Source organism: Streptomyces broussonetiae (assembly GCF_009796285.1).
Lineage (GTDB): Bacteria > Actinomycetota > Actinomycetes > Streptomycetales > Streptomycetaceae > Streptomyces > Streptomyces broussonetiae.
The window spans coordinates 738,962-1,191,116 of sequence record NZ_CP047020.1 but is presented as its reverse complement, the minus strand read 5'-3'; the positions used below and the strand labels follow the sequence as shown (position 1 = coordinate 1,191,116).

The 452,155-nt window shown below is 71.8% G+C and carries 422 protein-coding genes and 19 pseudogenes (2 of these 441 cut by a window edge); 235 read left to right on the top strand and 206 right to left on the bottom strand.

Annotated elements, in window-relative coordinates:
* The 4 genes from GQF42_RS05725 to GQF42_RS05710 form a co-directional block, all read left to right on the top strand.
* Positions 1 to 1,206, top strand: the 3' portion of a protein-coding gene (locus GQF42_RS05725) for a M1 family metallopeptidase (protein WP_233273261.1). Its footprint begins 222 nt before the window's first position; 1,206 of the gene's 1,428 nt are visible here — the last part of the coding sequence; its start codon lies off the left edge, out of view; it ends in the stop codon at positions 1,204 to 1,206.
* Between the two features lie 63 nt (positions 1,207 to 1,269).
* Positions 1,270 to 2,010, top strand: a complete 741-nt coding sequence (locus GQF42_RS05720) for a L,D-transpeptidase family protein (RefSeq protein WP_158918245.1) — start codon at positions 1,270 to 1,272, stop codon at positions 2,008 to 2,010.
* A gap of 20 nt (positions 2,011 to 2,030) precedes the next feature.
* Positions 2,031 to 2,735, top strand: coding sequence for a response regulator transcription factor (locus GQF42_RS05715; RefSeq protein WP_158918243.1), 705 nt, complete (start codon positions 2,031 to 2,033; stop codon positions 2,733 to 2,735).
* Positions 2,732 to 4,759, top strand: a complete 2,028-nt coding sequence (locus GQF42_RS05710; RefSeq protein ID WP_233273260.1) for a sensor histidine kinase — start codon at positions 2,732 to 2,734, stop codon at positions 4,757 to 4,759. The genes GQF42_RS05715 and GQF42_RS05710 overlap by 4 nt, the downstream gene beginning before the upstream one ends.
* Before the next feature lie 15 nt (positions 4,760 to 4,774).
* Here the strand turns inward: GQF42_RS05710 and GQF42_RS05705 are convergent, their stop codons facing one another.
* Positions 4,775 to 5,026, bottom strand: a complete 252-nt coding sequence (locus tag GQF42_RS05705) for a WhiB family transcriptional regulator (protein ID WP_158918241.1) — start codon at positions 5,024 to 5,026, stop codon at positions 4,775 to 4,777.
* Positions 5,027 to 5,328: 302 nt separating this feature from the next.
* Positions 5,329 to 6,210: a LysR family transcriptional regulator ArgP gene (locus tag GQF42_RS05700; protein ID WP_158918239.1), complete on the bottom strand. Its 882-nt coding sequence runs from the start codon at positions 6,208 to 6,210 to the stop codon at positions 5,329 to 5,331.
* 69 nt (positions 6,211 to 6,279) lie between these two features.
* Between GQF42_RS05700 and GQF42_RS05695 the strand changes: the two genes are divergently transcribed.
* Positions 6,280 to 6,894, top strand: a complete 615-nt coding sequence (locus GQF42_RS05695; RefSeq protein ID WP_158918237.1) for a LysE/ArgO family amino acid transporter — start codon at positions 6,280 to 6,282, stop codon at positions 6,892 to 6,894.
* A gap of 81 nt (positions 6,895 to 6,975) precedes the next feature.
* Positions 6,976 to 8,277, top strand: coding sequence for an MFS transporter (locus GQF42_RS05690; RefSeq protein ID WP_158918235.1), 1,302 nt, complete (start codon positions 6,976 to 6,978; stop codon positions 8,275 to 8,277).
* Positions 8,278 to 8,320: 43 nt separating this feature from the next.
* Here the strand turns inward: GQF42_RS05690 and GQF42_RS05685 are convergent, their stop codons facing one another.
* The 10 genes and pseudogenes from GQF42_RS05685 to GQF42_RS05640 form a co-directional block, all read right to left on the bottom strand.
* Complete coding sequence (locus GQF42_RS05685) at positions 8,321 to 8,779, bottom strand: cyclic nucleotide-binding domain-containing protein (RefSeq protein ID WP_158918233.1); 459 nt, start codon at positions 8,777 to 8,779, stop codon at positions 8,321 to 8,323.
* A 281-nt stretch (positions 8,780 to 9,060) separates the two neighbouring features.
* Positions 9,061 to 11,295, bottom strand: a complete 2,235-nt coding sequence (locus GQF42_RS05680) for an FUSC family protein (protein WP_158918231.1) — start codon at positions 11,293 to 11,295, stop codon at positions 9,061 to 9,063.
* A gap of 194 nt (positions 11,296 to 11,489) precedes the next feature.
* On the bottom strand, positions 11,490 to 12,872 hold the full coding sequence (locus GQF42_RS05675; RefSeq protein WP_158918229.1) for an NAD(P)/FAD-dependent oxidoreductase: 1,383 nt from the start codon (positions 12,870 to 12,872) through the stop codon (positions 11,490 to 11,492).
* Between the two features lie 221 nt (positions 12,873 to 13,093).
* Positions 13,094 to 14,991 (bottom strand): annotated as a pseudogene (locus GQF42_RS05670) (AMP-dependent synthetase/ligase).
* 174 nt (positions 14,992 to 15,165) lie between these two features.
* Positions 15,166 to 16,254 carry a glutamate--cysteine ligase gene (locus GQF42_RS05665; protein WP_158918227.1) on the bottom strand — a complete coding sequence of 363 codons (1,089 nt, stop codon included), beginning with the start codon at positions 16,252 to 16,254 and terminating at the stop codon, positions 15,166 to 15,168.
* Between the two features lie 91 nt (positions 16,255 to 16,345).
* Positions 16,346 to 18,559, bottom strand: coding sequence for a 1,4-alpha-glucan branching enzyme (gene glgB / locus GQF42_RS05660; protein ID WP_158918225.1), 2,214 nt, complete (start codon positions 18,557 to 18,559; stop codon positions 16,346 to 16,348).
* 4 nt (positions 18,560 to 18,563) lie between these two features.
* Positions 18,564 to 19,928 (bottom strand): maltokinase N-terminal cap-like domain-containing protein, encoded by a 1,365-nt coding sequence (locus GQF42_RS05655; protein WP_158918223.1) that lies wholly within the window; start codon positions 19,926 to 19,928, stop codon positions 18,564 to 18,566.
* 28 nt (positions 19,929 to 19,956) lie between these two features.
* The gene (treS, locus tag GQF42_RS05650; RefSeq protein WP_158918221.1) at positions 19,957 to 21,672 is read right to left on the bottom strand and encodes a maltose alpha-D-glucosyltransferase; all 1,716 of its coding nucleotides are present in this window, start codon (positions 21,670 to 21,672) and stop codon (positions 19,957 to 19,959) included.
* On the bottom strand, positions 21,669 to 23,660 hold the full coding sequence (locus tag GQF42_RS05645) for an alpha-1,4-glucan--maltose-1-phosphate maltosyltransferase (RefSeq protein ID WP_158918219.1): 1,992 nt from the start codon (positions 23,658 to 23,660) through the stop codon (positions 21,669 to 21,671). The genes treS and GQF42_RS05645 overlap by 4 nt, the downstream gene beginning before the upstream one ends.
* Positions 23,661 to 23,767: 107 nt before the next feature.
* Complete coding sequence (locus GQF42_RS05640) at positions 23,768 to 24,067, bottom strand: DUF5133 domain-containing protein (protein WP_158918217.1); 300 nt, start codon at positions 24,065 to 24,067, stop codon at positions 23,768 to 23,770.
* 305 nt (positions 24,068 to 24,372) lie between these two features.
* Between GQF42_RS05640 and GQF42_RS05635 the strand changes: the two genes are divergently transcribed.
* Together GQF42_RS05635 and glgX are read left to right on the top strand one after the other, a co-directional pair.
* Complete coding sequence (locus tag GQF42_RS05635; RefSeq protein ID WP_158918215.1) at positions 24,373 to 24,885, top strand: pep a2; 513 nt, start codon at positions 24,373 to 24,375, stop codon at positions 24,883 to 24,885.
* A 29-nt stretch (positions 24,886 to 24,914) separates the two neighbouring features.
* Entirely contained in the window at positions 24,915 to 27,026 is a 2,112-nt protein-coding gene (gene glgX / locus GQF42_RS05630; RefSeq protein WP_158929816.1) for a glycogen debranching protein GlgX, read from the top strand.
* Here glgX and GQF42_RS05625 read toward each other — a convergent pair.
* Complete coding sequence (locus tag GQF42_RS05625; protein ID WP_158918213.1) at positions 27,023 to 27,832, bottom strand: VOC family protein; 810 nt, start codon at positions 27,830 to 27,832, stop codon at positions 27,023 to 27,025. The two genes, glgX and GQF42_RS05625, sit on opposite strands and share 4 nt — an antisense overlap.
* A 119-nt stretch (positions 27,833 to 27,951) precedes the next feature.
* Here GQF42_RS05625 and GQF42_RS05620 point away from each other — a divergent pair, with 119 nt between their 5' ends.
* The 4 genes from GQF42_RS05620 (at position 27,952) to GQF42_RS05605 (ending at position 30,850) form a co-directional block, all read left to right on the top strand.
* Positions 27,952 to 28,407: a MarR family winged helix-turn-helix transcriptional regulator gene (locus GQF42_RS05620; protein ID WP_158918211.1), complete on the top strand. Its 456-nt coding sequence runs from the start codon at positions 27,952 to 27,954 to the stop codon at positions 28,405 to 28,407.
* 35 nt (positions 28,408 to 28,442) lie between these two features.
* Positions 28,443 to 29,330, top strand: coding sequence for an ABC transporter ATP-binding protein (locus GQF42_RS05615; RefSeq protein ID WP_233273258.1), 888 nt, complete (start codon positions 28,443 to 28,445; stop codon positions 29,328 to 29,330).
* On the top strand, positions 29,290 to 30,135 hold the full coding sequence (locus GQF42_RS05610; protein WP_158918209.1) for an ABC transporter permease: 846 nt from the start codon (positions 29,290 to 29,292) through the stop codon (positions 30,133 to 30,135). Before GQF42_RS05615 ends, GQF42_RS05610 begins: the two co-directional genes overlap by 41 nt.
* A 190-nt stretch (positions 30,136 to 30,325) precedes the next feature.
* Positions 30,326 to 30,850, top strand: coding sequence for a hypothetical protein (locus GQF42_RS05605; RefSeq protein WP_158918207.1), 525 nt, complete (start codon positions 30,326 to 30,328; stop codon positions 30,848 to 30,850).
* 72 nt (positions 30,851 to 30,922) lie between these two features.
* On the opposite strand, the gene hemC is transcribed toward GQF42_RS05605, so the two are convergent.
* From hemC to GQF42_RS05590, 3 genes are all read right to left on the bottom strand, one after another.
* Positions 30,923 to 31,864 carry a hydroxymethylbilane synthase gene (gene hemC / locus GQF42_RS05600; RefSeq protein ID WP_199272579.1) on the bottom strand — a complete coding sequence of 314 codons (942 nt, stop codon included), beginning with the start codon at positions 31,862 to 31,864 and terminating at the stop codon, positions 30,923 to 30,925.
* A gap of 19 nt (positions 31,865 to 31,883) precedes the next feature.
* Positions 31,884 to 32,840, bottom strand: a complete 957-nt coding sequence (locus GQF42_RS05595) for an ATP-dependent DNA ligase (RefSeq protein WP_199273030.1) — start codon at positions 32,838 to 32,840, stop codon at positions 31,884 to 31,886.
* A gap of 313 nt (positions 32,841 to 33,153) precedes the next feature.
* On the bottom strand, positions 33,154 to 34,626 hold the full coding sequence (locus GQF42_RS05590; protein WP_158918201.1) for an MFS transporter: 1,473 nt from the start codon (positions 34,624 to 34,626) through the stop codon (positions 33,154 to 33,156).
* A gap of 241 nt (positions 34,627 to 34,867) precedes the next feature.
* Here GQF42_RS05590 and GQF42_RS05585 point away from each other — a divergent pair, with 241 nt between their 5' ends.
* Both GQF42_RS05585 and GQF42_RS05580 read left to right on the top strand, forming a co-directional pair.
* Complete coding sequence (locus tag GQF42_RS05585) at positions 34,868 to 35,521, top strand: TetR/AcrR family transcriptional regulator (RefSeq protein WP_158918199.1); 654 nt, start codon at positions 34,868 to 34,870, stop codon at positions 35,519 to 35,521.
* Positions 35,522 to 35,680: 159 nt separating this feature from the next.
* Positions 35,681 to 36,231: pseudogene (locus GQF42_RS05580) on the top strand (MFS transporter); the annotation flags it as partial.
* Between the two features lie 69 nt (positions 36,232 to 36,300).
* Here the strand turns inward: GQF42_RS05580 and GQF42_RS05575 are convergent.
* From GQF42_RS05575 to GQF42_RS05565, 3 genes are all read right to left on the bottom strand, one after another.
* Positions 36,301 to 37,236 carry a helix-turn-helix domain-containing protein gene (locus tag GQF42_RS05575; protein ID WP_158918197.1) on the bottom strand — a complete coding sequence of 312 codons (936 nt, stop codon included), beginning with the start codon at positions 37,234 to 37,236 and terminating at the stop codon, positions 36,301 to 36,303.
* 211 nt (positions 37,237 to 37,447) lie between these two features.
* Positions 37,448 to 38,032: an SH3 domain-containing protein gene (locus tag GQF42_RS45675; protein WP_233273257.1), complete on the bottom strand. Its 585-nt coding sequence runs from the start codon at positions 38,030 to 38,032 to the stop codon at positions 37,448 to 37,450.
* A 288-nt stretch (positions 38,033 to 38,320) separates the two neighbouring features.
* The gene (locus tag GQF42_RS05565) at positions 38,321 to 38,608 is read right to left on the bottom strand and encodes a putative quinol monooxygenase (protein ID WP_158918195.1); all 288 of its coding nucleotides are present in this window, start codon (positions 38,606 to 38,608) and stop codon (positions 38,321 to 38,323) included.
* 180 nt (positions 38,609 to 38,788) lie between these two features.
* Between GQF42_RS05565 and GQF42_RS05560 the strand changes: the two genes are divergently transcribed.
* The 3 genes from GQF42_RS05560 to GQF42_RS05550 all read left to right on the top strand — a co-directional run bounded on the left by GQF42_RS05560 (position 38,789) and on the right by GQF42_RS05550 (position 42,389).
* Positions 38,789 to 39,316, top strand: a complete 528-nt coding sequence (locus tag GQF42_RS05560; protein WP_158918193.1) for a MarR family winged helix-turn-helix transcriptional regulator — start codon at positions 38,789 to 38,791, stop codon at positions 39,314 to 39,316.
* 220 nt (positions 39,317 to 39,536) lie between these two features.
* The gene (locus GQF42_RS05555; RefSeq protein ID WP_158918191.1) at positions 39,537 to 40,004 is read left to right on the top strand and encodes a peroxiredoxin; all 468 of its coding nucleotides are present in this window, start codon (positions 39,537 to 39,539) and stop codon (positions 40,002 to 40,004) included.
* 54 nt (positions 40,005 to 40,058) lie between these two features.
* Entirely contained in the window at positions 40,059 to 42,389 is a 2,331-nt protein-coding gene (locus GQF42_RS05550) for a SpoIIE family protein phosphatase (RefSeq protein WP_158918189.1), read from the top strand.
* A 94-nt stretch (positions 42,390 to 42,483) separates the two neighbouring features.
* Here the strand turns inward: GQF42_RS05550 and GQF42_RS05545 are convergent, their stop codons facing one another.
* Positions 42,484 to 43,347 (bottom strand): oxidoreductase, encoded by an 864-nt coding sequence (locus GQF42_RS05545; RefSeq protein ID WP_158918187.1) that lies wholly within the window; start codon positions 43,345 to 43,347, stop codon positions 42,484 to 42,486.
* Positions 43,348 to 43,497: 150 nt separating this feature from the next.
* On the opposite strand from GQF42_RS05545, the gene GQF42_RS05540 reads away from it, so the two are divergent.
* Positions 43,498 to 44,358, top strand: a complete 861-nt coding sequence (locus tag GQF42_RS05540) for a helix-turn-helix domain-containing protein (RefSeq protein WP_158918185.1) — start codon at positions 43,498 to 43,500, stop codon at positions 44,356 to 44,358.
* A 106-nt stretch (positions 44,359 to 44,464) separates the two neighbouring features.
* Here the strand turns inward: GQF42_RS05540 and GQF42_RS45670 are convergent, their stop codons facing one another.
* Together GQF42_RS45670 and GQF42_RS05530 are read right to left on the bottom strand one after the other, a co-directional pair.
* Positions 44,465 to 45,187, bottom strand: a complete 723-nt coding sequence (locus tag GQF42_RS45670) for a peptidoglycan-binding protein (RefSeq protein ID WP_233273256.1) — start codon at positions 45,185 to 45,187, stop codon at positions 44,465 to 44,467.
* 233 nt (positions 45,188 to 45,420) lie between these two features.
* A complete protein-coding gene (locus tag GQF42_RS05530; RefSeq protein WP_233273255.1) occupies positions 45,421 to 46,161 on the bottom strand; it encodes an AfsR/SARP family transcriptional regulator in 741 nt (246 codons plus the stop codon).
* A 438-nt stretch (positions 46,162 to 46,599) separates the two neighbouring features.
* On the opposite strand from GQF42_RS05530, the gene GQF42_RS05525 reads away from it, so the two are divergent.
* On the top strand, positions 46,600 to 47,175 hold the full coding sequence (locus GQF42_RS05525) for a PASTA domain-containing protein (protein ID WP_158918183.1): 576 nt from the start codon (positions 46,600 to 46,602) through the stop codon (positions 47,173 to 47,175).
* 197 nt (positions 47,176 to 47,372) lie between these two features.
* Here GQF42_RS05525 and GQF42_RS05520 read toward each other — a convergent pair whose 3' ends face one another.
* Positions 47,373 to 47,537, bottom strand: a complete 165-nt coding sequence (locus GQF42_RS05520; RefSeq protein WP_158918181.1) for a hypothetical protein — start codon at positions 47,535 to 47,537, stop codon at positions 47,373 to 47,375.
* A 231-nt stretch (positions 47,538 to 47,768) separates the two neighbouring features.
* On the opposite strand from GQF42_RS05520, the gene GQF42_RS05515 reads away from it, so the two are divergent.
* From GQF42_RS05515 to GQF42_RS05505, 3 genes are read left to right on the top strand one after another with little or no spacing between them, the layout of a single operon-like run.
* The gene (locus GQF42_RS05515) at positions 47,769 to 50,648 is read left to right on the top strand and encodes a hypothetical protein (RefSeq protein WP_158918179.1); all 2,880 of its coding nucleotides are present in this window, start codon (positions 47,769 to 47,771) and stop codon (positions 50,646 to 50,648) included.
* Positions 50,649 to 50,666: 18 nt separating this feature from the next.
* Complete coding sequence (locus GQF42_RS05510) at positions 50,667 to 55,388, top strand: hypothetical protein (RefSeq protein ID WP_158918177.1); 4,722 nt, start codon at positions 50,667 to 50,669, stop codon at positions 55,386 to 55,388.
* A 36-nt stretch (positions 55,389 to 55,424) separates the two neighbouring features.
* Positions 55,425 to 56,309 (top strand): peptidoglycan-binding domain-containing protein, encoded by an 885-nt coding sequence (locus tag GQF42_RS05505; RefSeq protein WP_158918175.1) that lies wholly within the window; start codon positions 55,425 to 55,427, stop codon positions 56,307 to 56,309.
* A gap of 29 nt (positions 56,310 to 56,338) precedes the next feature.
* Here the strand turns inward: GQF42_RS05505 and GQF42_RS05500 are convergent, their stop codons facing one another.
* Together GQF42_RS05500 and GQF42_RS05495 are read right to left on the bottom strand one after the other, a co-directional pair.
* Entirely contained in the window at positions 56,339 to 57,394 is a 1,056-nt protein-coding gene (locus GQF42_RS05500) for an LLM class flavin-dependent oxidoreductase (RefSeq protein WP_158918173.1), read from the bottom strand.
* Positions 57,395 to 57,471: 77 nt separating this feature from the next.
* The gene (locus tag GQF42_RS05495) at positions 57,472 to 58,974 is read right to left on the bottom strand and encodes a metallophosphoesterase family protein (protein ID WP_158918171.1); all 1,503 of its coding nucleotides are present in this window, start codon (positions 58,972 to 58,974) and stop codon (positions 57,472 to 57,474) included.
* 95 nt (positions 58,975 to 59,069) lie between these two features.
* On the opposite strand from GQF42_RS05495, the gene GQF42_RS05490 reads away from it, so the two are divergent.
* Complete coding sequence (locus GQF42_RS05490; protein WP_158918168.1) at positions 59,070 to 59,315, top strand: DUF1905 domain-containing protein; 246 nt, start codon at positions 59,070 to 59,072, stop codon at positions 59,313 to 59,315.
* Between the two features lie 151 nt (positions 59,316 to 59,466).
* Here GQF42_RS05490 and GQF42_RS05485 read toward each other — a convergent pair whose 3' ends face one another.
* The 3 genes from GQF42_RS05485 to GQF42_RS05475 all read right to left on the bottom strand — a co-directional run bounded on the left by GQF42_RS05485 (position 59,467) and on the right by GQF42_RS05475 (position 62,902).
* On the bottom strand, positions 59,467 to 60,207 hold the full coding sequence (locus GQF42_RS05485) for an SDR family NAD(P)-dependent oxidoreductase (protein WP_158918166.1): 741 nt from the start codon (positions 60,205 to 60,207) through the stop codon (positions 59,467 to 59,469).
* A 111-nt stretch (positions 60,208 to 60,318) separates the two neighbouring features.
* Positions 60,319 to 61,398, bottom strand: coding sequence for an IS110 family RNA-guided transposase (locus tag GQF42_RS05480; protein WP_158918164.1), 1,080 nt, complete (start codon positions 61,396 to 61,398; stop codon positions 60,319 to 60,321).
* A 301-nt stretch (positions 61,399 to 61,699) separates the two neighbouring features.
* The gene (locus GQF42_RS05475) at positions 61,700 to 62,902 is read right to left on the bottom strand and encodes an IS110 family RNA-guided transposase (protein WP_158918162.1); all 1,203 of its coding nucleotides are present in this window, start codon (positions 62,900 to 62,902) and stop codon (positions 61,700 to 61,702) included.
* Positions 62,903 to 63,468: 566 nt separating this feature from the next.
* Between GQF42_RS05475 and GQF42_RS05470 the strand changes: the two genes are divergently transcribed.
* Positions 63,469 to 65,886, top strand: a complete 2,418-nt coding sequence (locus tag GQF42_RS05470; RefSeq protein WP_158918160.1) for a M4 family metallopeptidase — start codon at positions 63,469 to 63,471, stop codon at positions 65,884 to 65,886.
* Between the two features lie 53 nt (positions 65,887 to 65,939).
* Here the strand turns inward: GQF42_RS05470 and GQF42_RS05465 are convergent, their stop codons facing one another.
* The 3 genes from GQF42_RS05465 to GQF42_RS05455 form a co-directional block, all read right to left on the bottom strand.
* Positions 65,940 to 67,139 carry a glycoside hydrolase family 64 protein gene (locus tag GQF42_RS05465; protein ID WP_158918158.1) on the bottom strand — a complete coding sequence of 400 codons (1,200 nt, stop codon included), beginning with the start codon at positions 67,137 to 67,139 and terminating at the stop codon, positions 65,940 to 65,942.
* A gap of 178 nt (positions 67,140 to 67,317) precedes the next feature.
* Positions 67,318 to 68,073: a dienelactone hydrolase family protein gene (locus GQF42_RS05460; protein ID WP_158918156.1), complete on the bottom strand. Its 756-nt coding sequence runs from the start codon at positions 68,071 to 68,073 to the stop codon at positions 67,318 to 67,320.
* A 122-nt stretch (positions 68,074 to 68,195) separates the two neighbouring features.
* Entirely contained in the window at positions 68,196 to 68,816 is a 621-nt protein-coding gene (locus tag GQF42_RS05455) for an L-threonylcarbamoyladenylate synthase (RefSeq protein WP_199272578.1), read from the bottom strand.
* Between the two features lie 386 nt (positions 68,817 to 69,202).
* Here GQF42_RS05455 and GQF42_RS05450 point away from each other — a divergent pair, with 386 nt between their 5' ends.
* A complete protein-coding gene (locus GQF42_RS05450) occupies positions 69,203 to 70,750 on the top strand; it encodes a helix-turn-helix domain-containing protein (protein WP_407699480.1) in 1,548 nt (515 codons plus the stop codon).
* Between the two features lie 619 nt (positions 70,751 to 71,369).
* On the top strand, positions 71,370 to 71,642 hold the full coding sequence (locus GQF42_RS05445) for a hypothetical protein (RefSeq protein WP_158918154.1): 273 nt from the start codon (positions 71,370 to 71,372) through the stop codon (positions 71,640 to 71,642).
* Between the two features lie 4 nt (positions 71,643 to 71,646).
* Here GQF42_RS05445 and GQF42_RS05440 read toward each other — a convergent pair whose 3' ends face one another.
* The 5 genes from GQF42_RS05440 to tgmA all read right to left on the bottom strand — a co-directional run bounded on the left by GQF42_RS05440 (position 71,647) and on the right by tgmA (position 75,854).
* Positions 71,647 to 72,114 (bottom strand): hypothetical protein, encoded by a 468-nt coding sequence (locus GQF42_RS05440; protein WP_158918152.1) that lies wholly within the window; start codon positions 72,112 to 72,114, stop codon positions 71,647 to 71,649.
* Between the two features lie 199 nt (positions 72,115 to 72,313).
* A complete protein-coding gene (locus GQF42_RS05435; protein WP_158918150.1) occupies positions 72,314 to 73,456 on the bottom strand; it encodes a PP2C family protein-serine/threonine phosphatase in 1,143 nt (380 codons plus the stop codon).
* Positions 73,457 to 73,738: 282 nt separating this feature from the next.
* Positions 73,739 to 74,626: a Gfo/Idh/MocA family protein gene (locus GQF42_RS05430; RefSeq protein ID WP_158918148.1), complete on the bottom strand. Its 888-nt coding sequence runs from the start codon at positions 74,624 to 74,626 to the stop codon at positions 73,739 to 73,741.
* Between the two features lie 35 nt (positions 74,627 to 74,661).
* Entirely contained in the window at positions 74,662 to 75,645 is a 984-nt protein-coding gene (tgmB, locus tag GQF42_RS05425; protein ID WP_158918146.1) for an ATP-grasp ribosomal peptide maturase, read from the bottom strand.
* A gap of 17 nt (positions 75,646 to 75,662) precedes the next feature.
* Positions 75,663 to 75,854: a putative ATP-grasp-modified RiPP gene (tgmA, locus tag GQF42_RS05420; protein ID WP_158918144.1), complete on the bottom strand. Its 192-nt coding sequence runs from the start codon at positions 75,852 to 75,854 to the stop codon at positions 75,663 to 75,665.
* Positions 75,855 to 76,015: 161 nt separating this feature from the next.
* Here tgmA and GQF42_RS05415 point away from each other — a divergent pair, with 161 nt between their 5' ends.
* Together GQF42_RS05415 and tap are read left to right on the top strand one after the other, a co-directional pair.
* A complete protein-coding gene (locus tag GQF42_RS05415; RefSeq protein WP_233273254.1) occupies positions 76,016 to 76,420 on the top strand; it encodes a hypothetical protein in 405 nt (134 codons plus the stop codon).
* Between the two features lie 16 nt (positions 76,421 to 76,436).
* Complete coding sequence (tap, locus tag GQF42_RS05410) at positions 76,437 to 78,884, top strand: telomere-associated protein Tap (RefSeq protein ID WP_158918142.1); 2,448 nt, start codon at positions 76,437 to 76,439, stop codon at positions 78,882 to 78,884.
* A gap of 7 nt (positions 78,885 to 78,891) precedes the next feature.
* Here tap and GQF42_RS05405 read toward each other — a convergent pair whose 3' ends face one another.
* Entirely contained in the window at positions 78,892 to 79,728 is an 837-nt protein-coding gene (locus tag GQF42_RS05405; protein ID WP_158929804.1) for a fructosamine kinase family protein, read from the bottom strand.
* A 227-nt stretch (positions 79,729 to 79,955) separates the two neighbouring features.
* Between GQF42_RS05405 and GQF42_RS05400 the strand changes: the two genes are divergently transcribed.
* The gene (locus GQF42_RS05400) at positions 79,956 to 80,663 is read left to right on the top strand and encodes a cyclodityrosine synthase (protein WP_233273253.1); all 708 of its coding nucleotides are present in this window, start codon (positions 79,956 to 79,958) and stop codon (positions 80,661 to 80,663) included.
* Positions 80,660 to 81,871, top strand: a complete 1,212-nt coding sequence (locus GQF42_RS05395; protein ID WP_158918140.1) for a cytochrome P450 — start codon at positions 80,660 to 80,662, stop codon at positions 81,869 to 81,871. Before GQF42_RS05400 ends, GQF42_RS05395 begins: the two co-directional genes overlap by 4 nt.
* A gap of 495 nt (positions 81,872 to 82,366) precedes the next feature.
* Here GQF42_RS05395 and GQF42_RS05390 read toward each other — a convergent pair whose 3' ends face one another.
* From GQF42_RS05390 to GQF42_RS05375, 4 genes are all read right to left on the bottom strand, one after another.
* A complete protein-coding gene (locus GQF42_RS05390; protein ID WP_233273252.1) occupies positions 82,367 to 83,233 on the bottom strand; it encodes an SCO6745 family protein in 867 nt (288 codons plus the stop codon).
* 117 nt (positions 83,234 to 83,350) lie between these two features.
* On the bottom strand, positions 83,351 to 84,007 hold the full coding sequence (locus tag GQF42_RS47955; protein WP_456115199.1) for a Vgb family protein: 657 nt from the start codon (positions 84,005 to 84,007) through the stop codon (positions 83,351 to 83,353).
* Positions 84,008 to 84,626: 619 nt separating this feature from the next.
* A complete protein-coding gene (locus tag GQF42_RS05380) occupies positions 84,627 to 85,157 on the bottom strand; it encodes a hypothetical protein (RefSeq protein WP_158918134.1) in 531 nt (176 codons plus the stop codon).
* A gap of 21 nt (positions 85,158 to 85,178) precedes the next feature.
* Positions 85,179 to 85,709: a hypothetical protein gene (locus GQF42_RS05375; protein ID WP_158918132.1), complete on the bottom strand. Its 531-nt coding sequence runs from the start codon at positions 85,707 to 85,709 to the stop codon at positions 85,179 to 85,181.
* 305 nt (positions 85,710 to 86,014) lie between these two features.
* Between GQF42_RS05375 and GQF42_RS05370 the strand changes: the two genes are divergently transcribed.
* The gene (locus GQF42_RS05370; protein ID WP_158918130.1) at positions 86,015 to 86,743 is read left to right on the top strand and encodes a class F sortase; all 729 of its coding nucleotides are present in this window, start codon (positions 86,015 to 86,017) and stop codon (positions 86,741 to 86,743) included.
* A gap of 38 nt (positions 86,744 to 86,781) precedes the next feature.
* Here the strand turns inward: GQF42_RS05370 and GQF42_RS05365 are convergent, their stop codons facing one another.
* Together GQF42_RS05365 and GQF42_RS05360 are read right to left on the bottom strand one after the other, a co-directional pair.
* Complete coding sequence (locus GQF42_RS05365) at positions 86,782 to 87,948, bottom strand: GDSL-type esterase/lipase family protein (protein ID WP_158918128.1); 1,167 nt, start codon at positions 87,946 to 87,948, stop codon at positions 86,782 to 86,784.
* Positions 87,949 to 88,031: 83 nt separating this feature from the next.
* A complete protein-coding gene (locus tag GQF42_RS05360) occupies positions 88,032 to 88,601 on the bottom strand; it encodes a TetR/AcrR family transcriptional regulator (protein WP_158918126.1) in 570 nt (189 codons plus the stop codon).
* A gap of 138 nt (positions 88,602 to 88,739) precedes the next feature.
* On the opposite strand from GQF42_RS05360, the gene proS reads away from it, so the two are divergent.
* The 5 genes and pseudogenes from proS to GQF42_RS45660 all read left to right on the top strand — a co-directional run bounded on the left by proS (position 88,740) and on the right by GQF42_RS45660 (position 92,999).
* Positions 88,740 to 90,152 carry a proline--tRNA ligase gene (gene proS / locus GQF42_RS05355; RefSeq protein ID WP_158918124.1) on the top strand — a complete coding sequence of 471 codons (1,413 nt, stop codon included), beginning with the start codon at positions 88,740 to 88,742 and terminating at the stop codon, positions 90,150 to 90,152.
* 136 nt (positions 90,153 to 90,288) lie between these two features.
* Positions 90,289 to 91,141 (top strand): annotated as a pseudogene (locus tag GQF42_RS05350) (imine reductase family protein).
* A 117-nt stretch (positions 91,142 to 91,258) separates the two neighbouring features.
* On the top strand, positions 91,259 to 92,212 hold the full coding sequence (locus GQF42_RS05345) for a LysR family transcriptional regulator (protein ID WP_158918122.1): 954 nt from the start codon (positions 91,259 to 91,261) through the stop codon (positions 92,210 to 92,212).
* Positions 92,213 to 92,376: 164 nt separating this feature from the next.
* The gene (locus GQF42_RS45665; protein WP_233273251.1) at positions 92,377 to 92,598 is read left to right on the top strand and encodes a M9 family metallopeptidase N-terminal domain-containing protein; all 222 of its coding nucleotides are present in this window, start codon (positions 92,377 to 92,379) and stop codon (positions 92,596 to 92,598) included.
* On the top strand, positions 92,595 to 92,999 hold the full coding sequence (locus GQF42_RS45660; RefSeq protein WP_158918120.1) for a collagenase: 405 nt from the start codon (positions 92,595 to 92,597) through the stop codon (positions 92,997 to 92,999). The genes GQF42_RS45665 and GQF42_RS45660 overlap by 4 nt, the downstream gene beginning before the upstream one ends.
* A gap of 100 nt (positions 93,000 to 93,099) precedes the next feature.
* On the opposite strand, the gene GQF42_RS05330 is transcribed toward GQF42_RS45660, so the two are convergent.
* Entirely contained in the window at positions 93,100 to 94,545 is a 1,446-nt protein-coding gene (locus GQF42_RS05330; RefSeq protein ID WP_158918118.1) for a glyceraldehyde-3-phosphate dehydrogenase, read from the bottom strand.
* A 184-nt stretch (positions 94,546 to 94,729) separates the two neighbouring features.
* Here GQF42_RS05330 and GQF42_RS05325 point away from each other — a divergent pair, with 184 nt between their 5' ends.
* Positions 94,730 to 95,956, top strand: a complete 1,227-nt coding sequence (locus GQF42_RS05325; protein ID WP_158918116.1) for a glycosyltransferase family 39 protein — start codon at positions 94,730 to 94,732, stop codon at positions 95,954 to 95,956.
* Positions 95,957 to 96,157: 201 nt separating this feature from the next.
* Here the strand turns inward: GQF42_RS05325 and GQF42_RS05320 are convergent, their stop codons facing one another.
* From GQF42_RS05320 to GQF42_RS05310, 3 genes are all read right to left on the bottom strand, one after another.
* Entirely contained in the window at positions 96,158 to 96,406 is a 249-nt protein-coding gene (locus GQF42_RS05320) for a hypothetical protein (RefSeq protein ID WP_158918114.1), read from the bottom strand.
* Entirely contained in the window at positions 96,394 to 96,672 is a 279-nt protein-coding gene (locus tag GQF42_RS05315; RefSeq protein WP_158918112.1) for a hypothetical protein, read from the bottom strand. The genes GQF42_RS05320 and GQF42_RS05315 overlap by 13 nt, the downstream gene beginning before the upstream one ends.
* Positions 96,673 to 97,099: 427 nt before the next feature.
* On the bottom strand, positions 97,100 to 97,414 hold the full coding sequence (locus GQF42_RS05310) for a hypothetical protein (protein WP_233273250.1): 315 nt from the start codon (positions 97,412 to 97,414) through the stop codon (positions 97,100 to 97,102).
* Positions 97,415 to 97,678: 264 nt separating this feature from the next.
* Here GQF42_RS05310 and GQF42_RS05305 point away from each other — a divergent pair, with 264 nt between their 5' ends.
* Together GQF42_RS05305 and GQF42_RS05300 are read left to right on the top strand one after the other, a co-directional pair.
* Positions 97,679 to 98,509, top strand: a complete 831-nt coding sequence (locus GQF42_RS05305; protein WP_158918110.1) for a PP2C family protein-serine/threonine phosphatase — start codon at positions 97,679 to 97,681, stop codon at positions 98,507 to 98,509.
* A 199-nt stretch (positions 98,510 to 98,708) separates the two neighbouring features.
* Positions 98,709 to 99,704 (top strand): MASE1 domain-containing protein, encoded by a 996-nt coding sequence (locus tag GQF42_RS05300; protein WP_158929795.1) that lies wholly within the window; start codon positions 98,709 to 98,711, stop codon positions 99,702 to 99,704.
* Positions 99,705 to 99,780: 76 nt separating this feature from the next.
* Here the strand turns inward: GQF42_RS05300 and GQF42_RS05295 are convergent.
* Positions 99,781 to 100,242 (bottom strand): annotated as a pseudogene (locus GQF42_RS05295) (DUF6596 domain-containing protein); the annotation flags it as partial.
* On the opposite strand from GQF42_RS05295, the gene GQF42_RS44790 reads away from it, so the two are divergent.
* The 4 genes from GQF42_RS44790 to GQF42_RS05275 all read left to right on the top strand — a co-directional run bounded on the left by GQF42_RS44790 (position 100,138) and on the right by GQF42_RS05275 (position 104,076).
* Entirely contained in the window at positions 100,138 to 100,890 is a 753-nt protein-coding gene (locus GQF42_RS44790; RefSeq protein ID WP_199272576.1) for an MFS transporter, read from the top strand. The pseudogene GQF42_RS05295 and the gene GQF42_RS44790 overlap by 105 nt on opposite strands.
* Positions 100,891 to 101,291: 401 nt before the next feature.
* Positions 101,292 to 101,714: a MarR family winged helix-turn-helix transcriptional regulator gene (locus tag GQF42_RS05285; protein WP_158918106.1), complete on the top strand. Its 423-nt coding sequence runs from the start codon at positions 101,292 to 101,294 to the stop codon at positions 101,712 to 101,714.
* A 149-nt stretch (positions 101,715 to 101,863) separates the two neighbouring features.
* Positions 101,864 to 103,519 carry an MFS transporter gene (locus GQF42_RS05280; RefSeq protein WP_233273748.1) on the top strand — a complete coding sequence of 552 codons (1,656 nt, stop codon included), beginning with the start codon at positions 101,864 to 101,866 and terminating at the stop codon, positions 103,517 to 103,519.
* Positions 103,519 to 104,076: a cysteine hydrolase family protein gene (locus GQF42_RS05275; protein ID WP_158918104.1), complete on the top strand. Its 558-nt coding sequence runs from the start codon at positions 103,519 to 103,521 to the stop codon at positions 104,074 to 104,076. The genes GQF42_RS05280 and GQF42_RS05275 overlap by 1 nt, the downstream gene beginning before the upstream one ends.
* An 18-nt stretch (positions 104,077 to 104,094) precedes the next feature.
* Here the strand turns inward: GQF42_RS05275 and GQF42_RS05270 are convergent, their stop codons facing one another.
* The 5 genes from GQF42_RS05270 to mgrA all read right to left on the bottom strand — a co-directional run bounded on the left by GQF42_RS05270 (position 104,095) and on the right by mgrA (position 108,016).
* Positions 104,095 to 104,718, bottom strand: a complete 624-nt coding sequence (locus tag GQF42_RS05270; RefSeq protein ID WP_158918102.1) for a DedA family protein — start codon at positions 104,716 to 104,718, stop codon at positions 104,095 to 104,097.
* A 45-nt stretch (positions 104,719 to 104,763) separates the two neighbouring features.
* Positions 104,764 to 106,014 carry a cation:proton antiporter gene (locus GQF42_RS05265; RefSeq protein ID WP_233273248.1) on the bottom strand — a complete coding sequence of 417 codons (1,251 nt, stop codon included), beginning with the start codon at positions 106,012 to 106,014 and terminating at the stop codon, positions 104,764 to 104,766.
* A 4-nt stretch (positions 106,015 to 106,018) separates the two neighbouring features.
* On the bottom strand, positions 106,019 to 106,504 hold the full coding sequence (locus GQF42_RS05260) for a cation:proton antiporter regulatory subunit (protein WP_158918100.1): 486 nt from the start codon (positions 106,502 to 106,504) through the stop codon (positions 106,019 to 106,021).
* Between the two features lie 116 nt (positions 106,505 to 106,620).
* Positions 106,621 to 106,803 (bottom strand): hypothetical protein, encoded by a 183-nt coding sequence (locus GQF42_RS05255; protein ID WP_158918098.1) that lies wholly within the window; start codon positions 106,801 to 106,803, stop codon positions 106,621 to 106,623.
* Positions 106,804 to 106,972: 169 nt separating this feature from the next.
* On the bottom strand, positions 106,973 to 108,016 hold the full coding sequence (mgrA, locus tag GQF42_RS05250) for an L-glyceraldehyde 3-phosphate reductase (RefSeq protein ID WP_158918096.1): 1,044 nt from the start codon (positions 108,014 to 108,016) through the stop codon (positions 106,973 to 106,975).
* Positions 108,017 to 108,296: 280 nt separating this feature from the next.
* On the opposite strand from mgrA, the gene GQF42_RS05245 reads away from it, so the two are divergent.
* Together GQF42_RS05245 and pgm are read left to right on the top strand one after the other, a co-directional pair.
* Positions 108,297 to 109,145 (top strand): chitosanase, encoded by an 849-nt coding sequence (locus tag GQF42_RS05245; protein WP_158918094.1) that lies wholly within the window; start codon positions 108,297 to 108,299, stop codon positions 109,143 to 109,145.
* A 496-nt stretch (positions 109,146 to 109,641) separates the two neighbouring features.
* Positions 109,642 to 111,282, top strand: a complete 1,641-nt coding sequence (gene pgm, locus GQF42_RS05240) for a phosphoglucomutase (alpha-D-glucose-1,6-bisphosphate-dependent) (RefSeq protein WP_158918092.1) — start codon at positions 109,642 to 109,644, stop codon at positions 111,280 to 111,282.
* A 61-nt stretch (positions 111,283 to 111,343) separates the two neighbouring features.
* Here the strand turns inward: pgm and GQF42_RS05235 are convergent, their stop codons facing one another.
* A complete protein-coding gene (locus GQF42_RS05235) occupies positions 111,344 to 112,261 on the bottom strand; it encodes an SGNH/GDSL hydrolase family protein (protein ID WP_199272575.1) in 918 nt (305 codons plus the stop codon).
* Between the two features lie 450 nt (positions 112,262 to 112,711).
* Here GQF42_RS05235 and GQF42_RS05230 point away from each other — a divergent pair, with 450 nt between their 5' ends.
* The 11 genes from GQF42_RS05230 (at position 112,712) to GQF42_RS05180 (ending at position 125,903) form a co-directional block, all read left to right on the top strand.
* A complete protein-coding gene (locus GQF42_RS05230; RefSeq protein WP_158918090.1) occupies positions 112,712 to 113,236 on the top strand; it encodes a hypothetical protein in 525 nt (174 codons plus the stop codon).
* A gap of 398 nt (positions 113,237 to 113,634) precedes the next feature.
* Positions 113,635 to 115,764: a hypothetical protein gene (locus tag GQF42_RS05225; protein WP_158918088.1), complete on the top strand. Its 2,130-nt coding sequence runs from the start codon at positions 113,635 to 113,637 to the stop codon at positions 115,762 to 115,764.
* Positions 115,765 to 115,884: 120 nt separating this feature from the next.
* Positions 115,885 to 117,381 carry a GT4 family glycosyltransferase PelF gene (pelF, locus tag GQF42_RS05220; RefSeq protein ID WP_158918086.1) on the top strand — a complete coding sequence of 499 codons (1,497 nt, stop codon included), beginning with the start codon at positions 115,885 to 115,887 and terminating at the stop codon, positions 117,379 to 117,381.
* Positions 117,378 to 118,745: a hypothetical protein gene (locus GQF42_RS05215; RefSeq protein ID WP_158918084.1), complete on the top strand. Its 1,368-nt coding sequence runs from the start codon at positions 117,378 to 117,380 to the stop codon at positions 118,743 to 118,745. The genes pelF and GQF42_RS05215 overlap by 4 nt, the downstream gene beginning before the upstream one ends.
* A gap of 30 nt (positions 118,746 to 118,775) precedes the next feature.
* Positions 118,776 to 119,777 carry a GDP-mannose 4,6-dehydratase gene (locus tag GQF42_RS05210; RefSeq protein WP_158918082.1) on the top strand — a complete coding sequence of 334 codons (1,002 nt, stop codon included), beginning with the start codon at positions 118,776 to 118,778 and terminating at the stop codon, positions 119,775 to 119,777.
* Between the two features lie 39 nt (positions 119,778 to 119,816).
* Positions 119,817 to 120,530, top strand: coding sequence for a nucleotidyltransferase family protein (locus GQF42_RS05205; RefSeq protein ID WP_158918080.1), 714 nt, complete (start codon positions 119,817 to 119,819; stop codon positions 120,528 to 120,530).
* Between the two features lie 7 nt (positions 120,531 to 120,537).
* On the top strand, positions 120,538 to 121,443 hold the full coding sequence (locus GQF42_RS05200) for an NAD-dependent epimerase/dehydratase family protein (RefSeq protein WP_158918078.1): 906 nt from the start codon (positions 120,538 to 120,540) through the stop codon (positions 121,441 to 121,443).
* Positions 121,440 to 122,102 carry a spherulation-specific family 4 protein gene (locus GQF42_RS05195; protein WP_158918076.1) on the top strand — a complete coding sequence of 221 codons (663 nt, stop codon included), beginning with the start codon at positions 121,440 to 121,442 and terminating at the stop codon, positions 122,100 to 122,102. Before GQF42_RS05200 ends, GQF42_RS05195 begins: the two co-directional genes overlap by 4 nt.
* A 64-nt stretch (positions 122,103 to 122,166) precedes the next feature.
* A complete protein-coding gene (locus GQF42_RS05190) occupies positions 122,167 to 122,823 on the top strand; it encodes a maltokinase N-terminal cap-like domain-containing protein (protein ID WP_158918074.1) in 657 nt (218 codons plus the stop codon).
* Between the two features lie 217 nt (positions 122,824 to 123,040).
* On the top strand, positions 123,041 to 124,894 hold the full coding sequence (locus GQF42_RS05185) for a M1 family aminopeptidase (protein ID WP_158918072.1): 1,854 nt from the start codon (positions 123,041 to 123,043) through the stop codon (positions 124,892 to 124,894).
* Positions 124,895 to 125,003: 109 nt separating this feature from the next.
* A complete protein-coding gene (locus tag GQF42_RS05180; RefSeq protein ID WP_158918070.1) occupies positions 125,004 to 125,903 on the top strand; it encodes a lysozyme in 900 nt (299 codons plus the stop codon).
* Between the two features lie 145 nt (positions 125,904 to 126,048).
* On the opposite strand, the gene GQF42_RS05175 is transcribed toward GQF42_RS05180, so the two are convergent.
* From GQF42_RS05175 to GQF42_RS05165, 3 genes are all read right to left on the bottom strand, one after another.
* Positions 126,049 to 126,384, bottom strand: coding sequence for a hypothetical protein (locus tag GQF42_RS05175; RefSeq protein ID WP_199272574.1), 336 nt, complete (start codon positions 126,382 to 126,384; stop codon positions 126,049 to 126,051).
* A gap of 257 nt (positions 126,385 to 126,641) precedes the next feature.
* Entirely contained in the window at positions 126,642 to 126,800 is a 159-nt protein-coding gene (locus GQF42_RS05170; protein WP_233273246.1) for a hypothetical protein, read from the bottom strand.
* Positions 126,801 to 126,863: 63 nt separating this feature from the next.
* A complete protein-coding gene (locus tag GQF42_RS05165; protein ID WP_158918068.1) occupies positions 126,864 to 128,117 on the bottom strand; it encodes an MFS transporter in 1,254 nt (417 codons plus the stop codon).
* A gap of 271 nt (positions 128,118 to 128,388) precedes the next feature.
* Here GQF42_RS05165 and GQF42_RS05160 point away from each other — a divergent pair, with 271 nt between their 5' ends.
* Complete coding sequence (locus tag GQF42_RS05160; protein ID WP_158918066.1) at positions 128,389 to 129,390, top strand: LacI family DNA-binding transcriptional regulator; 1,002 nt, start codon at positions 128,389 to 128,391, stop codon at positions 129,388 to 129,390.
* 43 nt (positions 129,391 to 129,433) lie between these two features.
* On the opposite strand, the gene GQF42_RS05155 is transcribed toward GQF42_RS05160, so the two are convergent.
* A complete protein-coding gene (locus GQF42_RS05155) occupies positions 129,434 to 130,369 on the bottom strand; it encodes an alpha/beta hydrolase (protein WP_158918064.1) in 936 nt (311 codons plus the stop codon).
* Between the two features lie 75 nt (positions 130,370 to 130,444).
* Between GQF42_RS05155 and GQF42_RS05150 the strand changes: the two genes are divergently transcribed.
* The 3 genes from GQF42_RS05150 (at position 130,445) to GQF42_RS05140 (ending at position 132,235) form a co-directional block, all read left to right on the top strand.
* Complete coding sequence (locus GQF42_RS05150) at positions 130,445 to 130,987, top strand: hypothetical protein (protein WP_158918062.1); 543 nt, start codon at positions 130,445 to 130,447, stop codon at positions 130,985 to 130,987.
* A gap of 31 nt (positions 130,988 to 131,018) precedes the next feature.
* The gene (locus tag GQF42_RS05145; RefSeq protein WP_158918060.1) at positions 131,019 to 131,522 is read left to right on the top strand and encodes a molybdenum cofactor biosysynthesis protein; all 504 of its coding nucleotides are present in this window, start codon (positions 131,019 to 131,021) and stop codon (positions 131,520 to 131,522) included.
* A 356-nt stretch (positions 131,523 to 131,878) separates the two neighbouring features.
* Positions 131,879 to 132,235 carry a hypothetical protein gene (locus tag GQF42_RS05140; RefSeq protein WP_158918058.1) on the top strand — a complete coding sequence of 119 codons (357 nt, stop codon included), beginning with the start codon at positions 131,879 to 131,881 and terminating at the stop codon, positions 132,233 to 132,235.
* A gap of 440 nt (positions 132,236 to 132,675) precedes the next feature.
* On the opposite strand, the gene GQF42_RS05135 is transcribed toward GQF42_RS05140, so the two are convergent.
* Both GQF42_RS05135 and GQF42_RS05130 read right to left on the bottom strand, forming a co-directional pair.
* Positions 132,676 to 133,785, bottom strand: a complete 1,110-nt coding sequence (locus GQF42_RS05135; protein WP_199272573.1) for an AI-2E family transporter — start codon at positions 133,783 to 133,785, stop codon at positions 132,676 to 132,678.
* A gap of 79 nt (positions 133,786 to 133,864) precedes the next feature.
* On the bottom strand, positions 133,865 to 134,653 hold the full coding sequence (locus GQF42_RS05130) for a nitroreductase (RefSeq protein ID WP_158918054.1): 789 nt from the start codon (positions 134,651 to 134,653) through the stop codon (positions 133,865 to 133,867).
* Between the two features lie 320 nt (positions 134,654 to 134,973).
* Between GQF42_RS05130 and GQF42_RS05125 the strand changes: the two genes are divergently transcribed.
* Both GQF42_RS05125 and GQF42_RS05120 read left to right on the top strand, forming a co-directional pair.
* A complete protein-coding gene (locus GQF42_RS05125; protein ID WP_158918052.1) occupies positions 134,974 to 135,645 on the top strand; it encodes a glycoside hydrolase family 11 protein in 672 nt (223 codons plus the stop codon).
* Positions 135,646 to 135,852: 207 nt separating this feature from the next.
* Positions 135,853 to 136,056 carry an antitoxin gene (locus GQF42_RS05120; RefSeq protein ID WP_158918050.1) on the top strand — a complete coding sequence of 68 codons (204 nt, stop codon included), beginning with the start codon at positions 135,853 to 135,855 and terminating at the stop codon, positions 136,054 to 136,056.
* Between the two features lie 18 nt (positions 136,057 to 136,074).
* Here GQF42_RS05120 and GQF42_RS05115 read toward each other — a convergent pair whose 3' ends face one another.
* On the bottom strand, positions 136,075 to 136,971 hold the full coding sequence (locus GQF42_RS05115) for a LysR family transcriptional regulator (protein ID WP_158918048.1): 897 nt from the start codon (positions 136,969 to 136,971) through the stop codon (positions 136,075 to 136,077).
* A 61-nt stretch (positions 136,972 to 137,032) separates the two neighbouring features.
* Between GQF42_RS05115 and GQF42_RS05110 the strand changes: the two genes are divergently transcribed.
* Positions 137,033 to 137,383: a DoxX family protein gene (locus GQF42_RS05110; RefSeq protein WP_158918046.1), complete on the top strand. Its 351-nt coding sequence runs from the start codon at positions 137,033 to 137,035 to the stop codon at positions 137,381 to 137,383.
* Positions 137,384 to 137,405: 22 nt separating this feature from the next.
* On the opposite strand, the gene GQF42_RS05105 is transcribed toward GQF42_RS05110, so the two are convergent.
* The 3 genes from GQF42_RS05105 to GQF42_RS05095 form a co-directional block, all read right to left on the bottom strand.
* Positions 137,406 to 138,599 carry a PP2C family protein-serine/threonine phosphatase gene (locus GQF42_RS05105; RefSeq protein ID WP_158918044.1) on the bottom strand — a complete coding sequence of 398 codons (1,194 nt, stop codon included), beginning with the start codon at positions 138,597 to 138,599 and terminating at the stop codon, positions 137,406 to 137,408.
* Positions 138,596 to 139,690, bottom strand: coding sequence for an aromatic acid exporter family protein (locus GQF42_RS05100; RefSeq protein ID WP_158918042.1), 1,095 nt, complete (start codon positions 139,688 to 139,690; stop codon positions 138,596 to 138,598). The genes GQF42_RS05105 and GQF42_RS05100 overlap by 4 nt, the downstream gene beginning before the upstream one ends.
* Before the next feature lie 173 nt (positions 139,691 to 139,863).
* Positions 139,864 to 140,142 (bottom strand): hypothetical protein, encoded by a 279-nt coding sequence (locus GQF42_RS05095; RefSeq protein WP_158918040.1) that lies wholly within the window; start codon positions 140,140 to 140,142, stop codon positions 139,864 to 139,866.
* A gap of 124 nt (positions 140,143 to 140,266) precedes the next feature.
* On the opposite strand from GQF42_RS05095, the gene GQF42_RS05090 reads away from it, so the two are divergent.
* Positions 140,267 to 140,638, top strand: a complete 372-nt coding sequence (locus GQF42_RS05090) for a hypothetical protein (protein ID WP_158918038.1) — start codon at positions 140,267 to 140,269, stop codon at positions 140,636 to 140,638.
* A gap of 48 nt (positions 140,639 to 140,686) precedes the next feature.
* Positions 140,687 to 142,492 carry an alkaline phosphatase family protein gene (locus GQF42_RS05085; RefSeq protein ID WP_158918036.1) on the top strand — a complete coding sequence of 602 codons (1,806 nt, stop codon included), beginning with the start codon at positions 140,687 to 140,689 and terminating at the stop codon, positions 142,490 to 142,492.
* A 299-nt stretch (positions 142,493 to 142,791) separates the two neighbouring features.
* On the opposite strand, the gene GQF42_RS05080 is transcribed toward GQF42_RS05085, so the two are convergent.
* Positions 142,792 to 143,604, bottom strand: a complete 813-nt coding sequence (locus tag GQF42_RS05080) for a serine hydrolase (protein ID WP_158918033.1) — start codon at positions 143,602 to 143,604, stop codon at positions 142,792 to 142,794.
* A gap of 229 nt (positions 143,605 to 143,833) precedes the next feature.
* Between GQF42_RS05080 and GQF42_RS05075 the strand changes: the two genes are divergently transcribed.
* The 5 genes from GQF42_RS05075 (at position 143,834) to GQF42_RS05055 (ending at position 149,147) form a co-directional block, all read left to right on the top strand.
* Positions 143,834 to 144,844: a permease gene (locus tag GQF42_RS05075; protein WP_375997881.1), complete on the top strand. Its 1,011-nt coding sequence runs from the start codon at positions 143,834 to 143,836 to the stop codon at positions 144,842 to 144,844.
* Positions 144,841 to 145,698, top strand: a complete 858-nt coding sequence (locus GQF42_RS05070) for a TIGR03943 family putative permease subunit (RefSeq protein WP_158918032.1) — start codon at positions 144,841 to 144,843, stop codon at positions 145,696 to 145,698. Before GQF42_RS05075 ends, GQF42_RS05070 begins: the two co-directional genes overlap by 4 nt.
* Before the next feature lie 284 nt (positions 145,699 to 145,982).
* Positions 145,983 to 146,630 (top strand): Rv1733c family protein, encoded by a 648-nt coding sequence (locus GQF42_RS05065; protein ID WP_233273244.1) that lies wholly within the window; start codon positions 145,983 to 145,985, stop codon positions 146,628 to 146,630.
* Between the two features lie 414 nt (positions 146,631 to 147,044).
* Positions 147,045 to 147,776 (top strand): family 16 glycosylhydrolase, encoded by a 732-nt coding sequence (locus tag GQF42_RS05060; protein ID WP_158918030.1) that lies wholly within the window; start codon positions 147,045 to 147,047, stop codon positions 147,774 to 147,776.
* A 96-nt stretch (positions 147,777 to 147,872) separates the two neighbouring features.
* On the top strand, positions 147,873 to 149,147 hold the full coding sequence (locus tag GQF42_RS05055; RefSeq protein ID WP_158918028.1) for a COG1361 family protein: 1,275 nt from the start codon (positions 147,873 to 147,875) through the stop codon (positions 149,145 to 149,147).
* A gap of 390 nt (positions 149,148 to 149,537) precedes the next feature.
* On the opposite strand, the gene GQF42_RS05050 is transcribed toward GQF42_RS05055, so the two are convergent.
* The 3 genes from GQF42_RS05050 to GQF42_RS05040 form a co-directional block, all read right to left on the bottom strand.
* Positions 149,538 to 150,470 carry a M56 family metallopeptidase gene (locus GQF42_RS05050; protein WP_158918026.1) on the bottom strand — a complete coding sequence of 311 codons (933 nt, stop codon included), beginning with the start codon at positions 150,468 to 150,470 and terminating at the stop codon, positions 149,538 to 149,540.
* An 18-nt stretch (positions 150,471 to 150,488) separates the two neighbouring features.
* Entirely contained in the window at positions 150,489 to 150,872 is a 384-nt protein-coding gene (locus GQF42_RS05045) for a BlaI/MecI/CopY family transcriptional regulator (protein ID WP_158918024.1), read from the bottom strand.
* A 223-nt stretch (positions 150,873 to 151,095) separates the two neighbouring features.
* Entirely contained in the window at positions 151,096 to 151,362 is a 267-nt protein-coding gene (locus tag GQF42_RS05040; protein WP_067050267.1) for a GlsB/YeaQ/YmgE family stress response membrane protein, read from the bottom strand.
* A gap of 203 nt (positions 151,363 to 151,565) precedes the next feature.
* On the opposite strand from GQF42_RS05040, the gene GQF42_RS47210 reads away from it, so the two are divergent.
* The 4 genes from GQF42_RS47210 (at position 151,566) to GQF42_RS05020 (ending at position 157,897) form a co-directional block, all read left to right on the top strand.
* Positions 151,566 to 152,729 carry a TerD family protein gene (locus GQF42_RS47210; RefSeq protein WP_158918022.1) on the top strand — a complete coding sequence of 388 codons (1,164 nt, stop codon included), beginning with the start codon at positions 151,566 to 151,568 and terminating at the stop codon, positions 152,727 to 152,729.
* Positions 152,730 to 152,866: 137 nt separating this feature from the next.
* Positions 152,867 to 153,229, top strand: coding sequence for an ArsR/SmtB family transcription factor (locus GQF42_RS05030; protein ID WP_158918020.1), 363 nt, complete (start codon positions 152,867 to 152,869; stop codon positions 153,227 to 153,229).
* A complete protein-coding gene (mgtA, locus tag GQF42_RS05025) occupies positions 153,222 to 155,921 on the top strand; it encodes a magnesium-translocating P-type ATPase (RefSeq protein ID WP_158918018.1) in 2,700 nt (899 codons plus the stop codon). Before GQF42_RS05030 ends, mgtA begins: the two co-directional genes overlap by 8 nt.
* Before the next feature lie 275 nt (positions 155,922 to 156,196).
* Complete coding sequence (locus GQF42_RS05020) at positions 156,197 to 157,897, top strand: LCP family protein (protein WP_233273243.1); 1,701 nt, start codon at positions 156,197 to 156,199, stop codon at positions 157,895 to 157,897.
* Between the two features lie 68 nt (positions 157,898 to 157,965).
* Here the strand turns inward: GQF42_RS05020 and GQF42_RS05015 are convergent, their stop codons facing one another.
* Entirely contained in the window at positions 157,966 to 158,199 is a 234-nt protein-coding gene (locus tag GQF42_RS05015; protein ID WP_233273242.1) for a hypothetical protein, read from the bottom strand.
* A gap of 167 nt (positions 158,200 to 158,366) precedes the next feature.
* On the opposite strand from GQF42_RS05015, the gene GQF42_RS05010 reads away from it, so the two are divergent.
* Entirely contained in the window at positions 158,367 to 158,732 is a 366-nt protein-coding gene (locus GQF42_RS05010) for a hypothetical protein (RefSeq protein ID WP_158918016.1), read from the top strand.
* Positions 158,733 to 158,786: 54 nt separating this feature from the next.
* On the opposite strand, the gene GQF42_RS05005 is transcribed toward GQF42_RS05010, so the two are convergent.
* From GQF42_RS05005 to GQF42_RS04995, 3 genes are read right to left on the bottom strand one after another with little or no spacing between them, the layout of a single operon-like run.
* Positions 158,787 to 159,656: a class II glutamine amidotransferase gene (locus tag GQF42_RS05005; protein WP_158918014.1), complete on the bottom strand. Its 870-nt coding sequence runs from the start codon at positions 159,654 to 159,656 to the stop codon at positions 158,787 to 158,789.
* 13 nt (positions 159,657 to 159,669) lie between these two features.
* Positions 159,670 to 159,945 (bottom strand): hypothetical protein, encoded by a 276-nt coding sequence (locus GQF42_RS05000; RefSeq protein ID WP_158918012.1) that lies wholly within the window; start codon positions 159,943 to 159,945, stop codon positions 159,670 to 159,672.
* 10 nt (positions 159,946 to 159,955) lie between these two features.
* Positions 159,956 to 160,939 carry a TIGR01777 family oxidoreductase gene (locus GQF42_RS04995; RefSeq protein WP_158918010.1) on the bottom strand — a complete coding sequence of 328 codons (984 nt, stop codon included), beginning with the start codon at positions 160,937 to 160,939 and terminating at the stop codon, positions 159,956 to 159,958.
* Between the two features lie 159 nt (positions 160,940 to 161,098).
* Here GQF42_RS04995 and tpg point away from each other — a divergent pair, with 159 nt between their 5' ends.
* Positions 161,099 to 161,653, top strand: coding sequence for a telomere-protecting terminal protein Tpg (gene tpg / locus GQF42_RS04990; RefSeq protein WP_158918008.1), 555 nt, complete (start codon positions 161,099 to 161,101; stop codon positions 161,651 to 161,653).
* Between the two features lie 73 nt (positions 161,654 to 161,726).
* On the opposite strand, the gene GQF42_RS04985 is transcribed toward tpg, so the two are convergent.
* Positions 161,727 to 162,893 carry a PucR family transcriptional regulator gene (locus GQF42_RS04985; protein WP_158918006.1) on the bottom strand — a complete coding sequence of 389 codons (1,167 nt, stop codon included), beginning with the start codon at positions 162,891 to 162,893 and terminating at the stop codon, positions 161,727 to 161,729.
* 158 nt (positions 162,894 to 163,051) lie between these two features.
* Here GQF42_RS04985 and GQF42_RS04980 point away from each other — a divergent pair, with 158 nt between their 5' ends.
* A complete protein-coding gene (locus tag GQF42_RS04980; RefSeq protein ID WP_158918004.1) occupies positions 163,052 to 164,539 on the top strand; it encodes a long-chain-fatty-acid--CoA ligase in 1,488 nt (495 codons plus the stop codon).
* Between the two features lie 60 nt (positions 164,540 to 164,599).
* On the opposite strand, the gene GQF42_RS04975 is transcribed toward GQF42_RS04980, so the two are convergent.
* Positions 164,600 to 165,985, bottom strand: a complete 1,386-nt coding sequence (locus GQF42_RS04975) for a hypothetical protein (RefSeq protein WP_158918002.1) — start codon at positions 165,983 to 165,985, stop codon at positions 164,600 to 164,602.
* A 113-nt stretch (positions 165,986 to 166,098) separates the two neighbouring features.
* Between GQF42_RS04975 and GQF42_RS04970 the strand changes: the two genes are divergently transcribed.
* Complete coding sequence (locus GQF42_RS04970) at positions 166,099 to 167,331, top strand: molybdopterin-dependent oxidoreductase (RefSeq protein ID WP_233273241.1); 1,233 nt, start codon at positions 166,099 to 166,101, stop codon at positions 167,329 to 167,331.
* Positions 167,332 to 167,674: 343 nt separating this feature from the next.
* Here the strand turns inward: GQF42_RS04970 and GQF42_RS04965 are convergent, their stop codons facing one another.
* The 3 genes from GQF42_RS04965 to GQF42_RS04955 are packed head-to-tail and all read right to left on the bottom strand — an operon-like array spanning position 167,675 to position 169,736.
* Positions 167,675 to 168,424 (bottom strand): class I SAM-dependent methyltransferase, encoded by a 750-nt coding sequence (locus GQF42_RS04965; RefSeq protein WP_233273240.1) that lies wholly within the window; start codon positions 168,422 to 168,424, stop codon positions 167,675 to 167,677.
* Positions 168,421 to 169,038, bottom strand: coding sequence for a TIGR04282 family arsenosugar biosynthesis glycosyltransferase (locus tag GQF42_RS45650; RefSeq protein ID WP_158917996.1), 618 nt, complete (start codon positions 169,036 to 169,038; stop codon positions 168,421 to 168,423). Before GQF42_RS45650 ends, GQF42_RS04965 begins: the two co-directional genes overlap by 4 nt.
* Positions 169,035 to 169,736 carry a glycosyltransferase family 2 protein gene (locus GQF42_RS04955; protein WP_158917994.1) on the bottom strand — a complete coding sequence of 234 codons (702 nt, stop codon included), beginning with the start codon at positions 169,734 to 169,736 and terminating at the stop codon, positions 169,035 to 169,037. Before GQF42_RS04955 ends, GQF42_RS45650 begins: the two co-directional genes overlap by 4 nt.
* Before the next feature lie 104 nt (positions 169,737 to 169,840).
* On the opposite strand from GQF42_RS04955, the gene GQF42_RS04950 reads away from it, so the two are divergent.
* Positions 169,841 to 170,572, top strand: a complete 732-nt coding sequence (locus GQF42_RS04950; protein WP_158917992.1) for a response regulator transcription factor — start codon at positions 169,841 to 169,843, stop codon at positions 170,570 to 170,572.
* A gap of 2 nt (positions 170,573 to 170,574) precedes the next feature.
* The gene (locus GQF42_RS04945) at positions 170,575 to 171,687 is read left to right on the top strand and encodes a sensor histidine kinase (protein WP_158917990.1); all 1,113 of its coding nucleotides are present in this window, start codon (positions 170,575 to 170,577) and stop codon (positions 171,685 to 171,687) included.
* Positions 171,688 to 171,930: 243 nt separating this feature from the next.
* On the opposite strand, the gene GQF42_RS04940 is transcribed toward GQF42_RS04945, so the two are convergent.
* Complete coding sequence (locus GQF42_RS04940) at positions 171,931 to 172,932, bottom strand: NAD-dependent epimerase/dehydratase family protein (protein ID WP_158917988.1); 1,002 nt, start codon at positions 172,930 to 172,932, stop codon at positions 171,931 to 171,933.
* A 354-nt stretch (positions 172,933 to 173,286) separates the two neighbouring features.
* On the opposite strand from GQF42_RS04940, the gene GQF42_RS04935 reads away from it, so the two are divergent.
* Entirely contained in the window at positions 173,287 to 174,159 is an 873-nt protein-coding gene (locus GQF42_RS04935; RefSeq protein ID WP_158917986.1) for an SGNH/GDSL hydrolase family protein, read from the top strand.
* A 17-nt stretch (positions 174,160 to 174,176) separates the two neighbouring features.
* On the opposite strand, the gene GQF42_RS04930 is transcribed toward GQF42_RS04935, so the two are convergent.
* Positions 174,177 to 174,974, bottom strand: a complete 798-nt coding sequence (locus GQF42_RS04930) for an SDR family NAD(P)-dependent oxidoreductase (protein ID WP_158917984.1) — start codon at positions 174,972 to 174,974, stop codon at positions 174,177 to 174,179.
* 87 nt (positions 174,975 to 175,061) lie between these two features.
* Here GQF42_RS04930 and GQF42_RS04925 point away from each other — a divergent pair, with 87 nt between their 5' ends.
* Complete coding sequence (locus GQF42_RS04925) at positions 175,062 to 175,913, top strand: helix-turn-helix transcriptional regulator (RefSeq protein WP_158917982.1); 852 nt, start codon at positions 175,062 to 175,064, stop codon at positions 175,911 to 175,913.
* A 27-nt stretch (positions 175,914 to 175,940) separates the two neighbouring features.
* Here GQF42_RS04925 and GQF42_RS04920 read toward each other — a convergent pair whose 3' ends face one another.
* The 17 genes from GQF42_RS04920 to GQF42_RS04845 form a co-directional block, all read right to left on the bottom strand.
* A complete protein-coding gene (locus GQF42_RS04920) occupies positions 175,941 to 177,014 on the bottom strand; it encodes a zinc ribbon domain-containing protein (protein WP_233273239.1) in 1,074 nt (357 codons plus the stop codon).
* A 388-nt stretch (positions 177,015 to 177,402) separates the two neighbouring features.
* Positions 177,403 to 177,966, bottom strand: coding sequence for a phage tail protein (locus GQF42_RS04915; protein WP_158917980.1), 564 nt, complete (start codon positions 177,964 to 177,966; stop codon positions 177,403 to 177,405).
* Positions 177,963 to 179,921, bottom strand: a complete 1,959-nt coding sequence (locus tag GQF42_RS04910; protein ID WP_158917978.1) for a putative baseplate assembly protein — start codon at positions 179,919 to 179,921, stop codon at positions 177,963 to 177,965. The genes GQF42_RS04915 and GQF42_RS04910 overlap by 4 nt, the downstream gene beginning before the upstream one ends.
* Positions 179,921 to 180,343 (bottom strand): GPW/gp25 family protein, encoded by a 423-nt coding sequence (locus GQF42_RS04905; RefSeq protein WP_158917976.1) that lies wholly within the window; start codon positions 180,341 to 180,343, stop codon positions 179,921 to 179,923. The genes GQF42_RS04910 and GQF42_RS04905 overlap by 1 nt, the downstream gene beginning before the upstream one ends.
* Positions 180,343 to 180,660, bottom strand: coding sequence for a PAAR domain-containing protein (locus tag GQF42_RS04900; protein WP_158917974.1), 318 nt, complete (start codon positions 180,658 to 180,660; stop codon positions 180,343 to 180,345). The genes GQF42_RS04905 and GQF42_RS04900 overlap by 1 nt, the downstream gene beginning before the upstream one ends.
* Positions 180,661 to 180,750: 90 nt before the next feature.
* Entirely contained in the window at positions 180,751 to 182,574 is a 1,824-nt protein-coding gene (locus tag GQF42_RS04895) for a VgrG-related protein (RefSeq protein ID WP_158917972.1), read from the bottom strand.
* On the bottom strand, positions 182,571 to 183,290 hold the full coding sequence (locus GQF42_RS04890) for a CIS tube protein (RefSeq protein ID WP_375999251.1): 720 nt from the start codon (positions 183,288 to 183,290) through the stop codon (positions 182,571 to 182,573). Before GQF42_RS04890 ends, GQF42_RS04895 begins: the two co-directional genes overlap by 4 nt.
* Positions 183,290 to 183,715: a phage tail protein gene (locus GQF42_RS04885; RefSeq protein WP_158917970.1), complete on the bottom strand. Its 426-nt coding sequence runs from the start codon at positions 183,713 to 183,715 to the stop codon at positions 183,290 to 183,292. The genes GQF42_RS04890 and GQF42_RS04885 overlap by 1 nt, the downstream gene beginning before the upstream one ends.
* A gap of 24 nt (positions 183,716 to 183,739) precedes the next feature.
* Complete coding sequence (locus tag GQF42_RS04880) at positions 183,740 to 186,808, bottom strand: hypothetical protein (RefSeq protein ID WP_158917968.1); 3,069 nt, start codon at positions 186,806 to 186,808, stop codon at positions 183,740 to 183,742.
* A gap of 139 nt (positions 186,809 to 186,947) precedes the next feature.
* Positions 186,948 to 187,106 carry a DUF6760 family protein gene (locus tag GQF42_RS44785; RefSeq protein ID WP_177235491.1) on the bottom strand — a complete coding sequence of 53 codons (159 nt, stop codon included), beginning with the start codon at positions 187,104 to 187,106 and terminating at the stop codon, positions 186,948 to 186,950.
* Positions 187,103 to 187,603, bottom strand: coding sequence for a hypothetical protein (locus GQF42_RS04875; protein ID WP_158917966.1), 501 nt, complete (start codon positions 187,601 to 187,603; stop codon positions 187,103 to 187,105). The genes GQF42_RS44785 and GQF42_RS04875 overlap by 4 nt, the downstream gene beginning before the upstream one ends.
* A complete protein-coding gene (locus GQF42_RS04870) occupies positions 187,600 to 188,040 on the bottom strand; it encodes a phage tail protein (RefSeq protein ID WP_067132325.1) in 441 nt (146 codons plus the stop codon). Before GQF42_RS04870 ends, GQF42_RS04875 begins: the two co-directional genes overlap by 4 nt.
* 35 nt (positions 188,041 to 188,075) lie before the next feature.
* Positions 188,076 to 189,626 carry a phage tail sheath family protein gene (locus tag GQF42_RS04865; protein WP_158917964.1) on the bottom strand — a complete coding sequence of 517 codons (1,551 nt, stop codon included), beginning with the start codon at positions 189,624 to 189,626 and terminating at the stop codon, positions 188,076 to 188,078.
* Between the two features lie 193 nt (positions 189,627 to 189,819).
* Positions 189,820 to 191,892 carry an AAA family ATPase gene (locus GQF42_RS04860; RefSeq protein ID WP_158917962.1) on the bottom strand — a complete coding sequence of 691 codons (2,073 nt, stop codon included), beginning with the start codon at positions 191,890 to 191,892 and terminating at the stop codon, positions 189,820 to 189,822.
* Entirely contained in the window at positions 191,889 to 192,593 is a 705-nt protein-coding gene (locus GQF42_RS04855; protein WP_158917960.1) for a DUF4255 domain-containing protein, read from the bottom strand. Before GQF42_RS04855 ends, GQF42_RS04860 begins: the two co-directional genes overlap by 4 nt.
* A complete protein-coding gene (locus GQF42_RS04850; RefSeq protein WP_233273238.1) occupies positions 192,590 to 195,766 on the bottom strand; it encodes a TolB family protein in 3,177 nt (1,058 codons plus the stop codon). The genes GQF42_RS04855 and GQF42_RS04850 overlap by 4 nt, the downstream gene beginning before the upstream one ends.
* A gap of 186 nt (positions 195,767 to 195,952) precedes the next feature.
* Positions 195,953 to 196,645: a helix-turn-helix transcriptional regulator gene (locus GQF42_RS04845; protein ID WP_158917958.1), complete on the bottom strand. Its 693-nt coding sequence runs from the start codon at positions 196,643 to 196,645 to the stop codon at positions 195,953 to 195,955.
* 257 nt (positions 196,646 to 196,902) lie between these two features.
* Here GQF42_RS04845 and GQF42_RS04840 point away from each other — a divergent pair, with 257 nt between their 5' ends.
* The gene (locus GQF42_RS04840) at positions 196,903 to 198,231 is read left to right on the top strand and encodes a COG1470 family protein (RefSeq protein WP_233273237.1); all 1,329 of its coding nucleotides are present in this window, start codon (positions 196,903 to 196,905) and stop codon (positions 198,229 to 198,231) included.
* Positions 198,232 to 198,426: 195 nt separating this feature from the next.
* Here GQF42_RS04840 and GQF42_RS04835 read toward each other — a convergent pair whose 3' ends face one another.
* Entirely contained in the window at positions 198,427 to 199,086 is a 660-nt protein-coding gene (locus GQF42_RS04835; RefSeq protein ID WP_199272572.1) for a TetR/AcrR family transcriptional regulator, read from the bottom strand.
* Positions 199,087 to 199,247: 161 nt separating this feature from the next.
* Between GQF42_RS04835 and GQF42_RS04830 the strand changes: the two genes are divergently transcribed.
* Positions 199,248 to 201,455 carry an MMPL family transporter gene (locus GQF42_RS04830; RefSeq protein WP_158917955.1) on the top strand — a complete coding sequence of 736 codons (2,208 nt, stop codon included), beginning with the start codon at positions 199,248 to 199,250 and terminating at the stop codon, positions 201,453 to 201,455.
* An 88-nt stretch (positions 201,456 to 201,543) separates the two neighbouring features.
* On the opposite strand, the gene GQF42_RS04825 is transcribed toward GQF42_RS04830, so the two are convergent.
* A complete protein-coding gene (locus GQF42_RS04825; protein WP_158917954.1) occupies positions 201,544 to 201,687 on the bottom strand; it encodes a hypothetical protein in 144 nt (47 codons plus the stop codon).
* A gap of 287 nt (positions 201,688 to 201,974) precedes the next feature.
* Here GQF42_RS04825 and GQF42_RS04820 point away from each other — a divergent pair, with 287 nt between their 5' ends.
* The 3 genes and pseudogenes from GQF42_RS04820 (at position 201,975) to GQF42_RS04810 (ending at position 205,485) form a co-directional block, all read left to right on the top strand.
* Complete coding sequence (locus GQF42_RS04820) at positions 201,975 to 202,337, top strand: 5-carboxymethyl-2-hydroxymuconate Delta-isomerase (protein WP_158917953.1); 363 nt, start codon at positions 201,975 to 201,977, stop codon at positions 202,335 to 202,337.
* Positions 202,338 to 202,428: 91 nt separating this feature from the next.
* Positions 202,429 to 203,081: pseudogene (locus GQF42_RS04815) on the top strand (maleylpyruvate isomerase N-terminal domain-containing protein).
* Between the two features lie 220 nt (positions 203,082 to 203,301).
* Positions 203,302 to 205,485, top strand: coding sequence for an MMPL family transporter (locus GQF42_RS04810; RefSeq protein WP_158917949.1), 2,184 nt, complete (start codon positions 203,302 to 203,304; stop codon positions 205,483 to 205,485).
* Between the two features lie 148 nt (positions 205,486 to 205,633).
* On the opposite strand, the gene GQF42_RS04805 is transcribed toward GQF42_RS04810, so the two are convergent.
* Positions 205,634 to 206,551 carry a LysR family transcriptional regulator gene (locus tag GQF42_RS04805; RefSeq protein WP_158917947.1) on the bottom strand — a complete coding sequence of 306 codons (918 nt, stop codon included), beginning with the start codon at positions 206,549 to 206,551 and terminating at the stop codon, positions 205,634 to 205,636.
* 257 nt (positions 206,552 to 206,808) lie between these two features.
* On the opposite strand from GQF42_RS04805, the gene GQF42_RS04800 reads away from it, so the two are divergent.
* The gene (locus GQF42_RS04800) at positions 206,809 to 207,204 is read left to right on the top strand and encodes a GNAT family N-acetyltransferase (protein ID WP_158917945.1); all 396 of its coding nucleotides are present in this window, start codon (positions 206,809 to 206,811) and stop codon (positions 207,202 to 207,204) included.
* Between the two features lie 19 nt (positions 207,205 to 207,223).
* On the opposite strand, the gene GQF42_RS04795 is transcribed toward GQF42_RS04800, so the two are convergent.
* A complete protein-coding gene (locus tag GQF42_RS04795) occupies positions 207,224 to 208,111 on the bottom strand; it encodes a 4Fe-4S domain-containing protein (RefSeq protein ID WP_158917943.1) in 888 nt (295 codons plus the stop codon).
* Between the two features lie 285 nt (positions 208,112 to 208,396).
* Between GQF42_RS04795 and GQF42_RS04790 the strand changes: the two genes are divergently transcribed.
* From GQF42_RS04790 to GQF42_RS04770, 5 genes are all read left to right on the top strand, one after another.
* Complete coding sequence (locus tag GQF42_RS04790; RefSeq protein WP_158917941.1) at positions 208,397 to 208,579, top strand: type 1 periplasmic-binding domain-containing protein; 183 nt, start codon at positions 208,397 to 208,399, stop codon at positions 208,577 to 208,579.
* Between the two features lie 199 nt (positions 208,580 to 208,778).
* A complete protein-coding gene (locus GQF42_RS04785) occupies positions 208,779 to 209,726 on the top strand; it encodes an ATP-binding cassette domain-containing protein (protein ID WP_158917939.1) in 948 nt (315 codons plus the stop codon).
* Complete coding sequence (locus tag GQF42_RS04780; protein WP_158917937.1) at positions 209,723 to 210,574, top strand: ABC transporter permease; 852 nt, start codon at positions 209,723 to 209,725, stop codon at positions 210,572 to 210,574. Before GQF42_RS04785 ends, GQF42_RS04780 begins: the two co-directional genes overlap by 4 nt.
* A gap of 59 nt (positions 210,575 to 210,633) precedes the next feature.
* Positions 210,634 to 211,893, top strand: a complete 1,260-nt coding sequence (locus tag GQF42_RS04775) for a sensor histidine kinase (protein WP_158929771.1) — start codon at positions 210,634 to 210,636, stop codon at positions 211,891 to 211,893.
* Positions 211,890 to 212,561: a response regulator gene (locus GQF42_RS04770; protein WP_158917935.1), complete on the top strand. Its 672-nt coding sequence runs from the start codon at positions 211,890 to 211,892 to the stop codon at positions 212,559 to 212,561. The genes GQF42_RS04775 and GQF42_RS04770 overlap by 4 nt, the downstream gene beginning before the upstream one ends.
* A gap of 16 nt (positions 212,562 to 212,577) precedes the next feature.
* Here GQF42_RS04770 and GQF42_RS04765 read toward each other — a convergent pair whose 3' ends face one another.
* The gene (locus GQF42_RS04765) at positions 212,578 to 213,327 is read right to left on the bottom strand and encodes a GlxA family transcriptional regulator (protein ID WP_233273236.1); all 750 of its coding nucleotides are present in this window, start codon (positions 213,325 to 213,327) and stop codon (positions 212,578 to 212,580) included.
* 39 nt (positions 213,328 to 213,366) lie between these two features.
* On the opposite strand from GQF42_RS04765, the gene GQF42_RS04760 reads away from it, so the two are divergent.
* The 6 genes from GQF42_RS04760 (at position 213,367) to GQF42_RS04740 (ending at position 217,080) form a co-directional block, all read left to right on the top strand.
* Positions 213,367 to 213,657, top strand: coding sequence for a hypothetical protein (locus GQF42_RS04760; RefSeq protein WP_158917931.1), 291 nt, complete (start codon positions 213,367 to 213,369; stop codon positions 213,655 to 213,657).
* Positions 213,654 to 213,779, top strand: coding sequence for a hypothetical protein (locus tag GQF42_RS46875; RefSeq protein WP_267906127.1), 126 nt, complete (start codon positions 213,654 to 213,656; stop codon positions 213,777 to 213,779). Before GQF42_RS04760 ends, GQF42_RS46875 begins: the two co-directional genes overlap by 4 nt.
* Before the next feature lie 135 nt (positions 213,780 to 213,914).
* Positions 213,915 to 214,613 carry a lytic transglycosylase domain-containing protein gene (locus GQF42_RS04755; RefSeq protein ID WP_158917929.1) on the top strand — a complete coding sequence of 233 codons (699 nt, stop codon included), beginning with the start codon at positions 213,915 to 213,917 and terminating at the stop codon, positions 214,611 to 214,613.
* Positions 214,614 to 214,625: 12 nt separating this feature from the next.
* Positions 214,626 to 214,862, top strand: coding sequence for a Sec-independent protein translocase subunit TatA (gene tatA / locus GQF42_RS04750; protein WP_158917927.1), 237 nt, complete (start codon positions 214,626 to 214,628; stop codon positions 214,860 to 214,862).
* A gap of 20 nt (positions 214,863 to 214,882) precedes the next feature.
* Positions 214,883 to 215,458 (top strand): TerD family protein, encoded by a 576-nt coding sequence (locus GQF42_RS04745; RefSeq protein ID WP_158917925.1) that lies wholly within the window; start codon positions 214,883 to 214,885, stop codon positions 215,456 to 215,458.
* A gap of 353 nt (positions 215,459 to 215,811) precedes the next feature.
* On the top strand, positions 215,812 to 217,080 hold the full coding sequence (locus GQF42_RS04740; protein ID WP_158917923.1) for a KAP family P-loop NTPase fold protein: 1,269 nt from the start codon (positions 215,812 to 215,814) through the stop codon (positions 217,078 to 217,080).
* Between the two features lie 203 nt (positions 217,081 to 217,283).
* Here the strand turns inward: GQF42_RS04740 and GQF42_RS04735 are convergent, their stop codons facing one another.
* From GQF42_RS04735 to GQF42_RS04720, 4 genes are all read right to left on the bottom strand, one after another.
* Entirely contained in the window at positions 217,284 to 218,468 is a 1,185-nt protein-coding gene (locus GQF42_RS04735; RefSeq protein WP_233273235.1) for a glycosyltransferase family protein, read from the bottom strand.
* Positions 218,469 to 218,600: 132 nt separating this feature from the next.
* On the bottom strand, positions 218,601 to 219,269 hold the full coding sequence (locus tag GQF42_RS04730) for a DedA family protein (RefSeq protein WP_158917921.1): 669 nt from the start codon (positions 219,267 to 219,269) through the stop codon (positions 218,601 to 218,603).
* A gap of 88 nt (positions 219,270 to 219,357) precedes the next feature.
* Positions 219,358 to 220,155 carry a polysaccharide deacetylase family protein gene (locus GQF42_RS04725; protein ID WP_158917919.1) on the bottom strand — a complete coding sequence of 266 codons (798 nt, stop codon included), beginning with the start codon at positions 220,153 to 220,155 and terminating at the stop codon, positions 219,358 to 219,360.
* Positions 220,152 to 221,531, bottom strand: a complete 1,380-nt coding sequence (locus GQF42_RS04720) for a glycosyltransferase (protein WP_158917917.1) — start codon at positions 221,529 to 221,531, stop codon at positions 220,152 to 220,154. Before GQF42_RS04720 ends, GQF42_RS04725 begins: the two co-directional genes overlap by 4 nt.
* Positions 221,532 to 221,671: 140 nt before the next feature.
* Here GQF42_RS04720 and GQF42_RS04715 point away from each other — a divergent pair, with 140 nt between their 5' ends.
* Entirely contained in the window at positions 221,672 to 222,073 is a 402-nt protein-coding gene (locus tag GQF42_RS04715; protein ID WP_158917915.1) for a BlaI/MecI/CopY family transcriptional regulator, read from the top strand.
* 18 nt (positions 222,074 to 222,091) lie between these two features.
* Positions 222,092 to 223,078 (top strand): M56 family metallopeptidase, encoded by a 987-nt coding sequence (locus GQF42_RS04710; protein ID WP_158917913.1) that lies wholly within the window; start codon positions 222,092 to 222,094, stop codon positions 223,076 to 223,078.
* Between the two features lie 9 nt (positions 223,079 to 223,087).
* Here GQF42_RS04710 and GQF42_RS04705 read toward each other — a convergent pair whose 3' ends face one another.
* Positions 223,088 to 224,374 carry an FAD-dependent oxidoreductase gene (locus GQF42_RS04705; RefSeq protein ID WP_158917911.1) on the bottom strand — a complete coding sequence of 429 codons (1,287 nt, stop codon included), beginning with the start codon at positions 224,372 to 224,374 and terminating at the stop codon, positions 223,088 to 223,090.
* Between the two features lie 509 nt (positions 224,375 to 224,883).
* Positions 224,884 to 225,474, bottom strand: a complete 591-nt coding sequence (locus tag GQF42_RS04700; RefSeq protein WP_158917909.1) for a rhodanese-like domain-containing protein — start codon at positions 225,472 to 225,474, stop codon at positions 224,884 to 224,886.
* Positions 225,475 to 225,556: 82 nt separating this feature from the next.
* Between GQF42_RS04700 and GQF42_RS04695 the strand changes: the two genes are divergently transcribed.
* Positions 225,557 to 225,844 (top strand): metal-sensitive transcriptional regulator, encoded by a 288-nt coding sequence (locus tag GQF42_RS04695; protein WP_158929767.1) that lies wholly within the window; start codon positions 225,557 to 225,559, stop codon positions 225,842 to 225,844.
* A 41-nt stretch (positions 225,845 to 225,885) separates the two neighbouring features.
* Here the strand turns inward: GQF42_RS04695 and GQF42_RS04690 are convergent, their stop codons facing one another.
* From GQF42_RS04690 to GQF42_RS04680, 3 genes are read right to left on the bottom strand one after another with little or no spacing between them, the layout of a single operon-like run.
* On the bottom strand, positions 225,886 to 226,632 hold the full coding sequence (locus tag GQF42_RS04690) for a sulfite exporter TauE/SafE family protein (protein ID WP_158917907.1): 747 nt from the start codon (positions 226,630 to 226,632) through the stop codon (positions 225,886 to 225,888).
* Positions 226,629 to 226,886, bottom strand: a complete 258-nt coding sequence (locus tag GQF42_RS04685) for a rhodanese-like domain-containing protein (protein WP_158917905.1) — start codon at positions 226,884 to 226,886, stop codon at positions 226,629 to 226,631. The genes GQF42_RS04690 and GQF42_RS04685 overlap by 4 nt, the downstream gene beginning before the upstream one ends.
* Positions 226,887 to 226,942: 56 nt before the next feature.
* Positions 226,943 to 228,307: an MBL fold metallo-hydrolase gene (locus GQF42_RS04680; protein ID WP_158917903.1), complete on the bottom strand. Its 1,365-nt coding sequence runs from the start codon at positions 228,305 to 228,307 to the stop codon at positions 226,943 to 226,945.
* A 235-nt stretch (positions 228,308 to 228,542) separates the two neighbouring features.
* On the opposite strand from GQF42_RS04680, the gene GQF42_RS04675 reads away from it, so the two are divergent.
* From GQF42_RS04675 to GQF42_RS04655, 5 genes are all read left to right on the top strand, one after another.
* Positions 228,543 to 229,736 (top strand): acyl-CoA dehydrogenase family protein, encoded by a 1,194-nt coding sequence (locus tag GQF42_RS04675; protein ID WP_158917901.1) that lies wholly within the window; start codon positions 228,543 to 228,545, stop codon positions 229,734 to 229,736.
* Positions 229,737 to 230,034: 298 nt separating this feature from the next.
* Positions 230,035 to 230,661, top strand: coding sequence for a zinc-binding dehydrogenase (locus GQF42_RS04670; protein WP_233273234.1), 627 nt, complete (start codon positions 230,035 to 230,037; stop codon positions 230,659 to 230,661).
* 122 nt (positions 230,662 to 230,783) lie between these two features.
* Positions 230,784 to 231,404, top strand: coding sequence for a phosphatase PAP2 family protein (locus GQF42_RS04665; RefSeq protein ID WP_158917899.1), 621 nt, complete (start codon positions 230,784 to 230,786; stop codon positions 231,402 to 231,404).
* 95 nt (positions 231,405 to 231,499) lie between these two features.
* Positions 231,500 to 231,826, top strand: a complete 327-nt coding sequence (locus GQF42_RS04660) for a hypothetical protein (protein WP_158917897.1) — start codon at positions 231,500 to 231,502, stop codon at positions 231,824 to 231,826.
* A 207-nt stretch (positions 231,827 to 232,033) separates the two neighbouring features.
* On the top strand, positions 232,034 to 232,546 hold the full coding sequence (locus tag GQF42_RS04655; RefSeq protein WP_158917895.1) for an HD domain-containing protein: 513 nt from the start codon (positions 232,034 to 232,036) through the stop codon (positions 232,544 to 232,546).
* A 586-nt stretch (positions 232,547 to 233,132) separates the two neighbouring features.
* On the opposite strand, the gene pcp is transcribed toward GQF42_RS04655, so the two are convergent.
* The 3 genes from pcp to GQF42_RS04640 are packed head-to-tail and all read right to left on the bottom strand — an operon-like array spanning position 233,133 to position 235,555.
* Entirely contained in the window at positions 233,133 to 233,783 is a 651-nt protein-coding gene (pcp, locus tag GQF42_RS04650) for a pyroglutamyl-peptidase I (RefSeq protein WP_158917893.1), read from the bottom strand.
* Positions 233,784 to 233,819: 36 nt separating this feature from the next.
* Positions 233,820 to 234,794: a DUF979 domain-containing protein gene (locus GQF42_RS04645; RefSeq protein WP_158917891.1), complete on the bottom strand. Its 975-nt coding sequence runs from the start codon at positions 234,792 to 234,794 to the stop codon at positions 233,820 to 233,822.
* On the bottom strand, positions 234,791 to 235,555 hold the full coding sequence (locus tag GQF42_RS04640; RefSeq protein ID WP_158917889.1) for a DUF969 domain-containing protein: 765 nt from the start codon (positions 235,553 to 235,555) through the stop codon (positions 234,791 to 234,793). The genes GQF42_RS04645 and GQF42_RS04640 overlap by 4 nt, the downstream gene beginning before the upstream one ends.
* A 172-nt stretch (positions 235,556 to 235,727) precedes the next feature.
* Between GQF42_RS04640 and GQF42_RS04635 the strand changes: the two genes are divergently transcribed.
* The 5 genes from GQF42_RS04635 (at position 235,728) to GQF42_RS04615 (ending at position 240,841) form a co-directional block, all read left to right on the top strand.
* Complete coding sequence (locus GQF42_RS04635) at positions 235,728 to 236,480, top strand: LamB/YcsF family protein (protein ID WP_158917887.1); 753 nt, start codon at positions 235,728 to 235,730, stop codon at positions 236,478 to 236,480.
* Entirely contained in the window at positions 236,477 to 237,124 is a 648-nt protein-coding gene (locus tag GQF42_RS04630) for a 5-oxoprolinase subunit B family protein (protein WP_158917885.1), read from the top strand. Before GQF42_RS04635 ends, GQF42_RS04630 begins: the two co-directional genes overlap by 4 nt.
* Positions 237,121 to 237,978 carry a 5-oxoprolinase subunit C family protein gene (locus GQF42_RS04625; protein ID WP_158917883.1) on the top strand — a complete coding sequence of 286 codons (858 nt, stop codon included), beginning with the start codon at positions 237,121 to 237,123 and terminating at the stop codon, positions 237,976 to 237,978. The genes GQF42_RS04630 and GQF42_RS04625 overlap by 4 nt, the downstream gene beginning before the upstream one ends.
* Before the next feature lie 59 nt (positions 237,979 to 238,037).
* Positions 238,038 to 240,200: an FUSC family protein gene (locus GQF42_RS04620; protein WP_233273233.1), complete on the top strand. Its 2,163-nt coding sequence runs from the start codon at positions 238,038 to 238,040 to the stop codon at positions 240,198 to 240,200.
* 77 nt (positions 240,201 to 240,277) lie between these two features.
* A complete protein-coding gene (locus GQF42_RS04615) occupies positions 240,278 to 240,841 on the top strand; it encodes a hypothetical protein (RefSeq protein WP_158917882.1) in 564 nt (187 codons plus the stop codon).
* Between the two features lie 49 nt (positions 240,842 to 240,890).
* On the opposite strand, the gene GQF42_RS04610 is transcribed toward GQF42_RS04615, so the two are convergent.
* The gene (locus GQF42_RS04610; protein ID WP_158917880.1) at positions 240,891 to 241,799 is read right to left on the bottom strand and encodes a PD40 domain-containing protein; all 909 of its coding nucleotides are present in this window, start codon (positions 241,797 to 241,799) and stop codon (positions 240,891 to 240,893) included.
* Positions 241,800 to 241,921: 122 nt separating this feature from the next.
* Between GQF42_RS04610 and GQF42_RS04605 the strand changes: the two genes are divergently transcribed.
* From GQF42_RS04605 to GQF42_RS04590, 3 genes are all read left to right on the top strand, one after another.
* A complete protein-coding gene (locus tag GQF42_RS04605; RefSeq protein WP_158917878.1) occupies positions 241,922 to 242,932 on the top strand; it encodes an alpha/beta hydrolase in 1,011 nt (336 codons plus the stop codon).
* A 409-nt stretch (positions 242,933 to 243,341) separates the two neighbouring features.
* Entirely contained in the window at positions 243,342 to 244,172 is an 831-nt protein-coding gene (locus GQF42_RS04595; RefSeq protein ID WP_158917876.1) for a M55 family metallopeptidase, read from the top strand.
* 123 nt (positions 244,173 to 244,295) lie between these two features.
* Positions 244,296 to 245,993 carry a DUF885 domain-containing protein gene (locus GQF42_RS04590; RefSeq protein WP_158917874.1) on the top strand — a complete coding sequence of 566 codons (1,698 nt, stop codon included), beginning with the start codon at positions 244,296 to 244,298 and terminating at the stop codon, positions 245,991 to 245,993.
* Positions 245,994 to 246,245: 252 nt separating this feature from the next.
* On the opposite strand, the gene GQF42_RS04585 is transcribed toward GQF42_RS04590, so the two are convergent.
* On the bottom strand, positions 246,246 to 246,725 hold the full coding sequence (locus GQF42_RS04585; protein WP_158917872.1) for an HIT family protein: 480 nt from the start codon (positions 246,723 to 246,725) through the stop codon (positions 246,246 to 246,248).
* 2 nt (positions 246,726 to 246,727) lie between these two features.
* Positions 246,728 to 246,985: a hypothetical protein gene (locus GQF42_RS04580; RefSeq protein ID WP_158917870.1), complete on the bottom strand. Its 258-nt coding sequence runs from the start codon at positions 246,983 to 246,985 to the stop codon at positions 246,728 to 246,730.
* 118 nt (positions 246,986 to 247,103) lie between these two features.
* Here GQF42_RS04580 and GQF42_RS04575 point away from each other — a divergent pair.
* Positions 247,104 to 247,238, top strand: a pseudogene (locus tag GQF42_RS04575) (acyl-CoA dehydrogenase family protein); the annotation flags it as partial.
* Positions 247,235 to 248,335: an enoyl-CoA hydratase/isomerase family protein gene (locus GQF42_RS04570; protein WP_158917868.1), complete on the top strand. Its 1,101-nt coding sequence runs from the start codon at positions 247,235 to 247,237 to the stop codon at positions 248,333 to 248,335. The pseudogene GQF42_RS04575 and the gene GQF42_RS04570, both read left to right, overlap by 4 nt.
* Before the next feature lie 145 nt (positions 248,336 to 248,480).
* Here the strand turns inward: GQF42_RS04570 and GQF42_RS04565 are convergent.
* Together GQF42_RS04565 and GQF42_RS04560 are read right to left on the bottom strand one after the other, a co-directional pair.
* Positions 248,481 to 248,962 (bottom strand): annotated as a pseudogene (locus GQF42_RS04565) (5-methyltetrahydropteroyltriglutamate--homocysteine S-methyltransferase); the annotation flags it as partial.
* Between the two features lie 156 nt (positions 248,963 to 249,118).
* Positions 249,119 to 249,640 carry a GNAT family N-acetyltransferase gene (locus tag GQF42_RS04560; protein WP_158917866.1) on the bottom strand — a complete coding sequence of 174 codons (522 nt, stop codon included), beginning with the start codon at positions 249,638 to 249,640 and terminating at the stop codon, positions 249,119 to 249,121.
* Positions 249,641 to 249,950: 310 nt separating this feature from the next.
* Here GQF42_RS04560 and GQF42_RS45645 point away from each other — a divergent pair, with 310 nt between their 5' ends.
* Both GQF42_RS45645 and GQF42_RS04550 read left to right on the top strand, forming a co-directional pair.
* Positions 249,951 to 250,331 carry a short-chain fatty acyl-CoA regulator family protein gene (locus tag GQF42_RS45645; protein ID WP_325100298.1) on the top strand — a complete coding sequence of 127 codons (381 nt, stop codon included), beginning with the start codon at positions 249,951 to 249,953 and terminating at the stop codon, positions 250,329 to 250,331.
* Positions 250,332 to 250,443: 112 nt separating this feature from the next.
* Complete coding sequence (locus GQF42_RS04550; protein ID WP_233273232.1) at positions 250,444 to 250,728, top strand: hypothetical protein; 285 nt, start codon at positions 250,444 to 250,446, stop codon at positions 250,726 to 250,728.
* On the opposite strand, the gene GQF42_RS04545 is transcribed toward GQF42_RS04550, so the two are convergent.
* Positions 250,718 to 251,962 carry a glycoside hydrolase family 88 protein gene (locus GQF42_RS04545; RefSeq protein WP_199272571.1) on the bottom strand — a complete coding sequence of 415 codons (1,245 nt, stop codon included), beginning with the start codon at positions 251,960 to 251,962 and terminating at the stop codon, positions 250,718 to 250,720. The genes GQF42_RS04550 and GQF42_RS04545 overlap by 11 nt on opposite strands.
* Before the next feature lie 272 nt (positions 251,963 to 252,234).
* Here GQF42_RS04545 and GQF42_RS04540 point away from each other — a divergent pair, with 272 nt between their 5' ends.
* From GQF42_RS04540 to GQF42_RS04525, 4 genes are all read left to right on the top strand, one after another.
* Complete coding sequence (locus GQF42_RS04540; RefSeq protein ID WP_199272570.1) at positions 252,235 to 252,624, top strand: hypothetical protein; 390 nt, start codon at positions 252,235 to 252,237, stop codon at positions 252,622 to 252,624.
* Between the two features lie 145 nt (positions 252,625 to 252,769).
* Positions 252,770 to 253,762 carry an ABC transporter ATP-binding protein gene (locus tag GQF42_RS04535; RefSeq protein ID WP_158917864.1) on the top strand — a complete coding sequence of 331 codons (993 nt, stop codon included), beginning with the start codon at positions 252,770 to 252,772 and terminating at the stop codon, positions 253,760 to 253,762.
* Positions 253,759 to 255,123, top strand: a complete 1,365-nt coding sequence (locus tag GQF42_RS04530; RefSeq protein ID WP_158917862.1) for an ABC transporter permease — start codon at positions 253,759 to 253,761, stop codon at positions 255,121 to 255,123. Before GQF42_RS04535 ends, GQF42_RS04530 begins: the two co-directional genes overlap by 4 nt.
* Before the next feature lie 4 nt (positions 255,124 to 255,127).
* A complete protein-coding gene (locus GQF42_RS04525) occupies positions 255,128 to 257,878 on the top strand; it encodes a bifunctional YncE family protein/alkaline phosphatase family protein (RefSeq protein ID WP_158917860.1) in 2,751 nt (916 codons plus the stop codon).
* A gap of 204 nt (positions 257,879 to 258,082) precedes the next feature.
* Here the strand turns inward: GQF42_RS04525 and GQF42_RS04520 are convergent, their stop codons facing one another.
* From GQF42_RS04520 to GQF42_RS44775, 3 genes are all read right to left on the bottom strand, one after another.
* Entirely contained in the window at positions 258,083 to 259,789 is a 1,707-nt protein-coding gene (locus GQF42_RS04520) for a carbohydrate binding domain-containing protein (RefSeq protein ID WP_158917859.1), read from the bottom strand.
* A 354-nt stretch (positions 259,790 to 260,143) separates the two neighbouring features.
* On the bottom strand, positions 260,144 to 260,677 hold the full coding sequence (locus GQF42_RS44780) for a LysR substrate-binding domain-containing protein (protein WP_199272569.1): 534 nt from the start codon (positions 260,675 to 260,677) through the stop codon (positions 260,144 to 260,146).
* Between the two features lie 16 nt (positions 260,678 to 260,693).
* Complete coding sequence (locus GQF42_RS44775) at positions 260,694 to 260,918, bottom strand: LysR family transcriptional regulator (RefSeq protein ID WP_199272568.1); 225 nt, start codon at positions 260,916 to 260,918, stop codon at positions 260,694 to 260,696.
* A 483-nt stretch (positions 260,919 to 261,401) separates the two neighbouring features.
* Here GQF42_RS44775 and GQF42_RS04510 point away from each other — a divergent pair, with 483 nt between their 5' ends.
* On the top strand, positions 261,402 to 261,629 hold the full coding sequence (locus GQF42_RS04510; protein WP_158917857.1) for a hypothetical protein: 228 nt from the start codon (positions 261,402 to 261,404) through the stop codon (positions 261,627 to 261,629).
* A gap of 18 nt (positions 261,630 to 261,647) precedes the next feature.
* Here GQF42_RS04510 and GQF42_RS46870 read toward each other — a convergent pair whose 3' ends face one another.
* Positions 261,648 to 261,770: a hypothetical protein gene (locus tag GQF42_RS46870; RefSeq protein ID WP_267906126.1), complete on the bottom strand. Its 123-nt coding sequence runs from the start codon at positions 261,768 to 261,770 to the stop codon at positions 261,648 to 261,650.
* Positions 261,771 to 261,944: 174 nt separating this feature from the next.
* Here GQF42_RS46870 and GQF42_RS04505 point away from each other — a divergent pair, with 174 nt between their 5' ends.
* Entirely contained in the window at positions 261,945 to 262,694 is a 750-nt protein-coding gene (locus GQF42_RS04505) for an SDR family oxidoreductase (protein WP_158917855.1), read from the top strand.
* Between the two features lie 61 nt (positions 262,695 to 262,755).
* Here the strand turns inward: GQF42_RS04505 and GQF42_RS45640 are convergent, their stop codons facing one another.
* Positions 262,756 to 262,983, bottom strand: coding sequence for a hypothetical protein (locus tag GQF42_RS45640; RefSeq protein WP_233273231.1), 228 nt, complete (start codon positions 262,981 to 262,983; stop codon positions 262,756 to 262,758).
* On the opposite strand from GQF42_RS45640, the gene GQF42_RS45635 reads away from it, so the two are divergent.
* The 3 genes from GQF42_RS45635 to GQF42_RS04485 all read left to right on the top strand — a co-directional run bounded on the left by GQF42_RS45635 (position 262,891) and on the right by GQF42_RS04485 (position 267,378).
* Entirely contained in the window at positions 262,891 to 263,718 is an 828-nt protein-coding gene (locus GQF42_RS45635) for a hypothetical protein (protein ID WP_233273746.1), read from the top strand. The genes GQF42_RS45640 and GQF42_RS45635 overlap by 93 nt on opposite strands.
* A gap of 171 nt (positions 263,719 to 263,889) precedes the next feature.
* Positions 263,890 to 266,742 carry an AfsR/SARP family transcriptional regulator gene (locus tag GQF42_RS04490; protein ID WP_158917851.1) on the top strand — a complete coding sequence of 951 codons (2,853 nt, stop codon included), beginning with the start codon at positions 263,890 to 263,892 and terminating at the stop codon, positions 266,740 to 266,742.
* 87 nt (positions 266,743 to 266,829) lie between these two features.
* Positions 266,830 to 267,378, top strand: coding sequence for an ester cyclase (locus tag GQF42_RS04485; RefSeq protein ID WP_158917849.1), 549 nt, complete (start codon positions 266,830 to 266,832; stop codon positions 267,376 to 267,378).
* Positions 267,379 to 267,592: 214 nt separating this feature from the next.
* On the opposite strand, the gene GQF42_RS04480 is transcribed toward GQF42_RS04485, so the two are convergent.
* On the bottom strand, positions 267,593 to 268,507 hold the full coding sequence (locus GQF42_RS04480) for a LysR family transcriptional regulator (RefSeq protein WP_158917847.1): 915 nt from the start codon (positions 268,505 to 268,507) through the stop codon (positions 267,593 to 267,595).
* A 251-nt stretch (positions 268,508 to 268,758) separates the two neighbouring features.
* Between GQF42_RS04480 and GQF42_RS04475 the strand changes: the two genes are divergently transcribed.
* Together GQF42_RS04475 and GQF42_RS04470 are read left to right on the top strand one after the other, a co-directional pair.
* Positions 268,759 to 269,061, top strand: coding sequence for a muconolactone Delta-isomerase family protein (locus GQF42_RS04475; protein WP_158917845.1), 303 nt, complete (start codon positions 268,759 to 268,761; stop codon positions 269,059 to 269,061).
* Between the two features lie 193 nt (positions 269,062 to 269,254).
* Positions 269,255 to 270,433: a YbfB/YjiJ family MFS transporter gene (locus GQF42_RS04470; protein WP_158929757.1), complete on the top strand. Its 1,179-nt coding sequence runs from the start codon at positions 269,255 to 269,257 to the stop codon at positions 270,431 to 270,433.
* 40 nt (positions 270,434 to 270,473) lie between these two features.
* Here GQF42_RS04470 and GQF42_RS04465 read toward each other — a convergent pair whose 3' ends face one another.
* Positions 270,474 to 270,677: a hypothetical protein gene (locus tag GQF42_RS04465; protein WP_158917843.1), complete on the bottom strand. Its 204-nt coding sequence runs from the start codon at positions 270,675 to 270,677 to the stop codon at positions 270,474 to 270,476.
* A 59-nt stretch (positions 270,678 to 270,736) separates the two neighbouring features.
* Positions 270,737 to 270,799 (bottom strand): annotated as a pseudogene (locus tag GQF42_RS47620) (potassium-transporting ATPase subunit C); the annotation flags it as partial.
* 175 nt (positions 270,800 to 270,974) lie between these two features.
* Between GQF42_RS47620 and GQF42_RS04455 the strand changes: the two are divergent.
* The 6 genes from GQF42_RS04455 (at position 270,975) to GQF42_RS04430 (ending at position 275,385) form a co-directional block, all read left to right on the top strand.
* Positions 270,975 to 271,352 (top strand): DoxX-like family protein, encoded by a 378-nt coding sequence (locus tag GQF42_RS04455; RefSeq protein ID WP_158917841.1) that lies wholly within the window; start codon positions 270,975 to 270,977, stop codon positions 271,350 to 271,352.
* Positions 271,349 to 272,272: a DUF3419 family protein gene (locus tag GQF42_RS04450; protein WP_158917839.1), complete on the top strand. Its 924-nt coding sequence runs from the start codon at positions 271,349 to 271,351 to the stop codon at positions 272,270 to 272,272. The genes GQF42_RS04455 and GQF42_RS04450 overlap by 4 nt, the downstream gene beginning before the upstream one ends.
* A complete protein-coding gene (locus GQF42_RS04445) occupies positions 272,269 to 273,033 on the top strand; it encodes a DUF2071 domain-containing protein (RefSeq protein ID WP_199272567.1) in 765 nt (254 codons plus the stop codon). Before GQF42_RS04450 ends, GQF42_RS04445 begins: the two co-directional genes overlap by 4 nt.
* Positions 273,030 to 273,776, top strand: a complete 747-nt coding sequence (locus tag GQF42_RS04440; protein WP_199272566.1) for a class I SAM-dependent methyltransferase — start codon at positions 273,030 to 273,032, stop codon at positions 273,774 to 273,776. The genes GQF42_RS04445 and GQF42_RS04440 overlap by 4 nt, the downstream gene beginning before the upstream one ends.
* Positions 273,773 to 274,198, top strand: coding sequence for a hypothetical protein (locus GQF42_RS04435; protein WP_158917837.1), 426 nt, complete (start codon positions 273,773 to 273,775; stop codon positions 274,196 to 274,198). The genes GQF42_RS04440 and GQF42_RS04435 overlap by 4 nt, the downstream gene beginning before the upstream one ends.
* Positions 274,199 to 274,263: 65 nt before the next feature.
* Positions 274,264 to 275,385 (top strand): CapA family protein, encoded by a 1,122-nt coding sequence (locus GQF42_RS04430; RefSeq protein ID WP_158917835.1) that lies wholly within the window; start codon positions 274,264 to 274,266, stop codon positions 275,383 to 275,385.
* A gap of 3 nt (positions 275,386 to 275,388) precedes the next feature.
* On the opposite strand, the gene GQF42_RS04425 is transcribed toward GQF42_RS04430, so the two are convergent.
* A complete protein-coding gene (locus GQF42_RS04425) occupies positions 275,389 to 276,057 on the bottom strand; it encodes a dienelactone hydrolase family protein (protein ID WP_158917833.1) in 669 nt (222 codons plus the stop codon).
* 193 nt (positions 276,058 to 276,250) lie between these two features.
* Between GQF42_RS04425 and GQF42_RS04420 the strand changes: the two genes are divergently transcribed.
* Entirely contained in the window at positions 276,251 to 276,670 is a 420-nt protein-coding gene (locus GQF42_RS04420) for a CBS domain-containing protein (RefSeq protein WP_158917831.1), read from the top strand.
* A gap of 351 nt (positions 276,671 to 277,021) precedes the next feature.
* Positions 277,022 to 277,822 carry a GNAT family N-acetyltransferase gene (locus GQF42_RS04415; protein ID WP_158917829.1) on the top strand — a complete coding sequence of 267 codons (801 nt, stop codon included), beginning with the start codon at positions 277,022 to 277,024 and terminating at the stop codon, positions 277,820 to 277,822.
* Between the two features lie 10 nt (positions 277,823 to 277,832).
* Here GQF42_RS04415 and GQF42_RS47615 read toward each other — a convergent pair whose 3' ends face one another.
* Together GQF42_RS47615 and GQF42_RS47610 are read right to left on the bottom strand one after the other, a co-directional pair.
* Positions 277,833 to 278,315: an aromatic-ring hydroxylase C-terminal domain-containing protein gene (locus tag GQF42_RS47615; protein WP_407699530.1), complete on the bottom strand. Its 483-nt coding sequence runs from the start codon at positions 278,313 to 278,315 to the stop codon at positions 277,833 to 277,835.
* Between the two features lie 150 nt (positions 278,316 to 278,465).
* A pseudogene (locus GQF42_RS47610) lies at positions 278,466 to 278,773 on the bottom strand (FAD-dependent monooxygenase); the annotation flags it as partial.
* Positions 278,774 to 278,911: 138 nt separating this feature from the next.
* Between GQF42_RS47610 and GQF42_RS04405 the strand changes: the two are divergent.
* From GQF42_RS04405 to GQF42_RS04395, 3 genes and pseudogenes are all read left to right on the top strand, one after another.
* Positions 278,912 to 279,856, top strand: coding sequence for an urea transporter (locus tag GQF42_RS04405; RefSeq protein ID WP_158917827.1), 945 nt, complete (start codon positions 278,912 to 278,914; stop codon positions 279,854 to 279,856).
* Positions 279,857 to 279,896: 40 nt separating this feature from the next.
* A pseudogene (locus GQF42_RS04400) lies at positions 279,897 to 280,370 on the top strand (eCIS core domain-containing protein); the annotation flags it as partial.
* A 129-nt stretch (positions 280,371 to 280,499) separates the two neighbouring features.
* Positions 280,500 to 280,898 carry a putative adhesin gene (locus GQF42_RS04395; RefSeq protein ID WP_325100296.1) on the top strand — a complete coding sequence of 133 codons (399 nt, stop codon included), beginning with the start codon at positions 280,500 to 280,502 and terminating at the stop codon, positions 280,896 to 280,898.
* 141 nt (positions 280,899 to 281,039) lie between these two features.
* On the opposite strand, the gene GQF42_RS04390 is transcribed toward GQF42_RS04395, so the two are convergent.
* Positions 281,040 to 282,497, bottom strand: coding sequence for a benzaldehyde dehydrogenase (locus tag GQF42_RS04390; protein WP_158917823.1), 1,458 nt, complete (start codon positions 282,495 to 282,497; stop codon positions 281,040 to 281,042).
* A 100-nt stretch (positions 282,498 to 282,597) separates the two neighbouring features.
* Positions 282,598 to 283,332 carry a thiamine pyrophosphate-dependent enzyme gene (locus tag GQF42_RS47605; RefSeq protein WP_407699479.1) on the bottom strand — a complete coding sequence of 245 codons (735 nt, stop codon included), beginning with the start codon at positions 283,330 to 283,332 and terminating at the stop codon, positions 282,598 to 282,600.
* A gap of 115 nt (positions 283,333 to 283,447) precedes the next feature.
* On the opposite strand from GQF42_RS47605, the gene GQF42_RS04380 reads away from it, so the two are divergent.
* Both GQF42_RS04380 and GQF42_RS47600 read left to right on the top strand, forming a co-directional pair.
* Entirely contained in the window at positions 283,448 to 284,665 is a 1,218-nt protein-coding gene (locus tag GQF42_RS04380; RefSeq protein WP_158917819.1) for an alginate lyase family protein, read from the top strand.
* A 91-nt stretch (positions 284,666 to 284,756) separates the two neighbouring features.
* The gene (locus GQF42_RS47600; protein ID WP_199272565.1) at positions 284,757 to 285,083 is read left to right on the top strand and encodes a hypothetical protein; all 327 of its coding nucleotides are present in this window, start codon (positions 284,757 to 284,759) and stop codon (positions 285,081 to 285,083) included.
* Positions 285,084 to 285,520: 437 nt separating this feature from the next.
* On the opposite strand, the gene GQF42_RS04370 is transcribed toward GQF42_RS47600, so the two are convergent.
* A complete protein-coding gene (locus tag GQF42_RS04370) occupies positions 285,521 to 286,099 on the bottom strand; it encodes a TetR/AcrR family transcriptional regulator (protein ID WP_158917818.1) in 579 nt (192 codons plus the stop codon).
* A 280-nt stretch (positions 286,100 to 286,379) separates the two neighbouring features.
* Here GQF42_RS04370 and GQF42_RS04365 point away from each other — a divergent pair, with 280 nt between their 5' ends.
* The 7 genes from GQF42_RS04365 to GQF42_RS04335 all read left to right on the top strand — a co-directional run bounded on the left by GQF42_RS04365 (position 286,380) and on the right by GQF42_RS04335 (position 293,519).
* The gene (locus GQF42_RS04365; protein ID WP_158917816.1) at positions 286,380 to 286,961 is read left to right on the top strand and encodes a (2Fe-2S)-binding protein; all 582 of its coding nucleotides are present in this window, start codon (positions 286,380 to 286,382) and stop codon (positions 286,959 to 286,961) included.
* Positions 286,958 to 287,950 (top strand): FAD binding domain-containing protein, encoded by a 993-nt coding sequence (locus GQF42_RS04360; protein ID WP_158917814.1) that lies wholly within the window; start codon positions 286,958 to 286,960, stop codon positions 287,948 to 287,950. The genes GQF42_RS04365 and GQF42_RS04360 overlap by 4 nt, the downstream gene beginning before the upstream one ends.
* Complete coding sequence (locus tag GQF42_RS04355) at positions 287,947 to 290,082, top strand: xanthine dehydrogenase family protein molybdopterin-binding subunit (protein ID WP_158917812.1); 2,136 nt, start codon at positions 287,947 to 287,949, stop codon at positions 290,080 to 290,082. Before GQF42_RS04360 ends, GQF42_RS04355 begins: the two co-directional genes overlap by 4 nt.
* The gene (locus tag GQF42_RS04350; RefSeq protein WP_158917810.1) at positions 290,075 to 291,211 is read left to right on the top strand and encodes an XdhC family protein; all 1,137 of its coding nucleotides are present in this window, start codon (positions 290,075 to 290,077) and stop codon (positions 291,209 to 291,211) included. The genes GQF42_RS04355 and GQF42_RS04350 overlap by 8 nt, the downstream gene beginning before the upstream one ends.
* Before the next feature lie 57 nt (positions 291,212 to 291,268).
* Entirely contained in the window at positions 291,269 to 292,510 is a 1,242-nt protein-coding gene (locus tag GQF42_RS04345) for an FAD-dependent oxidoreductase (protein ID WP_158917808.1), read from the top strand.
* A gap of 121 nt (positions 292,511 to 292,631) precedes the next feature.
* The gene (locus GQF42_RS04340) at positions 292,632 to 293,084 is read left to right on the top strand and encodes a MarR family winged helix-turn-helix transcriptional regulator (RefSeq protein ID WP_158917805.1); all 453 of its coding nucleotides are present in this window, start codon (positions 292,632 to 292,634) and stop codon (positions 293,082 to 293,084) included.
* Between the two features lie 12 nt (positions 293,085 to 293,096).
* On the top strand, positions 293,097 to 293,519 hold the full coding sequence (locus GQF42_RS04335; RefSeq protein WP_158917803.1) for an SRPBCC family protein: 423 nt from the start codon (positions 293,097 to 293,099) through the stop codon (positions 293,517 to 293,519).
* On the opposite strand, the gene GQF42_RS04330 is transcribed toward GQF42_RS04335, so the two are convergent.
* The 7 genes from GQF42_RS04330 to GQF42_RS04300 form a co-directional block, all read right to left on the bottom strand.
* A complete protein-coding gene (locus GQF42_RS04330; protein WP_158917801.1) occupies positions 293,509 to 294,942 on the bottom strand; it encodes an aminobutyraldehyde dehydrogenase in 1,434 nt (477 codons plus the stop codon). The genes GQF42_RS04335 and GQF42_RS04330 overlap by 11 nt on opposite strands.
* Positions 294,935 to 296,248 carry a flavin monoamine oxidase family protein gene (locus GQF42_RS04325; RefSeq protein ID WP_158917799.1) on the bottom strand — a complete coding sequence of 438 codons (1,314 nt, stop codon included), beginning with the start codon at positions 296,246 to 296,248 and terminating at the stop codon, positions 294,935 to 294,937. The genes GQF42_RS04330 and GQF42_RS04325 overlap by 8 nt, the downstream gene beginning before the upstream one ends.
* Before the next feature lie 24 nt (positions 296,249 to 296,272).
* Positions 296,273 to 297,343, bottom strand: coding sequence for an ABC transporter ATP-binding protein (locus tag GQF42_RS04320; protein ID WP_158917797.1), 1,071 nt, complete (start codon positions 297,341 to 297,343; stop codon positions 296,273 to 296,275).
* Positions 297,344 to 297,346: 3 nt separating this feature from the next.
* Positions 297,347 to 298,234, bottom strand: coding sequence for an ABC transporter permease (locus GQF42_RS04315; protein WP_158917795.1), 888 nt, complete (start codon positions 298,232 to 298,234; stop codon positions 297,347 to 297,349).
* Positions 298,231 to 299,124, bottom strand: coding sequence for an ABC transporter permease (locus GQF42_RS04310; protein ID WP_158917793.1), 894 nt, complete (start codon positions 299,122 to 299,124; stop codon positions 298,231 to 298,233). The genes GQF42_RS04315 and GQF42_RS04310 overlap by 4 nt, the downstream gene beginning before the upstream one ends.
* Before the next feature lies 1 nt (position 299,125).
* Positions 299,126 to 300,250: a polyamine ABC transporter substrate-binding protein gene (locus GQF42_RS04305; protein ID WP_233273230.1), complete on the bottom strand. Its 1,125-nt coding sequence runs from the start codon at positions 300,248 to 300,250 to the stop codon at positions 299,126 to 299,128.
* A gap of 173 nt (positions 300,251 to 300,423) precedes the next feature.
* Positions 300,424 to 301,605 (bottom strand): aromatic ring-hydroxylating oxygenase subunit alpha, encoded by a 1,182-nt coding sequence (locus tag GQF42_RS04300; RefSeq protein ID WP_158917791.1) that lies wholly within the window; start codon positions 301,603 to 301,605, stop codon positions 300,424 to 300,426.
* A 489-nt stretch (positions 301,606 to 302,094) separates the two neighbouring features.
* On the opposite strand from GQF42_RS04300, the gene GQF42_RS04295 reads away from it, so the two are divergent.
* From GQF42_RS04295 to GQF42_RS04265, 7 genes are all read left to right on the top strand, one after another.
* A complete protein-coding gene (locus GQF42_RS04295) occupies positions 302,095 to 302,538 on the top strand; it encodes a hypothetical protein (protein WP_158917789.1) in 444 nt (147 codons plus the stop codon).
* Positions 302,535 to 303,791, top strand: coding sequence for an NADH-ubiquinone oxidoreductase-F iron-sulfur binding region domain-containing protein (locus GQF42_RS04290; RefSeq protein ID WP_158917787.1), 1,257 nt, complete (start codon positions 302,535 to 302,537; stop codon positions 303,789 to 303,791). Before GQF42_RS04295 ends, GQF42_RS04290 begins: the two co-directional genes overlap by 4 nt.
* 80 nt (positions 303,792 to 303,871) lie before the next feature.
* The gene (locus tag GQF42_RS04285; protein ID WP_158917785.1) at positions 303,872 to 304,063 is read left to right on the top strand and encodes a ferredoxin; all 192 of its coding nucleotides are present in this window, start codon (positions 303,872 to 303,874) and stop codon (positions 304,061 to 304,063) included.
* Between the two features lies 1 nt (position 304,064).
* Complete coding sequence (locus tag GQF42_RS04280; protein WP_158917783.1) at positions 304,065 to 306,119, top strand: acetate--CoA ligase family protein; 2,055 nt, start codon at positions 304,065 to 304,067, stop codon at positions 306,117 to 306,119.
* Positions 306,120 to 306,166: 47 nt separating this feature from the next.
* Complete coding sequence (locus GQF42_RS04275) at positions 306,167 to 307,339, top strand: acyl-CoA dehydrogenase family protein (RefSeq protein WP_158917781.1); 1,173 nt, start codon at positions 306,167 to 306,169, stop codon at positions 307,337 to 307,339.
* Positions 307,340 to 307,408: 69 nt separating this feature from the next.
* Positions 307,409 to 308,581 (top strand): acyl-CoA dehydrogenase family protein, encoded by a 1,173-nt coding sequence (locus GQF42_RS04270; protein ID WP_158917779.1) that lies wholly within the window; start codon positions 307,409 to 307,411, stop codon positions 308,579 to 308,581.
* A gap of 256 nt (positions 308,582 to 308,837) precedes the next feature.
* A complete protein-coding gene (locus tag GQF42_RS04265; RefSeq protein ID WP_158917777.1) occupies positions 308,838 to 309,449 on the top strand; it encodes a TetR/AcrR family transcriptional regulator in 612 nt (203 codons plus the stop codon).
* A 65-nt stretch (positions 309,450 to 309,514) separates the two neighbouring features.
* On the opposite strand, the gene GQF42_RS04260 is transcribed toward GQF42_RS04265, so the two are convergent.
* Positions 309,515 to 310,084 (bottom strand): cysteine hydrolase family protein, encoded by a 570-nt coding sequence (locus GQF42_RS04260; protein ID WP_158917775.1) that lies wholly within the window; start codon positions 310,082 to 310,084, stop codon positions 309,515 to 309,517.
* 172 nt (positions 310,085 to 310,256) lie between these two features.
* Between GQF42_RS04260 and GQF42_RS04255 the strand changes: the two genes are divergently transcribed.
* The gene (locus GQF42_RS04255; protein ID WP_158917773.1) at positions 310,257 to 310,679 is read left to right on the top strand and encodes a hypothetical protein; all 423 of its coding nucleotides are present in this window, start codon (positions 310,257 to 310,259) and stop codon (positions 310,677 to 310,679) included.
* A gap of 84 nt (positions 310,680 to 310,763) precedes the next feature.
* A complete protein-coding gene (locus GQF42_RS04250) occupies positions 310,764 to 311,981 on the top strand; it encodes a PucR family transcriptional regulator (RefSeq protein WP_233273229.1) in 1,218 nt (405 codons plus the stop codon).
* On the opposite strand, the gene GQF42_RS04245 is transcribed toward GQF42_RS04250, so the two are convergent.
* On the bottom strand, positions 311,971 to 313,842 hold the full coding sequence (locus tag GQF42_RS04245) for an alkyl/aryl-sulfatase (protein WP_158917771.1): 1,872 nt from the start codon (positions 313,840 to 313,842) through the stop codon (positions 311,971 to 311,973). The two genes, GQF42_RS04250 and GQF42_RS04245, sit on opposite strands and share 11 nt — an antisense overlap.
* A gap of 132 nt (positions 313,843 to 313,974) precedes the next feature.
* Positions 313,975 to 315,720: a TIGR03767 family metallophosphoesterase gene (locus tag GQF42_RS04240; protein ID WP_158917769.1), complete on the bottom strand. Its 1,746-nt coding sequence runs from the start codon at positions 315,718 to 315,720 to the stop codon at positions 313,975 to 313,977.
* A gap of 649 nt (positions 315,721 to 316,369) precedes the next feature.
* Between GQF42_RS04240 and rodA the strand changes: the two genes are divergently transcribed.
* A complete protein-coding gene (gene rodA, locus GQF42_RS04235; protein ID WP_158917767.1) occupies positions 316,370 to 317,578 on the top strand; it encodes a rod shape-determining protein RodA in 1,209 nt (402 codons plus the stop codon).
* Between the two features lie 341 nt (positions 317,579 to 317,919).
* Here rodA and GQF42_RS04230 read toward each other — a convergent pair whose 3' ends face one another.
* Positions 317,920 to 318,285, bottom strand: coding sequence for a winged helix-turn-helix transcriptional regulator (locus GQF42_RS04230; RefSeq protein WP_158917765.1), 366 nt, complete (start codon positions 318,283 to 318,285; stop codon positions 317,920 to 317,922).
* A gap of 73 nt (positions 318,286 to 318,358) precedes the next feature.
* Here GQF42_RS04230 and GQF42_RS04225 point away from each other — a divergent pair, with 73 nt between their 5' ends.
* Positions 318,359 to 319,027 (top strand): NADPH-dependent F420 reductase, encoded by a 669-nt coding sequence (locus GQF42_RS04225; protein ID WP_158917763.1) that lies wholly within the window; start codon positions 318,359 to 318,361, stop codon positions 319,025 to 319,027.
* A 158-nt stretch (positions 319,028 to 319,185) separates the two neighbouring features.
* Entirely contained in the window at positions 319,186 to 319,599 is a 414-nt protein-coding gene (locus GQF42_RS04220; RefSeq protein WP_158917761.1) for a hypothetical protein, read from the top strand.
* Positions 319,600 to 319,671: 72 nt separating this feature from the next.
* Here GQF42_RS04220 and GQF42_RS04215 read toward each other — a convergent pair whose 3' ends face one another.
* Positions 319,672 to 319,989, bottom strand: a complete 318-nt coding sequence (locus GQF42_RS04215; RefSeq protein WP_233273228.1) for a hypothetical protein — start codon at positions 319,987 to 319,989, stop codon at positions 319,672 to 319,674.
* Positions 319,990 to 320,088: 99 nt separating this feature from the next.
* The gene (locus tag GQF42_RS04210; protein ID WP_158917759.1) at positions 320,089 to 321,180 is read right to left on the bottom strand and encodes an enolase C-terminal domain-like protein; all 1,092 of its coding nucleotides are present in this window, start codon (positions 321,178 to 321,180) and stop codon (positions 320,089 to 320,091) included.
* Between the two features lie 852 nt (positions 321,181 to 322,032).
* On the opposite strand from GQF42_RS04210, the gene GQF42_RS04205 reads away from it, so the two are divergent.
* Complete coding sequence (locus tag GQF42_RS04205) at positions 322,033 to 322,827, top strand: RNA polymerase sigma factor SigF (protein WP_158917757.1); 795 nt, start codon at positions 322,033 to 322,035, stop codon at positions 322,825 to 322,827.
* A 36-nt stretch (positions 322,828 to 322,863) separates the two neighbouring features.
* On the opposite strand, the gene GQF42_RS04200 is transcribed toward GQF42_RS04205, so the two are convergent.
* Positions 322,864 to 323,124 (bottom strand): DUF5133 domain-containing protein, encoded by a 261-nt coding sequence (locus GQF42_RS04200; RefSeq protein ID WP_158917755.1) that lies wholly within the window; start codon positions 323,122 to 323,124, stop codon positions 322,864 to 322,866.
* Between the two features lie 571 nt (positions 323,125 to 323,695).
* Between GQF42_RS04200 and GQF42_RS04195 the strand changes: the two genes are divergently transcribed.
* Complete coding sequence (locus tag GQF42_RS04195) at positions 323,696 to 324,031, top strand: ANTAR domain-containing protein (RefSeq protein WP_158917753.1); 336 nt, start codon at positions 323,696 to 323,698, stop codon at positions 324,029 to 324,031.
* 452 nt (positions 324,032 to 324,483) lie between these two features.
* Here the strand turns inward: GQF42_RS04195 and GQF42_RS04190 are convergent, their stop codons facing one another.
* Positions 324,484 to 324,810, bottom strand: coding sequence for a plasmid stabilization protein (locus GQF42_RS04190; protein ID WP_158917750.1), 327 nt, complete (start codon positions 324,808 to 324,810; stop codon positions 324,484 to 324,486).
* A gap of 186 nt (positions 324,811 to 324,996) precedes the next feature.
* On the opposite strand from GQF42_RS04190, the pseudogene GQF42_RS04185 reads away from it, so the two are divergent.
* Positions 324,997 to 325,802, top strand: a pseudogene (locus tag GQF42_RS04185) (phosphoketolase family protein); the annotation flags it as partial.
* A 151-nt stretch (positions 325,803 to 325,953) separates the two neighbouring features.
* Here the strand turns inward: GQF42_RS04185 and ppk2 are convergent.
* On the bottom strand, positions 325,954 to 326,757 hold the full coding sequence (ppk2, locus tag GQF42_RS04180; protein WP_158917748.1) for a polyphosphate kinase 2: 804 nt from the start codon (positions 326,755 to 326,757) through the stop codon (positions 325,954 to 325,956).
* 197 nt (positions 326,758 to 326,954) lie between these two features.
* Here ppk2 and GQF42_RS04175 point away from each other — a divergent pair, with 197 nt between their 5' ends.
* On the top strand, positions 326,955 to 327,263 hold the full coding sequence (locus GQF42_RS04175; RefSeq protein ID WP_158917746.1) for a hypothetical protein: 309 nt from the start codon (positions 326,955 to 326,957) through the stop codon (positions 327,261 to 327,263).
* 190 nt (positions 327,264 to 327,453) lie between these two features.
* Here GQF42_RS04175 and GQF42_RS04170 read toward each other — a convergent pair whose 3' ends face one another.
* The gene (locus GQF42_RS04170) at positions 327,454 to 328,161 is read right to left on the bottom strand and encodes a TetR/AcrR family transcriptional regulator (RefSeq protein ID WP_158917744.1); all 708 of its coding nucleotides are present in this window, start codon (positions 328,159 to 328,161) and stop codon (positions 327,454 to 327,456) included.
* 161 nt (positions 328,162 to 328,322) lie between these two features.
* On the opposite strand from GQF42_RS04170, the gene GQF42_RS04165 reads away from it, so the two are divergent.
* Together GQF42_RS04165 and GQF42_RS46865 are read left to right on the top strand one after the other, a co-directional pair.
* Positions 328,323 to 329,546, top strand: coding sequence for a saccharopine dehydrogenase family protein (locus GQF42_RS04165; RefSeq protein ID WP_158917742.1), 1,224 nt, complete (start codon positions 328,323 to 328,325; stop codon positions 329,544 to 329,546).
* A gap of 253 nt (positions 329,547 to 329,799) precedes the next feature.
* A complete protein-coding gene (locus GQF42_RS46865; protein ID WP_267906125.1) occupies positions 329,800 to 329,934 on the top strand; it encodes a hypothetical protein in 135 nt (44 codons plus the stop codon).
* Here the strand turns inward: GQF42_RS46865 and GQF42_RS04160 are convergent.
* The 3 genes from GQF42_RS04160 to GQF42_RS04150 form a co-directional block, all read right to left on the bottom strand.
* Positions 329,921 to 331,510, bottom strand: a complete 1,590-nt coding sequence (locus tag GQF42_RS04160; protein ID WP_158917740.1) for an MFS transporter — start codon at positions 331,508 to 331,510, stop codon at positions 329,921 to 329,923. The two genes, GQF42_RS46865 and GQF42_RS04160, sit on opposite strands and share 14 nt — an antisense overlap.
* A 16-nt stretch (positions 331,511 to 331,526) precedes the next feature.
* Entirely contained in the window at positions 331,527 to 332,735 is a 1,209-nt protein-coding gene (locus GQF42_RS04155; protein WP_158917738.1) for an alpha/beta hydrolase, read from the bottom strand.
* A gap of 222 nt (positions 332,736 to 332,957) precedes the next feature.
* Positions 332,958 to 333,779 (bottom strand): PaaX family transcriptional regulator, encoded by an 822-nt coding sequence (locus tag GQF42_RS04150; RefSeq protein ID WP_233273745.1) that lies wholly within the window; start codon positions 333,777 to 333,779, stop codon positions 332,958 to 332,960.
* Positions 333,780 to 333,921: 142 nt separating this feature from the next.
* On the opposite strand from GQF42_RS04150, the gene GQF42_RS04145 reads away from it, so the two are divergent.
* Entirely contained in the window at positions 333,922 to 335,259 is a 1,338-nt protein-coding gene (locus tag GQF42_RS04145; protein WP_158917734.1) for an eCIS core domain-containing protein, read from the top strand.
* Between the two features lie 47 nt (positions 335,260 to 335,306).
* Here GQF42_RS04145 and GQF42_RS04140 read toward each other — a convergent pair whose 3' ends face one another.
* Entirely contained in the window at positions 335,307 to 335,957 is a 651-nt protein-coding gene (locus tag GQF42_RS04140; protein ID WP_158917732.1) for a CatB-related O-acetyltransferase, read from the bottom strand.
* Positions 335,958 to 336,270: 313 nt separating this feature from the next.
* On the opposite strand from GQF42_RS04140, the gene GQF42_RS04135 reads away from it, so the two are divergent.
* Entirely contained in the window at positions 336,271 to 336,411 is a 141-nt protein-coding gene (locus GQF42_RS04135; RefSeq protein WP_158917730.1) for a hypothetical protein, read from the top strand.
* 125 nt (positions 336,412 to 336,536) lie between these two features.
* Here the strand turns inward: GQF42_RS04135 and GQF42_RS04130 are convergent, their stop codons facing one another.
* Positions 336,537 to 338,249: an MFS transporter gene (locus GQF42_RS04130; protein WP_158917728.1), complete on the bottom strand. Its 1,713-nt coding sequence runs from the start codon at positions 338,247 to 338,249 to the stop codon at positions 336,537 to 336,539.
* A gap of 281 nt (positions 338,250 to 338,530) precedes the next feature.
* Here GQF42_RS04130 and GQF42_RS04125 point away from each other — a divergent pair, with 281 nt between their 5' ends.
* From GQF42_RS04125 to GQF42_RS04115, 3 genes are all read left to right on the top strand, one after another.
* The gene (locus tag GQF42_RS04125; RefSeq protein ID WP_158917726.1) at positions 338,531 to 339,343 is read left to right on the top strand and encodes a TetR/AcrR family transcriptional regulator; all 813 of its coding nucleotides are present in this window, start codon (positions 338,531 to 338,533) and stop codon (positions 339,341 to 339,343) included.
* Positions 339,344 to 339,406: 63 nt separating this feature from the next.
* Positions 339,407 to 339,937 carry a GNAT family N-acetyltransferase gene (locus GQF42_RS04120; protein WP_158917724.1) on the top strand — a complete coding sequence of 177 codons (531 nt, stop codon included), beginning with the start codon at positions 339,407 to 339,409 and terminating at the stop codon, positions 339,935 to 339,937.
* 76 nt (positions 339,938 to 340,013) lie between these two features.
* Complete coding sequence (locus GQF42_RS04115; protein ID WP_158917722.1) at positions 340,014 to 340,532, top strand: hypothetical protein; 519 nt, start codon at positions 340,014 to 340,016, stop codon at positions 340,530 to 340,532.
* A gap of 598 nt (positions 340,533 to 341,130) precedes the next feature.
* Here the strand turns inward: GQF42_RS04115 and GQF42_RS04110 are convergent.
* A complete protein-coding gene (locus GQF42_RS04110; protein WP_233273227.1) occupies positions 341,131 to 341,544 on the bottom strand; it encodes a winged helix-turn-helix transcriptional regulator in 414 nt (137 codons plus the stop codon).
* A 96-nt stretch (positions 341,545 to 341,640) separates the two neighbouring features.
* On the opposite strand from GQF42_RS04110, the gene GQF42_RS04105 reads away from it, so the two are divergent.
* Both GQF42_RS04105 and GQF42_RS04100 read left to right on the top strand, forming a co-directional pair.
* Positions 341,641 to 342,495: an alpha/beta fold hydrolase gene (locus tag GQF42_RS04105; protein ID WP_158917720.1), complete on the top strand. Its 855-nt coding sequence runs from the start codon at positions 341,641 to 341,643 to the stop codon at positions 342,493 to 342,495.
* Positions 342,496 to 342,528: 33 nt separating this feature from the next.
* On the top strand, positions 342,529 to 343,557 hold the full coding sequence (locus tag GQF42_RS04100) for a 2-dehydropantoate 2-reductase (protein WP_233273226.1): 1,029 nt from the start codon (positions 342,529 to 342,531) through the stop codon (positions 343,555 to 343,557).
* Between the two features lie 311 nt (positions 343,558 to 343,868).
* Here GQF42_RS04100 and GQF42_RS04095 read toward each other — a convergent pair whose 3' ends face one another.
* Positions 343,869 to 344,639: a VOC family protein gene (locus GQF42_RS04095; RefSeq protein WP_158917718.1), complete on the bottom strand. Its 771-nt coding sequence runs from the start codon at positions 344,637 to 344,639 to the stop codon at positions 343,869 to 343,871.
* Positions 344,640 to 344,965: 326 nt separating this feature from the next.
* Here GQF42_RS04095 and GQF42_RS04090 point away from each other — a divergent pair, with 326 nt between their 5' ends.
* The 3 genes from GQF42_RS04090 to GQF42_RS04080 all read left to right on the top strand — a co-directional run bounded on the left by GQF42_RS04090 (position 344,966) and on the right by GQF42_RS04080 (position 346,826).
* Positions 344,966 to 345,934 (top strand): asparaginase, encoded by a 969-nt coding sequence (locus GQF42_RS04090; RefSeq protein ID WP_325100409.1) that lies wholly within the window; start codon positions 344,966 to 344,968, stop codon positions 345,932 to 345,934.
* A gap of 104 nt (positions 345,935 to 346,038) precedes the next feature.
* The gene (locus tag GQF42_RS04085) at positions 346,039 to 346,455 is read left to right on the top strand and encodes a DUF3224 domain-containing protein (RefSeq protein WP_158917716.1); all 417 of its coding nucleotides are present in this window, start codon (positions 346,039 to 346,041) and stop codon (positions 346,453 to 346,455) included.
* Positions 346,452 to 346,826 carry an ester cyclase gene (locus tag GQF42_RS04080; RefSeq protein ID WP_158917714.1) on the top strand — a complete coding sequence of 125 codons (375 nt, stop codon included), beginning with the start codon at positions 346,452 to 346,454 and terminating at the stop codon, positions 346,824 to 346,826. Before GQF42_RS04085 ends, GQF42_RS04080 begins: the two co-directional genes overlap by 4 nt.
* 174 nt (positions 346,827 to 347,000) lie before the next feature.
* Here the strand turns inward: GQF42_RS04080 and GQF42_RS04075 are convergent, their stop codons facing one another.
* The gene (locus GQF42_RS04075) at positions 347,001 to 347,924 is read right to left on the bottom strand and encodes a LysR family transcriptional regulator (protein ID WP_158917712.1); all 924 of its coding nucleotides are present in this window, start codon (positions 347,922 to 347,924) and stop codon (positions 347,001 to 347,003) included.
* Positions 347,925 to 347,995: 71 nt separating this feature from the next.
* On the opposite strand from GQF42_RS04075, the gene GQF42_RS04070 reads away from it, so the two are divergent.
* Positions 347,996 to 348,409: a YciI family protein gene (locus GQF42_RS04070; protein ID WP_158917710.1), complete on the top strand. Its 414-nt coding sequence runs from the start codon at positions 347,996 to 347,998 to the stop codon at positions 348,407 to 348,409.
* Between the two features lie 90 nt (positions 348,410 to 348,499).
* Here the strand turns inward: GQF42_RS04070 and GQF42_RS04065 are convergent, their stop codons facing one another.
* Complete coding sequence (locus GQF42_RS04065; protein ID WP_158917708.1) at positions 348,500 to 349,654, bottom strand: Gfo/Idh/MocA family protein; 1,155 nt, start codon at positions 349,652 to 349,654, stop codon at positions 348,500 to 348,502.
* Between the two features lie 109 nt (positions 349,655 to 349,763).
* Between GQF42_RS04065 and GQF42_RS04060 the strand changes: the two genes are divergently transcribed.
* Positions 349,764 to 350,771: a LacI family DNA-binding transcriptional regulator gene (locus GQF42_RS04060; protein ID WP_158917706.1), complete on the top strand. Its 1,008-nt coding sequence runs from the start codon at positions 349,764 to 349,766 to the stop codon at positions 350,769 to 350,771.
* A gap of 30 nt (positions 350,772 to 350,801) precedes the next feature.
* Here GQF42_RS04060 and GQF42_RS04055 read toward each other — a convergent pair whose 3' ends face one another.
* Both GQF42_RS04055 and GQF42_RS04050 read right to left on the bottom strand, forming a co-directional pair.
* The gene (locus GQF42_RS04055; protein ID WP_233273225.1) at positions 350,802 to 350,966 is read right to left on the bottom strand and encodes a hypothetical protein; all 165 of its coding nucleotides are present in this window, start codon (positions 350,964 to 350,966) and stop codon (positions 350,802 to 350,804) included.
* 153 nt (positions 350,967 to 351,119) lie between these two features.
* Positions 351,120 to 351,575 (bottom strand): VOC family protein, encoded by a 456-nt coding sequence (locus GQF42_RS04050; protein ID WP_158917702.1) that lies wholly within the window; start codon positions 351,573 to 351,575, stop codon positions 351,120 to 351,122.
* Between the two features lie 103 nt (positions 351,576 to 351,678).
* Here GQF42_RS04050 and GQF42_RS04045 point away from each other — a divergent pair, with 103 nt between their 5' ends.
* Positions 351,679 to 352,572 carry a Vgb family protein gene (locus GQF42_RS04045; RefSeq protein ID WP_158917700.1) on the top strand — a complete coding sequence of 298 codons (894 nt, stop codon included), beginning with the start codon at positions 351,679 to 351,681 and terminating at the stop codon, positions 352,570 to 352,572.
* Between the two features lie 11 nt (positions 352,573 to 352,583).
* Here the strand turns inward: GQF42_RS04045 and GQF42_RS04040 are convergent.
* From GQF42_RS04040 to GQF42_RS04030, 3 genes and pseudogenes are all read right to left on the bottom strand, one after another.
* Positions 352,584 to 352,838, bottom strand: a pseudogene (locus GQF42_RS04040) (alpha/beta hydrolase); the annotation flags it as partial.
* A gap of 4 nt (positions 352,839 to 352,842) precedes the next feature.
* Positions 352,843 to 353,067: pseudogene (locus GQF42_RS04035) on the bottom strand (peptidase); the annotation flags it as partial.
* A gap of 26 nt (positions 353,068 to 353,093) precedes the next feature.
* Positions 353,094 to 353,417 (bottom strand): hypothetical protein, encoded by a 324-nt coding sequence (locus GQF42_RS04030; protein WP_158917698.1) that lies wholly within the window; start codon positions 353,415 to 353,417, stop codon positions 353,094 to 353,096.
* Here GQF42_RS04030 and GQF42_RS04025 point away from each other — a divergent pair.
* Positions 353,416 to 353,661 carry a hypothetical protein gene (locus GQF42_RS04025; protein WP_158917696.1) on the top strand — a complete coding sequence of 82 codons (246 nt, stop codon included), beginning with the start codon at positions 353,416 to 353,418 and terminating at the stop codon, positions 353,659 to 353,661. The two genes, GQF42_RS04030 and GQF42_RS04025, sit on opposite strands and share 2 nt — an antisense overlap.
* Positions 353,662 to 353,763: 102 nt before the next feature.
* Here the strand turns inward: GQF42_RS04025 and GQF42_RS47205 are convergent, their stop codons facing one another.
* On the bottom strand, positions 353,764 to 354,447 hold the full coding sequence (locus tag GQF42_RS47205) for a transglycosylase family protein (protein WP_158917694.1): 684 nt from the start codon (positions 354,445 to 354,447) through the stop codon (positions 353,764 to 353,766).
* Between the two features lie 426 nt (positions 354,448 to 354,873).
* Entirely contained in the window at positions 354,874 to 355,071 is a 198-nt protein-coding gene (locus GQF42_RS04015) for a hypothetical protein (RefSeq protein ID WP_158917692.1), read from the bottom strand.
* Positions 355,072 to 355,376: 305 nt separating this feature from the next.
* Here GQF42_RS04015 and GQF42_RS04010 point away from each other — a divergent pair, with 305 nt between their 5' ends.
* The gene (locus GQF42_RS04010; RefSeq protein WP_233273224.1) at positions 355,377 to 357,329 is read left to right on the top strand and encodes a S53 family peptidase; all 1,953 of its coding nucleotides are present in this window, start codon (positions 355,377 to 355,379) and stop codon (positions 357,327 to 357,329) included.
* A 41-nt stretch (positions 357,330 to 357,370) separates the two neighbouring features.
* Here GQF42_RS04010 and GQF42_RS04005 read toward each other — a convergent pair whose 3' ends face one another.
* On the bottom strand, positions 357,371 to 358,108 hold the full coding sequence (locus tag GQF42_RS04005) for an MgtC/SapB family protein (RefSeq protein WP_158917690.1): 738 nt from the start codon (positions 358,106 to 358,108) through the stop codon (positions 357,371 to 357,373).
* Between the two features lie 996 nt (positions 358,109 to 359,104).
* Here GQF42_RS04005 and GQF42_RS04000 point away from each other — a divergent pair.
* The 7 genes from GQF42_RS04000 (at position 359,105) to GQF42_RS03970 (ending at position 365,652) form a co-directional block, all read left to right on the top strand.
* Positions 359,105 to 360,220, top strand: a complete 1,116-nt coding sequence (locus tag GQF42_RS04000; RefSeq protein WP_158917688.1) for a Gfo/Idh/MocA family protein — start codon at positions 359,105 to 359,107, stop codon at positions 360,218 to 360,220.
* Positions 360,217 to 361,149 (top strand): DUF6807 domain-containing protein, encoded by a 933-nt coding sequence (locus GQF42_RS03995; protein WP_158917686.1) that lies wholly within the window; start codon positions 360,217 to 360,219, stop codon positions 361,147 to 361,149. Before GQF42_RS04000 ends, GQF42_RS03995 begins: the two co-directional genes overlap by 4 nt.
* On the top strand, positions 361,143 to 361,913 hold the full coding sequence (locus GQF42_RS03990; protein ID WP_158917684.1) for a cupin domain-containing protein: 771 nt from the start codon (positions 361,143 to 361,145) through the stop codon (positions 361,911 to 361,913). The genes GQF42_RS03995 and GQF42_RS03990 overlap by 7 nt, the downstream gene beginning before the upstream one ends.
* A 61-nt stretch (positions 361,914 to 361,974) precedes the next feature.
* The gene (locus tag GQF42_RS03985) at positions 361,975 to 363,258 is read left to right on the top strand and encodes an ABC transporter substrate-binding protein (RefSeq protein ID WP_158917682.1); all 1,284 of its coding nucleotides are present in this window, start codon (positions 361,975 to 361,977) and stop codon (positions 363,256 to 363,258) included.
* A complete protein-coding gene (locus tag GQF42_RS03980; RefSeq protein WP_158917680.1) occupies positions 363,255 to 364,193 on the top strand; it encodes a carbohydrate ABC transporter permease in 939 nt (312 codons plus the stop codon). The genes GQF42_RS03985 and GQF42_RS03980 overlap by 4 nt, the downstream gene beginning before the upstream one ends.
* Entirely contained in the window at positions 364,190 to 365,050 is an 861-nt protein-coding gene (locus GQF42_RS03975) for a carbohydrate ABC transporter permease (RefSeq protein WP_158917678.1), read from the top strand. Before GQF42_RS03980 ends, GQF42_RS03975 begins: the two co-directional genes overlap by 4 nt.
* Positions 365,051 to 365,055: 5 nt before the next feature.
* Entirely contained in the window at positions 365,056 to 365,652 is a 597-nt protein-coding gene (locus GQF42_RS03970) for a hypothetical protein (RefSeq protein ID WP_158917676.1), read from the top strand.
* 477 nt (positions 365,653 to 366,129) lie between these two features.
* Here the strand turns inward: GQF42_RS03970 and GQF42_RS03965 are convergent, their stop codons facing one another.
* Complete coding sequence (locus GQF42_RS03965; protein WP_233273223.1) at positions 366,130 to 366,339, bottom strand: Lrp/AsnC ligand binding domain-containing protein; 210 nt, start codon at positions 366,337 to 366,339, stop codon at positions 366,130 to 366,132.
* A gap of 32 nt (positions 366,340 to 366,371) precedes the next feature.
* On the opposite strand from GQF42_RS03965, the gene GQF42_RS03960 reads away from it, so the two are divergent.
* The 3 genes from GQF42_RS03960 to GQF42_RS03950 all read left to right on the top strand — a co-directional run bounded on the left by GQF42_RS03960 (position 366,372) and on the right by GQF42_RS03950 (position 369,798).
* Positions 366,372 to 366,809 (top strand): sigma-70 family RNA polymerase sigma factor family protein, encoded by a 438-nt coding sequence (locus GQF42_RS03960; protein WP_158917674.1) that lies wholly within the window; start codon positions 366,372 to 366,374, stop codon positions 366,807 to 366,809.
* Between the two features lie 141 nt (positions 366,810 to 366,950).
* The gene (locus GQF42_RS03955; protein WP_158917672.1) at positions 366,951 to 367,139 is read left to right on the top strand and encodes a hypothetical protein; all 189 of its coding nucleotides are present in this window, start codon (positions 366,951 to 366,953) and stop codon (positions 367,137 to 367,139) included.
* Positions 367,132 to 369,798, top strand: a complete 2,667-nt coding sequence (locus tag GQF42_RS03950; protein ID WP_158917670.1) for a lectin — start codon at positions 367,132 to 367,134, stop codon at positions 369,796 to 369,798. The genes GQF42_RS03955 and GQF42_RS03950 overlap by 8 nt, the downstream gene beginning before the upstream one ends.
* Before the next feature lie 20 nt (positions 369,799 to 369,818).
* On the opposite strand, the gene GQF42_RS03945 is transcribed toward GQF42_RS03950, so the two are convergent.
* The 4 genes from GQF42_RS03945 to GQF42_RS45605 form a co-directional block, all read right to left on the bottom strand.
* Positions 369,819 to 370,514, bottom strand: a complete 696-nt coding sequence (locus GQF42_RS03945) for a lipase family protein (RefSeq protein ID WP_158917668.1) — start codon at positions 370,512 to 370,514, stop codon at positions 369,819 to 369,821.
* Positions 370,515 to 370,676: 162 nt separating this feature from the next.
* Positions 370,677 to 372,101, bottom strand: coding sequence for a M14 family zinc carboxypeptidase (locus GQF42_RS03940; protein ID WP_158917666.1), 1,425 nt, complete (start codon positions 372,099 to 372,101; stop codon positions 370,677 to 370,679).
* Positions 372,102 to 372,535: 434 nt separating this feature from the next.
* Positions 372,536 to 372,832: a carboxylesterase family protein gene (locus tag GQF42_RS45610; protein WP_233273222.1), complete on the bottom strand. Its 297-nt coding sequence runs from the start codon at positions 372,830 to 372,832 to the stop codon at positions 372,536 to 372,538.
* A 10-nt stretch (positions 372,833 to 372,842) separates the two neighbouring features.
* The gene (locus GQF42_RS45605; protein WP_233273743.1) at positions 372,843 to 372,998 is read right to left on the bottom strand and encodes a carboxylesterase family protein; all 156 of its coding nucleotides are present in this window, start codon (positions 372,996 to 372,998) and stop codon (positions 372,843 to 372,845) included.
* Positions 372,999 to 373,195: 197 nt separating this feature from the next.
* Here GQF42_RS45605 and GQF42_RS03925 point away from each other — a divergent pair, with 197 nt between their 5' ends.
* Positions 373,196 to 374,173 (top strand): Lrp/AsnC family transcriptional regulator, encoded by a 978-nt coding sequence (locus GQF42_RS03925; protein WP_158917664.1) that lies wholly within the window; start codon positions 373,196 to 373,198, stop codon positions 374,171 to 374,173.
* A 42-nt stretch (positions 374,174 to 374,215) separates the two neighbouring features.
* Here the strand turns inward: GQF42_RS03925 and amaB are convergent, their stop codons facing one another.
* The 3 genes from amaB to GQF42_RS03910 are packed head-to-tail and all read right to left on the bottom strand — an operon-like array spanning position 374,216 to position 378,363.
* Positions 374,216 to 375,745, bottom strand: a complete 1,530-nt coding sequence (gene amaB / locus GQF42_RS03920; protein ID WP_158917662.1) for an L-piperidine-6-carboxylate dehydrogenase — start codon at positions 375,743 to 375,745, stop codon at positions 374,216 to 374,218.
* 23 nt (positions 375,746 to 375,768) lie between these two features.
* Positions 375,769 to 377,166: a 2-oxoadipate dioxygenase/decarboxylase gene (hglS, locus tag GQF42_RS03915; RefSeq protein ID WP_158917660.1), complete on the bottom strand. Its 1,398-nt coding sequence runs from the start codon at positions 377,164 to 377,166 to the stop codon at positions 375,769 to 375,771.
* A 24-nt stretch (positions 377,167 to 377,190) separates the two neighbouring features.
* Positions 377,191 to 378,363: an NAD(P)/FAD-dependent oxidoreductase gene (locus GQF42_RS03910; RefSeq protein WP_158917658.1), complete on the bottom strand. Its 1,173-nt coding sequence runs from the start codon at positions 378,361 to 378,363 to the stop codon at positions 377,191 to 377,193.
* A 173-nt stretch (positions 378,364 to 378,536) separates the two neighbouring features.
* Between GQF42_RS03910 and GQF42_RS03905 the strand changes: the two genes are divergently transcribed.
* Positions 378,537 to 379,457 (top strand): LysR family transcriptional regulator, encoded by a 921-nt coding sequence (locus GQF42_RS03905; protein ID WP_158917656.1) that lies wholly within the window; start codon positions 378,537 to 378,539, stop codon positions 379,455 to 379,457.
* Positions 379,458 to 379,984: 527 nt separating this feature from the next.
* Positions 379,985 to 380,419: pseudogene (locus GQF42_RS47595) on the top strand (terpene synthase family protein); the annotation flags it as partial.
* Positions 380,420 to 380,582: 163 nt separating this feature from the next.
* On the opposite strand, the gene GQF42_RS03900 reads toward GQF42_RS47595, so the two are convergent.
* The 3 genes from GQF42_RS03900 to GQF42_RS03890 all read right to left on the bottom strand — a co-directional run bounded on the left by GQF42_RS03900 (position 380,583) and on the right by GQF42_RS03890 (position 385,243).
* The gene (locus GQF42_RS03900; protein WP_158917654.1) at positions 380,583 to 382,277 is read right to left on the bottom strand and encodes a hypothetical protein; all 1,695 of its coding nucleotides are present in this window, start codon (positions 382,275 to 382,277) and stop codon (positions 380,583 to 380,585) included.
* A gap of 171 nt (positions 382,278 to 382,448) precedes the next feature.
* Complete coding sequence (locus GQF42_RS03895) at positions 382,449 to 382,832, bottom strand: undecaprenyl-diphosphate phosphatase (protein ID WP_267906175.1); 384 nt, start codon at positions 382,830 to 382,832, stop codon at positions 382,449 to 382,451.
* A 149-nt stretch (positions 382,833 to 382,981) separates the two neighbouring features.
* Positions 382,982 to 385,243, bottom strand: a complete 2,262-nt coding sequence (locus GQF42_RS03890; protein ID WP_233273221.1) for a transglycosylase domain-containing protein — start codon at positions 385,241 to 385,243, stop codon at positions 382,982 to 382,984.
* A gap of 465 nt (positions 385,244 to 385,708) precedes the next feature.
* Here GQF42_RS03890 and GQF42_RS03885 point away from each other — a divergent pair, with 465 nt between their 5' ends.
* The 5 genes from GQF42_RS03885 (at position 385,709) to GQF42_RS46850 (ending at position 391,155) form a co-directional block, all read left to right on the top strand.
* Positions 385,709 to 386,089: a BlaI/MecI/CopY family transcriptional regulator gene (locus tag GQF42_RS03885; protein ID WP_158917650.1), complete on the top strand. Its 381-nt coding sequence runs from the start codon at positions 385,709 to 385,711 to the stop codon at positions 386,087 to 386,089.
* Positions 386,090 to 386,851: 762 nt separating this feature from the next.
* The gene (locus tag GQF42_RS46855) at positions 386,852 to 387,013 is read left to right on the top strand and encodes an FAD-dependent oxidoreductase (RefSeq protein ID WP_267906124.1); all 162 of its coding nucleotides are present in this window, start codon (positions 386,852 to 386,854) and stop codon (positions 387,011 to 387,013) included.
* Positions 387,004 to 388,407, top strand: a complete 1,404-nt coding sequence (locus tag GQF42_RS03880; RefSeq protein WP_267906123.1) for an FAD-dependent monooxygenase — start codon at positions 387,004 to 387,006, stop codon at positions 388,405 to 388,407. Before GQF42_RS46855 ends, GQF42_RS03880 begins: the two co-directional genes overlap by 10 nt.
* A gap of 62 nt (positions 388,408 to 388,469) precedes the next feature.
* Positions 388,470 to 389,606, top strand: coding sequence for a glycosyltransferase (locus GQF42_RS03875; RefSeq protein WP_158917648.1), 1,137 nt, complete (start codon positions 388,470 to 388,472; stop codon positions 389,604 to 389,606).
* A complete protein-coding gene (locus GQF42_RS46850) occupies positions 389,593 to 391,155 on the top strand; it encodes an FAD-dependent monooxygenase (protein ID WP_158917646.1) in 1,563 nt (520 codons plus the stop codon). Before GQF42_RS03875 ends, GQF42_RS46850 begins: the two co-directional genes overlap by 14 nt.
* 135 nt (positions 391,156 to 391,290) lie before the next feature.
* Here GQF42_RS46850 and hypE read toward each other — a convergent pair whose 3' ends face one another.
* Genes hypE through GQF42_RS03840 form a run of 6 tightly spaced genes read right to left on the bottom strand, consistent with a single transcriptional unit; the run spans position 391,291 to position 397,368 of the window.
* Positions 391,291 to 392,379: a hydrogenase expression/formation protein HypE gene (hypE, locus tag GQF42_RS03865; RefSeq protein ID WP_407699478.1), complete on the bottom strand. Its 1,089-nt coding sequence runs from the start codon at positions 392,377 to 392,379 to the stop codon at positions 391,291 to 391,293.
* Positions 392,372 to 393,493 (bottom strand): hydrogenase formation protein HypD, encoded by a 1,122-nt coding sequence (hypD, locus tag GQF42_RS03860; protein ID WP_158917644.1) that lies wholly within the window; start codon positions 393,491 to 393,493, stop codon positions 392,372 to 392,374. Before hypD ends, hypE begins: the two co-directional genes overlap by 8 nt.
* Entirely contained in the window at positions 393,490 to 393,834 is a 345-nt protein-coding gene (locus GQF42_RS03855) for a HypC/HybG/HupF family hydrogenase formation chaperone (RefSeq protein WP_158917642.1), read from the bottom strand. The genes hypD and GQF42_RS03855 overlap by 4 nt, the downstream gene beginning before the upstream one ends.
* A gap of 10 nt (positions 393,835 to 393,844) precedes the next feature.
* Positions 393,845 to 396,214, bottom strand: coding sequence for a carbamoyltransferase HypF (gene hypF / locus GQF42_RS03850; RefSeq protein ID WP_158917640.1), 2,370 nt, complete (start codon positions 396,212 to 396,214; stop codon positions 393,845 to 393,847).
* The gene (gene hypB / locus GQF42_RS03845) at positions 396,211 to 396,966 is read right to left on the bottom strand and encodes a hydrogenase nickel incorporation protein HypB (RefSeq protein WP_158917638.1); all 756 of its coding nucleotides are present in this window, start codon (positions 396,964 to 396,966) and stop codon (positions 396,211 to 396,213) included. The genes hypF and hypB overlap by 4 nt, the downstream gene beginning before the upstream one ends.
* A 3-nt stretch (positions 396,967 to 396,969) precedes the next feature.
* Positions 396,970 to 397,368, bottom strand: a complete 399-nt coding sequence (locus GQF42_RS03840; protein ID WP_158917636.1) for a hydrogenase maturation nickel metallochaperone HypA/HybF — start codon at positions 397,366 to 397,368, stop codon at positions 396,970 to 396,972.
* A 78-nt stretch (positions 397,369 to 397,446) separates the two neighbouring features.
* Here GQF42_RS03840 and GQF42_RS03835 point away from each other — a divergent pair, with 78 nt between their 5' ends.
* Positions 397,447 to 397,854 (top strand): helix-turn-helix transcriptional regulator, encoded by a 408-nt coding sequence (locus GQF42_RS03835; RefSeq protein ID WP_158917634.1) that lies wholly within the window; start codon positions 397,447 to 397,449, stop codon positions 397,852 to 397,854.
* Here GQF42_RS03835 and GQF42_RS47590 read toward each other — a convergent pair.
* From GQF42_RS47590 to GQF42_RS03795, 9 genes and pseudogenes are all read right to left on the bottom strand, one after another.
* Positions 397,830 to 397,949: a DUF6893 family small protein gene (locus GQF42_RS47590; protein ID WP_375991628.1), complete on the bottom strand. Its 120-nt coding sequence runs from the start codon at positions 397,947 to 397,949 to the stop codon at positions 397,830 to 397,832. The two genes, GQF42_RS03835 and GQF42_RS47590, sit on opposite strands and share 25 nt — an antisense overlap.
* A 3-nt stretch (positions 397,950 to 397,952) precedes the next feature.
* On the bottom strand, positions 397,953 to 398,492 hold the full coding sequence (locus tag GQF42_RS03830) for a hydrogenase maturation protease (RefSeq protein ID WP_158917632.1): 540 nt from the start codon (positions 398,490 to 398,492) through the stop codon (positions 397,953 to 397,955).
* On the bottom strand, positions 398,489 to 399,898 hold the full coding sequence (locus GQF42_RS03825; protein WP_158917630.1) for a hypothetical protein: 1,410 nt from the start codon (positions 399,896 to 399,898) through the stop codon (positions 398,489 to 398,491). The genes GQF42_RS03830 and GQF42_RS03825 overlap by 4 nt, the downstream gene beginning before the upstream one ends.
* Entirely contained in the window at positions 399,895 to 400,542 is a 648-nt protein-coding gene (locus tag GQF42_RS03820; protein ID WP_158917628.1) for a DUF6084 family protein, read from the bottom strand. The genes GQF42_RS03825 and GQF42_RS03820 overlap by 4 nt, the downstream gene beginning before the upstream one ends.
* Positions 400,539 to 401,165 (bottom strand): DUF5947 family protein, encoded by a 627-nt coding sequence (locus GQF42_RS03815; RefSeq protein ID WP_158917626.1) that lies wholly within the window; start codon positions 401,163 to 401,165, stop codon positions 400,539 to 400,541. The genes GQF42_RS03820 and GQF42_RS03815 overlap by 4 nt, the downstream gene beginning before the upstream one ends.
* Positions 401,162 to 402,073: a NifU family protein gene (locus GQF42_RS03810; protein ID WP_158917624.1), complete on the bottom strand. Its 912-nt coding sequence runs from the start codon at positions 402,071 to 402,073 to the stop codon at positions 401,162 to 401,164. Before GQF42_RS03810 ends, GQF42_RS03815 begins: the two co-directional genes overlap by 4 nt.
* A gap of 27 nt (positions 402,074 to 402,100) precedes the next feature.
* Positions 402,101 to 403,882, bottom strand: a complete 1,782-nt coding sequence (locus tag GQF42_RS03805; RefSeq protein ID WP_158917622.1) for a nickel-dependent hydrogenase large subunit — start codon at positions 403,880 to 403,882, stop codon at positions 402,101 to 402,103.
* 19 nt (positions 403,883 to 403,901) lie between these two features.
* Positions 403,902 to 404,984: an NADH-quinone oxidoreductase subunit B family protein gene (locus GQF42_RS03800; protein ID WP_158917620.1), complete on the bottom strand. Its 1,083-nt coding sequence runs from the start codon at positions 404,982 to 404,984 to the stop codon at positions 403,902 to 403,904.
* 1,692 nt (positions 404,985 to 406,676) lie between these two features.
* Positions 406,677 to 406,844, bottom strand: a pseudogene (locus GQF42_RS03795) (short-chain dehydrogenase); the annotation flags it as partial.
* Positions 406,845 to 407,211: 367 nt separating this feature from the next.
* Here GQF42_RS03795 and GQF42_RS03790 point away from each other — a divergent pair.
* From GQF42_RS03790 to GQF42_RS03760, 8 genes and pseudogenes are all read left to right on the top strand, one after another.
* Positions 407,212 to 408,495: a phosphatase PAP2 family protein gene (locus GQF42_RS03790; RefSeq protein ID WP_407699529.1), complete on the top strand. Its 1,284-nt coding sequence runs from the start codon at positions 407,212 to 407,214 to the stop codon at positions 408,493 to 408,495.
* A gap of 318 nt (positions 408,496 to 408,813) precedes the next feature.
* Positions 408,814 to 409,848 (top strand): SMP-30/gluconolactonase/LRE family protein, encoded by a 1,035-nt coding sequence (locus GQF42_RS03785; protein ID WP_158929729.1) that lies wholly within the window; start codon positions 408,814 to 408,816, stop codon positions 409,846 to 409,848.
* Positions 409,849 to 409,904: 56 nt separating this feature from the next.
* A complete protein-coding gene (locus tag GQF42_RS03780; protein WP_233273220.1) occupies positions 409,905 to 410,255 on the top strand; it encodes an ArsR/SmtB family transcription factor in 351 nt (116 codons plus the stop codon).
* 148 nt (positions 410,256 to 410,403) lie between these two features.
* Positions 410,404 to 410,688, top strand: a pseudogene (locus tag GQF42_RS47200) (alcohol dehydrogenase catalytic domain-containing protein); the annotation flags it as partial.
* A gap of 248 nt (positions 410,689 to 410,936) precedes the next feature.
* Complete coding sequence (locus GQF42_RS45590) at positions 410,937 to 411,176, top strand: hypothetical protein (RefSeq protein WP_233273859.1); 240 nt, start codon at positions 410,937 to 410,939, stop codon at positions 411,174 to 411,176.
* Between the two features lie 32 nt (positions 411,177 to 411,208).
* Positions 411,209 to 411,640: an alcohol dehydrogenase catalytic domain-containing protein gene (locus tag GQF42_RS47195; RefSeq protein ID WP_158917616.1), complete on the top strand. Its 432-nt coding sequence runs from the start codon at positions 411,209 to 411,211 to the stop codon at positions 411,638 to 411,640.
* A 42-nt stretch (positions 411,641 to 411,682) separates the two neighbouring features.
* Positions 411,683 to 411,931 (top strand): hypothetical protein, encoded by a 249-nt coding sequence (locus tag GQF42_RS03765; RefSeq protein ID WP_158917614.1) that lies wholly within the window; start codon positions 411,683 to 411,685, stop codon positions 411,929 to 411,931.
* Positions 411,932 to 412,239: 308 nt separating this feature from the next.
* Positions 412,240 to 413,376 carry a sugar ABC transporter substrate-binding protein gene (locus tag GQF42_RS03760; RefSeq protein ID WP_158917612.1) on the top strand — a complete coding sequence of 379 codons (1,137 nt, stop codon included), beginning with the start codon at positions 412,240 to 412,242 and terminating at the stop codon, positions 413,374 to 413,376.
* Positions 413,377 to 413,398: 22 nt separating this feature from the next.
* Here GQF42_RS03760 and GQF42_RS03755 read toward each other — a convergent pair whose 3' ends face one another.
* Positions 413,399 to 414,529, bottom strand: a complete 1,131-nt coding sequence (locus GQF42_RS03755; RefSeq protein WP_158917610.1) for a PP2C family protein-serine/threonine phosphatase — start codon at positions 414,527 to 414,529, stop codon at positions 413,399 to 413,401.
* 713 nt (positions 414,530 to 415,242) lie between these two features.
* Here GQF42_RS03755 and GQF42_RS03750 point away from each other — a divergent pair.
* A complete protein-coding gene (locus tag GQF42_RS03750) occupies positions 415,243 to 415,491 on the top strand; it encodes a hypothetical protein (protein ID WP_158917608.1) in 249 nt (82 codons plus the stop codon).
* Positions 415,492 to 415,803: 312 nt separating this feature from the next.
* Complete coding sequence (locus tag GQF42_RS03745; RefSeq protein WP_158917606.1) at positions 415,804 to 417,018, top strand: YncE family protein; 1,215 nt, start codon at positions 415,804 to 415,806, stop codon at positions 417,016 to 417,018.
* 212 nt (positions 417,019 to 417,230) lie between these two features.
* Here GQF42_RS03745 and GQF42_RS03740 read toward each other — a convergent pair whose 3' ends face one another.
* Positions 417,231 to 417,854, bottom strand: coding sequence for a TetR/AcrR family transcriptional regulator (locus GQF42_RS03740; RefSeq protein ID WP_158917604.1), 624 nt, complete (start codon positions 417,852 to 417,854; stop codon positions 417,231 to 417,233).
* A 107-nt stretch (positions 417,855 to 417,961) separates the two neighbouring features.
* Between GQF42_RS03740 and GQF42_RS03735 the strand changes: the two genes are divergently transcribed.
* Positions 417,962 to 419,017, top strand: coding sequence for an aldo/keto reductase (locus tag GQF42_RS03735; RefSeq protein WP_158917602.1), 1,056 nt, complete (start codon positions 417,962 to 417,964; stop codon positions 419,015 to 419,017).
* 316 nt (positions 419,018 to 419,333) lie between these two features.
* Here GQF42_RS03735 and GQF42_RS03730 read toward each other — a convergent pair whose 3' ends face one another.
* Positions 419,334 to 419,900 carry a cysteine hydrolase family protein gene (locus tag GQF42_RS03730; protein ID WP_158917600.1) on the bottom strand — a complete coding sequence of 189 codons (567 nt, stop codon included), beginning with the start codon at positions 419,898 to 419,900 and terminating at the stop codon, positions 419,334 to 419,336.
* Positions 419,901 to 420,211: 311 nt separating this feature from the next.
* Positions 420,212 to 420,862: a TetR/AcrR family transcriptional regulator gene (locus GQF42_RS03725; RefSeq protein ID WP_158917598.1), complete on the bottom strand. Its 651-nt coding sequence runs from the start codon at positions 420,860 to 420,862 to the stop codon at positions 420,212 to 420,214.
* 126 nt (positions 420,863 to 420,988) lie between these two features.
* Here GQF42_RS03725 and GQF42_RS03720 point away from each other — a divergent pair, with 126 nt between their 5' ends.
* Entirely contained in the window at positions 420,989 to 422,020 is a 1,032-nt protein-coding gene (locus GQF42_RS03720; protein ID WP_158917596.1) for a medium chain dehydrogenase/reductase family protein, read from the top strand.
* Positions 422,021 to 422,197: 177 nt separating this feature from the next.
* Entirely contained in the window at positions 422,198 to 422,731 is a 534-nt protein-coding gene (locus GQF42_RS03715; protein ID WP_158917581.1) for a nuclear transport factor 2 family protein, read from the top strand.
* Between the two features lie 266 nt (positions 422,732 to 422,997).
* Here the strand turns inward: GQF42_RS03715 and GQF42_RS03710 are convergent, their stop codons facing one another.
* Positions 422,998 to 423,351, bottom strand: a complete 354-nt coding sequence (locus GQF42_RS03710) for a hypothetical protein (RefSeq protein WP_233273219.1) — start codon at positions 423,349 to 423,351, stop codon at positions 422,998 to 423,000.
* Between the two features lie 627 nt (positions 423,352 to 423,978).
* On the opposite strand from GQF42_RS03710, the gene GQF42_RS03705 reads away from it, so the two are divergent.
* Both GQF42_RS03705 and GQF42_RS03700 read left to right on the top strand, forming a co-directional pair.
* The gene (locus GQF42_RS03705; RefSeq protein WP_158917577.1) at positions 423,979 to 424,737 is read left to right on the top strand and encodes an IclR family transcriptional regulator; all 759 of its coding nucleotides are present in this window, start codon (positions 423,979 to 423,981) and stop codon (positions 424,735 to 424,737) included.
* Between the two features lie 224 nt (positions 424,738 to 424,961).
* Entirely contained in the window at positions 424,962 to 426,008 is a 1,047-nt protein-coding gene (locus GQF42_RS03700; protein ID WP_158917575.1) for a PP2C family protein-serine/threonine phosphatase, read from the top strand.
* A gap of 68 nt (positions 426,009 to 426,076) precedes the next feature.
* On the opposite strand, the gene GQF42_RS03695 is transcribed toward GQF42_RS03700, so the two are convergent.
* The gene (locus tag GQF42_RS03695; RefSeq protein ID WP_158917573.1) at positions 426,077 to 426,496 is read right to left on the bottom strand and encodes an ATP-binding protein; all 420 of its coding nucleotides are present in this window, start codon (positions 426,494 to 426,496) and stop codon (positions 426,077 to 426,079) included.
* Positions 426,497 to 426,692: 196 nt separating this feature from the next.
* Here GQF42_RS03695 and GQF42_RS03690 point away from each other — a divergent pair, with 196 nt between their 5' ends.
* The 3 genes from GQF42_RS03690 to GQF42_RS44765 are packed head-to-tail and all read left to right on the top strand — an operon-like array spanning position 426,693 to position 429,426.
* On the top strand, positions 426,693 to 427,460 hold the full coding sequence (locus tag GQF42_RS03690; protein WP_158917571.1) for an IclR family transcriptional regulator: 768 nt from the start codon (positions 426,693 to 426,695) through the stop codon (positions 427,458 to 427,460).
* 44 nt (positions 427,461 to 427,504) lie between these two features.
* Entirely contained in the window at positions 427,505 to 429,034 is a 1,530-nt protein-coding gene (glpK, locus tag GQF42_RS03685; RefSeq protein WP_158917569.1) for a glycerol kinase GlpK, read from the top strand.
* Entirely contained in the window at positions 428,992 to 429,426 is a 435-nt protein-coding gene (locus GQF42_RS44765; protein WP_325100293.1) for an FAD-dependent oxidoreductase, read from the top strand. Before glpK ends, GQF42_RS44765 begins: the two co-directional genes overlap by 43 nt.
* Positions 429,427 to 429,651: 225 nt before the next feature.
* Here GQF42_RS44765 and GQF42_RS03675 read toward each other — a convergent pair whose 3' ends face one another.
* Entirely contained in the window at positions 429,652 to 430,518 is an 867-nt protein-coding gene (locus tag GQF42_RS03675; protein ID WP_158917567.1) for a phenylalanine 4-monooxygenase, read from the bottom strand.
* 359 nt (positions 430,519 to 430,877) lie between these two features.
* Complete coding sequence (locus GQF42_RS03670; RefSeq protein ID WP_158917565.1) at positions 430,878 to 431,588, bottom strand: alpha/beta fold hydrolase; 711 nt, start codon at positions 431,586 to 431,588, stop codon at positions 430,878 to 430,880.
* A 350-nt stretch (positions 431,589 to 431,938) separates the two neighbouring features.
* On the opposite strand from GQF42_RS03670, the gene GQF42_RS44760 reads away from it, so the two are divergent.
* The 6 genes and pseudogenes from GQF42_RS44760 (at position 431,939) to GQF42_RS03655 (ending at position 436,039) form a co-directional block, all read left to right on the top strand.
* Positions 431,939 to 432,094, top strand: a complete 156-nt coding sequence (locus GQF42_RS44760) for a DUF6131 family protein (RefSeq protein WP_199272563.1) — start codon at positions 431,939 to 431,941, stop codon at positions 432,092 to 432,094.
* Positions 432,095 to 432,518: 424 nt separating this feature from the next.
* Entirely contained in the window at positions 432,519 to 433,151 is a 633-nt protein-coding gene (locus GQF42_RS45580) for a DUF6228 family protein (RefSeq protein ID WP_325100292.1), read from the top strand.
* A 41-nt stretch (positions 433,152 to 433,192) separates the two neighbouring features.
* Entirely contained in the window at positions 433,193 to 433,933 is a 741-nt protein-coding gene (locus GQF42_RS03665; protein WP_158917563.1) for a class I SAM-dependent methyltransferase, read from the top strand.
* A 165-nt stretch (positions 433,934 to 434,098) separates the two neighbouring features.
* Positions 434,099 to 434,309: pseudogene (locus GQF42_RS44755) on the top strand (ISNCY family transposase); the annotation flags it as partial.
* Positions 434,301 to 435,128 (top strand): annotated as a pseudogene (locus GQF42_RS03660) (zinc-binding dehydrogenase); the annotation flags it as partial. The pseudogenes GQF42_RS44755 and GQF42_RS03660, both read left to right, overlap by 9 nt.
* A 389-nt stretch (positions 435,129 to 435,517) precedes the next feature.
* Positions 435,518 to 436,039 carry a transglycosylase SLT domain-containing protein gene (locus GQF42_RS03655; RefSeq protein ID WP_158917547.1) on the top strand — a complete coding sequence of 174 codons (522 nt, stop codon included), beginning with the start codon at positions 435,518 to 435,520 and terminating at the stop codon, positions 436,037 to 436,039.
* Between the two features lie 432 nt (positions 436,040 to 436,471).
* Here GQF42_RS03655 and GQF42_RS03650 read toward each other — a convergent pair whose 3' ends face one another.
* Both GQF42_RS03650 and GQF42_RS03645 read right to left on the bottom strand, forming a co-directional pair.
* A complete protein-coding gene (locus GQF42_RS03650) occupies positions 436,472 to 436,963 on the bottom strand; it encodes a hypothetical protein (RefSeq protein WP_233273217.1) in 492 nt (163 codons plus the stop codon).
* Between the two features lie 969 nt (positions 436,964 to 437,932).
* Positions 437,933 to 438,199, bottom strand: a pseudogene (locus GQF42_RS03645) (LysR family transcriptional regulator); the annotation flags it as partial.
* Between the two features lie 659 nt (positions 438,200 to 438,858).
* Here GQF42_RS03645 and GQF42_RS03640 point away from each other — a divergent pair.
* Positions 438,859 to 439,380, top strand: a complete 522-nt coding sequence (locus tag GQF42_RS03640; protein ID WP_158917547.1) for a transglycosylase SLT domain-containing protein — start codon at positions 438,859 to 438,861, stop codon at positions 439,378 to 439,380.
* Positions 439,381 to 439,791: 411 nt separating this feature from the next.
* Here GQF42_RS03640 and GQF42_RS03635 read toward each other — a convergent pair whose 3' ends face one another.
* Positions 439,792 to 440,331: a DUF2332 family protein gene (locus GQF42_RS03635; protein ID WP_267906121.1), complete on the bottom strand. Its 540-nt coding sequence runs from the start codon at positions 440,329 to 440,331 to the stop codon at positions 439,792 to 439,794.
* Between the two features lie 449 nt (positions 440,332 to 440,780).
* The gene (locus GQF42_RS03630; RefSeq protein ID WP_158917557.1) at positions 440,781 to 441,440 is read right to left on the bottom strand and encodes a TetR/AcrR family transcriptional regulator; all 660 of its coding nucleotides are present in this window, start codon (positions 441,438 to 441,440) and stop codon (positions 440,781 to 440,783) included.
* A gap of 120 nt (positions 441,441 to 441,560) precedes the next feature.
* On the opposite strand from GQF42_RS03630, the gene GQF42_RS03625 reads away from it, so the two are divergent.
* The 5 genes from GQF42_RS03625 (at position 441,561) to GQF42_RS03605 (ending at position 446,158) form a co-directional block, all read left to right on the top strand.
* Entirely contained in the window at positions 441,561 to 442,520 is a 960-nt protein-coding gene (locus tag GQF42_RS03625) for an alpha/beta hydrolase (protein ID WP_158917555.1), read from the top strand.
* A 25-nt stretch (positions 442,521 to 442,545) separates the two neighbouring features.
* Positions 442,546 to 442,935 (top strand): aldo/keto reductase, encoded by a 390-nt coding sequence (locus GQF42_RS03620; protein WP_233273216.1) that lies wholly within the window; start codon positions 442,546 to 442,548, stop codon positions 442,933 to 442,935.
* Between the two features lie 124 nt (positions 442,936 to 443,059).
* Positions 443,060 to 443,824, top strand: a complete 765-nt coding sequence (locus GQF42_RS03615; RefSeq protein WP_158917551.1) for an NAD(P)-binding domain-containing protein — start codon at positions 443,060 to 443,062, stop codon at positions 443,822 to 443,824.
* A gap of 155 nt (positions 443,825 to 443,979) precedes the next feature.
* Entirely contained in the window at positions 443,980 to 444,897 is a 918-nt protein-coding gene (locus GQF42_RS03610; protein ID WP_158917549.1) for an NADP-dependent oxidoreductase, read from the top strand.
* A gap of 739 nt (positions 444,898 to 445,636) precedes the next feature.
* Positions 445,637 to 446,158, top strand: coding sequence for a transglycosylase SLT domain-containing protein (locus GQF42_RS03605; protein WP_158917547.1), 522 nt, complete (start codon positions 445,637 to 445,639; stop codon positions 446,156 to 446,158).
* 67 nt (positions 446,159 to 446,225) lie between these two features.
* Here GQF42_RS03605 and GQF42_RS03600 read toward each other — a convergent pair whose 3' ends face one another.
* Positions 446,226 to 447,077 (bottom strand): LysR family transcriptional regulator, encoded by an 852-nt coding sequence (locus tag GQF42_RS03600; protein WP_158917545.1) that lies wholly within the window; start codon positions 447,075 to 447,077, stop codon positions 446,226 to 446,228.
* Between the two features lie 94 nt (positions 447,078 to 447,171).
* On the opposite strand from GQF42_RS03600, the gene GQF42_RS03595 reads away from it, so the two are divergent.
* The 3 genes from GQF42_RS03595 to GQF42_RS03585 all read left to right on the top strand — a co-directional run.
* A complete protein-coding gene (locus tag GQF42_RS03595) occupies positions 447,172 to 447,693 on the top strand; it encodes a cupin domain-containing protein (RefSeq protein WP_199272559.1) in 522 nt (173 codons plus the stop codon).
* A 3-nt stretch (positions 447,694 to 447,696) separates the two neighbouring features.
* Positions 447,697 to 448,059 carry a DoxX family protein gene (locus tag GQF42_RS03590; RefSeq protein ID WP_158917541.1) on the top strand — a complete coding sequence of 121 codons (363 nt, stop codon included), beginning with the start codon at positions 447,697 to 447,699 and terminating at the stop codon, positions 448,057 to 448,059.
* 379 nt (positions 448,060 to 448,438) lie between these two features.
* Positions 448,439 to 452,155 carry the 5' portion of a non-ribosomal peptide synthetase gene (locus tag GQF42_RS03585; RefSeq protein ID WP_233273215.1) on the top strand. 2,538 nt of this gene lie beyond the right edge of the window, so 3,717 of the gene's 6,255 nt are visible here — the first part of the coding sequence; it begins with the start codon at positions 448,439 to 448,441; its stop codon lies off the right edge, out of view.

Here is a 452,155-nt window from a genome sequence, read left to right as displayed (position 1 = left end):
ACCGGTTCCCGGCACCTCGACGGTACGGCGGTCCTCTCCGCCGACGCCACCCAGCCGCTGACCCGCTTCGACCTCGACCTCGAGGGCATGAGCGTCACCGGCGTCACCGTCGAACGCACCCCGGCCGCCTTCCGGCGCGAGGGCCAGGAACTCGTCGTCACCCCACGCCATGCCGTCCGCGCGGGCCACCCCTTCCGCATCGCCGTCGCCTACCAGGGCACCCCCGGACCGGTCACCGACCCCGACGGCTCCCCGGACGGCTGGATCCCCACCGACGACGGCGCGTTCGTGGCGGGCGAGCCGCAGGGGGCGATGACCTGGTTCCCGGCCGACGCGCACCCCAAGGACAAGTCGTCGTACGACTTCACGCTCACCGTCCCGCAGGGGCGCACCGCCGTCGCCAACGGTGTCCTGCTCTCGCAGCGCACCGCACACGGGTGGACGACGTTCCGCTGGCGCGAGAGCCGGCCGATGGCCGCCTACCTGGCGACCGCCACCATCGGGACCTTCCAGGTCCAGCGCTCCACCACTCCGGACGGCATCCAGGTCTACAACGCCGTGGACCCCCGGGAGGCGCGCGCCGCCGCGCCCGTGCTGAAGCAGCTGCCGTCCGTCCTCGCCTGGGAGAGCAAGCTGTTCGGGCCCTACCCGTACCGGGCCGCCGGCGCGATCGTCGACCACGCTCCGAACGTAGGCTACGAGCTGGAGACCCAGACCCGGCCGCTGTACGACTCCGCGCCCGACCTGCGCACCCTCGTACACGAGAGCGCCCACCAGTGGTTCGGCGACTCCGTCTCGCTGACCGCCTGGAAGGACATCTGGCTCAACGAGGGCTTCGCCACCTACGCCGAGTGGCTGTACGCCGAACAGCACGGCGGCGACAGCGCCCAGAAGACCTTCGACGCGCTCTACGCCACCCCCGCGGACAACGCGATGTGGGCCTACCCGCCGGGCGATCCGGGCAACGACAGGAACATCTTCGGCACGCCCGTCTACACGCGCGGCGCCATGACCCTGCACGAGCTGCGCAGGGCCGTCGGCGACCGGGACTTCTTCCGGATCCTGCGCGCCTGGGCGGCGGACCACCGCGACGGGCACGGTACGACCGCACAGTTCACCAAGCTGGCCGAGCAGGTGTCGGGCAAGCGGCTGGACACGCTCTTCCACACCTGGCTGTTCACCAAAACCAAGCCGAACAGCGCCTGAACGCTTACCGGTTCCGACCAGACCCTTACCGGTTCCAAACAAGTGTCGGCCAAGGTCGGCACCATGATCCATCGCAGAACCGCCGTCGCGCTCCTCGTCTCCCTGCTGCCGCTCACCGGCTGCGGCGGCGGAGCCGAGGCGACCGAGCGGCGGACGCCGTCCACGGCCGCGGCGCCCGCCGGCACCCCCACCCCCGAGGTCCAGGCCGAGCAGGCACCCCAGGGCATACCCGGCCTCGGCCCCACCAGGGCCGCCGCGATACCCGAGCGCTGCGAGCAGGCCGTCGTCGTCACCGGACGGGGAAAGGACTCCCCGGTCTGCAGCGTCGTCCTGTGGGAACGCACCGCGACCGGCTGGCAGGCCGGCCCCACCTGGCCCGCCCACAACGGGCTGCACGGCTGGAGCGGCCACCACATGCTCGGCGACCTGCGCTCCCCGCTCGGCGTCTACACCCTCTCCGACGCCGGCGGCCTGCTCCCGGACCCCGGCAGCAAGCTGCCGTACCACCGGTCCAGCCGTTTCCACTCGCCCGGCACCGGCTTCGAGGGCGAACCGCTCGACGGCTGCTTCGACTACGTCGTCGCCATCGACTACAACCGCAGGCCCGGCACCTCGCCCCTGGACTGGACCCGGCCGCTGGGAGGCGAGCGCGGCGGCGGAGTCTGGCTGCACGTCGACCACGGCGGACCCACCCACGGCTGCGTCAGCGTTGCCAAGGCCCATATGAAGGACCTGCTGCGCACCCTCGATCCGGACCGGCATCCGGCCGTCGTCATGGGGTATGCCGACTGGCTCGCCGGCTGAGCCGCTTAGGATTCGAAACCGTGTGCGCACATGTGCTGGTTGCCGAGGACGACGAGAAACAGGCCGAACTGATCCGCCGTTCCCTGCTGGCCGCGGGACACACCGCCACGGTGGTGCACGACGGCGCCGCCGCCCTGGACGCCGCCCGGCGCCTGCGGCCCGACCTCGTCGTCCTGGACCTGATGCTGCCGTACGTCGACGGTTTCGACGTGTGCCGGGCGCTGCGCGGCGGCGGCGACCCGGACATCCCGGTGGTCATGCTCACCGCGCGCTCCGCCGAGGACGACGTCCTGCTCGGTCTCGAGCTGGGCGCCGACGACTACCTGACCAAGCCGTACAGTCCGCGCGAGCTGATGGCGCGTATCCGTACGGTGCTGCGGCGCAGCGGCCGGGGCAGCGGCGCCCGGGACGGCGACCTCGTCGTCCGGACCGCCGGGATCAGCGTCGACCCCGATCGGCACGAGGTGCGCTGCGACGGCGTACCCGTGGAGTGCACACCCGCCGAGTTCCAGATCCTGCTGGCCATGGCGGGGGAGCCGGAGCGGGTGTTCACCCGGCGGCAACTGCTGCACTGCACCCGCGGTTTCGACCGGGCCTCCACCGAGCGGGCCGTCGACGTGCACATCATGAACCTGCGTCGCAAGATCGAGGCCGACCCGCGCCGCCCGGTCCGCCTGCTGACCGTCTTCGGCGTCGGCTACAAGCTGAGCGGCACACGGCCGTGAAACCCTCCGCGAAGCGCCGGATCCCGCTGCGCAAACGGCTGCTCGTCCGGCTGCTGTCCGTCTCTGCCCTGATCGCCGTCTGCTCGGTGGCCGCCACCGCCTGGCTCGCGGTCACGACGACGACCAGCGCCCTGAAGGAGGAGCAGGGCCAGGACCTCGCGGCCGACAACAGCATCCTGGCCGAACTCAGCGGATACGCCGCCACCCACGCCGACTGGTCCGCGGTCCGGCGCACCGTCCGGGAGCTGGCCGCGAAGACCGGCCGCCGGATCGCGCTCACCACCGCCGACCGCACCCTGGTCGCCGACTCCGCGCCCCGCGGCACCCCGCTGCCGCCCCGGCCCGCCGCCACTGTCGACCCGCTGCGCACCGACACCTACAGTGAGACCGGCGCCCAGCTCAGCGGCATCGACCCGCGCGTGGTGGGCCCCTACCTGCTCCCGGCGAAGGAGCGGGCGAACCTCGACAGACTCGCCGCCGTCCGCAAGCAGTGCTACGAGCGCTTCGGTCTGCAGGCGACCGTCGTCCGCACCGCGAGCGGACGGCCCGTCGTCACCGGCGTGGACGGCACCGACGCCACCGGCTACGGCGCCACGACCTGCGAGGACGGGCAGCTCAACATGCCCACCCCGACCGAGCGTACGGCCCTGGACGCGCTCACGGACCTGGCCCGGCCCTGCCTGAAACAGGCCGGCCTCGACCTCGACGGCCCGCTGTTCCTCACCTACGACCCGACCGGCAAGGACCCCTTCGGCGGCGGTTACCTCTTCGCCAAGTACGCCCATGCGGGCAAGGCGGCCACGGTGCGCGCGGCCCAGCAGTGCCTGCTGACCTCCCGGCGCACCCAACTGGAGCCCTACGTCGCGCCGGTGGCCGAGCTGTTCCTCGGCATCGGCGACCAGAGCCCGTCCCGCTTCGACATGTCGCCGGCCAACAAGGCCAAGGTGATCGGCGCGGCCGGTCTCGTCCTCGCCGTCACCGTCGCCGTGACCGCCGTCGTCGCCGTCCGGCTGGTACGACCCCTGCGCGCGCTGACCGAGGCCGCGGGGGCGCCCCCCGAACTGCACATACGGGTCCCGGTGACCACGAGGGACGAGACCGGCATCCTCGCGGAGGCCTTCAACGACCTGACCGAGCGCCGTGAACGCCTCGAGGCCCAGCGCAGGGCGATGGTCAGCGACATCGCCCACGAACTGCGCAGCCCGCTCACGAACATCCGGGGCTGGCTCGAGGTCGTCCGGGACGGAGTCGTCGAACCCGAACCTGCCCTGCTGGACTCCCTGCACGAGGAGGCGCTCGTGCTGCAGCGGATCATCGACGACCTCCAGGATCTCGCCGCCGCCGACGCCGGTACCCTGCGCCTGCACCGCGAACCGCTGCGCGCCGCCGAGCTGTTGGACCAGGTGGCCGCCGCGCACGGCGTCGCCGCCGACGCCGCCGCAGTCGCCCTGCGTACCGCGGCCGACCCCGCCGCCTGGCTGGACGCCGACCCGGTACGGATGCGGCAGGCACTCGGCAACCTGGTCTCCAACGCGCTGCGGCACACCCCGGCCGACGGCACGGTCACGCTGTCCGCCCGCCGGGACGGCACCGACGTCGTGCTCACCGTCACGGACACCGGGACGGGCATCACGGCGGAGGACCTGCCGCATGTCTTCGAGCGGTTCTGGCGCGCGGAGAAGTCCCGCAGCCGGCGCACCGGCGGCAGCGGTCTGGGGTTGCCCATCGTGCGCCATCTGGTCGTCGCCCACGGCGGCACCGCCGAGGCCACGAGCGAGCGCGGCGCGGGCGCGGTGTTCACCCTGCGCCTGCCCGCCACCGAGCCACCCATCGACGAGCCGCCTATCAACGAGCCGCCTGTCAACGAGCCGCCTATCGACGAGCCATCCACCGACGAGTCGCCCACCGACAAGCCGTTCGGCACCGGGTCAACCCGCTACAAGCCGTTCGGCACGGGGTCATCCCGCGACGAGCGGCCCGGCACGGGGTCATCCCGCGACGAGCCGCCCCGCGACGGGTCCTGACTGCCCGGCTCCGGGTCAGCGCAGGTGTGGCCGGGAATGTGCCCGGCGCCGCAGTGAACGGCGCTCCATCTCGGTGGTGCCGCCCCAGATACCCGTGCTCTGGCCCGTCTCCAACGCCCAGTCCAGGCACGGCTCCCGGGCCGGGCACAGGCCGCACACCGCCTTGGCCCGTTCGGTCTGCACCAGCGCGGGTCCGGTGGTGCCGACGGGGAAGAACAGGTCGGGGTCCACGTGACGGCAGGCGGCATGGTCACGCCAGTTGTCCATCGAAGTCTCCTGGATTCGTCTCCTGGATGGGATCGAGGTCGTCCGCGCGGGACGAAAACCGTTCTGAGGGTTCGGGTGACCGGTCAGCGCGGCGGGAAACGGGGCAACCGCCGGAAATCAGGCCAAAGAACGGGGCGGATGGGCCGCTGGGCGAGGACGCCTGTGCCCGACCGGGCGCCGGAGGCGCGGAGTTGGGTGGCGACGACCGGGCGGGCCGCTCAGCCGCGCCGCCGTCGGACCACCGTACCCCGCCCCCGGCCGCCCGGCACCGGTCGGACGCCAGGATTGCGGCGTCCGGCCGGTCAGCGGCGCAGTGACTCGGCCGCTGTCGCCGTCACCGCGCCGGCCAGGGCCGCGAGCGCGGGGGAGTCGAGCTTCCACTGCTGCCAGTACAGGGTGACGTCCACCCACTTCCCGGGGGCGAGGAGGTGCAGCCGGTCCTCGGCCAGCAGCGGTCCGGCCTGGGCCTCGGGGACCAGGCCCCAACCGAGGCCCGCGGCGACCGCTTCGGCGAACCCCTCGGAGGTGGGCACATAGTGCCTCAGGGGGCTCGCGGCCCCGTGGCCCAGCCGGCGTACGAAGCCGTCCTGGATGTCGTCCTTGCGGTCGAAGACCACGACCGGCGCCTTCGGCAGCAGCCGCGCCAGCGGTCCGTCCAGGTGCCGTCGCGCGAACTCCGGCGCGGCGACCGGCAGATAGCGCATCCTGCCGAGCGGCCGGACCGTGCACCCCGGCACGGGTTCGGGCAGGGCGGTCACCGCCGCCATCACCAGCCCCTCGCGCAGCAGCGCCGCCGTGTGGCCCTCGTCCTCCCGGTGCAGTTCGAAGCAGAGCCCCGCCACCCGGGTCAGCGCCCGCAGGAACCAGGTGGCCAGCGAGTCCGCGTTGACCGCGACCGACACCCGGGTCGGCTCTCCGGCGCCGCTCAGCCCCAGCTCGCCCCACGCGTCCTGCTCCAGCCGCGCCAGCTGCCGGGCGAAGCGCACCAGCACCGCCCCGGACTCCGTGGGCCGCACCGGCTTGGTGCGCTCCAGCAGCACTCGGCCCGTGCGCTGCTCGAGCGCCTTGACCCGCTGGCTGACCGCCGACGGCGTCACATGCAGGGCCGCCGCGGCGGCGTCGAAGGTGCCCTCGTCCACCACCGCGAGCAGCGTCCGTACCTGTTCCAGGGGAAGATCTGTCATCACAAACGCTAAGGATACGTAAGAATCTTTAGCTGTACTTGCGCAGATGCCTTTCCTAGTGTCGACGGCATGAACCACGCACTGACCGCCGCAGCCGCCGGATTCGGCAGCGGACTCTCCTTGATCGTCGCCATCGGCGCTCAGAACGCCTTCGTCCTGCGCCAGGGGGTGCGCCGGGACGCCGTGCTCGCCGTGGTCGGCATCTGCGCGCTGTCCGACGCGGTGCTCATCGCGCTCGGCGTGGGCGGGGTCGGGGCGGTCGTGGTGGCCTGGCCCGGCGCGGTCCGCGCGGTCGGGATCGTCGGCGGCGCCTTCCTGCTGTGCTACGGCGCCCTCGCCGCCCGCCGGGTGCTCAGGCCCGGCACCGGTCTGCGCACGGAGGGCGAGGCGGCCGGCTCCCGGCGCCGGGCGGTGCTCACCTGTCTGGCCATGACCTGGCTCAATCCGCACGTCTACCTGGACACGGTGTTCCTGCTCGGCTCACTCGCCGCCGACCGGGGCGCGCTGCGCTGGACCTTCGGGCTCGGAGCCGCGTGCGCCAGCCTGTGCTGGTTCGCCGCGCTCGGCTTCGGCGCCCGGCTGCTCGGCCGCTTCCTGGCCCGGCCCGGCGCCTGGCGGGTGCTGGACGCCCTGGTGGCGGTCACCATGCTCGCCATGGGCGCCCTTCTCCTGGCCGGATCCTGAGCCGACCGGTGCCGACCGCACGGTGATCCTGAGATAGTTAGTTCGCGAATCGAAAAGATGTAACGAGCAACCAGGACACCCGTGGACACGAGCGAGAGCAGCACCACCCGATCCGGCGCCGCTGGGCAGGAGGCGGCGGCCGAGCCCCGGCGCGGCTGGCGCCGCTGGGCGATGGACACCCGCCCCCTGCGCATCCCCGCCTACCGGCGCCTGTGGACGTCGACCATCGTCACCGCCGTCGGCAGCCAGCTCACCGCCGTCGCCGTACCCAAGCAGATCTACGACATCACCCACTCCTCGGCCTGGGTCGGCTACGCGAGCCTGGCCGGCCTCGTGCCCATGGTGGCCTTCGCGCTGTGGGGCGGGGCCGTCGCCGACACCGTGGACCGGCGCAAGCTGCTGCTGGTCACCAACAGCGGCATCGCGGTGACCTCGGTGCTGTTCTGGGCGCAGGCGGTCACGGGTCTGGACTCGGTCGCCGTCCTCATGGTGCTGCTCGCGCTCCAGCAGGCGTTCTTCGGTCTCAACGCCCCGGCCCGCAACGCCTCCATCGCCCGGCTGGTGCCCGCCGCGGAACTGCCCGCGGCCAACGCTCTCGGCTCCACCGTGACGCAGACCGGGCTGGTGGCGGGCCCGCTGCTCGCCGGTGTCCTCATCCCGGTCATCGGGCTGCCCGAGCTGTATCTCATCGACGCCCTGGCGCTGTGCGTCACCGTCTGGGCCGTCTTCCGTCTTCCGGCGCTGCCGCCGCTCGGCGAGGTCGCCGCCCGCAGGGCCGGGATCCGCCAGATAGCCGAGGGCTTCCGCTACATATCCCGGCACAAGGTGCTGTTGCTGTCCTTCCTCGCCGACATCGTGGCCATGGTGTTCGGCATGCCCCGGGCGCTGTTCCCGCAGCTGGCCGCCCAGACCTACCACTCCTACGGCGAGGGCCTCGCGCTCGGTGTGCTGTTCGCGGGCATCCCGGTCGGCGCGGTGCTCGGCGGACTGTTCTCCGGGGTGTTCTCGCGGGCCCGCCGGCACGGCTGGATGGTGATCGGAGCGGTCGTCGGCTGGGGTGTGGCCGTCGCCGGGGCCGGGCTGAGCGGGAACCTGTGGGTCGCCATGGGCTTCCTCGCCCTGGCAGGGGTCGCCGACATGGTCTCGATGGTGTTCCGCGGAGCGATCCTGCTGTCGGCCGCGACCGACGAGATGCGCGGCCGGATGCAGGGCGTGTTCACGGTGGTCGTCGCGGGCGGACCGCGCCTGGCCGACGTCCTGCACGGCACCGCGGGATCCGCCTTCGGCCCCCGGGCGGCCGTGGCGGGCGGCGGGGCGCTGGTCGTGGTGGTGATGCTGGCCCTGGCCGCCGCGGTGCCGGCGCTCAGGCGCTACCGGATCTGAACGGGCCCGGCCGCACACCGGGGCTGCGTCACAGCAGACCGGCTCACAGCAGACCGGTGCGCCGCCGGATCGCGTACTGGTCCATCAGCTTGCCGCGGGTCGTCTCCAGCCGGCCCGCGAGGACCTCGGCCACCGTCCGCACCAGCGACAGCCCGAGCAGCGGATCCTCCACGCACAGCGCGAGCACGGAGGGCCCGTCGAACTGGTAGGCCCGTACGTTGCTGAAGGCGACCGCACCGAAGTCCCACTGGTACGGCGGGAACAGCCAGGACCAGCCGAGCAGGTCGCCCGCGCCGAGCGTGGCCACCGTCACCCGCTGCCGGGAGGTGACCTGTGTGTCCAGATGGACCGCGCCGGAGCGGATCACCCAGAACCGGTCGGCGGTGCCGCCCGCCTCGAAGATGCGGGTGTCCTCCGGGAAGGAGACCTCCTCGGCCAGCTCCATCAGGCGCTCGCGTTGCGCCTGGGGCAGGGCGGTGAGCAGTTTGATCGCTTTGGTCATGGCGCGGGGCTCCTCACCGGCGGCGGTGCGGGTGGTTTCGTCAAGCCCATTTCAGCCGCTGCCGCCGTTCCGGGCACCTCGAAGGGCGTGGCACCGCGTGCCGGATCACCTGTCCGGTGGCGCGTGCGGGCAGAAGAAAGCCCTGGCTGGACGGGGGAAGCCAGCCAGGGCTGCTCTTGGTGACGCAGGGAGGGAGGGGAAAGGCGGTTCCGGTCCACTCCGGCATCACGTATGTATGAACGATAAACCATCCGGACTGCATATGTGCAATCCGGAGCGGGTCACGTGACCTGTTTCACCTTCCCGCCCGCCCGGGCGTCCGGCCCGGGGATGCCGAGCGGCCGGGCCAGACCCGAGACCGCCTCGTCCAGGCGCTGGAGATGACGCAGCACCCGGTCGGTCACCCGGCCGTAGCGCGGGGTGCGCAGGGTGCCCGGCTCCAGCATCGAGGCGATGCTCCGGCCGCTCTCCATGACCGCCGTGGAGCGCGGGTCGGCGACATGCGCCGCGATCGCCTCGATGTTGTGCAGGATCCGCGCGCACGCCCCGCTCAGCCGGGGATCCGCGGCGATCGACGGGTGTGTCGGCAGCAGCTCGGCCGTGGCCGCGAGGGAGCGCGCGTGGTAGGCGCAGGTCTCCAGCAGCGCCACCACGTACCGGGCGGTGTTGCGGCGCGAGCGCAGCGGGGTGATCGGATGCGTCAGCGGGTCGATGGCCGCGCGCAGATCCGCCAGCGCCTGGTCCAGATCGCGCGCCTGCTCCACCAGATCCGCACCGGCCCCACCGCTCAACTGGTCGACGGCGGCCCGGGTGACGCCCTCCAGCCGGTCCAGCACCTCCACGAGCAGTTCGTTGGTACGGCGGTCGGTGTGGATCGGCAGCACCACCGCCGCCGCGATCACCCCGCAGACCGCGCCGAGCGCCGTCTCCTCGATCCGCAGCACCAGAACCGACAAGGTGTAGGTGTTCAGCAGCGTGTACAGCAGTCCGAGCATGGCCGTGACGAAGAACGACATCAGCGTGTACGACAGGGGAGCCGTGTAGAACATCGCGAAGATGAACAACAGCACCAGCGCGAACGCCGTCCAGGTGTGCTGCCCGACCAGCCCGGCCAGCCCGATGCCGGCCACCACGCCGAGCACCGTGCCCAGCAGCCGACGGTAGCCCTTCACCAGGATCTCGCCGGTGGAGGCGGTGTTGATGAACACGATCCAGCAGGTCAGCACCGCCCAGTACCAGCGCTGGCTGGACAGCAGCTCGCCGCCGACGATGGCCAGCGAGGAGCCGACGGCCACCTGGACCGCAGCCCGTGTCGTGGGCCGCCGCAGCCCCGTCGGCTCCGGCTTCTCGTCCTCCTCGCCGGCCTCGATCGCGGCGTCCTCCGCGTCCAGTTCCTCGCGCGAGCGGATGGTCGCCGGGCTGTCGTCCGCCCCGGCCGGCGCCTCGTCCAGGGCGACCCGCAGCCCCAGCGCGGCCCGGGCCGCCTCGCCGAGGCCACGGAAGACGTCCTGCACGGCCGGGGAGGCCTTCGGCAGGTTCTCCTCCTCGCGGTAGCCGAGCAGCCGGTTGCGCACATGGGCGAGCGCCGTGCCCCGGGCCTCGCCGACCGGCCGCAGCATCAGCTGCCGCAGCGACCTAAGGTCCCGGCGCAGTGCCACCGTCGCCTCGTCCTGCACCGGCAGCGCACCGCCGGAGGGCAGCGCGGCGCCCGGCAGGTGCAGGGTGAGGGTGTCGGTCCGCTCGGCGCTGCGCGCGGTGAGCAGCAGCAGACCGAGCCGCTCGGAGGCGATCTCGGCGTCGGCGATGCGGCGCTGGAGCAGCCGGGCCACCGCCGGGTCGGAGGTGCCGTCCTCCAGCCGCCCCTGGATCAGTAGCGCTGTCTCGTGCAGCCGGGCGGTGGCGGTGCGCAGGTCCTCGAGGACCTTGTCCACCTCGTCCGGGCCGGCGTCCAGCAACTCGGCCTGTACGGCGATCAGCTGGGCGAGCCGGGCACGGAAGGCGCCCCGCAGCCGGTCCAGCGTGCCCGCGGGGGTCTGCGGCAGCAGCACGAAGCGGGCGAGGGCGCTGCACGCGAACGCCATGCAGATGACCCCGTACAGTCCGGGCAGCGCGGAGCCGGTCGCGTGCACGAACAGGGAGAGGAAGTAGATCTGGAAGCCGATCAGCCCCAGCGCCGTCCCGCGGTCGCCGAACCGGCGGCTGTAGACCGCGGCGAAGATGAGGGCGACGAAGAACAGGTCGCCGATGACGACCCGTTCGTTGAGCAGCGCGCCCAGCGACACCGAGGCCAGCGCCACCGGCAGGCCGAGCGCGAGCGTGACGGCCTGCTGCGAACGCTGCTTCTCCCGGATGGCGAAGGTCGACACCATCGCCGCCATGGCACCGGCGACCAGATGCGGCACCGGCACCCGCAGGGCGGCCAGGACGGCGAGGGTGAGGGCGATCGCGACGACCGTGCGCAGCCCCGCGGTCAGCCGCAGCAGCCCGGGATCCGATGCCGCGAGCCGGTCCCGCATCCGTACCCGACCCGACCGTCCCGCTGCCCTCACGCCGCCGCGCTCTCTCCCGTACCAGAAATCGATCTACGTCCCAGCATCGCACGAGTGCGCGACCTTGTTGCCCTCGGTCGGGGTCATGCGCCGTCGTACGTCTGCGGCAATCGTCTCGGCTGGTCGCGCAGTTCCCCGTGCCCCCTGGAGGCGCCGGGCCCTCACCCCTTCCCGGTCTTGCCGGCCCCGCCCTCCACCTGGGCCCGCACCTGCTCCGGTGTCAGGTACGAGTCCGAGTGCTCGAAGTCCTTCAGCCTGGCGGGCCTGCGGGCCTGGAAGCCGGTGCGGACGAAGTCGTCGCCGGCGACCGCGTTCAGCAGCCAGTTGGTCATCACGCGGGTCTTGGCCACATTGGTGCGCAGCGCCGACCAGTGGTAACCGCGGGCCACCGCCTGGGCGGGCAGTCCGCGCAGCTCGATGCCGAGCGGCTTGGACACGGCGTCCCTGCCGCCGAGGTCGACGACGAGCCCGAGATCCTTGTGCACGTACGGCATCAGGGGCTCGCCCCGCAGGGTCGCGATGACGTTGTCGGCGACCTTCTTGCCCTGCCGCATGGAGTGCTGCGCGGTGGGCGGGCAGATCGCGCCCTTCTCGTCCTTGGCCAGGTCGGGCACGGCGGCCGCGTCCCCGAGCGCGAACACACCGTCGTGCCCGGGCACCGTCATCTCCGCGGTGACCGCCAGCCGCCCGCGGACCGTCTCCGCGCCGAGCGTGCCGATCAGCGGGCTCGCGGCCACACCGGCCGTCCAGATCAGCGTGTGCGTCGGCACCACCCGGCCGTCGGTGAAGGTGACCTCCTGCGCACCGGCCTTGTCGATCGACACCCCCAGCGACACGTCGACCCCGCGCCGGCGCAGGATCTCCTGCGCGCTGCGGCCGAGTTTCTCGCCCAGCTCGGGCATGAGCCGCGGCGCGATGTCGATCAGATGCCATTTGATCAGGCCGGGGTCGAGACGCGGATAGCGCTGCACGGCCGCGTGCGTGAGCCGTTGCAGACAGGCAGTGGTCTCGGTGCCCGCGTAGCCGCCGCCGACCACCACGAACTGCAGCCGCGCGGCCTTCTCGGCCGGATCGTCGCTGGCGTCGGAGAGGTCGAGCTGGGTGATGACGTGGTCGCGGATGTAGGCGGCCTCGGCGAGGGTCTTCATCCCGAAGGCGTGGTCGAGCAGCCCCGGGATGTCGAAGGTGCGGGTCACGCTGCCCGGGGCCAGCACGATGTAGTCGTACGGCTCGTTGACGAGCTTGTCGGTGATGGTGCGCACCACGCACACCTTGGCCTTCAGGTCCACGCCGACCGCGGCGCCCGGCAGGATCCGGGTGCGGTACTTCTTGCTGCGGCGCAGGCTGACGGCGATCGACTGCGGGGTGAGCACGCCCGAGGCGACCTGGGGCAACAGCGGCAGATAGAGCTGGTAGGAGTACGGCGTCACCAGGGTGACGTCCGCCTCGTCGGGGCCGAGCTTCCGCTCCAGGCGGCGGACGCACTCGACTCCGGCGAAGCCTGCGCCAACCACCAGGACCTTGGGTCGTGTCACGGTGTTCATCCCTTTCTGCGGCTCCAGGCGGTCCGACTCGACGCCGTTCGCGTGCCCTGGGCCGCTGCGCACCGGCTTCGATCCCACCGTGCCCCGAGCCGGTCCGCCAGCTGGGTTGCGGCAGGCAGACGAACGCGTGGGCACCAGCATGCACCCACGCAGAGCACAGTGACCGGTTGTCGCACGGATAAACGTCGTACACGTGTCGAGGCCGCTGTGGCCGTGTCCGCTCAGCGGAAGACGTCGTCCGGCTCGTCCCAGTCCGCCACCTCCTGCACACCCCGGCCGGCCGCCGAACGCGCCTGGTACATCGCCTCGATCTCGGCGGCGTAGTGGTGCACGATCGCGTCCCTGCGCAGCTTCATCGACGGCGTCAGCAGGCCGTTGTCCGCGGCGAACGGCTCGGGCAGGACCCGGTGGACCCGGATGGACTCCGCGCGCGAGACGGCACTGTTGGCGGAGGCCACCGCCCGCGCGATCTCCTCCCGCAGCGCGTTCTCCTCGCGGTTCTCCCGGCCCGGGCTGCTGCCCGGCAGCGCCAGTGCGGCCCGCCAGTGCGCGAGGAACTCCGGGTCCAGGGTGATCAGCGCACCGACGCAGGGCCGGTCGTCGCCGAGCACGACGGCCTGGTGGACCAGCGGGTGCATACGCAGTCGCTGCTCCAGCGGGGCCGGGGCGACGCTCTTGCCACCGCTGGTGACGATGATGTCCTTCTTGCGCCCCGTGATCGTCAGATACCCCTCGGAGTCCAGCCGTCCGATGTCCCCGGTGGCCAGCCAGCCGCCGCGCAGCGCGGCCCGCGTCGCCGCCTCGTCGCCGACATAGCCCTGGAACACCGACGGGCCGCGCACCAGGATCTCCCCGTCGTCGGTCACCTGGACGTCCGTGCCGGGCAGCGGTCGGCCCACGGTCCCGGACTTCTCCCGGCCGAGCGGCTGCATGGTGATCCCGCCGGAGGACTCGGTGAGCCCGTATCCGTCGTTGACGACGATGCCGATGCCCTCGTAGAACAGGGTCAGTTCGCGGCTGAGCGAGGAGCCGCCGGAGGTGCCGCGCACCACCGGCCGCCGAGCACCGCACGCAGCCTGCGGTACACCGTCCGTTCGTACACGGCGTGCTGCAGCCGCAGCTCGAGCCCGGGACCCTGACCGGCGCCCAGCCGGCGGCGCTCCTCGGCCAGGGCGAAGTCCCGCGCGGTCTGCGCGGCCCGCTCGAACAGGGCGCCCCGGCCCGCCTGTCCGGCCGTACGCAGGAAGTTCTTGTACAGCTTCTCGAACACCGACGGCACGCCGTACAGATACGTCGGCCGGAACGTGGCGAGCGCCGACGCCAGAGCCGCCTCGGACACCTCCGGCTCGTGCGCCATCAGGACCCCGCCGCGGACACACATGAGCATGATCATGATGCCGTACACATGGGAGAACGGCAGGAAGGCCAGCACGGACGGCTGCTCGCCCGCGGGGGCCGCCACGTGCGCCCAGCCCGCCAGCAGGGTGTCGCAGGGGTAGGCGAGGGAACGGTGGCTCAGCGCGCAGCCCTGGGGGTGGCCGGAGGCACCGGAGGTGTAGACGACGGCCGCGGTGGCGTCGGGCAGCACGATCCGGCGCAGCGACTCAACGGTGGTGTACGGCACGTCGGCGCCCCGCTCGACGAGTTCGGGCAGCGCGCCCGCGTCCAGCTGCCAGACATGGCGCAGCCGGGGCAGCCGGGCGCACACCGTGCCGACGGTCATGACACCCTGCTCGTCCTCCACGACCACGGCCACGCATCCGGCATCCCGCAGGATCCACTCGACCTGGTCGCGCGAGGAGCACGGATGGACCGGTACCAGCTCCGCGCCCACCGCCCACAGCGCATGGCTGAAGACGGTCCACTCGTAGCGGGTGCGGGCCATCAGGGCCACTCGGTGCCCGGGCGAGATCCCGGCGGCCACCAGCCCCTTGGCCAGGTCGACCACCTCGTCCCGCAGCTCGACCGCCGTCACCTCCTGCCACCGGGAGGCCGAAGGGTCCACGCGGAACGCGAGCAGCGGCAGGGCGGGGGTGCGTTCCGCCGTGTCGAAGAGGCTGTCGGCGAGGCCGCCGGTGAGCGGCGGGACAACGGTGGGAGCGAGGGCGACATCGCGCATGCGCTGCTCCTGGCTGTACGGAGGGTCACACCGCCGATCGGCTCTGTGGTCGGCGGTGCTCGAATGTAGCCGAGGTGAGCCCCTCCGGTGCAGGGAACGGAGAAGTCGTGATCGTCCGATGACCCGGCCGTGTCTCTTTCGGCCGCTGTATGTTCCGATCCGCCGCCGGAGCACTCAGCCCTGGGTGCGGCGTACGCACTCGGTGACGACCTCCCGCAGGCTGCCGGTGCGGTCCAGCATCCCGAGCTGCTCGCGCGCGCCGGTGCCCCGGCGCAGCAGAGCGGCCAGGGCCTCCTCGGCCAGAGCCGCGTCGCCGCTGTCCGCGAGCGCCTCCCGGGTGTGCTCCAGCAGCGCGCGCGCCACCTCGGGCGCGGGGCGGGGCCGCATCGTCGCGGGGTCCAGCAGATCTCCGTTCAGGCCGAAGCGGGCGGCGTGCCAGGCGGCCAGCCGGAGCAGGCTCACGCTGTGGCCGGCCGCCGGCCGGCCCGCCCGCCAGTCGCGGGCGGCCGTCTCCACCAGGGCCCGGGCGAGCGCGGCGACGAGGACCGTGGTCTCCGCGCGCAGACAGACGTCCGCCACGCGGATCTCCACCGTCGGGTACTTCGCGGACAGCCGCGCATCGAAGTAGACCATCCCCTTGTCGAGGACGGCCCCGCTGGCCAGCATGCGGCTCACCTGCTCGTGGTAGCGCCCCGCCGAGCCGAACAGCTCGGTCGGCCCCGCCGACGGACAGCGGGCCCACAACCGGCTGCGGAAACTGGCGTAGCCGGTGTCCCGGCCCTGCCAGAACGGTGAGTTGGCGCTGAGCGCGCGGAGCACCGGAAGCCATGGCCGCATCCGGTCCAAAACGGCGACGCCCTCCTCGTCGGACGCCACGGACACATGGGCATGACAGCCACAGACCAGCTGGTCCTGGGTGCCGATGCCGAACTGCCCGGCCATCCAGCGGTAGCGCTCCTGCTGGGTGAGCGAGCCGGTGACCGGCAGCGGGCAGGTGGCCAGCGCGGCGACCGCGCCACCCGCCTCGCCGGCGAGCCGGGCCGCCTCCTTGCGGGAGCGCACGATCTCGGCGCCCAGCTCCGCCATGCCCGTGTGCGGATGCGTGGCCACCTCCAGCATCTGCCCGAACAGCTCCGCCTGGAACACCTCCTGCCCGGGATCGTCATGGACGGCCCGGGTGAGGACGGCGGCCGACAGCGCCTTCGGCTCACCGGTGTCCGGGTCGACCAGCAGGAGTTCCTCCTCCACACCGACAGTGCGCACGTGGGGCCGCCCTTCTGTTCAGACCGCGGGGGGCAGACGAAAGTCCGTACGACCCTGACTGCCCCCCGGGCGTCGGCCGACACCTGCGCGCTCAGCGCACGGGCGTCAACCAGACAGTGGCGAGCGGCGGCAGCGTGAGCCGCAGACACCCGTCCTTCGGCACGAGCAGCGCCCCGGGCTCCCCGGCACCGGCACCGCTTCCGCCATAGCGCGTGTCGTCCGTGTTCAGTGTCTCCTGCCAGGCGGGGAAGGCATCCGGAACCCACAGGCGGTAGTCGCGGCGGACGACGGGGGAGAAGTGCGAGACCGCGAGCAGGGCGGACCCCTCGGCGTCGAACCGGAGAAACGCGAATACGTTGTCGTCCGCCGCGTCACACAGCACCCACCGGAAACCGCCCGGATCGGTGTCCCGCTGCCACAGGGCCGGCGTCGCCCGGTATGTGACGTTCAGGTCCCGTACGAGATCCCGCACGCCCCGGTGGTCACCCGCGGAGTGGTAGTCGTCGCCCAGCAGCCACCACTCGGGGCCGTGCGGCTCGGACCACTCGGCCCCCTGTGCGAACTCCTGCCCCATGAACAACAGCTGTTTGCCCGGATGGGCCCACATGAAGCCGAGGTAGGCGCGGTGGTTGGCGCGCCGCTGCCACCAGTCGCCCGGCATCTTCGACACCAGCGCCTGCTTGCCGTGCACCACTTCGTCGTGCGAGATCGGCAGGACGTAGTTCTCGCTGTAGGCGTACACCATCGAGAAGGTCATCTCGTTGTGGTGGTACTTGCGGTGCACCGGTTCCTTCTGCACGTACTCCAGCGAGTCGTGCATCCAGCCCATGTTCCACTTGAGCCCGAAGCCGAGCCCGCCGCTGTCGGTCGGCCGGGTCACCCCGTCCCAGGCGGTGGACTCCTCCGCGATGGTCACCACGCCCGGGCAGCGCCGGTAGACGGTGGCGTTCATCTCCTGGAGGAAGGCGACCGCGTCCAGGTCCTCCCGCCCGCCGAAGGCGTTCGGCTCCCACTGCCCGGAGTCCCGTGAGTAGTCGAGATAGAGCATCGAGGCGACCGCGTCCACCCGCAGCCCGTCGATGTGGAACTCCTGGCACCAGTACACCGCGTTGGCGACGAGGAAGTTGCGCACCTCGGTGCGCCCGAAGTCGAACTCGTACGTCCCCCAGTCCGGATGCTCGGCCCGCCGCCAGTCCCCGGGCTCGTACAGCGGCTCCCCGTCGAAGCGGGCCAGCGCCCAGTCGTCCTTGGGGAAGTGCGCCGGCACCCAGTCCATGATCACGCCGATGCCGGCCCGGTGCAGCGCGTCCACCAGGTACTTGAAATCGTCCGGCGAGCCGAGGCGGGGCGTCGGGGCGTAGTAGGAGGTGACCTGGTACCCCCAGGACCCGCTGAAGGGATGCCCGGCGACCGGCATCAGCTCCACGTGTGTGAAGCCCAACTCCGCGACATAAGCGGGTAGTTCGGAAGCCAGCTGGCGGTATGTCAATCCTGGTCGCCAGGAGGGCAGATGGACCTCGTAGACCGAGAACGGAGCCTGGTGCACGGGCGTGTCGCCCCTGTGCGCCATCCACTTCGCGTCGCGCCACTTGTAGCGCGACGCCGTGACGACGGACGCGGTGTCCGGCGGCACCTCGGTGCGCCGCGCCATCGGGTCGGCCTTGAGGAACCGGTGGCCGTGCCGGGAGGTGATCTCGAACTTGTACCGGGCGCCCTCGCCGATCCCGGGCAGGAACAGTTCCCACACCCCGGACGCGCCGAGCGAACGCATCGGGTACTGCGTCCCGTCCCAGTACGTGAAGTCCCCGGCCACCCGCACCCCTTGGGCGTTGGGCGCCCACACCGAGAAGCGGGTCCCGGCCACACCCTGGTGGGTCATCGGCTCCGCGCCGAGCGCCTGCCACAGCTGCTCGTGCCGGCCCTCCCGGATCAGATGCAGATCCAGCTCACCGACGGCGGGCAGGAAGCGGTACGGGTCGTGCACCTCCTGCTCGGTGTCGTCGTACGTCACCAGCAGCGTGTACGACGCCGGGGGCTGCGGGTACGGCAGTACGGCGGCGAACAGACCGTCGCCCTCCGACAGGAGCGGGCTGCGCGTGCCGTCGGCCACGACGCTCACCGCGCGGGCGTTGGGGCGCAGCGTCCGGAACAGGGTGCCGCCCGGCACCGGATGGGCGCCCAGCAGGGCGTGCGGATCGTGGTGGGCGCCGCCGAGCAGCCGGCCACGCTCGGCCGTCTCCAACGCGGCGGCCGTGACCGGCGCGGGACCGGCGGCCTCGGGAAGCGCGGTGTCGCGCAGGGCCATGACGTCAGCCTCCCCACACGGCTAGTCGCTTGATCGCCGCCATCGGTACCGGCAGCCAGTCCGGCCGGTGTCTCGCCTCGTACAGCACCTCGTAGACCGCCCTGTCCGTCTCGTGCGCGCGCAGCAGCGCGTGCTTCTTGCGTGGATCCCAGCCTGCGCGGGCCGCGTAGCCCGCGCAGAACGCCTCACGGCAGCGGCGCGCCCATTCGGGTCGCCAGGGGCGCCGCTGCCGGGCCGCGTAGTCGAAGGAGCGCAGCATCCCCGCCACGTCCCGTACCGGGGAGTGCGGGGCCCGCCGCTCGGCCAGCGGCCGGGACGGCTCGCCCTCGAAGTCGATGACGAACCAGTCGCGACCGGCCCGCAGCACCTGGCCGAGGTGCAGATCTCCGTGGATGCGCTGGGCGGGCGGCCCGGTGTCGCACGTGGCGAGCGCCGCGAACGCGGCCCGCAGTCCCGGCACGAAGGGCCGCAGCCCGGGTACCGCGTGCGCGGCCGCCTCCAGCCGCGCGCTCATCGCCCGCGCCGTACGGCCGTTCTCGCCCGGATCGGCCGGGCCGAACGCCCCGGCCAGCGCCAGATGCACCTCGGCCATGGCCCGGCCCAGCTCACAGGCCTCGGCGGTGAAGTCGTCGCCCGCGGCTAGCGCACGCAGCGCCAGCGTCCACCCGTCCGTCGCGTCCGGCAGGAACGGCTGGAGCACCCCGAGCGTGGCGGGCTGCGGCTCGCTCGTGCCGAACCAGGCCACCGGCGCCGGCACCCGGGTGCACCCCTGTGCGGCCAGGGCGGCCGACACCTCCAGGTCCGGGTTGACGCCCGGCTGGATCCGGCGGAAGACCTTGAGGATGAACGAATCGCCGTACACGATCGACGAGTTGGACTGCTCGGCGTCCAGCAGGCGCGGCGGCAGCCCGCCGGGCACCTCGGCGCCCGGAGCCGTCTCGAACCGCAGCGGTCCCGCCGTACCGGGGCACCGCAGCCGCTCCAGCAGCAGATGGGCCGAGCGCGGGTCGTGCAGCGCGTCGTAGACCGCGAGTCCGGCCAGCGGGCCCTGTCCGGCGCGTCCGATGAACGCCCGCTCCAGCCGCGGGGCGGGCTGCTCGCGCAGGCCGAGCAGCAACTGGTAGCAGTCGCCCGGCGGGGGCGTGCCGCCGGGCGTGGGCACCGGCGCGTGCGAGGCATGCACCAGCAGATGCAGACACCCCGGGAACAGCTCGGTCACGGACAGCACCGACAGATCCGTGACGGGCCGGTCCTTGCCCGCGAACCAGCGCTGACCCGGCAGCCACTCGCGCAGCAGCCCGCTCAACGACGCCAGCGGCCCCTCGACGCCGGCCGCGGTTCTCGGTGGGACAGTGATGGTCTTCGGCATGACGCGTCCTTTCCTCGGCGCCGGGCGTTCAGCGGCAGCCGATCCGGGATGCGACTCGGGTGAGCCGGAACCAGTAGAAGCCGTGGCCTTGCAGGGTCAGCAGATACGGCAGTTCACCGATGGCGGGGAAACGCACGCCGCCGATCAGCTCGACCGGGTGCCGTCCGTCGTAGGCCCGCAGGTCGAGTTCGGTGGGCTGGGCGAAGCGGGAGAAGTTGTTGACGCACAGCACGAGGTCGTCGCCGTACTCGCGCAGGAAGGCCAGCACCGCCGGGTTGGAGGACTGCAACTCGGTGAACGAGCCGAGGCCGAAGGCAGGGTTCTGCTTGCGGATCTCGATCATGCGGCGGGTCCAGTGCAGCAGCGACGAGGGCGAGGACATCGCGGCTTCCACGTTGGTGACCTGGTAGCCGTAGACGGGATCCATGATCGTCGGCAGGTACAGGCGCCCCGGATCCGACTTCGAGAAGCCGGCGTTGCGGTCGGGGGTCCACTGCATGGGGGTGCGTACGGCGTCGCGGTCGCCGAGCCAGATGTTGTCGCCCATGCCGATCTCGTCGCCGTAGTAGAGGATCGGCGAGCCGGGCAGGGAGAGCAGCAGGGCGGTGAACAGCTCGATCTGGTTGCGGTCGTTGTCCAGGAGCGGGGCGAGGCGCCGGCGGATGCCGATGTTGGCGCGCATCCGTGGGTCCTTCGCGTACTCGGCCCACATGTAGTCGCGTTCCTCGTCGGTGACCATCTCCAGGGTCAGTTCGTCGTGGTTGCGCAGGAAGATGCCCCACTGGCAGTTGGAGGGGATCGCCGGGGTCTTGGCGAGGATCTCCGAGACGGGGTAGCGGGACTCGCGGCGCACGGCCATGAAGATGCGGGGCATGACGGGGAAGTGGAAGGCCATGTGGCACTCGTCGCCGCCGGCGGCGTAGTCACCGAAGTAGTCGACCACGTCCTCCGGCCACTGGTTGGCCTCCGCCAGCAGCACGGTGTCCGGGTACATGGCGTCGATCTCCTTGCGCACCCGCTTGAGGAACTCGTGGGTCGCGGGCAGGTTCTCGCAGTTGGTGCCCTCTTCCGCGTAGAGATAGGGGACGGCGTCGAGCCGGAACCCGTCGATGCCGAGGTCGAGCCAGAACCTCAGGGCCGCGAGGATCTCCTCCTGTACGGCCGGGTTCTCGTAGTTGAGGTCCGGCTGGTGGGAGAAGAAGCGGTGGAAGTAGTACTGGCCGCGGACCGGGTCGAAGGTCCAGTTGGAGGCCTCGGTGTCGACGAAGATGATCCGGGCGTCCTCGTACTGCTTGTCGTCGTCGGCCCACATGTAGTAGTCCCCGTAGGGGCCGTCGGGGTTCTTGCGGGACTCCTGGAACCACGGGTGCTGGTCGCTGGTGTGGTTCATGACGAAGTCGATGATCACGCGCATGCCGCGCTGGTGGGCCGCGTCCGCGAACTCCACGAAGTCGGCGAGGTCACCGAACTCGGGGAGTACGGAGGTGTAGTCGGACACGTCGTAACCGCCGTCCCTGAGGGGGGACTTGAAGAACGGCGGCAGCCACAGGCAGTCCACGCCGAGCCACTGCAGATAGTCCAGCTTGGCGGTCAGGCCCTTGAGGTCGCCGACGCCGTCGCCGTTGCTGTCCTGGAAGGAGCGGACCAGGACCTCGTAGAAGACCGCGCGTTTGAACCACTCCGGGTCCCGGTCCTTGGCGGGAGTGTCCTCAAACGTGTCCAGTACGGGTTCGTTGACGGTCATGAGGCTGCGGGCCCTCCGTTTCGGGGTGTCGACCGCCCGACGTGGAGCACGTGGGCCGGCGCACTGCCGGGCGTCAGGCGCACGAAGTTGGTCCTGCCCCAGTGGTACGTCTCGCCCGTCAGTTCGTCGTGTACGGACAGGGTGGCGTCCCAGTTCAGGCCGAGTTGCGGCATGTCCAACGAGACCGTGGCCTCCTGGGTGTGATGCGGGTCGAGATTGACGACCACGATGACCGTGTCCGGTCCCGTGCTCTTGCTGTAGGCGAGCACGGCGTCGTTGTCGGCGTGGTGGAAGTGCAGGTTGCGCAGGCGCTGGAGTGCGGGGTGGCGGCGGCGGATGGTGTTGAGGCGGGTGATCAGGGGCGTGATGCTGCGGCCCGCGCGTTCGGCGGCCGCCCAGTCCCGGGCCCTGAGCTGGTACTTCTCGGAGTCGAGGTATTCCTCGCCGCCCTCGCGCAGCGGGGTGTTCTCGCACAGTTCGTAGCCGCTGTAGATGCCCCAGGTGGGGGAGAGGGTGGCGGCGAGCACGGCACGCACCTCGAAGGCGGGACGTCCGCCGTGCTGGAGGTAGGCGTGCAGGATGTCGGGGGTGTTGGCGAACAGGTTCGGCCGCATGTACGCCGCCGCCTCACCCGTCAACTCGCCCATGTACTCGGTCAGTTCCTGCTTGGTGTTACGCCAGGTGAAGTAGGTGTACGACTGCTGGAAGCCGATCTGGGCCAGGGTGTGCAGCATCGCCGGGCGGGTGAACGCCTCCGCCAGGAAGATCACGTCCGGGTCCCGGTCGTTGATCTCGGCGATGACCCGCTCCCAGAACACGACCGGCTTGGTGTGCGGGTTGTCGACCCGGAAGATCCGCACCCCGTACCCCATCCAGTGCCGCAGGATCCTGACCGTCTCCGCGACGAGCCCGTCCATGTCCGCGTCGAACGCGAGCGGGTAGATGTCCTGGTACTTCTTCGGCGGGTTCTCCGCGTGGGCGATCGTGCCGTCGGGCCGGTGGTGGAACCACTGCGGGTACTTCTCCACCCAGGGATGGTCCGGAGAGCACTGCAGGGCGAGGTCCAGGGCGACCTCCAGACCCAACTCCCCTGCGCGGGCCACGAAATGACCGAAGTCCTCGAGGGTGCCGAGCGCGGGATGGACCGCGTCGTGCCCGCCCTCGGGCGAGCCGATCGCCCACGGCACGCCCACGTCGTCCGGGGTGGCGGTGAGGCAGTTGTTCGGGCCCTTACGGAAGGTCGTCCCGATGGGGTGGACGGGCGGGAGGTAGACCACGTCGAAGCCCATGTCCGCGATCGGCTTCAGCCGCCGCTCGGCCGTACGCAATGTGCCGTGCGGCTGCCCGGCGGTGCCCTCCGAACGCGGGAAGAACTCGTACCAGGAGCCGTACAGCGCCCGCTCCCGCTCCACCAGCAACGGCATCGCCTCGGACGCGGTCACCAACTCCCGCAGCGGATGACGCTCCAGCACCCTGCGCACCTTTGGCGCCAGCGCCGCCGCAAGGCGCTCGTGCACCGGCAGGGAGTCCTCGCCGAGGGTCCGCGCCGCGGTGAGGACAGCGTCTCGCTCCGGCCCCTTGGGCACTGCGGCGGCGGCCCGCTCGTACAGCTCGGCGCCCTCCTCCAGCACCAGCCCGACCTCGATGCCGGCCGGCACCTTCACCGAGGCGGCGTGCCGCCAGGTGGCCAGCGGATCGGACCAGGCCTCCACCCGGTAGGTCCAGCGGCCGGTCGTGTCCGGGGTGATCTCCGCGCCCCAGCGGTCACTGCCGGGGGACAGCTCCCGCATGGGCGTCCACGGGCCACGGCGGCCCCTGGGATCGCGCAGGACCACATTGGCACCCACGGCGTCGTGCCCTTCACGGAACACGGTGGCGGTGACCTGGAAGGTCTCCCCGGTCACCGCCTTCGCGGGGCGCCTGCCGCAGTCCACGGCCGGCCGGACGTCACGTACGGGTACACGGCCGATGGCCGGGGTCCTGCGCATGTATCTCACCTCCGCCGTGCGCGAAGCCGGGCACCTGGCCCGGCTTCGCGATCCGAGAGGGACCGGCTCACGTCGGTCCCGAGGGGAACGCCTTGTACGGTGCCAGCTCAGGGGCTTGGCGCCGTGGAACGCCGCTCCGGTGGCGGCGCTCTTCTCACCGACCGGCGCGATCGCGGCCGGCCGTCCTGCTCGCGCAGGTAGGTGACCAGGTTGGTGCGCAGATAGCGCTCGGCCGCCTCAGCCGCCTCGCGGGCGCACCGCTTGCCCATCAGCACACACAGCGTGTAACCCGAGTCCTCGAACGTGGCCCGGACCGTGCGGTCGTGGGGCGAGGCGAGCATCACGCGCTCCCACGCCCGATAACGCCGCAACTGCCGGGCCACTTCGGCCTTGGCGGGTAGCAGCATCGCCCTCTTCACCTTTCACGCTCTCGACTGGGCGCGTTCCCGACGGTCGGGTGGCGTCCGCGCGCGGAAGGGCACGGCACCGTTACGGCGATCGAGGCTTTCACTTATGGTGCACGCACGACGACGCAGCGTCTTGTTGGAGCTTCAACCACGGTTGGTGTGTCGGGCGCTCGTGTTGCACGAATGGCGTAGTGCCCGCACCGTTGAGGGTGACTCAGAAGCGATCAGCTTTCACGCTGTGTGTTCGGGATCCCTCCCGGACAGGCGAGGGGAGCACGAGCTTCGCCGGTGAGGAGCAAGCGACGATGAAGACCGCAGTGCCCTGCTACTACCACCTTGACGTGGAAGTCAGCCCGGAACGGGTGGGACAGGTCAGCCGCATCCTGGCCGCCCACCTGCGTTACTGGGACCTGGACAACCTGGCGGAACCCGTCTGCCGCGGCGCCGAACTGCTGTTGCGGGCGATCCACCAGCACGCGTCCGACAAGCACACCTCGATCGAGATGTGGTGGAACGGACAGCACCTCATCACCGCCTTCGGTGACGACGACCCCGATCTGCGCCCCGACCAGGACCTGCGCGCCTGCCTGGCGGACATCGCCGCCATGAGCGACGGCTGGGGCTGCTGCGCCTCGGACAGCGGCAGCAAGATCATCTGGTTCTCGCAGCGGGCCCGCGCCGGCCAGCGGGTCCCGCTGGTGCCCACCGCCCCCGCGCCCACCCTGCGGCAGGGTCTGCCGGTGCCGCGCGACATCCCGGTGGTGGTGCTGGCCGGCCCGGCCGGTGCCCTGGACGACGCCCTGGAGGCCAGCCGGTGACGGCTCGCACCTCCCGGTCCCGGAACGGGCTGCCCGTGTGGAGCGGGCAGCCCTACCCGTTGGGTGCCTCGTTCGACGGACAGGGCACCAACTTCGCGTTGTTCAGCGAGGTCGCCGAGCGGGTCGAGCTGATCCTGCTCGACGACGCGGGCACCGAGACCCCCGTTCGGCTGCACGAGGTCGACGGGTTCGTCTGGCACGCCTACCTGCCCGGTATCGCCCCCGGCCGACGTTACGGCTACCGGGTGCACGGCCCCTGGCAGCCGTCCCTGGGGCACCGGTGCAATCCGGCGAAGCTGCTGCTCGACCCGTACGCCCGGGCCGTGGACGGCCAGATCGACAACCACCCCTCGCTGTACGAACGCGCCCCGGACGGCCCGGCGCCCGCCGACAGCGCCGGGCACTCCATGCTGGGCGTGGTCACCGACCCGTACTTCGACTGGGGTGACGACCGCCCGCCCCGGACGCCGTACTCGGACTCGGTGATCTACGAGGCGCACGTACGCGGCCTGACCCGCACCCACCCGGACGTCCCCGAGCGCCTGCGCGGCACCTACGCCGGCCTCGCGCACCCCGCCGTCCTCGAGCACCTGACCTCGCTCGGAGTGACCGCGGTGGAGCTGATGCCGGTGCACCAGTTCGTCCAGGACGGCGTGTTGCAGGACCGCGGCCTGGCCAACTACTGGGGCTACAACACCATCGGCTTCTTCGCCCCGCACAACGCCTATGCCGCCTTCGGCACCCGGGGCGAGCAGGTCAACGAGTTCAAGGCCATGGTGAAGGCGCTGCACGCGGCCGGCCTCGAAGTGATCCTCGACGTGGTCTACAACCACACCGCCGAGGGCAACGAAAGGGGCCCGACCCTGTCCTTCCGGGGCATCGACAACGCCTCCTACTACCGGCTGGTCGACGGCGACTGGGCGCACTACTACGACACCACCGGTACCGGCAACAGCCTGCTGATGCGACACCCTTACGTCCTGCAGCTCATCATGGACTCCCTGCGGTACTGGGTCACCGAGATGCACGTCGACGGCTTCCGTTTCGACCTCGCGGCGACGCTCGCCCGGCAGTTCCACGAGGTGGACCGGCTGTCCGCGTTCTTCGACCTGATCCAGCAGGACCCGGTGATCAGCCGCGTCAAGCTGATCGCCGAGCCGTGGGACCTGGGCGAGGGCGGCTACCAGGTGGGCAACTTCCCGCCACTGTGGTCGGAGTGGAACGGCAAGTACCGGGACGCCGTACGGGACTTCTGGCGGGCCGAGCCCGGCTCGCTCGGCGAGTTCGCCTCCCGGCTGACCGGCTCCTCCGACCTGTACCAGCACAACCGGCGCCGGCCGCGCGCCAGCGTCAACTTCGTCACCGCGCACGACGGTTTCACCCTGCGCGACCTCGTCTCCTACAACGACAAGCACAACGAGGCCAACGGCGAGGACAACCGGGACGGCGAGAGTCACAACCGGTCCTGGAACTGCGGCGCGGAGGGGGCGACGAAGGACCCCGCCGTCCTCGAACTGCGCGCCCGCCAGCAGCGCAACCTGCTGGCGACCCTGCTGTTGTCGCAGGGCATCCCGATGCTCTGCCACGGCGACGAACTCGGCCGCACCCAGCGCGGCAACAACAACGCCTACTGCCAGGACAACGCCATCTCCTGGATCGACTGGGAACCGACCGACACGCAGCGGTCCCTGACGGAGTTCACCCGGCGCCTCATCGCCCTGCGCGCCGCCCACCCGGTGCTGCGCCGCAGCCGCTTCTTCCGCGGCGAGACCGCGACCAACGCCGCACAGCCGCTGCCCGACCTGATGTGGCTCAGGCCCGACGCCCGCGAGATGACCGACCGGGACTGGCAGCGCGATGACGCGCACTCGGTCGCGGTCTTCCTCAACGGCGACGCCATCGCCGAACGCGACTCCTACGGGCGCCGGATGACCGACGACTCCTTCCTCCTGCTCGTCAACGGCTACTGGGAACCGGTCGACTTCCGCCTGCCCGGCCCCGCTTTCGCCGAACGCTGGACGACCCTGATCGACACCACCGACCCGGACGGCATCGCGGACGAACGCGAGCACAAGGCGGGTACGAGGGTGCGCACGGAGGCACGCAGCCTGATCCTGCTGTGCACAGTCGCGGCTCCCTAACGCTCCCGGCGGGATGTCACCGTGAACTGCGCCCCGTCCGGATCCCGCAGGATCGCCTCGTCCTCCGCCTCGCTCAGCACGCTGCCGCCGTGCTTCTCGGCCGTGCGGGCACAGCCCGCGACGTCCGCGACGAAGAAATGGATCTGCCAGTGCGGCCGTACGGACGGATCCGGTGCCGCCTCCGCCGCGCCGGAGTCGATCCGGGCCACGATGTCGCCCTGGCTGCGCAGCACGACCTCGCCGCCCTCGTACTCCACCTCGCAGCAGCCCGGCACTCCGGTCGCCCAGTCGAGGATCTCGCCGTAGAACATCGCGGCGTCGAAGGCGTTGCGGGTGTGCAGCCGGATGAAGGTCGGGGCCGCCCGCCGCCACGCCTCCCAGTTGCCCACCAGTTCCCCCTGCCAGATCCCGAAGGTGGCCCCGTCCCGGTCGGCGAGCAGCGCGGCCCGGCCCGGCGCGAAGGACAGCGGCCCGACGGCCGCCGTACCGCCGCGCTCGCGGGCCCGGGCCACGGCCAGGTCGGCGTCGGGCACGGCGAAGTACGGCGTCCAGGCGACCGACATGTGCCACATGGCCGCGACGGCGGCGATCCCCGCCACCGGGACCCCGTCCGCCAGCGCTATGCGGAAGTGGTCGCCGAGCTTGGCACCGCGCCAGCGCCAGCCCAGGAGTGCCGTGTAGAACTCCTGGGTGGCATCGAGGTCACGGCTGGTCAGACTCACCCAGCACGGGGCGCCGAAGACGGAGTGCGTGGACACGACGTCTCGTTTGCGCGGTCCACCGCCGACGGAGGTGTCGTGGTTCATGGCGGTCGTGTCCTGCCTCTAGGGGCTGGTCTGGCACCAGTGTCCACTGCGCGGACCGGTTTGCGCTCCTTGACCTCCCTTTGGGCCACATACCTCTGTAGCAGAGATAATATTCTCATGTGGAATACGAGGCCTACCCGGAGGAGCTGGCCGACACGCTGGTGCGGATCCAGCGGCTGATCCGGCGGCGCCTGCGCGGCGGACTCACCCTGCCCCGGCTGCGCGGCGCCGAGGTGGAGCTGCTGCGGCTGGTCGAGTCCCGGCCCGGCATCGGCATCTCGGATGCGGCCAAGGCGCTGCACCTGGCGAGCAACTCCGTGTCGACCCTGGTCAACCAACTGGTCAGGGGCGGATATCTGCTCCGGGAGACCGACCCGGCCGACCGGCGGGCCGCGCGCCTGCTGCTCACCGGGGCCGCGGAGAAGCGCCTCGCCGACTGGCAGCGCCGCCGGGCCGAACTGGTCGTCCGGCATGTCTCGCGGCTCGACGAGACCGACCGGGAGGCCCTGCGCGCGGCGCTGCCGGCGCTGCGCAAGCTGGCCGTCACCCTGCACGAGGAGGCCGAGGAACCATGACCCAGGCCGAGGATCATGACGGAGGTCCAGGCACCATGACGCCTGACAGCGACACCGCGGGCCTGCCAGGCAGCCCCGCCGGAGAAGGCGTCGAGGAAGGCGCCGCCGAGGCCGTCACCTGCACCCGCCTCGCCTATGCGTTCGGCGACACCAAAGCCGTCGACGGGCTCGACCTGGCCGTGCGGGAGGGCGAGGTCTTCGGACTGCTCGGCCCCAACGGCGCGGGCAAGACCACCGCGATCCGCTGCATCACCACCCTCCTGCCCGTCCCCGCCGGCATGGTCCACGTCTTCGGCCATGACGCCGCGAAGGAGCGCATGGCGGTGCGCCGGCTCCTCGGCTACGTCCCGCAGCAGCTGTCCGCCGACAGCGGGCTCACCGGCCGCGAGAACGTCGCCCTGTTCGCCCGCGTCTTCGACGTCTCCCGCCGCGAGCGCGCCGCACGCGTCACCCAGGCACTCACCGCCGTCGGCCTCGCCGACGCCGCCGACCGGCTCGCCGGCACCTACTCCGGCGGTATGGTCCGACGCCTCGAACTCGCCCAGGCCCTGGTCAGCGCGCCCCGGCTGCTGATCCTCGACGAGCCCACCATCGGCCTGGACCCGATCGCCCGCACCGGCGTCTGGGAGCACATCAACACCGTACGCGCCGCCACCGGCATGACCGTCCTGGTCACCACCCACTACATGGACGAGGCCGACCAGTATTGCCAACGGGTCGGCCTGATGCACCACGGCCGGATCCGTGCCCTCGGCACCCCGGCCGAGCTGCGCCGGGGCCTTGCCGAACGCCAGGGCACCGACGCCCTGCCCACGCTGGAGGACGTCTTCCGTGACGTCGCCGGCAGCGGTCTCGACGACACGTCCGGAGGAGGCTTCCGCGATGTCCGCAGCACCCGCCGCACCGCACACCGGGTCGGCTGACCGTACGGACCTTCTGCTGACCCCGCCCGTGCCCCGCGCCGGCTGGCGGCTGCTGCCCGCCCGGGTCGTCGCCATGTGCACGGTCGAACTGCAGAAGCTGCGCCACGACCGCACCGAGCTGTACACCCGTGCCGTCCAGCCCGCACTGTGGCTGCTGATCTTCGGCCAGACCTTCACCCGCATACGGGCGATACCCACGGGTGGCATTCCCTACATCGACTTCATGGCGCCCGGCATCATCGCCCAGTCCGCGATGTTCATCGCGATCTTCTACGGCATCCAGATCATCTGGGAGCGCGACGCCGGCATCCTGAACAAACTCCTCGTCACTCCGACCCCCCGCTCGGCGCTCATCACCGGCAAGGCGTTCGCGGCCGGGGTGAAGTCGCTGATCCAGGCCGTCGTCGTGATCGTCATCGCGGCCCTGCTGGGCGTCGCGCTGACCTGGAACCCGCTCAAGCTGCTCGGTGTCGCCGCGGCCGTCGTGCTCGCGTCCGCCTTCTTCTCCTGCCTGTCGATGACCATCGCGGGCATCGTGATCAGCCGCGACCGCCTGATGGGCATCGGCCAGGCGATCACCATGCCGCTGTTCTTCGGTTCCAACGCCCTCTACCCCGTATCGGTGATGCCGGGCTGGCTCCAGGCCGTCAGCAAGGTCAACCCGCTGAGCTATCAGGTCGACGCGCTGCGCGGGCTGCTGCTCGGCACGCCGTCGCATCTCGCCCCCGACTTCGTGGTGCTGGCGGTCGCCGCCGCGCTCGGCATCGCCGCGGCGTCGTCGTTGCTCGGCCGGCTGGCCCGGTGATCTTGCCGCGGACGTGATGTGCGGCACGCGCGCGTACCCTGCCGAAAGCGGCCCTGAACGGATTCTTCCTGGGCAGCGCTTGATCAGCGATCAAAGCGGGCGAACCACCTGGCCACAGTGCATTCTGCTCATTTGACAGTGCACTGAGCGCACAGATAGACAGCAGCTCTCGAAGGTCGAGAGGGGCACTGTGTACGAGCCGAACGTGGTCGGGGACTGGCACGAGTACGAGGAGCATGCCGGTCTGCGGGTCCGCGTCCACCGCCTGGAGGCGGCGGAGCCGCCGCGCGGACGCGACGACGCCGCGGCGGGGCTGACGTACTTCAGCGTCCGGGTGACCGTCGAGAACCGCGGCGCACGGCACTACGGCATCCATCTGGAGGACGGCCAGATCGACGTCCGCGTCGGCCCGGACGGCGAGGCCGCGTTCATGGACTGGCGCAACTCCCAGTTCATCGAGGGCTTCGACGTCTATCCGCTGCGCCGGGCCACGGCCGTGCTCTACGCCGCCGCCCCCGAGGCGGACCTCACCCATGTGGATGTGCAGGTGCAGCTTCGGGTGGACGAGGAGTGGGCGGAGCGCCGCCTGTGGGCGGGCGGCATCGGTCTGCTGGAGGCGACCGCCGCGACCGCGCCCACGGGCTCCGCACAGGGCAGCCTGGCCCACCAGGTCAGCGCCTTCCTGCGGGACCAGACGGAACCCGGCACGACCTGACCCTGACCTCGACGCGGGCCGGGCCGACGGCGCTCGCCCGTAGCGGCCGTACGGCCCGCGCGGTCAGTGAGGTCAGTGCGGGATGCCGTCGATGATCTCGCGCGCGCCCTGTCGGAGCAGTGCCACCGCGACCGAGGTGCCGAGGGTGGCGGGATCGAGCCGGCCCGCCCACTCGTGGGCGTTCAGCCGGGTCTTGCCGTCGGGCGTGAACACGCAGGCCCGCAGGGAGAGTTCGCCGCTGCGGTCCACGCGCGCGTACCCGGCGATCGGGCTGTTGCAGTGGCCCTGGAGCACATGCAGGAACATCCGCTCGGCGGTCGCCTCCCGGTGCGTGTCCGGGTCGCCGAGCCCGCTGACCGCGTCGATGACGTCGGGATCGTCCTCCCGGCACTGCAGGGCGAGGATGCCCGCGCCGATGGGCGGCATGATCGTCTCCGTGGACAGCACCTCGCTGATCACGTCGGTGCGGCCGATCCGTTCCAGCCCGGCCACCGCCAGCAGCAGCGCGTCCGCCTCACCGGCGGCCAGCTTCTCCAGCCGGCGGTTGTCGTTGCCACGGAACGGCACGCACTCCAGATGCGGGTGCGTCGCGGCCAGTTGGGCGATCCGGCGCACGGAGGAGGTCCCGATCCGGGTGCCGGCCGGCAGCTCGTCCAGGGTGAGCCCGTCGGGGTGGATCAGCGCGTCCCGGATGTCGTCCCGCTTGAGGAACGCGGCGAACACCGTCCCGGCGGGCAGCGGCCGGTCGGCGGGCACGTCCTTGACGCAGTGCACCGCGAGATCGGCCTTCCCGGCCAGCAGCGCCGCGTCGACCTCCTTGGTGAACGCCCCCTTGCCCTCGACCTTGGACAGATCGCCGAGCCACTTGTCGCCGGTGGTCTTCACCGGGACGACCTCGGTGCGTACACCGGGGTGCAGCACGGCCAACTCGGCGCGGACGCGCTCGACCTGGGCCAGGGCCATGGGTGAGTCGCGGGAGACGATACGGATCAGTTCGGGAACCGGCATGCCCACACGATAGACCCCCCGCCCCTCATCGGAGGTCTTCGGGCAGGTCCGCCGCAGAGTCCTCCGGAGCGAGGTCCGGGCGCAGTCTCCGCCAGGACGGCTGGCGCAGCAACCCCGCCCGGGTACGGGTGCTGTAGCCGACCTCGCCGACCAGCCTGGGCAGCACCCAGTGGGCCCCGGCGATCCGCGGCACCGGTTCGAAGGGACACCGGCTGCTCGCGGCGGCCTCGAGCAGCCGGGCCAGTTCCCCGCGCTCCGCCTCGCTCCAGCCGGTGCCCACCCCGCCGACGTACCGCAGCCGGCCGCCCGTGTCGCGCTGACCGGCCAGCAGCGCGCCGGGCAGTCCGGCCAGCCGTCCCCTGCCGGGCAGCCAGCCGCCCACGATCACGTCCTCGGTCCGCATGTTCCGAATCTTGATCCAGGCGCGGGAGCGCACCCCGGGCTCGTACACCGAGTCCAGCCGCTTGCACACCAGACCCTCCAGACCGTGCTCCCTGGTCGCCTCGAGCGCCTCGGCGCCGTGCCCGGTCACGGCGCCGGGCGTCGACCAGTAGGGCCCCGTAAGGCCCAGCTCCTCCAGGTGGGCCCGGCGCCGGGCGTACGGCTGCCGCACCAGGGATTCCCCCAGGTAGGGCACGTCGAACAGGACCAGGTGGACCGGCACTTGGGCCGCTCGGCGCGCCGCCCGCGCGGGGGAGTGCGCAAGGCCCATCCGGCTCTGCAGCAGCTGGAAGTCGGCCCGGCCCCGCTCGTCCAGGGCCAGCACCTCGCCGTCCAGCACGGCGGGCGCAGTGCCCAGGGCGCCGCCGAGCGGCCGGAGTTCGGGATAGGCCGCGGTGATGTCCTCGCCCGAGCGGGCGCGCAGGCGCACACTGCCGTCTCCGGGCAGATAGGCCATCGCCCGCTGGCCGTCCTGCTTCGTCTCGTACGCCCATCGCGCGTCCTGGGCGGCGGGCGGCAGCCTGCCGGCGGTGGCGAGCATCGGCGCGATGAGCGGCAGGGATACGGCGGTCACGGCTGAAGGTCTCGACCGCATCCGGCGACCGCACGCGCCTTTGCCCGGCGGTTCCCCTGAACGGGCCCGCGGGGCGGCGCAGGGCTCGTGTGCGCTCAGGGCAGGGGCGAGCCCGCCCCGCGCCCGGTGTCCGGAGGCGACCGCTGTCGCCCGGCAAAGCGGGCGTGGACCACGCGTGCGCCGAGGCGGCCCCGCCCCCGCCCCGGTCGGCGCTCCCGGGCCGACCGGGGCGGCCGACCTTCACAGAGACTTCTCAGGAGACTGTCTCCGGCCGACCTTCTCAGGAGACCGTCTCGGCCGACGGTTCGAGAGGCTCCGCCGCAGGTTCCGGCGTGGCCGGGCGGTGGCGGGGGAGGAGGGACGCGAGGAAGAAGGCGACGACGGCCGCGCCCCCGCCGATCGCCATGACGACCTTGAAGCCGTTCTCGGACGGCAGCGCATGCCCGCCGAGGCTGACCGTCATCTGCGCCAGGACCACCCCCGCGACCGCACTGGCCGCCGAGGTGCCGATGGACCGCATCAGCGTGTTGAGGCTGTTCGCGGCGGCCGTCTCCGAGGGCGGGACCGCGCCCATGATCAGGGCCGGCATGGCGCCGTAGGCGAAGCCGACGCCCGCACCGATGACACAGGACACGAGGACCAGCTGCCAGACCTCGCTCATCAAAGCGATGTTGAGGAAGTAACCGGCCGCGACGATCACCGCTCCGATCATCAGCGTGGTCCTGGGCCCCCGAGCCCTGGTGACCATGGCGGACACGGGCGCCGTGGCCATCATCACCAGCCCCTGCGGGGCCATGACCAGACCCACCGTCAGCATGGACCGGCCGAGGCCGTAGCCGGTCTGGGTGGGCAGCTGGAGCAGCTGCGGCAGGACCAGGGACATCGCGAACATCGAGAAACCGAACGCGATGGAGGCGAGGTTGGTGAACAGCACCTGGCGCCGGGCCGTGGTGCGCAGGTCGACCAGTGGCGCGGCCGTGCGCAGTTCGAAGAAGCCCCAGGACACGAGGGTGACGACCGCGAGCGCGAACAGGCCGAGCGTGGTGCCGCTGCCCCAGCCCCAGTCGGCACCCTTGGAGACGGCGAGCAGCAGTGGGACGAGCCCGACCGCGATGCCGAGCGCGCCTACGAGGTCGAAACGGCCACCGGTGCGCACGCTCGACTCCGGCACCAGGGACAGGACGAGCGCGAGGGCGACGGCGCCGAGGGAGGCGGAGGTCCAGAACAGTACGTGCCAGTCGTAGTGGTCGGCGAGGAACGCGGCGGCGGGCAGGCCGAGCGCGCCGCCGACGCCGAGCGAGGCGCTCATCAACGCGGTCGAACCGGCCAGCTGCTCCGGCGGCAGTTCGTCCCGCATGATGCTGATGCCCAGCGGAACCACGGCGGCGGCCAGTCCCTGCAGCGCACGGCCGACGATCATCGGGACCAGTGCGTCGCTGAGCGCGCAGACCACCGAACCGGCCACCAGCAGTACCAGGCCGGCCATCAGCAGCCGCCGCTTGCCGAACATGTCGCCGAGCCGGCCGGCGACCGGGGTGGCGACGGCGGCGGCCAGCAGCGTGGCCGTGACCGCCCAGGCGGCGTCGGACGCCGAGGCATGCAGGTAGCCGGGCAGCTCCGGGACGATCGGGATCACCAGGGTCTGCATCAGCGACACGGTGATACCGGCCAGGGCCAGCACCGCGACGACGGCACCCGGGCGCGGCGGAGCTGATCTGCTGGTCCCGGCGGACCGGGCGGGGGCGTCGGACATGGGGAAACCTTCCGAGGAGCAGGAATCGGGCAGCGGCCGGCGGAACCGACCTCAATTTAAGTCAAATGCTTGACTTACTGTAGCGACCCGAAACGGCGCCGTACGTGGGGCCTGTCCCAGGTGGGGCCCGCGTGCACCGTAGGCTTCTTCGGCTGGACCTCGCCGCCCCGGTCGAGGGCCTGGGGCGGAACGCGGGACTGGCCGCCCCGGGGCGGTGCGCAGTCCCGGAGCGGTGGTGAGCATGGCGGGCAGGACGGCGCGGGCCGAGCAGGTGAGCGCTACGCGGGAGGCGATCCTGGACGCGGCGGAGCGGCTGTTCGCCGAGCATGGTGTGTACGCCGTCTCCAACCGCCAGGTCAGCGAGGCCGCCGGCCAGGGCAACAACGCGGCGGTCGGCTATCACTTCGGCACCAAGGCCGACCTGGTCCGCGCGGTGGCGCGTCGGCACGCCGAGCACATCGAGACCCTGCGGGAGCGGGCGCTCGCCGTGGCCGGCGACTCCATGGACGTACGTGACTGGATCGACTGCCTGGTGCGCCCGGTGACCGAGCACCTGGCCGGGCTCGGCAGCCCCACCTGGTACGCCCGGTTCTGTGCCCAGGTGATGACCGACCCGGCGCTGCACGAGATCATGGTCGAGGAGTCCATGGCCTCACCGGCGCTTGGGCAGGCGATCGAGGCCCTGAACCGCACCCTTCCCGAGCTGCCGCCCGAGGTCCGCGCCGAACGCGGCCAGATGGTCCGCCAGTTGATCCTGCACACCTGCGCGGAGCGGGAACGGGCCCTCGCCGAGGGCGCCCCCACCCCGCGCGCCACCTGGGAGCAGGCGGCCACCGGACTCGCCGACGCGATCGAGGGCCTGTGGCTTGCACCGGTGAGCGGCACGACGCCGTGACTTGTTTTCGGTGAGTCGGCCGTGGCGCACGGCCGGGGCGGCCCGGCGCCACGCGGTGGGGTGAGGCGCGCCCCAAAGAGGGGGCGGCGTGTACCGATGTGCGCCCGTGCAGCGTGGGCGTGAGCGACGACGCTGCACCGGCAGCCGGGAAACAGTCCGCTCCTGCTCGTCTACGGTGTCGCCACCTGGCTGCCCACGCTGATGCGCGACGAGGGCTACAACCTCGGCTCCGCCCTGACCTTCGTGGTGCTGTTCAACCTCGGAGGCATCGTCGGCATGCTCATCGCAGGCCGTGCCTCGGACAGCTTCGGCGCCCCGCGCATCTCCGCGATCCGGTTCGCGCTCACCGCGGTCGGTGTCTTCCTGCTCGGCGTGCGCATGCCGCTGGGCCTGACCTTCCTGGTCGTCTTCGTCACCGGTGTGTTCCTCAACAGCGCCCAGGTGATGATCTACGCGACCGTCTCTCTCGGCTCCATCCTGGGCAACCGCGCCACCGCCGTCGGCTGGACCTCGGGCATGGGCCGCTTCGGCGCGGTCTTCGGTTCGTGGCTCGGCGTCAGCTGCTTGCGGCGGGCGACGGCGACCGGGGCTTCGCCGCCTTCGCCCTCGCGGGTGTGTCCTCCATGGTGTTCATCGGCGTCGCCGCCCTGCGCTCGGCCCGGCGTCCGGAGCGCACCGGCAGCGGGCAGCACCTCGTCACCGCCGGCTGACCCGGCTGCTTCGCATGCGGTGCCGCACCCCGGAATCCGGGGTGCGGCACCGCACGCGTACGTCGCGGGTCACCCCTCCTCCTCCGGCTCCACGTCCCGGCCCGTGCACGCCAGCTCCCCGCCCACCTCGGCACACGCCTCCACGCCCCGGGGCGAGGACACCGAGACCATCGGACTGCTGTCCCCGGCGGAGTCGTCCGCCGGATAGCCGGCCGTGAGCACGTCCTGGCCCGAGCGCACCGACACCTCGTGGGCCCGTGGCGTGCGCAGCCGTACCTGGGACCAGGCGGTGCCGCAGGCCGCCGAGTAGCGCAACTGAACCGTGTAGGCGGGGTCGGTGACGGTGCTCGTGGTCCGTGCGTCCCGGGCGCACACCGACGCGTCGGGCAGCTCGCCCTGGCACGAACGGCCGTGACAGCGGGGCACCGCAGGCAGGCTCTGCGTGGCGGGCGCGGTGCCCGGACGCGCGGCCAGCGTGACGGCGGCGGCCACCGCCGTGGCCGCGCCGAACAGCGCGAGCGCGGACAGCGGAAGCCACGACGGCAGCCAGGACGGAAGACGGGACGAAAGGCGGGACGAAAGGCGGGACGAAAGGCGGGACGACAGGCGCGAGGAGAGCCGCGGCGCGACCGGCGGCGGAGCTTGCGCCGAAGCCCGGGACGGCGTCTGCGACGGCGGCCCGGACGGCGTCCGTGGCGCGTCTTCCGGCCGGCGCCGCCACGGACGCCGCCTCGTCCGCCGCCTGCGGCCGGATGCCTCCGGCGGACCCGCGGGGGCCGCCGGTGCGGCCTCGAGCGTGTTCCACAGGGGCAGTACGGCGTCGGGATCGGCGCCGGCGAGACGGCAGAGCGCCTCCACGGCGGACCGGGGCGGCGGCGTTCCGCCGGACAGATAGCGGTGCCAGGCGGACTTGCTGTACGGGGTGCGCGCGGCCAGTGCCGCGAGGCTCAGCCCCGTACGGTCCTTCAGCTCGCGCAGTTCCGCCACCCGTGGGTCGTCCGGCATGGTCGATGCTTGAGGGTGCCGCATCGTGCGTCCTCGACTCCCTTTCCGCTATGGGCGATTTAGCCCCTGTTGTCGGCATGGCTTCCCGGGAGTGCCGCGAACGCAACACGCGGTGCGGCAGGAGGACCGTGAGGTGTGGGTATACCGAAGGCCCGTTCGGGGGTCGTCGAACGGGCCTTCGGTGGCTAGGCGGTGCGGTGGCGTCGTGCCGTCAGCACCAGGGCAGGGTGCGGTTCCCGTGGACGTGGACGTAGCGGGCCGAGACGTAGCCTCCGTTGCGCGAGAGGCGGTACCAGGTGTGGTAGCCGGCGACCGACGAACCGCGCGTCCTGCAGGTGAGCCCCACGAGCCGGCCCGAGTGCCGGTGGCCGATCACCGGGTAGCCGGTGCCCGGACCGGAGCGGACGTTGAGCCGGGCGTAGCTGGTGGTGACCCGGCCGGTGGCGCGCCGGACGAGACGGCACGACGTCCGGTGACCCGCGATCCGGTACGACGCCCCCTGCACGGCCCAGTGCTGGGCCGTCGTCCGCGGGACGAAGCGGTACGTCATTGCCTGGGCGCCGAAGTGGCGCAGCCGGTGGACGCGGTACATGTGGCGTGCGTGGTGCGTGACGTACCTGTGGTGGTGCATGCGGTACGGAGCGGGGTAGGTGTGGCGCACGTGGTGTCGGCCGATGGCGGCGGACGCCGGGTACGGGGCGGCGGCGCTCGCGGGGGCGGCTCCGGCCGCCGCGGGCAGGAACGCGAGCACTGCGACCGTGGCCAGCAGACCGCTCCTGAGAGTCCGTAGGATCATGGAAACCTCCGGCTGTCGTTCTCGTGACCACGAGCAGTGATCACGAGAGCCAGGGTTTCCGTGACGCGCCGTCGCAATGCCGTTCCGGCGTCCCCCGGGACGCGCGGGACGTCCCGGGGGACGGGCGCCGGTGCCCAAGTCCGGTCCGACCGCCCGGTGGGGAGGGGGTGTTCCGCCGTCCCGCTGGTCCCCCCTCCGGCGCGGGCGGCACGTCCCGGTGAGGCTTCCCACGGAATCCGCCGTGATCGTCACCCGTACGACGCGGCGGGCGGGGCGGCGCGCTGCGGGTCAGACCGTCTCGGCGAAGGTGACGGTCCGCTCCTTCAGCAGCGGGAACACCGTGCCCCGGATCAGCTCCGCGAAGTGGTCCGTCTCCTTGTGCGCCTCGAAGCCGGCGCGGTCGGTGTACCGCTCGTACAACAGGAACGCCCCCGGCCGGTCGACCACTTCGTGTGCCTCGTAGGCGAGGTTCGCGGGCTCGGACGGGACCAGTTCGCGCATCTTGCGGAGCGCGTCGCGCACGGTGTCGACGTCGGCGGGCGCGCACTGGTACTGGGCGACGACGGCGAAGGCCATGGATTCCTCCGGTGTTCGAAACGGTCGTGATCCTGCCGATTGCAGCATGCGCGCGCCGAGGGGCGGCCGGTACGACACGCGGCCGTTGCCCTCCGGGACGGGGGCTGCGCCGACCTCGGCGGTGACGGACAGTGGTCAGAGATTACTTGACTTACGCAACGAGCTGGTAAACTGCCGGGTATGCCCGCGGAATCGCTGTCCGGCGTGCCCGGTGCCTCCCCGGAGGTCGTCGACATCGAGCGCGCCCTGACGCGCATCACCTACCTCAGCACACGGGCCCGGCAGCACGAGCGGCTGATGGGGCTGGCCGGTGTGCCGCTGGACCGGGCGGCGGTGGCGCTGCTGCGGCAGATCGCCGACTGCGAGCCGCTGCGGCCGGGGGAGCTGGCGCAGCGCCTGGGCGTGGAGGCCTCCCATGTGACGCGGACCGTGCAGCAGCTGCAGAGGGCGGGCTGTGTCAGCCGCGTCCCCGACCCCGACGACCGGCGGGCCCAGCGGATCCGGCTCACCGACGCCGGGCGGGACGCCATGGCCCGGATCCGGGAGGCGGGCGCCCGGGGAATGCAGCGCGCCCTCGCCGAGTGGCGGCCCGACGAACTGCGGCAGCTGGCCACCCTCTTCCACCGCATGGTCGACGACTTCCTCGCGTACACGAGCGAGGAGGACTCCGGCCGGGAGGTGGACGACGCCCCGCTGACGACGGGCTGACGCCTGGCTGACGGTGAACCGACGGCCGACTGACGGCCGCCGCCCGGCCCCGGGGAACGGCCCGCGACCGGTCGTACCGTCAAGTAATATCCGGCGGCAGAGCGTCGGAGAAGGCCCCCGGCGGCAGATCGTCGGAGCAGGCATCGTCCCCCGGTGCGCACGTCAGGTGCCGCCGGGGGCTGAGGGCGCGAGAAGGCGCCCGGAACGAGGAGGAGCGGTCGTGACGGAACGCATCAAGGTCGGGGACGAGATCGAGGACTTCGCCCTGCCCGACGAGACCGGCACCACCCGCCGGCTCACCGAGCTGCTGGCCGACGGGCCGGTGGTCCTCTTCTTCTATCCCGCCGCCATGACCCCCGGCTGCACCGCCGAGGCCTGCCACTTCCGTGATCTCGCCGCCGAGTTCGCCGCCGTCGGTGCCCGGCCCGTCGGCATCAGCGGTGACACGGTCGACAAGCAGCAGGAGTTCGCCGGCCGGCACACCCTCGGCATGCCCCTGCTCTCCGACGCCGACGGCGCGGTGCGCGAGCGGTTCGGCGTCAAGCGCGGATTCTCCGTGGCCCCCACCAAACGCGTGACCTATGTCGTCGCCCAGGACCGCACGGTGCTGGAGATCGTCCGCAGTGAACTGCGCATGAACACCCACGCCGACCGGGCCCTCGCCGCCCTGCGTGCGCACCAGGACTGACCGGCTTCCGTTCCGCGCTTGATGCCCCGGAACAATCGCATCATCCTGGGGCATATGAAGCATGGCGCCGCCGTGGCGGTCATCGATGCCCTGGGCAGGGTGGCCGGGTGGAGCGAAGGTGCGCGACTACTGACGGGACACTCGGCCGGGGACGTCGTGGGCCGGCCCGCGACCGGGCTGCTCGCCGGGGACATCCCGCACGACACACTGGCCGCACGGGCCGGCACCGTCGCGCTGCGTCACCGCGACGGCCACCGTATCGACCTGGCCCTCACCGCCTGCCCCGTCACCGGCGCCGACGGTGAGCCCGCCGGCTTCGTCGTCACGGCCGACCCGACCGGCGCCGGCCTGGCCGGCGAGGCCTTCGAGCAGGCCTCCATGTCCATGTCGGTCTTCGACCTCGAGCAGCGCTACCTGCGCCTCAACGACGCCGCCTGCAAGGTCATGGGTCTGCCCGAGACGGCGCTCATCGGACGGTTCTTCCCGGACACCGTGGCGGACGCCGAATACAACCGGGGCTTCCAGCACCACCTCCGACAGGTTGCCGAGACCGGCCTGCCCGTCCGCTACGAGAGCTTCGCCGCTGCGCCCGCACTGCACCGGGAACATCTCTGGAGCATCGAGATGTGGCCCCTGCGGTCCGGCTCCGGCGAGCTGACCGGCGTCGCCATGGCCGCCTTCGACAACAGCGAGCAGTACTGGGCCCGGCGCCGCCTCGCCCTGCTGAACGAGGCCGCGATCGGCATCGGCACCACCCTGGACGTGGTGCGCACCGCCGAGGAACTGATCGACATCCTGGTCCCGCGGTACGCCGACTTCGCCAGTGTCGACCTGCTCGACTGGGTGCTCGGCGCGGACGAGCCGCCCGCGATCCCGGACGGCGATGTCCTCCTGCACCGCACCGCCCATGGCTCGTCCTGCGAGGGCAACCCCGGTGCGGCGGTCCGCATCGGCGAGACCGATGTCTACCCGCCGGACTCGCCGCCCGCCCGCGCCCTGCGTGAGGGCCGCTCGGTGCTCAGCCAGGCCGGCGAGCCGGAGTTCGTCGAATGGCTCGAGGAGCGCAACGCGCGCTCGCCGGAGGGCCGCCCCTTCCGGCAGGACGTCCACTCCATCATCGCTGTTCCACTGCGGGCCCGCGGCACCACCCTGGGCGTGGCCGTCTGCGTCCGCACGGCCCACCCCGACGCCTACGGCCCCGACGACGCCGTCTTCGCCGAGGAACTCGGCAGCCGCGCCGCCGTCTGCATCGACAACGCCCGCCGCTTCAACCGCGAACGCAGCACCGCCCTCGCCCTCCAGCACAGCCTCCTGCCGCGCGGCCTGCCCGGACAGGCCGCCGTCGAGGTGGCCCACCGCTACCTGCCGTGCGGATCCCTGGCCGGTATCGGCGGCGACTGGTTCGACGTCATCCCGCTCTCCGGCGGCCGGGTCGCCCTGGTCGTGGGCGACGTGGTCGGCCACGGCATCCAGTCCTCCGCCACCATGGGCCGGCTGCGCACGGCCGTCCGTACCCTCGCCGACGTCGATCTGCCGCCCGACGAACTCCTCACGCACCTGGACGACCTGGTGATCCACCTGTCCGCAGAGGACAGCGGAGAGGAGGTCGCCGAACTCGGCGCCACCTGTCTGTACGCCGTGTACGACCCCGTTTCCCGGCGGCTCGGCCTGGCCGCCGCCGGCCATCCGGCCCCGACCGTCGTCCTGCCCGGGGGCGCCGCCGAGCCCGTCTCCATGAGCGCCGGACCGCCCCTCGGCGTCGGCGGGCTGCCGTTCGAGGCGACGGAACTGGAACTGCCCGAGGGCTCCGTGGTCGCCCTCTACACCGACGGCCTGCTCGAGGACCGCGACCGGGACCTCGACGGTGCCACCGAGGACCTGCACCGGGCCCTGACCGCACCCGCCGACTCCCTCGACGACCTGTGCGACAGCGTCCTCAAGGCCGTCCTGCCCGACCAGCACAGCGACGACGTCGCCCTGCTGCTGGTGCGCACCCGTGCCCTCGGCGCAGACCGGGTCGCCACCTGGGACGTGCCGCCCGACCCTGCCGAGGTCGCCGCCTTCCGGCAGGCGGCCGGCGAGCAGTTGACCGCCTGGGGTCTGGACGAGGCCGCCTTCATCACCGAACTCGTCGTCAGCGAACTCGTCACCAACGCCATCCGTTACGGCGAACCGCCCATCCAGCTCCGGCTGATCCGTGACCGCGCCCTCATCTGCGAGGTCTCCGACGCCAGTTCCACCTCACCGCACCTGCGCCGGGCCAACGCCTTCGACGAGGGTGGCCGCGGACTGCTCCTGGTCGCCCAGCTCACCCAGCGCTGGGGCAGCCGGCAGACCGGCCGGGGCAAGACGATCTGGGCCGAACAGGCGCTGCCCGAAGGCTGAGCACCGAACAACGGCGTCCTTGCCGGAAGTGATGCGCCCAAGTACCGGTACCGATGTGTGGGTCGGCCGCGCCGAGTACCCGGAAGCGGCCCGCTCAGCCTCCGATGGCGTCCAGTTCGGCCACCACATCCTCGGGCAGGTCCAGCGAGGCGGCTGCGATGTTCTCACGCAGGTGGTCCGGGGAGGACGTGCCGGGGATCAGCGCGATGTTCGGGGAGCGGCGCAGCAGCCAGGCCAGCGCCACCTGCTGCGGCGAGGCCTCCAGGCGCGAGGCGACCTTCGTCAGCGTCTCGGACTGCAGCGGCGTGAAGCCGCCGAGCGGGAAGTAGGGCACGAAGGCGATGTTCATCGCCGCCGTGCGTGCCAGCAGCGCGTCGTCCTGCCGGTTGGCCAGGTTGTACAGGTTCTGCACGGTCACCACGGGCGCGATCGCACGGGCCTCGTCCAGCTGCGCGGCGGACGCGGCACTCAGCCCCAGATGCCGGATCAGACCCCGCTCGCGCAGCTCGGCCAGCGCACCGAACTGGTCGGCCACCGCGTCCTCGTTCGGGGTGTCCATGTCGCCCAACCGAAGATTGACCACGTCGAGGGCGTCCACACCGAGGTTGCGCAGGTTGTCGTAGACCTGCGCCTTCAGGTCCTCGGGGTGCCGTGACATCATCCAGCTGCCGTCGGCTCCCCGGCGGGCGCCGACCTTGGTGACGATGCGCAGCTCCTCGGGGTAGGGGTGGAGGGCCTCGCGGATGATCTCGTTGACGACGACCGGGCCGTAGAAGTCCGCGGTGTCGATGTGGGTGATGCCCGTGTCCACCACCGCGCGGAGCACTGCCACGGCCCGGGCCCGGTCCTGGGGCGGGCCGAAGACATGCGGTCCGGCCAGCTGCATGGCGCCGTATCCCACGCGGGTCAGGGTCAGGCCGTCGGCCGGGGTGACGGTGCCACCGAGCTGTGCAGTCATGTCGTACCTCTCAGAATCTCCGCGCCGCCGGTCCCTCTGGCGGCCTCGCCGTCCACCCTGCGCCCGCGCCGCCCGGCATGGCAGTACCCCCGCGATCCTGGGAGTGGCAGGGACAGTCACCGCCGCACGACCGGCCGTACGGTGGATGCCATGGACGGATCGAACGCGCTCGGTGAGTTCCTGCGTGCCCGGCGTGCGCTGGTGCGGCCCGAGGACGTGGGGCTGCCCGGCGGCGGTCTGCGCCGGGTGCCGGGGCTGCGCCGGGAGGAGGTCGCGATGCTGTCCGGCATCAGCTCCGACTACTATCTGCGGCTGGAGCAGGGCCGGGACCGCAACCCGTCCGTGCAGGTCCTCGAGGCCATCGCCCGCGTGCTGCGGCTGGACGCCGACGCCACGGCCCACCTCGCCGGACTCGCCCAGGACCGGCCCGCCGGCGGGATACGGCCCGCCCGCCGCTCGCGGCAGGTCCCGCCGAGTCTGCTGCAGCTCATCGACGGCTGGCCGCGCAACCCCGCCTATGTGCAGAACCGATACACCGACTGCCTGGCCGCCAACGCACTGGCCACCGCCCTCACTCCGAACTACCGGCCCGGTGTCAACCTCCTGCGGGCCGTCTTCCTCGACCCCGCCGAGCGCGAGCTGCGCCGGGACTGGGAGGACCTCGTCGAGGAGGGCGTGGCCGCCCTGCGGTCCGAGACCGGCACGGACGCCGACGACCCGCGGCTGCGCGACCTGGTCGGCGAGCTGTCCCTGCGCAGCGAACGCTTCCGCACCCTGTGGGCCCGGCACGAGGTGCGGCCGCGGCGCGGGCGCACGAGCCACCTCACGCATCCGCAGGTCGGCGACCTCGACCTGCACTCCAACAAGCTGTCCGTGGACGGCACCGACGGACTCACCCTGGTCGTCTTCCACGCCGAGCCCGGCAGCCGCAGCGCCGAACTCCTCGACATCCTGGGCAGCCTCAGCGCCCCCGCGGGCAGCATCGGCGCGGAGCGTGTCGAGGACCAGTAGAGGCAAGGTGACCAACCGCAAGGCGATCACACGCAGGGCAGCCTGCCCGCGAGCGACCGGCTGCCCCGCTCAGGACGCCGCCGAAACCGTCGGCTGGTCCGAGGCGCTAGTACCCGATGGGAGTCCGGTGCGGGTCCGCCTGCTGAACCCGCGACGCGAAGTTGGACCCCGACTGGTTCACGTGGTAGCGGTCGCGCACGTAGTTGATGGTTGCGCACATGTCCGCGACCACGTCGTACGGCGTGGTGGCCGTGCCTGCCTGGTGGTACGTGGCGAACGTGGTGGGAATGCACTGGGTGGCACCTCGCGAGCAGTTCTGCGGATGGCCGTCGGCCACCTTCGGGCCCCGCGCGTTGACGTCGTTCAGGTTCACCCGGTAGCGCGGACTGTTGTAGGCGGACTCGCGCTGGGAGATGGTGACCAGCGCCGGGACACCGTACGTCGGGTCCATGCCCGTGAGTTCGCACGCCTGCAGCGCATAGCGCTGCATGGCCGACTCGCCGGAGTCGTCGTGCGGGTCGGTGTAGGTGACCTGGCCGAGGTTGAGCCGTCCCCCTCCCGAGGCCGGAGCGGCGGCGCCCGTGCAGTCGACGGCGAAACCGGCGAACCGGCCGAGCGCGGTCAGTGAGGCGCAGCCCGGTATGCCGTCGGCCCCGGTTCCCGTGAACCCCTGGGCGAGTTGTTCGGCCCGGTAGGCGGCCCTCGTCTCATCGCCGAAGTGGCCCGTGGCCCCGTCGGGGATGCTGCGGCCCCGTGCGATCAGGGCCTTCTGCACGATGCGGATGTCCTCGTTGGTCTCGCCGAAGCGGACATTCGACAGAGCGACCATGACGGCTCGCTTCCTTTCGGCTTGTCAGTCGCAGGGGGTTCACGGTGAGCCGGATCCGGACGTGCGCCCTCCCCGAGTGCCGAGCGGCAAGGGGTTCCGGATGCGGAGACGGCGGGCGCGGGAGCGGCGGCGGCGCCGACGTCGATGACAGAGTGTCACGGTCGGCGAGTGGGCGCGATCCGGAATGCACGTCCGGCCACGTTTGGTTCGTTGCCGAAGCTACCGGCGCGCCGTCAGCCCGGCGTCACCCTGGCGTCACCCGCGCAGGAGGCCGTGACCCCGTGCCGCGAGAGCATGTGCGCGAACTGGGGCGACGGCTCGACCCCCAGCTCCTCCCGGAGCAACCGCCGGAACGAACGATAGTGACGGACCGCCTCCATCAGATTGCCCTCGGCGAGATGCGCGGACACGGCAGCCCGGTGCGCGCTCTCCCGCAGCGGCTCGGCGCGCACGCTCTCCCACGCCGCCTCCAGGGCCAGCGCAGGCCGTCCCTCTCGCACGAGCGCCTCGGCCAGCGCGTCGAGGGCGTGCAGCCGCAACTGCCGCAGGCGTTCGCGCTCGATCAGTACCCACTCCTCGTCCCAGCCCGGCAACAGGTCGTCGCCGTCCAGCAGACCCGGCGGGAGCTGCGCGGCGAGCGGCGGACTGCAGCCCTGTACGACGCTCATCGCCGTCTCGGTGAAGGAGTGCACGTCGACGCGCAGGGCAGCGGCCGCCGCGAGCGAGTCCCCGTTGCACCGGACCAACGACTGGTCACCGCGCGGAAGTTTCCACAGCGTGGTGCGCAGGCTGCCCCTGGCGTGCTCCTCCGTGACCTCGGGCCACAGCGTCCCGGCGAGCACCGTTCGGGACACGCGTTGCCGCAGCGCGACGAACGCCAGCACGCGCTGGCCGTTGCGGCACAGTTCGACGGGCTCGGCATCGCACTCCAGCCGGAACTGGCCGAGCAACCACAACTGGGGAAAGGAAACCACCTTGATCGCCTCGCTCGCCGTGGCGAGAGTGAGCGCACCCCGCTCAGGCAGGCCTCTTGTCCCAGTCTCGGCCGGTGTGACCCGGCCGTGCAACTTCGCCGGAGCAGCGGTCAGCTGCCGCCGTGCGAGGCCCGGGCCACCGGCCGACGCCCGGTGCTGACGTCCCAGGCACCGTTTGCGGGCCCACCGCCTCGGCGCGAGACTCGACAACGGGGGGTGTGGGCGGGGGAATGGGCGGGTTTCCGCCCCGGCGCGCACGAGGTCCACGGCAGTGTCCGACTCGGCCGCACTTTCGGCGCCACGTTTTGGCGGGAGGACACAACCGTGCTGGTTCTCCGTTCAGTTCAGTTCGACACCGTTGGCACCTGGCTCATGGCGAGGGCTGCGCCAACGCACTCTGCCGCTCCCAGTCCCTCCGGAACCAGCGGCGATCCCGCCGTGATCTCCTGGGGGCACATCCAGGTTCTGCTCTGGCTGTTCCTGGGCGCTCTCGCGCTCATCGGGGTGGTGCTGGTGATCGCCCGGTACTGCGTGCCGAGCCGCTCGGCGTCGGCGGACGGCATCGTCCGCAGCTGGATCGCCCTGGCTCTCGTCGCCGGCCTCCTGGTGTTCTGCGCGGTGGCCTTCGCGGTTCGGGACGCCAACCTCCGGAGCACGCTGATCGGCGCGCTCGCCGCGGCCGCCGGGTCGACGATCGCCTTCTACTTCTCCGGCAAACATGCCGAGGAGGCCCGCCAGGACGTGCTCAGTGCCGCGTTCGGAGGACAGGAAGTCGTCCCCGACCTGACCGAGTGCACGGAGCAGCAGGCCTCCGAGATCCTGGGCAAGACATCGCTCCAGCTCGACCTCGCGCCCGGTTCGGGGCCGTCCGCACCGCCGGCGACCATCACGGGTCAGGACCCTGCCAGGGGATCGACCGCGCCGAGGGGTACGACGGTGAAGGTGACCTTCGCCGCCGGGCCGGTGCCGGGTGCGACGCCGGAGGGCGGGCCGGGTCAGCCGCCCGGCGGGTAACCAACTGCCATGTCTGCGCCCTGAGTTCGGCGACATGCTGAGCCGCCGCTGCCCCGCGGGTGAACCGGCGTCGGCCGCCGCGGTTGCCGCACCGTGTTCCAGTGGCGAGAAACCCCCGCTGGGGCGAGCATGGGAGTGAGCGAGCGGCAGCGACCCCGTCCATCACCCGCACCATCTCGGATGAGGCGTTGGTCATGTCATTCCACACCGTCCGTCGTTTCGCCCGGGGGCCCTGGCAAGAGGTACGACACCATCCCGACGACGGTCAGGGGCACTTCGGCGGCCACGGCGACGGGCACTTCGGTGATCACGACGACGATCCCGGCGGGGGCCCTGGTGGGCACCGTCCGTTCGACGGGCATCCGCCGTCCGGCCCCCAGGACGGCTCCGGCTTCGGAGGACAACCTGGCGGACCTGGCGGACCTGGCGGACCTGGCGGACCTGGCGGGCCTGAGAGGCCCGGCTCGTCGGACTCGGGTTCGTCGGACTCGGGCTCGTCGGGCTCCGGTCCGTCGGATTCCGGCTCATCGGGTTCCGGTTCGCCGGACGGAGACTCCGCGCAGGGCCCGTTCCACGTGGTGCGGCCGGCGGACATGCTCGTCGTGGACATCAGCCTCGTCAATCTGCGGTACGACGGCCGTCGCCTGGTGCGGCAGGATCCGGCAGCACCGACGCTCGTGGTCGTGGGGCTGCCGCCGCAGCATGTGCTGGAGCCGTCCTTCCCCCAGCCGCCCGTTGCCGGACCCGTGTCCGCCGTCGCCGCAGGCCCGACCACTCTGGCCTTCTCGGTGCCGGCCACCGTGGACGGCCTGGAGCCGTCGCTGGACTCGTTGCTCGACTGGGCGAGCCTGGTGGCGATGACCGTGCCGGTCGGTCCGACGGCCCCGGACACGGCCGGCTCGGCGGTGTTCCAGGGGATTCCCAGAAGCGTCATCGAGTTCCCGACCCGGCTGCTGATCACCTACGACGCGCCGGTCGACTGGGTGATCCGGCCCGGTCCCCAACAGCTCGGCGGACGCACCGCGTTGTGGCACGCCCGGCTGCACGGCGGGCAGGACGGAGAGGTGCTGCTCCGAGCCTTCGCGATGGCGCAGGACCGGGGGCAACTGCCCGACGGCAGCCCGCTCGTCGTCAAGGACCTGCAGGACATCGTCAGCCTGACCAGCCGGGTCGAACCGACCGTCCCCGGAAAGCCGCCGATCGACCTGCCCAGCGCGCCGTTGCGCTCGGAGCAGTTCATCGTGACGCCGCTGGGTTCCTCGGCACACCTGCACGGCGTCTGGCAGGCACCCTCGCAGACCGCGCAGACGCAGTTGCAGGAGGCCGGGCTGCGGGTGCCCGACCTGGAGGCGTACGACCACATCACGGGCCTGGGGCGAGACCAGTACATACGCATCGTCAGACGTGGCCGCCTGAACACGGGGCACGAGGCCTCGCACGTCGAGGAGTTCAGGCGGGTGTTCGTCGCGGATCCGGACGGCGGCATCATCGCCTTCCTGCAGCGGCAGGACCGGGTGATCGTGAAGCAACCGGAGGTCGCGTACGGAGCGGGGATCGGATACCCGCACGACGGACGTGAAATGCCCTTCAGCGCACTGCGTATCACCGACCGGGTCACCCCGCCGATCAAGCCGCCGGTTCCGGCGCCGCAGGAGTTCCCGGACGCGCCGCTCAAGGACCTCACCGCCTTCTGGGTGCAGCTTCAGGACTCGGGAAAAGACCACCTGTTCACGCTGATCGGGACGGACCGGGAGGTCGAGGGCAGCCGGAAGGTCAGTTTCAAGATGCCCCTGATCTTCGTGCCCGACGGACTGGGCGACCCCGAGGGGAATGTGAGCGACCGGTACGCAGAGCCGGAGCCGGACCAGCTGCACCCCCGTATGACCCCGGAGCTGCACGGTCAGACGATGGCCATGGCGCAGCCTCCGGACGGCGCACCAGGCAGTACGACGCACGCGGTCGAATCCCTGACCTTCGGGCGCGGAACGGTCGGCCTGCCCTTTGTGTCCGACGCTTTGGTACGAGTCCACGCGGTCGAACAGCTTCTGCCGAACGCCGGTCCCCTGGCAGTGAGATTCAACGACACCTATCTCGAGAAGACCATGGCGGGACATCCCGCCGGCGCCTATCTGGAACTCGCTGCCGACCTTCCCCTGGCCATGGGGGCGGAGCAAGCCGGCGGCCTGGCCAATCCTCAGACCTTCCTCAAAACGATCACCAGCCAGGCGGGCGTCGTCCCTGAGGTCTTCGGCCCGAACGGCAACGGCCTGGTGGCGAGCGATGTTGCCAAGCTCTTCCAAGGGGCCAAGTTGCTCGGCTTCATCAATCTCTCCGCGCTCCTGGGCGACGTCGTCGAGGACGACCTCAACCAGTTCAGGGACCTCAGCGACGAGCAGATCACCCGGATCCTCGGCGACCCGAAGGCCGCGCTTGCGGCGCCGGTGCTGCGCGTCCGTGATCTGGCGGGCGGGCAGGGCAAGGAACTTCGCTACGTGTGGAAGACCCAGCTGACGAAGGATCCAAAGGGCTTGCTCGTGGCGGTGCCCGCGTCGACCCGGCCCACACTGACCCTGGACGCCCGGACCGTCCGCTCTCCGGGCGCCGTCGACAGCAGCACCGTGGAGGGCAGCCTGACCGACTTCGGTCTGGCCTTCGGCGCCATCGAAGTCGACTTTGCCGAGGTGAGATTCAAGACGGGCCCCGGCAGGAAGCCCGACGTGACGGCTTCCGGCCTGGTGGTGAAGTTCAGGAACGAACTCCAGTTCATCAACACGCTCCGCGATGCCCTGCCCGCGGACGTCTTCGGCGCCGGCGCCTTCGTGGACGTCCAGCCGACCTGCGTTTCCGCCGGCTACACCCTCGCGGTTCCCACCATCGCCCTGGGGGTCTTCACCCTGTCCAACCTCACCCTGGGGGCCACGCTGACGATCCCCCTCGACGGCTCGTCCCCCGTCAGTTTCCGCTTCTCGGTCTCCGAGCAGCAGCACCCCTTCAATGTCAGCGTCTCGCTGTTCGGTGGGGGCGGTTACTTCTCCATGCTGGTCGATCTCGACCAGGGCGTGAAGGAACTGGAGGGCGCCATGGAGTTCGGCGGCTGCGCGGCCGTCGACGTCGGCGTCGCGGCCGGCGGGGTGAGCCTCATGGCGGGCGTCAGCTTCGTGATCGAGGAAGTCGGTGGCCAAAGGAGTGTCACCGTGAGCGGCTACGTACGGTTCAACGGTTTCCTCTCCGTGCTGGGTATCGTCACGGTCTCCATCGAGTTCTATCTGGAACTCACCTACGCCTCGGTCGGCGGGCAGTCGTCGATCAAGGGCAGCGGCAAACTCACCGTCAGTGTGCGGCTCGTCCTCTTCAGCACGTCCGTCTCGATTCCCTTCTCACGGACCTTCGCCGGCTCGCCCAACGACCCGTCCTTCGAGCTGTGCATGCCCAAGCCGCACTGGCGCACGTACTGCGCGGCGTTCCACCCGTGACCCCGGTGGGGGACCACCATGACCTTCCAGCAGTTGATCAACTGGACCGTTCTCCCGGCCGGACTCTCCGACGACGGGACCCAGGCCAGGGTGTCGGTCTTCGTCGCTCCGCGGTTGCAGCCGGACGGGGAGCGGGCGACGCTCGACGCCTTCGGTGACTTCCTCACGTGGCCGGACGTCATCAACGCGTCCACGACCACCTTCGAGTTCGCCACGGACGACGGAGACCCGCAGCAGCTCACGGCTTTCAGCGGTGCCCTCACACCGCAGGGTCCGGCTCCCGACCCGCATCTGTGGACGGGCATCTTCCACGGGAGCACCCCCGTGAAGCCCTACGACCCCAGCCCCCCGACGTCCAGCCCGCACGCGGGACTCCGAACGTTCAGCGTTGCCCGGACCGGCGGACTCACCAGGAGCATCTACGCCCGCACAGCCCGGACATGGCCCGAGGAAGTGCCCGGGACGTTGCATGCGCTGGGAGTGTCACCCCCGCCCTCACAGATCCCTGGGAACGCCGTGCTCGGGAGCGTCCCGCCGCCCTCCGGCCGGTCCCAACGGGATGCCCTGGCCGCACTGGATGACCTGGCCACGTTCCACTCGATCCCCATGTCGGGGGCGCCTGCGGGGCAGGTCGTCGAAACCGTGGCCGCGAGTCCGGGCGCGGACGCGAAGCCGAACGCGGCGCCGGACACGAACGCGGCACAGCCGGAGGCAGCGAGCACTCCCGTTGCCCCCGACATCTCCGACTTCCACTCGGTGCTCTCCTGGCTCGGCGACCACCCCGCACTGCTCCGGCGCCTCGGACTGGTCCTGGACTTCCTCCTGCCGGCCGACCGGCTTCCCGCCTCCTCGGGCGACCGGCTGCTGAGGGTCGTGCCCCACTGGACTTCCAAGCTCACAGCGGCCTCGACGGACGTACCCTGTCGCACGCGCTACGTCTTCCGCGCGGACCAGCACATCTTCGTCCCCGCCATGGCCGATGCCGGCACGCTCGCCGAGGCGCTGGCACCGCCCTCCCGGGGTCTGGTCGCGGTGGGAACCGCGCCGGTGAACACTCCCGCACCAGAGGAACCCGCCGCGTCGACGGATGCCGGCACGCCGACGGACGCCGTGCCGCCCACGGACGCCCCCGCGTCGACGGCCCCCTACTACTTCCTCGAGCAGACCGACATCGACGCCGCCGCGATGGCGATGCTGAAGGCCACCGACACGTCCACCGGCCTGTCCTCGGTACGGTCGCACGGGATCACTCTGGTCTTCAGCGGCCGCTCGGACGTTCTCTCCGGCGAGTTCGACCGCGCCACGGACCTCGACCGGGACTTCGGCCAGGGTGCCCGGCAGAACTCGCCGGTCGGGCCCGTACTGGGCGCCGAGGACGTGGTCCGCGGCCACCGGATGGACATCTGGGACGAGAGCCGGAAGCAGTGGTTCTCGCTGCACGAGCGTGATGTGCAGTACCGGCTGCCGAACAACGGACCGTCGCTGCTGACCGCCTCGGACGAAGGCTTCTTCCAAGCCCACCTGGCCTCACCGGCGGCCGACGACTCGGTGTACCAGGTACCGGAGCACCTGGCCACGTGGGAGGACTGGTCGCTGTCGGCGCCCCGTCCGGGTCTGGTACTGGACACCGAGCCGGCCGAGCCGGGACAGCCCCCGAAGCCTCCCGTCGACCAGACCAGCGACGCCGTGCAGGGAGCACCGCTCGAGATCACGGTCACCGCCCGGCCCGGCTCGCTGCCCCGGCTCCGCTTCGGGGCCAAGTACCGGGTGCGACTGCGCACCGTCGACCTGGCGGGCAACGGCCTCGACCTCACGGCTGCGACCGGCCTCACGGACCCGAAGCCTGCGGCACCGACGGACCCGAACTCCCCGGCACCGACGGACCCGAAGCCTGCGGCACCGACCGACCCCGACAGTGCGGTGCCGATGGACCCGCAGGACCTGACCCTTCCGCGCGGTGACCTTCTGACCTTCCACCGGTTCGAGGCGGTCCCGGCACCGGCCGTCGTTCCCAGACTGCCGTTCGGGGAGGGTGCCTCGGCCTACCGGATGGTGATCCGGAGCAGCCCGGGCACGTCACCGCCCCCGGCTGTCGCTCCCGGCACCACCGCACCGGTCCTGCTCTCCAGAGTCCAGCCCGGCCAGACCAACGACGACATCCGTGTCGTCCAGCGGGCCCTGGTCGCCGCCGGGCACCCCCTTCCGGGCGGCGACGACGGCTTCTTCGGCAGTACGACCAGGGACGCCTATGCCGAAGAGCAGCGCGCCCAGGGATTCTCGGGCAACGATGCGAACGGCGTCCCGGGCTGCCAGTCCCTCACCAAGCTGGGCAGCGAGCAGGGTTTCACCGTCGAGTGCGACACCGGCTCCGCGGCGGCGGGCAGCACGGCGCAGGAGTACGCCGCGGACTTCAACCGGTTGCCGTTGGTCACCACGGAAGGCCACGCCGCGTGCCAAGGGACCGACGAACGCCACCTCGTGGCGCCGAAGGCGTCCCTGCAGTGTGTGGAGCGGCATGGACTGCTGGACCAGGCCATCGGTTCGACCGACCCGAGCGTCCAGGACGCGGTCTGGGACCTGGCGGTACGGGAGAAGGGCTCGCTGAGCGACAGCGCGCCCGACGTACGGCTGGTGCCGATCGGCTCGCCGTCCGCCGATCCCGGCAACCCGCCGACGACCGCCTTCCACACCGGCGAGCAGATCGAACTGCCCTATCTGCCCGATCCGCTGTCCACGGGTGCCGTCCTCCTCGACTTGCCGGGCCAGCCTGCCGGGGAGCCCTTCTTCGTCCCCTGGGACGCCCGTGCGTGGCACCAACCCCAGTCCTTCCGGCTGATGCTGGCCGAGGGCAGCGGGCCACCCCGCTTCGACGACGCGTCCAGGGTGCTGACGGTGCTGTTGCCCAAGGGCGCCGTGGCGAGGGTCCGGGTGTGTTCGGGGATCAACCTGGACGGGGACGTGATGGGCCTGTCCGCCTGGGTGCAGGATCAGGTGAGCACGGTGGATGGAGGGCCGCCCCTGCAGTCACCGGAACAGGTGATGGCACTGGCCGCGGCCGGCCGTCACTGGATGTTCACCCCCTGGCACGAACTGGACCTCGTCCACGCCGTGCAACTGCCACTGCGGACACCCGTGCTGAACCTGACACTTCCCCCCGTTCAGCGCACCGACCGTGCGACGGCCCAGCAACTGGCCGGCGCCATCGCGCTCGACGAGACCAGCACCGGGCGGATCGACCTGCTCGCGGAGTGGGACGAGGTGACGGACACGGACCCGCACACGGGCACCGACCGCAGGCCGGTGACCGCCCATGTGTTCGGGCTGTCGATCTCGAACGCACGGCCCGGAACGCCCGGCCCCCCCTCTCTCGTCCTCCCGGCCCCGCCCCAGGGCACCGACCCCCCGCCCGTCGTCCTCGAGGACGGCCTGCTGACCTTCAGCACGCAGGTGGCCGAGAACCAGGCCGAGACCAGCAAGGCTCCGCCCGTCATCAAGCAGCACGAGTTCGGCGACACCAGACACCGTACGGTGCGGTACAGCCCCCTGGCGGGAAGCAGCTTCCGCGACTGTTTCCCCGCGCAGTTCGCCGACCCGGCCGGCGACTCGTCCGTACAGGGAGCTCCGAACATACCGGGGACCCTGTCCGTGCAGGGAGCGGCGCAGGAGATCTCGGTGCCCAGCAGCGCACCGCCCACGGCACCGCGGCTGCTGTACTGCGTGCCCACCCTGTCCCTGGAGCGGACCACCGCACCGTCCGGAGCCCTCGTCCAGCGCCGGCGCGGCGGTGGTGTCCGGGTGTACCTGGACCGTCCGTGGTACTCCTCCGGAGACGGCGAACTGCTCGGTGTGGTCCTCGGCCAGCCACCCGGGGGCGACCCGAGCGCCGTACAGGACGCCTGGGTCACCCAGATGGGACGCGACCCCCTGCACCGGTCCGCTCCCGTCGTCTTCCCGACCGCGGACGTCTTCACCAACGCCGAGCGGCGGTCCGGGCCCCTTCTTCTCGAGACACCCTCGGCCACGCTCAACGTCACCGTCGTGGGCTTCACCCCGCAGTTCGACCAGGACGAGCCGGGCGGGCGCTGGTTCTGCGACCTGGAACTGGACACCAAGGACGCCTGTCTGCCCTTCGTCCGGCTCGCCCTGGTCCGCTACCAGCCGGACTCGATCCCCCGGGCCGAGATCTCGCCGGTCGTGCTCGCCGACCTGGTACGCACCCTGCCCGACCGTGAACTGACGGTCACGTGCGGCCAGTCCATCACCGTCAGTCTCACCGGCCCCTCCTGGGACCCCACCGGTTCGTCGTCACCCCGGATCACCGCCGCTCTGCAGCGCCGGCACGACGTCATCACCGACGACGACCTCGGCTGGGTGACCCTCGAGGACACCACCACGCAACTCACCTCGATCGACGCGGAGTCCTCCCACCGGCCCTTCTACACGGGCCGGATCCCGCTGCCGACGCTACGGGCCGGGGCGGCGCTGCGGCTGCTCGTCATGGAGACCGAGGGCATGCCGGCCGACGCGACCACGCCGTTCGCCCCCCTGGGCCCGGTCGTCTACTGCGACACCGTCGATCTCCCGCAGATGCATGGCGGTGACGGCCACGACGGGCCGGACGGCCACCCCGATGGCCAGGACGGGCCGGACGATCACCACGGCGGCCAGGACGGGCCGGACGATCACCACGGCGGCCAGGACGGCCACGGCGGCTTCGGCGGCGGGTTCGGCCACCACTGACATACGAAGGAAAGCGCAGTATTTGGAGATCACACCATGTTCGACAGCGTTCACAATTTCTGGATCCAATTCAACGATCCGCTCGAAGGCCGCGTGAACTTCATGTACCTGGACCAGAAGGGCTGGGTGAGCACCGGCATCGGCAACAAGATCGACGAGACGGCCGAGGCCGATTCCGCGCCGAGCCCGGCGGAGCGCGACAAGTCGCTGGCCGAGGCGCGGGAGTTCCACTGGCTGCTCGACAGCGACAACTCCGACGCGACGGCCGATCAGGTCGCTGCCGACTGGGACAACGTCAAGGGACACCTGGACCTGGCCGCTCAAGGGCACAACGCCTTCAAGCCGCTGACCCAGCTGCACCTGGACAACGACGAGATCGACCGCAACGTGTTCGTCAAACTCGACCAGATGGAGTCGGTGCTCCTTTCCCAGTCCGAGTTCAGCGACTTCGCCAACTGGCCCGCCAATGCCCAACTGGCGACCCTGAGCATGTGCTGGGCGCTGGGACCGACGCTCAAGGGCTTCCCCATGTTCCGGACGGCTGTCGCGAACCACGACTGGAACGGCGCCGCCGACCAGTGTCACTTCACCCCGGACGAGGGAACCATCCAGATCCGCAACAAGCTCGACCGGGAGAACTTCCAGCTGGCCCAGCTGGTCGCGGACCAGGGACAGCCGGTGGACCAGATCGCGGTGCAGCTGTCCGACGTCTTCGACGTACAGGGCGCGCTGCTGACGCTGGGATCGAAGCCGGGCCCGGGCCGCCAGGACGGTGCGGACGGCCCCACGACACAGGCTGCGGTCCGGGCGTTCCAGACGGCCAACGGACTCGATCCGAACGGACGATTCGACGACCCCGACACGTTGAGCGCTCTGAGTTCCCAGCTCGCCGGCGCGGGATTCAACGTGGTTTCGGCCTGATCCGGTCCCCGGGGGGGCGACGACGTGTGTCAGCCCGCGGGCCGCCAGCCGAGCGCGGGGCCCAGCTTCGTCGCCATGTCGGTGAGGATCTGGACGTAGTCCTCGTGCTCGAAGGTGAACGGCAGCGCGAACGCCACCTCGTCCACCTCCCGGAACGCGGCGTGCGCCCGCAGCCGTTCGGCGATCTCGGCCGAGGTGCCGACCAGGTCCGGGGCGAACAGCAGCCGCCCAGGGCCCTGCGGGGCCGCCGTGCGGGGCAGGCGCTTGGCCGCGTACGCCTCGTAGGTGGCGCGCTGCCGCGGGCTCGCGGAGTCGGTCGGGATCACCACCAGGCCCTGCGAGACCCGGGCGGCCTCGCCGTCGGGGTGGTGGGCGCGGAACTTCTTGATCAGGGCCAGCTGGATCGCGGCGAAGTCCGCTTCCCCGTCTGTGTTCTCGGTGTTCTCGGTGTTCTCGGTGGTCTCGGCCTTGACGACACTGCTGGTCAGGAGGTTCATCCCGTGTTCGCCTGCCCAGCGTGCCGAGCCGAGGCTGCCTCCGCCGTACCACATCCGCCGGCCGAGCCCGGGGGAGTGCGGCTGGACCACGTCCGAGAACACCTCGAAGCCCTCGACGCCGCTGAAGTCGGTGGCGGCCTTGCCGCGCACGAAGTCCAGCAGCCGTCGTACCCGCTCGTAGGAGAAGTCCTCCGCGTCCGCGGTGTCCGGGTACAGCGCCTCCTTGACCTGCTCGTAGTGCATCGGCGGGCCCACGCTCACGCCCGGGTTCAGCCGGCCGCCGGACAGCAGGTCGACGGTGGCCAGGTCCTCGGCGAGGCGCAGCGGGTTCTCCCACCCGAGCGGGATCACCGCCGTGCCCAGCTCGATGCGCCGGGTGCGCTGGGAGGCCGCCGCCAGGACCGCCACCGGGGAGGAGATGCCGTACTGCAGATGCCGGTGGCGCACCCAGGCGCTGTCGAAGCCCAGCCGCTCGCCCAGCTCGATGATCTTGAGCGTGGACTCGTGGCCCCGCGCCGGATCCGCCGCGTCGAACAGGCCGATCGTGAGAAAGCCGAGCTTGCGCAGCGGGCGAGGGGTGGACGGCACGTGCTCCTCCAGCGGTCGTACGTCGGCTCTGCCCCGATTCTGACAGGCCAATGTGACAACTGTGTGATCACTTCTGATCACTTCAGCGGGATGACGACCTCGTCCTCGACCGGCGGATCGAGTTCCTGGGCGCGGTTGCCGGTCGCGGCGAAGCAGCGCAGCCGCAGCTCCTCCGGGGCGACGTCCAGCCGCAGGAAGGACTTGAAGAACGGCGGGCTGTAGGTGGCCGAGCCGGGCGAGAGCAGTGAGGTGTACACCTTGCGGACGGGCAGCCGGAACCGGGACCTACGGTCCGGGCGGCCGCCGGTGCCGAGCAGGCTCGCGACCAGCCGGGTGCGCCGCGTCACCCGGGCCTGCGGGGCGGGCGCGCGGCCCGGCTCGATACCGAGCCGCTCGGCGACGACGGCCGTCGCCTCGGACTCGCTGAGGGCGAAGAATCCGGGCAGGCGCAGCCGGCGGCCGTACAGGCGGCTGTAGAAGGCCAGTGAGTCGCCGCGCAGCGGATAGCAGCGGAAGTCCCGCTCCGTGACACCGCCGACAAGGACGCGCGGGATGGTGTGCGTGGCGTGCATGAAGGACCCGCCGCCGCCCGCGACCACGTACTGGATGGTGCGCCCGTCCACGTCGACCGGATAGCGCTGGTAGTTGTGGATGTCGCCGCCGATGGCGGCCACGTAGTGGTGTTCCGGGTCCCGGACGACGTCGTCCACCGTGCCGCCGCCCTCGATGGGGCACGGGTGGTGCTCGCCGTCGACGTACAGCGGTGAGCCGGTGATGAGGATCTTGGGCTTGGGTCCCCGGGACACCTCGCGCAGCCAGGCGCCCTGTTCGGCGTCGAGCGTGCCCAGCAGACCGGTGTCGATGCCGACGAGCCGCACCGGTCCCGCGTCGATCGCCCAGTACGGCCCAGGCTGCACGGCCTGCTGGCCGGGCGCCGAGCGCAACTCACGGGCCGCGGCGAGCCGTTGCTCATCGGTCGGGCCGGGCCGGTGCCACAGCAGGGCGCGCCACCAGGCGCGGGTGAGCGCACGAGGGCGGGGCTCGGGGGCCGGCGGTGCGGTGTCGGCGCAGAAGACCCGCATGAACGCGCCGAGATCCTCGTACCAGTCGTGGTTGCCGGGTATCGCATAGATCGGCGCGGGATAGCCCTGGTAGGGGCGGAAGAACTTGGTGCCGTAGTCGGCGGCACTGCCGACCGGATAGATCACATCGCTCGCGATCACCGCGAACTCCGTGTCCTGACCCGCCTTCAGGAAGCCCGGGACCACGGCGTACTGGGGGTCGTCACCCTCGCCGGTGTCCCCGATGACCATGAAGGAGAACGCGTCGGGCACCTCACGCCTGATCACCTTGTCGGCGGGTGCCCCCGCCGCCTCGCGGCGCGCGACCCAGCGGCTGCGGGTGTGCCCGGTGGGATCGCCGAACCAGGTCGCGAGCACACCGTTGCGCGCCGCCCACAGGGTCCGCGGACTCAGCCACGACAGCTTCTCGACATGGTCCGGCATCAACTGCTTGTAGGCGCCGGGCTCGGCCGTACCCCAGCCGGCGCCCTGCGCGGTGTCGCGTGAGGAGTCAGGCACCCCTGCACAGTAACAACGCGCCGGTCAGCGAGGGTTGGCGGGGCCTGCTCCAGACTCCGACGTACGCTGGGGTCTTTCTGCAGGAGGGGTCGGCCATGGAACTCGCCTTCGCCGGACCGGTCGTGGAGTGGCGGGGACCGGCCCCGTACTGCTTCGTCGCCGTACCGGACGCGGAGTGCTCCGACATCCGCGACGTGGCCACGGCGGCCGGCTACGGCTGGGGTGTGATCCCCGTCGAGGCCACGATCGGGGCCACCGCGTTCTCTACGTCCCTCTTCCCCGCCGACGGCGGCTGTCTGCTGCCGCTCAAGACCGCCGTACGCCGGCCCCTGGAGCTCTAGGCCGGCGACGAGGTGACGGTGACGATGACGGTACGGCTGTGAGGCGTGCGGCGAACCGATGCCTCGGAGGAAGTAGCCGGCCGCCGGCTGCCACCGGTGGGTTGGGCGGGGGCCGGCTCCGGCGGGGCCGTTCTTCCGGCCTCCGCTCGGGTCAGGTCAGGTTCAGGCCGCCGTCGAGGAGGATGACCTCGCCGGTGAGGTAGGTGTGGGCGAGCACCGACGCCACCAGGTCGGCCACGTCCGCGGGTCGGGCCGGGCGATGCATGGGGGCGCGGTCCCGCCACAGGTCGTGGGCCTCGGTCCAGTCCTTCGTCATCGGAGTGTCGACCAGTCCCGGGGCCACCGCGTTGACCCGGACGTCGGGCGCGAGCGCTGCCGCGAGCAGCCGGGTCACGTGGTTCAGCGCCGCCTTGCCGGCCGCGTACGGCACCGACGAACCCTTGGGCCGCACCCCGGCGTGGCTGGTGATGTTCACGATGCCACCGCCTCCCGGGGAGGTGCGCAGTGCCGGAAGCGCCGCGGTGCACAGGATCCAGGGCGCGATCAGATTGACCTCCAGCAGGCGCCGCCAGTCCTGCGGTGTCGCGGCGGCCAGGTCGGCATGCGGGATCGGCCGGCTGATGCCCGCGTTGTTCACCAGCGCGTCCAGCCGCCCGTACCGGCCGAGCGCCGCCTCGACCAGCCCGCGGGCCTCCTCCTCCACCGCAAGGTCGGCCCGCACGTACGTACCGCCCAGCTCGGCCGCCAGCGCCTCACCGGCCTGTGCACTGCTGCGCGAGTGCACGACGACGCGCATGCCGTCCGCCGTGAGCCGCCGCGCGACGGCTTCCCCGATCCCGGACGTGGACCCGGTGACGAGGGCAACGGGCCGCTCGCTCTGTTCGCTCCTCATGATCGACGATCATGTCATCCGTCGCGCCCGTGCCGTCCCGCACACTCCCCGAACGTCACGGTGCCGGCCCGGCGCAGGACGCCAGCCGGGGGGGGTGCCTCTATGAAGCTTCTATGTCCCGTCAACCCCCAATTCGGCCGCGGCGGCGTTGTTGAGATGACGGTAGAGGCGTCGGGCGAGGTAGCGCTTGAGGCAGCGGCGGATCTCGCGGTCTGTCTTGCCTTCGGCCCGCCGTCGGTCAACGTAGGCGCGGGTTTGCGGGTGATGCACCATGCGGACCATCGCGATGACGTTCAGAGCTCGGTTGAGACGCCTGTCGCCGCCGCGATTGAGGCGGTGGCGAGTGGTGTTGCCCGAGGAGGCGGGTATGGGGCTCACTCCGGCGAGGGCGGCGAACGCGGCCTCGTCACGGACCCGTCCCGGGTGGGACCAGGCGACCAGGACGGTGGCAGCGGTGACGGGGCCGATCCCTGTTTCCTCGGGGAGGCCGGCCGCAGGGCTGGCGTCAACGAGCTCGCCTATCCGGTTCATGTTGTCCGCGATTTCCGTGTCAAGGGCGAGGATCCTCTTGGCCAGACGGACGGCCTCGGTGCGGGCCGTCGTGGCGGCGAGGTCCTCCTCACGGGGGCGCCAGCGGGCGATTTCGCCGATCTGCCTGGCGCTGAGGGGACGGCGGGCGTCTATGCCGAGGTCGGCGATGCGCACAAGGGCAGTCAAGGCGTTCACGGCCCTGGTCCGCTCGCTGGTGAGCTCGTCCCGGGAGGTGAGGAGGATCTGTGCTGCCGCCCGAACCCCCTCGTCCATTCGTGGAGTGCGCAGCTGTTCTTCGGGGAGCGGAAGCACGGCAGCGGCTATCCGCCGGGCGTCGATCGGGTCGGATTTGCCGATGCCGCGGCGGCCGGCGCGGCCCATTCTGGCGGCTTCAACCACCTGGTAGCCGGCGCGTGCCGTCTGGCGGGCGATCTGGGCTCCGTAACTGCCCGCCCCCTCGATCACCCACAGAGCACCGAGGTCTCCACCAGTGCGACGTCCAGCCCAGTTGATGGCTCGTGCCCTGCCAGCGTGGGTGTTGGGGAATGCCTCCGTGCCCAGGTGCTCACCACTGGAGGCGAGCACGGCGTAAGTGTGCGTTTTGGCGTGGGTGTCGACGCCGATGATGAATGAATGCGCCTGGGCGACAATGGTGTTCACGCGATCAGGGTTCCTCTCCGTGAGGCGGTGGTCCCGGTCGCTGCGGACCGGCGCCGTGCCCGGGAGAGGTCACTTCGAGGCAGAACTGTGACGGGCCACGGCCCTTTGGGGCCGGGCAGGCTTCTTATCAGGCCACCGAGGTGGGCCGGGTCGGCGCCGACCGCCCGCCATAGTCGGACAGTTCATAGGCAAGGCACCCGTGGGGGCCACTTTTGTCACGAGTCACGACTACGACGAGGCGACCGACGTCAACCCTGCCAGCCGGTCCCGGACCAGCCAGATGAAGACTCACAGTCTTTCGTCAAGCGAGGCGTGGGGTTCTGGGTTCGTAGAAGGTGCCGTCGCGGAGCATCGCGAACAGCACGTTGATCCGCTGGCGTGCCAGGCGGAGAAGTGCCTGGGTGTGGGTCTTCCCGCGGGCTCGGCAGCGGTCGTAGTAGGTGCGGGAGGCGGGATCGTGCAGGGCGGCGAATGCGGACAGGAACATCGCGCGTTTGAGCTGCCGGTTGCCGCCTCTGGGCGCGTGTTCGCCGTGGATCGAGGTCCCGGACGACTTCGTCGTCGGTGCGAGGCCGGCGTAGGAGGCCAGGTGGGCGGCGGTGGGGAAGCTGGTGCCGTCGCCGACGGTGACCAGCAAAGTGGCGGCGGTCCTGACCGCGACCCCCGGAATCGAGGTCAGGACCGCGGAAAGAGGGTGAGCCTCCAGCAGTTGCCCGATCTGTGTTTCCAGAGCTCGTCGCTGTTCGTGGACGGCCGCTAGCGAGCGGGCCAGCGACGGGATCACGAGGTCGAGCGTGCCGGTCCCGGGGACGACGACGGTCTGCTCGTCGAGGGCGTCGAAGATCTCGTCGATCAGTCGCTGAGCCATGCGCGGGGCCTTGGGCCGGATGACTTCAACCAGCCTGCGACGACCGGCCTTTCGCAGGGCGGCCGGAGATCCGTAGCGTTCCAGCAGCCAGGTCACGGCCGGGTGGTCCAGACGCGGCCCGAGGACGCGTTCCAGGCTGGGGTGGAACTGGGTGAGCAGGCCGCGTATCCGGTTGGAGGTGCGGGTGGCCTCTGCCGCCAGGTCCTGGTCGAAGCCCGCCAGCACGGTCAGCTCGGCGGTGATCTCGTCGGTCAGTTCCAGCGAGCGCAGGGTGTGCGGCATCGTCCTCGCGGCGTCAGCGATCACGGCCGCGTCGCGGGCGTCGGTCTTCGCCTCGCCCGGGTAGAGATCGGCGATCCGCCGCATCGAGAGTCCGGGCAGGTAGGCAACCTTGCAGCCGGCGTCCCGGGCGACCGTCAGAGGCAGGGCTCCGATCGAGGCGGGCTGGTCCACGATCACCAGCACGGTGCCGAACTTCGTGGCCAGCTTGTCGAAGACGGCCCGCAATTTCGGCTCGCTGTTGGGCAGCTGCTTGTCGAAGACCTTCTTCCCGGCCGGGGTCAGCCCGTGCCCGTGATGGGCGCTCTTGCCGACGTCCAGACCGAGAAAGACGCCCACGTCGTCGATGTCGTCCAACCCATCCTCCCGAACGGGGTTCGTGCGGTGCTGGCCAGGGCGTTGGCGTCGTATGCGCGCATCCACGTTATGCAGACCTGCCGCCCGCAAGCGGCCGGGCATTGCACCAGGCCAGGCGGTAGTCGGACCTCTCATCAGCGTCTCCAACGGCGCCTCCCGGGCCCGGTGACACCACCCCCCAGGTCATCTCTTCGACAGGGGGGAACAGTCATGCCGGGCCCGGAGGCCAGCGGTCCCGTTGCGGAACCGCGAAGAAGATAACGGGGGGGGAACCGGACGCACCCGGCATCAGTCGCACCGTCAGAGGTGCTCGTCGCAGGGGTACTTGAGCCGCGGAGTCGTGGATTCCGTACGGCCTGGTCAGTGACCCAGGCATAGGGAAAACCCTCGAATGCCCTCACCGTGACTGACATGTGCGGGTCAACGCTGAAATCCTTCCTCAGCGCACCGCACCTGCTGGGTGCGCACGGATCACAGTTCCGCACAGCTCAGCTCGCCCGGGCAGCAGACCCGGCTGCCCGTCTGTCACCGGCCGCAACCCGGCGGCCGCAGCAGAAGGAGTACGAGTGAGACCCCACAGACCCGTTCCCCGCAGAGGTCGCAGGAGCGCCACGGTCGGAGCCGCCCTGATCTCCACCGCGGCCTTCCTCGCGGTCGGCATCCAGGCCGGCCCGGCGAGCGCCAAGCCCGCCGGTGCCCACCCCAGCCCGCTGCGCACCGGCAGCCTGGAGGCCCGGCTCAGCCCGGCCCAGCACCAGGCGCTCATGAAGGACGCCCGGCAGCGCACCGCCACGACCGCCCGTACGCTCGGGCTCGGCGCCCAGGAGAAGCTGGTCGTCAAGGATGTCGTCAAGGACGTCGACGGCACCGTGCACACCCGTTACGAGCGCACCTACGCGGGTCTGCCCGTCCTCGGCGGCGACCTCGTCGTGCACACCCCGCCCGCCTCCCTGGCCGCGGGCACCGTGAGCGCCACCTACAACAACAAGCACAGGATCCAGGTCGCCTCCACCACCGCGACCTTCACCAAGGCGGCCGCCGAGAACAAGGCGCTCAAGGCCGCCAGGGCGCTCGACGCCGCGAAGCCCGCCACCGACAGCGCCCGCAAGGTGATCTGGGCCGGCACCGGCACCCCGAAGCTCGCCTGGGAGACGGTGGTCGGCGGCTTCCAGGACGACGGCACGCCCAGCCAGCTGCACGTCATCACCGACGCCACCACCGGCAAGGAGCTGTACCGGTACCAGGCGATCAGGACGGGCATCGGCAACACCCGCTACAGCGGCCAGGTCACGCTGACCACGACCCAGTCGGGTTCGACGTACACGCTGACCGACGGGGCGCGCGGCGGCCACAAGACGTACAACCTCAACCACGGCTCCTCGGGCACCGGCACGCTGTTCTCGCAGACCAGTGACACCTGGGGCGACGGCACCAACTCCAACGCCGCGACCGCGGGCGCGGACGCCCACTACGGGGCGCAGGAGACCTGGGACTTCTACAAGAACACCTTCGGCCGCAGCGGCATCAGGAACGACGGCGTCGGCGCGTACTCCCGCGTGCACTACGGCAACGCGTACGTGAACGCGTTCTGGGACGACAGCTGCTTCTGCATGACCTACGGCGACGGCTCGGGCAACAACGACCCACTGACCGCCCTCGACGTGGCCGGGCACGAGATGAGCCACGGCGTCACCTCCAACACCGCGGGCCTGGAGTACACCGGTGAGTCCGGCGGCCTGAACGAGGCCACCAGCGACATCATGGGCACCGGCGTGGAGTTCTACGCCAACAACAGCTCCGACCCCGGTGACTACCTCATCGGCGAGAAGATCAACATCAACGGCGACGGCACCCCGCTGCGCTACATGGACAAACCCAGCAAGGACGGCTCCTCCGCCGACAGCTGGTACTCGGGCGTCGGCGGCCTCGACGTGCACTACTCCTCGGGCCCCGCGAACCACATGTTCTACCTGCTGAGCGAGGGCAGCGGCACCAAGGTCATCAACGGCGTGACCTACAACAGCCCGACCTCCGACGGCGTCGCCGTCACCGGCATCGGCCGGGCCGCCGCGCTGCAGATCTGGTACAAGGCGCTGACGACGTACATGACGTCGAGCACCGACTACGCCGGTGCCCGTACCGCCGCCCTGAACGCGGCCACCGCGCTGTACGGCGCCAACTCGACCCAGTACGCCGGGGTTGCCAACGCCTTCGCCGGCATCAACGTCGGCAGCCATGTCACCCCGCCGGGCAACGGGGTCACGGTCACCAGCCCGGGCAACCAGACCTCCACCGTCGGCACGGCCGTCAGCCTCCAGGTCCAGGCGAGCAGCACCAACAGCGGCGCGCTGACCTACAGCGCCTCCGGGCTGCCCGCGGGCCTGTCGATCAACAGCTCGAGCGGCCTGATCACCGGCACGCCCACCACCGCCGGGACCTCCAACACCACGGTGACGGTGACCGACTCCACCGGTGCCACCGGCACGGCGACCTTCACCTGGACGGTCAACTCCGGTGGCGGAGGTGGGGGTTGCACCTCGACCCAGCTGCTGGCCAACCCCGGCTTCGAGTCGGGCGGCACCGGCTGGACCGCGACCAGCGGCGTCATCACCACCGACAGCGGTGAGGCGGCCCACGGCGGCTCGTACAAGGCCTGGCTGGACGGGTACGGCACCTCGCACACCGACACCCTGTCCCAGTCGGTGACGATCCCCGCGGGCTGCAAGGCGACCCTGACCTTCTACCTGCACATCGACAGCGCGGAGACGACCACCGGCACGCAGTACGACAAGCTGACGGTGACCGCGGGTTCGCAGACCCTCGCGACCTACTCGAACCTCAACAAGGCCACCGGTTACAGCCAGAAGTCCTTCGACCTGTCCTCGCTGGCGGGCTCGACGGTGACGCTGAAGTTCAACGGCGTGGAGGACTCCTCGCTGCAGACCAGTTTCGTCGTGGACGACACCGCCCTGACGACCGGCTGAGCGACCACACGTACGACGCGGTCCCGCACCGAGGGGTGCGGGACCGCGGCATGTCAGCTCAGCGGATCCAGCGTGAGGTACGCCTGCTGGGGGTTGCCGTCGTTCACCAGCGACTCCTGGTTCCCGACGTCGTCGAAGGCGAACGCGTACGCCTTGCCGTCCGTCATCTGCGCATGGACGGCGCGCGCGTACTGGTTGGTCACCGCGTCCCGGTAGAAGTCCGCGGGCGTGGTGTCCGGCTGGTTGGAGTCGACCAGCAGGGTCGAGCGGTTGAAACCGGCGCACAGCGTGCGCGAGATGGGCCCGCGGACGTTGTCGTTGGGCGCGTCGAGCAGCTTGTGGCAGCCGAAGACGCTGTCCGCGTCCGGCTTCTGGAAGCTGGTGACGACCGTGCCCGAGCTGTCGGTGAAGTTCATGACATCGCCCGAGACGCGCCCGGAGTACTTGGTGCCGGGCTGGTCGGCGAACGGCGAGACGGTCAGCGTCGTGGCGGCGTACTTCTGCCAGACGCGGTTGATGTAGTCGTCCATGACGTTCGCGGGCAGGGCGCCGGTCTCCACGCCGTACAGCGGCGACAGCGCCCGCAGGACGGTGCCGTCGGAGCGGGTCTGGATCAGCCCGGCCCAGCCGCCCCCCTGCGCGCGCAGGTCGTTGAAGAATCCGGTGTATCCGGCGGACTTGAGGTGCCCGGTGGTGCTCACACTGCCGTCGGCCCGCTGCACCCCGACCGCGTAGGGCGCCGAGAACATGTCCACCTGGGTGCTGTTGAGCCACAGGCCGGAGTCGTTCAGCGTGTACTCGGACCAGTTGAACAGGATGTTCCGGTTGGGGTCGGACGGGTTCTGCACGGCGGGCTGGACCAGGCCGCCGGTGGTGAGCCGGAAGTCGAGCTTCTGTCCGTAGGAGAAGTAGATCCGGCCGGAGAACTTGGGGATCCGGATCGTCGTGGACTGTCCGGGGGTCGGACCCGCGATCGACGCGTCCGGCGCGGGTGTCGGCGGGTTGCCGCCCGCCGGCCAGGCATGGAAGGCGCCGCCCGCGTCGGCCCAGCCCTGCTGTCCGGAGGAGAGCTGGGTGCCGAGATCGTAGACGTAGACCGGTTCGGAACGGCCCGAGTTGTTGGTGATCTGCAGGGGGACGGTGTCCGGGACGGCGGCGCCGGCACGGCCTGGGGCGCCGAGGGCGAGCACTGAGCCGACCAGGGCCGCGGCGGCCACCAGGGGCAGCGCCGGGCGGGTGCGTGTGTGCGGCACTCTCCTACCTCCGTGTGGGGGTCGGGGTCGTACGGATATTGGTCCGTACCTGTCTGAGAGCGCTCTCAGACTCGTGCCGCGCCGCGTTCATGTCAATGCGTGGAACGAGATCGGCTCCCGGCGCCCGCCGGACAGCGGGAGCCGGGGACCGATCGTTCGTCCTGTGTCCGAACCGGGGTCAGAACGCGCGCTCGAGCAGGCCGAGCAGCGCCACCCAGTGCCGCTCGTACGCCTCCTCGTTGTACGCGGGGGTGTCCGCCTGGGTGTAGCCGTGCTGGGCGCCTTCGTAGACCTCGCACGTGTGCCGGACCCCGGCCTCGGTCAGGGCCTTCTCGAAGCGCTCGATCTGCTCCGGCGGCAGCGAGTGGTCGTTGTCGGCATGCCCGAGGTACAGCTCCGCGGTGATGCGCGGGGCACCCAGGTGCGGGCTGGCCGGATCGTCGGTGGCGAGCCCGCCGCCGTGGAACCCGGCCGCGGCCGCCACCCGCTCCGGATGCGCCGCCGCCGTCCACAGGGCGAGCCGGGCGCCCATGCAGTAGCCGGTGATTCCGACCGGCCCGTCGGCGACCACCGGGCTGTCGGCCATCCAGCGCAGGTAGGCGGCGGAGTCCCGCCCGATCATCTCCGGGTTCAGCGCGAACACGATCGGACCGAGCTTCTTCCAGATGGACGGGTCGGCGCCCGGGTCCTTGAACTCGGGCAGCTCGACGACCGGGGCCCGGCCGATGCGATAGGTGACGTTCGGCACCAGCACCGCATAGCCGGCGGCGGCCAGCCGGTCGGCCATCTTCTTCAGGTGCGGCCGCAGGCCGTAGGCGTCCTGGTAGAACAGCACGCCCGGACGGGGACGCCCGTCCGCGGGGTGGACGAGGTAGGCGTCAGCGACGCCGTCCTCGGTCTGGATGTCGAGGTCGGTCCGCTGGAGTTCGGTCATGGTGAGCAAGCCTCCCTGGGGGAAAGGGCGTCGGACGGCGGTCGTCCCCGGCGCCGACGCTACGGCCCATGCTGCCACGCAAGATCGGCGTTGCCGCACCCGGTGTGCCGCGGCCCACACGCTCACTCGAAGCGGCTGGTGTCCCCGGCGCCGCGCCGGACGATCTCCGCCCCGCCGCCGGAGAAGTCCACGACGGTGGTCGGCTCGGTACCGCACTCACCGGAGTCCACCACCGCGTCCACCGCATGGTCGAGCCGGTCCTTGATCTCCCAGCCCTGGGTCAGCGGCTCCTCCTCGTCCGGCAGCAGCAACGTGCTGGACAGCAGCGGCTCGCCCAGCTCCGCCAGCAGTGCCTGGGTGACCACATGGTCGGGGATGCGCACGCCCACGGTCTTCTTCTTCGGGTGCAGCAGCTTGCGCGGCACCTCACGGGTGGCCGGCAGGATGAAGGTGTAGCTGCCGGGAGTGGACGCCTTCACGGCCCGGAAGACGTCGTTGTCCACCCGCACGAACTGGCCGAGCTGCGCGAAGTCGCGGCACATCAGCGTGAAGTGGTGCCGGTCGTCCAGATGGCGGATGGAGCGGATCCGGTCCATGCCGTCCTTGCTGCCCAGCCGGCAGCCCAGCGCGTAACAGGAGTCGGTCGGGTATGCGATGAGCGCGTCGGAGCGCACCGCGTCTGCGATCTGGCTGATGCTGCGCGGCTGCGGGTTGTCTGGGTGCACGTCGAAGTACTTCGCCACCCCTCGAGCTTATGCCGTCGCCGGGCGTGGCACGCGGAGCCCCGGAGGCCCGTTGCGGGGATGTCCATGAGTTCGCGGCCTGCCGCGGCCTGCTCACCAGGGTCACCGACTCCTCGTACGCCGCGATGCCGACGCATGAGCACGTCAGACCCGACCGCCCCGAAAGAGACCGGCAGTCTCCCGTGTACCTCCCCGATTCACGGGCATGCGACACCTGAGTCGCCCTGGGCCCCCGGCCCCGGGCGCCACCTCTCCGCCGACGGTCCACCCCCCCCGGGCCGTCGGCGGAGTTGTGTCCGCTGCCAGGGGACGCGGACGGGCCCCTTCGGGTAACGTGCCGCAGCGTATGCCCAGGTCAACGCGGAGACGAGGAGGGGGGCAGGCAGGTGGCCGACCGAGCGGGAGGGGACCCGGTGCGCGCGCAGTCGTACGACGACGGCGGCGACGGCGTCTGGGCACAGCAGTTGCTCGCCCAGCTGCGGCCCGCCGGACGCGATCTCGGCCGCCTGGTCACGTGGCTCGCCCGCAGCACCCGGGCGACGGTGTGCCTGCAGGACGCGCACGGCAGCCTGCTCGCCGGTGAACGCCTGCCCCTCGACGCCTCCCTGGTCGCCGACGTCACCGCCGGCCGGGTCGCCGCCGCGGCGCTCGAGGACGGCGAACGACATGTGCGCCTGGTCGGGATACGTCGCCCGGGGCCCGGGCCGGCCGCCGGAGCCGTACTGGCCGTCGCCCGGCCGGCCCCCTTCGACCGGCACACCGCCGAGATCCTCAAACACACCGCCGGAGTGGTGGAACTGCTGCTCAGGGAAAGGGAGTTGGCGGAGTCGGGGCGACGGCTGCAGCGGGTTACGGCCGACCTGCGGCTGGCGATCCTGCAGTTGCTGATGGTGGAGGACACCGTCTCCGCCCGCCGGGTCGCCGCCGGGCTGTGGCCGGGACTGCTGGAGCAGGACACCGCCCGCGTGTACGTCGTCGAGACCTCGCCCGTCGAACGTGACAGGCTCGCCGAGGTCTGCACGGACGCCACCGGCGGCCGGGCGCTCGTCGTGCGCTGTCCCGCAATGGACGGTCATGTCATCGTCGTCGGCCCGTCGTCCGAGGTGGGCGAACGGTTGCGATCGCTCGTCGCCGCGCGGCCCGGCACCTTCCTCGGCGGCAGCCCCCGCCAGCGCCTTGCGCTGACCGCCACCGCCTACGGCCAGGCCGTCACCGCCCTGGCGGTCGCCCGCTTCCGGCCCGAGCGGTCCGCGGTCTACGCCACCCGCACCCGCCCCGCCCGGCTGATGGACCCGGCCGCGCTGTGCGCCTGGGCCGCGGGAGTGCTGCGCCCGCTCGACAGGCTGCCGCACCATGTGCGTGCCGAACTGCTCGCCACCACCGGGCTGGGCCTGGAGTTCACCGCCGTGAGCGCGGCCAAGGTGCTCGGCGTCAGCCGGAACACGGTCCGGGCCCGGATGGACCGGTTCGCCGCGCTGCTCGGCGCCGACCTGTCCCGGCTGACCGTGCGCGCCGTCGCCCATCTCGCGCTCAACACCGAGGCGGCACACGGCCCGTGCGGCCCCGGTGGCCCCCCGGCACACCCGCCGGCCGGGGGCGAGCTGACGGATCTGCTCGGCACCCGCGCCCTGCGTTCCTGGGCCGACGGACTCCTCGGCCGGCTCGAGGAGGACGGCCGGGACCTGCGCACCACCCTGCGCGCCTGGATCGCCGCCGACGCGCACGCCGAACGCGCGGCCCAGACGCTCGGCGTCCACGCCCAGACCGTACGCGAGCACGTGCGGGCGGCCGAACCCGTGCTGGAACGCCGGCTGATGGCCGGTGGCACCGATCTGTACGAGGCCGTCCTCGCCCACCTGGTCGTCGGTGAACTGCCCGTCCCCGAACTCGACATGGCAAATCATGGCCAATCGGACTCACCTGTGCACGGGTGAGTGCCGGGCGGGCCGCGCCGGGCACCGGTGCGCTACCCCGAACCCGATATCGCACGTAAGTTCAGTGTTCCGCGGGGCACGACCGGAACGGGGGACCGGTCGGCGCCCCGCACCCGGCCGCCCGGGGCCCGAGGCGGCTGCGCAGGGGACGCCGCCCCGGACGGCCGCACCCGCTGATCACCCCGGGCACGTGCGCCTCGCGGATCACCCGCCTTGCGGCGCTGTCGAGTTGGTGGGCCGGGGGAGGACGGGTGTGGAGGCAGGTGCCCCCGCGACGCCGCCCGTGGTTCCCCGCAGCAGGCGTGCGGACGAACGGGGCATGGGCCGACTCCCGGCACGTGAGAGCCGAACGTGCGTTGGGCCTGACGTCGGAGCCCGGATCCCTGAGGATCGGAGCGCATACCGCACCGTGCCCGTCGGACCGGGAGGGCCGCGGCGCGCCGCCGAGGAGAGGAACTGCCGGCGGGATGCTTGTCCGACGGGCGGAAGGTCTCGTTCGGGCGATGGCCTCACCCGACCCGGTGAGCGGCCGGATACGGGCGTACCGGTGACGGCCCCCGGGCGTTGCCCCGGCATGAACCGCTCGTACCCGGCAGACCGCGTGGACCCGGCCCATCGCATGGATCTCCTGGACCGGATCGACCGGCCGGATCCGTCGTACCGGGGGGAGCGGCCCGGCGAGACCCGCCGGGCGGACCGGTCGCAGCGGGCGGCGGGGACGGACCGGGCCGGGCGGGAAAGCCGGGGCGACGCGGCCCGGGAGCCGATCTATGCCGGGCTCGTCACCGAGTGGCGGGCGCAGGGGCGGACCGTGCCGGCGGAACCAGAGGCGCAGGGAGCCGTACCGCCCGGGTTCGTCCCGCGTGCGCGGTCCGTGGCCGAGCGGATCTGACCACTCACCGTCCGCGCATCGGCGCGAGCACGGCCAGCGTGCCGTTGGCCTGCCGCAGCGCCTGCTCGAGGGTGCCCGGCCTATGCAGCGTGCCGGTGCCGTCGGGCGGGACGAGCCACTCCAGGAAGCGCGCAGGTCGGTACGGCGGCGGTACGGCGACCCAGGACCCCTTGGTCGCGTAGCGCAGCCCGGCGCCGACCCAGCCCCCGGACGGGTCCGGCGGCACGAAGAACCCGACCCGGCCCGCCGCCGTGTCGACCAGCGTGGGCCCCGGCACGGGCATTCCCGGCCGCCACACCAGGTCCAGGGCGAGCAGGCCGAGTCCGTCCGGGACGCTCAGCACGTCCCAGAAGCGGCCCGCCTCCAGCAGCGCGACGCCCTCACCGTGATCCCACTCCCGTTTGCAGGAGCGGGGGTCCGCCGCCGCTGCGGCCAGCCACTCCACGCCCCGCGTCCACATCGTGTTCGTCATGCGCTGCTCCGGATGTCCTCGCTCGCCTGCCTCGGCGCAGGGAACGGCCACTACCGGGCAGTTCGTGCGCCTGCACACCAACCCGGCATATGCATGCTCGTAGATATTTCTACTTGGCGGAAGGGGTGGCGCGACCTGGCGTTTGAGACGTTGTGTTCGAACTCCGGTTGCCGGTTCGTCAGTTACGGGACGGGATGCATCAACCGTCGGGGACGTGGGTGAGGTCGGCGAGCGGTCGGACGGCCGGTGGGTCGGGTGCCAGCAGGAGCATGGTGACGTCGTCGCGGACCTCGTAGCGCAGCCGTGCGAGGTCCTGCCAGACCAGCCCGGGCAGCTCGGCGGACGCGGTGCCGGTGAAGGTGGCCAGCCGGGCGGGCAGCGGATAGAAGCCGTCACCGGCGCACCGTGCCTCCCACACCCCGTCGGATGCCAGGAAGAGCCGGTCGCCCGGTTCGAGCGCCACGGTGACACCCTTGGGTGGTTCGACGCCGACCAGCCCGATCCCCAGCGGCGGACCCGGCGCGACCGTCACCTCCTCGGCGCGCCCCTCGTGCAGCAGCACCGGCGCCGGATGACCGCAGGCCACCACCCGCACGGCGCGCCCGTCGCCGGAGAACTCAAGCAGCACGCCGGTGGCGAACAGCTCTCCGTTCTGCTCGCCGGCCGAGTCCACCACCAGCCTGCGGTCCATCCGCGCCGCCACCGACTCCAGGTCCTGCTGGTCCAGCACGGCCTCCCGGAAGGCGCCCAGCAGCGACACCACCGTCGCCACCGCCGACAGCCCGTGCCCCCGCACGTCCCCCATCACCGCGCGCACCCCGGACGGCCCCGCCCGCACGTCGAAGAAGTCCCCGCCCACCAGCGTCCCGTCCTGCGCGGCCCGGTAGAACCCCGTGCACCCCACGCTGCCGACCCGGGCCGGCAGCGGTGGCATCACGGCGCGCTGCACGGCCTCGCCGACCGCCCGCGCCGCGTCCAGCTCGGCGTCCCGCATACTGCGCACATAGGACACGAACACGCTCAGCGCGGCCACGAACACGATGGTGAGCAGATCGGTGTTGCCCGGACGGTTCAGATGCGTTTCCGGCACGTTCAGCGCCACGACCACACCGACCCCCAGGACCGCGGTGGCCACCGGGCCGTACGACAGGATCGCCAGCGGCGGGATCGCGCCCAGCAGGAAGCCGACGTCGGGGGCGTCCGGCGTGAACACCGTCGCGCAGCTGACGGCCACGAGCAGCAGCACGGGCAGCACCCGCACCCACCGCGGCGGCCGCGCGCCCCGCAACCAGCCGCGATCCTCCCAGGTCCCGCGCGACGCCGAGCCGCGCACCGGTCTCACATCCCCAAGCTACGCCGCCGCCCCCACCCGGGCCTCTCGCCCCACGGGCAGGAGGGCGGCGCCGCGCCCGGCGCCGTCCGCAGGCCCTGGCCCAAGCCCGGGGGCCGAAGCCGTTGCGCAGGGGCCGGAAGCCGTACCCGAGGTGGGCGCAGGGCCGGGTGCCCTGCAGAGGGTGCCGTGATCGGCAGGGGGGCGCGAGGGAGGGCCCGGACGACGGCGCGGCGCCGGCCCGGCCCGTCGCACCGGGCCGGACGCCCCGCCCGTCCCGCTGCGGCGCCGGAGTTATTCCGCCGTGTCGGTCAGGCGCGCCTCCGCCATCGCCAGGATCTCGGTGACGCGGAGGCCGAACGCGGCGTCGCAGGCGTGCGGGCGCCCCGTGCGGGCGGCGGTCAGCAGCGCGTCGGCGGCCCGGGCGAGCGCGGGGACCGCACCCTCGGAGCTGCCCGGCAGCAGCGCCGTCCCCGCCTCACCGCGCAGCTCCACGTCCGCCCCGGCCGCCGCGGGCGGCGCCGTCAGGCTCAGCGTGAGCGCGCTCGAGGCGCCGGTGGCGTGGTCGAGGACCAGGTGCACGGTGTCCGCCGGGCCGTGCGCCGCCGCCGTCACCTGCCGTACGTCGCCGAGGACCGGCAGCAGCACCGACAGGGCGTGCGGGCCGACGTCCCACAGCGCCCCCTTCTCCCGCCGCCACGGTGAGGCCGCGAACGGGCTGTCGGACGTGAACACCGCCCCCAGCCACTGCGCCCGAGCAGTGAACCAGCCCGCCACGGCCGCCTGTTCGTCGATCCAGGCCTCCGGCTCCTTCTGGAATCGCGCGGTGAGGAAGACCACGGACGCCACCCCGGCCCGCTCCGCCGCCTCCACGACCGCCCGGCCCTCGGCGGCCGACACCGCCAGCGGCTTGTCCAGCAGCAGATGACGGCCCGCCCGCGCCGCACGCACCGCCAACTCGGCCTGCACGGACGGTGGCAGGGCCACGGCCACCGCGTCCACGTCGGCCAGCAGTGCGTCCACGTCGTCGTACGCGGCGACGTCGTACTCCTCGGCCAGTGCCCTGGCCGCCTCCGGACGGCGGCCCCACACGCCCGTGAACCGAAGGCCGGCGTGCCCGGCCAGCGCGGGGGCGTACGCGGCCCGGGCCCACGGGCCCGTTCCCAGCAGTCCGATACGCATGCAGCGTTCCTCTCTCAGAGCCGATCCCCGCACCTTCAAGATGCTGTGCTCCGGTCGCCGTCCGCACACCTGCGATCCGGATTCCCGTCCCCGGCCAGCCACTTGGCGATCTCCGCCGCGATCGGCTGACCTGTGTCCATCTCGACGAAACCGAACTGGCCCGACTGGTTGCACTCGAGGAACCACCAGATCCCGTCCGCGTCCTCCGCGAAGTCGAATGCGCCGTATGCCAGTTCCGCGCCCCTCACGTACCGCCGTACGCCCTCCGCGATGCGCGGTGGCACGTCCACGGGCAGCCAGGGGGAGACCGACGGGGTGAAGCGGACGTCCACGTCGTCCGGACGGGCGTCGGGGGCGGTGGGTTTGCGCGCGGCCAGCAGGGTGTCGCCGACGGCGGTGAGCCGGATGTCGGCGCGCTTGGCGATCCGCCGCTGAAGCAGCGTCGGACCGAACGCGACCGCCGCGAAGTCCGTGTCAGGAGCCACCCTGCTGGTCGGCACCGCACGCGGCGGCTCCTGCGGATGCGCCCCGGAGACCGGCTTGACGACCAGGTCCGGACAGCGCTCCGCGAACTCCCGCGCCGCCTGCGGGAACGTCGTGATCAGCGTGGCCGGCACAGGGAGGCCGCTGCGCTGGGCGAGATGCAGTTGCCAGGGCTTGTGGCGGGCCCGCTGGGCGGCGTCCGGATGGTTCATCCAGCGCGCGTCGGTGCAGCGCAGCATGCCGTACAGCGCCTGCGCGGACTCCTCCGTCAGCCAGGCCGACGGGTGGGCGGCGCGGGTGGCTGCGGCGCCGGGCCTGCGCACCCACACGGAACGCAGGCCGCTCATGCTCACCAGGCGCCCGCCGACGGACAGGTGACCGTGCCAGGCGCCCCGCACGTACTCGCCCGACAGCGCCACGCCGTTGGTCAGATCGGCGGGATCGAGCCGGACGACGGGCACACCGGCTTCGCCGAGCCGGAGGACCACCATGTCCGCCGTCACGTCCTCTTCACTCGTCAGGATGAGTACGGTCATCGTTCCGCGCCCGCGCTTCAGTCGTCGAAGTGCGTCTTGGAACCGGCGGTCGACGTCGTCGTCCCCAGTGCTTTCAGCGTCGCGTGGTCGGTGGCGGCGATCCGCCCGTCCGGGAGGACGTTCAACTGCAGTCCGGAGTCGTACGCATACGGAGTGGTGACGTCCAACTGCACAGCGGGCCGCGCGTAGTTGAGCGTGAACGGTTGCATGGTCTCTCCCTGGTTCGGCTTTCACGTCCTTATACGAATCGAACGGGTGAATGGTTTCCTTACGCTGCGTAATCACAGGTCGGAGGCGGTACCGTGAGGATGCTCGAACAAGGAAACAACATAACGTTGTCCCATTGTGCGGGCGGGATAGCATGGCCCGCATGGCACATGACGCCGATGACGCCGAAGACGTTCACTCCGCCGCCCGACTGCGCCTCGCCGCCCTCACGGCCGACGCCTGCGCCGACGGCGCCCCGGCGCACCGGGTGGCCCAGGACGCGGCGCTCCTCGGCCGGCTGCTGTCGGCGGCGGACCTCGGCAGCACCGGGAACGACGCGGCGGCGGACGTCACTGCGGACGACATCGGCGCCGCCCTGAGCCTCGTCGACGGCCTGCGTCATCAACTGGACCGGCTGGAGAGCCAGGTGGTGATGGAGGCCCGGCGCCGGGGCATGGACTGGCGGCAGATCGCCTGGCACCAGGGGCTGAACTCCTCCCAGGCCGCCTCGCAGCGTCACCAACGGCTGACGACCCGGCTGGAAGAGATCCGCCAGGGTGTCCGGTAGAAAGACGGATGTGGAAATGACGGACCAGCCCGATGAGCTGTTCGCGGCGGTGGACTCGCTCCTCGCGGCCGTGGACGGCGGCACCGTGCTCCCCGCTCCGGCGGAGCGGGCGCGGCTGCGCGAGGCGGCCGGCCTGACCGAGGCGGCGGTCGCGCAGGCCCTCGGCGTACGCGTGCCCAGCATCCAGGCCTGGGAGGCGGGCCGCGCCGAGCCGAGGGGTGACCGCCTGGAGGCCTACCGCCGTCTCCTCGAGGGCCTGTCCCGGCGCTACCCGGCCCCGCCCCGGCCCACCACCACGCCGGGCGCCGTCACAGCGGACCCCTCGCCCGCACCGGGTCCTGCGTCAGCCACACCACCCGGCCCGCAGACCCCACCCACCGAGTCCACCGAGCCGCCCGCCGGGCCGGGCGAGTCGGCAGACCCCCCGAGGGTCGCTCCGGGCGCCGCCCCCGGGCAGCCGACCGCTCAGGCCGGTACGCACCCCGGTGACTCGTCCCATGCCGCCCCGGCTCCGGGAGGCATGCATCGGCCCGTCCCGGAGTTCCACGGTCCGGCGCACACAGCCCCTGCTCCGGCGGTCGGTTCGCAGGGACCGGCAGCCTCCGCCCGGCCCGAGTCCGGACCCGGCGCGCCCGGCTCGGCCGCCGCCTCGCAAGCCTATGAAGCGGCCCCCGGTCCGGCGGCACGACGCCCGGTCCGGCGTCCCTCCGCCAAGAGGGCCGCTTCTGGCGCGTCCCGCACCGGTGCCACCGCCACCGCCACCGCCTCCGCCGGCTCGGTTCCCGACCCGCGCTTCGCGCACGGCCCCCTCGCCGTGGTCGACGCCGCTGACGACGGCCGGGTGAGCGCGTACTGCGTCGGCGGGCTCGTGCTCGACGTGCCTGCCGCCTCACTGCCCGCGCTGGTGGAGTGGGCGCTCACCGAGGCGCGGCTCGGACAGCCCCGGTTGCACCGGTCGGGCAAGGACGCCGACCCCCTCGTCGTCCTCACCGAGTCGGCGTGTGTGCGCTACGGGCTGCCTGCGAGGCTGAGTGACGAGGAGCGGCTCGCCGGACGGATCCCCGACACGCACAAGGCCGTCCGGCAGGTGCTCAAGGCCGACTGGCGGCTCACCCGGCGCGGTTTCGGTCCCTGGGCCTGGGTCTACCGACCCGCCGAGGGCAGCCGGCGCAACAGCGTCCACTTCTGCATGCCGTCCTGGAACGCGCTGGACAGCCGGTACTGGGGCGACGCGGCCACCCTGCCCCCCGCCGAACTCGCCCATGTCCTCGGCGCGTACGCCACCCGCGTCCTCACCCCGTGCGGTTCCACGGCCGTGACGGGCCTGGAGCTGATGACCGCCCTGCACCCGCCGACCCGCGCGGTGCGCGACGAGCACGGGCAGTGGGTGTCCGCGCCGAACCCGGGTGCCCTGACCGAGGCCGTCGACTGCGCGCCCTGCGAGGCCCCGGACGGGCATCCGCTCCTCGCCCATCTGCCCCGCTTCCACGAGCGCACCCCGGGCGAGATGCTCTGCGAGGAGGCCTACGACTGGGCCCGGCCGCTGACCGACGAGGAGTGCATGCAGCCGTACCTCGTCGGCATCGACGTCAACATGGCGTTTGCGGCGGCGGCCAACCGCACCGTCGTCGGCCTCGGCGCGCCGGTCCATGTGCACAACCCCCGGTTCGATCCGGCGCTGCCCGGCTCCTGGCTGGTCGACCTCTCGCACGTCCGGCTCGACACCCGGCTGCCGAGCCCCTTCACACCGGACGGCGAGCCGCCCGAGGGCGCGGCCTGGTACGCGACGCCGACCGTGGCGTACGCCCTCGAACTCGGCTACGAGGTCGCGCCGTTGGAGGCGTACGTCCGTCCCGAGCACGGCCCGTACCTGGACTCCTGGTACGCCAGGCTGCGTGACGCGTACGTCGCCACGATGGCCGACCTCGGCGTCGTCACCGGTATGGCGCCCGAGGACTTCCTCGCGGCGATGGACGGCCACAAGGACCGCGACCCGCAGCTCGCGCTCGCGCTGTCGGCGATCAAGGCCACGGTCAAGGGCGGCATCGGCAAGCTGCGCGAGCGGGGCCGCTCCGGCTGGCGGCCGGGGGAGCGGTGGCCGGCGCTGGACCGGCCGACCTGGCGCCCGGACATCCGGGCCGCGGTCATCTCCAAGGCCCGGGTCAACATGCACCGCAAGATGCTCGCCACCGCCCGCGCCACCGGCCAGTATCCGGTAGCGGTGCTCTCCGACTGCGCGGTGTACGCCTCCGCGGGCCCGACCCCCCTCGACTTCCTGCCCTACCGGGACGGCAAGCCGCTGCCCGGTGGTTTCCGGCTCGGGGTGAGCCCCGGCATGGTCAAGCACGAGGGCACGCAGAGCGTGCTGTGGGCGGAGGGCCTGCGCGAGGAGCACGGCGACCATCTCAATCTCGCCCGCTACATCAAGTCCGGGCAGATCACCGCACCGGACGCGGAGGAGTAGCCCCGCTTCACCTCGCGAGCGCGTTCCGCGCCACCGTCAGGGCCTGTTCCGCGTAGCCGCGTCCGAACAGCACGGCGTGCACCAGCAGCGGGAACAGCTGGTGCACGCCCACCCGTTCCGGCCAACCCCCGGCGAGCGGTGCCCTCTCCTCGTATCCGGCCAGGACCCGGTCCAGATGGGGGCAGCCGAACAGCTGGAGCATCGCGAGATCGGTCTCGCGGTGTCCGCCGTGCGCGGCCGGGTCGATGAGCCGGACCTCCCCGTCGGCGCCCCACAGCACGTTGCCGTGCCACAGGTCGCCGTGGAGCCGTGCGGGCGGTTCGGCCGGCCCGGCCAGCTCCGGCAGCCGTGCGCAGACCCGCTCGAACACGGCTGCCTCGCCGGGCTCGAGCGCGGCGCGGTCGACCGCGCCGCGCACATACGGCAGCACCCGGTGCTCGGCGTACCAGCGGGGCCAGTCGGTGCCGGGCGTGTTGCGCATCGGGGCGAGTCCGATGAACGCGTCCTCGGGGCCGTCGGGCGGCGGCGCGCCCAAGCGGGGTGCGCCGGCCGCGTGCAGGTCGGCCAGGGCCTGGCCGAAACGCAGAGCTGCTTCGGGGCCCGGGCGTCCGGTCGGAACCCGCTCCGTCACCATCCAGTGCTCGTCGTGTCCGAGTACCGCCGGCACCCGGACCGCGTCCGCCGCGGCCAGCCAGCGCAGCCCGGCCACCTCGGCCCGTACGGCGCCGGGGGAGTCTGCGCGCTTGACCATCACCCGGGTGCCGCAGGCCAGCGTCACTTCGGCGGGCGATCCGGACCCCGCCGGCGCGCCGGTGACCGGGCGCCCGGTGAGCCGGGACGCCACCCGCGCCGGATCCTCGTGAGGCTCGTCTCGATAGACCACGGCCCAAGAGTACGGCGCTCAACACATGCACGATGCACGGAACTTCGAGCGTTGCTACGACTGTTTCGAGCCAAAACCAGGCAGTAACTGCCCGTACTGATCCAGTACGGTTAGCGTGAGGGCGCCGCACAGCCACACCAGGGGCACAGGGCCCCGACGGGACTAGCGCGCGGCGGAGGATTCCCTCTGTGACCACAGCATCCGTGCTGATGGCCGACGTCTTCGAAGTCCAGCCGTACACCTCCCACTGCGAGGTCATCCTGGGCGAGGGCGCGCACGCCGTGATCGGCGTGTCCCCGGGAAACAGCTATTTCTCGGCCCATCGCCTGCATGACCTCGCCCGCTGGGGACTGGACCACTTCGACAGGGTCGACTTCGTCTACACCGACCTGTACGTCGCCGAGCGGTACGAGGCGTCCGGCTATCCACCGGACGAGGCCCGGCGCAAGGCGGTGAAGAACCTGCGCGGGGTGCGCGCCAAGGTGAGGGACGCGGTGACCCGGGCCGACCCGGACGGCCTGCGGCTGGACTGGCACCCGATGTCGGAGTTCCGCACCAACCCCGCCTACCAGGAGATCCACCGGCAACTGACGGCGCGGCTGGGCTCCGACAGTGCCTTCCGGGCCGTCTGCGACACCCTGGTGAATCGGTTCCTCACCGCCCGCGGAGAGGAACCGACCGAGCGGCTGCGGGCCGTGTGCCTGGAGTACGTGTGCGCCGAGGCTCCGCTGTTCCTGGACACTCCGGCCATCCTCCAGGTGCCCTCCTCGCTCAACTGCTATCACCAACTGCTGCCGATGGCCGAGCTGTTGTACTCCCGTGGCGCCGGTCTGCGCGCCTCCCGCAACCAGGGCCACGCCGTCGTCACCCCCGCCCCCGAAGGAACCGCCGCATGACCACCGCCACCGGTATCCGCGCCGCCCACCCTCTCCTGCTCGACTTCCCGTTCTCCTGGGACGGCACCCAAGTCCCCGCCGAGGTCGAGGACATACGCGCCGTCACCCCCGTACGGCGCGTGCGGACCATCGCCGGCGACGAGGCCTGGCTGGTGTCGTCGTACGAACTGTGCGCGCAGGTACTGAAGGACGACAGGTTCTCCCTGAAGGACACCTCGGCGCCCGGGGTTCCCCGGCAGTACGCGCTCACGATCCCGCCCGAGGTCGTGAACAACATGGGCAACATCACCGGAGCCGGGCTGCGCCGGGCCGTGATGAAGGCGCTCAACCCGAAGTCGCCCGGCCTGATGGAATGGCTGCGCGAGGACGCCCACCGTCTGGTGGACCGGCTGCTTGCCGACGGCCCTACGGCCGACCTGCGCGGCGCGTTCTGCGAGCCGTACTCGGCGGGCATGCACTGCCGCATCCTCGGCATCCCGCAGACCGAGGCCCCGGCCTTCCTGCGCAGTCTGGACATCGCCTTCATGAACGCGCCGTGCCCGATCACCGGCGCGCGGATCAACTGGGACCGGGACATCGCCCGGATGGCGGCGCTGCTCGACGATCCGGCGACGCACGGCCTGATGGGCGAACTCGCCGCCCTGCGCGACGATCCCGACCAGGCGCACGTGAGCGACGAGATGCTGGCCACCGTCGGCGTCACCCTGTTCGGCGCCGGGGTCATCTCCACCTCGGGGTTCCTTGCGATGGCGCTGGTCTACCTGCTCACCCACCCCATCGCCCGCGACCTCCTGCGGGACCGCCCCGACCTGATCGGCCCCGGCGTGGAGGAACTGCTGCGGGTCAACCTCTCGATCGGCGACGCCCTGCCGCGCCTCGCCCTCAAGGACGTCAGGCTCGGCGACGTCGACGTACGCGCGGGCGAACTGGTCCTGGTGCTGGTCGAGGGAGCCAACCTCGACCCGGCCAAGTTCCCCGACCCGCACCGCTTCGACATCCACCGCGACAACACCGCCGACCACCTCTCCTTCGGTGGCGGCGCCCACTACTGTCCCGCGACCGCGCTCGGCCGCACCCACGCCCGCATCGCCCTGGAGGTCCTCCTCGACCGCCTGCCGGACCTCGCACTCGCCGTACCACCCGGCCAACTGGTATGGCGCACCGGCTTCATGAAGCGCATTCCCGAACGGCTACCGGTGACCTGGTAACGACTGGCCGCCCCCGGCTCCAGGCCCACCCGCCCCGATCCCCGCCCGCCAACCGTGCGGGGATCCGGGCGGGCTGCCGAGGGGAGGCGGGCGAGCACGGCAACGGGGCCGCCTACGGTCTCGTTCCCCGGTCCGGGGCGGCAGCCGCGGGGCTTGCGGCGGCTGCCCGGCGGCCTGTGCAGGGTTTGGTCGGTGGTGGACGGGGTCCGCCGGGTGCGCGGCGGCGTTCTCGCGGGTTCCGTTCCGGCCGGTGGCGGGTGGTGCGTGGGCCGGGGCGGCTCACCGCCCGGTTCCCCAGGGGGGTGCACGCCGCCGGGGCCTTGGGGCAGGTCCCGGACGGTTCCGCCGGGTGTCGCCGGTGGGGTTCACCGGTGTGGCCGGCGGGTCACGGGGTCTCGTCCGGGGCGGTTTCCCGACAGGCCTGCCCGGCCCGGTCGGCGGCTTACGGGGAGTGATGCCGGGCCGGAGGTCTTCGGTGGGCTCGCCGGGGACCTGTCAGAGCGTGGCGGTGTACGACCCCCGGGTCATGCCCACCGGGTTGCCCGCCGGCAGTAGCCCGGACGTTTCGACGGTGCGGGCCAGCGGGGCCAGCAGTTCGGCCAGACGGGTGGTGCGGCCGGCGCCCAGTGCGGTCCACGGGTGCTCGGCGGCCGCGTCGGTCAGTGCCTCGACCTGCAGGCGCAGGGCCGTACCGGCCGGGGTGAGCGATCCGTCCGCCGTGAGCAGATCCCGCTCGCACAGCCGGGCCCCCGCCGCCTCCCAGTCCGTCCGCTCCCACTTGCGCGTCTCCCGGAGGAACTCCCCGTCCGACTCGCCGGCCGCCGCCTTCAGCAGCATCGCCTCGACCGGTCCGAGCCCCTGACTCACGAGAGCCGCTACATGCGAGTCACCCCGGTGCTCGCGCAGGGTCGTCAGGCCCTGCCACAGGCGCGCGGTGGGGCGCTCAGGGCGCTCCAGCGCCTGGTTGGCGGCGGCCAGCACCCGCCCGGTGGTGTCCGCCGCGGCAGCGGCCTCCCACGCGAGGTCGGCCGCCTCTGCGAAGTCGGCGGAGCCGACCGTGTCCGCTCCGAACAGGCCGGTCATCGCCGCGTCCAGGGCGTCATGACGGGCGGTCAGCACCTCGCCGGGCGTCGCGTACGCCCAGGCGTCCGGCAGGGCCCGTGCCACCCGGGCGGGGTGGAAGACGTAGAAGCAACTGGTCACCACGGACGGCGACACGGCGCCGAGCGGCGCGGCGCGCAACGCGAAGTACCCCATCCAGTACCCGCGCAGCCCGAGCGCGTCCGCTGTCCGGCGCACCTCCGGCGCGAAGTACACGAGATCGTGCACCGGCTCGTACCGCTCCCACAGTGCACGTGCCATTCCCTCCGCCACTGCTTCCTCCCACCGCGTCGGCCTGCCGTACTGTCGGCACCAGCCTGCGTTATGACAGCGGTCATAACAAGAGGGGCGGGCAGGTGAAGCCGTCGTCGTCGGGATTCAGCCGGGCAGTGCCTGGACGCGGCCGATGCTGTTCCCGATCAGCCCGGTGAACCACACGGCCCGGTCGGGTCCGGAGGCCAGTCGGAAGGGGACCTTGGTGCTGCCGTCCGGCACGGGAAAGGCGGTCACCCTGCCCTGCGCGTCGACCCTGCCGATCCGGCCGGACTGGTCCGCGTACCGGATCCCGCCGTCGGGTCCGCGAGTGATGCCGCTCGGGCCGCTGCCGGGCCCGGGCAGCGGGAACCGGGTGACGCGACCGGTGGACCCGATCCGTTCGACGGCGATCGAGCCGGCGGCGGTCAGCCACATGCCACCCGGTCCGGCGGTGATGCCGCCCGGCAGTTCGGAGTCGCTGGGCAGCGGAAATTCGGTGATCCGGCCCGTTGTGGTGATCCGGCCGGCCTTCCCGGCGACCAACTCGGTGAACCACAGGGCGCCGTCCGCGCCCGGCGCGATGGCCGTCCGGTGGTGATGCCGGTGGGGCCGCTGTCGGGCGCGGTGGTGACCGGATGTTCCGTCACCTCGCCGACATCGGCGGCCCGGGCCGGAGCGGCGAGGGTGGTGACACCGATCAGCGCACCCAGTGCCGCCGACAGCAGCCGCCGGACGAGGGTGGTCTCGGACATGGGCTCCCCTTCTCGGCGGGCGACCCACCGGGGAACGGCCGGAATCTGATGGAATGTCGAATTCAGGCTAGGGCCGCTCGTGCGGACGTACGCGCCGTCCGTGGCAGACGGATTACGACGCCATGCCCACGCGGTACGACGCCACGCCCACACGGTACGACGCCACGCCCACGCGGTACGACGCCGTGGCTGCCGGGCGCCGGAACGTGGCGGGCACCGAGTCGGCGGCGGCCTCCGAGGCCGGCCGATGCACAGCGCGCCGCCGCGCCGCGAGCGTGGCCGGGCAGTGGAGGCCATGCGCTCCGCACCGGGCCGCGAGACGGTCGACCGCGATGCCGGGCCGGCGGACACCCGGTGCGACGCGGGTGACGTAACGGCGATGCGCCGCGCGACGGGGGCGCCACGCCGGTGGATTCCCCCGGATGGAGGCTTGAACAGAGCGATCACTGGGGCAGGATGCGCCGCGCGACGGGGGCGCCACGCCGGTGGATTCCCCCGGATGGAGGCTTGAACAGAGCGATCACTGGGGCAGACGGGTGGCTCGATAACCCGGGTGGGTGGCTCGGATGGTGGGAGTTCGGGCCCTCGCTGACGGTGGTTCATGTCGAGGTCGGGTCTCTTCAGCTGATGACGTATCCGCTGCCCGGTCACGACGGAAGGACATCGCTATGCGTTCTGCCCGCAGGCTCCTGGCCTCGGCGGCCGTCACTGCCGCCGTTGCCTTCGCTACGCCCGGCGCCGCGCTCGCCGCCGCCCATCTGGGAGACGACGGGGGCCGCGACGACTCCTCCTACAGCCAGGACCGCGGTCGCGACGGCAATCGCGACGGAGGGTCCAACTACGACAACGGCCGGAACTACGACAACGGCCGCGACAACAACAATCGCGGAGACGGCAACGAGAACGGCCGCGGACACGACGAGGTACGCGGGGGAATTCACGCAGGTGGCGGAGCCCTCGCCCTCGTGCGCGGTGATGACCATGGCGGTGACGGCGGCGGTGACCGCGGCCGGGGCGGCGACGGCGGCCGCGGTGGGGACAACGACCGCGGCGGTGACCGGGGAGGGGACCGTGGCGGTGACCGGGGAGGGGACCGTGGCGGCGACCGCGGTGGGGACCGCGGTGGGGACCGAGGCGGTGACCGCGGTGGGGACGGCGGGCTGCGTGGCGGCGTCCACGCGGGCGGTGGCGCCCTCGCCCTAGTACGGGGTGACGACCACGGCGGTGACGGCGACCGCGGCGGTGACGGCGGTGGCGACCGGGGTGGGGACCGTGGCGGTGACCGTGGCGGTGACCGGGGTGGGGACCGCGGCGGTGACGGCGGCGGTGACCGCGGCCGGGGTGGCGACGGCGGCCGCGGTGGGGACCGCGGTGGGGAGAACGACCGCGGGGGCGACGGACTGCGTGGTGGCGTGCACGCCGGTGGTGGCGCCCTCGCCGCAGTACGGAGTGATGACGGCGGCGGTAACGGTGACCGCGGCGGTGATGGCGGCGGCAGCCGTGACAGCGGTGGCGGTCGTGACAGCGGCGGTGGTCGTGACAGCAGTGGTGGCGGTCGTGACAGTGGTGGCGGTCGTGACAGCAGTGGCGGCGGCCGTGACAGTGGTGGCGGTCGTGACAGCAGTGGCGGTGGTCGTGACAGCGGTGGTGGCCGTGACAGCAGTGGCGGCGGTCGTGATGGCGGTAGCCGTGACGGTGGTGGCCGCGATGAACCGCGTGGTGGCCTGCACACGGGCGGCGGCGCGCTTGCCGGTCCCAGTATGACCGCAGGCGGCCTGGCGGTACTGGCCGTGGGCACGGCGGGCGTCTACCTGGTGCGTCGCCGGAGGGCCGGTCAGGCGTCCTGATCCGACGAGGCGTTCCTGAGGCTGCGGCCGCCGCCGACGAGCCCACCACGTCGGCGGTCCGCCGCCCGGGAGCGGTCTTCGTGTTCCTCCCCGTACGCCGGGCACGCCGGGCCGTGAGCACCGGTGCCCTCGTTCGACCCCCTGTTTCTGATTTTCCGTGCTGCCGTGCCTGAGCGAGGTGGTGTCCGATGGCAGCAGATCCCTCCTCCCCGACCTCCGCCGACGAGCGCAGTTCCGGCCGCGGCGGGCGCCTGACACTGTGGATCGTGGCGATCGTCGCCCTCTTCGTCAGCGTGCTCGGCGGCCACTACCGGCCGAGCGGCGCTTCGCCGAGCTCCCGTGCTTCGGGCGCCGGCGCGACGGCAGACCGGCAGCAGACCGAGCCCTGGCAGACCGAGCCCCGGCACTCCGAGTCCCTGCAGACCGAGCCGCGGCGGACCGATCCTCAGCAGGACGGCCCCGACCTGCCCCGGTCCGCACCGACCCGCCTGGTCATTCCGAAGATCGACGTGGACGCTCCCTTCACCACCTTGGCCATCGGCGCCGGGAACCAGCTCCAGCCCCCACCGGCCGACGACACCAACCTCGTCGGCTGGTACGCCAAGGGCGTCGCACCCGGCGAGAGGGGCACCGCGATCATCGCCGGGCACGTCGACACCACGACCTCCCCGGCTGTCTTCGCCAACCTCGACGAGCTGAAGAGCGGCGACGAGTTCACCGTGCAGCGTGCCGACGGTCGCGACGCCGACTTCGTCGTGGACAGTGCCCAGACCTTCGCCAAGGACGACTTCCCCAACAAGCGCGTGTACGGTGACGCGTCACGTCCCGAGGTCCGGCTGATCACCTGCGCCGGACCGTACGACCACGCGGCGAAGGACTACACCGACAACCTCGTCGTCTTCGCCCACCTCGAGTGAGCCGGCCTGTGCAAGTGACCTGAGAAGGCCCGTACGTCTCAGACGGCGCCGTCCGCGAACAGGCCGCCCGGTGCGAACGCCCGGGCGGCGAACCGCTCGCCCATCCGGCGGTGCGCGGCAGCATCCGGGTGGAGGTCGTCGGGCAGCGGCAGCTCGGCGGAGTCCGCCTCGCCGTACAGGTCACGGCCGTCCAGGTAGTGCAGATTCCGGTCCTCGGCCGCCCGCTCGCGCACGATCCGGGCCAGCTCTTTCCGGATGACGTTCAAGGTGAGCTTGCCGCCCGCCGTCTCCGCCGGGTCCCCGGCGGCCCGGAACCGCAGCCGTCCCTCCTGCAGCGAGGAGAAGTCCGGGGCGCTGGGACCCGGTGTGTCCTCGTGGATGGGGCACAGGATCGGCGAGACGACGAGCAGCGGCGTGTTGGGGTGGCCGTCGCGGACGGTGTCGAGAAAGCCGTGCACCGCGGGGCCGAACGCCCGCAGCCGCATCAGGTCGGCGTTGACCAGGTTGATGCCGAGCTTGACGCTGATCAGGTCGGCAGGGGTGTCGCGCAAGGTGCGCGCCGTGAACGGGTCGAGCAGGGCGCTGCCGCCCAGCCCCAGGTTGATCAGCTCCACCCCGCCCTGTGCGGCGGCGAGTGCCGGCCAGGTGGTGGTCGGGCTCGCCGCGTCGGAGCCGTGGCTGATCGAACTGCCATGATGCAGCCACACCTTGCGGCCCCGGTCCGCCACGGGCTCGACCGGCGCGTCGGTCCTGAGCGCGACGAGTTCGGTCGTCTCGTTGTGCGGCAGCCAGATCTCCACGTCCTTGACCGTGTCGGGCAGCCCGGTGAAGCGGAGGGTGCCGACCGGGCCGGCCCGGTGCTCGAAACTGCCGGTCGTCATGTCGATCGTGAGCGTGTTGCCTCCCTCGACCCGGCCGCTGCCGGTGAGCCGTCCGTCGACGAGCAGGTCGTACACGCCGTCCGGACGTGGCGGCACACCGACGTAGACCCGCTTGGTCGGCAGGGTGTCCAGCTCGACGGTGGTCGCGCGGGTGCGGAAGACCAGTCGTACGCCGGAGGGCTGGGACTCCGCCATGGCCAGTTGCGGGTCGGCGCACTGCGTGCGGGCGCGGGCGGGCAGCCGGTGCGGCAGCAGCCCGTGCGCGGTGTTTTCCCAGTCGAGTGCGCCGCGCAGGAGTTCCGGGGTGAGAGGCGTGGTGTGCATGGTGTCGGCCTGATTCGAAGAGAGATGCGAAGCGAAGAGAAGCGAAGAGAAGGAGAAGGAGCGGGGGAGTGGCGTGCAGAGGCTCAGGGGGCCGGCCAGTTGCGCAACAGGGAGTCGAGGGCTTCCAGGATGCGTGTCCAGGACTCCTGCGAGTCGGGGGCGCTGTGACTGAATCCGCCGGCCGTCTCCAGGCTCACGTAGCCGTGGAAGACGCTGCCGAGCAGACGGACCGCATGGGTCTCGTCGGGCTCGCTCAGGTCGTAGCCGCGCAGGATCGCCCGGGTCATCAGCGCGTGCCGGCCGCCCGCGCTCGCCGCCGCGGCAGCGGGATCGAGCGGATGGCGGGTCGCCGCGTAGCGGCCGGGGTGCGCACGGGCGTAGTCGCGGTACACGTCGGCGAACGCCGTCAGGGCATCCCTGCCGGCCCGGCCCGCGAGCGCCTCGGCGGCGCGGTCGGCCAGCTCTTCCAGGGCGAGCAGCGCGATACGGGTCTTGAGGTCCTGGGAGTTCTTGAGATGCGAGTACAGGCTCGCGACCTTGACGTCGAACCGCCGGGCCAGCGCGGACACGGTCACCTGCTCGAAGCCGACCTCGTCGGCCAGCTCGGCGCCGGCCCGGACCAGGCGCTCGGTACTCAGACCTGCGCGAACCATAAACTCTCTCCCCTCTGATGAAATCAATTATGTGCATGCCTAAAAGCTTTAGGCAAATGAGCGTGGCCTATAGCAACCGTCTCGGGGCCAGGAGAATTGGTTCGCGCAGCGGCGACCGGTCGTCCTAGCCTGCCCGGCATGGCAAAAGCACCCGTTCTCACGCCTCGGGCGGACGACTTCCCGCGCTGGTACCAGGACCTGATCGCCAAGGCGGAGCTGGCCGACAACGGCCCGGTGCGCGGCACCATGGTCATCCGACCGTACGGGTACGGCCTGTGGGAACGGATGCAGCAGGAGATGGACGCCCGGATCAAGGCCACCGGCACCCAGAACGCGTACTTCCCGCTGCTCATCCCGGAGTCGTACCTGACGAGGGAGGCCGAGCACGTCGAGGGCTTCGCGCCCGAGCTGGCGGTCGTCACCCATGCGGGCGGCAAGCAGCTGGAGGAACCCGTCGTGGTCCGCCCCACCTCCGAGACGATCGTCAACGAGTACTTCGCCAAGTGGATCCAGAGCTACCGGGATCTGCCCCTGCTCATCAATCAGTGGGCCAACGTGGTGCGTTGGGAACTGCGCCCGCGCCTGTTCCTGCGCACCACCGAGTTCCTGTGGCAGGAGGGCCACACGGCGCACGCCACGTACGAGGAGGCCCGGGACTTCGCGGCCCGCGTCCAGAGCGAGGTCTACGGCGACTTCCTGCGCGAGGTCCTCGCCATGGACTTCGTCTCCGGGCGCAAGACGGTCCGGGAGCGGTTCGCCGGCGCGGTCAACACCCTCACGCTCGAGAGCATGATGGGCGACGGCAAAGCCCTCCAGATGGTCACCAGCCACGAACTGGGCCAGAACTTCGCCAGGGCCTTCCACACGCAGTACGTGTCGAAGGACGGGCGGCAGGAGCACGTCTGGCAGACCTCCTGGGGCTCCACCACCCGCATGATCGGCGCGCTGGTGATGACGCACGGTGACGACGACGGGCTGCGCGTCCCGCCCCGGCTGGCCCCGGTCCAGGCGGTGGTCCTGGCGGTGAAGGGCGACGAGGACGTGCTGTCCGCAGTCCGCGCGCTGGGCGACCGGCTGACGGAGGCGGGTGTACGCGTCCAGGTCGACGACCGCACGGACGTGCCGTTCGGCCGGCGGGCGGTCGACTGGGAGCTGAAGGGTGTGCCCATGCGCATCGAGGTGGGCCCGCGCGACCTGGAGCACGGCACCGCCGTACTGGTGCGCCGCATTCCGGGCAGCAAGGAGCCCGTTGCCGCCGCGGCGCTGCCGGCACTGCTGCCCGGGGCGCTGGAGGACGACCAGGCGCTGCTGCTGGCGCAGTCCCGCCGTCGCCGCGAGGACCGCACGGTCGAGGTGACCACGCTCGAGGAGGCCGTCGAGGCGGCGAGTACCGGCTGGGCCCGCCTCCCCTGGGCCGTGCTGGGGCCGGCCGGCGAGGCCAGGCTGAACGAGCAGGGTCTGACCGTGCGGTGCCTGGTGGCGGCGGACGACTCGGTGCCGGCGAGTGAGGACGAGCCGGGGGTCGTCGCGGTGGTGGGTCGGGCCTACTGAGGAGGGCCGAGGGCCTGACCACCCGACCGAGGTCCCTGCTGAGGGGCGGTTCGTGCTGCCGGCGCGGGCCGCCCCTCTCGCATACCCACTTTTTTCGCACCGTTGGCCTGGGTGCCGCTTGCTGCCCGCCGCCGGGATGCGGCGGCGGACTTCGCAGTGGGCGCTCTCCCCTGGCCGTGGCTTCAGGAGTTCGAGGCCGTCACCGGCCGGAGTCTTAGCACACGAACTGGCCCGAGTGTGTGGTGGACTACGACGCGGCCGACGCGCTGCTGCGGCCCGAGCCCGTCACCGACGCGCTCAAGGGCCGTACCGTCGTGAACCTCACCGCCGACACCCCGGCGCGCGCCCGGGACACGGCGCACTGGGCCGCCGCCCACGGGATCCGCTGCCTCGACGGCGCGATCATGACCCCGGCGCCCAGCATCGGAACGCCTCAGTCCGTCTTCCTGCACAGCGGGCCGCAGGCCCTGTACGACGAGCGCCGCCGCGTGCTGGAGACGCTGGGCGGGACGCACACCCACCTCGGCGAGGAGATCGGGCGTGCGGCCACGTTCGACATCGCGCTGCTGGACATCTTCTGGACCGCGATGGCGGGCTACGCGCACGCCGTGGCCATCGCCCGGGCGGAGGGCGTCACCGCCGGGGAGCTGGCGCCCTTCGCGCAGGGCATCGGCGCGATCCTGCCACCGCTGTTCGCCGGGTTCGCCCAGGACGCCGACGAGGGCACCTACTCCGGGGCGATCAACCCCATCACCTCGGCCGTCTCGAGCATGTCCCACGTCGTCGCCCTCTCCGAGTCGCACGGCATCGACGCGGGCGTGATGCGTGCGGCGGAGGGCATGGCCCGACGCGCCATCGGCCTCGGTCACGGCACGGACGGATTCATCCGGGTCGCGGAGGTACTGGGCCGGAACTGGGCCGATGACGCGAGGGACGGTCCGCACCCGCGCGGGCGACGGACGCGCCCGCGGCGACGTGACGTCGGCTGACCTGCGGCTTGTGTCCGGTAGGGCACAATGGAACGCTTCGTCCGCCGGGCCTGACCAGGGGCGGCGTGGTGGTGAGCGCAGGTGGTGCGAGGGGCGGACGCGACGAGGAGGGGCGCGATGGAGCTGGAGCTGCGGCATCTGCGGGTGCTGTGCGCGATCGCCGACGCCGGCAGTGTGGGTCGGGCGGCGACACACCTCGGCTACTCGCAGCCCGCCGTGAGCACCCAGCTGCGCCGCATCGAGCGTTTCCTCGGCGAGCCGCTCTTCGAACGCGGCACGAGCGGAGTGCGCCCCACCTCCTACGGCGCGGAGGTGGTTGCACGGGCCCGCGACGTGCTGGCCCGTGCCGACGCCATCGGGCACCGCGCGCCCGCCGCACGGCCCCGCCGTACCCTGCGCGTGGCCGCGACCAACTCGCCCATGCTGTCCGGCACGGTCTCCCGCGTCCGTACCAGGCTGCCGGACCTGCCCCTCGCGGTCACCAGCGTCTACGCCTCCTCACGGATCGTGGAACTGCTGGAGGAGGGCGGCGCGGACGTCGCGATAGCCGCTGACTACCCGGGGATGGAGCTGCGCCACTCGGACGCGGTGAAGCACCGCGGAATCGTCACCGAGCCGACGTTCGTCGCCCTGCCCGCGCGCCACCGGCTGCGTCAGTGCGCCCAGGTGCAGCTCGCGGACCTGGCCGAGGACGCCTGGTTCGTGACCCCGGACGACGGGGCCGGCTGGCCCGGGGTGTTCTACGAGGCCTGCGCGGCCGCCGGGTTCGACCCGGTCACGGTCCATGAGTTCCTCGGCGACCAGGGCCAGCTGCAGAGCATGATCGCCGACGGTCTCGGGGTGTCCCTGGTGCAGCCGACGCTGCGGCCGATTCCGCACGTCGTGGTCAAGCCGCTGGTCGGCTCGCCGCTGTGGTGCCGCTACGTACTTGCCTGGCGGCCCGACACGGTCGACGACGAGGTGCTGGAGGCGCTGTCCCAGTCCGCCCTGGCCGCGTACCGCGATCTCGTCGCCCAGGCCCCGCACCTGAGGGCCTGGGCCTCGCGCACCTGGAGCGTCACGGGCACGTAGTGACAGGTGACGACACCTGTCGGCGTATCTCTTCTCGGCAGCCGTAACCGGCTCCGCCCTCGTGTCCTTCGTGCAGGCCTCCACCACGGACTGCGTGAACACCCTCTTCGCGGTGAACCGGCCAGGACGCGCACAACATCTTCCGCGAACCCCAGATACTCACCGTGGCAGCCGCGTTCACCCGCACGGCCGCGCAGTACCACGGTGACGACTCCGGCGCTCTGGAGCAACTGGTCCTGTTCCTGCGGGCCGGGCACTACGTGCAGTTCAACGACTCGGCGGACGTGGGCCCGTACACCTCCCGTCGCACCACGGCCGTCACCGCCGGCCTGGACACCTTCTTCGCCCGCTCGCACGCCTACGACGTGACGGCGGCTACGACGTGACGGCGGCCAACGGCGACACCCTCGGCGAGACGGTCGTCCTCACCGACAGCGCCGACCAGCAGGCCCGCGGTGGCCACGCAGGCCAACGCCTACGAGTCAAGGCCGGCGGGCCGGTCCCCGGCCAGTACGTCTCCGCCGTCCAGGCCGCGAAACACACGTACAAGCTGAGCACGCTCTTCGAGAACACCTATGCCAACAGCGACACGACCCGCACCTATCCGTGGGGCTACCTCGCCGTGCGCCACATGGCGGAGAACCACCCCGACGACGTCCAGCGCATGCTCGCCCGCTTCCGCGCCGGTGACTACGCCGGCGGGTATGCCGTCTACCACGACGGTATCGGCACCCGCTACGACGCGGGGTTCCACCAGTGGCTCACCGTGTGCGCCGCGGGCGCCTGAGCCCCGTCGGTGCGGGCCAAGGCCGTAGCCCGGGTACCACACACGGCGGCCGCCGACCGGAAACCCCGGTCGGCGGCCGTCATGTCCGAGGCCTGCGGGATCAGACGGCCGTCGCCGGGAACGTCGGGTACTCCACGCCCGAGACGTGCTGGACGACGCGGACGACCTGGCAGGAGTAGCCGAACTCGTTGTCGTACCAGAGGTAGAGGATCGCGTTGTCGCCGTCGACCTTGAGGGCGCCGGCGTCCACGATCGAGGCGTGGCGCGAGCCGATGAAGTCGCTGGAGACCGCGTCGGGCGCCGTGGTGAAGTCGATCTGGCGGCGCAGCGGCGAGGTCAGCGAGACCTCACGCAGGTAGTTGTGGACCTCGTCGCGGGTGGTCTCCCGGGACAGCTGGAGATTGAGGATCGCGATCGAGACGTCGGGCACCGGGACGCGGATCGAGCTGCCGCTGATCTTTGCCTTGAGGTCCGGCAGGGCCTTGGCGACGGCAGAGGCGGCACCGGTCTCGGTGATCACCATGTTGAGCGGCGCGGAGCGGCCACGGCGCTCGGACTTGTGGTAGTTGTCCAGCAGGTTCTGGTCGTTGGTGAACGAGTGGACGGTCTCCACGTGGCCGCGCAGCACGCCGTACTCGTCGTCCATCGCCTTGAGCGGCGGGACGATCGCGTTGGTGGTGCAGGAGGCGCAGGACAGGATCTGCTCGTCCGGCTTGACGGTGTCGTGGTTGACGCCGTGCACGATGTTCGGGACGTCGCCCTTGCCCGGCGCGGTGAGCACGACCTTCTCGATACCGGGGCGCAGGTGCTTGGACAGGCCCTCGCGGTCGCGCCACTTGCCGGTGTTGTCGATGAGGATGGCGTCCCGGATGCCGTACTCGGTGTAGTCGACGGCGCTCGGGTCGTCGGCGTAGATCACCTTGATCGCGTTGCCGTTGGCCACGATCGTGCTGGTGTCCTCGTCCACGGTGATCGTGCCCTGGAACTGGCCGTGGATGGAGTCGCGGCGCAGCAGCGAGGCGCGCTTGACGATGTCCTGGGCGCCACCGCCGCGGACGACGATGGCACGCAGCCTGAGACCGTTGCCGGAACCGGCCTTCTCGATCAGCAGGCGGGCGACGAGGCGGCCGATGCGGCCGAAGCCGTACAGGACGACGTCCCGCGGCTCACGGCGCTCGATCTTGTTGGCGCCGGTGGCACCGGCGACCGCCTCGGCGGTGAACTCCGCCACGCTCAGTCCGCGGTCGTCGGCCTTGTACATGCCGGCCAGCAGGCCGAGGTCGATCTGCGCGGGCCCGAGGTCGAGGGCGGTCAGGGCCTGCAGGAACGGCATGGTCTCGGTGACCGACAGCTCCGCGCCGGCGATCTGGCGGGCGAAGCGGTGGGTCTTGAGGATGCTGACCACCGACTTGTTCACCAGGGAGCGGCTGTGCAGCAGGACGGTGACGTCCCGCTCGCGGTGCAGCTTCCCGATGAGCGGGATCATCGACTCCGCGATCTCCTCGCGGATCTTCCAGTTGGTGAACGAGTCGTCGTTGACAGTCACAGATCTATCTTTCGAGCTAGGCAGCGCTCATATGGTAACCACACCTTACGTCGATCTTTCCGGGAGCCGTCGACTGGGGGTCGCCTGGGGTGGTTTGTCCCGTTTCTGAAACAAGGAGGAATTTCCTGAATCAGGGTGGAAGTGCGTAAGAAACCCGGGTCGCGGATTGCACGTCTTACCAGGCGTGTTCAAGGTCAAGAGGGTGAGCACCTCATCCGTACCTCGGCCCGAGTCGGCCGTTCCGTCCGGTCCCCCGCGCCGTCCGGCTCTGCCCCGGATCGCCCGGCGAGGGACCCCTGAGGGCGTGCTGCCGGCCCTCGCTCTGTTCGCGGCAGTCCGGCTCGCCGGGGTCCTGGCGATGATCCTCACCAATGCGCTACGGGGCCACCCGCTCGTCAAGTCCCTCGCCCACTCCTGGGACTCCCGCTGGTACCTGCACATCGCAGCCCAGGGCTACGGCCACAAGATCTGGATCACTCCGCAGGGTGCCGTCCAGGCGGACTGGGCGTTCTTTCCCCTGTATCCAGGCATGATCAGGGCACTGACGACCGTCCTGCCGCTGACCCCGGGCCAGGCCGCGCTGCTGATCTCCTGGATCTGCGCGGGTGTGGCGGCCTACGGCGTCTACGCCATCGGGCACCACCTCTACGGACGCGGCGTCGCCACCGCGCTGGTCGCCCTGTGGGCCGCCATGCCGCACGCCGCCGAACTGACCATCGCCTACACCGAGTCGCTGTTCGCGGCGCTCGCCATCTGGTCCCTCTACCACGTGCTCAAGGGCAACTGGCTGTGGGCGGGATCGCTGGCGGCGCTGGCGGGCCTGGCCCGGCCGAGCGGTTTCGCGATCGCCGGGGCCGTCTCCCTCGCCGCCGCCTGGGAGGCGTGGCAGCGCCGCGGCCGGGTCCCGGTGAGCCTGTGGGCCGGCGCCGTGCTGGCCCCGCTCGGCTGGCTCGGCTATGTGCTGTGGGTGGGCAGCCAGACCGGAGACCTGCTCGGCGGCTACTTCAAGGTGCAGAGCGCCTGGGACTCCAAGTTCGACTTCGGCCTCGGCTCGGCCCGGTTCGTCAAGGACCTGCTGCTGCACGGCGGAGGCGTCGTCTACCCGGTGGCCTTGGTGATCGTCGCGGTGGGCGTTTTGCTCTTCGCGCTGCTGTGCCTGGAACGGGCACCGGTGGCACTGGTGGTCTTCTCGGGGGTCCTGGTCCTGCTCGCGGTCGGCGGATCCGGCTCCTTCTCCTCCAAGCCGCGCTTCCTGCTGCCGGCCTTCCCGCTGCTCATCCCCATGGCTCGTGCACTCGCCCGGACCTGGCGGCTGCGCCCGGCCCATGCAGTGCTCGTCTACGGCGCCCTCACCATCACTTCCCTGCTCTTCGGCGCCTATGTGACGACGGTGGCCAAGTCCCCGCTTTAGGCACCGCTTGCTGTCACACGGCTGCCGCCCCGGCCCCACGGCAGCCGTGCGGGGTCGTCAGGCCCGTGTCGTCCGCCCGAGGGGCGGGAGGGACCGGAGGCCGGCGACGGGGCCCAGGCTCAGCGTGGCGAGCACCGGTGCCGTCAGCAAGGCGCTGATCCACACCGGTGAGCGGTGGCCCAGCCCGCCGGCGTTCAGCGCCTATGTCGCGCACGCGCTGCCGAGGCAGGGGGCGCCCATCGCCGCGTACATCACCCGGGTGATCAGCGTCGAAGGACCGGCGCCGAACGCCGGCAGCCCCAGGACCGTCGCGAGCAGCGCGGTCGCCGCCGTGCACCCGGGGGGCGGGGTGGGCAGTGCCCGGCCGACGAGCAGCGCGGCCCTGCCCGTCCGCAGTTCCGGCGGGGGCCACCGGTCCGCCGGCCGGCCCGCCCACGTCACCCGGCGCACGAGCCCGCCCCGAACAGCGCCGACAGGCCCGGCACCCATCCGGCACCGAGCCCGGTCACGCCGGCGGCCGGCGGCGCGGGATGGGTGAAGGTGCAGAAGGCGGTGCCGTTGACGAGTGCGGCCAGGCCGAGGGCGACCAGCGGCCCGGGCCGGCCCACCGCCCGCAGCTCCGTGCGTGCACCGGTGCCGAAGGAGTGCGGCTCGGCCGGGCCGGGCCGGCACCGACGGACGACCGCGGCCGGCGCCGGCGCGGAGAGCAGGGCCACGGGCCCGGAACGCCGAGCGCCGGCCCAGCAGTTGGCCCAGGGCCGCGCCGGCGGGCCCGTCCGCCGCGCAGGCGAGCGTGGTGCCGCCGAGCAGGACGGAGACGGCCCAGTCCTTGGCGCGGGGCGCGGCCATCCCGGTCGCCGCGGTCGGCCCGGCGGGCCAGGAACGGCATCGGCCAGGGCCGCGAGCATCCGGGGTGACCGGCAGGACGCCGAGATCGCAGGTGAGCGCTCAGGACTCCACTCACCGTGTCGTGGACGGGTGGCGAGAACGCGGACCCGTGACGGTCACGACCGGTGAGTGCGGTCGGACACGACAGGTGATTGCGGCCGGTGGCCGGTGCCCGGATGCCTCGGGACTGGAGATGGGTGGCACGCTGACGCCGGGGTGCGCGAGCATGCCACCCGTGTTCGGCGTGGGCGCCGCTCAGCGCGGGTCGAACATGACGCTGGCGAACCGCGTGGCGCTGGGCGCCGCATGACCGGGGACCACGCGGGTTGCCGACCCCTTGCACCTCTTCTGCGTGTAGACGATCAGATCCTTCTTCGTGGCGTTGCGGGCGCCACGCGCCTCCTGCGCCATGTCCAGGCACCTGTGCTGCGGCGGGTTGTCGAGGGCGTACGCCTTGCCCTGGGGGCCGACCCAGATGAACGTACTGTCCGCGGCGAGCGCGGCGCCGGTGGTGGACAGAGCGAGGGCGAGTCCGCCGAGAACGGCGACGAGCGGACGGCACAGGCGCATGGTGAGAACCTTCCGTGGGGTGAAAAGAGGGTGTGAGAAGGAGCGGCCCGGAGCCGCAGCCGTAATCTCCCACTCCGGTACGGCGCGGCCAGGGCCCCGACACGGGGACGTACACCGTCCGGGGGAGGGGAACGGACCCCGGTGTTGACCTCGCACCGAGGCCTCGTCCGGGAGCACGATCATGAGATATCGGTAAAATCTAGGCGTTTGCTGAAAATTCAGGCGGATGGCCTGCGGAGGCCACCGCCCTCCCGGAAGTGATCGATGTCCCGCAAGCACTCCACGGACGAAGGCGACGAGTTGCTGGCCCGGCTCGGCTCGCTCACCGCCCAGGCACGCGAGCGCGCGGAGCTGCAACGCAGCCAGGTCGAGCTGGCCATCGCCCTGCAGCGCGGCATGCTGCCCCGGGACCTGCCCACCGCGCCCGGGCTGCACCTGGCCGTGCGCTACACCCCGGCCAACCTCGGGCTCAACGTGGGCGGCGACTGGTATGACGCCTTCGCCCTGTCCGACGGCCGGATCGGGCTGGCCATCGGGGACGTCCAGGGACACAACATCGAGGCTGCCGCGTTCATGGGCCAGGTTCGGGCCGGCCTGCGCGCCCTCGCCTCCGTCACCAGCGACCCGGGCGAACTCCTCGGCCGCACCAACGACCTGCTGCTCTCCCTGGGCAGCGACCTCTTCGCCACCTGCACGTTCATGCGCCTCGACCTGACCACCGGGGTGCTGGAGAGCGCGCGGGCGGGCCACATCCCCTTCGTCTGGGCGACGGCGGACGGCAAGTCCGGCGTCTCCGTCGACGAGGGCGGGCCGCCGCTCGGTATCGAGACCGGTATGGCGTACCCGGTGACCCGGCACCGGCTGACCACGGGCGGCGTGTTCGTCCTGCTCACCGACGGCGTGGTCGAGGGCCCCTCGCTTCCCATCGAGGTCGGCCTCGACCAGGTGGTGCGCCTCGCCGGCATCGCCGCGGTCGCGAGCCTGGAGGCCCGCGCGCTGGCCGCGGCCGTGATCAAGGGTGCCGAGAGCGTCGGCCACGAGGACGATGCGGCGGTCCTCGTCGTCGGCCTGGAAGGGCCACGCCCTCGGCTTTGAGAGCGGTGTCGTCGGCGGTCTGGGCGGGCGGCGCCTTGTGGCCGTGAGTGTCCTGTCGCCGGCCTGGACAGGCTGCGTCCTTCGGCTGTGTTCGTTCCGCCGCTGGTCTCGACGGGCCTTTCGCGGCGTTAGGCCAGAGGGCCGGACGGCGTCCGCCTTCGCCTCGCAGAGCCGGGGGTGGAGGTGTGAGATGGCTGCTGTGGTGCGTATCGAGGAGCTGCGCCGACCGGGCGGCTACGCCGTCCAGGTGCTGACCGTCGCGGCCTGCTACTTCGGCGCCGGGCGGCTCGGACTCATCCGTGAGCTGGTCGTCGAGGGCGCTGTCGTCACCCCCGTCTATCCCGCCAGCGGCGTCGCCGTCGCCGCCCTGCTGATCCTCGGGATGCGCTGCTGGCCCGGCATCACGATCGGCGCCTTCTTCGTCGTCATGTCCGTCGCCGCCCCCCGCCTCGACGTGCTCGGCACCCTCGCCGGCCAGACCGGCGCGCCGGTGTGTGCGGCGCTCCTGCTGCGCCGTGCCCACTTCCGCACCGACCTCAGCCGGTTGCGCGACGGCCTCGCCCTGGTGTTCCTGGGCGCGTTCGGCGCGATGCTGATCAGCTCGACCGTGGGTGTCGGACTTCTCGTCGTCACGGACAGGCTGGCCGCGCAGAGCTTCCCGCCGGTCTGGCTGGCCTGGTGGGTGGGCGACGCGATGGGCGTCCTGATCGTCACCCCGTTGCTGCTGTTGCTGTACGGCGCCCGCTGGCCGCCGCCCCTGGCCCGCTGGAAGGAGGCAGCCGCGCTGACCGTCGTCGCCTGCTGCCTGGTGCCGGTGGCCGTCTACAGCTCGCTCAGCCTGCTCTACCTCGTCTACCCGCTCCTGATCTGGTCCGCCCTGCGCTTCCAGCTCGTGGGCAGCGTGCTGTGCGCGCTGCTGTCCTCCGTGCTGGCCACGGTCGCCGCGACGGACGCCGTCGGCGCGTTCGCCGGACTGAGCCGGGTCGAGGTCATGGCCAAGCTCCAGGCGTTCAACGGGTCGATGGCGCTGACCGCGCTGCTGCTGTCCGCCGTGATCATCGAGCAGCACAACACCCGCAGCTCGGTGGAGAAGGCCTGCCAGGAACTCGTCGAGGTCCTGGAGCACCTCACCGCCGGCGAGGCCCCGCCGACTCGCTCGAAAAGGGCCCCCGACAAGCCTGACGACGGACCGTAGCGCCGGCGCATGGCGTCCCGGGCATCCCGGGTGCGGCATCCGAGCCCGCCCGCCGGGCCTCGGCCCGCCTCAGGGGCGCGCCGATCGCGGCGGCGTGCGTGGCGGCGATGGCGGCCTGCAGCTGGTACGGCCCCAGTGCCGGGCCCGCCAGTGCCGCCCTGGTCAGCGCCAGTCCCTCGTCGATCAGCGCGCGGTCCCACCGCTTGCGGTCCTGCTCGGCGAGCGGCACCAGGTCGCCGCCCGGCGTCGTCCGTGCCTCCCGGCGGGCGTGGGTCAGGAGCATCAGCGCGAGCAGCCCGGTCACCTCGTCGCCCTCCGGCAACTGCGCATGCACTGTCCTGGTCAGCCGAATCGCCTCGTGCGCGAGGTCGGTGCGCAGCAACGCGCTGCCCGAGGAGGCGGTGTAGCCCTCGTTGAAGATCAGATAGAGCACGTGCAGGACGACCCGCAGCCGTTCCTCGCGCTCCGTGCCCTCCGGCAGCTCGAACGCGCTGCCCGCGGCCCTGATGCGCTGCTTGGCCCGGCTGATCCCGGCCGCCTGCTCCCTGAGTTCCGCGGCGAGCGGGCCGGGCGGCTGGACCCGGCCAGTGCGGCGCTGTCGCTCGTCGCCGTCCTGCTGCTGATCTACGGCGTCAAACAGCCGGCCGTGGAGAGCGCTCCGGCCGGGCCCGCGTCGGCCCTCGTCGTCGGCACCGCCGCGGGCCTGCTGTTCGTACGCCGTCAACTGCGGCTCACCGCACCGTTGTTGGACCTGCGGCTGCTGCGCAACCGCCCGTTCGCGACCGCCCTCGTCGCGCTGGTCCTCGCCGGCATCGCCATGGCCGGCACCGGCCTGCTGGTGACCCAGTACCTGCAGAGCGTGCTCGGCCACTCGCCGTTCGCGTCGGCGGTGCTGTCCGCCCCGATGGGCCTGGGCGTGGTGGTCGGCACCCTGACGGCGCCGGTGCCGGCCCGGCGGATGCGGCACACGGGCGCGATCGCCGGCGGGCCGGCGGCGTCGGCGCTGGGCAGCCTCCTGCTGGTCGGCGTGGGCACGGCGAGCGGCCTGCCGCTGGTGATGACCGGGATCGCCGTACTGGCGCCGGGCACCGGCCCGCTGTTCGCGCTCGGCACCGGGCTGGTCGTCGGCTCCGTACCGCCGCAGCGCGCCGGGTCGGCGGCCTCGATGTCGGAGACCGGCAACTAGCTGGGCGGTTCGCTCGGCTTCGCGCTGTTCGGTGCGCTGTCCGCGGTGGTCCAGCGCCACCGGATGCACGGCACGTCCGACTCACTGGCCGGCGCCGTCGCCGCGAGCCGGCGTCTTCCGGCCGGCCGGGGCACGGAACCGCTGCACCACGCGCGGGAGGCGTACACCTCCGCTCTGCACGTCGTCGGGGGCGTGGCCGCCGTCGTCTTCACCGGTCTGGCCGTCCTCGCCCTGGCCGTGCGCCCGGCGACCCGGCCCACCCCGGCCCCGCGCTGCGCGAGTACGAGGCGAGCAGCTCGCAGCGCTCGTAGCAGGCGTGGCCGGGCTCCGAGGGCTTCCGGGCCGGTGATTACTTACACTTGGTTGAACAGCCCAGACTGATAAATCTATCGTTAGTACATATGGACACCGTTGCACTCGCCGCCGAACTCCGGCTGACCATGGGTCGCACAGTCCGCCGACTGCGTCAGGCGCACGCGGTCGGGGACGTGTCGCTCTCCGAGGTCTCCGTGCTGGCCCGGCTCGCCCGCACCGGTCCGGACTCGCCCGGCTCGCTCGCCGAACTGGAGCGGGTCCGGCCGCAGGCGATGGCCAGCACGCTCGCCGGACTGGAACAGCGCGGGCTGGTGCGCCGTGCCCCCGACACGGCGGACGGGCGCCGGGCGATCGTCTCCCTCACCGGCGAGGGACGGACCGTGCTGGAGCAGCGCCGCTCCGAGTCCGTGGGCCGGCTGGCGCACGCCCTGGACGAGTTCACCCCGCAGGAGAGGCAGGCCCTGCATGACGTCCTGCCCCTGCTCGACCGATTGGCGGAACGGCTGTGAGCGGCGCTCGGTCCACCTCGGACGGCCTCGGCGGCGGCATACGCGGCCGACTGCTCGCGCGCTCCGCCCGTCTGCGGGACAGACCGCCGGGCCCGGGCTACAAGTGGGTCGCCCTGTCCAACACCACGCTCGGGGTACTGATCGCCACGATGGACGCCTCCATCGTGATCATCTCGCTGCCGGCGATCTTCCGCGGCATCGGCCTCGACCCGCTCGCGGCCGGCAACATCGGCTATCTGCTGTGGATGATCCTCGGCTACCTGCTGGTCTCGGCCGTGCTCGTGGTGGTCCTCGGCAGGCTCGGGGACATGTTCGGCCGGGTCCGGATCTACAACCTGGGCTTCCTGGTCTTCGCGTTCGCCTCCGTCGCCCTGTCCCTCGACCCGTTCCGGGCCGGCGCGGGCGCGCTGTGGCTGATCCTGTGGCGCATCGTGCAGGCCTTCGGCGGATCCATGCTGACCGCCAACTCGGCCGCCATCCTCACGGACGCCTTCCCGGCCCGGCAGCGCGGCATGGCCCTCGGCATCAACCAGATCACCGCGCTCGCCGGGCAGTTCCTCGGCCTGCTCGCGGGCGGACTGCTGGCCGCGGTCGACTGGCGGGCGGTGTTCTGGGTGAGCGTCCCGGTCAGCATCACCGGCACCGTCTGGTCGTACCTGAGCCTGCGTGAGACCGCGGCCGGCGCACGCGGCCGAATCGACTGGCTCGGCAACGTCACCTTCGCCACCGGCGCCGGCATCCTGCTCGCCGGTATCACCTACGGCATCCAGCCCTACGGCGGCCATCCCACCGGCTGGACCAACCCCTGGGTGCTCACGGGCCTGATCGGCGGTGTGTTCCTGCTGCTCGTGTTCTGTGTCGTCGAGACCCGGGTCGCCGAGCCCATGTTCCGGCTGTCGCTGTTCAAGGTGCGGGCCTTCGCCGCCGGGAACCTCGCCGCCCTGCTGACCGCGATCGCTCGCGGCGGACTGCAGTTCATGCTCATCATCTGGCTCCAGGGCATCTGGCTGCCGCTGCACGGCTACGACTTCGAGGACACCCCGCTGTGGGCCGGCATCTTCATGCTGCCGCTCACCCTGGGCTTCCTGGTCGCCGGCCCCGTCTCGGGCTACCTGTCCGACCGGTTCGGCGCCCGCGTCTTCTCCACCGCCGGACTGCTCGTCGTCGCCGCGTCCTTCCTCGGACTGCTCGCCCTGCCGGTGGACTTCGACTACGGCGTCTTCGCGGCGCTGCTGCTGCTCAACGGCCTGGGGCAGGGCATGTTCTCCTCGCCCAACACCTCCTCCATCATGGGCAGCGTGCCCGCCCGCTACCGGGGTGTGGCCTCCGGGATGCGCTCCACCTTCCAGAACTCGGGCACAGCCTTGTCCATCGGTGTCTTCTTCTCGCTGATGGTGTCGGGCCTCGCCGGCAGCCTGCCGAAGACGCTCGCCGGCGGACTCCAGGCCCACGGCGTGCCCGCCGGAACCGCCCACGAGGTGGCCTCGCTGCCGCCGGTCAGCACCCTGTTCGCCACGTTCCTCGGCAACAACCCGATCGGCCACCTGCTCGGCTCCGGGGGCACCCTGGACCAGCTCACCTCGGCCCAGCGCGCCAGGCTCACCGGCCACACCTTCTTCCCCGAACTGGTCTCCGGCCCCTTCCACCACGGCCTGAGCATCGTCTTCAGCGTGGCGGCCGGTATGGCCCTGGTCTCCGCGACGGCCTCCGCCCTGCGCGGCGGCCACGAGCGCGCCGACGACGACACCCCGCAGGGCGGGCACCCGAAAGGACATGACTCGTCGCGCACAGCGCGCTCCTCGTGATGGACGTCCAGCGCTCCATCACCGACCGCTTCGACACCTGCGGCGACTACCTCGTGCGGGTGGGTGAAGCCATCGGCGCCGCCCGCACGGCCGGGCTGCCGGTGATCTACGTGGTGGTCGGTTTCCGGCCCGGGCATCCCGAAGTCAGCCCGCGCAACAAGTCGTTCAGCGCCATCGCCGGCACCGGGGCGTTCGCCGCGGGCGATCCCGGCGCCGAGATCCACCCGGCGGTCGCACCGCGCCCCGAGGACGTGATCGTCACCAAGCGCCGGGTGAGCGCCTTCGCGGGCAGCGACCTCGACCTCGTCCTCGGGGCGGGCGGCATCGGGCATCTGGTGCTCACCGGCATCGCCACCAGCGGAGTCGTCCTGTCCACCGTGCGCCAGGCCGCCGATCTCGACCTGCGCCTCACCGTGCTCGCCGACGCCTGCCTCGACGCGGACCCGGCGGTCCACCGCGTCCTCACCGGGAAGGTCTTCCCCCGCCAGGCGGACGTGCTGACCGTCGCGGAATGGACGAAGACCCCTGCCGGGCAGGAGAGCGACCAGGACGCCTGACGGCCCGGCAGGAGGGGGTCAGCCGCTCGGCCGCCTGCGCACGAAGTGCCGTACGACCAGGGCCGCGACGAGGACGGCGGCGGCGATGACGACGTACAGCAGATAGCGGTTGACCTCGTCGTAGATGACCATGATGTGACTGCCCGCCAGGTAGGCCAGCGTCGTCCACAGGCCCACCCACAGCGCCGCGCCGAGCGCGTTGAACGCGAGGAAGCGGCGCCAGTGCATGCCCGAGGTGCCGGCGATGATGCCGTTGGCCTGGCGCAGTCCCTCGACGAACCGGGCCACGGTCACGATCTTGCCGCCGTGCCGGGCGAAGAACTCCTCGGCAGCCGCGAACCGCTCCGGCGTCAGGAACACGTACTTCCCCCAGCGGTGCACGAACGCCCGCCCGCCGACCCGGCCGATCAGATAGCCGATGTTGTCCCCGGCCATGGCCGCGAAGAAGGCGATGACCGCCACCCCCACCACGTTCAGCCGTCCCGCACCCGCATACACCCCCGCCGCCAGCAGGATCGTCTCGCCGGGCGCGGGCACCCCGAAGTCCTCCACCAGGACCACCGTCCCCACCGCCCAGTAGCCGTAGTGTTCGAGCAGCGGCGCCAGATGAGCCAGCGGGCCCGGCAGCGGAGGGGCGGACATGAGTCCACGGTACGTCCCGGCCGCCCATCCCCCGGACCGCGGCCCTCAGGAACGTGCCACCGTGTCCTCGTCGGGGGCGACCGCGGTGGCGCCGGCCACGTCGCAGCGCGCTCCCTCGGCCGGCGCCGTCCGTCCGCCCGCTCGTCGGGCCAGCCTGCGGGCGACCGGCTCGGTGCAGCGGGCGGTCAGCGGGCCCAGGACGACCAGGATCAGTACGTACGCGGTGGCCAGCGGACCGAGGTCGGAGTCGATCCCGGAGGTCACGGCGAGACCTGCGATGACGATGGAGAACTCACCGCGCGCGACCAGGGTCCCGCCGGCCCGCCAGCGGCCCTTGGCCGAGACGCCCGCGCGCCGGGCCGCCCAGTACCCCGTCGCGATCTTGGTGAGGGCGGTCACGACGGCCAGCGCGAGCGCGGGCAGCAGCACCGGCGGGATGCTCGCCGGGTCGGTGTGCAGACCGAAGAAGACGAAGAACACCGCCGCGAACAGGTCCCGCAGCGGTGCGAGCAGGTGGTGCGCGCCCTCGGCCACCTCGCCGGACAGCGCGATGCCGACGAGGAAGGCGCCGACGGCGGCGGAGACCTGGAGCTGCTGTGCGACCCCGGCCACCAGCAGCGTCAGGCCGAGCACCACCAGCAGCAGCTTCTCCGGGTCGTCGGTGGAGACGAAGCGGGAGATGTGCCGGCCGTATCGCACCGCCACCAGCAGGACCACGCCCGCCACGCCGAGCGCGACGGCAAGGGTGAGGCTGCCGGCGGCGAAACCGGTGCCGGCCAGCAACGCCGTGACGACCGGCAGATAGACCGCCATGGACAGGTCCTCCAGCACCAGGATGCTGAGGATGACGGGTGTCTCCCGGTTGCCGATCCGGCCCAGATCGCCGAGCACCTTGGCGATGACCCCGGAGGAGGAGATCCATGTGATGCCGGCCAGCACGACGGCGGCGATCGGGCCCCAGCCCAGCAGCAGGGCCGCGATGGCGCCGGGCAGGGCGTTGAGGGCCATGTCGACCAGGCCGGCCGGGTACTGGGTCCTGAGGTTGGACACCAGATCGCTGGCCGTGTACTCCAGGCCCAGCATGAGCAGCAGCAGGACGACGCCGATCTCGGCGCCGATCGCCACGAACTCCTCGCTGGCCCCGAGCGGGAGCAGTCCGCCCTCGCCGAAGGCCAGCCCGGCCAGCAGATACAGCGGGATGGGGGAGAACCGCAGGCGCGCGGCGAGCCGGCCCAGCAGCCCCAGGCCGAGGATGATGGCGCCGAACTCGATCAGGAAGACCGCGGAGGAGTGCATGCGATCACTCCCGGCCGAGTATCACGGCCGCCGCGTCGGCGCCCTCGCGGGTGCCGATCACGATCAGCGTGTCCCCGCCGGCCAGCCGGAAGTCGGGGCCGGGGGAGGGGATGGCCTCGGCGCGGCGCAGGACGGCCACGATCGACACGCCGGTCTCGGTGCGCATCCGGGTGTCGCCGAGCAGTCGCCCGTTCCAGTGCGAGACCGCGGACAGCTCGATCCGCTCGGCGACCAGGCCCAGCTCCGTGGTGGACAGCAGGTTCGGGCTGTGCGGGGTCGGCTTGAGCGTGCCGGCCAGCGCCTGGGCCTCCCGGCCGGTGAGGTGGACCGACAGGGCACAGGCGTCGGGATCGTCGCCCCGGTAGGCGCTCAGGGTTCTCGACCCGTCCCGGTGGGCCACCACCGACAGTCTGCGCTGCTCGCGGGTCGTCAGGTCGTACCGGACGCCGATGCCCGGCAACGGAGTACTGCTCGTGCGTGCAGCGCCCATGGCCGTCCCCTGCCCTGTTTGAATGTTTCTTGGTGAAACCATTGCCAAGACCTTATCCCGGCGGCGCGCGGCCGCCGGAAGGGCCCGGTCGGGGCGGGGGAGGCCTGGGGGAGGCCCTACAGGTCGGTGACGGCGAGGCTCTCGTCGCCGCCGGAGGCAGGCTGGCAGGCGTGGCACAGCTCGTGGTCCCCGTCGCGCGTGACGACGGTTCCCCAGCCCAGGCACACCTCGCACTCGCGGGCGAGGTCCAGATCGGGGCGGGGGGGCAGGAGGGGGCTGCGCTGGGCTCCGTGTGCCATGGGGTGTGCGGCTCCTCGGAAGTCGCGGTGGAAACGAGACGGCGCTGTAGCGAGCGCTGACAACGCTGTCAGCCGTGATTCCAGTATGTCCGACTTGTGCCACATGTCAGTGACGCATGTCACATTGCAGAGCCTGCCGTCCGTCCGGCACCATGCACCCCTGGCTCGGTCACCCGAGCCGACCCAGCCGGGCCTCCCGCCACAGGTCCACGCCGCCGTCGGTCGCGTACTTGTCGATCTCGGCCAGCTCCTCGGCGCTGAAGTCGAGGCGCTGCAGCGCCGCGACGTTCTGCTCCAGTTGCTCGGTCCGCGAAGCTCCGATGACGAGCGAGGTCACCCGCTCGTCGCGCAGCGCCCAGGCCAGCGCCAGCTGTGCGAGGGTCTGCCCGCGCCGGGCGGCGATGTCGTTGAGGGAACGCAGCCGGTGCAGCATGTCGTCCGTCAGCCACGAGGCGTCGAGTGACGTGCCCTGCGCGGCGCGCGAGTCCTGCGGCACGCCCTCTAGGTAACGACCCGTCAGCATCCCCTGGGCGAGCGCCGTGAAGCCGATGACCCCGAAGCCCTCCTCCTCGGCCGCGTCCAGCAGGCCGTCGGTCTCGATCCAGCGGTTGAGCATGCTGTACGACGGCTGGTGGATCAGCAGCGGGGTGCCCAGCTCGCGCAGGATCGCGGCCGCCTGCCGGGTGCGTTCGGCGTCGTAGGAGGAGATGCCGACGTAGAGGGCCTTGCCCTGGCGGACGGCGGTGTCCAGCGCGCCCATCGTCTCCTCCAGCGGCGTGCTCGCGTCCAGCCGGTGGGAGTAGAAGATGTCCACGTAGTCCACGCCCATCCGGCGCAGCGACTGGTCCAGTGAAGCCAGTACGTACTTGCGCGAGCCGCCGCCCTGCCCGTAGGGGCCGGGCCACATGTCCCAGCCGGCCTTGGTGGAGATGACCAGCTCGTCCCGGTACGGCGCGAGGTCCCGCTGGAGCAGCCGGCCGAAGTTCAACTCCGCCGCGCCGTACGGCGGGCCGTAGTTGTTGGCCAGGTCGTGGTGGGTGATCCCGAGGTCGAAGGCGCGCAGGGCGATCTCGCGCTGGGTCTCGAACGGGCGGTCGTCTCCGAAGTTGTGCCAGTAGCCGAGCGACAGGACGGGCAGGTCCAGTCCCGAGCGGCCGGTGCGCCGGTAGCGCATGGTGCCGTCGTAGCGAGCGGGGTCCGCGACGTGGGTCATCGGGTCTTCTCCGGGTGGTGCCGTAGGGGGTTGTCCCTCCGTGTGAGGAAGGGCTTGTCCACCCTGCGTCGGCGCGCCGCCCAAGTCCAACCGCCGTACCGGATGGGATTGAGCGGTTCCGTTTCTGAATCGGGTGAGGGGAACGGGTCCACCGCGGTTGTTCGATCCTACGAATTTGGAGCGAGGCGGGTTACCGGTACACCTCTCCTTTGATAGGAAACTTTCCTACCAGTGCCGGAACGGACCAACTCCCCACCCCCCGCCTTGACTTGGAGTCCCTGTGGTGCACGCAGACCGTGAATCAGCCCCCACCGCCGTCTCCCGCCGGACCGTCGTCGCCGTGCTGGGCGCCGCCGTCGCCTCCGGTTCCCTGCTCGGAGCCCGGCGCGCGAGCGCGGCACCGTCCGCCCCGGCGGCCGGAACGGGCCTCGACGATCCGGCGAAGAAGGAGATCGCCATGGAACTCGTGTCGAGCGCGGAGAACTCCTCGCTCGACTGGAAGGCCCAGTACAAGTACATCGAGGACATCGGCGACGGCCGCGGCTACACCGCCGGCATCATCGGCTTCTGCTCCGGCACCGGTGACATGCTCGACGTCGTCCAGCTCTACGCCGACCGCGAGCCCGGCAACGTCCTCGCCAAGTACCTGCCCGCCCTGCGCAAGGTCAACGGCAGCGACTCGCACGCCGGCCTCGACCCGAACTACCCCAAGGACTGGCGCACGGCGGCCAAGGACACGGTGTTCCAGCAGTGCCAGAACGACGAGCGCGACCGCGTCTACTTCAACCCCGCGGTCGCCCAGGGCAAGGCGGACGGCCTGCGCACCCTCGGCCAGTTCTGCTACTACGACGCCATCGTCATGCACGGCGACGGCGACGACCCCACCAGCTTCAGCAACATCCGCAAGCGGGCGCTGCGCAGCGCCAAGCCGCCGGCGCAGGGCGGCAACGAGACGACGTACCTCAACGCCTTCCTCGACGCCCGGGTGTGGGCCATGAAGCAGGAGGAGGCGCACAGCGACACCAGCCGGGTCGACACCGAGCAGCGGGTCTTCCTGCGCAAGGGCAACCTCGACCTGAACACCCCGCTCGACTGGAAGACGTACGGGGACAGTTACCACATCGGCTGATCCGGCGGACGTCGGTCGGGAGGCCTGCGGCAGGTCGTCGGGTGCGGTTCCCGGGACACCGGGGCGCAGCCCGGCGGCCTGCCGCGCGGTGATGCGCTGGATGATCGCGTTCGCCGGGGCGGCGGCCAGGATGTTGCTTGCCTGTGTCACCACGAGCACCGGCAACGACGTGGCGCCCTGCCGGGTGAGGACCATGGCCGGCGCCGCGTGCCCGGCCGCACGGCATCGACGCCCGGGCGGTCTCGGCGGTCGGTGTGGCCGACGGATCCAGCAGATGAGCCCGTACCCTCTGGGCTCGCACCACCTCCGCACCGGCCGCCGCGCCCACCGCGAGCCGAAACACCGGATCATGGAGCGGGCGCCCTCGCGTGTCAGGGTCCTGACGAGCAAAGATGGTCGGTGAGCGATCGACCACCGCGATGTCGACCACCGTGCAGCCGGTCGCCGCGATGCCGATCACCCCGATGTCGTCACACCGATACGGAGGAACGGACTCATGCCGCACGAGCGAGCGGGCCGGCCGGCCGGTCCCGAGGACCTTGTCGACGTGGCCCGGCTGGTCACGGCGTACTACGCGCTGCACCCGGACCCGGCCGAGCCGGGACAGCGGGTCGCGTTCGGCACCTCCGGGCACCGGGGCTCCTCCCTGGCGAGTGCCTTCAACGAGGACCACATCGCCGCCACCAGCCAGGCCATCTGTGAGTACCGCGCCGCCCGGGGCACCGACGGCCCTCTCTTCCTGGGCGCCGACACCCACGCCCTGTCGGAGCCCGCGAAGGTCACCGCGCTGGAGGTGTTCGCCGCGAACGGCGTGAGCGTGCTCGTCGACAGCGCCGACGGCTACACGCCCACCCCCGCCGTCTCGCACGCCGTCCTCACCCACAACCGCGCCCGCACCTCGGGCCTCGCCGACGGCGTGGTGGTCACCCCGTCGCACAACCCGCCCGCCGACGGCGGCTTCAAGTACAACCCGCCGAGCGGCGGCCCCGCGGCCTCCGACGCGACCTCCTGGATCCAGGACCGCGCCAACCGGATCATCATGGGCGGCCTGAAGGACGTACGCCGGGTGCCGTACGCGCGGGCGCTCGCCGCGGAGACGACCGGGCGGTACGACTTCCTCGGTGCCTACGTCGGCGATCTGCCGAGCGTGCTGGACCTGGACGCCATCCGCGCGGCCGGTGTGCGCATCGGCGCCGACCCGCTCGGCGGTGCCTCCGTCGCCTACTGGGGCCGTATCGCCGAACAGCACCGCATCGACCTCACCGTGGTCCACCCGCACACCGATCCCACCTGGCGGTTCATGACGCTGGACTGGGACGGCCGGATCCGTATGGACTGCTCTTCGCCGTACGCGATGGCCTCGCTCATCGAGCGGCGCGACCAGTACCGCATCGCCACCGGCAACGACGCCGACGCCGACCGGCACGGCATCGTCACCCCGGACGCCGGCCTGATGAACCCCAACCACTACCTCGCGGTCGCCATCTCCTACCTCTACCGGCACCGCGACCGGTGGCCGGCCGCAGCGGGCATCGGCAAGACGCTGGTCTCCTCCACGATGATCGACCGGGTCGCCGCCGATCTCGGGCGCCGACTGGTCGAGGTGCCCGTCGGGTTCAAGTGGTTCGTGGACGGACTGGTCGGCGCGACCCTCGGTTTCGGCGGCGAGGAGTCGGCCGGCGCGTCCTTCCTGCGCCGCGACGGCTCGGTGTGGACCACCGACAAGGACGGCATCATCCTGGCCCTGCTCGCCTCCGAGATCACCGCCGTCACCGACAAGACCCCCTCGGAGCACTACGCCGGCCTGACCGCGCGCTTCGGCGCACCCGCCTACGCCCGTGTCGACGCCCCAGCGACCCGCGAACAGAAGGCGCTGCTCGGCAAGTTGTCCCCGGCCCAGGTCACCGCCGGCACGCTCGCCGGTGAGCCGGTCACGGCCGTCCTCACCGAGGCGCCCGGCAACGGCGCCGCCATCGGCGGGATCAAGGTCACCACGGACAACGCCTGGTTCGCGGCCCGCCCTTCGGGCACCGAGGACGTCTACAAGGTGTACGCCGAGTCCTTCCTCGGGCCCGACCACCTCGCCCGGGTCCAGGAGGAGGCCAAGGCCGTGGTGCACAGCGCGCTCGGCGGCTGAGCCTGCCGACGGCGGCCTGCCGCAGGTCCGTTCGCGGCCGGCCGCCGTCGCGGTGCCGGGCTCAGTACCGCCCGCGCCCCCGGCCGAGCCGGTCCAGGACCGCCTGGGCCATGGCCTGTTCTCCCTTGGCGTTGGGGTGTGCGGGCGCTGCGGGGGCGGCGGGCTGGAGCGGTTCGATCCAGCGGTCCGCGGGCGACTTGCACATGTCGTGTCCGACCGTCGGGCCGTATGTGTCCACGTACTCGGCCCGGTTGACGGCGGCCACCAGCCGCAGCATCAGGTTCAGGCGCTTCTCGGTGTCCCGCAGATAGGGGAAATCACCCTTTGCGAACGGGACTTGGGGAAAGCAGCCGGTGCCGTCGTCGGGCAGCAGGTCCGGATAGCCGACGACGACCACGCGGGCGTGGGGCGCGCGGGCGTGCACGGCCCGCAGCACCTTGTCGACCTTCGGCGCGGTCTTGAGGACAGCGAGGGCCAGCTGATCGTAACCGTCGGCGTCGTAGGAGCGCTTGCAGGGATCGCCCGTCGGGTCCTGGGCGGCGAGCCGGGCGCAGGTGGCGATGATCGGGCCGAACCCGACGTCGTTGCCGCCGATCTGGACCGTCACCAGATCCGTGTCCCGCCCGACCGCGTCCAGTTGGGGCTTGTTGCTGCCCTGCGCCTGCCACATCTCGGCGGTCGTCGCGCCCGCGCAGCTGACGTCCGTGAAGGTGGCCGCCTTGTGCTGTGCGGCCACCAGCGAGGGGTAGTTGTGGTCGGAGCGTGCGCAGTTGGCGTCCACCTGGGCCGGGATGCCGGGGCCCGAGGTGTAGGAGTCGCCGAGGGCCACGTAGTCGAGAGCGCGGCCGGGTCCGGTGGAGTGCGCGGCGGCCGGCGTCGTCGAGGCGGCGACGAGGGCACAACCGCCCAGTGCCACCCCGAGCACGGCGGCGCGCCGTCGGCCTCTCGTCCTGTCCGCCGGACGTATGTCCTTCGTCATGAATCCTCCCCCTCGGTTCGACTGAGTCTGTATACCGCCCGGTAGGTCACGGCGACCAGAAGCGGGAGACAACGAGTTGCCCGGCAGTGTGCCGACCGCCTCTGCCGGCCTCGGGTGAATCCACATCCGGCGAGACTGCCCGTCGCGGCAACTCGCGGCTAAAAAGCGGCAGTTGGCCGAGAAATGATCCACCGGAAAAGCGGTGGGTCGGGTTCCGCCGGGGGTGCACCCGTCGCCTCCCCGCCAATGTCACCGAAAGCGCCGTAGGGCCGGTGGCGGCCGTCAGCCCCTCGTGTCACCCGGCCTCGGCGTGCGCCGATACGGCCCGCACGGCATCGTCACATGGTCATCGCAACTTCTTCACACAGTTATTACTTTCGGCCGATCGGCGCTCGGGGCCGTCGCGGCGGGGAAGACGTCGTGGCGACCGCGTGCCTAGCCTCCCGGGCCATGCGATCACCTCTGCTGAGACGCCTCGGTCTCACCGCCGTCCTCGCCTTCGTCCTCACCGTCTTCGGGCTCGCTCCCGGTGCCAGTGCCGACACTGCGCCGGCCGCTCTCGCGTTCACCACCGACAGCGCCACCACCACGCCCGGTGGCACGGTCAAGCTGTCGATGACGATCACGAACAACAAGACCTACGACGTCCTGTTCGTCTACCAGACCATCGACCCGACCTGGCTCACCACCCAGCGCCCGGACCTCAAGTACAGCTTCACCGGCTGCAGCCTGGCCACTGCCGCCGGTGCCGCCGCGTGCTCCGGCACCGGCCCGACCAACCTCGGCGGCAACTACGGCGCCACCATCCCGCCCGGCCAGAGCCGCACCGTCACGCTGACCCTCCAGGTCGCCTCCGACTCCGGCTGCAACGGCAACATCGGCTTCTACTCGTACTACTACGCCGAGTTCAGCGACGGCACCAACACCAACGGCGGGCCTGTCTACACGCCCGAGACGCGCGTGCTCTGCGCCTGACGGACTCCCCGGTTCCGCGGCCCGGGTGACCGGAATCGGTCTCAGGGCCGAGCGCCCCGCGCGACACGGACAACCGCTTCCTCGCCCGGCGGACCGCCATGGTCCGCCGGTGCGTCGTGCGGCGGCCGGACCAGCGGCCAAGGCCGTCCGGCCGAGACCGTTCCCGCTCGGGGAGGACGGGAAAACGGCTTCCGGGGTTGCCTCCAACTGCCCCTGGAAACGCGCGCTTTTCCGTCAGGTTTCGTAACTTGACCACAAAACCTACACAGAGCCATCACCATGTGACGCGACGGATGCGGCGACGACCGGCTTCTGAGGGGGATGCCGGCGTCACGCAAGGGGGTGGGTCCGCGCTGCGGCGCCATGCTCACCCCTGCCCGGGGAGGGGACTTCACCGCATGAAGCGGACCATCCGTACCACCGCGCTGACGGTGGGCGCGCTGATCGCCGCGCTCGGCCTCCAGGCCGGCCCGGCGCAGGCCGACACCACCGCACCGCGCATCGACCTCAGAGTCCTGGTGGTGAGCGACGGTGGTCCGGCCACCGACGCCATCGCCGCCGAACTCGACGCCGCCGGAACGCCGTACACCAAGGTCGATCTCACCAGCTCCGCCCGGCCGGTCATCGATGCCGGATTCCTCGCCGACACCGTCGACGGCCGGCCGCGCGCCAAGTTCCAGGCCGTCGTCCTGCCCAACGACAACCCGTTCGCGGCCGGCAGCGCCGAGATGGCCGCGCTCGCCTCCTACGAACAGACCTACGCGATCCCGCAGGTCGACGCCTACACCTACGCCCGGCCCCAGGCCGGCCTGAACGTCCCCACCTCCGGCGGCTACTCCGGCAGCATCGACGGCGTGCAGGCCCAGGTCACCGACGCGGGCAGGTCCGGGCCCTTCGGCTACCTCAAGGGCGCGGTGCCGTTCGAGGACAACTCGCCTTCTGTGGGCGAGAGTTACGCCTACCTGTCGACGCCGGCACCCGGCGCCGACTTCACCCCGTACGTCCAGGCCGCCATCCCCGGCACCACCACCCAGGGCTCGCTGGTCGGGGAGTACCGGCACGACGGACGGCGCGAGCTGGTCGTCACCTTCGTCTACAACCAGTACCAGGAACAGTTCCGGCTGCTCTCCCGTGGCATCGTCGAGTGGATGACCGGCGGAGTGCACCTCGGCGCCTCCCGGAACTACTTCGCCGTGCACGTGGACGACGTGTTTCTCTCGGACGACCGCTGGGACACCCAGCTCAACTGCACGCCCGGGGACATCGACTGCACCAACAGCTCGGCCACGCCCAACCCGATCCGGATGACCCCGGCCGACGTCGACTACGCCACCGCCTGGGAGCAGAGCCACCACTTCACCCTCGACCTCGTCTACAACGGCTCCGGCAGCATCGACCAGCGCGAGGACAACAACGGCGCCGACCTGCTCGCCGACAGGCTCGTCGCCGACCGGAACCAGTTCCGCTGGGTCAACCACACCTACACGCACGCCTTCCTCGGCTGCGAGCAGGACACCACCGTCGTGCCCTGGAAGTGCGAGACCAACCCCGACGGCAGCACCCAGTGGGTCAGCCGCCAGACGATCGACGCTGAGATCGCCAACAACCGTGCCTGGGGCCAGGCCAACGGACTCCCTCTCGACAACAGTGAGTTGGTCACCGGCGAGCACTCCGGCCTGTACATCCTGCCGCAGCAGCCCGACGACAACCCCAACCTGGCACCCGCACTCGCCGACAACGGCGTCAAGTGGCTCGCCGCGGACGCCTCCCGCCAGCCCGGGCAGCGCCAGGTCGGACCGGCCGCCACCGTCCCGCGCTACCCGATGAACGTCTTCTACAACGCGGGACACGCCTCCGAAGAGACCGACGAGTACAACTGGCTCTACACCAGCCGCGCCCAGGGCGGCAGCGGGATCTGCGAGGACAACCCGGACACCACCACCTGCCTGCCGGCCCCGCTGGACACCGGCACCGGCTACCAGAACTACATCGTGCCGCTGGAGACCCGCATCGACCTCGGGCACGTGCTGTCCAACGACCCCAAACCGCACTACATCCACCAGTCCAACCTCGCCGAGGACCGCATCGCCTACCCCGTCCTCAACGGCGTACTCGACGGGTACAACGCCCTGTTCGCGGACAACACGCCGCTGGTGAACCTGCGGATGAAGGACATCGGTACCGAACTGCAGCGCCGGGCCGCGTGGAAGAGCGCGCTCGACGCCGGTCAGGTCACCGCCTACCGCATCGGCGACGCCGTCACCGTCCAGGCACCGAACGGCACCGCCGTCACCGCGAGCCTGCCCACCGGCACCACCATCGGCGCCGGCTCCTTCGGCACCGCCTACGCTGGCCAGGTGTCCGGCTGGACGCCCTCCTCCGGCGCCGCGCTCACCTTCACCCTGCCCCACTCCGCCGCCGCCCCGGCCGGCACCGCCCGCACCGGCGCGAAGGCCACCGCACCGGCCCCGCGCACCAAGGTTCCGGCCGGCGTGAAGAAGCAGGTCCCCTACACCCGGGAGCACTGAACGGCGTTGCGCACCGAGGGCCGGTCCGGCGGCAGCCGCCCGACCGGCCCGGGTTCCGGCCGCCCACCGGCGGCCCGAACCCGCACGACCACCCCACACCTCGGCCGTGGAGCACAGTCGATGCACGTTCACCACGGCGTGCGCCGCCCCGGCGCGGCGCGCGTCACCCTGCTCACCGAAGGCACCTACCCGCACAGCCACGGCGGCGTCAGCGTCTGGTGCGACCAACTCGTCCAGGGCATGCCCGACCTCGACTTCGACGTCATAGCCGTCACCGGCACCGGCCGCGAACCCGTCGTATGGGACCTGCCCGCCCATGTCCACCGGGTGATCTCCGTGCCCATGTGGGGAGCCCCGCCCCAGGGCAGCCCGCCCCGGGGCCGGGCCCTGCGCCGGCTCGCCGCCGCCCACGAACGTCTCCTGACCGCGCTGCTCGACCCGCACGCCGAGGACGAGTTCGCGCCCGCCCTGTACGCCCTGGCCCGGGCCGCAGCCGAGGGAACGCTGAGCCCGTTCCTGCGCGGCGACCGCGCCCTCGCCGTCCTCACCGCGGTGTGGAACCGGCCGGGCCTCGCCGTCCGTGAGGCCCGGCCCACCCTGCACGACGCGGTCACCGCCACCGCCCTGCTCGAACACGCCCTGCGCCCGCTCGCCGCACCGCCCCCCGCGCACGGTGTGGCCCACGCGGTCAGCGGCGGTGTCGCCGTCCTGCCCGGCCTTGCCGGTCTGGAACGCCACGACGTCCCGCTGCTGCTCACCGAACACGGCGTCTATCTGCGCGAGCGCTACCTCGGCTACCGCACCGCCCCCTACCGCTGGCCGGTCAAGGCCGTCGTCCTCGGCTTCTTCCGGCTGCTCGCCGAGGAGAGCTACCGGCGGGCCGCACTGATCACCCCGGGCAACCGCTACAACCGGCTGTGGGAGGAACAGGGCGGCGCCGACCCGCAGGCCATTCGCACGGTCTACAACGGCGTGGACCCCGCCGCGTTCCCGCCGGCCGGACCCGAGCCCCACCGCCCGACCCTCAGCTGGGCCGGCCGAGTGGACCCCATCAAGGACCTGGAGACCCTGATCCGTGCCTTCGCCCTGGTCCGGGCCGAGATACCCGAGGCCCGGCTGCGGCTGTTCGGCGGCACACCGCGTGGCGGAGAGGCGTACCGGGAACGCTGCGCGGCGCTCGCGGCGGAGCTGGGGCACGCGGACGCCGTCACCTTCGAGGGCCGGGTCGACGACATCAAGGACGCCTACGCGGCCGGGAACGTCGTGATGCTCTCCAGCATCAGCGAGGGCTTCCCCTTCACTCTCATCGAGGCCATGTCCTGCGGCCGGGCGACCGTCTCGACCGACGTCGGCGGGGTGCGCGAGGCCGTCGGTGACACCGGGCTCGTCGTCCCGCCGCGCGACCCCGTCCGGATGGCCGAGGCGGCGCTGGAGCTGCTGGGCGACGCCGAGCGGCGCAGGAAGATGGGCGAGGCGGCCCGGCTGCGTGTGATCGAGCAGTTCACCCTGCGCCAGACCATCGACACCTTCCGCTCCATATATCTCGAACTCCCCGTGCTGGAAAGGACGTCGGCAGTGGAGGCCATCGCGGCCGGAGTGGGGAGCCTGGCCGGATGAGCGGACCGATGGCCCTGGAACCCGGCGGCACCGGACCGGACACCCTTGCCCTCCGGCTGGCCGGCACGCCCGCCTGCGCCCGTGAGAACCGCCCGCGGACGCGGGAGGCCGTCAGCCGCCTCGCGGCCGATCTCGCGGACCGCGTCGGCCCCGCGGTCCACCCCTACGAAGTCGCCGCCCTGCTCGAGGCCGAGGGACTGACCGCCGACCAGATCAAGGAAGGCTACGGCCACCCGGACCTGTTCTCCCTCGCCGCCGCCCTCTACGACCAGGTGCCCCGCACCTTCCCCGAGCCCGCGCGGGCGGCCGACCCCTGGCGCCCCGACCACCTGCGCTGTCTGCTACGCGGGGTGCTGTTCGCCCTGCCGGGGCTGGCCTACCTGATCACCGTGCCCCTGTGGCACCCCGGCCGGCACGCCGCCGCGCCGATCGTCGCCGGGCTGGTGTCGTGGGCGTGGGGCCAGGCGCTCGGCCACCGTGCTTACGTGCGGATGGCGACCGGCCGCCGGGAGGCGGCCCGCACCCTCCTGGCCGGCGCGCCCCTCGGCGCGGCACTCGCCACGGCCGGCGCCGTCCCGTTCGCCGGCGGCGGCCCGGCGCTCCTCATGGCGGCGGCCCAGTCGCTCTACCTCGCGGCGGCAGGCGTCCTGCTGGTGCTGGCCCGGGAACGGCAGCTGCTCGCCGCGCTCACACCGCTCGTCGCGGGCGCCGCACTGCTGCCCTGGTGGGAGCCCGGCCCCGCGCTGCGCACCGCACTGCCCCTGCTCGCCCTGCTGGCCACGCTCGCCGTCACCGCCCACGCCCTGCGCGGCGCCTTCGCCGCCACCGCGGCCGACGGCACCCCGCCCCGGCTCTCGGCGTCCCTGCCGTACGGCCTGTTCGGGCTGGCCGCGGGCGTGCTCGTCCTGCTCGAAGGGCGGCAGGAGCCGTACGCCGTGATCGTCCTCACCGTGAGCATGGGACCCGCCGAGTGGCTGCTGTACCGCTACCGGGGCCTCGCCGTCGCGGCCCTGCGCGCCACCGCCACGCCCGCGGGATTCCGCCTGCGTTCCGCCGCCGTCCTCGGCCTGTGCCTGCTCGGCTATCTCCTGCCGCTGCTGCCCGCCGCACTCCTCACCGGCGCCGCACCGGCCCCCCTGCTGCTGCTCGCGGCCACGCTGTGGACCGCACTGCTGCTCCAGGCATTCGGGGCGGCCTGGCCACCGGCCGTTCTCTGCACGGCCGCCGCGGCCGGCGCCGGCGCGGTCACGCTGCTGCACCTGCCACCGGGCCGTGCCGCGCTGCCGCTCTCCTGCGCCGCCGCCGCACTGTGTCTCGTCGCGTACACGCTGGCACTGCTCGGCCGCCCCGCCCGGCACGCCTGAACCGTCCAATCCACCGGAAGGACTGACCAGTTGACCTCCGCACCGCTTGCCGCCGTCACCGGAGCCGAGGGGTTCATCGGCTCCCATCTCACCGAGGCCCTCGTCGCCCGCGGACACCGGGTCAGAGCCATGGCCCAGTACAACTCCTTCTCCTCCTACGGCTGGCTGGAGACCCTCGCCCCCGATGTCCTCGACCACGTGGAGATCGTCCTCGGCGACGTCCGCGACCCCGGCTCGGTCCGTGCCCTCCTCGAAGGGGCGGACACCGCCTACCACCTGGCCGCCCTGATCGCGATCCCGTACTCCTACCGGGCGCCGCACAGCTACGTGGAGACCAATGTCACCGGCACCCTCAACGTCCTGGAAGCCGCGCGGGCGCTCGGCACACCCCGGCTCGTGCACACCTCCACCAGTGAGACCTACGGCACCGCGCGGACCGTCCCCATCACCGAGGACCACCCCGTCAACACCCAGTCCCCGTACGCCGCTTCGAAGGCGGGCGGGGACCGGCTGGCGGACAGCTACCACGCGAGCTTCGGCACCCCGGTCGTGACCCTGAGGCCCTTCAACACCTTCGGGCCGCGCCAGTCGATGCGCGCGGTCATCCCGACCGTCATCGGCCAGGTCGCCGCTGGGCAGCGCACACCCACCCTCGGCGACCTGCGTCCCACCCGCGACTTCACCTTCGTCAGGGACACCGCCCAGGCCTTCCTCGCCGTCGGCACCGCGCCCGCCGAGAAGGTCGTCGGACGTACCTTCAACGCCGGTACGGGCGGCGAGATCTCGATCGGCGACCTCGTCGCGCTCATCGGCAAGGTCATGGACACCACCCTCGACGTCCGCGAGGACCCCGCGCGGATCCGGCCCGTGAACTCCGAGGTGATGCGGCTCGTCGCCGACGCCACCCGGCTCACCGAGGCCACTGGCTGGGAGCCCGCCCACACCCTCGAGCAAGGCCTGGCGCACACCGTGGAGTTCTTCCGCGACCCGGCCAACCTGGCCCGTTACAAGACCGGCATCTACAACGTCTGACCCGTCGGCACGACGTCTCTTCCTCGAAGGAGAAGCCCCATGCACGCAGTGATCCTGGCGGGAGGCAAGGGTGTCCGGCTGCGGCCCTACACCACCGCGCTGCCCAAGCCGCTCGTCCCGATCGGCGACCAGCACGCCATCCTGGAGATCGTGCTGCGCCAGCTGTCCACGGCCGGCTTCACCCGCTGCACCCTCGCGATAGGCCACCTCGGCGAGATCATCAGGGCGTACGTCGGCGACGGCTCCCAGTGGGGCATGGCCGTCGACTACGCCACCGAGGAGAGCCCGCTCGGCACCCTCGGCCCGCTGCTCAACCTCAAGGACCGGCTTCCCGACTCCTTCCTCGTGATGAACGGCGATGTGCTGACCGACCTCGACTTCGCCGCCGTCCTGCGCCGGCACCAGGAGACGAACGCACCGCTGACCATCGCCACCTACGTCCGCAAGGTGCACATCGACTTCGGAGTCCTGACCACGGACGCGAGCAGGGTCGTGGCATTCACCGAGAAGCCCAGCATGGACTACCGCGTCTCCATGGGCGTCTACGGCCTCAGCCGCGACACCCTCGACGGCTACACGGCGGGCCTGCCGCTCGGCATCGACGAACTCGTCCTCGACCTGCTGCGCGGCCAGAATCCGCCGCACGCCTACGAGTTCGAGGGCTACTGGCTGGACATCGGCCGCCCCGACGACTACGACCGTGCCAACGCCGAGTTCACCAGCCGCAAGTCCCTCCTGCTCAAGGGAGCCTGAGTTCCGTATGCGCATTCTCGTCCTGGGCGGCACCGGATACCTGGGCCGCCATGTGGTCGCGCGGCTGCGCGCCCTGCCGGGCGCGCAGGTCCTCGCCGCCGGCCGCTCGCCGTCCGCCGCGTTCGGCGTCGACCTCGCCGCCGACCGGCCGCAGCGGCTCGCCAAGACCCTGGCCGCGGCGGCGCCGGACGCCGTGGTCAACTGCGCGGGCGCCACCGGTGGCGACCCGGTGACGCTGACCGAGGTCAACGCCCGCGGTCCCGCCCTGCTGTGTGCCGTGTTGCGCGAGGCGGCACCCACGGCCCGGCTGGTGCACCTGGGGTCGGCCGCCGAGTACGGGCCGGGCGTCCCGGGCACCCCGGTCGGCGAGTCGGCACCGGCCTGCCCGGTCACTCTCTACGGCGTCACCAAGCTCGCGGGCACGGTCGCGGTCACCACCTCCGCCCTGGACGCGGTGGTGCTCCGGGTCGGCAATCCGGTGGGCCCCGGCGCGCCCGTGGCGAACCTGCCCGGCCGGATGGCCTCGCTGCTGCGCTCGGCCGGTCCGGGTCCCGGGGCGGTGCTGCGGCTCGGCGATCTGTCCGACCACCGCGACTTCGTCGACGTACGCGACGTCGCCCGGGCGGTGGCCCTCGCCGTCACCGCGCCCGGTCACCTCCCGCCCGTGCTCAACATCGGCGGCGGTGCGGCCGTACCGGTGCGGGAACTGGTCCACGGTCTGGCCCGACGGGCGGGGTTCCAGGGCCGGTTGGAGGAAGGGGCAAGCGGATCCGTGCGCTCGGCGCGGGTGTCGTGGCAGTGCTCCGACATCGCCGCCGCCGAGCGCGCCCTCGGCTGGCGTCCCGTCCACGACCTGGGCGACGCCCTGGACGCACTGTGGGCGGCCACGGGGGAGAGCGGGCCGGTGCCGTGAGCCTGCTGGTCCCGCTGTACGTGCATCCGGCCGAGGACCCCGGCGCCTGGCACCGGCTGATCAACGCGGCCACGCGCACCTACGCGGTCGTGCTCAACCCGGCGAGCGGACCCGGCGCCGCCCCCGATCCCGCGTTCACGTCCGTGGCCCGGGCGCTGCGCGCGGCCGGGGCGCGGCTGCTCGGGTACGTCGACACCGACTACGGCGTGCGGGACCGGGACCAGATCACCGAGGACGTACGCCGGCACCAGGCCTGGTACACGGCGGACGGCTGTTTCCTCGACCGGGTCACCGCCACCCGGGAGGGCCTGCCCGCCTGCCGCCGCCTGGTCCGGGAGATCCGGCGCCTCGGCGCCGCCACCGTCGTGCTCAACCCGGGTGTCCACCCGGCCCCCGGTTACGCCCGTCTGGCCGACCTCACCGTCACCTTCGAGGGCCACTGGTCCACGTACGTCAGGGCGTTCAGCCGACCGGCCTGGACGGGCCGGCAGCCGCCCGACCGGCTGTGCCATCTCGTCTACGGCGTCCCCGAGGCCCTCGTTCCGCTCGCCGTGCACACCGCCCACGAGCGCGGCGCCGCGGTGTGCGGGCCGGTGACGGGCGAGCCGCCCAATCCCTGGGCCGAGTTGACCCCGGCACTGGCCGGGGCGGGCGGATGACCTGCGCGAACGGTGTGCGAAGCTGCGGGTGTCCGTCATTGCGCAACGGCAGGAGAGCGCCGTCATGGCCATCATCCACCACACCACGCTCAAGCCCACGAAGCTGGAGCTGCTCACCGGCTGGCTGCCCACCCGCCCGTGGTACCGCGGCGGCCCGAACGCCCCGGTGCTGGCCAAGTCGGGCGGCTTCCGGCTGGACGACCCCGAGGGCGAGGTCGGCATCGAGTTCATGGTGGCCACGGACACCTCCACCGCCGAACCGACCGCCTACCTCGTCCCGTTGACCTACCGGGGCGCGCCCCTGCAGGGGGCGGAGCATGCGTTGATCGGCACGATGGAGCACGGTGTGCTGGGCAGGCGCTGGGCCTACGACGGCTGCCACGACCCGGTACTGGTCACCGAGTTGCTCTCCCTGATGGCCGGCCGGGCCCAGGCGCAGGCGCAGAGCGTCGACGAGACCCCCGACCACGAGGTGACGTGTTCCTACACCGGCGCCCCCTTCGCCCTGGACGGCTTCACGCCCGAGCCGGCCGACGACCGGGAGGGCACCCGTCTGCCCGCTCCGCACGGCGCGATGCTGCAGGTGCACCGCGTCCTGAGCCCCGTGCCCGGGAAGACGCCGCTGCGTCCCCACGGAGTGATCGGCCATGTGGCACGCGCCTGGCAGGCGCCGGACGGCTCGCAGCCGGCCGCGCTCTTCATGACCCTGCACACGGCCTGATCCGGCACGCCGGAGCGGTACGCCACCCGTGCCTTCTGGCATGGTCCGGTCAAATCTGACAGGCTTTCACCAGCCTGACAGTCCACGCCCCGACCTGGGGGCGCGGAACACCTGTCGGTGCAGCGATCACGCAAGCCCGTTCGCGGCCGTCCCGGCGTACCCCGGCCGGCCGCCACCGAGCAGGCCGTAAATCCCGGCCGCCGCAAAGGAGAAGCGTGTGAGACCGACCCCCCACAAGGCCCTCGGCACCGGTGTGCTCACCGTCGCCGCGCTGGCCGCGTTCGTGCTCCCCGGCACCCCTGCCATGGCCCGGCCCGCCGTGGCCCCCGCCGCCTGCACTCCGGCGCAGGTCGTCGGCAACGGCGGCTTCGAGAACGGCACGTCGTCCTGGACCGCGTCCTCGCCCGGCGTGATCACCGGCCGCGCCGGACAGAGCGCCCACGGCGGCAGCTCCTACGCCTGGCTGGACGGCACCGGCAGGACCCACACGGACACCCTGAACCAGAGTGTCACCATCCCGGCCGGGTGCGACGCGGCCACCCTCACCTTCTGGCTGCACATCGACACCGCCGAGACCACGTCGTCCACCGCCTACGACAAACTCACCGCCAAGATCGGCAACACGACGCTGGCCACCTACTCGAACCTCGACAAGAACACCGGCTACGTCAAGAAGTCCATCGACGTGTCGGCGTACGCGGGACAGACCGTCAGCCTCTCCTTCACCGGGACCGAGGACTCCAGCCTGCAGACGAGCTTCGTGCTCGACGACATCGCGCTCGACACCTCCGGCGGCACGGCCCCGCCGGGCGACTCCACCCGCACCCCGGCCGCACCGTCGTACACCGTGAACCTCAGCAGCGACACGACCGGCACCGAGTGGACCGGACACGAGAGCGTGACCTTCACCAACGCCTCGGCCGCCGCGCTGAACGAGGTCTATCTGCGGCTGTGGGACAACTACCACGGTACTTGTGACGCGATGCCGATCCGGGTAACGAACCTCACCGGTGGCACGGCCGAGGCGCCCACCGTCGCCTGCACCGCGCTCAAGGTCGACCTGCCTGCCCCGCTCGCCCAGGGGCAGAGCGCCACCATCGGCTTCGACCTCGGCATCACGGTGCCCAGCGGCGCCGACCGCTTCGGCCACGACGGCGCCTACAGCTTCGTCGGCAACGCCCTGCCCGTCCTCGCCGTCCGCGACAGCTCGGGCTGGCATCTGGATCCGTACACCAACAACGGCGAGTCGTTCTACTCCCTGGCCGCCGACTTCAAGGTGACCCTCGACCACCCCAGCAGCCTGCTGGTCCCGGCCACCGGCACCTCCACCGACGCCCCCGGAGCCGGCGGCCGTACGGTGACGACGGCCACGGCGTCCAAGGTCCGTGACTTCGCCTGGGCCGCCGGACCCTTCACCAGGATCTCCGGCACCTCGTCCGCCGGCGTCGCGGTGAACGTCTACTCCGTCGCGGGCATCAGCTCGTCCAGCGCCCAGTCGATGCTCAGCACCGCGAAGAGCGCCGTCGACGCCCACGCCGGCCGCTTCGGCGCCTACCCCTACGGTGAGCTGGACGCCGTCCTCGACAACAACTACTGGTTCGGCGGCATGGAGTACCCCGGGTTCGTCCTGGACGTGGTCAGCAGCACCGCCCTCACCCATGAGATCGGCCACCAGTGGTGGTACGGCATCGTCGGCGACGACGAGTACAACAGCCCCTGGCTGGACGAGGCGTTCACCGACTACGCCACCGATCTCGCCCTGGGCAAGACCGGCGCCAACTGCTGGAACAGCGTCTCCTGGGCGTCCGCCGACGAGAAGATCACCGACTCCATGGCCTACTGGGACGCGCACTCCTCGCGCTACTCCACCGTCGTCTACGGCTACGGCAAGTGCGCCCTGCACGACCTGCGCCGCGTCCTGGGCGACACCGCCATGGCCACGCTGCTGAAGGACTACGCGAGCGCGCACTGGTACGGAGTGTCGACCACGGCCGAGTTCAAGGCCGCCGCCCAGGCCGCCACGAGCACCGACCTGACCTCCTTCTGGACCCGGCACCGCATCGACGGCTGAGCGCCGCGGACCATTCGGCGAGGGCCGGTCGTGCGAGCCGCTCCGGGCGGCTCGCACGACCGGCCCGTACGCGACGGGGTACACCCGGATGGACCAAGCGAAGCCCGGAATGGCTTCGTTGGGCGGTACCCGGAGTGCGCCATGGCCCGAGCGCGGGTCAGATGGAAGCGTGCGAACCTCCATCCTCCCTCAGCGTGGCCGGTCCCGCCTGGCTCTCACAGGCGCCCTGACCGGCCTTCTTCTCTCCGTGTCCACCCCCGCGGCCCTGCCCGCTTCGGTGCCGGACGTGCCCCCGCGCGGCAGTGCGTACATGGGCATGGGCGTTCTCGCCCACGACGGAAGCGATGACGACGACGCGGACACCCCGATCGTGCCCCGCGTGAACCAGACGGAAGGAGTGGATGTATCCAGCTATCAGGGCGACGTCGCCTGGCGGACCCTGTGGGGCGACGGCGTCCGGTGGGCGTACACGAAGGCCACCGAAGGGACGGGCTACAAGAACCCCTACTTCACCCAGCAGTACACCGGCCCGTACAGCGCGGGGATGGTGCGTGGCGCTTACCACTTCGCGACCCCGGACAGCTCCGGCGGCGCAGCCCAGGCCGACTACTTCGTACAGCACGGCGGCGGCTGGTCCAAGGACGGCAAGACCCTGCCCGGAGCCCTCGACATCGAGTGGAACCCGTACGGCAGCTCCTGTTACGGCAAGTCCCGCAGTGCGATGGTCGGTTGGATCCGCGACTTCCTGAACCGCTACAAGGCGCGCACCGGCCGGGACGCCGTGATCTACACGGCGACCAGCTGGTGGAGCGACTGCACCGGCAACTACGGGGGCTTCGCGGCGAACAACCCGCTGTGGATCGCCCGCTACGCCTCGAGCGCCGGGACGTTGCCGTCGGGCTGGTCGACGTACACCATGTGGCAGTACACCTCCACCGGAAAGACCGTCGGGGACCACGACCGGTTCAACGGTTCCGAGGATCGACTGAAGGTCCTCGCGACCGGGTGAGCCGGGTGCGGCGGTGGGCGCCCGGCACTGTCGACCGTGTGCCGGAACACCCGAACCCGCGGCGTTTCCGGAGCAGCTGCCCGAGCAGGGGCGAGGCCAACTCACCCCTGCGGGCGGCGGCGCCGTTCATCCGGCGGTCAGCGGATCAGGAGAACACGACCGAGCGGAGCTTGAGCCGGTCGCTCAGGACCTTGCCGGGGTTCATGACGTAGTAGGTGTCGCCCTCGCAGTCCGGGTCGAGGAAGACGATGGCGGTGGCGTCCGTCCTGTTCTTGGGTGCGTAGGCGGGACGTTCGGTCACCTCGGGCAGGTTGACGCACTGTCCGCTCGCCGGGTCGGTCAGGGAGGCCTCCTGCCGAGTGCCGTCCGGGTCGGTGTACGCGTACTGGAAGGATCCGGTCGCCGCGGAGGCCGACGTCGGCAGGGTCACGATCAGGGCCAGAGAGCCGACGGCGCAGGCCAGAGCGGTACGCAGGCGCATGTGCGCGGTCCTTTCGGGGGGGATGACAACACGGTCGTCACTGCCCCCGGGCTTCTCGGCACATGCGCAGGTCATCCGGATGAGGGATTCGGCGGGAACCCGTCTGACCCGGCCGGCGTACCCCCGCGCCGAGGGCGCTGCCCGGCAGGCTTCCCGTGGGTGCGGACCGGGGTGTCCTCATGGGTCTGAATGGGTCTGAGCCGACGCCCCGGCGTGGACGACGACGGTGACCAGGACGGTCGCGACGACCTGTCCGCCTACGGCCACGACCGCGCCGGCGCGGGCCGCTGCCAGGAAGTCCGAGGAGGACCTGTCCGCACGTACCCGGCTCCGATGTCGGCACCGGTGTCGGCGCGCTCGTGCCGTACCGGGGTGTCGGTGGCGTCGAACACCGGCGGGGCGACGGGGAGGTTCATGACCGGCACGGTGCCGTGCCGGGACCGTGCATGCATGAGGACGGGTACCCGGCCCGCCGACCGTCAGCGCACGCCGCGGATGGGCAGGATGGCGAGTGCGCCGAGGAGGGACAGGGCGCCGCCGAACAGGAACAGCGGGGTGTAGCCGCCGAGCGCGGTGACCACGGCCGAGGCGACGAACGGCGCCACGATCTGCGGTCCGGCGTTGGCGATGTTCAGCACGCCCAGGTCGCGGGCGGCGTCCTGCGCGCGAGGCAGCACGAGGGTGACGACGGCGGTGTCCACGGCCATGAAGCAGCCGAACGCGAGCCCGTTGAGCGTGCTGAAGACGAGCATGCCCGACCAGGTCGGCCACACCACGGGCACCGCCATGACGGCGCCGGCGAGCGCGGCCGAGATGCCGACGAACACCTTGCGCCGGTTCCAGCGGTCCGAGAGCAGCCCGCCGGCCAGTGTGGAGAGCGCTGTCGCCGCCATCGAGACCGGCGTGAGCACGGCCATGGCCTCCGCCGCGCTCAGCCCCTTGGGCAGCGCGATGTGGTCCTCGAGGATGTAGAGCTGGTATCCGACGACGGAGAAGTAACCGAGCACCATCAGGGCGCGGCCGACGAACGCCCAGCGGAAGTCACGGCTGTTCAGCGCGGACAGGGCGGCCGCCACCCGGCTGCGCCGGGGCACCGCTGACGCGGGCTCGGCGGCCCGGCCGCGCGGCACGTCCCGGCACAGTGCCGTCAGCAGAACCGCAGCCGCGGCGACCACGATGCCCAGCACCAGGTATCCGACGGCGGGACGACCGGCGGCCCGCGAGGCGATGAGGACGCCCAGTGTGCCGCCCACCGGCAGGGCCAGCCCGACCACGGCGGAGGCCGTGCCGCGGCGGGCCGGTGGTATCCGGTCGGGCACGATGGCGGTGACGGCGGCCTGGTAGACGTTCATGGTCACCTGCACCAGGCACCAGGCGATCCCGACCAGCAGCGCCGTACGCACGCTGCCGAGGAGGGCGAGACCGGCCAGTGAGGCCAGCGCTCCACCCAGCACCCACGGCCCGCGCCGCCCCGAGCGGTCCGAGAGCGCGCCCGCGACCGGATTGCAGGCGGTCGCGAACACCGAGCTGACACCGCCGATCAGGCCCAGCAGCGCCACCTTGTGGTGCGGATCGATCGCCGCGACCTGAGTGGGCAGCAGAACGGACCCGACCCCCATGTACACCGCGTACATCGAGGCGTTGGCGCTGAGCAGCAGGGCCGGCAGCCCCCGCTGCCCGGATGCGGGTACGGCCACCGCGGCGGGCCGGACGTATTCGGTCGGCAGAGGCATGGCGACTCCTGGAGGAAGGGAGGTGGAGGAAGGGAGGGGGAGAGAAGGGGGAGAGAGGGACAGAGAGAAGGGGAAAAGGGCACGGGCAAGGAGGCGAAGGGGAGGGAGCGGGAAGCGGGGAGGCGGTTCCGTGCCGACTGATTACACGAGTAACCTCGCGGCGGTCCATGTGTAGCACCCGAGTTCCCGCGTGAACAGAGGTCGGGCGGCGGCAATTGGCACGTGTAACGTGGGGCCGGCGGACAACAAGCCCGGGAAGCGGAAGGGAATCATGGCGAGGAAAGCGGCCGCGGCCGTCACGAGTGCCGATGTCGCACGGCTGGCGGGCGTCTCCCGGGCCACCGTCTCCTTCGTGCTGAACAACACGCAGGCGCACCGGGTCAGCGAGCCGACCCGTGCGAGGGTCCGCGCCGCGGCGGACACCCTCGGCTATGTGCCGCACGCCGCGGCCCGCTCCCTGCGGGCCGGCCGCAACAACCTGGTGCTGATCCCGGCGGCCGTGTCCGCCATCGGCCGGCTGGTGAGCGGTTGGATCGACGAGCTGCACGCGGAGCTGGAGCGGTACGGCTACACCGCCGTCCTGCATGCCGGGCGGTACACCGACCCCGCCGCCGCGGCCCGCGCCTGGGCCGAACTGCGTCCCGGTGCGGTCCTGGCACTGGACGGCGCGAGCCTTACCCCGCAGGGCGCTCAGGTACTGCGGCGTGCCGGTGTGCAGGCCCTGATGGCTCTTGCGCCGCGGCCGGTCGAGGGCGTGTACACGGTCGTCTTCGACCATCAGCGGGTGGGCGCGCTCGCCACCGAACACCTCGTCGCGCAGGGGCGGCGCCGCATCGGCGTCGTGATGCCACGCGAGCGCGGCCTGTCCGCGTTCGCCGAGCCCCGGCTGGCCGGCGCGCGAAGTGTGGCCGCCCGGACGCCGGCGATCGTGACCGCGGTGGACATGGAGTACACGCACGCGTGCGCCCTCGAGTTGGCGCACGACTGGGCGGCGCGCGGCCTGGACGGCGTCTTCGCCTACAACGACGAGTACGCGGCGCTGCTGCTGCACGCCCTGCGGGATGCGGGCGTCGACGTGCCCGGCGAGGTCGCCGTCGTCGGCTGCGACGACCTCGTGACGGCTGCCCTGCAGCAGCCGCCCCTGACGACGGTGCGGCTGGACACGCCGTCCGCCGGGCAGCTCGCCGCGGCCCTGCACGACCTGATCGAGACCGGCACCGCTGCACCGTTGCCGGCGGTCGAGCCCGTGCTCGTACGCCGCGAGTCCGCCTGACGGCCGGTCCGGCCCGCCGCCACTCGCCGTCGGCCGCCGCTGGTCAGGCGGTCAGGTGCCTGCGCAGGAACGCCACGCTGTGGGCCACGATGTCGGGTACTTCGGCCGAGCCCAGGAAGATGTGGTCGGCCCCTTCGACGGGCCGCAGGGTGACCTCGCCGCCCGCGTCCGTGAGTGCCCGGGCCAGCGTCTCGCTCTGGCTGTAGGGGACCACCTGGTCCTCCCGGCCGTGGATCAGCAGGAACGGTGGCGGGGTGGCGCCCGTGGCGTAGGTGAGCGGGGCAGCCGCACGCGCCCGCTCCTGCCGCTCCTCCTCGGGTCCGCCGAGCAGGGTGGTGATGGGGTTCGGGTACGACGGCTCGCCCGGCATGGGCGGCAGCGGGTGGGCGACGAGCGTCTCGATGTCGGACACGCCGTACCAGTCGACGACGGCCCTTACCGCGCTGGTCTCGTCCGGCACGCCCTCGTTCCCCTCGAGGCCGGCGCCGTGCGCGTCGGCGCGGACCAGTCCCGCCAGCGCGGCGAGATGGCCGCCGGCCGACTCGCCCCAGACGCCGATCCGTTCGCCGTCGACGCCCAGCTCGCCGGCGTGCCGCCGTACGTACCGGATGGCGGCCTTGACGTCGTGCAACTGGGCGGGGAACGGGGCTTCCAGGCTGTGCCGGTAGTCGACGCTGATCAGGGCGAGGCCCGCGTCGAGGACGGTGCCGTGCAGCAGTTCCACCGGCACCGTCGGCGGGGGACAGCGCCGGTCGCCCTCGAGCCAGCCGCCGCCGTGGATCCAGACGACGGCCGGTACGGGGCCTTCGGCGGGCGGTACGTGGACGTCCAGCAGGCGCGGCCGGTAACCGGGCGAGGTGGCGTAGGTCAGGCCGTCGAAGTGGCGCACGCCGTCGGTGCCGGTCACGGCGGGGCTGGGAGCGCGGAACGGGGGCGGTGGCCAGCCCGTGTCGAGCTGGGTGGGGGCGGCTGAAGTCATGGCGGGGCCTTCCGTCGGCGGCCGGGTCAGCGAGATGTTACACGTGTAACTACCGAGGAGCGAGACCCTGTGGCCGTGGCTTTCCGCTCCGTGTTCTTCAGCCTCGGCTGGCTGTTCACCCTCGGCCTGCTGTGCGTGGCGGCGGCGATCTGCCTGCCCGGACAGGCCCTCACCCGCTCCGGACCGGCCACCCCGCGCACCACTCCGCTACCGGGCTGGGCCAAACCCGCCCTCGCCGTGCTCGGCTCCTCCTGGCTGGGCATCGGCACCGGACTGCTCGTACGGCCCGGATTCTGGGCCGACTTCGTGCCCTGGCAGACCAACCGCGCCGACGCGCAGGCCCTCGGCGTCTGGGCCCTCGCCCTCGGCGCGGGCGTCCTCGGCTCCCTCGCCGAGGACGACCTCGACCGCACCCGACCCGCCCTGCTGTCCCTGCACGGCACGGCTCTCGCCATGACGGTCGTCCTGACCGTCCGCGCCGGCCATGTCCACTGGTCCTCCGGACCCGGGCTGAGCCTGATCGTCATGGTGGCCGGTCTGCTCGCGGCGGGGGCGAGCGGCCGGCTCCTGCTCCGGGGCGCCGCCGGGACGCGCGAGGCGACGTCGGACACCGGCTGACCTCACTCGGGCGCGGCCGTAACCTCGAGGCGTGCCCGAGATCGAAATCCTTCAGCTGCTGGTCTCCCCGGTGCACCGGCTCGAGGGCCGGCCCGGCGACGGGACGCCCGAGCTGCCGCCGGGTGACCTTGCGACGACGGCAGAGGTGCGGGCGGGGCTGGGCCTCGTCGGGGACCGGTACTTCAACCACCCCGCGCACCGCAACGCCTCACTGACCCTCATGGCCGTCGAACGGCTCCCACACCTCGGGTGGGACGAGCCGGACCTGCTCCGCACCCGACGCAACGTCCTGCTGCGCGGGGTCGACATCGACGCCTGCATCGGCATGACCGTCTTCCTGGACTCCGGCACCGGCCCCGTGGAACTGGCGGTGCGCAGCGCCGCTCGACCCTGCGCCTGGATGGACACCACGCTCGGTCCCGGCGCACAGCGCGCGCTGCGCGGCGGCGGGGGAGTGCGCTGCCGCCCGCTCACCGACGGCACCCTCACCGTCGGCCCTGCGCTGTTCGGGGTACGGGAACCCGGCGCCGTATGAGCTCCACCAGCACGGGCATGTCGGCGGGCGGCAGTTCGGCAGGGGAGGCCTGGGAGAAACGTTCGGAAACATCGGCGGTCGTGCCGCCCAGCAGCGCGCGAGCGGCAGCGTCTCCGACCCGGTCGCGGTCGGCGACGGCCGGCGGCTCGGTGTCGAGGTGGGCCAGGGCGGCGCGCCCCCGAACTCGGCGATCCCGCCCCGGTCCGGCTCGAAGCCGGTGTCTGGACGCAGGGGTCGGTCGGCGACGGCCCGAAGGATCGTCGATCCGGCGTGGACCGGGCCGGGGCGGCCCGGGGTACCGGTACGTTCTGCAGGCTGCCACGCCGTCGGCCGATACGACGAGGTCCGCGTCCCGGATGCCGTCCGCGACCGGCACGGCCGCCCGGCCCGGGGCCGAAGGGACCGGCGTGGGCACGGTGATGCCGGTGGGCGGGCGCACGGCGGGCAGCGTCGCGCGCGGCGGCAGGGTCCGCGTCGGCCGGCGCGGCGGCCCGCCGATGCTGTCGCCGACCGCCCCCCGGCCTAGCTGGTTGCTCGACTGTGGTACCGGTGCGGTGGTGTGTGTCGCGGCGCTGTTCCGGGAGCGCGACCGGCTGGTCGCCGTGGTCGTCGGCCTGTCCGTCGCGGCTGCCGCCGTCCTCGCCGCCGGCATGGGGTATCCGACCGGCCAGCCCGGCGTTGGCCGCCCCCGTCCGCCGAACGTGCCGACGTGATCGCCGAGTTGGCCGCAGCGCTCTTGCGTGGGGGTGGGCGCAGGCGTTCGGTCGGGCAGGGACTGCCGGACGGCCGTGGCCGAGGCGCTGCGCCCGGCGGGGACACGACGGCGGCGCCGCCTCCTTGGGACGAGGAGACGGCGCCGCGCTGCTTCACACGCCCTGCTCGGTCAGACCAGCCACCCGACGAAGTGGATGAGCCCGGCGAGGATGTCGGTGAGAAGGTTCATGGTCGTACTGCTCCTTGCGATGCAACTGTGAGTGGGACCTGTGCGTCGACCACGGTCTGCAGCCCGTCGTGCGCACACCGTAAGTATGGTCCCGTCGCTGCCACCCCAACGGTCTCCTGAGCGACGATCACCTGTTCCAGGGAACAACTGATCCCCTGTTCGGATGTCAGAGTAAGTCGCTTGTACCGTAGGCGAGTTGGGGTGGACGGCTCACTGTGGCACCGTGCGCAGCGCACGGAGCACCGCCCAGACGACCGAGACCAGCGGGACCGCCACGATGGCCCCGATCACCCCCGCGATGATGGTCCCGGCGATGACCGACACGGCGACGACGAGCGGGTGCAGCCGGACCGCCCAGCTCATCACCAGCGGATGCAGCACATGGCCTTCCAGCTGGCCGATCACCACGATCAGCACCAGCACGGCCACGGCCGTCAGCGGTCCACGCCCGGCCAGCGCGACGATCGTGGCGACACCGAGCGCCACCGGCGAGCCCACCAGCGGTACGAACGCGGCGAAGAACTCCAGCAGCGCCAGCGGCAGCGCCAGCGGCACCCGCAGGGCGAGCAGTGCGATCCCGACGAGCACGGCGTTGGTGGCGGCCACGATGATGATGCCCCGCGTGTACCCGGCGAACGCCCGCCAGGCCACACGCCCCGCCCGGTCCCAGGCCGGGCGGGCGCCGCTCGGCAGCAGCTCGTCGCGCATCCAGCCCCACAGGCGCTCGCCGGAGTGGATGAAGAACACCGACGCGAACAGGGCGAGCGCACCCCCGGTCACCACCTCGATCGCCCGGCTCAGTCCGCTCACGGCGTTGCTGAGCAGGCTCGAACGGTGCGCCGAGATGTAGTGCGTCACCTGGCCCTGCAGGTCGGAGAGCCGGCCGGGACTCAGCCGGAACGGCGGCCGCTGCAACCACTGCTCGATCCGGTGCACACCACCCCGGAACTCACCCGCCAGCCGGCCCGACTCGCCCGCCACCGCATTGCCCACCAGGGCGAGCAGCGTCAGCAGGAGCAGAGCACTGCCCACCAGGGCGATGGCGACGCACAGCGGCCGTGGCAGGAACCGGTCCAGCAGGTCCGTCGGTGGACCCAGCACGGCGGTCATGATCAGCGCCAGGAACAGGGCCACGGCGATGAGCTGGAAACTGCCGAGGACGCTGAAGACCCCGTAGACGACGATGCCGACGAGGATGAGCCGCCAGGCGTAGGCCGCCGCGATCCGCAGCCACGGCACCGTCCGCTCGGCCACCGGCGCCGGGCTGGGGCGCGCGGCGGCCGGCAGCCGCACGGAGTACGCCGGCCGGCTGCCCGGCACACCCCCCGTCCGGCGCCGTCCGCCCGGCCCCGTCGCACGCCGACGCGCATCGCCCACCACCGCTTACGGCTCCTCTCCGTCACCACTGCTGACGGCCGGTCACATTGAGAGAACCGTAAGCGCCCGGCGTGGAAGGGGCTCGTACAACGCGCCCGCGCACACCTGGGAGCCCGCCCGCCCGGCGGGCGGGCGAGGAGGGCGCGTCGTCGTCCAGGAACGTGACGGTCTGCGCGAGCGGAGCACGGCCGGTCCGGGTGAACGGCTCCGACGGATCCTCGAAGCCGATCGACAGACCCGCGAACAGGAGCAGGTCCGCCGCCGGCGACACGACCTCGGCGACCGAGCGGTGGTACACCGACCAGGCCATCTGCGCGCAGCTGTGCAGTCCCTCGGCGCGCAGCAGCAGCATCACCGTCTGCAGATACATGCCGAGATCCGACCACTGTGCCGAGCCCATGGCGCGGTCGATGTAGCACAGCAGCAGGCAAGGGGCGCCGAAACACCGCCAGTTCGCGGCGACGGCCGCCCGGCGGGCCGCCACGTCCTCGCGACGGATCCCGAGCGCCTCGAAACGCCGGGCTGCCGCCGCCGAACGGCGCTGCCGGTACGGGGACTTGGGCTCCGGCGGATACATCCGGTACTCGGGCTCGTCCCCGGGATCTCCTGCCGCGGCACGCTCGGCGGTGCGCTTCTTCAGTTCGGCCAGCGGGGCACCGGTGAGCACATAGGTGTGCCACGGCTGGAGGTTGCCGCCGGAGGGCGTGCGCGCGGCGGCGGTCAGGACCCGTTCCAGCACCGCGCGCGGGACCGCATCGTCCCTGAAGGCCCGCACCGCTCGCCGGCTCGCCACCGCCTCGTACACATCCACCCCGATGACCTCCCGGTCGGTTCCGCCTTCCGCCGTACTGACGGACGCGGGCCCGCGGATGTGACCGGACGGGTCTCACCCGCAGTCGAAACATTCGAAGCGTCGTTGGAGAATTCCGATCTTCAGGCTCGAAAAATTCGCATTCACAGTTCGAGGCTCGTGAGCATGTGTGCTTTCACTTGGAGATACTGAGATCATCTCGTCCAGAAGTGAATGCGAATGTTTCGAAACATGTACCGAAACCGTTGACAGTGCACAGGAGCGGACCGAGACTCCCCACCGAGCCGCACCCCACCAGCCACACAAGGAGGAGGCACGACATGAACGCGCTCGACCCTGTCCTGAGCCGCCGGAGCGCCGGTGCCCTGCTGCTGGGCGCCGCGGCCGGGCTGGCCCTGCCCGGCACCGCGCGCGCCGCCACGGTCGTCACCACGAACCAGACCGGCACCGACAACGGCTACTACTACTCGTTCTGGACCGACGCGCAGGGCACCGTGTCCATGACGCTCGGCTCCGGCGGCAGCTACAGCACCAGCTGGAGCAACACCGGTAACTTCGTCGCCGGCAAGGGATGGAGCACCGGCGCCCGCAGGAACGTGACCTATTCGGGCAGCTTCACCCCGTCCGGCAACGGCTACCTGTCCCTGTACGGCTGGACGTCGAACCCGCTCGTCGAGTACTACATCGTCGACAACTGGGGCACCTACCGGCCCACGGGCACGTACAAGGGCAGCGTCACCAGCGACGGCGGTACGTACGACATCTACGAGACGACGCGGTACAACGCACCGTCCGTCGAGGGCACCAGGACCTTCAACCAGTACTGGAGCGTGCGGCAGTCGAAGCGGACGGGCGGCACCATCACCACCGGCAACCACTTCGACGCCTGGGCCCGCGCCGGGATGACCCTCGGCAGCTTCAGCTACTACATGATCCTCGCGACCGAGGGATACCAGAGCAGCGGCAACTCCAGCATCACGGTGACGTCATGAGGGCCGCACCGCGGCGCACGTAACGTCCGCCGGGCCGGTTCGCCGGCACCCCAGCAGCGATCCCGCCCGCGTCCCCGTCGTCCCGGGTGCTTCGCACGCGCCGCCCCCGGTGCTTCGAAAGCCACCCACGGCCGCCTTGCCCGCCCCCGCCCCGGTGGAATCATGGTCCCGGTGGGCCCCGGCACCCGAAGGAGAGAGGAACCGTACATGTTCGACGCTCTGAAGAACCTCAAGGACAAGGCCGAGGACGTCGCAGAGGCGCACGGCGACGCGATCGCCGACGGCCTGGAGAAGGCCGGCGACTTCGTCGACGACCGGACCGGGGGCAAGCACAGCGACAAGATCGACACGGCCGTCGACAAGGCGCAGGACCTGGTGGAGAAGCTGGGGGAGAACGGCAGGAAGCGCTGACGCCGGACCCCGGCCCGGTCACCCGGACCGTGCCAGCTCGAGGCAGCAGCGCACGAAGTCCCGTACGACGGGATTGTGGTCGTCGGCCGGCGCCCAGGCCACGCCCACCCGGGTCGGACTCACCCCCGTGACCGGCCGGTAGACCACGCCGGGGCGGGCGTAGAACCGCGCGGCGGACATGGGTGCGAGGGCGATGCCGTAGCCGCTGGCGATGGCGTTCAGCCAGTCGTCGGGCTGCTCGGTGACGGCGCCGACGCGGACCGGGCGGCCCTCGCGCTCGTCGGCGGCCAGCCAGTGCTCCCGCCAGGCCCCGGTCTGCTCCGGCGCGGCGACGAACGGCTCGTCCCACAGCTCACGGAAGGCGATCGCGTCGCGCCCCGCGAGCGGATGCCCGCTCGGCAGCGCCACCCAGCGGGCCTCGCTGAACAGCACCTCCACGCGCAGTGCGCCCTGGCCCGGGAACGGCAGCCGGAGCAGCGCCGCGTCGACCTCGCCGTCGGCCAGGCCCGCGCTCGGGTTCGACCAGGACGCCTGCCGGAGTTCGGCGCGCCGGCCGGGCCGCCGTCGGGCGAACTCGGCGGCGATGTCCTGTGTCGCCTCGTTGGCCGCGCTCGCCACGAACCCCACGCGCAACACGCGTGCGGCCCGTCGGCCGGCGGCCTTCGTGGCCCGCTGGGCGTCGTCCCAGCGGGCAAGCAACTCCGGGGCCCGGCGAGCCAGTTCCCGCCCCGCGTCGGTCAGTGCCATCCCGGCGCGCGAACGGTCGAAGAGCCGAACGGCGAGCTGGGTCTCCAACTGCCGGATCTGCTTGGTCAGGGCCGGCTGGGACACGAACACGCGCTCGGCGGCACGGGTGAGACTGCCCTCCTCGGCGACAGCCAGGAACGAACGCAGCAGACGCGTGTCGACATCCATTCCCACAGGTTATAGACGCTGGTATTGGACGGCACATGGACCTTGTGGCGAGGGTGGACCCATGGACATCGCCTATGTGACCCTCACCTGCGCTGCCGTCCTCGCCAACGCGGGCATCGCGGCGGCCGACCTCGCGAAGGCGCCGTTCGTGCTGGCCAACTCGGCCGAGGTCGGCGTGGCGCGCTCCTGGATCCCCGCACTGGCCGCCCTGAAGGCGGCCGGCGCGGCCGGACTGCTCCTCGGACTGCTCGGCGTACGCCCCCTGGGGGTCGCGGCCGGCGCCGGTCTTGTGCTCTTCTACGTCGGGGCGCTGGCCGTCCACGTACGGGCTCGGGTGCTGCACAACATCGCGTTCCCGGGGCTGTTCCTGGCCCTGGCCGTGGGAGCACTGGTCCTCGCGGCGGCCCGCTGACCGGCGTCGCGCGCGCCGCCGGTCACGGCAGCCGTTCCAGGGCCAGCAGCGCGGCGTCGTCGCCCAGGTCGCCGCGGACGTGGCGCAGGAGGTCACGGCGCAGCGCGGCCACCATCGCCTCCAGCGGACGGCCCGCGTGGGCGCGTACTTGGTCGGCCAGATCGTGGAAGCGGCCACGGCGGTCGCGGGCCTCGATGAAGCCGTCGGTGTACAGCACAAGACGGTCACCGGGTCCGAACGGCACGGTCTGGGCGGCGAGTTCCGCCTCCAGCAGGTCGCCGAGTCCGAGCGGCGCGCCGGGGCTGCCGGGCTCGCAGGGCCGTACCTCGCCCGCGTGGACGACGTACGGCTCGGGGTGGCCGCAGTGCACGATGCGGGCCACGGACGCGTCGGTCGGGAACTCCACCAGCAGCGCCGTTGCGAACCGCTCCGTGAACAGGGCGCCCGCGTCCCGGCCTTGGGACGTTCCGGGGTCCGGCACGCCGTCCAGCGCGTCGATGTGCCGTTGCGCATGGGCATCCAGTTGCTCCGCCGCCCTTGTCAACGACGGCTCCCCGTAGGCGAGTTCACGAAACGCACTGAGCAGGGACGCGGTGGCGCCCACGGCCGGCAGCCCCTTGCCCCGAACGTCGCCGATCAGGATCCGGGTGCCGTACGGCGTGCGCAGCGCCTCGTAGAAGTCGCCGCCGATCCTGGCCTCCGACTCGGCCGGCAGATACACACCGGACAGGGCGAGGGAGTCGATCCGGCGCGGCAGCGGATGCATGAGGGCGCGCTGCGTGGTCTCGGCGACGGAGCGCACCTGGCGGAGCTGCCGTTCCCGGCGCTGCCGCAGCGAGCACGCGATGAGCGAGGTGAGGCCGACAACGGACAGGCTGCCGAGGGTGACGACCGCGTCCGGATGCCCGTAGCTCCGGCCCTCCCACTGGAGCAGCCCCGCGGTCACGGGCACGGCGAACGCGAGCACCGCCGTGGCCCAGTACGGCAGCAGCACGGCGGCCAGGACCGGGACGGCGGCCAGCACGGGGGCGACGTGCAGCCAGTCCGGCGTGAGCAGATCGGCGACGGTCACCACCGCCATGAGCACCACAGGTGCGGACACGAGAAGCGCGCGTACCCGGATCCGGCGGTGCCACGGCGATGCGGGTTCCCGGGGCCTGAGCTGTCCGGCCGGTCCCGTGGCGGTGTCCTGAAGATCGGTGGGGTGGGAGGTCATCGTCGTGATGTGGGCCGAAGCGGGTCGAGGATCCGGCGGGATCGCGAGGGCGGGGTGGACGCCGGCTGGGACAGGCAGGTCAGGGCCGACTCCAGGGGCCGCAGGAGGCGCTGGTCCGTGGCGGCCCCGGACGGGGCGTCGCGGCCGGGGCCGCCGAGCCGCGCCAGGGCGTGCCGGGCGGCGGGCAGAGCGGGGTGGGGCCGGCCGCCACGGCAGGAGTAGGCACACAGGGCGGTCGTCCGCAGCAGGCGCGCGTACGGCTGGGAGAAGGCGGGGCCGGAGTCCGCGGGAGTGCCGGAGCCGGTGTCGAGGAGCCGGCCCGTCGCGGTCACCTCCCCGGCCACGTCCGTCAGCGTGCCCAGCACTCGGCGGTCCAGGTGCCGGCGGCGCCGACGGGCGGCGGGCCGCAGGTTCCAGCGCACGCTCTCGTGCGCCTCGTCCACGGCCGAGTGAGCCCGGACCAGCGCCGTGTCGAGGGCGCCCTCCCAGGCCGGTCCGAGGACGCTGCGTGGCCGTTGGTGCCGTACGACGGCGTCCGCCAGACCGTCGAGGTGCCGGGCGACCACCAGCCGCAGATCCTCCAGCGCCCGCTCGGCGGACCGCACGCGCACGGCGGGGAAGAGCAGCGCGCTGCACGCCAGTCCGAAGGCGATGCCCAGCACGATCTCGGCAAGGTGGACGCCCAGCTCGCCGGTGTGACGGTCGCGGAGCAGGGCGAACGTGATCACGGCGGTCGTCGGCACATGCAGGCCGTGATGGCCGAGGAGCCGGTGCCGGCCCAGCAGTACGGAGACGAGGACGACGAGGACCAGCGCCGCCGCGGCGGGCTCGGCGTACAGCGCGCCGGGTACGGCGATCACGACGCCGAGCAGACATCCGGCGGCGTAGCGCGCGGCGGCGCCGACCGTGGCGACCACCGTCGTTTCGACGACGAGCAGGGCCGCGATGGCCCCCGCATAGGGGGTGGTCACGTGCAGCGACAGCACGCAGGTCTGCCAGGTGAGCCCGGCCGCCAGCGTCGCCTGTGCGGCCCCGGCCCAGTCGGCCCGGCGGATGCGGGCCATGAGAGCGGCCATGTGTGTGCCGTGCATGTCGGGTCCCTCTCCTTTCCGTGTCCGGTGAAGGCTCACCGGCTTCTTCGGGTCAGGCGGAGCCGCCCAGGATAATCGGACAAATGAGGCATGTAGCAAATAAGGATTGTGTAGGCATACGGTCAATTCGGTCCGTACGATCAGCGCGGCCCGGGCCGCCCTGATGATCCGAGTCAGGGGTTCGGGTCGTCGCCGCTGCCGCCGCTGCCCTCGAGTCCGCCGCCCGCGCCGCCGGACGCCTGGCGGGTCGCCGCGGTCGCCCTGCTCAATCTCGGCGACCTCGGCCTCGGCCCCGGCCTCGGGCGGGCGCTGCTGCGCCGCTGGGTGCTCGCGGCGGTGTGCTGGTCGCGACCGGTGCGCTGCTGCTGGTGGCGCTGCCCGCGCACGCCGACGGCGTGCCCCGGGCCGCGCTCGTCGGCTCCGCAGTGATCCTGCTGCTCGCCGCCCTGCACGGCGGGTTCGTCGCACGGCGCACCCGGCCGGGCGGAGCGCCCCTGGCCCGTGCTGCTGGGACCTGGCGCTGCTCGCCGTCCGGGCGGGCGGCACCCGCTGGTACCGGGACGCCACGACGAAGCCGTGCAGCAGGCGCTGCTCGACCGCCTGGACCGGGCCGACCGCCTGGTGGCCGCGGGCGGCCGGCGGGCGGTCACCGCCGCCGAGTCCGACTACCGCTCGGCCCTGGCGGCCCACCGCGACCTCGCCGAACACCACTCCGGCCCCCGGGCGGCCGGGGGGATCCTCGCCGGCCTGCGGACGTACTGCACAACGGTCGGCGCGGCCTACACCCGCCAGGACCGCTGCGCGGCCGTCGCGCCGCTCAAGTGTCTGCGCACGGGGAGACAGGCCCTCTCGACCCAGACTTGTCTGGTCAAGTTTGGTCACGGTTCTTCCGCTCGACAGCGGCGGCCACTACTCATGTCCCGTTCATTGCGCACAGTCAGGCCGTGAGGTGACAACTCCTCACGGCATCCTCAGCAACGGGACGAGGTACTACGTATGCGACTGCGCTGGAGATCCCTCTGCGGGCTGCTCGCCCTCCTCGGCGCACTCATCGTCTCCGCTCCCGCGTCCGCCCAGGCGGCCGGGAGCAGCGGCAACCTCATCGTCAACGGAGATGCGGAGAGCGGCGGTTACTGCACCGGCGACTGGTCGGCCGCCACCACCGTGCCCGGCTGGACCACCGAGGCCGGCGGCCCGAACGTCATGTGCCACAGCGTCGCCTCCTTCGGCCTGCCGGGCGACGGTCAGGCTCCCGGCAATGCCTTCTTCGGTCCGGGCAACTTCGGTGACGGGGCGATGTCCCAGACCGTCGACGTCTCCTCGGCCGCCTCCGCCATCGACGCGGGCGGTGTGCACTACAACCTCGCGGGCTGGCTCGGCGGCTGGACCACCTACGGCGGCTACGCCGCTGTCAGCCTGCACTTCCACGACGGCGGCGGGCGCCCCCTCGGTGCCACCGCCAAGCTGCCGACCGTGTCCGCGAGCGACCGTGGTCTGGCCACCAAGTTCCTCTCGCGCAGCGCCACCGGCGCGGTCCCGGCCGGGACCCGGTCCATCCAGGTCGAGGTGCAGTTCCTGTCGTCCAGCAACGAGACCGGCTACCTCGACAACCTCTCGCTCACCCTGGACACCCCGGTCGATGCGCCCGCCCCGCTCGCCCCGCCGGTCTCCAAGGTCCCGGGCTACGACCACGTGTTCGTGGTCATGATGGAGAACACCGACTACTCCCAGGTCATGAACGACCCGGCGGACACGCCGTACATGCACAGCCTGATGAACCAGGGCGCCACGCTCACCGACTTCCACGGCGTCTACCACCCGAGCGACGAGAACTACCTCGCCGTCGCGGGCGGTGACACCTACACCAAGGGCGCCACGTACTTCCCGAACATCAACTCGCCCGAGCGCAACCTCGGCGACAGCCTGGAGGCGGCCGGCAAGAGCTGGAAGGCCTATGAGCAGGGCATGGGCACTCCCTGCAACACCAAGAACAACAACGACAGTTACTACGAGCCCGACGACGCGCCCTTCATCAACTACACCGACATCAGCGGCAACGCCTCCCGCTGTGCGGCCCACCTGTTCGACACCACGCAGCTGACCACCGACCTCAAGTCCGCGGCCACCACCCCGAACTTCTCCTGGATCGCCGCCGACGACTACTACGACGGCGAGGCCTCCGGCAACGGCAGCGCCACCAGTCTCAAGACCCAGGACGGCTGGCTGCAGCAGACGCTGGCCCCGGTGCTCGCCTCCCCGGCCTGGACCCAGCAGCGCTCGCTGCTCGTCCTGACCTGGGACGAGAGCGACAACGAGGCGTACAACCACATCGCCACCACGGTCGTCGGCTCCCAGGGCACCGTCCCGGCCGGCACCAGCAGCCCGCTGCACTACGACCACTACGGCATCGGCCGCACCATCGAAGCGGCCCTCGGCCTGCCCGGTCTCACGGCCAACGACACCTACGCGACCCCGCTCAACGCCGCGTTCGCGCCGTCCACCGCGACCATGCCGACGCTCACCGGTGACCTGAACGCGGTGGCGAACGGCGGCAACGTCACCTTCCGCTACTCGGTGCCGTCGGTGTCCCAGGCGAACGCCAAGAACTGGATCGGGATCTACCCGGCCGGCGTCACCCCCGGCAGGCAGTCCTCGCTCACCTGGTCCTACGCCCCGAACGCCAGCGGCGCCCTCACCTTCTCGACCGGGAAGCTGAGCGGCGCCGGGACGTACGACGTGTACTACCTCGCCAACGACGGCTACTCGGTCCTGGCGGGACCGTTCTCCCTGACCGTCGGCTGACCCCCACGACGGGCAACGGGCTCACGCGCCGCCACCCGGTCGGCGCGTGGGCCCGGTCGGCGGGTGGGCCGGTCGGAGGGTGCGAAAGCGGCTGCCGAGGCGCGCAGGGAAGAGCCGCCGCCCGCCCGCCACCGTTCGCCGGGCCGCCGGCTCGCAGGCCTTCGCGCCACAGGCCCAGGGCGATGGCCACGCGGGTCGGCGCGTGCAGGACGTCCGGCTGCTCCCGGGTGTGGCACCGTCGCCGTACGACCGTGCGCATCGCCGGGATCACCCCGGCCCCCGGTGTGCCGCCGACCGGCCTACGCGACCGCCTGGCGTGCCGTCCGCTCCACCAGGGCGACGCCGTCGCTCATCGAGGAACTGCCGTTCGACAGGACCGCGACGAGATACCGGTGTCCCTTCACGGTGACCTGGCCGACGCTGTTGACGTCCCACAGGCCGGAGGTGGTGCGCCGGAGCCAGCCGTTCTTCAGCGCCCGGGGGGAACCGGAGGCGCCGGCCACCGGCACGCCCCAGGTCTGCTCGGGTACGACCTGGCTCATGAGGGTGCCGATGTAGGCCCTGGAGTCCGCGTTCAGGGCGATGGCGCCGGTCCCGGCCGCCGTACCGCCGTCGAACACAGCGCGCAGCAGCCGTATCTGGTCGCTCGCGGTCGTCCGGGTCAGCCCCCACTTGCTGCCGGGGCCGCCGGTCGTCGAGGTCAGGCCCAGCCGCTTGTTCGCCGCCGCCAGTCCGGAGGCCTGGCCGATCTGCTGCCACAGCGCGTCGGCCGAGGCGTTGTCACTGCGCTTGATCATCGGCTCGGCGTGACCGCGTTCGTCGGCGGTGAGCTGCCGTCCCGCGTCCTGCGCCTGCAGGAGCACCGCGGCGAGGATGTCGACCTTGACGATGCTGGCGGTGTCGTAGGCGCTGTCGTCGCCGTGCACCTCGGCCGTGCGGCCGGTGCCGTCCAGGTCGAGCACGGCTGCCGTGGCATGCGTCGATGTGCCGCCGGTGGGGACGGTCGCGGAGGCCGGCGCCGGATGTGCCGTGCCGGCGGCCAGGAGAGCCCCGACGGACGCGAGGAGCAGTCCGGTGCGCGCGCGTGCTGCGGGGGAGGGGCGAAGCGACATGGCCCCGAACATAGACAAAACGGGCGCCCAGCGATGTGGTCGCGCTCACCTTTGCCCCTGTTGTCGATGAATTGAGAGCAGTGTCACCCGGACCCCCAGGGGGCGGAAAGCGCCGTACGGGTTCGGTGGGCGGCGGCGTGTACGCGCGGCCGGGTCGCGCCTCTCGCCTATCGTCGGCCAGACACCGACATCCGGAGCGATTATGGAAAGAACGGATGAATTGGTTGGCGTGGCCGAGGGCGTGACGGTGGTGACCGTCGACCCGACCGTGCGCCGCATCCGGCCGTGGCCGCACGGCGCTGCCCTCGCGATCGCGGCCGGCGGCACGGCCGTGCTCCTGCTCGCCGGCTCCTCGTGGCTGAACCAGCCGGCCGTTCAGGCCTGGCGCACCGTCTGCCTCGCCATCACCGTCCAGGCGCTCCCCTTCCTGCTCCTCGGCACCGCCCTGTCCGGTGCCATCAACGCCTTCGTGCCGGCCGAGCTGTTCACCAAGGTCCTGCCCAGGCGGGCGGCGCTCGCCGTGCCGGTCGCCGGTGTCGCGGGCGCGGTGCTGCCGGGCTGCGAGTGTGCCTCCGTGCCCGTCGCCAACAGCCTGATCCGGCGAGGTGTCACCCCGGCCGCCGCCTTCGCCTTCCTGCTCTCCGCGCCGGCCATCAACCCCGTCGTGCTGACCGCCACCGCCGTCGCCTTCCCCGGCAGCCCCGCGATGGTCGCCGCCCGGCTGCTCGCCTCCCTGGGCACCGCGGCCGTGATGGGCTGGCTGTGGCTCTGGCTGGGCAAGGAGGAGTGGCTGCGGCCCGTCCTGCGGCACCGGCACACCGGCCACCGGCACGGCCGCAGTCGCCGGAACGAGTTCCGGCTAGGTTTCCAGCACGACTTCCTGCACGCCGGCGGCTTCCTCGTCCTCGGCGCCATGGCCGCCGCCACCTTCAACGTCGCGGTGCCGCGCTCCGTCCTCGACACCTTCTCCGGCTCGCCGTGGCTGTCGGTGCTCTTCCTCGCCGGACTCGCCGTGCTGCTGGCGGTCTGCTCGGAGGCCGACGCGTTCGTCGCCGCCTCGCTCGCCGGGTTCTCACCGACCGCCCGGCTCGCCTTCATGGTGGTCGGCCCGATGGTCGACCTCAAGCTGATCGCCCTCCAGGCGGGTACCTTCGGGCGTGCCTTCGCCTGGCGGTTCTCCACGGCCACCACCGCCGTCGCCGTCGCCGCGAGCGCCCTGGTCGGAGGCGCGCTGCTGTGAGACGCCCCGTACAGACGCTGCTCCTGGCCCTGACCGGCGTCGGCCTGCTGCACGCGGCCCTGTTCACCGACACCTACCTGCGCTACGTCAAGGCCGGACTGCACCCCGTGCTCATCGCCTCCGGCGTGGTCCTGCTGCTGCTCGGCCTGGCGTCGGCGGTCATCGGGGACGGGCGGCAGGAGGAGCAGGGCGGCGACCACGGCGACGAACACGACAAGGCGCACGGCCGCGACAACGAACACGGCCACGACAACGAACACGGCCACGACAACGAACACGGCCACGACAAGGCACACGGCCACGACAACGAACACGGCCATGATCATGGTGGCCACGACCACTCCGGTGCCCCGCGCATTGCCTGGCTGCTGTTCCTTCCGGCGCTCAGCCTGCTCTTCTACGCCCCGCCCGCCCTCGGCGCATACACCGCGGCACGCTCGAACGCCAGGCCGGTCGCCGTGCAGAAAGGATTTGCTCCGCTGCCCGCGACCTCACCGCTCCCGCTGACCCTCACGGACTTCACCCGGCGCGTCCAGCAGGACCGCAGCCGGGCCATCAAGGACCGCATCGTCCAGCTCACGGGCTTCGTCACTCCGGCCGAGGACGGCACCGGCTGGTACCTGACCCGCATCATCTTCACCTGCTGCGCCGCCGACTCACAGACCGTCAAGGTCCGCGTGTACGGCACCGAGGCACCACCCGCCAACACCTGGCTCGCGGTGACCGGCACCTGGCAACCCCGGGGCGCCCTGGGCACGAAGACCGCCCAGGCGGCGCTCGACGCCAGGGACACCCGCCCCATCGCCCAGCCGGTGAACGCCTACACCGACGACCTGCCGCTCACCCCGTCCTAGTCCGACGGCCCGCTGTGCAGGGCGCCCGGGTCCGCCGTACCGCCCCCGACTCTCGCGGGACGCCCTGCACGCCGGCTCCCGCGTGCGTCGGCAGGACGTGGGCGGAGCGGCACCGCGGGGGATCGGTGCCGCTCCTGATTCCACTGTCGCGCATCCCGTGCCACCCTTTCCAGTGCCGTTCGGTCTCGTCCAGGGGGCCGGTCGACCTCGCGCGTGAAATGCGCGTTCTGAGCCTCTTCCGCCCCCACCCCGCCTCGATCCGGATTGAGGTGCACGATGGAGTGGTGGCACTCCAGCCCGTCCGGCACGGTGGAGAGGAGGCGGTGACGATGGCCCGGACACCTCCCTCGACGGTCACCCCGGTGCGGCTGTGGCGGTGGCGGCGCAACCCGCTGCGCCGGCACAGTGATGTCGTCGAGGCCTGGATCATCCTCGCGACCTGGGTAGCCGCGGTCCTCTGCGGAGCCGGCGCCGGCCTCGTGGCGGCACACAGCGCCGAATCGTCGTACTCCGCCCGCCGGGCCCAGGTGCACGAGGTCCCGGCCGTGCTCACCGAAGACGCGGCGCGCACCTCCGCCTCGGGGACCGGCTACGACGACGGACGGGTCTGGGCCACCGTGCGCTGGACGGACCCGCGCGGAAAGGTGCACACCGACCGCGCGAAGGTGGTCCCGGGCGAGCCCGCGGGCTCCCGGGTCGCGGCCTGGACGAACAGCGCGGGCCGCATCGTGTCACCGCCCATCGCCGGGGCCGCGGCCGACCTGCAGGCGGCTCTCACCGGCGCCCTCGTCGCCCCGTCGGCCGGCGCGGCGGTCTGGCTCGCCGGGTGGGGTGTCCGCGCCCGGCTCATCCGGCGGCGCATGGCCGAGTGGGACGAGGAGTGGAAGCAGATAGGCCCCCGCTGGGGCAACCTCAGCGGCGGACGAGGCTGACCAGGCGCGGCACCGGACCACAGGGCGGATCACCGGGGGACAGCCGGGGAGAACACGCCGGCGTGAGACCGTGAGACCGGCGCGGGCCAGCACCGGGGCATGCGAGGAACCAGCGGCGCCGGGCAACGACAGGGCGGGAAGGGCCACCCGCTTCTCGCGGATCCGGATTGCGCGGTGCACGGCTGCGGGCCGCTTCTCCGCGTCTGTCTCGGTCCTTCCCGCCACTACCAGCACACCACGGAAACCGTCCGTCCACCAGGAGGCAGAGCACCGAGGAGGCAGTCCCGCCCCGTGGGCAGGTGCGAGCACCGCCCCATGGGCAAGGATTCGGGGCGCTGTCACCCGAAAGGGTTGTCCTCGTGTCCGGCCGGGGCCCGGGCGCATGACCGGACCCGGGCCGGTGAGACATCGGGCATGGAAAAACCGGCTCCGGGTGACCCGCTCCCGGCCCACCGCTCCCCTTCCCCGCCCCCGGTCGTGTTCGCGGCGGACTTCACCTCCGCCCGGCAGTGGGTGGCGGGCCGCTCCTGGGCGTATCCGGGCGGCGGCCCGGTCAACCCGGGTGACGACAAACTCGATCACCTGGTGTCCGACGCCTCCTACTCCCGCTCCGGCGTCTTCAGGGCCACCCGGCGGCGCGACGGCTACTGGGACACGGGACTGCTGACGACCGAGGGCAGTGAGGAGGCCTTCACCGTCCGGTCGGGAGACGTGCTCGAGGCTCGGGTACGGCTGCCCCGTGAGGTCGGGGCGTGGCCGGCGATCTGGACCTGGCGCGACGGCGACCAGGAGATCGACGTGTTCGAGTACCACCCCGAACATCCGGACCTCCTGGAGTTCGGCAACCACGTCCGCGGCACCGGCCACTACTTCCGGGACACCGCCATCGGCCCCGGGGCCTGGGTCGACCTGCGCACCGAGTTCGGGGCCCGCTCCGTCGACTGGTCGGTGAACGGCGTCCGGGCCTTCGCCGACGGCCGGGGCGTGGGACAGGGCTGGCATGCCTGCCTGATCGTCAACCTGTCGGTGTCCGCGGGCCGTTACCACCCGGCCCCCGCTCCGGGGACGACGGAGATGACGTACGAGGTGAGCAGCCTCGTCGTACGTCGCCACGGCCGATCAGATCTTGATCACAAAGATCACTGAACCACTACAACCCTCGGGTGCCTCCGCGTGTCCAGTACATGATCGGCCGACCGACAGGCCGGTCATGACCTGTTCTCTGCGTGGAGGAGATTCACCGTGCGCTCAGCCCTCCGTCCCACGGCGGCATGCGTGGCCGCCGCCGCGATCGGCATCGGCGTACCCGTGTTCGCCGTACCCGTGGCGCACGCGGACGAGGCAAGCCCCGATCTGGTGGTCTCGGCCCTGCCGAGCGCCGCCCCCAAGCCGGGCGAGGTGTACGACCGGTCCGTCACGGTCACCAACAAGGGCACCGCGCCCGCGCACGGATTCACCTTCCGGATCCGGCTGACCCGCGGGCTCGACTTCCCGCAGCACGCCGACGGCTGCGTGTACTCGACCATCGCCGACCAGGTCCGGCAGGCGCTGTGCAAGGTGGACACCGTGATCGACCCCGGCGCCTCGGTGACCGCCCCGGTCCGGTTCAAGGCGCTGCCCAAGGCGCTCATGGAGGCCGTCGAGTACGGCACGAGCCCCACCGGCGAGACCCCGACAGGCGGCTTCGACGACAGCTACCGGCGGCTGGCCCTGACCGCGGACAGCACGGCCGACCTCCTGGCGCAGGGCGACCTGGCGGAGGGCGGGCCCGGCAGCCGGGTGACCGTCACCGCGACGCTGCGCAACGACGGCCCCGGCTGGATCCGGCAGCAGGAGGGCGACGACCAGCCGGCCCTGAAGGTACGGATCCCGTCGGGCACCGTCGCCGTCGAAGTACCCGCGGACTGCGCGCCGTTCGGGACCGACGGCCCGACCGGACCGTCGGCGCCGGGCCACTCCACGTATGTGTGCGCGCCCGCCGACCACACCATCGACGCCGACCAGTTCCTCGACTACGGCTTCGTCCTCCGGATCGCGAAGAACGCCAAGGACACCAGGGGCGAGGTGACGGTCAGTTCGGTCCACGGCGTCCGCCCGGCCTTCGACAAGAACCCGGCGAACGACACGGCGTACCTGAACGTGGACGTGACCGGCGGCGGCGAGCCCGGCACCGGCACCTCCGGTGGGACCACGACCGGCGGCGGTTCCGGTGCCGGCGGTTCCGGCACCGGCGGCCGGGGCAACGACCCGCACGGCCGGACCACCGGCGGCTCCGGCGCGACGGGTACCACGGGTACGACCGGCGGCACCGGCACGTCGGGCGGCACGGGTACGGCGGGTTCGGCGTCCGGCACGGCGGGTTCGGCGTCGGACACCTCCGGGACCGCCGGCAGCGACGGCATCCTCGCCGCCACCGGCAGCGACGGCATGCCGCTGCTGGCCGGAGCCGCGGTGGGAGCGACAGCGATCGGCGGTCTGGCACTGTGGGCGGTACGCCGCCGGACCACCGGGAAGTGACCGGGCCGAGCACCGGGCCGTAGCGGCAGCCGCGACGCTCCGGGCGTGCGCCGCCGCGGGCGGCCGTGCCGGGTCCACGCCGTGCCGGGTCCACGCCGCCGCGGGCGGCCGTGGCGGGTTCACGCCGTGCCGGGCCCACGCCGCCGCGGGCGGCCGTGCCGGGCCCACGCCGTGGCGGGTCCACGCCGTGGCGGGTCCACACCGTGCCGGGGCAGCTGCCGGGGCGCGGGCGCCGGGAGCGGTGCCGCCGTAGGCCCTCGTGGCCCACTGCGGCGCCGGCAGGACCGGCCTGATCGTGCAGCTGGACGCGGCGCGCGGCGCCTCCCGTCGCCGTCACCCGGTCCGCCTGCAGGGGCAGGCGACGGCACGCGCCGAGTCGGCGACGCCTGCTCAGAGGGGCGTCGCCGCGCGCAGCAGGAGCAGGAGCGTCAGCGCAGAGGTGGCCGAGAACATCGCGGAGAGCGCGGCTCCGGTGGCCGCGGTCCACAGGGCCAGGCCCACGGCAGTGAAGACGGACGGCCAGGTGCGGGCGCTCGGTGCCGGAGCCAGCAGGGCGGCGACCCGGCGGGGCAGCGGGCCCGGGGCGGCCAGGGCGGCGAGTGTCGGTGCCGGGGTGGCGCGGGAGACGAGCGCCGCGGTGCCGATCGCGCGCGCGACGGCCTTGCGGCTGCCGACGGCCCGGGCGGCCTCCTCGTCCGCCCAGCGCTCCGCGGTGTAGGCGACCGCCGTCCGCAGCGGCCACAGGAACGGGTTGGCGCGCGCGGCGAGTTGGATCAGCAGCAGGTGCCGGTGGTGGCGGGCGGCGAGGTGGGCCCGCTCATGGGCGAACAGCGCGCGCCGTTCCCGGGAGGCGAGGCAGCCGAGCATGGCCGTGGACGCCACGATCCGGTCGCGCGGTCCGCCGGGCAGCGCATAGGCGTACGGCCGGTCGTCGGGCAGCACGGCGACCTGGGTGGACGGCAGTCCCCTCAGCGCCGCGTGGGCCCGGCGTCGTACCCGGCGGTGACGCAGCAGCGCCCGGCCGCAGGCGGCGACGACCGCGAGCAGCGCGGGGATCGCGGCCTTCCCCGCGACCTCGTGCCGGGGCACGCTCTCGCGCACCTCGGGGTCCGACCAGCCGTCCGGCAGGGGATTGCCGGGCAGTTGGGCCGTGCCGACCACCACCAGCAGCCCCAGACACACCGTGCTGCACAGCGCCATGACCGTGGCCACCCAGGTCAGCAGGACGGTCGCGGTGCGCGGGTGCAGGCGTTGCTCGGCCAGGCGGGCGACCGGCCACGCCGTGAGCGGCAGGACCAGAGGAAGGAGGACGAAGATTCCCATGTGCGCTCGGTCTCGTCCTCAGCTCTCGTCCGCGGCCTGGTCCAGCAGTTCGCGCAGCAGCTGCTCGTCGCCCTCCGGCAGGGCGGTGATGAACCGGGCCAGCACCGCACGGCGGTCCTGTTCGCCGTCGAGCACCTTGCGCATCTTGAGGGCGGCGAGCCCCGCCTCGTCGGCGGCGGGCAGCCACACGAACGACCTGCCCTCGCGCCGACGGGTCACGGCGTTCTTCGCCAGCAGTCGGGCGAGGACCGTCATCACGGTCGTGTAGGCGAGACCGGCGGCCAGATGTTCCTGCACCCAGCCGGCGGTCACCGGGCCCCCGGCCTCGTGCAGCGCCGCGAGCACCTGTGTCTCCAGTGCGCCCTGCGCCCTGCGCCGACGGCGCGGATCGGGGTCCGTCACCGGCTGTCTCCCTTCTGCCCCGCCCACTCGTGCCGGAGGAACGTCACATCGTACAGATCCGCATGTGACGGCCGTGCCGCACGGCCCATTTTCTTCTACAGTGCTGTAGATTTCAGGCGAGTCCGGAAGGCGGGTCGGGGACGACGGAGCCGAACCGATCGCGGGTGTGGAGGGAAGAGCCGTGGGTGTTCCCCTGTCCGGGCGGCCGGCCCCAAGAGCGGGGTCAGTCGCGGGAGTTGCCGAAGAGGATGCGGTAACCGATGAGCAGCACCAGGGAGCCGCCGATCGCCGCACCCCAGGTGTAGAGGTCGAAGAAGTGCTTCTCCACCGGGCGGTCGAGGAAGCGGGCCGAAAGCCAGCCGCCGATGAAGGCGCCCGCGATGCCGATGACGGTGGTGCCGATGAGGCCGCCCGGGTCACGGCCCGGCAGCAGCACCTTCGCTATGGCTCCGGCGGCCAGGCCGAGGATGATCCAGCCGATGATGCCCACGGTGTTGTCCTCCAGTCGGATTGCGTGTTTGCGCAAGCCTAGGGGTGGTTGGGATGTCCAGTACAAGCGGTACCGACCCCTGGTGATGACCCGTCGAGGTTCTGCTACATGATTAAGACATTGCGCAACTGGGGAACCGGGAGGGCCCCGGTGGCGTTGATCGAGATGGATGCCGGAAACGTGAGCGGCTGCGGAGGACGTGGATGAGTGTGTCCCTGACCAAGGGCGGCAATGTGTCGCTGAGCAAGCAGGCCCCCGGCCTGACTGCGGTGACGGTCGGGCTGGGCTGGCAGGCGAACACCGGATACGAGCCGGACGCGGCCGCGTTGCTCTGCGACCGGTCCGGGCAGGTGCTGTCCGATGAGCACTTCGTCTTCTTCAACAACCTCACCAGCCCCGACGGTTCGGTCCGCCACGGTGGCGGGGGCGCCCCCGCCGGGGGTGACGACCAGCGGATCCAGGTCGACCTGACCCGGGTCCCGGCCCAGGTCGAGAAGATCGTCTTCCTCGTGTCCCTGTACGACGGCGCGAGCCGGGGCCAGACCTTCGCCCAGGTGCACCGCGCGCACATCCGTGTCCTCGACCAGGACGGCGGTATCGAACTCGCCCGCTACGACCTCGCGTCCGGCGGTCTGTCGACCGAGACCGCGCTGGTCCTCGGCGAGCTGTACCGGCACGGCGCGGAATGGAAGTTCCGCGCGATCGGCCAGGGCTACGCCACGGGCCTCGCCGGCATCGCCACCGACTACGGCGTGACCGTGCTCCAGGAGACGTCACCGGGCCCGGCGCCGAGCCCGGAACCCGGCCCGGCACCCAGCCAGGCCGGCCCGGCCGACGCGCCGCGGACGAGCGTGGCGCCACCCGCGCCGTCCGTCCCACCCAAGCCACTGGTCGCCGCTTCGCCGGCCCCGGCGTTCCCCGTATCCCCGCAACCCACCGGGAGTTCCACCGTGACCTGCTTCTTCGACCCCAACCACGGCCCGGGCATCACGACCGTGACCTGGTCCCCGCAGTGGGGTGTGCCCCGGCCCGTCCAGACCTGCGGCGGCTGCGCACAGCGCGTGCAGACCACGGTTCCGCCGTTCTACACGCCGCCCCAGCAGGGCTACCCGCAGCCCGCGCAGCAGGGCTACCCGCAGCAGGGCTACCCGCAGCAGGGCTACCCGCAGCCTGGATATCCTCAGCAGGGCTACGCGGAGCCGTACGCCGACCACCACGACCATCACCAGCAGGGCGGTGGCCGGCGCTTCGGCACCGGCGCGCTCATCGGTGCCGGAGCGGCCGGTCTCATCGGCGGCGCGCTGCTCAACGAGGCGTTCGACGACGACGAACCGGACGTCGAGGTGAACAACTTCTACGAGGACTGACCCGGCCCGCCCCGGGTCCCCGTGTACCCGTGCGCCCCCGGCCCGTCCCCGGTGGCGCACGGCGGCCCGGACCGGACGCCTACACTGGGTGGGCACATATGTGGCGGCTGTGACGAGGGCGGGGACGGGAGAGGGCTGTGACGGAGATCGCCGGTGGCTTCGAGGACCCGCCCGCCGAGGTGCTGGCAGAGGCCGCCGCGGCGTTCGGGCTGCTCGCATCCTCCGCCCGGCTGCACCTGATGTGGGCCCTGTCCCAGGGCGAGAGCGATGTCACGCATCTCGCCGACCGGGTGGGCGGCGCGCTGCCCGCGGTCAGCCAGCATCTGGCGAAGCTCAAGCTCGCCGGACTCGTCCGCTCGCGCCGCGAGGGCCGACGGCAGGTCTACTACATCGACGACCCCGACGTGGTCACCCTGGTCCGGGTGATGGTGAGCCAGCTGACCGCGCGCTCGCAGCACGCCTCCGCCCCCGTCCACCGCCTGCGCGGGATCGGTGGCTGAGAGCGCCGCGCCCGCGGGACAGGACGCCCAAGGGCCCGCTGCCGGTGCCGCGACGGCGATCGGCGCGGCCCCGGCGGCCGATCCGTCCCCCGTCGAGACGGGCGGACCAACCCTGCTCGAGGTGCTGCGCGAGCTGGACACCGGCCCGCGCGGGCTGACCGAGGCACAGGCCGAGCAACGGCTCGCCCGGCACGGCGGGAACGTGCTTCCGGCCCGCCAGGAGGCCTCCTGGCCACGGCTGTTCGTCCGCAGTGCGCGCGACCCGTTCACCGCCGTCCTGCTCTGCCTCGGACTGGTCTCGGCCGTGGTCTGCGCCTGGGGGACCGCTTCCGTGATCCTCCTGCTCGTCGCGGTGAGCTGCGTGCTGCGGGCGACCGGCGAGCACCGCGCCGACCGGTCCACGGCCGCCTTGCGCGAACTCGTCGCCACCACCGCCACGGTGCTGCGCCGCGCCGAGGAGGATGCGCCGCCCACGAGCCGCGAACTCCCGGTGGACGAGCTGGTTCCGGGAGACGTGATCCGACTCGCCCCGGGTGACCTGGTCCCGGCGGACGTGCGCCTGCTGCGGGCCGGCGGTCTGACCGTGCACCAGTCCGCGCTGACCGGGGAGTCCGCTCCCGTCCCCAAGTCCGCGGACGACACACCGCGTGGCACCGACGGTGCTGTCCCCGTTCCCGTCGTGCCGGGGGCGTTCCAGCAGCCGCAGTGGTGTTTCCAGGGCAGCAGTGTCGCCTCCGGCAGCGCCACCGCGGTCGTCACCGCCACCGGCGCGCGAACCCGGTTCGCCACCGCACACGGTCCCACCGCCACGGACCGGGAGCCGAGCGCCTTCGACCGCTCCGTCCACGGCGTGTCCTGGATCCTGATCCGCTTCATGCTGCTGACCCCGCCGCTGGTGCTGATGGCCAACGCGGCGCTGCGCGACCGTGGTCTGGAGACGCTGCCGTTCGCCGTCGCCGTCGCCGTCGGGCTCACCCCGGAGATGCTGCCGGTCCTCGTCACCACCTGTCTGGCCCGCGGGGCCACGCTGCTCGCCCGCACGCACGGCGTGATCGTCAAACGGCTGCCCGCGCTGCACGACGTCGGCGCCGTCGACGTGCTCTGCCTCGACAAGACCGGCACGCTGACCCGGGACCGGCCGGTCGTGCACCGCTCGCTGGGACCCGACGGGCAGGCGGAGCCCGCCGTACTGCACTGGGCCGCCGTCAACGCGTGGTGGACCCTCCAACTCGCCGACCTGCCCGAACCCGACGCCCTCGACGAGGCCGTCCTGGACACGGCCGACGAGGACGCGCTCCTGGCGTACGACGGTGTGGCGGCCGTCCCCTTCGACCCGGTCCGCCGCCTCGCCACCGCCGTCGTCCGCGCCCCCGGCCGCCTCGGCGTCCACACCCTGGTCGTGAAGGGTGACGTCCGGGCCGTCCTGGAGCGCTGTGCGCTCACCGACGAGCAGCGCGAGCGCCTGCACGCACACGCCGGCCGGCACGCCGACGACGGGCTGCGCGTCCTGGCCGTCGCCACCGCGGAGCGCCCCGCCCGTACCCGCGGCTACACCCCGGCCGACGAACGCGGGCTGACCTTCCGGGGCCTGATCACGCTGCGGGACGCGCTCGCGCCCACCGCCGCCGACGCCCTGCAGGTGCTCACCGACCGTGGTGTCGCCGTCAAGGTCCTCACCGGCGACCACCCGGGCACGGCCGCCCGCGCCTGCCGCGACCTCGGCATCCCCCTCACCGGGACCGACGTGCTCGACGTCGGCGGCACCGACACCCTCACCGACGGCGAACTGTCCGGCCTGGCCGCCCGTACGACCGTCTTCGCGCGCTGTACACCCGAGCACAAGGCCCGGATCATCCAGGCCCTGCGCTCCGCCGGGCACACCGTCGGCTTCCTCGGTGACGGCGTCAACGACCTGCCCGCCCTGCGCGCCGCCGACGTCGGCATCGCCCCGCGCGACGCCGCCGACGTGGCCCGTGAGAGCGCCGATGTGGTGCTCGCCCGCAAGGACCTCACCGGCGTCGCCCACGCCGTCCGTGCGGGCCGGCACGCAAGCGGCAACATCGCCACCTATCTGCGTGTCACGCTCTCCTCCAACTTCGGCAACGTGATCGCGATGCTCTCCGCGGGCCTGCTGCTGCCGTTCCTGCCGATGCTCCCGGCCCAGGTCCTCACCCAGAACCTGTGCTTCGACGCCGCTCAGCTCGCCTTCGCCCAGGACCGGCCGCCCGCCGCGGTGCTGCGCCGTCCGACCGTGCTGCGCCCGCGTGACCTGCTGCGGTTCATCGTTGGATTCGGTGTGCTCAACGCCGTCGCCGACCTCGCCACCTTCGTCGTCCTGGCGCTCGCCCTGCACGGACTGGGGCCGGGTGGCGACGAGGCGGTGTTCCACTCCGGCTGGTTCACCGAGAACCTGCTCACCCAGGCCCTGGTGATGGTGCTGCTGCGCGCCGGCGGTCATGGTGCGCGGGGACGCCGGCCCGGCCCGGTGGCCTGGGCTGCCATCGCCCTGGCCGTCATCGGCCTGGTGGTGCCGCCCTCCCCGCTCGGACCGGCACTGGGCCTCAGGCCCCTGCCGGTCCTCTACTACGCCCTGCTGACCGCGGTCCTGGCCCTGTACGCCGCGGGCCTGCTGGTGGCCAGGGCGCGGTATTCGCGCGGTCGAGGTGTGTCCGTGCGGTCGGGACGCCGGTGACGGGAGTCTGCGAACACACACCCTGCGTTGTTCTTAACCAGGAGGCGTACACTCCGCCTCCCGTGCCGTCCCAGGTGCGCACACGGTTGCATCAGGTGCCTGACCTGTGAATTGCGTGTGTATCGGCGCTGCTCGGGCCACAGGTTTGTTAGATTGCGCAACCATGCAAGCAAGGTGGAGCAGTGCGCTCCGCCTGCCGTACACCGCCGCGCAGGCCTGGCCGTGGACACCCCACGGCCCGGACTGACGGGCCCGACCGTTCATGGGAGTGGGAGATGAGCGACCCGTGGGACGGCCCCGCCGGCCAGGCCACGCGGAGCCGCAGCGCACGGGTACCCGGGCAGCGCGCGGCCGAGCCCGACGGCACACGTCAGGGCGGCAGGGCCGCGGCCCGGGAGGCCGCCCGTAAGCGCGGCTCCAAGCGCGGACGCCGGGCCCGTCCGGCGGGGCGCGGCAAACGGGTGCTGAAGATCCTCGGCATAGGCATGTCGGTCGTCATCGTGGTCACGGCCGGTGCGGGCTGGTGGTTCTACGAGCACCTGAACGGCAACATCCACAGCCTCTCGCTGGACGGCAAGGGCGGCACCGAGAAGGCCGACGCCTTCGGCCGCACCCCGATCAACATCCTGGTCATGGGCTCGGACGGCCGTACCAGCGCGGAGGACTGCAAGCTCGGCGGCGGCTGCTCCAAGACCGGTGTGCAGACCGGCAGCAACGCCGACGTGGAGATGGTGCTGCACATATCCGCCGACCGCTCCAACGCCACCGTGATGAGCATCCCGCGCGACACCATGACCAAGGTGCCCGCCTGCACCGACAGCGAGACCAAACAGTCCACGAACGGCTACTACGGCCAGATCAACAGCGCGCTGCAGTACGGCCCCGCCTGCCAGGTGGCCACCGTCCACCAGCTCACCGGCATCCCCATCGACCACTTCGTCAAGCTCGACTTCTCCGGCGTGGTGAAGATGTCCGACGCGATAGGCGGTGTCTCCGTCTGCGTCAGCAACGACGTCTACGACACCTACTCGCACCTGAAGCTGTCCAAGGGCGGCCACACCCTCAAGGGCGATGCGGCGCTGGAGTTCGTCCGCTCCCGGCACGGCTTCGGCGACGGCAGTGACCTCGGCCGCACCACGACCCAGCACATCTTCCTCAGCGCGATGATCCGCAAGTTCAAGAGCGCGGGCACGCTGACCGACCCGACGGCGGTCTACGGCCTGGCCGACGCGGCCACCAAGGCGCTGACGGTGGACGACGGTCTGGGGACGGTGAAGAAGCTGATCTCGCTCGCCTCGGACGTGAACAAGGTGCCGACGAAGCGGATGACGTTCACGACGATGCAGACGGCCCCCGACCCCACCGACAGCAACCGTCTGGTCATCGGCCCGGGTGCGAAGACGCTGTTCTCCACCATCGCCAACGACCAGTCGTTGACGACCGGTTCGGGCGGGAAGTCGGCGGCGGCCTCGGCGACCGCGAAGCCCACCGCCTCGGCGGTGCCCGCGTCGCAGCTCGCCGTGACCGTGGGGAACGGCACCACGATCCCCGGCCGGGCCTCGGACGTCGCAGCCGCCCTGACGGACCAGGGTTTCGGTTCCGCCACGGTCACGCACGGCGCCCCCACCTCCGCGGCGACCACACTGACCTACGGCACCGGTCAGAAGGCGCAGGCGCAGACGGTCGCCAAGGCGCTCGGCCTGTCCTCCTCGCACCTGAAGCAGGGCACCGGTACGGGCCTGACCCTGGTGATCGGCGCCGACTGGCCGAGCGGCACGAGCTTCCCCGGCGGCACGTCCTCGCCGGCGCCCGCCGACACGCACGCCGCGGTCTCCAACGCGCACGCCTCCACCGCCGACGAGGCCAAGAGCTGTGCCCAGGTCAGCCAGTACCGGACGGTGAACCTCAACGGGGTGCCGATGACACCGGCACAGGCGTACGCGGCGGCGAAGAACGTACCCGACTCGGACTCCTGAGAGGCGGAGCCGGGCCCCGCAGGACGAGACACCTCCCGGTCGGCCGGGAGGTGTCCGGCGCGCGCCGGTCAGGGACTGGCGATGTCGTAGCCGTACCGCAGGGGCTCGTCGGACACGGCGTAGTCGCGGCGGTAGACGTACACCGCCTCCGCGTGCACGCCGTCGGGCGCGGCTGCCTCCACCTTGCAGGGGTACGTCACCTGGATCACGCGCGGTCGCCCGGAGACCTTCATGCGCAGTCCGTCCGCCGGACCGCCGTCCAGCCGCGCCGTCTCCCAACCCGTCACTTCGGTAGTCTCCACGGCGGACAGTTTAAGGGTTGCGCAAGTTTTGATCCGGTGACGCCTGTCACCGGTGCCCGGATTGAACGCGTCTATCCTGAGCGGGATGCGTCGCTGGTCATGTGCCCGGTGGCGGCGCCGGAAGCGGCCTCGCGTCCACGAGGCCGCACAGGGGGAGAGGGTGACCGATGGACTGGGTCTGGTGGGTGCTGATTCTCTTCTGGACGGGCGGGTTCGCCTGGCTCGCCGACACCCTGCGCACCGCGTTGCGCAACCGGCACGAACGGAAACTCGAGCTGATGGAGGCGGCGCGGCAGGACCGCCTTGCCGTGGAAACGGCGCACCAGACGCCGGAACCGGTCTGCGGGTGCACCCATCACCTTGCCAAACACGACAAGCAGGGCCGTTGTCACGAGCGCGTCGAGGTCCCGACGGCGTGGGACGAGAACAAGAAGCCGCTGCGCTACGAGGCCGGCGAGTGCAACTGCCAGCAGTACGTCGGCCCCCAGCCGCTGTCACAGGTGTACGCGGAGGACCTGACCGACCGGGCCTGAGGCCGGGTCGGGCGACCCGGTGAAAGAAGGAGGAGCGCCAGGCCGGTGTCACCGCTACGCCGGCTGCTGGGAGGCGGCTGCGGTGGGCGCCAGGTCGGCCAGCGCGAGGGGGCGAGCCGGCGGGTCGGGCAGGGCGATGTGGGACGTGGGGTGCAGGTCGGGGCCCACGTGGAGCAGTTCGCCGGGATCCATGAGCCGCCACAGCGGGTTCTCGTCCATGGGCTCGCTGGCCACGACGACGGAGGCGAGCGCGCCGAGCCGCGCCGACCGTACGCGCAGATGGCCGTCGCGGCCGACGTGGTCCAGATGCCGGGTTCCGTGCTGGCCGCCGGCCGGGCGCCGCAGGACGTACAGCTCGTGGGTGGCGGGATAGCGCAGGGCCCACAGTTCGTGGGCGGTGATGAGGATGACGTTGAGGGCGTACAGGGGAAGGTGCTCGGCGACCCAGCGCGCGGCGGACACGAGGCCGGCGGACACGTCACCGCCATGTGCCGTGGTCTCGCGCGTGATCAGGGCGAAGAAGCGCTCGGAGTCGGTGTCGCCGTGCACCAGCGAGAGGTCCTCGCCCAGGTGGCGGTCGAGGGCGTCGAGCCCCTCGATCACACCGTTGTGCGCGAACAACCGCCCTTCCTGTACGAAGGGATGGGTGTTGCGCACGTCCAGGCCTCCGGTCGAGGCGTAGCGGATGTGGGCGAGGAACGTGGCCGACTCGACCTCCCGGGCTTCCTGGGCGAAGGCGCGGTCCTCATAGGCGGCGATCGGGGCCTTGTGCACCTGCGGTGTACCGTCCGCGTCGAAGTACCCGAGCCCGGTGCCGTCGGGCTCGCGGTGACTCTGCGCGCTGAGACTGTCGGGTGCGTCGAGCAGCCAGAACGTGGCGTGGGTGCGGTGGGGGGAGCTGATCAGTCCGAACAGTCGGCACACGACGTCCTCCTTGTCACCGGTCCTCTGCCGAGCCCCGGCACCGTTGCGGCTGGACGACCATGGTCCCGCGCGCCGGACGTTCCCGCACCCGGCCCTGCGCCCGGATCACCTTCCCGATCGTCGCCGGCTGGGGTGTCGTGAAGTCGACCGGAGCGGACAGCTCTTCGGCGCCGAGGGCGCAACGGAGTGCCGCGACGTGGTCCGTGAGCGGGAGCGGGAGGAACGGCCGGTGCCGGTCGCCGGAGCGGCACCGGCCGTCGCAGCCGGACAGCACGGGTGCGGCCGTCACCTCGTCGAACTCATCGGCGACCCCCGTGAGCGGTCGCGCGGCCAGGCCGGCGCAGCCCTCCGGGGGCTCGCTGGACGAGGTCCGCGGCGGCCGACTCCCAGGTGGGATGGGTGAAGGAGAACCCGGCCTCCCGGAGCCGACCCGGTATCACCCGGCGGCTCTTGAGCAGCAGTTCGGTGTCCGAGCGCAGCGCGAACGCGCCCAGTTCCGCCATCCAGCGCGTCGCGGGCAGCCCGACCGGGACGCCCCAGGCGGCGCGCAGCGTGCGCATGAAGTCCCGTTGGGGCAGCGGGCCGGGGGTGGCGAGGTTGACCGGTCCGTCGATGTCGGCGCGGTCGATCAGGAACTCCACCGCGCGGACGAAGTCCTCGTCATGGATCCAGGAGACGTACTGCGCGCCACCGGCGACGGGTCCCCCGAGCCCCACCCGGGCGAGCCCCAGCAGGGCGTCGAAGACGCCGCCCGGGTCCGGGCTCATCACCATCGCCGAGCGCAGCGCCACCTTGCGGGTCGCCGGCGTCGGCGCCTCGTGCTGCGCGCGCTCCCAGTTCCGCGCGATCTCGACGCTGAAGCCCCAGTAGTCCGGCACCCCGGTCTCCGAGCCGCCGATCACGCCCGTCGCCTCGTCGTGCGCCGCGTCGAAGCGGTGGGCGTAGATCGTCGCGGTGCTCATCTGCAGCCAGACCCGCGGTGGCCGTGCGGCCGCGGCGATCGCCTCGCCGACCACGCGTGCGGAGTCGACCCGGGAGTCCATCATGGCCCGCAGGTTCTCGGGGGTGTAGCGGCAGGAGACACTGCGTCCGGCCAGGTTGATCACCACGTCGCAGCCGTCGACCGCCTCGGCCCACGGGCCGAGCGTGACCCCGTCCCAGCCGGTCTGGCGTTCTCGTCGCGGATGCCTGGTCAGCACCGTGACCTCATGACCCGCCGCCGTCAGCGCGCGGTCGAGAATCGTGCCCACCTGTCCGGTTCCCCCGGCCAGAACCACGTTCATTCACAGCCCCCTTGTGCGAGTGGGGCCCAGCCTAGTCCTGTATTTGAACGGGTTCAAAAGGGAGGTCGGTGCGCATGTCCCGGGGTGTCGGCTCCGTCGCATAGGCTGACCCGCGAGAGGGCCGACGCCGGGTCGCCTCGATGCGGAGAGGAGAAGCCCGTGGACACCGTCGGGGAGAGCCTGGACCGGGCGCTGGAAGGGGCGTTCACCCGTCCTGTCCCCAAGTCCGCGCAGGCTCGGATGAAGTACCTGGTCAAGCAGCTCAAGGGCACACGGCCGGCCGCCGAACTGCTGGGTGTCTCGCAGCGCACGGTGGAGCGGTACGTGGTCGGGACGCTCAAGCACCCGCGCAAGGACCTCGCCATGCGGCTGGAACGCGAGGTCAGGCTGCGCTGGCAGCCGCAGGTGCGGGCGCGGGCCAAGGGCCGGGCCGCCGCGGCGGAGGGCATCGTCGTCTCGGCGCGCGCCCGGTTCGGCTTCACGGCGGCTCCGGGCACCACCGACGACGCCCGCCTGCGTCACATCACCCAGGCCCTGCCGCCCCGCTGGGCCGAGCGGCTGTTCGCCGCCCGGGACCGGGGTGCCACCGAGTCGCAGTTGCAGGAGATCGCGGCCCAGGGGCTGGGGGAGATGTACTTCCGCGACGCCGGCCGGCGCGCGCACGGCCTGCTGGTGGAGTTCACCGACGTCGAGGACATCGACATCTCCCTGTGATCCCGCTGGTCGGCGGTGCGGCTCGGACGGCGTTCACCGTGCGGGTGACGGTCGTGCGGCCGGCGCAGGCAGGTCAGGAAGGCAGCAGGCGCAGGGCGTACAGCGCGCCACCCAGGTCGGCCAGCGCGGTCGGGTCGGTGAGGGAGCGGCCGGTCAACTCCTCGATGCGGCGCAGCCGGTAGCGCACGGTGTTGGGGTGGACGAAGAGCCGGTCCGCCGCCTCGGCCGCCACACCGCCCGCGGTGAACCAGTACGCCAGCGTCCGCAGCAGCCGCGCCCGCTCCGCCTCCGGGAGCCGCAGGACCGGCCCGAGGGCGACCTCGACCAGCCGGCTCGCCTCCGCCGGGGCCGCGGCCACCAGCATGGCCAGCGGGCTGTCGTCGAAGAGGGTGATCCCCGGTCCGTCGCCGGGCAGCCCGGCCAGGGCGAGCCGGGCGAAGCGCAGCGCCTGCGGGGTCTCCCGCAGCGAGTCGAAGCGGGGGCTGATCCCCACCCGGGCGCGCCGTCGGCGCAGCGCCCGCAGGCTCACCGGCTCCGCGTCCCGGTGCGCCAGCGAGACCAGTCCGATCTGCTGGTCGGGCAGCAGTCGCCAGACCGACGCCACCCCGGACCGGCGCAGCGCCGACTCGATCCCGGGCAGCGGCTCCTGCCCGGGATCCGGCACGGTGGCGGCCACGACCGCGTACGGGCCCCGCTCCGGCAGACCGAGCTGCCGCGCCGCCTCCCAGGGCGTCGTACGGTCCGCGAGAGCGCCCGTGAACAGCGCCTCGGCCAACGCCGAGCGGCGTGCCTCACGTTGCAGCGCCAGCTCCGCGCTGGCCTCCCGGTACGCGGCCGCCACCGCCTCCGCGTACCGGCCGAACAGGGCCCAGATCTCCGACGAACCGGCCACCAGCTCGGCGTCCGTGACATCCGGGTGCCGGTGCGCCTCGTCGACCATCTCCGACCACAGCAGTTCGAACCCGACGCGGTAGGCGTGCAGCGTGTCGGCCAGCGGTACCCCCTGCTCCGCGCGCAGGCGTCCGGTCTGCCGCGCGGCTCCCACGTCGGGTTCGGCACCGAAGGCGAAACGGCCGAGGAGCAGGTCGGCGTTGTCCTCGCAGGAGTCCCTCAGGGACGCGAAGGGGATCAGCGCGTCGTCCGCGTACGACTCGACCTCCGCGCGGATGCGCTCGGTCATCCGCTCGCCCAGCTCCGGAAGACGTGTACGCAATGCCGCGCCGACTTGTGGCAAACCCATGTCCGCAGCGTACGACGGCCTGATTGTTCCCGGGAACAACTGAGACGGGTACGGACTGTGGGTGCGGCCATGGACGGCCCTCAGCGTGCGGGCGACCATGCCGGGAGCGTCGGCGGCGGGACCCGTGGGCGCCGGGAGCAGGGATGCGAGGAGGCATCATGGCCAATCTGGCGGACTTTCTGGTGGACACGGCGCGACGCCTGCCCGACCACCCGGCACTGCGCCTCGGCGCGGCGACGACCAGCTACGCCGAGCTGGACCGGCTGAGCGCCCAGGCGGCCGCCCTGCTGCGCACCGAGGGACTGCGCACCGGCGACCGGGTCGCGCTGATGCTCCCGAACGTGCCCGAGTTCGTCGTCCTGTACTACGCGGTCCTGCGTGCCGGTGGCATCGTGGTGCCGCTGAACCCGCTGCTGAAGGAGCGGGAGACCGCCTACCACCTGAAGGACTCCGGGGCCGTCCTGCTCTTCGAGTGGCACCGGGCCCCCGGCGAGGGCGCGGCGGGCGCGAGTGCCGCCGGGGTACGGCGCCTCGCGGTCGAACCCGCCGCCTTCGCCGCCGAACTGGCGCGCCTGGAGCCGCAGTACGAGGTGACCACCGTCGCCGGTGACGACATCGCCGTACTGCTCTACACCTCGGGCACCACCGGACATCCCAAGGGCGCCGCGCTCACCCACGCCGGGCTGCGCCACAACACCGAGGTCAACGTCACCGAGGTGCAGCGGCTGACCTCCGAGGACGTGATCGTCGGCTGTCTGCCGCTGTTCCACATCTTCGGGCAGACCTGCACGATGAACGTGGCCGTCCGCAGCGGAGCCTCGCTCACCCTCGTCCCGCGCTTCGAGCCGGGCGCGGTGCTCGACGCCGTCGCACGCGACCGGGCCACCGTCTTCGAGGGCGTGCCCACCATGTACGCCGCACTCCTGCAGCACCCGGGCCCCGTCGACGTGTCCAGCCTGCGCATGTGCGTCTCGGGCGGCGCCTCCCTGCCGGTGGAGGTGCTGCACGGGTTCGAGCGGCGCTTCGGCTGCATGGTGCTGGAGGGCTTCGGCATGTCCGAGACCAGCCCGGTCGTCTCCTTCAACCACCCCGACCGCCCGCGCAAGCCGGGCTCCATCGGCACCCCCGTCCGTGACGTCGAGGTCCGGCTGCTCGACGAGACCGGCCGGGACGTCGCACCGGGCGAGGTCGGCGAACTGGCCGTGCGCGGGCCGAACGTGATGAAGGAGTACTGGAACCGCCCCGAGGACACGGCCGCCGCCATCCCCGACGGCTGGCTGCGCACCGGCGATCTCGGCCGCCGGGACGAGGACGGCTACCTGTACATCGTCGACCGGAAGAAGGACCTGATCATCCGCGGCGGCTACAACGTCTACCCGCGCGAGATCGAGGAGGTCCTGCACGAGCACCCGGCCGTGGCCCTCGCCGCGGTTCTCGGCGTGCCCGACGAGCGGCTCGGCGAGGAGGTGGCGGCCGCGGTGGTGCTGCGTCCGGGAGCCCGGGCGGACACCGAGGAGTTGCAGCAGTTCGTCCGGGACCGGGTGGCCGCCTACAAGTACCCCCGGCGGCTCTGGCTGACGGACGCCCTGCCGATGGGCCCGAGCGGCAAGATCCTCAAGCGGGAGATCACCGCGCCGGCGAGGTGAGGGAACAACCCGCTGGTACGGGCGGAGCTGGACGAACGCCGCCACGGACCTGATCGTCCGTCACCAGCCCGTGAACAAAAGGTGGTTGAGCAGCAGGGCAAGCACGGCCTGGGCGGTCAGCCAGGCGCGGGGGCGGGGCAGCAGGGCGCAGGCCGGGAGCAGCCACAGGGCGAACGGCAGCCAGATGCGTTCCGTCTCCGCCTTGCTCATGCCGGAAAGATCGGCGATCAACAGGGCGAGCAGGGCGGCCGTCACGAGGAACGCGAGGCGGGTATGAGCCGCGGCGGGCCGGGCGGGCCGGGCGGGCCGGGCGGGCCGGGCGGTCCGGGGGGCACGGCCGCGGAACAGTGCGCCGGCCGTGCGGCGCAGGCCCGCCGCCGTGGCCGGTCCGGTGATGATCGCGGTACAGGCCAGGTTGGCCCACACCCAGTAGCCGTAGGGGCGAGTGCCGCCCACGCCCTGGTAGTAGCGCGTGATGAGCAGGTGGTAGGCCTGCCACCAGTTGAACCCGGCGAGTGCGAACACCACCGGGACCACGGCGAGTCCGGCGAGCAGGGGCAGGATCAGGGCGGGGCGCTCGCGGAGTCCGGCGCGGCCGAGCACGAGCACCGCCGCGCCGATCAGGGCGAAGAGCGTGAGGCCGTAGGAGAGGTAGCAGGTGAGCCCGAACAACAGGCCCGAGGCCGCCGCGCACCACAGGGAGCGGCGCGTGACGGCCAGCGCGAGCAGGGCCACGGACCAGGCGGCGACGGCGGCGAAGTAGCCGTCCGCGGAGACGCCCTGCCACACGGCGGCCGGGGCCAGGACCAGGAACGGAGCGGCCCGGCGCGCGAGCTTCTCGTCGGTCAGCGCACGCAGGCCGGTCAGCACGGCCACGCACCCCGTCGCCGCGACGACGATGACGAACAGGCCCGCCCAGCCGCCCCCGTGCAGGCCGATCCGGTCCAGCAGGACGAAGGTGAGCGTGGCGGCCGGCGGATGCCCGGCGATGTGCGCGGGCCAGGGGCGGGGGGTGCCGTCGACGATGTGGTGGGTGAAGTCGCGCAGCGTGGCCGGGATGTCGTGGAAGCGCCCGATGACCGTCAGGTACTCGTTGGTCGTGGTCAGCCTTCCCGCGATGCCGCGCTGCCAGCCGTCGATCCACGCGAGGGAGAAGATCCAGGCCAGGGCCGTCGCCCAGGCCGCCGCGAGCAGCGCCCGCCAGGGCAGCCGGGCGGCGAGGGCGGGGCCGTACGCCACGGTGGCCGCCGCCACCGCCAGGGCCGCCGGAGTGCCGGGGCCGATGTGCGGGTCCCAGTCGGCGAAGACCGGCGGCCAGTGCACGAACAGGGTGTGGCGGGTGTCCTGGATGTGCCGGCCGACCAGGACGGCCGTCGTCACGAGCAGGGTGGCGGCGAGGACGGCGTACAGATCGCGGCGCAGGTCACGGTGGAGGAAGCGGATCACACGGGAACGCTAGGCCGCAGCACAGGCGTGTGGCCGCCGTCCGGGCCGGACGTCAGTGTTTCGTCATGGGTCGCATCCCCTTTTCCGGGCCTTTTCCTGCCTACGGTCGGGACATGCGCGACCATCCTCGGCTTCCCACCTCCCCAGGCTTCTGGCGCAGCCCGCTGCGCGGCACCTGGTTCACCGCCGTGCTCGGCCTCGTCCTGCTGGTCGGCGTCACCGTGCTGTTCGTGACCGGCCTGGTGTCGTACGCCGCCTACAACCCGGGCCTGTCCCGGGTGAACGACATGACGCCGGACAAGGGTGCCCTCGGCTTCTACCTCTTCGCCTGGCCCGCGAGCCCGGTGTGGCTGTACCGCTTCACCCAGGGCCTGCACGTCACGCTCGGCATCACCCTGATCCCGGTGCTGCTGGCCAAACTGTGGTCGGTGGTGCCGAAGCTGTTCGAACTGCCGCCGGTCCGCTCCGTCACGCACGGGCTGGAACGGATCTCGCTGCTGCTCCTGGTCGGCGGCGGGCTGTTCGAGTTCACGACCGGGGTGCTCAACGTCCAGCTGGACTACGTCTTCCCCGGCTCCTTCTACCCGCTGCACTTCTACGGCGCCTGGGTCTTCTTCGCCGCGTTCGTGGCCCACGCCGTGCTCAAGACCCCGACCGCGGTGCGTGCCGTGCGGCACCGGCTGCGCGAGGGGAGCTACCTGGAGTCCCCGAGCCCGGACGCGCCCACCGTCTCCCGGCGCGGCGCGCTCGGGCTGGTCGGCGGCGGCTCCCTGCTGCTGTTCCTGACCACGGTCGGGCAGACCCTGGGCGGCCCCTTCCGGCGCACTGCCCTGCTGGCGCCGCACGGCACGGCCGATCCCGGCGGCGGCCCGAACGGCTTCCAGATCAACAAGACCGCCGCCTACGCCGGGATCACCGAGGCCGACACCCACGAGGACAACTGGCGCCTCGTCGTCACCGGCCGGACCGGCACCGTCCGGCTCAGCCGCACCCAACTGCTCCAACTTCCCTTGCACAGCTCGTCGTTGCCCATCGCATGCGTGGAGGGATGGTCGACCGCCGACCAGTGGTGGCGCGGGGTACGGCTGCGCGACCTCGCGGCGCTCGTCGGGTACGACGGCGATCCGCCGGACGTGCTCGTGGAGTCGCTGCAACGTCACGGCGCCTTCCGCCGCGCTGCCCTGCGCGCCAACCAGGTGGCCGACGGGCGCTCCCTGCTCGCCCTGTCCGTCAACGGCGAGGAACTGTCCCCCGACCACGGCCACCCGGCGCGGATCATCGTGCCCGCGGCACCCGGCGTGCTCAACACCAAATGGGTGGCCCGGCTGACCTTCGGAGACCTGTGATGCCGCGACCCGTACTGCCGCGCCCCGTGCTGCCGCGCCGCATCCCCCTCGGCAGCCCCGTCCAACTGCTGCTGCTCGCCTGCTCGTTCACGCTCGCCGTCTACGCCGGAATCCGGCTGTTCACCGGAGACTGGTTCGGGGTGGCGCTGTGGATCGTCGGCGCGGCCCTGCTGCACGACCTCGTCCTGGTGCCGCTGTACGGGCTGGCGGACCGGCTCGTCCTCGGCCGTCTCGGGGCGGCCGGGCGGCGCGGCCGGACGCCGTACGTACGGGTCCCCGCCGCGCTGTCCCTGCTCCTTCTGCTCGTGTGGTTCCCGCTGATCAGCGGGATGACGGCCGAGCGCTACCGGCTGGCCACCGGACTCTCCCCGGACGGCTTCCTCACCCGCTGGCTGCTGATCACCGCCGTCCTGTTCGGCGGCTCGGCCCTGTTGCTGGTGCTGCGGCTGCGCAGGGCGGCGAAGCAGCGGCCGCCGGCCTCCCACTGAGCCACCGGCCGCCAGCCCGCCCGGCGCGCGTAGCGCAGCAGGGCGGGCGTGCCGAGGCGCGCCCAGGGAAAGGCCGCGCCGCGCACGGTGGTCGCGGCCCCGGCCACCACCTCGACCCGGGCACGCTCGTCGACGTGTCCCGGTACGGTCTCGGCGATCAGCAGACCGCCCGGGCGCAGCAGCCGGGTCACCCGCTCGAGCAGGGCGGCCGGGTCCCCGCCGATGCCGATGTTGCCGTCCATGAGCAGCACGGTGTCCCAACGGCCCTCGCCGGGCAGCGGCTCGAAGACGGAGCGGCGCAGCGCCGTACCGCCGAGCTGTCCCGTGTGCTCCACGGCGGCCTCGCTGACGTCGACGCCGAGGACGGTACGGCCCTGGGCGGCGAGTTCCGCGACCAGCCGGCCCGGCCCGCAGCCGACGTCCAGGACCGCGCCCTCGCAGCGGTCCAGCACCGCCAGGTCGACGGGATCGGCCCGGCCGCACCAGCGCTCCACCTCCAGCGGCAGGAGCCAGCCGTCGGTGCGGCGCAGGAACAGCGGGCCCCGGCCGGCGCGCAGGGCGTCCGCGTAGGGGTCGGCGGTGGCCCAGGCGACCGAGCCGCTCATCGCTGGCCGACCGGCGCACAGCGGGCCAGCCGCGCCGCGAACCGTCCGTGCGGGGCCAGCGCGGCGACGGCGCGGGCGTCGTCGGCGGTGTCGACGTCCCGCAGCCGCGGCAGGTCGCGCACCCGCAGCCCGGCGCAGACCAGGCGGTCCCGCTGCACGGCCCCGGTCAGCGGCGTCGACATGGGCACGCCCCGCAGCAGCGCGGGATCGGGCGCGGCGAGCCCCAAAGCCCAGAAGCCGCCGTCCTGCGCCGGGCCGAACCATGCGTCGCAGCCCGCGAAGTCCACGGTGAGCAGTTCCGGTGTGACCTGAGGGGTGTCCATGCCGATGAGCAGTGCCGGGCCCTCGCAGTGCGCGAAGGCGTCCGCCAGCCGCTCGTCGAGCCCGCCCGCGCACTGCGGGAGCACCTCGAAGCCCGGCGGCAGCCAGTCGCCCGGCGTGCCGTCCAGGACGAGGACGCGCCGGGTCGCCGGCGTGGCCGCCACCGCGAGCAGGGTGTCGGCGAGGGCCGCCTCGGCCAGGCGTGCCGCCTCCTGCGGGGTGAACGGCGGGGTCAGCCGGGTCTTGACCCGCCCCGGCAGCGGTTCCTTGGCGATGACGAGCAACGTGGTCACCGTACGAGCCCCCTCTCGGCCGGGGCCTCGGCCAGCACACGGCTCATGTCCCGCACGGCCTGCCAGGTGCCACGCCAGGTGCCGGTCACCTTGGAGGCGCCGGTGCGCGGCCGGTAGGGCACGTCGTGCTCGGTGATGCGCCAGCCTGCGTCGGCCGCGCGGACGACCATCTGCAGCGGGTAGCCGCTGCGCCGGTCGGTGAGGTCCAGCTCGAGCAGTGCCTCGCGGCGCGCGGCGCGCAGCGGGCCCAGGTCGTGCAGGCGCAGCCCGGTGCGCCGGCGCAGCATCCGGGACAGCGCGAGATTGCCCGCCCGGGCGTGCGCGGGCCAGGCACCCCGCCCCTGCGGCCGGCGCCGGCCGAGCACCAGATCGGCCGCGCCGTCCCGGACCTCCTGTACGAAGGGTGCGAGCAGCGTGGGATCGAGGGAGGCGTCGCAGTCGCAGAAGCACACGATGTCGCCGGTGGCCGCGGTCAGCCCGGCGTGGCAGGCGGCGCCGAAGCCGCGCCGCGGCTCGTGCACCACCGTCGCACCGAGCGCGCGGGCGATGTCGGGAGAGCCATCGGTGGAACCGTTGTCGACGACGAGGGCGCGCCAGCCGGCCGGGATCCGGCCGAGCACCCAGGGCAGGGCCTCGGCCTCGTCCAGACAGGGCAGCACCACGTCGACGTCTGTGGAAGTGGTCGTCACGGTTTTCACCCTACGAACGCCAACCGGGCAAATCAGACTCCCGGACCTTACGAAACGCGGACGCCGGACCGGGTGCCCCGACGTCGCCGACCCGGTGGTGCGAGGCTGGAGGCATGCAATCGCCGTACCCGCCCCTCGGGGCCGAAGCCGCAGGCCAGGCGGCCCGGATTCTCGTCGTCGACGACGACCCGACCGTCGCCGAGGTCGTCACCGGATACCTGCACCGGGCCGGCTACGTGGTCGACCGCGCCGACGACGGCCCGACGGCCCTCACCCGAGCCGCCGCCCACCGGCCCGACCTCGTGGTGCTCGACCTGATGCTGCCCGGCATGGACGGCCTGGAGGTGTGCCGGCGGATGCGGGACGGCGGCCCCGTGCCGGTCATCATGCTCACCGCCCGCGGTGACGAGGACGACCGCATCCTGGGCCTCGAGGTCGGCGCCGACGACTACGTCACCAAGCCCTTCAGCCCCCGCGAACTGGTCCTGCGCGTGGAGTCGGTACTGCGCCGCAGCCGTCCCGCAGGCACGGGACACCGGCTCGCCGCGGCCGGACTCGCCGTCGAACCCGAAGCCCGCCGGGCCACCAAGAAAGGTGCCGAACTCGCCCTCACCCTGCGGGAGTTCGACCTTCTGGCCTTCTTCCTGCGCAACCCCGGCCGCGCCTACAGCCGCGAGGACCTGATGCGGGAGGTCTGGGGCTGGGACTTCGGTGACCTGTCCACGGTCACCGTCCATGTCCGCCGACTGCGCGGCAAGGTCGAGGACGACCCGGCCCGCCCCCGGCTGATCCAGACGGTCTGGGGCGTCGGCTACCGCTTCGAGCCGGACGAGGCGGTGTCCTGACCATGCGTGCCACTGTCCTCATCGCCCTGTACGCCTTCGCCGGGGCCGCTGCCGCGGGGGTGGCGGGAGCGGGCGTGCTGCGCCTGATCCGACGGCGCTCGCTCACCGCCTCCGTCGCCGTCGTCGCTGCGGTCGGTGTGGGCGCGATGCTCGCCGGCACGCTCGCCGTGGCCTGGGCGATGTTCCTGTCCTCGCACGACCTCACGGTGGTCACCACCGTCGTCGCGATGGCGGCCGTGGTCTCCCTGGCGACCGCGTTGCTCCTGGGGCGCTGGGTCGTCGCCCGCAGCCGTGAACTCGCCGACGCCGCCCGCTCGTTCGGCGACGCCGGCGCCTTCGCCGCCCCGAGCGTCCCGGCCACCGCCGAACTCGACGCGCTCAGCCGGGAGCTGGCCGCCACCAGTGCACGGCTCGCCGAGTCGAGGGAGCGGGAGCGGGCGCTGGAGAAGTCACGGCGCGAGCTGGTCGCCTGGATCTCCCACGACCTGCGCACCCCGCTGGCCGGACTGCGCGCCATGTCGGAGGCGTTGGAGGACGGTGTGGCCGCCGACCCCGACCGCTACCTCAAACAGATCCGCACCGAGGTCGAGCGCCTCAACGACATGGTCGGCGACCTCTTCGAACTCTCCCGCATCCACGCGGGAACCCTCCCGCTGAGCCCCGCCCGGATCTCGCTCTACGACCTCGTCGGCGACGCGCTGGCGGGAGCCGACCCGCTCGCCCGGGAACACGGGGTGCGGCTGGTGGGCGACGGAGTCGAGCCCGTGCCGGTGGAGGTGGACGCCAAGGAGATGACCCGGGTTCTCGGCAATCTCCTGGTCAACGCCATCCGCCGCACCCCGGCCGACGGCACGGTGGCGATCGCCGCCGCGCGCACCGCCGACGCGGTGGTCCTGTCCGTCACCGACGGCTGCGGCGGCATTCCCGAGGAGGACCTTCCCCGAGTCTTCGACACCGGCTGGCGCGGCACCGACGCCCGCACGCCCCCGGCCGGCGCGGGGCTCGGCCTGGCCATCGTCCGCGGCATCGTGGAGGCCCATCAGGGCCGGGCCAGTGTCCGCAACATTCCCGGCGGCTGCCGCTTCGAAGTGACGCTGCCCATTCCAACGTCCTGAGCCCCAGGCGCCGTTCCCGAACCCGCTGTGACTCTTCCCCCGCTGGTCGCGGCTGCGGTCCGGCGGGCGGGGTGGCACCCCCGGTACTGGCGTCGCTGTGCCTGGACGGCGGCACGCACGGCCGGCTGCTGCTGGGCGGGGTGTTGCCCGGCGCGGGCCTCGTGGCACCGTCGGCGGTTGGCCGGGCGCACCGTCCGCACCGGTGCGGGACGACTTCGTGACCTGCCGAGCGGGCGCGCCCGGTCACACCTCGCGCAGCGCGGCCCGTGCGAACTCCCGCATCCCCTCCGCGAATCCGACCTGCGGCTTCCACCCCAGTTCGGCGCGCAGCCGGGAGGAGTCCGCGGTGATGTGCCGTACGTCCCCGAGCCGGTACTCCCCGGTGACCACGGGCTCCGGCCCGCCGTACGCGTCGGCCAGCGCCCGGGCCATCTCGCCGACGGTGCGGGGCTCACCGCTGCCGGTGTTGTACGCCGCGAGGGTGCCCGGTGCCGTGTCCGCCTCCAGCGCGGCCACGTTCGCCTCCGCGACGTCCCGGACGTGGACGAAGTCCCGCCGCTGCCGCCCGTCCTCGAACACCCGGGGGGCCTGGCCGCGCGCCAGTGCCGAGCGGAAGAAGGACGCGACCCCGGCGTACGGGGTGTCGCGCGGCATCCGGGGCCCGTACACGTTGTGGTAGCGCAGGGACACCGCCGACCCGCCCGTGCTGCGGGCCCAGGCCGCGGCGAGGTGCTCCTGGGCCAGCTTGGTGGCCGCGTACACGTTGCGGGGATCGGCCGGGGCGTCCTCGCCGACCAGGCCAGGGCTCAGCTCCGCCCCGCAGCGCGGGCACGTGGGCTCGAACCGGCCCGCGTCGAGGTCGGCGACGGTCCGCGGTCCGGGCCGTACGACCCCGTGCCGCGGGCACGCGTAACGGCCCTCGCCGTACACCACCATCGAACCCGCCAGCACCAGACGCCGTACACCCGCCTCCGCCATGGCCGCGACCAGCACGGCCGTGCCGAGGTCGTTGCGCGAGACGTACTCCGCCGCGTCCGCGACGCCGTTGCCGAGCCCCACCATCGCCGCCTGGTGGCAGACGGCGTCCACTGCGGCCAGCGCCCGGGCGACGGCCGCCGGGTTGCGCACGTCCGCGCCGGGATCCTCCCGGACGTCGTACACGACCGGCTCGTGCCCGCTCGCGCGCAGCGCCTCGACGACATGGGACCCGATGAACCCGGCACCGCCGGTGACCAGTACACGCATACGTTCACGCTAGCCGCGCACGGGCCCGTGACCCCGTGACGCGGCCAGCACGTCACGACTCCGTAAGGGGCGGACGCCGCGCGGTGCGGCACGGAGTCCTTGCCGAACCTCCGGAGGGAGCAGGGGCGTTGGCAATCCCGGATGGGTGAGCGTTTCAAGAATCTTTGTCAACAACGTTGACTCAGGGGTCGGCCACCCTCACATTACTTTTCAGTAGTACCTAGCGGTAACCCCCATGACACCGCACCTCCCCCCGCTCTGAGCCGCCGTTTTCTCGCGCACCAGCACACGCGCGGGCCCCGTCCTGCCCGCCTGCTTTCGTGTCCCCACCCCGAGAAGAGAGAGCACCCGCCCATGCCCACGCCTGCCCTGCGCCGCGTCACGGCCGCGGCCTCCGCACTCGCCGGGGTCCTCGCCCTCGGCCTCACCGCCACACCCGCCCAGGCGGCGACGCCCCTGAACTACGCCGCCCTCGGCGACAGTTACAGCGCCGCCTCGGGTGTCCTGCCCATCGACGTCAGCAACCTGCTGTGCCTGCGCTCCACGGCCAACTACCCCCATGTCGTCGCCGCCCGTACCGGGGCCCGGCTGACGGACGTCACCTGCGGTGCGGCCGAGACCAAGGACTTCACCGCGTCCCAGTACCCCGGGGTCGCCCCGCAGGCGGACGCCGTCACCTCCGACACCGACCTCGTGACGATGACCATCGGCGGCAACGACAACGGCACCTTCATCAACGCCATACTGGACTGCGGCACCGAGGGGATCCTCAGCGCGGGCAAGGGCAGTCCGTGCAAGGACAGGTACGGCACGTCCTTCGACGACGCGATCGACACCAACACCTACCCCGCGCTCAAGAGCGCGCTGAACGCCGTACGGGCCAAGGCGCCCGATGCCCGGGTGGCGGTGCTCGGCTACCCGTGGATCACACCCGCGACGGCCGACCCGTCCTGCTTCGCCCAACTGCCGGTCGCCGAGGGAGACGTGCCCTACCTGCACGCCCTGCAGGCTCACCTCAACGCCGTCGTGCAGCGCGCCGCCGCGGAGACCGGAGCCACCTACGTGGACTTCTCCCAGGCCTCAACGGGACATGACGCGTGCCAGGCCATCGGCACCCGGTGGATCGAGCCGCTCCTGTTCGGGACGAACATCGTGCCCGTCCACCCCAACGCGCTCGGCGAGCAGCGCATGGCCGAGCACACCCTGAGCGTTCTCGGCCTCGGCTGACCCGAGCCCGCCTGGCTTCAGGCCCGCGCGCCGCCGTCGACCGGGAGCACCGCGCCGGTCACGAAGGAGGCGCGGTCGCTCAGCAGCCACGCGGCGGCCTCGGCGATCTCCGCCGGGTCGGCCGCGCGGCGCAGCGGGGTGAGGGCGGTGAGCCGGTCCTGGAGGCCGGGGGACTCCCCCTCCCAGGCCCGGATCATCCGAGTGAGCGTGTTGCCGGGTGCGATGGCGTTGACCCGGATGCCCTCGGGACCGTACGTCACGGCGGCCGACTCGGTCAGGCTGTTCACCGCCCGCTTCATCGCACCGTACGCGGGCAGTTCGGGGTTGCCCCGCAGGCTGCCGACGGACGAGTTGTTGACGATGGCGCCCGTCCCGGCGCTCGCCCGGATGGCGGCGACCTCGGCGGCCATGGCCAGCCAGACGCCCTTGAGGTTCACCGTGTACACACGGTCGAAGCCGGCCTCCGGCAGCGCGTCCATGGGGCCGGGCGGCTGGATCGTCCCACCGTTGTTGAAGGCGATGTCGAGACGGCCGTATCGGTCCACCGCACGGTCCACCGCGGCCCGCACGCTCGTCGCGTCGGCCAGGTCGCACACCACGTACTCCGCGGTGCCGCCCGCCGCCCGGATCTCCTCGGTGACCGCCTTCAGCTGTGCCTCCGTACGGGCCGCGAGCAGCACCCGGGCACCCTCCCGGGCGAAGAGCCGGGCCGCGGCGGCGCCGATCCCGCGTCCGGCACCGGTGACGAAGGCGACCTTGCCGGCCAGCAGGCCGGGACTGGTCGAGGCAGGTGTCTCCCTGTGCATGTTCTCCATGAGAGGGAGCCTGTGCGGGTGAGCCGGGCACATCCAGGCACCGGCAGTACCTGGCTCGGCCGCACGCCACCCGCGCACACTGAAGGTGTGGACAGAGCAGAACTGGCAGCATTCCTGCGCAGCAGACGGGAGCGGATCAGCCCCGCCGACGTGGGCCTGCCCGCCGGGTCGCGCCGCCGCACCCCGGGGCTGCGCCGCGAAGAGGTGGCGCAGCTGGCGTACATCTCGACCGAGTACTACACCCGGCTGGAGCAGGCCCGCGGCCCGCGCCCGTCGCGCGAGGTGCTGACCGGGCTCGCCCGGGCCCTGCGCCTGACGGACGCCGAACGGGACCATCTGCACCTCCTGGCCGGCGCCCCGCCCGGCCCGCCGCCCGGACCCTCGCGCGAGGTGCGGCAGAGCATCCTCGACCTGGTCCACCGGCTGCCGCAGTCCGCCGCCTTCGTGACCTCCGCCATGATGGAGGTGCTCGCCTGGAACGACCTGGCGGCCGCCCTGATGGAGGACTTCTCGGCCCTGCCACGGCGTGAGCGCAATCTGGCCCGCCGCGCCTTCCTCGGGCCGCACACCGAAGGACGGCGGCTGTACGGCGTCTCCGACGCCGACGCGTTCGCCCGGCACGCGGCCAGGCGCCTGCGCACGGCCGCCGCCCGCTATCCGGACGATCCCGAGGTGGCCGCGCTGATCCGCGAACTCCTCGACGGCAGTGAGGAGTTCGCGCGACTGTGGGCCCTGCACGAGGTGGACGTGACGCCCACCCTGCGCAAGACGTTCCAGCATCCGCTGGTCGGACCGGTCACCGTCAACTGCGATGCGCTCGACCTCGCCGACCGGGACCAGCAGGTCGTGATCTACACCGCCGTTCCCGGTTCGCCCGCCGAGGAGGCGCTGCGGCTGCTGTCCGTCATCGGCACCCAGAGCATGGACGCGCCCCGCTGATCAACCCGTCCCGCCGTGGCCGCGCGGTCAGCTCCGCTGGAAGAACTCCACCTCGGCGACCGCGACATGACGGTGCCCGGTCAGTCCCGTGACCTTCCGCAGCACCAGCCGCACCTTCACCACCTTGTCGATCCCGGTCTGGACGGTCTGCGTACCCGGCTTGTCGCTGAGGTCGATCTCCTTGCGGTGCACCGTCCCGTCCGCCGATGTCACCTCCAGGTCCATCTCGAGCGCCCGGGCCTCACTGTGGTACTCCTCGGGCTCCGTCGACGCGCCGTTCGTGATGATGAGGTCGACCAGGCGGAATGGCTTGCCGAAGGTGTACGTGATCGTGGCCCCCTCCCCGGGCGTGCCCCAGTAACGGTTGTTGAGCCCGTCCGTGGTGTTCTTCGCCGGATGCCCGGGCACCTCGGCACTGGCGTCCACGCGCACCGGGGTGACCGCCTTGGTGCCGCTGAGCTTGTCCCGGGTGTCCTCGAACAGGGCACGCCCTGCGGGCAGCAGGAAGAAACCGGCCACGCACAGCGCCACGATCACGGCCAGGATCACCAGGAAGCGGATTCCCCGCCCGGAGCCGGCCCGCACCTGCCGCCGGAACGGCCAGACCGTGCGCCACCAGGGCAGCGGAGCCCGGTCCTGCGCCGGGACCAGCGGGCTGGCACAGCGACGGCAGAACCGGCGGCCCGGCGGGTTCGGTGTGCCGCACGCCGGGCACGGCAGCCCGGACACCTCCTCCTGCGCCGGGACCTGCCGTACAACGGGGCGCGGCGCGACCGGCTTCGCGGGCTGCACGGGCACGATCGTCTCGGGCTCGGGCTCGGGCTCGGGCGGGGGAGCCGGAACCCGTGGGGCGGGGCGCACGGGCGCGGCCGGGGCGGGGGCGACGGGCGGCGTCCCGGCGGCGGTGCCGGGCCCGGGCGTGCGGGACGTGGCATCGTCGCCGCCCCGCGCATCGTGCTCCTCGCCGCCATTGCCGGCCGTGCCCGCCGAAGTCCCGTCACTGCCTGCTTCTTCCGGTGAACTCCCGCCTGCGGAACGGCCGTTGTCCTCCTGAAGCGGCCCCCCGGCCAGAGCCGCCGGGGGCGGGTCCACCGAAGTCACGGGCTGTCCCGGTGCGGCGGCTCCGGTGCCGGGGCCCGTACGGCTTGCGTTCTGCGCACCCCGCCGGGACCGGCTCGTCAGCCGGGTCCGCAGGGACGACGTACGGGGCGGTGAGGTGGGCGAAGTGCTGGGCTCCGTGGCACCGGAAGGGGCAGACTCGTCGGCAGGAGCAGACTCGTCGGCAGGGGCAGGGGCAGGGGCAGGGGCAGGCGAGGGCGCCGGCGGCGTCGTCCGCTCCGGCTCGGGAACCGGTGCCGGGTCGGCCGGGGCCGGCGCGGACGAGCCCCGCGCCTCTTCCTCCGACCAGCCCAGGTACGAACCGCAGTTGCTGCAGAAGTCGTCAGTGGGGTCGTTGGACGCCCCGCACACGGGACAGGCGCGCATGGCGTCACCTCCCTTCGTCGGCGGGCGGGCCGGACAGAAGCTCCACCCGGCACGGGACATGCACCGGACACAGGGACCGGACGACCTCACGGACCCGGCCCTCGTCCACTTCCGGGTCGCGGCCCGGCCACACCCGGACCAGCACCTCTCCGGACGGCTCGGGCAGCGCTTCGGCGCCCGCGGTACTCGACCACACCGCCCCGCCGTCGCCGCTGACCTCGGCGTTCACCCCGAGGGTGAGCCGCAGTCGCTCCACCAGGCCACGCCGGGTGCCGCGCCAGCGGTGCAGCTCCACCGCGCGCACCACCGCCTCGCGGCGCAGCTGCGCGGACCACTCGGGATCGTCGGCCGTGCCCACCCACGATGCCAGCCAGGCCACGAAGTCGAGCGGCGCGACCCGGGGGTCGAGATAGGCGGACAGGCTGTCGAGGGTCGCGAACACCGGGGCGAGGACCGTGTCCAGACCGGCGGTGAAACGCTGGGCGAAGGCGTCGTCGGCGTAGAGCGCGGGCAGCAGCCCGCCGATCGGATGCCGGCTCGGCAGGCCGGGTACGGCGGCACGGCTCACGCCCGGCCCTCCCTCTCCTGTGGCTGTACGACGACCTGGTGCTGGTACGAGAACACCAGCGCACCCGGGGACACGTCGATCCGGTCCGCCGGAGCGCCCCGCCGGCCGGTGATCGGGTCGGCGGCGAACAGCCGGATCTCCTCCACCAGCGCGTTGCCGGTGGCGCCCTGCAGCAGACCGAACACCTCCCCGTACTGCACCGGCCGCCCGAACGGCCACCCGGTGGCGTCCGGTCCGCCGTGCAGCGGGTTGAGGTACCGGAACAGCGCGGCGAGCGCCGCATCCCGGATCCGGTCGGTGTCCTCGGGGGCCGCCGCGAGGCGGGCGACGACCGTGATGCCCTGGTACGCCGGCGGCTCCACCACCAGCCGGGTCCCGATCAGCCGCCGTTCGTCCAGGCTCTGGGTGATCGCCGAGAGCACCTGGTCCGACGGGATCAGCTGCTCGAAGCGGAGCCGGTCGCCCTCGTCGGCCACCGCGTCCGGCACCACCAGCACCCGCACCGCACCGGCGCCCTCGGCCGCGGGCAGACAGCGCACCCGGCGCACCGAGGGAGCCGCCTGCCGGGCGATGATCTCGTAGTCCTCGGCCGTCACCGCCCGCTCCTGCATCCGCAGCGCCTCCGGAGCCCGCAGCTTGGCGTTGGCCAGGCTCTCCCCGTCCACACCGCCACGCGCCGCCTCCCGGTTGGTCACCCGCGCGATGTACGGCACGGAGCTGCGCAGCACCGAGATCGCGCCCCGGGCCACATTGCCGGCCGGGCCGCCGCCGGTGCGATAGCGGGACACCCGGATCTGGGCGCCCTTCTCCGGTACCGCGCCGCACAGCCGCAACGTCCCGTCCGGTTCGCGCAGCGCGGGCGGGAAGGTGAACTCGCCGGAGGTCGCATCGACCTGGACATGCCGGTCGGCGGGTCCGGAGCGGCCGAAGTGCTCCACGACCTGCCAGCGCTGCCAGCCGTCGGCCGAGGAGACCTCCACCACCGGCGGCCCGCCGTCCAGCAGCACCGGCGGCCGGCCGAGCCGGAACGTCTGGCCCGGTACGCCCTCCGACGCGCCGAGCGGCACGTCCGTGACCGTCTCGGCGTGCTCGACGGTACTGGTGCCGCCGATGGTGAACACCGTCGCCTCCCGCACGGTCGGCGACTCCGAGTAGAACGGCTGGCCCGGCTCCGCCGCGGTCACCCGGCAGCGCAGCCAGCCCGCCCGGGTGCCACCGATCACGGACGCGGTGTGCCCGGCCGGGACGTACACGATCACCTCGCCGGGCCGGTTCAGACCGCCGGTGGTGTCCGAGCCGGTCTCGCACACCTGCCAGCGCCCGCCGTCCCAGGCCTCCCACACCAGCGGCGGCTGGCGCGGGTCCACACCCACGCCCTCCACCCGGCTGTCCAGCCGTACCGCGACGATGCACCGCGGCACGGCCGTGGGCAGCCCGAACAGCAGCGCGTCCCCAGGCTCGGGCGCCGGCTGGAAGCACCGTACGTCGCGTCCCTCGGTCAGCTCGCGGGTCCGGTCGGCCTGGTCGCCGGTCCGGGGCGCGGTCACCAGCCGGGTCAACTCGCTGGGCACGATGCGCAGTTCGTCCGTGGTGGCGAACACCACGGGATCCTCCGCGTCGCCGTCCGCCGTCGTCACCTCGGTACCGGTGGGCAGGGTCACCGTGTCGGGCTGGGGTGCCGACAGCCAGAAGTCGACCTCGGCGCTCGCCGCCGCAGGCGGGAACAGCCTGATCCCCAACAGGTCCAGGAAGGCGGTGTAGTTCTTGTCCGGCACCCGGTTCAGCCGGTACAGCAACTGGTCCACGATGTAGGCGAACGTCTCGATCAGGGTGACGCCCGGATCGGAGACGTTGTGGTCGGTCCACTCCGGTGCGCGCTGCTGCACATACCGTTTCGCCTCGTCGACGAGTTGCTGGAACCGCCGGTCGTCCAGGTTGGGGGAGGGCAGGGCCATCAGTCCGCGACCGCTTCCTCGGCCCCCTCCTCGGAGGGGATCGTGTAGAAGGGAAACACCAGGTTGCGCCGGTCGTTGGTGGAACGCACCGTGTAGCGCACGTCGATGTAGAGGGTTCCGTCGTCCACCGCGTCGAAGGCCACCACCACGTCGTCCACCGTGATCCGCGGCTCCCACCGCTCCAGCGCCTCGCGTACCTGCTGGGCGATCCGCCCCGCGGTGGCGCCGTCGCCGGGCGCGAAGACGTACTCGTGGATGCCGCAGCCGAACTCCGGGCGCATCGGCCGCTCTCCGGGCGCGGTGCCCAGCACCAGCCGGATCGCCTCCTCGATCTCCCGTTCCCGCTCGACCATGGCGATCCCGCCGGTCGGCCCGACCCGCAGCGGGAACGCCCAGCCCCGCCCGATGAACCGCTCGCTCATCACAGACCCCCGATCTGCACGTTCAGGGCGCCGATCTGGATCGTGGCGCCGCACGTGGTGGTGTCGCCCGCCCGCGCGGCCGGCAACCCGCCGATGAGCACCTCGCCCGAGATCAGCCCGGTGGGGTTGGGCATGATCACGTTGCCCGGGCCCAGGGCGGCGTGCGGGGGCACCACACAGGTGTGCAGGCTGCCCACGACGGCGGCGGGACGGCCGCCGATCAGCACACGCGCCACCGTCATGGCGGCCGCGGGCGGCGGGGTGGCGATCACACCCCCATGACTGGTGGGGTCGCCGGTACGGGCTGCGCCGGGCATGCAACGGGCTCCTCGAAGCGGGATCACGGCCCTCAAGGGCCCTGGACGGCAAAGAATGTGACCGACTGTCGATCGGTTCTCGCAAGACTGTCAATTGATACGCACCAGATCCGCCTTCAGCACCCCCAGCAGACCGCCGTCGAGCGTCAGGTCCGTCTGCCCACCGACGCTCACCGACCGGCCGCCGACCTTGACCGAGTTGGTGCCTTCGATCTCCACGCTGCCGCCCTTCACACTGACCTTGCCGGTCTTGGCGTCGAGCGTGATGCCCTGACCGTCCATCACCACCGAGGTCAGCGCCCGCCGGCCGCCGGCCGCGTACACGGTCAGCTCCAGCCGGTTGTTCCGGTCGTCCAGCAGCACTTCCAGCCGCTCGTCAGCCGTCCGCAGCCGCACTCCGGACGGCCCCGTCGGCGGATCCAGCAGTTCGAGCCGATGCCCCGAACGCGACACCACCGAACGGCGGTTGACCTTGCCACTGGTGCCGTCCACGAGCGGAACGTCGTGCGGCGAGGGCTTGTCCACGCCGTTGTACAGACCGCCGATGACGTACGGGCTGTCCAGCAGGCCCTGTTCGAAGCCGACCAGTACCTCGTCGTTGACCTCGGGGCTCACCACACCCCCGCCGCCCTTGCCGCCCCACTGCACCGTCCGCACCCAGTCGGTGACGTACGTGTCGTCCAGCCAGGGGAACTTGAGCCGGACCCCGCCGCTCTGCGCACCGCCCGGCTCGCGCACGTCCGTCACCACACCGATCGCCAGACCCGGCATGCGCGCGCCGCGTCCGGGCGCGTTCGCGCCGGTCACCAGGCCCGCCAGGGAGCGGTCCGGGCTGGCGCTCACCCACACCGTGGTCCGGTAGCCGCCGTGCGGCTCCAGGGTGTGCTGCACCGAGGTGGCCGTGTACTTTCCGGAGAACGCGGGCCCGACATTGCCGAGCGCGACCGGCACGCCCGCCCGCAGCCGCGGATTTCCCTCGACCAGGGCCTCCACCTCCCCGAAACCGGAGCTGACCTGAGCCGCGAGCGCGTCCGCGACCGCCGTCGTCTCGGCCTGTGTCCGGTACGGCGTGTCCGTCACCGTCAGCTTCGCCGACTTGCCGAACCGGGCGCCGAACTCCGGGGCCAGACCGGGCAGTACGGTGTCGCTGGTGACCGACTGCTGCCGGGCCACCAGCGGGGTCTTGGTGGTGACGTCCCAGCCGCGCACCTCGACCTGGGAGGCCCCGTCCGCGCCCGAGAGCGCGGCCCGCAGCGCCAGCAGGTTGCGCCCGTACTCCAGCACCATCGGGCTCTGTGTGGCCGGCGTCGACGGCGCGGGCGCACCGGAGGCCTTCTCGGGCTTGGTGAACTGCAGCACGCCCTGGTCGTCCACCCGCACCTGCGCACCGCTCTCGCCCGCCAGGTACTGCAGGAAGTCCCAGTCGGACACATTGGCCTGAGACAGCTGCTTGTAGGTGACCGGCGCGGCCTCCACCTTCCCGACCGGCAGCCCAGCCCCGGCTGCCACCTTGCGAACGATGGCCGAGGCCGTCATGTTCCGGAACGCCGCCACCTTCCGGCCGCGCTGCAGCCGGTGCGCGACGGAGTAGGCGCGTACGACGGTGAACGAGCCGGTCGAGTCCCGGTCGATCTCCACCGCCGTGACCTCGCCGTTGAACAGCCGTACGCGCGCCTGCCCGGCAACCGTCACCACGGACACCCGCAGTGGGGTGCCCAGCGTGATGCCGGTCGACTTCAGGAACTCGTGGTCGGGATCGCGGTAGGTCAGCACGGCGGTGTCCGGCAGGCCCACGTTCTCGTCCACCACACAGCCGACCAGCTGCGCCGCCCAGATCTGCGGCAGCTCACCGGGCGCCTCCACGACGGGGTCCGCCGCGAACGACCGGCCGCCACGCGCCTCGGGTGTGGTCACCGCTCCTCCTCACCGCCCGCGTCCCCGAGCGCCGGCACCACCAGTTCGGTACCGGGCACCAGAGCCATCGGGTCGTCGATCCCGTTCGCCTCGGCGATCGCCCGCCAGGCCGTCGCGTCGCCGTACTCCCGCCACGCCAGCAGCGCCAGGCTGTCCCCGGCCACCACGGTGTGCGTACTGCGGGCGGTGCGCGCACCCGAGGTCGGGTTCTGCCCCGGCGGGTCGACGCTCGCCTCCTCGATGGACAGCGAGCAGGTCGCCCGCAGCGGTTTGCCGTCCACGTCGAACAGCGTGTACGTCACCGACAGGCTGGAGAGCACCCCGTCGAACGACGTCGTGCGGGCCGTACCCCACTCGAAGCGGACCCACGCACTGGCAGGCTTCTTCCGTGCGAGGCTCGCCGGGGTCGGAACGCACCCCTTCATCAGCTTCTCCACCGCCTGCTCGACCGAGTTGTCGTGGGTCGAGGTCGCGTCGAGGAAGACCTCCAGGCTCAGCTCCCGCGGCCCACTGCCCACGAACTCCGGCAGCGCCGACTCGCCGGCCATACGCGACGGAGTGCGCCGCCACTCGGTGGTCTTGCGCAGCTGCAGGGAGTTGGGGTTGAACTGCAGGTTCAGCTGGGCGATCGTCCCGCCGGGCTTGGCGCCCACCGCCGTCGGGGGTTCCTTCAGGGTCAGCTGGGCCCTGGCCACGCTGGTGCGGACGGCAGCCATCAGGAAGGCCTCAGTCCCTCGTGGGCGATCTCCAGCGTCTCCACGGCCGCCTGTGAGGAGGACGGGTCGAACGACGGCCCCTCCCAGCGCACCGGCACGATGCCGAGCACCTGCCAGCTGATGATCCGGGACAGATCCGGCTTGAGTGCCACGATCTCGCCGTCCTTGGGCTCCACGCGCCGAAGCGTCTCGTCGAGCCAGCGCGCGATCTTCGTGGTGTCGGCGGTGACCGGCCGGGTGAGCGTGATGTTCGACCAGGTGACCCGGCCCGGCAACTGCCAGGTGAAGCCGTTGTTTCCGCCCTCGGCGTAGCTCTCCATCTCCACCTGCGCCCCCATGCCGGAGCAGGTGTGGAACGCCCCCAGGTCGTTGCCGCCGATCGCGAGCCGGAAGAACACGCTCGTCGCGAAGATGTTGTCCGTCATCCGTTGTCCATCCGTTCCCAGTCCTCACCGGCGTCCGTCGTAGGGGCGGCCCGTGCGTTCCCGGCCGCGCCGCAGATCTGCCCTCAGCAGCCGGGCCATCGGCTCCAGCAGGCGCCGCGCCAGCTCGTCCAGATCGATCCCGGAGTCCTGCGGCACGCCCGCCGACCCGGCGGTGTCCCGGCCCGGCGGCCTGCCGGCCACCGCGGGCGCCGAGGGCGTGCGCTGCACCGTCCGGGAAGGCACGGCGGTCACCGGCACACCGGGCGGTACGGCACGGGCGCCGGCGCCGGTCGCCTGCCGCTGGACCGATGCCGCGCGGGAGGAAGCGCTGTGCGGCCCGTGTGCCGTCGTACGGGTGGCGCGGACCACGGGCACGGGCGGGGCGGCGTGCTGGGCCGGGCTCACCGGGCGGTCCTGCAGGGGAGACGCCTGTGGATCGGTCACCGGCAGTGCCTGCGGGTGTACGGGGGCGGCCCGCTGGACAGGAGGATTCGGCCGTACGACGGGGACGGCGCGCCGGGGCTGCACGGAACTCGTGCTGCGCGCGGGCGGGTTGCCCGACGCCGGAGGCGCCGGGGCGGAGACGTTTCGCTGTACGTGCGGCGCGGCCGGTACCGGTCCCCGGCCCGGGCTCGGTTCGCGGCGCCAGGACGCGGAGACCACCGGACGCTCCCCGGTACGGGCAGCGGCAGGAGGTGTGAAACCCTCCGGGACGCGGGTGCTGACCGTGAGCGGGCGGGCGGGGAGCAGGGAGAGGCTGCGGTGCGTCGGGCGGCGCTGAGCCGTGAGGGGATGTGTGTCGATGACACCGGGCGGCCGGTTGCCGCTGGTGTCCGGACTTCGCCCGGGGGCGGGGGCTGGGACGGTGACGGCCCTGGCGACGACGACCGGAGGCGCGCCACCGGGTGCTGAGCGGGCCGGTGCCGCCGACCTGTTCCCGGAGGCCGAAGTGGCCGTCGTACCTGTGGAGGCCGGTACCGTCGGCCCGTCCGTGGTGGTCGCGCGGGTCCGCGGCGCGAGCAACCGCTGCACCGCATCGGGTTCGGGTGCGGCGGAGGGCACGGACTGCGGGGCGCCCGGAGTGACCAGGGGCGTGGCGGGATCCGGGGCGGCGCCCGGAGTTGCCAGGGCAGTGGCGGGTGCCGGTGCGGAGTCCGGCACCGAGGGTGAAACACTCTGATCCGTACGGGAGTCGGGGGTGGAACCACGCCGTGCGACGTCCGTCCCGCCCAGCAGGGGAGCGGTGCCCTCGGGCCGGGGAGGACCGGAAGGGCGCTCCGGCGCGCCCCCGGCGGGGCGGTCCGGGTGCAGCGGGGTGCGCTGGACGTGCGGGGTCGCCGGAGTGCTCGGTCCGGCCGGTGCGACCGGACGGCCGCCGGGGCCGGCCGGGCGTGGCATGTCCGCGGTCTGCGGCATCGCGGGCAGCGGTGCCCCCAGCCCGCCACGGGCTCGGGCACCGGACGGGCGGGGCCCGGTGGCCGGACGCGCAGGATCGGGCTTGGCCACGGGCTCGGCCGTCGGTGTCCCGCCACTCCGGGGCGTTGCGGGGGCGCCGCGCCGTGCCTCCGGTGTCGAGGCTGCGGTGTCCGTTTGACGTTGCACGATCGGCAGCGTCGGTCCGGTTGCCGGGCCCGTCGTCCCCGGCGTCCCGGCGGGCGACGGACGCTCCAGGGGCTGCGGTGTGGAGGCAGCAGTGTCTGTTTGGCGCTGCAGGATCGGCAGTGTCGGTGCGGTCGCCGGGCTTGTCGTGTCGGGCGTTCCTGCGGGCGACGGACGTACCTGCGGCTGCGGCGTGGAGGCAGTGGTGGCGGTGTCCGTTCGGCGCTGCAGGATCGGCAGCTCCGGTGCGGTCGCCGGGCCTGTCGTCTCCGGCGTTCCGGCGGGCAAGGGACGGGCGGTGGCCGGGAGTTCGGCCAGGGGCTCGCCGAGCGGCGGGCGTGAGCCGGGTCGTGCCGGGGAGGCGGCGCGCTGCACGGCGGGCGTGGGCGCGGCGTCCTGGTCCACCGCGGGAGCAGCGGCCGGCCCGGCGGGGCGGACCGCGGGCCGCAGCGCGGTGATCCGCCGTACCGGCGCGGTCGTCCACCGGGCGACGGTCAGCGAGGGGCCGAGAGCATGCGGACGCACCGGGGTACGCCGGGCCGCCCTGGGCTCCGGTTCACCGGCGGGAGCGGCCTGTTGGGCAGCCTCGGTGGAGGCGACCTGCCCTGTACGTGCCCCGCGTGCGCTTTCCGGCGCCGTACGACGACCGGACGAAGGCCGAGGCGCGGACACGGGTGAGTCGACGGAGGAGTTGGGGACCACGGCGATACGTCGTACCACCGGAATCTCCGGTCCCGGTGCCGGATGCCCCGGTTCGGTCGGACGTAGCGCACCGGTGGATTCAAAGCCCCCCGCGGAGCGTTGAACAGGCTGCTGTGGCACGGCAGTCGGTACGAGGGGGTCCGCGGCCACGATCGCCCGGCCGGGCGCAGCCCTGTCCGCCCGGCGCTGGACGGACGGGGCGGAAGGCGCAGGGCTGCTCCGCCGTGGCGGGGCGTCGGCCGGGACCGTACGCCCGGACGGGCCGGAGGCCGGTGAAGTCCTCGTGACAGCAGCGCCGTCGGCCTGGGAGCCTCCCGTGGAGCCGGAGGCAGGACCGGAGTTCACGTCCCGCGATGCCTGTGACCTGTCGGTGGGGTCACCGCCGTCCCGGCGCGCGGAGCGTGAGTCCTTGCGCCTGCCGGCGTCACGGGGAGTCGCCGCACGGGTCCTGCGGGACACCTGCGGAGTACGGGGCGCGCCGGGCTGCCCGGAGTCGCTCGCGGGGGCGGCCTCGGCCGGCTCCTCGGCGTCCGTGCGCGGGACGCGCAACAGCAGCGGTCCACCGTCGGCGCGCGAGTTGCCCGGCGCGGCGGGGCCGGTGACGCCGTGGATCAGGCCGACCGGGGCGGAGGGCAGCTGCGCGTGCCCGAGGCCGGCGTCGAAGGACGGGTTCTGCCAGGATGCGAGGCCCGAGCGGAAGGCGAGGCCGTCGCTGACGCCGAGCGGGGCGCGGGCCACGGTCAGTGTCGGCGCGGTGGTACGGCGCCATCCGCCGTCCCAGTCATCCGGCACGGACGGGCCGCCGGCGCCGGAGACGGACGTGTCCCCGGCGCCCGGCACGGACGACGGACCGGCAGGACCCGAAGCCGGCGCAGCCGCGGCAGTCCGCGCTGCGGGCCGGCGGCGGAGTCTGTCCCGCCATGCCATGTGCTCAACCACCTTCGTTCACGCGGGTGTTGATACGGGCGATCTCGGTCACCCACTGCCGGCGCTCGGCGTGGGTGAGGTCGAGGATCTCCTCGCGCTGCCAGTGGAAGTGGTAGGCGATGTACGCGATCTCCTCCCGCAGCCGGGGGAGTGCGTACGTCACGATTCCCCCAGGCGCCCACCCGAGAGGTCGACCTCGAAGGCGCCCTCGCAGTGCGGGCAGGTCACCGCCGCGCGGGTGTGGCCCTCGCTGTTGACGCGGCGGTAGAAGTCCTGGAGGAACGCGACGTCGGTGGCGTACATCCGCTCCACGATCCCCGCGTGCACATCGGTGATGGTGCCGAGCCGGGTGATCACCTGGCTCAGCAGCACCACGCTCAGATAGGCCGGGTTCTCCTTGACCCGCAGATCGATCTGCGGGCGCAGTTCGTCGCGGGCGGTGGCCAGGCGCATCGCGCCGTGCCGGTGGAGCGTGCCCGCCTCGTCCACGTACCCGCGCGGCAGCTCGAACTCGAACTCCGTGCGCAGCCCGTGGTCCTGGGGCGGAGCGGGGCGGGCGGCCGGAGCCTGGGGCTGGGGCTGCTCGTCCGCCTGAGCGGCCGGCGCCGTCGCCTCCAGGAACTCCTCCAGGTTGCCCGCCGTGACGGTACGACGCCTCATTCGACGACGATCTCCTCGAACACGATCGTGACGGTCTCGGTGGCCGCGGAGGACTCGCCGGCCTTGAGGGACGGCCCCTCCCACTTGGAGGCCCAGCCGTTCATCAGCTGGATACGGCGGACCGTCTCGCCCTTGGTGTCCTTGATCTCGATCGTCAGGTTCTGCCGGGCGGTGTCGACGGCACCGTTGTTGAGCGTCTCCTTGATCCACTTGGTGAACTCACTGCTCTTGTCGAGTCCCCGCGTGATCGTGATCTCGCCGGCCTGCCGCGCCCCGGGCTGCTTCCGGATGATCTGCTTGCCCGTCGACGTGACCTGCTTGACCTCGACGACCTCCTCCTCGACGGAGAACCCGCTGATCTCCTGGATCGACTCGACCATGTAGCCGCCGAGCTGCACGCCGAAGACGTGTGTGGAAAGAGCATCGCCCTCTGCCATGACTGTCTGTCACCCTTCCTTGCCTGACCCGCGGGTCACTCGTCGATGAGGCTGGTGCTGTCGGAGAACTGGGCCAGCCGGAACACCACGAACTCGGCGGGCTTGACCGGGGAGACACCGATCTCGCAGACGACCCGACCCTGGTCGATCGAGGTCTGCGGATTGTTGTCGCGGTCACACTTGACGTAGAACGCCTCGTCGGCCGTGCGGCCGAAGAGCGCGCCCCGGCGCCATTCCTCGGTGAGGAACGCGGTGACGTTGCGCCGGATGCTGGACCACAGCCGGTCGTCGTTCGGCTCGAAGACCACCCACTGGGTGCCCAACAGGATGGACTCTTCGAGGTAGTTGAACAGACGGCGTACGTTCAGGTAACGCCAGGCCGGGTCGGAGGACAGGGTGCGGGCACCCCAGATCCGGATGCCACGGCCGGGGAAGGCACGGATGCAGTTCACGCCGATCGGGTTGAGCAGGTCCTGCTCGCCCTTGCTGAGCCGTGTCTCCAGGTCCACCGCGCCGCGGATCACCTCGTTGGCGGGCGCCTTGTGCACGCCGCGCTCGGCGTCGCTGCGCGCCCACACACCGGCGACGTGACCGCTCGGCGGGACGGTGGTGTTGCGGCCGGCCGCCGGGTCGAAGGCCCGCACCCAGGGGTAGTAGAGGGTGGCGTACCGGGAGTCGTAGCCCGCCTCCTCGTTGCGCCAGTGTCGCACCTGCTGGGCGGTGAGCCCGGGAGGTGCGTCCAGGACGGCGACCCGGTCGCCCATCTGCTCGCAGTGCGAGATGACCGCGAGCTGCACGGTGCGCACGCCCTCGGCGTCGATGTCACCGCGCTGGTAGGCGCTCATCAGGTCCGGGACGGCGACCATGGTGATCTCGTCGATGGTCTCCAGGCCGGCGAACCCGGTGCGCGCGCCGGCGTCGCCGACGTACTCTGCCGGGTCGAGCCGGGACACCGCGCCGGAGCCGGGTGCCGCGGGTGAGGCCGGCGCGTCGGGCACGGCCACCGTCTGACTGGCCGGCCGGGTCTGCGTGGCGTCGCGCTGCTCGGTGACCTCGATCAGCTTCGAGGCCCGCAACTGCGTGACCACATAGCCCTTGACGTTCTTGCGGGTGGAGACGTCGTAGGTCTCGACCACCTGGTCGCCCTGGCGGACCAGGAGCCGGAAGCGGTCCTCGGGCGGGTTCTCGCCCTCCGCGTCGGCGATTTCCACCGACAGGCCGGAGGCGCCGGGCCTGGCCGTGATCTGGAAGCCGCCGAGCGCGACCGGCTCGACCGCCCGGACGTCCCGGGCTCCCCGGCCACCGGCCGAGGCGCCGTCGGCGGAACCGCCGATGCGCACCACGTAGGCCGCGCCGCCCCCGTTGGAGAAGTAGCCGTAGACGGCGTGCGCGAGGTAGGTGCCCTCGGTGAAGCCGCCGAACAGCTGGGTGTACTGGTCCCAGTTGGTGACCAGGGTCGGTTCGTGGAAGGGGCCGCTCTGGGCGAACCCGACGAATGCGGCGACGGCGGTGCCGACCCCCTCGATCGGGCGGGCACCGGACTGCACCTCCTCCACATACACGCCTGGGGTGAGGTACGTCGGCATGCTCGCTCCTTCACGTTCCATCGGTCACCTGCGTCGATGCCGAGTCTCCGAGGCGGGCGAGGCCCGGCGACAGGGGCGCGGGTACCTTGCCGGGGGCAAGCACGCTGCCTTTCCGGACGCCCTCGCGGACCACAGGGGAAGAAACTCCGGGCCGCGGCGGCCGAGTTCGTTCCACAGCAGGTCGGCGGACTCCTCAGGCCTCGAGGGCGGCCGCCAGATACGGCCCGAACTCGCTCTCCAGCACCAGCCGGCCGAGCTTGCGGTACTCCTGTACCACCGCCGACACCAACTGCCGCATGGTGAGCGGCTCCTGGGAATCCGCCGCGAGATAGGCCGCGGTCACCGCACAGGCCCGGATGGATCCGCCGGCGAGTTCGAAGCGGTCCGCGCAGAAGCCGAGATCCAGATCGGCGGCGCGCGGCAGCCGGTCGCCCAGACACCGCTCCCACAGGGCAAGACGCTGAGCGGCGTCCGGCATGGGGAACTCGGCCACCACGTCGAGTCTGCGGGTGAACGCCTCGTCCAGGTTGGCCCGGAGATTGGTGGTCAGCACGGCGATCCCGTCGAAGGACTCCATGCGCTGCAGCAGATACGCCGACTCGATGTTGGCGTGCCGGTCGTGCGCGTCCTTGACCTCCGAGCGCTTGCCGAAGATCGCGTCCGCCTCGTCGAACAGCAGCACCGCGTTGACCTGGGACGCCTCGGTGAAGATCCGTTCCAGGTTCTTCTCGGTCTCGCCCACGTACTTGTCGACCACCGTGGACAGATCGACCACGTACAGGTCCATCCCTAGATCGGCGGCCACCACCTCGGCCGACATGGTCTTGCCGGTGCCGGACTCGCCCGCGAACAGGGCGATGACCCCGCGCCCACGACCACCGCCCGGCCGCATCCGCCACTGCCCGAGCACCTGCTCGCGGTGGCGGGCGCGCACGGCCAGCTCCCGCAGCCTGCGCCGGGTCGGCGGGGGCAGCACCAGGTCGTCCCAGCCGACGCCCGGCTCGATCCGGCGGGCCAGCCGGGCGAGCCCGGCGCCGTTCTGCGCCCGTACGGCAGCGCGCAGGTCGTCGGGGCCCACCGGGCGCCCGGCGAGGTCCGCCGTACGCACGGCGGCGCTCGCGGCGCGCTGCAACTGCCCGCCGTCGAGGCGGTGCGCGGCGACCGCGCGGGCGAGGTCGTCGGTGTCGCCGCCGATGGAGGCGCCGGCCAGGGTGAGGGCGTGCCGCCAGCGCGCGGCCTGCCGCTGCGGGGAGGGCGGGGCCACGGGCAGGACGATGGGAGTGTCGGCCGCCCAGGCCGGGTCCCAGCCGTCCACGCCGTGGGTGAACAGGGGCGTTCCGTGCAGCGCCGCGCACAACTCGCGTGCACTGCGGGCCCGTTCGGTGGGCGCGGAGGGCAGCGCCTCCAGGGGGCCGAGGACGACACCGGACCCGGTGAGCCGGGCCTCCAGTGCCGCGACCCGGGCGAGGGCGGGCAGGTCGGCGGTGCGCCGGGCCAGTGCCGCCGCGTCCAGGACCAGCGTGCCCAGACCGGCCGTGCGCAGGGCCGCGACGGCGAGACCCGGCGTGTCACCGCCCCGGTCCAGCAGATGCACCAGGCCCGGTCCGGACCGGGCGGCGCGGGCCGCCCGCCGCACCTCGTCCGGCTCGACCGCCGGATCCTCGGCTGCCGTGCCGAGGAGCCCGGCCAGCCGGGCGTCGGGTGCGGTGTCGCCCAGCAGATACGCGGTCACCCGGTCCGGTACCGCAAGCACCCGCGACAGCGGCGGGCGTTCCGGCTCGGCGATCTCCAGCAGCCCACCCGCGACCAGGGGCGCCGCAGGGGTGAGCCGGAACCGGGCGGCCGACGCGGGCGGGAGCCCGCACAGCTCCAGGGCCAGTGAGACCGTGGGCCGACGGCGGGTCAGGTCGTCGTTGAGATAGCCGTAGAGCCGCTCGAAGCGGGCGTCCAGATCCGGGGCCAGCGCGATCAGCAGCAGATCGAGGTCCACCGGCGACAGGCCGAAGCGCGCGACGAGGGTGCCGAGCACCGAGTCGGGCGGCGGGGGCTCAGGGGCGTAGCCGGGTACGTCGAGCCCGCCGGGCCCGTCCAGCAGCCGCTGGGCCGCCTCCGGGGTGAGGTACTGCCCCCGGTACGGGTCGTCGGGATCGGGGTCGACGGCCCGGCGGGCCGCCACCGCGCAGCGCACCCGCTCCTCGACCAGACGCAGTCGCGCCCACAGCGGATCCGTGCCGATGTCCGTGACCGTCTCCTCGAGGTACGTCACGGCTGGCGTCCTCCCCGGCGGCGGCGCGCGGGAGCCGGCCGCCGCTCGCGCGGAGCGGCGAACCCCTCCGGCCCCGGGTCGCTCACCCCCTCGTACCGCAGCCGTCGTCCCGGCGCCGGGTCCCCGTCCTCCTGCTGGTGCGCGGAGCGCACCAGCAGCCCTTCGGTGACCGGCGGCGCCGCGGCCCTGCTCGCCCCGGCGAGCGGCGCGCACACCCGCACGCCGAGGGACGCCTTCAGCTCGCCGCCGAGCGCCGACCAGACGTCGGAGGCAGCGGGCGCGTCCAGGGTGGCTCCGGCGGCGTCCAGGGACACGGTCAGGCCCAGCTCGTGGAGCGAGCCGGTGAGGTACCGCTCCGGCAGCGCGTCGGCGGTCGCCAGCGTGGCCAGCACCTGCGACAGCAGCCGGTGTTCGTCCTGCGGGCGGCTCGCCCACGCCGTGATCAGGTACGTCAGCTCGAACCAGCGCGGCGGGGTACGCCGTGCCACCACATACCCGTCGGCGTCGTACACCTCGCCGGCGCCGCTGCCGCGACGGGACGTGTCCTCACGGATGTCGTACAGGAACACACAGACGGTGGGCGCGGTGCGGCGGGCCGCCCAGTCGCGGGTCGGGGCGTCGAAGACGATCTCGACCCCCGACGCCTCGAGCCCGGACTCGCCGAGCAGCCCGCGCAGCCCCTCATCGACCTCGTGGATCACCGGCGGGTCACCTCGTCGGGCGGCTGCACACTGCCGTTGACCACCAGGAAGTCGGTCTTCACCGGGGAGAACCCGGGGCCGCGCGCGGTGATGGTGCGCGGACCGGTCTGGTCCTTGGAGAGGATCAGCAGCTGGCCGATGAAGGTGCCGTCGGGCCCCGGCACGGTCGGTGCCGCGGCGGCGGTGATGCCCGGCTTCCAGGTGAACCGCACCGGCACGCCCGGCGGGAAGTCCTTGCCGCGCACCGAGGTGACGAAGCCGGGCTTGCCGATGGGCGGCACGGCGACGATCTTGGGCTGGAGGATCCGCAGCGTGGTGTGCGTCCGGTTGTCGTTCGGGTTGGCGTCCGTGCCGGTGGTGGTCAGGACGCCGGTGGCGCGGCCGGTCGTGGCGTGGTCGGGGGAGAGGACCACGCGTACGACCGTGCTCTCGCCCGGTGCCAGGTCCGGGAGCGCACACACCCAGCTGCTGTCGCAGCCCGGGGGCGGCCCGCCGTTGGGGATGGAGCCGGGCAGCCCGATCCGCAGCCGCAGCCCGGTGGCCAGTGCGTTACGGCCGTTGCGCACGGTGTACGTCACCACGACCCGGCCGCCGACATAGCCCGGGTCGGGCTGGGCGGTCACCCGGACCCCGGGACCGGCCTTGGGCGCGGGCGGTGTCGGGGGAGTCGGAGGCGTCGGCGGGGTCGGAGGCGGGCTGGTCGGCGGGGGCGCCTGGTGCACCGGCACCACGGTCCGGGCGGTGTTGTCGCCGGGCTGCGGGTCGATGACGCTGCCGGTGACCGACCAGTCGATGGGCTGGTCACCGATGACGCGGCCGGTCACCGTCACGGTCACCGGCACCGTCGTCCCCGGTGGCACCACCCCGATGTCGCACTGCAGGGAGGCGGCGTCGCAGGTGCCGCCCGGGCGGCGGACGCCGGTGACGGAGACACCGGCCGGTGGCGCGATGGTCAGCCGGGTGCCGGGCGAGGCGGCCGGGCCGTTGTTGACGACGTCGACGCGGATGTCCGTGGAGTGATCGACGGTGACCGCGGGCACGGTGCTCGGCGCACGCACCGCCAGGTTCACCGACTGCTGGACGCCGGGCTCCTTCTGACGTCCCGGCAGCTCCAGGGTGAGCGGGGTCTGCGCTCCGGTCGTCACGTTCAACAGATGGAGTTTTTCCGGGCAGTTGACGGGCGCGTCGGTGCGGGAGCTGTAGACGATGCCGTTGCCGTCCGCCGTCCAGGCCGCGTCACGCGGCTGGTGCGGGCCGGTGACCGAGGTGTCGGGCAGCTCCTGGTGACAGGCGTCGTTCGTGGACCGGGCCGACTCGGGCAGCAGCGCCCGGCAGTTGTCGCCGGACAGTGAGGTGAGCAGCAGACCGTTGTTCTCGTTGACCCGGCCGCCGCCGTCCTTGCGGTTGAAGGCGATGAGCGTGCCGTCCGGGGAGAACGCGGGGCTGTCGTCGATGACCGAGCAGTTGCCGGGGCAGATCTGCGCGCTCAGGTCGCGCTGCTGGTCGAGGGCGTTGATCGGCACGGTCCAGATGTGCTTGTTGCCACCGCCCCCGTCGATGATCATGTTCCGGGTGAACGCGAGCCGGGTGCCGTCGGAGGACCAGGTGGGCTGGGCGTCGCCGCCCGTCTGCTGTCCGGCCGGCGGCACGATCTCGTGCACGATCGCCCCGGTCGTCGCGTCGGCGATGAGGATCCGGCCCGGACCCGAGGCCGAGCCGACACCGCCCGGCGACGTCCGCGTGAACGCGATGTACTTGCCGTCCGGCGAGAACGTCGGGTCGGTGTCCCAGTCCTTGGGCCCGCGTCCGGCGAGTGGCATCGGCTGCGGGTTGGAGCCGTCGGCGTCCACCGTCCAGATCCGCTCGATCCGGTTGTTCGCATCTCCCTCGAAGACGGTCACCACGATGCGGCGGCCGTCCGGTGTGTAGCTCTGCCGCTCGGTCCACGGGTCGTATCCGGCCGCCGGGTTGAACAGCGGATCCTTGGTCGGATCGGTGTTGGTGTCGGCCGCCGGGTCCTCGTTCAGGATGGTCAGACCGAGGTCGCGCGGGTCGGCGCCGTCCATCCGGACGTCCTGCAGGGTCACCACATGCTCGCCGTGCGGCCCCGCGTTCGTGGTGCCGCCCTTCGCCGAGGTGCGGTCCACCACGATGTAGCCGCCGTTCTGCGGGCCCACCCAGGTCGGCATGCCGACCGCGCGGTCCTCGCTGAGCATCAGCTTCGGGGCGGCCGTGGAGTTGTCCGCCTGGTACACGTGGTCCCAGTCGCCCTCACAGCCGCAGGTGCGGTCGGGGCTGAGGAACAGCACCCCGTTCCCATCGGGCAACCAGGCTGCCCCATGGGTCCGCCAGTCGGTGGGTGTGCCGGTCAGGAGCAGTTGGTCCCCGGCCGCGCCGCCGGTCACCCGCAGCCGCGGGCCCGCCGAGTTGTCGGAGGAGGTGGGGGTGGCGGTGTACGCGATGAGGTCCCGGTGCGCCGGATCGTTCACCGGGTTCCACACGGGCTCCGTCGCCCTGCTGCCGAGGGTGCCGGTCACCCGGGTCGCGGTGCCGCCGGGCAGCGGGCGTACGAAGATCTGGTCCCCGAAGACCGGGTCGCTGTCGGAGGAGTACGCCAGGCGCTGCCCGTCCGGCGACACCGTCGGGCTCTCCTCGTTCGCCGGCGTGTCGGTCAGCCGGGTCAGCCCGCTGCCGTCGGTGTGCACCAGCCACAGGTCGCGCTGTTTCTTGCCGTTCGGGCCGCCGGGCTCCGCCGAGTCGAACACCACTGCCGTGCCGTCGGGGGTCAGCCGCGGGTGCGCCGCGTCCCGTCCGCTGGTCAGCTTGCGCACGGAGCCGTCGGCTGCACGCAGGTAGATCTGCGGGTTCTTCTCGTCGCGGCGGCTCGCGAACACCATCGTGTCGCCCATCGCCGACGGCTGGACGTCGAAGTGCGCCGGGCCCGTGCCGAACAGCGGATCGCTCTGGGTCTGCTTGACCACCTTGCCGAGACTGCGGTGCCCGGTGCCGGCGTAGGCGATGCGGGTGGCGGAGGCGGTGGGTGTCTGGGGGCGGGCCTCGGCACTGTCCGGTCCCGAGGCCGCCGTCACGACGAGCAGCGGGACCAGCAGGAGCAACGACGCGCCGAATCTCCCCAGCCGGCGCTCTCCGCCGGGGCCAGCGGTGCCGTTCACGGTCCACCTCGCAGTCTTGGAACACCAGGGTTGCCCCGCCACTGTGCGCCCGCGCGCGTGTCGCGCGGCAGGGCGGCGGGGCCGTGTACGGGGGAAGCGGGGACTGCGCTTTCGGGCAGCCGACGGGTGCCGGGCGCGCTGCGGGCGGGGGGTTTCCCGCAGCGCGCCCGGGAACCGAGCGGAGCGTCAGATCAGCCCGTTGCGCAGCGCGTAGCCGACCGCGTGGGCCCGGTTGCGCAGTTGCAGCCGGGTGGTGATCTCATGCAGCACGTTCTTGACGGTCCGCTCGGAGTACGCGGTCTTCTGCGCTATCTCGGCGGTGTCGAAACCTTCCGCCACCAGGCGCAGCATGTCCGCCTCGCGCGCGGTCAGCGTGGACAGGGTCAGTCCGCGCGGGTCGAGCGCCGAGCGCTGCAGGCCTCCCACATGGGTCAGCAGCTTGCCGAGCAGGTCGCCCGGAAGCACGCCCTCGCCCTTCGCCATCGCGAGCACCAGGTGCAGCAGCCGGTCCTGGTCCGCCTCGGAGCGCCGCAGCACCGCCGCGACACCGCACTCTATGACCCGCTGCAGCGCCGCCGACTCGAACGTGCCGACCACGAGCCCGGTCCGGGTGCGGGGATTGCGCTGCAACCGTTGCAGCAGGGCTATGACTTCGTCGTCGACGGCGTCGACGACCACGAGCGACGTATGTGCCCGCTCCGCCTCGGCCTCGTCGACCAGATCCACCTCGGGGCGCTGTCGCAGTTGCTGGACGACACCGATGCGCAGCACCAGGTCCTGGGCGTAGACGGCGACGGACACCCGGTGCGAGCGGCCCTCGGGCGCTGCTCGGTGTCTGGTCGCGGCAGGATCGGTCGCGCGTGGTGTTCGGGCGGTCATGAGCGGGTTCTCCTTCACGGAGCCGGACATACTGAGTACCTGTTTCACGACGAGAAGAGCGGAGAGGGACGTAACAGGCCAAGGAGGCGCGCGGAACGGGTGATACCGCTCGGACGGTGGAGCACGCGCCGTAGCGGATATGTTCAACAGGCGTGCCGATCAGCAGAGTTGACTTTGACCGCTGGGGGCACGCCGACTGCCCGGGTGTTGCCCTCGCACCTCTCGTGATGCTCCGGCTCCGGCTCTACGGTCGTCGCGTGACGCCATCTGCAGCCTCTTCCGGTCCCGGAGCCCCCGGTCTCGACATCGCCGCCGTGACGGTGACGCCGGGCGGTACCGCCTCCACCAGTCTGACCGTCCGCAACGACAGCGACATCGTCGAGGCGTACACCTTGGAGGTCGTGGGCGACTGTGCGGCCTGGACCACCGTGGAACCCGCGCGGGTCTCGCTCTACCCCGGCACCTCCGAGACGGTGACGATCCGCCTCGCCCCGCCGCGCTCCCCGGAGGTCCGTGCGGGCGATGTGCCGCTGGGTGTCCGGGTGTTGCCGGCCGAGCACCCCGAATCGGTCACGGTGCCCGAGACCACGGTGCACATCGAGGCGTTCCACGAGCTGCGCACCGAGGTGCTCCCGCGCCGTCGACGCGGCTGGCTGCGGGGCCGCTACCGGCTGGCCGTCCGTAACGAGGGCAACACTCCGGCCCAGGTGTCCTTCACGCCGGAACAGGCCGGGGAGGAGCTGAAGTTCAGCTTCACTCCCGGTCAACTGGCCCTTGAGCCCGGCGAATCGGCGGAGACCAGTCTGCGGGTGCGCACCGGCAAACCGGTCTGGTTCGGCAAGCCGGTGGTCTGGCCATTCACCGTGCGTGCCACCGACGCAGTGGAGCAGGAGGAGGCCGAGCGGCCCGGAGCCCTCGTACGTCCGCCGCTCGAGGCGGAGTTCGTCCAGATCCCGATCTTCCCCAAGTGGCTGCTGGCGCTGCTTGCCGCGCTCATCGCCCTGCTCCTGGCCTGGTTCGCGCTGGTCCGCCCGGCGGTGCGCAGCGCCGCCAAGCAGGCGGCCAACGAGGTGGTCCAGCCTCGCCCGACACCCGGCGGCAGTCAGAACGGGCAGTCCCCCGGCACCGGTTCGGGCAAGGGCTCCGGATCCCCGCAGGGCGGCCAGGGCGCGAACCCGGCAGGGGGCACCGGCGGTGACAACCCCGGCGGCACGGGGTCCGGGGCCGGGCAGCAGAGTTCGACCACCATCGACGTACAGACGTCCGGCGGGGGGGACAAGACGGGGACCTATGTGGTCCCGAAGGGCAAGATCTTCGGCATCACGGACATCGTCGTCGCCAACTTCCAGGGCGACGAGGGGGTCTTGACCATCACGTTCGGCGACCGGAAGATCACCACGATCGCACTGGAGACCTTCCGCAACCAGGACTACCACTGGGTCACCCCCATCAAGATCCCCGAGGACGCCACCGTCACCATGAACGTGACCTGCGCGAAGCCGGGGACACCGGCAACCGGCAGGCAGGCGACGCAGTGTCATGAGGTCCTGAATGTCAGTGGCGTGCTCAGCGACGTCACGCGGTGAGGTGGTTCCTCCTGACATCGTTCGCCCCATGTGGCCATAGGGGAAGAGGTGACTGTCAGCTCGGCCGAAAACCGACACGACAGCGGATGTGACGTGCATGTTTCCTGCGTCTGCTCCGTGCCCCGGAATCAAGCCCTCCGTGCGCATACGGGTGTAGCGCCGGAAGTGGCGTGCACGGCAGTGGAATTGGCCGGTTTACGCTTCGCCGTCCTGCGCACGCAGGACGGCGAACGCCTCTTCCAGCAGCGTGCGGAAGTCCTCCAGTGCGGGTGAACCGGCCTCCCCGTCGCCCCGGGCGTGGTCCCGTGTGTGGATCAGCAGGGCGCTGCGCACGGCGGCCACGGAGGCCCGGGCCAGCACCGAGGCGCGCAGATCCCGTCGGCAGGGCGGCTCTTGGGGGGCGAAAGCGGCCAGGCGCTCGGTGAGGGCCGCGGCGATGCCGTCCTCGAAATCGGTCAGGACATGGGTGCGCCGGGTCTGGCCGGTCAGAGCGCGGGGCGGTGCGCCGACGAAGAGGATGGCGAGACCGCCGTCGATCCCGGCCGCGGCCGCGAGCAGGCTGTTGAGTACGGCGGTCAGGGGCGGCTCGCCGGGTGGCCGGCGCGGGATCTCCTGTCGCACCAGCGGTACGAAGTCGAGGATCTCGGCGAAGACGAGGTCTTCCTTCGAGGGGAAGTAGCGGAAGAACGTGCGCTCGGTGACACCGGCGGCCGCCGCAATGTCCTTGACCGTCGTCTCCTGGTAGCCGCGCTCGGCGAACATCCGGGTCGCCGTCTGGAGCAGGGTCCTGCGGGTGGCGGCCTTCTTCCGGTCCCGCCGCCCCGGTTCGGTCTCCCGTGTCACCTGCTCGCTCACGGCACTCATCCTGCCATGGCGCATCTGTGACACCAGATTTGGCATGAGCATGAAAAGTGTCAGTCATGACAGTTTATGTATCGTGTCAGTCATGACACTTTTGGCGTCCGGTCCTCCCATGGGCCCGAAACCGCCAGGAGTCCCCACAAGGAGCACCCTTCATGGCTTCCCTGCTCTACCGGCTCGGCCGTGGTGCCGTCCGGCACCGACGGGCGGTGCTCGCCGCCTGGCTGCTGGTGCTGGCCGCGGTGGTCACCTGCGTGATCGCACTCGGCGGCACGACCGACGACGAGTTCACCGTCCCGGGCTCGCAGGCCCAGAGCGCGATGGACACCCTCAAGCGCGAACTGCCCCCGGCCGCGGGCACCAGTGCCCAGATCGTCTTCGGCGCGCCCCGGGGTCACACCGTCACCGAACCGCGGTACGCCGACGCGATCAGCGCGACCATGGCCGAGGCCGACAAGGCGCCACAGGTCGTCGGCGTCACGGACCCGGTGCGCAGCAAGCTGATATCCCCGGACCGCACGACGGCGCTCGGTCAGGTCCGCTACCAGGTCGACCGGGCCGGCCTGCACGGCGACAGCCTGTCCGCGCTGGAGCGGACCACGCGCACCGCCAAGGACTGCGGACTCACGGTCGAGGTAGGCGGATCCGCCTACGGCAGCAGCAAGAGCACCGGGCACACCAAGGAACTCATGGGCGTGGCCGTCGCTCTCGTCGTCCTCACGATCACCTTCGGCTCGCTGTTCGCCGCGGGCATGCCCCTGCTGACGGCCGTCACCGGGGTGGCCGTCACCCTGCTGGGCCTGTCGGCGCTGACCGGGGCCCTGACCATCTCCAGCACCGCGCCCTCGCTGGCCTCGATGCTGGGCCTGGCGGTCGGCATCGACTACGCGCTGTTCATCCTCTCCCGGCACCGCTCCCAGCTCGCCACCGGCATGGACAGCGAGGAGTCGGCGGCCCGGGCCACCGCGACCGCCGGCAGCGCGGTCGTCTTCGCCGGCCTGACCGTGATCATCGCGCTGTGCGGACTGGCCGTCGTAGGCATCCCGTTCCTCACCGTCATGGGGGTGGCCGGAGCCGCCGCCGTCCTCGTCGCGGTGGGTGTGTCCACCACGGTCCTGCCGGCCCTGATGGGGTTCGCGGGCGAGCGGCTGCGGCCGAAACCGGGCTCCCGTGCCGCCCGCCGCGAGCGGGTCGCCCACGGCGGCGAGTCCAGCACCCTGGGCGAACGCTGGGGCAGGATCGCCGTACGCCGCCCCCTGCTCACCCTTGCGGCCGTACTGATCGGCCTGCTGACCCTCGCCCTTCCTGCCCGCGACCTGCACCTGGCGCTGCCCGACAACGGCTCCGCCCCGGCGGCCAGCGGCCAGCGCCAGGCGTACGACACCGTCGCGCAGAAGTTCGGTCCCGGCTTCAACGGGCCGCTCCTCGTCCTTGCGGACACCTCGCACGCCGACAGCTCTCAGCAGGCCACGGCCGCCCTGGTACGGGATCTGAAGGCCACCGACGGTGTCGCCACGGTGGGCGCGCCACAGCTCCTGAGGCACGCGAACGGCGCCGTCATCCAGGTTGTGCCCAGGACGGGCCCCTCCGACGAGCGGACCAGGAGCCTCGTCGAGCGCATCCGTGACGAGGCACCCGACTGGCGCGAGCAGACCGGGGCCGAGGTGTCGGTCACGGGCACGACCGCCGTGAACATCGACGTCTCCGACCGGCTGGCCGGCTCGCTCGCCCCGTTCGCCCTGGTCGTGGTCGGCCTGTCGTTGGTGTTGCTGCTGCTCGTCCTCCGCTCGGTGGTGGTGCCGTTGAAGGCCGGCCTCGGCTTCCTGCTCTCGGTGGCGGCCACGTTCGGCGCGGTCGTGGCCGTGTTCGAGTGGGGGTGGCTCGCGAACGCGCTGGGCGTCACCCAGACCGGGCCGGTCGTCAGCATCCTGCCCATCCTGGTGATGGCGGTGCTGTTCGGACTCGCCATGGACTACGAGATGTTCATGGTCAGCCGCATGCGTGAGGCGTACGTCCACGGTGCCGGACCCCGCGAGGCGGTCCTGGCCGGCTCCCGCCACGCCTCCCGGGTGGTGACCGCCGCCGCGCTGATCATGTTCGCGGTGTTCGCGAGCTTCGTGCCCGGTGGCAGCACCATGCTCAAGCCGATCGCCTTCGCCCTCGCGGCCGGTGTCCTCATCGACGCCTTCGTGGTCCGCATGACGCTGGTCCCGGCGGTCCTCGCCCTCGTGGGCCGCGCCGGCTGGTGGCTGCCCCGGTGGCTCGACCGCCTGCTGCCCGACCTCGACGTCGAGGGGGAACGGCTCGCCGAGCGCCCCTTCCCCACAGCACCGATGCCCCCCGTGTCCACGGGGGCACCCTGACCGCAGGCCTTCTGCCGGGGTCTCACCGCACCCGGTGGGGCCCCGGCCGGGGCGGGCCATCGCTCCGCCGCCCCCGCGGGCCGGCCCGTCACCGCCGCCGGCCGAACCGCTGCGACAGCCGGCTGCCGACCAGCGGCACGGCCGCGCCGAGGACGACGCCGTAGCAGGCCACCAGTGCGCGGCCGTCCTCCTGCGCCGGCCACCTCCCGGGGCCGGCCGCGGGCACGCGCACGGCCGGACTTGCGTGGATCGTCGTCCAGCGCGTCCGTCACCCTCGACCGGCACAGCTGGATCGCCACTGAGCCGACGGCCACCGCGGGGACCGCGACCGCCGTGTACGGCACCGGTCGCCGGCGTACCGTGTCCACGCCGATCAGCAGCACACCTGCCTTGAACGTCGGCACCACCGCAGACCCGGGTGGCGGTTCGGGGCCTGGGCCACCCCGGCCACCAGGCGCTGACCGCATGAGGGAAAATGGTTGCCTAGAGAAACCACAAGGATCGTGTGAAAGGTCCTCCATGCCGCACCTCACCATCGACTACTCCTCCCACCTGACCGGCACCTTCGACCCGGCCGACCTGGTCAAGGAGCTGCACCCGCTCGTGGTCGAGGAGTCCGGCACCACAGGTGTGTGCAAAACGCTGCTGCGCCCGGCCGAGACGTACGTCGGCGACCGGCGGAGCGGGGAGGCGGCCTTCGTGCACGTGGAAGTGGGGTTGATGCCCGGCCGCCCGGAGGCGCTCAAGGCCCGGCTGTCCGAGGGGGTCCTGGCGCTGCTGGAGAAGCACCTGCGCGTTGCGGGCGTCCCCGCGGAGGCGGTCCTCTCGGTGGAGGTACGGGACCTCGCGGGCTCCTACCGGCTGTCGCCGTCCGTGCGCTGAGCCCCCGCCGGCCGAGGTGGGCCGCGCCGACCGCGACGGGCGCGCCCGAATTCGCTTGAGCGCTCATCCGGTGCCGCACTACGTTGCCCTGGTGGATCTCTTCTCACCTGCCTGGACGGCGTTGCGTACGGCGGCCGCCGGGCTGCCGGACGAGGACTTCGAGCGGCCGTCCGGGTGTGCCGGCCGGCTGGTGCGGGATCTGGTGTGCCATCCGGTCATCGACGCCCAGGACGTGCTCGTCACCCTGGCCACGCCCGCGACGGGTGAGCCGACCGTGGACGCGGTCACCTACTGGCACCTCGTCGAACCCCCGACCGGCGAGGACCCGTTGGACGCGCTGGTTCCCCGGCTGGCCGCCGCCTACGGTGAGCCGCGGTGGCTCGAGTTCCACCTGTACGACGTCGGTTCCGCCGCCGGCCGCGCCGCCGGGCTCGCCGATCCGGCCGCCTGTGCCGACACCCGTGGCGAGGTGCTGAGCGTCCGTGACTACCTGTCCGCCTACGTCGTCGAACGGACGCTGCACCAGCTCGACCTGATCGCGCATGTGCCGTCGGCCCCCGAGCCGCCCGCCGAGACGCTCGCGGCGGCACGCGCATTGCTGGAGAAGATCGCAGGAGCCGCCTTCCCCGCCGCGCTCCCCGAGAGCGACGCACCGCTGATCGGCACCGGACGGCGTCCGCCGACCGGAGCGGAACGGGACCTGCTGGGGATCTCGCCGCGAGGCTCCCCTTCGTTCTCGGCTGAGCAGGTCTTCGGACGTGGCTCAGCAGCCCCTTGCGTCCCCGGCGTCCGACACGCCCCGGGCGAAGGACACTTGATGAGATGAATGCCGTACCAGGTCACTACCATGTGGCCCCGACACAACCAGTCGACCGGAACGCCCAGTGCGTTCCGGTCGGGGTCGCCGATGCCAGGGACCGCTCCCCGGGCTGCGGTGATCTTCCTGCCCAGGAGGACCTTCCGCATGTTCCGACGTATTGGCAACACCGTCGTCCGACATCCCGTCTGGACGATCGTGGCATGGCTGTTAGCCGCAGTGGCGATCGTCGCCACTGCTCCGGGTCTGCCCTCGAACAGTGACGAGAGCAGCTTTCTGCCCAAGAGTTACGAATCCATCAAAGCGGCCGACATACAGGAGAAGGCGTTCCCCAGCGCCTTCACCCCGTCGGCGATCGCGCTGTACCAGCGCACCGACGGCGGCAGGCTGACCGCCGCCGACCGGAAGGACATCGCCCGGATCACCACCGAGCTGGGCAACAAGCACATCGACCAGGTGCAGAAGGTCGTCCCCGGCCCGCCGTCGAAGGACGGCAAGTACGCCATGACCCTGGTCCAGATGGACAGCAAGAACGCCGGTCAGCCCAAACAGGCCGACGCCGCCAAGGTGTTGCGCGACGACGTCAAGCAACTGGCCGGGGGCACGCATCTCGACGTCAAGCTCGGCGGCTCCGCCGCGCAGGCCCTCGACCAACAGGACTCGTCCAAGCGAGGTCAGGCGCTGATCGGGATCGGCACCTTCGCGATCATCCTGGTCACTCTGCTGATCATATTCCGGGCGCCGATCCTGGCCGTCCTGCCGCTGGTGCTCATCGGCCTGGTCGCGGCCATCGCCAACGGGTTGATCGCGTACGCCACCAAGTTGTTCGACCTCCAGGCCAACAGTTCGGTCTCGTCGATCCTGATCGTCGTGCTCTTCGGCGTGGGTACGGACTACTTCCTGTTCCTGATGTTCCGCTACCGCGAACGCCTGCGCGCCGGTGACGAGCCCAAGCAGGCCATGATCAACGCGGTCGGACGGGTCGGCGAGGCCATCGCCTCGGCCGCCGGTGCCGTCATCATCGCCTTCCTGGCGCTGGTGCTGTCCACGCTGGGCTTCCTCAAGCAGATGGGCCCTGCGCTCGCCATCGCGGTCGGCGCCACCCTGGTCGCCGGTCTCACCCTGATCCCGGCCGTGGTCTCGCTCATCGGGCCGAAGGTCTTCTGGCCGTCGAAGTCCTGGCAGCGGGAGCCGGACAACGCCCGGTTCGCGGCCCTCGGCCGTGGTGTGCAGCGGCGCCCGGCGCTGACCGCCGCGGTCTCCGGGATTGTCCTGGTCGTGCTGTCGCTGGGCACCCTCGGCTACAAGGCCACCTTCGACCTCGCGTCGGGCTCCATGCCCAAGACCAAGGAGTCCATGGTCGTCCAGGACCAGATGCAGCACGCGTACTCGGCGGGCGCCGCCGCACCCACCGACGTCTACCTGTCGAGCACCGACGGCAAACCGCTCGACAAGTCGGCCTTCACCACGTACGCGCAGAAGCTCGGCGCCGTGGACGGGGTCGCGAACGCCCGTATGACCCAGGTGAACCGGGACGGCACCACCGCCGACTTCACCGTCACGCTCAAGTACGAGGCGTCGACGGACAAGGCGATCGACGCGGTGGGCAGGGTGCGTGGCGTGGCCCATACCGATGCCCCTCAGGGCACCAAGGCCGTCGTCGGTGGCATGTCCTCGATCTACAAGGACATCAACACCGCGGTGAACCACGACTACAGGACGGTCTTCCCGGTCGCGGCCGCCCTCATCATGATCATCCTGGGCCTGCTGCTGCGCAGCGTGGTCGCCCCCTGGTACCTGATCGCCTCGGTGGGCCTCGGCTTCGGTGCCACCCTCGGCGCCACCGTGTGGATCTTCCAGCAGGGGGAGGGGCACTCGGGGCTGATGTTCATGCTCCCGGTGATCATGTATCTGTTCGTGGTCGCCATCGGTACCGACTACAACATCCTCATGATCGCCCGGCTCCGCGAGGAGGCCCGTGAGGGCCGCGATCCGCGCGAGGCGGCCGGTATGGCGCTCAGGCACGCCGGACCGACCGTCGCCGCGGCCGGCTTCATCCTGGCGGCGACCTTCGCCACGATGATGCTGGCGGGCAACTCGCTGCTCACGGAGATGGGTTTCGCTGTCTCCTTCGGCATCATCGTCGCCGCCTTCGTCATGGCGATGTTCTTCACCCCGAGCCTGACCGCGCTGATCGGCCACGCTGCGTGGTGGCCCGGCCACGGGGACCGGGTCGAGGAGCCGGCGGCCGGCCCGGCCACCGGTGGCTACGGAGTCGCCGGTCCGGGCCAGGACACCCGCGCCCACGATCCGGCGGGGCGCCGCAACTAGCCGCACCGTGAGGGGGGAGTCCTGCCGGGCCGTACCAGCCCGGCAGGACTCCCCCTCTTCGTGCCCGGGGCGCTGTGGGCGGCGGCCCCTTGGGCGAGGACGCCCTGCCCGGAACGCGGAGGAGTCCTTGGCCCGTCAGGGCGCAGTGTCAGCGGCGTCCGTGGTGCGGGTCCGGCAGCCGGTGGGTCATGAAGGGCCTGCTGGTGGTGAACTCACGGAATCTCAGGGCTGCTTCGGAGAGGTACGTGTCGCGGCTCCACACCAGGGAGAGCGTACGAGAGCAGTCGGGTGCGTCCACGCGCACCCAGCCGACCGGGACCAGGCTCTGCGTGCCGAGCCGGCGGGACATCGCCGGGATCAGCCCGATGCCGAGCCCGGCGCTGATCATGTCCTGGGTGGCGCCGGGCTCGTCGCCCTCGCAGGACAGCGTGGGAGTCAGCCCCTCGGCCGCGAACAGCCGGTCGAGCAGGGTCCGTTGCCAGTTGCCGGGGCGCGTGGTGACGAACGGCTCGTCGACGAGTTCGCGGATCGCCACGCGCTCGCGCCCGTCGAGCCGGTGCCCGAGCGGAACGGCGAGCAGCACCTCCTCACGGAGCAGCTCGACGGCGTCGAACTGCGGGCCGGCGAGCGGCTGTGAGGCGACGCAGAAGTCGACCTCGCCGGCCCGGAGCCGGCGCTCCATCTCCTCGGCGTCGGACTGGTGGAGGCGGACGTCGGCACGTGGATACGCGGCCCGGAAACTGCCGAGGAGATGGGTGATGGTCAGCAGGGTCTCGGAGGCCACGCCGACCCGGCCGAGCCCGGTGTCGCGCGCGTCGCCCAGCGCCCTGCGGCCGTCCTCGAGTTCGCTCAGGGCGCGGTCGACATGGCGCAGGAACATCGCGCCGTACGCGTTGAGCCGGATACGGCGCCCCTGCCGGTCGAAGAGCGGGCAGCCCAGCTCGCCTTCCAGCCGCGCGATGGTCCGGCTGAGCGAGGGCTGGGCGATCCGTAACTCCTCGGCGGCACGGCTGATGTGCTCGTACCGGGCGACGGTCTGGAAGTAGCGCAACTGAAGAAGATCCACGGCCCACCTCTGCTGATGCCTTCCGGGGCAGCATCACATGGCCGAGCCGTTCCCGGACCGCTCACCCGCACTGGTGTGGCCGACGACGCTCGGCCCTGGAAACCGCGTGAACCCTGTAGGCGTGCAACACCCCCGTGGGCCACGGAACAACCTTCCGTGCCGCCTGCTTGACGACTTCGTGGCGGTCGGGACCGAGCGGCGCGAACCCCGCCGCTCGGCGCGATCCGCCCGCACCGGCACCTCCGTACGATCGGCGCGTGACGATCACCTGCGCCTGGCGGGGCGACTTCGACGACGCGGCCCTCGAGGCCCTGCACGCCGACGGCTTCGGGCACCCCGCAGGCCCGGGCGGCCGGCGTGCGCGGCTGGAACGGCACAGCCTCGGCCGGGTCCGTGCCCGGCAGGACGGCGCGTTGGTCGGATTCGTCAACGTCGCCCGGGACGGCGCGGGGCACGCCTTCGTCCTGGACACGGTGGTCGCCCGGGGCCACCGGGGCCTGGGTATCGGCGCCGGGCTCGTCGCGGCGGCAGCCCAAGGGGCCCGCGCCGCCCGCTGCACATGGCTGCACGTCGACTTCGAGGACCACCTGGGTCCGTTCTACCTGGACGCCTGCGGATTCCGGCGGACGGCGGCCGGTCTGCTCGCCCTGTGAGGCCGCAGTTGCTTCGCCGTCACCAGCGCACCGCCGTCAAGTCGACGGGCCGGGGCTGCAGTTCGCGGGCTCGCAGGGTCAGCAGCCGTAGCCGCTCGGCCATGTCGTCGGCAGGAAGGTGCTGCCGGTCGCCGTGGCCCGGCAGCAGCCACTCGAACCGCAGCCGTCCGGCCGTCCGGTCCAGGGAGGCCGCCAGCTCACCGATGGAGTACCAGGTGACACTCTCGGCCACCTCGATGTCTCCCGTGCCGCGCGACCAGTAGAAGCTGTCGCCGCTGAAGCAGTACTGCTCGTCCGCGACGAAGACGACGCTGCCCCGGGTGTGCCCGGGCAGCGGATGGGCGATCACCCCGTCGGCGATCTCCGCCGGATCGGTGCCGTGCAGCACACGGTCGGCGTCGGGGGCCGCATCGAGGTCGCCCTCGTGGATCCACAGCCGGGCGCCGAGGCGGTCGGCGTACCGGCGGCCGTGTGCCGCATGGTCGCGGTGGGTGAGCAGGACGTCGGTCACGGGGCCCAACGCCTCGTAGTGCGCGGCCAGTTGTGTACTCCAACGAGGTGTGTCCACCAGCATCGCGGTGCCGTCGGGACGGCGCAGCAGGTAGGAGTTGGCCCCGGCGGTGTGCGGGGAGTTGTGCCCGCACAGGAGCACGGTGTCGTCCAGGGCCATCGGGAAGGGATCCAGTGCCGCGTCCAGCCGTCCGGCCGGCGGCCGGATCGAGCGGGTGGGACAGGCGTTCGCGGCGGCATGGAACCGGCGGACCTCGGTCTCGTCGCGAGGCTGGCGCAGGACGGCCGAGCGGCCGTCCACCTCACCGATCAGACCGGGGGCCAGCTGCCGGGCGACGTCGCAGTTCGTGCACCGCCCGTCCACGTACCAGCCGTCCTGTAAGCGTTCGTCGCTCATGGCTCGTTCCTCTCCACGGTGTGCCCGCCGACCGGCTGCTCACTCACCAGGGGTATCCCGCGCGATGCGGAAAGCGGAAGAGGGCCCCGGCCTTGCGCTCACGGCGGCGCGCTGCTCTCGTAGTCGGCCTGGGCCCACTGGGTGTTACCGCCGACAGTGACGTCCGTCCGGGCCGGCTCGCCCCGGAGAACCGCGTACCACCGGTCATTGCCTCGGAGGCCCTCCCGGACCTGTCCTGAGCCATAGGGGTCCGGGAGGCCGACCTCGGTCAGGGTGCCCCCGTACGTGACCGCAGACTCCACGACCGGCGCCCGCGCCGGAGCCCGGAGCACCTGCCGGCTCACCGCCCTTTTCGCCTCCGACGACCGGACGGCGCTCGGTGCGCTGCGCGCTGTCCAGGAGACCGGCCCGGTGAGCCACGACGGCATCGACGACATTCCCGAGGCCGCACACGTCCTGCCCCGCTGACCACCGTGCGCACCGACCGCGCAGAGACCGGCACCCCGTCCGCGCCCTGTATCGGCTCAGACGCGTAGTACCGGAGTACCACGCCACCGCTCCGGTTCGGCCCCCGGTACGACCGGATCCGGGGGTGGCGGAACTTAGCTTGGTCGTCGAGGCGCCCGCCGCGATGGACGGGCGTCGCTGTCCGATAGAGAGAGCGCGCATGATCGAGGCACAGCAGCTGACCAAGAGGTACGGCGAGAAGACGGCCGTCGACCGGCTGGACTTCACGGTCAAGCCCGGCACCGTGACCGGATTCCTCGGCCCCAACGGCGCCGGGAAGTCCACGACCATGCGCATGATCGTCGGGCTCGACGCCCCGACCAGCGGCTCCGTCACGGTCAACGGCCGGCCCTACGCCCGGCACCGGGCACCCCTTCAGGAGGTCGGGGCACTTCTGGAGGCCAAGTCGATCCACCCGGGCCGCTCGGCCTACCACCATCTGCGCACGCTCGCGCTGACCCACGGCATTCCCCGGAGCCGGGTGGACGAGGTCATCGACCTCGCCGGCCTCGGCAGCGTGGCGAAGAAGCGCGCCGGTGCCTTCTCGCTCGGCATGGGCCAGCGGCTCGGCATCGCGGCCGCACTGCTCGGCGACCCCTGGACGGTGATGCTGGACGAGCCGGTCAACGGGCTGGACCCGGAAGGCGTGCTCTGGATCCGCAACCTGCTGAAGGCGCTCGCCGACGAGGGCCGGACCGTGTTCGTGTCGTCCCACCTGATGAGCGAGATGGCTCTGGTGGCGGACCACCTCATCATCGTGGGGCGCGGCCGGCTGCTGGCCGACACCACGGTGCCGGACCTCATCCGCGAGGCGGGCGGTGACACCGTCAAGGTCGTCACGCAGGACCCCGCCCGGCTGCGGGACGTGCTGGCCGGGCCCGGCGTCGACGTCACCGGACGCATCGGTTCCGAGGAACTCCAGGTCACCGGCCTGAGCGCCCGTGAGATCGGCCTCAAGGCGGCCGAGCACGGCATCGCGCTGTTCGAGCTGAGCCCGCGGACGGTGTCGCTGGAGGAAGCGTTCATGAACCTGACCAAGGACGCCGTGGAGTACCACGGCTCCACGACCGCCACCCAGACCCTGGAGACCGCCGGGAGCCCCGCATGAGCGTCCTGACCACCGCCCCCGACGACGCGGCCGAGGCACCCACCAACGCACCCGCCCGCCCCGCCTACAAGGTCACCGGACGGCGTGTGCTGTCCTCGGAGTGGGCCAAGCTCTGGACCCTGCGGTCGACGTGGATCACCCTCGGACTGGCCCTGCTGTTCCTGATCGCGTTCGGGCTGATCGCCTCCTCCCGCTACAAGTCCAACCTCAACTCGGGTCACATGCACGGGGACCTGGCCCACGCCACCGCCGTCAGCCTGTCCCTCTTCGGTACGCACTTCGCCCAGCTGGCGCTCGGCGTCCTCGGCGTGCTCGTCACGGCGGGTGAGTACTCGACCGGCATGATCCGGTCCACGCTCGCCGCCGTACCCCGTCGGCTGCCCGTCCTGTGGTCCAAGTCGGCCGTCTACGGCCTGGTCGCGTTCGTGGTCGCGACGCTGGGCGCGCTCGTCACGTTCGGGATCGGCAGCGGGATCGTCTCCGGCACACCCGCCGCGATGACCTTCTCCGACGCGGGAGTCGTACGGAGCCTGCTGGGCGCCGGTCTCTACCTCGGCCTGGTCGGCGTGATCGGCACCGCCCTCGGCGCGCTCCTGCGCTCGGTGGCCGGCGGCATCTCCGTCCTCGTCGCCGCCCTGATGCTCATCCCCGGACTGGTCGAGCTGCTGCCCACCTCCTGGCAGGACAACATCAGCCCGTACCTGCCGAGCAACGCCGGTGAGTCGATCTTCGCCCTGACCCACGACGCCACCACGCTCTCGCCCGGCGCCGGACTGCTGGTCTTCCTGGGCTGGACCGTGCTCGCGCTGGCCGCAGCGGCGTACCGGCTGGTTCGCAGCGACGTCTGACCACCCTGCACCATGGGCAGGTGAGCACCTTGACGACCACCACCGACGACGTCAGCGGCATGGGACCGCTGGTCGCCCGCATCGCCCGGGGCGGCCAGCGGCTGCGCCAGGCCGACCGCGCCCACCCCTGGGTGCTGGACGCGGCGGTGGTGGTCGTCGCCTTCCTGATCTTCTGCCTCCCGGACCTGCTGCACGGCCACGACGGCGACGGCGACGGGCCCCGGCGTCTCCTTCGCTCGTTCACCCGGCTTCCCCCGGCGGGCATGCTGGCCTTCCAGGCAGGCCTCGTACTGCCCCTGCTCTGGCGGCGGCGCCGGCCCATGGTCGCCTTCGGTGTCATCGCGGCCGTCTTCGTCGTGCAGTGGTCGCTGGGCGCCGTGCTGCGCGCGGACGTCGCCCTGTTCATCGCCCTGTACAGCCTGGCCCTGCACGGAAGCCTGCGGCAGCTGCCGTGGGCCTGCGGGGTCATGGCCGCCGGGATGACCCTGGTCGCGGTCCGGGCGTCGGCGGCGGTGTCCGTCTGGGACGCGCTGTTCTTCCTGCTGAGCACCGCGATCGCGGCCCTGGCACTGGGGCTCATGGTCCGCACCCGCCGGGCCCAGCTCGCCGGACTGCGCGACCGGGCGGCCCGGCTGGAGATCGAGCGCGACCAGCGCAGCAGGCTGGCGGCCGCCGCCGAACGCGCCCGGGTGGCCCGGGAGATGCACGACATCGTCGGGCACAACCTCTCCGTCATGATCACCCTCGCCGACGCCGGCGCCTACGCCACGGATGCGGCCCCAGAACGTGGCAAGGAGGCGCTGCAGCTCATCGGCGACACCGGCCGCATGGCTCTCGGCGAGCTGCGGCGCGTCCTCGGCGTGCTCCGCGAGGACCCGGACGGTGCTCCGAGCACCCCCGAACTCAGTCCGCAGCCCGGCGTCGCGGACCTCGAGACGCTGTGCGATGGTGTGCGCACGGCCGGCCTGGACGTCGTCTACCGGACCGTCGGCGACGTGGACGCCCTCGACAGCGGGGTACAGCTGGCGGTCTACCGCATCGTCCAGGAGGCCCTCACGAACACCCTGAAGCACGCCGGAGCCGACACCCGGGTGAAGCTGTCGGTCGTCGTCGAGGGCACCCGGCTGACCGTCCGGGTCCGCGACAACGGTCCGGTGGCCGGACAACCGGGACCGCCGAACGAGGAAGGACACGGCCTGGTGGGCATGCGAGAGAGAGCGGCGCTCTACGGAGGGCGCGTCAGCGCCGGACCCGCGCCGGGCGGTGGCTGGGACGTGGAAGCCACCCTCGACCTGACGCCCCGGGGCGGTGCCCGGTGACGACCGTGCTCGTCGTGGACGATCAGCCGCTGCAGCGCTTCGCCTTCCGCATGCTCCTCGACGCCGTCCCCGAGACGGAGGTCGTCGGCGAGGCGGCGCACGGTGGCGAGGCCGTCCGCAAGGCCGCCGAACTGCGGCCCGACGTCGTCCTGATGGACGTGCGCATGCCCGGCATGGACGGCATCGAGGCCACCCGCCGGATCACCGCCTCCGGCGACCGCTCACGCGTCCTCGTCCTGACCACCTTCGACCTGGACGAGTACGTCCACGCCGCGCTCCGGGCCGGGGCCAGCGGCTTCCTCCTGAAGGACGCGCGCCCCGAGGAACTCCTCGCCGGGATCCGCGCCGTCGCCGCCGGCGACGCCGTCATCGCCCCGTCGCTGACCCGCCGCCTGCTCGATGAGTTCGCCCGCTACGGCCCCGTGCGCGGTGGCGGTGAGGGCGCCGACGACGCGCGGCTGCGCTCCCTCACCGACCGCGAGCGCGAGATCCTCGTCGCCATGGGCAAGGGCTGGACCAACGGCGAGATCGCTGCCCGCTTCGTGCTGTCCGAGTCCACCGTCAAGACCCATGTGGGCCGGGTCCTGGCCAAGATCGGCGCCCGCGACCGCATCCAGGCCGTGATCTTCGCCTACGACCTCGGACTCGCCCGTCCCAACGCCGGGTGAGCCGTGGCGGCGACGGTCACGTCGCGACCGTGACGGTGGTGCGGAAGCGGGCTCGGTAGGTCGTCGGGGCGACTCCGAGGCGGTGCTGGAAGACCCGGCGCAGCGTCTCGGACGAGCCGAACCCGGCCAGCCGCGCGGCCTCCTCGACGCTGTGCGCGTCCCCCTCCAGCAGGGCCTGGGCGGCCTCGGTACGCACGGCCTCGACGTACTGCCCCGGTGTCATCCCGGTCTGGCCACGGAACAGCCGGCCCAGGTGCCGGGCGCCGAGACCGGCGTGCCGGGCCAGCGAGTCCAGGCCGTGGTCGGCGGCGGGGTCGCTCGTCACGGCGTCCATCACCCGTCGTACGACGGAGTCGTCGGCGTGCTGGGTCACGAGTCGCGCGCTGAACTGCGACTGGCCCCCGGGCCGGGCCATGAAGACCACCAGCTGCCGGGCGACCGCCCGGGCCGTGCCGGGCCCGTGGTCCTCCTCGACCAGGGAGAGCGCGAGGTCGATGCCCGCGGTCACCCCCGCCGACGTCACGAGCGGCCCGTCCCGTACGAACAGGGGGTCGGCCCGCACGTCCACGCTCGGGAACGCCGAGGCCAGGTCCGCGGCGAGTTCCCAGTGGGTGGCGGCACTGCGGCCGTCGAGCAGCCCGGCCGCGGCAAGGACGAAGGCTCCCGCGCCCTCCAGCATCTGGCGGAACATGACGGCCTGACCGGCCCCGGGCAGCATGGCCAGCAGCCAGGTGGTGATCAGGGACGCGGGCAGGTGACCGGGCACGGCACGGCCTTCCGGGACCGGCGGTCGGGACGTCTCCTGATGGACGTCCATCCCGGCCGGCCGGGATTCCCGACGGTCCAGCACTACGGGACGGACCTGCGACTGCACGCCCTGGACGGCACCGTCCGCGCCGAGCGGTCCGCCGAGCCCGCCGACAGCGAAGTCCCGCACGCCTGGGCCTGTTTCTGCGGCTTCGTCGACGCGGACACCGTCATCGCCTCGACGGTCGAGCCCGGCGCCGACGGCCCCCGGATCCGCCACCGGATCCTCGGCGCGGCCACCCTGGAGATACGGGGCAGGGTCGGGCCACCTGCCCCACGGGCCCCGTGAACAGCGACGTCCGCCCGCTCGGCGACGGGACCTGGCTCACCTACGACACGAAGGACGGGACGCTCAACCGCTGGGCACGAATGGGACCGGCCGCCCCGCGCGTTCCCGGCGGCCGGGACTGAGCGCGCCCGAGTGTCAAGGTGCCGATCGCCGGTGCGAGCGGCACCGGGTGCCTAAACTGGTCCGGCGCATGTGCGCCGGGCCTCCGCCCGGCGGACACATCGGCACGCGCGGCCGACTCCCAGAAGGGACGGGGCATGCCGGATTCCGTGGGGCCGAGGCACCGCCGCTGGCTCACTGTCGTGGTCCTCGCCGTGGCGCTGTACGTCGTCCTGCGGGCTGCGGGCCTCTTCGGCGGCGACGACGACAGCGACGGCGACACGCCGTCACCGGCGAAGGCGTCGGCCTCCGCGCCGACCCCCTCGGCAAGCGCGTCCGGTCCTTCTCCCGCCGCGGCGACCACCTCCCCGTACGACCCGGCCGCGTACGCCGCACAGGTGCGGACCAGCGCCCGGCAGACCGGCGTCAGTGCCCAACTGCTGATGGCGATCCTCTACAACGAGGCGTACAAACCGCACGACCCGTCCCTCGAGCGGGCGTGGCAGAAGTACAAACCCGACGCCGCCTTCGGTATCGCGAACATGCACCGCGCCACCTTCGACGAGGTCAAGCAGGGCCGGGGCTTCGCGGGCCGCCGCTGGGAGGACCTGCCCGACGACCGCGGTCTGGCGATCGAGGCCGAGGCCTGGTACCTGCACGACCTGGCGGCCGGACTGCCCGCCCGCCGGACTGCCGCGTACACGAAGGACGACCTGCTGGCGCTCGGCTACAACACGGGCGCGGGCAACATGCTCGCCTTCGCCCGCGGTACGCCACTCGGCGACCGGGCCCGCTCGTATCTGGACCGGCTGCACGCGAACTGGGCCAGGGCGGGACAGGCCGTCGGCGCGCCCTGAGGCGATCGCCCGATGCTCCGGAACGGACTGGAACCCTGGCATCTGCTGATCGTGGCGATCGTCATCATCCTGCTGTTCGGCTCGAAGAAGCTGCCGGAGGCCGCCCGCGCCCTGGGTAATTCCCTGCGCATCCTCAAGACTGAGGCCAAGGCGATGAAGGACGACGCCGTCACCACGGTTCAACCTTTGCGCAAATCTTGGAACCACAGCGGCGAGAATGACGTTCAACCAGGTGACGGCCACAGTTGACCCAGTCGGGAGGAAGAGTCGTGGGAGTTTCCCTGGGCAAGGGCGGCAATGTGTCGCTGAGCAAGCAGGCGCCGGGGCTGAGCGCGGTGGTGGTCGGACTGGGCTGGGACGTACGGACGACGACCGGCGCGGACTACGACCTGGACGCCTCCGCCCTGCTCTGCGACGCCTCCGGAAGGGTCGTCTCCGACCAGCACTTCGTCTTCTACAACAACCTCAAGAGCCCCGACGGTTCGGTGGAGCACACCGGTGACAACCTCACCGGTGAGGGCGAGGGCGACGACGAGTCGATCAAGGTGAACCTGGCGGCCGTACCGGCAGAGGTCGCCAAGATCGTGTTCCCGGTCTCCATTCACGAGGCCGATGCGCGAGGCCAGAGCTTCGGCCAGGTGCGCAACGCCTTCATTCGCGTCGTGAACCAGGCGAACGACCAGGAGATCGCCCGCTACGACCTGTCCGAGGACGCCTCGACCGAGACCGCGATGGTCTTCGGCGAGCTGTACCGGCACGGCGGCGAGTGGAAGTTCCGTGCGGTGGGCCAGGGTTACGCCTCCGGCCTGCGCGGCATTGCCGCCGACTTCGGCGTCAACGTCTGACGGGGCACTCCGGCGGGGCGCCGGATCTCCGGCGCACGGAGTGAGGATCAACCGACCCCGGTGGGCAGGCCGCCGCACGCCTGCCGGGCGAACCCGCCGCTGCTGGAAGTGCACCGGGCCATCGACCTCGGCCCGCTCACTGGGCGAACACAGTGAGGGACCAGGCTGCCCGGAACCACGGCCGACGTCACCGCCGCCCTGCGTGAGGCGGGCGCACGGGCCCAGGCCGGCCTCCCTGGGCCGGCCGGTTCCGTAGCGTGGAACGTCGCCCGGAGCACCGGTTCTCCTGACACACTCGGACGGTCGAACTCGCCCGCAGGGCAACCGACTTCCATGAGACAGGAGAAGCCTCGTTGCGTCCTCTCACCGACAATCCCGTCACCACCCCCCAGGACGACTCCTTTCATTTCGAGCCGTACGTCGACGTCCTGCACGCGGCGGTGGAGCAGGCCACGCCGCTGCCGCTGACGGTCGGGGTGTTCGGCTCCTGGGGCGCGGGGAAGTCCAGTTTCCTGCGGCTGTGGGAACGGCGGTTCACGGGGGGCAACGCCAAGACCATCTGGTTCAACCCCTGGAAGTACGACCGCAAGGTAGAGGTCTGGGCGGCGCTGCTGCACACCATCCTCGCCGAGATGGAGCAGGAGGCGACCCTCAGGGACAAGGCCGTCAGGCTTGCCAAGGCGGCGACGTGGCTGTCGGTCCGCGCGAGTCTGGGCACCGCGGCGGCGCTCGGCACCGGGGGTGTGGTCAAGCGGGAAGACGTGGACAAGCTGCTGACGGGCCTGTCCGAGGGGGACGCGGAACAGTACCGGCAGGTCAACCACTTCGAGGCCGACTTCGCCGACGCCGTGAGGGAGTACGTCGGTGCGGACGGCCGGCTGGTGGTCTTCGTGGACGACCTCGACCGCTGTACCCCCGAGTCGGCGATGACGGTGCTGGAGTCGCTGAAGCTCTTCCTGGCCCAGTCGCAGTGTGTCTTCGTCCTCGCACTGGACGTGGACGTGCTGGCCGCGATCGCCACCAACAAGTTCGGCGAGGCACTCAAAGGGGCGCCGAAGGAGGTGGCGTCCGGCATGGCCTACCTCGACAAGATCGTCCAACTGCCCTTCTTCCTGCCGGACGTGGGGTTCGAGACCCTCCGCGAGGCGTTCAGGCCCTACGTCTCGGAACTGGCGGACGACGACTTCTTCTGGGAGCTGCTCCGGCGTGGCCTGGGCGCCAATCCGCGCCGGCTCAAGCGCTACATCAACGTCTTCAACATGGCTCTGGCGGTCTCCCGCGCCCAGGTGCAGGGCCAGATGTCCCGGGAGTTCCGCCTCCAGCTCGCGGTGCTGCTCATCATCCGTACGCTGCACCGCGGCTTCTACCACACGCTCACCATCGAGCCCGAGGCATGGATGTTGCTGACCAGGTGGTTCGAGCAGGCCCAGACCAATCCGGCCACCCGGCAGAACTACCACATGCAACTCCCCGAGTACCTGCACGACTTCGTGGGAGAACCCGTGCTCGAGCGCCTCCTCACCCACGGTGGCCCCGAGCGCCTGACACCGGCGGACGCGAAGGTCGTCCAGCAGATGATCACGACTCTGCGCAGCACCGCCGGCCCGGCGGATCCGGCGTAGGTCCGCGCGCGACGACACGGACGAGACGGACGAGGGCGTCCGCGCCGCCTCGTGCACCGGCCACCGCGGCGGCGTACCGGCCGGGCAGGCGGTACGGACGGCCGTCCGCGGGGGCGCGGGCGCGGTGGAACGAGCGGGTCGGCGGTCAGGTCCGGGCGGCCGACGCGACCCCCGGCCGGGCCCGCCCGGATGCGGAATGTGTTTCAGAGGGGCTGCGGGGAGAGGGCGGCCAGATAGGCGCCGTAGAGCAGAGACACGGTGGTGAGGGTGCCGTACAGCAGGCAGGTCCGGTGGCGGTGGGCGCGCCAGGCCGCTGCGAGGGCGCGGGCCGCCGGAAGGAGCAGGGGGAACGCCGGGAGCAGGAAGCGGGGTTTGGAGGAGAAGGGGCCGGAGACCGCCAGCACCAGCAGGAGCAGCACGCCGGAGAAGACCACCAGCGGCAGCGGGGTACGGTCCAGGCACAGCAGGCAGAACAGCACGACGCTTGCCGTGACGACCAGTACGGCCATCGGATAGGCCGGTCCGCTGCCCTGCGGCGGCATCCAGCGCAGCATGTGCAGCGGACCGGCTCCGAGGTCCAGCTGGGACTTCCAGGCGCTCTGCACCCGGAGGTAGCCGTGGAGCAGGTCACCGGTCTGCGCACCCACCCACAGCACATAACCGGCCCAGCCCAGCGGACCGAGGGCGGCGCCGGCCCACAGCCCGGCCGGCACGCGCCCGCGTTGTCGTACGGCCTCGTGCAGGGCGGCCGCGGTGACGGCCACGGCGGCCGCGATGCCGCTCGGCCGGGACAGACCGGCCAGCAGCGCGAGCGCGCCCGCCGTCGGCCAGCGGCCCTTGAGCACGGCGTACAGGGACCAGGCCGCGCACGCGGTGAACAGCGGCTCGGTGTAGGCCAGGCTCAGGACGACGGAGTGGGGCAGTGCCGCCCACAGGGCGACGAGCCAGGCGGCGACGGTCCGGCCGTGGAGACGGTGCCCGATCGCGTGGATGCCGTATGCGGCGATCAGCACGCAACCCCAGGCGACGAGCAGCCCGGCCCGGCCGGTGGTGAGGTCCGTGAGGCCGCTCAGGGTCCGGATGAGCCCCGGGTACAGGGGAAAGAACGCCCAGTCGGTCTGGACCGCGCCCGTCGAGGTGATGCGGACCTGGCTTCCGTAGCCGTGTTCGGCGATGTGCAGGTACCAGACCGAGTCCCAGGCATGGGCCAGGCTCTTGCCGAACGGGTGCCCGGCGATGCGGTCGACCGCCACCACCGCGGCGGTACCGGCGAGGCGGACGGCGGCGAAGAGGGCGAGGGCCCGCAGGGCGCCCGGCGGGCCCGTGACCGGTGGACTCCCGGCCCCGCCGGGACGGTCGGACTGCCTCAGCGGAGAGGACGTGCTCACTCTCCGACCATGAGCGGCCGGGCAACCGAGCGTAATCCGGGTGGTACCTCCCGTCCCCGGCGGTGACGCTCCCCACGACCACCGGCATGCCATGGCGGGCGCGGCGCGGTGAGGCGGGCGGTGCAGGGACGACTAGCCGCGCTCCTCCTGCGTACGGGCCGCCCGGCGGGAGCGCAGGATCTCGGCCAGCAACGGGATCAGCGAGACGACGACGATCAACGCGACCATCGGCAGGAGGTAGCGGTCGACGTTCGGGATGGAGGAACCCAGCGCGTATCCGCCGAGCGTGAGGCCGAGGCTCCACACCAGCCCGCCTGCCACCTGCCACACCGTGAACGTCCTCGTCGACACGCCCAGCGCGCCCGCCATCGGATTGAGCACCGTCCGCACCACCGGCACGAAGCGGGCCAGGACGACGGCCTTCGCGTGGCCGTACCGCTCCAGCAGCTCCTCGGCGCGCTGTGCTCCCTCGAGCAGCCGCTTCGAACGGCTGCGGGCGAGCAGTGCCCCGCCCGCCTTCCGGCCGAGGAGGAATCCGCACTGAGCACCGGCCAGCGCACCGACGGCCGCCGAGACCAGCAGCGGCCCCAGCGAGAGATGGAGACTCTGGTCGGCCGTGCCCGTGCAGAGCAGGCCGGCGGTGAACAGCAGCGAGTCGCCGGGCAGGAAGAAGCCGATGAGCAGCCCTGTCTCGGCGAACATCACCACGCCGACGCCGAGGACGCCGAACGCGGCCAGCAGCGAATGGGCGTCCAGTACGTTGACGGCCAGCTGCGCGGCGAGGTGCGTCGGTGTGGTCATAGGGCCCGAGCCTTCCTGAGATTGACTACAAACATGTAGACGTTCCGTGAACTGTAGACGAGTGGCGAGGGTGAAGGGTTCCCGGTGTCTAACGGTCGCGGCGGTCCGGAGCACCGGTACCGGCAGGGTGAACATCGTCCAGCGGGTCGGCGCCGGGCAGGCCGTGGTCGCACAGCCGGCCGACTTCGTAGCCCCTCTCCTCGCAGGTGTCGAGGATGCGGGGGACGGCCCCCAGGGCCGAACGCCAGGCGCCCGGGGCGGAGGTGCAGTCCGAGTCGTGCAGCAGGATCGTGCCGCCGCCGTCCAGATCGGCGCTCACCGTCCGGTGCACCGACTCCGGCGTGGCCCGGGCCGTCCAGTCCTCGCCCCAGCAGGTCCACAGCACGGGCGTGAGCCCGAGCCGCCGGGCCGCCACATGGGCGGCGGCGGACATGACGCCGTACGGCGGCCTGAAGAGAGTCGGCCGGGTTCCGGTGATGTCGGCGACCGTGTCGCGGGCGCGGGCGAAGTCGTCGTACGTCGCGCGCGGGCCGCGCAGCAGCAGGGGCCGGTGCCGCCAGCCGTGGACGCCGATCTCGTGGCCGGCGGCGGCGATCTCGCGCACCACACCGGGGGAGCGGTGTGCCTCGCTGCCGAGCAGGAAGAATGTGGCGCGCACCCCGCGCCGGTCGAGCAGTCGCAGGAAGAACGGCGTGGACAGCGGGTCGGGGCCGTCGTCGAAGGTGAGCGCGACGTGGTCCGCGCGGCCCCGGCCGGAGAGGCGGGGCATGGTGCGGTTGCGCAGCGGCCCGAAGGTCGAGACGACGGGCGCGCAGTGGACCGCGGCGAGTGCGGCGGCGGGCAGGGCGGCCAGCGCTGCCGTGCGCAGCGGGCGGGAGGCGGTCATGAGCGGTGTCCCTCCAGCGTGCGGCCGGGCGCAAGACCGTCCAGGTCGAGGCCGTGGCTCACGGCGTGCAGCAGCGCGGGTGCCTCGTGCGTCGTCGCGCCTCCGGCGCCGACGGCGCAGGCCCACACCGCACTCGCCGTGGCTGCGGTGGCCGCGAGCCGCCGGGCGCTGCGGCGCCGCCGTAGGTGCGGTCCGGCAGGCGGCGGTGGCGGGACCGCGCGGTGGATGCGGGCTATCTCCGCGGCCGGGCCCTCCTTCGGGGAGTGTGCGAACAGGGCGAGCGCGGCCTCGCGCCGGCGTTGCCCCGCGGGGCCCTCGACCAGGTCGCCCAGCATGCTCTTGAGGTCGGCGGGATCCCGGATCCACACGGCCACGCCCGCCTCGTCCAGGGCGGCGGCATTGGTCAGCCCGTGGCCCGGTATGCAGCGGTAGCCGACCACGGGCAGGCCCGCGGCGAACGCCTCCAGGGAGGTCAGCCCGCCCGCGTTCTGGACGAGCACGTCCGCCGCGTGCATCAGGCCGGGCATGTCGTCGACCCAGCCGAAGGCGTGCTCGATCCCGTCCGCACGCAGCTGCCGGACCAGGGCCTGGTTGCGGCCGCAGACGACCACCGGGACAACGGCCCCGCAGTCCCGCAGCTCCCGCGCGACCTGCCGGACCGGGCCGACCCCCCAGGATCCGGCGACCAGCAGCGCGAGCGGGGCGTGCTCCGGCAGCCCGAAACCGGCCCGCGCGCGGGCGCGTTCCGCCGGGTCGCAGGGGCGGAAGCGGGGGTCGGTGACCGGCCCGCACACCCGGACGTCACGAGCCCCGGCCGCCCGGGCCTGCGCGGCGGGCACCGCGTGGGCCGCGAGGTGGACGTCCACGCCGTCCGCCACCCACAGCGGGTGCACAGAGAAGTCGGTCAGGTAGGTGACGACGGGGACGGCCAGGCGTCCGTCGAGGCGCAGGCTGCCCAGCACCCGACTGGCTCCCGGGTAGGTGGAGACGACCGCCCCGACGTCCGGGCGCAGCGCCCGCAGCACACGGTCCTCGGCGCTGCGCAGCAGGGCCCTCGCCGCCGGGCCGCAGCCACCGGAGCGTTCGGTGCCGGCGTAGACCCGCTGATAGGCCCAGGGTGCCAGCACGAGCATGCGATGGTAGCCGTCCCGTACGGCCCGGCCGAGTCCGGCGGGCAGCAGATCCAGCAGGTCGTACCGGTCGACGGCGAATCCGTCCGCGGCGAGGCGGCGGTCCAGCTCTGCGGCGGCACCGTCGTGTCCCGCGCCGACGCTCGCCGAGACGATGGCGACCCGGCGCGAGTCCCGCGCCGGGTCACGGGGCGCCGGCAGGAGACCCGCGGGTGCGGGCCCCGGCAGCGTTCCGGGATTGACCATGGCTTTCCTCTGTGCAGGTGGAAGGGCGCGCGACTACAAGTTGTAGTAGTTCGCGGTTCAAAGCCCGGAGCATACCTCCTACGACTAGTAGAAGACCGCCGGGTAGCCTTACCCACGGCAAGGCGACGGAAGGGTGAACGGTGAAGGGCTTCAGGGACGGCGGCGCCCCCGGCAGGCGGGCGCGGGGCGAGCTGGAGAGCAGTGTGCTCGCCGCCCTCTGGGCCGCGGACGGACCACTGACGGCGCGGCAGGTGCTGGAGCGGCTGCCGGGCGAGCTGGCCTACACGACGGTCCTGACGATCCTGTCCCGGCTCTACGACAAGGGCATGCTCGTCCGGCACCGCGAGGGCCGCGGCTACGCCTACGAGCCGGGGCGCGACGAGGCGTCGCACACCGCGCACCGTATGAAGTCGTTGCTGGAGGGCGGTTCCGACCGTGAGGCGGTGCTGACCCGTTTCGTCTCCGAACTGTCCGAGCGGGACGAGCAGTTGCTCCACCAGTTGCTGACCGGACACGACGACCACGACCACGCCGGGCACTGAGACGACGGGAGTGAGCCGGTGCTGATCAGCGTCTATGTTCCGCTCATCGTGACGGCCGTGCTGAGCGTCCTCGCGCCGCGCCCGGCCCGTCGGCTCGCCCCGCGTCCCGCCGCCTGGGCCCTGGCCTGCGCCGCACTCGTGACGACCGTCGGCTGGACGGGCTCGCTGGCCCTGCTGGCCTTCTCCGGGATCGCCCAGATCCCGGAAGTGGCGGAGGAGGGCCGCTGGTCGGTGGCGGTCCTGCGGGCGGAGGACCCCGTCCACGTCACGGTCGCGATCGTCGGTGCCCTCGTGCTGATCGCGGGATTCGTCTCCCTGGTCCTCGCCGCCGTACGGCAGATTCGGCACCTGCTGTGGGCCCGGCGCGAGTGCGCCCGTGTCGCCGGCGACAGCGAGCTGGCCGTGATCGACACCGATGTCCCCCAGGCGTTCGCCCTGCCCGGGGCGCCCGGCCGTATCGTCGTCTCGCGCGGCATGCTGCGTTGCCTCGACGACGAGGAGCGCTCGGCGCTGCTCGCGCACGAACGCGCCCATCTGCGCGGCCGGCACCACCTGTTCCAGGCCCTGTGGCGACTCACCGCCGCCGTCAACCCGCTGCTGCGCCCGCTGGCCGACGCGGGTGGCTATGTGCTGGAGCGCTGGGCGGACGAGGAGGCGGCTGCGCACGTCGGCAGCCGCAGGGTCGTCGCCCGCGCCGTCGGCCGGGCCGCCCTCGCCGCCTCCTCGCGCGCGTCGAGCCCTCCGGCGCTCGCCGTCACCGGCGGCGCCGTACCCCAGCGGGTCCGGGCGCTGCTCGCCCCGCCCCCGCCACCTCGCACCCTGCCCATCGCCGGCGGGGCGCTGCTGCTCACCCTGTGCTGTGCCGGCCTGGCCAACGCCGCCTCCGACAGCGACCGGATGGTCGACGACGCACAGCGGGCCCAGTGCGTGGCGACGGTTGTTCACCCGGGCGGGGACGTCCACCTGTGCCGTCGGCACCACAGGCCGGGTGAGCGGCACGGATAGCCCGACCGTTCAGCGGCCGGCGCGGCTGCGCCGGAGCGCGGCCCCGGCGATACGGGTGGCGGCGTACTCGGTTCCGGCGACGAACCGCATCATGGGCCCGAACATAGGGGCGGCCAGCGACCCGGTGAAGTACAGCCCGGGCACGGACGACTCGAACGAGCCCGTCAGCTCCGGTGCCCCGGTGCCCGGCACGCACACCAGCGCCCTCCGCAGCCCCGGCGAGAGGAACGGCAGGGCGTCCAGATCGAGCCGGTAACCGGTGGCCGTGAGGACGTGGTCGACGGTGAGGGCGAACCTGCCGTCGGGCCCGGAGAGTTCCAGGCGCACCGTGGCCTGCGGTGTCACCTCGGCTCGGGTGACACCGCACGAGGTGTGCACCGGGACGACGCCCTCGACGCGGTCCCGCAGCCACCAGCCGCCCGACGGGCCCAGCGCGCGCCGGAAGAGCAGCAGCCGCGCGGACACGGGCAGCCGTCGTACGGCGTGAGGGGCCCTGGACACCGCGGCCAGGGCCCAGCCCGTGCCCAGGGGCGAGGCCGGCCGGGCGAGGCGCTGGGGCCAGGGGCGGGACAAGACGGGTGTCGTGCCCCAGCGCACCCGGCCCGCCCTGACCAGCACCCGCGCCTCGGCGCCCGCCTCGTGCAGCAGGGCAGCGCTCTCCAGCGCGGACTGGCCGCCGCCGATCACGGCGACCCGCTGCCCGGCATACTGCGAGAGGTCGGTGTGGTGGCTGGTGTGCGACACGAGGGCGCCGGTCCCCGGCCCTTCGGGGGCAAGCCGCCGCAACTCCTCGGGTACGTGGGCGAGTCCGTTCAGGCCGGTGGCCACGACGACGGTCGCGGCGCCCAGCTCCCGCCCGTCCGCCAACCCCGCCGTGAACCCCCCGGTGGTGACGTCCCGGTCGAGGGACACCACCCGGGCGGGATCCACCTCTCCGACGTACTGCTTCTGGAACCACTGTCCGTAGCGGACGAACACGTCGCACGGGATCGGGGTGAGTTCGGTCAGCTCCGGCTCGCCCTGCAGGCGGCGGAAGTCGGCGAGCCGCGCGCCCGGTTCGGGCGCGGACAGATCGGTGGCCGCCGGTGTCGACTTCAGGAACATCCCGGTGGCCATGGCGTGCCGCCAACTGCCCATGATCTCGCCGAAGATGCGCACCGGTATCCCGGCGGCCCGCAGATGGGCGGCCACCGACAATCCGTACGGCCCCGCCCCGACCACGACGACCGGAAGTCCCGCGCTCTTGGTGAACGCCCGCCCAGGAATGGGGCGTTGACCGGGAAGCGACTGCGTCATGCATCCCCCTGCTGGTCCGCCGGCCGCCTTCCCCAAGGCGGCGCGACACGTCGGGATGGTGCGACCGCCGCCGCACTCGTCCCCCCTCCGCCGCCGAGTGTGACCTGCCCGACGGCGGCGGTGTGCGAAATCGGCTCACGTTGCCCGAAACATGGTCGAACCGTTTGGGGTGCATTGCTTTGTCGCGCGCCCCTACCGCGTCGAGCGCTCCCAGCGTCGTGCTCCCGCCGGGTCGAGCGCTCCCAGCGCCGCGCTCCCGCCGGGTCGAGCGCTCCCAGCGCCGCGCTCCCGCTGCGTCGCGCGCCCCTGTGTGCGGAGCCCCATGTGCCGTGTCCCTATGTGGCACGCCCCTGAGTGGCGCGGACCCACGTGCCGCGCTCCCACGTGCCGCGCTCCCACGTGCCGCGCCCCGACGTGCCGCGCCCCGACGTGCCGCGCTCCCCAGGTGCCGCGCTCCGATGTGCCGCGGCCCGCCATGCCGCGCCCCCCGCAGGCGAAGGTGTCCCGGCTCAGCGGCCGGCGCGCAGGGCGGCGAGTGTGGCGGCGAGGTCGGTCGGGCACGGCCGGTTGTGGGGCAGCCTGCCCAGAACGGCCGCCATACCGCAGGTGTCGGTCAGTGCGGAGAAGACCAGGCCGCCGGCGACGCCCGCCGAGAGGATCCCGAAGGCGGGGTGCACGAGCAGGCCGAGGCCCAGGCCCAGCAGCACCAGCGTGCCGGCGGTGAAGCGCACTTGCCGTTCCATGGACCAGCCCGCCTTCGTGCCGCGGGCCGTCGGCCGGTCCAGCTCGTGTCCGGCGCCCGCCCAGCCGGTGGTGCCGCCGGTGAGCGTGGCTGCCGGGACGCCCTGTCCGGCGAGGAACTCGCAGGCGCGGGACGAGCGGGCGCCGGAGGCGCACACGAGGAGGACCTCGCCGCGTTCGGCCGCGTGCCGTATGTCGGGCAGCGCGCGCCGGAGCTGGTCCACGGGGACGTTGAGGGCCCCGGGCAGATGACCGGAGACGTACTCGGCAGGGGTGCGCACGTCGATGACGGTGAACTCCCGCAGTCGGCCGCGGGCCTGTTCGATGCCGAGGGCGACGGGAGGGAGGGCGTTGGTCATGGCTGGTGATCCTTTGCTGGTCGTCGCCGTCTTGCGCAGCGACGTACAGTTACCCCTAGGGGTATCGGGTGAGGAGTTGATCGTGGAGCTGGAACTCGAGGGCGAGTCACTGAAGGCCGTGCTGAACCGGCTGCGGCGGGCACAGGGCCAGATCTCCGGGGTGATCCGGATGATCGAGGAGGGCAGGGACTGCGAGGACGTCGTCACGCAGCTGGCCGCCGCCTCACGGGCGCTCGACCGGGCCGGGTTCGCGATCATCGCCACCGGTCTGCAGCAGTGCGTGGCCGACATCGAGTCCGGCGGGAAGAACGGCGAGGACACCGAGGCGATGCGCGCCCGACTGGAGAAACTCTTCCTGTCCCTGGCGTGAGGAGCCCGGAGCCCCAGGCCCGAGGCGTCCGGCCGTGGCGGTCACAGCACCGCGTCGACCAGCATGAAGCCGGCCACCGCGCACAGGACCACGGCGAAGGCCCGCTGCAGCGTGTGCGCGGGCAGCTTCGCCGCCAGGCGCCTGCCGTCCCAGGCCGCGAGTACCGCCGCCCCCGCGAACGGTCCGATGAGGGCCCAGTCCAGACCGCTCGCGGTGCCGGTGCGCATCGCCAGGGCGGCCAGCGAGTTGACCGTGATCACCAGCAGGCTGGTGCCCACGGCCGCGCGCATCCGCAGGCCGAGGACGCTCACCAGCGCCGGGACCGCGAGGAAGCCGCCGCCCACACCGAGCACGCCGGTGACGGCGCCGAGACCGCCGCCCGCGGCCGCCGCCCGGACCGGCCGTACCCGCACGCCCTCGGCCGGGACCGGGCGCGGCCGGAGCATCCGGAGCGCGGCGGCGCCCGCGACCACGGCGAAGCCGAGCGTCAGCACGGTCGCCGGCAGGCGAGAGGCGAGCGCTCCGCCCAGCATGGCCGGGCCGATGCCCGCCGCCGCGAACAGCAGCCCCGTACGCCAGCGGACGTGGCCGTCGCGGGCATGTGCGGACAGCGCGGTCGCCGAGGTCACGGCCACGACGATCAGAGCGGCCGTCGCCGCCGCGACGGGCGTGAATCCGAGCAGGTAGATCAGGGCGGGGACGGCCAGCACACTGCCACCGCCGCCGAGCGCCCCGAGCGTCAGACCGATGACGGCCCCGGCGGCCAGGGCGAGGAGTACCGCGCTCACGTGAGGATCCCGTTCCCGCCGGCCCGATCCACCACCGGCCGCACCCGCGCCGCCGAGGGCATCGAGGTCCCGTCGGCCGGGCCCGCCAGGGGCAGGTGTACCGCGCGCGGGCGGTGGCCGGCCCGCCACTCGTCGGGTGCCTGGACGTTCAGCAGCACGGCGTTCCCGCGGGGACGGCCGGGGCCGGTACGTGCGGCAGCCTCGGGTACGGTCACCCGCTGCGGGCCGCCCCGGTCCACTGGGCGGAGACTCATCGTGGTTCTCGCTTCTGTGGCGTCTTCTCGATGCGGTGCGCCGCGGCGACGCGCGGTCACGGGGTACGCAGGGCCAGCCCGGCCCGCTCGGCCTGGGCGAAGGAGTCGTCGATCGCGACCACGTCGCGCCCCGCGGCGTCCAGCAGTGAGGCGGCGATGGCCGCGCGCATGCCGCCGGCGCAGTGCACCCACACCTGCCCCGCGGGCACCTCGTGCAGGCGCCGGCGCAGGCTGTGGACGGGGATGTGCACCGAGCCCTCGACGAAGCCGCCCGCACGCTCGGAGTCCCGGCGGACGTCCAGCACGACCAGGCCGTCCCGGGACCGCCCGGCGAGTTCGGCGAACGTGGCCCGCGGGAAGGAGGCCAGGGCCGTACCCTCGGGCACCCAGCGTGCCGGATCGCCGGTGGCCGCGGCGGCCGGGCGCTCGATCCCGACCCGGACCAGCTCACGCTGGGCCGCGGCGAGCTGATCGGGGGACTCGGCCAGCAGCGTGACGGGCTTGCCCCACGGAATCAGCCAGGCCAGGTACACGCCGAGCTGCCCCGAGGCGTCGAAGTTGAACGAACCCGCCACGTGCCCTGCCGCGAAGGCGACGCGATGACGCAGGTCCACGACCCATTCCCCGGCGGCCAGCCGCGCGGCGATCTCCTCGGCATCCGCCACGGAGGGCGGGGTCAGGTCGACCGGAGCGGGGCCGTCGGCATTGGCCGGGCCCATGTGCGCGTAGTACGCGGGAACGTCGTCCAGGCCGGCCATCAGGTCGGCGACGAAGGCGTCGACGTCCCGGAGGACGGCCTCGTTGGAGGCCTTCTCCCTGCCGATCGTCGTGGCGTCGCCGCTCGCCGGGCCGGAGGCGCAGAAGCTGCCGAAGCCGTGCGTGGGCAGCACCTCCGTCCCGTCCGGCAGCTCGGCGACCAGACGGCGCGCGGAGGCGTGCTGCGCGCGGGCCAGCTCCTTCGTCAGGCGCGGCTCGACCAGGTCGGGGCGGCCGACGGTGCCGATCAGCAGCGAGCCGCCGGTGAACACCGCGACGGCCGATCCGTCCTGCTCCAGTGCGTACGACATGTGGTGCGGGGTGTGGCCGGGCGTCGCCAGCGCGCGCAGGACCAGCCCGGCGGCGGTGTCGATCTCGTGCCGGTCCTGGTCGTGCACCGGCACGCGTGCGAAGGACACCCGGGCGCCGGCGGGGACGAGGTAGGCGGCGCCGGTCAGCCGGGCCAGTTCCAGGCCGCCGGTGACGTAGTCGTTGTGGAGGTGGGTCTCGACCACATGGGATATCCGCACACCGCGCCGGGCCGCCACCGCGATCGTCCGGTCGACGTCGCGTGGCGGATCGACCGCCACCGCCGTCCGTTCGCCGCCCGCCAGATAGCTGCGGTTTCCCAGCCCCGGCACCTCGATCGTGTCGATGAAGAACACCAGGCACTCCCTTCTCGTGCAGTCAATTACCCCCCGGGGTATGTGCTCGACAGTAGCATGGGTACCCCCGGGGGTATTTCGGGGAGAGGGTCGGGTTCTTGACCGCCGCTCGCCGGATGCCGCGGGCGTGGTGAAGCCAGTCGGGTGATCGACGGGCCGGTCCCGGGCTCGGGTGCGGCCTGTCGCGGGCTCCGCCGGAGAGACTGCGGCCATCCCAGTGGAGGTGGCGAACAGGATGCTCAGCGACAGCACAACGACGATCGTGGCCGAGCGGCCGCTCGTGGCGGACGTCGTCGCCGGCGCGCCGCGCGTGGCGGAGATCGCGGCGCGGTGCGCCGAGGAGACGGAGGCTGCCCGGCGGCTCGCGCCCGAGGTGGTCGAGGCGGTGCGGGAGGCCGGGTTCGGCCGGCACTTCGTGCCCGCGGCCTTCGGCGGTGCGGAAGGCCGCTTCGTGGACATGACCGCGGCGGTCACCGTGGTCGGCCAGGGCTGTGCCTCGGCCGCCTGGGCCGCCTCGCTGTCCGCGTACGCGGCCCGGTACGGGGCCTTCCTGCCCCTGGAGGGACAGGCCGAGATCTGGGCCGACGGCCCGAACGCCCTGATGGCAGGAGCCCTCATGCCCGCCGGCAAGGCCGAGCCCGGCTCCGGCGGCTGGCGGCTCAGCGGCGAGTGGAAGTACATCAGCGGCGTGCGCTTCGCTGACTGGGTCTTCGCCTGCTCCGCGGTACCCAACGGTCAGGTGGGCCCGGACGGGCGCCCCGAGGTGCGGTTCTTCGCGGTGCCGCGGGCGGACATCACCGTGCAGGACACCTGGTTCACGATGGGCATGCGCGGGACCGGCAGCGACACCATGGTCCTGGACGACGTCTTCGTGCCGGAGTACCGCACCCTGTCGAGGTTCGACATCAACGCGGGGCGCGCGACGGCTTCCGAGGCCCGCTGCCACACCGTCCCCGTGGACGCTCTGAACGCCCTGCCCCTCGCCGTCCCGGTGCTGGGCGCCGCCCGCGGCGCGCTGCGCGTCGGCGCGGAGCAGACCATGCGGCGGCTCGACCGGCGCGGCGCCCCGGTGCGGGAGAAGCCGCCGGTGCAGATCGAGCTGGCCCGCTCGGCCGGCGAGGTGGACGCCGCCGAATCGCTGATGCAGCGGGCCGCCCGGGTCGCCGACGGCCTCGAGCAGGCCCGGGAGGGCGAGGCCGCGGTCCGGGGGCCGCGGGACCTGGCGCTGGCGGTGGAACTGCTGGTGTCGGCCGTCGACCGGCTCTTCAAGTCCGGCGGAACCTCGGCCCACTTCGAGACCGACCCCCTTCAGCGGTTCTGGCGGGACGTCAACACCGCCGCCTCCCACGTGATCTTCGACTTCGAGACCACTGGGGCCGCCTTCGGCGCCTGGGCGCTGGGCGCGGGGGGCGCGGAAGGCGGACGCTGAGTCCGGTCCCGTCCCCGTCCCCGTCCCCGGTCCCGTCCCCGTCCCCGGTCCCGGTCCGGGGCGGACCGAGCCGTGGTGGCGGCACGTACGGGCAAGTCCCGCTGCCACCCCGGCCCGCCGTGCGCATGGCGCAGGTGACCGGGGGCCGCGCGGTGGGTGAGGGGCGTCGTGCCGGTGCCCTCGGTGCGGTGGGCACCGGCGCGCCGGTGTCGGGCGACCACGGGACGCCCCGGGGTGGGCCGCCCGCCCCGGCACACTGAACCTCCGTCAGCGCCCCTCCGCCGCGCCCGACTTCGCCGTGGCGGGCGCCGCGGGCAACGTGGGCAGTGCCCTGGTGACGATGGCGGCGCGGGCCGGCGCCCGGGTCCTCGCGGCGGCCGGCGCACGGGACTCCTCCTGCTGCGAGCAGTCGGGAGCCGCCGAGGTGTTCGACTACCGCGACCCGGACCTGCCCGGACGGCTCCGAGGCGCCGCCCCGTCGGGCGTCGACCTCTACCCGGACACGGCCGGCGTCAACGACCTGGAGACGTCCGTCGGTCTGCTCGCCCGGCGGGGTCGTGTGGTGCTGCTGGCCGGGGCCGGTACCCGCCCGGTGCTGCCGGCGGGCCCGCTGTACATGAACGACCGCTCCGTCGTCGGCTTCGTGATCTCCCACGCGACCCCCGGCGAACTGGCCGGGGCCGCCGAATGCATCAATGACCTGCTCGGCCGGGATGCACTGCCTCCTCGATGCATCGAGGTGCTCCCGCTCGGCGCGGCCGGCGAGGTGCACGCCAGGCTGGAGCGGGGGAGTTCCGCGGCGGGCGCGCGGTCCTGCGGCCGGACCTTGCCCCCGCCCCCTGACGGCGTACGCCCCAGAGTGCCCGGCCGTCGGATCGTCCGGCGGCCGGGCAGGCCACCCGTGTGGGAACCGATCTTCACCTGATAACGTCTACTCACTTGTAGACGTTCATGTTCCGGACGTGCTCGAGTCACCTGCACGTCCACTCTGTGTGGCGGTTCGTTCCCTGGCACGCCACACCTGAGCCCGGCCCGGAGATCCGCTTGATGACGACTTCCTCCCCGACCATCCAGGCGCTCGACGGCGCGGCCATAGACGGCGGCCTGTACACCGACGTCACCGACTTCGCCCGGCATACGCACTGGCTGAACGGGGCCATGTCCGCCTATGGCGCGTACGGCACCGGAATCTTCGCGCTGCTCGTGCTGGTGGCCTGGTGGCGGGGCCGACGCCAGGGGAGCGCCGCGATGGCCGCCGTGCTGGCCACGCCGTTCGCCGTCGTCCTCGCCTTTGTCGTCAACAGCGTGATCAAGTCGGTCTTCCAGGAGCCGCGGCCGTGCCGGGCGCTGCCGCACGACTTCCTGATCGAGTCCTGCCCCGCCCCCGACGACTACGCCTTCCCCAGCAACCACACCGCCGTCGCCTTCGCCTTTGCGGTGGCCCTCCTCCTCGTCAGCCGGTGGCTCGGCTCCATCGCCCTGCTCGCGGCGGTGGTGATGGCGGGCTCACGCGTCTACGTCGGGGCGCACTACCCCCACGACGTCGCCGTGGGCGCACTGGTCGGCAGTGCCGTCGCCCTCGCCGTGATCCTCGCGGCCCGCCGCTTCGCGTCACCCCTGGTGGACCGGCTGCGCGGCGGGGTCCTGCGCCCGCTGCTCGTGCAATGATCCCCATCCCCAAGAATTGGTCAAGTCCGGGCGGGATGTGCTTCCATTCGAGCCGCGAAGAGATCATTTGACTGGTTCGGGCGGGAGGCTCGCTGGTGCTGGCAGTAGTGGCGCTGTTCGGGCAGATCGTGGTGATCGCGGTCGGCCGATGGCGCGACGGCGGCCGGGGCCAGGCCTCCTCATGGCGGTACGCGGCGGCGAGCCTCGTGGCGGGTACGGCCGGCTGGCTGGCCGTCGGGAGGCCGGACCTCGTGGGGGGTGACGTGGGCCTGGCCCTGTTGTGTGGTGTGATCCTCGGCTCCGAGGCAGCCGTGACGGCCGAGCGTCTCTCCGGCCGCGCGTGGCCGGGGTGGACCGTGTCCGCAGTCGGCGGCGCGGCCTCCTCCACATGGCTCCTCGACACACCGCTGCCCTTCGTCTGACCGCTCCGCTCGTCGTACCGTCGACGGGCGGAGCGCCGTGTTCCACCTGTCCGACCCGCCCCGAACCCCGCCCGGACCCCGTCGTGTGCCTCGCGGCCCCCTCCGCTCCGCAGCCCCGTTCGTACACCTCGCCGTCACCGGTCGTACGCCTGAGTGCTGCAGCGTGCCCATGTGACGTGCGACCCCATATCGTCTGTGGACGGGCTCATGGCTCTGCTGGCCGACTGTGCGGATGTCTGGGACACGCCGGACCGGTCCGGTGACCCGGTGGACATCCTCGACCACGGCCTCCAGGTGGCCGCCGTGCTGGCCGAGCGCCATCCGGACGACGAGGAACTCCAGGTGGCCGGACTCGTGCACGACATCGGCCACTACCTGGTGCCCGCCGACGAGGCGGGGCACGGCAGCCATGGCGCGAGCGCGGTCGAGGGCCTGCTGGGGCCGCGGGTCGCCCGGCTGGTCGCCGCGCACATCCCGGCCAAAAGGTATCTGGCGGCGGCCGATCCACAGCGGGTGCTCTCTCCGGAGAGCGCGCGCACCCTGGGCTGCCAGGGCGGCCCCATGACCCCGGACGAGGTCGAGGCCTTCGAGGCGGACCCCGACTTCGAGGCGGCGGTCGCACTGCGCCGCGCCGACGACGCGGGGAAGGTGGTCGGCCTCCGGGTGGCTCCGCTGGAGTCGTGGCGACCCGTGGTGGAGCGCGTCGCGGCCGGCCGGTAATCGTCAGCTGTCAGCCGGACACGCGGACCGGCCGCCAGGTGAGCGTCGGCCACGCCCGCACGGCGCGTACGGACGGAACGGCCCGGCAGGGCCGCTGCGATCGAGCGGAGCGCGCCCGCCCTGCGCCGGCGTACGTCCGCGGTGGCCGCGTCGGACAGCCCCGCCCGCATCGAGGAGGCAGCCAGGGCGAAGGCACAGTCGGGACGGGGGCCCGCGGCGCGCGGGACAGGTGCCTTCGCCGGCCGGTTGGTCAGCCGGCCCGCAGCGTCTCGACGGCGCCGACCGCCGGTGCCGGTGACCCGGCCCGAAGCGTGCCCGCCTGCCCTGCGTACGCCTGGCATTCCGCGGCCGACGGGACCGGCCGGGCCCAGCGGTACGGCCGCTCGAACGAGGGATGGCCGGCGCGGTGTCGGGCGGGGCGGGCGTGGCGCCGTGGTGGTGCGGCAACCGGGCCGGCGGTCGGCGCACAGGAAGCGCGGAGTGCCCGTCGTGGGGCGACGTGGAGGGCCGGGTGCAGGGCGCCGGCCGTATGTCCTCGTACGGTGAGGCCGTGGGGCGTGGGAGGCCGCGTGCGCGGTGCGCTGCATCAGTGGGTGGTTCCCCCGGTGACCTTCAGGTCCTGGCCGGCCGGGGTGGTGGCCGCCGTCAGCAGCAGGGCGCGCAGGCCGTGGGCGACCGTGGCGGGCTCCAGGGCCGGGGCGGTGCCGTCGGTGACCTGCTCGGGCGACCACGGCACATGCACGAAACCGCCCCGGACGTGCGGTAGTTCGGTGGCGATGAGGTGACCCAGGCCGTAGGCGACGTGGTTGCAGACGAACGTACCGGCCGAGTTCGAGACGGCGGCCGGGACACCGGCCGCGCGCACGGCGGCGACGCACGCCTTCACGGGGAGGGAGGAGAAGTGGGCGGCGGGTCCGCCCGGGACCACGGGCTCATCGACGGGCTGGTTGCCCGCGTTGTCGCGGATCCGGGCGTCGTCGACGTTGATGGCGACGCGCTCCACGCTCACGCCGGGCCGGCCGCCCGCCTGGCCCAGACACAGGACGAGGTCGGGGTGCGCCGCGCGGACCGCCTCGCGCAGGGCGGTGATGGACTCGCCGAACACACAGGGGAGTTCGGCGGCGGTGACCGAGAGCCCGGCGGGCGGCTCGGCGGCCACCAGGGAGGCGGCCTGCCAGGACGGGTTCGTCCTCGCGCCGTCGAAGGGGGCGAAGCCGGTGATGAGCACGCGGGTCATGGCACTTCCTTCACGAGGAGCAGCGGTCGGCATCGGTCAGAACGCGAACAACGCCATGATCGCGGTGGTGCAGGCCAGCAGCGAAAGCGCCGTCGGGATCTGGGCCTTGATCGGGCCGTACTGGTCCTTCAGCTCGAGCAGGGTGGCCGGGACGATGTTGAAGTTGGCGGCCATCGGTGTGCACAGCGTCCCCGAGAATCCCGCCAGCATGCCGATCGCGAGGACGGCCGGCACATGGCCGTGCATCTGCTCGATGAGTACGGGCCAGCCGATCGCCGCGGTCATCACCGGGAACGCGGCGAACGCGTTGCCCATGATCACGGTGAACAGGAACATGCCGACGCAGTACGCCACCACGGCAAGGAACTTGGAGTTGTCCGGCAGGACGTCGTGCACGATCCGGCCGACCTGCGTGCCGACCCCGGCCAGCGCGAAGATCGAGCCGAGGACGGCGAGGAGCTGGGGCAGCAGCAGTGCGGAGCCCATCGCCTCCAGCATGGAGCGGCCGCAGTGGAGCGGGACGGACAGCTTGCGCTCGCCGGTGACCAGCATGCCGACGGCAAGGGCGACGAGGCAGCCGACGCCGAGCCCGATGAGCGTGGCCCTGCCCTTCTCGAACAGGCCTGAGGTGTCGAGCAGCGAGGCGCAGACGATCGCGACGAGCGGGATCGTCAGCGCGGGGACGAAGATCCTGCCGCCGAGCCGGGTCGCGGAGGCCTCGCGTTCCTCGGCGGTGCTGGTGACGGGTCGGCCCTTGCCGAGCAAGTTGAGCCCGGCGAGCACGATCAGGGCGAGGACCGCGACGCCGAGCGGTTCGGCGGGCAGTGTCCAACCGCCGTTGTGCGCCGTGGCGTTGGCCACCCCGGTGCCGTAGGGGAAGGTGAGTCCGAGCAGGCCCCAGAAGGCGGCGGAGGTCCAGCGCCTGGGGTTGGAGCGGTCGGCGGCCATCTGCACGGCCATGACGACGAAGACGAGTCCCACGAGCCAGTAGAGCCATTCGACCTTGATCACTTGTCGGTCCCCTTCTCCTCGGTCGCCTTCTGCCGGGTCGCCTTCTGCTCGGTCGTCTGCGGCAGCGGCAGGTCGTGCTCGGCGTGGGCGAGTGCCATCTCCCGTTGCAGTTGGCGGTCCAGGAGCAGCAGCCGGGCGCCGTGGACGAGGAAGGCGCACACGGCGAGTGGGATCGCCCACAGGGCCAGCTGGGTCGGTTCGAGGTTCTGGTGGTACGTCGAGTTCACGAACCCGGTGATCAGCAGGATCGAGCCGATCGCGATGAAGCAGTCCTCGCCGAAGAAGAGGCCCACGGTGTCGGCCGAGGCGGAGTAGGAGCGCACCTTCTCGCGGAGCCGTTCCGGCAGCGCCGCGCCCGTCGAGCGCTCGGCGGCGGCCTCGGCCATCGGCGCGACGAGCGGCCGTACGGTCTGTGCGGGACCACAGATGCTGGTGAGGCCGAGGGCCGCGGTGACCTGGCGGATCAGCAGATAGACGGCGAGAAACCGGCCGGCGCTGAGGGCGCCCAGCCGGCCGATGAGCCGGCCGGCCTGCTCACGCAGACCGTGGCGCTCCAGCAGGCCGATCACCGGCAGGACGACGGCGAAGACGGTGACCGAGCGGCTGTCGGCGAAGGACCGGCCGAAGGCCGCGAGGACCTGCTGCGGGTTCATCCCGCCGATCAGCCCGGTGAAGACACCGGCGACGCCGACCACGAGGACGGGGTTGCGGCGCGTGACGAATCCGAGGATCACCACGACCACGCCGAGGAGAACGATCATGCGGTGGCCTTCCCGCGGAACGGGGCTGGACGCCCGGGTGGCGCGGATCCGGGGGGTTCCGGGTCCGTGGGGGATGCAGGGACCGTAGGGGATCGTTCAACGATCGAACAAGAGGTAGAGCGAAGAAATCGATGTCTTGTCGGATCGTTCAACAATCGATTACGTTCAGAGGGTGATCGACCTCAACGCGGACCTCGGCGAGGGTTTCGGCCGCTGGACCCTCACCGACGACGACGCCCTGCTCTCCCTCGTGACCAGCGCCAATGTCGCCTGTGGCTTCCACGCGGGCGACCCCGTCGTGATGCGACGCGTCTGCGACCTCGCCGCCGAGCGCGGCGTACGGATCGGCGCCCAGGTGTCGTACCGCGACCTGGCCGGTTTCGGCCGGCGCACCATGGACGTGCCCGGCGACGAGCTGGCGGCCGAGACCGCCTACCAGATCGGGGCGCTGCGGGTCTTCGCTCAGGCCGCCGGGGCCGAGGTGGCCTACGTCAAGCCGCACGGCGCGCTCTACAACCGCACCGTGCACGACGCCGAACAGGCCGCGGCCGTGGTGGCGGGCGTACGGCTGGCGGGCGGGGCGCTGCCGGTGCTCGGCCTGCCCGGGTCACGGCTGCTCGCCGCCGCCGAGGAGGCCGGCCTGACCGCCGTACCTGAGGCCTTCGCCGACCGCGCCTACACGCCCGCGGGCACGCTCGCGCCGCGCCGTGAGCCCGGTGCCGTGGTGGCCGACGGGGACGCGGTGGTCCGGCGGGCGCTGGCGTTCGCGCTGGACGGAGTGGTCGAGGCCGTGGACGGGACGACCGTCGCAGTGGCCGCCCGCTCCCTGTGCGTCCACGGCGACACCCCCGGCGCCGCCCGGATCGCGGCGCGCGTGCGCGAGGCCCTTCAGGCCGCCGGAGTCGAGGTCAGGGCCTTCGCATGACCGGGAACAGGCCCGTGCAGGTGCGCCCCGCCGGGCGGCACGCACTCCTCGTCGAACTGCCCGACGCCGAGCGCACCGGCGCCTTCCACGCCGAGCTGCTGCGGCGGCGCGCGGCGGGCACCCTGCCGCCGGTCGAGGAGATCGTGCCCGGCGCACGGACCGTACTCCTGGACGGCGTCCCGCACCCGGACGACCTGGCCCGCCGGATCACCGGCTGGGACATGCCGGCCCGCGCCTCGGACGAAGGCCCGGCCGTGGAGATCCCCATACGCTACGACGGCCCGGACCTGGACCGGGTGGCAGCGCTGTGGCAGGTCGGCGTCGACGAGGTCGGCGCGCGGCACTCCTCCTACACCTACCGCGTCGCCTTCTGTGGATTCGCCCCCGGATTCGGTTATCTCACCGGCCTGCCCGAAGCACTGCACGTGCCGCGGCACGACACCCCACGCACCCGGGTGCCGGCCGGCGCGGTGGGCCTCGCCGGTCCCTACAGCGCGGTCTACCCACGCGTCACCCCCGGCGGCTGGCAGCTGATCGGCACCATGCCGGACCCGGCCCCGCTGTGGGACCTCACCCGTGACGAACCGGCGCTCCTGACACCCGGGACGCGCGTCCGGTTCGTGGCCGAGAGCGGGACGCCATGACCGCCACGCTCACCGTCGTACGCCCCGGCGCCCTCACCACGGTCCAGGACTGCGGCCGGCGCGGCCACGCCCACCTGGGCGTCCCCCGCTCCGGTGCCCTCGACGCAGCTGCCATGGCCCTGGCCAACCGGCTGCTCGGCAACGCCCCTGACGCGGCCGTCCTCGAGACCACCCTGACCGGCTGCGCCCTGTGCCCCGACCGCGCCGTGACCGTCGTCGTCGGCGGCGCGCCCTGCCCGGTCACGGTCGACGCGAGCCCGGCGGCCTGGGGCGTGCCCGTGCACGTGCCCGCCGGCGCCGTCCTGGACGCGGGCGGTGCGACGGCCGGTGTGCGCTCGTACGTGGCCGTCGCCGGCGGGATCGCCGTCGAGCCCGTCCTGGGCAGCCGTTCGACGGACCTGCTCTCCGGCCTCGGCCCGGCACAGCTGCGCTCCGGGGACGTCCTCCCGCTGGGCAGCGCCGCCCCGCACTCAGTGCCCGCCGACCTCGCCCCCTGGCCCGCGCCGCCCGCCGCGCTGACCCTGCCGCTGCGGCCCGGCCCCCGCGCCGACTGGTTCACCCCGGCGGCGCTGCGCACCCTCATCTCGGCCACCTACCGCGTGTCGCAGCACAGCAACCGCATCGGCCTGCGCACCGAGGGGCCGCCGCTGGAACGCGTCCGCACCGGTGAACTGCCCAGCGAGGGCATGGTGCTCGGTGCCGTGCAGGTGCCCCCCGACGGGCGCCCGGTGGTGTTCCTCCACGACCACCCGACCACCGGCGGTTACCCCGTGATCGGCGTCGTCCCGGAAGCAGCCCTGGCGGCAGCCGCCCAGGCCGCCCCGGGCACGCCGGTCCGCTTCACTCTGAGGTGACCCACCCGCCGGACCGGCCGTGACATGCCGGGCACCGAGCGCGGGGCGATTCTGTAGGCGTGGGTGGACACGTCGGCGTAGTACGCCGGATCCCGGCGGACTACGCCGCCTCGGGGCGTCACGCGGTGCGCGTGACGCTGGTCGCCGCCGCCGGTTTCTACCTCTTCCGCTACGGCCTCGACCGTCCGATCGCGGCCACCTACGCCCTGTTCGCCTCCGTGGCCCTGGGCGGACTCGCCAGGATCCCCGGCACCGGGCGGCAGCGCGCCGCGCTGATGCTGCACCTGCTGCCGGTGTGCTGGGCGCTGGTCGTCGTCGGCACCTGGCTGTCGGTACGGACCTGGACCGCCGTCGTCGGCATGCTGGCCGTCGGCTTCGCGCTGGCCTTCGCCGCCCTGGGCGGCCCGCGCCTCGCGGGGGCGGCGCCCGGCCTGCAACTCCTCTACATCCTCCCGTCCTTCCCGCCCTACGCGCCCGCCACGTTGGGCGAGCGCCTGCTCGGGACGACCACCGGACTGGCCCTGCTCGTCGCCGCCGAGGCACTGGTCTTCCCCGAGCCCCGCCCGCCGTCGTACCGGGCGCGGGCCGCCCACGCCGCACGCACGGCCGCGCACTGCGCGACGCTCCTCGCCGAGCCGCCCCACACCCTGTCCGCCGCCGACCTCCGGGCGGCCCAGGAGGCCGGCTGGGCGCTGCGCTCCCGGACCGTACCGGAGGCGGAACGCCCCGCCGGACCAGGTGTGCACGACCGTGCCCTCGCACATGCCGGCCTGGCCGTGCGCACCCTCCTGAACCGTCTCGTCCAGCTCCCCGCCCCACCGGGCGGACATCCCGGCCCCGGGGTGACGGCCGTCCTGCACGCGGTGGCACGGCTGGCGACGGCGAGCGCGACCTGCCTGAGCACCGGGCCGCCGCCGGTCGCGCCCCACCGGGAGCTGCGGGCCGCCCGCGCACACCTGTCGGCCGTGTCGGCGGGCCCGGCTCCCGCGCCCGCCGCCGGCGACGGGAACGGACCGGCACCGTTCTTCCCGCCCGCCGTGCTGCGCCGGTACGCGGCCGTGCTGGAGATCGCCGACGCCGCCCTCCTCCTGGGCCCGGCGGCCGATCTGGCGGTGCACGGCCGACACGCCTCGGTGGAGACCGCACAGGCCCGCTTCTGGTACGCCGGCTGCCGGGCGCCGGTCCTGTGGTGGCATCGGGTGCGCGGTCACGCCGGGCGCAGATCGGTGTTCTTCCAGAACGCGGTCCGCATCGCCCTGGCCCTGACCGCGGCCCGGCTCGTGGCCGGGGTGGACACGCTGCCGCACGGGTTCTGGGCCATGCTGGCGACGCTCTCCCTCACCCGGACCACCATGGGCGAGACCTGGCGCATCATCCGCGTGGCGCTCGCCGGCACACTGGCCGGGGCCCTGGTGGTCGCCGCGGCACTGAGCCTGGTCGGCACCGACACCGAGGTCTACGCCGTCGTGCTGCCGGTGTGGATGCTGATCGGGTTCACCGTGGGGCCGGTCAAGGGCGTCGGCTGGGCGCAGGGCCTGTTCACCGTGCTCGTGGCCCTGGTCTTCGCCCAACTGGGGCCGTCCAGCTGGCGGTTGGCGGAGGCCAGGCTGCTGGACGTGCTGATCGGCAGCGCGATCGGCGCCGTCTTCGGGCTGCTCGCCTGGCCGCGCGGCGCCCATGACGAGATGCGCCGGGCCGCGGCCGAACTGCTGCGCAGGGCGGCCGAGATCGTGGTGGCGACCGGCGCCTCGGTGGCGGGCGGCGGGCTGAGTGCGCCGTCGGGGGAGCCCGGGCACCGTTCGCTGCAGCGCGCGATCATCCTCGCCGAGTCCGCGTACGCGCAGTTCCAGAGCGAGCCGACCCCCTTCGGCGGCCCGCCGCGCAGGACCGCACCGCGCCAAGTCGACTGGCAGGCCACGCTGATGGCGGGCCACCACACCCTGTGGGGCTCCGAGTGGCTGCTGGAGCCACCGCGGCCCGCGCTCGGGCCCGCGGCGGCCGAGTCCGTCGGCGGGCTGGGGGACCGGGTGGCCGGCCGGATGCTGCTGGTCTCGGCGGCACTGGATCCCGGCGGCGACACCCCGACCGGGCCCGTGCCGGTGATCGACCCGGACGGCAAGAGGTTCGCCGCCGAGCCGCCCGGCGCACCACACCTGTACTACGCCACCGTGTCCTGGCTGGGTTCGCTCATGACCGACCTGACCCGTATCGCACACAACTGACCTTCCCGGACGGGCCGGTGGTGGTGCCGCGGGACGCGGCCTGATAGGCATGGCCCGTGCGATTCGAGAGTGTTCCCATGCCGTCGGGCGTCCAGGCCCGCCCGCGGGACGTGCGCGGATACCCCGTACCGGCGATCACCCCGTGGGAGAACGACGAGCCGCAGTTCGCCCTGACCGACTACGACCGCAGCGCCGAGTGCGCGCGGGGACGGCTGTGCTCGGTGTGCAACCGGCCCATGGCGCAGGGACCGGTGTGGCGTGTGGTGGGGGCCGCGGAGAGTGGGGCGATCGCGGACGCACTGGCCGCCGGGCGGCCGTACCGCAATCTGGCGCCGACCCTCGAGGGGCCGGGGCACCGCGCCTGCATGCTGTACGCCTCGATGGTGTGCCCGTACCTGGCCAGGCCCAACGCCCGGCGCGGGCTGTCGGCGGTCGAGCCGGACGAGATGACCTCCCACGTGGTGCGCGGTGCCGTCCGGGGCACGATGGGCGCCGTGGTGGGCTTCGCGGAGTACGAGTACGCCGTCACGAGCAGCCAGGTGCTGTTCCGGTTCCTCGACGTCGTGGAGTTCCTGCCGCACGACACCGCCGACACCCACCTGGACGAACTGCGGGCCGAGCTGGCCCGGACGGGCAGGTGACCCGCACCCTGCCGCCCGGACCCGCCCGGCCCGTCCCCGTCGGCCCGCGTCAGGGGCGGTACGCCGCCAGGCCCGCCGTCGAGGTGACCTTGACCGGGTGGCCGGTGCCGTTCGACGGCAGGGTCACCGTGCCGGACGGGGTGCGTACCGCGAGGGTCTTGCCGTCGGGGGACCAGGCCGGCTCGGTGTAGTCGGTGGTCGCGTGCGGCGTGAGGTCCTTGATGCGGTTGCCGTGCATGAAGTCCTCGACCAGGACGTGGTCGTGGCCCGCGACCGAGCGCACGAACACGACCTCCTCCTCGTTCGGGGACAGCGCCGGCTCGGAGCCCTTGGTGAGCTTGCCGCCCTGCTGGCGCAGGTAGTCGTCACGGATGTAGACGGCACCGGTGTCGACGTTGGCGTAGACCGAGGTGCCGTAGTGCCCGCCCGCGTTGGGCCACACGTTGCCGGTCTGCGGGACCGCCCCGCCCGGCTCCGGGTCGCCGGACAGCGGCAGGGTCCTGGGGGTGCCGTGGACGGCCTTTGCGGAGAGGTACTTGAGCCGGGACACGCCCTTGTCCCGGACCGCGAAGATCAGGTTGTCCTTGGCGGGGATGCCGTTCTGGGTGTCCTTCGCCGTCACCTGCCAGGTCGGGTGGGACCAGTTCTGGCCGCCGGGGTTCTTGGCGACGACGACGCGCCTGCTGCCGTCCGCGTTGGCGATGTCCAGGTTGCCGGAGCCGTCGATGAAGGCGGCCCTGGTGCCGTCCGGGGACCAGGACAGGTCCCGGACCGGCACCCCGAAGTTCACTCGGTGCCCGCCGATCAGCACGTCCTTGGTGCCGTTGCTGATGGTCAGGGTCCCGTGCGAGGCACCGGTGGCGGCCGAGGCGGCGCCGGAGGCGCCCAGCAGCGCCGTGCCGGTGACGGCCGCGGCCACGGCGATGGCGGCGGCGATGGAGCGGGTTCGCTTGGTCATGGCTGATTCCCCCAGGAACATGGGCAGGTCACAGCAGAGCATGACAGTCCTCGATCTTCGGACTGTCCGCTCGGTGTCACAGGGGCGTAACACTGTGGCGCGTGGGTGATTGACTACGCGGCATGGACTTCACTCCACCGCCGACGCCCCGGGAAGTACCGCCGTTCGACCCCGAACTGACGGGACCGCTGGCGGCGTTGGGGGCGGAGGCGAGGGAGCCGTTCACCCACGAGAACCTCGCCGCCAGACAGGCACGGGACGCCGAGGTCCGGCCCCGGCCGACGGTGCACGACCTGCGCGCCGACGGCCGCTTCGAGGTGGAGGAGCTACGGGTGCCGGGTGCGCCGGGCACACCCGACGTCACGCTCGTGAGCGCACGGCCCGCCGGGGTCACCGGCTCCCTGCCGCTGCTGTACTACCTGCACGGCGGCGGAATGATCATGGGAAACGCCTGGTCCGTGCTCCCCCAGGTGCTGCGGGCCTGGGCGCTCCCGCTGGAGCTGGCCGTCGTCTCCGTCGCGTACCGGCTCGCCCCGCGGACGCGGTACCCCGGAGCGGTGGAGGACTGCTACGCCGGACTCGTCTGGGCGGCCGCGCACGCGAGCGCACTGGGCATCGACGCCGACCGTGTCGTCGTCGGCGGAAAGAGCGCCGGCGGCGGACTCGCGGCAGCACTCGCCCTGCTCACCCGGGACCGGGGCGGCCCGGCCCCGATCGGGCAGCTGCTCCTGTGCCCGATGCTCGACGACCGCAACGACACCTTCTCCAGCCACCAGATGGCCGGCGTCGACCTGTGGGACCGCACCTCCAACGCGACCGCGTGGCAGGCCCTGCTGGGCGACCGCTACGGTGCCGCCGACCTGCCGCCGTACGCCGCTCCCGCCCGTGCCACCGATCTGTCACGGCTGCCCCCGGCCTACATCGAGGTCGGGTCCGCCGAGACGTTCCGGGACGAGGGCGTGGCCTACGCGAACGCGCTCTGGCAGGCCGGCGGACAGGCCGAACTGCACGTATGGCCCGGCGCCTTCCACGGCTTCGACACCTTCGCGCCCCAGGCGGCCCTCAGCCGGGACGCCCGCGACGCCCGAACCCGCTGGCTGCGCCGCATCCTCGCACGGTCCGACGGCAGCTGACGGCCGCGCGGTGATCTCGGGGTGCCGGTCCGCGCCGCCGCCCCGGGGCCCGGCCGATCCGGACGCCGCCCACTGCTCCACCGCGCCGGCTCTCCTGTACGGCCCGCCCGGCCATGCGCCTCGCCGACGACCACCTCGCCGCAGGAGGGCAGTTGACCGCCACGCCGTCCGCCCACCCGCACCGGCGGCTCCTGGGCGCCCTCGCCTTCGCACCCGACGCCTAGAGTTCGCCGGCCCCTGGCGGGAGCCGGGACGCACCGACCTGACCCCACCGCTGCCGGCGAGCCGTCCGGAGGACCACGTCGAAGCACTCTTCCTGCGCCACGGACGGCGTCCGGACACGGACTCGGGGAACCGAGGACCGAGCGGCCGGCGTCTCCCGGACGATCAAGTGTGAGGAGCAGGCACCGTGCGGATCTACATCAGCGTGGACATGGAGGGCATCACCGGGCTCGTGGACGCCGACGACGTCCAGCCCGGCGGCCGGGACTACGAGCGCGGACGGCGGATGATGGCGCAGGACGTCAACGCCGCCGTCCGGGGCGCCGTCGCGGCCGGCGCCACCGGCATCCTCGTCAACGACGCGCACGGCCCCATGCGCAACCTCCTGCCGGAGGACCTGGACCCGGCCGCCCGCCTCGTCCGCGGCAAGCCCAAGACCATGGGCATGCTCGAGGGCCTCTCCCCCGAACACGACGCCATGGTCTGCGTCGGCTATCACTCCAGGGCCGGAGCGCCCGGGGTCCTGAGCCACAGCTTTATGGGCCACGAGATCGAGGACATCTGGCTGGACGGCCGACCGGTGGGGGAGATCGGGCTCGCCCAGGCCACCGCGGCGGCCCTCGGTGTTCCGCTGGTTGCCCTCACGGGAGACGACCTCGCCTGCGCGGAGACCGAGGAGTGGGACCCCGCGGTCGCCACCGTGGCCGTCAAGCACGCCCGGAGCCGGTTCGCGGCCGAACTGCGCCCGGCCGAGGAAGCCCGCACGGCCATCGAGAAGGCGGTCACCGCCGCCCTGTCGGCCCCCCGACGGACCCCGGCCGCCCCCGCCGACCCGGCCACGCTCACCGTCCGCTGGCAGTCGGCCTCCGTGGCCGCCATCCTCCCGGGCATCCCCGGGGTCACCCTCGAGGACTCGCGCACGGTCCGGGCGCAGGGCCCGCTGCCCGGCCTGTACCGGCAGTTCTACGTGTGGATGCGGGTGGCGTCCTCCCTGACCAACCAGCCGCCGTACTGCTGAGCCCGCCGCGGCAGGAGCCCTCTCCCGGTGCCGTCCCAAGGGCGCGCGACATGCGACCAGGGGCGGCCGAAAGCCGATGCGGGCTGCTGACAGCACCTGTGGCGACAGGTCAGCATGAGCGGCATGGCCGACACAGCGAACACCCCGCGCCGGATCGCCGACGACCACGTCGCGCAGGTCGCCGCCCTGGATCCGATGACCTCGACCCGGCTCGGCCTGCACCCCGAGGACGACCGGCAGCCGGACCTCTCGCCCGAGGGCTTCGACGCGCTCGCCGACGTGGCCCGGCGCACGCTCTGCGCGCTCGACGCCGCCGAGCGGCACGGCGAGAAGCACGACACCGTGTTCGCGGACGCCGAACGGAACTGCGCCCGGCTGCTGCGCGAACGGCTGAGCGCCGAACTCGCCGCGCACGAGGCGGGCGACCACTTCCGCCAGCTGCGCAACGTCAACTCGCCCCTGCACAAGGTGCGCGGCATCCTCACCCTGATGCCCACCGACACCGACGAGCACTGGGCGGCGGTGGCCGGACGGCTGCGCAACCTGCCCGGCGCATTGGACGGCTACCGGGCGACCCTGTCCGAGGGCATCGCCCGAGGACTGTTGTGCGCGCCCCGCCAGGTCCACGCCGTGACCGGGCAGCTCGCCGCGTGGACCGCACAAGGTGCCGACGGCGCAAGCTGGTTCGCCGCCTTCGTGGCCCCCGGTCCGGACCGGCTCAGGCACGAACTGGACGCCGCCGCCATCCGGGCGACCGCCGCGGTGGCCGGTTTCCGCGACTGGCTGCTCACCGGCTATCTGCCCGCCGCGGACGGCACCCCCGACCCCGTCGGCCGCGAGCGCTACCTGCGCTCGGCCCGCTGGGCCATCGGCGCCGCCCTCGACCCGGCCGAGGCCTACGCCTGGGCCTGGGAGGAGTTCCACCGCACGCACGCCGAGATGCGGGCCGAGGCCGGCCGCATCCTCCCCGGCGCCACCCTCCGGGAGACCATGGACCACCTGAACCGGCACGGCCACGCCGTCACCGGCGAGGAGAACATCCGCGCCTGGCTCCAGCAGATCACGGACGAGGCGATCGACGCCCTCGACGGCACCCACTTCGACCTCTCCGGCCCCATCCGCAGGGTCGAGACCCGTATCGCACCCCCGGGCAGCTCGGGCGCGCCCTACTACACCGGGCCCAGCCTCGACTTCAGCCGTCCCGGACGCGCCTATCTGCCCACCCTCGGTCAACAGACGTTCCCCACCTGGGAGATCGTCAGCACCTGGTACCACGAAGGCGTGCCGGGGCACCACTTGCAGACCGCCCGCTGGACCGCCGCAGCCGACCGCCTCAGCACCTACCAGATCACCCTCGGCGCGGTCAGCGCCGACAAGGAGGGCTGGGCCCTGTATGCCGAGCGGCTGATGGACGAACTCGGCTTCCTCACCGACCCCGCCCGCCGCCTCGGCTACCTGGACAAGCAGATGCTCCGGGTCATCCGGGTGATCGTCGACATCGGTATGCACCTGCACCTCACCATTCCCGTCGGCTCCGGCTTCCACCCGGGCGAACCCTGGAGCCCGGACCTCGCCACCGCGTTCATGGCCGCCCACCACGGAAGCGAGACGGCGCGCCGCACCAGCGAGATCGACCGTTACCTCGGCTGGCCGGGCCAGGCCATCGGCTACAAGCTGGGTGAGCGCGCCTGGCTGCAGGGCCGCGAGGCCGCACGTCACCGCCGCGGCTCCGACTTCGATCTGCGTGCCTGGCACACCAGGGCCCTCACCCTGGGCTCGCTCGGCCTCACCGACCTGGCCGACGAACTGGCGTCGCTGTGACGCGCGTCAAGGACAGCGGCCGAGAACACGGCACCGGCCGTCCGTGAACGGCCGCCGCCCGATGGGGGAGGGCGGCTGGGCCCTGTCGTCGAACTCCTACCTGCCTCGCGACGCCATGCACGCCCTCTCGCCGCACCGGCCCCCGGCCCGAGCACGTCCCGTACGAGGGCCAGGGCCCGGCACGCCGAGAGCACGCACCTGACGCCGCGAGGCCCGCTCTACAGGCGGACGGCGGGAGTTCGACGACAGGACCTAGACGGCCGAACGCAACCGGTCCAGCTCGTCGCCGATCGCCGCACGCAGTACGTCGTGCCGCGGACCGAGTGCGGATCCTTCGTCCCGCCACCGCTCGGGCGGGTACAACCACACGGGCTTGCCCACCAGCTCGGCCGGCTCCCACTCGTAGCGCGGCCAGACGTGAGCGTGCAGGAACGGATCCGTGTTGCCGAGGATCTCCAGATTGACCCGGCGCAAGGCCGGGTCCAGGCGCCGGCAGGCGCGCTCCACCGCCTCGCCGAGCAGGTCCATGTCGGCCAGGAACGCCAGCCGTTCGGCTTTGGGCAGGTCGGACAGCCGCTGCACACCGGGGTCGTCCACGAGGAGCACCGAGTAGCCCGGCAGGAACTGGACGTCGCCGATCACCGCGAAACCCGACGCGAGGCGCCGCAGCACCGTCGGGTTCTCGCCCCGCACGGCCGTGCCGATCCGATCCGTCCGCCAGTCGCTCGTCATGATCACAACCTACCGGCACCGCCGTCAGCGCGTGACGGTGGCGAGGGCGGCGGCGTCCTGCTCGTCGATGACCGGCTCCCAGCCAGGTGGTGCCGTCCGAGCCGCCGGTGCCCGCGGGCGTAGCCGCCCCCGGTGATCAGCAACGAGTCGTCCAGTTGGCCGACGACGTCGTCCGGCAGATCGGCACCGGCGGACACCAGCGCCAGCCCGCGCGGGTCGTCGCGGCGCAGCAGTCCCGCATGGGAGTCGATGAGGACCACGCCGGCCGGCGTCCGGCCCGCCCGCCCGCGAGAGCTGTTCGGCCACGGCATGACAGAGCAGCCAGGCCGGTTCGTCGAGTCCGAGGTCGTCACGGGGAGCGAGGGGCCGGGGAACGCCGGGGGCTCCGGCTGCCTCGGCGAGTACGGCACTGAGAAGATCGTCCGAGACCTGCGGGGGCACCAGATCCTGGAAGGAACCAACGAGATCATGCGCGTCATCGTGGCCCGTGGCCTGACGGAGGTGCCCGGATGACCGGCACCACGGGAACCGGCCTGCCGCACAGCGACGACCCCGTCCTGTTCCACATCGCCGGCCGGGCCGCCCACATCACGCTCAACCGGCCCAAGGCCCTCAACGCCCTCAACCACGAGATGGTGCGCCGCATCGACGCGGCGCTGACCGAGTGGGAGCACGATCCGGCCGTGCAGGCCGTGGTCATCACGGGCGCGGGCGAGCGTGGCCTGTGTGCGGGCGGTGACATCCGCGCCGTCCACGACGACGCCCGCGACGGCGACGGCACCGCCTCGGCCGCGTTCTGGCGCGACGAGTACCACCTCAACGCCCGCATCGCGCACTGCGCCAAGCCGTACGTCGCCGTCATGGACGGCATCGTGATGGGCGGCGGGGTCGGCCTCTCCGCGCACGGCAGCGTCCGGATCGTCACCGAGCGGTCGCGGATCGCCATGCCCGAGACCGGCATCGGCTTCGTGCCCGACGTGGGCGGCACCTACCTCCTCGGTCTGGCCCCCGGTGAACTGGGTACTCACCTCGCACTGACCGGCGCGCAGATCGGCGCCGGTGACGCCCTGCTGTGCGGGCTCGCCGACCACTTCGTACCCTCCGCCGGACTCCGGGACCTCGTCGACGACCTTGCCGCGCTGCCCGTGCACGAGGCCGTCGCGCGGCACGAACAGCCGCCGCCGCAGGGGGAGTTGGCCGAGCGACGGACGTGGATCGACCTCTGCTACGACGCCGGCACGGTCGAGGAGATCCTGCACCGGCTGCTCGGCCACGGCGACCCGAGTGCGAAGGAGGCGGCCGAGACGCTGCTCGCCAGGTCGCCCACCGCCCTGAAGGTCACCCTGGCCGCGATGCGCCGCGCCCGGCGCCTCGGCTCGCTGGAGCGGGTGCTCGACCAGGAGTACCGGGTCTCCTGCGCCGCTCTGGGCACCCCCGACCTGGTGGAGGGCGTGCGCGCCCAGGTCATCGACAAGGACCGCAACCCGCGCTGGTCCCCCGCGACCCTCGCCGAGGTCTCCGGCGCCGACGTGGAGCGCTTCTTCGCCCCGCTCGGCGACCGCGAACTGGGGCTCGGCGAGCCCGGCACCGCTCCGCAGGCCGCGTGGTGAGCGGGATCGTCGCGTTCATCGGACTCGGTCACACGGGCGCGCCGTAGCAGCCGTCCGTGCGTGTGTCCGCTCCGACCAGGTCCGGCCGGAGCGGACACACGTGTGGCGGCGCAGGCTACGACAGTTCACCGCGGACGGTACGGGCGGCGGGCTCGTCGAGCTGGAGCCACTCGGCGCCTGCCGCGCGCAGGTCGGCGAGGACCTCGGCGTACACCGGGAGCAGGCGGTCCAGGAGGGTGAGCCGGGCGAAGTCCGCAGCCACGCCCGGTGCCGGCTTGGCGAGCAGGAGGTAGGTCACGGGGCCGACGAGGACGGGCCGGGCGGTCAGGCCCAGAGCGAGGGCCTCCGTCAGCTCGGCGACCTGCTTGGCCGAGTCGGCGGTGAACACCGTGTCCGGGCCCAGTTCGGGCACCAGGCAGTGGTAGTTGGTGTCGAACCACTTGGTCATCTCCAGCGGCACCACGCCCTGTGTGCCGCGTGCCATGGCGAAGCAGCCGTCCAGGGCGTCCGCTTCGACGGCGGCCCGGTGCCGCGCGGGGACGGCACCGACCATGACGGTGGTGTCGAGAAATGGTCGTAGTGGGAGAAGTCGCCGGTGGGCACTTCATGGATGCCGGCGTCGGCGAGCACCGGGTTCCCTCTTGCGACGCATCCCGCCTGGCGGACGGGGCGAACCAGCTGCACCGCACAGCCCACGGTCCCGGCAGCGGATGCGGTGGGTGATGTCCGTCATGCGGATGGCACGGCGAGACGCGCAGGGCTCCCGGCGAGAGGGAGCCGACGTCACGGGTCCTGTCGTCTGAGGTCCGTCCGCGGATCGACGACCCAGTGGTTGCCCCTGAGGACCCGCCCCGCGAAGGGCACGTCTATCTCCGAGAGGAACCGGAAGCCGACCGAGCGGCAGATGCCGTTGGAGGCCGCGTTGCCTGTCGCGGGGAAGGCATGCACGAGTCCCCACCGGTCCTGGTCCCGGGCCTGCTCCAGGAGGGCACGGACGGCACGCCTGCCCAGCCCCCGCCCCTGGAATTCCGGCAGGACCATCCAGCCGATCTCGGAGATCGGTCCGGTACCGGTGCCGTGGGACCAGAGGGTCACCGTCCCTGCCACCACGTCGGGGCGGTCCGGGTCGGGGACGATCATCTTGAGCCAGGCGAGGTCGGCGGCCGCCTCCTGCGCATCCCTGCGGACCTTGTCCGCCATCCCCGCACGGGGCAGGGGCCCGCCGAGGTCGGCCATCATCACCGGGTCACACCGCATCCGGACGTAGGCATCGACATCGTCCGGCAAGACGTCGCGCAGGTGCACTGCCTCCTCCTCGGGTTCACCACGCAGGATCCCATGCGCGTGCCGGGGTGCTCGGTCCTGGTCGCGCGCATGGATCCCCCGACCGGCCCGGCGACCCCGACATCCCTGTCTCGGGCATCCGTTGGAGCAGTGGCGGCAGGGCCCACGGGTGGCACGGCCCAGGGTGTTGAGGACGAAGCCCGCCCGGTCCCGCGAGCGGACGACCGGCCTGCCGGGCGCGCGCACGGCGAAGTCCTCGGCTCAGGCACCGTGTGCGGCGCGGTGCGCAGCGAGGTCACGGCCACGACACGCGGCAGGAGCAGGTACCGGGTTGAGGAAGTGCCGCCAGTGGGCGCCCGGGAACACCGAGGAGGCGTTCGCCCGCCCCGGCCACGTCCAGGTGTCCGAAACACCGCAGGCGCTGCGCGACTTGTGGACCGCGCTCGCCGCCACCCGGCACCGGGGCGGCCGGGGCGAGCGCGGCCGGACCTTCGCCCTCGGCCTCGGTCGCGGGATCCGCCACGCCCACCGCCTCGTCCGCTCCGTCGGCCTCGACCTCACCAACTCCCGCGCCGCCACCCCCATCGGCATCGGCCGCCTCGACGGCCCCGCCGCCCCGCCCGGGCCCCCGGTCACCGGCTGCGGATCGACCGGAACACCGGCACCTGTGTGCCGTACCCAGTGGCCCGACGTCGAAAGACAGCTTCTCTGACCTGCGGCTTCCTTCAGTCATGGGCCGAGCGGGAACAATTCCGGCACCCCGTGCGCTGCTCCTGACAGCGACGGTTCCGGCCGGAACCGACCTGCGAAGGAGCGTGGGACAGATGGCGACGGCAGACGGCGGCCGGCTGGGAAGGACCGAGGACGGCCACGCGGGCGAACCTCGTCTCGTGACCATGTGCGGACGCAGGATCGAGGTACGGCGCCTGCACCTCGGACGTCCGGAGCGGCCCGTGGGCCGGATCGCCCTGGCCGTGGGGGAGGACCGCAGCGGCGAGCCGGGCGTCTGGGCGGCACTCACCCCGCAGGAGGCACGCGGCCTGGCCCGCATGCTCCTCCTGGAGGCCGGTGCGATGGAGCACCCCGTGGCTGACCCGTTCAGCCGTTGATCCGCGCCGCTGCCGTCGACAAGTCGATGGCCCGGTCGACGTCCTTCGGCTGCAGCACGCGCAGGATGCCCTCCAGCAGGTAGTAGTCGGCGTAGGGCAGCGAGACCTCGATCCCGTCCTCGGCAGGGCGGTTGCGGGTGCAGCGGGCGACGATGGCCTCCGCGCGGGCCGATCTCCGCGTCAGGCAGGTCTCCGAGAGCGCGGTGAGGATGCGCAGCGCGACACGCCGGTACTGCGGACTGCCGGTCGCGGCGGACAGGTCGAGCAGCCCGCAGGCCGTCACCGCGCCCGCCGACGCGTCCTTGACGTCGTGGGGTTGCTGCGGCGCGCGGTAGTCCCACACCGGCACGGCGTCAGGGGTCAGCACTCCTGTCGCGTAGTCGGCGAGTCTGCGCGCCGTGTCCAGGAACGGCCGGTGACCGGTCCGGCGGTACATGGTGGTGAATCCGTAGATGCCCCAGGCCTGTCCACGCGACCAGCAGGAGGAAGGGCTGTAGCCCTGGACCGTGTTCGGGCCGATCGGCGCGCCGGTGTCCGGGTCGAAGTCGAAGACATGGGGAGTCGAGCCGTCCGGGCGGGGAAAGTACCGCTGCGCCGTCTCGGCGTGGGCCACGGCCACGTCGAGGTACTTTCCGTCCCCCGTCCGCCGGCTCGCGAAGGCCAGCAGATCGAGGTTCATCAAGGTGTCCATGATGACCCGGCCCGCGTTCTGGGGATCGTTCAGCGCTCCCCAGGCCCGAATGAAGCGGCCACGCGGGTTGTAGCGCTGGATCAGCGAGTCGGCCGCCTGTACGGCGCCCGCGCCCCACGTGTCGTCGCCTGTCAGCCGCCAGGCGGTGACCCAGGACGGAGAGAAGAGGAAGCCGAGGTCGTGGGTGGTGGTGTCGAACCGGCGGGGAGCGAGCTTGCGTGCCGAGTCCAGCGCCAGAGTGCGGAACATGTCGTCCCCGCTGCGCAGATACGCCATCCACAGGGTGCCCGGCCAGAACCCTCCCACCCAGTCGCCGTCCTTCGAGAAGACCCACTTCTCGAACTTCGTGCCGACCGGGAAGGCGCTCACCCCCGGCGCGACGGCGCGCAGCTTCTCCACCGCGTAGTCGGCGGCCGCCTCGAGCGCGTCGGCAGAGGTGTCCGGCTCCCGCTCTGCGGACGTCTGCGCGGCCTGTGCCGGAGTGGCGGCACCAGCCGTGGCGCCGGCTGCCACGGCGAGCACGGTACGCCGGGAAATGCTCATGGGCGGCCTCCAACTCAGTGGTGCGGCAGAGGTGTTGAGCGAGTCTGGCACGGCGACCGGCTGCCCGTACACCCATGTGTGCCGAGTTCGTGTACATGAACGAGAAGGGTGCCGGCCGTCCGCTCCCGTAGACTCGCCGATGATCATGTGGCGTACGACTCGGGGGAGAGTGCAGTGGTCGGCGTGCGGAGGAACCGCACCGACGCCCGCCAAGCGGCCGGAACTACCTGAAGGCCCATCACGCCGCCCGGGCGGTGTTCCACCCCGCCTGGGTGCCCGAGCCGCTCGACGCGTCCGTCGAACAGCTCAAGCGGATCCGTGTCGCCGCCGGGACCGTGGCCGCCGTCGGCGTCTACACCTTCGTCGAGGGTGGCTTCGCCGTCGGGGAGATGCTGCAGAACCTGCCGGTCGCCTCGGGAGTCCTGCTGCTTCTCACCCCGCTCACGGTCGGGGTCATGCTGTCCCTGCCCGATCTGTTCACCGGAGACCTGCACGGCCTCGGGCCGAAGCTGGGCATCCTGTTCATCCTCGGCGCCCCGGTGACGGTCACGGCCATCGCCCTGTTCGAAATGGCCCGCCTCAAGCGGGACCACGGCATCAGGCCGACCGCCCACCCGCCCCTGTCGACGACCCGACGTCAGCACAACCACCCTTACACATAAGCCAGTTGGGGATCGATCGGCACGCGAAGCGCCATCCGGAGCGGGTGCGCCGGACGGCTGCCGTTCCCCTGGCGTTCAACTGGCCACCCCTGTCACCGTTGTGTGTCCTCCCTAACCTCCTTGAGGCTTGTGAAGGAAGGGGCTCATGGACACACTCCTCGCGATCCGGGCGCGTGGGATCACCAAGTGTTTCGGCGACGTCGTCGCGCTCGACGGCATTGACCTCGATGTGACACAGGGACAGATCCACGGCCTGGTCGGACCGAACGGCGCCGGCAAGACGACCCTGCTCGGCCTCCTGCTCGGGCTGGCCGTCGCCGACAGCGGGAGCCTGGAGATCCTCGGTACGCCGGTCGGACGGGCGTACGCCGCTCCGGACTCGGTCGCCGGTTTCGTGGACGGCCCGGGACTCTACCCTTCGCTCACCGCACGGCAGAATCTCGCCGCGCTGGCCAGGCTCCGCGGTGCCGATGCCCGAACGGCGGGCATCGACGCCGCACTCGACCAGGTCGGGCTCACCGACGTCGCCGACGACAAGACCCGTGGCTTCTCCCTGGGTATGCGCCAACGGCTCGGGCTCGCCGCCGCCCTGCTCACCAGGCCCCGGCTGCTCGTGCTGGACGAGCCGTCCAACGGCCTGGACCCGGCCGGCAAGAGACACGTCCACGGCGTCCTCAGCCGACTCGCCGCCCAGGGCACCGGCGTCGTGCTCTCGAGCCACCGCATGGACGACCTCGAGGCCCTGTGCTCCGAAGTCACCATTCTCGCCACGGGACGAGTCGTCTTCTCCGGTCCGCTGGGCAAACTGGCCGCCGAGAACCGCGAACTCGACTACCGGCTCGTCACCTCCGACCCGCAGGCCGCCCGCCGACTGGCCACCGGGGCGCCCGGGATCCGGACGGTGGACGGCCCCGGCGCCGAGGCGCTCGTCGTCCGGGCGCTGGTGCCCGACCTCGACGAACTCGTCGTACGGCTCGTGCACGCGGGCATCGCACTGCGCGAACTCGCCCCCGTGGTGTCCCCGCTCGAGGCCGCGTTCCTCGCCCTCACCGAACAGCAGAAGTCCGCCGGCGAACGGCGCGAGACAGATGCCGACCGGCAGCGGAACGGCGCCGAGCAGCAGGAGGCCGGCCGATGACCGCGACCGTCGTCGCCCCCGACCGCACGGCCGGCACCGGCCGGGTCTCGGTGTCCCGGGGCTACCGCTTCGAACTGGTCAAACTCGTCTCGCAGTGGCGGATCCGGCTGCTGGTTCTCGCGTGCTGGATCGCCCCGGCGCTCTTCGTCGCCGGAGTCGGCCAGCAGAGCACGCTGCCCTCCGACACCCTCTTCGGCCGCTGGATGCTCGCCACGGGCTGGGCCGGACCCCTGGTGATCCTCGGTTTCTCCGGAACCTGGGCGCTGCCGCTGCTGACCTCGGTGGTGGCCGGTGACGTGTTCGCCTCCGAGGACCGGCTCGGCACCTGGCGCCACCTGCTGGTGGCGGTCCGCTCACCGCGGCGGATCTTCGTGGCGAAGGCACTGGCGTCCCTCACCGTGATCCTGCTGCTCGTGATCGGCCTGGCCGCCTCGAGCACCGCCGGCGGGCTCGTGGCGGTCGGCAACCATCCGCTGGTCGGACTCGACGGGCGGCTGCTCTCCCCGGGGGACGCCGCCGGCCGTGTCCTGCTCGCCTGGGCCTGTGTGCTGGCCCCGACCCTGGCCCTCGCCGGGATCGGACTCCTCGGGTCGGTCGTGCTCGGGCGGTCACCGATGGGTCTGCTGCTGCCCGCGGTCGTCGCGCTCGCGATGCAGCTCGCCCAGATGCTGCCGCTGCCCGTCGCCGTTCGACTCGCCCTGCCCAGCTGGGCGTTCATCGCCTGGAACGGCGTGTTCACCAGTCCCGCCCAGCTCGGACCGCTCGCCATCGGCATCGTGGTCAGCCTCGTGTGGGCCGTGACCGCGACGCTCATCGCCTATCTGCTGTTCCTGCGGCGCGACTTCACCAATCTCAGCGACGACGGATCGGCACGCCGTGCGCTCACGGCCGGGCTCCTGCCGCTCGCCGGGCTGGTGGCCGTCACGGTCGCGGTCGTCACGGCGGTGACCGGAGTGACCAGCGGCTCCGGGATCCGGCAGGACAAGGTGCAGCGCTCGCTGGCCACGGCCTTCGCCCACCTCTACCGGATGCAGACCTCCCAGCTCAACCGGCCCGCCGTCACCGAGGCACAGCTGAGGTCCTCCGCGGCCTGCACCAAGGGAGACGTGCAGGACGGCGCCGAGGGTGCGGGCAACGACTGGCGCTGCGTCGTCTCCTGGCATCTGCCCGGTACCCAGACCACGGGACAGGCCATCTACCAGCTCGACATCACCGCGGACGGGCGGTTCGTGGCCGACGGCGACGGACCCAAGGAAGTGAACGGCTACTTCCTCATGCACACCTCCACCGGAGACGCACCGAACCCGCTCTGGCAGTTCGACGGCAACGTCGACCTACTCAACACCTCCCTGAAGGGATGACGTCATGCAGATAACGCGCCGTCGCCGGCAAGCCGAGAAGGAGTACTTCGTCCTGCTCGGCAGACGTGTCGGCCGTCGGGCGACACTGCTCACGGCATGCATCACCACGGCAGCGCTGGCCACCGGCACCGCGGTGGCCTCGACGCGCCAGTTCGGCACCGAGCAGGTCGGCCAGGTCACCGACAAGGGCCAGGTCATCTCCAGCGACCAGTACATCAACCCGTACGGCAGCCGGCTCGTCATCAACGACGGCAAGATCATGTCCTCGACGGTCAGCCCGGACGGCAGCCATCTCGCGGCCTCGGTCACCGACGGCGACGCGGCCCTCGTCCTCGTGGACCTCAAGACCGGGCAGGTGAAGCAGAAGGTCGGCACCAACGCGGCGGACGACCTGCGGATCAAGAGCGGCGCCGTCGGCCAGGAAGGTCCGACGTACTCGCCCGACGGCAAGCAGCTGTGGCTCGGCCAGACGGACGGCTACACCAAGTTCACCGTCAACGCCGACGGCACCCTCGCCAACCCGGTGACCGTCTCCATCCCGGCCGACGGCGACAAGCACGCCCTGGCGAGCGCGGCCGTGTTCTCCGCCGACGGCTCCACCGTGTACTCCGCGGTCAACGGCCAGAACCGGGTGGTCGCCATCGACGCGGCGACCGGCGCCGTCAAGCAGAGCTGGTCCGTGGGCAACGCCCCGCGCGGCATGGCCCAGGTCGGCGACAAGCTCTACGTCAGCAACGAGGGCGGACGTGCGGCGAAGCCCGGCGACACCACGATCAACTCCTACGGCACCCAGGTGCCGGCCAACCCCAAGACCGGTGCCACCACCACCGGGACGGTCAGCGTCATCGACCTGGCGAACCCGTCCGCCGCCGTCGGCACCATCGGCGTCGGTCTGCACCCGACCGCCGTGTACGCCAAGAGCGGAGCGGTGTTCGTCACCAACACCGCCGACAACAACGTGTCGGTCATCAACACCAGGAACGACAAGGTCGTCCAGACCATCTCCACCCAGCCGTGGCCGGAGGCGTCGGTCGGCTACGAGCCCAACGCGGTGACGCTCACCGACGACGGTCACCTGCTGGTGACACTCGGCCGCGCGAACGCGGTCGCCGTCTACCGGTACACCTCCGCGCAGGAGCCGGTCAGCTATGTCGGCCTGCTGCCGACCGACTACTTCCCCGCGGCGATCACCACCGTGGGCAGGACGGTCGTCGTCTCCAACACCCGTGGTGTCGACGCCCGCCGCCCCGACAGCGCCGGCCACGGCACCCACGACACCACGTCGAGCCTGACGCAGTTCGCGCTGCCCAGCGACAAGGTCATCCGCTCCGAGACCCGCAAGGTGTTCCAGCAGAACGGCTGGACCGAGGGCGCGGTCCAGCTGGCGAACAAGCACAGCAAGGCGAGGCCGGTGGCGGTCCCGGCGCGGCTCGGCGACCCCTCGACGATCAAGCACGTCTTCCTGATCGTCAAGGAGAACCGGACCTACGACCAGGTCTACGGCGACATCCCCAAGGGCAACGGCGACCCGTCGCTGACGCAGTTCGGCGAGAACGTGACGCCCAACCAGCATGCTCTGGCCGAGCAGTTCGGGCTCTACGACAACACCTATGACATCGGCACGAACTCGGCCGAGGGCCACAACTGGCTGATGCAGGCCGACAACCCCGAGTACACCGAGTCCTCGGCCGGTGAGTACCTGCGCAGCTACGACACCGAGGACGACGCGCTCGGCCACCAGAAGTCGGGCTTCCTGTGGTCCGGCGTGCAGGCGGCCGGCAAGTCCGTACGGGACTTCGGCGAGTTCCAGCAGTTCCTGACCAAGCCGTCCGGTGCGAGCTGGCAGAACCTGTACTGCGACGCCAAGAACATGGCCGCGACCGGGCAGGGCACCGCCTACCCGCTGAACTCGTCCTCGCCGATCCCCTCGCTCAACAGCGTCTCGGTGCCCGGCTTCCCCAAGTTCGACACCAGCGTCCCGGACGTCTACCGGGAGCAGATCTGGAAGCAGGACTTCGAGAAGAACGGTCCGGCGAACCTGAACATGTTCTGGCTCTCCAGCGACCACACCGGCGGTCCGGCGAGCCCCGCGGCCCAGGTCGCGGACAACGACCTCGCGACCGGCAGGATCGTCGACGAGATCTCGCACAGCAAGTACTGGAAGGACTCGGCGATCTTCGTCGTCGAGGACGACTCCCAGGCCGGCCTCGACCACGTCGACGGCCACCGTGCGCCGATCCAGATCATCAGCCCCTGGGCGCAGCACGACACGGTCGACAGCCACTACTACTCGCAGATCACCATGATCCGCACCATCGAGCAGATCCTCGGGGTCCACCCGATGAACCAGAAGGACAGCGCGGCCACCCCGATGCGCGGGGCCTTCACCCAGCACCCCGACTACACGCCGTTCACGGCACTGCCCAACCGGACCTCGCTGACCGACGGTCTGAGCACCCCGCCGTCCTGTGGCGTGGACAGCCCGGCGAAGCAGGACACCAAGGCCGCCCTCGTCCCGGCGACCAAGGTCCCGGCGGACAAGCAGTCGCTCGTCTCCCAGTGGAACACCTGGAAGTCGAAGCAGCGGCTGACCGGCCCTAACGCCGTGCCCGACTACGCGAACCCGGCGCAGATGAACCACCTCACCTGGTACGAGACCCACAACTGGACCAAGCCGTACCCCGGTGAGAACAGGATCTACGCACCCAACGACGTACCCGGCGCCTACATCCCCTCCGCGGAGAACGACGGCTGACCCTGCCTGATCCGCGCCAGAGCCCCTGACCGGCACGACCCCGGTCGGGGGCTCCGGCATGTCGGGGCGGATGCCCTGCCCGGGCGCCGGACTCCCTGCAAGGGTGCGGCGCACCTCCTGTGGGGGAGGAGGTGCGCCGCACGCGGGGTGGAGCGGTCCGAGGGCTGGGGGCCCGCGACGCCGGGATGATCCAAACGACGCTTCCTAGCTCAGGGTGAAGTCGTCGGCGTAGACGTCGGACTGGCCGTACCAGCCGTGGACGTAGACGGTGACGTTTCCGCTGCTGCCGGTGGTGAAGGTGACCGACTGCTGGTTCCAGCTCGAGCTGTTCGACCAGGTGCTGGCCGTGGCGTCGCCACTGACCCCGATGTAGGCGTACGGGCCCTGGACCCAGCCGGTGAGTGTGTAGCTGTGGTTGGGGGAGAGGGTGACGCTCTGGTCGCACTCGCCCGTGCTGCTCGCGCTCGGGGCGACCTGGAGGCTGTGGCTGCCGGAGTGGACCGGGCTGGAGACCAGCGTGCTGCCGCCCGTGCAGGTCCAGGGACCGAGGCTGCCGCTCTCGAAACCGGCGTTGGTCAGCGAGCCGCCGCCTCCACCGCCCCCGCCGGCGGTGGTGACCGTGAGCGTGTAGGTCGCGCTGTGGCTGCCGGTGGAGGCCTTTCCGGTGACGGTGATGGGGTAGCTGCCCGCGGCCACGGACGAGCCGACCGTCGCCGTCAGCGTCGAAGTGCCGCCGGAGGTGACCGAGTTGGGGCTGAAGGAGACGGCGACACCGGAGGGCGCGCCGGAGGCGGAGAGGCTGACGGATTCCGCGCTGCCGGAGGTGACGGCCGTGCTGACGGTCGTGGTGGCGGAGCCGCCCTGGGTCGCCGAGGCGGAGCCCGGCGACAAGGACAGCGAGAAGTCGTTGCTCGTCCCTCCGCCACCGCCGGAGCTGCCCTCGTACGGCACGAAGGCATCTGTGAACGCGAGGCTGTTCTGGCTGATCTCGCTGCACGTGGGCAGGGAGTTGGCGCTTCCGCTGCACGGCTGGTCCCGGGTGACCGCCCAGAAGGCCAGTCGTCCGACGCCGTTCTGCGCGGCGAAGTTCTCCACCGTCCGGGCGTCCGCCAGGGTGAAGGTGGAGCCGTCGTCGTTCTTGCCGATCATCGGGGTGATCCCGAGGTTGGCGTAGGTGTAACCGGAATCCACGGACTGCATCTGCGCCAGCGTGGCCTTGGCGGCGTCGACCGCGCCCTGGCCCATCTCGGTGCCGGTGCCCGCGTAGTAGTCCATGGCCATGACGTTGACGACGTCGATCTTGGTGCCGGCGTTCTTGGCGGCCTTGAGGATGTTGACGCCGTCGTTGGTGAGCCCGCTGGTCAGCACCGGCAGGGTCATCGAGAACTGCAGGCCGGGGTTGGACGCCTTGAGGTCCTTCATCGCCTGCATCTGGCGGGCCGCGGCCGCGGTGTCGGCGACGGCGGCCCCCTCGACGTCGAAGTCGAGCTGGGTGACGCCGTAGTCGTTGATGATGGCCTGGTATCCGGCGTCGATGCTGCTCTGGGTGGAGCAGGTCCAGGCGAGCGGCTCACCGCTCGCTCCGCCGGAGGAGATGATGACGGAGGCGCCCTCGGACTTCGCTCTGGCGATCTCGGGGTCGGTGTAGGAGTCGTTGCCGATGGGGAGAGTGTCGCCCCATATCTGGTTGCAGCCTTCGCCGAGTACGAAGGCCGCGGTGTAGGCCTTGAGGCCGTGTCCGGTGATGGCCGTGTCGAGCAGGCCTTCCTGACCGTTCGACATGTCGACATAGGGGGCTACGGAATAGACGCTGCTCGCTGCCGCGCTGCTGGCGGGCGCCAGGGCGACGGCCGCGCCGGTGGCCGCGAGCGCGAGCGCGCAGGCGGACGCGGCAAGTCTTGCCAGGTGCATGACATTGCCCCTTTCGGGGATGCCCCTAGGGCGTTGGGTGGTGGGGTGGTGCCGTACCGGGCCGACGTTGGTACATACCAAACAGCCGGGCGGCTTACCCGTCAAGAGGACTAGACCAAATCAAAACCATCCGGTGTTCTGATACTTGTGGCGGCCGTACGGCTGTCTGACCCGCTGTGACGCAAGGGGCGCCGGACGCTGTGGCCATGCGCTCCCTGCGGTCCGGCCAGGACCAGCCGCGCACCGACCTGTCGAGCGCGGCGATGAAGCGGCCGAGGTCACGGCGGTGCGAGTCGGCCGGCCACACGGCCCAGGTACGCCGCACCAGCGGCTGCCCGACCAGGGGCGACCACGTCACATGGTCGGACAGCGGCTGCTGCCAGCGGGGCGGCGCCAACGTGAAGCCCGCCCGGAGGCGACCGTCGCCAGCTGCACGTCCGGGATCAGGGTCTGGCCCTGCGGGGCCTGCGGGTCCAGGTGCAGGCCGTGGCCGCGCAGGATGGCGGTCAGCTCGTGGTACCGGGCGGGGCTGCCGGCCCGCGGGAAGCCGACCCACTGCACGCCGACGAGTGAGTCCAGCGCGATGCCGTCCGGTCCAGCGAGTTCGACGGCCTGCTCGGCGGCCAGCAGCACACCCATCTTCTCCCGTACGACGAGCAGCGCGTCGAACTCCGGACTTGACCGCCGCTCCCGCAGAAGCCCGACGTCCAGCTCGCCGGCGCGCAGTGCCGCCAACTGCTCGGCCGAGGAGAGATGGCGGGCCTGCACGAGGGTGTCCGGACAGGCCTCGCACAGCTCGGCCAGCGCGGGATCCAGCAGCCCCGAGGGCAGTTCGAGCGGAATCCCGATCCGCAGGGACCCGCCGCCCGGGCCGGTGTGGCGGGCCATGGCCCGCAGGGCCTGATCATGCCGGGCGAGGACCGCGCGCCTCCGCAAGCAGGGTGGTTCCCGCCCCGGTGGCCTGCACCTCGGTGCTGCCGCGCACCAGTAGCTGCACTCCGAGCTGCCGCTCGAGTCCGCTGACCGTCTGGGACAGGGCCGGCTGGGTCATGTGCAGCCGCCGTGCCGCGGCGGACAGCCCGCCCTCCTCCACCACCGCGACGAACGCCCGCAACTCCCGCAACTCCATGCCCCCATGCCACCACGGCGTCCGGACCGTGTCACACCCGGCCCGGTGGAAGCGGTGCGGCCGGGGGCGGTGCGAGCGGCCCTGCTGTGGTGCGCTCTTGTGTTCGGGACCCGTCCCGGCCGTGTGCCCCGCTACGGACCGTGGAACGGAAAGTCCGTGACAGACCCGTGCGGCACGGGCGCGGGGCGGCCGGTGAGGGGTGGAGCGATGGGGATCGGTGCGCAGCGGAGTGTCGTGGCGGTGCTGGGGCTGGGCGTGGCGCTGGCTCTTGCGGGCTGCGGGTCGGGGAGCGGGACAGGGGCCGGATCCGGCGGTGCCGACATGGGGCACAGGAGCGGGCCACCGTCCTTGCCGACGGACTCTCCGCCGGGCCCGTCCGCTTCTCCCTCGGGCTCGTGGTCCGTGTCCGTGTCGTCCGGGGCCGGGAGCGCGCAGGACAGCACCGATGTCGGTGCCTGCTTCGACGGGCGCTGCCGCCTCCTCGTGACGAAGCAGCCGACACGCATCCCGGTCGACAGCCGGTTCGGTATCGGTTCGCTGGAGGTCACCAGCACCTCGGCGCGCTCGGTGGTCGTGCAGGCCTCGGGCAGGGGCATGTTCCTCACCACGTCGGTCGGCGAGGGCGGAACCGGCAGCCTGAACGGACTGAGCTTTCGGGTGGCCCAGGTCGGCGACGGGAAGACCGTACTGGACTTCTTCCCCGCCAAGTAGCCCGCACGCAGGCGAGGTTCACTCGTACCGGCCCCACCTGCGCAGGTGCGGCGGGGCGGCCCGCTCACCCCGGCGGGCCGGCACGCGGCCGAGCAGGACGCCCACCACGACACCCGCCACCGCGAGCCCGAGGGCGGTCATGACCAGGGCGTTCTCGCCGCCGTCGGCGAGCGCCCCGGTGAGCCTCGCGCGTTCGTGCCCGGCCGACCGCCGCAGCGGCCGTACCGTGGATCCGGGCGCCCGGCAGGGGTCCCGGGCCCGGTCGGAACACGGGCGGGCGGGGTGCCGTCCGCAAGGATGTGGGAGGTCGTCAGGATGCCTGCGCTCGTCGGCAAGGTGTGTGTCGTCAACGGTGCCGCCAGCAGGATCGGCCAGGCCGTCGCCGAGCGGTTCGCGAAGGAGGGCGGTGCGGTCGTCGGGGTCGACAAGGCCGGGCACTCCGTCGGGGAGCTGTCGTTCCAGGCCGACCTGGCCGACGAGTCCCAGGTCCAGGCGATGTACGCGGAGGTCGTGGGCCGGTACGGCCGCCTCGACGTCATCCACAACAACACGGGGCTGATGGACCGCGGTGACGGCAGCGCGCTGGACGTGAGCCTGGAGACCTGGCGCAGGGTGCAGGACGCCAACCTGACCAGCATCTTCTTGTGCTGCAAGCACGGCATCCCGCACCTGCTGAGCACGCGGCCGGCCGGTGGATCGGTCATCAATGCCGCATCGTTCCTCGCCGCGGTCGGGTCGGCGACGGCCCCGATGGCCTATACGGCGGCCAAGGCCGGTGTGGTGCAGCTGACCCGGGACCTTGCGGTCCACCTCGCGCGCAGCGGCGTGCGCGTCAACGCGGTGCTGTTTGGGCCGGTCGAGACGCCGGAGCAGCGGGCCGTCTTCGAGCGGAACCCCGGCGCGCTGGAACAGCGGATGGTGCACTGGCCCATGGGGCGGTTCGGCACCCTGGAGGAGGCCGCCGGTGCGATCGCCTTCCTCGCCGGTGACGACTCCGGCTTCATCACCGGTGCGGCCCTGCCGCTCGACGGCGGCATCACCGAGGCGTTCACCGTTCCCGAGTGAGAGCCGGCTCTGCCGGGACGCGGACCGGCCCCGGTGAACAGATGCACCGGGGCCCGCGGAGTCAGGCGCTCTGGAGCAGTCCGCGCAGGTCGGCGGTGTCGATGACGTGGGCCCGGGACCGGAAGACCCGGTCGAGGAGCTGGGTGAACTCGGCGTCCGCGACCCGGACTTCCGTACCTGGTGGGCCGGGCACCAGGTGCGCGGGCCACGACAGCTCACCAAGACCTGTCGGCATCCGGGGGTGGGCGAACTCACCCTCGACGTCCAGCAGTTCACCGTCGACACCCATCGCGAACAGCTCCTCGTCGCCTACACCGCCCCGCCCCGGTTCACCCTCCCACGCGGCGTTCGGCTTCCTCCTGTGCTGGGCGGCGGGAGATACGGGACGGCGGGAGGGTGTCCCGGCCCGCGAACAGCGGTGAACACGGCGGCCGGCAGCAGCAGGCGCCGGCCACCGTGCGCGCCGGGGTCAGCTCAGGCCGCTGACCGAACCGCCGAAGATCCCGTTGTTCACGGACAGGGCGTAGCCGTCGCCGTTGCTGAGGTACCAGTGGGCGAAGGACCCGTAGGAGCTGCCGAAGCGCAGCACGACCTGGCTGGAGTTCCAGGAGACCACGGTGATGCCGATGCAGTTGGCGCCGCTGCCGTCGCCGTAACCGGCCTCGAAGTTGTTGTCGTCGATGAAGTAGAGCTGGTTGCCGTAGGCGTTGCCGTTGTTGGTGTACGTCCCGCAGCTCGTGACGTTGTTGTTCGTCCCCGCGGGCGGGGTGGTCCCGAAGCCGGATCCGTTGACCGTGATCGTCGGCGAGGCCACCCCGGGGCCGTGGGCCCCGCTGAAGGCGACCGAGGTGATCGAGGGCTGCGCGGCGGCGGTGGCCGTACTGGCCTGGGCGGGTACGGCGACCGCCGCCAGACCTGCGGTGAGTGTCAACGCCGTTGCGGCCAGGGCGAGTCGGTGTGCCATGCTCATCCTTGCGTTCTCCTTTTGAGGGTGGGGCAGGGTGCGCGTGCGTGCCCAGGCTGAGGGGATGTGCGTCTCAGTGGTGCTGTGCAGGGCGTTCCTCACTGTGGCGGGACGGGATTTCAACCGGCTTACAGTTTTTCCGGGTTTCAATCGACTTGCGGACCTCGCGCCACCGGGCCGGAGAGTCACACCAGGGTCCGCCGGCGCCCCGGCCCACGGGGCGGTGAAGCGGTGATCTTCTGCCGGGTCCTAGGCCCGATCGAGGTCGAGATCGAGGGCGGTACGGCGGAACTCGGCGGTCCGATTCCCCGCAGGCTGCTTGCGGCGCTCTCCGCCGGTGCGGGGTCAGCGGTGTCGCTGTCGACGCTGGCCGAAGTGGTCTGGGACGCCGAGTTGACCGCCGAGGTCACCAACGCGATCCGGGTCACGGTGCACCGGCTGCGCAGCGCACTGGGCCCGGGACAGCGTGGGCGCCTGGAATCGACCCCGCAGGGCTATCGGCTCGCGCTGGCGCCCGAGGAGAGCGATCACGGTCTCTTCGAGCGGCGGGTGGAGCGCGGTACGGGGGAGCCGGCCGACACCGACCCCTCCGCTGCCGTACGGATGCTGGAGTCGGCCTTGGCCCTGTGGCGCGGCCGTCCGTGGACAGAGCTGGGTGAGTCGCTGCACGTGTCCGGCCTGCGGGCACGGATGACGGAGCTGCGGGAGATCGCCCTGGAGGAACTGCAGGCCGCTCGGCTGGCCCGTGGCGAGACCGCTCGCGCCGTGGCGGCCCTGAGCCAGTCGGTGATCGAGGCGCCGTACCGTGAACGGCGCTGGGAACTGCTCGCCCTGGGCCTCTACCGCAGCGGACGGCAGGGGCACGCCCTGGCGGAGTTACGGCGCGTACGTGGGCTGCTGGTCGAAGAACTGGGTGCCGAACCGGGCCCGGCGTTACGGGCGTTGGAGCAGCGCATGCTGGTCCATGACCCCAGCCTGCTGACCGTGCCGGCACCGGTGCCGGTATCGGCGCGGCCGGACGAACCACCGTCCGCCGACCGGGACGTGCGGCCTCCCGCCGTTGCCCGTCCCCTGACCCGGCTGATCGGACGCGCGCGGGAGCTGTCACTGCTGGACGCGGAACTCGCCGCGGCCCGTCTGGTGACGATCACCGGCCCGGCCGGGGTCGGCAAGACCCGGCTCGCCCTCGAGCATGCCGCCGACCGCGCCGACGCCCGGCTGGTCCGGCTGGCCGACCTGCGCAGCCCGGAACTGCTCGCGCCCACCATCGCACTGGCGGTGGATGGGACGCGGACCGCGTCCGATCCGCTCGCCGCGGCCGCCCACGCGCTGGCCGACCGGCACGAGGTGCTGGTACTGGACAACTGCGAGCACCTCACCGACGCACTCGCCGATGTCGTACTGCCCCTGCTGGTGCGGTGTCCCGGGCTGCGGATCCTCGCGACCAGCCGCTGGGCGCTTGGCCTGGACGGCGAGCACGTGCTCACGCTCGCACCGCTGCCGCTCGACGGCGAGGACGGCACGGCGGTGGAGCTGCTGTTCGACCGGGTGCGGGCACATCGCACCGGATGGACACCCACCGCCCGCGACACCGAGGCGGCCACCACTGTCTGCACCGCGCTCGACGGGCTGCCCCTCGCGATCGAGCTGGCCGCAGCCCGGGCGCGGTCGTTCGGCCTGGCCGACATCGCCGCGCACGTCCACGAGCGGTTCGACGCCCTCGGCACCCCGGCCCGCGGCTCGGTCTCACCCCACCATTCGCTGGTTGCCGCCATCGGCTGGAGCATCGAGCAACTTCCGGACCGGGAGCGCGCGTTGCTGCTGCGGCTGTGGCCGTTCGACGGCGGCTTCTGCTGGCAGGCGGCGGCATCGGTACGCCCGGCCGACACGGACCAAGCGGTGTTCGCGGGGCTGGCGGCGCTGGTCGACCGGTCCGTACTCACCGCGGACGTCTCCTCGGGGCACGTGCGCTACCGCCTGCTGGAGACCATCCGCCGTCACTGCCGTGCCATCGACCCCGACCGTGCCGCCACCCTCCGGGCGCACGCCGAGTGGGTGCGGTCCTTCGTCGCCGAACAGGCCTTGCTGTTCACCGGGCCCAGGTTCAGCGAGGCCGTGCATGCCCTGGCGGGCGAACTGGCCAACATCCGGGCCTCAATCGCCCACGACCTGGACCACGCTCCCGCGCAAGCCCTGCGCACGACGGGCGTGTTGCGGTATCTGTGGGTGTCGGCCGGACCAGTACTCGAGGGGAGGGCACTGCTGCGACGGGCCCTCGACGCGTGTCCCGAGGCGCCCGTCACCGACCGGGCCGCCGCACTGATCGGGATCTCCGTCACCTCCAGTCATGCCGGTGACACCGGTGCCGCGCTCGCCGCCGCCGATGCCGCGCTCGCCTTGCTCGACGACAGGGACCCGGTGCACGACGATCTGCTGCTGGACGCGCACATGCGCCGCTGCAACGCCCTGGCCGACATGGAGGCCGGCGCGCGCATGCGCGCCGCGGCACTGGCGTTCCAGGCGGCCTGCGACCGCCGGGACCCACCGGGTTTCCTGCGCGCGTCGGCGCTGTGGGGCATCGCCGTCGTCCACTTCCAGGACGGGGACACCGCTGCTGTCACCGAGACCCTGAGCAGGGCGCGCGAGATCGCCGCCGGGTGCGGATTCACCTCGGGGGAGGCCATCAGCGATCTGCAACTGGCCTGGTATCTGCTGGCCGACGAGCAGGGAGGCGAGGCGGTGGCGTGTCGGGCGCTGGATCTGCTGGTGCGCGCGGTGGCCGTGTTCGAGGGGCAACCCAACGGGTCGGACGAGCTGGGGGCCCTGTACGCGGGTGTCGTCGCCCTCGCCTCACTCGGCGCCCGGGAGAGCGCGGCGAGGCTGCACAGGGCGGTCGCCGACCACGCCGCGCGCAGCGGCACCGATCCGGGCCGCTACATGCGGTGTGCCGGACCGGACCTCGCGGACCGGGTGACGCGGCTGCTCGAAGCACTGCCGCCCGTCGCCGGCGGCGCGCCCATGGCCTGGGAGGACATGGTCGCCCTGTTCACCGGCACGGCCGGGGCGCTGACCGCCCGGCCCTGACCCGTCAGTGCGCGGTGTCTGTAAGCAGGTTGACATGCCGGCCGGTCACAGTGAGGGACGTGCGCTTTCCAGGAACAGGACGGGAACATGACCGATGCCCAGCTCACCGCGCGCGACCTCGCGGTCCGCTGCGTGCGGATGATGGCCGAGGGGACTCTCGCGGACTTCGAGCGGCTCATCCACCCCGACGCCGTCAACCGCGAGAGCCGGGCGGAGCCGCCGGCGGCGCGTGGCCGCGGACCGAGGGCCTTCCACGCGAGCGCGCTGTGGCTGCGCGCCGCCTACTGCGACTTGGAGTGGAGGATCGACGAGGCGGTGACCGAGGCGGGCCTGGTGGTCCTGCACACCACCATGTCGGCTCGCCACACCGGAACGTTCGTCACGTACGACGCGAACGCCTACCCATCGGGGGCGTTCCCCGCGACCGGGAAGACCTTCTCCGTCACCCAGACGCACTGGTGCCGCATCGCCGGCGGACAGCTGACCGAGCACTGGGCCAACCGCGACGATCTGGGCCAGGCCGTCCAACTGGGCTGGGTGCCGCCCTCACCCCGGTACATTCTGCGGATGCAACGGGCCCTTCGCCGGGCCCGCCGTGAGCACGCACGGGCCGGGGCACCGCGGGTGCTTCCCTGACCGGCGCCGGCCTGCCTGACGGCAGGCCACCAGGCAGGAAGCCGGCCGCGGAGGGGCGGCCGGGCGAGGTGACGGCGCCCTCGGCGGAGGCGGGATCGGCGATGTCGCCCCGCACGGTCACGCGGTCCGCGTCGTCGGTGGGCGAGAGCCCCGGGCCAAGTACTGGCTTCCTCCGCGCCGGTGGGCGGCGCCTGCCGGCCCGGCTCGGACCGGGTCACTGCCGGTGGGGATCGCCCTCGGGCAGCCAGACACCCGGACCCTGGAGACCCAGGTCTCCCACGCCCTCGCGAAGGGCGTCGACCACCGCCAGCACCGAGGCACGGGCCTCGTCGGCGCGCCACACCACCGACCACGTCCAGTAGATCTCGGGGCCGACGACCGGACGGCGTACGAGGTCGGGCGGCAACGAACTGGTCTGCCCCTTGGGGGAGTTGATGACCGGGCGATCGCAGCGGCGGACGTGGTCGAAGAAGGCCGGGCCGGTGATGCCGCCGTCGGTGATGCGTACCGCACGCGCCCCCGTGTCCCGGGCCACGTGTTCGGCGTAGGCGTTCCACGACGCCCAGGAGGTCGCGTCGGCGTCGATCAGGACGGCGGTGTCCCGGGCCGCGACGTCGGAGGTGTCATGACCGGAGGCGACGGCGCAGAGCCGGTCGGCGCCGATGAGCCCGGCCCGCAGGCCACGCTGGGCCAGATCCTCGGTCCGCACCCAGCACACGGCCACGTCCAGGCCGCCCTCGGCGACCCGGGCCGCCTGGGCATGAGAAGGAGCCACCCACGCGTCGACGTGCACCTGGGCCACCGCCGAGGTGCGCGCTGCCAGGTCCGCCGGAAGCCAGTTGACGTAGCCCAGCCGCACGGCCGGTGAACCGGACAGGGCGGCCGCCCGGCGCTCGAGGTCGTCGGCTCGGGCGAGCAGGTCGCGCACCTGCGGCAGCAGGGCCGAACCCGCCGGGGTGAGGGAGACCGACCGGCGGTCGCGGTCGAACAGGCGCACTCCCAGGTCGCGTTCGAGGGCCTTGATCTGCTGGGAGAGGGAGGGGCCGGCGATCAGGAGCCGCCCGGCGGCACGGCTGAAGTTCAGCTCTTCGGCGACGGCCACGAAGTACCGGAGTTGGCGCAGCTCCACGGCCCCATGCTACGGCCGGTAGGAGGCTGTACCTATCAGCACGGAGGAAGCCGGTCGTGGCGTCCGTGCCGGTGGCGGACGGACGATGGGAGCACGGCGGCCCGCTGCCGGGGTACCGCGCGCTGCGGCCCGGCCGGGGACCACCGCGGCGTCAGGCGGGGCCCGCTGCCGAGCCGCTCCCCGCACAGGGCGCCGAACCACCCGAGGCGCACCGGTCCCCGCCGGACGCCCTGAGCGAACGGAGTCCGGCCATGCGAGAGTTTCTCGTCGAGATCACCACGACCCTCCCCGAGGGCACGAGCCGGGCCGAGGCCGACCGGCGGCGCGCGGCCGAGGCCGTCCGCGCCCGGGAGCTGTCCGCCACGGGCCACCTGGCGCGGCTGTGGCGCCCGGTCGGCGAGCTGCGCAGCATCGGCATCTGGCGGGCGGCCGACGAGGAGGAACTGCGCGAGAAGGTGCTCGGGACGCTGCCGTTGAGCCCGTGGATGACCTTCGCCGTCACCGCGCTGGAGTCGCATCCGAACGACCCCGGCCGCAACGACGGCCCCCGGTGACACCCACACGCCCTGTTCTCCGTCGCCGCCCGTCCGCGGCGCCACGCCGCACCAGGACCTGGAATCCCCGGGGCCGGAAAAGGACACCCTCGTGACCGTACGACCCCTGCGCGCGCCCTCGGACCCGGGAGACGGCCCGCTCGGCTCTCCCTGGGGCCACGTGGGCCGGGCGGCGGCGGCGCTCGCCGCGGGCATGGGGGTTGGCCGGTTCGTCTACACCCCGATCCTTCCCCTGATGCACTCCCAGGCCGGGCTGTCCACGGGCGCCGGCGCGAACCTCGCCACGGGCAACTACGTCGGCTATCTGCTCGGGGCCCTCGCGGGCATCCTGATGCCCGCCCTGGTGCGCTCCCCCGCCGTCCTGCGCACCTGTCTGGCCGTCCTGACCGGCAGCCTGGCCGCCATGCCCGCCACCCACAGCACACCGGTATGGCTCGCGCTGCGGCTGACGGCCGGGGTGGCGAGCGCCCTCATCTTCGTCATCGCGGTCAGCTCCCTCCTGACCCGTCTGCGCGAACACCCGGCGTACCTGCCCGGCTGGGCCTTCGGCGGAGTCGGCGCCGGCATCGCGCTGTCCGGCCTGCTCGTCCTCGTACTGCACTCCGTCGCCGACTGGCGGGCCGCCTGGTACGCCTCGGCCGCACTCGCCGCTGCGCTCGCCGCCGTCTCCTGGAACCTGCGCCCCGAAGGGCCCGCACCGGTGACCGCGTCCCCGAACGGGGAAACGGCCGGCGAGACAGCCGGTTCGGCAGGGACACGCACGCACCGCTGGTTCACGGCGCTGTTCGTCTCCTACGCCCTGGAAGGCATCGGCTACATCGTGGCCGGCACCTTCCTGGTCTCCGCGATCGAACAGGGCTCCCCGGGCTGGGTGGGCAGCGGAGCCTGGGTCCTGGTCGGGCTGGCGGCCGTACCGTCCTCGGCGCTGTGGGCCTGGCTGTGCCGCCGCTGGTCCCGCCCCGGCCTGCTGTGCACCGCACTCCTCATCCAGGCCGTCGGTATCGCGCTGCCCGCTCTGCTCGCCGGGACAGCGGCCGCACTGGTGTCCGCCGCCCTCTTCGGCGGCACCTTCATCGGCATCAGCACGCTGGCCCTCGCCACCGGCGCCCACCTGCGCTTCCCGCGCTCCGTCGCGCTGTTGACCGCCGGATACTCCGTCGGCCAGATCCTCGGCCCACTGGCCGTCACACCGCTGCTCCGGCACGGCTACCACCAGGCACTGATCCTGGCAGCGGCCGTGGTGCTGGCCGCTGCCGCAGCCGCAGCCGTGCTGCGCATCGGCTTCCCGCACCACGAGGCGGTGGCACGGCTCGGGGCCGGTGCGGGTCAGCCCGCTCGGGTGGCCGCCGACGGGGCCGAGGGCAGGCGCTGACCGGCCGCCCCTGCGCACTCGAGCGGCTCGCTCGCCACCGTCACCCGCGAACGAGCAGGGCCAGGACCGGTGCCGGCAGCACCACGAGCGCTCCGGCGCCGATGAACCCGTAGTCCAGCAGACGCCGCTCACGGTGGTGGACGACGACGGCGCCCGGGTCGGCGGGATCGTAGGTGACCAGCAACGTGTCGCCCTCGTACAACGGCTCGCGCCGCGTGGCCGGTACGGGACTGACGATCTCCACCGGACCGTGGCCGGGGCCGACCCGCGGGCCTTCGCCACCCGGGTCACCTGCTTGCAGGCGTACGCGGGTGAGATGTCCCGGTCGAGCCCGGAACCGGAGGCGGTGACCGCGTCGTCGGGCACACGTTCGGCCGGCACGCCGTCGAACGCGGCCACCGCGGCCCGGTGTTGGACGATGGTCCTGTATGCGCAGCGCCGCCGCTTCCTTCAGCGAACCGTCACCCCGCCCGGATGGGGGACCACGGCAAGGGCGGGGGCCGGGCATCACGACCGTGCGTGCAACAGGCATGATCATCGTGTGCAGAGGACGTGGCGGGTCACAGCGGCGCGGTGGGCGATCGCCCTGGTGTGGTTCTACGAGGGATCCTGGTGCAAGATCTGGCCGGGGCGGGCTGACCAGCGGGGGATCGTCGGCGATGTGCCGCTGCTGCCGGACTGGGCGGTGACGGCGGCGCTGGTCGCGATCGGCCTGGCAGAGGTCGCCGTCGGTGTCTGGGTGCTGAGCGGGCTGTGGGCGCGCTCGGCGGCGCTCCTGCAGACCGTACTGGTCGTGGCCTTCAACTTCGGCGGCCTGCTCTTCAGCCCTGGCCGGATCGCCGAACCCGGGCGGATGCTGACGCAGAACCTGGCCTTCCTGGCGCTGATCTGGGTGGTGACATGGACGGTGGACGCATGAACGGGACACCCTGGGCGCACGGCCGGCTGCTCGGCGGACTCGGCGGACCGCGCCTGCTCTTCGGGCGGATGTACGAGGACTGGGGCGTCGAGCTGGCGGCCTTCCCGCCGCCGGACGCGCGCGTGCTGTGCATCGCCTCGGCGGGCGACACGGCGGCGGCCCTGTGTGCGGCGGGATACGACGTTACGGCCGTGGACCTCAATCCGGTACAACTCGCCTACGCGCGGCGGAGGTTGGCCGGTGCGCAGACCGAGGAGGGATCGGCCGAGGCGGTCATGCGCCTGGGCCGGGCCACCGCGGCGAGTCTGCTGCCCGCCTGGCGACAGGAGCGGCTGCGGGAGTTCCTGACCCTGGACGAACCGGCACAGCAGGCCCGTCGCTGGCGGGCCGAGTTGGACACCCCGGGGTTGCGCCGGCTCATGCGGCTCGCACTGCGGCCCGGCGGAGCCCTCGCGGTGGCGCTGCGACCGTCGTTCGCCGGTGTCGTCCCGGCGCGCTTCGACGAAGTGCTGCGGCGGCGCCTGGAGCGGACCGTGTCCACCCATCCCAACGCACACAATCCCTGGCTGTGGCGGCTGCTGGCGGGCGCGGAGCCACCGGGCACCCCGGCACCCGGGGCAGCGGGCGTCCGGCTGGTCGAGGGCGACGTGGTGGGCGTGCTGGAGCAGGCGCCGCGTGGCGGCTACGACGCCGTGACCCTCTCGAACGTACTGGACGGCCCGGGCCCCGAGTTCGCCCGCCGGCTGCGCGCGGCCGTACGGCACGCGGTACGGCCCGGCGGTGTGGTGGTGCTGCGCAGCGCCCGCGAACCGGGACCCGAGGGGCCGGGCTGGGCGGCACAGGACCGCTCGGTGCTGTGGGGAGTCGTACGGGTGGTGCGCCTCGGGGGCGCGGCCCCTGATCGGAGGATCGCACCGTGAGACATCTGCTCCAGCGCCACCCCGTGGCGATACGGACACACTTCGCCCACTCACTGGTGCTGACGTACGCCCTGCCCGCCGAGGTGCTGCGCCCGCTGGTCCCGCCCGGCCTGGACCTGGAGACGTACGGCGAGCACGGGTTCGTGGCCGTCGCGCTCGTGGACACCCGTGCCCTGCGACCGGCCGCCCTGCCCGCCCGCCTGGGCTCGGACTACCTCCTCACCGGGTACCGCGTCTTCACCCGCTTCCGCACCCCGGGCGGGCGGGTCATGCGCGGCCTGCGCATCCTGCGCAGTGACACCGACCGCCGGCTGATGGTGTTCGGCGGCAACCTGCTGACCCGCTACAACTACCGGCTGGCCCGGATCGGGACCCGGACCGAGGGCGACGCGTTGGAATTCCGCGTGGTCAGCCGCGACGGCCGGGCGGACCTGCAGGTGCGGGCGGATCTCGGCAGCGCTCCGGCGCCGCTGCCCGCGGGCAGCCCCTTCGCGGACGCCCGCGCCGCCCGGCGCTTCGCGGGCCCGCTGCCGTACACCTTCGAGTACGAGCCGCAGACCCGGTCCATCATCGTGATCAAGGCGTTCCGCGCCCACTGGGACCCGCAGCCGGTCTCGGTCGACGTAGGCCGCCTGACCTTCTTCGACCACGGCCCCTTCGCCGGCGCACGACCGGTCCTCGCCAACGCCTTCCACGTCGCCGACCTGGAGTACGGCTGGGAACGCGGCCTGCGCCGGAACCAGCGCGGGGGCGTGCGGTGATCCGCAGATCGGGCGTGCGGGAGGTCATCGCCTACAACTGGCCGCAGTACGCCGCCGGCATCGGCACGGCGGTGGTCTGCGCGGCGCTGTCCGGCCGGCTGCCGCGGCCGTCGCGCGCTGCCGCCCGGGCCGGCGCGGCGGCCGCCCTCGGCCTGCTCGCGTCCGCCACGGTCGCGACCTGGCTCGTCTACGACCGCTCGGAACTGTACGACTACGACTGGCTGGACGCGCTCCTGCCGCAGCCGCCCGCCGCACACCTGGTGGTGGGCGCCGGACTCGACGAGGCCGGCGCCCCACTGGCGGCCCGCTGGCCCGAGTCCCGGCAGACCACCGTCGACCTGTACGACCCGGCCCTGATGACCGAGGGCTCGGTGCGCCGCGCCCGGCGCAGGGTGCCCCCGTCACCGCACGCCCTGCCGGGCCGCCCGGGCGCGCTCCCGGTGCGCGCGGCCCTGGCGGACGCGGTGTTCCTCGTCTTCTCCGCTCACGAACTGCGCAGGGCGCGGGACAGGGAGCGGCTGTTCCGGGAGTGTGCGCGGGCGCTGCGTCCCGGCGGGCGGCTGGTCCTGGTGGAACACCTCAGGGACGGTGCGAACACGGCCGTGTTCGGGCCCGGCGCCCGGCACTTCCTGCCCCGCGCGGAGTGGCTGCGGCTGGCCGCGCACGTCGGCCTGCGTCCGGCGGCCGAGCGCCGGATCGCGGGACTGGTCACGGCGTTCGCCTTCGCCAAGGGGCCGGCATGATCCAACTGCTCGCCCTTACCGTGCAGTTGCGGCTGGTCGGGGCGGCCCTCATCGGTATGGGCCTGCTGCACGTCGTAGTGCCCCGCGTCCTGGACTGGCCGGGCGATCTCGGCAGCACCAGCCTGCTGACCCGGCAGGTGTCGTACGCGCACCTGTTCTTCATCGGCCTGACCTGCGTCCTGCTCGGTGCGCTGCCGCTGGCGTTCGCCCGGGAACTGCTGAGCGGTGATCCCCTGCCGACCGTGCTGCTGTGCGGACAGACCCTCTTCTGGGGGCTGCGCTGGGCGATGGAGTTCGCGTACTTCTCACCGCGGCTGTGGCGGGGGCACCGGCTGCGGACGGCCGGGCATGTCGCGCTGTCCGTGCTGTGGACATGGGTGACGGCGGTGTTCGCCGTGGCGACGGTGCACGCGGCGGGCTGACCCCGGGGTGCGGAGCCGTCCTTGGGGCGAGGGCGGGAATGTCACGACAGCCCTAGGGTGGGGGCATGGGCGGCGGTGTGGTGACGCTGTTCCTGTGCGGGGACGTGATGCTCGGGCGCGGCGTCGATCAGATCCTCGCGCACCCGGCAGGTCCGGAGCTGCGCGAGGACTACGTCACGGACGCCCGCTCGTACGTGAGGCTGGCCGAGGCGGTCAGCGGCCCGATCCCGGCACCGGTCGGCCCGGCCTGGCCGTGGGGCGAGGCGCTGGAGGTGCTGGAGCGGAGCGCCCCGGACGCCCGGATCGTGAACCTGGAGACCGCTGTCACACGCAGTGACCAGTTCGCGAACGGCAAGGCGGTCCACTACCGGATGCACCCGGCCAACCTCGCCGCCCTGTCCGTGGCCCGGCCCGACGTGTGCGTCCTCGCCAACAACCACGTGCTGGACTTCGGCCGGCCGGGCCTGGAGGAGACGCTGGACACGCTCGCCGGCGCGGGGCTGCGGACCGCGGGCGCCGGACACGACGCCGACGAGGCCTACGGGCCCGCGGCGGTCCCGCTCGGACCCGGCCGACGGGTACTGGTCCTCGCCCTCGGCACGCTGTCCAGCGGCATCCCGCCCGACTGGGCCGCGACCACGGGCCGGCCCGGGGTCGCCTACGCCCGACACCTGTCGGCGGCGGCTGCGGCGAGCGTCGTCCAGCGGGCCCGAACGGCGCGGCGACCGGGCGACATCGTCGTCGTGTCGGTCCACTGGGGTTCCAACTGGGGCTATCTCGTCCCCCGCGAACAGAAGCGCTTCGCGCACGCCCTGATCGACGGGGGAGTGGACCTCGTCCACGGTCATTCCTCGCACCATCCCCGTCCCGTGGAGGTGTACCGGGGTCGGCTGATCCTCCACGGCTGCGGCGACTTCATCGACGACTACGAGGGCATCTCGGGCTACGAGGAGTACCGCGACGACCTCCGGCTCGGGTACCTGGTCACGGTGGACGCGGACACCGGGGCCCTGACCGGCCTGCGGATGTGCGCTCTGCGGGCCCGGCGGATGCGGCTGCAGCGTGCAGGGGAGGAGGACCGCGCGTGGTTGCGCACGACCCTGGACCGGATCAGCCACGGCGTACGGGTCGAGGTGGCCGCCGACGGCATGCTCAGCCTCGTACCGGGCCCGCGGCCCCTTTGCTGACGTCTACTGCTCGTCCTGCGGCGATGCCGCGCGCAGACGCTGCTCGCACCAGTCCCGGACCGTGTCGGCGACCCGCTCCAGGGTGCCGGGTTCCTCGAACAGGTGGGTGGCTCCCGGGATCACCTGCAGGCGGTGCGGGACCCGTAGCTGCCGTGCGGCCTCCTCGTTGAGCCGCAGCACCTCGTGGTCCTGACCACCGACGACGAACAGGACGGGTGCGCGCACGGCGGGCAGTGCGTCGCCCGCGAGGTCGGGCCGGCCGCCGCGCGAGACGACGGTCAGGACGTGCTCGGGCCGCTCGGCGGCGGCCCGGAGGGCGGCGGCCGCGCCCGTACTGGCCCCGAAGAGCACGATGGGCAGGTCGCGGGTGCCGGGCTCGGCATCGAGCCACCGCATCGCTGCAACGAGGCGACGCCCCAGCAGCGCGATGTCGAAGCGGTGCTCGCGGGTCACCAGGTCCCGCTGCTCCTCCTCGGCGGTGAGCAGGTCGATCAGCAACGTGCCCAGCCCGGACTCGCGCAACGCGGCGGCCACGGCCTGGTTGCGCGGACTGTGCCGGGAGCTTCCGCTGCCGTGCGCGAACAACACCACGGCCCGTGCGGACTGCGGCACCACGAGATCGCCAGGGAGCGTGGCACCGTCGGCGGGCACCACAACCGTCTCGGACTTCATGGTCATCAACTTCCCCGGAGGACTGCGAGGATGTTCGGCCGTCTGGTCGTACCTCGTGTATACCTCACCCGCCCCGATGCCGTCCGCCGTCGTTCAGCAGCCGATCGGGAGCAGCTCAGGAGCCGATTGAAAGCCCAACAAGACATGGTGAACGCGCCTTGTGCACCATGGTTGAAGGATGAAGGGAGGAGCGATGACGACTGCGAAGGACATCATGCATCCCGGTGCCCAGTGGATACCTCGGTACGAGACACTGGACCGTGCGGCGCAGATGATGCGGGACCACGGAGTGGGCGCGCTTCCGGTCAGCGACCCCGAGAACGGTGACCGTATGTGCGGCATCATCACCGACCGCGACATCGTGGTGAGGTGTGTCGCGGAGGGCCACGACCCCGCACGCGTGACGTGCGGGGACATCTGTGAGGGCACACCGCGCTGGATCGATGCCGCTTCCGACATTTCCCTTGCGCTGCGGGAGATGGGGGGCCGCCAGATCAGGCGTCTTCCTGTGGTCGAGAACAAGCGCGTGATCGGCATGATCAGCGAGGCCGACATAGCCCGGCACCTCTCCGACGACCAGCTCGCCGAGTTCGTGCACCGGGTGTACGCGTGACGACGCTGCGGCCGGGGCCCGACAGATCGGTCGGGCCCCGGCCGCCGGTGTGAGCGGGCTTGCGGGGTCGGGCCGGGGCTCATGGTGGCGCGTTCCCCGTTCGTGAAGGCGACCCATCCCACGGCGGTCGTCTCCACGACGCCGGGGGAGAAGAGAACGTGGCGGCGGTGGGGGCGGCGTCGCTGGTCCTGGACCGGGCCCTGCCCGGCCGGGATCGCTGCTCCCCGGCTGAGACCACGCCTGGCACACGGCTCGCTCGTCCGCGGTGTGCTCAACTCTCGCCGGGTGCACGGTACGGATGAGCCGGCCGCTCGTTGGACGGCATGCCTGCAACTTCACACGGGAGGTCCGATGACGGGTCGTACGGAGTCCGTCGAATCCATGGAGCAGCTCGCCCTGGTCTGGCGTGCCCTGGTGCTCGACCGTGACGCGGACGCCGATGTGCGGGACCTTCCGGGCATCGCCGTCCGCTGGGCCGACAGCCGGTTCGCCTTCTGGAACTGCATCACCCTGACCGAGGTCGGCACGGACACGGCACTCCTCGGGCAGCGTCTGAGCCAGGCGGCGGACATCATGCGCTCCAAGCAGCAGCCCGGATTCCTGTGGCTCTTCGACGACCTCCTCGCGCAGGAGGCACGAGCGGGAGTGCGGACGGCCGCCGAGAAGGCGGGACTCGAGTACGCCTTTCCCGGCACCGGCATGGCCGGAGACCTCCTGCCCGTCCCCGAACCGTCCCACCCCGACCTGACCTTCGTGCGCGTGACCACGGACGAGCAGCTGCAGGCCTACGCGGACCTGAACTCGAGCGCGTACGGATTCCCGCCGGAGCACGGCCGCGACGGGCTCCTCGGGTCCACGCTGTGGAAGACCCGGGTGCACGCCTACCTGGGCCTGCGCGACGGGGTGCCGGTGACCTGCGCCGGCACCCTGGAGGCGGACGGCCGTCTCTTCGTCGTGCTCGTCGCCACCGCACCGCAGTGGGAGCGGCGGGGCTACGGCGAGGCCGTGACGCGCAAGGCCCTGTACGAGGGAGCCCGTGCCACCGGCCTCACCCGCGCCACGCTGCACGCGACGGCGGCAGGCGCGCCGGTGTATCCCCGTATCGGTTTCCGGCCGAACTCACCGATGGGCTTCTACGGCCTGAGGGCGTGACGGCAGGCGGTCAGCCGTCCGCACCCGTGGGCACGGTCCCGGCCCGTTCGCCACGCACCGTGTCCGCCAACACCCCGGAATGCCGGGGCAGTTCGTCGCCGCGCCAGGCCACGTGTCCGTCCGGGCGCACCAGCACGAAGGACCGCTCGTAGAGCCGGGCGATCTGCGGACCTGCCCCGCAGCGCACGGTCAGCGGTACGCCGCGCGCGGCGAACGCCCGCTCCAGACCGGCGGGTTCGCCGTCGTGTCCGAAGCACAGCAGGACGAACCCGTGCCCGAACAGGTCGAGCGTGGACGTGCCGGCGTCCCACCAGGCGTGTGCGGCGCGACAGCCGGGCTCGCTGCCGGGACGCCAGTCGGGGCCGGGCTTCCCGTGCCGTACCGGCACCCGGGGGTCCTCGATGATGGCCGCAGAGCGGTAGCGCAGGCCGAAGTGGATCTCCGGGGCGTCGAACTCCCGCTGTGCTCCGCTGATTTCCAGCACCCTGGCCATCTCCGCGCGCGCCGGCTCACCCTCGGCTCCGTCCAGGTGGATCTCGGCAGGCACCCGCCTGCGCATGGTGCGCTGCAGATTGAGGTGGGCCTCGTCCAGGCTCTGTACGGCGATCGGTCGGCGCTCGGTGTCGTAGGTGTCGAGCAGCGCGCACCCGGCCCAGCCGGCCAGCGTGGCGGCGAGTTTCCAGCCGAGGTCGGCGGCGTCGCCGATGCCGGGTTGAGCCCGAAGCCGCCGGAGGGTGACAGCGTGTGCGCGGCGTCGCCGGCGAGGAAGACCCGCCCGGCCCGGTACCGGTCGGCGACGCGGTGGGTGAGATGCCACTCGCCGTCGCTGAGCAGTTCCACGGGGGTGTCGAAGGCCAGCGCGTCGTCGATCAGCTCCAGTGGACCGGCGCGGTCGGCGTCGTCCGCGGCCACCACCAGGTTGTACAGGTCACTGCCGTTCAGCGAGCGCATCGGGAAGGACGGCGGTTCCGTGCGGCCGGTGACGGGCCTGGCACGGCCGGACGGGGTTTCCCACGGCTGCGCCGCTCTGTTCATCCGCTCCTCGGTCCGTGCATAATCTTCAACAAATTGTTGAAGTGTGGGGGAGTCATGCCTACGGCGGGGCATTCGGTGCTGCGGGGGATCGCGCAGGTGGCGCTCAGCGCCAGTCCGTGGAGCGGACTGCTGTTCACCGCCGGGCTGTTCGCGGCGAATTGGAGGTTCGGCCTCTTCGCTCTGCTCGGCGCGGCGGCGTCCACCGCGGCGGCGGCCGTGCTGGGCGCCGACCGGGGCGGTCTCGCCCAGGGGCTGGAGGGCTACTGCGGTTGTCTCACGGCTCTCGCTCTGGTCGTCCGGCTCGGTGCCTCGTGGCGGACCGCGCTGCTCGCCACCGTCGCCGGTGTGCTCTGCGCGGTGGTGGCGGCGGCGTGCGCCCGCCTCCTCGGCCGTATCGGGCTGCCCAGCCTGACCGCCCCCTTCTGCCTGGTCGCCGGCGTGCTGACGACCGTACTGCCGGCCGGTGCGCCGGTCCCCGCGGCGCCGGCGCCCCGCACCGGGTTCACCGGCCTGACAGTCGGCGAACTCGCCGATGCCTTCTGCGACAACATCGGCCAGGTCTTCTTCCTCGACACCTGGTACGCGGCACCGATCCTGCTCGCCGGTCTGCTGGCCGCCTCCCGGAAGGCCGCCGCGGCCGCTGTGTGCGGCAGCGCGGTCGCGATCCTCACCGCCTGTGCCCTGGGCCTGCCCGCCGAGCGGATCAGCGAGGGGCGCTACGGCTACAACGCGGTACTGGTCGCCCTGGCCCTGGGTGCGACCTTCCTGCCGGTGACGGCGTGGACCGTGGGATACGCCGTGCTGGCCGTCGTGTTCTCGGTCCCTTTGACCGTAGCCTGGTCGGCCTCGGTCGAGCCCTCCGGCGGCTCCGCCCTCACCTGGCCGTTCGTCGTGACGACCTGGGTGTTCCTGGCGGCGGCTCCCGCGTTGAACCGGATGACCGGCGCCGCCGCGCACACGGCGCCATGCCCGACTCCGGCGAAGCCGCCGCCCCGATGACCGCGCCCTGATGACCGCGACTTGATGGCCGAGGCCGTCCCTGGGCCGTCGCCAGGAAGCGCACCGGCACACCACCGACTGCGGGCACGGCGAGGCCGAGCGGCCGGCCGTGCAGCGTTCCGCTGTGCACGATGTCCTGCGCGGGCCCGGACGCCCGCTCGACGACGCGACTCGCACCGACATGGAGACCCGCCTGGGCGCCGACTTCTCCGACGTACGCATCCACGACGGCGCCTCTGCCCGGGCCTTTGCCGCGGAGATCGGGGCACGCGCGTACACCTCGGGCAGCCATGTGGTCATCGGTGCAGGCGGGGGTGACAGGCACACGCTCGCCCATGAACTGACCCATGTGATCCAGCAGCGCACGGGCCCCGTGGCGGGCATCGACAACGGGGCGGGGCTGAAGGTCTCCGACCCCTCCGACCGGTTCGAACGCGAGGCGGAGGCGAACGAGACAAGGGCCATGTCCGGCGGCGCTGCGGCCGTGCAGCGCGCGGTGCCGGCCGCCGCCGGGGAGCCGGTGCGCGGGCAGGCGTAGATCCAGCGCACCAACGAGTCGGGAAACCGGCCCTGGATCAACCACGCGAACCCCGACGACGACTGGTTCGCCGACAACACGGCCGGGGCGCGGGCGGACGGGGTCGTGCTGAGCGGTCACGGCGGCTGGGAGCCGGCCTCAGGGTTCTTCCGGGTGCCAAGGGGTACGCGGGTGCACTTCTACACCGTCCACGGCCAGAACGTCCCGGACGACCTGGGCGGACAGGTGGAGCAGGGTGCCGAGCGGCGCGGAGATGTGGAGCAGGGCCGGCACGCCGGGGCCTCGCGCTCCGTGGTGGGCGGCCGGACCGTGCAGGACTACATGATCTTCTACCCCTCGGGGCTGACCATCAGGGGCGATCCCGTGGTGGCCACCCCCGTCGCCGGTGGGTACGACGTCCGGTTCAACCCGGGCACCCCTGCCGCCGCGGTCAGCCACGTCGCCGCGCTCACCGCCCCCAACTGGCCGGTCGTTCGGTCGTGTTCAACGGTGACGTGCCGCTGAGCAGCATTCTGCGCGCGGACATGGGCGACGTGCACTTGGCCGCCTGCCGCTTCGTGGAGACCGGCCGCCCGGGCACGAGGAACCAGGGGGACGGGCTCTTCAACCCGTGACCAGTGCCGGGCGGACTCCTGCGGGACGTGGTCAGAACGGGTACGGCGCCTGCGTCGAGCGGGCCGTGATCCAGCGGGTCTCGGTGAAGGCCTCGATGTTCGCGGCGCCACCGAAGCGCGCGCCGGTCCCGGAGGCGGCAACCCCGCCGAACGGGGCCACCGCCTCGTCGTTGACCGTCTGGTCGTTGATGTGGACCAGACCGGTGGGGATGCGCTCGGCGAGATCGAGGCCACGCATCACGTCGGCGGTGAGGATGCCCAGGGCCAGTCCGTACGGGGTGGCCGTGGCGAGCGCGACCGCCTCGTCCAGCTCGGAGAAGACACGGACCGGCGCCACGGGACCGAAGACCTCCTCGGCATAGGCGGGGGAGGCGTCGGTGACACCGGTGAGGACGGTGGGCCGGTAGAAGAGGTCCTCGTACGTGCCGCCCGCCGCCAGCCGGGCGCCCCCGTCGACGCTCGCGCCGACCAGAGCGTGGATCTTGTCCCGCTGACCGGCGTCGATGATCGGGCCGAGCGCCACGTCCTCCTTGGCCGGGTTGCCGACCCGCAGCTGCTCGGCCTTGTGCGTGAGGCGTTCGACGTACTCGTCGGCGACCGAGGCGTGCACCAGATGGCGCCCGGCCGTCATGCAGATCTGGCCCTGGTGGAAGAAGGAGCCCCAGGCGGCGGTCGAGGCGGCGCGGTCGAGGTCGGCGTCCGGCAGGACGATCAGGGCGGAGTTCCCGCCGAGTTCGAGGTGGGCCCGCTTGAGGTACTCGGCGGCCGCCGCGCCGACCTTGCGTCCGGCGGCCGTGGACCCGGTGAAGGAGATCACCCGTACCTGCGGGGCCGCCACGAGCGCCGCCCCGGTGTCCGCGTCGCCCGGCAGCAGATGCAGGACGTCGGCGGGCAGCCCCGCCTCCTCGAAGACGCGCATGATCGTCACCCCGCCGGACACCGCGGTGCGCAGGTCGGGCTTGAGGAGCACCGCGTTGCCGAGGGCCAGGGCGGGAGCCACGGAACGGATGCCCAGCACGAGCGGCACGTTGAACGGGGCGATGACACCGACGACTCCCGCGGGCACACGGCGGGCCAGGCTCAACCGTGGCTCGGCCGAGGGCAGTACCTCGCCGAGCGGGCGGGAGGCGAGGGCGGCGGCCTCGTAGCACTCCTGCGCGGCGGTGGTCGTCTCGAAGGCCGCCTTGCCGGGGACGCTTCCGGCCTCGCGGACGATCCAGCGCTGGATCTCCTCGGCGTGCCGGGTGAACAGGTCCCCGGCGCGGCGCAGTACGGCGGCGCGCTCCGTGTAGGGCGTACGGGCCCAGGCGAACTGGGCGCGGGCCGCGCGCTCGGCGGCCTCGGCCACGTCGTCGGGCGTGGCGACTCCGATCGTCTCCAGGGTCTCGCCGGTGGCGGGTTCGATCACACGGGCGGTCTTGCCGGTCGGGACCGTCCAGCCGCCGATGTGGGCCTTGCCGGACCAGAGGGAGGTATCGAGCAGGGGCATGACGGCCTCCAGTGTGCGGGGGTTGAGCACGGTCAGGCGGAGAGTCGGTCAGGGGCGGAACGCGCCCCGGGCCGTGACGCGGACTTCGAGGACCAGCGGTTCACTGCGAGCCTCCAGGTCCGGGCAGAGGGTGTCCAGCGTCGTGCACAGGCCAACGTACTCGGTGATCCGACGGGTGGGGCGGCGTAGGGGGCTCGGCCGGTCCGGCCACCCTGATCTCCTCGAACGGCAGCCAGGAAGGTGTGCCGCCGGGCCGTTCGGCGGGTTTGTCCATGACGGCGCAACGGCCGTTGGCGAGGACGACGCAGACGGCACCGGCGTCGTACTGGGTGGCGGTCCACAGGGCCGGGATCCGGCAGAGGGCCGAGCCGTCGCCGACGACGGCGGCCACGGGGCGGCGCGGCTGTGCCATCCGCACCCCGACGGCGTCGGGCAGTGCGCGAAGCCCCGACCGCGCATGGCAGCGCTGAGGAAGCCGGGCGGGGACCGCCCGCCACCTTCGACGGCGTCTTCGCTGCCGAGGTGCGCGCCAAGGCCCTGGCTGCCGAGTCCGGGCAGGCGGGCGACCCCGAATCCTCCACCACGCGCTGACCTGAGCGGTGCTCACCGCCCGGGTGCGCTGTGAGCCACCGTCCGTTCCCTGATTCCCGCCCACTGCGACGTGCCGAGACGCAGGCGCAGTTGCGGGACGAGTTCGTCGAACGCGTCCCGCAGTTCCTGGGCCTGCCCGGTACGGGGCGCTACCAGAGTGGGACGGCTGGGGCACCGCCGCGCGCCACGAGCGCCGGCACGCCCGGGCGGTCGGGCCGTCAGGCGACGGCGCACGTGCAGGCATCCGCGAACCCCCGCTGGTTTCCTGCCACTTGACGGGCCTTTGGTCCGTACTTATGGTCGTCGCTCAGCACCACGTTCAAGGAGTCGCATACGGTTCACATATGAGGACGTGTCTTATGCAGGTCACACCCGCTCCACGTCGCCGTAAGTCCCGTCGGTCCGCTCTCGCGCTCACCGCCGCGGCCGCCCTGCTGACCACCGGACTTCTCTCCTGGCCCGGCACCCAGCGGGCAGAGGCCGCTCCGACCGCCTTCGCCCACCCGGGCGTCACCGTCTCGCGCGCTCAACTCGACTTCGCGCGCGGCAAGGTACTCGCCGGTGCCCAGCCCTGGAAAGACGCGTACGACCAGATGATGGCGAGCCAGTACGCGAGCCTGAGCCGTACCCCCAAGCCGCGCGCCGTGGTCGAGTGCGGCCCGTACTCCAACCCCAACTACGGCTGCACGGACGAGCGTGAGGACGCGATCGCGGCGTACACCGACGCGCTCGCCTGGTACATGACCCGTGACGACCGGTACGCGGTAAAGGCGATCGACCTGATGGACGCCTGGTCCGCCACGATCACCGACCACACCAACAGCAACGCGCCCCTGCAGACCGCCTGGGCGGGAGCCTCCTGGGCCAGGGCCGCCGAGCTGATCAAGTACACCTACACCGGCACGTGGGTCAATGCCGGCCGCTTCGCCACCATGCTGCGCACCGTCTACCTGCCCAAGGTCATCAACGGCTCCAATTCCAACGGGAACTGGGAGCTGACGATGATGGAGGCGGCCGTCGGCATCTCCGTCTTCCTCGAGGACAAGGCCTCCTACGACTCGGCCATGGCGCGCTTCCGTACCCGTACCGCCGCCTATGTGTACCTCTCCTCGGACGGTGACCTGCCGAAGACCGTCCCGAGCCAGAACCTGAACACCCGGGACAAGATCGTCTCGTACTGGCAGGGCCAGTCCACCTTCGTGACCGGACTCACCCAGGAGACCTGCCGCGACTTCACCCACACCGGATACGGCATCTCCGCCATCTCGCACGTCGCCGAGACGAGCCGGATCCAGGGGCAGGACCTCTACGGCACCGACGTCGGCGAGCGGCTGCGGCAGGCGCTCGGCTTCCAGTCCACGTACGAGCTGGGCGCAGCGGTCCCGAGCTGGCTGTGCGGCGGATCCCTCAAGCTCGGTCTCGGTCCCGTCACCGAGGTCGGCTACAACGCCCTGCACAACCGTCTGGGCATCGCCATGACCCACACCCAGACCCTGACCGAACGAAACCGCCCGGCCGGCACCAACAACCTCTTCGTGGCATGGGAGACCCTCACCGACGGGGACAACCCGAACTGACCGGCCGACCGCCGCAGCCGTACCCCGTCAGACGTCGGCCAAAGGCGCGGGGTCGTGGCCGAGGCCGCCCCCGAGATGCCCCTCGACTGCCTTGCAGAAGGTCGCGAGCAGGCGATTCCTGTCGCCGGTGCGGGTCGCCGGCACCACATGGCTCGGCTCGATGTCCTCCAGCGGGACGGCGGTCAGGTCGGGGGCGCAGCAGATGGGCGTGGACGACGGCTATGGCCACGCCCTGCCCTGCGGCGACGATCTCGTACTTGTCCTCGACGGCCTCGACCACAGGGCGTCGGGCGCGGGCCGTCCGTCGGGCCGGGGATCGACACGCCAGGCCGGCGCCGTGGCCTTCCTCGCCGGCGACCGGGCGTCCTGCATTCACGGCGTGCTGCTGCCCGTCGACGGCGGTGCCCTGACCCACTGAACCGCCTGCGTGCGAGCGCCGCGACGCCGACCGGGGCGCGGCCGACCCGACCGGGCCCAAGTCCTGGGTGTGCGCCGCCTCCAGGGCAGTGACGGCTCGGGCGTCGGTCCGGGCGAACGCGCCGACGAGTTCGACGGCCATGCCGCGCACGTGCGGATCCGGGGCGGCGGCCGGATGGCGCAACGCGGGTTCGAGAACCCGGTCCGGCTCCGGTGCGCAGGCGCCCGCCGTGCACCGGTCGCAGGCGAGAGCCGGGAAGGCCGCAACCCTGACCCGGGCGTCCGGGGCGTCGCTCGTCGTGATCGGTTCGTCCATGGAATCGGTGTCGACCGGGCGGTCCAGGAGGCGGCGGCAGCCCTCGCGGACCGCCGGGTTCGCGTGCCGCAATCCGGACCGGACGGCTCGCGTCGCGTCCTGAACGCGCCGCAGCAGTACGCTCACACGGCGGGTGCGCCCGCGCGCAGGCCGTCCATGACCAGGTCGAGGAGCCGGGCGGCGCGGGGGCGCCAGTCGTCGTGCGAGGGGAGTTGCCACAGGCCCGCGATGGCGAGGAAGAAGTCGTCCGCGGTGACTCCGGGGCGGATGGTGCCGGCCTGCTCGTTGGCGCGGAGCAGAAGTTCCGCCGCGGATGTCACCCGAGTGTGCGGCGGCTTCGGTGGACCTCCCGGCGCGCTCGTGACCTGTCGGATCGCGTCGGCCAGTCCGGCCTTGGTCATGGCGAACTCGGCGACCCGGTCCATCCAGGCGCGCAGGGCCTCATCGGGTGCCCGCGTCTCGAGCAGCTGGGCCGCATGGTCGGCCACCTGCTGCATCTCGTGGCGGTAGATCTCGAGGACGAGTGATTCGCGGTTGGGGAAGTTGCGGTAGAAGGTGCCCTGCCCGACCCCCGCTTTCCTGGCGATCGCGCTCAGCGGGGTGTCCGCGCACTGCGACAGTTCGACCAGCGCCACTTCCAGGATGCGCTCCCGGTTGCGCCGCGCGTCCGAGCGTCCGGGTGAGATGTTCTGCTGAGGCACTCGTCCTCCTCCGGGGCTCGCGGGCGAGCCCCGACCTTGCTAAGCGGACACTTGTCCGTTACGTTTCCAAGTAGCGGACATCTGTCCGGTTGAGTCCACCATAGCGGCGGACGCAACCCCGCGGCAGACTCCGGCTGCCACCGTTCGACCCCAGCTGTCCCGCACCTTCGTACCTTGGTTACGCCCCGCGGCCCAGGCCCGCACGGCGCACCACCCGCGCCGCTCGGCACCTGGTCACCGGACCTTTCCGTCTGTCCTGTACATGCGAAAGAAGCTTCCCATGGTCCTATCGACGTCCAGTGTCATCACCTTGAAGATCAACGGGGAGAAGTACACACTGCCCGTCGACCACCGCACCACCCTGCTCGACGCCCTGCGCGAGCGGCTTGATCTCACCGGCACGAAGAAGGGCTGCGACCAGGGGCAGTGCGGTGCCTGCACCGTCCTGCTGGACGGGCGCAGGGCTGTCGCCTGTCTGCAGCTGGCCGTGGCGGCCGAGGGCCGCGACATCACCACCATCGAAGGTGTGGCCGACGGCGAGCGGCTGCACCCGGTGCAGCAGGCCTTCCTGGATCTGGACGGATACCAGTGCGGCTACTGCACGCCGGGACAGATCTGTTCGGCCATCGGGGTGATCGAGGAGCACGCGGCCGGCTGGCCGAGCGCCGTCACCGAGGACGTCCGGCCCGAAGCGGGGCCGCCGTCCCTGACCGCCGAGGAGATCCGGGAGCGGATGAGCGGCAATCTGTGCCGCTGCGGTGCGTACGTCTCGATCGTGGAGGCGGTGGCCCGTGCGGCGGAAGAACAGGCCGACGAACGGCGGCTGAACGCGTTCGAGGACGCCAAGGAGGTTGTGGCATGAGGGAGTTCGACTATCAGCGGGCCTCGGACGTCTCCGGCGCCGTCGCACTGCTCGGCGCTGATCCGGACACCCGCTTCCTCGGCGGCGGAACCAACCTCGTCGATCTGATGAAGACCGGCGTAGAGCGCCCCGCCCGGCTCGTCGACATCCGCGAACTCCCGCTCGACGACATCGAGTCGACGCCCGAGGGCGCAGTGCGCATCGGTGCCACCGTCACCAACGGTGACCTGGCCGCCCACCCCGAGATCCGGCGCCGCTACCCGGCGCTCGCCCAGGCGGTCCTGGCCGGCGCCTCCGGGCAGCTGCGCAACATGGCCACGGTCGGCGGGAACCTGCTCCAGCGCACCCGCTGCGGCTACTTCACCGACGTCAGCAAGCCGTGCAACAAACGGGTGCCCGGCAGCGGTTGCCCCGCGATCGAGGGGGAGCACCACAACCACGCGATCCTCGGTGCGTCCAGCCACTGCGTGGCCGTGCACGCCTCGGACATGGCCGTGGCCCTGACCGCCTTCGACGCCGTCGTCCATTTCCAGACCGCCGACGGACCGGGGCAGTTGCCGCTCGCCGAGTTCTATCTGCCGGTCGGGGACACCCCGCATCGCGAGACCTCGCTGCCCGCGGGCGCGCTGATCACCGGGGTCACGCTGCCGCCCGCTCCGGTCGCCGTCAACTCCCGCTACCGCAAGGTGCGCGAGCGTGCCTCCTACGCGTTCGCCATCGGCTCCCTCGCCGCCGCACTCGACGTCCGTGACGGCGTCGTACGGGACGCGCGCCTGGCCTTCGGCGCCGTCGCCTCCCGTCCCTGGCGGGCCGCCGCGGCCGAGCGGGTCCTGGTCGGCGCACCGGCCGGCAGGGAGACCTACGCCGCCGCGGCCGATGCCGAACTGGCGGCGGCACGGCCGCTTGCGCACAACGGATACAAGGTGGAGCTGATGCGCAACCTCGTGGTGGCCGTCCTGTCCGAACTCGCCGAGGAGACCGCACGATGACCACCGTGACGACCGCCAAGGCGGCAGGCGCGGTCGGTACCGCGCACACCCGTGTGGAGGGCCGCGACAAGGTCACCGGCGCCGCCCGCTACGCGGCGGACATCCCCTTCGCCGAACTCGCCCACGGCTGGCTGGTGTTGTCCACCGTGGCACAGGGGCGCATCCGGTCGCTGCAGACCGAGTCCGTCCTCGCCATGCCGGGCGTGCTCTCCGTCCTGCACCACCACAACGCCCCGCACGTCGAGACCGACTACATCGGCGCCCTCGGCGTACCGCCGGACCCGACGCTCGCCCTCTTCCAGCACGACCGGGTGCCGTATCTGGGCTGGCCGGTGGCGCTGGTCGTCGCCGAGACGCCCGAGCAGGCGCGGGAGGCGGCCGAGGCGCTCGTGGTCCACTACGACCAGGAGCCCCACGACATCGCGTTCGCCGCCGACCGCCCGGACGCCTACGCCGCGGACGGCATCATGCCGGGAGTGGTGCGCAAGGGCGACCTGGAGGCCGAACTCGCCGCGTCCGCCGCCGTCGTGGACACCGAGTACAGCACGCCGGAAGAGCACCACAGCATGATGGAGCCGCACGCGGCGACGGCCCGCTGGGAGGACGGCAGGCTCGACCTCGTGGACTCCAACCAGGGTGCCACATGGATCGCGGGTGAACTCGCGCACCTGTTCAGCCTCGACCCGGCCGCGGTACGCGTGCGGTCCGACCATGTCGGCGGTGGCTTCGGCAGCAAGGGCGTGCGCGCGCACCAGGTGGCGGCCGCGATGGCGGCGACCGTCCTCCAGCGCCCGGTTCGCGTCGTCATGACACGCCGTCAGATGTTCTCCCTCGCCGGCTACCGCAGCCCCACCGCACAGCGGGTCAGGCTCGGCGCCGACGCCGACGGGCGGTTGCGCGCCCTGGAGCACCGCTCCCTGAGCCTGACCTCGAGGGTGTTCGAGTTCGTCGAACCGAGCACCAGCGCGGCACGCGTGATGTACGACGCCGCCGCCCACCACACGGCCAACGAGGTCGTACGGCTCGACGTGCCGACCCCGACCTTCATGCGGGCCCCGGGCGAGGCGCCGGGTTCGTTCGCCCTGGAGTCGGCGATCGACGAACTCGCCGAGAAGTGCGGCCTCGACCCGATCGAGCTGCGCGTACGCAACGAGCCCGAGCAAGGGCCCGTCTCCGGGGAGCCGTTCACCGACCGCGACCTGCTCGACTGTTTCCGTGTGGGGGCCCGCAGGTTCGGCTGGGCGGACCGCGATCCACGGCCCGGACGCCGCCGGGAGGGACGCTGGCTGCTCGGCACCGGAACGGCCGCGGCCTCCTTCCCCTCCCGTGCGCTGCCGTCCTCGGCCACCCTGACGGCCGAGGCCGACGGTTCCTTCACCGTGCGCATCGCCGCCTCGGACGTCGGAACCGGCGCGCGGACCGCACTCACCCTGATCGCCGCCGACGCCCTGCAGGTGCCCGCGGACCGCGTCCGCGTGCACATCGGCGACAGCGACTTCGGGCCGGCCTCCATCGCGGGAGGCTCGATGGGCACCCGCTCCTGGGCCTGGGCGATCATGGCCGCGGCCCGCGAGCTGCGTGAGCGACTCGCCCTGTCCGCGGCCCTTCCGCCGGAAGGGATCACGGTGCGCTCGAACACCGCCGAAGCCGTCGGCTCCCTCGCGCCGACGGAAGCACACTCCTACGGCGCGCAGTTCGCCGAGGTCGCCGTGGACACCTCCACCGGCGAGGTGCGTGTGCGCCGCATGCTCGGCATCTTCTCGGCCGGCCGGATCGTCAACCCGCTGACCGCGCGCAGCCAGCTCGTCGGCGGCATGGTCTGGGGCGTCTCCATGGCCCTGCACGAGGAGGCGGTACGCGACCGGGCCACCGGCGGCCTGTACGGTCCAGACCTCGCGGGCTACCACGTCGCCACGCACGCCGACGTCCCGCACATCGAGGCGGACTGGATCGAGGGGATCGACGAGACGGACGACCCGGTCGGCATCAAGGGCATCGGCGAGATCGGCATCGTCGGCGCCGCGGCGGCCGTCGCCAACGCGGTCTGGCACGCGACCGGCGTACGCCACCGCAGCCTGCCCATCCGGCCGGACCGGATCCTGGCAGCCGCCGCGGAGGCGCCGGATGCTTGATCTGGCCGCGGAGTTGGACCGCTGGATCGAGGAGGGCCGGGACTTCGCGGTCGCCACCGTGGTGGTGGTCGGCGGCAGTGCGCCGCGCGGTCCCGGCGCCGCCCTCGCCGTGGACAGTGAGGGGACCGTGATCGGTTCGGTCTCCGGTGGCTGTGTGGAGGGAGCGGTCTACGACCTGTGCCTCGAGGCGCTGCGGACCGGGCAGAGCACGCGCGAACGATTCGGCTACAGCGACGAGGACGCCTTCGCCGTGGGGCTGACCTGCGGCGGGACGATCGACATGCTGATCGTGCCCGTGGTCGGACCGACCCGGGCCGTCCTGGCCTCGGCCCTGTCGGCCGCGGCCGGCGACGAACCGGCGGCCCTGGCCCGGGTCGCCCGGGGTCCGGCCGAACTCCTCGGCCGTGCCATGCTGGTGCGGCCCGACGGCAGTTACGAGGGCAGTCTGGGCGGTCATCCGGACCTGGACGGGGCGTCGGCCGCCGAGGCCCGGGCCCTGCTGGAGGCGGGCCGCACCGGCACCGTTGAGCTGTCGGCCGACGGCTCGCACTGCCCCGGCGGTCTCACCCTGCTGGTCGAGTCGAACGTGCCGCCCCCGCGCATGATCGTCTTCGGTGCCGTCGACTTCGCGGTGGCGCTGACGCGGGCCGGCAAGTTCCTCGGGTATCACGTCACCGTCTGCGACGCCCGTTCCGTCTTCGCCACGCGGGACCGCTTCCCCGACGCCGACGAGGTGGTCGTCGACTGGCCGCACCGCTATCTGCGGGGCACCGTGACCGACTCCCGAACGGTGCTGTGCGTGCTCACCCACGACGCGAAGTTCGACGTACCCCTGCTGAAGGCGGCCCTGCGGATGCCGGCGGCGTACATCGGTGCGATGGGCTCACGGCGCACCCACGAGGACCGGGCGCGGCGGCTGGAGTCGGAAGGGGTGACCGAGCGGGAGCTGGCCAGACTGCGTTCGCCGATCGGCCTCGACCTCGGGGCCCGGACGCCGGAGGAGACCGCACTGTCGATCGCGGCGGAGATCGTCGCCCTGCGGCGGGGCGGGACTGGGGTGCCCCTGACCGGTTCGAACACGCCGATTCACCACGACGGCTCAGTGCCGGGGAGGTCGGCGGCCGCCTGAAGGAGTAGAATATTCATCGATCGGTGAATTACTGCTCCTGCGAAGGGCAGGACCGCGATGGAACAGACCACGTGCTGTGTCGTGGGTGGCGGCCCCGCGGGCATGGTGCTCGCCCTGCTGCTGGCCCGCTCCGGCATCGACGTGACGGTGCTGGAGAAGCACGGCGACTTCCTGCGTGACTTCCGCGGCGACACCGTCCATCCCTCCACCCTGGCACTGCTCGACGAACTCGGCCTGGCCGAGCGCTTCGCCCGGTTGCCGCAGCGCCGGGTCCGCACCGTCCAACTGCCGGTCGGACCCGGCCGTTCGATGCTCACGGTGGGCGACCTCTCGGTGCTGCCCGGTCCCTACAACTACGTGGCGATGGTGCCCCAGTGGGACCTGCTGGACCTGCTCGCGGACGAGGCCGGCCGCGAGCCGTCCTTCCACCTGCGGATGAACACGGAGGCGACCTCCTTCCTGGTCGAGTCAGGACGCGTGAAGGGGGTGCGCCATCGCACCTCCGACGGCCGCACCGGCGAGCTGCGTGCCCTCCTCACCGTCGCCTGTGACGGCCGCGGATCGCTGGCCCGCTCCCGGCCGGAACTGGGACTGCGCCACTTCGCCTGCCCGATGGACGCGTGGTGGTTCCGACTGCCCCGCCGCGAAGGCGATCCGCAAGGGCTCGTCGGTGTCGCCGGTGACCGCTTCCTGTCCGCGATGATCGACCGCGGCGACTACTGGCAGTGCGCCGGACTCATCCCCAAAGGCACGGACACCCGCCGCCGCGACGCCGGCCTCGACCGTTTCCGGGCCCAGTTCACCACGGCCGCCCCCTGGATGGCCGACCGCGTGCAGGACCTGCACTCCTGGGACGAGGTCAAGCTCCTCGACGTACGCCTGGACCGGCTGCGCCGCTGGTACCGCCCCGGCCTGCTCTGCATCGGCGACGCCGCGCACGCCATGTCCCCGGTCTTCGGCATCGGGATCAACCTCGCGGTGCAGGACGCCGTGGCCACCGCCCGGTATCTCACCGAGCCGCTGCGCCAGGGAGTCGTGAGCCTGCGGGACGTACGCCGCGTGCAGCGCCGCCGCCGTCCCACCACGGTCACCACACAGGCCCTGCAGCGCATGGCACACGCCCGGTTCATCGCCCCCGTCCTGCAAGGCAGGCCGCCCCTCGGCAGCGTGGCACGGGCCCGGGGCCTGGCGCGCCTGCTCTCCGGTTCCCGGTCGGTCCGCCGGATCCCCGCGTACTTCATCGGGTACGGCGCCCTGCGGGAGCGACCACCTGCCGCGGCGGTCCGACAGCAGGTGTAGCGGCGTCACCCTGGTCCTCGGCATGTTCCTCGGCGGGGTCGCCGGCGCCCTTCTCCTCCGCGGCCCCACTCTGCCACATTGATGTCTTGACAAGAGTTGTCGCGACAATAATGATGGATGTGTGAGCACGACGAGCGGACTCCACGACCACCTCGGCTACTGGCTCCGTCGCCTGTCGGACGAGGTCCACAGCCGGTTCGAGGCCGAACTCGCCCGGCATGACGTCACCGTCTCCCAGTGGGGGGTGATGATCAGCGTCTTCCACGGCCACGACACCACCAAGGCCGTGGCCGCGCACATGGACATCGACCCGGGAGCCGTCTCCCGCCTGGTCGACCGCCTGGCGGCCAAGAGCCTCATCCGCCGCGAGCCCGACCCCGCCTCCCGGCGCACGGTCCGGCTCGTCCTGACCGGCCAGGGGCAGGCGCTGGTGCCGGAGCTGGCCGAGCTGGCCGACCGCAACGACAACCACTACTTCGGCTCCCTCGACGCCGGTCAGCGCCGGCAGTTGGAGCAATGGATCCGGCGGCTGGTGGGCGAGACCCATCCCGCGGCGCCGCCCGGCAACCCCTGAGAGAAGCGCATCATGAGCATCAAGAACTCCGTCACCAAGACCATCGGCATCGACCGCCCGCGCGAGCAGGTGTTCGCCTTCCTCGCCGACCCTGCCAACTGGCCCAGGTGGGCCGTGGTCAACGTCCGGTCCATCGAACCCACCGACGACCCCGACTGGTGGCGGATGTCCACTCCGCTGGGCCCGGCCGGGCTCCGGCTGCGGGCCAACGCCGAGTTCGGCATCCTCGATCACGACTACGTCGACGACACCGCCTCCTGGCGGGTCCCGGCCCGCGTGGTTCCCAACGGCGACGGCACCGAGTTCATGATCACCTTCCATCAGCCGCCGTCGCTCACCGACTCGGAGTTCAGGCAGCAGACCGACCTGGTCGACACCGAACTCGCCGCCCTCAAGGAGATCCTCGAGGGCGGTCCGGCAGGCGTCACAGCATGACGTGCTTGACCTGCGTGTAGTCCAGCAGACCCGTGAGGGAGAGATCACTGCCGTACCCGGAGTGCCGCACGCCGCCGTGCGGCATCTCCGAGACGGTCGTGCCATGCGTGTTGACCCAGACGATGCCGGTGTGCAGCGCCCGGCTCGCGCGCATGGCGCGGTCGTGGTCGCGGGTCCAGACACTTGCGGCCAGCCCCTGCGGGACGGCGTTCGCCATCCGCAAGGCCTCGGACTCGTCGGCGAAGGGCTGCACGGTGACGACCGGGCCGAACACCTCACTCCGTACGATCTCGTCCTCCTGCCGCGCTCCGGCGACCACCGTGGCCCGGTGGAAGTAGCCGGGCCGGTCCGGCACCCCGCCCCCGGCGACCACCTCGGCGTGCGCCGGGAGCCGTTCCAACACCCCACACGCGGCCGCGAGTTGGCCGGCATGGGCGAGTGGCCCGAAGTCGGCGTGATCGTCCTCGGAGGTACCCGGTACGCGCTCTGCGGCCCGGCGCGCGAAGGCGTCCAGGAAGGCGTCGTGGATCCGCCGGTCGACCAGGATCCTGGTCGCCGCCGTACAGTCCTGGCCCGCGTTGTAGAAGGACAGGTACGACAACTGCTCGACCGCGTCGTCCAGATCGGCGTCCTCGTGGACCAGGACCGGCGCGTTGCCGCCGAGTTCGAGGTGCAGCCGCTTGAGGTCCGCCGCCGCGGCGGCCGCGATCTCCTGTCCGGCGCGGACACTGCCGGTGACGGCGACCAGCCGGACGTCGGGGTGGGCGACGAGCAGACGTCCGGTGTCACGGTCTCCGCACACCACGTTGAGCACGCCGGGCGGTAGCTGCTCGGCGGCCAGCCGGGCGAGCAGCGCCGCGGACGAGGGGGTGGTTTCGGATGGTTTCAGCACGACCGTGTTGCCGGCGGCCAGCGCGGGGGCGATCTTCCAGACGGCCATCATCAGCGGGTAGTTCCACGGCGTGATCTGGGCGCAGACGCCGACCGGTTCGCGCCGCAGAATCGAGGTGCGGCCCGGGGTGTACTCGGCGGCCGCGACGCCCGGCAGGTTGCGCGCGGCTCCGGCGAAATAGCGCAACACGTCCACGATCGCGGGCAGTTCGTCCGCCAGGAAGAGAGCCCGCGGCTTACCCGTGTCGCCCACCTCGGCGTCCGCCACGGCAGCCGCCTCCCGTTCCAGGGCGTCGGCGAGGCGCAGCAGCGCGGTCTGCCGTGCCGCCGCAGTGGAGGCCGACCAGCCGGGGAAGGCCTCCCGCGCCGCCCGGCAGGCCGCGTCCACATCCTCCGGTCCGCAGACCGGAGCCGTGCCGTGCGGGAGCGCGGTGGCGGGATCGACCAACGGCAGGGTAATGCCCGAGGCGGCCGGCACCTCCTTGCCGCCGATGTGGTTGAGGACGGTCGTGAGGCCGGTGTTCTCAGCCACGGTGCAACGCCTCCTCGGCAGCCGCCCGGCCGGTGCGGACCGCGCCTTCCATGTACCCCGCGACCCACTGGTCCGAGCCGCAGACGTAGAACGGTGGTTCGTGGGTACCGTGCAGCGGGCCGACCGCCATCACCTCGCCCGGCGGCCACTGGGTGACATAGCCCTGGGTCCACGGGTCGCTGCCCCACAGCCGCAGGTGACAGGAGGACGGCCGCAGCGCCTCGTCGCCGAACATGGTGGCGACTTCGGCGAGCAGCTCGAGGGTGCGCCGGTGAGGCGGCGTGCCCAGCAGGACGCCGTAGCGCTCGGGCGGTACCAGCGCCGACAGCACGCCCTCGTTCTGCGGCCAGGTACTGCCCAGCACGCCTTCGGTCTCGGACAGGCCGCTGAGGCCGTCGGCGCGCCAGAAGGGGCGGTCGTACACGGCGGTGAACTTCGCGGCCGTCGCCTGGCGTTGGCGGTGCAGCGAGCCGAGGCGGGCGTCGCTCACGCCGGTGACGGCGACCGACCGCAGCGGCCCCACCGGCAGGGCGCACACCACTGCGGCCGAAGTGAGGACCTCGCCGGTGACCAGGCGCACGGTGCAGTGGCCGGGCCGTACGTCCAGTGCGGCGACGGGCGCGCCGAGGCGGATGCGCGGGCCCAGCTCGCGGCCCATGACCTCCGCGAGGGTGGCCGATCCGGCCGCCGGTCGCAGCCCCTCCCAGTCGTCGTAGTCGTAGTCGCCCGTGCCGGGGACCGCGGCGCTCTTGCGCAGCGCCGCCAGGAGCGAGATGCGTTCGTACGATCCCCCGGCCAGGGCCAGTTGACCGATGTCCCACAGCCGTACCACGGCGGGTGAGGCATGGCAGGAGCGCAGCCAGTCGGCCACGGACAGCCGGTCCAGGGCAGTCGCCTCCGGGTGCGACCAGGGGTCGTTCGGGTCGACCGTGGCGGCCAGATCGCTGAACTCCTCGCCGAGCCGCCGGTGTTGGGTCATGTCGCCGGGGCCGAACCAGTGCGGTGGGTCTCCGGCGGACAGCCCTTCGGGGGTGGAACGGGTGAGACGGCCGGGTTCGGCGACGTAGCTGGGAACCAGCTCCAGGCCAAGTTCCTTGGCGAGTTGAAGGTAGGCGGTGTGCGCCGAGCCGACCACTTCGCCGCCCAGCTGGACGGTACGGCCGTCGGGCGTGCGGGTCTGCTCGACCCGGCCGCCGACACGGTCCCGGGCCTCCAGGACGAGCACGTCGGTGCCGACGGCGGCGAGGTCACGCGCGGCGGCGAGGCCGGCGAGCCCGGCCCCGAGCACGATCACGTCGTGATGCATCGGTTTCGCTCCCTGCGAAGTGACTCAGGCCAGGACCAGGCAGTGTTCCGGCCGCCAGCCGAACTCCACCGTCTCGCCGCCGCTCCAGCGGTCCTCCATGCGCGCGCGGGCCGTGTTCTGCTCCAGCACCGACAGCGTGACGCCCGGGGCGAGTTCGATGAGGTAGGTCGTGGTCGGGCCGCTGTAGACCGTCTCGCGGATCACTCCCGACAGCACCGACATGTCCGGCTCGAAATCGGAGAGCCAGATCTTCTCGGGGCGTACCGAGACGCTGACCGGGGCGCCGTCCGTGATGCCGGTGCGGGCGCCGACCGGCAGGGCGGGACCGCCGTCCAGGGACACCTCGCCGCCCCGGTAGGTCCCGGTCATCAGGTTGGACGTGCCCATGAAGGAGGCCACGAACCGGCTGGCGGGGTGCTCGTAGACGTCCTCGGGGGTGCCGCACTGCTCGATGCGGCCCTCGCTCAGCACGGCGATCCGGTCCGACATCGTCAGCGCCTCGTCCTGGTCATGGGTGACGAAGACGAAGGTGATGCCGACCTCGCGCTGGATCTGCTTCAGCTCCACCTGCATCTGCCGGCGCAGCTTGAGGTCGAGGGCGGCCAGCGGCTCGTCCAGGAGCAGGACGGCCGGACGGTTGACCAGCGCGCGGGCGAGCGCGACGCGCTGACGCTGGCCGCCGGAGAGAGTACTCGGCCTGCGGCCGGCGAGGCCGGTGAGCTGGACCAGGTCCAGCATCTCGCCGACTCGCTGCCGAATGTCGGCCTTGGCGACACCCTTGCGCCTGAGGCCGAAGGCGACGTTGTCGGCGATGCTCAGGTGGTCGAACAACGCATAGCTCTGGAAGACCGTGTTGACGTTGCGCCGGTTCGGCGGCAGCGCGGTCACGTCCTCACCGGCGAGCAGCACCGCGCCCTCCGTCGGGTCGCTGAAGCCGCCGATCATGCGCAGGGTGGTGGTCTTGCCGCAGCCGGAGGGGCCCAGCAGCGAGAAGAAGTGGCCGGCCTCGATGTCGAGGTCGAGACGGCGGACGGCGTAGGAGTCCGCGAACTGCTTGGAGACGCCGTCGAGGCGGACGGCCGGGGTCGCGTCCATGGGTCACTCTCCGGAGAGGATGTCGAGGCCGCCGCGGCGGCCGAAGAGGCGCGGGATGAACAGGGCCAGCGCGATCAGGCACACGGATCCCACGAGCATCAGCGTGCCGACGGCGTTGATGGTGGGCTGCACCCCGAAGCGGATCGCGGAGTAGATCCGCACGGACAGTGGCTGGGGGTCGACGCCGGTGGTGAAGTAGGCGAGGACGAAGTCGTCGAAGACCAGCGCGAAGATCAGTACGGCACTGGCCAGCACGGCAGGCAGCAGAGCCGGCAGGGTCACCAGCCGGACCGCCTGCCAGCGGGTGGCGCCGAGGTCCATCGCGGCCTCCTCCACCTCCGGATTCAGCGCGGCGACCCGGGAGCGCAGGATGACGGTGACGTAGGAGATCGAGAAGGTGATCTCGGCGAGCATCACCGTGCCCGTGGACAGGTCCACGCCCAGCCCCTTGAACAGCAGCATCGACGCGACGCCGGTGACGATCTCCGGCGTGATCAGCGGCACCAGCATGATCAGTCCGGCCAGCGGGCCCAGCCGGGTGCGGCAGCGCACCAGGCCGAGAGCGAGCGCCACCCCGAGCACGACCGAACCGGCCATCGCCACCAGGGAGATGCGCAGACTGGTCCCCAGGGAGGAGATCAGTACGTCGTCGTGGACGAAGGCGCGGTACCAGCGCAGGCTGAACCCGCCGAAGACGGTCGGGGACTTCTTGGAGTTGAACGAGAACAGGGTGACGACCGCGATGGGCAGGTAGAGCAGGGCGAAGAAGAGTGCGGTGACGGCGACGAGCACGCGGGGTTTGCGGCCGGCACGGCCCCGCCGGCCTCGGGCGCGGGGACGCAGCGCCGGACGTGAGGCGGCCGTGGCGGAGGGCAGCTTGAGCAGGGTCATCGGCGGGCCTCCGCCTCGTCCTTACGGGTGCGCCGCAGGTAGCCCAACATCCCGACCAGCAGGACGAGCATCAGCAGCATGGTGAGCGCGGAGCCCAGCGGCCAGTTCTGGCCCTGGAAGAACTTGTCCTGGATCAGGTTGCCGATCATGATCTGGTCCGGCCCTCCCATGAGCTGTGCGCTGACGAAGTCGCCCATCGAGGGCAGGAAGACCAGGACGAGCCCGGCCGCCGCGCCCTGCCGGGTGGCGGGCAGGGTGACGAAGAAGAAGGTGCGGACGGGGCCGCCGTACAGGTCGCGGCCGGCTTCGATGAGCGAGACGTCGAGGCGCTCCAGGGCCGCGTACAGCGGGATGATCATGAAGACGACGAAGCCGTAGACGAGACCCGCGACCACCCCGACGCCGGTGTTGAGGATCTTTGTGTTCGCGTCTGCCAGCCCGACGGCCCGCAGCGCACGCAGCACCGGTCCGTCGTCGGACAGGACGACCGACCAGCCGTACATGCGGACCAGGTAGTTGGCGAAGAACGGGACCACGATCGCGGCGATCAGCGCGTGTTTGTACCGTCCGCCGTGCAGGGCGATGGTGTACGCCACCGGGTAGGCGATCAGCAGGCAGATCGCGCAGGTCAGCAGGGCGTAGCCGAGGGAGCGGGCCAGGACCTCGGTGTAGGCGGGATCGGCGAGGGCACGGACGCCGGACAGGTCGAAGCCGAAGCGCGGGTTGCCGAGGTCGTCGGTGGTGCCGACGGCGAGGACGGCGACCAGCGCCAGCGAGGCGATCAGGAACCCGGTCATCCACAGGGTGCCCGGCAGCATGAGCCAGGTCCAGATGCGGTCGCCGTCGGCGCCGCGCCTGCGGGTGCGCGAGGAGGGGCGCAACAGTGCCATGTCAGCCCGCCTTCACATGGGTCCATGCGGTGTCGCGGGCGTCCTCCGCCGCGCGGCTGCCGTTGCGGAAGAACAGGTCGGCCTTGAGGTCGTCCTCGGTGACGAGGCATTCGGGGAAGGGCTTGACCAGGTCGGCGTACGTCTTCTCGGTGCCCGCCACCGGCATCGGGTAGCCGATGTACTCGATGTTCTTCTTCACGTTCTCCGGCCGCAGCATGTAGTCGATGAACAGCATCGCGGTGCCGGGGTGGGGGGCGTTCCAGGGGATGGCGTAGCAGTCGGAGTTGATCGGCGTGCCCTCCTTGGGGGCCTCGAAGCCGAACACGGAGGGATCCTTGGCCTGGTTGAGCATGGCGGCCATGTCCCCGCTCCACGCCTGTGTCATGACCGCGTTGCCGTTGAGGAGGTTGTTGTAGCTGTCGCTGGAGAAGCCGCGCAGCCGTGGCCGCAGGGTGCCCAGCAGGGAGGTGATCCGGTCGAGGTCACCGGTGTTCCCGGTGCTGACCGGCAGGCCGATTTCCAGGGCGCCCATGCCGAGGACCTCGTCGCGGTCGTCCAGGAGGAAGACCTTGCCGCGCGCCATGTCGCTCCACAAGTCGCGCCAGGAGCCGGTCAGTTCGCCGATCCGGTCGCGACGCCAACCGATGCCGGTCTTGTACGTGGTGAACGGGACGGTGTGCGCGGAGCCGGGGTCGTACCAGGGATCCGCGAAGTAGGTGTACGTGCCGAAGACGGCATGTGCGTTGGGGAGTTGGGAGTGGTCGATACGGCGCAGCCGGCCACCGCGGACCAGGCGCTGGGCCCACTTGGCGGAGGGGAAGACCACGTCGTAGCGGTTACCGGCGTTGAGTTTGGCGACCATGCCTTCCATGGAGTCGAAGTTCGACTGGATGACCTTGACGCCGTACTCCTTCTCGAAGCCCCTGAACACGGACGGGTCGACGTAGTCGGCCCAGTTGAAGTAGACGAGATCGCCGTCGACATGCGCCTTGACCGGGGCGAGCTGCTGGGCATCCGGCGTTTTCGCGGGCATGAACCCGCAGCCGGCGGCTGTGGTGCCCAGCAGCCCGCAGGCGCCGGCCCGCAGCACGGCGCGTCGGGTCGGTGGAAGTACCTCGGGTGACACGGAACGTCCTCTTTCGTCGAGGAACGGCACAACTCCAGGGCTGGACCGGCTGGTCGGCTCACTACGGGCCCTGACTCCGCAGGGAAGACCGGTCTGGGAGGGTGCGAGTGTGTGTCAGCGGGGGAGGGGTAAGCCCGTGAGCAGGCGCACGGTGTACGGCGCGCGGGTGGTGGTCACAGTGCGTCGCCCTTGAGGTCGTCCCTGACCCGGCGGGCGAACCAGCCGACGGCTGCCTCGCGCTGCGAGAGCGGGCCCGGCTCGAAACCGGGCGTGCGCAGACCGGCCTGCACCCGTTCCACCAGCTCGGCGTCCTCGTCGTTGGTCACCCAGCCGATGTGGATGTTCAGCCGACGGGCCAGCCGGGTGCGCGTGCTCTCCCCGTGGCGCGTGTAGAAGCCGCCGGGGATCGCCGCGCGGTCCTGGGCGGTGGGCAGAACGGTCCATGCGAGCACGTGGTCAGGGTAGAAGTCGATGAGGGTGTTCGGATAGATCACGGCGTACCGCCACACACGCCGGTCGGACTCGGCCAGACCCGGCATCGGGGCGGCCAGTCGCTGGTAGAGCCGCTCGGTCCAGTTCGAGGAGGGCTTGTCGCGCAGCGGTACCTCGAACAGGACATAGTGCTCCCGCAACTCGTCCACCACGTACGCCTGGTAGTCCAGCAACCGCATGAGTGCGGGGTGGGCCACGGGGACGTGGTAGCCCTCGAGGTAGTTGTCGACGATCACCTTCCAGTTGGCGTGCTGCTCCTCGCCGTTCGCGGCGTCGTGGATACGGTGCTTGCCGACGGGGACGAGGTCGGGCCCGGCGTAGCGGCCGACCGCCTCGGCAAGTCCGGCACAGCTCTCGGCGAGCGGGGTCGCCTCCATGTCGAGGTTGACGAAGACGAAGCCGAGGAAGGACTCGACATTGACCGGGTGCAGACCCAGTCCGGGTTTGTCCAGGCAGGGGATCCTGCGTGCCTCGGGGGCGCCGACGAGGCGTCCGTCCAGCTTGTAGGTCCAGCCGTGGTACGGGCAGCGGATCGCCTTGCCGGACGGCTCGGGCTCCGAGACCAGGCGGGTGCCGCGGTGCCGGCAGACGTTGAGATGGGCGGCGAGGCTGCCGTCCTCGGTGCGGACCACCAGCACGTCACGGCCCGCCGCGGTGGCGGTCAGGCGCGCGCCGGGCCCGGGGAGGTCGGACTCGTGGCAGACGAGCTGCCAGGACTTGGCGAAGATGTGGTCGGTCTCGGCCTCGGCGATGGCCGGATCTGTGTAGTAGTGGGCCGGTAGCGCCTCCCCGGGGTGCTCCGGGGGCGACTGTGGCGGAGCAGCGGAGACGGCGGCTGCCCGGGTGGTCGTCGAGGGGTGCATGAGGTCCTCCTCCGCGCCGCGGCGGCGGCGATGGGCGGTGAGGCTGTGCCGGGGAATTCTGCGCAGGAGCGGGCTTCCGACCTGCTGGGATCCGGCTGACTAATTGATTAGTCAGAGTGCGCTCGCAGTGGCGGCAAGTCAAGACTTGTGTCCTGACTAATTAGTTAGTTAGTCTCGAAACAGGGAGATGGCCAGGGCCCGCACAGGGCCTTTCGTGGCCAGTTCCATCAGCCCGCGGACTCCGATCCGCGCCACCCGGGGTCCCTGTCCGGACACCCCCGGTCCAGGCGGTGCACGGCTCCGGCCGAGGACGTCGCACCGCTCAGGACACCCCTGTCCATGCCGTGCCCGGCCCCGCGGCCGGCACGGACACCCTGTACCTGCTTCCCGCCCGCATTCCGACCGGGCACGGAAGATCTCCCGTCCACTCCGTCGCCGCGCCACCCCGTCTCCGGCCCGCCCGGACACGGTGCGACCAAGGAGGCACGCATGAGCGCCCGCCGAAGCCTGGTATGGCTCGGTCTCACGCCCGAGCCCGAACAGGAACTGCCCGCCGCGGTGGCCGCCCTGCGCGCACCGGCGGCCGGTCACCCGCCGTCGGACCTGGTCACCGCCGAGCGGCAGCGCGTCGAGCGGCTGGTGCTGCGCGGCACACAGCACAACTGGCTGCGCTACCTAGGCGAGGTCACCGACCTCGTGGTCAGGGCGGCGCACGGAGCCACGACCGCCGACCCCGGGCCGGCGGCGGTGGCGGTGGCCGCAGAGGTCGTCCTCGACCACCACCGCATGCTGATCGGTCTGCCCGGCACCGCCTACGCGCGCACTGCCACCCAACGGCAGGAACTGGAACGGGCGTTGGCACGGCTGCACCACGTGCGTCACCCCAACCGCTCGGAGCACACCAGCCACATCGAGCCCGGGAGCACCACATGACCGGCGTCCACTCCCTCCTTCCCGAAGGGCAGCCCGGCCTGCTCGTCTCACCGGTTTTCGGCGCCGAGCCGTACCGCGGTGTCGAGGACCTGCCCGCGTACCTCGCGGTGGGCGGATACGCGCCGCTGACCATGCGGGACCGGTTGCTCGACCGGATCCACGCCGTCGGGCTGCGCGGCCGTGGTGGCGCCGGATTCCCCACCGCCGTGAAGCTGCGCGCCGTCCGCGACGCACCCGGCCGGGCCGTCGTCGTCGCCAACGGCGAGGAGGGCGAGCCCGGATCGGTCAAGGACCGGTGGCTGCTGCGCCACCGACCGCACCTGATCCTGGACGGCCTGTGGCTGGCCGCGGCCATGACCGGTGCCGAGCGCGGCTTCGTCTACCTCTCCGACGCCCGCGCCGAGCAGGCCGTCCGGCACGCGCTCACCGAGCGTCCCACCGGCCTGAGCGTCGACGTCGTACGGACGGACCCCGCGTACGTGGCCGGAGAGGAGACCGCGGTCGTACGGCGCATCGAGGGTGGCCCTGCCCTGCCCACGGCGAAGCCGCCGCGCCCCTTCGAGGCCGGGATCGGCGGCGCGCCCACCCTGGTCGCCAACGTCGAGACGCTGGCGCGGATCGCCGTGATGCGTGCATGCCCCGACGCCGCGGCGGCCGTGGCCGGTGCCCATCTGGTGACGGTCAGCGGATCAGGCGGATCCACCGCCGCGCTGGCCGAGGTGCCCGTCGGAACGCATCTGAAGGTCCTCGCCGACCTCTGTGGACACGGCAGGGCCGGGGCGGTCCTGCTGGGCGGCCTGTTCGGCGGACTGCACGGCGCCGGCTGGAGCGACCTCCGCCTCGACCACGACCGCCTGAGGGCGGCCGGCGGCGCGCTCGGCTGCGGCGCACTCCACTTCCTGCTCCCCGAGGACTGCCCCGTCGCCGTGGCCACCGAGGCCGCCGGCTACCTCGCCGCGCAGAGCGCCCGGCAGTGCGGGGTGTGCATCTCCGGTACCGGGGCGCTGGCCGGGAGCCTCGCGGCCATGGCCCGCGGCGAGGCGGACGACGCGGCGACGGACCGGCTGCGCCGCTGGTCGCGGGAGCTGCCCGGGCGCGGCGCCTGCGGCCTGCTCGATGCCGCCGCCCGGGTCGTCTCCACCCTCCTCGCCCACTTCCCCGGCCGGATCGCCGCCCACCGCGAGGCCACCTGCCCCACGTGCGCGGACCCGGCACCACATGACGGCCGCCGGTTCGCGGTGCCGGTGCCCTGACCGCCGCCCCGGCTCCCGCCACCCGACCCGCCGAGCCGCCCCCGACCCGTCGCGACCCGTCGCACCGAAAGGACCGCCCCGTGAAACTCCTGCTGGACTCCACCCGCTGCCAGGGCTACGGCCTCTGTCAGGAACCCGCACCCGAACTGATCGACCTGGACGATTGGGGCTACGCCCAGGTGCTCGTCGGCGAAGTGCCCGCCGATCGCGCCGACGCCGCGGCAGCCGCGGTGGCCGCCTGCCCCAACTCCGCACTGCGGCTGGTGAAGTGACGTGAGACGAGACCTGTCGGCTCTCTTCGACCCCGTCTCCGTCGCCGTAGTCGGAGCCAGCGACGACCCCGCCAAGTACGGCCACGCCATCGCCGCCCAGGCCCTGCGCGCGAACGGCCGCCGCCCCGTCCACCTGGTCAACCGGCGTGGCGGCACCGTGCTCGGGCGCACCGCAGCCCCCAGCCTGAGCGCGATCGGCGAAGCCGTCGACCTGGCGGTGGTCGCCGTGCCCGCCGCCGGGTTCGAGGACGCCGTCGACGAGGCCCTGCAGTGCGGCGCCCGGGCCGTCGTCGCCATCACCGCCGGCTTCGCGGAGACCGGCGACACCGGACGGGCACGCCAGCACGCCGTCGCCGCACGCGTGCGTGCCGCCGGTGCGGTGATGGTCGGGCCGAACTGCCTCGGGCTCGCGGACAACACCACCGACCTCTTCCTTGCCTCTGACACCTTCACCCCCGGCGGCATCGCGCTCCTCAGCCAGAGCGGCAACCTCGCCCTGGAACTCCAGCTCCGCTTCCACCCGCACGGCCTCGGCTTCTCCCGGTTCGTCTCGCTCGGCAACCAGGCCGACGTCACCCTCGTCGACCTGCTCGCCGACTGCGCGCGGCACGAGGGCACCCACGCCATCGCGGTCTACGCGGAGGACTTCGCCGACGGACGCGCCTTCGCCGAGGCAGCCGCCGAGGCCGGCAAGCCCGTGGTGCTGCTCACCGCCGGACGCGGCGACGCCTCCGCACGCAGCGCCCAGTCGCACACCGGGGCCCTGACCACCTCGGCCGACGTGGTGAGCGCGGCGTGCCGGGACGCCGGTGTGGAACTGGTCGCCACCCCGCGTGAACTCACCGTCGTCCTGGCCGCGTTGAACGGCGCGAGGCGAGCGCCGGGCCGCCGGGTCGCCATCCTCACCGACGGCGGCGGCCACGGCGTCATCGCCGCCGACAGCGTCGAGGCGGCCGGCCTGACCGTCCCCGAACTCCACCCGCCGACACGGGATCGACTCCGCAAGGTCCTCTGGGAGCAGTCGGCCGTCGCCAATCCGGTGGACCTCGCCGGGATGGGCGAGCAGGACCCGGGCTCGTACGCGCAGACCGTCGCCGCGCTGCTGGCTGCCGAGGAGGTCGACGCCGTCCTGATGACCGGCTACTTCGGCGGCTACGCGCACGCCGGCGGCGGACTCGGGGGAGGGGGCACGGTCCTCGCGGACGGGGAACGGGCCGCAGCGCGCCTCATCGCCGACCGCCACCGGGCCTGCGCGAAGCCGCTCGTGGTGCAGTCGATGTATCCCGACTCGCCGACCTGCCGCACCCTGGCCGCGGCAGGCATCCCGGTCTTCGGCGCCACCGAGGACGCCGCCCGCGCCCTCGCCGCGACGACACCCGGCGCGCCGCATCCGGGCCCGGCCCCCCTTCCCCCGCCCGCTGCCCCGCTGCGCGAGAGCGGCTATCTGCACACCCGCAGGGCCCTGGAGGCGGCCGGCCTGTCGTTCCCGGCCGCGCGGGAGGTCCACAACGAGGCCGAACTCCTCGCCGCGACCGCGGAGTTCGGCGGACCCTACGTCCTCAAGGCACTCCATCTGCTGCACAAGTCCGACGCGGGCGGTGTCGCGCTCGGCCTGGCCGGACCCGACGAACTCCGCGCCGCCTTCCACGAGATGCACGCCCGGTTCGGTGCCTCGTCCTACTCGGTGGAGGCGATGGCGGACCTGTCCGACGGTGTCGAGCTGATCGTCGGCGTCGACCGCGACCCCCGATTCGGCCCCGTCGCCATGGTGGGCCTGGGCGGCGTACTGGCCGAGACCCTGCGCGACGTCGTCTTCGCCCTGGCTCCCGTGACCGCGGAGCACGCCCTGCGCCTGCTGCGCGGACTGCGCGCCGCCGCCCTGCTCGGCGGGGTGCGCGGCAGGCCCCCCGTCGACCTCGTCGCGGCAGCGGCGGCCGTCGCGACGATCACGGCCTTCGCCGCCGCGCACCCGGAGATCGCCGAGATCGAGGTCAACCCCCTGCTCGTCCGCCCGCACGGCGTCCTCGCTCTCGACTCCCGCGCCGTACTCGCCTGACCCCTCCCACGACCCCGCCCTGTGCGGCCCGAACCCAAGAGGCCCCCATGGACCTGCGCTACACCCCCGACCAGGCCGAACTCAAGCGCCGCGCCGCCGACTACGCGCGCCTGCTGATGCGTTACGAGGACCAGTCCGAGCAGGCGGGCGGCCCCCTGCCCAAGGAACTGGTCGCCGAACTGACCCGGGCCGCCATGGCCGCCGGCGTCTACGCCATCAACATGCCCGTCGAGTGGGGCGGGGCCGGCCTCAGCCTGCTCGACCAGGTCATCGTCGAGGAGGAGTTTGGCAAGGTCACCAACTGCCTGTGGGACATCCCCTGGCGGCCCGCCAACGTCCTCGCGTACGGCGACGAACGCCAGCGCGAGACGTACCTGCTGCCCGTCCTGCGCGGGGAGAAGTTCGACGCGTTCGCCGTCACCGAGCCGGGGGCGGGCTCGGACCCCTCCGCCGGCACCTCCACGGCCACCCGCACCGACGGCGGCTGGCTGCTGAGCGGCGAGAAGTGGTTCGTCACCTGCGGCGACATCGCCGACTTCCTGCTGGTGCAGGCCGACGCCGGACCCGAGCGGCTGCCCACCCTCTTCTTCGTGGACAAGGCCGCGCCCGGGGTCGAGATGACCCGGGTGCCGCACTTCATGCACTCCGCGGTCAACGGGCACCCCGAGTTCACCTTCGCCGACGTCTTCGTGGCCGACCATGATGTCCTCGGCGGGGTCGGCAACGGCTACGAACTGACCAAGGAATGGTTCACCGACGAACGCCTGATGATCGCCGCGCGCACCGTCGGCGCAGCTGAGCGCGCCCTGCAGCTGGCTCGTGACTGGGCGGTGGAGCGCGAGCAGTTCGGGGCGCCGATCGCGTCGTACCAGCTGATCCAGGGCATGCTCGCGGACTGCGCCGTGGACATCGCCGTCAACCGGGCCTACACCCACCAGGTCGCCTGGGAGGCGGACCAGCCCGGCACCGACCGCAAGACCCTGCACGCCAAGGCCGCCACCGCCAAGCTCGCCGCCAGCGAGGCGGCCGGCCGGGTCGCCGACCGCTGTCTGCAGATCTTCGGCGGCCGGGGCTACGACCGCACCTACCCCGTCGAGCGCATGTACCGCGAGCTGCGCGTCGACCGGATCTGGGAGGGCACCTCCGAGATCCAGCGGCTGATCATCGCCAACGAGCTGATCAAGCGCGGCACCCGCACCCTGGCCCTGCCCACGCACTGACGCTCACCCACCGACTCCGCCCACGCACCGACTCCGCCCACTGCCGACCACCGCACAGCGAGGACCTCCATGGACTTCCGTCTCACCCCACGCCAGGCACGGCTCAAGGCCGACGCCCGCGCCCTCACCGACGTCATCGCCGCCTACGAGGTCCAGTGCGAGCAGGACAACGGCCTGCCCGCCGACGTGCACGCCAAGATCCGCGACGCCGTTCTCGACGCGGGACTCCAGGCGGTCAACATGCCGGCCGAGTGGGGTGGTGCCGGACTCACCATCGCCGAGCAGGTCACCGTGCAGGAGGAGCTGGGCCGGCTCACCGGCGCCCTGTGGGACATGGTGTGGCGGCCCGCCAACGCCCTGCGCCTGTGCACCCCGGAACAGCGCGAGCGCTTCCTCGTCCCGGTGATCAAGGGCGAGCGGCGTGACTGCTACGCCGTCACCGAGCCGGGCGCGGGCTCGGATCCCAAGAACCTCACCACCACCGCCACCAGGAACGACAGGGGATGGGTGCTCAATGGCGAGAAGTGGTTCGTGACGGTCGGTGACCACGCCGACTTCATGATCGTTTTGGCCGCTGCGGGGCCGGAGCGCGCGCCGACGCTGTTCCTCGTCGACAAGGACACCCCCGGCATCGCGATGACACGCGTGCCACGCTTCATGCACACCTTCGTCTACGAGCACCCCGAGTTCACCTTCACCGATGTCCGGGTGGAAGAGGACGCCGTGCTCGGCGGGATCGGTGAAGGGCACGACATCACGCGCTCGTGGTTCACCGAGGAGCGCCTGATGATCGCGGCGCGCACCACCGGCGCCGCCGAACGGGCCTTGGAGCTGGCTCGTGACTGGGCGGTGGAGCGCGAGCAGTTCGGGGCACCGATCGCGTCGTACCAGCTGATCCAGGGCATGCTCGCGGACTGCGCCGTGGACATCGCCGTCAACCGGGCCTACACCCACCAGGTCGCCTGGGAGGTCGACCAGGCCTCGGCCGACGACCGCAAGACGCTGCACGCCAAGGCGTCCATCGCCAAGCTCGCGGCCAGCGAGGCCTCGGGCCGGGTGGTCGACCGCTGTCTGCAGATCCACGGCGGCCGGGGCTACGACCGGACGTACGCCGTCGAGCGGCTCTACCGGGAGCTGCGTGTGGACCGGATCTGGGAGGGCACCTCCGAGATCCAGCGGCTGATCATCGCCAACGAGCTGATCAAGCGCGGTTCGGGGGTCCTGGACCTGCCCACCGCCTGACACCGGGCAGTTTCCTGCCCGGCCGCTGCGCCGCCCCGGCGGCGTGGTGGAGTCGGGCCGCGCGTGCGCCGAGGACGTCGTCCGCGGCGCGGGGTTCCTGGCACGGCTTCCACGTGAACGAGTGGACGAGTGGGCGCGTGCACGACGGACGACGGACGACTCGCGGGCGATGCGTCAGCACCGGCGACGTTCCGGTGAGCGAAAGGTGAGGGAAAATGGTCATGGCCGACGACCACCGAACGAGGGGAGCTGCAGGGTGTCCACCAAGATGCGCACGGCAGACACGCGCGAGCGCATCCTGACCGCGGCGTGCGAGGTCATCGCCGAGATCGGCTTCGAGAAGATCCGGATGCGCATGGTCGCCGAAAAGGCCGGCGTGTCCACGGCGCTGCTGCACTACCACTTCGACACGCGCGAGAAGCTGTTCACCGAGGCGATGACCCACTCCTTCGCCAACACCGCCACCGACGTGGAACGCGACGCGCAGACGGCCTCGGCGGCGGTCATCCTGGCCCGCATCGTGCGCAACCTCCTGCCGACCGATCCCGAACTGCACCAGGACTGGCGGCTCTGGCAGGAACTGTGGGTCCGGGCCCTGCGCGACGAGACCACCCGCACCTACGCCGTGGACCTGTACGCGCAGCTGCACACCTGGGTGGCCGACGCGGTCCGGCGTGGCATCGCCTCCGGCGAGTTCGCGCCGACCGACGTGGACGACCTCTGCACGCTCGTGTTGTCCCTGAGCGACGGCTACGGCATCCGCCTCATGCTGCGCGATCCGACGGTCACCCTGGACGGCGCGCTCACCGCCATCTGGCGTCAGGTGTCCGCGGCACTGGGCCTGCCCGACGGCATGCCGGTGGAGTGAGGCCGTCGAGCGGGCGCCTCCTGTCCTGTCGGGCGTCGGCCGGGGGCCGCCCGGGACTGTGGTCCTCATGCCTCCAGGGGCAGCGTCCTGATCCACTCGTCGATGGTCATCACGTCGGCCTCGCGCGGGAAGACTCGCTCCAGGAGAATCCGGTGAACCTCCGGGTCGAGGTCGTCGCAGGCGTCGCGGAGCACGATCTGGCGGTACTGACGCTCGGTCGCCTCGCGCAGGGTGCCGAGGACCACGCCGCTGGTGGCGAGCCCGGCCAGCACCAGGGTGTCGATGCCGCGGGCCCGCAGCAGGGTGTCCAGGTCGGTGCCGGAGAACGCGCCGAAGAAGCGCTTGGCGACCACCGGTTCCTCCGGCCGCGGCTCGAGCGCCGGGTGGATCGCGGTCATCGGATTGGACTCGGTCAGCGTGTCCGTACCGAGCAGGCCGGCGAACGCCTTGTTCTCCGGGTTGATCTCCGGATGCCCGTCCCGGAACCGTACCGTCACGTGGATCAGCGGGATGCGTGCCGCCCGGGCCGCCGCGACCAGGCTGCCGATCCTGGCGAGATACCCCTCCGCCCTGTCCTCCAGCCGCGCCACGACGCTGCGCTGAACGTCCATGACCAGCAGTGCCTGTACCGCCATCGTTCCCTCTCCGAGATCGGTTGAGCAGGTCGGCCGAGCAACGTGCCCGCGTCAGGTGCAGGTCTCAGTTGACCACGGCGTGACGGCGGACTTCCCGCAGGACACGGTCGGCTCTTCATTGCCGCGAAGACCGGTGCCGGGTGTTCTCGCAGGGTCGCCTAGGATCATGAGCATGTCCGCCCTCCGCGAGCGTTCTGCTCTGAGTCAACTGGCCCCCGGCGAGCAGCTCTTGGGATACGGCAACGTCGTCCCTGCCAAGAGCGCCAAGGGCATCGGCATCGCGACCTCCCTCGCGAACCAGCTGGTCAACAACATCGGTGCGCAGTCCGCCGGGGCCGGCAGCATCGCCGCCGGGATGCCGCGCACCTCCGGCGCGCTGCTGCTGCGAGTGACCGACCAGCGGGTCGGGCTGGTCAAGCCTCTGGACGGCACCCCGGTGTGGGAGGTGCCGCGAGCCTGGGTGACCCGGGTCGAACGCCGGCCGCGGACACAGCTGATGGCCCGGTTCCGGCTGCACTTCGCCGACGGCTCCTGGCTCGCCTTCCTCACCATGCGACGCCGCACGCTCGAACAGTTCCGCTCACTCATCGGCTGACCCCGGGCCGGTGCACTACCGGGCGTACTGCCCGGTGAGGACAGCTGGGGTGACGGCTCACGATCGGCGGTGAGGTGATCCGTGGTGTACGGCGAACAGGAGGCCGGAGGCCGTGCGGACGGGCTGTCCGCTGCCGCGGTGGCGCTCGCCGCTCGCTGCGGGCCTCGGGTGAACGAGCTGGCGCGGCACATGGCACGCGACGTGTTCGAGAAGCTGCACGGCTACCCCGAGCTGCCCGCCGATGTGAAGGACGTGGAGATCGCTGCGACGGCCCGGCACGGTATGCGGCTGTTCCTGCACGGGGGTGCCGACGGGCCGCAGCCGGACGCGCTGGAGTACTTCCAGGAACGCGCCGCCCGGCGCGCCGAGGAGGGCATGCCACTGCACCTGCTGCTGCGCACGTACACCCTGGGCGTGCAGGAGTTGTTCCGGGCGCTGCGAAAGAGCGCTCGTCCCGGGGAGCAGGATGCTCTGGCCGAGCTGGCCGAGGCACTGTTCGCCGCGGCGGACCGGGTGGTGGGAGCCGTCGCGGAGAGCTACCTCGACGAGCAGGCCGCCCTCGCCGCCGAACGACACGAGCAGCGTCGCTCGCGCGCCCGGGCACTGCTGGCCGGCCGGCCGGCCGCCGACGGCCACCCGCCGGACGGGCCGGCACTGGTGCTGTGCCTGCGCTACGGTAACTCCGTTGCCGCCGAGGGGAGTTCCCGCTCTCCGGTCGCCGTACGGCGGCTGGTGCGGCGCGTTCAGACGGCGCTGGACCGGGCCCTGGGCACCGACGTCCCCGCCCTCCTCGACGCCGAGAGCGGGTTCGCCGTTGTACCGGGACGAGGCGAACTTCCCGTTCGGACAATGGAGTTGATGCGCGGGGCGACGGGGCCACAGGTACGGATGGCAGCGGCCGCCGCCACCGGAACCGGTGACATCCCGCGCGCGGCACGGCTGGCCGGGGAGGTGGTCCGGGTCGCCGCCGCGTGCGGCCGGCCACCCGGCCTGCACCGTCTCGACGACGTGCTGCTGGAGTACCACCTGTCACGCCCCAGTGAGGGCAGTGACCGGATCGCCGCCCTGCTCGACCCGCTCGAGGGCCGGCCCGAACTCGTCGAGACCCTGCGCACCCATCTGGAGCAGCGCCAGGACCGCCGTGCCACGGCCCGCCGGCTCAACCTGCACCCCAACTCCGTCGACCACCGGCTCGCCCGCATCCAGGAGTTGACCGGCATCAGCCTTGCCGCCCCGCGGGACACCGCCCTGGTGCTCGCCTCCCTGCTGCTGCGGGAGACGGACGCCGACGTCATGGAGTGACGATCGCGAAATCCGGATCCGGCGAGTCCAGCAACGTACCGAAAATGACCAGGGCGTGCGCGTCGCCGTCGAGGACCACCCGGCCCCCCGCGACCTCGTCGGCGAAGGTCGAGGCCCCGCCCAGCACGGCGTTGAGGGTGGTGCGGGCCAGCCGCAGCACGACGGCGGGCTGCTCGCGCCGCGGGGCGTCGCCGCGCATCACGGTGAGCGCGCCCCGGGACAGCAGGAGGGTCCACACCTCCGCGGTGTCGGTCAACTCCCAGCGCAGCAGGAGCCGTCCGGCCTCGGCGGCGCGCGGTCCGTTGACCCGTACCGCCATGGACCGGAAGATCTGCTCGGCCGTGAGGGCGGCCAGGACGTCCGGAGCCGAGCGGGTCGGCGTGCCGAGGATGCCGCCGCGCAGTTCCGCCGCGCCCATCAGGTAGAAGTTGCGCCACGGCCCGCACTCCGCGCCCTGGCCGAGCCGCTCGAAGGTGTCGGCCTGCAAGGCGCGGGCCGCGGCGTGGCCGGGTTCGGCGAACAGGACGTGGTTCAGCACCTCCGCGACCCATCGCAGGTCACCGGCGTCGTACGAGTTCCTCGCCTGGGCCACCACGGAGTCCGCGCCACCCATGAACTCCACGTACCGGCTCGCGGCCTGCGCCGGTGGGTGCTGCCACAGGTGGGCCGGGTTGCCGTCGAACCAGCCCATGTAGCGCTGGTAGACCGCCTTGGCGTTGTGGCTGAGGGAGCCGTAGTAGCCACGGGTGTGCCAGGCCTGGTCCAGTGCGGGCGGGAAGCGCAGCTCCTCGGCGATCTCCGTGCCGGTGTACCCGGCGTTGAGCAGCCGCACGGACTGGTCGTGCAGATAGGCGTAGGCGTCCCGTTGCTCCTCCAGGAAGCGGACCACGCGGTCCTGCCCCCAGGTCGGCCAGTGGTGGGACGCGAAGACGACGTCGGTGTCGTCGGCGAACAGCCGGATCGTCTCGGTCAGGTATCCGGCCCAGGCACTGGGATCGCGGACCAGGGCCCCCCGCAGGGTGAGCACGTTGTGCAGGGTGTGGCAGGCGTTCTCGGCAGCGCACAGCACCCGCAGGTCGGGGAAGTGGACGTTCATCTCCGCCGGGGCCTCGGTGCCGGGAGTGAGCTGGAAGACGATCCGCACCCCGTCGAGGATCTCGGTCTGCCCGGTGGCGGTGATGTCGATCGTGGGCGCGACCAGGCCGACACTGCCGGTCGACGTCGTCTGCCCGAGCCCGCAGCCGATCTGTCCGGCGGGCCCCTTGGGCAGCGCGGCCCCGTACATGTAACCGGCCCGGCGGGCCATCGCCGTCCCCGTGAAGACGTTCTCGCTCACCGCGTGCTCCAGGAACCCGGCCGGCGCGACGACCGGGACCCGCCCGGCGGCCACCTCGGCCGGATCGACCACTCCGCGTACGCCGCCGAAGTGGTCGACGTGGGAGTGGGTGTAGATCACACCCGTCACCGGGCGTTCGCCACGGTGCTCGCGGTACAGGGCTAGGGCGGCGGCGGCCACCTCGGCGCTGATCAGCGGGTCGATGACGAGGACACCGCGCTCGCCCTCCACGAAGGTGATGTTCGACAGGTCCAGGCCGCGCACCTGGTGGATGCCGGGCACGACCTCGTACAGCCCCTGGCGTGCCACGAGCCGGCTCTGCCGCCACAGCGACGGGTGCGCGGTGGGCGGGCAGTCCGCCTCCAGGAATCCGTACGCGTCCGCGTCCCACACCACCTGACCCGTCGCGTCCCGCACCACGGTGGGCTCGAGCCGCGCGAGGAAGCCCCGGTCCGCGTCGGTGAAGTCCTGCTGGTCGTCCCGCGCCGGGCTGCCGGCCACGGCCTCCTGTTCGCTCCCAGTCATGGTCATCGATGCTCACATGCGTGGAACGCCCGCGCCTGATGACAAATCACAGAGGAGCCGCTGACGCATCACAGAGGCAGCAGGAGGCGCATCACAACCGGGTGCGCCGGCAGGCCGCGGACGCGGCGCCCGCTAGCTCGCCGGTCTTGCCAGCAGGAGTTCGGTGTTGTGGTCGGTCGCGGTGCCGATGCGGGTGCCGGGGGTGGCGTAGGGGTCGTTGTAGGCGAGTTCGCGGTACAGGGCGGCCAGGCCCGGGTCCGAGGTGTCGCCGAAGTCGGTACGGTACGGCGCGGCGGACTCGATCAGTGTGGTGAACAGCGACAGTGTGCCGTCCTGGTTGTCGGCGATCTCGATGATCCGGGCGTGGTGCGGGTAGTCCACGTGGGAGGCGGTGTTGATCTCCCAGAAGGCACGCTCGGCGACACTGTGGCCGTGCGGGATGATCTGGTTGGTGTGGGTGTGGCCGTTGACCCACGCCACGACGTTCGGGAAGCGTTGGAGCAGCGTGACCAGTTCGCCACCGCTGTGACGCGCCTCGAAGGGGTGGTACGGGTCGGGGAGCAGGTTGCCCATCGTGCCGCTGGTGTGGTGGCTGAAGACGACGACGAGACGGCTGTCGGAGCCGCCGCGCACCACGCTGCCGTTGCTGTCGTACCAGTGCCCGCTGTGCGCCTCGAGGACCGACTCCAGCCAGTTCAGCTGGGCGGTGCCGAGGGAACCGTCCGCGAAACCGGCGCGGTTGGTGGTGTCCAGGCTGATCCCGAGCACACCGTCGGCGAGGTCGAAGGTGTAGTAGAGGTGGCCGCTGCCGACCGAGTCCGGGGTGAACCCGTGCCCGACGGGGCCGGCACCGGTGCAGGCGGGGCTGAGGTGCGCCTGCGCGAACTCGGTGGGGGTGAACGGATGGCGCCGCTCGTCGGGCGTGACCGTACGGACCGCACCGCCGCCGGTGATCAGTTTGCCCAGCAGGAGTACGGCCTCGCCCGGGTCGTGCAGCAGCGCGTCCGCCAGCTGCGCAGCCGTGGCGTCGTCGCAGCCCTCCAGCTTGCGCGAGCCGGTGTAGAGATCGCCCAGCAGACCGAGGTCGGGCAGGCTGCCTTCGATGCTGTCGTCGTGGTTCCCGACGGTCGTGTACCAGGGGACGGTCAGGCCGGGTGCGTCGAAGGGACGGATCGAGCCGCTGAGGAATCCGCCGATCTGCGGCAGCCCCTTGGCCTTGTACGCGTCCTGGAGCGAGGACTCGGGATTCCAGTACTGGGCGCTGCCGGAGTTCTGGACGCCCTCGTAGCGGGCGAGATCACCGCTGTTCGGAGTGATCCGGCCGCCGCTCATGACGGTCAGATACCAGTCGAGTTCGATCCGCTCGTGGTTGTCGGTGTTGTCGCCGGTGGCCATCACGAAGCTGAACGGCAGGCCGGTGTACGGGCCTTGGCGTATCTGGTTGACCCGCTCGACGAGGGAGGAGGCGCCCCGCACGGTCAGCGCCTCCTGCGGGCGGTGCGCGCTGTCGATGAACCGTGCCAGGTACTCGAACCGCACGGGTGACTCGGTGTCCGTCAGGTGCAGGTCCGTGAACTGGACGAAGGAGGCGAGCCCCGTGCGGCGGTCGTCCCTGCCGGAGGCGGCGCCGGCCAGTTCGGCACGCACGGCCAACGGCCAGCCCGGCCCCGGCGTCAGCCGCTTGTACGCCCCGTCGCCGACCGGCGTCGCCACCTGTTCCAGGGTGGTCCCGTCGATCCGTACGGCACGTGCTGCCGTGGTGGCCAGGGCACGGTCGAGCGCCCGCGCCCGACCGGCCGTCAGGACCGGCATGACGGCCGCCCCCGCGGCGACCGCGGACATCCCCGACACGAACCGACGGCGGCTCATCCCGCTCATGAATCCCCCTTGTCCGACAAGGCATTTGGTCGCCCGGCCCGGTTGCCGGACGTGTGCGCCCCGGCATCCTTACTGACGAGTAGGCAGGCGTCCAGGGTCAGGCGGAAAACTTGGGGGAAACACTGTGAACGTGTGGCGGCACCCGGTGGCGCGGCCGGGCTGCGTCAACGAGAGGTGCCGAGTGGTGCCGAGGCCAGGGGTGCCCGCGAGTGGGTCGTGGCACGGCCGTACGCGGGCCGCCGCCCGGGCCCGACCGCTCGCGTCGAGCGAAGCGGGCGGGGCAGGGCGGCACAAGGCGGTGCGAGACGGCGGCACAAGGCGGTGCGAGACGGCAGTGACAGGGCGGCGGGACGGCGCGTGGCGATGTCGGCCCGGCTCGCGATCGCGGCCATCGCGTCGGGCCCGGCCGGTCGTGGACAGAGCCGGCGACCGTGCCGTTCCTCGGCCGGGAGGCCCCGCTCCCCGGCAGGTTCGAACGCCCCTGGCCGTGGCGGGGGAGCCGCGCATGGCCGAGGGCCGCCGGGGACCCGGACCGCGCACGGCCAGTTAGTTGCTCCATTGCGCAACGGTGCAGCTATGATCTCGGTGATCGCAGCCACTGCACCATCCCCAGGCGACCGCACGGGCGGAGAAGCCGGAGGAAGCTGACATGACCGGACTGAAGAGCTTCACCAGCTTCACTGTCCCGGGCTACGGCCCCGAACGCCCCCGCTGGACGCGGCTCTTCGCCCGCGACTCTCCGGTCCGCCGCCTGGACTGGCCGATACTGCTGTCGGCCCTGGCGCTGTCGCTCATCGGCTCGCTCCTGGTCTACTCCGCGACCCGCAACCGCACCGCCATCAACCAGGGCGACCCGCACTACTTCCTGATCCGGCACCTGATGAATCTCGGCATCGGGTTCGTCCTGATGATCGGCACCCTCTGGCTGGGGCACCGGGGCCTGCGCAATGCGGCGCCGGTTCTCTACGGCCTCTCGGTCTTCGGCGTGCTGCTGGTGCTCACCCCGCTCGGTGCGACCATCAACGGCAACCGCAACTGGATCGTCCTGGGCGGCGGATTCTCCCTCCAGCCGTCGGAGTTCGTGAAGGTCACGATCATCCTGGGTATGGCGGTACTCCTGTCGGCCCGGGTCGACGCGGCGGACCGGACGTACCCGGACAGCCGAACCGTCATCCAGGCCCTGGGCCTGGCCGCCGTGCCGATCATGGTCGTACTGATGATGCCCGACCTCGGCTCGACGATGGTCATGACGGTCACGATCCTGGGCGTGCTGCTCGCCTCCGGCGCTCCCAACCGCTGGATCTTCGGCCTGCTCGGCGTCGGGGTCCTCGGCGCCGTCGCCGTCTGGCGGTTGCACATCCTCGACACGTACCAGATCAACCGCTTCGCCGCCTTCGCGGACCCGAGCCTGGACCCGTCCGGAGTCGGCTACAACACCAACCAGGCCCGGATCGCCATCGGTTCCGGCGGCCTGACCGGCGAGGGGCTCTTCCACGGTGCCCAGACCACGGGCCAGTTCGTTCCGGAACAACAGACCGACTTCGTGTTCACGGTCGCGGGCGAGGAGCTGGGATTCGTCGGAGCGGGCCTGATCATCGTCCTGATCGGGGTGGTGCTGTGGCGCGCCTGCCGTATCGCCCGCGAGGCGCCGGACCTGTACGGCACGATCGTCGCCGCCGGGATCGTCGCGTGGTTCTCCTTCCAGTCCTTCGAGAACATCGGTATGGCCCTGGGCATCATGCCGGTGGCGGGCATTCCCCTGCCGTTCGTCTCCTACGGCGGCTCGTCCATGTTCGCGGTGTGGACGGCGGTGGGTCTGCTGCAGTCCATCCGGGTGCGGCGGCCCGTGCGGGCGTAGCGGGGCGTGCCGCGAACCGGGCGACGCCGAGCCGGTGTCCTCGGCGCGTCCGCTGTTGCCCGGTCGATGCGATCTCGGGTCCACCGGAGAGAACCAGCCGGGCGACCACATCCGGGTTCTCGGCTGCTGCCCGCGCCACCATGATCGCCCCGAGACAGCGGCCGCACTGGTGAGCCGAGTGCAGACGGATCAGGGGCGACGACATGAAGGCCTCGGACAGCGGCCCCGGTTGGCGTCGCCGCATCCGGCCGCCCTGCCCGGCACCGTGCCAGGATCAGGCGCGGGCGCCCTGCGTCGCCGGCTTCCGGAACTTGCGTCCCGGTGATCCCCGAATGGCAGGATCACTGGCGCCGCACCTGGTGTGTCGCCGCATCCTGGGCTGCCATGACCTCGTCGCCGTGTGCGAAGGCCCATGCGCCCACGGCGTCGATCGGCGCCAGCAGAGTCCGGCCCAGAGCGGTGAGCTGGTACTCGACCCGGGAAGAGGTGCCGGGGTGTGCGTGCCGCTCGACCAGTCCGTTGAACTGCAGCCGGCGTAGGGTCTCGGTGAGGACCTTGGAGCTGATGCCCCCGATCCGCTCCCGCAGTTCCGCCGGACGTCTGGGACCGTCGCGCAGCGCCCAGACGACCACGGCATTCCAGGTGTTGGAGAGCAGATCGAAGGCGAGGCGCGCACGGCAGTCGGCGAGGAAGGCGTCGGTCGTCACGTACCAAATGGTGCCCTGCAGGCCCTCTAGCGTCGATGCGAACGCGCGAAGCAGGCACGGAGAGGGGACGTTGATGAGAATCGGCGTACTGGGAACGGGCAACATGGCCGACGCGCTCGCCACCCACTGGGTGCGGGCCGGGCACGACGTGGCCATCGGGGGACGGGACGCGGACAGGGCGGAGCGGCTCGCGAGGCGCGTCGGAGACGGCGCGAAGCCCACCGGTCTGCGTGCGGCGGCCGAGTTCGGGGAGGCGGTACTGGCCGCGCTGCCCTTCGGGGCGGGAGCGGACGTGGTACGCGTCCTGCGCCCGGCCCTGGCCGGGAAGGTGCTGGTCGACTGCTCCAACCCGGTCGGGCCAGGCTTCCGGCTGCTGACGGAGGGCGGCCCCTCGGCCGCCCGGCAACTGGCCGCTGCGGCACCGGGAGCCCATGTGGTCAAGGCCTTCAACCTCTGCCACGAGGCCGTGTGGCGCATGCGGCCGCCCGTCTTCGACGGCAGGCCGCTGGCCGTGCCCGTCTGCGGGGACGACGAGGCGGCCCTCGCATGCGTACACGAGTTGGTACGGGACGTGGGCTGCGAACCCGTGACCGGCGGCGGACTCGAACGTGCCGGCCTGCTGGAAGCGACTGCCGCCCTGTTCATCGCGCTGTGGGTCGGCGAGGGAGCCGATGTCCAGGCCATCGCACCGCCACTGGCCTACGCGGCCGGACCGGACCCGCGCGGGGATGTGACCGCGTAGCTCGGCACCGGGGAGTCGTCGGCTGTTACAAGACGGCGACACACGGCGATGAACGCCTGGCGCCACTGTCTCGTCACTACTAATGACCACGCCAATCGGCATGTAGCTCTCTTTTGGCGCGAAGAACTGTTCTCACCATGGAAAGGTACATATCTGTCATGTTCTCGAAGCGGCGTTCCCTGCGCATAGCCGTCGTCGGCGCTCTCGGCACGGCCTCGCTCGCCCTCGCGGGTTCCGCGATGGCGGCCACGCCGGCCGCCCACGCCACCACGGCGGTGGTCGCGCACTCCCAGGCCGCCAAGCCCGGCATCACGGCCAAGCCTTCGGTGGCCTCCGTCCGCGCCTGGCAGCTGTTCCGGGTCACGGGCAAGGCCACCGGCCTCAAGGCGGGCAGCCAGGTCACGCTCCAGCAGAAGCAGCACGGCAAGTGGGTCAGCCTGCCCGCGTCCACGCCCGTCCACCGCGACGGCTCCTACTCGCTGGGCGTCAAGCTGGGCATCAAGGGCAAGAACGACCTGCGTATCGTCAACGGCGGGACGGCCTCACCGGTCTTCAACGTGACGGTCCGCTGAGCTGCACCGACCTCCACCGGCGGCGGTGGTCCGCCCTGACCCAAGGGCGGACCACCGCTGACGACAGTCGGTTCAGGAAGCGTGTGAAGCCGGGCCTCGGTGCGGGCCGAGACCCGGGTCGGCGGTGGTGCTGCGGTGCCTCCTGTGCATGCCCGTGTTCCCACGGTGGTGGTGTGCCCCGCTGACCATCATGGCCATGCCCAGGCAGAAGATGAGCGCCAGGGCGAGGCCCGAGCAGAACAGGGCGAGCGGGCCGAGGGTGGCGATGTCGTGACCGAGCACCGACACGGTGTGGCCAGGACCGTTGGACAGGTTGTCGCTGATCGCCAGGGCCGTGAAGGCACCCGTCGCCGCGAGGAGGAGCAGTCCGAGGAACAGCATCCGATTCATCCCCTCAGGGAGTCGTCCTTCCGTTGCAAGTACCGAGTGGCGCGTACCGGGTACCACGTACTGAGTACCTGAATGACGGCGCCTTACACGGCGTGGCCGTCAGGCGACGCGATACTTCTCTGCCTCGCTGGTCCGCAGGGTCAGTCCGTGTCCGGGGCCCTGCTCCGGCCGGACCGTCCCCCCGGTGGGGTCCAGCGCGCCGTCGAAGAACATCGACTCGATGCGCACGTGATCGTGGAACCACTCGATGTGGCGGAGGTTGGGGATCGAGGCGGCCGGGGCGGCATGGGCGTTCGGGGCACAGTGGGCGGAGACCTCCAGCCCGTGGGCGTGGGCGAGGGCGGCGACCCGGAGGAAGTCGGTGATGCCGCCGCAGCGCGTCGCGTCGACCTGGAGACAGTCCACGGCGCCGGCCTCGACCATGCGGGCGAAGTAGGACAGGTCATAGCCGTATTCACCGGCCGCCACCTCGCAGGGCAGTGTGTCGCGGAGCAGCCGCAGGCCGGTCAGGTCGTCCGAGGAGACGGGCTCCTCGAACCAGCTGACGCCGTATTCGGCGAGGCCGTCTCCGACGCGCAGCGCCTGCTTGCGGGTGTAGGCGCCGTTGGCGTCGACGTACAACTCGGCGTCGCTGCCGATGGCTCGACGGGCCGTGCTGACACGGGAGAGGTCCCACAGGGTCTCGTGCCCCCAGTCCCCGCCGATCTTGATCTTGACGCGTGGGATGTGCAGTCCGTGCACCCAACCGCTCACCTGCTCGGCAAGGCGCCCGTCGGAATAGGTGGTGAACCCTCCGCTGCCGTACACGGCGACGTGCGTGCGGGCCGCACCGAGGAGGCTGACGAGGGGGAGTTCCAGGAGGCGTGCCTTGAGATCCCACAGGGCGATGTCCATGGCCGAGATCGCGCACGCGGTGATCCCGGGCCGGCCCGCGTTCCGCACCGACCTGCACATCGCGTCGTGCAGGGCGGGGATGTCCAGGGCATCGTGCCCCTCGACCAGGGGGGCGAGGTGCTCGCCGAGCATCAGTCCGACGGCGGCCGGTCCGTACGTCCAGCCCGTACCGGTCGTGTCTCCGGCCCTGACCTGGACGATCACCATGGTGGTCGAGTCCCAGGCGAACGTGCCGTCGGCTTCGGGGCCGTCGGTCGGCACCATGTAGACGGACACATCGGGCCGACGGAGTTTCATCGTGCACCTGTCCATGCCGAGGAACCAGTGTCAGCTGTCGTCAAGAGCGAGTTGTGGCAGCCCTTTCGTTCGGGTCCACCTCCATCACCGGGAAGAGGTCGGTCCCCCTTCGGGTAACCCGCGTACGGGCATGGAAACGTGGGCGCGCACAATCCGAACGCGATGATCGGGCGTCGTCGGAGCGCAGCTCTTCCGCGGCCCGCCCGGCGAGCGTGCGGCGGCCGGTACCGGATCGGTGTGCCGGGAGCCACGCCCGGCACGGTCGGGCGTCCGCCGTACGCCACCCGCGCATCGAGCCGTCCGTCCACCGGATCGCCCCGGTGGCCCGGTGTGGGCACGCCCGGACCGCGGGCGTTGAGGAGAAGAGGCCCCGCCCTGCCCAACTCGCCCGTCAGCACTGCACGGTTCGCCGGTGACGACCTGGGCCTGCGGCAGGGCGGCGCGGAGTGAACGGACGGAATCCCCGCTGCCGGCAGCGGTGTTGGTGACGCCCACCGGGTCCGTGCCGTCGGGCAGTACGGTCGGCTCGACGCGGGGCCGGTGCGGCGTCCGCGCCGGCTGTCGTCGGCAGGAGCGCCCGTACGGTGGCCGGGGCGACCGCTGCAGTCCAAGGGGGCGACTTGCCCCGGCGGCAGATGCGTCAGGGTGGCACGACATGCCATGGCGACGCCGTGGCGCGGAGGATGTGGAGGGTTTGGCGGTCCGGTTCACGGGCACGGGATAAAGAGAGTGTTTCGGACAGGAGGCACATCCGTGGGAGCGACGTCCATGTCGCCCGGATGCGGCCGTCCGAGCAGGGTCGCAATTCCACGGTGATCATCGATTCACCACACATGAGGGTTGCGATGCACCATGCGAACTCAGACGAGTGCACAGCGCCATCCGCACGCAGATGCCCCGGACACCGAGGATGCGTTCCGGCGGCTGGCCGCGCTACCGCCGGGTCACCAGCGTGACACAGTGCGTGAGGAACTGGTGGCTGCCTGGCTGCCGATGGCCGAACGCATTGCGGGCCGGTTCCGCAGCCGAGGCGAAAGCTATGAGGACCTGTGCCAGGTCGCGGCCCTCGGACTGGTCAAGGCGGTCGACCGCTTCGACCCTGAGCGCGGCAAGGCCTTCGAGAGTTACGCCGTTCCGACGGTCGCCGGGGAGATCAAGCGGCACTTCCGCGACCACATGTGGACCCTGCATGTGCCGCGCCGAGTGCAGGACTTGCGCAACCGGGTGCGCACCGCCTGCCAGGACCTCTCCCAGGGAGCCTCGGACCGCTGGCCCAGCGTCGGTGAGATCGCCGCGGAGGCCGATCTGAGCGAGGCGGACGTCCGGGTCGGACTCGAGGCGCTGGAGAGCTTCAGCGCCTTGTCCCTCGACGCCGAAGTCCCAGGCAGCGACGACGGTTTCGCGCTCGGTGACGCGCTGGGCGCCGTCGACCCGGCCCTCGACACCATCGTGGACCGCGAGTCCGTCAAGCCCCGCCTCGAGGCCCTGCCCGAACGCGAACGCACCATCCTGTACATGAGGTTCTTCAAGGACATGACCCAGGGCTGCATCGCCGAGCAGCTGGGGATCTCGCAGATGCATGTCTCCCGGCTGATCAGCCGGTGCTGCCACCAACTGCGCGAGGAGGTTCTGCAGGACGCCGTCTGACGCCACCGGGGCACTCGGCGCCCGAGGCATGCGCGGTCAGGTGGTCCCGACCGCGCGCGGACGTCCGGTGCGGTTCGCGGTGCGGTTCGCCGCTCCGGAAGCCGAGGCCGCGGCCAGCAGACGTTCGGCCCGGGCCGCGGCATCGGCGACGTTGCGTTGGTCCATGAGCACGCACAGTGTGTAGGCGGTGTCGTCGAGCCGACGACGGCGAAGCGGGTTGGACGGCTCGTGCAGCAGACCGGCCTGTGCGTACCGGTACGAGCGCAGCGCCGCGGCGACGGTTCTGACGTGGGGCATCAGCATCTTCGCGTCCTTTCGCCGGACCGGGCCCATCGGCGCGGTTCTCCTCCGTGGGCGAGTGGGGGATTCGTTCCATAGTGCGCGCCCGCATCCGGGCGGGCGACTCATACCGCTGCGCGCTTCTCCCGTCACGGCACGTCATGCCAGGTCGTCGAGGTGTCGTCGCGCCCTGGCGAGGGTGCGGCGGCAGCGGTTCAGGCTTCTTCCACGGGTCTCTGTCCCGCTGGTTGAGGGCGTCTCCTTCGAGAACGTCTCTTGTGCGTAGGGCAGTTGGGCGACCTGCTCGCCGAACCGGGAGTGCGTCCCGCGCTGACGACCTCCGGCGCCGCCCCTGCGGTGACCCGAGCGTCGATGGCCGGACACGGCAGCCGTCGCCCGCCGATCACCAGGACGACCGCACCCGGCACGGGAACGGCGACGGCACCGGGGAACCGAACGGCGACGGCGAGCGGGAGCAGATCGGCGGCGGCTCCGGGCATCGGTGGCACGGCTCCTGTGAAGAGCGCAGGATGGATGAGCCGGAGGAGTTCCCGGACGGCATGGCGCGTCGGATTCCGGAGGGGTGTTGATGACCACGGACGGCGGCTCGATCAGGGCCGACGGCGAGCGCATCCGTGAGCTCGAGGAAGAAGTCGATCAGCTCAAGCGGGCCGTCAGCTCACATGCGGTCGTGGACCAGGCGATCGGGATGATGGTCGCGCTGGGCCGCGTCACTCCTGACCAGGGGTGGGACGTGCTGAAGGACGTCTCCCAGCACACGAACATCAAACTGCGCCACGTTGCGGAACTGATCGTGATGTGGGGACGGCAGGGTGAGATACCCCGGGAAATCCGCGCCGAACTCGAGGACGCCCTTGATCGTCACGGCCCCGCGCAGATCCCCGGCGCACCCTTGACGGACTGACCGGGTGGAGCCTGCCGGGCGCTGCACCGTGCTCTGTTCCGTTCCTGGCCGACCGCCGACCGCCGACCGCCGACCGCCGACCGCCGACCGCCGACCGCCGACCGCCGACCGCCGACCGCCGCGGGCGGAGGCGCGGCACCGTGTACCGGAACGAGCCGGGGAAAATGCCGCTCGGCACAGCAGGGCTTCGGTCGTCGCACACGGCGGCGCTCGTCGCGGACGTGGTTTCTTGGCGACAGCGGCCGACCGCTGCGGGGCGCGCGGACTCGGGCAGCGGACCCCTGTCTGCGTGGTCACCGCAGTCACCGGTGGTCGCCATTGTCACCGCGGGTCACCACGTGCACGCGTCGGTCCCCCGGGCGGCAGCCACGCGCAGACGAGTTCCGTGCCGCAGGACGCCCGAATGCCGGGCTTCGAGCGGGTACGGCGCGGAAGCACCCGCAGCGCCCTCCTCAGCGGCCGAGCGCGTTCTTCAGCTCCTCCTTGTTCATCGAGGAGCGCCCGTGGATGTCGCGCTTCCTGGCCTCCTCGTACAGCTGGTCCCTGGTGGGCCCTTCCGCACCGCTGTGCGAGCGGCGCCCGCCCCGCTCGTACGCCGACTTGGGGTCGCGCAGGGAGACTCGGCCGGCGCTGTCGGACTCTCCCGACCTGGCCCGTTCCTTGTTCACGGTGCGCGCCGCGATCTCCTTGGCCCGCTCGGCGGACTCGCCACGCGCTTGCGCGCTCTTCTTGATGTGCTCGTACTGCCGCTCACGCTTCGCGTTGGATCCCGCAGGCATGACAGCTCCTTCCGCTCGGACACACGGGTACCCCTGGCGGACGGCGCGTCACAGCGACAGGCGCGCCCGGCGGCGTCCCCCCAAGAGGTGTCCCCAGGCATCCAGCCGGAGTCGGCCGCCGGGCGCGACCCCGCCGGCCGACGGACGCCGGACGGGGTCGCCTCGGGCCCCGAGGCGACCCACGCGGACGGTTCCTGCGTCTGGGGCCCCGGCCACGGCGGCCCCGCAGTGCTGGCCAACTCCTGGCTGGGGGGTCGTACACCGAGACCTACCCGGACATCACCCGGGACGCGGCGGGCATGGCCCGGCTCTTCAAGCAGTTCTCCTTCCCCGGCGGCGTGCCGAGCCACGTCGCCCCGGAGACCCCGGGCTCGATCCACGAAGGCGGCGAGCCGGGCTACTCCCTCGCGCACGCCTACGGCGCCGCCCTCGACAACCCTGACCTGCTGGTCGCCTGTGTGATCGGCGACGGCGAGGCGGAGACCGGACCGCTGGCCGCCTCCTGGCACTCGAACAAGTTCCTCGACCCCGTCCACGACGGAGCCGTCCTGCCGATCTTGCACCTCAACGGCTACAAGACCGCCAACCCGACCTGCTCGCCCGGATCCCCGAGACGGAGCTGGACGCCCTCCTGCGGGGCTACGGCCACGACCCCGTCCATGTCACCGGCGACGACCCGGCGGCCGTGCACCGTGCGTGGCCGCGGCCATGGACACGGCCGTCGACCGCATCGCCGCCCTCCAGCGGGCCGCCCGCGAGGACGGGGCCGTGGACCGGGCCCGCCGGCCGGTGATCGTGCTGCGCACCCCCAAGGGCTGGACCGGCCCGGCCGAGGTCGACGGCCTGCCGGCGGAAGGCACCTGGCGGGCGCACCAGGTCCCGCTGGCCGCCGTCCGGGACAACCCGGAGCCCTGCACCAACTGCAACAGTGGATGCGTTCCTACCGCTCCGAGGAACTGTTCGACGAGCGTGGCGCTCCGCGCGCGGACGTGCGTACGCCAGCGGATGCAGGACATGAGGCAGCGCCATCACGACTGGATCCGAGAGCACGGCATGGACCTGCCCGAAGTGGCCGAGTGGTCGTGCGAGGGCCGAGCCGGTCCGCGTGCGCTGCGGTGCACCGCGCCCCTGGCCGCCCGGGGCTCACAGCTGCGCCGAGTGGTCCGGGACGTAGGTCCGCAGATCACGCGGTGGCCGCTCGTAGCCGGTGGAGCGCGGCCGCTCGGGCAGCTCCAACACGGGCTCCGGCACGTCGCGATAGGGCACGGAGGACAGCAGGTGGGCGATCATGTTCAGCCGGGCCCTGCGCTTGTCGTCACTCTCCACGATGAACCAGGGCGCCTCCGAGATGTCGGTGTGCACCATCATGTCGTCCTTGGCCCGGGAGTACGCCTCCCAATGGGTGATCGACTCCAGGTCGATCGGTGACAGCTTCCAGCGCCGCAGGGGATCCTCCAGGCGGCGCCGGAACCGCTCCAGCTGCACCGCGTCGCTCACCGAGAACCAGTACTTGCGCAGCAGGATCCCGTCCTCGACCAGCAGCTGCTCGAAGATGGGGCACTGGCGCAGGAACCGCTCGTGCTCCTCGGCGGTGCAGAAACCCATGACGCGCTCGACCCCGGCCCGGTTGTACCAGGACCGGTCGAAGAGCACGATCTCCCCGGCGGCGGGCAGGTGCTCGACGTACCGCTGGAAGTACCACTGGGAGCGCTCGCGCTCCGTCGGCTTGGGCAGCGCCGCGATCCGGGCCACACGAGGGTTGAGATGCTCGGTGAGCCGCCGGATGGCGCCGCCCTTCCCGGCCGCGTCCCGCCCTTCGAAGACGATCACCAGCCGGGCGCCCTCGGTGCGCACCCACTCCTGGAGCCTCGCCAACTCGGTCTGCAGACGCAGGAGTTCTTCCTCGTACGACTTGCGCGACAGCGTCGCCGCGTTCTTGTCCCTCATACGCCCATTCTCGCCGCAGCCCGGCGTCCTGGCCTGCGGACGTGGCCGTACCGGCGGTACGACCGACCCCGTACCCTGGGACCCTCGATGCGCGGGCGCGAGGACCCCGGTGACTCGCTGATCATCAACTGGCGCTCCGGCGGCCCGGCTTCGACGGAGCGGGCCGCCCCGGTCGCGGATCGGGTGCTGCAGGCGAGATGATCGTCCTGCCCCACGCCGCGGACGACGCCGCCCCGTTCCACGAGCTGTTCGCCGCGCACCTCCGCCTGGCCTCCCTGGCCCTGTCACCCGACGGAACGCGCCGGATCGTGTCGGTGCAGTCGGTCAACGACGAGCGGACCAGGCGCGTTTCGAGGCTCTGGGCGGTGGACCCCTCGTGCCGGCGCGAGAGCCGGCGAGGCCCGGCGGACACCGGCACGCAGGGCGAACCGCGCCGTGCGCGCCACAGCGCCATGGTCAACGCGGTCCTGTACGGGGAGACCGTTGCTCGTCGCCTCGCACAGTAGCCCGCAGGCGTTCTGGAGTGCCTGAACATGGCTGTGGAATCCCTGGCCGTCCACCGCCCGCGACGACGCCGTGCTGCTGCTGCGCCGCCCGCCGATGCTCTGACCGACGGGAATGTCCGACGGGAGTGTCCGAAGGTGGTGTCCGAGGGGAACGCCGACGGCTACGCCGCCGGTTATACCGACGGGAACGTCATGTGCCGGACGAGGTCAGGTGCGCGGCGGTGTGCTCCAACAGCATCTCCAGGGCGGCCGGATAGGCGCTGTGCGGCATGTGCCGGGCGAGGAGCGGGGCCGTGGCCGCGATGTGCGGATGTGACTCGGCGGGCAGGCGCGCGTAGGTGGTGTGCCACATCTCCTCGTCGCCCGCGCGTGCCTCGTCCGCCAGCGCGAGGGACCCCGCGTCGAGCGCGGCGAAGGCAAGACTCTGGTCGATGAAGGTGTGGTAGACACCGACCGCCACCGGGTCCGGCAGCCCGGCGCCGCGCAGGATCCCCAGAATGGTCTCGTCCACCGCGATCTCCCGCGGCCTGCCGGTGACCCGGCTGGCGGTGAGCAGGGCGGCCTGCGGGTGGGCGAGGTAGGCGTCGTAGATGGCCCGGCCCAACGCGCGCAGGTCCGTGCGCCAGTCCCCGGTCGCCGTCCAGTTGTCCAGGGCCCGCCCCATCAGCTCGTCCCCGATGGCCCGGGCCAGGTCGTCCATCCCGGCGAAGTAGCGGTAGAGGGTGCTGGGATCGGCGCCCAGCGCCGCACCGAGACGGCGCGCCGTCAGCCCGGTGCTGCCGTGCTCCCGCAGCACGCGCAGCGCGGTCCGCACGATGATCTCCTCGGACAGCACGGTGCCGGTGCGCGTGGGCCGCCGTCGCTGACGTGCGGCTTCACGCACCACTTGCTTCGCCATGTCGGTCGTCCCCTCGATCGCCGCCCGCGTCGGCGGTTCTCCCCGGCCAGGCTGCCGGCTCTTATGCCAACGGGGTTGACCTTATATCCCGGCGTCCCGTTGCATCGAGCCCGGTCCGGAAGGCGCCCGCCTCCTGGAGGACCGGAAGAAAGGTGTGTGACATGCGCGTACTTCTCGTGGGTGCGGGTGGCGTCGGGACGGCGGTCACCCGGATCGCCGCTCGCCGTGGCTTCCTCGCCCACATGGTCGTCGCCGACTACGACCTTGCTCGCGCCGAGGCCGCCGTCGCGGCGCTCGGGGAGCGGGGAGACCGGTTCAGCGCACATCGGCTGGACGCCTCGGACCAGGACGCGGTCCGCCGGATGCTCGTCGACGAGCGATGCGACGTGCTGCTCAACGCCACCGACCCCAGGTTTGTGATGCCGCTCTTCCAGGCGGCCCTGGAGGCCGGCACGCACTACGTGGACATGGCAATGTCACTGTCGGTGCCGCACGGCTCCCGCCCGTACGAGGAGTGCGGTGTGAAGCTCGGGGACGACCAGTTCGCGCTGGCCCGCCGCTGGACGCAGGCCGGGCGGCTGGCCCTGGTCGGCATGGGCGTCGAGCCGGGCCTGTCCGACGTCTTCGCCCGGTACGCGGCCGACGAACTCTTCGACGACATCGAGGAGATCGGCGTCCGGGACGGCGCCGACCTGACGGTCGAGGGCTACGACTTCGCTCCGTCCTTCAGTATCTGGACGACCATCGAGGAGTGCCTGAACCCCCCGGTGGTCTACGAGAAGGACCGCGGCTGGTTCACCACCGCTCCGTTCAGCGAGCCCGAGGTCTTCGACTTTCCCGAGGGCATCGGCCCGGTGGAGTGCGTCAACGTCGAACACGAGGAGGTGCTGCTGATCCCCCGCTGGGTGGATGCCCGCCGTGTCACGTTCAAGTACGGCCTCGGCGGTGACTTCATCACCAAGCTCAAGACCCTCCACGCACTGGGCCTGGACTCGACGGCCGAGGTGGCGGTGCGCGGGGACGACGGACCCGTACGGGTCTCCCCGCGCGACGTCGTCGCCGCGTGCCTGCCCGACCCGGCCGGGCTGGGGGACCGGATGACGGGCAAGACCTGCGCCGGCACATGGGTCAAGGGCACCAAGGACGGGGCGCCGCGCGAGGTGTACCTCTACCACGTGGTCGACAACGAGTGGTCGATGCGCGAGTACGGCTCACAGGCGGTCGTCTGGCAGACGGCGGTCAACCCGGTCGTCGCCCTGGAACTGCTGGCCGGCGGCGCGTGGTCCGGTAACGGTGTTCTCGGCCCGGAAGCCCTGCCGCCGCGCCCCTTCCTGGACCTGCTCACCGAGTACGGCTCTCCCTGGGGCCTGCGGGAGGAGGGCTGATCGTCCGCCGCACGCACCTCGTGCCGCACGAACGGCATGAACCGCCTGAACATCTGCTGTCGCCGGGGCCTCAACTGCCCGTTGTTCACACACTGTTCGCATGAATGTTCCGGTGTCCCCCGTGGTTTCACATACCGTCCTGCTGCCGACGAGCGATCGCCGCGCGGGCTGTGCATCGGCACCGGGGCGGCGAGGGGCCGGGCGCACGCGGCGGACAGACAGGCACTGTTGACTGTTGCGGGGGGCTTTTCCGTTGAATTCTCGCACGCGCCGCGACATCGCGGCGCTCACGTCGGCCGCCTCGCTCGCGGCCGGACTGCTGGCCGTGACGGCACCGGGAGCGCAGGCCGCGCCGGGTGACGTCACGGCCGGTCTCATCCGAGGGTGAGAGCGGTCCGCTCCATACCGTCCTCCTCCTGCGGCGCGCTGCCCTGCGCCGCACGCCCGCGCAGTGCGGTCACCACCAGCAGCGCCGAGAACAGGGCGGCCGAGCCGCACACCACGAATCCGATCGCATACCCGTGGCCGAGGGCGTCGAGGGCATACGAGCGGGCAGCGCCCGGCGCCGTGGAGGCGGGGGCGGAGTTGAGGGCGAGGGGGCCGCCCTCCTCAAGCACCTCGTGGGCCGCCGCCCTCGACGGCGCGGTCAGCGACGACGAGGTGGCCAGCGAGGACGTCACCCGGGACGCCGCCTGGCTCAGCGCGACCGCGCCGACGACCGCAGGGCCGAGGGTGAAGCCCAGGTCGCGCAGCAGGTTGGTCGCCGCACTGGCCATGCCCGCGAGCGGCAACGGCACCGTGTTCACGGCGGTCGCGGTGATCGACGACACCGTGAAGGCGAAGCCGATGCCGACCAGTGCGAGCGGCAGGATCAGAGAGGTCAGGTTCCGGTCGCCGACGTCGAGCCCGGCGGCCAGGAAGTCTCCCGCGGCGATCAGCGCCAGACCGGCGGTGAGCAGCGTCCGTGCGGGCAGCCGGTGCAGCAGCCGGGAGGTCAGCGGTGTGAGGAGTGGGGTGATGCCGTTGAGCAGCAGGAACGGGAGGGATGTGCGCATCGGGCTCTGGTGCTGGATGGGGCCGAGCCGGATGCTCGTTGCGTAGGCCGTGCCCAGGAAGCTGAACATGCCCACGACCGCGACGACCGACGCGATCGCGAAGGAGCGGTTGCGGAACAGGTCCAGGCGCAGGAGAGGGGAGCGGGCCCGGCGCTCGGCCGCCACGAACAGGCCCACGAACACCGCGGCGATCACGAACGCCACCACCACCGGTGCCGATCCCCAGCCGTCCGTCGGCCCCTGGACGACGGCGTAGAGCAGGGCGAACAGACCGACACCAATGGTGATCTGACCGCCGAGGTCCAGCGAACGACCCTCCGGCGAGCGCGAGTTGGCGGCCAGCCACAGGCTCACCAGGGAGCTGACCGCGGCCACCGCGGCGACCACCACGAACGCCGAGCGCCAGGAACCGTAGGTGCCGGTGATCCCGCCGAGCAGCGGCGCGAGGAACCCACCCGTGGACAGGCTGGAGGCCCATACGGCGATGGCGCGGGCACGCTGGGCGCCGGTGTGCGTGCCGGCCGCGATCATGGCGAGCGAGGTGGGGAAGAGCGCGGCAGCGCCGAGACCGGCCAGTGCCTGTCCGGCCCACAGCTGATGGATGCCGGGGGCGGTCGCGGCGACGACCTCGCCGGCGCACACCAGTGCGGCACCACCGACGAGGAGCCGTTTGCGGCCGAAGAGGTCGCCCAGTACGCCGAAGGTGAGTTCCAGGACGGCCATGGGCAACAGGAACGCGTCGGAGATCCAGGTCAGTTGGGAGCCGACCGGGTGGAGGTGGTCCTGGAACAGGCCGTTGAGGGTGGCCGGTATGGCGAGGCCGATCTGGGCGAGGCAGACGGCGAGACACCCGGCGACGAGTGTGCCGAGGGGGAGTGACGTACGTGGGGCGGCGGATGCGTCGGACATGAGCGGGTCCCCGAAGTCAGTGGTGGGTGGGGTGCGCCGGGCGGTCACGGCCGACCGTCAGGCGTGCCGGGCGGTACGGGACGTACGCCGCTCCGTCGAGGCCGAGCGCGGTGGCGGACTTCTGCAGCGCGGCCGGGGTCGCGGCGTCGTCCCAGTGTCCGCCGGTGACACGGTGTTCGAGCGCGTGCAGGGCGGCCACGGTCTCGGCGGTGGTGAACGTGCAGTGGCCCTGCCGCTCGACATAGGCCTGCTCAAGCCCGGCCGCCCGGTACAGCGCGCGGACCTGCGGGGCGTGGACGGAGCCGGCGAGCAGACGGGCGTAATCCACGCCCTGGTTCCAGGAGTTGTTGCCGCCCACGGATTGCTCGACGGCGTACCGGCCGCCCTCGACGAACGCCAGGATGCCCTGCGCGAACCACGCGTACTGCTGGTCCTCCTGGTCCGCCCAGTCGGTCGGAGCGGGCCGGTCCTTTCCGGGTGCCCAGGCGGGCAGGTTGAGGAAGGCCGCGGCAAGGGCGATCCGGGCGCGGCCCTGCGGGGTGGACTGGGCGGCGGTGACGGCGTCGGTGAGCTGCTCGGCCGTGGCGGCGGCGTCATCGGCCGAGCCGAAGCGGACCAGGTCGATGCCCTTGCCCGGCACGAGCAGCCGGGCGAGGGCGTACTCGGCGTCGAGCTGGTAGTTGTCCAGATCGGTGCCGCCCGCGACCAGGCCGCACAGCCCGAGCGCGCCGTCGATTCGGCCGGCACCGTCACGGGCGATCTGCGCGTTGACGAGCCCGCCCATGGACTGGCCGACGGCGAGCGTGCGCCGCGGGGCTCCGATCCTCGCGGTGACGGCGTCGAGGGTGGCGAACTGGTCGCGTTCGGCACTGTTCAGCGCCCACATCGAACCACGGGGGTCGTACGACGACCCGGCCATCGCGTAGCCCTCGGCGAGCAGCTCGGTGCGTACGTCGTCCGAGGGGGCGTCCCTGGCCACGGTCGGGCCGAAGCCATGGCTGAACAGCAGCAGGGTGCCGTTCCAGCGGGCGGGGACGTCCGCGATCCAGGCGGCGCCGTCGGAGAGGGTACCGGTGAGGTGGGTACCGGCCGCGGTGTCGGCCTGGGCCGCCGGTGCGGGGACGGTGGTGAGCGCCACGGACGTGAGCGTGGCCAGGATGGTCAGGGCGGCGCGCACACGGGTGCGGGGAGTGTGGTGAGTGCGCGGACGGGTGCTGGCACGCATGGTGTCGGCTCCTTCTGGGCGGTTGCGGAGCGGGTCCCGGGCACATGCTCAGTGCACTGAACGAATGCGTGAGGAATGTAGGGCTGATTCCTTGCGGCCGTCAATGCAATGCACAACATCACGTCGGATACGGATACGGATACGGATACACGTACCTGGTGCGGATGCGCCGATGCGCGAAAGACGCGCTACGCGCGGCACGTTCGGCAGGCGCGAAGGACGCTAGGCCGTCGGAAGTGTCTCGATCAGGCGTCGAGCCGCGTCCCGGGCCGGCGCTTCCAGCCGGGCGTGCACCGCGCGGAACGTCGTCTCCGCCCCGGCCGCGGGCCAGTCCGCCGGAAGGTGTCGTACGGGCAGGCGGGGGTCGCCGCGGATGACCTGGAGCCACTCGGCGGTCAGCCGCAGGCGCCGTGCGAGGGCGTCCTCACCGGTCGGGTCCGTCGCCGCGAAGGGCCGCCAGGACACGTCGAAGTCGCGGTAGCGGGCGGCCAGTTTGTGAAGATCCCAGGTGTCGTTGATCATCTCGGCGATGTCCGTGCCGATGTCCGCGTGGGCGCGGAAGACCTTCACGTGTGAGGCCAGGCCCAGTTCGGCGACGATCCCGGAGACGTCGACCTCGCCCGGCGCGATCCACAGGCCGTTGAACAGTGCGCCGAAGCCCGCCCACGTCAACTGGGAGCGCAGATCATGCCGTTGGCGTTGCCACGACTCCGGGAGTGAGAAGCCGAGCAGGGTCCAGGTGCCGTCCCAGTCCCGGTTGACCGCGCCGGTCCTCCAGATGCGCCGCTCGCCGTCGCGCAGGATCGCCTCCGAGCGGTCGGTGAGGCCGACGTACGTCCGCCGTCCCTCCCGCCGACGGCAGAGCAGACCGCGGCCGACCATACGGGTGAGGGTGGACCGGGTGGCCTGCTCGCCGACCCCGGCACGCCGGAACACCTCGATGACGCTCCCGGTGTAGACGCACACCCCACGGCCCAGCACCTCGTCGCCGAGGAAGCTGAGCAGGAGGGACTGCGGGCGGGGGATCGGATCGGTCACGCGGATACAGTACGAGGCCCGCAACCCGGCCGACACGCGTCGCTGTGCCCTCGGGCACGTGATCGTGCACTCATGGCTGCCCGTCCGTACCTTTCCCGCGGGGCTGCCGCCTGCGTAGAAAGGCAGGACCCTGCAGGAAGAATCCGACATGCACGCGAAGGAACAGCCGGAGAAGAACCACGGTCAACGGCGCCCGCCGAACGCACAGCGGCAGGCAGCCACGGCGACACGGCCTGCCGGCGGGAGCATGCCCGCGCAGACGGCCGCGGCCCTGCAACGCACCGTCGGAAACGCGGCGGTGACACGGATGATCGAGGAGCAGCGGGGCGATCCGGGCCGTGATCACGAGCCGGCTGTGCAGCGTTCCGCGGTGCACGGCGTGCTGCGCTCGCCCGGGCGGCCACTGGACGAGCCGCTGCGTGCCGAGATGGAGACGCGGCTCGGCGCGGACTTCTCCGACGTCCGCATCCACACGGGCGGCACGGCCCGCGCTTCCGCCACCGAAGTGGGCGCACGGGCCTACACCAGCGGCAACCACATCGTCATCGGAGACGGCGGCGCCGACAAACACACCCTCGCCCATGAACTCACCCACGTCATCCAGCAGCGGCAGGGACCTGTCGCCGGTACCGACAACGGCAGCGGGCTGCGGATCTCCGACCCCGCCGACCGCTTCGAGCGAGAGGCCGAGGCGAACGCGACGCGGGTGATGCAGCGTCGCACGGCGTCCGCCGGTGAGACCCGTGCGGAAACCGGCGAGGCCCACGAGACCGCCCGAGGGGCATCGGGCAGTGAAGTCGTCCAGCGTTACACCACTGTTGAGGATCAGAGCCTCGGACAGATTCATGTCTCCGAGAGCGGGCGCTATGCGATCGATCCCCAGGGCCAACACGTCTGGGTCCGCGACGACGTGCCGGCCGGCGATCTCGCGACGGCTCTGCGGGCCGCCGGTCAGCAGGCGCAGATCGGCGGGCGGACGTACAACCAGTACTGGCTCGGCGGCCCCATCCTTCTCGACTGCCTGCACGCCGCCGAGGAGATCATCAACAACCAGGTGGGCCAACTGGATTGGGGCGAGGGCGAGTACAGCACCATCGACATTCGTTCTCGCGGCAGTGTCCGTACGGAGGCGTTCGGCAAGTCGGACTCGTCCAACCGCCGGCAGGCGCGCAGCTTCGCCGGCGCCCGCAACGAGGCGGCCGACCCGCAGCCCGGCGAAGCCTTCGTGATCGTCGCGACGAAACCGGACGGCACGGAGATGAGCCAGTTCCATGCCGCAGCCGTGGTGGCACGCGACGGCCAGGACTGCATCACCCTGGAGGTCTGGTCCGACAACGGCAATCCGCCGGCCCGGCAGGCCGCGATCGCCGCGATCTACACCGTGGCGGACATGCAGAGATCCTTCCACACGGCCTACGGAGGCGAGGACGCCTACTTCGGGGAGGTCGGCCCCATCACGGTGGTCGTACGCCGCATGGGGACGTAGCCGCACGCGAGCCTGCGTCCAGTGTTCCGGGGCCGGGATGCAACGCCTCACATCTGTGAGGTGTCCGGTGCGGCGGCCTCCAGATCCGCGATGCTGCCCGACATGATCGTCCGCACATGTTCGGTGATGTGCTCCGTGGGCCAGTCCCACCAGGCCACGGCCAGCAACCGGGCGATGTCCTCGTCGCTGTAGCGGGTACGGATGAGGCGGGCCGGGTTGCCGCCGACGATGCCGTAGTCGGGCACGTCGCCGGTGACCACCGCGCCGGTGCCGATGATCGCGCCGTGTCCGATGCGCACGCCGGGCATCACCGTCGTGCCGTGGCCGAACCAGACGTCGTTGCCGACCACGGTGTCCCCTCGGCTCGGCAGCCCGGTGAGCAGGTCGAAGTGGTCGGCCCACGACCCGCCCATGGTGGGGAAGGGGAAGGTCGAGGGGCCGTCCATACGGTGGTTGGCGCCGTTCATGATGAACCGCACGCCCGTGCCCAGCGCGCAGAACTTGCCGATGACCAGCTTCTCCGGCCCGTAGTGGTAGAGCACATTGCGTGTCTCGAACGCGGTCGGGTCGTCCGGGTCGTCGTAGTAGGAGTACTCACCGACCTCGATCAGCGGTGACTTCACCAGTGGTTTGAGCAGCACCACCCGCGGCTGCTGAGGCATCGGATGCAGGACGGTCGGGTCGGCAGGCACAGGCATGGTCGGCGATTCCTCGTCAGGGACGGTCCGTGTCCGAACCATGATCGCTGCACCGTGCCGTCCCGCGACACCGGTTTACCCTCTGGCGCTCCTGCGCCCAAGTACGCGTCGTCGCCGTCGTCTCCGGCGGACACCGCCCCGGTCACTCGCGGGTGTGATCCCCGGGCGCGCCACCCGGATGCGGGCAGCGCCCATCCGGAGACCGGCACCGGCCGGCCGGAGCACCTCTACTCGTGGAACGGAGAGGACACGGAGCCGGATCCGGAGTGATCCCCGCAGCGCAAGGCCGCCTCGGTCAACAGAGGCGCCGCGCTTGCCCTTTGCGGTCCGAGGCGGGAGATCCGGCGGGCACACGAAGTCCAAGGACGCCCGGATCGTCGCCGCCGAGGCAGGGCGTTTCCTGCGCGGCGAGCCGTTGGCCCACTGCGCCAACCCCGAGGTCGGGGGAGGCTGACACGGCTCCGTCCGCCGGGCGGCGGGGAAGGCCCGGGCGGCGGGGACGGCCGTGCGCACGGGACGGCCGGGCAGTCGCCGCTCAGCGGTGCCAGGCCGTCCCGTGCGCCGCGGTGCGGTCGAGGCTCAGTGCCCGGCCGCATCCTCCGGGCGCGCGTGGCGTGGCAGGAGGAACGCGAGCAGGAAAGTGAGGGCGAGCATGCCGTCGACGATCCACAGCACCGTCTTCATCACGGAGCCGAAGCCGCTTTGGAAGGCCGACGACGCAGTGTCCTGCAGTACGGCGGGTATGCGGGCGCCGGCCTGAGGCGAGGTCACGGCGGACCGGGTGTCCTTCTCCAGGCGCGCGCAGGACACGGGGGTCGCGGCGGGGTCCTTGGCGACGGCGCGGTCCGAGGCGCATGCACGCAGGTCCGCCACGACGCGCTCCCGGGCGGCGGGGGCGACGTGCGCGGCGGCCAACTGCCCGCGCAGGCCGTCCGCGTGCTGGTCGACGGCGGTGGCGATCCCGCCGCCCAGCAGACCGAAGAACACGGTGCCGAGGAGCGCGACGCCGAACGCGCCGCCGAGCTGCTGCATCGCGGTCATCGTGCCGGACGCCGAGCCGGTCTCGTGCTGCTCGACGCTGGCGAGCACGATGTCGAAGAACGGCGCCATGAGCAGGCCCATCCCGATGCCGGTGACGAGCAGGGCCGGCACCAGCTGCCAGGGGCCGACGCCGCTGCCCGCCATGTCGAGGGTCAGCCACACGCCGAACACGCCGACCGCCATGACCAGCGCGCCCGCCTGCAGCACGGCCCGCCCGAACCGGGCGACACCCTGAGCCACGCCGAAGCCGACGATCATGCCGCCCGACCAGGGCACCATCACCAGGCCGGCCCTGAGCGGGGAATAGCCGAGGCCGATCTGGGTGTAGAGGTTGAAGACCAGCATGAAGCCCTGCATGGTCGAGAAGAAGACCAGGCCGAGGGCCATGCCGCCGCTGAATCCGCGCTTGCGGAACAGGGTGGGAACGACCAGCGGGTCCCGGCCTGCCTTGCTGCGGCGCGACTCGTACGCGGCGAAGGCGGCCAGGACGACCGCCGAGGCGCCCATCATCAGGAACGTCCACAGGGGCCAGTCGTACTCACGGCCCTGGACCAGCGGGTAGATGATGAGCAGCGCGCCCAGTGAGACCAGGAGCATCCCGGGGATGTCCAGACGCGGCCTGGTGCCGGACCTGCCTCGCGGCAGATAGCGCAGAGCACCGAGGAAGGCCGCGGCACCCAGCGGGAGGTTGATGAGGAAGATCATCCGCCAGCCGGTGCCGAGGTAGTCGGCGTCCACGAGCCAGCCCGCCAGGATCGGCCCGCACACGGCGGACAGTCCCATGACCGGGCCGAACATGCCGAAGGCCTTCTGCGACTCCCGCGGCGGGAACATCTCCTTGATCATGCCGAGGCCCTGCGGCAGCATGACCGCTCCGAACAGACCCTGTACGACCCGGGCGCCGATCAGCATCCCGGGCGACACGGACACCGCGCACAGCAGCGAGCCCACAGTGAAGCCGGCGGCGCCTATCAGGAACATCCGGCGGCGCCCGTGAATGTCCCCGAGCCGCCCTCCGGTGACGAGCCCAACGGCCATCGAGAGGGTGTACGCGGCGGCGAGCCACTGCAGAGTGGAGGCGCCGCCGCCGAGGTCGGCCCGCATGGAGGGGCCGGCGATGTTCGTGACCACGGCGTCGAGGAGATCCATCACCTCGGCCGCGAGGATCACGAAGAGCGCAGCCCAGCGCCATCGGTAGGGCGCCGGTGAGTCGGTGGACGCCTCGGCGGACGCGACACCGGTGGTGGACATCGGAACTCCTCGCGGTAGACAAGCGCCGCGGTGACGACCGCGAGCGTGGTGGGACGGATGGGCGGGCTGCCCTGCTCCGCTGGCAGGGCCCGGCGATGGACGCCCGCGCACAGCGCGGTGAACGCTGTTCACTGTAGCCGAACAGTGCTCACCGGGAGAACGGTGTTCATTAAGATATAGCGCAATCTCCGGACCAAGACAAGATATATCGCGTTCCGCATCGAGTGGATGCACGTCCGCACGAAGGAGAACGGTGTTCTCCCGATGCCTAGACTGTCCTCATGACCGACGCGGCCGCCGGCACCCCCGTACCTCCTCCGCCGTCCCCCTGGGAGCGCGAGCGCCCCGCCCGCGTGCACGTCACACCCGCACGCGCCCCGCTCTCGCGCGAACGGGTCGTCGAGGCCGCCTTCGCCGTTCTGGACCGTCAGGGGCTCGACGGGCTGTCGATGCGGCAGGTGGCCTCCGAGCTGGGGGTCGCGGTCTCCGCCCTCTATGCCCATGTCCGCTCCAAGGACGACCTCCTGGAGCTGATGTACACCCGGCTCTTCGACGGTTTCGAGCTGCCCGAACCCGACCCTGAACGATGGCGGGAGCAGGTGCGGGACTACGCCCGTACCGGACGGCGGCGCCTGCTGTCCCACCGGGACATGGCCCGGGTCTCCATGGTCCACGTTCCCTTCACCGCCGAACTGCTGCCGCACGTCGAGGCGTTGCTGGCCATCTTCCGGACCGCTGGACTGCCCGACCGTATCGCCGCGGAGGCCGGAGACCTCATCTCCACCTACATCGACGGCTTCGTGCTGGAGGAGGGCATGTGGCAGGACCGGGCCGCCCGGCACGGCGGTGACGGTGGTTCACTGGCCAGTCCCGACTGGCACGAGATGGCCGACGAGATGCGGGACTACTTCGCGTCCCTGCCACCGGCGGACTTTCCCCACCTGCGAGCCCTGTCCGGGCTGATCGTGACGGGCTCCTCCGACGAGCGCTTCGACGTGGGTCTGGAGATCATCCTGCGCGGTCTGGCGAGTTACCTGCCGGACTCCACGGCGTCCGAGGGCCAGGACGCCCGCCAGGCTCCGAGCGCAAGCTGACCCCGGCGCCTCACGGCGCCGGGGACGGGGAAGGCTCGGCGAGCACCCGTCGGTGGTGGCGGCATGAGTGCCCTGGCGGCCCGGACCTTCTGCACCGCGCGCCTGGACCTGCTGCCGCTGCGCGTCGAGCACGCCGAGGAGATGTCCGGCGTGCTGTCCGACCCGGCCCTGCACACCTTCATCGGCGGCACTCCGGACACCCCGGAAGCCCTGCTCGCGCGCTACCGGCGCTGGACCGCAGGCTCTCCGGAACTCGCCGTCACCTGGCTGAACTGGGTGATCCGGCTGCGTGACGCGGCCTGCCTGACCGGCACCGTCCAGGCGACGGTCAGCACCTGCGGCCACGCCCCCGTCGCCGAGATCGCCTGGGTGGTGGGGACCCCGTGGCAGGGAAGCGGCATCGCCACCGAAGCGGTCCGAGGGCTTGTCGGCTGGCTCGGCCGGCAGGAGGTGCGCGCTGTCACCGCTCACATCCATCCCGAACACCGGGCCTCCGCCGCCGTCGCCACGGCCGCCGGTCTCACACCAACCGACCAATGGCACGATGGCGAGATCCGATGGCATCGATCCGCGTGCACTGCCTTGGACTTGTGATCCCGGAGAAGAGGGAACCGCAGCGCCCGAGATACCTTCGGCGCATGGCGCATTTCACGGGATGCACGGTGGCTGAATGAGCGAGTGGTGGACCTGCCTGGAGGAGGAGACCCGCCAGCAGGTCGACGAGTATGTGCTCTGCGACCGCATGCTCATGGCGGTCAAGGCCGTGTGGGAAGCGCTGCGCCCTCTCGGGCTGGGCCTGCGTGAGGCGGAGCAAGTGGTCTACGCACGCTACGAGTTCTTCGGTGACCGCGTGCGGCGCAGGCAGCCCGATCCGCTCGACGTCGGCTCACTCGCCGCCCGTGCTGCCTCCCACCCGGGCCGCGTGGTGGCGGTGGAGGCCGTATGGGACGGGGACACCGTCCACGACTGGTTCGTGGTCCTGGTCGCGGTCCTGGACGACCCATCGGGAGAGGGGCACCTGGCGACCGTCCACCGCCGCGCAGGCGGGCCTCCGCCGGGCACTGCTGCCGACGAAGCGGGACGTGCCCTGGCCCGGTACCTCGAAGTGCCGTTCCACTTCGCCTCCCCGGACGTCCCCGACGACGAGGCCCCGCGCCGGCGGACAGTCCATGGTCCGCACGACGGCTAGTCCGCGAATACGGCCCTGCGGGATCTCGCCCGGTGCCCGGACCGGTCTACGACCGTGCGCGACCGCTCCCTGCCCCCCGGCGTCGCGTGGCCCGGTACGGCGTCATGGCCCCGGCGGTCGGCGAACTGTTCGGTGACCGGGAGGAAGCCGCACGCCCCGTCGGGGGCCTGGCCGCGCGCGCTGCGCTGGATCGCACGGGGCGTTCCCGGCCTGTGGGCACACTCGACCTGGTGTGGCCCACCAACCCAAGATCGCTCACCTCACCCTCGGCTTCCGGTCTGACCTGAGCCGTCCGGTCCGGGTCGCCGTCGGTCGGCCAGAAGCAGACCGGCATGCGCGTCCGCGATCGCCTGATCGGTGTCGAGGAGAGCGCGCGGTCACGGAAGCCGACGTCCGGGCCTGCCTCCGCGCGGCGGCGTGCAGCAGGTTGTACTGGTCCTGCATGGACACGAACTGCGTCCAGCCGTACCCCTCCGCGGCCTGCTGCATCTCGGCTGCCCGGCCTGCACCGAGGAGGCGCCGATGGAGCAGGCCTTGCCCGCCCCGACGACGTCGTGCGGAGCCGCCATCGTCTCCTCGACCGGGCCCGCCACCGACCTCACTGGAGATCCTGCCGGTGCACCTCGTTCGCACGGTCGACTTCGGCCATGTGCTCCTCGGCCCAGGCGCGGACCACCGCGAGCGCGCCATCGAGGGACAGGCCGAGTTCGGTGAGCCGGTAGTGCACGCGTGGCGGGACCGCCGGCTCCACCCGACGCGCGACCAAACCGTCCTGGGCCAGGTTCTGCAGGGTCACCGACAGCATCTTCTGCGAGATGCCGGGCATACGACGCAGCAGCTCGCTGAAGCGCACCTCGTGCGGGGACGCCTCCGCCAGGACCTTGACCGCCATCGAGGTCCACTTCGTACCGATCCGGTCGAGCAGCCGGCGCGTCGGGCACTGGGGATCGAACAGATCACCCCGTGCGCCCGCGCGGGCACTTTCGTCCTGCGGGGACACCTCGACAGTCACCTGTGGCTCACCACCTGAAGACGAAGTGCGGTCTTGGCCGCTTCAGCCTAGTTACCTACCGTTCTCTTGTCACCATTGGTTACTCAAGGGAGCAACATGGTCCAGCTGCGCCGGATCACGGTCAACGGCGTCGACCTCCACGTGGCCACGGCCGGACACGGCCCGGCCGTTCTGCTGCTGCACGGCTTCCCGCACTCCTGGCGGCTGTGGACCGACGTCATCGGCGGATTGGCCGAACGGCATCAAGTGATCGCGCCGGATCTGCGGGGCTTCGGCGACAGCGCCCGGCCGAAGGACGGCTACGACGCCGGCACCCTGGCCCTCGACGCGGAAGGGCTGCTGGAAGCGCTCGGCGTGACCTCCGCGGCGGTGGTGGGCATCGACGTCGGCACGCCGCCCGCGTTTCTGCTGGCGATGCGCCGACCGGATCTCGTACGACAGCTGGTGATCATGGAATCGTTGCTGGGCCTCCTGCCCGGCGCCGAGGCGTTCCTCGCCGACGGCCCACCGTGGTGGTTCGGCTTCCACGCAGAACCCGGACTTGCGGAGTCCGTGCTCGTAGGTCATGAGGAGGGCTACATCGGATGGTTCCTCGACCGCGGTACGCCCGTGCGCGGCGTACGGCCGGACGTCCGGGCCCACATCGTCCGGACCTACGTCGGCAAGGAGGCGCTGCGCAGCGCGTTCGGCCCGTACCGGGCGCTGGCGACCACCGACCGGCAGATCCGGGCGGCTCTGGACTCGGCTCGCCTGACCGTCCCCGCGATGACGATCGGGGCCCGTCCCGTGGGCAGCGCGCTCGAACACCAGCTCCGTCCGTACGCCGACGATCTGGAGGCCCACGTCATAGAGGACTGCGGCCACATCATCCCGCTGGACCGCCCCGAAGCACTGCTGGCTCTCCTGACACCGTTTCTCGCCGTGGACCTGCGCGCGGACTTCCCGGCATGATGCCCGTTGACCAGCGACGACACGTGGTGAACGATGACGGCCGTGACCGTTGCGCGTATGCCCAAGCCCCGCTTCGCCGTCCTCGGTGCCGGCAGTATCGGCTGTCATCTCGGCGGCCACCTCGTCGCCGCCGGGCACGACGTGACGTTGATCGGCCGGTCCGCCACGATGGACGTGCTGCGCGAGCGGGGACTCACCCTCAGCAGTTCCGTCCGGCCGCCCGTCCACCTCGCGCCGGACCGGCTGACGCCGGCCACCGGCCCCGAGGCCGCGGCGGACGCCGACTATGTGCTGGTCACCGTGAAGAGCGCCGCCACCGGGGCCGCCGCCCGGGACCTCGCCGCTCATCTCGCCCCCGGCGTCGTCGTCGTCAGCTTCCAGAACGGGCTGCACAACCCCGCCACCCTGCGCGCTGCGCTCCCCGGTCACACCGTGCTGGCCGGGATGGTGCCCTACAACGTGGTGCAGTCCGAGCCCGGTACCGTGCACCAGGGCATGCCGGGCAGGCTCATGACCGAGCCCGACGACGTGCTGTTCGCCGCCTTCCGCGAGGCGGGACTGGCCATCGAGGCCCGTACCGACATGTCCGAAGTGCAGCACGCGAAGCTGCTGATGAACCTCAACAACGCGATCAACGCCCTGTCCGGGCTGCCGCTGCGCGACCAGCTCGGCGGGCGGGACTTCCGCCGCTGCCTGGCCCTGTGCCAGCGAGAGGCCCTCGCCGTCTACCGCGCCGCCGGGATCGCCCCCGCCCGCCTCGGTCCCACCGCGCCCGGCGTCACCCCGTACGTTCTGGGGCTGCCCGACGCCCTCTTCCGCCGGGTGGCGGCAGCGTCCCTGCGGATCGACGCCCACGCGCGCTCGTCGATGTGGGAGGACCTGCAGCGCGGCCGGCCCACGGAGATCGACTCACTGCAGGGCGAGATTGTCGCCCTCGCCACCGCCCACGGACGAAGCGCCCCCGCCAACGCGCGTCTCGTCACGTTGGTGCACGAGGCGGAGTCCACGCCACGCACATGGACGGGACCGGAGCTGTACGCCGAACTGCGCGCCGCACGCTGAACCTCGCGACAACAGCGGTCGGCGGCAGCACCGACGACGGTGCCCGGCAGGCCGGCGTCCCGCGGCCGAGGGCAGCGACGGTATCGGTCCGCCGGGCACAGGCCGGTCACCCCGGCGGTGCCGTGCGGCCTTGGCCGGCGTCAGGCGCGGCGGGCGCGTAGTCGAGGCTGGACGTGGCGGGAAGCCCCGAGTTCCCCTGGCGCGCCGGGCAGTTGCGTCGTAGCACGGCGTTCGACGCAAGCCGAGCAGCTCGCGTCGAAGGGGGACGCGTGCGCCTCGGCGCCCGTACGTTCACTCAGGCGCCGCCGAGATCAGCTCTGCCTCGTCAACTTGATCACCTGGAACACCGCGCCGTGCAGGTCGGCGACGACCGCGAACCGGCCCACCGGGAGGTCGGTCGGCGGGACGAGTACCGAACCACCCAGGGCGGTCACCTTGCCGACCGTCTCCTCCGTGTCGTCCACGGCGAAGTAGACCATCCAGATCGGAGGCATCTGCGGAGGGAAATTCTGTTCGTCCATATTGACCATGCCGCCCACCTCGCGGCCGTCCAGATCCCACTCCGTGTAGGTCGTCTCGCCCATCGGGATCTTCTTCGCGTCCCAGCCGAACACCTCCCGGTAGAACGGGACCGCCGTATCCGGCGTGTGCGTCAGCAGTTCGTTCCAGCAAAAGGAACCGGGCTCGTTGACGATGCCCGCGCCGTGGTGCTTGCCCTCCTGCCACACGCCGAACGCCGCGCCGGAGGGGTCGGCGAACACCGCCGTCGTCCCCGCATCCATGACCTGCATCGGTGGCAGCAGCGTCTGGCCACCGGCCGCCTGGACCGCCGTGGCCGTCGCCGCGGCATCCGCCGTCGCGATGTAGGTCGACCAGCGCGGGCGACCGGGCTGCGTCTGCGGCCCGATCCCCGCCACCGGCTTGCCCCGCAGCGTCATGATCCGGTAGCCGCCGGCCCCCGGCTCTGCTTCCTCCGCCTGCCAGCCGAACAGCGCCGTATAGAACGTCACTGCCTGGTCGGTACGGGGGCTGCCCAGGTCGACCCAGGACGGTGTGCCCGGCTTGTAGGACGTCATCTCCATGGCGCTGCTCCCTCTCGGACGGCTCGGTGCACATCGATCTCGCCCAGCCTTACGGATGGGTGGCGGGTCCGAGCGCGGCAGCCGTCACCCGGCCGGGAGCGGTCCGCAGATTCCACCCGAACAGGCGGCATTCCTGTCGCGTCGGCCACGGACACGGCGCCCGGGGCGGAGGCCGCGCGGAACCCCGCTGGGAGCGGCAGTTCGGCGGACATCACTGCGTGAACCCGTAGTACGGGTCGAGCACCCGTGCACGACCTGTAGGTTGGGGGCGCCCGGCGGGTCTCCGTCCGGCGAAGTGCGAGGCGAGGGGGCGGGCGTTGGGCGTCGTGCTGATGGCACTCGGGGGCACGATATCGGTGCCGGGCGGCGCGCGGGGAACGCGACTGACCGGTGCCGAGATCACCGCGGCCGTGCCGGGCCTGGCGGAACTGGGCGTCCCGGTCGAGGTACGGGACGTGCAGGCCGTACCCAGCGGAGATCTCACCTTCGCGCAGGTTCTCGACGTGGTCGCCATCGCCTCGCGGGCCGTGGCCGACGGCGCCGACGGCGTCGTCGTCACGCAGGGCACCGACACCCTGGAGGAGACGGCGTTCCTGATCGACCTGGTGTGGCCGCACGAGGCGCCGTTCGTGCTGACCGGTGCGATGCGGCAACCGGCCATGGCGGGGGCGGACGGCCCGGCCAACGTGCTCGCCGCCGTGCGCGTCGCCGCAGCGGGGGAGTCGCGTGGTGCCGGCCCACTGGTCGTCCTCAACGACGAGGTGCACGCGGCACGCTGGGTGCGCAAGACGCACAGCACGAACCCGGCGGCCTTCGCCTCACCGAACACCGGCCCGCTCGGACACGTCGTAGAGGGCCGGGTACGGATGCTCCTCGCCGCTCCCCGGCACGAGCCGCTGTCGGCCGCATTCGACCGGGAGCGCCTCGAGGCCGCTCGCGTCGCCCTGCACGTGGTCACCCTGGACGACGACGGTGCCCGGCTCGAGGGGCTCGAGGCCACGTACCAGGGCCTGATCGTCGCCGGTTTCGGCGTCGGCCACGTGCCGGCGGCGCTCGCCCCGCGACTCGGCGCGCTGGCCGAGCGGATGCCGGTCGTGCTGACCTCGCGCACCGGGAGCGGTTCCGTCCTGCGGCACACCTACCACGCACCCGGCTCGGAGGCGGACCTGCGCCGACGCGGCCTGATCGACGGGGCCTTCCTCGACCCGTACAAGGCCCGGGTACTGCTCCGGCTCCTGCTGGCCGCCGGCGCCGGGCCGCAGGACATCGCCGAGGAGTTCGCCTTGCGCGGCTGAGCCCGGTCTTCGGCCCACCGGTGTGACGGGGTGTGCCGCTCGGCTGGGCGGTAGGGGCCGACGAGGTCGGGGGCGATGTCAGACCCGGCCGATACGGTCGTTGCATGAGAGCTTCAGGATCGTTCACCGTCAAAGCGTTCGTCCCGACCGAACTGGTACCGGAACCGGCTGTGTCCACCGGGCTCCCGGTGGGTGTCGCGACGATCGAGAAGCACTTCGAGGGCGACGTCGTCGGCCGCTCGGCGACCCTCTTCACGGCTGCCTTCGACCAGACGACCGGCGTGGGCACCTACGTGGCCATGGAGTCCTTCGAAGGAGCACTGTCCGGCAGGGCCGGCACGTTCAACTTCGTGCACTCGGCGACGACGACCGGCAGCGACCGCACCGCGGAGTTCTTCACCATCGTGCCCTCGAGCGGGACGGGAGAGCTGGCCGGGATCTCAGGTGCCGGAGGCATCGCCGTCGACGCCGATGGAACGCATCGGATCTGGTTCGACTACGAGTTGGTGGCGAGCCGGTGAGGGATGAGGCACAGGGCGCGGGAGCCGTCGGCCTACGTATGTACGAGGCCTTCAACGGGCGGGACTTGGCGGCCCTGGAGACGATTCTCGCGCCGGACTTCGTGAGCCATCCGCTGAGAACGACCGGCGTCGGGGCCGTCGCCGATGCCTGGTCCGCAATGTTCGAGGCCCATCCCGGCATCCGGGTCTGCGTCGAGGACATGCTCGTGGACCGCGACCGGGTCGCCGTCCGCTCCGTGCTGCACGGGCTTTCGGGGCCCAGGCCGGACGGTGCGGAGCCCGGACCCGTCATGATGGAGATCTTCCGTGTCCGGCACGGCCGGATTGCCGAGCTGTGGGGACTGTCCAGCCTCGGCAGACCGGCCGGCTGACGCACGCTCACACAGTGCGGGAGCGCGAAGCCAAGTGACCTGCGCGCCGACCTCGAGCCGGGCCACTACGTCGCCACCGGCTGACGACGCCAGGTCGGTCGGGCCCTTGGCCCTGGTGCGCCTCACTGTGGTGGTCGAGTTCGCCGTCGGGCACGCAACCTGCCCGACACACGGTCAGGTGCTGGAGCCGGCCGGGTCGTCCGTCGTGACGGCGGTCAGTCGTCCGGCCCAGGCCGAGTGGGCGGCCGCGGCCAGCGCCAGTCGCTCACGGGGCGGCTCCGGGCCGACCGGCCGCCACAGGAGGTCGGGGTCACCGCTGGAAGCGCTCCGCGTCCGCAGCGCGACCAGGTCGTCATGGCCCATGAGGTGATGCCGGAACAGCGTGTGGCTGCTGTGCTCCTCGGGGAGCGTCTCAGGTGTCCACCCGTGGTTCTGCAGGCATTCGAGGACGGTCGCCGCATAGCCGGGGGCGCGCGCTGCGGGAAACCACAGCAACCGCTGGCCGGACAGCTCGGGCCAGGTCAGTTCTGGTCGGCCGGCCAGTGGATGCCGCCTGTGCAGGACGACACCGAGCGGTTCGTCGTTGACCGTGCACAGCGTCAGGCCCGAGTCGTCCACGGGGGTGCGCAGGATGCCGAAGGCCAGCGCGCCGGCGCGCAGCAGTCGTACCTGGCTCTGGGAGTCGGCCTGTTCGTAGCCGATCCGTAGGCGCTGACCGTGCGTCATGACCTGCTCGGCTCGGGCCAGGACCGACTGCGGTACGCCTCGGCAGAGGCCGACGGTGGCCGTCAGCGCGACGGCGCGTGCGGCCGCGACGGACGAACGCAGCTCGCCCAGCGCCCGGTTGACTCCACCCAGCACCAGCCGCCCCTGCTCGGTCAGCTCCATACCCCTTGGCAGGCGCTGGAACAGTGGTGTGCCGAGGGAGCGCTCCAGCAGCCGGATCTGCTGGCTGAGGCTCGGCTGGGCGATGTGCAGACGCCGGGCCGCCTCCGTGACCGTGCCGGCCTCGGCGACGGCGACGAAGTAGCGCAGCCGTCGCCACTCCAGGTTCGCAAGGTCGTCCGCGCCCGGCGCACCCCTGTGATCAGCAGCCATAGGCTGCAGCCTATAGGTGTGCCGTCAATGGGTCTTGGCGCCCTGGGCAGGACCTGGCGTTTGCTGTGGTCATGTTCGTGATTGTGCTGAAGTACCGCGCGCCGCTGGAGACGATCGACGCGCTCAAGGACGCTCACTACGCCAACCCCGACGGTGTGTTCGCCAAGGGGATGGCCCGCTGGGCGGGCCCGTTGGAGCCCCGGACGGGCGGGGTGATCATTGCTGAAGGCGAGCGAGCCGCGATCGAGGCGGCGGTCGCCTCCGACCCCTTCGTCAGCAGCGGCGCCGCCACCGCCGACATCCTCGGGTTCCGGCTCGCCTGGACGGCAGAGCCGGCCGCCGTGCCGCGGACGGACGCGGAGTCGCCGGCTGCCGCCGTGCCCCTGGCGCCCGATGCACCCCTGCGCCACGGCGCGCACCGCGACCGGACGGCCGATCACCGGCTCCCGTCGCTCGACCTGCCCGGCCCGCCCGGGCAGGGGTGACCACGCGGACGGGCGGTCGCCGGCACTGCGTTCCGGGCGCCCGGCCTATGCCCGGCTCCTGTCGGTGTCGAGTTGCGGGACCTGCGGCGCTCACCCCAGGTTCACCCACGTCCCCTGCTCGGCGGAGCGTTCCATCGCATCCAGTGCCACCGCGCCGGCCACGGCGTCGCCCAAGGTGGCGCCCACCGGGGTGCCCCCGAGGATGGATCGCAGGAAGCGGTACGCCTCGATCACCTTCAGATCGTCGTAGCTCATGCTGGTGGCTGCCCCCGGCTGGAACGCGGCGTATTCGCCGTGTCCGGGGCCGACGTACACCGTGCTGACCGGCTGGTCCTGGTAGGTGGTGCCGCGGCTGACGGCGAGTTCGCCCATGCGGCGGAAGTCCCAGAAGACGGCACCCTTGGTGCCGTGCACCTCGAAGCCGTAGTTGTTCTGCTCACCGACCGAGACGCGGCAGGCCTCGAGGACGCCACGGGCGCCGGAGGCGAAGCGCAGCAGGCAGCTGACGTAGTCCTCGTTCTCGACCGGCCCGAGTTCGCCGCCGGTGGCGAGGGCGTGACCGGCCGTGGCGCCGGTCGGGCGGGCCCGCTCCGGTACGAAGACGGCGGTGTCGGCGGCCAGCGAGGCGATCTCGCCGAGCAGGTACCGGGCCAGGTCGACGCCGTGCGAGGCGAGGTCGCCCAGCACCCCACTGCCGCCGCGCCGGCGTTCGTAGCGCCAGGTCAGGGCGCCCTGAGGGTGGGCGGCGTAGTCGCTGAACAGCCGGATCCGGACGTGGGTGACCGTGCCGATCTCGCCGGAGGCGATCAGCTCGCGGGCCGTCTCGACCGCGGGTGCGTTGCGGTAGTTGAAGCCGACCGCGCCCTGGACGCCCGCCTTGGCCACTGCGTCGGCCACCGCCCGCGCGTCCTCGGCCGTGAGCCCGACGGGCTTCTCGATCCAGATGTGCTTGCCGGCCTCGGCCATCGCGGTGCCGATCTCGCGGTGCAGGAAGTTCGGGGCCGTGATGCTGACCGCCCGGACCCGGGGATCGGCGGCCACCTCGCGCCAGTCCCGGGTCGCGGAGGCGAAGCCGTACAGCCCGGCGGCCTCCTCGGCCCGGCCGGGGACCTCGTCGGCGACGGCGATCGGTTCCGGCCGTAGGGGCAGCTGGGGGAAGTGATGGGGCACGCGGGCGTACGCCTGCGTGTGCACCCGTCCCATCCAGCCGAATCCCACGACGGCGACGCCGAGCGTATTCACCATGAGCGCCCTTCTTTGGACCGTTCCATAGCCTTGGCGCTCACCATGAACGCTGTTTCTCCTGAATGTCAAGGTCTTTACAGGAGCAGAGGGGATATGGAACGGTCCAGATATGAGCGCTCCGACCATCCGTGACGTCGCCGAGCGGGCCGGCGTGTCCAAATCCCTGGTCTCGCTGGTGCTGCGCGGCTCGGAGGGCGTTCGGCCGGAGAAGCGCGAGGCCGTCCTCGCCGCGGTCGAAGCACTCGGTTACCGGCCCAACGCGGCTGCGCGCAGCCTGAGCGAGCGGCGCACCCGCACGGTGGGGGTGCTGCTCAACGACATGCGCAATCCCTGGTTCGTGGAACTGCTCGACGGCCTGAGCACGCGGCTGTACGACAGCGGCCTGCACATGCTGATGGCCGACGGCCACCTCAACCGGCGCCTCGGCGAGGACCTGACGCGGACCTTCACCGAACTGCGTGTCGACGGCCTGGTCGCCGTCGGCACCCTGCAGGATCCGCAGGCGCTGCGCGCCACGGCCGGTCTGGTCCCCACGGTCGTCGCCGCTACCCGCGAGCCGGTACTGCCCGGCGTGGACATCGTCGCCAACGACGACGAGCACGGGGCCCGGCTGGCCACCGAGCACCTCATCGGCCTGGGCCACCGGCACATCGCCCACATCGCCGGCCAGGGCGCGGTCGGTGACCTGCGCCGACGCAGTTTCGAGGCGGCCATGCGCGAACACGGCCTGGCCGACACGGCGGTCGTGGAACAGGGCGACCTCACCGAGGAGGGCGGCTACCGGGCCACCGTCCGGCTCCTGAGCCGCCCGCAGCGCCCGACGGCCGTCTTCGCGGTCAACGACATGACCTGTGTCGGCGCGCTCTCCGCCGCAGAGGAGACAGGTCTGCAGGTCCCACGGGACCTCTCCCTGGTCGGTTACGACAACACATACCTTTCGCGCCTGCGCCATCTGTGGCTGACCACCGTGGACAACGCCGGCCGCGATGTGGGCCGGCGCGCCGCGCAACGGCTGCTCGACCGGATGGCGGAGCCGGACCGCCCGGGCGAGGTCGACCTCGCCACTCCCTGCCTCGAGGTGAGGGGTACGACCGCCCCGCCGCGCGCCGAGTGCTGACAGCCGAGCCAGGTGCCTGCTTGCGCCGGCCTAGGCGTCGTAGGACGGGACGCGGGCGGCGAGTTCGGCCGCGAAGTGCCGGGCCTGTGCGCCCCAGTCGTGGTCGGTCGTGCCGAAGTGCTGAAGGACGTCGAGCAGTTCGTGTGCCTCCGAAAGGGTGAACAGAGGCAGGCGCGGTTCGGGCGATTCGGGCATGCGCAATGCCGAGGTGGGAAGTGCGTCCATGCCGGAGGCAACGGGCACCGGCCTCGCGGGTTACGGCGTCGGACCATGCCTGCGCAGGGTCTTTGCCGAACGCATGCCCTGGCGCACCGCGCGGCTGCACACCCTTCTGCGCCGGGAGGAGGCTCAGTGCACGCAGAACTCGTTGCCTTCCGGGTCCTGCATCAGGACGGAGAACGAACCCGAGGCCTGCGAGTCCTCGATGCGCAGCCTGGACGCGCCCGCGCTCTCCAGGCGCGCCATCTCGGCGAGGACTCGTTCCTTACGCGTGGCGAACGGGACGGTCCGTCCTCCGCTCACGCCCAGATCGAGGTGCAGCCGGTTCTTGACGGCCTTGGGCTCGGGCACCTGCTGGAACCAGATCCGGGGGCCAACGCCTCGCGGATCGATGACGGAGTCACTGCAGTCTCCGGTGCCCAACTCCTCCTCCGGCAGGCCCTGATCCACCCAGTACGCACGCCAGGTGGCGAACGGCGCAGGCGGCGGCTCGACTTCATACCCCAGCGCAACCGCCCAGAAGGCGACGAGCCGCTCCGGCTCGGCGCAGTCGATGGTCAGCTGAAGTGTGGCGTGGGTGGTCATCCGCCAACCGTACCTGCCGTCTGCGAGGCGAAACCCGTCCCGACTGCCGGGGAGGGGCGGGTGACATGATTGATCTCAGGTTCTCGCAAGGAGTTGAGCTGCTGTGCGCGATTCTCATGCCCCGGCCATCACGGAGTTCCCCGTGGCGGACAAGGAGGCCGGGCCTTACGGCATCACGGCGGGCGCGGACGGTGCCCTGTGGGTCACTTTCGTGCACAGCGGGCGCATCGCGCGTCTGACCCTCGATGGTGAACTCAGGCAATTCCCGCTGGACTTGCCTGCGAGCCGTCCCACCGTGATCACTGCAGGTCCCGACGGAGCCCTGTGGTTCGCCCGCTCCCAGGACCACCGGATCGGCCGCATCACCGTCCACGGCGAGGCCGAGTCCTTTGCCGTGCCGACGGCCGACAGTGGGCCCTTCGGTGTCACCGCGGGCCCGGACGGCGCGGTGTGGTTCACGCAGATGAACACCGATCGGATCGGTCGTATCGGCAGCGACGGACAGATCAGCGAGTTCGCCCTGCCCGGCAGGGGTGCCTTCCCGGCGGCGATCACCACCGGGCCCGACGGAGCCCTGTGGTTCACCCTCAACCAGGCGGACGCGATCGGCCGTATCTCCACCGAGGGGGACACCACCCTGTATCCCCTGCCGACACCCGGCGCCGCGCCCGTCGGTATCACCAGTGACGGTGCCGCCCTGTGGTTCGTCGAGATCGCGGCGGGCCGGATCGGCAGGATCTCGGTGGACGGTGGGATCGAGGAATTTCCCCTGCCCGACCGCGCGGCCAGACCCCACGCCATCGTGGCCGCGTCCACCGGGGAATGCTGGTTCACCGAGTGGGGAGCCAACCGGGTCGGTCGCATCACCGAGAACGGTGAGATCGCCGAGTACGATCTGCCGTCGCCCTCGTCCGAGCCCCACGGCATCACCCTGGGGCCCGACGGTGCCCTCTGGGTGGCCCTGGAGGCGGGAGGGGTCGCGAGGGTCGCACCGTAGCCCGTGGGCCCTCAGGCGGCGGGCGGCCGGGAGCGGGTGACGTCGCCGGCCGGCAGGTGCCCGCTCGCGAAATAGGCGTTGACCGTGGCATCCACGCAGGGGCTGGCGAACGCGCCGTACACCGCGTGCTGGTCCGCCCCGCGCAGGGTCACCAGGCGGGAGCCGGGCCAGTTGCGGTGGACCGTTTCGGCACCGCGGTAGGTGGTGCGCGGGTCATCGGTGGCGTTCACGAGCAGGGCCGACAGGTCACTGCGGATCGTCGTGGGGCAAGGACAGCGGCGAGGAGATCAGGCCGAGACCGTAGCGGGCACCGGGCCAGAGCCGGTCGGGATCCGCCGCCACCGTCCGTCGCATGTGGGTGAGTTGGGAAGCAGCGGGCCGCAGTCGGCCGCCGAGCAGGGCGGAGGCGGAGCGGTTCAGGTCGGCCGGCGTGGACACCAGGGTCCCGCCCACCCCGCCGAAAGTCATGTTCCATGACGTGCCGCCGGTGCGGCGGGCGTCGTCCGCCGTGAGTCGCCGCCTCACGCGCTCTGCACGACCATGCCTGGTCGGTCGGCCTGCTGACGGCAGGGGCTTGGTTCCTCGAGCGGCGAGTCCCGCGTGTCCGCCCCGAGCACCTGCGGCTGGATCTCGCCCTCGGGCGCGTACGTGATCACCCCGGAACCGAACTCGCCTGTCCGGCGGACGACCCGCTCGCCGCGATTCCGGGCGTGTCGACGCTCCCTCAGGAAGATGGACTGCGAGCGGCGTTGCGCATGGCGGTGGCCGAGCACATGCGCCCACTGCCGGCGGTCGTCGGCCGGTCGCCCGGTCGGCCGGCGCGGGGCGCGCCCTCTGTGGGGCATGGTCGGCGACGACCTCGTGTCCGGCATCTGGTACCTCGGCCGGATGCTGGAGCGGGAGGGCGACGCCGTGCGCGCCGCCCCCAAGTCCTGCCGGCCCCGGCCTCCCTGCCCGGACGGCGCCGATTTCCGCCATTTGACCGGCGAGGGCGGGTGGTGCGCACGGCACGCGTACCCGGACCGGTTGCTGCATGTTCTGCGCGATCCGGCCCGCCGAGGCCTGCGTGACCTGCCCCCGCACGAGTGACACGGAGCGGCTGCGCAGGCTGGAAGGCTGAGCGGAGGCAGATCTCCGCGATCTCCTCTCGCTTCCCGGTGTCCGGCGGGTCGTGTCGGACCGCTGGTCGGATCAGGGCAGGATGAGCCGCTCTCCCGGGCGGATCACGTCCGGGTCCGGGCCGATGGTGTTCCGGTTCGTTGTGTACAGCCGTTGCCAGCCGCCCGGAACGGCGGCCTGCCATGCGACGCCGGACAGAGTGTCGCCGTCCTGCACGGTGTACGACGTGCTGCCACGCTGCTGAGTGCGGCCGTGCGAACCGGACGTGGGCGCGGCGTGCCGAGGAGGACTGGGATGTGTGACCGTCCCGCTGTTGCCGCTGTTGCCGCTGTTGCCGCTGTTGCCGCTGTTGCCGCTGTTGCCGCTGCTCCCGCTGCCCCGTGTGAGGTGCGCCCGTACCGAGCAGACCGGCCACGCTCCCGGCCCCTGCCGGGCGAGCACCACCTCCGCCACGGTGATCTGCTCCGCCCGGCTCGCCAGATCGGCCCGGGGAGCGTACGAGGTCCCTCCGTAGGCCACCCAGGTCGGCTGGGTGAACTGCAGTCCGCCGTAGTTGCCGTTGCCGGTGTTGGTGCTCCAGTTGCCGCCGCTTTCGCAGCCGGCGACCCGGTCCCAGGTGCTGCCGGCGGCAGCCTGACCGGTGGCCGGTGCGAGGAGCGGCAGGATGATGCCGAAGCTGCCGAGGGCGAGGGCGGTGCGGAGCGACGGCAGGAGCCGTGGGGGTGCGGTGCGGCGGTGCCGCGGTCGTGCGGTCATAGGCCTTCCTCTCCACTGCGGTTCCCGCCCACCGGCGGTCCCGGCGGGCTGTAGGAAGTACGGCAGTGGGGCCCGGCCGCTCACAAGGCGCGAACAGCTCACGTATCGTCGTGCGCCGTCAAGAGCTACCGCCCGTTTTTGTGACGCCCCGTCAGGTCTACTGGGGTGCGAGCACACAAGTAGGCATGGGTGCACGGAAGTTCGGCTACCGGTTCGTGCCGGTCCCGTGCCGCCGCAGGCCGGGCCCCGGGGCGGCGCATGTTTACGACGGGGCAGTGGCCGCTCCGCCCGGATGGGGCGGGCGGCATGAGACGGTCGCAGTACCGGGCACTGCGGCGAACGGGCCAGGAGGCGCACGCGTTCACCGGACGCGCCATGATCCGCGTCTTGGACAACGTAAGGGGAGGGCCGCATCCGGCAGCGGAGTCAGTGCCGGAGTCGCTCGGCGGCGGCGAACAGTGCGCAGGCGAGCACGATCAGGACGAAGCTCACAACGGCGTTGTAGCCGTCGAGGAACGAGATTCGCCTCAGCAGGCCGACCTGCCAGTGGGTGAACTCCTGCACCAGCCCGAGCACGCCTTGCACCAGGGCGACGAACCCGACTGTTTCCAGCACCTTCTTCATGCACACGATGCTCGCTTCCGGTGCATTCGGACTCTGTCCGCCGTGGGTCGAGGCGACGGCGCCGAAAGTACCTGGTGAGCTCGGGGCGGACAGCCAAAAGTCGATCCGGCTGGAACTTCGGTCGACGACGGGACAGGTGGCCGGGACCGGTCGCGCTCCTCGAGATCCGGAACCCGAGGTCTCGGGGATGCGTCGTACGAGGAGCGGGGGCCGGGGCTCGGGGGCCGTCGGATGCTGGAGCGATCGAGCTGGGCTGGGGGACACACGTGGCAGGAGACTTCTCGAAGAGGTGGGCAGTGGGTTCCGTGACGAGAATCCGTGCCAGAGCCGCCACCGCCGTCGCCGGCTGTGCGGCAGTGGTGGCGGCCGGGGCACTGCTCGGGGTGCCCGGCACGGCACGGGCGGCGTCCACCGCACCGGTGCCGCAGTCGACACCGTCCGCCGTGCACGCCCTGCCGCTTGCCGGTGCCGTGCCCTCTTCCCGGCAACTGTCCCTCCAGGTGTGGCTGAAGCCGGACCTGGCCAAAGCCGCGGCGTTCGCCGACGCGGTCTCCGCTCCGGGCAGCGGCGAGTTCCACCACTATCTGAGCCCGGACGCCTACACCGCCAGGTTCGGTCCCTCCGCCGCACGCGCCAGGGCGGTCGCGGCATGGCTGAGCACCCAGGGGCTGACCGGGGTGAGGGTCGGCCCCGGCCGTGACTACGTCTCGGCGACCGGGCCCGTGTCGAAGGTGCAGTCGGCGTTCCGGGTGCGGATCAACCGCTACCGCACCGAGGACGCGAACGGCAGGCCCACCGAGATCCAGTCCAACGACCGTGACGTGTCGGTGCCGTCCTCGCTCGCGCCCGACGTGCTGGCGGTGACCGGACTGAGCGGCGCCCGGCCGGCCGTGACCCGGACCGCGAGCGCGCCGGAGCCGGGGCGGTCCCCAGCGGCGGTGAAGGCGCCGACGTGCTCCCGGTACTGGGCCGAGCACACTCAGGCCTTCCACCCGGCCTACCAAGGACTGACCAAGGCATCGCTGCCGGTGTGCGGGTACTCCGCCGGCCAGATCCGCGCCGCGTACGGGGCCACGTGGACGGACACCGGCAAAGGCCAGACCGTCGCGCTGACCGAGGACGAGACGCCGACCGCGATGTTCCAGACGCTGCAGGACTACGCGAAGAACAACCACCTGCCCGCGCCGAAGCCCGCCCAGTTCCGGGAGATCAGAACCGGGAGCACCTGCGGCACGACCCCACACGGTGCGGCGCAGTCGCCCGCCGTCAACGACGAGGCGGAGATGGACTCCGAGGCCCTCTACGCCATGGCGCCCGGCGCCGACCAGCTGATGGTGATCGGAGGAGGCTGCGACGAGGACCAGGCACTGCTGGACGCAGCCCTTGCCGTGCTGACGGGCGACGGTAAACATCCCAGTGCCTCCATCGAGTCCAACTCGTGGCAGATCCCGCTGGGCGATGTGCCGGAGCCGACCGTGCACGCCATCGACGTGCGGGCCGCCGCCGAAGGAGTCGGCGTGTACTTCGCCTCCGGTGACACTCCCGGCCTGACCGTCACCGACTCCGACCCCTACGCGGTGGCGGTCGGCGGCACCAGCCTCGGCATCGGGGCGGCGAACGACCGGGTCTTCGAGACCGGGTGGTCCGACGACTACGGATCCCTGGACCACGGCAAGTGGTCCGATCTGGGCATCAGCGGCGGCGGCGGGGGCACGAGCCTCGTCTACGGGCAGCCCGCCTACCAGAAGGGTGTCGTGCCCGCGTCGATGTCGCACGTCCGCATCGGCAAGCGGACCGCCATCGATCGGGCCGTGCCCGACATCGCGGCCGACGGCGATCCCGACACCGGCCTCCTCACCGGGTACACCGAGTCGGAGAGCAGCGGAAAGCCGGGGCCGTACCGGACCGTGGTGAACGCCGGCACGAGCCTGGCGTGCCCGCTGATCGCCGGCCTGGTCGCCGACGCCCAGCAGGGACAGAAGTCGGCGTTCGGCTTCATCAACCCCCTCCTCTACCGACTTGCCGGCACTCGTGCGCTGCACGACGTCCTGCCGGTCGGCCCGCGGACGCCCCAGCAGGACCGGGCCGCCTACCTCCCGGCTGACGGGTCCCAGGACAGCACGGGCGTCGACGTCTTCGACTCCCAGGAACGCGCCTACACCGAGCAGGTCACCGCCAAGGGCTACGACACCATGACGGGAGTCGGCACACCGAACGGCGCCGCCTTCCTCACCGGACTGCGCCACGCCGCACACTGAACGGGCGGGACGGCCGGTCGGCTTCTTCGCTGCGACTGCGACTACTCGTCGTCCGACGCCGCGGTCAACTCGACGTCGAGCACGTCCTCGTTCTGGAACAGATCCGCCGTCAGTCGTGCCGGGTCCTCGGTACCCTCCAACTCCAGCAGCACACGCGCGGCGTCGTCCGTGCGGCCCGGCAGTCGCTCGACCCTCACCTGCGTGATCCGGAACCCGAGGCGCGTGCAGGTCTGCATCAGCCGTGGCAGCAGCGCGGAGCCCGTCCGGTAGGTCAGCCGAGCTTCGAAGGCGGAAGGGACGGTCTCCGGTATCAGGCGGGACGTGAAACGGGGATAACCGCGTACCACCAGGAAGTGCAGGGCCGTCACCGCCAGCGCGAGAAGGGGCAGCCCGCCACCGCAGGCCATGCCGACCGCACTGGTCAGCCAGATGGTGGCGGCCGTCGTCAGACCTCGTACGGCGTCTCGGCGTACGAAGATCAGGCCGCCCCCGATGAACCCGATCCCGGACACGATCTGCGCGGCCACCCGGGAGGGGTCGTAGGAAATGTGCTCCAGCCCGAGCACCGAGGTGAACCCGTGCTGGGAGACCTCCATCATCAGCGCGCTCGCGATCCCGACGAGCGTGTGCGTGCGCAGACCGGCGCTCTTCTGCTGGGCCGCGCGTTCCCAGCCGATCAGGCTCGACAGCAGCAGTGCCAGTGCCAGTTCGGCAAGCTGCCGTGGTCCCTGGCCGTTGTGGATGTCCCACATCGGTGCCGCAAGCTCAGCCCCTGCCATGTACACCTCGCAGCTCGGTCCGTCGATGCGTCGCACCGGCGCCTACCCTGCGGCGAGTCCGCAACGCCACCCGACCCGAACGTGCGGGTTGAGCTGATTCCGCTCTCTTTGCGGGGAAGCCGGCGGTCGTCACCGGGCATCACCGGCCGGCCTTGCAGTGGTCCGGCGGGAAGTTCACGCGTGAAGTCCGCGAAGGCGGTGACGTCTTGACCGGCGGGCTGACCGGCCTTGTGGGCGGCGCCAAGGAATTGCTCGTCGACCTGCGGGTTCACGGCATACGCCCCAGGGCCTGCTGCCCTGCCCGGAGGGCACGCCGAGGTTCGAGTAGCGCAACCCGCAACCCGCAACCCGCCCGGTCGATGGTCCCGTTCGGACCTGCCCAACCGGCGTCTTCAGCAGCCGCTCAAGAGGGCCCGTACCTTGCGCAGGGTCTCCGGGCCGGCGGTGCTGTTCCAGCGTGACGGGTCGGCGGGGCGGCGTCCCCGCAGCCCGATAGGGATCCTCACGCTGGAAGCCCCTCGTCTCCACCGGTGCGCCGTCGAGGAACGCCTGCAGAACCCGGGCCAGTTCCTCGGCATTGCCCGTCTGGTGGACCAGGACGTTCCGCACGGTCCAGGCCTCGCGTCACGTGCCGTCGTCGGGCCGCCGCCCCTGGACAGCGAGGACGAAGGGTGCCAGCTCAGGCAGGGTGTCCTCGACCCGGGACGGAATCATGGGCCATGGGTAGCCCGGCAGGCCGTCGGTCAAACCAGCGTGTCCGAGGCCGATTCCCCCGCCCTCTTCGGCCGCCCCGTCCCTTCCGTCGTCGTTGCGCCTGCAGCGCCTGCAGCGCCTGCAGCTCTCTTTGCCACTCGCGCCGGCCATCCTCTCGCACCGGCGAATCCCCCCGCAGAGGGGTTGTCCTGACAATCACCCGGCACCTAGGGTCACCTCGTACGGAGCAAGCGCTTTCTGTGCGGTGTTCGACTCCGTCTGCCGAGCCCTCAGGAGTGTTGCATGTCCTTGCCCACACCCTGCCGCCGCGTCGCCGTCATCGGCACCGGTGCCATCGTCACCGGCAGCCATCTCCCCGCGCTCAGAGCCCATGCCGGGCGTGTCGAACTCGTCGCCGCCGTCGATGTGGACGAGGGCAGACTGGACGCCTTCCGGAGGGAGGCGGGCGCGCAGGTCGCCGGGTTCACCTCTGCCGAGGCCATGCTCGACGCCGTATGTCCGGACCTGGTGCTCATCGGTACGCCGCCCGCGCTGCACCGCGAGCAGACCGTGGCCGCGCTCGAGGCCGGGGCCTGGGTGCTGTGCGAGAAGCCGCTGTGTCTGTCGCTCGCCGAGTACGACGACATGGCCGCTGCGGAGAAGGCTTCCGGTGCCTATGCCTCGGTGGTGTTCCAGCACCGCTACGGCTCCGGCGCCGTACACGCCCGGCAGCTGATCGCGAGCGGCGAGCTGGGTGCCCCGCTGGTGGCGCACTGCCAGACCACCTGGCACCGGGATGCCGGCTACTACGCCGTACCGTGGCGCGGCCGTTGGGCGAGCGAGGGCGGCGGGCCGACCATGGGGCACGGAATCCACCAGTACGACCTGCTGCTGCACCTGCTCGGTGAGTGGGAGGAGGTACGGGCCATGGCGGCGCGGCTGGTCCACGACGTCGAGAGCGAGGACGTCTCCACCGCCCTGGTCCGCTTCCGCGGCGGCACGCTCGCCACCGTCGTGAACAGCGTCCTGTCCCCGCACGAGGTCAGTCGCGTCCGCGTCGACTGCGCCGATGCCACGCTGGAACTGACCCACCTGTACGGACACGGCAACGACGACTGGGTCTACACCCCCGCCCCGCACGTCGACGCCGAGCGGGCCGCGGCCTGGCGCACCCCCGCCGCCGACCTGCCCAGCTCGCACGCCGCCCAACTCGGTGCCCTTCTGGACGCGTTCGACCGCGGTGAGCGGCCTCCGGGCAGCGGCTCGACCGCCCGCGCCACCCTGGAGTTCGCGGCCGCCCTCTACAAGGCGGCGTTCACCGGACAGCCGGTGCGGACGGGCGAGATCTGCCCCGGTGATCCCTACTACGCGGCCATGCACGGCGACCACCCCGACTGGGCCCCCAAGGAGCGCGCATGAGCATCCGAGTCAGCCATGTCCACGGCGAGCACCTCGCGGTCGAGGCGCCGAACGGTACCGAGATTCTCCGGTACGTCTACCGCCCCGACCCGGACGCCTTCGAAGCCCGCAAACCCTATGCCCACCCCGTACGCACCCTCGCCGGTCGTACGGTGACCGGATACCGGCCCAGTGACCACCGCTGGCACAAGGGCCTTCAGATGACGGCCAGTCATCTGTCGGGGCAGAACTTCTGGGGCGGCAACTGCTATGTGCACGGCCAGGGATACCTCCGCCTGCCCGACCAGGTCGGCTCCATGCGGCACGACGGCTTCACCGGCCTCACCGTCACCGACGAACGCCTCGATGCCACCGAGGAGTTGACCTGGGTCGAGAACGGCGGCCGGGAATGGGCCCGTGAGGTACGCGGCCTCGCCGTACACACCGTGGACGAGGAGGCCGGCGCCTGGACCCTGGACTGGGCCATAGCGCTCACCAACGTCCATGACGAGCCCCTGCTGTTCGGCTCGCCCACCACCGCGGGCCGCGAGATGGCCGGTTACACCGGACTGCAGTGGCGCGGCCCACGCGACTTCACCGGCGGCGGTGTGTTCACGCCCGACTCCGAACCGGGCATCGATGCCGCCAAGGTGATGGGCAGTCAGGGCCCGTGGCTGGCCTTCACCACCGAACACGACGAGACCGACGGCCACTCCACCCTCGTCTTCGCGCATGCCCCGGAGAACCTGGACGAGTCGTCCGCGATCCACGCCTCACACTGGTTCGTCCGCTCCGAGCCGATCCCGACGGTCGCCTTCTCCTGGGCGTTCTTCGAGGAGTTCGCCCTGCCGCCGGGGGAGAGCTTCGGCTACCGCTACCGGGTTGTGATCGCCGACGGTGCCTGGGACCGCGACCGGGTGGGCCGCCATCTGGAGGACCTGCCGTGGTGAGCGATGCGAAGCCCGTCCCGTCCCTTCCGCTGCCCGGGGCCGTGGGCCTGTCGCACCTGAACGCCTACGAGTGGGAGGCCGCCGACGGCGTCCGCGGCGGCAGCCCCCATCTGCATCTGGTGTGCACCGAGGCGTACGTCGTCACCGGTGGCCGGGGCGCGGTGCAGACGCTGAGCCCCGACGGATACCGGGACATCCCGCTGGGGCCCGGCTCCCTCGCCTGGTTCACCCCGGGCACCGTGCACCGCATGGTGCAGGGCGGCGACCTGCGGATCACGGTGCTCATGCAGAACAGCGGCCTGCCCGAGGCCGGGGACGCCGTGTTCACCTTTCCGCCCGAGGTGCTCGCCGACCCCGAGCGGTATGCGGCGGCGGCCACAGTGCCACCGGGCACGGGTGCGGACACCGAGGCCGCCGCCCGGCGCCGCCGGGACCTGGCCGTCGAGGGCTACCTGACCCTGCGCGAGGCCCTGATCGCCGGGGACGCCGGCCCGTACCGCTCCTTCCAGGAGGCCGCCGCCCGCCTGGTCCGCGCCCGGGTCTCCGCATGGCGCGAGCTGTGGCGGGCCGGCGCCCTCGCCACCGCCGAACGCACCGGCGCTCAGCTCGACGCCCTGGAATCCGGTGACCCCGCCTACCTCGCCGACGCAACCGCGTACCAGAGCGAGCCGAGCCGACGGGGCGGCTTCGGGATGTGCGGACGCCGGGACGAGTACGCCCTGCCCGGCACGACGCCGCCGTACGACGACAGGCCCACGGGCTGACAGCCGGCCGGCTGCATCGAGTGGGGAGACGCTCCCGAGGAGAGGAAGAGGTGACCTCGGCATGCCCGGACACAGGACAAAGAGGTTCTGCGTGACGGCCGCCGCACTCGCCCTGTGCGCGATGCCGGCCGGCTGCGGCGGATCCGGGGAGTCGGCCGGTGGCGGCAGGATCGTGCTGCGCTACACGTGGTGGGGCAACCCCGACCGCGCCGAGCGCACCGAGAAGGCCGTCGCCCTGTTCGAACAAAGGCATCCGAACGTACGGGTGCAGACGTCGTTCTCCGGCTACGACGCCTACAAACAGAAGCTCGCCACGCAGGCTGCCGGCGGCGACGCACCCGATGTGATGCAGCTCGACTACCGGCAGATCGACCAGTACGCCTCCGGCGGCGTCCTGCTCGACCTCGCGCGGCAGCAGAGCGTGCTGCACACCGCCGGCATCGACGCCGGACTGCTGGCGACCGGCCGGGTGCACGGCGCCCAGTACGCCGTGCCGCAGGGCCGCGGCACCGAGACCGTCGCCTACGACGTCCAGGGCTGGCGGCGCTCCGGGGTGCCGCTGCCCGGCCGGGCCTGGACCTGGGAGCAGTGGGCCGACGCGATGCGCGCGCTGGCGCAGAAGACCGGGAAGCCGGGCGGCACCGACCCCGGGCAGAGCGAGGACGCCTTCGAGGTCTGGCTGCGCGGCCGGGGCAAGTCCCTCTACACCGACGACCGCAAGCTCGGCTTCACCGCGGCCGACCTCACCCGCTGGTGGACCTTCACCGACCGGCTGCGCCGCGAGGGCGCCGTGTCGCCGGCCGAGCAGACCACCCAGCTGGACGGATCCGTCGAGAACACCCCGCTCGGCCGCGGCAAGGCCACCTCCGACGCCAACTGGGACGCCCCCGCCAGCGGCTTCGGCGCCCTCGTCAAGGGTGGGGTGGCGCTGGCGCCGATGCCGTCCGGCGCGGACGGCACCCCCGGCCAGTACTTCAAGCCGTCGATGTTCCTCGGTACCGCGGCCCACACGGGTCACCCGGCCCAGGCCGCGCAGCTCGTCGACTTCCTCGTCAACGACCCCGATGTGGCGAGGATCCTCGGCGCCACCCGCGGCATCCCCGTCAACGAGGCGGTCCGCAGGGAGATCGGACCGCTGCTGACCGGCTTCGACAAGACCATCGCCGACTACCAGTCCTCCCTGGAAGGCACCCTCAAGGACCCGCCGCAGGCACCGCCCTCCGGCGACAACGCCTTGCAGACCACCTTCCAGCGCGACTACGACCAGGTGTCGTACGAGCGCATGTCGCCGCGCAAGGCGGCCGCGAACTATGTCACCGAGGCGAAGGCGGAGCTGAGGTCATGACCACCACCGGCATCCACACGCCCACCGCCCGCCGGTCCGCCGCCACGGCGCAGCGCCGCCCGAGGCGTGAACGCCAGGGCGCCGCCTGGGTGTTCCTGTCTCCATGGGTGCTCGGCGCGACCGTCCTCACCCTGCTGCCGATGGCCGTGTCGCTGTACCTGTCGTTCACCGACTACGACCTGTTCAACCCGCCGCACTGGGTGGGCCTGCGCAACTACGTCCAGATGTTCACCGAGGACCCGCGCTACTGGCGCTCGGTGCTGACGACCCTCACCTATGTCGTCGTCGCCGTACCCCTCCAGCTCGCCCTTGCGCTGGTGGTCGCCCTCGCTCTGAAGGGCATGAAACGCGGCAAGGGCTTCTACCGCTCCGCGTTCTACGCCCCCTCGCTGCTGGGTGCGTCGATGTCCGTCGCCCTGGTGTGGCGTGCGGTCTTCAACGACGGCGGCACCGTGGACCATCTGCTCGGCACCGGCGGCTGGGCCGACAAGCCGGGCTGGGCGCTGCTCGCCGTCGCCCTGCTGACCGTGTGGCAGTTCGGCGCCCCCATGGTCATCTTCCTCGCCGGGCTCCAGCAGATACCCGCCGAGCTGTACGAGGCCGCATCCGTCGACGGGGCCGGAAAATGGCGGCAGTTCGTCTCGGTCACCGTGCCGATGCTGTCCCCGGTGCTGTTCTTCAACCTGGTCCTGCAGACCATCCAGGCGTTCCAGGTCTTCACTCCCGCCTTCGCGATCAGCGCCGGCAAGGGCGGCCCCGCCGACTCCACGCTCGTGTACACCCTGTACCTCTACGACCGGGGCTTCGTCGCCTCCCACATGGGCTACGCCTCCGCCATGGCCTGGGTCCTGCTGCTCGCCATCGGCGCCGTCACCGCAGTCCTCTTCCGTACCTCACGGACCTGGGTCTTCTACGCCTCCGAGGGGGAGCGATGACCACAACCGCCCTGCCCCGCAAGCGTGTTGCCTGGGGGCGCGTGGCCCTGCACGCCGGCTGCCTGGCCGCGCTGCTCGTCATGCTGTACCCGCTGGCCTGGCTGCTCGCCACCTCACTCAAGCCCGCGAACGAGGTCATCGCCAGCCTCAACCTGTTGCCCAGCCACCTCGAGTGGTCGAACTACAGCACCGCCCTGCAGGGCGTGAACGGCGTCTCCGTCTGGCGACTGCTCGGCAACTCGCTGCTGATCGCGGGCGGCGCCGTCCTCGGCAACGTCCTGAGCTGCTCCCTGGCCGCCTATGCTTTCGCGCGGCTGCGCTTCCGGATGCGCCGCCCCCTGTTCGCCTTCATGATCGCCACGATCATGCTCCCGCACCACGCGGTCCTGATCCCGCAGTACATCATCTTCAACAAGCTCGGCCTGGTGAACACCTACTGGCCGTTGATCCTGCCGAAGTTCCTCGCCACGGAGGCCTTCTTCGTCTTCCTCATCGTGCAGTTCATGCGTGGCCTGCCCCGCGAACTGGAGGAGGCCGCCCGCATCGACGGCTGCGGCCCCTTCCGCAGCTTCTTCGCCATCGTCCTGCCGCTGACCCGCCCCGCCCTGATCACCACGGCGATCTTCACGTTCATCTGGACCTGGAACGACTTCTTCACCCAGCTCATCTATCTCTTCGACCCCGGCAAGTTCACCCTCACCCTGGCGCTGCGCTCCTTCGTGGACGCCTCCAGCCAGTCGTCGTTCGGCCCGATGTTCGCGATGTCGGTGATCGCCCTGCTGCCGATCGTGCTCTTCTTCCTCGCCTTCCAGCGCTTTCTTGTGGAGGGCATGGCCAGCTCCGGACTCAAGGGGTGAGCACGATGTCCCAGACCCGCACCCGGGAACCGGGCGAGCTGTTCGGCTCCAGGATGACCCTGTTCGCCGACATGCTCAGTGTCGGCCTCGCCACCACCGTGGCCTGTCTGCCGTTGCTGACCGCACCGGCCGCCCTGTCCACGGCCTGCGCGGTGCTGCGCGGTGCGGGGGAGGGGCGCCCTGCCACCGCCGGACGGTACGCGACGCTGCTGCGCCGGCGCCTCGGCCTCGCCGACCTGGCGGCGGGCGCCCTGGCGCTGGCCGTACTGCTCCTGTCCACCGCGGACCTGGCCCTGGCCCGCACCGGCCTGCCCGGCGGCCCGCTCTTCACTCGCGCCGCCACCGTGATCGCGACCGGGGCCGTGCTGATCGGCCTGCGCACCTGCGCCCGCCCCGAGTCCCTCACCGGCTGGAGAAGGGCCCTGCGCGCCGCCGCCCACGACACGGTCCACGACCCCGGCGGCACCGCCCTGATCCTGTTGGCGCTGGTCACGGCCGCTGCCGGCGCCTGGGCACTGCCGCCGCTGGTCTTTCTCACCCCTGGTCCGTTGGCCTTGGCACTGACCGCGGTCGACGTGCGGCTCGTGGCGCGACGGAACTGATGCCCGAGGAGCAGTGCCGGTGCTGCACCGGCGAGGGCAGGGGCGGGGTGCACGGGCCGGTGGGTACAGCTGCGGGGACGGGTGCGGGCACGGCGGTCCGGGCGTGGGCCAGGCCGGAGAGGGGGGAGGGGTGTGAGCGGCATATGGAGGTTTGGCCCCCGCTGGTCCGCCGCCCCGGGAGTGGCGGACCAGCGCCACTGAAGGCGCCATCGCGGGGTAACCGGAACCTACGCTTCCATACGGCGTGACGGAAGCCCTACCACCGTGTGGTCCAGCTCACAGTGCTCCGGCTGCCGAGTCACGCCTCGTGGCGGTTCCGGTGCGGCCGAGGGGGATGCCGCGCCGAACTCCTCGTCCGTGCGGGCGACGGCCCCATGCCAGACCCGGCTCCGGTGGCGAGCGCGGCCCTGCTCTGGAACTGGGTCATGACCTCTGCCCCTTCCGCCAATTCGCCCGCAGGCGGGCTGGACCGGGTCGTCATGCGGAGTCGGCGGAGAGTGTCTTCATGGTGACGTAGCTGGTCACCATGGCCACGCCGGGCAGGTCGGCCAGCCGGTTGGCGTGGAAGTCCTCGTAGGCGGGCAGGTCGGCGACCTCGACCTGGAGCAAGTAGTCGTAGTTGCCCGTCACGTGATGGCTGTGGACCACCTCGGGCAGTTGGGTGACCGCGCGCTCGAATGCGACCACGTTCCCGGCGGTGTGCCTGGACCGAGGCCTCCGTGCGTCAGGTCGGCAGCCGGGCCCGCAGCCACGAGCAGGCGCGCCGGCCCCGGTACGACGCGTCCGCCGAGGTACGACGCAAGGTCACCGACGAGTTCCTGGCCGCCTGCGTCGGCGGGGACATCAACCGGATGATGGCCCGGCTCGCTCCCGACGTGACCGCATGGACCGACGGTGGCGGAAAGATCCGTGCGGCGCTGCGCCCGATCTTCGGCGCCGACAAGGTGGCCCGCTGGATCCGCAGCGTCATCTCCACCTCGATCCCGGACGCCGGCGTGCAGGAAGTACTGGTCAACGGCCGCCCGGGCCACCTTTTCATTTCGGGCGCCCGTCCGGACCCGGTGGCGTGCTGCGACATCGAGGAGGACGGCACCATCAGTGCCATCCGTCTGATCCGCAACCCCGACAAGCTCACCCGCGTCGAGACAGCCGACTGAGGCTGTCGCTTCCGGTGTGAACGGGCGTCACACCCTCAACCGTTCCGGGATGTTGGGAAAGCGGTTACCGAAGCGTAGCGACGGGTCGCATTTCCCTTCTAGGCTCTACGCGGACCGCCGGGCACCATGAAAGGAGTTGGCATGGCCATGATTGCCCGAAGGGTGTGGGCTGCCGACGCGCCCGGCGCGCAGGCGGTGGACCCCCGCGCCCGCGAGACCGCCCTGCGCCCCTGGTTCGTGGTGTTCGACGCGGACGTGGCCACCCGGGTGTGCGACGGCGACACCCCGCGGTACGACACCCCTCGCGGCGAGGCGCTCGGCCGTGACTGACGCCCCGCGCTCCCGCACGCTCCTGCGCATGCTGGCGGCCGGGGCCATGGCCGTCGCCCTCGCGCTGCCCGGCCAACTCGCCCCGGCGGCACGGGCGGTGACGGCCGTGTCCGACCCCGTGGCGCTGGTCAACCCCTACATCGGCTCCGGCGCCAACAGCGACTTCAGCGCCGGGAACACCTTCCCCGGCGCCGACGTCCCGCACGGCATGCTGCAGTGGTCCCCGGACACCACCTCGCGCCCCAAGGGCGGCGGGTACAACCACGCCGACTCGGCCGTCTCCGGCTTCAGCCTCACCCACGTCTCCGGTGTCGGCTGCGACGCGGCCGGGGACCTGCCCATCCTGCCGGTGGTCGGCCCGATCGGCTCCGACCCCGGCTCCACCACGGAGTCGTTCTCGCACGCGAACGAGACGGCGGCACCCGGCTTCTACTCCGTCTCCCTCGGCAACAGCACCGGTGTGGCGCTCACCACCGCCACGCACGCGGGGATCGGCCGGTTCACCTTTCCCGCCTCCCCCCAGGCCGACCTGCTGCTGAAGCTGAACGACACACAGACCCCGTACGCCTCCTCGACGCTGGACGTGACGGGCGGTGACACGGTGACCGGCTCGGTGACCAGCACCGGATTCTGTGAGGCGACCAACCCCTTCACCGTCTACTTCGCCCTCACCTTCGACCACCCCTTCACCGCCACCGGCGGTTACAGCGGCGGCGAATACCTCACCTTCGACACCACGAGCAGCCGGACGGTCGAAGCCCGGGTCGGCATCTCCTACACGTCGGCGGCCGAGGCGGCCGCCAACCGGGACGCCGAGGTCACCGGCAAGAGCTTCGCCGACGTGAAGTCCGCCGCGACGACGCTGTGGCGCAACGCACTGTCGAAGATCACGGTCAGCGGCGGCACCAGCGACCAGCAGACCGTCTTCTACACCGCCCTCTACCACGCCTCGCTCTTCCCCAGCGTGGTGAGCGACGCCGACGGCTCGTACCGCGGCTTCGACGACGCCGTGCACACCGTGACCTCCGGCCACAGCGCCCAGTACACCGACTTCTCCAACTGGGACACCTACCGTTCCCAGGCGCAGCTCACGGCGCTGCTCGACCCGTCGGCCGCCTCCGACATGGCACAGTCGATCGTCGACGACTACAGACAGGGCGGCACCCTGACCAAGTGGGGTATGGCCACCGGTGAGACGCACATCATGGTCGGCGACCCGGCCGTGCCCGTGCTGGCCGACTACTACGCCTTCGGCGCACGGAACTTCGACACCGCCACGGCCCTGTCCGCCATGATCGAGGAGCAGACCACCGACACCGACGTCACACCCGGTGTGACGTACCTGGACTCCTTCGGCTACCTGCCGACCAACTCGCTCTACGGCTGCTGCCACGAGTACGCCACCACTTCGACCCAACTCGAGTACGACACGGACGACTTCGCCCTTTCGGTGTTCGCAGGCGAACTCGGCGACAACGCGAACCAGAGGAAGTTCCAGGATCGGGCGCAGGACTGGGAGAACATCTTCAACACCTCCTCCGGCTACATCCAGCCACGGCACTCCAACGGCCGTTGGATGGACGGTTTCGACGCCAAGCTGATCACCGGCACCTCGACCAACGACTTCGCCGAGGGGGATGCCTTCACCTACACGCCGATGATCCCGTTCAACCTCGCCGGGCTGGCGTCCCGGGAGGGCGGCACCTCATCGCTGGCGTCGTACCTGGACAGCGTGCTCAGCGGCTACCAGGGCCTGGGCAGTGTCATCGGCACCCAGTCGAACATGGGCAACGAACCCGGCATCGCACTGCCGTGGGAGTACGACTGGGTCGGCGAGCCGTACAGGACGCAGGCCACGGTGCGCGCCGTCCAGGACCAGCTGTGGACCGACGCGTCCGGCGGCGAGCCCGGCAACGACGACCTCGGCGAGATGAGCGCCTGGTACGTCTGGTCCGCGCTCGGGCTCTACCCGGAAATACCGGGCACCGCCGACCTCGCCATCGGCAGCCCCGAGTTCACCTCGGCCGTCGTCACCGCGGGCGGGCACACGTTGACCGTGAACGCCCCTGCCGCGGCGGACAGTTCGCCGTACGTCCAGGCCCTGGCCCTGAACGGAACTGCCTGGAACAGGCCCTACCTGCCGGCCTCGTACGCCGGCTCCTCCGCCGAGCTGGACTTCACTCTCTCCCCGAGCCCCGACACCCAGTGGGCGGCGGCTGCCTCGGCCGCACCACCGTCGTACGCCGGAACCCCGGGTACGGGAGCGGCTCGGCCCAGCGGCCCGCTCCTCGAGACCGCCACCGGCAAGTGCGCCGACGACGCCGGTGCCGGTACCTCCAACGGCACGGCCATCCAGATCCACGGCTGCAACGGCACCGACGCGCAGACCTGGACCGTCGTCCCCGACGGCACGCTCCAGGTCCTGAACGACTGCATGGACGTCACCGACGGAGCGACCACCTCCGGTACGAGGATCCAGCTCCACACCTGCAACGGCACCCGGGCCCAGCAGTGGCGGCCGGACCGTGCGGGCGAACTCGTCAACCCCGTCTCCGGCCTCTGCCTCACCGACTCGAGCAACGGAGCGAGTGACAAGACCCAGTTGACCCTCGCCGCCTGCGCGGGCAGCGTCGGCCAACACTGGACCGCGCCCTCGTAGGACGTGCTCGCGGACGTGGTTCACACAGGGCCGGCCAGCTCGGCCAGGTGTCGGGCTGTGCCGGCGGGGTCGACGATCTGGTGCAGGTGCGCGCCGGGCAGGTGCGCCACGCGCCAGCCGCGTTCGCGCGCCTCGGCGGCGAGGTCGTCGTACGGCGGGCCGAACAGCAGGTAGGAGCAGGGATGATCGTCCCAGCCGTCGGGGACCGGGATGTGCTGCTCGTAGTACGACAGCGGAAGGGTGGGCTGCTCGTCGACGACTGTCTGCCGCACTCCTGCATCGGTGAACATGGGCGCGACGTCCGTCTCGTCCCACCAGTCCGTCCAGCGCGGCAGCCTGCCGTCCACAGCCATCGGACGGAGGAACTCAAGCAACTGCGGTGAAGCCACGGGGGTCGGCCCGGTCCGGGCCGGCAGCGCGGCATCCACGAAGATCGAGCCGGTCACCGGGTGGTCGAGGCTCGAGCGAATCACGGGCAGAAACAGGCCCGCGTTGCTGTGCACCACCAACGTGACGGGGCTGCCGTCCGGAACCCGGCTCAGATCGTCGCGGACAGCCTCCACCACGCGGGGCCAGAAGGGCGGAGCGCCGAACCCGACATCGAGCAGAGACGGTACGCGCACCTGATACCCCGCCGCAGTCAGCTGCCCGGCCACAGGATGCCAGGTCGAGGGACCCACGGACGGACTGTGCACGAGAACGAAGATCGGCTGCATGCGACGATCCTCGCGCCCACGTCACGACGGTCGCCACCGGCTCGGCCGACAGCAGAACGAGGTGTTGCGGCGGGGGCCGGCACGTGTGGGCGTGTCCCTCCCGCCGCAACCGCGGGGGAGGGACACGCCGGCATGCTGTGTGCCGCCGCGCGAGCGGGGGTGTCAGTGGTGGGCGGCGGACGTGGTGGTGTAGGGGGCCGTGGCGTGCTGGGCGGCGTAGAGGAGCGCGGGTTCGATCTTCGGCCAGAAGTAGCTGTCCTGGCAGGAGTACGGCGGCGTGAAGCCGTCGCAGCCGACGCCGTTGCTGTCGCCGATCTCGATGGTGAAGCTGGCCAGACCGAGTTTGTCGTACGTCCAGTCGTCGGTTCCGCCGGAGGCGTTGTAGAGGATCTCGCCGGCCTGGCCGTACTGGTAGCCGGTCAACGAGCCCATGTGGGCGGCCAGCGCGCGCAGGGCGGCGTCGTTGCCGGTGTGCACGGTGGAGTCGTACTCCCACGGGAAGAGCACCATGCTGGCATCGCTGTGCAGCGTGATCATCATGCCCTTGGCCGTCGACGGCGCCGGGGCGCTGTCGCCGGTGCCGGTGCGCACCGCGGGGTACAGCTCACGGAAGAGGTTCTCCAAAGCGGTGTTCTCCGCCTCGGAGTCGCTCGCGGGGCCGCCGTACGTCTGGTCGCAGGGGGCGCCGGAGGTGCCCGAGGTGTCCCAGTGGGTGCCGGCGTTGCGGTTGAGGTCCACGCCGATCTGGCTGTACGCGCTCACTCCGCACCGGGAGCCGTGCGAGTCGTCGGCGTTCTTGCGCTGCAGTACGGGGTTGTTGCCGCCCGCCGCGACCATGTCGACACCATCGGGGTTGGCGTCCGGCACCACCCACATCTCGGTGGTGTCCATCAGCTTGGTGATTGCCGAGTCCTTGCCGTAGCCGCTGGTCAGTGCGTCGATCCAGCGCCAGGACATCTCACCGGTCGTCAGTTCGCGCGCGTGGATCTGGCTCATCAGGAAGAACCTCGGCTTGGCCGAGTTCGGGCTGAGCGCGCAGTCGCCCGCCTGGATCTTGGTGATGCATATCGCCTTGAGGTCCCGGCCGCCCCTGCCGCGCTGCTTGAGCCAGGACTGGCCATATGTCACCACCTTGGCGAGATCCGGGTGTTGGGAGGCGGCGCTGTCCAGGTGGGAGTACTGCGCCGTGACGGTGTGGTAGCCGCCGTCGAAGGTGTCGCCCGCGGCGCGCGACACGGTGGGGGAGGAGGGGATCGCCTCGGTGAGTGTGCCGGCGATCGTGGGGGTGAGGCCGAGCCGCCGCAGTCCGGCCGCGGTCGAGGTGTCGCCGGCGACGAACAGGCTGTCGCCCTGCCGCTTCTCCAGCAGATCGAATCCGGAGTCGACGAGGCGTTCGGCGTCGGCGCGCGGATTGCGTGTGGGCACACGGTAGATGACGACCGTACGATGCCCGCCGTGGGCGTGGTCGGTGGTGGCGCGGCCCGCTGTGGCGTCCGCGCCGGTGCCTGCCTGTGCGACCTGCGGTAACAGGGCCGCGGCGACGATGACGGCACCGGCGGTCAGGCCCGCCAGGCGTTTGTATGCCATGGAGGTGGCCTTTCGTGGGGGATGGACCCTCCCCAATATGGCATGTTCATGGTGACAATGGCATGGGGCCTGCGCCGAGCAGGCCTGTGAGTGGTGAACCGATGGGCGGCGTCCGGCCATTGGGTCGTGGAGGTGTCGTCGCCGGAGGGACGCGCCACCGGGTACCAGCGCTTCGCCGCCCACCGCACCGACCCGGCTGTACTGAACCTCCCCCTCACCGAGGGCGAGGCCCTTGACCTGCCGTTCCGCCTAAGTGCCGGACCCGGGCGGCCGTCGCGGGTGCGTAGGGCAGCCAGCCGTCCGCCGAGCCGGTCGTGACGAACGCGGCGACCGCGGTCGCGAAGGTGCGTCCCAGGACCCGCCCGGCATCCGTCGGCCTGCCGAGCATCGGGCTGGTCGGATACGCGTCGAAGGTGCCTAAAAGGTACGGCAGTTCACCGCAGCGGGGCGGCACCGCCCGGACGTGCGAGTCGCCCCGAGAGATCGCCATAAGTGGCCGGCAACTGCTCAACGGGCAGGGCCCGCAGCGCCTTTGCGCAGTCCGCGCCGGGCTGCACGCCGAGCAGCCGCAGGTACGTCTCGGCGTTCTCGGCCGCGTGCTGCGGGTCCTGCGGCGGCAGCCCGAAGGGGCCGCTCTCCAGGAGTACCCGGGTGACGAGCTCCGCCGTACGCGGGTCGAGGGCCAGCGAAAGGGCCGAGTACGCTCCGGCCGACTGGCCGCCGACCGTCACCGTGTGCGGGTCACCCCGCCCGGTGCCCCATCACCTGCTCCAGCCGGGAGGTCGCCTGAGGGGCAGCCGGGCCGCCCTGTACCGCCTCCCTCACCCCGGTCCATCCCGGGTGCTGCCGGGGCGCCGCGAAACGCGGCTCGCCGGCCGGCGACGCGGCGTAAGGGATTCCCCGGAAGGTGACCGCCCCGCCCTGGGTGACCGCCTGACCCTGCCGCGGTCCGTGTCCACGAGCCGGCTCTCGGCCCCTGTCATCGTGCTCACCTCTCTCGTCCTGGCTGCTCCGACCCGTTTCTATCCGTGAGCACCCATTTGAGCCAGAAAGCGCTGCCTGACAAACGAAAGAAGAACATATGATCTAGTGATATGGCGAAAGCGAGTCATCGTCTGAACGAGACGGACAGCCGGATCGCCGCCGCGATGCTGGCCTCCCCGCGTGCCTCGTGGCGCACGGTCGGCCGCGTCCTGGGCATCTCGGAGCGCACCGTGGTGCGTCGTGCGGGACCGCTGTTCCATGACGGAACACTGCGGGCCACGGCCGTGCGCAACCCCGTGTGGTTCCCCGACCTGATTCCCCTCGCCCTGCGCATCCGGTGCCGGCCCAACCGGATCAGCGCCATCGCCGCCACCCTGGCCCGCCGCCCCGACACCATCTGGGTGGACGTCCTCGGCGGCGGCGACGAAATCTGCACCATCCTGTTCCTGGACGGGCCGGACGCCCGCAACACGCTGCTGCTGCGCGATCTTCCCGCCACCCCCGCCGTCCAGTCGTGGACCTCACATGTCCTCCTGCGGGTCTTCCCGGCCGGTTTCGACTGGAGCGGCGGACTGCTGTCGGAACCCGAGCTGACCAGCCTGCGGTCGCGCACTCCTGCCGCGGCCACCGGCGCCGCCCTGCTGCCCGTCGACGACCAGCTGATCGGCACACTGATCGAGGACGGCCGGGCCTCCTACGCCGACCTCGCACGCCGCGCCGACACCACGCCCCTCACCGCCCGCCGCAGGCTGGAGGCACTGGTCGGCGGCCAGGTCCTCAGACTGGCGACCGAAGTCGACCTTGCCCGGCTGGGAATCCGCAGCGAGGCGCTCCTGTGGCTCGCCGTCGCGCCCGGAGGTCTGGAGGAGACGGGCCGTAGACTCGCCCGCCACCCACAGGTCCGCTTCACCTCCGCCACCACCGGCCCGGCCAACCTCCTCGTGGCCGTTGCCGCGGCCGACCTCAACGCCCTCTACCACTTCCTGAGCGACACCATCGGCGCCCTCGAACACATCATCACCCTCGAGGTGACCCCCATCCTCACCGGGGTGAAAAGAACGGGACTGGTCCGACCGGGCAGCCTCTGAGCCTCATCGGTCGCGAAGGGACCGCTCACGCGAAGGGACCGCTCAGAGGAAGCTGACGCCCTGGGCGAGGTTCAGTTCACTGGAGTAGTTGATGGTGTTGGTGGCCGAGCGCATATAGGACTTCCAGGCGTCGGAGCCGGACTCCCGGCCACCACCGGTGTCCTTCTCACCGCCGAAGGCGCCGCCGATCTCGGCTCCGGAGGTGCCGATGTTGACGTTGGCGATGCCGCAGTCGGAGCCGGCGGCGGACAGGAAGATCTCGGCCTCCTGCTGGTCGCGGGTGAAGATGCTGGAGGACAGGCCCTGGGGGACGTCGTTGTGCAGGGCGATGGCCTCGTCCAGGGTGTCGTAGGTGAGGACGTACAGGATCGGTGCGAAGGTCTCCTCGCGTACGACGTCGGTCTGCTCGGTGACACGGACGAGGACGGGCTCGGCATAGGCAGCCTCGGGTGCCGCCTCGGCCAGGCACCGGTTCCCGCCGGCCACGATCTCGCCGCCCTCGGCCTGAACACGGGTGAGGGCGCCCCGCATGGCGTCGAGCGCCGTGACGGAGATCAGGGGGCCGACCAGCGTGGTGTCGTCGAACGGGTTGCCGATGGGCAGTTCGGCGTAGGCGGCGGTCAGCCGCTCGACGAGGGTGTCGGCGATGCCACGGTGGACGATGAGGCGGCGCAGCGTCGTACAGCGCTGGCCCGCGGTGCCGGCCGCGGCGAAGACGATGGCGGGGACGGCGAGGTCGAGGTCGGCCGACGGCGTGACGATCGCGGCGTTGTTCCCGCCGAGTTCCAGCAGGCTGCGCCCGAAGCGGGCGGCGACCCGGGGGCCGACCTCGCGGCCCATGCGGGTGGAGCCGGTGGCGCTGACGAGGGCGACACGCGGATCGTCGACGAGCTTCTCGCCGACCGCGCGGTCACCGAGGAGCAGTCGGTGGACGCCCGATGGGGCGCCGACCTCTTCGACGGCGCGGGCCAGCAGGTGGTCACAGGCCAGGGAGATCAGCGGGGTGCGTTCCGAGGGCTTCCAGACCACGGTGTCACCGCAGACCAGGGCGACGGCCGTGTTCCAGGACCACACGGCGGCAGGGAAGTTGAAGGCGGAGATGACACCGACCACACCGAGCGGGTGCCAGGTCTCGGCCAGGCGGTGGCCGGGGCGCTCGGAGGCGATCGTGCGGCCGTAGAGCTGGCGGGACAGGCCTACGGCGAAGTCGCAGATGTCGATCATTTCCTGGATCTCACCGAGCGCTTCGGAGCGGATCTTGCCCGCCTCGATGGTGACGAGGTCGGCCAGGTCGCTCTTGTGATCGCGCAGCAACTGGCCCATGCGGCGTACGAGTTCGCCGCGGCGCGGGGCGGGTGTGGTGCGCCAGGTGAGGAAGGCCGCACGGGCGGCGGCGACGGCCGCTTCGGTGTCGCCGTCGGTGGCGGCCGACAGGCCGAAGAGGTCCTCGCCGGTGAGCGGGGTGCGGGCGTGCAAGCCGGCGCCCTCGGCCACGTCGACGCCGATGTTCTTCAGGGCGGCACGGGCGCGGGCGCGCAGGTCGTCGGTGGTGGGCAGTGCGGTACGGGTCATGGTGGTCCTTGCCGGTGTGAGGGTCAGCGGAGGATGTCGGGCAGGCCCAGTTCGCGGGCGACTCGGGCCAGGGAGTTCGCCTGCTGCTGCGCGTACAGGGCGTAGGGGTCCAGTACGTCGCGGCCGATGGCGCCGGAGAGCCGGGCGGCGTCGTAGGCGGCGCCTTCCTTGTCGTTGTCACGGGTTCCCTCGCCGCTGAGGTTGGACTGGAAGATCCCGGCGGCGGAGCGGGGCAGGAAGTCCTCGTAGACGATCGGCGTGGCGCGTACCCAGCCCTGCCGCACCAACGCGTCGACGGTGGCGGGCGGCTCGCTGCCGTCGCGGGGGCGTTCGTCGGCCAACCGGTAGGTGAAATAGGCCAGTCCGTCGGCGGCGAGTTCCTCCTCGGTGCCCGGCATGCGCTGCTCCCACACGGCGCGGGCGATGTCCCCGCGGGTCTCGGTGGGACGGTGGGACGCCTGCTCGTCGACGGCTCCGAGGAGGTCGTCGTAGAGGGCGCGGCCCTCGGGGGTGAGCGCGATGCCGCGGGCCTCGACCTCGCCGAACCGCACGCGCAGGGCGCCGCTTTCGACGCTGCCGTCCGCGAGGCGCATCGCGCGCTGCTCGGCCAGGGCCCGGAAGGACGTCTGCCGCAGCAGGACGTCGGGGCCCTTCCAGCGCGGCGGACCCTGGATGGTGTCGATCATCTCGATGCCACGGTCCGTCATACGGCGGTACAGCTCGTCGATGTCGAGGACGCGCGGCGTGAGGTGGTTGACGTGGGTGCTGCGCACGCCGCCGATGTCGGCGGCGACGGCGGAGATCCGCTCCAGGGTCTCGTACCACGCCCTGTCGACCGGCTCAGTCGACAACTCCAAGGAAGCCACGGCAAGTTGGAGGAGCCTCTCGGCGTCCTTCGTGGGCAGCTCCCGATCGGCGGCCGCCCGGTCGGCCAGTGTGAGCAGCTCCGGCGGGAACAGCTCGCGGGCGGCCAGGAAGGCTTCCAGCCGTGCCCGCAGGTCGGGGTCGAAGAAACGGGGGTCGGCCGGGGTGAGCATGGAGGTGAACACCCGGAAGGGGCTGCGTGCCAGTTCCTCGCCGTCGACCGGCCGGAAGGCGGTGGAGACGACGGGGACGGCGCTGGCGGCGGCCTCGCGCAGGTCGTAGAAGCCGACCGGGTGCATGCCGAGGGCACCGAAGACGCGGGCCACCTGCGCCAGTTCGCGGGGCGTGCCGACCCGGATGGCCCCGTGGCGCTCGGCGGTCACCCGGCCGATGGAACCCTGGCGTTCGGCGTCGGCTCCCCGCGCGCGCAGGACCTCCTCGTTGACCTCGCGCGAGACGTCCACGAGCGTGGTGTAGGCGGGCACCTCCTGCCCGTACATCTCCGACAGCCGTGCCGCGAACGCGGCGCGCAGCTGCCACTGACTGATCGTCGACATGTTTCTCGGCCTTTCGATCGAGGGTCAGACCACGTGGGCTTCGGGGCGGGTCGCGGCACCGTGCAGGAACCGGTCGGCGCTGAGCGGGGCGATGTCGATGAACGGCTCGCGCCCCAGACACAGGTCGCGCACGACTTCGCCGACCGCGGGAGCCTGGAGGAAACCGTGACCGGAGAAGCCCGCTGCGTAAAGGAAGCCCGGCAGCTCCGAGGAGCGGCCGATGAGCGCGTTGTGGTCGGGTGTGATCTCGTAGAGGCCCGCCCAGCCCTCGGCGGTCCTCATCTCGGCCAGAGCGGGCGCGCGATGGCGGGCCGCCAGGCGAAACAGCTCCAGCCACCCGGCTGTCCAGGTGGTGTCGAAGCCCTCCTCCTGGCCCGGGTCGGCCAGCCCGAACAGCAGCCCGTCGTCGCTGTTGTGGAAGTAGGCGGTCGAGGAGAAGTCGATGGTGAAGGGGATGCGCGGGGCGGGCGGCACGAGCGGCTCGGTGAACGCCAGCTGCCGCCTGACCGGCCGGACGGGGAGGTGGACACCGACCATGTCGCCGATCCTCGCCGACCAGGCCCCTGCCGTACAGATGACGGTGGAGCAGGCGATGCGGCCGTGGCTGGTGTGCACTGCGGTGACCTGGGCGCCGGCCGTGTCGATACCGCCGACCTCGGTGTGTGTGGCGATGGTGACGCCCGCCCGGGCTGCGGCCCGCGCGTACCCCTGCACGACCAGGCCGGGGCGGGCGTGCCCGTCGGCGGGGGAGTGGGCGGCGGCCAGCAGACCGTCGGTGCTGAGGTAGGGGCACAGGCACCGGGCCTCGTCCGGGCCGATCATGCGGCTCGGCACGCCGAGGCTGTTCTGCAGCGCGACACAGGCCTCGAAGTCCCGCGTCTGCTGTTCGCTGTCGAGCAGGAAGAGATAGCCGACGGTGTCGAGCCCGATGCCGGCTCCGGGCCGCCGGGGGAAGTCCTGGTAGGCACGCAGACTGCGGTTGCCCAGCTCGATGTTGAGCGGATCGGAGAACTGGGCGCGTACACCACCGATCGGCTTGCCCGAGCTGCCGCAGCCGAGGGCGCCGCGCTCCACGACGACGATGTTCTTCACTCCGGCCTCCGCGAGGTGGAACGCGGTGCTCGCCCCCATCACACCGCCGCCGATGATCACCACATCGGCGGAGGCCGGAACGGTACGGAAGGCGGAGGAGGACAACAGGCCACTTCCTTCCGGAGGCCACCTCGCCGGCAGCGGACGGATCCGGTTCCGACAAGGTGGCGGGCTGTCAGTACGGAGGATGCCGGTCAGCTATCTGTGCGTCATCGTGCAGCAGCCCAAACGTTGACGTCCATCAACGGTTGATGCTCCACAGCTTTTAGGATCCCTATATGGACTGGACGAGTGCGCAGTTGCGTTCGCTGGTGGAACTGACCCGGCGTGGCACCATCACCGCCGTCGCGGAAGCCCTGGGCTACACCCCCGGAGGGGTCTCGCAGCAGATCACCGCACTGGAGAAGGCCACCGGCATGCAGATGCTGCGCCGGGTGGGACGCCGCGTGGAACTCACCGACGCCGGGGCGACGCTGGCCCGGCACGCCGAGCGCATCCTCACCACGGAGGCCGAGGCCGTCGAAGCACTCGAGCGCACCCGCAACGAGATCTCCGGGACGTTGCGGGTCGGCCTGTTCGCCACGGCCGCCGCCGAGATCCTGCCGCCGACCCTGCGACGGATACGGGAGCGGCACCCGGGCGTGACCGTGCGCAGCCGGGACATGGACGTGGACGAGGTGTACGACGCGGTCGCCGGGGGAAGCGTGGACCTCGCGCTGGGCCTGGACTACCCGGACGTGCCGATCCCGCGGGATCCCTCCCTGAGCGTGACGGAACTGAGCAAGGAGCGCTTCTCGCTCGCGGTTCCCATCGGAGCCATGCCGGGCCGGCGAAAGGTCTCTCTCGCCGACGCCAGGGAACTGGGCTGGATCCTGCCGTCGGCCGGCAGCTACTACGGCCGTGCCGTGCTCACCGCCTGCCGCCGAGCCGGTTTCGAACCGCAGGTTCTGCACGAGGTGACCGACACCGCCGCCACGCTCGCCCTGGTCGAAGCCGGCGTCGGGGTCAGCGTGGTGACGGATCTGATGCTCCGGCTTCGCCCGTCCGGCCTCGACGTCCTGGAGCTGGACGAGTCGATGGAGCGCCACATCGTGGTGGTGTGCCGCTCCTTCGCCGAGCACCGGCCGGCGGTCGCCGCCCTGGTGGAGGTCCTGCGGAGTGCGGCGGACCGGACACGGCCGAGCCCGGAACCGGCGTGAGCGAGACGCGGGGGCGGGCTCCTGACCGGGCCACGACGCCCCCCATCACCCGAGGTCCCGGTCCGAGCGGCCCGCCCGCACGGTGCTCGCCGGAGACCGGCTCGGTCCTGGTCGTGGTGAACGTGTCGGGGAACTGAGAGCCGGGAACCGGGAGCTGGTCGAGGCGACACCGTGACCGCCACCCGCCACCCGCGACGGTCACCCGCCACCCGCGACGGTCACCCGCCACCGCTGTCCGTCACCGGCGTCCTGGGCGGCGACACGGGAAGGAACCCTTGGCTCGGCCTGAGCGCCTGTGCGGCCCTGGGATCGGGAAGGGTCTCGTTGCGCGGCCGTGAGAGTACGGCGGGCGCCGGGGTGGAATCAGGAAGGGCCGTGGTGATGCCGCAGGACATCGTGTTCCGCCTCCCTTTCGCACCGGACGTCGGCCGGACGCGGACGGCGCCCGGCAGCGCAGCCGGGACTGGTGCCGGTGCCAGGGCCTGGTGCCACACCCCGTCGACCGGGAGCGCCTCCTGCGCTGGGACATGGCCGGGCTGATGGCGGCGTGGGCGCCGCGGGCCGCGGGCGACCGGCTGGATCTGACGGTGGACGCGGTCCTCGTGGCCACGTTCCTGGACGACCAGTTCGACGGCCCCCTGGGCGCTCAGCCGCGCCGCGTCGCCGCGGCCTGCCGCGCCTTCACCGACGTGATCACCTCGTGCGGTGCGGCACCGGCGGGCGTGGGGCCGCTGGTCGACGCCTTCGCGCAGGTGTGGAACCGCCTGGCCCACCAGGCTTCTCGCGCGTGGCTGGAGCACACCGGCCAGCACTGGCAGTGGTACCTGAACGCCTATGCCCAGGAGGCGAGCAACCGCGCGCTCGGCCGCATCCCGACCCGGACCGAGTACTTCGCGCTGCGCCGCAGGTCGGGCATCGTCTGCGCCATGCTGGACCTGAGCCAGAAGGTGTACGGCTTCGAAGTCCCACCCGACCTCCGCACGGACCCCGCGCTACGCCGCATGCTCGACATCACCGCCGACGGCCGTGCCCGCCCTTGCAGCCACCGCACTGCGACCCGCCCGCGCCCCGCACGACGACGCCCGCCTGTGGTGGGGGCACACGCCCCACGACCCGCTGTGAGGCTCAGTGCTCCGCGGTGCAGCAGCCATCACGGGGTGGGGCGCTCGCGGCGGTCTCCAGACGGCAGAAGCAGGACGCCTCGATCGGAACGTCCGCCAGCGCCGTGGCGATCCTCAGCTGCTGGGCCACGATCTGAGCCTCCCCCTGCTTCCCGAGCCGCACGAGGCACTCGTGGAGGCCGTGCAGGGCCCAGACGTTGCCGGGGTGCTGCAACGCGCGCGGCAGCGTGTCGTCGAGTCCGAGGTCGGCACGGTAGACGGCCTCGGCCTGCGCGACCAGGCCCTGCTCGAGGAGCAGGGCACCGTATGCGTGCCGGGTGGGCTGCATCCACCCCCACGGCTCGTCGTAGGGAAGGCCGTCGTCCAGCTCGATCGAACGACGCAGCGCGGCGAACGCCGTTTCGTGGTTCCCCCTGCGGTAGTCCAGCTCTCCGTCCAGCATGTGCGCGGCGATCGCCAGGACGTCCGCACAGGTGTTGTTGAACAGCATCCGGGTCGTCGGGACCCGGGTGAGCGCGGTACGGAAGCGCTCGCGTTCCGTGTCGGCCTCGTCGATCCGGCCCAGGGCCGCGAGGGCGACCCCGCGCGCATACCGCAGCATGGCCGTGGTCACGCAGTACAACCGGGCGTCGGCGGGCATCGCCAGGCGCAGGATGTCCGCCCAGCGGCCGAAGCGGATGAGCACGTGCACCCGCATCGCGAGGAAGCCCTCCAGCCAGTCCGCCATGGGCGGGCTGTCCACCCGCAGCAGTTCCTCGGGTACGGCCGCTTCGAGCCGGGCGGCCGTTTCGATCGCGTCCTGGAAACGGCCGAGGAACATCGCGCCGTAGACCCTGAAGTGGAGGTTGTGACACCGGTACAGGGTGTAGAAGTTCATCGCCCCGGCCCTGGCGTGGTACCTCTCGTCGGCTGCGATCGCCTCGGTGTTGTCGGAGATCACGCGGCGGTAGTCGCCGCAGAGCACTTCCAGGTGGGACGGCATGTGCTGGAGATGGCCCGCGTCCGGCACCAGACCGCGCAACCGGTCGCCCATCGGCAGGGCCGCCTCGGGCGTCGGCGACATCTCCATCAGGTGGATGTACATGTGGAGCAGGCCCGGGTGTCGCGTCCCCGCCTCCGTGGCGAGCCCCTGCTCGAGCACCGCCCTGGCCTCGAGGGTGCGTGAACCCGGGGCCGGCCTGCCCGTGCGGATGTCCCACAGGCGCCAGGGCGTGAGGTTCATCAGGGCTTCGGCGTACAGGGTGGCCACGTCGAGGTCGTCGGGGGCCAGCAGGTGGACGGCGCGCATGCTGTCGGCGTAGGCGGTGTTCCACACGGAACACTCCTCGACGTCGCGGGCCTGGGCCCGTGGATAGCGGGCCTCCAGCGCACCGATGAGGGCCTGCTCGACCGGGGTGGCACCGGCGGCCTTGGCCTGTGCGCGCCGTACGGCGGCATGCGCACGCTGCACCGTCCGCCCCAGCTCCTCCTCGTCGAAGAACTCCCAGGGTTTGTTGTAGTTCGGACCGAGGGCGTGGGCGAGCCCCCAGTCGGCCATGGCGCAGCCGGGATCCGCCGCGAGAGCGGCCTCGAAACAGCGGACGGCCTCCTCGTGGTGGAAGGCGTACGTCCAGTTCAGCCCGCGGTCGAACCAGGTCTGCGCCTCGGCGGACGACGTCGTCACCCGCCGGCCGTGGCTGCCGAGGTCGTAGTACGGCATACGAACTCCTCAAGGCTGACGGCCGACCGTCCCCCCAAGGGGACGGTACGACGGTGACCGGTGCGTCGACGCTAGCGAACGACAGCCGGGATACTGCCCATTCGTGCCCGGAAACACCCGGACACGGTGTCCGGGGTGCGTCTCGCCCACGTCCTCCCGCTCGTGCCGCGGTCAGCCGATGGCGAAGTAGGCCAGGCTGCCCAGGCCCGCGAGGGTGCAGGAGACGGCGAACGGGATGAGGGTGCGATGCTCGAAGTGCTTGACCAGGTAGCGAGTTGCGAGGTAGGCGGCTACGAAGGCGGCGATGCTGTCCACCAGCAGCGGTCCGCGCAGGCCGTTGCCCTGGGGGCCGAGCAGCGGGGGCAGCTTGAGCAGCGCCGCTCCGCCGATCACCGGCGTGGCGAGCAGGAACGCGAACCGGGCGGAGTCCTCGTGGTTGAGGCCGCGGAAGATACCCGCGCTGATGGTCGATCCGGAGCGGCTGATGCCCGGCAGCAGGGCGAGGATCTGGGCCGCACCGATCACCAGGGCCTGGCGGATGGTCATCCGTGTGATCCGCCGGTCCGACAGAATGCAGGCAAGGTGGGGTTTCGGGCAACGCTCGCAGCGACTCGACCAGTCGGAAAGCTGCTACATGTTGTAGGGGGCACTGTCGGACGGGCCCGCTGACCGCCGATCGGGCGTATCAGCGGGCCGCCGTCCCGCTACCCGCCCGGGCCGGGACGGGTGGGACCGTTCGTGGGTGTGGATGAGGTGCCACCGGTGGTCGTGCCGCCGTTGCCGTTGCCGCCGCCGGTGGTGCCACCGAGCAGCCCGCCACCGCCCGTACCGCCGGTCCAGCCGCCGTTGGTGCCGCCGTTGGTGGTGCCGGAGCTACCGGTCGGGCTCGGGCTGGGACAGCCCTTCCTGTGGTGGCGGCAGGGTCGAGCGGTGGGGCTCGGTGTGCCGGACGTGCTCGGGGTGGCCGACGGTTTGCTCGGGCTGGGGGACGGGGTGGCCGACGGAGCGCCGAACTCGTTGCTGCCGTGGCCCAGCTGCGGCGCGGGCGGGAACTGCTGGACCGGCTGTCCCTGGAGGGCGGCGGACATGTAGCCGGTCCACACCTCCGTGGGCATGTCGGCGCCGAAGACCTTGGAGAAGCCGCCGACCCCCTGCATCGACTGCAGGCCGGCGTTCTTCGCGTCCTCCTTGAACATGCTCACGGCCGTCGTCAGCTGCGGGGTGTAGCCGATGAACCAGGCGGACTTGTAGTCGTCGGTCGTACCGGTCTTGCCGGCCACCGGGCGGCCGAGGGCCTGGGCATTGGTACCTGTCCCGCTCTTGACGACGTTCTGCAGGACGTCGGTGACGGTGTCTGCCGTCGAGGCAGGCATGGCCGTGATGCCCTTGGGCTTGTCGAACCCCGGCAGGTGCTGGCCGCCGGCGACGACCTTGGTCACGGAGTACGGCTCGTGCTGGACGCCGCTGTCGTCGAAGGTGGCGTACGCGTCGGCCATGCGGATCGCCGAGGGGGTGGAGGTACCGATGTAGAAGCCGGGGGTGTCGTACTGCAGGCTCTTGCGCAGCAGGCCCGCCTTGAGGGCCTCGCCCTCCACGTTGTTGTAGCCGACGTACTCGCCGAGCTGGACGTAGGGGGTGTTGACCGACTGCTCCATCGCCTTGCGCAGGGTGATGTAACCCCACTTCGTGGGCACGTCGTTGCGCTGGTGGAGGAGACCCGAGGGGTCGCCCGGGTCGGGCATCTCCTGGCCCTGCTGGTTCTTGATGGTGATGCCGTCGTTGCCGTTGAACTTGGACTCGGGGGTGATCGGTGAGGGAGCCTGACCCGGGGAGAGCACGGCGCCGTGGTCAAGGGAGGCTGCCAGGTCGATGGGCTTGAAGGTGGAGCCGACCGGCACGCCGGTGGCGTCGGCGTTGTCGGTCCAGTGACCCTTGTTCCAGCCCGCCCCGCCGTACAGGGCGACGACCGCGCCGGTGGACGGGTCGACGGACGCCGCGCCGACCTGGACGTCCTTGTCGGCCGCGCGGTGCTTGGGATCGAGGTGCTTCTTCTCCATCGCCGCGACGGACGCCGACAACGCGTTCACCTTCTTCTTGTCGAAGGTGGTGTAGATCTGGTAGCCGCCGTGGCCGAGCTGCTGTTCGGTGAGGGAGGAGTGGGCCTCCACGTACTGCTCCGCGGTCTGCACCAGATAGCCGGTCTGCCCGGACATCCCGGCCGACGGCGTGTAGGGCTTGGGCGTGGGGAATCCGGCGGTGAGGTACTGCTGCTCCTGCGCCTGGCTGATCTTGTGGATGGTCGTCATGCGGCTCAGGACGTACTTCCAGCGCGCCTCCGCCTGGGCCTTGGCCTGCGGGTCGGTGCCGGCGAGCATCATCACGCTCGGCTCGTTGACCGAGGCCGCGAGGAACGCGCCCTGGCTGACGGTCAGTTGTGAGGCGTGTACGTGGTAGTACGCGTTGGCCGCCGCCTCGATGCCGTAGGCGCCCCGCCCGTAGTAGGAGCTGTTGAGATAGCCCTGCAGGATCTGCTGCTTGGACATCTGGTCGCCGATTTTCAGGGAGATCATGATCTCCCTGAGCTTGCGGGTCACCGACTGGCTCTGCGTGAGGTAGGTGTTCTTCACGAACTGCTGGGTGATGGTGGACCCGGACTGCACCTCCCCGCCCGTGGCCATGTGGTAGACGGCACGGAGCATGCCCTGCGTGTCGACGCCCGGGTCGGTGTAGAAGGTGGCGTTCTCCGCGGCGAGGAAGTCCCACTGCACCTGCATGGGCACCTGGGCCAGGTCGACGTTCTGCCGGTTGGTCGACCCCTGCGTGGCCATCACCGAGCCGTCGGACCAGTAGTAGGTGTTGCTCTGCTGCTGGGTGCTGGGATTCGCGCTCGGGATGGTCGTCGTCGCATACGCGTACCAGAACAGGCCCACGAAGGCGCCGAGCAGCACCACGAAGGTGCCCAGCACCTGCTTCCACGACGGCAGCCACCGCCGAAAGCCGGTCTTGGCCGGGCGTGGACGCGCAGCGCGTGCGCGCCGCCCGCTCCGCGCGGCATCCGCGCGTTGCGTGTCCGCACCGCGGCGTCGCGCTCGTCCGTCTCCGGCCTGGGCCGCTCTGCGCGCCGCGGCACGACCGCCGTCCCGTGTGTCGTCCGGCCGGGACGGTCCGGTCCTCTCGGACGGCCTGCGCCGGTGTCCGCTCATGATCGCCACTCCTCAGCCAGGAACAGTCAGCCCGCCGTTGCGAAGCCGACCCGCCCCGCAGTGGTGCGCAACGGAGGACTGGCCTGGGACGGACTGACACACCTGGAGTTGTCCTACGAGCCGTAAGACTAACCGGGGCTCGGTATGCGCCAGCAACCTCCCCCGGGCAAAGTCCCACCACGCGTAGGATCGGGTGCGGCGCGTACGGGAGGGAACAGGAGGCCGGGCATGGCTCACGACGGCTGTGGCGAGCATGCCGACCGCAGGGCCAGCGGGGCGCTGGAGGCCGAGGTCATGGCCGTGCTGTGGGGCGCCGGGGAGCCGATGACCGCGGGCACCGTCCGCGCCGCACTTGCCCCGGGGCTCGCCTACAAGACCGTGCTCACCGTCCTCGGGCGGCTGCACGCCAAGGGACTGCTCGACCGCGAACGCGTCGGCCGGGCGCACGCCTACCACCCCCGACACGATGCGGCCCGGGTGTCCGCCGCGCAGATGAAGACCATGCTCGACCGGGGCCGCGACCGCACCGCCGTGCTGCAGCACTTCGTCGAGGCACTCGACCCCGCGGACGAGGCCGCGCTGCGATCTTTGCTCGGCCTGGGCGGATGACAGCCGCACAGGACGGCCGGACATTCGGGTGTGCAGGGGGACGGCGGCACTCGTCGCGCCGTCGGCCGGCTGCCGCTGCGGCGGAATCCACCGGCTGCAGTGGAGCCGACCTGCGCACGGTGGCCCGGTACCTGGTCGAGGCGTGACCTTCGAAGATCGGCCGGATCATCGAGCAGCGCCTGACGGGTCGCGTGACGTGTGAGCGTGCCAGCGCGCTCGGCGCTGCCGTCGGAGGCAGGGCCACGAGCGCCCGCGCCCGCGCCACCGAGGTGTTCGCACCCTCCGCCGTCCGGCACACGACCGACGGCCGTCACCACGCGCTGCCGAGCGACACACAGACACAGCTGAACGCCTCCTGCGCGGCATGTGGCGACCGCGGCGGCGAAGTGGCCCATTCCCGCACGGGCTTGAGTGCCATACCGCCGCACCCGCACGCGGAGGTCGCCAACGAAACCGTCGGACGGCGCAAGCGACGGGGTGATTGCGCCGGTCGCGCACCATCCTGCAACCGTTCCACCCGTCTTGTCCGCTCTTGGTTCAGCTGATGGTGCAGTAACTTTGGCGGTTGTCCGGCCTTTGTCCCCAGACCCGATGCCGCCCCTGGCTCACTCGTACCGTGGCTCACTCGTACCGTGGCGCACTCGTACCGCGCGGTGAGTGCCTGGTGGGCGCACCCCACAGATCCGAGCAGTTGCCACGACACGTGTCGTAGTTGCTGGCCGGCCCACTACGCCGAATGTTCCCGGGGGATGCGGAGGCGCTGTGCAGGAGACCGAAGTACTGATCATCGGTGGCGGACCGGTCGGGCTGGCGCTCGCCCTGGACCTGCGCTCCCGAGGAGTGGACTGCCTGGTCCTCGAGGCCGGCGACAGCCGGATCCGCCATCCCCGAGTCGGCACGGTCGGCCCCGGCCCATGGAGCTGATGCGCCGGTGGGGCCTGGCGGAGCGGATCCGCGGGGCCGGCCGTCCCGGTGACCATCCGCTCGACATCGCATGGGTGACAGCGGTCGGCGGGCACGAGATCCATCGTCTCGACTTCGGCACCACCGACACCCGTCCGGCCCCGCCCTGCACACCTGAGCCCGAGCAGGTCTGCCCCCAGCACTGGCTGCTCCCGCTCCTGGCCGAGGCCGTAGGACCCGGGGTGCTGCCGCGCGAGTGCCGTCTGGAGTCCTTCGTCCAGGACGACGACCAGGTTCGGGCCACCGCCACCGACCTGTCGGACGGCAGGCGTCTCCACGTCAACGCCCGCTACCTGGTCGGATGCGACGGCGCTGCCTCCAGGGTCCGCGCTGCCCTGCTGATCGCGGCGCCGACCCGGCGCCGGACCCGGGTCTTCCGTAACATACTGTTCCGGGCTCCCCGCCTGCGCGAGCAACTCGGACCGGGCGGCGCCCCGGTGTACTTCCTGACCCAGCCGCCGGACCTGCGCTACCCGCTGCGGGCCATGGACGGCCGGGACCTGTACCGGCTGACCGTCGGCGACCACACCTCGTGCGACGCCCTCTCGGCCGTCCGGTCGGCGATCGCCCTGGAGACAAGCATCGAGGTGCTCTCGGACAACGTCTGGCACCTGACCCACCGGGTCCCCGAGCGGTACCGCCAGGGCCGGGTGCTCCTGGCCGGGGACGCCGCCCACACCCTGTCGCCCTCCGGCGGCTTCGGGATGAACACCGGCATCGCGAACGCGGCCGACCTCGGCTGGAAACCGGCCGCGGAACTCGCCGGCTGGGCGGGTCCCACGCTGCTCGATTCCTACGAGCAGGAGCGGCGCCCGGTGGCCGAACACAGTCTGGCCGAGGCCGACGGCAACCTGCGCCGCACCCTCGACCGCCGGCTGCCGACGGAGATCCTGCTCGACACCGCACAGGGCGCCAGGGCGCGGACGGAACTCGCCCGCGGCATCGAACGCAGCGGTGTACGGCGCGAGTTCGAGGTCCCGGACATGCACTTCGGCTACCGCTACGCCTCCCCGGTGATCGTCCCGGACGATGTCACCGAGTACGACTGGTGCGCCGACCTCGTTGCCGGTGGCCGGGCCCCACATGTCTGGCTGGGCCCTGGATCCTCGAGCCTGGACCTGTTCGGTTCGGGCTTCCATCTGGTCGCCTCAGGTTCCCACCCCGACCTGCCCGGGCTAGAGGCGGTGGCGCGCGCCTTCGAGGTCCGCCGGGTCCCGCTCGGGCTGACGAGGGCGCCGGCCTACCGCAGCTCGTACGCCCTGGTCCGCCCCGACGGCCATGTCGCCTGGCACGGCGCCGAGTTGCCGGTCGACGCCGGTGGCCTGGTGGACGTCGTGCGCGGGGGTCGGCGATGACTCCCCGGCCCGGCGGTGTGCGCCTGCCCGACCCCAGTGACAACCCATCAGGAGATGTCGCCATGCGTGTCCTTGTCACCGTCACCGGATCGCCCTCACATGTCAATGCCGTGCTGCCGCTGGTCTCGGCGCTCGTGGCCGTGCGCCACCACGTGCTCGTCGCGGCGCCCGCCAGACTGCTCGGGCTGTTCGACGGCCTGCCGCTGCGCCGGGAACCACTCCTGGCCGACCCGCTCGCCCGCTTCACGCCGCAGCCCGACGGACCGCCCGAACGGCGCGCACTCGACTTGTTCGCAGGCCCCCATCTCGTCGACAGCTACCGCACACTGCTGCCCGTGGCCCGCGCGTTCGCACCCGCCCTGGTGATCCGGGACGGCGGCGAGTTCACCGGATACCTGGTGGCGGAGACACTCGGGCTGCCGCACCTGGCCGCACCCTCGGGAGCGGCCAACTACCTGGACCCGGTGGTCCTGCAGCCCCAGCTCAACCAGCGGCGCGCCGCGCTCGGCCTGCCGGCCGAGGACGACCCGGACGCGCTCCACCGGCACGGCCGACTGGACTGCATGCCCCCGGAGTTCTCCTTCGCCCGCCACCGCACCGGAAGGTTCTACCGCTACCGGCAACCCTCCGAGATCGATCCCGGCGAGGTGCTGCCGGACTGGGTGCCCGAACTCCCCTCCGACCGCCCGCTGGTACTGGCATCGATCGGAACCGTGCTGCCCTCCGTCCCCGCCGCGGTGGTCGATGCGCCGGGCCTGCTCAACGCGGTCGTCGCCGGCCTGGCCGAACTCGACTGCCAGGCCGTCGTGGCAACCGGAGGGGTTCGGGTGGACCACCCGCCGACGACCGGCCGGGTACGCCTGGTGGACGTCGTACCACAGCCGCTGCTCCTGCGCTGCACCCAGCTCCTCCTCACCCACGGCGGATACAACAGCATCAGGGAAGCCGTCGGGGCCGGGGTGCCGATGGCCGTGCTGCCCGCCTTCGGGGACCAGCCGGCCAACGCCGACCGGGTGCAGGAACTCGGCCTCGGCCGGCGCATCCCCTCGCCGGACGAGACCGCCGCGGTATGTCACCAGGTGCTGAACGACACCGAGGTGACCGCACGAATCCGTCGTGCCCAGCGGCGCATGCTCTGTCTGCCGCCCCTTCAGGCAGTGGTGGGTGACCTGGAGAAGGTGGCGAGTGGCGGAGCGTGACATGGAGACGTACGACTGCGACGTGCTGATCGTCGGAGCAGGACCGACCGGCCTGGCCCTCGCGATCGGCCTGCGTCAGTACGGGCTGGCCGTGCGTGTCCTGGAGAAACAGGACAGCAGCAAACGCGAGGCCCGCGCCGGCGTGATCTGGCACCGGGCCCTGGAAGCGCTGGCCGACCTCGGCTGCGCCGACCGGTTCGTGGCGGCGGGGGTGACGCTCAACCCGACCGAACTGATCGCTCAGGGACGGCAGATCGGAGTCCTCGACCTGTCCGCGAGCGGCACCCGCTACCCCAACCCGCTCTCGATCGAGCAGGACACGGTGGAGCGTCTGCTGGGAGAGCGGCTGACCGAGGTGGGCGGTGCGATCGAGTGGTCCACCGAGGCCACGGCGGTCCGGGTGGCCGAGCACGGAGCCGAGGTCGAGGTCCGCGGCGCGGACGGCCGGCCGCGGACCCTGCGCTGCGCCTGGGTGGTCGGCTGCGAGGGCTCACGCAGCCTGGTGCGCAAGGCCGTCGGCCTGCCCTTCGACGGCGGCCCACGACGCCACCTGCAGGTCGCTCAGCTCAACGCGAAGGTGGACTGGAGCCTGCCCTACCACGGGGACCGGACCTACCTCCTGCTGGACAAGGACCTGTCGATCGGCTGCGCACCGCGCCCCGGCGGTGGATACCGCTGCTTCGCCTTCACGCGCGAGCCCGATACGACACCGCTCACCCCGGTGACCGTGGAGGAGATGCGGCAGCTCTTGATCCGCGCCGCACACGAGCCCGACGTCTGGCTCACGCCGACGCTGCCGCTGTGGACCAACAGGGCACGCTTCCAGGACCGGTTCGCCCGCTCGCTGCGCTCCGGGCGGGCCCTGCTGGCCGGTGACAGCGCGCACCTGTGGGCGCCGATCGGCGGACGCGGACTGAACACCGGGCTGCGCGGAGCGCACAACCTGGCCTGGAAACTGGCCGGCGTGGTACGCGGCTGGGCGTCGCCCGCGCTGCTGGACACCTACTCCACCGAGCAGCGCAGCACCGCCCTGCGGGTGATGCGCCGGACCAGGCGTGACGTACTGGAATCGCCGGGCACCCGGCGGACCCTGCTGATGATGAGACTGCTCGGCCGTCACGTCCTGCGCAGCCGTTGGGCGACCGACCGCATCCGTGACCGGATCAGCGACCTGGACCTGCACCACCGGGAGAGTCCGCTCTCGGCACAGGGAGGCGGAGACCGGATGCCGGACCGGCCCGTGTGGGCCGAGGGGCGGCAGCACCGCCTGCACGACCTGCTCTCCTACCAGCACTGGACCCTGCTCCCGGTCAACCGGGACGCCGAGCCCGACCCGGCGCTGACGCAGGCGCTGGCCGGCCTACCGCTGCCGGTCGCCGTCCGCCCGGTGCGCCCCACGGACACCGACGCCTCGCGCCACCTGCCGGACGGTTCACTGGTGTTGGTCCGCCCGGACCTGCACATCGGCCTGCAGGCACAGATCCCGGAGGAGGTCGCGGCCTACTTGGGACGATGGTTCACCCGGACCGAGGCCGCGCGAGACGCATGACCGATCGGGCCGGCGCCGGATTCCCGCCGGAAGCGTGTCGGCCGTGCCGGGTGCCCCCGGCACGGCCGCAGCGCTTCTCGGCACGACGGTGCCGGCGCCGGCACCGGCCGCTGACACCGCGGCCGACAGCCGCCCTCAGCAGATCCGGGGCAGTTGTTCACCCAGTGGCATGTCCACCACGCGGGTGCCGCCGAGGCCCGTGGCCGAGACGACCATGCCCGGATGGTCGGGCACACAGTGGCCGATGGCCACCGCCTCCTTGCCCAGCGGATGGGCTCTGAGGGCGGCCAGACAGGCGTCCGCGTGGTCCGGGGGCACGAACGCGGCCAGTTTGCCCTCGTTGGCGACGTAGAGAGGGTCGAGGCCGAGGAGGGCACAGGCGTTGGCGACCGTGTCCGGCACGGGAAGGGCGTCCTCCCGCAGGGCCACTCCCACGCCCGACGCGCCAGCGATCTCGTTGAGGGTCGTGGCGAGACCGCCGCGCGTGGGATCGCGCAGCACATGCACGTCCGGGCAGGCGGCGAGCAACTGCGCGACCAGGTCACCCAGCGGGGCGGTGTCGCTTTCGATCTCCACGCCGAACTCCAGGCCCTCGCGGACGCTCATGATCGCCACGCCGTGCACCCCGATGGCCCCGCTGACCAGGATCACATCGCCCGGCCTGGCCCGGCCCGGGTGGATGTCGACGCCGTCGGGGATGCGGCCGATACCGGCGGTGTTGATGAACACCCCGTCCCCGTGACCGGCTTCGACCACTTTCGTGTCACCGGTGACCACGGTCACCCCGGCCCTGTGCGCGGCCGCGCCGAACGCCTGGGCGACCTTGGCCACCACGGCGAGTTCCACGCCCTCCTCGAGGATGAACCCGCAGGACAGGAAGAGCGGCCGGGCCCCGGACATGGCGAGGTCGTTGACCGTGCCGTTGACCGCCAGGTCACCGATGCTCCCGCCGGGGAAGAACAGCGGCCGTACCACGAAGGAGTCGGTGGAGAAGGCGAGCCGTTCTCCGGAGGCGGGCAGCCGTGCCGAGTCGCCCAGTTCGGACAGCACGTCGTTGCCGAAGGCGGGCACGAAGAGGTGCTCCACCAGCTCGGCCGACAGGGCTCCGCCGCCGCCGTGGCCCATGATGATGCGCTCGTGGTCGCGCAGCGGAGCGGGACAGGTCCAGCTGGAGAAGTCGGCCGACGCGTACGTCGAGCCGCCCGCGCCGGGTGTGTCAGCCAACGGAACTCGCCTCCTGCGTGGTCGGCACCTGGAGCCTGCGGTAGAGGTAGTACGCCGCACAGGCGCCCTCGCTGGAGACCATGGTGGCGCCGAGCGGGTTGCGCGGGGTGCACTGCTTGCCGAAGGCGGCGCACTCGTGCGGCTTGATCAGCCCTTGGAGGACCTCGCCGCTGCGGCACACCGTGGACTCCTGGGTGTCGATGTCAGTCACCGAGAAGCGGTGTTCGGCGTCGTAGTCGCGGTACCTGGGCGACAGCCGCCAGCCGCTCCGGGGAATCATGCCGATCCCGCGCCACGCCCGGTCGGTCACCTCGAAGACGTCGGCGAGCATGGCCCTGGCGGCCGGGCTGCCCTCCGGCTGCACGGCACGCGGATAGGCGTTCTCGACCACGTGCCGGCCCGCCTCCAGCTGCCGTACCGCGCGGCGGATCCCTTCCAGGATGTCGAGCGGCTCGAAGCCGGTCACCACGATGGGGACCTTGTGGCGTTCGGCGAGTTCGGGGTATTCGGCGGTGCCCATCACCGTGCACACATGACCGGCCGCGAGGAACGCCTGCACCCGGCAGTCGGGGGAGTTCATGATGGCGTCGATCGCGGGCGGCACCCGCACATGGGAGACGAGCAGGCTGAAGTTGCCGATCCCCAGCTTCTTCGCCTGGTACACGGTCATGGCGTTGGGCGGCGCGGTGGTCTCGAACCCGATCCCGAAGAACACCACTTGACGATCGGGGTTGTCCTGGGCGATGCGCAGCGCGTCCAGGGGCGAGTAGACCACCCTGACGTCGCCGCCCTCGCTCTTGACCTTGAACAGGTCCCGCCCACTGCCGGGCACGCGCAGCATGTCACCGAAGGAGCAGAAGACGACCTCGGGACGCGAGGCGATCTCCAGAGCCTTGTCGATGGTCTCCAGCGGAGTGACACAGACAGGGCATCCGGGTCCGTGGATGAGCTGGATCTCGTCCGGCAGCAACTGGTCGATGCCGTGCCGGATGATCGAGTGCGTCTGTCCGCCGCACACCTCCATGAGCGACCAGGGCTGCGTGGTGAGGGCCCTGATCTCGTCGAAGAGGCGCCGGGCGAGCACCGGGTCGCTGAATTCGTCGAGGTACTTCATGGCCGGCCCTCCTCGTCGGCATCCTGTGCGGGGCCCTGCGGTGGCGTGGTGCCCGCGGGGCGCTCCGCACCGGCGTCGCGGGCCGCTTTCGCCCAGGCGTCGCCGAACTCCTCCTCCAGGACCCCGAGGTTCTCGAAGAGTTCCAGGGTCTGTTTCGCTGACTCCTCGTCCAGTCGCTGCAGGGCGAACCCCACATGCACGATCGCGTAGTCACCCACCTGCATCTCGGGTACGTATTCCAGGCACACTTCCTTGACGACGCCGCCGAAGTCGACCTTCGCCATGCGCGTCGCGTCCCGTTCCTCGATCTCCAGCACGCGGCCGGGAACGGCCAGGCACATGATGAGCTCCTCACGTTCCGGTCCGGGCGGCGACGATCAACTGCCCGAGGGCCAGGCCGCCGTCGTTGGGGGGCACCTTGTGGTGCGCGAGGACGGCGAACCCGTCCCGTTCCAGCGCGGTGCGGCAGCCCGAGGTGAGCAGGGTGTTGCAGAACACCCCGCCCGACAGGGCCACCGTGTCGATCCCGGTGCGCTGCCGGGCCGCCCGGCACACGTCGAGGACGAGGGCGACGACGGCCTCGTGGAACCGGCGGGCGATCCGCCCCACCGTGATCCCCGCGAGCACCTCCACGACCACGGCGGCCAGCACCGGTGCGGCGTCGGCCACCAGCGCGGCACCGGGTTCCTCGGACTCCGGGTGCAGCGCGAACCGGTAGGCCCGGTCGTCCGTGCCGTCGTCGGGCTCCGCCAGCGCCGCGCACTCCAGCTCCATCGCGGCCTGTGCCTCGTAGGCGACCCGGTGGCAGACTCCGGTGAGCGAGGACACGGCGTCGAAGAGGCGACCCATGCTGGAAGTGGGCACGCAGTTCAGGTCTCGCGCCAACTGCCGCTCCAGCAAAGCTCGTTCACCGCGCGTGGTGACGGTGACACTCGGCAGTGCCGAAGTCCACGGCAGGCCTGCGGCCCACAGGTGGGCCAACGCCATCCGGTAGGGGTTGCGTACGGCCGCGTCACCGCCGGGCAGCGGCACGCGTCCCAGGTGGGCGAGGCGCCGGTATCCGGCGTAGTCGGCGAGCAGTACCTCACCGCCCCAGACGGTGCCGTCGTCGCCGTAGCCGGTGCCGTCGAAGGCCACGCCGATCACCGGTGCGGTGCCGTCGAGGCCGTGTTCGGCCATGGCGGAGGCGATGTGTGCGTGATGGTGCTGCACGCGGGCGACCGGCAGCCCGCGCTCCCGTCCCGCGCGTACGGCCCACTGCGAGGACCGGTAGCCGGGGTGCAGGTCGGCCACCAGCAGCCGGGGGGCGACGCAGGTGAGGTCCGCCAGGTGGGCCGTGGCCCGCTCGAACGCGGTCAGGGTGGCCAGGTCGTCCATGTCGCCGACGTGCGCGGACAGCCAGGCGTACCGGTCGTCGCCGACACAGAAGGTGTTCTTCAGGTCGCCGCCGACGGCGAGCGCGGGAACGACCGGTGCGGGCAGGGCGACGGGGAAGGGCGCATAGCCGCGGGAACGGCGGACGGGAAGTTCCGTGCCGTCGCAGATGCGGACCACGGAGTCGTCGCAGGGCACGTGGATGGGCCGGTCGTGCAGCAGCCAGGCGTCGGCCAGGCCGTCCAGCCGCCGCAGCGCGTCCGCGTCATCGGTGGCGATCGGCTCGCCGGCCCGGTTGCCGCTGGTCAGCACGAGCACACTGGGGCCGGGCGGGTCGCCGGGCAGCCCCAGCAGCAGCCGGTGCAGCGGGGAGTACGGCAGCATCACACCGAGATCGGGACTGCCCGGGGCGACCTCGGCCGTCACCTCCTGCGGTGCCGGCGCGCGGCGGCGCAGCAGGACGATCGGCTTGCGCGGACCGAGCAGCAGGGCGCGCTCGGCCTCCCCGACCTGGGCGACGCGCTCCACCGTCGCCATGCCGTCGGCCAGGACGGCGAACGGCTTGGAGCCGCGGTTCTTGCGTTTGCGCAGAGTGCGTACGGCCAACCGGTCGGATGCGTCGCAGGCCAGGTGGTATCCGCCGATGCCCTTGACCGCGACGACGGCTCCGTCCGCCAGCATCCGGCGCGCCTCGGCGAGCGCCTCGGCATCCCGTGCGACACCGGGCGCGTCCAGGGCGCCGGGCAGGGTGTGGGCGGCGCCGGGCGCATGCAGCAGCGCGAGCCGGGGGCCGCAGCGCGGGCAGGCGATCGGCTGGGCGTGGAAGCGCCGGTCGGCGGGGTCGGCGTACTCGCGGGCACAGTCCGGGCAGAGCGGAAAGCCGGCCATGGTCGTGGTGCCCCGGTCGTAGGGCAGCCCGGTGATGATCGTGAAGCGGGGACCGCAATGGGTGCAGGTGATGAACGGGTGCCGGTGGCGGCGGTCGGCGGGGTCGGCCAGTTCGGACAGGCAGGCGTCGCAGGTGGCGGTGTCCGCAGAGACCAGGGTGCGCCCGGGACCGCCGCCGGAGGGGCGGATGGTGAAGCCGGTGTCGTGGCCGAGGGGAACGGCGCGATGCTCCACGGACTCGACGACGGCGAGCGGCGGTGCGCGGGTGCCGATCTCCTCGCAGAACGCCCTCACGGCGGCCACCGGCCCTTCGACCTCGGTATCCACACCGCGCGCGTCATTGGCGACCCAGCCGCTGAGCCCGTGCTCGGCCGCGAGCGCGTGGACGAACGGGCGGAAGCCGACGCCTTGGACGACGCCCCGCACGGTGACGTGCCGACGTGCGCGTGCCGTGGTCATGGCGGCGTTCCCGGTACGGGCGTGGTGCTTGTCGCAGCCGGATGGTGGTGCAGGTGGTGCGCGTGCTGCCGCGCCAGGACGGGCGTGTGCGGAGCCCGGCCGTCGGCACAGGCCATGACATGGGCGAGCAGGTCGTCGACGCCCGCGCCGGTACGGGCGGACGTCTCGAAGACGGGGACGTGCGGGTTGACCTGCCGGAGGCCGGCACGGAACCCGGACCTGTCGAAGCCGACGGCTTCGGCGAGGTCGGTCTTGGTGACCACGACGGCCTGCGCAAGGCCGAACGCGGCCGGATACTTCAGGGGCTTGTCCTCGCCCTCGGTGACCGAGACCAGCACGATCCGCAGGGTTTCCCCGAGGTCGTAGGAGGCGGGGCAGACCAGGTTGCCGACGTTCTCCACGAACAGCAGCCGGGTGCCCTCGGGCAGCCAGGGCTCCAGCCGGGCCTGCAGCATCCCCGCCTCCAGATGGCACAGGCCGTCGGTGAGGATCTGCTGGACGGGGGCACGGGAGCGGGCCAGCCGCCGGGCGTCGTTCTCGGTGGCGAGGTCGGCGGTGACGGCCGCGACCCGTGCGCCCTGCTCACGGGCGCGTGTGAGCAGGACCTCCAGCAGTTCGGTCTTGCCACTGCCCGGACTGGACATCAGGTTGACGGCGGTCGTGCCGTGCCGGTCGAGGTAGCGGCGGAGCGCGGTGGCGTTGTCGTCGTTCCTCGCCAGTACGGCCCTGTGCAGGTCGACCGAGCGGCACATGGACTACCTCCGGGTGGGGGAGTGCTCCTTGTCCGAGGCGGCAGGGGCGGCGGGGGCCGGTCCGGGGGCGGGATCCGTGACCAGCCGGACGATCTCCAGTTCGCGGCCGGAGAGCAGGACGAGCGGCCGGGCGCATACCTCGCACCAGAGCACCGGGGGCATCCCGGTGGGGCCCTCACGGCCGCAGCCGTCGCAGCGGGCTCGTCCTTCAACAGTGTCGATCAGCAGCTCGGCGTCCGCCAGCGCGGTGCCTTCGGCGGCCACCGCGAAGGCGAATTCCAGGGCCTCGGGGACGACCGCGGCGAGTTCACCGATCCGCAGGGTCACCGAGCGTACGACGTCCGTACCGACCAGCGGGCTCACCTCGTCGACGACGGCTGCGGCGAGGGACAGCTCGTGCATGTCCGCCACCTCCTGGTTCCCGTGCGCCCGGGCTTTCGGATGGGGCGCACAAGGCGGATTGGCTAGGCTGGAGGAGCGATGAACCCGTACGAGGCCGAGCGCCGCACGCTGCTTACGCCCGTTCTGCTCCTGTTGCTGGCCGAGCGTCGGGGGCACGGCTACGACCTGGTGCGCAGACTGGTCGACATGGGCTGGCCGGAGGCCGAGTCGGCGCACGTCTACCGCGTGCTGCGGGGCCTGGAGACGTGCGGCGCGGTGACCTCCCACTGGGACGCCTCGGACCACGGCCCGGCCCGGCGTGTGTACACGCTGACCCACCAGGGAGCGATGGAACTGGCGCTGTGGTTCGTGCGCCTGGGGGAGCTGCACGGCATCCTCCATGTCTTCCTGGAGCGCTATGTTCAGCTGACGGATGCCATCGCCCCCGGTGACGACCGGCCGCCGACACCTCTGTCCACCGATCACATGCGTCGTATGCGCAAATAGCGTTGGGCGTCCGACAGGTTCCTTGCCATCTCGTAGGCGAGCACCAGACCGACCGCGAGGCCGAACCAGGCCAGACCCGGATGTCCGCTGTTCATGGGTCAACTCCTCGTCGCTGTGTGAGCCGCCCGTCGCGCCAGTTCCGCGACGAGATCGGCGGCCCGGTCCACCGCTGCCGCCACCGGCGGGCTGAGACCGAGGCCGTCGCCGACGTCGCCGGGCTCGCAGCCGACGACGTAGACGTGGTCCGGCAGGGTGCCGCCCACGGCGGCATGCAGGCGCCTGAGCAGCCGCAGTACGGCGGCCGGATCCATCGCGTGACCGTCCAGTGGGCCGGCCGGCCCGCCGTCGTCGCGTGCTGCGGGCCTGCCCGCGTCGATCGTGTAGAGCGTGCCGGGAGGGCCGTCCCGGTGCACGGCGTCCACCAGGACGAGCGTGCGCCAGCCGTCCAGGAGCCGGTAGGCGAGGTGCAGTCCGCGGACACCGACGTCCATCAGTTCCGTTTCCGGCGGCAGCACACCGGGGCCGCGGCGGGCCAGGTGCTGGACGGTCTCCACGCCGAAGCCGTCGTCGCGCTGGAAGACGTTGCCGATGCCGGCCACGAGGACGGCCGGGCCGCCCGGCGTGGGCGCCGTGGTCATGGCCCCTCCTCGGTGAGCGGCCTGACCTCGTCGGGCCGGAAGTACAGGAACCGGCCCTGGGCGCGCCGCAGGTCGGTTCCCGGGTCGTCGGCCAGGACCACCGCGAGATGCGTCTCGCCGTCCAGGTCGGTCACCACCGCCTCGACGGTGGCGCGCCGCCCGCGCAGGAAGGCGTCCTGAGCATCCGTCCGGCGGGCGCCCGGGGCGAGTACGACGATGCTTCCGGCGCCGATCAGGACGCCGTCGACGACCACGGTCGCGTCCGCCTCCGCCGCCTGCGGGTCCTGCTGCGGATCCCACCAGGGGTGCCCGGTCCCGCCGGGCAGCTCCAGCCCCCGGTCCGGCGCAGGGGCTGCTTGCGCGGTGACGTCGTGCAGCGCGCGGATCGTCCCGTGCAGCCGGTCGCGTACGGCGGGGGGCATGCTGTCGACGAGGTCGATGACCTCGGCGGCGCGCGGATCGGTCCCGCGTGCCTCGCGTTTCTCCCGTTCGGTGAGGGCCGCCGTGCGCAGGGAGAGGATCTCGTCGATCTCCGTGGCGTCGTACAGCGGCCCGGGGCTCTCCTCGGCGAGCGCGGGATGGTCCTCCAGGATGATGGGCGCCGAGAGGACCACGTCGTCCTCCCGGTCCGTGCCGGCCAGGACGGGCCAGGTGTGATCGTTGTGGCACTCGGCGACGTGGGCGCGGGCCCATTCCGGTGGATCGGTCATCGACAGGAAGTGACCGCCCGGCGCGGAGAGCAGAAGATGCGTGCCGATCATGGCATGCGCGAGGGCCGCGGAGCGATCACTGCGCGCCGCGGGTACGGGCGTGGTGTTCCGCACCGTGACGGTGAGCCGCAGGACACGGTACGGACCGGGCAGCTCCTCCAGGGCCGGGAGCAGGCTGCCGGTGACGCGTGCCGTACGGCGCACGAGCCGCCCCACCGTCCGTCCGGCCGCGTCCGTGACAGGCTCCCTGCTGGTGGCGGCGGGCAGGTCGAAGGCGACGTCGAGGTCTTCGCCGTCCGCGGGCGGAACATGGGCGGGCAGATGGATACGGATGCGCTCCTCCTCGCCTTCGTCCCACGGGACGAGGATGCGGTCGGGCAGCTCCAGCTCGGGCACTTCGACAGCCGTGCCGTCGGCGCCGAGACGCTCCACGGTGCGCCGCCGTACGCGCAGGAAACGCAGTTCGACATCGACTGTGGCCGCGGTCCGCGGCTCCAGCAGGCACTGGGACCGCAGCGCGCAGGTCTCGCCCTCGCCGGTCAGGGCGGGCGCGCTCAGCACGCCGAACTGCCAGCGCAGCCGGTTCTTCGCAGCCGACGCACGGTACGGGTAGAGGACGTAGCCCTCGTAGAGGACCGCGTCGGCGACCGCGCGGGCGTGGGCCAGCGTGTCTTCGGTGTGCACGGGGCCGGTCATGTCCACGGCCTCCCTTGCGGGTCGGCGGCCTCGAGAAGGTCGGTGAAGACCCGCTCCCAGGACGGCAGCGCATGTCGGGACCGGTAACGGCGCAGCGCCTCCAAGCAGTCGTTGCGCACGCGAATCCAGCCGGTACCGGGAAAGTAGGCGTCGATCATGTCCCGCCACACCTGGACGGGCATCCGGTACGTGGACTCCTTGTGCCATGGGATGGGTTCCGCACGGAAGCCCTCACGTCCCGTGAAGACGGTGCCGGAGTAGAGCAGCAGGAGCGGTATCTCGCCCTGGGTCAGCGCCCGGAAGTACGACGCCGAGGCCACCTCGGTGTCGTAGGTGCAGGGAACGGGCAGGTCGACCTCGGTCACCCCGGTGAAGGCAGGCACGGTGATCGACGCGTGTGCGAACTGCAGCGGTTTGAGCGTGGTGCTCCAGCGCCCGGGTTCGCCGAAGAGGTCGGCGAGCATGTCGACCTCCTCCTGGTCGTAGGTACGGCGGGCGGGCTCGATACGGATCTGGCAGCGCAGGGCGACGGCGTGCACGGGCCGGTGGTCGCTCTCCTCGATCCGCAGCCCGAACAGGAGCGTGGGTCCCGTGCCGTAGGCTTCCGGCCGCACGCCGGTACAGCTGAACTCGAGGTCGGTCATGGCGCGCCCCCTGGGCCGAGGGGGCGGGCGGCGGCCCGGACGTGCTCGAAGAAGGCCGCGAGGTCCGCTCGCGCCTCGGCGCCACCGTCGAAGCCCTTCCAGTGCAGGCGCATCCTGCCGACCAGTTCGTAGCAGACGTCGACCGGGACCAGCGCGCACAGGCCGGGTCCATGGTCCTCCTGCTGGACGAGGAGCGCCTCGACGTCGGGTTCGAGCAGAGCAGTCAAGCGGGTGCGGCCGACAAGCTCCTCCCAGGTCTGCGGATCGAGTTCGCTCTCGGTGGCACCGGCCGGGCTGGGATAGAAGGCGCAGAGCCGGTCCAGCGCCGAGTTCCGGAAGAAGAAGGCGAGTGCGACAGGGATCTGCAGCCGGGCGCGGTCCTGTTCGTCCAGCCGGAAGTCGGGGTCGACGAGATAGCGGTCGGGTACGGACCGGAACCGGCCGCCTCCGGCGCCGGGCCGGTCCAGCAGCAGATGGCAGGAGGGGCAGACGCACTTGAGGGTGCGCAGCCGGGTGTCGACCAGGTGCCGGTGCTCGGCGGGAAGCGGCTCGCCGCACAGCTCGCACCGCTCACCGGGCGGTGGGGGCCGGCGGGTGAACTGGCGCAGGACGTCGGCGGTCACGACGCCGCCTCCTGGGAGTCGGGCAGCGCGATGCGCACCGAGCCGTCCTCCTGCAACAGCGGCAGCGGGTCGAGGTGCCCGCCGGCCCCCGAGCCCGCGTGCCGTACGTCGTAGTCCGCGCCACAGCCGGCGCACCGCAGCAGGTCTCCGGCGAGCGCGGCATCACCGAGCCGGGCGCCACAGGCAGGGCAGCGGTCGCGGTAGGCGTACAGGCCGCCCGGCAGGCGTACGAGCAGCAGTCCGGCCCCGTCCATCTCTGTCGTGACCAGGGTTTCCTCGCGGCGGGGGAGACAGCCGGGTACGACGGTGTGCCAGTGCGCGCGACCCGGCACCGAACCGTCGGGGGCGCTCCGGCCGGGCGCGTCCTCGGGCGGACGGGGCAGGATCTGCAGCAGCGGCCGTCCGCCGTCGGCGGTGTCGCCCGCGCTCTCGACGTCGATCCGGGCGATCTCCGGCGCGAGCCGGGCGACGGCCTCCTCGATGGTCCAGCGCACGGTCTGGGCGGACGACGGGCAGCCGTCGCAACTGCCGCGCAGCCGCAGCAGCAGGACCGGCCCGTCGACGGCGGCCGGGTCGAGACCGGCGACCTCGACATCGCCTGCGTGCGAGCCGAGGTAGGGGCGGACCTTGTCCAGGGCCCGCTCGACCCGGGTCAGGGTGTCGTCCGGATGCAGGTCGTGCAGGATCAGCAGATCGGCGACGAGTTCGTCGGCGACGAGTACACCGACGGGATCGGCGCCGGGCGGGGCGTTGCGGAGCAGCCGGACGACGCGGGTGAGCCCTTCGCCGTAGAACTCGACGAGCGTGCGCACCAGTTCATCGGCCTGGGCGCGGACCTGCGGGTCGGCCGAGCGCCCGAGTTCGTCGAGGAGAGCGGCGACCCGCTCGCCCACGTCCGGTCCGGCCATCGACGGCCCCTTCCTTCTCCCGCCCGGTCAGGCGGGCAGTCCGCTCAGGCCGGTGGGCATGTGCGTGTGCTCAACGGTCCGGCCGCCGCCGACGTACATGTGGACGCCGCACGGCAGACAGGGGTCGAAGCTGCGCACGGCGCGCATGATGTCGATGCCCTTGAAGTTCTCCGGAGGGTTCTCCTCGAAGATCGGCGTGTTCTGCACCGCGTCCTCGTACGGGCCCGGTGTGCCGTAGGTGTCGCGGACACTGGCGTTCCAGGGCGTGGGCGGGTACGGGTGGTAGTTGGCGATCTTGCCGTCGCGGATGACCATGTGGTGGCTCAGCACACCGCGCACGGCCTCGGTGAAGCCGCAGCCGATCGACTCGTCCGGCACGTCGAACTTCTCCCAGGTCTGGTGGCGCCCGGCCCGGACCTCGGCCATCGCCTGCTCGGCGAAGTGCAGGGCCGCGGCCGCCGCGTACGCCTGGAAGTAGGTGCGGGCCCGGTTCCGCTCGATGGCGTTGCTCCACTTGGGGATGTGCCACTCGAGGGTGGTCTCCGGCTTGGTCATGGTCCGCGGCAGGTTGATCCTGACGCTGTCTCCGGTGGCCTTCACGTATCCGATGTCGACCAGACCGGACAGGGCCGTGGACCACAGCCGGGCGATGGGCCCGCCACCGGTGTCCAGAGCGAGGTAGTCCTTGCCGTCGAACCAGCGCGGGGACATCACCCAGCTGTACTTGTCGTCGAAGTCGCGCTTCTGCGGGGCGGGGATGGTGTGCTGGTTCCAGGGGTGGCGTTCGTCGACCTCGTTGCCCAGCGGGTCGTACTCGACGAACTTCTCCATCCCGGCCCAGTCCTCGTAGTACGAGCTGCCCAGCAGGATGCGGATGCCGAGGTTGATGTCGACGAGGTCGTTGGTGACCAGCTTGCCGTCGACCACCACACCCGGGGTGACGAACATGCGCCGGCCCCAGTCGGACATCCGGGCGTAGGTGAAGTCGCAGTACTCCGGATCGTTGAGGGCGCCCCAGCAGCCCAGCATGACCCGGCGCCGGCCGACGTCCTCGTATCCGGGCAGCGCCTCGTAGAAGAAGTCGAAGAGGTCGTCGTGCAGTGGGACGACACGCTTCATGAACTCCACGTAGCGGGTGAGGCGGGTGAGGTAGTCGGTGAAGAGCTGCACCGTGGCGACCGTGCCGACGCCGCCCGGGTAGAGCGTGGAGGGGTGCACATGGCGGCCCTCCATCAGGCAGAACATCTCCCGGGTGTAGCGGCTGACCTGGAGCGCCTCGCGGTAGAACTCGCCCTCCAGCGGGTTCAGCGACCGCATGATGTCCGCGATGGTGCGGTAGCCGTGCTCGGCGGCGTGCGGGGCCTCGGTGCGCTCGGCGAGTTCCAGTACGCCCGGGTTGGTCTCCCGGACCATCTTCTCGCAGTAGTCGACGCCGACCAGGTTCTCCTGGAAGATGTTGTGGTCGAACATGTACTCCGCGGCCTCGCCGAGGTTGATGATCCACTCGCCGAGGTGCGGGGGTGCGACGCCGTACGCCATGTTCTGCGCGTACACCGAGCAGGTGCAGTGGTTGTCGCCGCAGATGCCGCAGATACGGCTGGTGATGAAGTGCGCGTCACGCGGGTCCTTGCCGCGCATGAAGACGCTGTAGCCGCGGAAGACCGAGGACGTGCTGTAGCACTCGGCGACCCGCCTGGCCTTGAAGTCGATCTTCGTGTGGATGCCGAGGCTGCCCACGATGCGTGTGATGGGGTCCCAGGACATCTCCACCAGGCTGCCGCCGGCCGGTTTGTCCGTCACCGTCGCCATGATGCCGCTCCGATTCCTGTCACCACGGTGCTCGGTAGCCCGTGGTGAGCTTCTCGCCCTTGGTCCGCCACTTGGGTTCCTTGTCCGCGGTGTGTTCGGTGAAGTGCCGCAGCCGCCGTACGACCGAGCCGTAGATGGTGCTGGCCGTCGACGAGACATGACCGCCGGGCGGCTCGTCCATGAACGGCATGAACTTGTCCGGGAAGCCGGGCATCGTGCAGGCGATACAGATGCCGCCGACGTTCGGGCAGCCGCCTACCCCGTTGATCCAGCCGCGCTTGGGCACGTTGCACTTCACCACCGGGCCCCAGCAGCCGAGCTTCACCAGGCACTGCGGGGAGCCGTACTCCTCGGCGAACTGCCCCTGCTCGTAGTAACCGGCCCGGTCACAGCCCTCGTGCACGGTGGCGCCGAACAGCCAGGTCGGCCGCAGCTCCGCGTCCAGCGGGATCATGGGGGCGGCACCGGCGGCCTGGTACAGCAGGTAGAGCAGCGTCTCGGAGGCGTTGTCCGGATGCACCGGGCAGCCCGGGATGCACACGATCGGAATGCCCGCCTGCGACTTCCAGTCCCAGCCCAGGTAGTCGGGCACACCCATCGCACCGGTGGGGTTGCCCGCCATCGCATGGATACCGCCGTACGTCGCACAGGTGCCCATGGCCACCACGGCGAGCGCCCTCGGGGTGAGCCGGTCGAGCCACTCGCTGGTGGTGATCGGCTGGCCGGTCTCCGGGTCGTCGCCGAAACCGCACCAGTAGCCCTCGGGCTTGACCCGTTCGTTCGGGATGGATCCCTCCACGACCAGCACGAACGGGTCGATCTCGCCCCGCTCGCCCTTGAAGAACCAGTCGATGAAGTTGTCCGCCCCCTGAACCGGCCCGCACTCGAAGTCGATCAGCGGCCAGTGCACCGCCACCTTGGGCAGCCCGGGCAGCGCACCGAGCGCGAGTTCCTCGATGCTCGGCTGGCTCGCGGCGGTGAGGGATACGGAGTCCCCGTCGCAGCTCAGACCGGCATTGATCCACAAAATGTGTACGGTCGGTTCGTCCTGCTGATCAACAGATGCGGCCGACTCGGCCACGGTGTCGGTCGAGGCATTCATAAACCCTCCTCGAATCCGCGCAGGGCAGCGGAATGGTCCGATACAACCCTTTTCGGTGTAGCACTGCGGCCGGTCCGCGGGTAAGTGCGCTACGGCCTTAGCGGTGGCCGGAGACCGTCGGTGTCGGCGCACACCCGCTGCGCGTCGGAGCCGCCAGGCACCCGGCCCGGCGGCTCGTCGAGATGTCCGACGCCCTCCTGACGGCAGTTGCGCGCGGCCCCGACGGCAGTTGTGCGCGGCGCTCGTGGCTGTGCCCACGCTGATGCGGACCAGGTTGCCCGAGACCCCGGAGACCACCAGGCGCGCGGCGGTGCCGGTCAGGCCGGTGTCCGCGTCCGGCGACGGTGAGCGTGAGCGACGCCGACCCCTCGGCCCTGTTGCAGGTGCTGGTGGATGTCGCGGTCGGTCCTGACATGCCGATCACCGGCAGTCCGGGCAGCCCGACCCCGAGGTTCGCCGGTGTCCGGCGTCGGACCGGCCGAGAGCGCGGCGAGCGGCAGGCGCACCGCCCCGGTGAGTCCGGAAGCCCGGCCGGTGCAGCACTCCAGCCGGACCCGCGCCGAGTCACCGCAGGGCAGATGGAACCGCTCACCGGAGAACTCCGCGGCCACCGGTAGGGTCGCGTCCTCGGCCAGGGGCTGGTCGACGGACGGGACGGTGCACAGCGGCCCCATGGGCGTCGGTGGTGGCGGTGCACGCCTGCCGGATGCTCCCGGCGCCCAGGGCGAGGGTCACCGTCCGGCCGGCGATCGGCCGGTTTCCGGTCTCTCGCTCGGTGAGGACGCCGGACAGCTGCGTGGGCTGACCGCCTGCGACCCTCTTGGCCCCCGTGCACCTCAGGTCGGAAAGCGCCTTGAGAATGGTGAAGTCGGCGGCCGTGGCGCCGGCCTGGTACTCGCCGGTTCCGGAGTGGCCGACCGGCAACGGCAGTTGTCCCGGCGGATCCTCCCGGGTGAGTCGGCAGGCTGCGCTGCCCGAGGGAGCCGGGCTCGTGGTGCACGAGGCGCCGCCCAGCGTAAAGGTGACCATACCGCCGGTGACCGGCCGGCCGCCGCCGGTGACATGTGCCGAGGCGACGAACGCCGCGTGGTAGCGGGAGGGCCGCGGTCCGGTGCAACTCACGCTGGTCGGCTTGCGTTGCGGCGGCGGAGGCGGATGCGCCGGACCGGGCCGGACAGTCGGGTCGTACCAGCAGAACGGGTGGCCGGCGGCCGGGGCTGCGTCCGCGGTGGTCGATCGCAGGCCGTTGCCGTCGCGCGGAGGCGTGTCCGTGGTCCCGGGGTTGGCGTCCTCGCGTTCGCTCGCAGTCGGTGCCGATCCGCTACTCGCAACTCCGGTCGAAGCCCTGCGCGAACGGCACGTCCAGGGTGTTCTGGCCGATGGTGAGGCTCTCGATTTCACTTCCCCCGCGAGCAAGTCCCGCTCCTCCGGCTTCGGTTGCGCCATGGACGCGGCTCACGGAACCACCGACTCCGAACGGCGTCGACAACACGGGAGCAGAGGAGCAGAACCTGGGTTTGAGTGTTCTGTGCGGTCGACGGTCTCGCTGTCTCGGCCGACGAGACGTCAGGGCCAGGTGCCGGGCTTCTCGGTGGCGCTGCAGCCGAGGTCGGTGGCATGGCCAGGAACGCGCCGGTCTCCGGCGGGGCCGGAGATGCCGGCGTTGTTGATCACACGTCGCGTTGTTGATCACACGTCGATCACGTCCTCGTGGTCGGCGACATCCACCGCCGCTGCGGCCACCGGCACGTCGTCGCTCACGACGATCGGTACGAACCGTGCACCGAGCGCGGCCACGGCCTGCGCGCCGCGCTGCGGATCACGGGCTCCGACGAGCACGGTGTGGCCGAGTCCGATGAGGTGGCCGCCAGGCTGTCGGGGAGCCCGGCCCGCCGTGCGGCCGGACTGCGCCGCGAGGAGCGGGCCGGCCTTGCAGGGGCCACCTCTACCGGCCGGCGCAGCACGTCCCGCTCGCGATGGGGCGATGAGGGGCTGCCGCACGGAGGCCCCGCACAACTCCCGTCTCGCTCCGATAACATGATCGATCTCGCGACGAGCACCCTTCTCGGCTGTCCTTCAGCGGAATGCCTTGCTGTCCGGCGCGAAGCGTGACCTGTTCCATCAAATGTCTAACAAATTGGCCAAACAATTGATATCTAGGGTGTCGCGGGTGTTTTCGCGAAGAAGTTGGGGAACTGAATTCGCCGCGTGGCGCCAGCCGCGGGCGGTGCTGTGGGCCGCGGGGGGCGCGGTGGCTCTCGGATTCCTCATCTTGCTGGAGATCGCCGCGCGTCGCTACGGCCTGCCGGGGCCGATCACCAACCAGGTTCGAGAGGTGGTATTCCCTCCCAAGTCGGGGTTCCTGCTGTACGCCAGTCTGGCGTTGACGATGGTGGTGCTCACCTGGCGGCAGCGGATCATCGCGATCGGTGCCGCGATCGGTATCGACGTCGGCTTCTTTCTGGTGCGGTGGGCGGCCGACATCAAGGTGACCGACGGCCATCCATTCGGTAATGGCGCGTTGTGGGTGATTCTGGGCTACGGGGTCATCGCTGTCACCCGCCGCGCCGGGCGTGAACGCGTCCTGCTGCTGAAGGGCGTCGGGCTGGGCCTGCTGCTGGTGGCGGGTCGCAAGGCGGGTGACACCTGGCTGCTCATCACGTCGAGGACCCGACCGGCGGTGCTCGACCCGTACGTGGCCACAGCCGATCACGCGCTGGGCAGCCCGTCGTGGCTGGCAGGCCGTATCGTCAGGGCCACCGGTCCGATCGGCGCCCACATACTCGACTACGTCTACATTCAGCTCGCGGTGGCCGCCGTCGCCGTCGCGGCGTACCAACTGCGCAACGTGGCGGTCGAGCGACGCTTCCCGAGGCATCATCTGGTGCGCACGTTTCTGGTCATAGGCCTCCTCGGGCCCGTCATCTACATGATCTTTCCGGTGGTCGGACCGGTCTTCGCCTACGGCGCCGACGGCGGGAACTGGGCGGTGGCCGACCTGTGGCCCGGCACACCGCCGCCGATCCACACCCCGCACCCGATCCCATTCGACGAGATCACCCCACGCAACTGCATGCCCAGCCTGCACACGGCATGGGCTACCGCGATCTTCATCCATTCCCGTAAGGGCCCACGGGCTCTGCGATTCGCCGGCACGTTCTGGTTGATTGCGACGCTCTGCGCAACGCTGGGATTCGGCTATCACTACGGCGTGGATCTCGTGGCCGGCGCCGTGTTCGTGGTCACGGTCGAGGCCGCGCTGCGCTCGCTGGAACGTGGCTGGGACCGGTCAGGAATCCGGCTGGTCGTTCACGGTGCAACCGCCTTCGGTGTGCTCCTCGCGTCGTATCGCTATCTGCCGACGGAAATGGCCGAATACCCGTGGGTGTTCGGACCGCTGATCATCCTGGCGATGGGCTCAGTGGTCCGCGGCTACGTACGGACCACCAGGCTGTGGGAGCCGAAAGCCGCACCTGTACGGCGACCGGAACCGCAGCCCGAACCCGTCTGAGGCCGCCCCGCGCGGCATGTCCAAGGCCAGGTGCGGCCACCGGAGTTCTGGCTTCGTACCGGCCGCACTTGACTGTTCGGGTGTGTCGGCCGACTGGCGGAGCACGACGTCGGGCGCGTCGATGCCGGTGATGGGCCTGCCGGCTCGGGCCGGCGGAACGGCGGCCCGTCGCAGAGGACAGGCCGATGCCGCTCGCCCACCTCATTGACCTGGGTGGCACGTTCGGCCGCGGCGGCGCTCCGCAGCGGCTGTGAATCGGTGGGTTTCGTGCCCTCCCGGCATCGGCGGGCGCGGTGCCACACTGTCGCCGTGACTTCGATGCGCCGACTCATCGCGCCCCGCCGCTGGACGCCGCCTCGGGCCCGGCCCGACGAGGGGCGCACCGCCGTCACGGGCCCGTTCCCCATGGCCCGTCGGCTCGCGACCGGCGGACACGGCCCCGAGGACGTCGTCTTCGACAGCAGGGGCCATGTACTCGCCGGGCTCGGCGACGGCAGCGTCGTACGCCTCGACCCCGTCACCGGCGCCAGCGCGGTCGTGGGCAACACCGGCGGCCGGCCGCTGGGGCTCGAGCCGTCCGCCGACGGCAGCGTCCTGATCTGCGACCACGACCGCGGACTGCTGCGCATGTCGGCCGATGTATCGGTCGAGGTACTTGTCGACACCGTCGCGGGCCGTCGGCTCACCTTCGCCAGCAACGTGGTCGAGAGCCAGGACGGAACCATCTGGTTCACCGTGTCCACCCGCCGCTGGGACCTTGAACACCATCTCGGCGACATCGTCGAGCACTCCTGCACGGGCATGCTCGTCCGACGCGACCGCGACGGCACCGTCACCGTCCTGCACGACAGTCTCAAGTTCGCCAACGGCCTCGTGCTCGCCCCGGACGCCTCGCACCTGCTCGTGGCCGAGAGTGCCGGATACCGGGTGAGCCGCTACTGGCTCACCGGCCCGAAGACCGGCACCGTGGAACCCTTCGTGGAGAACCTCGCCGGTCTGCCCGACAACCTGAGCCTCGGCAGTGACGGGCTGGTGTGGGTGGCGATCGCCGCGCCCCGCAACGCGCTCCTCGACAAGCTGCTCCCGCTGCCGGGGTTCCTCCGGGTCCTGCTGTGGAACCTGCCCGAGGCCGTGCGTCCCGAGCCCGCACTCGTCGCCTGGGTCATGGCCTTCGACCTCTCCGGCCGCGTCGTCCATGACCTTCGTACGCACGATGGCTCCTACGGGTTCGTGACCGGCGTCGCCGAGCGCGACGGGACAGTGGTCGCCGGCAGCCTCCACGAGGACGACATCGCCCTGCTCGCCGTGGCCGACCGCGCGAGGACCGGGTTCACACGGGCCGTCCAGGCGTAGGAGATTTCGACGGCGGTCGTACTATGGACCGACCGTATCGATCTCGAGGAGTCACCGTGGCCCGCCCCCGCACCGCCGCCCGGACAGTGGAGCACCCCGACCTGTCGGAGGTCTCGCTCCAGCAGGTCCTGGAAGCGCTGGTGGATCCGGTCCGGCGCATGGTGGTGTCCCAGCTGGCCGGGGCCGACGAGGACAAGGGCTGCGGCACCTTCGATGCACCCGTGTCGCTCTCGACTCTGACCCACCACTTCCACGTGCTGCGCGAAGCCGGGGTCATCCGGCAGTACTACCGGGGGACGACGAAGCTGAACGCACTGCGCACGGACGAGATGGAAGAGCGGTTCCCCGGCCTGCTCTCGGCCGTGGTGGCCGCCTCCGCGGCGGAGGGCGGGACGGGCACGGCCTGAGCGCTGCCGACGGTATCGGCCGCGACGGAAAACGCTTATTTTGATGGTGGTCAAAATGTGACGGCCATCGAACTTGGGGCAGGGTGGGTGTCGGCGCCGAGCTGATTCGGTGCGGTTCCCCCCATCCCCGCTCCCAGGACGGTGCGTCATGGCGCGACTTGTACAGTTCGACCGGCTGGGCGGTCCCGAAGTCCTGACCCTCCGCGACGTGGAGGTGGGCGCTCCGGGCGAGGGGGAGGTGCGGATCCGCGTCGACGCGATCGGCCTGAACCGGGCCGAGATCATGTACCGCGAGGGCGGATACCTCCACCAGCCGGTCTTCCCCGCCACGCTCGGCTCCGAGGCCGCGGGTGTCGTCGAGGCGGTCGGCCAGGGCGTCACCGGCTTCGCCGAGGGCGACCCGGTCGCGGTCGTGCCGTCGTTTCCGCGGACCGAGTACGGCACCTACGGTGACCACGTCATCATCCCGGCCTCGGCCCTCGTGCCCCACCCCCCCGGACGTCGACCCCGTCCAGGCTGCGACCGTGTGGATGGCCTACATCACCGCGTACGGTCCCCTCGCCGGGAGCGGCCGGGTACGTCCCGGCGACCACGTCCTGATCACCGCGGCCTCCAGCAGCGTCGGCCTGGCGGCCGTCCAGATCGCCCGCCACATCGGCGCGATCCCGATCGCCGCCACGCGTGGCGTCGGCAAGAAGCAGCGCCTCCTGGACGCCGGAGCGGGCCCATGTCGTGGTCCCCGGCGGGGAGGACCTCCCAGCCCGTATCAAGGAGATCACCGGCGGCGAGGGTGTCCGTCTGGCCTTCGACCCGATCGCCGGCCCCGGCGTGAAGACGATCGCCCGGGGCATCGCCCGTGCCCGTGCCCGTCATCGTCCCCATCGCGAACGAGGGCCGCCTCGCCCGGAGCCCGAGGGGTGACCGCCCCTCAGCGAGCACCAAGGAGTCACGTCATGAGCCGAGCCGTCCGCTTCCACGAGACCGGCGGATCCGAGGTCCTGCGCCTGGAGGAAGTTCCCGAACCGGCTCCTGGGCCGGGTGAAGACCTTATCCGTACAAGGGCGTTGGGGCTGAACCGGGCGGAGTCGATGTTCCGGCTGGGTGAGTACGGCACCGATCCGGTCTTCCCTTCCGGGCTCGGTCACGAAGCCGCCGGAGTGGTCGGGGCCGTCGGGACCGGTGTCACCGGCCTGCGCGTGGGAGATGCCGTGAGCGTGGTGCCGTCCTTCACGATGACGGACTATCCCGTGCACGGCGAAACTGCGCACGTGCTCGGCCTTCGATCGCTCCAGGACGCCGGCCATGACGGCCCGGCACTCCGGGACCTCGGCCCCTACGGCCCGGGCGGTCACGTCACCCCGGGACACATGGGTGACGATCCGTAACCGGGCCTGGAATCGGCTCGTTGGACGGTCATGATCAAGATCATGACCCGTTCGACGATGGTCCTCGGCCTGGCCACGGTCGCGCTCCTGGCGTGCGGCCCGGCGCACGCGGCCCCCACACCCGCGGGCGGGACCGGTGCGCCCCCCGCCACCCACATGGAGCATGGCGGCGACACCCCGAGCGAAGACCCCGGCGCCGGTCTCATCGACGAGGTCAACGACCTCGAATGCACGGTGGGGCTGGCCGCTTCCTGTCCGGCCGACGGCGCGGAGGACGACGGTACGGCGTGAGTTGAGCCCGGGGCACAGGATTCGTGACGCTCTGTGAGGGGTCTTCGCGGATTGACTGGGCGGGATCGCAATCGGTGTTGTTCGGTCAATCTGCGGAAGAAGCCATGCTGTTGACTCTGTGACGCACGGCTCCTACGGCGTCCGTGGTGGCCGGTCCACCGCCGTCCGGTCACGTCATCGAAGGAGCGAGGTGATCCTCAGACCGTAACCGCCTTGTTGTCCTTACGTCTTGACGTCTTCGGTGGTTTCCGCGTTTGCTTCCGCCACCTGGGTTCCCAGATGCTCCCTCGTCCGGAAGGCGCCTTGCCGTGAACGCTGCTACCCCCCACAAAACACCCGTCCGTCATCTCGTGGCGGTCCTGACCGCCTCCACCTCGGCTCTCACGCTCACCGCGTGCGGCGCCATCGACAGCGCCGTCGGCAGCGGCGGCTCCGCATCCCCGGGGAAGGGAGACGACATCACGGTGGGGCTGCTCCTGCCCGACAAGGACACGGCGCGCTTCGAGAAGTTCGACCACCCCATCATCAAGGAGGAGGTCGCTTCCCTCACGCACGGCAACGGCAAGGTCGTCTACCTCAACGCCGAGGCGAACCCGGCCACGCAGAGCCGGCAGTTGCAGCAGATGGTGGACGACAAGGTCGACATCGTTCTGGTGGACGCGGTGGATGCCAAGGCCATCGCGCCCAACGTGCAGAAGGCCAAGGACGCGGGCATTCCGGTCATCGCTTACGACCGCCTCGCGCAGGGACCGGTCGAGGCCTATGTCTCCCACGACAACGAGCTGGTCGGCCAGGTCCAGGGCCGCGCCCTCGTCAAGGCGCTCGGCCCGAAGGCGTCGAGCAGCAAGATCGTCATGATGAACGGCGACCCCGCCGACCCGAACACGGCGCGGTTCAAGGAGGGCGCGCTCGGCGCACTCCAGGGGCAGGTCGACATCGTCAGGCAGTACGACACCGACAAGTGGTCGCCCGCGATCGCCAAGGCGAACATGAAGAAGGCCATCCGGTCGGTCGGGCTCGGCAACATAGCCGCCGTCTACTCGGCGAACGACGGCATGGCAGGCGCCGTCATCGACGCGCTGAAGGAGGCGGGCGCCACCACGATGCCGCCGGTGACCGGGCAGGACGCGGATCTGGACGCGGTACGGCGGATCGTCTCGGGCGAGCAGTACATGACCGTGTACAAGTCGTTCCTGGACGAGGCCACTGATGCCGCGCAGATGGCGGTGGACAAGGTCCAGGGCAAGGACATCCAGTTCGACGCGCTGACCAGCGACACGGTCGACAGTCCGACGACGAGGAAAATCCCCGCGAGGCTCGTGCCGGTGGTCGCCCTCACGAGGGACAACATCAAGAGCACGGTGATCGCGGACGGCGTCTACTCCGTCAAGGACATCTGCACCCCGACGTACGAGGCGGACTGCGCCGCGATCGGCCTGAAGTAGCACCCGCACACGTCCTGCTGCTTCACACCAGTCGGTGATGACCACGATGCGCGGGCGAGGTGCGGCACAGCGCGATGACCGCGGCGTCGTCGTCGAGGCGGCCGTCCACGTACGCGAGGAGATCGCCCCTAAGCGCGTGCACCAGCTTCTCCGGGCTGCTGCCGGCCCACTGGGCGGCCCGCTGTGCGAGCGGATAGAAGGTGCCGGAGGTGTCGCGGGCCTCGATGACGCCGTCGGTGTAGAGCAGGAGGGTGTCGCCGGGTTCGAAGGAGAACACGTCGACGGTGTAGTCCGTCGGCTTCAGTTCGCCGATTCCCAGTGGCGGTGCCGGGTGGACGGGAACGGCGACGGCACTGTCCGAGCTGAGCAGGAGCGGCGGCGGGTGCCCGCAGCTGATGAGCCGGATGACGCTGTCCGCCTCGGGGATCTCCATCAGGAGCGCCGTGGCGAACCGTTCCACGGTTTCCGTGGTCGGCTCCAGGTGGGCCAGGTTCCGCGTAACGCTCTGTTCCAGCGCGGCGGCCAGCGTCGGCAGGTCGCCGTGCTGATGGGCGCCTTCCCGGAAGGCCCCGATGAGCAGGGCGGCCTCGCCGATGGCCGACAGGCCCTTGCCCCGCACGTCGCCGATCATGATGGTGACGCCGGTGTCGGTGACCGTGGCCGCGTACAGGTCACCGCCGATCTGGGCCTCGTCCTCGGCGGCCAGATAGAGCACGGCGACCTGCACCGGGCCGAGCTGGTCGGGCAGCGGCCACAGCAGCACGTGCTGCGTCGCTTCGGCGACTGTGCGTATCCGGGCCAGCTGGCGGCGGTGGCGCTCGCGCACGATGCAGAAGAGCACGGCCAGGGCCGACAGCACGGCCAGGGCGAGGATCTGCACCAGCACATTCCGGCTGAAGAGCACGCCGAAATGCCAGCCGATGTACGCCTGTGCTCCTACGGCCAGGAAGCCGATCAGCGCGGTCAGCCAGGGGCCCGCGAAGGCGACGGTGATCGCCGGAGCGACCACCAGCAGCGGACCGAGGTGGATGTCTCCCGGGACGAGCTGGTCCACCACCGTGATCACGGCGATGAGGGCGATCGGAACGGCCGACAGCGCATGACTCGACTGCCACGGTTGCCGCACACCGGCCAAGCCCTGCCGGACATTCATGTATTCCACACTGCACCGGGCCTAAGGGCCTGACGAGCGGGGAGGGCCCGGTGTGCCTGCGCCGGCCGTCGCACGAACGGGGGCCTCCCCGATACCTCCAACCAGCCCCGAGCGGCCCCGCCCGGACGCCGAGCCGTGTCGTCTCGCGGTTGCGCGATTCCGTGGCGGAGATCGTCGGTGCGCCGTACGACCGACTGCCGATCGGGCACGGCGAGGGACGGCGCGGCGGAGAGGTCCGCCATGCGCCGCACCTGCCACAGCAGGCCATCGGCGATCGGGCAAGCCGAGCGGAGTGCGTGACACCCAGGGCGCCGGCCGGCAGTACAGCGCGTCGACGGTACGGCGACCCGAACGGCGGCAGGCCGGAGAACACCAGCCAAGCGGGTGGTGCCGGGTCGCGCAGGCGCTCCGCCGGACGGCCGACGACCGGAGCGGTGGGTCAGGCCGGTGCGGGCGGTCCGGGCGGGAGCCGGTCACGGGACCGCCCCTGACTGCGGTGCCGGTCTCCTCCCAAGTGGCCGTCGTCCTCTGGGAGATGAGCCCACATCGCGGGTCGGTTCAGCCGGGCTCCCCGGGCCGCGGAGACCGATCGAGCCTCAGAATCCCCCCGTATGGCTTCCCCGATGAGCGCTGTGGGGGAGGCCGAACTAGCCTCCGAAATGAGCGCTAAGTGGATCTTTGATGCTGCGCTCTACCCGGCCCAAGGAGGAGAAATGCGCACGATATCCAAGGCCGCTGTCGCGGCCGCCGTCATCGCCGGCGTCAGTGTCATGACCATCGGTCCTGCTTCCGCCCAGACCGCGGAAACCTTGCGTGGCGGCGGCTGCAGGAACCATGACCTGAACATTGACATCATCGGCAACCTCGGCATCGCCAACGGGCTTGCCGGAAACCTGCTCAACGGTGAGGGCTCACCAGGCGGTCAGGACACCGACTTCGGTAACTGCGATCACGGCTGGTAGTCGTTTCGTACTGCTCACCGAATGGGCTCGCGGTGCCCGGGTCGTAAGTCCTGCGCCCGCCCGTCAGCAGCTGCTCGTGTTTGTCTCCAGTGGATGTCAAAGGCCCCGGACCGTTCCTTGGGTCCGGGGCCTTTGCGGTGGTGCCGCGGCAGGATCCGAACCTGCTGGACCCGCCACCCGTCCCGGCCGTCACCGGCGGCCGGGGCCCTCGCGCCGGGAACGCCTGGGGCCGTCAGGGTCCAGGGAAGCCGGGACGCGGGCGGGAGTACGGTGAACAGCGTGATTCGGAGCAGGAGTTGGCTTCTGGGACTGGTGAGCGCAGCGTACGCTCTGGCCGCCACGTGCGGCCTTGCGACCGCCTCGGCGCCGGGGACGAGCACCGCTTCCGCCGCCGGTACGGTTCCGGTTCCCGGGTGCGAGTCCACGGCTCCCGGGCAGCGGGTGCTCGCCGGAGTCCGGACCGCGCGCACGGCCGTTCCCACGGCCCCCTTAGGACTGGCCTACGCCGCAAAGGGAGACATCGCGTTCACGGCCCTGGGAACCGACCTCGGCGTGCTGGACGCCGCGTCCTTCCCGCCCCGCCTGAGGCACAGGGTAGGGCTGTCACTGGCCGGCCTGGGGCCGTCGGGCGCGAACGGGGTCACCCTGACCCACGACGGGCGCCATCTCCTCGTCGCCTCGGGCCGCGGGGCGATCGTGGTCGACGCGGCCAAGGCCGCTGCCGGACAGGCCGGCGCAGTGGTGGGCACGCTCACCGGGACCTTCAGGAACAGCGCCGTCCAGGTCACCGTGTCACCCGACGACCGCTACGCCTTTGTCAGCCAGGAGTACGGCGACTTCTGGGGCGGCGGTCGTGGCGCCATCGAGGTCTTCGACCTCCGCGCCGCCCTGACGCACAAGTTCCGCGGCAGCGCCTATGTCGGCCGCCTGGTGCTCGGCAAGTCGGTGGTCGGCACAGCGGTCTCGGCCGACGGCCGGATGCTGTACGCGACCAGCCAACGCAGGCCCGGCAGCAGCGACTCCTACAGGACCGGCCCGGGGTACCTCAGCGTCATCGATCTGCACACGCTGGAGACCGATCCCGCCCGGGCCTTGCTGGCGAACGTGCCTGCGGGATGCAACCCGGTACGCGTCGCCGTCGCGCCGGACGGGAGAACGGTGTGGGTCACCGCACGGCAGAGCAACGCGCTGCTCGCCTTCGACGCGGCGGGACTCGCCTTTGACCCCGGTCACGCGCTGCTGGCCTCCGTCCGGGTCGGCACTGCTCCGGTCGGCCTGGTCTTCAACCGCACCGGCAGCCGTATCATCACTGCCGACTCCGACCGGTTCGACGCACCGGACGCCACCACCGGCCTGACCGTCGTGGACACGCGTGCCGCGCTGCAGGGCCGAACCGCCGTGCTGGGACGCGTTCCCACCGGTGCCTTCCCTCGCGAATTCGCCCTCAGCCCGGACGGGACCACCCTCCTGGTCTCCGACTTCGGCTCCCGTCAACTCCAGGCGACAGGCACCGCGACCCTGCCCTGACCCACCGCAGGGGTGGCGCGGTCCAGCTCGGGCGTTCTCGTTGTCCCGTTCGGCCGCTGCGAGCGGGTTTCACCGCTCCGGCTCCGGCCATGGAGCGGAGCGGGGTTCCTGCCACTGCCGCACCGCCGTTTGCACGGCCTCTTCGTCTTCGAGTGCAGGGGCATCGGATGCTCATTCGAAGCTGACAGCAGTGAAGGACGCCCGGCCTCTTGTTACATGCCACGGCTGCGCAGGTACGCTCCCGCGCGTGCTGCGGCCACTGCGGCCTCGGCGGCCCGGTCGGCGGCGGCTTCGTCGAGGAGGCTGTTGGTGGTGAGGAAGCGGTAGTAGAGGGGAGCGGAGACGGCGCGGACGACTTCGTGGGTGTCGGTGTTCTCGGGTAGTTCCCCTCGGTCGACGGCCTGTTGGACACAGGGAGCCCATTCGTTGACGCGGGTGTCGTAGAAGTGGTGCAGCGCCTCGGCTGTTCTCGTGTCGCCAGTGGCGGCCGCGATGACGGCCTTGAACAGCGCGCCCTGCCGAGGGTCGGCCAAAGTGCGCTGTACGAGCCGGGCGTTGGCGGTGAGATCGCCGAGAAGGGAGCCGCTCTCTGTCCGCGGCAGTGACTGTTCCGCCATGTCGGCGAGCAGGTCGGCGACGAGGCTGGTGACGGTTCCCCAGCGGCGGTAGACGGTGGTCTTGCCGACTTCGGCGCGGCGTGCGACGTCGGTGAGGTCGAGGTGGGCGAAGCCGTGTTCGGCCAGGGCGTCCCCGGCTGCCTGCAGTACGGCTGCCCGTACCCGAGCGGTGCGTCCACCCGGGCGGACGGTTCCCGGTTCGGCGCCCATCGAACTCATAACGGGACTCCAGTTTCATTAATTGCCGACGCGTGCTACTTTCAAGCCATGCTAACGGAACCACGGGTCCGTTAGTGGGTCGAGGTGTGGAGACAAGGGGAGCAGCTATGGAATACAGGCAGCTGGGTGCGTCCGGGCTGAAGGTTCCCGCGCTGAGTTTCGGCGCCGGCACCTTCGGCGGTCAGGGACCGCTGTTCGGCGCCTGGGGTGCCACCGATGTGCGCGAGGCGCGCCGTCTGGTGGACATCTGTCTGGATGCCGGGATCACGATGTTCGACACCGCCGACGTCTACTCCGCCGGTGCGTCCGAGAAGGTGCTGGGCGAGGCGGTCAAGGGTCGCAGGGAACAGGTGATCATATCGACCAAGGCCGGTCTGCCGACGGGGGAGGGGCCTGGGGATGCGGGTTCCTCCCGGTCGCGTCTGATCACCGCGTGCGAGGACGCGTTGCGGCGGCTGGGTACGGACCGCATCGACCTGTTCCAGCTGCATGCCTTCGACGCGAGCACGCCGATCGAGGAAGTCCTGTCCACGCTCGACGATCTCGTGCGCGCGGGAAAGATCCGCTACGTAGGGGTCTCCAACTTCTCCGGCTGGCAGGCGATGAAGTCCCTGGCGATCGCGGAGAGGTACGGCCGCCCGCGCTACGTCGCACACCAGGTCCACTACTCCCTCGTCGGCCGCGACTACGAGTGGGAGTTGATGCCCCTCGGGCTCGACCAGGGTCTGGGGGCAGTGGTGTGGAGTCCGCTCGGCTGGGGGCGGCTCACCGGCAGGATCCGCCGCGGCCAGCCGCTGCCCGCCGGTAGCCGCCTGCACCGCACCGCCGAGTACGGGCCGCCGGTGGACGACGAACACCTCTATCGCGTGGTCGACGTGCTCGAGGAGATCGCGCAGGAGACCGGCAAGGCCGTCCCGCAGATCGCCATCAACTGGCTGTTGCAGCGGCCGACCGTCTCCTCCGTCATCATCGGCGCCCGCAACGAGGAGCAGCTGCGCCAGAACCTCGGAGCCGTCGGCTGGTCACTGACCCGAGACCAGATGGCGAAGCTCGACGCGGCCAGCAGCAAGCCGGCGCCCTATCCGTACTTCCCGTACGAGCGCCAGGAAGGCTTCGCCCGTCTCAACCCGCCGGTCGACTTCACGCCACCGGCTGCCGCCTGACCCTCACGAACCCGTCGAACGAGGCGATGGCAAGCTGAGGCGCATCCAGGGTCAGGACGCTTTCCCCGCTTCCGGCGACGAACCTGAGCCCGTCAGTGGCGTGGTGTCCATGTAGCGGACCTCGTAGCTGCGCTCGGTTGGTCGCCGAGGTCACCGGCCGCACCTTGGCGGCCTGCCGTGAACTGGCCCACGTCTGGAGCGTCCGCGACCCCGACAAGCTCCGTTCATGGACGCCGGGCGGTGGCGGGCGGGGCGCGGGCTGACGCGGCGTCCGTGCCCGCGCGAACGCACCCCGCGCGTGCACACCGGCAACCGTCTATTGAGGTGCGATCGTCTTGAGCCAGTCATCGACGGCGACGACATCCGCCCACTGAGGGAACAGCCGTTCCACGACGACCCGATGCGTCTCCGGGTCGGTGTCCAGGCAGGCGTCGGAGAGGACGGTGAGCCCGAAGTCCAGATCGTTCGCCTGGCACAGGGTGTACAGCACCACCGCGCTGGTGGCGATGCCGGTGAGGACGAGGCTGTCGATCCCGCGTGCTCTCAGCACGACGTCGAGATCGCTGCCGGAGAAGGCACTTGCCCGTTTCTTGGTGACCACCACCTCGCCCGGCTGGGGCGCGATCTCGGGGTGGATCTCGGTTCCTGGAGCGCCCTCGACGAAGAGGCCGTCCCGTGCGATGGCAGCTAGGGCCCTGTTGCGTGTGCCGACCTCCGGGAAGCCGGGTCGTAACGCGATGACCACGTAGATCACGGGGATGTTCGCGGCCCGGGCCCCGTCGATCGCCCTGCGCAGGCGTGGCAGGTATCCGGAGCCGGGGTCGGTGTCGGCGATGTCCACGATGGCTCGTTGGACGTCCATCACGAGAAGGGCGCTGCTCATGTCGTCTCCCGGAACGAGGTCGGTTCGGCGGTGAAACGGGGTGGGTTCTCCATGGTCGGATCCTATGCGGCCACGGACACGGTGGCGGGCCCGTCCGGGCGGGATACGACGGGCGCGGGCGCCCCGTCGGCAGTTCGTGGAACGCGTGGTCCGGCCGCCCCCTGTCACGCGACACGTACGGCAACGGTGAACGGACGAACTCGAGTGGCGCATCGGACAGTTCGGGCCTCACGTAGGTGTGTCCTGCGCCCCGGTGCCGCCGTTCGCCCGCCGCGCATCGGGCAGAGCCCTGGCAGCCGGCGGCGGTGCGGTCAGGCGGGCGTGATCGTCTCTGCCTCGGCGGTGTAGAGCTGGGCGGGGTCGAACCCCATGCCGGTGAAGTGGCCGGCGAGTTCGAGGGAGAGTACGCCGTGGAGGCGGGTCCAGAAGGTGAGGGCGCGGTGCAGCGCCGACGGCGGGGCGGGGTGCTCGGCGGTCCAGGTCCGGTGGCTGTCCAGGTGTGCCTGGAACGGCGACTGGGGCGCGGCGGGGGTTTCTCCGGCGGTGCAGGCGTCGAGGAGGACGGCCATGATCTGGGAGGCGAACCGGGTGGTGTCCTCGGGGGCCCGGTAGCCGGGCACGGGGGTGCCGTAGAGGAGGAAGTATCGCTGGGGATCCTCGAGGGCCCAGCTGCGCAGGGTGTGCGCGAGGTCGCTGAGGTCGGTGCCGGCTTCGGCGCGGGCGCGGAAGGCTCCGGCCAGGCTGCGGTAGGCGTCCCTGATGAGTTCGGTGATCAGCTCGTCGCGGTTGGAGAAGTACCGGTACAGGGCCGGGCCGCTCATGCCGATCTGCTTGGCGATGGCGTTCAGCGAGAGGGCGGAGGCCCCGGCGGCGGCGATCTGCTCCCAGGCGTGTTTCTTGATCTCCTCCCGCACCTGGGCGCGGTAGCGCTCCCGGGGAGTTGCCGTATCCGGTGTGCTCACGACCGGTTCTCCTGACTCTCTCGGCCAATTTAGTTAGAAGGTATCACGGGCGCGATTGACCATCACTGGACGTACGTGTTAGAACTTCTAACGGACGCGATACCTATTAGTGAAAGGAGGGTGGTCATGAGCAGCCACCCCTTTGTCGAGGTCGTTCTGCCGGGCGTCGTGGCCCCGGAAGGCCTGCAGGTCCGGCGCGCGGACGTGCCGCAGCCCGGTCCCGGGCAGATCGTGATCGCCATGGAGGCGACCGGGGTCTCCTTCGCCGAGCAGCAGATGCGCCGCGGGCGGTACTACGACCAGCCGCCGTTCCCGTTCGTGCCCGGCTACGACCTGGTGGGCCGGGTCCACTCGACCGGCCAGGGAGTCGACCCGGGCCTCGTGGGACGGCGGGTGGCCGCTTTGGTCAAGGTCGGAGGCTGGGCCAGTCATGTTCTGGTCGACGCGCAGGACGCGGTGGAGGTCCCCGACGGTCTGGGTGCGGCCGAGGCCGAGACCGTCGTGGTCAACGGCATCACCGCGTGGCAGATGCTGCACCGCACGGCCCGGGTGCGCGCCGGGCAGCGGATTCTCGTGCACGGCGCCGGTGGCGGCGTGGGCCTGATCCTGGTCCAGCTGGCCCGAGCAGCCGGTGTGCAGGTGATCGGTACGGCCTCGCCCCGGCACCACGACGCTCTGCGGGAGCTGGATGTCACCCCGGTCGACTACCGCACCGGAGACGTGCCGGCCCGGGTCCGCGAGCTGGCCCCCGGCGGGGTGGACGCGGTCTTCGACCACGTCGGCGGGCGCAGCGTGATCGACTCCTGGCACCTGCTGGCCCCCGGCGGCACCCTCGTCTCCTACGGCAGTGCCTCCACCCGCGACGACACCGGCTCAAAGCAGTGGCCCGTGCTGAAGATCCTTGCCCGTACGTGCCTGTGGAACACCCTCCCCAATGGCCGCAGCGCTCACTTCTACAACATCTGGGCCGGCCAGAAGTTCCACAAGGACCGCTTCCGTGCCCGGCTGCACACCGACCTCACCGAGGTCTTCACCGCTCTGGGCCGCGGCGACATCACCGCCCCCGTCGCCGCACGACTGCCGCTCACCAGCGCGGCCGAGGCGCTGCGCCTGGCGGAGTCCGGCACTGTCACCGGCAAGGTCGTCCTGACTCCCTGACTCCCTGACTCCTCGGCCTGCAAAGACCCGGACCTGGCGCAGTCCGGCCTGGTCCCGTCACGCCGGACCTCGAAACAGGTTTGCGCACCTCGAAGTCCCGCACCAACCGCCACCGCCACCGCCCCGCAGCGCCCAAGCACCTCGTAGACCATCACCCACACCCGGAGGACCGACGTCATGAGGCTCCACCCGACCCGCTTTGCGGCCGCTGTGATCTGCACCGTGGCCGCCGTCACCGCACTTGGGCCCACCGCACTTGGGCCCACCGCGCTTGGTACCGCCGCCTTCGCCGCGCAGCCCGCCGGCCGACATGTGTCCGAGGTCGTCGCCGACTGGTCCGCCGCCTGGAACGGCACCGAGCCCGCCGTGCTCGGCGCACTGTTCACCCCCGACGGCACCTACACCGACCAGGGCATAGGCGTCACCTTCCACGGCCGTCAGGAGATCGCCGGGTGGAAGGCCCGCACCGACAGTCTCATCGACAACGTCCACGTCACCGTGCACGCCACCCACCGCGACGGTTGCCACATCACCGTCGAAGGCGCCTACGCCGGTCACATCAAGGGTGCGCCGAGGCCCTTCGCCGTACCGCTGGCCACCCTGCTCGACACCGACGGCCGCCGGATCACCGCCGACCAGGACTTCTACAGCCTCAACGCCGTCCTTGCCCAGTCCGGCCTGCCGGCCGACTGGACTCCGCCCGCCCACTGACCCGGCCACATGCCTCACCCGCCGGGTCGGCGCACCGCCGGGCGCGACAGGCCGGCAAGGGCGGGCTCGACCATGACCAGCTCGGCCGGACCATGGCGTGGTGAGCGCCACGGTCCGGCGGTCCCTCCCAGTGCGCAAGGCCCCCGGGTACGGGGGGCTTCGTCGACGGCCGCAACTGCACAGACGGCCTCGTCGCAGTGCTGGGATCGCTCCCGACACGAACCCTGAGACGGGCTGGGTCGGGGATGTTTCGCGCCGGTGGTGGATCAGCGCACGTGGACGGTCCTGGCCGACGTGGTGATGTCGGCGTGGGGATGGCCACCGCGGGGACCGTCGACCCCGTAGAGCACACCGCGGAACTGTACGACGCCACGGTGTCCGGCCTTGGTCTTCGCGTCCACCTTGGCGTCCTGGGCCGCGATTTCCACGATCCGGCCGCACGCGACGGTGTGCCACGCGCCGTGCGTCCCCGCGCGTTCCTGCGCGCAGAGCTTCGCATACTGCACCGCGTCGCTGTCTCCGTGCCCAGTTATGTGGATGCTGTGGCCGACCCGGACCGTGCCCGGCGATGCGGTCAGGTCGACGCTGCCCTTGGCGAACGCCGGTGTCACCGCCAGCATGACGACGGCCGCTCCCACTGCTCCCGTTGCGACGAGCTTGGCCCCCTGACGGAGGAGGCCGGCTCGCTCAGTGGGCCCGGTGCCACTCTTCATCTCCCTGCCCTGCCCCTCGTGTTGTCCTCATCCGCGGTCCTGACTGCCGCCCTGCGTCCTGTGCCGGCGGCTGCACTTCGACCGCAGCCTGATACATCACAAGAGCGGATTCCCGTTCGGCACGTTGCCTGCCGACTATCGTATTTCGGGAAAAATTGCGTCGCGTCAACAGCCAAGAGTGTCACTGCCTGGAGGTGTTCGCACGACAGGGGGGCGGCGCAACTCCGCGACGGCGGCGGGGGGTGTTGGTCGGCTCCGGGTCGGCTGCGACGATGATGACGGCGACGCATGCGGTCCGCTTCCGGCCGCCAGAGGAATCTGTCCGCTGATCGATGATCGCCGTCGTCACTCCGGCGCCGCCCCTCCTGGGGCGCTGGTGGACGGCCGCGGTGGCGCCGCTCGTCCTTTGGGGTACCGCCCACGGCGCCGTCGCGAGGACATCGTGATGTCACCGGCATCGGGTCGGGCCGTCCGGGCGACGGCACACGGTGACCCTGCCTTGCCCGTGCCTGGCGCCCAGCGCAGTCTGGTCCTATGAGCGCTCAGGACGGCCCCACGCTCATCACGTCCGTGCAGCGGGCCTTCCGGTTGCTGGAGGCGGTGAGCGCGCACGAGAACGGCGCGCCGGCGAAACAGCTGGCACGCGAGACCGAGCTGCCCCTGGCCACCGCCTATCACCTGCTGCGCACCCTGGTGCACGACGGATACGTGCGGAAACTGCCGGACGGCGGCTTCGTCCTGGGTGACAAACTGATGTCCCTGCACTCGGCGGGCAGCACGCAGACCCTGCTCAGCCGCGTCCGCCCGGTGCTCGCAGCCCTGCGGGACGAGCTGTCCGCCGCGACCTACCTCACGTTCTACGAGGACGGCGAGATCCGGGTCGCCGAGATCGTCGACGGCCCTCGTACGCCACGGGTGGATCTCTGGGTGGGATTCGAGGACGCCGGTCACGCCACGGCCCTGGGCAAGTCCGTGCTGCGTGAGCTGGACGAGGACGCTCGTCGTGACTACCTGTCCAGGCACCACCTCGCCGATCTCACACCGCGGACGATCACCAGTGTTCCGGAGCTGCTGCGCAGAATCGAGTCGTCGCCCCTGGCGCCGGCGGTCACGGATCTGGAGGAGTACGCGCTCGGCACGGTGTGCGTGGCCATCCCGGTGTACAGCGGAGAGGTCGTCGGCTCGCTCGGTGTCTCTGTGCCGGTGGAACGGCAGAGCCAGCTGCACGAGATCCGGGGACGTCTGCTCCCGATCGCGAGCCGGGTGACCAGAAGTCTCTCGCTCACTATCTGAAAATCCGCTTCTTGTGGCTGCCCATGCCCACCCCGTTTCCTTGGTGAAACGGACATTTCGGGCGTGCATCCCGGGTAGGCGAGGACAGCGGACGACACATGACCCAAACCCTGCATCACGGTGGCGACCATATGTCGATGCGGCCGTTCACGAACCGCGTGGCCGGTGCCTGGAGGGCGCTCCGCCGGTGTGCCGATGGATACCTGGCTCCCGGCATGTGTGTGATGCCCGTGCTGGTCCTCGCCGCCGTCGTACTCGCCGACCTCGTCGGCGGGATCTGGCTGCCGCTGCTGGCGACCGGGCCCGCGCTGGCCGCCGCCACCAGCGGGCCGCGCGGTGTGCTGGGCGTCGGAGTCCTGGCCGCGGCCCTGGGCGCACTGCTGGGGCACGAGCACGGGCTGCCGGCCGGTGAGCTGGCGGCCATGCTGTCCGCCCTGCTGTCCGTCACCGCTGCCAGCAGCCTGGTCGGCGTGCTGCGTGGCCGTCGTGAACGGGTGCTCGCGGCCGTCCGTTCGGTGGCCGAGGCTGCTCAGCACGCGCTGCTCCAGCCCGTTCCGGAGGCCGTCGGTCCGTTCCAGGTGGCCGTCCGCTACAGTGCCGCGGCTGCCGAGGCCCGGATCGGCGGGGACCTCTATGCGCTGGTGCCCACCCCGCACGGAGCCAGGCTGATCGTCGGAGATGTGCGCGGCAAGGGGCTGCCCGCCGTGGGGACCGCCGCGCTCGTGCTCGGGGTGTTTCGCGAGGCCGCCTATGACGAGCCCGACCTCCTTTCCGTCGTCGGCCGGATCGAGCGGAGCCTGGCCCGCAATCTCGGCCCGGACGACTTCGTCACCGCGGTGGTCGCCGGATGTCCCCGTTCAGGGCACTTGGAGGTGGTGAACTGCGGACACGCGCCCCCGCTGCTGATATCCGCCTCCGGAGACGTCACGGCGGTGGAGCCCACTCATCCGGCCCCGCCTCTCGGGCTGCGTGCCCTTGCCGGACAGGCACCACGCCTTCAGCATCTGCCCTTCGCCGTGGGGGAGCAGCTGCTGCTCTACACCGACGGGGTCACCGAGGCCCGCGATCACGCCCGCGAGTTCTATCCGCTGGCCGCAGGTGTGGCGCGCCATGTCTCCGACGACCCGGCGCGCACGCTCGACGCGGTCCATGACGAGCTGCTGGAACACGTGGGCGGCCGGCTGCACGACGACGCCGCCCTGCTCCTGCTCCGCAGGCAGGCTGCGGACAGGCAGGTTCCCGCGCTGCCCCGGACGGAGATCGGACTCTAGCCCCGGACGGAGATCGCACTCCGGCTCCGAACGGAGGCCGCGCTCCAGGCCCGGGAGGGAGGCAGTGCTCAGCTCGTTGCGAGATCGGCCCACCGAGTGATCCCACCGGGGTCGACGCGTATGCCATGACGAGCCGCGAGCGCATGGACGATCGTCTCGCCCCTGCCGTGCTCGTCCGGGTCGATCCCGGTACAGGGCCGTCTCGCCGGGAGCGCGGGTCCCGTGTCCGTGACCTCGACGCTCACGACGCGGGCACTGGGCACCCAGGACAGCCGCAGTACGGCCGGCGGGCAGGCGTGGATGATCGCGTTGGTGACCAGCTCGGACACCACGAGGAGCACGTCGTCGACGATTCCCGGCGGCACGTTCCAGTCGGCCAGGACCGCCGCCGCACTGCGTCGTACGGCCGAGACGGCGCCGGCGACGGGCGGGATCGGACACATGTGTTCGTATGCCGCCCGAAGCAGCGTGTTGAGCTGTGCCGCCATGGTGTCTCCCCGGTGAGGTGTGCGGCCGGTCCGGCGTCATGTATCCGCGCATACCGGCTGCGAAGCAAGCTACGGAGACAAATCGGGCAGGTCAATGAACGGCGGTCGGCATTACCGAACGGGGAACTCTTCCACGGCTCCGCAGGGGCGCTCCGCCTGTACGGCGAAGCGTCCGTGGCGGTAATAGGCTCGCTTCATGACCGGCCCAGTCCAGTCGATCGAGCGGGCGGCGGCGATCCTGCGCCTGCTCGCCGGTGGGCCTCGCCGCCTGGGGCTCGGCGAGGTCGCTGCCTCGCTGGGACTGGCCAAGGGCACCGCCCACGGCATTCTGCGCACCCTCCAGCATGTGGACTTCGTGGAGCAGGACGCGGCGACCGGGAAATACCAGCTCGGAGCCGCCCTCCTGCACCTCGGCACCAGTTACCTGGACGTCAACGAACTGCGCTCGCGCTCCCTCAACTGGGCCGACGCGCTCGCCGCCCGCAGCGGAGAGGCGGTTCGCCTGGGAACACCCCTGGAGGGCAGCGTGCTCATCGTCCACCATGTGTTCCGGCCGGACGACTCCTTCCAGACGCTGGACGTGGGGTCGCTGCTGCCTCTGCACGCCTCCTCGCTGGGCAAGGTACTGCTCGCCTACGGGACCGCGACGATCGAGTCCGGCAAGCAGTCCGGGCTGGAGGCGTACACCCGGCACACCCTCGTCGATCGTGAGCAGCTCAACCGAGCGCTCGCGGAGGTCAGGGAGCTGGGCTGGGCCTCCGAGATCCAGGAAATGAGCATGGGTGAGGCCGGGCTCGCCGCGCCGATCCGGGGCCACGGCGGCCTCGTCGTCGGCGCCATCGGGTTGTCCGGGCCGGTCGAGCGGATCTGCGACAACCAGGGCCGACCACGCCCGATTCTGGTCACCCTGATCCGTGAGGCCGCGCGGACGATCTCCAGAGACCTGGGAGCCGCCCGCTGGTAGGCCAGGCCGGCTGCCCCTCGCTCCGTCGGAAGGTAGACCCGATCATGGCTGAACGGTATGTAATGTCCATCGATCAGGGCACCAACTCGACCCGATGCATTCTGTTCGACCATCGGGGGCGGCTCGTCTCGGTCGCGCAGAAGGAACATCAGCAGCACTTCCCCGAGCCCGGCCGGGTCGAGCACGACGCCGTCGAGATCTGGCAGAACCTCCGGCGCGTCGTGCCCGACGCCCTGTCCATCGCCGGTGTCGACCCAGGACAGGTCGCTGCCATCGGTGTGGCCAACCAGCGCGAGACGACCGTGCTCTGGGACCGGCGGAGCGGCACCCCCCTCGGCCGGGCGCTCGTCTGGCAGGACACCCGTACGGCACCGCTGGTCGACGAACTCAGACAGCACCCGGGCGAGGAGTTCTTCCAGCAGCGGTGCGGTCTGCCGCCGTCGACGTACTTCTCGGCACTGCGGATCCGGTGGCTGTTCGACCACGTAAAGGGGCTCCAGCGACGCGCGGAAGACGGGGAGGTGCTGTTCGGAACCATGGAGAGCTGGCTGATCTGGAACCTCACCGGAGGCCCCGACGGTGGCCTGCACATCACCGACGTCACCAACGCCAGCCGCACGATGCTGATGAACATCCGCACGCTGACCTGGGACGACGAGCTGTTGGCCTTCTTCGGAGTGCCCCGCTCCATGCTGCCCGAGATCCGGTCCTCCGCCGAGCCGTACGGCGATGCGCGCTCGATGCTGCCGGGCGTCGCCATCACGGCCGCGCTGGGTGACCAGCAGGCCGCGCTCTTCGGCCAGACCTGCTTCTCGCCCGGCGAGGCGAAGTGCACCTACGGAACGGGCAGCTTCCTGCTGCTGAACACCGGCAGCGACATCGTGCGCTCCCGGCACGGACTCCTCACCACCGTCGCCTACAAGATCGGGAACCAGCAGCCGGCCTACGCCCTGGAAGGATCGATCGCCGTCACCGGAGCACTCGTCCAGTGGTTCCGTGACCGCCTGGGCCTGATCAGCAGCGCCCCCGAGATCGAGACCCTCGCCCGGACGGTCGAGAACAACGGCGGGTGCTACATCGTCCCCGCCTTCTCAGGACTGTTCGCACCTCGCTGGCGCAGTGACGCGCGCGGGGTCATCGTCGGACTCACCTCGTACATCACCAAGGGACACCTGGCGCGTGCCGTCCTGGAGGCGACCGGCTGGCAGACGCGTGAGGTCGTCGACGCCATGAACGCCGATTCCTCGGTCGCCCTCCAGCAGCTCAAGGTGGACGGCGGCATGACCGCGGACAACCTGCTCATGCAGTTCGTGGCCGACGTACTCGACGTACCCGTGGTACGGCCCATGGTCGCCGAGACGGTCTCCCTGGGCGCTGCCTACGCGGCCGGACTCGCCGCCGGCTACTGGCCGGACCTGGAGGTGCTGCGCCGCAACTGGCACCGGGCCGGGCAGTGGCTGCCCGACATGGACCCCGAGCTGCGGGAGGCGGAGTACGAAAACTGGCAGCGAGCCGTCGAACGGTCCCTGGGGTGGGCCAGGCCTTCCCGGCCCGCCGATCCGGGTCCACCGTGACGTGGTCCGCCGGCCCGCTGAGCGGTTGTGCTCCATGCCTGCCACGGCGCGCGTTCGGGCACCGAATCGGTGCGCTGGTCGCAGAGTTGCACAGCGACCACGGAACACGCCAGCGCCGCGGAGTTCCGGTACGCCGGCTGCGCGCCGCGCACGGCCGGGTAACCGCAGCCGAACTCGGCGACGGCACCACGTGGCCCGCCGTCGTCGTTCTGGCCCTCGGCGCCACGCCCGCGACCGACTGGCTGACGGATTCGGGCCTGCCCCTGGGAGACGGAGTGGAGCGCGACGCGTACTGCCAGGCCGCACCCGGCATCTACGCCGCCGGCGACCTCGCCTCTTGGCACACCCCCCCCCGCACATCGGCACCCGCATGCGACTCGAGCACCGCATGAACGCCATTGAACGCCATGGCCGTGGCCGGCAACCTGCTCGGTGACGCCACCCCGTTCGCGCCCGTGCCCTACTTCTGGAACGACCAGTACGACATCAACGGCGGGCGTCCGACCAGGCGCGCAGAACCGGCGCGAGCTGGTACCCGAGCACCTCTACCTGCTCTGCCACGGGCCGGTGCGCCGTGACCAACCGGAGGTACGCCTACCTGGCGTATCGAGCGGCGTTTACGGCCTGCTTGCGTGGGGTGCGCTGTCGTCGTCGAGCTTTTCGAGGAAATCGGCGAGGGTGTCTGCGACTTCCCCCAGGCTGCGGGCGCTGAAGAGGACCGGCTGGTAGCCGCCGACGTCGTACGGGGTGGCGAGCATGGTGTCGATGTCGAGGCGTCGGATGCGGGACGCGTGGAGCTGGCGGATTTCTCCGTAGGAGGAGAGCAGAGCCGCACCGTACGCCTTGGGGGTTCCGTTCTCGTCGAGGACCCCGTACTCCAGGGTGAACCAGTACACGTCGCTGATCATCTGCAGGACGTCCGGGCGCTCGATGCGGTCGGCTGCCTGTCCGATCAGGCGGTAGATGTCGGCGAAGGCGGGCGAGGCCAGGTGGATCCCGTGCCCGAAGACGTCGTGGATGATGTCGGGCTCGGGGGTGAAGAGCGGAACGGCCGGGTGGCGGACGAACTGGACGGCGTGGAAGTAGCCGGCGCCCATCGAGCCGAGGAACCGTTTGTTCGCGACCACTCCGCCCGCGAGGGTGAAGTCGAAGCCCGTCAGTCGCCGCAGGTGGGGGCCGACCTCGGCGTGCTGCGGGATGTGGTCCGTGGGGATCGGGGCCTCGTCGCGGGCGTTGAGGGCGGCACGGCAGGCATGGTCGTCCTGGGCGCCGCGCAGCGCCCGGTGGACGGTGCGCCAGGTCCGCTCCTCCCGGTCGCTGTAGTCGATCGTCGGTGACGGATCGCCGACCCGGTGACCACGGGCGAGCGTGGCGATCGCGCGGCGTCGGAGCAGGTAGCCCGGATCGCTGAGCCCGGGGTGTTCAGCGGCTGCGCCGAAGCGGCCGTCGACCGCGACCGGCGTTCGCATCTGGATACCGCTCACGCACTGATCTTCCCATTACGAGAACCGCCCCACACCTCGGCGCGTGGTCAGGCAGGCGGGTGGTGGCCGTCCTGCAAGCGGCGGGTGGTGCCGCGTCGGCTGCCCGCGGGCGTGCCGTCCCGGGATCTCCCGGTCGGCTCGTTCCCGGTGGTTACAAAGGGTGCATCACCGTTCACCCCGCCCCGCAGGCGCAGGCGCAGGCGCAGGCGCAGGCTCAGGCCCTCCGGGCCCGGCAGCAGTCATGGCGTGGTGCGCGGCGTTGCGCACCCGTCGTCGCCGCGGGCTTCGTCGTCCGACCGACTCCGGTGGCCCACCACGGCATGCCGGAACACCGGACTCGGCAACGTGGGCGCCGGCGGTCAGAGCAACGGGAAGCCCCCTGCCGCGTAGCACTGCGCGGGCAAGGGGTCCTGGCGGCTCTCGGGGTCGAGGAGATGAGCGACGACGTCCGCGGCGATGCGGTGCCAGAAGCCGTGGCGGCGGAGCATTGCGTGGTCGCCGTGACGGATGACGGCCATCGCCGCCCGGGCCGCCGTGCCCTGCGCCCGGCTCACGTAGTCGGCCGAGTCGCCGGGTGAGGTGACGCGGTCGCGTTCGCCGTGCAGGGCAACGATATGGCGACCCGTCATCTGCTGCACCGGCTCGCCCGTCGGCCACCAGGGTGCCAGGCCGAGCACTGCGTACACCTGAGGGTGGCCCGCGGCGCGCAGTGCGGCCCTTGCCCCCATGGAGTGTCCGACGAGGACCGTGGGCACAGGACCTGCCAGCGCGGAGAGCCGTCGAAGCGCCTCGTAGGTGTCCGCGACCGGGTCGGCCCGGGTGCCGTTCCAGCCGCGCACTCGGTAGCGCACTTGGGCGAGCAGGACACCGCCGTGCGGCCGCGCGGCCGCGATTGCCCGGTGGAAGGGCGCCATGCGCAGCGCCGCGAGGTGCCATGGACGCGAGGGACGAAGGCTTGTCTCGCATCCGCCGTGCAGCAGTAGCACGGCGGCCCGCGGGTGTGCCGGCAGCAGCCGCGGTACGAGGGCACCCCGGGCCGCAGAAGGGAAGGGTGTGATGTCCTGGTCCACGCTGGGCGCTCCCTCTCGGTCCGGCCGTCGGCCCCGATGCAACGGGCCGTGGCACTGTGGCACTGGTGTGCCCGAGGGTGCTCTCCCGAAGCCCGGCCCCGGCACACGTCGTTCGCGATGCCCGGGCTCAAGCCCAGGACGAGGGGCTTGTGCCACGCCTGCCGACCACCGGGTGCCGTCGCCGACAATCTATCCCGGCCAAGTGCCGGTCCACACAGGCACGGCAGCGTGGGCCGCGAGCGTCCGGCGTCACTCACGATCCGTCCTCCGACTTTGTCGCTGCTGATGGATGAGGTCGTTGATTCGGGGAACCCGGGGTCAAGGACGCTGCGAACTGCAGGAGGCACATCATGATCGCCCTCGGCATCATTTTGCTGGTCATCGGTTTCCTCACGGGAATAGGGATCCTGTGGACCATCGGCATCATCCTGGCCGTGGTCGGCGTCGTCCTGTGGCTCATGGGATCCATGGGTCACGCTGTGGCCGGCCGACGTCACTATTGGTGAGCGCAGCGGCTGCTCCTGGCCCATGGGCCGTGCGGTGACGGCGTAACAGAAGGGGAAATCTGTGACGGGTGGGAACCGGGGTCCGTTGGGAAAGGGCCCCGGATTCCCCTTTGTTGCCGCCGTTTTCGTGGCGGACGGTGAAGACACCGATGATGTTGTGCTCGTGGTAAGGCCTGCCGATCCACCTGGACGGTGCCCGCGGGGATCTCCTGTGTGTCCACGAACGGGCATGGGCAACTCCTGAGATCAAGGTGTGGGCGCGGCCCCGGATTTCGCACTTCGCGCGAGCCGCGTTCACGAATCGCGATCGCTCGCACCGACCGCACGGCAGGCTGCACATCGTGTGCTCCGCCACTGGTGCCGCCCCTCCACCCTGTCGACGGGGCCGGAGCGGTGGGATCAGCGGCGCTGCGATCTCCCGCGCATGTCCGGACCGAAGTCGCCTTCAAGATCTACGGTCATGGCGGACGATCGCTGCCCAGGCGGCCACCCCCACGGCTGGCCCGCCCGGCAGCGCCGCCGGACCGACCGGTCCGGTCTCCTCACCTGTCCGAGTGATCGACTACGACCATTCCGGCACCGCTGCGGTCCGGATGGGGACCCCTGGACTCGCCTCCCGCTCCTGCCGGAGCCGACACGACCGCTCGAGGATGAACCAACGCTCGACTTCTGCATCAACGCCCGCGGGCCATGGGGAACGATCGAGACCTCGGTGCAGACCTGGGACGGCGACGGCCTCGATGCTTTCCTCGCCTCACTCGCCGATGACTCCCGAGGCCGGGAAGGGGCACGTACCTGGCACTCCCTCCGTTACGACCTGACCCTCTCAGCCCAGCACCGCCCCGACGGCCACGTCCAGCTGGCCTGGGGCATCCACGACCGGGCGCCATCCGAGCAATGGCACTTCGTGACCAACGGTGCACGCGGCAGGCGAGGACATGCGCAACCTCGCCGCCGAGATCCACACGTTCATTCATCGCGAGCGAGGCGGAGTAGGGCTCGTCCGGCGGATCATGGGCCGAGCCAGGGCCGGACCGAGGCGAGGGCCGGCCCCTAATCGTGTTGACCGCCCCCGGCGGCCAGTGCTGGAGTCGGCACGTGGACAGCATCCCCGCCAACCGGCGGCTCTGGAACCAGATCAGCAGCGCCTACCAGCACGAGCACGACCCGCAAATCGGGGCCACACCCCGGCTGTGGGGCATGTACTCCATCCCCGACGCGCACCTGCACGCCCTCGGCGACGTCGCCGGCAAGCGCGTCCTCGAACTCGGCTGCGGCGCCGGCCAGTGGTCCAGGGCGCTCGCCGCTGAGGGCGCCACCGTGGTCGGGCTCGACCTGTCCGAAGCCCAGCTCGCCGCGGCAGCTCGCGCGATGGGAGCGGCCCGCTACCCGCTGGTGCAAGGCGCCGCCGAACACCTCCCGTTCGCCGCCGACAGCTTCGACCTGGTGTTCTGCGACTACGGCGGGCTCAGCTGGGCGCCCCCGCACCTGGCCGTCCCGCAGGCGGCACGCATCCTGCGCCGGGGTGGGCGCCTGGTGTTCAACGTCGCCAGCCCATGGTTCGAAGCCTGCTACGACGAAGCCGCCAGCCGCGTGACCACGACGCTGCAGCAGGACTACTTCGGGCTGGACACCATCGCCGAAGACCAGGGCGCGACCAGCTATCAGCTCACCTACGGCGACTGGGTCAAGGTCCTACGCGGCGCAGGCCTCGTCATCGACGACCTCATCGAGCCGCGGCCCGAACTCGGAACAGCCAACGGCTACAACGAAACCGACCCGCCTGACTGGGCATACCGCTGGCCGGCGGAACTGCTCTGGGTAACCCACAAACCGTAAGTTCCGCCGCGCCGAGACATGAAGGCATCCCCTCGCCGGGCAGGCCTGGCTACTTGCCCCTGAAGAAGTCCGGGGTGGCTGTGGGGTGTCCCTTGGGGAGAGCTGGTGGGGGCCGGGATATGGCCGTCACAGTGGGTGCAGGTCTTGGTGGCCGGGGGTGGGGCGATGTTGCGTGTCGCGGGAGTAGAGGACACCTGGTGGGAGGTACGGCCGGAGCACGCGCGGCAGTTACCCGCCGAGTTGGCTCGGGTGGATGCGTTCTTGGACGACGAGCGATTCATCGCTCCCTGGCGGGCGGTGTTCGCCGAGCGGCTGGGGCGGCCGTCGGTGCCGGTGGAGACGCTGCTGCGGCTGCTGTATCTCAAGCGCCCTGGCCGCCTACGGGTTCAAGGAAGGGCACATCCTGGGCGGTGACGTGGCGGGCACTGTCGCCACGGCCGGCGACGGCGTCGACTCCGCATGGATCGGCCGTCGGGTGCGGGGCTTCACCGGCACCGGCGGGGGATACGCCGAACCGGCCGCCATACCGGTCCAAGAGATCGTTCCCCTCCCCGCGGGCCTGTCCGCCGTCGACGCCGTAACCCTCGGCAGCTCCGGAGTGGTCGCCCACTTCGGGCTCTCCCGCGCCTCTTTCACGTCTGGAGAGACCGTCCTGGTACGGGGAGCGGCCGGCAGCATCGGGATCACGACGGTGCAGCTCGCGGCCCGGGGCGGTGCCGCCGCGGTGGCGGTCACGACCTCCTCGACCGAGCGCGGCCGGCGGTTGCGCACGCTCGGAGCCACCCATGTGCTGGACCGCTCGGGCGACGGCGAGGACGCTCCGACGGGCGACGACGTCATCATCGACGTGGCAGCAGGCCCGGACATGCCCTCGTTCTTCGACCGGCTCAATCCCAACGGCCGCATGGTGGTCGTGGGAGCTGTCGCGGGCCGGCCTCCGGCGGACTCCGGCATGCGGATGATGGCGGAGTTCCACACGTCGCTCTCCTTCTCCACCTTCAGCGCCGCCGGCATCACCGTGACCGACCGTCGCGCCGTGCGGACCGAGCAGTTCGCCGCCGCCACACGAGGGGAGATCCGGACGGTGGTTCATGAGCCGCTCCCGCTGGACCGGGCCGCCGTGGCTCACCGGAAGATGGACACGGGCGAAGTCTTTGCGCGGATCGTCCTTACACCACAGTCCCGTACCTCGTAGTCCGTGCGGCCCACGGCTGTCCTTCTGGTCTCGGTCGGGTGGTGGTTGCCGCCCCTGAGGGGCTTGATCGCGTGATGTGACCCATAGGAGGCACATCACATCCGATCCGGGATCGTAGGACGGGAACGCCCTGAACAGGACACGAAAGCCGCATAGCCGACCATAACGGGCATTTCTCCGATGTGGGGTAGTACGTCACATCATTGCGCCCCGCCCGGCCGGTCGCTAAACATTGCTGTCGTCGCCGGGAGCCAGGCGATGGACACCAGCCGGAACCCCCGGCCACCTCCACCCACTCCTGCTCACGCACCAGGGCCCCCTACAGGCCCCCGCGCAGCCCCCAGCAGGGCCGGCGCCGACGATGTCCCCCAGCGGAAAGTTACTGACGCATGACCATGACCACTCGCACCGCCCGCCTGCGCACCCTCGTCGTCACCGGCCTGGCCACCACCGGCTGCGCCGCCGCCGCCATCACCCTGATGCCGGCCACCGCACAGGCCGCCGAGGCCACGCAGGCACCCACCGCCCACACGGTCAAGGCCACCGCCGGATACAGCCGCACCACCACCGCCCAGACCAGGACCGGCTCCGGCAGCAACCTCGACGGCTGGATCAAGCAGTCCCTGCAGATCATGAAGGCCAAGGGCATCCCGGGCAGCTACGAGGGCCTCAAGCGCAACATCATGCGCGAGTCCGGCGGCAACCCCGCCGCCCAGAACAACTGGGACGTCAACGCGCAGAAGGGCACCCCCTCCAAGGGCCTGCTCCAGGTCATCGACCCCACCTTCAACGCCTACCACGTCACCGGCACCGCCCACAGCGTCACCGACCCCGTCGCCAACATCACTGCAGCCGCCAACTACGCCGCCCACCGCTACGGCTCCATCGACAACGTCAACTCCGCCTACTGACCCAGGCCACCGACAGTGGCGGGGGTGCACATGATGTGCTGCGGAAGGAGCCGAAGCTCGCCTTCCGCACCTGCGCACAGCAACACATCGTCAGGTTGACCCGGGGGGCGTTCGGCAGGGCATCCCGCTCCGGGTTCGGTGTCGCGGCTGTAGGTGAGGATGGCGGCCGGGACGGCCGCCTCGGCCGAGCCGACTGAGGTGCCGGAGTGGGCGGTAGTGCTGTGGGGGCCAACCCGCCAGGCATCGCCTGAATCCAGGATCTGCACCACGCCCAGCTCTTCGTGGGGCACCGATTCCGGACTCCGGGGGTGTGGCGTCTGGTGTCCGGGGCTGGGGCGTGTTTGCTGCGTGGGTTGTCGGTCAAGGGGTGGAAATGGAGTCCCCGGCCCGATTCCGGCGGGCCGGGGCTCCAGATCGTGTCGTCGTTTCGGCTCAGTCGTCCTCGTGGTGCCGGATCGCGCGAAAGCTCGCGATGATGCCGTTTTCGATGTAAATGCCGTCGACGTGGGGGGTTTCGACTCCGAAGCTGGAGCTGTAGGGGCCGACGGTGGCGATGGGGGCGCCGTCGTCGCAGACCGCCCCGCGGAAGACCTCGACCTTCGCGTGGCTTTCGTTGCGGATGTTCAGGGTCTTGGCGCCGAGGCCGCTGACGACGGTGATGCAGTCGCCGGGGTGGGAGGAGTACGACCGCTCGTTGACCAGGATCCGGCCTTCCTCCTCATGACGCCGGCCCTCGTGCCCTCGGCCCTCGTCGCCTCTGTCCTCGTTGCCCCGGCCTTCGTTGCCCTTGCCTTGACCGGAGTCGCCACCGAAGGGGGCGGCAGCAGGTGGAGCCACCTCCGGTGCAGCGGTGGGGACGGCCGCAGCGTAGGTGATACAGGTCGCGGCCAGGGTTGCGGCGGCCGAAACAGCGGCGGTGACCATGGTGGAACGGGCGACCTTCATATCGCTCTCCTGTCTCGCGCTCTCCGAGATGCCGGCCCGTCAGCCGGCTGCGATCAAACGTACCCACAGCTGTCATATCAGTCATATCGGCATACTGGCGCCAGGACGCCGATCGGGGTATATCCACCCCTGTTTGACGCTCCGTCGGATTGTCAAATGGCCCATAGAATAGGCATATTGACGGACCATTAGGCTGTCCGGATGATCTGCTGACGCCCGGTCACCCCTCACCAGCGGCGTGTTGTTGCGATCGCCATGGGATGAGCCGTGTTAGGGGGCCGGGCGCCGATGAATCTGTGCGGTGGTGTGCGGCCCGACCCGTGGGCATCACTGGGGCTCGGCGGATGGGCTGGGAGGGGCAGCGGGGTTGTCTGGCCAATCCGTCGATGGCGACGTGCTGTTGGCGTCCAGGTCGTGTGGCTCCTCGGGGGGGGGCTTGGTCCCGCTGGCCGGTGTGTGTGGCGGTGTTGATTTCGGGTGGTGCTGTGTCAGTTGTTGTCAGTGCCGGGCGGGTTGTTTCGGCTGGTGGCGGGTGGGGCCGGGGGATTTGTCGTCGTAGCGGGGTGCGGCTGTGCACGCGACGTGCCGTCGATTCCGGCGTGGGGCGGAGAGTCGTGCCGACGGGTTGGGGTCCTTGCATTGGTCTCGGTCGGCCGGGTGGTGCGCGTCGTGGTGTCGGGCTGTTCGGGCGGGCAGCCGTCGTGGGCCGATGTGCTGGTCCGCGGGGTTGACGTCCTGTGACCGGCTTGGCCACCACCGGCTGCGCGGCTGCCGCGTGCTCGCGCCGTACTACCTACGGCCCGGGCCCGGCTTGGGCCCGTCTTCGTGTGGTGTGTCTCAGGGGCGGAGCGCGGTTCGGAAACGGGAACAACTCGTGGGTGGCGCAGGGGTTTTCGGCCTTGGGCGTGCCGGGTGTCGTCACTGCGCGGTCCGGGGGACGGGGACCCGTCAGACAGCGGCCGGTGGTGCGAACAGTTGCTGGACGGTTTCGGTGGCCAGGTCGCGCAGCCAGGTGTGGGCGCGGTCCTCGTCGTAGCGCTGGTGCCACAGCAGGTACAGCGGGACGTCGGGCATCTCGAGGGGCAGCGGCAAGGTGATGAGGCCGAGCTGTTCCCGCATCGTGCGGGTGACCGCGTCGGGAAGGGTGAGGACCAGGTCGGTGTCGAGGGCTAGTTGCAGGGTGAACGCGGCGGTCGGTCCGGCGGCGACGACGCGGCTCGGTGACCTGGGCTGGCAGCCCGCGTGGATCGAGGACCTCGGCGACATCACCACAGCACGCGCCACCGAGGCCATGATCCTGGTCGTACCCCACATCCTGCGCCGGCGCGGTTCCAGCCCTTCGCTGTCTCCCTCACCCGCTGACCCCATCGGGGCAAGCGCCATTTCGGCGGTCTTCCACTGCACCCGTCCGCTTCTCCGGGCTTCTGCGGGCTTCGTCCTCGTGTGCTCGTTGGTGGCCTGGGCGCGGGTCGGGGCGGGCGACGCCCGGCTTGGGTGGGGGTCCGGAATCTGGTCTCGGTCGGGTGGTGTTTGCCGCCCCTGAGGGGCTTGATCGCGTGATGTGACCCATAGGAGGCAGATCACATCCGATCCGGGATCGTAGGACGGGAACGCCCTGAACAGGACGTGAAAGCCGCATAGCGGACCATAACGGGCATTTCTCCGATGTGGGGTAGTACGTCACATCATTGCGCCCCGCCCGGCCGGTCGCTAAACATTGCTGTCGTCGCCGGGAGCCAGGCGATGGACACCAGCCGGAACCCCCGGCCACCTCCACCCACTCCTGCTCACGCACCAGGGCCCCCTACAGGCCCCCGCGCAGCCCCCAGCAGGGCCGGCGCCGACGATGTCCCCCAGCGGAAAGTTACTGACGCATGACCATGACCACTCGCACCGCCCGCCTGCGCACCCTCGTCGTCACCGGCCTGGCCACCACCGGCTGCGCCGCCGCCGCCATCACCCTGATGCCGGCCACCGCACAGGCCGCCGAGGCCACGCAGGCACCCACCGCCCACACGGTCAAGGCCACCGCCGGATACAGCCGCACCACCACCGCCCAGACCAGGACCGGCTCCGGCAGCAACCTCGACGGCTGGATCAAGCAGTCCCTGCAGATCATGAAGGCCAAGGGCATCCCGGGCAGCTACGAGGGCCTCAAGCGCAACATCATGCGCGAGTCCGGCGGCAACCCCGCCGCCCAGAACAACTGGGACGTCAACGCGCAGAAGGGCACCCCCTCCAAGGGCCTGCTCCAGGTCATCGACCCCACCTTCAACGCCTACCACGTCACCGGCACCGCCCACAGCGTCACCGACCCCGTCGCCAACATCACCGCAGCCGCCAACTACGCCGCCCACCGCTACGGCTCCATCGACAACGTCAACTCCGCCTACTGACCCAGGCCACCGACAGCCGTCTGAGCAAGCGGCTCCTTTCGAGTCACGCGCAAGATCGCGTCGGCGAAGGGCTACCTGCCGTCGAGCGTGCCCCGGGGGACGTCGCTCCGTCGTCCCAGCATGGCCGGTCCGGCGCGGTTGTGCCGTCGGGCCGGACGCGCGTGGCGACCAGCAGCCTTCCGCCGGCTCCCAGAGGCATTCGGTGTCGTCGAGCCCCGAGAGTCGGGGGCGCAGTTGATGATCCCGCGCCAGGTGAGCTGGTGTGCGAGCCTGCGCAACCGGTCAGCCGGCGTTGTGGCTTGCTCGGATCGTCATTCCCGGACCGCTCTCTCCTCGCTCCCACCAGGACCAAAATGGACGGCCCGTAGGGCGGATGGTTCCGCCGATGCCGATGCCGATTCGGCGCCACGGTCAACGGGAGTCTGCCGGCCACGCCAACATGCGGCCCCGCGACCAGCAGCGGCCAATGGCCTCGGCGCGCTGAGCCGACCAGTCGAACACCGCCAGACCGATGATGCTGTGGCCAGAGGCTCGGCGATCGCCCAGTGTCGTTATCGTCGGGGCGACTCCGACCCCTTCTGCTGACACCCACGCCACTGCCCGGTCGGCCGCCGCTTCGTCGAGGCGATGCAGGAAGCGCAGGCGGCCCTCGAGCGGGAAGCGCGACAGTGCCCATGTCGTGGTGACGACAGGCAGGACGTCCGCGGGCACACGGGCGAAGGCGTCGGGCAACACTTCGTCGGCGTCACCGTGCAGCAGTAGCGGAGGCGCCGCCGCCACCAACGCCATCTCCGCTTCCAGCTTTGCGACCCGCCCCGGCTGATCGGGCCACAGGCAGGCGCGCAACCATCGGGCGTCGTCCGCGGCGGTCACGTCGACCGGATCGACGTCGATGCCGATGCGGGCGACGACCTGGGGGATCGCCCGCATCGGTATGGGCCGATCTCCCACGATCGAAGACGGGGGTGCCGCTTGCGCGCAGGCGCCGTCTCGATGGCGCGCAGCGCCTCGTCGGACTCGCGCACGGCGACGGCGACGCGCTCGTACAGCGGCGAGGTTCCGACGGCGTCGACCTCACCGAAGCGCCGGTGCACCTGAGCGAGTGTCCGGGTCCTGTCCGTGGGTGCGACGCGTCCTGCGGTCGGTCCTGGTATCGCGATGATTCTAGCCATTGGAAGAGGTAAACCGGCCTCCCTGCCGAGCAGTTGAGCTTCGTAGGGGCGTTGGGCGAGCGCGGCCTGGTCCTCATCCGCCTGGTCCTCATCCGCCTGGGACGTGGCCGTGCCGAGGCCTCGACGGCCTCGTGCGACCTCGCATCCGCGGCAACGGACCCATCGCATCTGACGCTGACCGAAAGCGCCCTCAGGTCGCCCACGGACCGGTGACCGGCAGGAGGTCGCCTAGCTCGGGCAGATCGCAGCCTCGATGTGGGCGAGGTGGGCGGCGAGGATCTCCTCGAACGCGGTGCGGCGGTCTGCACCGAGGGGGCGGATGCCGCGGGCGTAGTGGGCCAGGGCGGGAAAGCGTTCGGGGTCGGCGCCCAGCACTGCGACACGGAACTGCTCCATGCCCTGTTCGTACTCTTCGGCGGTGATGGTGCTGACGCCGGCCTCGGCGGCGATCAACGCGGCGAGGAGGACCACGATCCGGTGGTACCGCGGCGGGATCTCCTGATCGGACAGGCCCGAGGCCCGCAGGGACTGCAGGATCTCTTCCATGACCAGCCGCGATCCGGTGCCGCCGGACGCGTAGCGTCCCCAGACCGTAGCGAGTTGGGGCTGCTGGCCGAAGGCTTCGCGCAGGCGAAGGGCCGTGGCAGTGATGCGCTGCTTCCAGTCGCCCTCGGGGCGGTAGCCGTCCATGGCGGCGGCCAGGATCCGGTCGGCGACCGCGCGAAGCAGTTCGGTCTTGTTGCGGAAGTGCCGGTAGAGGCTGGAGGAGTCGGTCCCGAGCGCCGCCGCGAGCTTGCGCACGCTGAACGACTCGGCGTCGCTCGTACGCAGCAGTTCCGCCGCCGTGTCCAGGATCTCCTCGGTCTCCCAACGCCTTCGGCCTGCCATTTCGCCCCTCTCGTCCGGGCCCAGTCTAATCCATGCACTTGCTGTTGCACGCAGCGCGTGCATACTAAGGACGCGTGCCTGCCGGAAGGCAAGGCCGGGAGAAGAAGGGGAGACGCAGACATGAACCGGACCACAGCTGTGACACGCCCGCCGGAGCCGGACTTCGAGGCGTTGACAACCGCGGAACTGATCGCCTATCGCGAAGCGGAGAACCGCTTCCGGGCATCCGACGAGGCGCGGGCGATCATCGGGGAGCCGGACCCCGGCGCCGCGATCGAGTGGCGTAAGGTCGCGCTGCCCGGGCGCGACGTCCCGGTCCGGGTGTACCGGCCGGCGTCGACGGGTGACGCCGACGCCGCCCGAACCGACCTGCCACTCGTGGTCCATGTCCACGGAGGCAGCTTCGTGGGCACGGCGGTGCAGTGCGACTGGACCAACAGTCACCTCGCGGTCCGACTGCCCGCGCTCGTCGTCTCGGTCGAACACCGCCTCATCGCCCCGGACAGTCCACTCGCGAACGCCGCCGACGACGGCTGGGACGTGCTGCGGCACGTGGTGCAGCACGCTGCCCAGTGGGGTATCGACCCGGCGCGCACGGCCGTCTTCGGCGAGAGCTTCGGCGCACTCGTCAGCGCCCTGACGGCGATCCGGGCCAGGGAGGAGGGTCTGCGCCTGGTGGCGCAGGTGTTGGTCAACCCCGCGGTAGATGTGACCGACACGATGTACGACTACCCCTCGATCGCCGAGTACGCCTACAGCCCGACCCGCGCCCTGCCGCAACTTCGACTCCTGCAGCGGCTCGCCGTCCCCACGGGAACGGACGCCCGGGCATTCTCGCCGCTCTACGCGGACGACCTGAGCGGGCTCGCTCCGACGCTGCTCGTGGTGCCTACCAAGGATGCGGTCGCCGATCACGGCCGCCGCTACGCCGATCGGCTGCGGGCCGCCGGGACGTCCGTGCGGCTGACCGAATACCCGGGCGCCAGGCACGCATTCCTCACCCTGCCGGGAGTGGAACCGCAGGCCGGAGCCGCCCAGGCGGAGATCCTCGCGTTCCTTCGCGCGACCCTGGCCAAGTGACGGAGGTCCTTTGTACACCCATACCTTGAGCGCCTACAGCCCCCTCGGCCGCGGCCTGCTCACCGGAGCCGTCCGCGCCACCACCTCGTACGACAGTGGCGATTTCCACGCCGCCGCGCCCCGCTGCACCGGCGACAACCTCAAGGCCAACCCCGCCGTCGTCGACGCCCTCACGCAACTCGCCGCGGCCAAGAACGTCAACGCCCAGGTCGCCCTGGCCTGGCTCCCCACACGCGGCAGCGACGTCATCCCCATCCCCGGCAGCTCGTGCCGCCCGCACCTGCGCGACAACCTGGCCACCCTCGACCTGCAGCTGACCACGACCGACCTCGGCCGCATCGACGCTGCCGTCCCCACCACTGGCGCTCAAGGGGCGCGATACGGCGACCACGGCATCGGCACGATCGACCAATGAGACCCGGAGTCGGGCATGCGCGGGCGGAGTTCGTCGGGCCCTTGCGAGATGTCCTCGCCGCATGACTCGATATGACTCGAGGGAAGGCACTCCGATGGCACCACGCACCAGGGAGGAAGGCACAGTGAAACGCATCGGCATCATCGGTGTGGGAGAGATCGGTCGGGCCATCGTGACGAGCCTGCGTCACGGAGGCGACGAGTCGACAGAGGTCTTCCTCTCCCCCCGGGGCGCCCGCGCGACCGCGGAGCTGTCCGAGCGCTACGAGGGCGTACGGGTATGCGTCGACAACCAGGAGGTGGTGGACCGCTCCGAGCTGGTGATCATCGCCGTACGGCGCCAGGACTGGCGCGATGCCCTGGCCGGAGTGCGGGTGGACGACGACAAGATCGTGGTCAACGTGATGGCCGGCGTCGGCAACGACGACCTGCGCAGGACACTCGCCGCCGGCGTCCCACTGGTACGGGCCATCCCCCTGCCGGCCATCCGCGAACGCCGCTCCGTCACAGTGGTGTACCCCTCGCACCCCGAGGTGAACTCCTTCTTCGATCGCTTGGGCGGGGTGCTCCCGGTCGCGGACGAGGCCGCCTTCAACGTCTTCTCCGCGCTGACCGGGACACTGACCACCCACTACGCGTATCTCGCCACGCTCACGTCGTGGGCCGCCGGCCAGGGCATCGCCCCCGAGGACGCGGACCGCTACGTCCGCAGCCTCTTCCAGGGCGTGGGCCGCTCCCTGAGCGACGAGACCCGCTCCCTGCACCAACTCGCAGCAGACCACGAGACCCCGAACGGAAGCAACGAACGCATCCGGACCACCTGGTTCGACCAGGTCAACTCCCAGGCCCTGACCGGTGCACTCGACGCGCTCCTGATCCACCTCGCATAGCCATGTCGGCAGCACCGTGGCGTCGCCGTGGACGGGTGCGTCTGGGAATATGGCTCTGTTTCTGAGTAGTTGAATGTGCCGGCACGGTCGATGTGTGGCCATCCGGGGCGTGGCCGTCCAGGGCTTCTTGAGCGAGGAAGTGCGGTGATCACGCAATGAAGGCAGTGCGGTTCCACGCGTACGGCGGCATCGATGTGCTGCGGGTGGAGGAGGTCGAGCGTCCGGTGCCGGGCCCCGGGCAGGTGCTGGTCGAGGTTCGCGCGGCCGGGATCCAGCCCGGCGAGGCGCACATCCGTGACGGCTCGCTGCACGCGCGCTGGCCGGCAAGGTTCCCCTCCGGGCAGGGAAGCGATCTGGCCGGCGTCGTGGTGGAGGCCGGCTCTGAGGTGCGCGGCTTCGCAGTGGGCGATGAGGTTCTGGGTTTCACCCACAACAGAGCGAGCCACGCGGAGTTCGTCGCGGTCGACGACGTGAACGTGGTCTCCCGTCCTGAGGGTTTGCCCTGGGCTGTGGCCGGGTCGTTGTACGTGGCCGGCACGACCGCATACGCCACCGTGTTCGCGGTGGACCCCGGACCGGCCGACACGGTCGTGGTGTCCGGTGCGGCGGGTGGCGTCGGGTCTCTGGCCGTGCAGCTCGCGAGGCGGCACGGTGCCACGGTCATCGGACTGGCAAGCGAGCGGAACCACGCCTGGTTGAAGGGCCGTGGTGTCATCCCGGTCGAGTACGGAGATGGCATGGCCGAGCGGATTCGGCAGGCTGCCGGCGGGCACGTCGACGCGTTCATCGACACGTACGGCGACGGCTACGTGGAGCTGGCAGTGGAGTTGGGCGTGCGGCCTGAGCGGATCAACACGATCCGCGGTTGGCGGGCCGCGGCCAAGGTCGGTGCGCGGACCTATGGAGAAGGCTCGGCTGCGTGCGCGGTTGTGCTCGGCCAACTCGCCCGTCTCGCCGCGCGCGGGGAACTTGAGGTCCCGATTGCCCGCACCTACCCGCTGGACCAGGTGCAGGACGCGTTCCGCGAGCTCGAACGGCAACACACCCACGGCAAGATCGTGCTCCGGCCGTAGCCCCGGCTTGATCGGCGGTGGTGCCAGTGGTCAGGACGGACAGCGGCGCACACGCTCCCGACGTGCCGATCTGCCGACATATCAACGTGCCGACGTGCCGGCCTGTCGAGGTTCATGAGTACGTCGGTGGTCCTGCTGACGGCACGAGGCCCCGAGTTTACGGAGTGTGCTCTGGCATGGGCTTCGCGGCGGCTTGCTTCCTGTCGCGTCGGCGACGTTCCCGGCGTTCTCTGGTCAGCCGCGTCCGGCGGTCGTCACGTGCTCGCCGTAGGTCTGGGGGCGGCCCCGGCGAGTTCGGTCAGGGTCTGTAGGGCTGGAGGCGGCCCGGTGAGCTGCTGAGTTCGGCGACCTTCTTCAGTGGGTCCGCGGCCAGGGTCGAGGCGATCAGGGACGTCCGAGCGGGTTTGAGGGGCTTGATCGCGTGATGTGACCCATAGGAGGCACATCACATCCGATCCGGGATCGTAGGACGGGAACGCCCTGAACAGGACATGAAAGCCGCATAGCGGACCATAACGGGCATTTCTCCGATGTGGGGTAGTACGTCACATCATTGCGCCCCGCCCGGCCGGTCGCTAAACATTGCTGTCGTCGCCGGGAGCCAGGCGATGGACACCAGCCGGAACCCCCGGCCACCTCCACCCACTCCTGCTCACGCACCAGGGCCCCCTACAGGCCCCCGCGCAGCCCCCAGCAGGGCCGGCGCCGACGATGTCCCCCAGCGGAAAGTTACTGACGCATGACCATGACCACTCGCACCGCCCGCCTGCGCACCCTCGTCGTCACCGGCCTGGCCACCACCGGCTGCGCCGCCGCCGCCATCACCCTGATGCCGGCCACCGCACAGGCCGCCGAGGCCACGCAGGCACCCACCGCCCACACGGTCAAGGCCACCGCCGGATACAGCCGCACCACCACCGCCCAGACCAGGACCGGCTCCGGCAGCAACCTCGACGGCTGGATCAAGCAGTCCCTGCAGATCATGAAGGCCAAGGGCATCCCGGGCAGCTACGAGGGCCTCAAGCGCAACATCATGCGCGAGTCCGGCGGCAACCCCGCCGCCCAGAACAACTGGGACGTCAACGCGCAGAAGGGCACCCCCTCCAAGGGCCTGCTCCAGGTCATCGACCCCACCTTCAACGCCTACCACGTCACCGGCACCGCCCACAGCGTCACCGACCCCGTCGCCAACATCACTGCAGCCGCCAACTACGCCGCCCACCGCTACGGCTCCATCGACAACGTCAACTCCGCCTACTGACCCAGGCCCAGACGACCGTAGCCACAGGCGTCCGGTGTCGCTCTCGAACAGGGGGCGGGGGAGTGGTTCAGTCGCGGTAGGCCGCGATCGCCATCCGGACGAACGACGTGATCAACGGGTTCGCGTTGCCCTCTTTCCAAGCTGTCACGACACGACTTGGCGCCATGTCGATGACGGGCACCACAGCCAAGTCCTCGCCCGGGCTGTGTTCGAGCGGCGCGATACCGACGGTTCCGTTCCAGAGCACAGCCTGCAAGCACTCCTGGACGCCGCGCACGACAGGGCCCTCGCGGGGTTCTCCGCCGTTCCAGTACGTCTGCCAGAGCGGATCGGTGTTCTTCGGGAACTGGAACCAACGTCTGCCGGCCAGGTCGGCCAGTGTCAGACGAGCGTGATCGGCCAGTGGGTCGTCAGCGCGCAGCACGGCTCCCACCGGGTCGGCGCGCAGTTCTCGCACCGTCAGCCCTGTCTCGTCGAACGGCCCCCGGGTCAAGGCGACGTCGACGAGTCCGGCGCGTAGTCCGCAGGTCGGATCGGTCAGGTCGGTCTCACGGACGTGGACCTCGACGCCTGGATACCGTCGGCGGTACGAGGCGGCCAGCCGTGTCGCCCCAGGATCGGCGCTGTCGCTCAGGATGCCGACGGTGAGGGTCGCGGGTCCGGCTGCCGCGGCCACGCGCAGCCGCACGCTGTCGACCCGGTCGAGCAGGACACGTGCCTCGTCGAGTAGCAGCGCCCCGGCTGGGGTGAGCGCGACACCTGCGGCGGAGCGGTGCAGCAAGGTGGCGCCGATGTCGGTCTCCAACCGCTTGACGGCCCGGCTCAGCGGTGGCTGGCTCATGTGAAGCCGGGCCGCAGCACGGCCGAAGTGGAGTTCCTCAGCGACAGCCACGAAATAGCGCAGCGTACGTACCTCCATGGCCAGCAACGATACTCATGCGGTATCGGGCCGATCCAGACGGTATTGGACGGTCCAGTCGCCCGGGTCCTTCAATCGGAACATGACGGATCACATGACGGATCAACCGAAGGATCAACCGACGGCCGGGCAGGCGAAGGCCGATCCCGCCGTGTCCGTGGTCGGCCCGGGCGAAGGCGAGACGATCGTCCTGGGGACCACGCAGATGCGCATCCTCGAAGACGGCAGCAACACCGGGCACCGCATCGGATTCGCCGAGTCCGTCCTTGCCCCCCATACTCCAGGACCGCCGCAGCACCGTCATGCCCAGCACGACGAGGGCTTCTACGTTCTCTCCGGCATGGTGCGGTTCACGGTCGGCCACCAGAGCTACGACGCGACCGCAGGCACGCTCGTCATGGTCCCGCCCGGCGCCCCGCACACCTTCGCCAATCCAGGCGACGAACCAGCCGTCATGCTCAGCACGTTCACTCCGGACCTGTACGTGCAGTACTTCCGGGATCTGCGGGACATGATCTCCGGCGGGCAGCAGCTGACCGCACAGGCGAGCATCGCCACCATGAGCCGCTACGCCACCGAACCCGCGACCGACTTCGCCCCGAGGCCGGAAGCCTGAACCATGCACGTCGCATATTGGATCACCGCCGGCCTGCTCGCGATGTTCTACCTCTGCTCGGGCGGACTCAAGTTGCTCCGGACCAGCGAGCAGCTTCGGCCGATGATGGCGTGGGTGGACAGCCTGCCGATGCCGGTCGTCCGGGCCCTCGGGGCAGTCGAAGTCCTGGGCTCGCTCGGACTGATCCTGCCTCCTGTGACCGGCATCCGGCGGTGGCTGGCCCTTGCCGCGGCGATCGGGTTCGTCGTCCTGCAGATCGGTGCGACCAGAGTGCACGTGAGCCGTGGAGACCGCCGCATCGCTCTCAACCTCGTGCTCTTTTGCGTTGCGGTCGTGACCATGTGGCTCTCAACTTCCTGGCTGTAGGTCTCGCCCGGCCGCCGAACCGCCCTGTGGGACGAGAACGCCCGTCACGAGCCGACCACCCGTGCGGCCCGGCTCGCGCGGGACGCCGGAGCGCTCACCGCCCTTCCCCTCTCCGACTGCCTTTCTCGCCAACCTGCATGTGTACACCGCCGAGTTCGCCGCCCGGTAGAGGCTGCCGATCGAGGCGACGGCGGTCACGCAGGTGACCCGCCACCGGCAACCCCCGGCAACCTCGCGGCCGGAACAGCAGCGCGGTCTGCCGCCGGTGCTGCTTCTTCTTCCCTATGGGTGCCACCCAGCCGACGGCAGGCTGCTGCAAAACACGGCTGGGAGGCTCACAGTGACAACAGGTCCGGCCCCTGAGGGGGCACCGAACGACGTGGACACCCGCACGGCATCCTTCGCACAGCGTCGGCTGTGGTTCATGGACCAGCTGGCGGGTTCGTCCACCGGATCGATGCTCCCGCTGGTCCTGCGGTTGCGAGGGCGCCTGGACGCGGACCGGCTGGAGCGGTCGCTGTCCGGGATCGTGGCGCGCCACGAGGTGCTGCGCACCCGGTTCACGGCCGTGGACGGGGAGCCGGTGCCGGTCGTCGACGATGTCGGGGGCTTCGTGCTGGAACGTGCCGAGGTGGCCGGGCCCGACGCCCTGTTCGCCCGGTGCCTGGGCCGTCCCGTGGACCTGTCGGCACAGCACCCGCTCCGGGCGACGCTGGCCCGTGTGACGCCCGAGGAGCACCTGCTGCTGGTCGAGGTCCACCACATCGCCGTCGACGGCTGGTCATGGGGTGTCCTGCTGGACGAACTGGCCGCCGGATACCGGGGCGAAGCGGTGGCCGCGCCCACCGTGCAGTACGCCGACCTCGCCCGCGTACAGACGGAACGCCTGCGCGGTGAACGGCTGCGCGGCCTGCTCACCCACTGGCGGGACCGGCTCACCGGGCTCGCCCCGCTCGAGCTGCCCACCGACCGGCCGCGGCCCGGCGTCTGGGACGGCGCCGGTGACGTCGTCCGTTTCGACCTGCCCGCCGAACTGGTCTGCGCCGTCGACACCCTGGCCCGCTCCCGGCGGGCCACCCGCTACATGCTCCTGCTGACCGCCTACCAGGTGCTCCTCGGCCACTGGTCCGGCCGCACCGACGTCGCGGTGTGCAGCACGCTCGCCGACCGCGCCCAGCGGGGCGCCGCCGCCCTGATCGGCCCGCTCGTCAACACCGTCGTCCTGCGTACCGACCTGTCCGGCGGGCCCGGCTTCGCCACGCTGCTGGACCGGGTGAGGGCCCGGGTGCCCGGGGACCTCGCGCACGCCGAGGCGCCCTTCGACCTCGTGGTCGGCGAGCTGGGCGGCTCACGCGACCTGTCCCGGCACCCGCTCGCCCAGGCGTCGTTCACCCTGCTCAACTCGCCGATCCGCCCGGTACGGATGCCGGACCTGGACGTGACGCTGGTCGAGCCGCCGCTGACCCAGACCCCGCTCGACGTGTTCCTGGACCTGACCCTGCGCGCGGACGGCAGCATCGCCGCCCTCCTCCAGTACGCCACCGCGCTCTTCGACGCCGCCACGATGCGCGCGTTCGCCCGCGCGTACGTGGCCCTGCTGCGAGCCGTCCTGACCGATCCCGACACGCCCGTGCAGGACCTGGTCCGTGCCCTGCCCGTCGGTCCCGGCGCGCCGGCCCGCCCCCGCCCCGAATGGCACCACGCCCCCGACCGGCCGACCGGCCCACCGCCTCCGGTCGTCTTCTCCGGCAGGCCCGGGACGACCGCGCTGCTCTGCGGCGACGACCGCGCCACCTACGCGGAGCTGGACGCCATGACCGGCGGACTCGCCGTCGCGCTCGGTGCGGCCGGGGTCGGCGCGGGCAGTCCCGTGGGCGTGCTGCTGCGCCGCGGTCTGTGGTCGGTGGCCGCCGTCGAAGGGGTCTGGCGGGCCGGTGGCGTGTACGTGCCCCTCGATCCCGAACTGCCCGCCGAACGGCTGCGGTTCATGGCCGAGGAGGCCCGCCTCGCCTGTGTGGTCACCGACCCGGCAACCGCGGCCACCGCCACCGCACTCGCACCGGCAGCCGTCGACGTCACGACCGTCGCACCGGCCCCGGACGGCCCCCGTCACCGGCCCGACCCGCGCGAACTCGCCCACGTCGTCTTCACATCCGGCTCCACCGGGCGGCCCAAGGCGGTGGGCGTCGAGCACGCCGCGCTCGCCTCCCACGTGAGCGCCGCCCGCCGGCGTCTCGGCTTCACCGCGGCCGACCGGGTCCTGGCCTTCGCCTCCTTCTCCTTCGACGCCTCCCTGGACCAGGTGCTGCCCGCCCTCGCCTCGGGCGCCACCGTGGTGATGCGCCCCGACGAACCCTGGCTGCCCACCCAGGTGCCCGAGATCGTCCGACGGCACGAGCTGACCGTCGTCAACGTGCCGCCCACGTACTGGGCGGAACTGACGCTCTCCCTGGACCGGCGGCTGGCCGCGGCCCTCGCCTCGCTGCGTCTGCTGGTCCTGGGCGGCGAGGCCGTCCCGGCCGACACGCTCGCCACCTGGCGCGCGGCCGTTCCCTGGGTCCGCGTGTGCAACGCCTACGGCCCCACGGAGACCACCGTCACCGCCACGACGTACGACGTCGACGATCCGCCCGCCGACAGCGTGCCCATCGGCCGGCCGCTGGGCGACCGGCGGGTGTACGTGGTCGACGCGCAGGACGCGCCGGTGCCGGTCGGGGTCTGCGGTGAACTCCTCATCGGAGGCACCGAAGTGGCCCGAGGCTATCTGCACCGGCCCGCGCTGACCGCGGAGCGCTTTGTCCCGGACCCGTTCGGGCCGCCCGGCGGGCGTCTGTACCGCACCGGCGACCTGGTCCGCTGGAAGCCGGGCGGAGACCTGGAGTTCGTGGGGCGCCGCGACGACCAGGTGAAGATCCGCGGCTTCCGGATCGAACTCGGCGAAGTCGAGACGGTGTTGCGCGCCTGCCCGCTGGTCGGCGCGGCGGCCGCCCGCCCGGACCGCGCCACCGGACGCAGCCTGATCGGCTATGTCGTACCGGCCCCGGACGCATCCGCCGCACCCGACCGCGCGGACCTGCGCGCCTGGTGCGCGCGCTACCTGCCGCACTACGCCGTGCCCGCCGACTTCGTCGTCCTGGACGCGCTCCCCGTCGGCGTCTCCGGCAAGTTCGACCGCTCCGCCCTGCCCGACCCGGACCACACCCGCCGCGCCACCGGGGCCGCCCACACCGCGCCGCGCGACGAGACGGAGCGGATCGTCGCCGAGGTGTGGGCCGACGTCCTCGGCCTGGACCGGATCGGCATCGACGACAGCTTCTTCGACCTCGGAGGGCACTCCCTGCTCGCGACCATGGCCGTCTCGCGCGTCGCCCAGCGCCTGGGCCGTGAGATCGAACTGCGCACCGTCTTCGAGAACCCCACGGTCCGGGGGTTCGCCCCGCGCGTGAGCGCCGCGCACGCCTCCGGTGCCACCGAGGTGGTCCCGGTCGACCGCGACCGGCCGCTGCCGCTGTCCTTCGCCCAGGAACGCCTGTGGTTCCTCGACCGCACCTCCGAGCGCGGCGACTCCTACCTCCTGTGGTATTGCTGGCGGGTGCGCGGCGGCCTGGACCGTACCGCCTGGCAGCAGGCCCTGGACGACCTGGTCGCACGGCACGAGGTCCTGCGCACGGCGCTGATCGAGTCCGACGGCCGCCCCGTCCAGCAGGTCTGCGACCCCGTGCGCGTCCCGCTGCACTGGGAGCGGGCACCCGAGGCCCCGGACGAGCAGGCCCGGCTGGACGCAGTGCGCCGGCAGGCCGGGGACCTGGCCACCCGCCGCTTCGACCTGGCCCGGCCACCTCTGCTGCGGGCCGGTGTGTGGGAGCTGTCCGGCGACGACCACGTCGTCCTCCTCGCCCTGCACCACGCCGTCACCGACGGCTGGTCCAAGGGCGTTCTGCTGGACGAACTCGGCCGGCACTACGCGGCCCGGCGGGCGGGCCGCAGCGCCGCACTGCCGCCGCTGCCCGTGCAGTACGCGGACTTCGCCGTATGGCAGCGCGACCGCGCCGACAGCGGCGCCCTGGAGCCCCAACTCGCCTATTGGGAGCACACA

Excerpts from the sequence above, each read along its gene's own strand:
- GQF42_RS05720 (WP_158918245.1), top strand. The coding sequence starts at position 1,270 with ATGATCCATCGCAGAACCGCCGTCGCGCTCCTCGTCTCCCTGCTGCCG.
- GQF42_RS05705 (WP_158918241.1), bottom strand. The coding sequence starts at position 5,026 with ATGGACAACTGGCGTGACCATGCCGCCTGCCGTCACGTGGACCCCGAC.
- GQF42_RS05700 (WP_158918239.1), bottom strand. The coding sequence starts at position 6,210 with ATGACAGATCTTCCCCTGGAACAGGTACGGACGCTGCTCGCGGTGGTG.
- GQF42_RS05695 (WP_158918237.1), top strand. The coding sequence starts at position 6,280 with ATGAACCACGCACTGACCGCCGCAGCCGCCGGATTCGGCAGCGGACTC.
- GQF42_RS05685 (WP_158918233.1), bottom strand. The coding sequence starts at position 8,779 with ATGACCAAAGCGATCAAACTGCTCACCGCCCTGCCCCAGGCGCAACGC.
- GQF42_RS05680 (WP_158918231.1), bottom strand. The coding sequence starts at position 11,295 with ATGCGGGACCGGCTCGCGGCATCGGATCCCGGGCTGCTGCGGCTGACC.
- GQF42_RS05675 (WP_158918229.1), bottom strand. The coding sequence starts at position 12,872 with ATGAACACCGTGACACGACCCAAGGTCCTGGTGGTTGGCGCAGGCTTC.
- glgB (WP_158918225.1), bottom strand. The coding sequence starts at position 18,559 with ATGGCCCTGCGCGACACCGCGCTTCCCGAGGCCGCCGGTCCCGCGCCG.
- GQF42_RS05655 (WP_158918223.1), bottom strand. The coding sequence starts at position 19,928 with ATGCCGAAGACCATCACTGTCCCACCGAGAACCGCGGCCGGCGTCGAG.
- treS (WP_158918221.1), bottom strand. The coding sequence starts at position 21,672 with ATGACCGTCAACGAACCCGTACTGGACACGTTTGAGGACACTCCCGCC.
- GQF42_RS05645 (WP_158918219.1), bottom strand. The coding sequence starts at position 23,660 with ATGCGCAGGACCCCGGCCATCGGCCGTGTACCCGTACGTGACGTCCGG.
- GQF42_RS05640 (WP_158918217.1), bottom strand. The coding sequence starts at position 24,067 with ATGCTGCTACCCGCCAAGGCCGAAGTGGCCCGGCAGTTGCGGCGTTAT.
- GQF42_RS05635 (WP_158918215.1), top strand. The coding sequence starts at position 24,373 with ATGAAGACCGCAGTGCCCTGCTACTACCACCTTGACGTGGAAGTCAGC.
- GQF42_RS05625 (WP_158918213.1), bottom strand. The coding sequence starts at position 27,832 with ATGAACCACGACACCTCCGTCGGCGGTGGACCGCGCAAACGAGACGTC.
- GQF42_RS05615 (WP_233273258.1), top strand. The coding sequence starts at position 28,443 with ATGACGCCTGACAGCGACACCGCGGGCCTGCCAGGCAGCCCCGCCGGA.
- GQF42_RS05610 (WP_158918209.1), top strand. The coding sequence starts at position 29,290 with ATGTCCGCAGCACCCGCCGCACCGCACACCGGGTCGGCTGACCGTACG.
- GQF42_RS05595 (WP_199273030.1), bottom strand. The coding sequence starts at position 32,840 with ATGCTCGCCACCGCCGGCAGGCTGCCGCCCGCCGCCCAGGACGCGCGA.
- GQF42_RS05590 (WP_158918201.1), bottom strand. The coding sequence starts at position 34,626 with ATGTCCGACGCCCCCGCCCGGTCCGCCGGGACCAGCAGATCAGCTCCG.
- GQF42_RS05585 (WP_158918199.1), top strand. The coding sequence starts at position 34,868 with ATGGCGGGCAGGACGGCGCGGGCCGAGCAGGTGAGCGCTACGCGGGAG.
- GQF42_RS05575 (WP_158918197.1), bottom strand. The coding sequence starts at position 37,236 with ATGCCGGACGACCCACGGGTGGCGGAACTGCGCGAGCTGAAGGACCGT.
- GQF42_RS45675 (WP_233273257.1), bottom strand. The coding sequence starts at position 38,032 with ATGATCCTACGGACTCTCAGGAGCGGTCTGCTGGCCACGGTCGCAGTG.
- GQF42_RS05565 (WP_158918195.1), bottom strand. The coding sequence starts at position 38,608 with ATGGCCTTCGCCGTCGTCGCCCAGTACCAGTGCGCGCCCGCCGACGTC.
- GQF42_RS05560 (WP_158918193.1), top strand. The coding sequence starts at position 38,789 with ATGCCCGCGGAATCGCTGTCCGGCGTGCCCGGTGCCTCCCCGGAGGTC.
- GQF42_RS05550 (WP_158918189.1), top strand. The coding sequence starts at position 40,059 with ATGAAGCATGGCGCCGCCGTGGCGGTCATCGATGCCCTGGGCAGGGTG.
- GQF42_RS05545 (WP_158918187.1), bottom strand. The coding sequence starts at position 43,347 with ATGACTGCACAGCTCGGTGGCACCGTCACCCCGGCCGACGGCCTGACC.
- GQF42_RS05540 (WP_158918185.1), top strand. The coding sequence starts at position 43,498 with ATGGACGGATCGAACGCGCTCGGTGAGTTCCTGCGTGCCCGGCGTGCG.
- GQF42_RS45670 (WP_233273256.1), bottom strand. The coding sequence starts at position 45,187 with ATGGTCGCTCTGTCGAATGTCCGCTTCGGCGAGACCAACGAGGACATC.
- GQF42_RS05520 (WP_158918181.1), bottom strand. The coding sequence starts at position 47,537 with ATGCCCGTCGAACGGACGGTGCCCACCAGGGCCCCCGCCGGGATCGTC.
- GQF42_RS05515 (WP_158918179.1), top strand. The coding sequence starts at position 47,769 with ATGCTCGTCGTGGACATCAGCCTCGTCAATCTGCGGTACGACGGCCGT.
- GQF42_RS05510 (WP_158918177.1), top strand. The coding sequence starts at position 50,667 with ATGACCTTCCAGCAGTTGATCAACTGGACCGTTCTCCCGGCCGGACTC.
- GQF42_RS05505 (WP_158918175.1), top strand. The coding sequence starts at position 55,425 with ATGTTCGACAGCGTTCACAATTTCTGGATCCAATTCAACGATCCGCTC.
- GQF42_RS05490 (WP_158918168.1), top strand. The coding sequence starts at position 59,070 with ATGGAACTCGCCTTCGCCGGACCGGTCGTGGAGTGGCGGGGACCGGCC.
- GQF42_RS05485 (WP_158918166.1), bottom strand. The coding sequence starts at position 60,207 with ATGAGGAGCGAACAGAGCGAGCGGCCCGTTGCCCTCGTCACCGGGTCC.
- GQF42_RS05460 (WP_158918156.1), bottom strand. The coding sequence starts at position 68,073 with ATGACCGAACTCCAGCGGACCGACCTCGACATCCAGACCGAGGACGGC.
- GQF42_RS05445 (WP_158918154.1), top strand. The coding sequence starts at position 71,370 with ATGGATCTCCTGGACCGGATCGACCGGCCGGATCCGTCGTACCGGGGG.
- GQF42_RS05440 (WP_158918152.1), bottom strand. The coding sequence starts at position 72,114 with ATGACGAACACGATGTGGACGCGGGGCGTGGAGTGGCTGGCCGCAGCG.
- GQF42_RS05430 (WP_158918148.1), bottom strand. The coding sequence starts at position 74,626 with ATGCGTATCGGACTGCTGGGAACGGGCCCGTGGGCCCGGGCCGCGTAC.
- tgmB (WP_158918146.1), bottom strand. The coding sequence starts at position 75,645 with ATGACCGTACTCATCCTGACGAGTGAAGAGGACGTGACGGCGGACATG.
- tgmA (WP_158918144.1), bottom strand. The coding sequence starts at position 75,854 with ATGCAACCGTTCACGCTCAACTACGCGCGGCCCGCTGTGCAGTTGGAC.
- GQF42_RS05415 (WP_233273254.1), top strand. The coding sequence starts at position 76,016 with ATGGCACATGACGCCGATGACGCCGAAGACGTTCACTCCGCCGCCCGA.
- tap (WP_158918142.1), top strand. The coding sequence starts at position 76,437 with ATGACGGACCAGCCCGATGAGCTGTTCGCGGCGGTGGACTCGCTCCTC.
- GQF42_RS05395 (WP_158918140.1), top strand. The coding sequence starts at position 80,660 with ATGACCACCGCCACCGGTATCCGCGCCGCCCACCCTCTCCTGCTCGAC.
- GQF42_RS05390 (WP_233273252.1), bottom strand. The coding sequence starts at position 83,233 with ATGGCACGTGCACTGTGGGAGCGGTACGAGCCGGTGCACGATCTCGTG.
- GQF42_RS05370 (WP_158918130.1), top strand. The coding sequence starts at position 86,015 with ATGGCAGCAGATCCCTCCTCCCCGACCTCCGCCGACGAGCGCAGTTCC.
- GQF42_RS05365 (WP_158918128.1), bottom strand. The coding sequence starts at position 87,948 with ATGCACACCACGCCTCTCACCCCGGAACTCCTGCGCGGCGCACTCGAC.
- GQF42_RS05360 (WP_158918126.1), bottom strand. The coding sequence starts at position 88,601 with ATGGTTCGCGCAGGTCTGAGTACCGAGCGCCTGGTCCGGGCCGGCGCC.
- proS (WP_158918124.1), top strand. The coding sequence starts at position 88,740 with ATGGCAAAAGCACCCGTTCTCACGCCTCGGGCGGACGACTTCCCGCGC.
- GQF42_RS05345 (WP_158918122.1), top strand. The coding sequence starts at position 91,259 with ATGGAGCTGGAGCTGCGGCATCTGCGGGTGCTGTGCGCGATCGCCGAC.
- GQF42_RS05310 (WP_233273250.1), bottom strand. The coding sequence starts at position 97,414 with ATGCGCCTGTGCCGTCCGCTCGTCGCCGTTCTCGGCGGACTCGCCCTC.
- GQF42_RS05305 (WP_158918110.1), top strand. The coding sequence starts at position 97,679 with ATGTCCCGCAAGCACTCCACGGACGAAGGCGACGAGTTGCTGGCCCGG.
- GQF42_RS05285 (WP_158918106.1), top strand. The coding sequence starts at position 101,292 with ATGGACACCGTTGCACTCGCCGCCGAACTCCGGCTGACCATGGGTCGC.
- GQF42_RS05280 (WP_233273748.1), top strand. The coding sequence starts at position 101,864 with ATGGACGCCTCCATCGTGATCATCTCGCTGCCGGCGATCTTCCGCGGC.
- GQF42_RS05275 (WP_158918104.1), top strand. The coding sequence starts at position 103,519 with ATGGACGTCCAGCGCTCCATCACCGACCGCTTCGACACCTGCGGCGAC.
- GQF42_RS05270 (WP_158918102.1), bottom strand. The coding sequence starts at position 104,718 with ATGTCCGCCCCTCCGCTGCCGGGCCCGCTGGCTCATCTGGCGCCGCTG.
- GQF42_RS05265 (WP_233273248.1), bottom strand. The coding sequence starts at position 106,014 with ATGCACTCCTCCGCGGTCTTCCTGATCGAGTTCGGCGCCATCATCCTC.
- GQF42_RS05260 (WP_158918100.1), bottom strand. The coding sequence starts at position 106,504 with ATGGGCGCTGCACGCACGAGCAGTACTCCGTTGCCGGGCATCGGCGTC.
- GQF42_RS05255 (WP_158918098.1), bottom strand. The coding sequence starts at position 106,803 with ATGGCACACGGAGCCCAGCGCAGCCCCCTCCTGCCCCCCCGCCCCGAT.
- mgrA (WP_158918096.1), bottom strand. The coding sequence starts at position 108,016 with ATGACCCACGTCGCGGACCCCGCTCGCTACGACGGCACCATGCGCTAC.
- pgm (WP_158918092.1), top strand. The coding sequence starts at position 109,642 with ATGCCGCACGAGCGAGCGGGCCGGCCGGCCGGTCCCGAGGACCTTGTC.
- GQF42_RS05235 (WP_199272575.1), bottom strand. The coding sequence starts at position 112,261 with ATGACGAAGGACATACGTCCGGCGGACAGGACGAGAGGCCGACGGCGC.
- GQF42_RS05230 (WP_158918090.1), top strand. The coding sequence starts at position 112,712 with ATGCGATCACCTCTGCTGAGACGCCTCGGTCTCACCGCCGTCCTCGCC.
- GQF42_RS05225 (WP_158918088.1), top strand. The coding sequence starts at position 113,635 with ATGAAGCGGACCATCCGTACCACCGCGCTGACGGTGGGCGCGCTGATC.
- pelF (WP_158918086.1), top strand. The coding sequence starts at position 115,885 with ATGCACGTTCACCACGGCGTGCGCCGCCCCGGCGCGGCGCGCGTCACC.
- GQF42_RS05215 (WP_158918084.1), top strand. The coding sequence starts at position 117,378 with ATGAGCGGACCGATGGCCCTGGAACCCGGCGGCACCGGACCGGACACC.
- GQF42_RS05205 (WP_158918080.1), top strand. The coding sequence starts at position 119,817 with ATGCACGCAGTGATCCTGGCGGGAGGCAAGGGTGTCCGGCTGCGGCCC.
- GQF42_RS05200 (WP_158918078.1), top strand. The coding sequence starts at position 120,538 with ATGCGCATTCTCGTCCTGGGCGGCACCGGATACCTGGGCCGCCATGTG.
- GQF42_RS05190 (WP_158918074.1), top strand. The coding sequence starts at position 122,167 with ATGGCCATCATCCACCACACCACGCTCAAGCCCACGAAGCTGGAGCTG.
- GQF42_RS05180 (WP_158918070.1), top strand. The coding sequence starts at position 125,004 with ATGGCTTCGTTGGGCGGTACCCGGAGTGCGCCATGGCCCGAGCGCGGG.
- GQF42_RS05175 (WP_199272574.1), bottom strand. The coding sequence starts at position 126,384 with ATGCGCCTGCGTACCGCTCTGGCCTGCGCCGTCGGCTCTCTGGCCCTG.
- GQF42_RS05170 (WP_233273246.1), bottom strand. The coding sequence starts at position 126,800 with ATGAACCTCCCCGTCGCCCCGCCGGTGTTCGACGCCACCGACACCCCG.
- GQF42_RS05165 (WP_158918068.1), bottom strand. The coding sequence starts at position 128,117 with ATGCCTCTGCCGACCGAATACGTCCGGCCCGCCGCGGTGGCCGTACCC.
- GQF42_RS05160 (WP_158918066.1), top strand. The coding sequence starts at position 128,389 with ATGGCGAGGAAAGCGGCCGCGGCCGTCACGAGTGCCGATGTCGCACGG.
- GQF42_RS05155 (WP_158918064.1), bottom strand. The coding sequence starts at position 130,369 with ATGACTTCAGCCGCCCCCACCCAGCTCGACACGGGCTGGCCACCGCCC.
- GQF42_RS05140 (WP_158918058.1), top strand. The coding sequence starts at position 131,879 with ATGCCGTCCGCGACCGGCACGGCCGCCCGGCCCGGGGCCGAAGGGACC.
- GQF42_RS05125 (WP_158918052.1), top strand. The coding sequence starts at position 134,974 with ATGAACGCGCTCGACCCTGTCCTGAGCCGCCGGAGCGCCGGTGCCCTG.
- GQF42_RS05120 (WP_158918050.1), top strand. The coding sequence starts at position 135,853 with ATGTTCGACGCTCTGAAGAACCTCAAGGACAAGGCCGAGGACGTCGCA.
- GQF42_RS05115 (WP_158918048.1), bottom strand. The coding sequence starts at position 136,971 with ATGGATGTCGACACGCGTCTGCTGCGTTCGTTCCTGGCTGTCGCCGAG.
- GQF42_RS05110 (WP_158918046.1), top strand. The coding sequence starts at position 137,033 with ATGGACATCGCCTATGTGACCCTCACCTGCGCTGCCGTCCTCGCCAAC.
- GQF42_RS05105 (WP_158918044.1), bottom strand. The coding sequence starts at position 138,599 with ATGACCTCCCACCCCACCGATCTTCAGGACACCGCCACGGGACCGGCC.
- GQF42_RS05100 (WP_158918042.1), bottom strand. The coding sequence starts at position 139,690 with ATGCACGGCACACACATGGCCGCTCTCATGGCCCGCATCCGCCGGGCC.
- GQF42_RS05085 (WP_158918036.1), top strand. The coding sequence starts at position 140,687 with ATGCGACTGCGCTGGAGATCCCTCTGCGGGCTGCTCGCCCTCCTCGGC.
- GQF42_RS05080 (WP_158918033.1), bottom strand. The coding sequence starts at position 143,604 with ATGTCGCTTCGCCCCTCCCCCGCAGCACGCGCGCGCACCGGACTGCTC.
- GQF42_RS05060 (WP_158918030.1), top strand. The coding sequence starts at position 147,045 with ATGGAAAAACCGGCTCCGGGTGACCCGCTCCCGGCCCACCGCTCCCCT.
- GQF42_RS05050 (WP_158918026.1), bottom strand. The coding sequence starts at position 150,470 with ATGGGAATCTTCGTCCTCCTTCCTCTGGTCCTGCCGCTCACGGCGTGG.
- GQF42_RS47210 (WP_158918022.1), top strand. The coding sequence starts at position 151,566 with ATGAGTGTGTCCCTGACCAAGGGCGGCAATGTGTCGCTGAGCAAGCAG.
- GQF42_RS05020 (WP_233273243.1), top strand. The coding sequence starts at position 156,197 with ATGAGCGACCCGTGGGACGGCCCCGCCGGCCAGGCCACGCGGAGCCGC.
- GQF42_RS05010 (WP_158918016.1), top strand. The coding sequence starts at position 158,367 with ATGGACTGGGTCTGGTGGGTGCTGATTCTCTTCTGGACGGGCGGGTTC.
- GQF42_RS04995 (WP_158918010.1), bottom strand. The coding sequence starts at position 160,939 with ATGAACGTGGTTCTGGCCGGGGGAACCGGACAGGTGGGCACGATTCTC.
- GQF42_RS04985 (WP_158918006.1), bottom strand. The coding sequence starts at position 162,893 with ATGGGTTTGCCACAAGTCGGCGCGGCATTGCGTACACGTCTTCCGGAG.
- GQF42_RS04980 (WP_158918004.1), top strand. The coding sequence starts at position 163,052 with ATGGCCAATCTGGCGGACTTTCTGGTGGACACGGCGCGACGCCTGCCC.
- GQF42_RS04970 (WP_233273241.1), top strand. The coding sequence starts at position 166,099 with ATGCGCGACCATCCTCGGCTTCCCACCTCCCCAGGCTTCTGGCGCAGC.
- GQF42_RS04965 (WP_233273240.1), bottom strand. The coding sequence starts at position 168,424 with ATGAGCGGCTCGGTCGCCTGGGCCACCGCCGACCCCTACGCGGACGCC.
- GQF42_RS04950 (WP_158917992.1), top strand. The coding sequence starts at position 169,841 with ATGCAATCGCCGTACCCGCCCCTCGGGGCCGAAGCCGCAGGCCAGGCG.
- GQF42_RS04945 (WP_158917990.1), top strand. The coding sequence starts at position 170,575 with ATGCGTGCCACTGTCCTCATCGCCCTGTACGCCTTCGCCGGGGCCGCT.
- GQF42_RS04940 (WP_158917988.1), bottom strand. The coding sequence starts at position 172,932 with ATGCGTGTACTGGTCACCGGCGGTGCCGGGTTCATCGGGTCCCATGTC.
- GQF42_RS04935 (WP_158917986.1), top strand. The coding sequence starts at position 173,287 with ATGCCCACGCCTGCCCTGCGCCGCGTCACGGCCGCGGCCTCCGCACTC.
- GQF42_RS04930 (WP_158917984.1), bottom strand. The coding sequence starts at position 174,974 with ATGGAGAACATGCACAGGGAGACACCTGCCTCGACCAGTCCCGGCCTG.
- GQF42_RS04910 (WP_158917978.1), bottom strand. The coding sequence starts at position 179,921 with ATGGCCCTGCCCTCCCCCAACCTGGACGACCGGCGGTTCCAGCAACTC.
- GQF42_RS04905 (WP_158917976.1), bottom strand. The coding sequence starts at position 180,343 with ATGAGCGAGCGGTTCATCGGGCGGGGCTGGGCGTTCCCGCTGCGGGTC.
- GQF42_RS04900 (WP_158917974.1), bottom strand. The coding sequence starts at position 180,660 with ATGCCCGGCGCAGCCCGTACCGGCGACCCCACCAGTCATGGGGGTGTG.
- GQF42_RS04890 (WP_375999251.1), bottom strand. The coding sequence starts at position 183,290 with ATGGCTGCCGTCCGCACCAGCGTGGCCAGGGCCCAGCTGACCCTGAAG.
- GQF42_RS04885 (WP_158917970.1), bottom strand. The coding sequence starts at position 183,715 with ATGACGGACAACATCTTCGCGACGAGCGTGTTCTTCCGGCTCGCGATC.
- GQF42_RS04875 (WP_158917966.1), bottom strand. The coding sequence starts at position 187,603 with ATGAGGCGTCGTACCGTCACGGCGGGCAACCTGGAGGAGTTCCTGGAG.
- GQF42_RS04870 (WP_067132325.1), bottom strand. The coding sequence starts at position 188,040 with ATGGCAGAGGGCGATGCTCTTTCCACACACGTCTTCGGCGTGCAGCTC.
- GQF42_RS04865 (WP_158917964.1), bottom strand. The coding sequence starts at position 189,626 with ATGCCGACGTACCTCACCCCAGGCGTGTATGTGGAGGAGGTGCAGTCC.
- GQF42_RS04845 (WP_158917958.1), bottom strand. The coding sequence starts at position 196,645 with ATGACCGCCCGAACACCACGCGCGACCGATCCTGCCGCGACCAGACAC.
- GQF42_RS04830 (WP_158917955.1), top strand. The coding sequence starts at position 199,248 with ATGGCTTCCCTGCTCTACCGGCTCGGCCGTGGTGCCGTCCGGCACCGA.
- GQF42_RS04820 (WP_158917953.1), top strand. The coding sequence starts at position 201,975 with ATGCCGCACCTCACCATCGACTACTCCTCCCACCTGACCGGCACCTTC.
- GQF42_RS04810 (WP_158917949.1), top strand. The coding sequence starts at position 203,302 with ATGTTCCGACGTATTGGCAACACCGTCGTCCGACATCCCGTCTGGACG.
- GQF42_RS04795 (WP_158917943.1), bottom strand. The coding sequence starts at position 208,111 with ATGAGCGACGAACGCTTACAGGACGGCTGGTACGTGGACGGGCGGTGC.
- GQF42_RS04785 (WP_158917939.1), top strand. The coding sequence starts at position 208,779 with ATGATCGAGGCACAGCAGCTGACCAAGAGGTACGGCGAGAAGACGGCC.
- GQF42_RS04780 (WP_158917937.1), top strand. The coding sequence starts at position 209,723 with ATGAGCGTCCTGACCACCGCCCCCGACGACGCGGCCGAGGCACCCACC.
- GQF42_RS04775 (WP_158929771.1), top strand. The coding sequence starts at position 210,634 with ATGGGACCGCTGGTCGCCCGCATCGCCCGGGGCGGCCAGCGGCTGCGC.
- GQF42_RS04760 (WP_158917931.1), top strand. The coding sequence starts at position 213,367 with ATGGACGTCCATCCCGGCCGGCCGGGATTCCCGACGGTCCAGCACTAC.
- GQF42_RS04755 (WP_158917929.1), top strand. The coding sequence starts at position 213,915 with ATGCCGGATTCCGTGGGGCCGAGGCACCGCCGCTGGCTCACTGTCGTG.
- tatA (WP_158917927.1), top strand. The coding sequence starts at position 214,626 with ATGCTCCGGAACGGACTGGAACCCTGGCATCTGCTGATCGTGGCGATC.
- GQF42_RS04730 (WP_158917921.1), bottom strand. The coding sequence starts at position 219,269 with ATGACCACACCGACGCACCTCGCCGCGCAGCTGGCCGTCAACGTACTG.
- GQF42_RS04725 (WP_158917919.1), bottom strand. The coding sequence starts at position 220,155 with ATGACCGCCTCCCGCCCGCTGCGCACGGCAGCGCTGGCCGCCCTGCCC.
- GQF42_RS04720 (WP_158917917.1), bottom strand. The coding sequence starts at position 221,531 with ATGGTCAATCCCGGAACGCTGCCGGGGCCCGCACCCGCGGGTCTCCTG.
- GQF42_RS04705 (WP_158917911.1), bottom strand. The coding sequence starts at position 224,374 with ATGACGCAGTCGCTTCCCGGTCAACGCCCCATTCCTGGGCGGGCGTTC.
- GQF42_RS04700 (WP_158917909.1), bottom strand. The coding sequence starts at position 225,474 with ATGACCAACGCCCTCCCTCCCGTCGCCCTCGGCATCGAACAGGCCCGC.
- GQF42_RS04685 (WP_158917905.1), bottom strand. The coding sequence starts at position 226,886 with ATGAGTCTCCGCCCAGTGGACCGGGGCGGCCCGCAGCGGGTGACCGTA.
- GQF42_RS04675 (WP_158917901.1), top strand. The coding sequence starts at position 228,543 with ATGCTCAGCGACAGCACAACGACGATCGTGGCCGAGCGGCCGCTCGTG.
- GQF42_RS04665 (WP_158917899.1), top strand. The coding sequence starts at position 230,784 with ATGACGACTTCCTCCCCGACCATCCAGGCGCTCGACGGCGCGGCCATA.
- GQF42_RS04655 (WP_158917895.1), top strand. The coding sequence starts at position 232,034 with ATGGCTCTGCTGGCCGACTGTGCGGATGTCTGGGACACGCCGGACCGG.
- pcp (WP_158917893.1), bottom strand. The coding sequence starts at position 233,783 with ATGACCCGCGTGCTCATCACCGGCTTCGCCCCCTTCGACGGCGCGAGG.
- GQF42_RS04640 (WP_158917889.1), bottom strand. The coding sequence starts at position 235,555 with ATGATCGTTCTCCTCGGCGTGGTCGTGGTGATCCTCGGATTCGTCACG.
- GQF42_RS04630 (WP_158917885.1), top strand. The coding sequence starts at position 236,477 with ATGACCGGGAACAGGCCCGTGCAGGTGCGCCCCGCCGGGCGGCACGCA.
- GQF42_RS04625 (WP_158917883.1), top strand. The coding sequence starts at position 237,121 with ATGACCGCCACGCTCACCGTCGTACGCCCCGGCGCCCTCACCACGGTC.
- GQF42_RS04615 (WP_158917882.1), top strand. The coding sequence starts at position 240,278 with ATGCCGTCGGGCGTCCAGGCCCGCCCGCGGGACGTGCGCGGATACCCC.
- GQF42_RS04610 (WP_158917880.1), bottom strand. The coding sequence starts at position 241,799 with ATGACCAAGCGAACCCGCTCCATCGCCGCCGCCATCGCCGTGGCCGCG.
- GQF42_RS04605 (WP_158917878.1), top strand. The coding sequence starts at position 241,922 with ATGGACTTCACTCCACCGCCGACGCCCCGGGAAGTACCGCCGTTCGAC.
- GQF42_RS04590 (WP_158917874.1), top strand. The coding sequence starts at position 244,296 with ATGGCCGACACAGCGAACACCCCGCGCCGGATCGCCGACGACCACGTC.
- GQF42_RS04585 (WP_158917872.1), bottom strand. The coding sequence starts at position 246,725 with ATGACGAGCGACTGGCGGACGGATCGGATCGGCACGGCCGTGCGGGGC.
- GQF42_RS04570 (WP_158917868.1), top strand. The coding sequence starts at position 247,235 with ATGACCGGCACCACGGGAACCGGCCTGCCGCACAGCGACGACCCCGTC.
- GQF42_RS04550 (WP_233273232.1), top strand. The coding sequence starts at position 250,444 with ATGGCGACGGCAGACGGCGGCCGGCTGGGAAGGACCGAGGACGGCCAC.
- GQF42_RS04545 (WP_199272571.1), bottom strand. The coding sequence starts at position 251,962 with ATGAGCATTTCCCGGCGTACCGTGCTCGCCGTGGCAGCCGGCGCCACG.
- GQF42_RS04535 (WP_158917864.1), top strand. The coding sequence starts at position 252,770 with ATGGACACACTCCTCGCGATCCGGGCGCGTGGGATCACCAAGTGTTTC.
- GQF42_RS04530 (WP_158917862.1), top strand. The coding sequence starts at position 253,759 with ATGACCGCGACCGTCGTCGCCCCCGACCGCACGGCCGGCACCGGCCGG.
- GQF42_RS04525 (WP_158917860.1), top strand. The coding sequence starts at position 255,128 with ATGCAGATAACGCGCCGTCGCCGGCAAGCCGAGAAGGAGTACTTCGTC.
- GQF42_RS04520 (WP_158917859.1), bottom strand. The coding sequence starts at position 259,789 with ATGCACCTGGCAAGACTTGCCGCGTCCGCCTGCGCGCTCGCGCTCGCG.
- GQF42_RS44780 (WP_199272569.1), bottom strand. The coding sequence starts at position 260,677 with ATGGCCCGCCACACCGGCCCGGGCGGCGGGTCCCTGCGGATCGGGATT.
- GQF42_RS44775 (WP_199272568.1), bottom strand. The coding sequence starts at position 260,918 with ATGGAGTTGCGGGAGTTGCGGGCGTTCGTCGCGGTGGTGGAGGAGGGC.
- GQF42_RS46870 (WP_267906126.1), bottom strand. The coding sequence starts at position 261,770 with ATGACCGCCCTCGGGCTCGCGGTGGCGGGTGTCGTGGTGGGCGTCCTG.
- GQF42_RS04505 (WP_158917855.1), top strand. The coding sequence starts at position 261,945 with ATGCCTGCGCTCGTCGGCAAGGTGTGTGTCGTCAACGGTGCCGCCAGC.
- GQF42_RS45640 (WP_233273231.1), bottom strand. The coding sequence starts at position 262,983 with ATGGGTGTCGACGGTGAACTGCTGGACGTCGAGGGTGAGTTCGCCCAC.
- GQF42_RS04485 (WP_158917849.1), top strand. The coding sequence starts at position 266,830 with ATGACCGATGCCCAGCTCACCGCGCGCGACCTCGCGGTCCGCTGCGTG.
- GQF42_RS04475 (WP_158917845.1), top strand. The coding sequence starts at position 268,759 with ATGCGAGAGTTTCTCGTCGAGATCACCACGACCCTCCCCGAGGGCACG.
- GQF42_RS04470 (WP_158929757.1), top strand. The coding sequence starts at position 269,255 with ATGGGGGTTGGCCGGTTCGTCTACACCCCGATCCTTCCCCTGATGCAC.
- GQF42_RS04450 (WP_158917839.1), top strand. The coding sequence starts at position 271,349 with ATGAACGGGACACCCTGGGCGCACGGCCGGCTGCTCGGCGGACTCGGC.
- GQF42_RS04435 (WP_158917837.1), top strand. The coding sequence starts at position 273,773 with ATGATCCAACTGCTCGCCCTTACCGTGCAGTTGCGGCTGGTCGGGGCG.
- GQF42_RS04430 (WP_158917835.1), top strand. The coding sequence starts at position 274,264 with ATGGGCGGCGGTGTGGTGACGCTGTTCCTGTGCGGGGACGTGATGCTC.
- GQF42_RS04425 (WP_158917833.1), bottom strand. The coding sequence starts at position 276,057 with ATGAAGTCCGAGACGGTTGTGGTGCCCGCCGACGGTGCCACGCTCCCT.
- GQF42_RS04420 (WP_158917831.1), top strand. The coding sequence starts at position 276,251 with ATGACGACTGCGAAGGACATCATGCATCCCGGTGCCCAGTGGATACCT.
- GQF42_RS04415 (WP_158917829.1), top strand. The coding sequence starts at position 277,022 with ATGACGGGTCGTACGGAGTCCGTCGAATCCATGGAGCAGCTCGCCCTG.
- GQF42_RS47615 (WP_407699530.1), bottom strand. The coding sequence starts at position 278,315 with ATGGCCAGGGTGCTGGAAATCAGCGGAGCACAGCGGGAGTTCGACGCC.
- GQF42_RS04405 (WP_158917827.1), top strand. The coding sequence starts at position 278,912 with ATGCCTACGGCGGGGCATTCGGTGCTGCGGGGGATCGCGCAGGTGGCG.
- GQF42_RS04390 (WP_158917823.1), bottom strand. The coding sequence starts at position 282,497 with ATGCCCCTGCTCGATACCTCCCTCTGGTCCGGCAAGGCCCACATCGGC.
- GQF42_RS47605 (WP_407699479.1), bottom strand. The coding sequence starts at position 283,332 with ATGCCTGCACGTGCGCCGTCGCCTGACGGCCCGACCGCCCGGGCGTGC.
- GQF42_RS04380 (WP_158917819.1), top strand. The coding sequence starts at position 283,448 with ATGCAGGTCACACCCGCTCCACGTCGCCGTAAGTCCCGTCGGTCCGCT.
- GQF42_RS04365 (WP_158917816.1), top strand. The coding sequence starts at position 286,380 with ATGGTCCTATCGACGTCCAGTGTCATCACCTTGAAGATCAACGGGGAG.
- GQF42_RS04360 (WP_158917814.1), top strand. The coding sequence starts at position 286,958 with ATGAGGGAGTTCGACTATCAGCGGGCCTCGGACGTCTCCGGCGCCGTC.
- GQF42_RS04355 (WP_158917812.1), top strand. The coding sequence starts at position 287,947 with ATGACCACCGTGACGACCGCCAAGGCGGCAGGCGCGGTCGGTACCGCG.
- GQF42_RS04350 (WP_158917810.1), top strand. The coding sequence starts at position 290,075 with ATGCTTGATCTGGCCGCGGAGTTGGACCGCTGGATCGAGGAGGGCCGG.
- GQF42_RS04345 (WP_158917808.1), top strand. The coding sequence starts at position 291,269 with ATGGAACAGACCACGTGCTGTGTCGTGGGTGGCGGCCCCGCGGGCATG.
- GQF42_RS04335 (WP_158917803.1), top strand. The coding sequence starts at position 293,097 with ATGAGCATCAAGAACTCCGTCACCAAGACCATCGGCATCGACCGCCCG.
- GQF42_RS04325 (WP_158917799.1), bottom strand. The coding sequence starts at position 296,248 with ATGCATCACGACGTGATCGTGCTCGGGGCCGGGCTCGCCGGCCTCGCC.
- GQF42_RS04320 (WP_158917797.1), bottom strand. The coding sequence starts at position 297,343 with ATGGACGCGACCCCGGCCGTCCGCCTCGACGGCGTCTCCAAGCAGTTC.
- GQF42_RS04315 (WP_158917795.1), bottom strand. The coding sequence starts at position 298,234 with ATGACCCTGCTCAAGCTGCCCTCCGCCACGGCCGCCTCACGTCCGGCG.
- GQF42_RS04310 (WP_158917793.1), bottom strand. The coding sequence starts at position 299,124 with ATGGCACTGTTGCGCCCCTCCTCGCGCACCCGCAGGCGCGGCGCCGAC.
- GQF42_RS04300 (WP_158917791.1), bottom strand. The coding sequence starts at position 301,605 with ATGCACCCCTCGACGACCACCCGGGCAGCCGCCGTCTCCGCTGCTCCG.
- GQF42_RS04295 (WP_158917789.1), top strand. The coding sequence starts at position 302,095 with ATGAGCGCCCGCCGAAGCCTGGTATGGCTCGGTCTCACGCCCGAGCCC.
- GQF42_RS04290 (WP_158917787.1), top strand. The coding sequence starts at position 302,535 with ATGACCGGCGTCCACTCCCTCCTTCCCGAAGGGCAGCCCGGCCTGCTC.
- GQF42_RS04275 (WP_158917781.1), top strand. The coding sequence starts at position 306,167 with ATGGACCTGCGCTACACCCCCGACCAGGCCGAACTCAAGCGCCGCGCC.
- GQF42_RS04270 (WP_158917779.1), top strand. The coding sequence starts at position 307,409 with ATGGACTTCCGTCTCACCCCACGCCAGGCACGGCTCAAGGCCGACGCC.
- GQF42_RS04260 (WP_158917775.1), bottom strand. The coding sequence starts at position 310,084 with ATGGCGGTACAGGCACTGCTGGTCATGGACGTTCAGCGCAGCGTCGTG.
- GQF42_RS04255 (WP_158917773.1), top strand. The coding sequence starts at position 310,257 with ATGTCCGCCCTCCGCGAGCGTTCTGCTCTGAGTCAACTGGCCCCCGGC.
- GQF42_RS04245 (WP_158917771.1), bottom strand. The coding sequence starts at position 313,842 with ATGACTGGGAGCGAACAGGAGGCCGTGGCCGGCAGCCCGGCGCGGGAC.
- GQF42_RS04240 (WP_158917769.1), bottom strand. The coding sequence starts at position 315,720 with ATGAGCGGGATGAGCCGCCGTCGGTTCGTGTCGGGGATGTCCGCGGTC.
- rodA (WP_158917767.1), top strand. The coding sequence starts at position 316,370 with ATGACCGGACTGAAGAGCTTCACCAGCTTCACTGTCCCGGGCTACGGC.
- GQF42_RS04225 (WP_158917763.1), top strand. The coding sequence starts at position 318,359 with ATGAGAATCGGCGTACTGGGAACGGGCAACATGGCCGACGCGCTCGCC.
- GQF42_RS04220 (WP_158917761.1), top strand. The coding sequence starts at position 319,186 with ATGTTCTCGAAGCGGCGTTCCCTGCGCATAGCCGTCGTCGGCGCTCTC.
- GQF42_RS04215 (WP_233273228.1), bottom strand. The coding sequence starts at position 319,989 with ATGAATCGGATGCTGTTCCTCGGACTGCTCCTCCTCGCGGCGACGGGT.
- GQF42_RS04210 (WP_158917759.1), bottom strand. The coding sequence starts at position 321,180 with ATGAAACTCCGTCGGCCCGATGTGTCCGTCTACATGGTGCCGACCGAC.
- GQF42_RS04205 (WP_158917757.1), top strand. The coding sequence starts at position 322,033 with ATGCGAACTCAGACGAGTGCACAGCGCCATCCGCACGCAGATGCCCCG.
- GQF42_RS04200 (WP_158917755.1), bottom strand. The coding sequence starts at position 323,124 with ATGCCCCACGTCAGAACCGTCGCCGCGGCGCTGCGCTCGTACCGGTAC.
- GQF42_RS04195 (WP_158917753.1), top strand. The coding sequence starts at position 323,696 with ATGACCACGGACGGCGGCTCGATCAGGGCCGACGGCGAGCGCATCCGT.
- GQF42_RS04190 (WP_158917750.1), bottom strand. The coding sequence starts at position 324,810 with ATGCCTGCGGGATCCAACGCGAAGCGTGAGCGGCAGTACGAGCACATC.
- ppk2 (WP_158917748.1), bottom strand. The coding sequence starts at position 326,757 with ATGAGGGACAAGAACGCGGCGACGCTGTCGCGCAAGTCGTACGAGGAA.
- GQF42_RS04175 (WP_158917746.1), top strand. The coding sequence starts at position 326,955 with ATGATCGTCCTGCCCCACGCCGCGGACGACGCCGCCCCGTTCCACGAG.
- GQF42_RS04170 (WP_158917744.1), bottom strand. The coding sequence starts at position 328,161 with ATGGCGAAGCAAGTGGTGCGTGAAGCCGCACGTCAGCGACGGCGGCCC.
- GQF42_RS04165 (WP_158917742.1), top strand. The coding sequence starts at position 328,323 with ATGCGCGTACTTCTCGTGGGTGCGGGTGGCGTCGGGACGGCGGTCACC.
- GQF42_RS04160 (WP_158917740.1), bottom strand. The coding sequence starts at position 331,510 with ATGTCCGACGCATCCGCCGCCCCACGTACGTCACTCCCCCTCGGCACA.
- GQF42_RS04155 (WP_158917738.1), bottom strand. The coding sequence starts at position 332,735 with ATGCGTGCCAGCACCCGTCCGCGCACTCACCACACTCCCCGCACCCGT.
- GQF42_RS04145 (WP_158917734.1), top strand. The coding sequence starts at position 333,922 with ATGCACGCGAAGGAACAGCCGGAGAAGAACCACGGTCAACGGCGCCCG.
- GQF42_RS04140 (WP_158917732.1), bottom strand. The coding sequence starts at position 335,957 with ATGCCTGTGCCTGCCGACCCGACCGTCCTGCATCCGATGCCTCAGCAG.
- GQF42_RS04130 (WP_158917728.1), bottom strand. The coding sequence starts at position 338,249 with ATGTCCACCACCGGTGTCGCGTCCGCCGAGGCGTCCACCGACTCACCG.
- GQF42_RS04125 (WP_158917726.1), top strand. The coding sequence starts at position 338,531 with ATGACCGACGCGGCCGCCGGCACCCCCGTACCTCCTCCGCCGTCCCCC.
- GQF42_RS04120 (WP_158917724.1), top strand. The coding sequence starts at position 339,407 with ATGAGTGCCCTGGCGGCCCGGACCTTCTGCACCGCGCGCCTGGACCTG.
- GQF42_RS04115 (WP_158917722.1), top strand. The coding sequence starts at position 340,014 with ATGAGCGAGTGGTGGACCTGCCTGGAGGAGGAGACCCGCCAGCAGGTC.
- GQF42_RS04105 (WP_158917720.1), top strand. The coding sequence starts at position 341,641 with ATGGTCCAGCTGCGCCGGATCACGGTCAACGGCGTCGACCTCCACGTG.
- GQF42_RS04100 (WP_233273226.1), top strand. The coding sequence starts at position 342,529 with ATGACGGCCGTGACCGTTGCGCGTATGCCCAAGCCCCGCTTCGCCGTC.
- GQF42_RS04095 (WP_158917718.1), bottom strand. The coding sequence starts at position 344,639 with ATGGAGATGACGTCCTACAAGCCGGGCACACCGTCCTGGGTCGACCTG.
- GQF42_RS04085 (WP_158917716.1), top strand. The coding sequence starts at position 346,039 with ATGAGAGCTTCAGGATCGTTCACCGTCAAAGCGTTCGTCCCGACCGAA.
- GQF42_RS04075 (WP_158917712.1), bottom strand. The coding sequence starts at position 347,924 with ATGGCTGCTGATCACAGGGGTGCGCCGGGCGCGGACGACCTTGCGAAC.
- GQF42_RS04070 (WP_158917710.1), top strand. The coding sequence starts at position 347,996 with ATGTTCGTGATTGTGCTGAAGTACCGCGCGCCGCTGGAGACGATCGAC.
- GQF42_RS04065 (WP_158917708.1), bottom strand. The coding sequence starts at position 349,654 with ATGGTGAATACGCTCGGCGTCGCCGTCGTGGGATTCGGCTGGATGGGA.
- GQF42_RS04060 (WP_158917706.1), top strand. The coding sequence starts at position 349,764 with ATGAGCGCTCCGACCATCCGTGACGTCGCCGAGCGGGCCGGCGTGTCC.
- GQF42_RS04055 (WP_233273225.1), bottom strand. The coding sequence starts at position 350,966 with ATGCCCGAATCGCCCGAACCGCGCCTGCCTCTGTTCACCCTTTCGGAG.
- GQF42_RS04050 (WP_158917702.1), bottom strand. The coding sequence starts at position 351,575 with ATGACCACCCACGCCACACTTCAGCTGACCATCGACTGCGCCGAGCCG.
- GQF42_RS04025 (WP_158917696.1), top strand. The coding sequence starts at position 353,416 with ATGGTCGGCGACGACCTCGTGTCCGGCATCTGGTACCTCGGCCGGATG.
- GQF42_RS04030 (WP_158917698.1), bottom strand. The coding sequence starts at position 353,417 with ATGCCCCACAGAGGGCGCGCCCCGCGCCGGCCGACCGGGCGACCGGCC.
- GQF42_RS47205 (WP_158917694.1), bottom strand. The coding sequence starts at position 354,447 with ATGACCGCACGACCGCGGCACCGCCGCACCGCACCCCCACGGCTCCTG.
- GQF42_RS04015 (WP_158917692.1), bottom strand. The coding sequence starts at position 355,071 with ATGAAGAAGGTGCTGGAAACAGTCGGGTTCGTCGCCCTGGTGCAAGGC.
- GQF42_RS04005 (WP_158917690.1), bottom strand. The coding sequence starts at position 358,108 with ATGGCAGGGGCTGAGCTTGCGGCACCGATGTGGGACATCCACAACGGC.
- GQF42_RS04000 (WP_158917688.1), top strand. The coding sequence starts at position 359,105 with ATGTCCTTGCCCACACCCTGCCGCCGCGTCGCCGTCATCGGCACCGGT.
- GQF42_RS03995 (WP_158917686.1), top strand. The coding sequence starts at position 360,217 with ATGAGCATCCGAGTCAGCCATGTCCACGGCGAGCACCTCGCGGTCGAG.
- GQF42_RS03985 (WP_158917682.1), top strand. The coding sequence starts at position 361,975 with ATGCCCGGACACAGGACAAAGAGGTTCTGCGTGACGGCCGCCGCACTC.
- GQF42_RS03980 (WP_158917680.1), top strand. The coding sequence starts at position 363,255 with ATGACCACCACCGGCATCCACACGCCCACCGCCCGCCGGTCCGCCGCC.
- GQF42_RS03975 (WP_158917678.1), top strand. The coding sequence starts at position 364,190 with ATGACCACAACCGCCCTGCCCCGCAAGCGTGTTGCCTGGGGGCGCGTG.
- GQF42_RS03970 (WP_158917676.1), top strand. The coding sequence starts at position 365,056 with ATGTCCCAGACCCGCACCCGGGAACCGGGCGAGCTGTTCGGCTCCAGG.
- GQF42_RS03955 (WP_158917672.1), top strand. The coding sequence starts at position 366,951 with ATGGCCATGATTGCCCGAAGGGTGTGGGCTGCCGACGCGCCCGGCGCG.
- GQF42_RS03945 (WP_158917668.1), bottom strand. The coding sequence starts at position 370,514 with ATGCAGCCGATCTTCGTTCTCGTGCACAGTCCGTCCGTGGGTCCCTCG.
- GQF42_RS03940 (WP_158917666.1), bottom strand. The coding sequence starts at position 372,101 with ATGGCATACAAACGCCTGGCGGGCCTGACCGCCGGTGCCGTCATCGTC.
- GQF42_RS03925 (WP_158917664.1), top strand. The coding sequence starts at position 373,196 with ATGGCGAAAGCGAGTCATCGTCTGAACGAGACGGACAGCCGGATCGCC.
- amaB (WP_158917662.1), bottom strand. The coding sequence starts at position 375,745 with ATGACCCGTACCGCACTGCCCACCACCGACGACCTGCGCGCCCGCGCC.
- hglS (WP_158917660.1), bottom strand. The coding sequence starts at position 377,166 with ATGTCGACGATCAGTCAGTGGCAGCTGCGCGCCGCGTTCGCGGCACGG.
- GQF42_RS03905 (WP_158917656.1), top strand. The coding sequence starts at position 378,537 with ATGGACTGGACGAGTGCGCAGTTGCGTTCGCTGGTGGAACTGACCCGG.
- GQF42_RS03900 (WP_158917654.1), bottom strand. The coding sequence starts at position 382,277 with ATGCCGTACTACGACCTCGGCAGCCACGGCCGGCGGGTGACGACGTCG.
- GQF42_RS03885 (WP_158917650.1), top strand. The coding sequence starts at position 385,709 with ATGGCTCACGACGGCTGTGGCGAGCATGCCGACCGCAGGGCCAGCGGG.
- GQF42_RS03880 (WP_267906123.1), top strand. The coding sequence starts at position 387,004 with ATGGAGCTGATGCGCCGGTGGGGCCTGGCGGAGCGGATCCGCGGGGCC.
- GQF42_RS03875 (WP_158917648.1), top strand. The coding sequence starts at position 388,470 with ATGCGTGTCCTTGTCACCGTCACCGGATCGCCCTCACATGTCAATGCC.
- hypD (WP_158917644.1), bottom strand. The coding sequence starts at position 393,493 with ATGAAGTACCTCGACGAATTCAGCGACCCGGTGCTCGCCCGGCGCCTC.
- GQF42_RS03855 (WP_158917642.1), bottom strand. The coding sequence starts at position 393,834 with ATGTGCCTGGCCGTTCCCGGCCGCGTGCTGGAGATCGAGGAACGGGAC.
- hypF (WP_158917640.1), bottom strand. The coding sequence starts at position 396,214 with ATGACCACGGCACGCGCACGTCGGCACGTCACCGTGCGGGGCGTCGTC.
- hypB (WP_158917638.1), bottom strand. The coding sequence starts at position 396,966 with ATGTGCCGCTCGGTCGACCTGCACAGGGCCGTACTGGCGAGGAACGAC.
- GQF42_RS03840 (WP_158917636.1), bottom strand. The coding sequence starts at position 397,368 with ATGCACGAGCTGTCCCTCGCCGCAGCCGTCGTCGACGAGGTGAGCCCG.
- GQF42_RS03835 (WP_158917634.1), top strand. The coding sequence starts at position 397,447 with ATGAACCCGTACGAGGCCGAGCGCCGCACGCTGCTTACGCCCGTTCTG.
- GQF42_RS47590 (WP_375991628.1), bottom strand. The coding sequence starts at position 397,949 with ATGAACAGCGGACATCCGGGTCTGGCCTGGTTCGGCCTCGCGGTCGGT.
- GQF42_RS03830 (WP_158917632.1), bottom strand. The coding sequence starts at position 398,492 with ATGACCACGGCGCCCACGCCGGGCGGCCCGGCCGTCCTCGTGGCCGGC.
- GQF42_RS03825 (WP_158917630.1), bottom strand. The coding sequence starts at position 399,898 with ATGACCGGCCCCGTGCACACCGAAGACACGCTGGCCCACGCCCGCGCG.
- GQF42_RS03820 (WP_158917628.1), bottom strand. The coding sequence starts at position 400,542 with ATGACCGACCTCGAGTTCAGCTGTACCGGCGTGCGGCCGGAAGCCTAC.
- GQF42_RS03810 (WP_158917624.1), bottom strand. The coding sequence starts at position 402,073 with ATGGCCGGACCGGACGTGGGCGAGCGGGTCGCCGCTCTCCTCGACGAA.
- GQF42_RS03805 (WP_158917622.1), bottom strand. The coding sequence starts at position 403,882 with ATGGCGACGGTGACGGACAAACCGGCCGGCGGCAGCCTGGTGGAGATG.
- GQF42_RS03800 (WP_158917620.1), bottom strand. The coding sequence starts at position 404,984 with ATGAATGCCTCGACCGACACCGTGGCCGAGTCGGCCGCATCTGTTGAT.
- GQF42_RS03785 (WP_158929729.1), top strand. The coding sequence starts at position 408,814 with ATGCGCCGACTCATCGCGCCCCGCCGCTGGACGCCGCCTCGGGCCCGG.
- GQF42_RS47195 (WP_158917616.1), top strand. The coding sequence starts at position 411,209 with ATGAGCCGAGCCGTCCGCTTCCACGAGACCGGCGGATCCGAGGTCCTG.
- GQF42_RS03765 (WP_158917614.1), top strand. The coding sequence starts at position 411,683 with ATGACCCGTTCGACGATGGTCCTCGGCCTGGCCACGGTCGCGCTCCTG.
- GQF42_RS03755 (WP_158917610.1), bottom strand. The coding sequence starts at position 414,529 with ATGAATGTCCGGCAGGGCTTGGCCGGTGTGCGGCAACCGTGGCAGTCG.
- GQF42_RS03750 (WP_158917608.1), top strand. The coding sequence starts at position 415,243 with ATGCGCACGATATCCAAGGCCGCTGTCGCGGCCGCCGTCATCGCCGGC.
- GQF42_RS03740 (WP_158917604.1), bottom strand. The coding sequence starts at position 417,854 with ATGAGTTCGATGGGCGCCGAACCGGGAACCGTCCGCCCGGGTGGACGC.
- GQF42_RS03735 (WP_158917602.1), top strand. The coding sequence starts at position 417,962 with ATGGAATACAGGCAGCTGGGTGCGTCCGGGCTGAAGGTTCCCGCGCTG.
- GQF42_RS03730 (WP_158917600.1), bottom strand. The coding sequence starts at position 419,900 with ATGAGCAGCGCCCTTCTCGTGATGGACGTCCAACGAGCCATCGTGGAC.
- GQF42_RS03720 (WP_158917596.1), top strand. The coding sequence starts at position 420,989 with ATGAGCAGCCACCCCTTTGTCGAGGTCGTTCTGCCGGGCGTCGTGGCC.
- GQF42_RS03715 (WP_158917581.1), top strand. The coding sequence starts at position 422,198 with ATGAGGCTCCACCCGACCCGCTTTGCGGCCGCTGTGATCTGCACCGTG.
- GQF42_RS03710 (WP_233273219.1), bottom strand. The coding sequence starts at position 423,351 with ATGCTGGCGGTGACACCGGCGTTCGCCAAGGGCAGCGTCGACCTGACC.
- GQF42_RS03705 (WP_158917577.1), top strand. The coding sequence starts at position 423,979 with ATGAGCGCTCAGGACGGCCCCACGCTCATCACGTCCGTGCAGCGGGCC.
- GQF42_RS03700 (WP_158917575.1), top strand. The coding sequence starts at position 424,962 with ATGCCCGTGCTGGTCCTCGCCGCCGTCGTACTCGCCGACCTCGTCGGC.
- GQF42_RS03695 (WP_158917573.1), bottom strand. The coding sequence starts at position 426,496 with ATGGCGGCACAGCTCAACACGCTGCTTCGGGCGGCATACGAACACATG.
- GQF42_RS03690 (WP_158917571.1), top strand. The coding sequence starts at position 426,693 with ATGACCGGCCCAGTCCAGTCGATCGAGCGGGCGGCGGCGATCCTGCGC.
- glpK (WP_158917569.1), top strand. The coding sequence starts at position 427,505 with ATGGCTGAACGGTATGTAATGTCCATCGATCAGGGCACCAACTCGACC.
- GQF42_RS44760 (WP_199272563.1), top strand. The coding sequence starts at position 431,939 with ATGATCGCCCTCGGCATCATTTTGCTGGTCATCGGTTTCCTCACGGGA.
- GQF42_RS45580 (WP_325100292.1), top strand. The coding sequence starts at position 432,519 with ATGTCCGGACCGAAGTCGCCTTCAAGATCTACGGTCATGGCGGACGAT.
- GQF42_RS03655 (WP_158917547.1), top strand. The coding sequence starts at position 435,518 with ATGACCATGACCACTCGCACCGCCCGCCTGCGCACCCTCGTCGTCACC.
- GQF42_RS03650 (WP_233273217.1), bottom strand. The coding sequence starts at position 436,963 with ATGGTCACCGCCGCTGTTTCGGCCGCCGCAACCCTGGCCGCGACCTGT.
- GQF42_RS03640 (WP_158917547.1), top strand. The coding sequence starts at position 438,859 with ATGACCATGACCACTCGCACCGCCCGCCTGCGCACCCTCGTCGTCACC.
- GQF42_RS03630 (WP_158917557.1), bottom strand. The coding sequence starts at position 441,440 with ATGGCAGGCCGAAGGCGTTGGGAGACCGAGGAGATCCTGGACACGGCG.
- GQF42_RS03625 (WP_158917555.1), top strand. The coding sequence starts at position 441,561 with ATGAACCGGACCACAGCTGTGACACGCCCGCCGGAGCCGGACTTCGAG.
- GQF42_RS03610 (WP_158917549.1), top strand. The coding sequence starts at position 443,980 with ATGAAGGCAGTGCGGTTCCACGCGTACGGCGGCATCGATGTGCTGCGG.
- GQF42_RS03605 (WP_158917547.1), top strand. The coding sequence starts at position 445,637 with ATGACCATGACCACTCGCACCGCCCGCCTGCGCACCCTCGTCGTCACC.
- GQF42_RS03600 (WP_158917545.1), bottom strand. The coding sequence starts at position 447,077 with ATGGAGGTACGTACGCTGCGCTATTTCGTGGCTGTCGCTGAGGAACTC.
- GQF42_RS03595 (WP_199272559.1), top strand. The coding sequence starts at position 447,172 with ATGACGGATCAACCGAAGGATCAACCGACGGCCGGGCAGGCGAAGGCC.
- GQF42_RS03590 (WP_158917541.1), top strand. The coding sequence starts at position 447,697 with ATGCACGTCGCATATTGGATCACCGCCGGCCTGCTCGCGATGTTCTAC.